Annotated in this window: 356 protein-coding genes, 2 tRNA genes and 8 pseudogenes (1 of these 366 only partly in view); 203 read left to right on the forward strand and 163 right to left on the reverse strand. The window is 60.0% G+C overall.

Annotation, left to right across the window (positions count from 1 at the left end; genetic code table 11):
- The 3 genes and pseudogenes from ACMYUN_RS00005 to ACMYUN_RS00015 form a co-directional block, all read right to left on the reverse strand.
- Positions 1-281 (reverse strand): acyltransferase family protein (locus ACMYUN_RS00005; RefSeq protein WP_415762327.1); only part of this gene is annotated, 281 nt, incomplete at its 3' end.
- A 228-nt stretch (positions 282-509) separates the two neighbouring features.
- Positions 510-662, reverse strand: coding sequence for a hypothetical protein (locus ACMYUN_RS00010; RefSeq protein WP_415762329.1), 153 nt, complete (start codon positions 660-662; stop codon positions 510-512).
- Positions 589-1443: pseudogene (locus ACMYUN_RS00015) on the reverse strand (aldo/keto reductase). Before ACMYUN_RS00015 ends, ACMYUN_RS00010 begins: the two are co-directional and overlap by 74 nt.
- Before the next feature lie 232 nt (positions 1444-1675).
- Between ACMYUN_RS00015 and ACMYUN_RS00020 the strand changes: the two are divergent.
- A complete protein-coding gene (locus ACMYUN_RS00020) occupies positions 1676-3619 on the forward strand; it encodes a hypothetical protein (protein ID WP_415762330.1) in 1944 nt (647 codons plus the stop codon).
- A 155-nt stretch (positions 3620-3774) separates the two neighbouring features.
- Here ACMYUN_RS00020 and ACMYUN_RS00025 read toward each other — a convergent pair whose 3' ends face one another.
- A complete protein-coding gene (locus tag ACMYUN_RS00025) occupies positions 3775-5085 on the reverse strand; it encodes an MFS transporter (protein WP_415762332.1) in 1311 nt (436 codons plus the stop codon).
- 171 nt (positions 5086-5256) lie between these two features.
- Between ACMYUN_RS00025 and ACMYUN_RS00030 the strand changes: the two genes are divergently transcribed.
- The 4 genes from ACMYUN_RS00030 to ACMYUN_RS00045 all read left to right on the forward strand — a co-directional run bounded on the left by ACMYUN_RS00030 (position 5257) and on the right by ACMYUN_RS00045 (position 10766).
- On the forward strand, positions 5257-6378 hold the full coding sequence (locus ACMYUN_RS00030; protein WP_129999432.1) for a sugar diacid recognition domain-containing protein: 1122 nt from the start codon (positions 5257-5259) through the stop codon (positions 6376-6378).
- Between the two features lie 238 nt (positions 6379-6616).
- Complete coding sequence (locus ACMYUN_RS00035; protein WP_415762334.1) at positions 6617-7753, forward strand: glycerate kinase; 1137 nt, start codon at positions 6617-6619, stop codon at positions 7751-7753.
- Between the two features lie 158 nt (positions 7754-7911).
- A complete protein-coding gene (locus tag ACMYUN_RS00040; RefSeq protein ID WP_415762335.1) occupies positions 7912-9537 on the forward strand; it encodes a methyl-accepting chemotaxis protein in 1626 nt (541 codons plus the stop codon).
- 41 nt (positions 9538-9578) lie between these two features.
- Positions 9579-10766, forward strand: coding sequence for a pyridoxal phosphate-dependent aminotransferase (locus ACMYUN_RS00045; RefSeq protein WP_415762336.1), 1188 nt, complete (start codon positions 9579-9581; stop codon positions 10764-10766).
- A gap of 77 nt (positions 10767-10843) precedes the next feature.
- Here the strand turns inward: ACMYUN_RS00045 and ACMYUN_RS00050 are convergent, their stop codons facing one another.
- Genes ACMYUN_RS00050 through ACMYUN_RS00070 form a run of 5 tightly spaced genes read right to left on the reverse strand, consistent with a single transcriptional unit; the run spans position 10844 to position 16090 of the window.
- On the reverse strand, positions 10844-11812 hold the full coding sequence (locus ACMYUN_RS00050) for a 2-hydroxyacid dehydrogenase (protein ID WP_415762337.1): 969 nt from the start codon (positions 11810-11812) through the stop codon (positions 10844-10846).
- A gap of 14 nt (positions 11813-11826) precedes the next feature.
- Positions 11827-13125, reverse strand: a complete 1299-nt coding sequence (locus ACMYUN_RS00055; RefSeq protein ID WP_415762338.1) for an MFS transporter — start codon at positions 13123-13125, stop codon at positions 11827-11829.
- Between the two features lie 57 nt (positions 13126-13182).
- Complete coding sequence (locus ACMYUN_RS00060; protein ID WP_415762339.1) at positions 13183-14202, reverse strand: sugar kinase; 1020 nt, start codon at positions 14200-14202, stop codon at positions 13183-13185.
- On the reverse strand, positions 14195-14977 hold the full coding sequence (locus ACMYUN_RS00065) for a sugar phosphate isomerase/epimerase family protein (protein WP_415762341.1): 783 nt from the start codon (positions 14975-14977) through the stop codon (positions 14195-14197). Before ACMYUN_RS00065 ends, ACMYUN_RS00060 begins: the two co-directional genes overlap by 8 nt.
- Before the next feature lie 45 nt (positions 14978-15022).
- Positions 15023-16090: a LacI family DNA-binding transcriptional regulator gene (locus ACMYUN_RS00070; RefSeq protein ID WP_415762343.1), complete on the reverse strand. Its 1068-nt coding sequence runs from the start codon at positions 16088-16090 to the stop codon at positions 15023-15025.
- A 238-nt stretch (positions 16091-16328) separates the two neighbouring features.
- Here ACMYUN_RS00070 and ACMYUN_RS00075 point away from each other — a divergent pair, with 238 nt between their 5' ends.
- From ACMYUN_RS00075 to ACMYUN_RS00085, 3 genes are all read left to right on the forward strand, one after another.
- Positions 16329-17174 (forward strand): hypothetical protein, encoded by an 846-nt coding sequence (locus ACMYUN_RS00075; RefSeq protein WP_415762344.1) that lies wholly within the window; start codon positions 16329-16331, stop codon positions 17172-17174.
- 105 nt (positions 17175-17279) lie between these two features.
- Positions 17280-19364 (forward strand): hypothetical protein, encoded by a 2085-nt coding sequence (locus tag ACMYUN_RS00080; RefSeq protein WP_415762345.1) that lies wholly within the window; start codon positions 17280-17282, stop codon positions 19362-19364.
- Between the two features lie 248 nt (positions 19365-19612).
- Entirely contained in the window at positions 19613-22051 is a 2439-nt protein-coding gene (locus tag ACMYUN_RS00085) for an autotransporter outer membrane beta-barrel domain-containing protein (RefSeq protein ID WP_415762347.1), read from the forward strand.
- A 49-nt stretch (positions 22052-22100) separates the two neighbouring features.
- On the opposite strand, the gene ACMYUN_RS00090 is transcribed toward ACMYUN_RS00085, so the two are convergent.
- The 4 genes from ACMYUN_RS00090 to ACMYUN_RS00105 form a co-directional block, all read right to left on the reverse strand.
- Positions 22101-22610 (reverse strand): hypothetical protein, encoded by a 510-nt coding sequence (locus ACMYUN_RS00090; RefSeq protein ID WP_415762348.1) that lies wholly within the window; start codon positions 22608-22610, stop codon positions 22101-22103.
- Positions 22611-22780: 170 nt separating this feature from the next.
- Positions 22781-23422 carry a DUF1345 domain-containing protein gene (locus tag ACMYUN_RS00095; protein ID WP_415762349.1) on the reverse strand — a complete coding sequence of 214 codons (642 nt, stop codon included), beginning with the start codon at positions 23420-23422 and terminating at the stop codon, positions 22781-22783.
- A 180-nt stretch (positions 23423-23602) separates the two neighbouring features.
- Entirely contained in the window at positions 23603-26701 is a 3099-nt protein-coding gene (locus ACMYUN_RS00100; protein WP_415762351.1) for a multidrug efflux RND transporter permease subunit, read from the reverse strand.
- A 15-nt stretch (positions 26702-26716) separates the two neighbouring features.
- A complete protein-coding gene (locus ACMYUN_RS00105; protein ID WP_415762352.1) occupies positions 26717-27874 on the reverse strand; it encodes an efflux RND transporter periplasmic adaptor subunit in 1158 nt (385 codons plus the stop codon).
- A 276-nt stretch (positions 27875-28150) separates the two neighbouring features.
- Here ACMYUN_RS00105 and ACMYUN_RS00110 point away from each other — a divergent pair, with 276 nt between their 5' ends.
- Together ACMYUN_RS00110 and ACMYUN_RS00115 are read left to right on the forward strand one after the other, a co-directional pair.
- Positions 28151-28852, forward strand: a complete 702-nt coding sequence (locus ACMYUN_RS00110) for a response regulator transcription factor (protein WP_039762772.1) — start codon at positions 28151-28153, stop codon at positions 28850-28852.
- Between the two features lie 4 nt (positions 28853-28856).
- Positions 28857-30158 carry an ATP-binding protein gene (locus ACMYUN_RS00115; RefSeq protein WP_039762773.1) on the forward strand — a complete coding sequence of 434 codons (1302 nt, stop codon included), beginning with the start codon at positions 28857-28859 and terminating at the stop codon, positions 30156-30158.
- Between the two features lie 5 nt (positions 30159-30163).
- Here ACMYUN_RS00115 and pncA read toward each other — a convergent pair whose 3' ends face one another.
- From pncA to ACMYUN_RS00130, 3 genes are all read right to left on the reverse strand, one after another.
- On the reverse strand, positions 30164-30790 hold the full coding sequence (gene pncA, locus ACMYUN_RS00120; protein WP_415762355.1) for a bifunctional nicotinamidase/pyrazinamidase: 627 nt from the start codon (positions 30788-30790) through the stop codon (positions 30164-30166).
- A gap of 50 nt (positions 30791-30840) precedes the next feature.
- Entirely contained in the window at positions 30841-31008 is a 168-nt protein-coding gene (locus ACMYUN_RS00125; RefSeq protein WP_160292042.1) for a hypothetical protein, read from the reverse strand.
- Positions 31009-31076: 68 nt separating this feature from the next.
- Positions 31077-31433 (reverse strand): DUF2834 domain-containing protein, encoded by a 357-nt coding sequence (locus tag ACMYUN_RS00130; RefSeq protein ID WP_415764007.1) that lies wholly within the window; start codon positions 31431-31433, stop codon positions 31077-31079.
- 250 nt (positions 31434-31683) lie between these two features.
- Here ACMYUN_RS00130 and ilvA point away from each other — a divergent pair.
- Positions 31684-32673, forward strand: a pseudogene (ilvA, locus tag ACMYUN_RS00135) (threonine ammonia-lyase, biosynthetic); the annotation flags it as partial.
- 36 nt (positions 32674-32709) lie between these two features.
- Here the strand turns inward: ilvA and eco are convergent.
- A complete protein-coding gene (eco, locus tag ACMYUN_RS00140) occupies positions 32710-33195 on the reverse strand; it encodes a serine protease inhibitor ecotin (RefSeq protein WP_415762356.1) in 486 nt (161 codons plus the stop codon).
- 368 nt (positions 33196-33563) lie between these two features.
- On the opposite strand from eco, the gene ACMYUN_RS00145 reads away from it, so the two are divergent.
- Positions 33564-33833: a DUF1652 domain-containing protein gene (locus tag ACMYUN_RS00145; RefSeq protein WP_243241059.1), complete on the forward strand. Its 270-nt coding sequence runs from the start codon at positions 33564-33566 to the stop codon at positions 33831-33833.
- On the opposite strand, the gene ACMYUN_RS00150 is transcribed toward ACMYUN_RS00145, so the two are convergent.
- The 19 genes from ACMYUN_RS00150 to ACMYUN_RS00240 form a co-directional block, all read right to left on the reverse strand.
- Positions 33830-34228: a hypothetical protein gene (locus tag ACMYUN_RS00150; RefSeq protein WP_415762357.1), complete on the reverse strand. Its 399-nt coding sequence runs from the start codon at positions 34226-34228 to the stop codon at positions 33830-33832. The two genes, ACMYUN_RS00145 and ACMYUN_RS00150, sit on opposite strands and share 4 nt — an antisense overlap.
- Positions 34229-34318: 90 nt before the next feature.
- Positions 34319-34588 carry a DUF2790 domain-containing protein gene (locus ACMYUN_RS00155; RefSeq protein WP_415762358.1) on the reverse strand — a complete coding sequence of 90 codons (270 nt, stop codon included), beginning with the start codon at positions 34586-34588 and terminating at the stop codon, positions 34319-34321.
- A 288-nt stretch (positions 34589-34876) separates the two neighbouring features.
- On the reverse strand, positions 34877-35851 hold the full coding sequence (locus tag ACMYUN_RS00160; protein ID WP_039762780.1) for a tetratricopeptide repeat protein: 975 nt from the start codon (positions 35849-35851) through the stop codon (positions 34877-34879).
- A 20-nt stretch (positions 35852-35871) separates the two neighbouring features.
- Positions 35872-39123: a hypothetical protein gene (locus ACMYUN_RS00165; protein WP_415762359.1), complete on the reverse strand. Its 3252-nt coding sequence runs from the start codon at positions 39121-39123 to the stop codon at positions 35872-35874.
- Between the two features lie 33 nt (positions 39124-39156).
- Positions 39157-40023 carry a DUF4123 domain-containing protein gene (locus ACMYUN_RS00170; protein WP_415762360.1) on the reverse strand — a complete coding sequence of 289 codons (867 nt, stop codon included), beginning with the start codon at positions 40021-40023 and terminating at the stop codon, positions 39157-39159.
- Positions 40014-42068, reverse strand: coding sequence for a type VI secretion system tip protein VgrG (locus ACMYUN_RS00175; protein ID WP_415762361.1), 2055 nt, complete (start codon positions 42066-42068; stop codon positions 40014-40016). Before ACMYUN_RS00175 ends, ACMYUN_RS00170 begins: the two co-directional genes overlap by 10 nt.
- A 275-nt stretch (positions 42069-42343) precedes the next feature.
- Entirely contained in the window at positions 42344-42964 is a 621-nt protein-coding gene (locus tag ACMYUN_RS00180) for a hypothetical protein (protein ID WP_415762362.1), read from the reverse strand.
- Positions 42965-43009: 45 nt separating this feature from the next.
- Positions 43010-43948, reverse strand: a complete 939-nt coding sequence (locus tag ACMYUN_RS00185; RefSeq protein WP_415762363.1) for a carbohydrate kinase family protein — start codon at positions 43946-43948, stop codon at positions 43010-43012.
- Between the two features lie 13 nt (positions 43949-43961).
- Positions 43962-45458, reverse strand: coding sequence for a xylulokinase (xylB, locus tag ACMYUN_RS00190; protein WP_415762364.1), 1497 nt, complete (start codon positions 45456-45458; stop codon positions 43962-43964).
- Between the two features lie 123 nt (positions 45459-45581).
- Positions 45582-47057 carry a mannitol dehydrogenase family protein gene (locus ACMYUN_RS00195; RefSeq protein WP_415762365.1) on the reverse strand — a complete coding sequence of 492 codons (1476 nt, stop codon included), beginning with the start codon at positions 47055-47057 and terminating at the stop codon, positions 45582-45584.
- A 15-nt stretch (positions 47058-47072) separates the two neighbouring features.
- On the reverse strand, positions 47073-48176 hold the full coding sequence (locus ACMYUN_RS00200; RefSeq protein ID WP_039761573.1) for an ABC transporter ATP-binding protein: 1104 nt from the start codon (positions 48174-48176) through the stop codon (positions 47073-47075).
- 162 nt (positions 48177-48338) lie between these two features.
- Positions 48339-49169 carry a carbohydrate ABC transporter permease gene (locus ACMYUN_RS00205; protein WP_016774872.1) on the reverse strand — a complete coding sequence of 277 codons (831 nt, stop codon included), beginning with the start codon at positions 49167-49169 and terminating at the stop codon, positions 48339-48341.
- Between the two features lie 8 nt (positions 49170-49177).
- Entirely contained in the window at positions 49178-50104 is a 927-nt protein-coding gene (locus ACMYUN_RS00210; RefSeq protein ID WP_415762367.1) for a carbohydrate ABC transporter permease, read from the reverse strand.
- Positions 50105-50278: 174 nt separating this feature from the next.
- Positions 50279-51589 carry an ABC transporter substrate-binding protein gene (locus ACMYUN_RS00215; RefSeq protein WP_415762368.1) on the reverse strand — a complete coding sequence of 437 codons (1311 nt, stop codon included), beginning with the start codon at positions 51587-51589 and terminating at the stop codon, positions 50279-50281.
- Positions 51590-51930: 341 nt separating this feature from the next.
- On the reverse strand, positions 51931-52836 hold the full coding sequence (locus tag ACMYUN_RS00220) for an AraC family transcriptional regulator (protein ID WP_129999404.1): 906 nt from the start codon (positions 52834-52836) through the stop codon (positions 51931-51933).
- Positions 52837-52916: 80 nt separating this feature from the next.
- Positions 52917-53774: a phospholipase gene (locus ACMYUN_RS00225; RefSeq protein WP_415762370.1), complete on the reverse strand. Its 858-nt coding sequence runs from the start codon at positions 53772-53774 to the stop codon at positions 52917-52919.
- A gap of 121 nt (positions 53775-53895) precedes the next feature.
- Positions 53896-55188 carry a glycosyltransferase gene (locus tag ACMYUN_RS00230; protein WP_415762372.1) on the reverse strand — a complete coding sequence of 431 codons (1293 nt, stop codon included), beginning with the start codon at positions 55186-55188 and terminating at the stop codon, positions 53896-53898.
- Positions 55189-55294: 106 nt separating this feature from the next.
- Positions 55295-59128 carry a hypothetical protein gene (locus ACMYUN_RS00235; protein ID WP_415762373.1) on the reverse strand — a complete coding sequence of 1278 codons (3834 nt, stop codon included), beginning with the start codon at positions 59126-59128 and terminating at the stop codon, positions 55295-55297.
- A 158-nt stretch (positions 59129-59286) separates the two neighbouring features.
- Positions 59287-59655, reverse strand: a complete 369-nt coding sequence (locus tag ACMYUN_RS00240) for a response regulator (RefSeq protein WP_415764008.1) — start codon at positions 59653-59655, stop codon at positions 59287-59289.
- 263 nt (positions 59656-59918) lie between these two features.
- Here ACMYUN_RS00240 and ACMYUN_RS00245 point away from each other — a divergent pair, with 263 nt between their 5' ends.
- From ACMYUN_RS00245 to ACMYUN_RS00265, 5 genes are read left to right on the forward strand one after another with little or no spacing between them, the layout of a single operon-like run.
- A complete protein-coding gene (locus ACMYUN_RS00245) occupies positions 59919-63392 on the forward strand; it encodes a response regulator (RefSeq protein WP_415762374.1) in 3474 nt (1157 codons plus the stop codon).
- Positions 63392-64225 carry a CheR family methyltransferase gene (locus tag ACMYUN_RS00250; RefSeq protein WP_016774863.1) on the forward strand — a complete coding sequence of 278 codons (834 nt, stop codon included), beginning with the start codon at positions 63392-63394 and terminating at the stop codon, positions 64223-64225. The genes ACMYUN_RS00245 and ACMYUN_RS00250 overlap by 1 nt, the downstream gene beginning before the upstream one ends.
- Positions 64222-64815 carry a chemotaxis protein CheB gene (locus ACMYUN_RS00255; protein ID WP_129999400.1) on the forward strand — a complete coding sequence of 198 codons (594 nt, stop codon included), beginning with the start codon at positions 64222-64224 and terminating at the stop codon, positions 64813-64815. The genes ACMYUN_RS00250 and ACMYUN_RS00255 overlap by 4 nt, the downstream gene beginning before the upstream one ends.
- Positions 64809-66023: a hybrid sensor histidine kinase/response regulator gene (locus tag ACMYUN_RS00260; RefSeq protein ID WP_129999399.1), complete on the forward strand. Its 1215-nt coding sequence runs from the start codon at positions 64809-64811 to the stop codon at positions 66021-66023. The genes ACMYUN_RS00255 and ACMYUN_RS00260 overlap by 7 nt, the downstream gene beginning before the upstream one ends.
- Positions 66024-66067: 44 nt before the next feature.
- A complete protein-coding gene (locus tag ACMYUN_RS00265; RefSeq protein WP_039761562.1) occupies positions 66068-66445 on the forward strand; it encodes a response regulator in 378 nt (125 codons plus the stop codon).
- A 38-nt stretch (positions 66446-66483) separates the two neighbouring features.
- Here ACMYUN_RS00265 and ACMYUN_RS00270 read toward each other — a convergent pair whose 3' ends face one another.
- The 3 genes from ACMYUN_RS00270 to ACMYUN_RS00280 form a co-directional block, all read right to left on the reverse strand.
- Complete coding sequence (locus ACMYUN_RS00270) at positions 66484-68154, reverse strand: ATP-binding protein (RefSeq protein WP_415762376.1); 1671 nt, start codon at positions 68152-68154, stop codon at positions 66484-66486.
- Positions 68151-69653, reverse strand: a complete 1503-nt coding sequence (locus ACMYUN_RS00275) for an ATPase domain-containing protein (protein ID WP_129999397.1) — start codon at positions 69651-69653, stop codon at positions 68151-68153. The genes ACMYUN_RS00270 and ACMYUN_RS00275 overlap by 4 nt, the downstream gene beginning before the upstream one ends.
- A gap of 133 nt (positions 69654-69786) precedes the next feature.
- Positions 69787-70842, reverse strand: a complete 1056-nt coding sequence (locus tag ACMYUN_RS00280) for a tetratricopeptide repeat protein (RefSeq protein ID WP_415762378.1) — start codon at positions 70840-70842, stop codon at positions 69787-69789.
- A 170-nt stretch (positions 70843-71012) separates the two neighbouring features.
- Between ACMYUN_RS00280 and ACMYUN_RS00285 the strand changes: the two genes are divergently transcribed.
- Genes ACMYUN_RS00285 through ACMYUN_RS00295 form a run of 3 tightly spaced genes read left to right on the forward strand, consistent with a single transcriptional unit; the run spans position 71013 to position 74293 of the window.
- Entirely contained in the window at positions 71013-73148 is a 2136-nt protein-coding gene (locus tag ACMYUN_RS00285; RefSeq protein WP_039761557.1) for an FUSC family protein, read from the forward strand.
- A complete protein-coding gene (locus tag ACMYUN_RS00290) occupies positions 73138-73338 on the forward strand; it encodes a DUF1656 domain-containing protein (RefSeq protein ID WP_039761556.1) in 201 nt (66 codons plus the stop codon). Before ACMYUN_RS00285 ends, ACMYUN_RS00290 begins: the two co-directional genes overlap by 11 nt.
- A 25-nt stretch (positions 73339-73363) precedes the next feature.
- Positions 73364-74293, forward strand: a complete 930-nt coding sequence (locus ACMYUN_RS00295) for a biotin/lipoyl-binding protein (protein WP_415764009.1) — start codon at positions 73364-73366, stop codon at positions 74291-74293.
- 202 nt (positions 74294-74495) lie between these two features.
- Here the strand turns inward: ACMYUN_RS00295 and ACMYUN_RS00300 are convergent, their stop codons facing one another.
- From ACMYUN_RS00300 to ACMYUN_RS00320, 5 genes are all read right to left on the reverse strand, one after another.
- Entirely contained in the window at positions 74496-75917 is a 1422-nt protein-coding gene (locus ACMYUN_RS00300; protein ID WP_039761555.1) for an efflux transporter outer membrane subunit, read from the reverse strand.
- Positions 75914-79105: an efflux RND transporter permease subunit gene (locus ACMYUN_RS00305; RefSeq protein ID WP_415762380.1), complete on the reverse strand. Its 3192-nt coding sequence runs from the start codon at positions 79103-79105 to the stop codon at positions 75914-75916. The genes ACMYUN_RS00300 and ACMYUN_RS00305 overlap by 4 nt, the downstream gene beginning before the upstream one ends.
- 15 nt (positions 79106-79120) lie before the next feature.
- On the reverse strand, positions 79121-80374 hold the full coding sequence (mexE, locus tag ACMYUN_RS00310; RefSeq protein WP_415762381.1) for a multidrug efflux RND transporter periplasmic adaptor subunit MexE: 1254 nt from the start codon (positions 80372-80374) through the stop codon (positions 79121-79123).
- 274 nt (positions 80375-80648) lie between these two features.
- On the reverse strand, positions 80649-81101 hold the full coding sequence (locus ACMYUN_RS00315; RefSeq protein ID WP_039761551.1) for a DUF805 domain-containing protein: 453 nt from the start codon (positions 81099-81101) through the stop codon (positions 80649-80651).
- A 15-nt stretch (positions 81102-81116) separates the two neighbouring features.
- Positions 81117-81464 carry a DUF4190 domain-containing protein gene (locus tag ACMYUN_RS00320; protein WP_415762382.1) on the reverse strand — a complete coding sequence of 116 codons (348 nt, stop codon included), beginning with the start codon at positions 81462-81464 and terminating at the stop codon, positions 81117-81119.
- A 208-nt stretch (positions 81465-81672) separates the two neighbouring features.
- On the opposite strand from ACMYUN_RS00320, the gene gcvA reads away from it, so the two are divergent.
- The 3 genes from gcvA (at position 81673) to ACMYUN_RS00335 (ending at position 84272) form a co-directional block, all read left to right on the forward strand.
- Positions 81673-82578: a transcriptional regulator GcvA gene (gene gcvA, locus ACMYUN_RS00325; RefSeq protein ID WP_415762384.1), complete on the forward strand. Its 906-nt coding sequence runs from the start codon at positions 81673-81675 to the stop codon at positions 82576-82578.
- Positions 82579-82653: 75 nt separating this feature from the next.
- Entirely contained in the window at positions 82654-83481 is an 828-nt protein-coding gene (locus ACMYUN_RS00330; protein WP_039761547.1) for a DMT family transporter, read from the forward strand.
- 29 nt (positions 83482-83510) lie between these two features.
- Positions 83511-84272 (forward strand): SDR family oxidoreductase, encoded by a 762-nt coding sequence (locus tag ACMYUN_RS00335; protein ID WP_415762385.1) that lies wholly within the window; start codon positions 83511-83513, stop codon positions 84270-84272.
- Between the two features lie 7 nt (positions 84273-84279).
- On the opposite strand, the gene ACMYUN_RS00340 is transcribed toward ACMYUN_RS00335, so the two are convergent.
- Positions 84280-85194, reverse strand: coding sequence for a LysR family transcriptional regulator (locus ACMYUN_RS00340; RefSeq protein ID WP_016774850.1), 915 nt, complete (start codon positions 85192-85194; stop codon positions 84280-84282).
- Between the two features lie 270 nt (positions 85195-85464).
- Between ACMYUN_RS00340 and ACMYUN_RS00345 the strand changes: the two genes are divergently transcribed.
- The 4 genes from ACMYUN_RS00345 (at position 85465) to pgm (ending at position 91708) form a co-directional block, all read left to right on the forward strand.
- Positions 85465-86487, forward strand: a complete 1023-nt coding sequence (locus ACMYUN_RS00345) for a zinc-dependent alcohol dehydrogenase family protein (protein ID WP_039761544.1) — start codon at positions 85465-85467, stop codon at positions 86485-86487.
- 549 nt (positions 86488-87036) lie between these two features.
- On the forward strand, positions 87037-88503 hold the full coding sequence (locus tag ACMYUN_RS00350) for a hypothetical protein (RefSeq protein WP_129999389.1): 1467 nt from the start codon (positions 87037-87039) through the stop codon (positions 88501-88503).
- A 49-nt stretch (positions 88504-88552) separates the two neighbouring features.
- Positions 88553-89953: a PLP-dependent aminotransferase family protein gene (locus tag ACMYUN_RS00355; RefSeq protein ID WP_415762386.1), complete on the forward strand. Its 1401-nt coding sequence runs from the start codon at positions 88553-88555 to the stop codon at positions 89951-89953.
- Between the two features lie 108 nt (positions 89954-90061).
- Positions 90062-91708, forward strand: coding sequence for a phosphoglucomutase (alpha-D-glucose-1,6-bisphosphate-dependent) (gene pgm / locus ACMYUN_RS00360; protein WP_415762387.1), 1647 nt, complete (start codon positions 90062-90064; stop codon positions 91706-91708).
- Positions 91709-91762: 54 nt separating this feature from the next.
- Here pgm and ACMYUN_RS00365 read toward each other — a convergent pair whose 3' ends face one another.
- Positions 91763-92458 carry a pirin family protein gene (locus ACMYUN_RS00365; protein ID WP_039761539.1) on the reverse strand — a complete coding sequence of 232 codons (696 nt, stop codon included), beginning with the start codon at positions 92456-92458 and terminating at the stop codon, positions 91763-91765.
- A 257-nt stretch (positions 92459-92715) separates the two neighbouring features.
- On the opposite strand from ACMYUN_RS00365, the gene ACMYUN_RS00370 reads away from it, so the two are divergent.
- Positions 92716-95190 (forward strand): UvrD-helicase domain-containing protein, encoded by a 2475-nt coding sequence (locus ACMYUN_RS00370; protein ID WP_415762389.1) that lies wholly within the window; start codon positions 92716-92718, stop codon positions 95188-95190.
- Between the two features lie 49 nt (positions 95191-95239).
- Here the strand turns inward: ACMYUN_RS00370 and ACMYUN_RS00375 are convergent, their stop codons facing one another.
- The gene (locus ACMYUN_RS00375) at positions 95240-95512 is read right to left on the reverse strand and encodes a DUF1652 domain-containing protein (protein ID WP_415764010.1); all 273 of its coding nucleotides are present in this window, start codon (positions 95510-95512) and stop codon (positions 95240-95242) included.
- 265 nt (positions 95513-95777) lie between these two features.
- Between ACMYUN_RS00375 and ACMYUN_RS00380 the strand changes: the two genes are divergently transcribed.
- From ACMYUN_RS00380 to ACMYUN_RS00440, 13 genes are all read left to right on the forward strand, one after another.
- The gene (locus ACMYUN_RS00380) at positions 95778-96593 is read left to right on the forward strand and encodes a helix-turn-helix domain-containing protein (protein WP_039761537.1); all 816 of its coding nucleotides are present in this window, start codon (positions 95778-95780) and stop codon (positions 96591-96593) included.
- A 52-nt stretch (positions 96594-96645) separates the two neighbouring features.
- Complete coding sequence (locus ACMYUN_RS00385; protein ID WP_415762391.1) at positions 96646-98052, forward strand: NAD(P)/FAD-dependent oxidoreductase; 1407 nt, start codon at positions 96646-96648, stop codon at positions 98050-98052.
- A 31-nt stretch (positions 98053-98083) separates the two neighbouring features.
- The gene (locus ACMYUN_RS00390; RefSeq protein ID WP_039761535.1) at positions 98084-98428 is read left to right on the forward strand and encodes a cupin domain-containing protein; all 345 of its coding nucleotides are present in this window, start codon (positions 98084-98086) and stop codon (positions 98426-98428) included.
- A gap of 55 nt (positions 98429-98483) precedes the next feature.
- Positions 98484-99569, forward strand: coding sequence for a polyamine ABC transporter substrate-binding protein (locus tag ACMYUN_RS00395; RefSeq protein WP_415762392.1), 1086 nt, complete (start codon positions 98484-98486; stop codon positions 99567-99569).
- A gap of 459 nt (positions 99570-100028) precedes the next feature.
- The gene (locus ACMYUN_RS00400; RefSeq protein WP_415762393.1) at positions 100029-101474 is read left to right on the forward strand and encodes a serralysin family metalloprotease; all 1446 of its coding nucleotides are present in this window, start codon (positions 100029-100031) and stop codon (positions 101472-101474) included.
- A 91-nt stretch (positions 101475-101565) separates the two neighbouring features.
- Positions 101566-101994, forward strand: coding sequence for an AprI/Inh family metalloprotease inhibitor (locus ACMYUN_RS00405; RefSeq protein WP_152641573.1), 429 nt, complete (start codon positions 101566-101568; stop codon positions 101992-101994).
- 200 nt (positions 101995-102194) lie between these two features.
- Positions 102195-103970, forward strand: coding sequence for a type I secretion system permease/ATPase (locus tag ACMYUN_RS00410; protein ID WP_039761529.1), 1776 nt, complete (start codon positions 102195-102197; stop codon positions 103968-103970).
- The gene (locus tag ACMYUN_RS00415) at positions 103967-105316 is read left to right on the forward strand and encodes an HlyD family type I secretion periplasmic adaptor subunit (RefSeq protein ID WP_039761528.1); all 1350 of its coding nucleotides are present in this window, start codon (positions 103967-103969) and stop codon (positions 105314-105316) included. The genes ACMYUN_RS00410 and ACMYUN_RS00415 overlap by 4 nt, the downstream gene beginning before the upstream one ends.
- 2 nt (positions 105317-105318) lie before the next feature.
- Positions 105319-106689 (forward strand): TolC family outer membrane protein, encoded by a 1371-nt coding sequence (locus tag ACMYUN_RS00420; RefSeq protein ID WP_039761526.1) that lies wholly within the window; start codon positions 105319-105321, stop codon positions 106687-106689.
- 193 nt (positions 106690-106882) lie between these two features.
- Positions 106883-109834 (forward strand): autotransporter domain-containing protein, encoded by a 2952-nt coding sequence (locus ACMYUN_RS00425; protein WP_415762395.1) that lies wholly within the window; start codon positions 106883-106885, stop codon positions 109832-109834.
- Between the two features lie 232 nt (positions 109835-110066).
- A complete protein-coding gene (locus ACMYUN_RS00430; RefSeq protein ID WP_415762396.1) occupies positions 110067-113144 on the forward strand; it encodes an autotransporter domain-containing protein in 3078 nt (1025 codons plus the stop codon).
- A gap of 345 nt (positions 113145-113489) precedes the next feature.
- Positions 113490-115343 carry a polyurethanase gene (locus ACMYUN_RS00435; protein ID WP_415764011.1) on the forward strand — a complete coding sequence of 618 codons (1854 nt, stop codon included), beginning with the start codon at positions 113490-113492 and terminating at the stop codon, positions 115341-115343.
- Between the two features lie 239 nt (positions 115344-115582).
- Positions 115583-115957 (forward strand): hypothetical protein, encoded by a 375-nt coding sequence (locus ACMYUN_RS00440; protein ID WP_415762397.1) that lies wholly within the window; start codon positions 115583-115585, stop codon positions 115955-115957.
- Between the two features lie 113 nt (positions 115958-116070).
- Here ACMYUN_RS00440 and ACMYUN_RS00445 read toward each other — a convergent pair whose 3' ends face one another.
- Positions 116071-116295: a YgdI/YgdR family lipoprotein gene (locus ACMYUN_RS00445; RefSeq protein ID WP_042610041.1), complete on the reverse strand. Its 225-nt coding sequence runs from the start codon at positions 116293-116295 to the stop codon at positions 116071-116073.
- 195 nt (positions 116296-116490) lie between these two features.
- Between ACMYUN_RS00445 and ACMYUN_RS00450 the strand changes: the two genes are divergently transcribed.
- The 4 genes from ACMYUN_RS00450 (at position 116491) to ACMYUN_RS00465 (ending at position 122995) form a co-directional block, all read left to right on the forward strand.
- Entirely contained in the window at positions 116491-118143 is a 1653-nt protein-coding gene (locus ACMYUN_RS00450; RefSeq protein WP_415762398.1) for a VRR-NUC domain-containing protein, read from the forward strand.
- Positions 118140-120470: a helicase C-terminal domain-containing protein gene (locus ACMYUN_RS00455; RefSeq protein WP_415762399.1), complete on the forward strand. Its 2331-nt coding sequence runs from the start codon at positions 118140-118142 to the stop codon at positions 120468-120470. The genes ACMYUN_RS00450 and ACMYUN_RS00455 overlap by 4 nt, the downstream gene beginning before the upstream one ends.
- Positions 120463-122382, forward strand: coding sequence for a PAS domain S-box protein (locus ACMYUN_RS00460; protein WP_415762400.1), 1920 nt, complete (start codon positions 120463-120465; stop codon positions 122380-122382). The genes ACMYUN_RS00455 and ACMYUN_RS00460 overlap by 8 nt, the downstream gene beginning before the upstream one ends.
- A 79-nt stretch (positions 122383-122461) precedes the next feature.
- On the forward strand, positions 122462-122995 hold the full coding sequence (locus ACMYUN_RS00465; RefSeq protein WP_310408759.1) for a hypothetical protein: 534 nt from the start codon (positions 122462-122464) through the stop codon (positions 122993-122995).
- 233 nt (positions 122996-123228) lie between these two features.
- Here the strand turns inward: ACMYUN_RS00465 and ACMYUN_RS00470 are convergent, their stop codons facing one another.
- The 5 genes from ACMYUN_RS00470 to ACMYUN_RS00490 form a co-directional block, all read right to left on the reverse strand.
- Entirely contained in the window at positions 123229-123522 is a 294-nt protein-coding gene (locus ACMYUN_RS00470) for a hypothetical protein (RefSeq protein ID WP_039761510.1), read from the reverse strand.
- 184 nt (positions 123523-123706) lie between these two features.
- On the reverse strand, positions 123707-125050 hold the full coding sequence (locus tag ACMYUN_RS00475) for a cation:proton antiporter (protein WP_415762401.1): 1344 nt from the start codon (positions 125048-125050) through the stop codon (positions 123707-123709).
- 42 nt (positions 125051-125092) lie between these two features.
- Positions 125093-125704, reverse strand: a complete 612-nt coding sequence (locus ACMYUN_RS00480) for a Yip1 family protein (RefSeq protein ID WP_415762403.1) — start codon at positions 125702-125704, stop codon at positions 125093-125095.
- A gap of 87 nt (positions 125705-125791) precedes the next feature.
- On the reverse strand, positions 125792-126649 hold the full coding sequence (locus tag ACMYUN_RS00485; protein ID WP_133336178.1) for a glucose 1-dehydrogenase: 858 nt from the start codon (positions 126647-126649) through the stop codon (positions 125792-125794).
- Between the two features lie 362 nt (positions 126650-127011).
- Entirely contained in the window at positions 127012-128166 is a 1155-nt protein-coding gene (locus ACMYUN_RS00490; protein WP_415762405.1) for a MalY/PatB family protein, read from the reverse strand.
- A 352-nt stretch (positions 128167-128518) separates the two neighbouring features.
- Here ACMYUN_RS00490 and fdnG point away from each other — a divergent pair, with 352 nt between their 5' ends.
- The 7 genes from fdnG to ACMYUN_RS00525 all read left to right on the forward strand — a co-directional run bounded on the left by fdnG (position 128519) and on the right by ACMYUN_RS00525 (position 137853).
- Entirely contained in the window at positions 128519-131584 is a 3066-nt protein-coding gene (gene fdnG / locus ACMYUN_RS00495) for a formate dehydrogenase-N subunit alpha (protein ID WP_415762407.1), read from the forward strand.
- The gene (gene fdxH / locus ACMYUN_RS00500; protein ID WP_129999369.1) at positions 131585-132520 is read left to right on the forward strand and encodes a formate dehydrogenase subunit beta; all 936 of its coding nucleotides are present in this window, start codon (positions 131585-131587) and stop codon (positions 132518-132520) included. It begins immediately after the preceding gene.
- A complete protein-coding gene (locus ACMYUN_RS00505; RefSeq protein ID WP_129999368.1) occupies positions 132517-133182 on the forward strand; it encodes a formate dehydrogenase subunit gamma in 666 nt (221 codons plus the stop codon). The genes fdxH and ACMYUN_RS00505 overlap by 4 nt, the downstream gene beginning before the upstream one ends.
- Before the next feature lie 3 nt (positions 133183-133185).
- Positions 133186-134112 carry a formate dehydrogenase accessory protein FdhE gene (gene fdhE, locus ACMYUN_RS00510; protein ID WP_415762408.1) on the forward strand — a complete coding sequence of 309 codons (927 nt, stop codon included), beginning with the start codon at positions 133186-133188 and terminating at the stop codon, positions 134110-134112.
- Between the two features lie 314 nt (positions 134113-134426).
- A complete protein-coding gene (gene selA / locus ACMYUN_RS00515) occupies positions 134427-135839 on the forward strand; it encodes an L-seryl-tRNA(Sec) selenium transferase (RefSeq protein WP_415762409.1) in 1413 nt (470 codons plus the stop codon).
- The gene (gene selB, locus ACMYUN_RS00520; RefSeq protein WP_415764012.1) at positions 135836-137752 is read left to right on the forward strand and encodes a selenocysteine-specific translation elongation factor; all 1917 of its coding nucleotides are present in this window, start codon (positions 135836-135838) and stop codon (positions 137750-137752) included. The genes selA and selB overlap by 4 nt, the downstream gene beginning before the upstream one ends.
- A gap of 5 nt (positions 137753-137757) precedes the next feature.
- A tRNA-Sec gene (locus tag ACMYUN_RS00525) sits at positions 137758-137853 on the forward strand.
- Between the two features lie 356 nt (positions 137854-138209).
- Here the strand turns inward: ACMYUN_RS00525 and ACMYUN_RS00530 are convergent.
- From ACMYUN_RS00530 to ACMYUN_RS00545, 4 genes are all read right to left on the reverse strand, one after another.
- Positions 138210-138569 (reverse strand): DUF6124 family protein, encoded by a 360-nt coding sequence (locus ACMYUN_RS00530; protein WP_415762410.1) that lies wholly within the window; start codon positions 138567-138569, stop codon positions 138210-138212.
- Positions 138570-139021: 452 nt separating this feature from the next.
- On the reverse strand, positions 139022-140317 hold the full coding sequence (locus ACMYUN_RS00535; protein ID WP_415762411.1) for an OprD family porin: 1296 nt from the start codon (positions 140315-140317) through the stop codon (positions 139022-139024).
- 93 nt (positions 140318-140410) lie between these two features.
- Positions 140411-141598, reverse strand: a complete 1188-nt coding sequence (locus tag ACMYUN_RS00540; protein ID WP_129999361.1) for an MFS transporter — start codon at positions 141596-141598, stop codon at positions 140411-140413.
- Between the two features lie 312 nt (positions 141599-141910).
- Entirely contained in the window at positions 141911-143497 is a 1587-nt protein-coding gene (locus ACMYUN_RS00545) for an ABC-F family ATPase (RefSeq protein ID WP_016774693.1), read from the reverse strand.
- A gap of 374 nt (positions 143498-143871) precedes the next feature.
- On the opposite strand from ACMYUN_RS00545, the gene ACMYUN_RS00550 reads away from it, so the two are divergent.
- The 4 genes from ACMYUN_RS00550 (at position 143872) to ACMYUN_RS00565 (ending at position 148478) form a co-directional block, all read left to right on the forward strand.
- A complete protein-coding gene (locus ACMYUN_RS00550; RefSeq protein WP_415762412.1) occupies positions 143872-145098 on the forward strand; it encodes a zinc-dependent alcohol dehydrogenase in 1227 nt (408 codons plus the stop codon).
- Between the two features lie 15 nt (positions 145099-145113).
- Positions 145114-146043, forward strand: coding sequence for a ZIP family metal transporter (locus ACMYUN_RS00555; RefSeq protein ID WP_415762414.1), 930 nt, complete (start codon positions 145114-145116; stop codon positions 146041-146043).
- A gap of 156 nt (positions 146044-146199) precedes the next feature.
- Complete coding sequence (locus ACMYUN_RS00560) at positions 146200-147519, forward strand: iron-containing redox enzyme family protein (RefSeq protein ID WP_415764013.1); 1320 nt, start codon at positions 146200-146202, stop codon at positions 147517-147519.
- Between the two features lie 14 nt (positions 147520-147533).
- Positions 147534-148478, forward strand: coding sequence for a methyltransferase (locus ACMYUN_RS00565; RefSeq protein ID WP_415762415.1), 945 nt, complete (start codon positions 147534-147536; stop codon positions 148476-148478).
- A gap of 33 nt (positions 148479-148511) precedes the next feature.
- Here the strand turns inward: ACMYUN_RS00565 and ACMYUN_RS00570 are convergent, their stop codons facing one another.
- The gene (locus ACMYUN_RS00570) at positions 148512-148946 is read right to left on the reverse strand and encodes a short chain dehydrogenase (protein WP_415762416.1); all 435 of its coding nucleotides are present in this window, start codon (positions 148944-148946) and stop codon (positions 148512-148514) included.
- 311 nt (positions 148947-149257) lie between these two features.
- Here ACMYUN_RS00570 and lpxO point away from each other — a divergent pair, with 311 nt between their 5' ends.
- A complete protein-coding gene (lpxO, locus tag ACMYUN_RS00575; protein WP_039764006.1) occupies positions 149258-150157 on the forward strand; it encodes a lipid A hydroxylase LpxO in 900 nt (299 codons plus the stop codon).
- A 1764-nt stretch (positions 150158-151921) separates the two neighbouring features.
- Here lpxO and ACMYUN_RS00580 read toward each other — a convergent pair.
- Positions 151922-152788, reverse strand: coding sequence for a Ku protein (locus tag ACMYUN_RS00580; RefSeq protein WP_039762960.1), 867 nt, complete (start codon positions 152786-152788; stop codon positions 151922-151924).
- Between the two features lie 189 nt (positions 152789-152977).
- Here ACMYUN_RS00580 and ACMYUN_RS00585 point away from each other — a divergent pair, with 189 nt between their 5' ends.
- From ACMYUN_RS00585 to nudC, 4 genes are all read left to right on the forward strand, one after another.
- Positions 152978-153298, forward strand: coding sequence for a hypothetical protein (locus ACMYUN_RS00585; protein WP_129999357.1), 321 nt, complete (start codon positions 152978-152980; stop codon positions 153296-153298).
- 52 nt (positions 153299-153350) lie between these two features.
- The gene (locus ACMYUN_RS00590) at positions 153351-154496 is read left to right on the forward strand and encodes a PQQ-dependent sugar dehydrogenase (protein WP_415762418.1); all 1146 of its coding nucleotides are present in this window, start codon (positions 153351-153353) and stop codon (positions 154494-154496) included.
- A 205-nt stretch (positions 154497-154701) separates the two neighbouring features.
- Entirely contained in the window at positions 154702-155514 is an 813-nt protein-coding gene (locus ACMYUN_RS00595; RefSeq protein WP_415762419.1) for a crotonase/enoyl-CoA hydratase family protein, read from the forward strand.
- A 7-nt stretch (positions 155515-155521) separates the two neighbouring features.
- Positions 155522-156352, forward strand: a complete 831-nt coding sequence (gene nudC / locus ACMYUN_RS00600) for an NAD(+) diphosphatase (RefSeq protein WP_310408717.1) — start codon at positions 155522-155524, stop codon at positions 156350-156352.
- Here nudC and ACMYUN_RS00605 read toward each other — a convergent pair.
- From ACMYUN_RS00605 to ACMYUN_RS00620, 4 genes are all read right to left on the reverse strand, one after another.
- A complete protein-coding gene (locus ACMYUN_RS00605; protein WP_016774706.1) occupies positions 156320-157099 on the reverse strand; it encodes a TSUP family transporter in 780 nt (259 codons plus the stop codon). The genes nudC and ACMYUN_RS00605 overlap by 33 nt on opposite strands.
- 144 nt (positions 157100-157243) lie before the next feature.
- Positions 157244-158215, reverse strand: a complete 972-nt coding sequence (locus ACMYUN_RS00610; RefSeq protein WP_056786210.1) for an IS110 family transposase — start codon at positions 158213-158215, stop codon at positions 157244-157246.
- 367 nt (positions 158216-158582) lie between these two features.
- The gene (locus ACMYUN_RS00615; RefSeq protein WP_415762420.1) at positions 158583-159062 is read right to left on the reverse strand and encodes a DUF1348 family protein; all 480 of its coding nucleotides are present in this window, start codon (positions 159060-159062) and stop codon (positions 158583-158585) included.
- A gap of 54 nt (positions 159063-159116) precedes the next feature.
- Entirely contained in the window at positions 159117-159680 is a 564-nt protein-coding gene (locus tag ACMYUN_RS00620; protein ID WP_415764014.1) for a TetR/AcrR family transcriptional regulator, read from the reverse strand.
- Positions 159681-159912: 232 nt separating this feature from the next.
- Between ACMYUN_RS00620 and pssA the strand changes: the two genes are divergently transcribed.
- Positions 159913-161256, forward strand: a complete 1344-nt coding sequence (pssA, locus tag ACMYUN_RS00625) for a CDP-diacylglycerol--serine O-phosphatidyltransferase (protein WP_415762422.1) — start codon at positions 159913-159915, stop codon at positions 161254-161256.
- A 120-nt stretch (positions 161257-161376) separates the two neighbouring features.
- On the opposite strand, the gene efeO (ACMYUN_RS00630) is transcribed toward pssA, so the two are convergent.
- The 4 genes from efeO (ACMYUN_RS00630) to efeU are packed head-to-tail and all read right to left on the reverse strand — an operon-like array spanning position 161377 to position 165574.
- Positions 161377-162201, reverse strand: a complete 825-nt coding sequence (gene efeO, locus ACMYUN_RS00630; protein WP_252887938.1) for an iron uptake system protein EfeO — start codon at positions 162199-162201, stop codon at positions 161377-161379.
- Positions 162202-162227: 26 nt separating this feature from the next.
- Positions 162228-163526, reverse strand: a complete 1299-nt coding sequence (gene efeB / locus ACMYUN_RS00635) for an iron uptake transporter deferrochelatase/peroxidase subunit (protein ID WP_415762423.1) — start codon at positions 163524-163526, stop codon at positions 162228-162230.
- Positions 163527-163541: 15 nt separating this feature from the next.
- Positions 163542-164726 (reverse strand): iron uptake system protein EfeO, encoded by a 1185-nt coding sequence (gene efeO, locus ACMYUN_RS00640; RefSeq protein ID WP_415762425.1) that lies wholly within the window; start codon positions 164724-164726, stop codon positions 163542-163544.
- Positions 164727-164734: 8 nt separating this feature from the next.
- Positions 164735-165574, reverse strand: a complete 840-nt coding sequence (gene efeU / locus ACMYUN_RS00645; protein WP_129999347.1) for an iron uptake transporter permease EfeU — start codon at positions 165572-165574, stop codon at positions 164735-164737.
- A 272-nt stretch (positions 165575-165846) separates the two neighbouring features.
- Between efeU and ACMYUN_RS00650 the strand changes: the two genes are divergently transcribed.
- The 6 genes from ACMYUN_RS00650 (at position 165847) to ACMYUN_RS00675 (ending at position 172744) form a co-directional block, all read left to right on the forward strand.
- The gene (locus ACMYUN_RS00650) at positions 165847-166863 is read left to right on the forward strand and encodes an AraC family transcriptional regulator (protein WP_415762426.1); all 1017 of its coding nucleotides are present in this window, start codon (positions 165847-165849) and stop codon (positions 166861-166863) included.
- A 171-nt stretch (positions 166864-167034) separates the two neighbouring features.
- The gene (locus ACMYUN_RS00655) at positions 167035-168699 is read left to right on the forward strand and encodes an AMP-binding protein (protein ID WP_415762427.1); all 1665 of its coding nucleotides are present in this window, start codon (positions 167035-167037) and stop codon (positions 168697-168699) included.
- 18 nt (positions 168700-168717) lie between these two features.
- Positions 168718-169479: an SDR family NAD(P)-dependent oxidoreductase gene (locus ACMYUN_RS00660; protein ID WP_415762428.1), complete on the forward strand. Its 762-nt coding sequence runs from the start codon at positions 168718-168720 to the stop codon at positions 169477-169479.
- A 12-nt stretch (positions 169480-169491) separates the two neighbouring features.
- The gene (locus ACMYUN_RS00665; protein WP_415762429.1) at positions 169492-170685 is read left to right on the forward strand and encodes an acetyl-CoA C-acyltransferase; all 1194 of its coding nucleotides are present in this window, start codon (positions 169492-169494) and stop codon (positions 170683-170685) included.
- A gap of 142 nt (positions 170686-170827) precedes the next feature.
- Complete coding sequence (locus ACMYUN_RS00670; protein WP_073474453.1) at positions 170828-171955, forward strand: acyl-CoA dehydrogenase; 1128 nt, start codon at positions 170828-170830, stop codon at positions 171953-171955.
- A gap of 15 nt (positions 171956-171970) precedes the next feature.
- Positions 171971-172744 (forward strand): enoyl-CoA hydratase, encoded by a 774-nt coding sequence (locus ACMYUN_RS00675; RefSeq protein ID WP_039762933.1) that lies wholly within the window; start codon positions 171971-171973, stop codon positions 172742-172744.
- A 92-nt stretch (positions 172745-172836) separates the two neighbouring features.
- Here the strand turns inward: ACMYUN_RS00675 and ACMYUN_RS00680 are convergent, their stop codons facing one another.
- The 5 genes from ACMYUN_RS00680 to ACMYUN_RS00700 form a co-directional block, all read right to left on the reverse strand.
- Positions 172837-173988: an acyl-CoA dehydrogenase family protein gene (locus ACMYUN_RS00680; RefSeq protein WP_041480377.1), complete on the reverse strand. Its 1152-nt coding sequence runs from the start codon at positions 173986-173988 to the stop codon at positions 172837-172839.
- 3 nt (positions 173989-173991) lie between these two features.
- Positions 173992-175098 (reverse strand): enoyl-CoA hydratase/isomerase family protein, encoded by a 1107-nt coding sequence (locus tag ACMYUN_RS00685; RefSeq protein ID WP_129999342.1) that lies wholly within the window; start codon positions 175096-175098, stop codon positions 173992-173994.
- A gap of 223 nt (positions 175099-175321) precedes the next feature.
- Positions 175322-176008 carry an HPP family protein gene (locus tag ACMYUN_RS00690; RefSeq protein ID WP_415762430.1) on the reverse strand — a complete coding sequence of 229 codons (687 nt, stop codon included), beginning with the start codon at positions 176006-176008 and terminating at the stop codon, positions 175322-175324.
- 156 nt (positions 176009-176164) lie between these two features.
- Positions 176165-177343 carry an MFS transporter gene (locus tag ACMYUN_RS00695; protein ID WP_415762432.1) on the reverse strand — a complete coding sequence of 393 codons (1179 nt, stop codon included), beginning with the start codon at positions 177341-177343 and terminating at the stop codon, positions 176165-176167.
- Positions 177344-177578: 235 nt separating this feature from the next.
- Positions 177579-178958, reverse strand: coding sequence for a UDP-glucose dehydrogenase family protein (locus ACMYUN_RS00700; protein WP_415762434.1), 1380 nt, complete (start codon positions 178956-178958; stop codon positions 177579-177581).
- Positions 178959-179201: 243 nt separating this feature from the next.
- On the opposite strand from ACMYUN_RS00700, the gene xerC reads away from it, so the two are divergent.
- A complete protein-coding gene (gene xerC / locus ACMYUN_RS00705; protein ID WP_306386498.1) occupies positions 179202-180140 on the forward strand; it encodes a tyrosine recombinase XerC in 939 nt (312 codons plus the stop codon).
- A 6-nt stretch (positions 180141-180146) separates the two neighbouring features.
- Here the strand turns inward: xerC and ACMYUN_RS00710 are convergent, their stop codons facing one another.
- From ACMYUN_RS00710 to ACMYUN_RS00730, 5 genes are all read right to left on the reverse strand, one after another.
- Positions 180147-180695 (reverse strand): membrane integrity-associated transporter subunit PqiC, encoded by a 549-nt coding sequence (locus tag ACMYUN_RS00710; RefSeq protein WP_415762435.1) that lies wholly within the window; start codon positions 180693-180695, stop codon positions 180147-180149.
- A 17-nt stretch (positions 180696-180712) separates the two neighbouring features.
- Positions 180713-182368, reverse strand: coding sequence for an intermembrane transport protein PqiB (locus ACMYUN_RS00715; protein ID WP_415762436.1), 1656 nt, complete (start codon positions 182366-182368; stop codon positions 180713-180715).
- A gap of 223 nt (positions 182369-182591) precedes the next feature.
- Positions 182592-183893: an NAD(P)/FAD-dependent oxidoreductase gene (locus tag ACMYUN_RS00720; RefSeq protein WP_415762437.1), complete on the reverse strand. Its 1302-nt coding sequence runs from the start codon at positions 183891-183893 to the stop codon at positions 182592-182594.
- A complete protein-coding gene (locus ACMYUN_RS00725; protein WP_415762438.1) occupies positions 183890-184978 on the reverse strand; it encodes a polyamine ABC transporter substrate-binding protein in 1089 nt (362 codons plus the stop codon). Before ACMYUN_RS00725 ends, ACMYUN_RS00720 begins: the two co-directional genes overlap by 4 nt.
- Before the next feature lie 187 nt (positions 184979-185165).
- A complete protein-coding gene (locus ACMYUN_RS00730; RefSeq protein ID WP_310408680.1) occupies positions 185166-186524 on the reverse strand; it encodes a glutamine synthetase family protein in 1359 nt (452 codons plus the stop codon).
- A 162-nt stretch (positions 186525-186686) separates the two neighbouring features.
- Here ACMYUN_RS00730 and ACMYUN_RS00735 point away from each other — a divergent pair, with 162 nt between their 5' ends.
- The 4 genes from ACMYUN_RS00735 (at position 186687) to ACMYUN_RS00750 (ending at position 191594) form a co-directional block, all read left to right on the forward strand.
- The gene (locus tag ACMYUN_RS00735; RefSeq protein ID WP_415762439.1) at positions 186687-187583 is read left to right on the forward strand and encodes a helix-turn-helix domain-containing protein; all 897 of its coding nucleotides are present in this window, start codon (positions 186687-186689) and stop codon (positions 187581-187583) included.
- A gap of 81 nt (positions 187584-187664) precedes the next feature.
- The gene (locus tag ACMYUN_RS00740) at positions 187665-188174 is read left to right on the forward strand and encodes a sigma-70 family RNA polymerase sigma factor (RefSeq protein WP_039762918.1); all 510 of its coding nucleotides are present in this window, start codon (positions 187665-187667) and stop codon (positions 188172-188174) included.
- Complete coding sequence (locus tag ACMYUN_RS00745; RefSeq protein ID WP_415762440.1) at positions 188174-189124, forward strand: FecR domain-containing protein; 951 nt, start codon at positions 188174-188176, stop codon at positions 189122-189124. The genes ACMYUN_RS00740 and ACMYUN_RS00745 overlap by 1 nt, the downstream gene beginning before the upstream one ends.
- Before the next feature lie 67 nt (positions 189125-189191).
- A complete protein-coding gene (locus ACMYUN_RS00750) occupies positions 189192-191594 on the forward strand; it encodes a TonB-dependent siderophore receptor (protein ID WP_415762442.1) in 2403 nt (800 codons plus the stop codon).
- 691 nt (positions 191595-192285) lie between these two features.
- On the opposite strand, the gene ACMYUN_RS00755 is transcribed toward ACMYUN_RS00750, so the two are convergent.
- The 6 genes from ACMYUN_RS00755 to ACMYUN_RS00780 all read right to left on the reverse strand — a co-directional run bounded on the left by ACMYUN_RS00755 (position 192286) and on the right by ACMYUN_RS00780 (position 196803).
- A complete protein-coding gene (locus ACMYUN_RS00755) occupies positions 192286-192444 on the reverse strand; it encodes a hypothetical protein (protein ID WP_415764022.1) in 159 nt (52 codons plus the stop codon).
- Between the two features lie 57 nt (positions 192445-192501).
- On the reverse strand, positions 192502-192882 hold the full coding sequence (locus tag ACMYUN_RS00760; RefSeq protein ID WP_415762444.1) for a nuclear transport factor 2 family protein: 381 nt from the start codon (positions 192880-192882) through the stop codon (positions 192502-192504).
- 69 nt (positions 192883-192951) lie between these two features.
- Complete coding sequence (locus ACMYUN_RS00765) at positions 192952-193695, reverse strand: SDR family oxidoreductase (RefSeq protein ID WP_415764015.1); 744 nt, start codon at positions 193693-193695, stop codon at positions 192952-192954.
- Between the two features lie 79 nt (positions 193696-193774).
- Entirely contained in the window at positions 193775-194881 is a 1107-nt protein-coding gene (locus tag ACMYUN_RS00770) for an alkene reductase (protein WP_415762445.1), read from the reverse strand.
- Positions 194882-195007: 126 nt separating this feature from the next.
- Positions 195008-196264, reverse strand: coding sequence for a cation:dicarboxylate symporter family transporter (locus ACMYUN_RS00775; RefSeq protein ID WP_039762907.1), 1257 nt, complete (start codon positions 196262-196264; stop codon positions 195008-195010).
- A 113-nt stretch (positions 196265-196377) separates the two neighbouring features.
- Positions 196378-196803, reverse strand: coding sequence for a VOC family protein (locus ACMYUN_RS00780; RefSeq protein WP_039762906.1), 426 nt, complete (start codon positions 196801-196803; stop codon positions 196378-196380).
- Between the two features lie 154 nt (positions 196804-196957).
- Here ACMYUN_RS00780 and ACMYUN_RS00785 point away from each other — a divergent pair, with 154 nt between their 5' ends.
- The 7 genes and pseudogenes from ACMYUN_RS00785 to ACMYUN_RS00815 all read left to right on the forward strand — a co-directional run bounded on the left by ACMYUN_RS00785 (position 196958) and on the right by ACMYUN_RS00815 (position 202916).
- Positions 196958-197836 (forward strand): LysR substrate-binding domain-containing protein, encoded by an 879-nt coding sequence (locus tag ACMYUN_RS00785; RefSeq protein WP_039762905.1) that lies wholly within the window; start codon positions 196958-196960, stop codon positions 197834-197836.
- A gap of 287 nt (positions 197837-198123) precedes the next feature.
- Positions 198124-198555 carry a LexA family protein gene (locus ACMYUN_RS00790; protein WP_129999327.1) on the forward strand — a complete coding sequence of 144 codons (432 nt, stop codon included), beginning with the start codon at positions 198124-198126 and terminating at the stop codon, positions 198553-198555.
- On the forward strand, positions 198542-199822 hold the full coding sequence (gene umuC, locus ACMYUN_RS00795; protein ID WP_415762446.1) for a translesion error-prone DNA polymerase V subunit UmuC: 1281 nt from the start codon (positions 198542-198544) through the stop codon (positions 199820-199822). Before ACMYUN_RS00790 ends, umuC begins: the two co-directional genes overlap by 14 nt.
- A gap of 362 nt (positions 199823-200184) precedes the next feature.
- Positions 200185-200496 (forward strand): annotated as a pseudogene (locus ACMYUN_RS00800) (alkyl sulfatase dimerization domain-containing protein); the annotation flags it as partial.
- A 169-nt stretch (positions 200497-200665) separates the two neighbouring features.
- On the forward strand, positions 200666-201181 hold the full coding sequence (locus tag ACMYUN_RS00805) for a GNAT family N-acetyltransferase (protein WP_065617339.1): 516 nt from the start codon (positions 200666-200668) through the stop codon (positions 201179-201181).
- A gap of 36 nt (positions 201182-201217) precedes the next feature.
- On the forward strand, positions 201218-202258 hold the full coding sequence (locus ACMYUN_RS00810; RefSeq protein WP_415762447.1) for a GSCFA domain-containing protein: 1041 nt from the start codon (positions 201218-201220) through the stop codon (positions 202256-202258).
- Positions 202227-202916, forward strand: a complete 690-nt coding sequence (locus ACMYUN_RS00815; protein ID WP_039762899.1) for a hypothetical protein — start codon at positions 202227-202229, stop codon at positions 202914-202916. Before ACMYUN_RS00810 ends, ACMYUN_RS00815 begins: the two co-directional genes overlap by 32 nt.
- Before the next feature lie 43 nt (positions 202917-202959).
- On the opposite strand, the gene ACMYUN_RS00820 is transcribed toward ACMYUN_RS00815, so the two are convergent.
- The 6 genes from ACMYUN_RS00820 to ACMYUN_RS00845 are packed head-to-tail and all read right to left on the reverse strand — an operon-like array spanning position 202960 to position 226936.
- Positions 202960-203829: a TauD/TfdA dioxygenase family protein gene (locus tag ACMYUN_RS00820; protein WP_415762448.1), complete on the reverse strand. Its 870-nt coding sequence runs from the start codon at positions 203827-203829 to the stop codon at positions 202960-202962.
- Positions 203830-203844: 15 nt separating this feature from the next.
- Complete coding sequence (locus ACMYUN_RS00825; RefSeq protein ID WP_039762895.1) at positions 203845-204051, reverse strand: MbtH family protein; 207 nt, start codon at positions 204049-204051, stop codon at positions 203845-203847.
- Positions 204044-204727, reverse strand: a complete 684-nt coding sequence (locus tag ACMYUN_RS00830) for a hypothetical protein (protein WP_415762449.1) — start codon at positions 204725-204727, stop codon at positions 204044-204046. The genes ACMYUN_RS00825 and ACMYUN_RS00830 overlap by 8 nt, the downstream gene beginning before the upstream one ends.
- Complete coding sequence (locus ACMYUN_RS00835) at positions 204724-213819, reverse strand: amino acid adenylation domain-containing protein (protein ID WP_415762450.1); 9096 nt, start codon at positions 213817-213819, stop codon at positions 204724-204726. The genes ACMYUN_RS00830 and ACMYUN_RS00835 overlap by 4 nt, the downstream gene beginning before the upstream one ends.
- Complete coding sequence (locus ACMYUN_RS00840; protein ID WP_415762451.1) at positions 213819-217931, reverse strand: amino acid adenylation domain-containing protein; 4113 nt, start codon at positions 217929-217931, stop codon at positions 213819-213821. The genes ACMYUN_RS00835 and ACMYUN_RS00840 overlap by 1 nt, the downstream gene beginning before the upstream one ends.
- Positions 217928-226936, reverse strand: a complete 9009-nt coding sequence (locus tag ACMYUN_RS00845; RefSeq protein WP_415762452.1) for an amino acid adenylation domain-containing protein — start codon at positions 226934-226936, stop codon at positions 217928-217930. The genes ACMYUN_RS00840 and ACMYUN_RS00845 overlap by 4 nt, the downstream gene beginning before the upstream one ends.
- Positions 226937-227806: 870 nt before the next feature.
- Between ACMYUN_RS00845 and ACMYUN_RS00850 the strand changes: the two genes are divergently transcribed.
- A complete protein-coding gene (locus ACMYUN_RS00850; protein WP_415762453.1) occupies positions 227807-228274 on the forward strand; it encodes a metallophosphoesterase family protein in 468 nt (155 codons plus the stop codon).
- 271 nt (positions 228275-228545) lie between these two features.
- On the opposite strand, the gene ACMYUN_RS00855 is transcribed toward ACMYUN_RS00850, so the two are convergent.
- Positions 228546-228935, reverse strand: a complete 390-nt coding sequence (locus ACMYUN_RS00855; RefSeq protein WP_039762888.1) for a low affinity iron permease family protein — start codon at positions 228933-228935, stop codon at positions 228546-228548.
- A gap of 107 nt (positions 228936-229042) precedes the next feature.
- The gene (locus ACMYUN_RS00860) at positions 229043-229675 is read right to left on the reverse strand and encodes a dTMP kinase (RefSeq protein ID WP_129999316.1); all 633 of its coding nucleotides are present in this window, start codon (positions 229673-229675) and stop codon (positions 229043-229045) included.
- A gap of 104 nt (positions 229676-229779) precedes the next feature.
- On the opposite strand from ACMYUN_RS00860, the gene ACMYUN_RS00865 reads away from it, so the two are divergent.
- The 11 genes from ACMYUN_RS00865 to ACMYUN_RS00915 all read left to right on the forward strand — a co-directional run bounded on the left by ACMYUN_RS00865 (position 229780) and on the right by ACMYUN_RS00915 (position 239200).
- Positions 229780-230841 carry an SDR family oxidoreductase gene (locus ACMYUN_RS00865; RefSeq protein WP_415762455.1) on the forward strand — a complete coding sequence of 354 codons (1062 nt, stop codon included), beginning with the start codon at positions 229780-229782 and terminating at the stop codon, positions 230839-230841.
- Positions 230842-231216: 375 nt separating this feature from the next.
- A complete protein-coding gene (locus ACMYUN_RS00870) occupies positions 231217-231732 on the forward strand; it encodes a DoxX family protein (protein ID WP_415762457.1) in 516 nt (171 codons plus the stop codon).
- A gap of 59 nt (positions 231733-231791) precedes the next feature.
- On the forward strand, positions 231792-232211 hold the full coding sequence (locus ACMYUN_RS00875) for an organic hydroperoxide resistance protein (RefSeq protein WP_415762459.1): 420 nt from the start codon (positions 231792-231794) through the stop codon (positions 232209-232211).
- Between the two features lie 113 nt (positions 232212-232324).
- Complete coding sequence (locus ACMYUN_RS00880) at positions 232325-233209, forward strand: DUF692 domain-containing protein (protein WP_415762460.1); 885 nt, start codon at positions 232325-232327, stop codon at positions 233207-233209.
- The gene (locus tag ACMYUN_RS00885) at positions 233202-233993 is read left to right on the forward strand and encodes a DUF2063 domain-containing protein (RefSeq protein WP_415762461.1); all 792 of its coding nucleotides are present in this window, start codon (positions 233202-233204) and stop codon (positions 233991-233993) included. The genes ACMYUN_RS00880 and ACMYUN_RS00885 overlap by 8 nt, the downstream gene beginning before the upstream one ends.
- A gap of 254 nt (positions 233994-234247) precedes the next feature.
- Complete coding sequence (locus tag ACMYUN_RS00890; protein ID WP_310408634.1) at positions 234248-234715, forward strand: hypothetical protein; 468 nt, start codon at positions 234248-234250, stop codon at positions 234713-234715.
- A 204-nt stretch (positions 234716-234919) separates the two neighbouring features.
- A complete protein-coding gene (locus ACMYUN_RS00895; RefSeq protein WP_016774741.1) occupies positions 234920-235135 on the forward strand; it encodes a tautomerase family protein in 216 nt (71 codons plus the stop codon).
- Positions 235132-235788: a DsbA family oxidoreductase gene (locus ACMYUN_RS00900; RefSeq protein ID WP_415762463.1), complete on the forward strand. Its 657-nt coding sequence runs from the start codon at positions 235132-235134 to the stop codon at positions 235786-235788. Before ACMYUN_RS00895 ends, ACMYUN_RS00900 begins: the two co-directional genes overlap by 4 nt.
- A 98-nt stretch (positions 235789-235886) precedes the next feature.
- Positions 235887-236915 (forward strand): D-cysteine desulfhydrase family protein, encoded by a 1029-nt coding sequence (locus ACMYUN_RS00905; RefSeq protein ID WP_415762464.1) that lies wholly within the window; start codon positions 235887-235889, stop codon positions 236913-236915.
- A gap of 84 nt (positions 236916-236999) precedes the next feature.
- Complete coding sequence (locus ACMYUN_RS00910; RefSeq protein WP_415762465.1) at positions 237000-237629, forward strand: isochorismatase family cysteine hydrolase; 630 nt, start codon at positions 237000-237002, stop codon at positions 237627-237629.
- 5 nt (positions 237630-237634) lie between these two features.
- A complete protein-coding gene (locus ACMYUN_RS00915; RefSeq protein ID WP_415762467.1) occupies positions 237635-239200 on the forward strand; it encodes an aldehyde dehydrogenase (NADP(+)) in 1566 nt (521 codons plus the stop codon).
- 104 nt (positions 239201-239304) lie between these two features.
- Here the strand turns inward: ACMYUN_RS00915 and ACMYUN_RS00920 are convergent, their stop codons facing one another.
- Entirely contained in the window at positions 239305-240186 is an 882-nt protein-coding gene (locus ACMYUN_RS00920) for a LysR family transcriptional regulator (RefSeq protein ID WP_415762468.1), read from the reverse strand.
- Positions 240187-240294: 108 nt separating this feature from the next.
- On the opposite strand from ACMYUN_RS00920, the gene ACMYUN_RS00925 reads away from it, so the two are divergent.
- Positions 240295-241296 (forward strand): zinc-dependent alcohol dehydrogenase family protein, encoded by a 1002-nt coding sequence (locus ACMYUN_RS00925; protein ID WP_415762469.1) that lies wholly within the window; start codon positions 240295-240297, stop codon positions 241294-241296.
- 45 nt (positions 241297-241341) lie between these two features.
- Complete coding sequence (locus ACMYUN_RS00930) at positions 241342-241482, forward strand: hypothetical protein (RefSeq protein WP_415762470.1); 141 nt, start codon at positions 241342-241344, stop codon at positions 241480-241482.
- A gap of 46 nt (positions 241483-241528) precedes the next feature.
- On the opposite strand, the gene ACMYUN_RS00935 is transcribed toward ACMYUN_RS00930, so the two are convergent.
- The 5 genes from ACMYUN_RS00935 to ACMYUN_RS00955 all read right to left on the reverse strand — a co-directional run bounded on the left by ACMYUN_RS00935 (position 241529) and on the right by ACMYUN_RS00955 (position 248271).
- A complete protein-coding gene (locus ACMYUN_RS00935; RefSeq protein ID WP_083386976.1) occupies positions 241529-243529 on the reverse strand; it encodes an amidohydrolase in 2001 nt (666 codons plus the stop codon).
- 194 nt (positions 243530-243723) lie between these two features.
- Positions 243724-244416 carry a hydrolase gene (locus ACMYUN_RS00940; protein WP_122507374.1) on the reverse strand — a complete coding sequence of 231 codons (693 nt, stop codon included), beginning with the start codon at positions 244414-244416 and terminating at the stop codon, positions 243724-243726.
- Between the two features lie 233 nt (positions 244417-244649).
- Positions 244650-245228 (reverse strand): nuclear transport factor 2 family protein, encoded by a 579-nt coding sequence (locus ACMYUN_RS00945; RefSeq protein ID WP_016774755.1) that lies wholly within the window; start codon positions 245226-245228, stop codon positions 244650-244652.
- A 298-nt stretch (positions 245229-245526) separates the two neighbouring features.
- Positions 245527-247239 carry a sigma 54-interacting transcriptional regulator gene (locus ACMYUN_RS00950; RefSeq protein WP_415762471.1) on the reverse strand — a complete coding sequence of 571 codons (1713 nt, stop codon included), beginning with the start codon at positions 247237-247239 and terminating at the stop codon, positions 245527-245529.
- 381 nt (positions 247240-247620) lie between these two features.
- The gene (locus tag ACMYUN_RS00955; RefSeq protein ID WP_071172471.1) at positions 247621-248271 is read right to left on the reverse strand and encodes a hydrolase; all 651 of its coding nucleotides are present in this window, start codon (positions 248269-248271) and stop codon (positions 247621-247623) included.
- Between the two features lie 503 nt (positions 248272-248774).
- On the opposite strand from ACMYUN_RS00955, the gene ACMYUN_RS00960 reads away from it, so the two are divergent.
- The 6 genes from ACMYUN_RS00960 to ACMYUN_RS00985 all read left to right on the forward strand — a co-directional run bounded on the left by ACMYUN_RS00960 (position 248775) and on the right by ACMYUN_RS00985 (position 255907).
- Positions 248775-249671 carry a LysR family transcriptional regulator gene (locus tag ACMYUN_RS00960; protein ID WP_415762473.1) on the forward strand — a complete coding sequence of 299 codons (897 nt, stop codon included), beginning with the start codon at positions 248775-248777 and terminating at the stop codon, positions 249669-249671.
- Between the two features lie 323 nt (positions 249672-249994).
- On the forward strand, positions 249995-250735 hold the full coding sequence (locus tag ACMYUN_RS00965) for an SDR family NAD(P)-dependent oxidoreductase (protein ID WP_415762474.1): 741 nt from the start codon (positions 249995-249997) through the stop codon (positions 250733-250735).
- A 95-nt stretch (positions 250736-250830) separates the two neighbouring features.
- A complete protein-coding gene (locus ACMYUN_RS00970) occupies positions 250831-251724 on the forward strand; it encodes a LysR family transcriptional regulator (RefSeq protein ID WP_122706226.1) in 894 nt (297 codons plus the stop codon).
- 185 nt (positions 251725-251909) lie between these two features.
- Positions 251910-252428 (forward strand): sigma-70 family RNA polymerase sigma factor, encoded by a 519-nt coding sequence (locus ACMYUN_RS00975; RefSeq protein WP_038862146.1) that lies wholly within the window; start codon positions 251910-251912, stop codon positions 252426-252428.
- The gene (locus tag ACMYUN_RS00980; RefSeq protein WP_415762475.1) at positions 252415-253395 is read left to right on the forward strand and encodes a FecR domain-containing protein; all 981 of its coding nucleotides are present in this window, start codon (positions 252415-252417) and stop codon (positions 253393-253395) included. The genes ACMYUN_RS00975 and ACMYUN_RS00980 overlap by 14 nt, the downstream gene beginning before the upstream one ends.
- Positions 253396-253516: 121 nt before the next feature.
- On the forward strand, positions 253517-255907 hold the full coding sequence (locus tag ACMYUN_RS00985) for a TonB-dependent siderophore receptor (RefSeq protein ID WP_415762476.1): 2391 nt from the start codon (positions 253517-253519) through the stop codon (positions 255905-255907).
- Positions 255908-255978: 71 nt separating this feature from the next.
- On the opposite strand, the gene ACMYUN_RS00990 is transcribed toward ACMYUN_RS00985, so the two are convergent.
- Complete coding sequence (locus ACMYUN_RS00990; protein ID WP_415762477.1) at positions 255979-256359, reverse strand: hypothetical protein; 381 nt, start codon at positions 256357-256359, stop codon at positions 255979-255981.
- A gap of 409 nt (positions 256360-256768) precedes the next feature.
- Here ACMYUN_RS00990 and ACMYUN_RS00995 point away from each other — a divergent pair, with 409 nt between their 5' ends.
- Positions 256769-257254, forward strand: coding sequence for a DUF6130 family protein (locus ACMYUN_RS00995; protein WP_415762478.1), 486 nt, complete (start codon positions 256769-256771; stop codon positions 257252-257254).
- 59 nt (positions 257255-257313) lie between these two features.
- Here ACMYUN_RS00995 and ACMYUN_RS01000 read toward each other — a convergent pair.
- The 3 genes and pseudogenes from ACMYUN_RS01000 to ACMYUN_RS01010 all read right to left on the reverse strand — a co-directional run.
- Positions 257314-257583 (reverse strand): annotated as a pseudogene (locus ACMYUN_RS01000) (potassium transporter TrkG); the annotation flags it as partial.
- Between the two features lie 211 nt (positions 257584-257794).
- Complete coding sequence (locus ACMYUN_RS01005; RefSeq protein WP_415762479.1) at positions 257795-258271, reverse strand: hypothetical protein; 477 nt, start codon at positions 258269-258271, stop codon at positions 257795-257797.
- A 175-nt stretch (positions 258272-258446) separates the two neighbouring features.
- A complete protein-coding gene (locus ACMYUN_RS01010; protein WP_122880606.1) occupies positions 258447-258758 on the reverse strand; it encodes a hypothetical protein in 312 nt (103 codons plus the stop codon).
- A gap of 355 nt (positions 258759-259113) precedes the next feature.
- On the opposite strand from ACMYUN_RS01010, the gene folE reads away from it, so the two are divergent.
- The 5 genes from folE (at position 259114) to ACMYUN_RS01035 (ending at position 262216) form a co-directional block, all read left to right on the forward strand.
- Positions 259114-259671: a GTP cyclohydrolase I FolE gene (folE, locus tag ACMYUN_RS01015; RefSeq protein WP_039762860.1), complete on the forward strand. Its 558-nt coding sequence runs from the start codon at positions 259114-259116 to the stop codon at positions 259669-259671.
- Positions 259672-259716: 45 nt separating this feature from the next.
- A complete protein-coding gene (locus tag ACMYUN_RS01020; RefSeq protein WP_415762480.1) occupies positions 259717-260259 on the forward strand; it encodes a DUF3833 domain-containing protein in 543 nt (180 codons plus the stop codon).
- The gene (locus ACMYUN_RS01025; protein ID WP_310408600.1) at positions 260256-260966 is read left to right on the forward strand and encodes an SDR family oxidoreductase; all 711 of its coding nucleotides are present in this window, start codon (positions 260256-260258) and stop codon (positions 260964-260966) included. Before ACMYUN_RS01020 ends, ACMYUN_RS01025 begins: the two co-directional genes overlap by 4 nt.
- Before the next feature lie 14 nt (positions 260967-260980).
- The gene (locus ACMYUN_RS01030) at positions 260981-261286 is read left to right on the forward strand and encodes a DUF6482 family protein (RefSeq protein WP_016774774.1); all 306 of its coding nucleotides are present in this window, start codon (positions 260981-260983) and stop codon (positions 261284-261286) included.
- Positions 261287-261412: 126 nt separating this feature from the next.
- Positions 261413-262216 (forward strand): DUF1206 domain-containing protein, encoded by an 804-nt coding sequence (locus ACMYUN_RS01035; RefSeq protein WP_415762481.1) that lies wholly within the window; start codon positions 261413-261415, stop codon positions 262214-262216.
- A gap of 42 nt (positions 262217-262258) precedes the next feature.
- Here ACMYUN_RS01035 and ACMYUN_RS01040 read toward each other — a convergent pair whose 3' ends face one another.
- The gene (locus tag ACMYUN_RS01040) at positions 262259-263551 is read right to left on the reverse strand and encodes an Nramp family divalent metal transporter (protein ID WP_372339889.1); all 1293 of its coding nucleotides are present in this window, start codon (positions 263549-263551) and stop codon (positions 262259-262261) included.
- 274 nt (positions 263552-263825) lie between these two features.
- Between ACMYUN_RS01040 and ACMYUN_RS01045 the strand changes: the two genes are divergently transcribed.
- From ACMYUN_RS01045 to ACMYUN_RS01055, 3 genes are all read left to right on the forward strand, one after another.
- Positions 263826-264959 (forward strand): lactonase family protein, encoded by a 1134-nt coding sequence (locus tag ACMYUN_RS01045; RefSeq protein WP_415762482.1) that lies wholly within the window; start codon positions 263826-263828, stop codon positions 264957-264959.
- 118 nt (positions 264960-265077) lie between these two features.
- The gene (locus ACMYUN_RS01050; RefSeq protein ID WP_415762483.1) at positions 265078-266319 is read left to right on the forward strand and encodes an MFS transporter; all 1242 of its coding nucleotides are present in this window, start codon (positions 265078-265080) and stop codon (positions 266317-266319) included.
- A 155-nt stretch (positions 266320-266474) separates the two neighbouring features.
- Complete coding sequence (locus ACMYUN_RS01055) at positions 266475-267251, forward strand: alpha/beta fold hydrolase (RefSeq protein WP_415762484.1); 777 nt, start codon at positions 266475-266477, stop codon at positions 267249-267251.
- A gap of 27 nt (positions 267252-267278) precedes the next feature.
- Here the strand turns inward: ACMYUN_RS01055 and ACMYUN_RS01060 are convergent, their stop codons facing one another.
- Together ACMYUN_RS01060 and ACMYUN_RS01065 are read right to left on the reverse strand one after the other, a co-directional pair.
- Entirely contained in the window at positions 267279-268199 is a 921-nt protein-coding gene (locus ACMYUN_RS01060; RefSeq protein ID WP_415762485.1) for a LysR family transcriptional regulator, read from the reverse strand.
- 151 nt (positions 268200-268350) lie between these two features.
- Positions 268351-268980 (reverse strand): glutathione S-transferase family protein, encoded by a 630-nt coding sequence (locus ACMYUN_RS01065; protein ID WP_415762486.1) that lies wholly within the window; start codon positions 268978-268980, stop codon positions 268351-268353.
- Positions 268981-269265: 285 nt separating this feature from the next.
- Between ACMYUN_RS01065 and ACMYUN_RS01070 the strand changes: the two genes are divergently transcribed.
- Both ACMYUN_RS01070 and ACMYUN_RS01075 read left to right on the forward strand, forming a co-directional pair.
- Positions 269266-271317 (forward strand): pyridoxamine 5'-phosphate oxidase family protein, encoded by a 2052-nt coding sequence (locus tag ACMYUN_RS01070; protein WP_415762487.1) that lies wholly within the window; start codon positions 269266-269268, stop codon positions 271315-271317.
- An 18-nt stretch (positions 271318-271335) separates the two neighbouring features.
- On the forward strand, positions 271336-271548 hold the full coding sequence (locus ACMYUN_RS01075; protein WP_122507419.1) for a hypothetical protein: 213 nt from the start codon (positions 271336-271338) through the stop codon (positions 271546-271548).
- Here the strand turns inward: ACMYUN_RS01075 and gabP are convergent.
- Together gabP and ACMYUN_RS01085 are read right to left on the reverse strand one after the other, a co-directional pair.
- Complete coding sequence (gene gabP / locus ACMYUN_RS01080; protein WP_129999289.1) at positions 271545-272951, reverse strand: GABA permease; 1407 nt, start codon at positions 272949-272951, stop codon at positions 271545-271547. The two genes, ACMYUN_RS01075 and gabP, sit on opposite strands and share 4 nt — an antisense overlap.
- 235 nt (positions 272952-273186) lie before the next feature.
- Positions 273187-275313, reverse strand: a complete 2127-nt coding sequence (locus ACMYUN_RS01085; RefSeq protein ID WP_415762488.1) for a TonB-dependent siderophore receptor — start codon at positions 275311-275313, stop codon at positions 273187-273189.
- Positions 275314-275579: 266 nt separating this feature from the next.
- Here ACMYUN_RS01085 and paoC point away from each other — a divergent pair, with 266 nt between their 5' ends.
- The gene (paoC, locus tag ACMYUN_RS01090) at positions 275580-277790 is read left to right on the forward strand and encodes an aldehyde oxidoreductase molybdenum-binding subunit PaoC (protein ID WP_415762489.1); all 2211 of its coding nucleotides are present in this window, start codon (positions 275580-275582) and stop codon (positions 277788-277790) included.
- Positions 277791-277815: 25 nt separating this feature from the next.
- A complete protein-coding gene (locus ACMYUN_RS01095; protein ID WP_415762490.1) occupies positions 277816-278133 on the forward strand; it encodes a hypothetical protein in 318 nt (105 codons plus the stop codon).
- A 955-nt stretch (positions 278134-279088) separates the two neighbouring features.
- On the opposite strand, the gene ACMYUN_RS01100 is transcribed toward ACMYUN_RS01095, so the two are convergent.
- Positions 279089-279673 carry a TetR/AcrR family transcriptional regulator gene (locus tag ACMYUN_RS01100; RefSeq protein ID WP_016770670.1) on the reverse strand — a complete coding sequence of 195 codons (585 nt, stop codon included), beginning with the start codon at positions 279671-279673 and terminating at the stop codon, positions 279089-279091.
- 211 nt (positions 279674-279884) lie between these two features.
- On the opposite strand from ACMYUN_RS01100, the gene ACMYUN_RS01105 reads away from it, so the two are divergent.
- From ACMYUN_RS01105 to ACMYUN_RS01115, 3 genes and pseudogenes are all read left to right on the forward strand, one after another.
- Positions 279885-280562 carry a type 1 glutamine amidotransferase domain-containing protein gene (locus ACMYUN_RS01105; protein WP_415762491.1) on the forward strand — a complete coding sequence of 226 codons (678 nt, stop codon included), beginning with the start codon at positions 279885-279887 and terminating at the stop codon, positions 280560-280562.
- Between the two features lie 102 nt (positions 280563-280664).
- Complete coding sequence (locus ACMYUN_RS01110; protein WP_415762492.1) at positions 280665-281786, forward strand: alkene reductase; 1122 nt, start codon at positions 280665-280667, stop codon at positions 281784-281786.
- A gap of 404 nt (positions 281787-282190) precedes the next feature.
- Positions 282191-283728: pseudogene (locus tag ACMYUN_RS01115) on the forward strand (cryptochrome/photolyase family protein).
- Here the strand turns inward: ACMYUN_RS01115 and ACMYUN_RS01120 are convergent.
- From ACMYUN_RS01120 to ACMYUN_RS01130, 3 genes are all read right to left on the reverse strand, one after another.
- Positions 283725-285236, reverse strand: coding sequence for a diguanylate cyclase (locus ACMYUN_RS01120; protein WP_415762493.1), 1512 nt, complete (start codon positions 285234-285236; stop codon positions 283725-283727). The pseudogene ACMYUN_RS01115 and the gene ACMYUN_RS01120 sit on opposite strands and share 4 nt — an antisense overlap.
- 130 nt (positions 285237-285366) lie before the next feature.
- Positions 285367-286281 carry a LysR family transcriptional regulator gene (locus tag ACMYUN_RS01125; RefSeq protein WP_129998727.1) on the reverse strand — a complete coding sequence of 305 codons (915 nt, stop codon included), beginning with the start codon at positions 286279-286281 and terminating at the stop codon, positions 285367-285369.
- Positions 286282-287736: 1455 nt separating this feature from the next.
- Positions 287737-288939 carry an MFS transporter gene (locus tag ACMYUN_RS01130; RefSeq protein ID WP_129998726.1) on the reverse strand — a complete coding sequence of 401 codons (1203 nt, stop codon included), beginning with the start codon at positions 288937-288939 and terminating at the stop codon, positions 287737-287739.
- Between the two features lie 24 nt (positions 288940-288963).
- On the opposite strand from ACMYUN_RS01130, the gene ACMYUN_RS01135 reads away from it, so the two are divergent.
- The 5 genes from ACMYUN_RS01135 (at position 288964) to ACMYUN_RS01155 (ending at position 295055) form a co-directional block, all read left to right on the forward strand.
- Positions 288964-290505, forward strand: a complete 1542-nt coding sequence (locus ACMYUN_RS01135; RefSeq protein ID WP_415762494.1) for a c-type cytochrome — start codon at positions 288964-288966, stop codon at positions 290503-290505.
- Complete coding sequence (locus ACMYUN_RS01140) at positions 290502-290975, forward strand: (2Fe-2S)-binding protein (protein WP_415762495.1); 474 nt, start codon at positions 290502-290504, stop codon at positions 290973-290975. Before ACMYUN_RS01135 ends, ACMYUN_RS01140 begins: the two co-directional genes overlap by 4 nt.
- A complete protein-coding gene (locus tag ACMYUN_RS01145) occupies positions 290972-293206 on the forward strand; it encodes a molybdopterin cofactor-binding domain-containing protein (protein ID WP_415762496.1) in 2235 nt (744 codons plus the stop codon). Before ACMYUN_RS01140 ends, ACMYUN_RS01145 begins: the two co-directional genes overlap by 4 nt.
- Before the next feature lie 171 nt (positions 293207-293377).
- Positions 293378-294490: an alkene reductase gene (locus tag ACMYUN_RS01150; RefSeq protein ID WP_039760595.1), complete on the forward strand. Its 1113-nt coding sequence runs from the start codon at positions 293378-293380 to the stop codon at positions 294488-294490.
- A gap of 88 nt (positions 294491-294578) precedes the next feature.
- Positions 294579-295055 carry a helix-turn-helix domain-containing protein gene (locus ACMYUN_RS01155; RefSeq protein ID WP_415762497.1) on the forward strand — a complete coding sequence of 159 codons (477 nt, stop codon included), beginning with the start codon at positions 294579-294581 and terminating at the stop codon, positions 295053-295055.
- A gap of 96 nt (positions 295056-295151) precedes the next feature.
- Here ACMYUN_RS01155 and ACMYUN_RS01160 read toward each other — a convergent pair whose 3' ends face one another.
- Positions 295152-300341 (reverse strand): AAA family ATPase, encoded by a 5190-nt coding sequence (locus ACMYUN_RS01160; protein ID WP_415762498.1) that lies wholly within the window; start codon positions 300339-300341, stop codon positions 295152-295154.
- A 312-nt stretch (positions 300342-300653) separates the two neighbouring features.
- Between ACMYUN_RS01160 and ACMYUN_RS01165 the strand changes: the two genes are divergently transcribed.
- Together ACMYUN_RS01165 and ACMYUN_RS01170 are read left to right on the forward strand one after the other, a co-directional pair.
- Positions 300654-301643 (forward strand): response regulator, encoded by a 990-nt coding sequence (locus tag ACMYUN_RS01165; protein WP_415762499.1) that lies wholly within the window; start codon positions 300654-300656, stop codon positions 301641-301643.
- Positions 301640-302041 (forward strand): response regulator transcription factor, encoded by a 402-nt coding sequence (locus tag ACMYUN_RS01170; RefSeq protein WP_235374479.1) that lies wholly within the window; start codon positions 301640-301642, stop codon positions 302039-302041. Before ACMYUN_RS01165 ends, ACMYUN_RS01170 begins: the two co-directional genes overlap by 4 nt.
- 5 nt (positions 302042-302046) lie before the next feature.
- Here the strand turns inward: ACMYUN_RS01170 and ACMYUN_RS01175 are convergent, their stop codons facing one another.
- Complete coding sequence (locus tag ACMYUN_RS01175; RefSeq protein WP_039760636.1) at positions 302047-302649, reverse strand: TetR/AcrR family transcriptional regulator; 603 nt, start codon at positions 302647-302649, stop codon at positions 302047-302049.
- A gap of 138 nt (positions 302650-302787) precedes the next feature.
- Between ACMYUN_RS01175 and ACMYUN_RS01180 the strand changes: the two genes are divergently transcribed.
- The 6 genes from ACMYUN_RS01180 to ACMYUN_RS01205 all read left to right on the forward strand — a co-directional run bounded on the left by ACMYUN_RS01180 (position 302788) and on the right by ACMYUN_RS01205 (position 313203).
- Positions 302788-303576 carry an SDR family NAD(P)-dependent oxidoreductase gene (locus tag ACMYUN_RS01180; RefSeq protein ID WP_415762500.1) on the forward strand — a complete coding sequence of 263 codons (789 nt, stop codon included), beginning with the start codon at positions 302788-302790 and terminating at the stop codon, positions 303574-303576.
- Between the two features lie 55 nt (positions 303577-303631).
- Positions 303632-304642, forward strand: coding sequence for an NADP-dependent oxidoreductase (locus ACMYUN_RS01185; RefSeq protein ID WP_415762501.1), 1011 nt, complete (start codon positions 303632-303634; stop codon positions 304640-304642).
- A gap of 254 nt (positions 304643-304896) precedes the next feature.
- Positions 304897-307302, forward strand: a complete 2406-nt coding sequence (locus ACMYUN_RS01190) for a glucose/quinate/shikimate family membrane-bound PQQ-dependent dehydrogenase (RefSeq protein WP_415762502.1) — start codon at positions 304897-304899, stop codon at positions 307300-307302.
- A gap of 96 nt (positions 307303-307398) precedes the next feature.
- A complete protein-coding gene (locus tag ACMYUN_RS01195; protein WP_415762503.1) occupies positions 307399-308697 on the forward strand; it encodes a carbohydrate porin in 1299 nt (432 codons plus the stop codon).
- Between the two features lie 1132 nt (positions 308698-309829).
- The gene (proP, locus tag ACMYUN_RS01200; protein ID WP_039760584.1) at positions 309830-311335 is read left to right on the forward strand and encodes a glycine betaine/L-proline transporter ProP; all 1506 of its coding nucleotides are present in this window, start codon (positions 309830-309832) and stop codon (positions 311333-311335) included.
- 164 nt (positions 311336-311499) lie between these two features.
- Complete coding sequence (locus ACMYUN_RS01205) at positions 311500-313203, forward strand: amidase (protein WP_415762504.1); 1704 nt, start codon at positions 311500-311502, stop codon at positions 313201-313203.
- 52 nt (positions 313204-313255) lie between these two features.
- Here the strand turns inward: ACMYUN_RS01205 and ACMYUN_RS01210 are convergent, their stop codons facing one another.
- On the reverse strand, positions 313256-314293 hold the full coding sequence (locus tag ACMYUN_RS01210) for an alpha/beta hydrolase family protein (protein WP_415762505.1): 1038 nt from the start codon (positions 314291-314293) through the stop codon (positions 313256-313258).
- Positions 314294-314462: 169 nt separating this feature from the next.
- The gene (locus tag ACMYUN_RS01215; protein ID WP_415762506.1) at positions 314463-315074 is read right to left on the reverse strand and encodes an FMN-dependent NADH-azoreductase; all 612 of its coding nucleotides are present in this window, start codon (positions 315072-315074) and stop codon (positions 314463-314465) included.
- 126 nt (positions 315075-315200) lie between these two features.
- On the opposite strand from ACMYUN_RS01215, the gene ACMYUN_RS01220 reads away from it, so the two are divergent.
- Positions 315201-316109 carry a LysR substrate-binding domain-containing protein gene (locus tag ACMYUN_RS01220; RefSeq protein ID WP_415762507.1) on the forward strand — a complete coding sequence of 303 codons (909 nt, stop codon included), beginning with the start codon at positions 315201-315203 and terminating at the stop codon, positions 316107-316109.
- Positions 316106-316465: an MmcQ/YjbR family DNA-binding protein gene (locus ACMYUN_RS01225; RefSeq protein WP_039760575.1), complete on the forward strand. Its 360-nt coding sequence runs from the start codon at positions 316106-316108 to the stop codon at positions 316463-316465. The genes ACMYUN_RS01220 and ACMYUN_RS01225 overlap by 4 nt, the downstream gene beginning before the upstream one ends.
- 119 nt (positions 316466-316584) lie before the next feature.
- Here the strand turns inward: ACMYUN_RS01225 and ACMYUN_RS01230 are convergent, their stop codons facing one another.
- Together ACMYUN_RS01230 and ACMYUN_RS01235 are read right to left on the reverse strand one after the other, a co-directional pair.
- Positions 316585-317013: a DUF1294 domain-containing protein gene (locus tag ACMYUN_RS01230; RefSeq protein ID WP_415762508.1), complete on the reverse strand. Its 429-nt coding sequence runs from the start codon at positions 317011-317013 to the stop codon at positions 316585-316587.
- Positions 317010-317840 (reverse strand): undecaprenyl-diphosphate phosphatase, encoded by an 831-nt coding sequence (locus ACMYUN_RS01235; RefSeq protein ID WP_039760572.1) that lies wholly within the window; start codon positions 317838-317840, stop codon positions 317010-317012. The genes ACMYUN_RS01230 and ACMYUN_RS01235 overlap by 4 nt, the downstream gene beginning before the upstream one ends.
- A gap of 314 nt (positions 317841-318154) precedes the next feature.
- On the opposite strand from ACMYUN_RS01235, the gene ACMYUN_RS01240 reads away from it, so the two are divergent.
- From ACMYUN_RS01240 to ACMYUN_RS01280, 9 genes are all read left to right on the forward strand, one after another.
- Entirely contained in the window at positions 318155-319789 is a 1635-nt protein-coding gene (locus ACMYUN_RS01240) for a methyl-accepting chemotaxis protein (RefSeq protein ID WP_310404687.1), read from the forward strand.
- Positions 319790-319959: 170 nt separating this feature from the next.
- Positions 319960-320523, forward strand: a complete 564-nt coding sequence (pnuC, locus tag ACMYUN_RS01245; protein ID WP_415762509.1) for a nicotinamide riboside transporter PnuC — start codon at positions 319960-319962, stop codon at positions 320521-320523.
- Positions 320520-321044 (forward strand): AAA family ATPase, encoded by a 525-nt coding sequence (locus tag ACMYUN_RS01250; protein ID WP_415762510.1) that lies wholly within the window; start codon positions 320520-320522, stop codon positions 321042-321044. Before pnuC ends, ACMYUN_RS01250 begins: the two co-directional genes overlap by 4 nt.
- Before the next feature lie 332 nt (positions 321045-321376).
- On the forward strand, positions 321377-321826 hold the full coding sequence (locus ACMYUN_RS01255) for a hypothetical protein (protein WP_310404692.1): 450 nt from the start codon (positions 321377-321379) through the stop codon (positions 321824-321826).
- A gap of 1 nt (position 321827) precedes the next feature.
- Positions 321828-322400 carry an adhesin gene (locus ACMYUN_RS01260; protein WP_129998706.1) on the forward strand — a complete coding sequence of 191 codons (573 nt, stop codon included), beginning with the start codon at positions 321828-321830 and terminating at the stop codon, positions 322398-322400.
- A 73-nt stretch (positions 322401-322473) separates the two neighbouring features.
- Positions 322474-323466, forward strand: coding sequence for a hypothetical protein (locus tag ACMYUN_RS01265; protein ID WP_039760560.1), 993 nt, complete (start codon positions 322474-322476; stop codon positions 323464-323466).
- 66 nt (positions 323467-323532) lie between these two features.
- Positions 323533-324213: a C39 family peptidase gene (locus tag ACMYUN_RS01270; protein WP_415762511.1), complete on the forward strand. Its 681-nt coding sequence runs from the start codon at positions 323533-323535 to the stop codon at positions 324211-324213.
- Between the two features lie 43 nt (positions 324214-324256).
- Complete coding sequence (locus ACMYUN_RS01275) at positions 324257-325003, forward strand: hypothetical protein (RefSeq protein ID WP_415762512.1); 747 nt, start codon at positions 324257-324259, stop codon at positions 325001-325003.
- 45 nt (positions 325004-325048) lie between these two features.
- Positions 325049-326365: a transporter gene (locus ACMYUN_RS01280; RefSeq protein ID WP_129998705.1), complete on the forward strand. Its 1317-nt coding sequence runs from the start codon at positions 325049-325051 to the stop codon at positions 326363-326365.
- A gap of 99 nt (positions 326366-326464) precedes the next feature.
- Here the strand turns inward: ACMYUN_RS01280 and ACMYUN_RS01285 are convergent, their stop codons facing one another.
- Positions 326465-327790 (reverse strand): sigma-54 dependent transcriptional regulator, encoded by a 1326-nt coding sequence (locus ACMYUN_RS01285; protein WP_039760550.1) that lies wholly within the window; start codon positions 327788-327790, stop codon positions 326465-326467.
- A 504-nt stretch (positions 327791-328294) separates the two neighbouring features.
- Between ACMYUN_RS01285 and ACMYUN_RS01290 the strand changes: the two genes are divergently transcribed.
- The 3 genes from ACMYUN_RS01290 to nhaB all read left to right on the forward strand — a co-directional run bounded on the left by ACMYUN_RS01290 (position 328295) and on the right by nhaB (position 331696).
- On the forward strand, positions 328295-328561 hold the full coding sequence (locus ACMYUN_RS01290) for a hypothetical protein (RefSeq protein WP_039760548.1): 267 nt from the start codon (positions 328295-328297) through the stop codon (positions 328559-328561).
- Positions 328562-328817: 256 nt separating this feature from the next.
- The gene (locus ACMYUN_RS01295) at positions 328818-330107 is read left to right on the forward strand and encodes a hypothetical protein (RefSeq protein WP_415762513.1); all 1290 of its coding nucleotides are present in this window, start codon (positions 328818-328820) and stop codon (positions 330105-330107) included.
- Between the two features lie 86 nt (positions 330108-330193).
- Positions 330194-331696 carry a sodium/proton antiporter NhaB gene (gene nhaB / locus ACMYUN_RS01300; RefSeq protein ID WP_415762514.1) on the forward strand — a complete coding sequence of 501 codons (1503 nt, stop codon included), beginning with the start codon at positions 330194-330196 and terminating at the stop codon, positions 331694-331696.
- 568 nt (positions 331697-332264) lie between these two features.
- Here nhaB and ACMYUN_RS01305 read toward each other — a convergent pair.
- The 3 genes from ACMYUN_RS01305 to gnd are packed head-to-tail and all read right to left on the reverse strand — an operon-like array spanning position 332265 to position 335583.
- A complete protein-coding gene (locus tag ACMYUN_RS01305) occupies positions 332265-333086 on the reverse strand; it encodes an HAD family hydrolase (RefSeq protein WP_415762515.1) in 822 nt (273 codons plus the stop codon).
- The gene (gene zwf, locus ACMYUN_RS01310; RefSeq protein ID WP_039760538.1) at positions 333083-334606 is read right to left on the reverse strand and encodes a glucose-6-phosphate dehydrogenase; all 1524 of its coding nucleotides are present in this window, start codon (positions 334604-334606) and stop codon (positions 333083-333085) included. Before zwf ends, ACMYUN_RS01305 begins: the two co-directional genes overlap by 4 nt.
- Positions 334603-335583 carry a phosphogluconate dehydrogenase (NAD(+)-dependent, decarboxylating) gene (gene gnd, locus ACMYUN_RS01315; RefSeq protein WP_415762516.1) on the reverse strand — a complete coding sequence of 327 codons (981 nt, stop codon included), beginning with the start codon at positions 335581-335583 and terminating at the stop codon, positions 334603-334605. Before gnd ends, zwf begins: the two co-directional genes overlap by 4 nt.
- A 275-nt stretch (positions 335584-335858) precedes the next feature.
- Between gnd and ACMYUN_RS01320 the strand changes: the two genes are divergently transcribed.
- The 3 genes from ACMYUN_RS01320 (at position 335859) to ACMYUN_RS01330 (ending at position 338399) form a co-directional block, all read left to right on the forward strand.
- Entirely contained in the window at positions 335859-336041 is a 183-nt protein-coding gene (locus ACMYUN_RS01320) for a DUF6026 family protein (protein WP_039760535.1), read from the forward strand.
- Positions 336042-336253: 212 nt separating this feature from the next.
- A complete protein-coding gene (locus tag ACMYUN_RS01325) occupies positions 336254-337996 on the forward strand; it encodes a phosphoethanolamine transferase CptA (protein ID WP_415762517.1) in 1743 nt (580 codons plus the stop codon).
- Positions 337997-338189: 193 nt separating this feature from the next.
- Positions 338190-338399 (forward strand): hypothetical protein, encoded by a 210-nt coding sequence (locus ACMYUN_RS01330; protein WP_129998700.1) that lies wholly within the window; start codon positions 338190-338192, stop codon positions 338397-338399.
- A gap of 182 nt (positions 338400-338581) precedes the next feature.
- On the opposite strand, the gene ACMYUN_RS01335 is transcribed toward ACMYUN_RS01330, so the two are convergent.
- The 3 genes from ACMYUN_RS01335 to zapE form a co-directional block, all read right to left on the reverse strand.
- Positions 338582-339079: a GNAT family N-acetyltransferase gene (locus ACMYUN_RS01335; RefSeq protein ID WP_415762518.1), complete on the reverse strand. Its 498-nt coding sequence runs from the start codon at positions 339077-339079 to the stop codon at positions 338582-338584.
- Between the two features lie 198 nt (positions 339080-339277).
- Positions 339278-339859 carry a DinB family protein gene (locus ACMYUN_RS01340; RefSeq protein WP_415762519.1) on the reverse strand — a complete coding sequence of 194 codons (582 nt, stop codon included), beginning with the start codon at positions 339857-339859 and terminating at the stop codon, positions 339278-339280.
- A 17-nt stretch (positions 339860-339876) separates the two neighbouring features.
- Positions 339877-340995: a cell division protein ZapE gene (gene zapE, locus ACMYUN_RS01345; protein ID WP_415762520.1), complete on the reverse strand. Its 1119-nt coding sequence runs from the start codon at positions 340993-340995 to the stop codon at positions 339877-339879.
- Positions 340996-341258: 263 nt separating this feature from the next.
- Here zapE and ACMYUN_RS01350 point away from each other — a divergent pair, with 263 nt between their 5' ends.
- On the forward strand, positions 341259-342725 hold the full coding sequence (locus ACMYUN_RS01350; protein WP_415762522.1) for a nucleobase:cation symporter-2 family protein: 1467 nt from the start codon (positions 341259-341261) through the stop codon (positions 342723-342725).
- 65 nt (positions 342726-342790) lie between these two features.
- Positions 342791-343264 (forward strand): LEA type 2 family protein, encoded by a 474-nt coding sequence (locus tag ACMYUN_RS01355; RefSeq protein ID WP_415762523.1) that lies wholly within the window; start codon positions 342791-342793, stop codon positions 343262-343264.
- Positions 343265-343411: 147 nt separating this feature from the next.
- Here the strand turns inward: ACMYUN_RS01355 and ACMYUN_RS01360 are convergent, their stop codons facing one another.
- Positions 343412-344335 carry a carbon-nitrogen hydrolase family protein gene (locus tag ACMYUN_RS01360; protein ID WP_415762524.1) on the reverse strand — a complete coding sequence of 308 codons (924 nt, stop codon included), beginning with the start codon at positions 344333-344335 and terminating at the stop codon, positions 343412-343414.
- 84 nt (positions 344336-344419) lie between these two features.
- Between ACMYUN_RS01360 and ACMYUN_RS01365 the strand changes: the two genes are divergently transcribed.
- Positions 344420-345334, forward strand: a complete 915-nt coding sequence (locus tag ACMYUN_RS01365; RefSeq protein ID WP_039760520.1) for a LysR family transcriptional regulator — start codon at positions 344420-344422, stop codon at positions 345332-345334.
- A gap of 6 nt (positions 345335-345340) precedes the next feature.
- Here the strand turns inward: ACMYUN_RS01365 and ACMYUN_RS01370 are convergent, their stop codons facing one another.
- Positions 345341-345595: a hypothetical protein gene (locus ACMYUN_RS01370; protein WP_003224595.1), complete on the reverse strand. Its 255-nt coding sequence runs from the start codon at positions 345593-345595 to the stop codon at positions 345341-345343.
- A gap of 153 nt (positions 345596-345748) precedes the next feature.
- Here ACMYUN_RS01370 and ACMYUN_RS01375 point away from each other — a divergent pair, with 153 nt between their 5' ends.
- Complete coding sequence (locus tag ACMYUN_RS01375) at positions 345749-346066, forward strand: DUF883 family protein (protein ID WP_016774661.1); 318 nt, start codon at positions 345749-345751, stop codon at positions 346064-346066.
- A 43-nt stretch (positions 346067-346109) separates the two neighbouring features.
- Here ACMYUN_RS01375 and ACMYUN_RS01380 read toward each other — a convergent pair whose 3' ends face one another.
- Complete coding sequence (locus tag ACMYUN_RS01380) at positions 346110-347153, reverse strand: Ldh family oxidoreductase (protein WP_415762525.1); 1044 nt, start codon at positions 347151-347153, stop codon at positions 346110-346112.
- Positions 347154-347321: 168 nt separating this feature from the next.
- Here ACMYUN_RS01380 and ACMYUN_RS01385 point away from each other — a divergent pair, with 168 nt between their 5' ends.
- Positions 347322-352259: a dermonecrotic toxin domain-containing protein gene (locus tag ACMYUN_RS01385; protein WP_415762526.1), complete on the forward strand. Its 4938-nt coding sequence runs from the start codon at positions 347322-347324 to the stop codon at positions 352257-352259.
- A 72-nt stretch (positions 352260-352331) separates the two neighbouring features.
- Here ACMYUN_RS01385 and ACMYUN_RS01390 read toward each other — a convergent pair whose 3' ends face one another.
- Entirely contained in the window at positions 352332-352601 is a 270-nt protein-coding gene (locus ACMYUN_RS01390; RefSeq protein ID WP_129998693.1) for a PepSY domain-containing protein, read from the reverse strand.
- A gap of 153 nt (positions 352602-352754) precedes the next feature.
- On the opposite strand from ACMYUN_RS01390, the gene ACMYUN_RS01395 reads away from it, so the two are divergent.
- On the forward strand, positions 352755-353756 hold the full coding sequence (locus tag ACMYUN_RS01395; protein ID WP_415762527.1) for a FecR family protein: 1002 nt from the start codon (positions 352755-352757) through the stop codon (positions 353754-353756).
- A gap of 53 nt (positions 353757-353809) precedes the next feature.
- Here the strand turns inward: ACMYUN_RS01395 and ACMYUN_RS01400 are convergent, their stop codons facing one another.
- On the reverse strand, positions 353810-356149 hold the full coding sequence (locus ACMYUN_RS01400) for an acylase (RefSeq protein WP_415762528.1): 2340 nt from the start codon (positions 356147-356149) through the stop codon (positions 353810-353812).
- Positions 356150-356392: 243 nt separating this feature from the next.
- Here ACMYUN_RS01400 and ACMYUN_RS01405 point away from each other — a divergent pair, with 243 nt between their 5' ends.
- Entirely contained in the window at positions 356393-356770 is a 378-nt protein-coding gene (locus ACMYUN_RS01405) for a fe2+ zn2+ uptake regulation protein (protein ID WP_415762529.1), read from the forward strand.
- Positions 356771-356788: 18 nt separating this feature from the next.
- Here ACMYUN_RS01405 and ACMYUN_RS01410 read toward each other — a convergent pair whose 3' ends face one another.
- Positions 356789-356977 carry a hypothetical protein gene (locus ACMYUN_RS01410; protein WP_039760509.1) on the reverse strand — a complete coding sequence of 63 codons (189 nt, stop codon included), beginning with the start codon at positions 356975-356977 and terminating at the stop codon, positions 356789-356791.
- A gap of 324 nt (positions 356978-357301) precedes the next feature.
- On the opposite strand from ACMYUN_RS01410, the gene ACMYUN_RS01415 reads away from it, so the two are divergent.
- Genes ACMYUN_RS01415 through ACMYUN_RS01435 form a run of 5 tightly spaced genes read left to right on the forward strand, consistent with a single transcriptional unit; the run spans position 357302 to position 364347 of the window.
- Positions 357302-358549 (forward strand): MFS transporter, encoded by a 1248-nt coding sequence (locus ACMYUN_RS01415; protein WP_415762530.1) that lies wholly within the window; start codon positions 357302-357304, stop codon positions 358547-358549.
- A gap of 9 nt (positions 358550-358558) precedes the next feature.
- Positions 358559-359689 carry an acyl-protein synthase gene (locus tag ACMYUN_RS01420; RefSeq protein WP_415762531.1) on the forward strand — a complete coding sequence of 377 codons (1131 nt, stop codon included), beginning with the start codon at positions 358559-358561 and terminating at the stop codon, positions 359687-359689.
- A gap of 1 nt (position 359690) precedes the next feature.
- A complete protein-coding gene (locus tag ACMYUN_RS01425) occupies positions 359691-362093 on the forward strand; it encodes an aldehyde dehydrogenase family protein (RefSeq protein WP_415762532.1) in 2403 nt (800 codons plus the stop codon).
- Between the two features lie 39 nt (positions 362094-362132).
- Positions 362133-363443, forward strand: coding sequence for a phenylacetate--CoA ligase family protein (locus ACMYUN_RS01430; RefSeq protein WP_415762533.1), 1311 nt, complete (start codon positions 362133-362135; stop codon positions 363441-363443).
- Positions 363412-364347, forward strand: a complete 936-nt coding sequence (locus ACMYUN_RS01435) for a GNAT family N-acetyltransferase (RefSeq protein ID WP_415762534.1) — start codon at positions 363412-363414, stop codon at positions 364345-364347. Before ACMYUN_RS01430 ends, ACMYUN_RS01435 begins: the two co-directional genes overlap by 32 nt.
- Before the next feature lie 42 nt (positions 364348-364389).
- On the opposite strand, the gene ACMYUN_RS01440 is transcribed toward ACMYUN_RS01435, so the two are convergent.
- A complete protein-coding gene (locus ACMYUN_RS01440; protein WP_039760503.1) occupies positions 364390-364917 on the reverse strand; it encodes a hypothetical protein in 528 nt (175 codons plus the stop codon).
- 353 nt (positions 364918-365270) lie between these two features.
- Between ACMYUN_RS01440 and ACMYUN_RS01445 the strand changes: the two are divergent.
- The 19 genes and pseudogenes from ACMYUN_RS01445 to ACMYUN_RS01535 form a co-directional block, all read left to right on the forward strand.
- Positions 365271-366353: pseudogene (locus tag ACMYUN_RS01445) on the forward strand (cache domain-containing protein); the annotation flags it as partial.
- A gap of 381 nt (positions 366354-366734) precedes the next feature.
- Positions 366735-367262: pseudogene (locus ACMYUN_RS01450) on the forward strand (methyl-accepting chemotaxis protein); the annotation flags it as partial.
- A 240-nt stretch (positions 367263-367502) separates the two neighbouring features.
- A complete protein-coding gene (locus ACMYUN_RS01455; protein WP_415762535.1) occupies positions 367503-367949 on the forward strand; it encodes a DUF411 domain-containing protein in 447 nt (148 codons plus the stop codon).
- Positions 367949-368383, forward strand: coding sequence for a YqaA family protein (locus ACMYUN_RS01460; protein WP_415762536.1), 435 nt, complete (start codon positions 367949-367951; stop codon positions 368381-368383). Before ACMYUN_RS01455 ends, ACMYUN_RS01460 begins: the two co-directional genes overlap by 1 nt.
- Positions 368384-368469: 86 nt before the next feature.
- The gene (locus ACMYUN_RS01465) at positions 368470-369516 is read left to right on the forward strand and encodes an alpha/beta fold hydrolase (RefSeq protein WP_415762537.1); all 1047 of its coding nucleotides are present in this window, start codon (positions 368470-368472) and stop codon (positions 369514-369516) included.
- A 12-nt stretch (positions 369517-369528) separates the two neighbouring features.
- Positions 369529-370482, forward strand: a complete 954-nt coding sequence (locus ACMYUN_RS01470) for a D-2-hydroxyacid dehydrogenase family protein (RefSeq protein WP_415762538.1) — start codon at positions 369529-369531, stop codon at positions 370480-370482.
- 590 nt (positions 370483-371072) lie between these two features.
- Positions 371073-372659: a glycogen synthase GlgA gene (gene glgA, locus ACMYUN_RS01475; RefSeq protein WP_039760491.1), complete on the forward strand. Its 1587-nt coding sequence runs from the start codon at positions 371073-371075 to the stop codon at positions 372657-372659.
- 17 nt (positions 372660-372676) lie between these two features.
- Positions 372677-374479, forward strand: coding sequence for a malto-oligosyltrehalose trehalohydrolase (treZ, locus tag ACMYUN_RS01480; RefSeq protein WP_415762539.1), 1803 nt, complete (start codon positions 372677-372679; stop codon positions 374477-374479).
- Positions 374476-376554: a 4-alpha-glucanotransferase gene (gene malQ / locus ACMYUN_RS01485; RefSeq protein WP_415762540.1), complete on the forward strand. Its 2079-nt coding sequence runs from the start codon at positions 374476-374478 to the stop codon at positions 376552-376554. The genes treZ and malQ overlap by 4 nt, the downstream gene beginning before the upstream one ends.
- Positions 376551-379325, forward strand: a complete 2775-nt coding sequence (locus tag ACMYUN_RS01490) for a malto-oligosyltrehalose synthase (RefSeq protein WP_415762541.1) — start codon at positions 376551-376553, stop codon at positions 379323-379325. The genes malQ and ACMYUN_RS01490 overlap by 4 nt, the downstream gene beginning before the upstream one ends.
- 21 nt (positions 379326-379346) lie before the next feature.
- Positions 379347-379694, forward strand: coding sequence for a DUF2934 domain-containing protein (locus ACMYUN_RS01495; protein ID WP_039760484.1), 348 nt, complete (start codon positions 379347-379349; stop codon positions 379692-379694).
- Positions 379695-379940: 246 nt separating this feature from the next.
- Positions 379941-382100, forward strand: coding sequence for a glycogen debranching protein GlgX (glgX, locus tag ACMYUN_RS01500; protein WP_415762542.1), 2160 nt, complete (start codon positions 379941-379943; stop codon positions 382098-382100).
- Between the two features lies 1 nt (position 382101).
- On the forward strand, positions 382102-383100 hold the full coding sequence (locus ACMYUN_RS01505) for an acyl-CoA dehydrogenase family protein (protein ID WP_415762543.1): 999 nt from the start codon (positions 382102-382104) through the stop codon (positions 383098-383100).
- Positions 383097-383855 carry a PIG-L deacetylase family protein gene (locus ACMYUN_RS01510; protein WP_415762544.1) on the forward strand — a complete coding sequence of 253 codons (759 nt, stop codon included), beginning with the start codon at positions 383097-383099 and terminating at the stop codon, positions 383853-383855. Before ACMYUN_RS01505 ends, ACMYUN_RS01510 begins: the two co-directional genes overlap by 4 nt.
- The gene (locus ACMYUN_RS01515) at positions 383852-384451 is read left to right on the forward strand and encodes a class I SAM-dependent DNA methyltransferase (RefSeq protein WP_415762545.1); all 600 of its coding nucleotides are present in this window, start codon (positions 383852-383854) and stop codon (positions 384449-384451) included. Before ACMYUN_RS01510 ends, ACMYUN_RS01515 begins: the two co-directional genes overlap by 4 nt.
- Complete coding sequence (locus ACMYUN_RS01520; protein ID WP_039760474.1) at positions 384448-385107, forward strand: glycosyltransferase; 660 nt, start codon at positions 384448-384450, stop codon at positions 385105-385107. Before ACMYUN_RS01515 ends, ACMYUN_RS01520 begins: the two co-directional genes overlap by 4 nt.
- A 177-nt stretch (positions 385108-385284) precedes the next feature.
- Complete coding sequence (locus ACMYUN_RS01525; RefSeq protein ID WP_039760473.1) at positions 385285-386043, forward strand: PIG-L deacetylase family protein; 759 nt, start codon at positions 385285-385287, stop codon at positions 386041-386043.
- A 212-nt stretch (positions 386044-386255) separates the two neighbouring features.
- On the forward strand, positions 386256-387038 hold the full coding sequence (locus tag ACMYUN_RS01530; protein ID WP_415762546.1) for an endonuclease/exonuclease/phosphatase family protein: 783 nt from the start codon (positions 386256-386258) through the stop codon (positions 387036-387038).
- A 380-nt stretch (positions 387039-387418) separates the two neighbouring features.
- Positions 387419-388471: an autotransporter domain-containing protein gene (locus ACMYUN_RS01535; protein ID WP_415762547.1), complete on the forward strand. Its 1053-nt coding sequence runs from the start codon at positions 387419-387421 to the stop codon at positions 388469-388471.
- Positions 388472-388599: 128 nt separating this feature from the next.
- Here ACMYUN_RS01535 and glgB read toward each other — a convergent pair whose 3' ends face one another.
- From glgB to ACMYUN_RS01550, 3 genes are all read right to left on the reverse strand, one after another.
- Positions 388600-390831 (reverse strand): 1,4-alpha-glucan branching protein GlgB, encoded by a 2232-nt coding sequence (glgB, locus tag ACMYUN_RS01540; RefSeq protein ID WP_039760470.1) that lies wholly within the window; start codon positions 390829-390831, stop codon positions 388600-388602.
- A 2-nt stretch (positions 390832-390833) separates the two neighbouring features.
- The gene (gene treS / locus ACMYUN_RS01545) at positions 390834-394175 is read right to left on the reverse strand and encodes a maltose alpha-D-glucosyltransferase (protein ID WP_039760468.1); all 3342 of its coding nucleotides are present in this window, start codon (positions 394173-394175) and stop codon (positions 390834-390836) included.
- Between the two features lie 186 nt (positions 394176-394361).
- Positions 394362-396359, reverse strand: coding sequence for an alpha-1,4-glucan--maltose-1-phosphate maltosyltransferase (locus ACMYUN_RS01550; RefSeq protein WP_122704404.1), 1998 nt, complete (start codon positions 396357-396359; stop codon positions 394362-394364).
- Positions 396360-396576: 217 nt separating this feature from the next.
- Between ACMYUN_RS01550 and ACMYUN_RS01555 the strand changes: the two genes are divergently transcribed.
- Positions 396577-396735 carry a hypothetical protein gene (locus ACMYUN_RS01555; RefSeq protein WP_165368403.1) on the forward strand — a complete coding sequence of 53 codons (159 nt, stop codon included), beginning with the start codon at positions 396577-396579 and terminating at the stop codon, positions 396733-396735.
- Positions 396736-396867: 132 nt separating this feature from the next.
- Here ACMYUN_RS01555 and ACMYUN_RS01560 read toward each other — a convergent pair whose 3' ends face one another.
- Positions 396868-397380, reverse strand: coding sequence for an MgtC/SapB family protein (locus ACMYUN_RS01560; protein ID WP_039760464.1), 513 nt, complete (start codon positions 397378-397380; stop codon positions 396868-396870).
- Positions 397381-397504: 124 nt separating this feature from the next.
- Here ACMYUN_RS01560 and ACMYUN_RS01565 point away from each other — a divergent pair, with 124 nt between their 5' ends.
- From ACMYUN_RS01565 to mapR, 3 genes are all read left to right on the forward strand, one after another.
- The gene (locus ACMYUN_RS01565) at positions 397505-397753 is read left to right on the forward strand and encodes a DUF3203 family protein (protein WP_415762548.1); all 249 of its coding nucleotides are present in this window, start codon (positions 397505-397507) and stop codon (positions 397751-397753) included.
- Between the two features lie 195 nt (positions 397754-397948).
- A complete protein-coding gene (gene ccoG / locus ACMYUN_RS01570; RefSeq protein WP_415762549.1) occupies positions 397949-399379 on the forward strand; it encodes a cytochrome c oxidase accessory protein CcoG in 1431 nt (476 codons plus the stop codon).
- Between the two features lie 130 nt (positions 399380-399509).
- Complete coding sequence (mapR, locus tag ACMYUN_RS01575; protein ID WP_415762550.1) at positions 399510-400919, forward strand: GntR family transcriptional regulator MpaR; 1410 nt, start codon at positions 399510-399512, stop codon at positions 400917-400919.
- 132 nt (positions 400920-401051) lie between these two features.
- Here the strand turns inward: mapR and ACMYUN_RS01580 are convergent, their stop codons facing one another.
- The 7 genes from ACMYUN_RS01580 to tpx all read right to left on the reverse strand — a co-directional run bounded on the left by ACMYUN_RS01580 (position 401052) and on the right by tpx (position 414676).
- On the reverse strand, positions 401052-401798 hold the full coding sequence (locus ACMYUN_RS01580; RefSeq protein ID WP_415762551.1) for an SDR family oxidoreductase: 747 nt from the start codon (positions 401796-401798) through the stop codon (positions 401052-401054).
- A gap of 119 nt (positions 401799-401917) precedes the next feature.
- Positions 401918-403999, reverse strand: coding sequence for a putative bifunctional diguanylate cyclase/phosphodiesterase (locus ACMYUN_RS01585; RefSeq protein ID WP_415762552.1), 2082 nt, complete (start codon positions 403997-403999; stop codon positions 401918-401920).
- A gap of 886 nt (positions 404000-404885) precedes the next feature.
- Complete coding sequence (locus tag ACMYUN_RS01590; RefSeq protein ID WP_415762553.1) at positions 404886-406355, reverse strand: efflux transporter outer membrane subunit; 1470 nt, start codon at positions 406353-406355, stop codon at positions 404886-404888.
- On the reverse strand, positions 406352-409459 hold the full coding sequence (locus tag ACMYUN_RS01595) for an efflux RND transporter permease subunit (RefSeq protein ID WP_415762554.1): 3108 nt from the start codon (positions 409457-409459) through the stop codon (positions 406352-406354). The genes ACMYUN_RS01590 and ACMYUN_RS01595 overlap by 4 nt, the downstream gene beginning before the upstream one ends.
- 139 nt (positions 409460-409598) lie before the next feature.
- Positions 409599-412700: an MdtB/MuxB family multidrug efflux RND transporter permease subunit gene (locus ACMYUN_RS01600; protein WP_129998668.1), complete on the reverse strand. Its 3102-nt coding sequence runs from the start codon at positions 412698-412700 to the stop codon at positions 409599-409601.
- On the reverse strand, positions 412697-414001 hold the full coding sequence (locus tag ACMYUN_RS01605; protein WP_415762555.1) for an MdtA/MuxA family multidrug efflux RND transporter periplasmic adaptor subunit: 1305 nt from the start codon (positions 413999-414001) through the stop codon (positions 412697-412699). Before ACMYUN_RS01605 ends, ACMYUN_RS01600 begins: the two co-directional genes overlap by 4 nt.
- A 174-nt stretch (positions 414002-414175) precedes the next feature.
- Positions 414176-414676, reverse strand: coding sequence for a thiol peroxidase (tpx, locus tag ACMYUN_RS01610; RefSeq protein ID WP_415762556.1), 501 nt, complete (start codon positions 414674-414676; stop codon positions 414176-414178).
- A 515-nt stretch (positions 414677-415191) separates the two neighbouring features.
- On the opposite strand from tpx, the gene ACMYUN_RS01615 reads away from it, so the two are divergent.
- The 10 genes from ACMYUN_RS01615 to ACMYUN_RS01660 all read left to right on the forward strand — a co-directional run bounded on the left by ACMYUN_RS01615 (position 415192) and on the right by ACMYUN_RS01660 (position 428090).
- Positions 415192-416142, forward strand: a complete 951-nt coding sequence (locus ACMYUN_RS01615; RefSeq protein ID WP_415764016.1) for a transporter — start codon at positions 415192-415194, stop codon at positions 416140-416142.
- Positions 416143-416164: 22 nt separating this feature from the next.
- On the forward strand, positions 416165-417145 hold the full coding sequence (locus ACMYUN_RS01620; protein WP_016774619.1) for an AAA family ATPase: 981 nt from the start codon (positions 416165-416167) through the stop codon (positions 417143-417145).
- On the forward strand, positions 417142-418077 hold the full coding sequence (locus ACMYUN_RS01625; protein WP_415762557.1) for a DUF58 domain-containing protein: 936 nt from the start codon (positions 417142-417144) through the stop codon (positions 418075-418077). The genes ACMYUN_RS01620 and ACMYUN_RS01625 overlap by 4 nt, the downstream gene beginning before the upstream one ends.
- Positions 418074-418673: a DUF4381 domain-containing protein gene (locus tag ACMYUN_RS01630; RefSeq protein ID WP_415762558.1), complete on the forward strand. Its 600-nt coding sequence runs from the start codon at positions 418074-418076 to the stop codon at positions 418671-418673. Before ACMYUN_RS01625 ends, ACMYUN_RS01630 begins: the two co-directional genes overlap by 4 nt.
- On the forward strand, positions 418660-419652 hold the full coding sequence (locus tag ACMYUN_RS01635; protein WP_415762559.1) for a vWA domain-containing protein: 993 nt from the start codon (positions 418660-418662) through the stop codon (positions 419650-419652). The genes ACMYUN_RS01630 and ACMYUN_RS01635 overlap by 14 nt, the downstream gene beginning before the upstream one ends.
- A 1-nt stretch (position 419653) precedes the next feature.
- Complete coding sequence (locus ACMYUN_RS01640; protein WP_415762560.1) at positions 419654-421234, forward strand: VWA domain-containing protein; 1581 nt, start codon at positions 419654-419656, stop codon at positions 421232-421234.
- Positions 421231-422673, forward strand: a complete 1443-nt coding sequence (locus ACMYUN_RS01645) for a hypothetical protein (RefSeq protein WP_415762561.1) — start codon at positions 421231-421233, stop codon at positions 422671-422673. Before ACMYUN_RS01640 ends, ACMYUN_RS01645 begins: the two co-directional genes overlap by 4 nt.
- Positions 422670-423692, forward strand: a complete 1023-nt coding sequence (locus tag ACMYUN_RS01650) for an HAD family hydrolase (protein ID WP_415762562.1) — start codon at positions 422670-422672, stop codon at positions 423690-423692. The genes ACMYUN_RS01645 and ACMYUN_RS01650 overlap by 4 nt, the downstream gene beginning before the upstream one ends.
- 70 nt (positions 423693-423762) lie before the next feature.
- Positions 423763-425337, forward strand: a complete 1575-nt coding sequence (locus ACMYUN_RS01655; protein ID WP_415762563.1) for an arylsulfatase — start codon at positions 423763-423765, stop codon at positions 425335-425337.
- Between the two features lie 248 nt (positions 425338-425585).
- The gene (locus tag ACMYUN_RS01660; protein ID WP_415762564.1) at positions 425586-428090 is read left to right on the forward strand and encodes a fused MFS/spermidine synthase; all 2505 of its coding nucleotides are present in this window, start codon (positions 425586-425588) and stop codon (positions 428088-428090) included.
- A gap of 561 nt (positions 428091-428651) precedes the next feature.
- Here the strand turns inward: ACMYUN_RS01660 and ACMYUN_RS01665 are convergent.
- Positions 428652-429329 carry a DUF3313 domain-containing protein gene (locus ACMYUN_RS01665; RefSeq protein WP_415762565.1) on the reverse strand — a complete coding sequence of 226 codons (678 nt, stop codon included), beginning with the start codon at positions 429327-429329 and terminating at the stop codon, positions 428652-428654.
- A 212-nt stretch (positions 429330-429541) separates the two neighbouring features.
- Between ACMYUN_RS01665 and ACMYUN_RS01670 the strand changes: the two genes are divergently transcribed.
- Positions 429542-431908: a tetratricopeptide repeat protein gene (locus ACMYUN_RS01670; RefSeq protein ID WP_415762566.1), complete on the forward strand. Its 2367-nt coding sequence runs from the start codon at positions 429542-429544 to the stop codon at positions 431906-431908.
- Between the two features lie 142 nt (positions 431909-432050).
- Here the strand turns inward: ACMYUN_RS01670 and ACMYUN_RS01675 are convergent, their stop codons facing one another.
- A complete protein-coding gene (locus tag ACMYUN_RS01675; protein ID WP_415762567.1) occupies positions 432051-433025 on the reverse strand; it encodes a hypothetical protein in 975 nt (324 codons plus the stop codon).
- Between the two features lie 232 nt (positions 433026-433257).
- On the reverse strand, positions 433258-433749 hold the full coding sequence (locus tag ACMYUN_RS01680) for a hypothetical protein (protein ID WP_415762568.1): 492 nt from the start codon (positions 433747-433749) through the stop codon (positions 433258-433260).
- Positions 433750-433946: 197 nt separating this feature from the next.
- On the opposite strand from ACMYUN_RS01680, the gene ACMYUN_RS01685 reads away from it, so the two are divergent.
- A complete protein-coding gene (locus ACMYUN_RS01685) occupies positions 433947-434642 on the forward strand; it encodes an aspartate/glutamate racemase family protein (protein ID WP_415762569.1) in 696 nt (231 codons plus the stop codon).
- A 1-nt stretch (position 434643) separates the two neighbouring features.
- Here the strand turns inward: ACMYUN_RS01685 and ACMYUN_RS01690 are convergent, their stop codons facing one another.
- On the reverse strand, positions 434644-435162 hold the full coding sequence (locus tag ACMYUN_RS01690) for a GNAT family N-acetyltransferase (RefSeq protein ID WP_415762570.1): 519 nt from the start codon (positions 435160-435162) through the stop codon (positions 434644-434646).
- Between the two features lie 454 nt (positions 435163-435616).
- On the opposite strand from ACMYUN_RS01690, the gene ACMYUN_RS01695 reads away from it, so the two are divergent.
- Complete coding sequence (locus ACMYUN_RS01695) at positions 435617-435976, forward strand: DUF6124 family protein (protein ID WP_329514300.1); 360 nt, start codon at positions 435617-435619, stop codon at positions 435974-435976.
- A gap of 225 nt (positions 435977-436201) precedes the next feature.
- On the opposite strand, the gene ACMYUN_RS01700 is transcribed toward ACMYUN_RS01695, so the two are convergent.
- The 10 genes and pseudogenes from ACMYUN_RS01700 to ACMYUN_RS01745 all read right to left on the reverse strand — a co-directional run bounded on the left by ACMYUN_RS01700 (position 436202) and on the right by ACMYUN_RS01745 (position 446380).
- Positions 436202-437182, reverse strand: a complete 981-nt coding sequence (locus ACMYUN_RS01700; RefSeq protein WP_415762571.1) for a LysR substrate-binding domain-containing protein — start codon at positions 437180-437182, stop codon at positions 436202-436204.
- Between the two features lie 162 nt (positions 437183-437344).
- Positions 437345-438292, reverse strand: coding sequence for a peptidylprolyl isomerase (locus ACMYUN_RS01705; RefSeq protein WP_415762572.1), 948 nt, complete (start codon positions 438290-438292; stop codon positions 437345-437347).
- Positions 438289-438759, reverse strand: a complete 471-nt coding sequence (locus tag ACMYUN_RS01710) for a YbjN domain-containing protein (RefSeq protein WP_415762573.1) — start codon at positions 438757-438759, stop codon at positions 438289-438291. The genes ACMYUN_RS01705 and ACMYUN_RS01710 overlap by 4 nt, the downstream gene beginning before the upstream one ends.
- A 17-nt stretch (positions 438760-438776) precedes the next feature.
- Positions 438777-439406: a DNA repair protein gene (locus ACMYUN_RS01715; protein WP_415762574.1), complete on the reverse strand. Its 630-nt coding sequence runs from the start codon at positions 439404-439406 to the stop codon at positions 438777-438779.
- A gap of 17 nt (positions 439407-439423) precedes the next feature.
- On the reverse strand, positions 439424-441121 hold the full coding sequence (locus tag ACMYUN_RS01720) for a putative porin (RefSeq protein ID WP_415762576.1): 1698 nt from the start codon (positions 441119-441121) through the stop codon (positions 439424-439426).
- 39 nt (positions 441122-441160) lie between these two features.
- Positions 441161-441865, reverse strand: a complete 705-nt coding sequence (locus ACMYUN_RS01725; RefSeq protein WP_095179904.1) for an energy transducer TonB — start codon at positions 441863-441865, stop codon at positions 441161-441163.
- A 3-nt stretch (positions 441866-441868) separates the two neighbouring features.
- Positions 441869-442294 carry an ExbD/TolR family protein gene (locus tag ACMYUN_RS01730; protein ID WP_003201710.1) on the reverse strand — a complete coding sequence of 142 codons (426 nt, stop codon included), beginning with the start codon at positions 442292-442294 and terminating at the stop codon, positions 441869-441871.
- A gap of 11 nt (positions 442295-442305) precedes the next feature.
- Positions 442306-444105 (reverse strand): DUF2341 domain-containing protein, encoded by a 1800-nt coding sequence (locus ACMYUN_RS01735; protein WP_415762577.1) that lies wholly within the window; start codon positions 444103-444105, stop codon positions 442306-442308.
- Positions 444106-444117: 12 nt separating this feature from the next.
- Positions 444118-445714 (reverse strand): annotated as a pseudogene (locus ACMYUN_RS01740) (ShlB/FhaC/HecB family hemolysin secretion/activation protein).
- A gap of 54 nt (positions 445715-445768) precedes the next feature.
- Entirely contained in the window at positions 445769-446380 is a 612-nt protein-coding gene (locus ACMYUN_RS01745; RefSeq protein ID WP_080769391.1) for a transposase, read from the reverse strand.
- Positions 446381-446793: 413 nt separating this feature from the next.
- Here ACMYUN_RS01745 and ACMYUN_RS01750 point away from each other — a divergent pair, with 413 nt between their 5' ends.
- Positions 446794-448419 carry an NADP-dependent glyceraldehyde-3-phosphate dehydrogenase gene (locus ACMYUN_RS01750; protein WP_415762578.1) on the forward strand — a complete coding sequence of 542 codons (1626 nt, stop codon included), beginning with the start codon at positions 446794-446796 and terminating at the stop codon, positions 448417-448419.
- 46 nt (positions 448420-448465) lie between these two features.
- Complete coding sequence (locus tag ACMYUN_RS01755; RefSeq protein ID WP_415764017.1) at positions 448466-449506, forward strand: FUSC family protein; 1041 nt, start codon at positions 448466-448468, stop codon at positions 449504-449506.
- Between the two features lie 3 nt (positions 449507-449509).
- Here the strand turns inward: ACMYUN_RS01755 and ACMYUN_RS01760 are convergent, their stop codons facing one another.
- Positions 449510-450403 carry a DMT family transporter gene (locus tag ACMYUN_RS01760; protein ID WP_415762579.1) on the reverse strand — a complete coding sequence of 298 codons (894 nt, stop codon included), beginning with the start codon at positions 450401-450403 and terminating at the stop codon, positions 449510-449512.
- Between the two features lie 148 nt (positions 450404-450551).
- On the opposite strand from ACMYUN_RS01760, the gene ACMYUN_RS01765 reads away from it, so the two are divergent.
- Both ACMYUN_RS01765 and ACMYUN_RS01770 read left to right on the forward strand, forming a co-directional pair.
- On the forward strand, positions 450552-450989 hold the full coding sequence (locus tag ACMYUN_RS01765) for an Lrp/AsnC family transcriptional regulator (protein WP_007955121.1): 438 nt from the start codon (positions 450552-450554) through the stop codon (positions 450987-450989).
- A 57-nt stretch (positions 450990-451046) separates the two neighbouring features.
- Complete coding sequence (locus ACMYUN_RS01770; RefSeq protein WP_415762581.1) at positions 451047-451376, forward strand: YceK/YidQ family lipoprotein; 330 nt, start codon at positions 451047-451049, stop codon at positions 451374-451376.
- Between the two features lie 67 nt (positions 451377-451443).
- Here ACMYUN_RS01770 and ACMYUN_RS01775 read toward each other — a convergent pair whose 3' ends face one another.
- A complete protein-coding gene (locus ACMYUN_RS01775) occupies positions 451444-452115 on the reverse strand; it encodes a Bax inhibitor-1/YccA family protein (protein WP_008006561.1) in 672 nt (223 codons plus the stop codon).
- A 123-nt stretch (positions 452116-452238) separates the two neighbouring features.
- Between ACMYUN_RS01775 and ACMYUN_RS01780 the strand changes: the two genes are divergently transcribed.
- A tRNA-Ser gene (locus tag ACMYUN_RS01780) sits at positions 452239-452326 on the forward strand.
- 151 nt (positions 452327-452477) lie between these two features.
- On the opposite strand, the gene ACMYUN_RS01785 is transcribed toward ACMYUN_RS01780, so the two are convergent.
- From ACMYUN_RS01785 to pstS, 6 genes are all read right to left on the reverse strand, one after another.
- The gene (locus tag ACMYUN_RS01785; protein WP_415762582.1) at positions 452478-453119 is read right to left on the reverse strand and encodes a hypothetical protein; all 642 of its coding nucleotides are present in this window, start codon (positions 453117-453119) and stop codon (positions 452478-452480) included.
- Positions 453116-453817 (reverse strand): hypothetical protein, encoded by a 702-nt coding sequence (locus tag ACMYUN_RS01790; RefSeq protein ID WP_415762583.1) that lies wholly within the window; start codon positions 453815-453817, stop codon positions 453116-453118. Before ACMYUN_RS01790 ends, ACMYUN_RS01785 begins: the two co-directional genes overlap by 4 nt.
- 93 nt (positions 453818-453910) lie before the next feature.
- A complete protein-coding gene (gene pstB, locus ACMYUN_RS01795) occupies positions 453911-454672 on the reverse strand; it encodes a phosphate ABC transporter ATP-binding protein PstB (RefSeq protein WP_016774591.1) in 762 nt (253 codons plus the stop codon).
- A 75-nt stretch (positions 454673-454747) separates the two neighbouring features.
- Positions 454748-455659: a phosphate ABC transporter permease PstA gene (pstA, locus tag ACMYUN_RS01800; protein WP_016774590.1), complete on the reverse strand. Its 912-nt coding sequence runs from the start codon at positions 455657-455659 to the stop codon at positions 454748-454750.
- Positions 455659-456624 (reverse strand): phosphate ABC transporter permease subunit PstC, encoded by a 966-nt coding sequence (pstC, locus tag ACMYUN_RS01805; RefSeq protein WP_024012838.1) that lies wholly within the window; start codon positions 456622-456624, stop codon positions 455659-455661. The genes pstA and pstC overlap by 1 nt, the downstream gene beginning before the upstream one ends.
- Positions 456625-456698: 74 nt before the next feature.
- The gene (pstS, locus tag ACMYUN_RS01810; protein ID WP_051600442.1) at positions 456699-457730 is read right to left on the reverse strand and encodes a phosphate ABC transporter substrate-binding protein PstS; all 1032 of its coding nucleotides are present in this window, start codon (positions 457728-457730) and stop codon (positions 456699-456701) included.
- Between the two features lie 310 nt (positions 457731-458040).
- On the opposite strand from pstS, the gene ACMYUN_RS01815 reads away from it, so the two are divergent.
- The 4 genes from ACMYUN_RS01815 to ACMYUN_RS01830 form a co-directional block, all read left to right on the forward strand.
- Positions 458041-459480: an ATPase domain-containing protein gene (locus ACMYUN_RS01815; RefSeq protein WP_415764018.1), complete on the forward strand. Its 1440-nt coding sequence runs from the start codon at positions 458041-458043 to the stop codon at positions 459478-459480.
- 23 nt (positions 459481-459503) lie between these two features.
- Positions 459504-459866 carry a response regulator gene (locus ACMYUN_RS01820; RefSeq protein WP_415762585.1) on the forward strand — a complete coding sequence of 121 codons (363 nt, stop codon included), beginning with the start codon at positions 459504-459506 and terminating at the stop codon, positions 459864-459866.
- A gap of 477 nt (positions 459867-460343) precedes the next feature.
- Positions 460344-461024 (forward strand): class I SAM-dependent methyltransferase, encoded by a 681-nt coding sequence (locus tag ACMYUN_RS01825; protein ID WP_415762586.1) that lies wholly within the window; start codon positions 460344-460346, stop codon positions 461022-461024.
- Between the two features lie 33 nt (positions 461025-461057).
- Positions 461058-461373: the beginning of a class I adenylate-forming enzyme family protein gene (locus ACMYUN_RS01830; protein WP_415762587.1), read on the forward strand. 1223 nt of this gene lie beyond the right edge of the window; the window shows 316 of its 1539 coding nt (coding positions 1-316); its start codon is at positions 461058-461060; the stop codon falls past the right edge of the window.

Here is a 461373-nt window from a genome sequence, read left to right on the forward strand (position 1 = left end):
ATGATGATAGAGGTGGTGAGATAACCGGAGATCACGAAGAAGATATCCACGCCGATAAAACCGGACGGGAATAAAGTCAGCCCTGCGTGAAATATCAGCACGAGCAGCACAGCGACAGCCCGCAGGCCATCGATGTCGGCCCGGTATCGAAGACCTGCGCTGTGCGATTCACAGCTGGCGGCCCCCAAGGACCGCGAGGCGTCGAATGCCTCCTTGTTATCGAACGCGTTAAACATCGCGCGCAATGGCTTGCGCACAAAATCGATGGGCCGATTGAACATTGACTATCCTTGGCAGACTTATTCGAGCGAGCGACCATTAGGTGCGGCTGCGTAAGCACGGTTCCATAGAACGGCAAAGTATAGAGATTTTCTTACAACGGCTCTGATCGGCTTCGACCTGCCCGCTCTTTCGCAGAGGGTGCGTGAAAAATCAGGACTGAATCGGTTTGCGTCCTGACACAAATTGGCTCACATCGTAGATCCCCGGTGTCGAGGCATGCCCCGGTGTCACCAGCGATCAATAAATGCTTTGTCTTCGGCTGTGATCTTCACCGCCTGCGCGAGCGAATAGGCGTCCCACTGCTGTTCAGTGCGCGGGCCGATGATCGTCGAGGTCACCGCACTGTTGTTCAGCACCCAGGCAATCGCAAACTCGACCATGCCGACGCCGTGCTGCTCGGTGTACTGCTGAATCTACTGAGCAATGCGCAGCGACTCCACACGCCATTCCGTTTCGAGAATGCGCTTGTCCTGACGCCCCGCGCGGCTGTTGGCGTCCCGTGACACATCGGGTGTGTACTTGCCGCTGAGTACGCCGCGAGCCAAGGGGCTGTAAGGCCACGCCAAGGCCGTAGGTTTGCGCGGCGGTGATCTGCTCGGTCTCGGCCTGGCGGTTGACGATGTTGATCAGCGGCTGGCTGATTCCAAGGCGATCAACGCCGAGCTTGTCGGCGATGCGAGTCACCTCGGCGATCCGCCAGCCGCGATAGTTCGACAGGCCCCAGTAGCGAATCTTGCCCTGGCGAGTGAGATCGCCAATCGCCGAGACACTGACTTCCAGCGGCGTGTTGTGGTCTTCGTGGTGGAGGTAATAGATATCGACGTAGTCAGTGCCTAGCCGCGTGAGGCTGGCTTCGAGCCCGTTGAGAATATGTTTGCGGCTCAGACCGCTGCGGTTCGGCACACCGTCTACTGGGCCGAAACCGACCTTGGTCGCTAGCACTCATTCGTGGCGATGGCGGGCGATCGCTCCGCCGACGATTTCTTCGGAACGGCCATTGGTGTAGACGTCGGCGGTGTCGATGAAATTGATGCCTTGATTCCAGGCCTTGTCGATGATGCGCAGCGAGTCTTCGGCGCTGGTCTGCTCGCCGAACATCATCGTGCCGAGGGCGAGCGTGGAAACCTGCAAGCCCGAGTGGCCCAGTGTGCGGAGGCTCATACCGAAATCCTTTTGTCGGTGGGAAGGGGTTAATCAAAAACCAGAAGCGTGCGAAGCGGCAAAATGATTTGTCGCACGGGCACACAAAAAACCCGGCAGCAAGTGCAGCCTGTAACCATTCATCGGCACTGTCAGATCTGACAGTAGGCAGCAGCAGGGCCGCTATGGCCTGATCGAGATCGTCGGAGTGGGTCAAAAATGGCCAATATCACGCGCCCGATAAGGAGCGATTATGACCTTTCAACATGTCGATCAAGATGAATCATCTTTGGCTCTCTATCCACCACAACTTCCTGACAGCAACAAATCAGTGGCTGGCGCGGATTGTGGTGTTGCAATAGCGTTCTATGATCTTAAGCCAAATGGCGCCAAGGTCATTGTGGACTCTTATATCGGTCAAGCGCCGCTGGACACTGTCCAGCTCAATTTGAACGACGAGGAGAACATCGCCAGTAACCAGACGCAATCCACGGATGATTCGGTGGTGCTTTATATACCCAAAAACAAGCTGCGGTCGGATCCCGGCTATCTCAACAAGCTGACGTACACAGTCATTCGAAGTAGCAGTAACAAGGGCACTTCGGAACCACCGTTAACGATTTTATACAACGCCATTCGGCCCGGCATGGTCGACGAGATCGAGAATGACGAAGGGCACTCCGAACTTGAACTTGAGTTGCCTCAAGACGTGATTGACGACGGCATCGATGCTGAACGGGCAGCGCAGGGGGTGCAGGTTTACTTCTCCTACCCTTACTGCCGGGCCTACGACAGCATTCTGCTCAACTGTAACGGGCATGATGTATTGCGCGATGTACAACCGGACGAGGCTCCCTTATCACCTACCAGCGTTCCAACCCGGCTCGGTCTGTTGCTCGATAAAGCCGATTTCGAGGCTGCAGGCGATCATCCTCGATTTTCTTTCGCCTATACGGTTCGCGACCAAATTGGCAATGGTGCCGATTTGAGTTCGCCATGGTCGGCAACGATTCACGCCGTTGTCGACCTTGAGGGCACACGTATGGCCGCTCCCGATATTGCCGAAGATCCGGATGATCCGGATGACGCGCCGGACACCATTGACCTGAACAAACTGGGTTCCAAGGATCTGACCATTCAGGTGCATGTACTGGAACCTCTCTGGGCCATCAACGACATTGTCCGAGTGAAATACACAGCCACACCAAAAAGCGGGCCCGTTGTCGCCCATACAGTTGACCAGCCTGTCAGCAGGCTTCCTTTTGTGCACAGGTTGATGATTCCCAATGTCAAGGTCATCGGTGACAGTGCAGTCGCTGTACTGTACGAGCAAGTGCGTGGAGGAACCGTTAATGCAAGTTCGAAAAATAGGCGAGCACTAGTGATTGTGAAGCCCGTCATTCTGGCGGTGAAAAATTCATCCGGAGCGGACGTGCAGAACGGCGGCACGGTTTCGGACAATAAAGTGGTGTTGTCGGGGTCTGCGCTGTCGGGGATGGTGTTGCAGCTTTTTGATGGCGAGCGGTTCATTGAGGAGATTCAAACCGGAGCGAACTATAAGTGGCAGAGCAAGCTGCTACCGATTGCAGTGGGGCAGCACAGCTTTACTGTGAAGGAAAAAACCGGGAACCAATTTGAGTCGGACACCTGGCGGTTTGAACGATTAGTGCTGAGCATTAACCGGACGCAGATGAAGCTGGCTGGATTTTCGGTGAAGGTACCGCAGTGGCCGAAAACCGGGGAGGACTCGATCGGCAATACGGATATTCGCATACCGTCGGGTGGGGTTCCGCCGTATGACTATGCATCTTCGGATCCGTTGACTGCACCGGTGACTGAGGCAGGTAAGGTGACGGGGCTCAAGCAGGGTGTCGCGACGATATATGTTACAGATCGGGAGGGCGAGACAGTCAGTTACCTGGTGGCTGTTACGAATGTTTTTAGGTTGCAGATCAGCGACCAGACGCTAGGTCATGTTGAGGCGGAGGCTTGGAGGAATTCATTAGGTGGACGGCACACTTATGACACAGGCTTTCGAAACGATATTCTTCTAGTTTACTCGCCTCCGATTCGGACATCACACGTTTGGACATGTGCCACCTTTGGCCGATTTGGGGGGTTTATGTCCTCTGTTTATGAATTCCGAGCCACGAACGGATCTCCTCTATTTTTAGCATGGTGTCTTGTACCTATTTGAATGAGCTGCTGTTTGATGATCGGCCCCCCTTTCCCCCTCGCCCCGTGGGGGAGAGGCAGATGAGGGTGAAAAAATCTACAGGACACCACGAAACCAAGCCGAACCCCCAAATAGAAAACGGCCCTGAAAAGGCCGTTCTTGATCACGCCAAAAGCTTAAACCCGCAACGCCCGCGTCATCCGCAACGCCAGCAGACTCCCGCCAACGATCACCGCCGCCAGCACATACAACGCCGCATCCGTCGAGCCAGTACTGTCCTTGACCCAACCAACCAGGTACGGACTGAGGAACCCCGCCATCTGCCCCATCGAGTTGATCAACGCCAGCCCACCAGCCGCGGCGCCTGCGCTCAGCATCGCCGTGGGCACCGGCCAGAACATTGGCAGGCCAGTCAGTGCGCCCATGGTCGCGATGGTCAGACCGAGAATCGCAATCGCCGGATTCGCTGCGAAATTCACCGCGATCACCAGCCCGACAGCGCCCATCAGCATCGGCACCACCAAGTGCCAGCGGCGTTCCTTGCGCAAGTCCGCCGAGCGCCCGACCGCCAACATGAACACCGCCGCCAGCAGATACGGAATCGCACTCAGCCAGCCGATCACCAGGTTATCGCTGAAGCCGAGGTTCTTGATGATTGACGGCAGCCAGAAGTTGATCGCGTAAACGCCGCTTTGAATGCAGAAGTAGATCAGGCCGAACGCCCAGATCGCCGGATTCTTGAACACCGCGAGCAGCGAGTCGGTGGCGGTTTTCGGTTTGTTGGCGAGGTCTTCGGCGTGGTCGGCTTCGAGCACCGAACGTTCGTGGGCGGTCAGCCATTTGGCATTGGCGAAGCTGTCGCTCAACAGGAAATACGCCAGCGCACCGAGGATCACGGTGGGAATGCCTTGCAGCAGAAACATCCATTGCCAGCCGGCCAGGCCACCTTGGCCAGCGGCGAAGTGGTTGAGGATCCAGCCGGAAAACGGGCTGCCGAGCAGACCGGAGACCGGGATTGCCGACATGAACAGCGCCATGATCCGGCCACGGCGGAAGGTCGGGAACCACTGCGAGAGATACAGCACAACGCCCGGGAAGAAACCGGCCTCAGCGGCACCGGTGAAAAAGCGCAGGGTGTAGAACTCGGTCGGGGTGGTGACGAACAACAGGCAGGTCGACAGCGTGCCCCAGGTGATCATCATCAAGGCAATCCAGCGGCGTGGACCGAAACGGGTCAGTGCCAGGTTGCTCGGCACACCGCACAGCACGTAGCCGATGAAGAAAATCCCGGCGCCGAGGCCGTACACGGTCTCGCTGAATTTCAGGGCATCGAGCATCTGCAGTTTGGCGAAGCCGACGTTGACCCGGTCGAGGTAGTTGAACAGGTAGCAGATGAAAATGAAGGGAATCAAACGCAGGGTGATGCGTTTGTAGACGGCGTTTTTACCGTCGTCGATGGTCTGGGTAGCTGCGGCGCTCTGCGACATAGCGGCTCTCTCTTTATTATGATTTTTTGCGATGCAAAGGGTAACGTTGATCGCCCTGAGAGTCTCGGCCACCTTTGGCCGGATTGTCTTTGTGCCTGAGCACAGGGTTTGCCGCCAGACCCTGTGCGGCTGAACAACCGCTAGTGCCTGAAATGAAGGATTGCCGCCGCTATGTTCGAACTCGATCACGACCTCGCTCAGGATATCGTCGACCGGGCCATGGCCATTTTGCCGTACAACGTCAACGTCATGGACAGTCAGGGCCTGATCCTCGGCAGCGGTGAACCGGAGCGCATCAACACCCGTCATGAGGGCGCGCAACTGGTGCTGGCCAACGGGCGCGTAGTGGAAATCGATGCGCAGACGGCGGTGCACCTCAAAGGCGTGCAGCCGGGTATCAATCTGCCGCTGCTGCTCGATCAGCGCTTGATCGGCGTACTCGGCATCACCGGGGAGCCGGAGCAACTGCGCACTTACGCCGAACTGGTGCGCATGACCGCGGAAATGCTCGTCGGCCAGCGCAATCAGCAGGCCGAGCAACAGTGGCGACGGCAGCGTTGCGATGATCTGCTGGCGTTGCTGTTGAGCGAGGCGGGGGATTCGCCGCGCCTGGTCGATGAGGCGCAACAGTTGGGGCTCAAGCCGCAACTGACGCGGGTGCCTTATCTGTTTGAACTGGGGCTTGAGCACGGCCCGGGGCAAACCGTCGAGGCACTGAGTGCGTGGCTGACCTCGCGTTACCCCGACAGTTGGTGCGTGAGTTCGGCGAAGTCTTCGCTGTTGTGGTGTCGCCCGGCGAGCCAGCAAGTGGAGCATGACCGCCTGCTGGAAAAACTCGATGGCCTCGGCTGGAAGATTCTGCGCATCGCCGTCGGCGGGCAGGCGGAGGGGCTCGCCGGGTTGCGTCGCTGTTATCGGCGGGTCGGCGACTTGCTGGCGTATGGTCGTGACGTGTTGCCGAATTCGAGACTGCTGACGCTCAATCGTTATCGCTTGCCGGTCATGCTGTGGCGTCACCGCAACGATGATGCGCTGGACGAGTTGCTCAAACCGCTGCGCAAGGTCATCGCCAAGGACAGCAACGGCCAGTTGCTGGCGACCCTGCGCACTTGGTGCGAGCACGACGGGCAGAGCCAGGCCTGCGCCGACGCGCTGGGCATTCATCGCAACAGCCTGCGTTATCGCATGGAACGGATTGCCGAACTGAGTGGCGTTGATCCGTTGAAGCTGGACGGGATGCTGGCGTTGTACCTGGGGGTGCAGCTGTTGCCGCAGACTGATCCATTGACATGAGTTGTCCTTGCGGCCGCCATCGCTGGCAAGCCAGCTCCCACAGGTTAGGAGGCGTTCATAACTTCCATATCCACCGCAGAACCCTGTGGGAGCTGGCTTGCCAGCGATGAGGCCGGTACAACCAACACATATCTTTTGTGGAAATGAACAATAAACGCCGACGCCACTTGTGCAGCCGACCGGCGTCAAGGCGCAGGCCGACTGGCAGCATGAACGCCACTGCAACCGGAGAATTCCCATGAAGATCGTCATCGCCCCCGACTCGTTCAAGGACAGCCTGAGTGCCCAAGGCGTTGCCGAAGCCATTGCCCTCGGACTGGCCCAGGTCTGGCCGCAGGCGACGCTGATCAAATGCCCGATGGCCGATGGCGGCGAAGGCACGGTCGAGTCGATTCTCGCAGCCTGCGAAGGTGAATTGCGCCGCACCCGTGTGCGCGGTCCACTGGGCGCGCCGGTCGATGCTGCCTGGGGCTGGCTGCCGCACAACCACACCGCGATCATCGAAATGGCCGAGGCCAGTGGACTGCAATTGGTCCCACCGGGGCAGCGCGATGCGTGCATCAGCAGCACTTTTGGTACCGGTGAGTTGATTCGTGCAGCGCTGGACGCCGGCGCGCAGCGGGTTATTCTGGCAATTGGCGGCAGTGCGACCAATGACGGCGGTGCCGGGGCGATGCAGGCGTTGGGCGTGAAGTTACTGGATGGGCAAAATCAGCCGTTGGTGCCCGGTGGCCTGGCCTTGGCGCAACTGGCGCGGCTGGATCTGAATGGACTTGATCCGCGTCTGGCCAATGTGCGTTTCGACATCGCCGCTGATGTTAACAATCCGCTCTGCGGCCCCCACGGCGCGTCGGCCATTTTCGGCCCGCAGAAGGGCGCATCGCCCGCGCAGGTTGAGCAGCTCGACCACGCGCTGGGGCACTTCGCCGAGCTTTGCGCGCAAGCATTGGGCAAAGACGTGCGCGATGAACCGGGCAGCGGTGCGGCGGGTGGTCTGGGATTTGCCGCCAAGGCTTTTCTCGGCGCGCAGTTTCAGGCTGGCGTCGAGGTGGTGGCGGAACTGGTCGGGCTCGCTGACGCGGTCAAAGGTGCGGATCTGGTGATTACCGGCGAAGGCCGCTTCGATGCGCAGACCCTGCGCGGCAAAACGCCGTTCGGTGTCGCGCGAGTTGCCAAACAATACGCCGTGCCGGTGATTGTGATTGCCGGGACCTTGGGCGAGGGCTATCAGGCGCTCTATCAGCACGGCATCGACGCCGCGTTCGCCGTGACCAGCGGACCGATGACTCTGGAACAGGCCTGCGCCGAAGCACCTCGACTGCTGGGTGAACGCGCTACCGATATTGCTCGGGTCTGGCAACTCGCCTCAGTCTGAAAAATATTTACCGCAGACCCGAAACCTTCCTCAAGCCTGGCCGATACAACGGTCAGGCGCACACAAAACCACAACTCAGTGCCGCCGGACTGTCGCCCGCTATGGGCCAGTGCTCACGGCATGGACGCTCGCAGTTTCTTTCTTTCGAGAGTCCGACCATGTCCCTGCGTAATCTGAACATCGCGCCCCGTGCTTTCCTCGGTTTTGCCTTTATCGCCTTGCTGGTGATTGTCCTCGGCGTGTTCGCCGTCAGCCGCATGACGGTCATTCGTCAGGCGTCGGTCGACATGGACACCAACCAGTTGCCAAGCGTGACCCACCTCAGTGTGGTCACGGAAAACGTCCTGCGCATGCGCATTCTCTCGTTCCGCGTACTGGTCAATCGCGAACCGGCCAGCCTGCAAGAGGCAGAAACCCGCATCGCGGTGTTGGTCGACAAGGTGCGCAAAGCTCAGGCCAGCTACGCTGCGTTGCCGGCAGACCCTGAAGAGCGCGCGGTCTTCCAGACGTTTTCGACGACGCTCGATAATTACCTGCAAGCGCAGAATCAGATGATCGAGCTATCGCGCAAGGGCGATCTGGAAGCGATGCGCGCGTTGATCAACACGCGCATCAAGGAGGGCACCGATCAGATGGGCGAGCAGCTCAACAAGCTGATCGGCATGAATACCGCCGGGGCCAAAGCGGCAGCCACTAAAGCCGGTGAAAACTACGACAGCGCCATCACCGGGATCATCATCGTTGCCGTGATCGCCGCTTTGGCCACCGTGCTACTCGCCTGGTTGCTGACCCGCAGCATCGTCACGCCGCTCAACCGCGCCGTGCACGCTGCGCAAACCATTGCCGGCGGCGACCTGAGCAAAGCCATTGAAGTCGACGGCAAGGACGAACCGGCGCGCCTGCTCGAAGCCTTGGCCGCGATGCAGACCAACCTGCGCAAAACCATCGAGCAGATCGCCGGTTCCGCCACGCAACTGGGCGCCGCTGCCGAGGAACTTAGCGCTGTCACCGAAGAAGCCTCCCGTGGCTTGCAGCAGCAAAACAACGAAATCGAACAGGCCGCCACTGCCGTCAACGAAATGACCGCTGCGGTGGAAGAAGTGGCGCGCAACGCCGTGTCGACTTCCGAGGCCTCCAATCAGTCGACCCACGCCGCCCGCGAAGGTCGCGATCAAGTGGTGAAGACCGTCGACGCGATCCAGACCATGACTCATGACGTGCAGAACACCGCGCAGATGATCGAAGGCCTCGCGGCACAAGGGCGTGACATCGGCAAGGTGCTGGACGTGATTCGGGCGATCGCCGAGCAGACCAACCTGCTGGCACTCAACGCTGCCATTGAAGCTGCGCGTGCCGGCGAGGCTGGCCGTGGTTTTGCCGTGGTGGCTGACGAAGTGCGCGCCTTGGCCCATCGCACCGCGCAGTCGACTCAGGAAATCGAAAAAATGGTCGCCGGCATCCAGAACGGCACCGGTGAAGCGGTTTCGTCGATGCAACAAAGCAATCAGCGCACCCAGTCCACGTTGGAAATGGCCCGCGCGGCCGGCGTGGCGCTGGAGCAGATCACTCAATCGATTCACCAGATCAACGAACGCAACCTGGTCATCGCCAGCGCGTCGGAAGAGCAGGCGCAGGTCTCGCGCGAAGTCGATCGCAATCTGGTCAACATCCGCGACCTCGCCACGCAATCGGCCGCCGGCGCCAACCAGACCAGCGCCGCGACCCACGAATTGTCGCGACTGGCAGTGGATTTGAACGCCATGGTGGCGCGTTTCGTGATTTGAGATACGGTGAAGGCTGGAAACCGCGCTAACAGGAGACGTACATGCGCTATTCAGCCTTGACCCAACGAATCGCCGGGGAGGGTGCCGCTGCCTGGCAGATTCACGACCGAGCGCTGGAACTGCGCGCCGAGGGCGTCGACGTTTTGTTGTTGAGCGTCGGCGATCCGGATTTCGATACGCCGTTGCCGATCGTCCATGGCGCGATCGACAGTCTGCTGGCCGGTGATACTCATTATGCCGACGTACGTGGTCGGTTCGAGCTGCGCAGGCTGATTGCCGAGCGTCATCGCCAGCGCAGTGGTCACCGCGTTGATCCTGATCAGGTGATTGTCTTGCCAGGCGCGCAATGCGCGGTGTATTCGGTGGCGCAATGTCTGCTGGATCCGGGTGACGAAGTGATCGTCGCCGAGCCGATGTACGTCACCTACGAAGGTGTGTTTGGCGCCTGCGGTGCCAAGGTAATTGCGGTGCCGGTGCGCCCGGAAAACGGTTTCCGCGTCGACCCGGCCGATGTCGCCGCGCGCATTACCCCGCGAACTCGCGCCATGTTGCTCAACAGCCCGAACAATCCCAGCGGCGCGAGTCTGCCCTTGCCGATCTGGCAGGAACTGGCGGCGCTGTGCATTCGCCATGACTTGTGGCTGATCAGCGATGAGGTGTACAGCGAGCTTTTATACGAAGGCGAGCACATCAGCCCGGCGAGCCTGCCGGGCATGGCCGAGCGCACTGCGACGATCAACAGTCTGTCGAAATCCCATGCGATGACCGGTTGGCGCATCGGCTGGATGATCGGCCCGAAACCCTTGGCCGAGCATCTGGTGAATCTGTCGCTGAGCATGCTCTTCGGTCTGCCGGATTTCGTACAGAAGGCCGCACAAGTGGCGCTGCAAAGCGATCTGCCGGAAGTCACGCAGATGCGCGAGGAGTATCGCTTGCGCCGCGATCTGGTTTGCGAACGTTTGTACGGTTGCCCTGGGTTGCAGCCGATTTGCCCGGATGGCGGCATGTTTGTGATGGTCGATGTGCGCCAGACTGGGCTTGGCGCTCAGGCATTTGCCGAGCGATTGCTGGAGGGTTATGGCGTGTCGGTACTGGCCGGCGAAGCGTTCGGGCCGAGTGCGGCGGGGCACATTCGTATCGGGCTGGTGGTGGATCGGGTCAAACTGGCGGATGCCTGCGCGCGGATTGCGTTGTGTGCGGTGCAGCTATTACAGGCGCGCAGTGCCTGAGGGGCTTGCATTGCCTGCCCCGGGCTGCATTCCCACGCTGAGCGTGGGAACGATCAGTACGCAGAGCGTGGGAACGATCAGTTTAGAGGATTCACCAGATTCACCGGCCGCTGCCCATTCAACGCCGCCAACAGATTCTCCACCGCACAGCGCGCCATCGCTTCACGCGTCTCGTGGGTCGCCGAGCCCATGTGCGGCGTCGCCACCACATTGCTCAACTGCAACAACGGCGAGTCATGATTCAACGGCTCGCGCTCGAACACATCCAGCCCCGCCGCGCGAATGCGCTTGTTGCGCAACGCCTCGATCATCGCCGCCTCATCAACCACCTTACCCCGCGAGATATTGATGAAGATGCTCTCCGGCCGCATCAGCGCAAACTGCTCGGCGCCGATCAAGCGTTCGGTCTGCGCCGTCAGTGGCAAGGTCAGGCAAATGAAGTCGGCCTGCTGGAGCAACTCTTCAAGGCTGCGATATTGCGCGTCGAAACGCTCCTCGACCGCCGGTTTGCGCGACTGGCTGTGGTAGATCACCGGCATGCCGAAACCGAAATGTCCGCGCTGGGCCAAGGCTTCGCCAATGCGGCCCATGCCGATGATGCCCAGCGTTTTGCCATGCACATCGGTGCCGAAATGCGCCGGGCCGATGTTGCGGCTCCATTGCCCGCCACGCACCATGTTGGCCAGTTCGACCACGCGCCGGGCAGCGGCGAGGATCAGGGCGAAACCAGTGTCGGCGGTGGTTTCGGTGAGCACATCCGGAGTGTTGGTCAAGAGGATCTGGCGCCGGCTCAGATACTCGATGTCGTAGTTGTCGACACCCACCGAGACGCTGGCAATCGCCTCCAGTTGCGGCGCCAGATCCAGCAGCGCCGCATCGAGTTTCAGGCTGGCGCCGAGCAAACCGTGGGCGCGGGGCAGGGCGTCGCGCAGCTGCATGAGGCCGTCGGCGTCGAGGCTTTCGATCAGCGTCACGTCAAACTGCTCTTGCAGGCGCGCCATCAGCGCGGGCGACAGTTTCTTGTACAACACGACCTGTTTTTTCATGGCAGAAAGTCCTTTCAGGAATGCGCCGGCACACGCGGTGTGGCGGCTGCTTTGGCGACGACGCGATCACTGGCGCCGGGCTTGAGGAAAATGGTCAACACCACCGACAACAGCAACGCGCCGCTCATCAACAGGTACGAGGCACCGGGCGAACCGGTGGAGCTGTTCAGATAGCCCACCAGATACGAACCGCCGAACGAGCCGAGCGCGCCCATGCTGTTGATCAGCGCCATGGCGCCACCGGCAACGTTGGCCGGCAGGATCTCCGGAACGATGGCGAAAAACGGCCCGTACGGCGCGTACATACAGGCGCCGGCAATCACCAGCAGCGTGTACGACCACCAGAAATGTTCGGCGCCCAAGGCGTAAGAGCCATAAAACGCAATCGAAGCGATCAGCAGCGGCGGCCAGACGAAGCGTTTGCGCTTCTGCAACTTGTCCGAACCCCACGACACCGCGAGCATGCCGATGACCGCCGCCAGATACGGCAGCGCCGACAGCCAGCCAGCCTCGATCATGTCCATCTGCGCGCCGGCCTTGAGGATCGACGGCAGCCACAACACGAAACCGTAAACGCCGATGCTCCAGCAGAAAAACTGCAGCGCGAGAATGATCACCTTTGGCGAACGGAAAGCCTCGGCGTAGTTCTTCACAGCCTTGATGCCGACCTGCTCTGCGGCGAGGGCGCTTTCCAGATCGTGTTTTTCCTGGTCGTTGAGCCACTTGGCCTGAGCCGGGCGATCATCGGCCAGACGCCACCAGATAAACGCCCACAACACCGCCGGCAGACCTTCGATGATGAACATCCAGCGCCAGCTGAAATGCTGCACCAGATAACCGGAGACCACCGACATCCACAGCATCGTCACCGGGTTGCCGAGGATCAGAAAAGTATTGGCCCGCGAGCGTTCGGCGCGGGTGAACCAGTGGCAGAGATAGACCAGCATTGCGGGCATCACCGCCGCTTCGACCACGCCGAGCATGAAGCGAATGACGATCAGCCAATAGGCGTTGGATACCACGCCAGTCAGCGTGGCGAGCCCGCCCCAGAGAATCAGGCTGACGAAAATCAGCTTCTTCACGCTGTGCTTTTGCGCGTAGATCGCGCCGGGTACCTGGAAGAAAAAGTAGCCGAGAAAGAAAAGCGCGCCGAGCAGCGAGGACAGGCCCGGTGTGATCATCAGGTCTTCAGCCATCCCCGATGCGGCAGCGAAACCGTAGTTGGCGCGGTCAAGATAGGCCAGGCTGTAAGTGATGAACACAATCGGCATGATGTACCACCAGCGGCGGGCGGCGAGGGTTGCAGTTTTCATCGGAGTGACTCCTGAGCTTGTTGTTTTTGTCGCAGCAGGTTCAAAAATTTGCGTTGCCTAGGCAGGCCTCTTCGCGAGCAGGCTCGCTGCCACAGGGGATTGCATTCCAAATGTGGGAGCGAGCCTGCTCGCGAAGGCGGATTCAAATTCAACCGATAATTCCTGGCGGGTTGGGAGGCCCTCCATATCCCCACGACTCTGCACCGCACGACTGCCAATCCAGTTCGCCCGCTGCACTGCCTCGGCAAAACTCTGGTGCTCGAGCAGGGCACTGATCATCCCCACCGCGAAGCCATCGCCCGCGCCCACGGTATCGACCACGTTGGTCACCGGCACGCCAGCGACAAAACCCTGATCCAGCTGCGTGCGGTAATAAGCGCCTTCTGGCCCGAGCTTGATCGCCACCGCTTCGGCGCCCTGATTCAGGTAAAACGCAGCGATGTCAGCCGGGTCATCGAAGCCGGTGAGCAAGCGGCCCTCGCTTAACCCCGGCAACACCCAATGGGCGAGGGCGGCGAGGCGGTTGATCTCGCGGATCATCTCGCTTTCGCTGGCCCACAGGCTTGGGCGCAGATTCGGGTCGAATGACACGCTGCGCCCGGCAGCGCGCATCCGGGTCATCAGTTCGAAGGACATTTCCCGAGTGGAAGCTGACAGCGCCGGCGGAATACCAGTGGCGTGGAGATGGCGGGCGCTCAGCAGGTTGTCGCTGATGGAATGCGGCGACAGATGACTGGCCGCCGAGCCACGGCGGAAATATTCGACCTGCGGGTCGCTGCCGTCGTCGTTGCGTGATTTGAACTGGAAGCCGGTCGGGTGCTGTTCGTCGACTTCGACGTGGCTGCAATCCAGACCTTCCTTGATCAGCGTCTCAACCACAAAGCGCCCGAGCGAATCGTTACCGACCCGGCTCAGCCACGCGACGTTGAACCCCAAGCGCGACAAGCCGATCGCGACGTTGCTGTCGGCCCCGGCAATACGTTTGTGAAACCGCTCGACCTTGGCCAGATCGCCAGTCTGCTCAGCGACCAGCATTGCCATGGTTTCACCGAAGGAAAGAATATCGATCTCAGACATGAGCTGGCTCCAGGCGCGATTGACCAAGGCGGGCGAGGGCGGCGACGTGTTCGCGGGTCAGCTGCACCAGGTCATCGCCTTGCAGCGGGTATTCAGCGGCGCGCATAACGCCTTGGTCCATGTGCCGCAGCAGTTGTTCCCACAGATGCAGGTCGCTGATGGCCGGCGGTACCGCGACCAGTTTGCCGTCGGCGCGGCGCGCAACGGCTTTGCAATGCACGTAACCGACATGACGACCAAGCGCGCGGGCGGCGCTGGCAGCGGACTGGTCCTGCCAGTGCCAGTTGCCAATATCGAAAGTCATCTTGATCGGCAAGTTGTGCTGCTCGACGGCGGCGAAGAAACGCTGGAACGGCTCGATTCGCCCGCCGTGCAAGGTCTGGTCGTTCTCCACCAGCAGTTGCACCGGGCTCTGCTTGAGTCGCTCGGCCAGGGCCTGCAAATCAGAGTTGTCAGTGAAATAGCCGAGCGACACCTTCAGCCATTTCGAACCGAATGCCTGCGCCTGTTGCAGCGCGGTAATCAATTCGGGATTGGGTTGCGCTTGCCCTGCCAGCCACAGTTCGGTGGGCGACGAATAGATGCTTTGCAGGCCCTGGGCCTGAGTCGCTTGAGCCAGTTGCGCAGGGTTTTCGCGGGTCAGCAACTCTTCGCGCCACTCGATGCGATTGGCGCCGGCTGCCGCGAGTACCTCGATAAAAGAATCCTGGCCTCGCTGGCGCACAAGCTCTGCACCGTAGCTGGACAGACTGATGGAAACGGCTGGTTTATTCATTGTTATTGACCTCTGAAACCGGTTTCATTTTTGTTCAAAAAAATATTAGGTGGTTCTGTGGTGTCCTTCCGGACATCTTAGCGAGCAGACGCCGCCAATCCCTCGGGTCGACCCCCGCTCAACCAGCACCGGTGCAAAATCCACCACCCGCGCCACCTCGTCATCCCCACGCAAGCGCTTGAGCAAACACTCGAATGCTCGCGCGCCAATCTCTTGTGTCGGCTGCGCCAGCGCGGTAATCCCGCTGCCCACCAACGGATACCAATCCAGATCATCCAGAGCGATCAGCCCGACGTCTTCAAACAAACGCACACCCAGTGCGCGCACTGCATGAGTCGCCGCCAGCGCTGCAACGCCATTGGCGCAAAACAGCGCTTTCGGGCCATTACCGGGTGTGTTTAAAAAGGTTTGAAGTTGCGCGTTCAGATCATCACCAGTCTCAACCACCGCACCGGTCAATCCTGAGCGCTGCGCGATCCGTGCCTGAAAACTGCTGACCCGCTCGATTCGCGAACTGGTGCCGTCAAACGGTTCAGTGACCAGCAAAAGATCGCGATATCCGCGCTGCTCCAGATGCGTCAGCGCCATCTCCACAGCTTGCGGGTTGTTCAGCCCGACCATATCGCTGTCGAGCCCCTCAACCTTGCGATCCACCAACACCATCGGCATCTCGCGTCGCAACTCGAGTAGTTCGTCCCGGTGATGGCCCAGCGTATTCACGATCAGCCCTTCGATGTTGTACGAGCGCAACAGCGCCAGATGCTGGCGCTCCTGCTCGTCATCGCGGTCGGTGTTGCACACCACCAGGCTGTAGCCGTGCGCACGGCAGGCGGTTTCCACCCCGTGCATTACAGCAATCGAATAAGGGTTACGGATATCGGCCACGAGCATGCCGATCAGGCGGGTTCGCCCGCGTTTGAGACCGCGGGCCATTTGGTTGGGGCGATAACCGAGTTCGTCGATGGCGTGCTCGATGCGTAGGGCGATGGCATCGGAGAGCAGAGCGCGGTCGTCGCCGATGAAACGCGAGACGCTGGCCTTGGACACGCCAGCGTGTTCGGCAACGTCGAGCATGGTCACGCGGCTGCGTTGGGCGGCGGAAAAATCATTCAATTGGTTAGACCTTGTTTTTGGAATATCGCGTTTTCACGGCACCAATGCTGTTGAAACCGGTTTCAGCAGACACTATCCGACCTGATGCCGTCAACCTTACAAATGCAGCTGAAGCAGTTACGAGAAAATGGTTTTCCGACAGACGGTCGACTTACCTGTCAGATCTGACAGTAGGCATCTTTCCAATACGGGAGCTTAATTTCTTTCAGGCCAAGATGACCAGCCAGTGAGAAATTCCATGCCGATCGAAACGCCAATTACCTCAAGCAATTCATCGAATCCCGGTGTGCTTCTGAGCCTGCCAAGGGTCGAAGGCGTCGATCCGCTTGACCCGGCCGGAACATTGCCGCCGGACGCAAAACAGGTGGGCATCGTTTGTATTATTGACCGCTGGCCGAATTTTCCTGTTTCAGGCGTGCGTAAAGACCGTGTTGAAATTTTCATCGTCGGCAACCCTGATTACATCGCATTTGCCGAATATGGGGCTGCGGACGATGCGCCAGAGTTTCGTATTCCAGTGATTCCCGAGAAACTTCCGGATGTGGCTACGTTTGAGCTTTTGTACACGGTACGTGCGATCAACCCTACTACGTCGCCTTCACGACGTCTGACTTTTGCGATAGTTGCGCCGCCGCAACGTTTGAAGGAAGTTGCTTTTCCCGATGCGGATGGTTGGGGGTATATCGGATGTTACAAGAACCATCCCGATGATCCGGAAGCCTTGTTTATCTGGGAAGGGGTACGTATCGAGATTCCTTTCGATGACTTGTTTCAGCGTACGGATGTCCTCAGCCTGGATTGGCAGGCATGGGATTCTTTAAACGGGTCGGGAAACCCTTTGACACAGGTGTTTAACTTTACCGAGGTTGTGACAGATGTTGTGTCTAAGGAGCCGGTCAAGATCGTAATCAAGCCATTTGCTTCACATATAGAACCCATGGAGGAAAACGATTCGGCCACAGTGAGTTACCAGCTATTGCGCAACGGGGTACCCATCTTTCGCTCGTTTACCGGGCTGGTGAAGGTAGACAGGAAAATTCCGGGAAAAAGCAAGTATTGCTCGGATTCAAGTTGGATGAAGTGATCAGGGCGTAACAGTAGCGGCGATATTACGACTGCAGTTGGCGACGTCCGCCATTGTCGAAGATGCATGGATCAAAAAACATTTTCTACGCAATGGAGAAGGCACATGACAAGTATTCAAGCAGCGGACTCAAGCACACAAGCGGGAAATCTGGTCGCACCTACCCCGGAACTGCCAGACGGGCGCGGTGCAAACAAGGACATTATTCCGATAGCTGCGATTCCAGTGGGCGCCCCGCTGACACTTATGGTCAAGACCAATGTGTGGTTGAACCCCCACAATGGGGATCAGATTGCCCTTGATGTCACGCGAACCCAACCTCCGGCCAATCCGTTGCCGACAGATTTCACGCGGCTGCCCCGGGTAAGGCTGGGTGACGTGGCCAGCCGTCCTGTAGATTTTCCGATTACTGTGCCTACCGGATATCTGGGTGAGAATGCAACCCCGGACGGACCGACGCCGATCTGGGTTCGTAGCGTTCTGTATGAGCGGGGGCTCAACCCGCTGACCGGTCCTGTGATGCAGTTTTTTATTGACCGTACTGGTGCCTGGCAAGCGAAACCTGCACAAACAGGTACAAATCCGGGGCAGACCCCTGGCGCCAGGACAATTCCGCCAGCTACGTTTCCAAATGCCCCCGGCGATCTGGATGACACATGGGCGAGTCAGCCAGGTAACGAAGCGGGATTGCAGGTAGAAATTGATACAAGCTACGCCAACGTTCAGCCGGATGACACGTTGACCCTGTACGTGGCAGGTACACGTACCAACCCTCCGCAGGTGCCCCCTTTTTTCAGCGGACCGATGCCCACCGGTGGCAAGCTGTCCATCCCGACTGCAGAGCTACGCAAGGTAACGAGCGGACGGGCGTTCATCTGGTTCATCATTACTGACGCTGCTGGCAACCAGAGCGCATGGGGCGTGTATTTCAAAAACGTACGCTTTCTGCCCCTTCCTAAACTGGGGGTCATTACCGTCCCGGCAAACGAAGATGGTCTGATCGATTTGAAAGATGCACGTGCAGGTGTGAAGGTAAAAGTCAGCCGGTTGGTAGATACAATCGGCACCGACGGAGTGAGCCTGACATACGGCACTCAACCAGCCCAGGATCTGCAATTCAACGCACTCACGGAGCTGGAGTTCACCATTCCTTGGTCAAGTCTGAGCAAACAATACTTTGATAACCAGACGGGTACGAATTTCGAGTTGGACGTGGACGTCAAAGCTGACTTGATGCGCGGAGGTTTATCCATCGACGATGGAACAACGACTGTAAAAACAGATTTCTCGACGCATCCACCTTATACAGTCGACCCGACGAACCCGCCCCCTGAGGTTAATCCCGAATTCCGCAAGCTGATCGTCCGCGGACAGGCCCCTGTCACGGATAACGTGCTCGGCCCTCATGATGTCGATCAGACAGCCAAGGCTCACATCGATGTATCGCCTGTCACAGCCGGAACGACATTCCCCGATCCCGAACCGGGCGATCTGGTCACTCTGAAGTATCTCGGGAATCAAGGCGAAATTATTGTTAATTCAATTGCAATGGATGCATCGAATATCAACACGGTCGTTCAGATAGATTTGCCGTATAGCGTTGTCGGTCCGGGTGGCATTGGACCCAAACAAGCTTGGTGGACATATGAAAACCCGGCTCGAAATAATTCTCAAGATTCGGAAAAAGAGACGGTGACTGTCAATACAGTAGTTATTGTCCTCGATAAACCGGAATTTCAACGTCCACCGACCGATGGCACCGAGTACCCAAACATTATCTGCGAGAGCTTGGCGGGGAAGGATCACGTTGCAAAGTTCATGATCAAGCCCAATGATCATTTCACCGATGGGATGGACATTACATTCAATTGGCAAGGTTGGCATGACGATGCTTATACAGTAGATGCGCCGGCCGATACCGTGTTTAGTGATACACGTGCTATTACTTTGGCAGAACTAACGGCAGGGATGATCTGGGAAGTGCCGTATACACCTTTTATTCGCAAACTTCCTCGTCCTCCTGCTGACACTCCTGATCCAAGCGATTTTTATGCGGGCTATGTGAAAATCTGGTACTCCACACCGACTGTGTCTTCATCGGAAGTTGAAGAAATGGTTGTTTACTTGCTCAACGGCGACTTCCTGTACTGCGAGTCGGAACCGGGCTGGGATCCCGCGCCTGCTCCTTAATCGGCAATCGGTGTTACTGCATTGCCGGGAGAGCCAGCCTCTTCCGGCAACGAATTTCATTGGCGGTGTAAGAAATATCTCGAAATGTCGCGGGTGGGCGATTAAGCCCACCTACTAAGAGGAGTAGTCCTACAGAGAAAGTCCGGAGTAGCAGGTATTCTCCAGCGCCGTCTACAACGGTCGTCTGATGGAGCATGTATGCCTGAACCGTCTTTCTTCCGTCCCGATAAAATCAACGAGAAGTGAACATGACGTTAGAAAAATGCTTGGGACCGACAGTTTTAAAACTCACTGGCACGCTCTCTTGCGCAGCATTGCTGATTGCAATATCCGAGACGGCCTTTTCCCGAAATCTCAATCCTGGCGAAGTCGAAACCGTATCCGTCGGTGCTACGCCAGAAGCCTGGTTCATCCCTGCCACGGCCACGCTCAACCTCAATGGTGGTGACGCGCTTGACATTGTTGTCGGCGGTGGGACGTTAAACGCGATTTTCGCCAACACTTCACAGATTGAAGCCTCAAATGCCTTCGTGACTCTGGACGGAGCGACGGTGACCGGTAGCAATTTCGACACTGCGCTGAGTTTGACCGACAGCTCGGCAGTTGTATCCGGCAGTACGCTGTCCAGCGATGGCAGAGCAATGTTGCTTGCGCGCGACTTGAACATACCCGTTGGCTCAACGGCGACCGTCACTGGCAGTACGCTGACAGGCGGTTTTTCGGGTGCAGCGGTGACTTCCCTCAGTACCTTGAATCTGGTGGACAGCCGGGTTGAAGGGACTGACGCAGATGGTGTTGGCCTCGAACTTTACGGCGGCAACGCCAATATCAGTGCAGCCAGCGAGGTGATCGGAGAACTGGACGGGATCATATTTGGCGAGGATACCGTCCTGAACCCGAGCGATGTCACCGCACAGAGTGTACTGAAGGTTGATGGGTCAACCGTGCAAGGCCGCACCGGCGCAGCGATCAAAGTCGATTTTGCGACGCCAGACGATCAACCGGTATTGATCGAGATAGCTAACCGTTCGAACCTGATTGGCGGCAACGGTAATATCCTCGAAGTCATTGATGGCGCAGCAGCGCGCTTTCAGATCGACGACAGCCAGTTGACCGGCAATGTAGAGGTTGCTGACGGCGGGACCGCCGCGGTTTTCTTGCAAAACAGTGCCAGCCTTGACGGCAATTTGATCAACGTCGATTCTGTTTCGCTCGATACCCGAAGCATACTCACCGGTAACATTCAGGGCTCCGGGACTGGCGTCGTGATGCTGGACAACGACTCGATCCTGCACGGTTCGGTTACTGGCTTCAGCGATATGTCCATCGGGCGTGGCGCTGAATGGAACCTGGTTGGCAGCAATTCGTTATCGAATCTCGAAATGCAGGGCGGGAACGTGAGATTCGGCACGCCCGCCGAGTTCGTCCGCCTGGACGTTGCCAACTTGTCAGGCAACGGCCGGTTTTTTTTGGATGCTGACGTGTCCACCGGTGAAACGGACTTTCTCAATGTCACGGAATCAGCCAGTGGCCGGCACGAGCTGGTAGTCGGTGCAAGCGCCAGCGAACCTGTCACCGGTGCACCGGTTCAAGTGGCTAACATCGCTGGCGGGGATGCTCAGTTCGATCTGAGAAACGGTCAGGTTGATCGTGGTGCTTTGGCGTACAAACTGGTGCGAGAGGGCGAAGGTATATTCCTGCGAACTGATGGGACAACGCCGAGCACCGGTACACAAACGGCATTGGCCATCGCCGGTACAGCTCCTACGGTTATCTATTCGGAAATGACCACTCTCAATACCCGCCTCGGCGACCGTCGCATGGCCGGCACTCAGCCCCGATCGCAATCGGTTGCTGCACTGGACTCAGATAATCAGAACGCGACCACCGGCCTGTGGATACGGACTCATGCCAATCAGTACAACGTCAAGAATGCCTACGGCGATGGTTACAAACAAAATCAGACTGGCGTCTCATTGGGAGTGGATACGCCACTACCGATGGGTGATGGCCAATGGTTGATTGGGGTTTTTGGTGGATACAGCACCACTCGCCTTGACCTGGCCCGTGGCAGCGCGGGCACGATCAATAGCACCTATGGCGGGATGTATTTGTCGTGGTACGACGAAATGACCGGGTACTACGTGGATACCGTTGGCAAAATCAACCGTTTCAGTAATGACGTCAAAGTCACCTTGAGCGATGACACTCGAACAAAGGGTGACTTCGATAATCTCGGGATCAGTGGGACCGTCGAAGTGGGTAAGCATATTGTCTTGAACAGAGGTTACTTCATCGAGCCCTCTGCCCAGTTTGGTGTAGCGACTGTGAAAGGCAAAGACTACAAGTTGGACAATGGACTGCAGGTCGACAGCAACGAGACCCGCTCATTACTCGGCAAGGTCGGAATGACAGTTGGCCGCGAGGTGGTGCTGAACAATGGCGGAAAATTGCAACCCAGGCTACACGCGGCGGTAAGTCATGAATTCGTCAACAACAATCGTGTCAGCGTGAATGACACTGGATTCAACAACGATTTGTCCAGCACCAACCTCGAGCTGACCGGTGGCCTCAACTGGGTGCCGGCCAACAACAAATGGCAGGCATATGGCGAGCTAGGAACCAGCAGGGGCAGCAAAGCTGACCAGGAGCTAGGAGGGAGTCTTGGGCTGAGCTTCAGTTTCTGACTGCATCAACATAAAAAAAGGAAGCCTCGCAGCTTCCTTTTTTCCGTAGTCAGTAAGTGCTTTTTCTTTTGCTCAGGTCGGCGTCAACGACAAACTCCCCAGTGATCGGGAACTCTTCGTTGCCATTCTCTCCACCATGGTCGTAGGTACCGGACCAAGTGCCACTCAGTGTTTTTTCAATGTCGTCATATTTCAATGTCAGGCTCCCGCTCACAGAGACATGCAGGTCGCCCGTCGCGGGATTGGAATAGTAAGTGCTTCTGACATCATCGCTATCTTTGGACAGGTCATAGCTCAAAGATTGGGGTTTGAAAGGGAACACGAACTCAAGCGTACGCGTCACACCATCCTTGGTGTGTCCAGCTGTCAAAACGTAACGCAAGCCTTCCGGGTAGGGCTTCGGCCCGAAGGAAGGCACAGAGGTAGATCGAAACTCCATAAATTGAGGGACTTTGACAAACCTGTAGCGTGGATTGGCATCGCCGTTGATCGTGGCTGACAAAAAGGTCTGCGCTGTATCCGGCAAGATCGTACTGTAGGCTCGGGCTGCATAGCTCATGAGTTATATCTCCATACGATATGGTTGGGGACATCCAAAGACTGACCCGTCCTACTTCTGGATGTTGTATGGAAGCCTGAATACAGTGCGCCTGTAAACTGTCAGTGTTGACAGTTTACAGGCGCACTTTTTTGTGTGCTTTGAACTGCAAGAACATGCCGTGTTTTTTTTCAGCCGAACAACCCTGCTGCAATGTTGATCGAGAACCCGAGGATCGCCGTATTGAACACAAATCCGATCAACGACTGCGCCAGCACAATCTTTCGAATATCCCGCGTTGCAACGCCCACGTCCGAAGTTTGCACAGCCACGCCGATGGTGAACGAGAAGTACAGAAAGTCCCAGTAATTAGGCGTGGTCAGTCCCTCAGCAAAACGCAGTGCCGGCTCCTTGCCGTTCCAGGTGTAAAACAACCGCGCGTAGTGCACGCAGAAAATTACCCCGATCAGCAGCCATGAGCCGATTACCGTCAGCGCTGTGAAGCCGTAGTGCATTAGTTTGTGTGAGGTTTCCAGATCCCTGCTACCGGCCAGTTCGAAGGTGATGGTGGCGAGACTGGCCAGCGCGGCGATACACACCACGAAAAGCACCAGCCCGGCGTTTTCATCCTCGATCTCGGCGATGCGGCGCACATCCGGGGCCTTGGCGCGTATGGTCAGCCAGAACATCAGGATCAGGTAAGTCCACACGCCGGTGTTCCAGCCGATAAGAATCTTGCTCGCGATGGAGTCGGCGGGGACCAGCAGGCCGGTGGCGAGGCCGAGCGCGGCGGCAGCGGAAAGGCGAGGGTGGGTACGGGCGAGGAAGGGCATGGGGACTCGGTGGGCAAGTGGGTAATGACACCTTAGCCCAGCGATGAGAGGTGTGACTACAATGCTGTCTGTATGCAGATCTCTGTGGGAGCGAGCCTGCTCGCGAAGGCGTCCGATCAGTCAATATCAGCTTTGAATGTACCGACGCATTCGCGCCTAGGCTCGCTCCCACAGTTTGGATCAGTGTTGCTTGGTGAATCGTTGTACGAGCTTCATGACCACGACGAAGAACACCGGCACGAAGATCACCGCCAGCGTCGCGGTGATCATCCCGCCGATTACACCAGTACCGATTGCTTGCTGGCTCGCTGAGCTGGCGCCGGTGGCGATGGCCAAGGGCACCACGCCAAGAATGAACGCCAGCGATGTCATCACGATCGGCCGCAGGCGCAAACGCGCTGCCTGCAACGTTGCATCGATGAGATCGTGACCCTCGTCATACAGGCTCTTGGCGAACTCGATGATCAGGATCGCGTTCTTTGCTGACAGGCCGATGATGGTAATCAGGCCAACCTTGAAGAACACGTCGTTAGGCATCCCGCGCATTGTCACCGCCAGCACCGCGCCGAGCACACCCAGCGGTACCACGAGCAATACCGAAGTCGGAATCGACCAGCTCTCGTACAGCGCCGCCAGACACAGGAACACCACCAGCAGCGACAAGCCGAGCAGAATCGGCGCCTGATTGCCGGACAGGCGTTCCTGCAATGACAGACCAGTCCATTCCTGGCCCAGCCCTTTGGGCCCCAGCGCTACCAGTCGCTCGATTTCCTCCATGGCCTCACCGGTGCTGCGCCCCGCCGACGGTTCTCCAGAGATGGCAATCGCCGGATAGCCGTTGTACCGGGTCAATTGCGCCGGCCCCTGAATCCAGTCGGCCTGGACGAATGCCGACAGCGGCACCATGTTTCCGGCGTTGTTGCGCACGTGCATTTTCAGCAAGTCGTCCACCTGACTGCGCTGATCACCTTCGGCTTGCACAACCACGCGCTGCATGCGGCCCTGATTGGGGAAGTCATTGATGTAGCTCGAACCCACGGCAGTGGACAACACGTTGCCGATGTCGGCGAACGAAACGCCCAAGGCATTCGCCTGCTTGCGGTCGACGATCAGTTGCACTTGCGGCGCTTCGGCCAGCGCGCTTTCACGCACGTTCATCAGTACCGGGCTTTTCTCGGCGGCGGCGAGCAGTTCCGTACGCGCCTGCATCAACGTCGCATGGCCCAGTCCACCGCGATCCTGCAAACGGAACTCGAAACCGCTGGACGTGCCGAGACCATCGACCGGCGGCGGCAGCACCGAGAACGCCATGGCGTCCTTGATCTGGCTCAGGGCTGCGTTGGCGCGGTCAGCGATCGAGCTGGCGGCATCATCACTGCCACGTTCCGACCAATCCTTGAGCGTTGAAAACGCCAGCGCCGCATTCTGCCCGCTACCGGAGAAGCTGAAACCGAGAATCACCACACTGTCACTGATCCCCGGCTCACCGGCGTTATGCGCTTCAAGCTGCTCGGCCACTTGAACCGTGCGGTTCTTGGTCGCGCCGGGCGGCAGCTGGATGTCGGTGATGGTGTAGCCCTGATCCTCTGTCGGCAGAAACGAGGAGGGCAGACGCGCGAAGCAAATGCCCAGACCTACAAGCAGGACGACGTAGACCAACAAGTAGCGACCGGTGCGCTTCAGCGCATAGCCAACCCAACCTTGATAGCGGTCGGTCAATTGCTCAAAGCGACGATTGAACCAGCCGAAAAATCCGGACTTCTCGTGATGCTCACCCTTGGCGACTGGCTTGAGCAATGTTGCGCACAGTGCCGGGGTCAACGTCAGGGCGAGGAACGCGGAGAACAGAATCGAGGTGGCCATCGACAGCGAGAATTGCTGATAGATCACCCCAACCGACCCCTGCATGAAGGCCATGGGAATAAACACCGCGACCAGTACCAGAGTGATGCCGATAATCGCCCCGGTGATCTGCGTCATCGCCTTGCGCGTGGCTTCCTTGGGCGACAAGCCCTCGCTGGCCATGATCCGTTCGACGTTCTCCACCACGACGATGGCATCGTCCACCAGGATGCCGATGGCCAGCACCATGCCGAACATGGTCAGCACGTTGATCGAGAAGCCCAGCGCCAGCATGGTCGCAAACGTGCCCATCAGCGCCACCGGCACCACCAGCGTTGGGATCAGCGTATAGCGCACGTTCTGCAGGAACAGGAACATCACCGCAAACACCAGCAGCATCGCTTCGCCAAGGGTGTAGATCACTTTGGTGATCGAGACTTTGACGAAGGGCGACGTGTCGTACGGGATTTTGTATTCAACGCCGGCCGGGAAATAGCGCGCCAACTCATCCATCTTCGCCCGCACCAGCGTCGCGGTGTTCAGCGCGTTGGCGCCCGGAGAGAGCTGCACGCCGACGGCAGTGGACGGCTTGCCGTTCAGGCGCGTGCCGAACTGATATTCCTGGCTGCCGATTTCGACGCGCGCGACATCGCCGATGCGCACCGTGGAGCCGTCGCGGTTGGCCTTGAGCACGATGTCGGCGAATTCCTGCGGCGTCGACAACTGGCCCTTGACCAGAATCGTCGCAGTGATCTCCTGCGTCGAAGGTGACGGCAGATCACCGATGCTGCCGGCGGAAACCTGGGCGTTCTGCGCGACGATGGCTTCGTTGACATCGGCCGGCGTCAGGTTGAAGGCGATCAGCTTCTGCGGATCGATCCAGATTCGCATCGCCCGTTCGGCGCCGTACAACTGCGCCTTGCCGACACCGTCCAGCCGCTTGATCTCGTTCATCACGTTGCGCGCCAGATAATCGCTGAGCGCCACGTCATCGAGCTTGCCGTCGCTGGAGGTCAGGGTGATCAGCAAGAGGAAGCCGGACGAGACCTTCTCCACCTGCAAACCCTGCTGATTGACCGCTTGCGGCAGGCGCGACTCGACCACCTTGAGACGGTTCTGCACGTCAACCTGCGCCAGTTCCGGGTTGGTACCCGGCTGGAACGTGGCCTTGATCGTCGCGCTACCGAGGCTGCTCTGCGATTCGAAATAGAGCAGGTGATCGGCGCCGTTGAGTTCCTCCTCGATCAGGCTGACCACGCTTTCATCGACGGTCTGCGCCGAGGCGCCGGGGTAGACGGCGTAGATTTCGATCTGCGGCGGTGCGACGTCGGGGTATTGCGCGACCGGTAACTGCGGGATGGCCAGCGCACCAGCCAACAGGATGAACAGGGCGACCACCCAAGCGAACACCGGGCGGTCGATAAAGAACTGCGGCATATGAAAGCGTCCTGCTTACTGACCAGTGGTCTGGGCAAGTGGAAGAGGGGTTTCGTCGATCTGCACCGTTTCCCCGGGACGGGCGTGTTGCAGGCCTTCGATGACAATACGGTCGCCGGGCTTCAGGCCGCCGGTGACGATCCAGCGATTGTTCTGCACCGCACCCAGTTGCACTGGTTGCGCCGAAACGCGCATCTGCTCATCGACGGTCAGTACCTGGGCAATACCGGCGCTGTCGCGCTGAACGGCGCGTTGCGGCACGGTGATACCGTTCTGGATGGTGGCCTGCTCAAGGCGTACGCGGATGAAACTGCCCGGCAGCAGGTCGAGATCCGGGTTGGGAAATTCGCTGCGCAGGATGATCTGGCCAGTGCCCGGATCGACGGTGATGTCGCTGAACAACAACTTGCCCTGCAACGGATAGAGGCTGCCGTCATCCTGGATCAGCGTGGCCTTGACCTGATCCTGACCGACTTCCTGCAACTGCCCGGAACGGAACGCGCGGCGCAGCTCATTGAGCTCGCGGGTCGACTGGGTCAGGTCGGCATGGATCGGATTTAATTGCTGGATCAGCGCCAGCGGCGTGGTTTCGTTCTGCCCGACCAGCGCACCTTCGGTGACCAGCGCGCGGCCGATGCGGCCGGAAATCGGTGCGGTGACGGTGGCATAACCGAGATTCAGTTTCGCTCTTTCAAGCGCTGCCTTGCTGGCGGCGACATCGGCGGCAGTCTGCCGAGCGGCAGCGCGGGCGTTGTCGTAGTCCTGACCGCTGATGGCCTGGTCCTCGATCAACTGCGCATAGCGTTGTTCTTGCAGTTTCGCCTGGAAAGCGTTGGCCTCGGCTTTGCGCAGCGCAGCTTCAGCACTGTCCAGATCAGCCTTGAACGGCGCCGGGTCGATGCGGAACAGCACATCACCCTTTTTCACGTCGCTGCCTTCGCGGTAGGTGCGTTGCAACACGACCCCCGCCACTCGCGCACGTACTTCGGCAATCCGTGGCGCGGCGATGCGGCCACTCAGTTCGCTGCTGATCGACAGGGGTTGGGCTTTGATGGTCTCGATGCGCACCGTCGCCGGTGGCGCCTGCTCTTCGGCGTTCGATGACGAATCACAAGCGCTGAGCGTCAGCGCCAATGCGATCAGGCCGAGCCCGGCCAGCAGTTTTCCAGACATGTACACCCCCCAATATTGAAGGCCGCATCCTACGGCCAGACGGGGAGGTTAGCGGTGAAGCTTTGTAGTTGCTGTGTGAAATTGTGTAAGGGTTTTGCTCGGTGGTGCGTGAGGGCGTATATCCTGCAGGCCTTGAATTCTTTTGTGACGGTTAAACCGCTTTCGCGAGCAAGCTCGCTCCCACATGAGTTTTGTAAACAATGCAAAACCACTGTGGGAGCGAGCTTGCTCGCGAAAGCGGTCTGACATCTACTTCAGCAATATCTGGAACACCCCATGCCCAACATCCTCCTGGTCGAAGACGACACCGCCCTCGCCGAACTGATTTCGAGCTACCTGGAGCGCAACGGTTATTCCGTCAGCGTCATTGGTCGTGGCGACCATGTGCGCGAGCGCGCGCGTATCAGTCCGCCGGATCTGGTGATCCTCGATCTGATGCTGCCGGGCCTCGACGGCTTGCAGGTGTGCCGCTTGCTGCGCGCCGATTCAGCGACCCTGCCAATCCTTATGCTGACGGCCCGCGATGACAGTCATGATCAGGTACTGGGCCTGGAAATGGGCGCTGACGACTACGTCACCAAACCCTGCGAGCCGCGGGTGTTACTGGCGCGGGTGCGCACGCTGTTGCGGCGCAGCAGTCTCGGCGAACCACTGGCGGCAAATGACCGGATCGTCATGGGTAATCTGTGTATCGATCTGTCCGAACGCACCGTGACCTGGCGTGATCAAGCGGTCGAGCTGTCCAGCGGTGAATACAATTTGTTGGTGGTGCTGGCGCGGCACGCCGGTGAAGTGCTGAGTCGCGATCAGATTTTGCAGCGCCTGCGCGGTATCGAATTCAACGGCACCGATCGCTCGGTGGACGTGGCGATTTCCAAGCTCCGGCGCAAATTCGATGATCACGCCGGCGAGGCGCGCAAGATCAAGACCGTATGGGGCAAGGGCTATCTGTTCAGCCGGTCCGAGTGGGAATGCTGAGCTGATGTTTCGTATTCTGTTTCGTCTGTATCTGGTGACGATCGTCTCCTATAGCGCGGCGATCTATCTCGTGCCGGATCTGGTCGTGATGGTTTTTCGGGATCGCTTCGTCACCTACAATCTGGAGTTCTCCAGAGGTCTGCAGTCACTGATCACCAAGCAATTTCATGCCGCGCCGCAAGAGCAGTGGCCAGCGATTGCTACTTCGATGGACAAGGAATTCCAGCCGCTGCACATCGTCCTGACGCCGATCGACGACCCGGTGTTCACGCCCATCGAGCAGGAACGTCTGCATCGTGGTGAAAACGTCGTGCGCATCGGCGATTGGGGTTGGCGCACCCTGGCGGTCACACCACTGAATGGCGAAATGGCCGTGCGCATGGTCGTACCGCCGGATCCGGTCGACGTCGATCTGTTGTACTGGAGCATCAACGTGCTGATCGGCGCCATGTTGCTAGGCTGCTTGCTGCTTTGGCTGCGTCCGCACTGGCGCGACCTGGAACGCCTGAAAGGCACCGCCGAACGCTTCGGCAAAGGCCATTTGAGCGAGCGAACAAAAATTGCCCCGAGTTCGAACATTGGCAGCCTCGCCAACGTGTTCGACACCATGGCCGGCGATATCGAAAACCTGCTCAACCAGCAACGCGACCTGCTTAACGCTGTGTCCCACGAACTGCGCACGCCGCTGACACGTCTGGATTTCGGCCTGGCGCTGGCGTTGTCCGAAGACTTGCCGGCCGCCAGCCGCGAGCGTTTGCAGAGCCTGGTTGCGCACATCCGTGAACTGGATGAACTGGTACTGGAATTGCTCTCCTACAGCCGCTTACAGAATCCGGCGCAATCGCCTGAGCGCATCGAGGTGTCGCTCGACGAGTTCATCGACAGCATTCTCGGCAGTGTCGATGAGGAACTGGAATCGCCGGACATCGTGATTGACGTGCTCTTGCACGGTCAGCTCGAACGCTTCGCGCTGGACCCGCGCCTGACCGCTCGGGCCATCCAGAACCTGTTGCGCAATGCCATGCGCTATTGCGAAAAACGCATTCAGATTGGCGTACAGGTGATTGCCGGCGGATGTGAGATCTGGGTTGACGACGATGGCATTGGCATTCCCGACGACGAGCGCGAGCGGATCTTTGAACCGTTCTATCGGCTCGACCGCAGCCGTGATCGCGCCACCGGCGGATTCGGCCTCGGTCTGGCGATCAGCCGCCGAGCGCTCGAAGCACAGGGCGGCACGCTGACCGTCGAGAGTTCGCCGCTGGGTGGGGCGCGATTCAGGCTGTGGTTGCCGGCCGCGGCCTGAATTCCCTAACGAATATCAGATGATTGGATCAGGCCGACGCTGGCCTCCTGCATCCGCGTAATTGCAGACTCCAGCGAATCGTCCAGATCAATAGCCCGACAGGCATCCAGCACCACAAAGACATTGAAACCCGCCGCGCGCGCGTCCAGCGCCGAAAACATCACACAGAAATCCAAGGCCAGGCCAACCATATAAACGGTGTCGACGCCGCGCTCTTTCAAATAGCTGGCAAGCCCCGTGGTGGTGCTTCGGTCCGCTTCCAAAAAAGCGGAATAGCTATCGATGTCGGGGTTGCAGCCTTTGCGTATGATCAATTGCGCGTGCGGCAAATCCAGTTCCGCGTGGAATTCGGCGCCGGCGCTGGCTTGCACACAATGCTCGGGCCACAGCGTTTGTGCGCCGTACGGCAGTTGAATGACGTCGTAAGGCTGCCGGCCCGGATGGCTGGACGCAAACGAGATATGCCCGCTCGGGTGCCAGTCCTGAGCAATCACGACTTGCCTGAACTGGCGCGCGAGCCGGTTGATCAGCGGCACAATCCGGTCACCTTCAGGCACCGGCAATTGTCCGCCGGGAATAAAATCGTTCTGAACATCGATGACCAGCAATGCGGTGCGAGATGAAATTGGCACAGGGCGATCTTCCTTGGAATTAAACCTCGGCCAGTTTAGCAGGGCTTCCTTTAGCCGCTGGTCTGCAGTACGCATTGCTGGGTTTTACTGTCCCAGACCTGGCCTTTCGGACATTCGGGCTTTTTCACGGCGTCGCTTTCATCGACAGCAAAAACAGCGGGGCTGGACAGGGCGGTGACCAGCAGCGGGACGGCGAACAGCACTTGGCGAATGTTCATGGTCAATCTCCACTTTCATCGGCTTGGAGCGGAAGTTGTTGTTCTCATTTGCAGTGACTGTTCAGTTCTCAGGAAGATTCAAAATTGTGAGGCTGGGCCGACGGCGCAGCGGCAGAATTGCGCCGCTCCTGAATTCCGCGAATCACCAGATACAACAGCGGCCCCACTGAAACGAACACTGTGGTCAGCAGCAAATAAGGCACTACCGACCAGACGGAGCGTCCCCGAGACCGGGCGTCCTTGACCATCCATACACCGGCCAGTGTCGCCATCAGGTACAGATCGATGACTACCTGCGCGGTGTCCGGTCGTGACATCAGGCTGATGCCGAAGTTGATCAGTGACTGTTCAGCCTGGAGCATTACCGAAACTGTGTACCCACTGAACGCGAGCAAAGCGGTGAGAGGCAGCGCGATGGACATCATGCTTTCCTTCCTTGGTGTGATGAGCAGAATCGCCAGCCTACCGGCGCGACGCACAATTGACCATTGACTTGTCATCCGCCGGCAGGCTAATTTCCAGCCCATGACTTTTACCGTAATGCGCTGCCAGCCAAGCATTATTACCGCCATTCCTCATTTGGCGGGCTAGCTCACGACTGCAGCACCCAACCCGCCCTAGAGGCGGGTTTTTACTTTCTGTCTCCGGGGTTCTGAAAAATGTCAGGAGACGACCATGCCGTACAGCCCCGACCAGCAAGCACTGCTTGAGCACTACGTGAAAAAGATTCTGGCCGCGCCGGTGTACGACATTGCGGTGCGTACGCCATTGCAGTTTGCGCCAGCGTTGTCTGAAACAATGGGCAACCGGATCTTGCTCAAGCGCGAAGATCTGCAACCGACGTTCTCTTTCAAGATCCGTGGTGCTTACAACAAACTCGTGCAACTGAGGGATGAGCAGAGAGCGCGGGGAGTGATCACTGCATCGGCAGGTAATCACGCGCAAGGCGTAGCGCTGGCGGCACGGGAATTGGGCATCTCCGCGACGATTGTCATGCCCTCTACCACCCCTGAGCTCAAAGTACTCGGCGTGCGCAGTCGCGGTGCCGAAGCCCTGCTGCACGGAGAGAGTTTCCCGTTTGCTCTGGCCCACGCGTTGCATTTGGCCGAGCAGAGCGGATGCACGTTCGTTTCACCCTTCGATGATCCTGACGTGATCGCCGGCCAAGGTACCGTGGGCATGGAAATACTGCGCCAGCATCAAGGCGCGCTGGATGCGATCTTTATCCCGGTCGGCGGCGGAGGTTTGATCGCCGGTATCGCGGCCTACGTCAAATACCTGCGTCCGGACGTGCGGATCATTGGCGTCGAATCCGAACATTCGGCCTGTCTGCAAGCCGCTTTGCGCGCGGACGAGCGGGTGGTTCTGCCGAGCGTCGGCACCTTCGCCGACGGCGTAGCGGTGGCGCAGATTGGCGCGTATGGCTTTGAGGTTTGCCGTTTCTGCGTAGATGAAGTAATCACGGTCAGCAATGACGAGCTCTGCGCCGCGATCAAGAATATCTACGACGATACACGTTCGATCACTGAACCTTCAGGTGCGCTGGCCGTGGCGGGGATCAAGCAGTACGTGGCGCGCAGTGGGGTTCGCGATCAGACATTCGTCGCCATCGACTCCGGGGCCAACATCAACTTCGACAGCCTGCGCCATGTCGCCGAGCGCGCCGCTGCTTGCGGCGTGCCGGCGTAACAAGCGCTCGGGTTATTCCTGCAGGGCGGTGCCGACTTTGTCCGACGCCGACCAGATGCGATAACGCACTTCGACGTCCGACGGCGCGTACACCACAACCGGCAATTTGCTGTTGTAACGCAACATGAAGCCGTCGCCGACGACCGGAACGAAAGCACGTTTTTTCTGACTGCCGGGCGGGCAGGCCATCATCGTGCTCATCGGGCCGATGACGTTTTCCAAGCGATAGAACGGATAGTCCCAGCCTTGCAGGTTCTTTTCATCGAGCACACCGCCCAGACGTTGACGGTTGCAATCCACCTCCAGAGTCTTGCCAGCGAGAATTTCAACCTGGAAATTCTCTTCCTGCTCTTGTTTCGGCAGATGGATGACCTGACGGGTAAACCCGGCTTCGGCTTTGGGATACGGCGCCACGTCTTCGAGCTTGGCGGCGTGGGCGAGGGTGGAAAGGTTGGCGATCAACAGGCCGGTGATCGCGCAAATACTCAAGGAATTCATGGAAGCCTCCGTGCGGGTTGATTGCAATGGGAGACATTCTTGCCGTCATGGTCTTCGAAAGCAAATTCGGCCGGAGATTGCAGATTGCAGTGGACGGATGGTCGGTTCATGCATTTTGCAAATAGCACAATACTGGCCACTTTCCCAAGTGCTTGATTTTGAAGGGAGCGAAACGAGCCGATCAAAGGCACGTTTTATGCGTTCTTTCGGTGAGGCGCACCGGATTTGGGCGCCTACACTCCAATGGGCATTTCGCAGTACCACCACTTGCCGCACCACGGAAACAGCGGGGGCACACCCGTGAAGGCGCAGCGAAGGGTCAGCGTGAATACTTGATTGGCAATCGCACAGAAAGGAGAGGGTTCGCCATGTTTTTATCTGCCTTGGAATTACGCAATATCATTGAAAGCAGTTTCTTGCCGAAACGCTGCCAGTGCACGCTGTCGCCCGACTTGTCGATGTCCGTCAAAGTGTTTGGCGACCATCGAACCGACCAAGCCGATCTCTACGTCAGCGGCATCGACGCCAGCCGCTTGAACAGCTGCCGTGAAATCAACAACCTGGTCGCAGGCCTGCGATCCGATCTCGCGCAACAAACCAATACGCATCAAACCAGCGCTCGTTCTCGAGCGGTTTAACCCAGCGTTTCACCCAATTCTACCGTCACGCGCCGGGCCTGTACAAAACCAAGGCCCAGCGCGAACTCGACTAGCACCGCGAGCAAAATCCCGGGGCCGGCATGGCCATTGAGCCATTCGCCAAAACCCAACGCCGCCAAACCGAAACAGCCGACGATGAAACCATTGCTCAGTGCAGCGCGTGCAGCTGACGGCGGAGCATTGCGCAGCAAATAAAACATCACCCCCAACGCCGCAAACAGCACCGCGCTGCGCCTTGCGACTACGCCAGTGCCTTCCGAATAGCCAATACTCCAGATCGCCAGCAACACCTCCGGAAAAAATCCCCAGACCAGTGCCAGCAGAACACACAGGATTGAAGTGAAGCTCGACAACGTGCGGAACGACAACTGCATGGCCAATCCTTGCGGCAGTAGGGAAGGCCCCGAGCATAACCGCCGGAGCCACCCCACGCCTATGGCGAACCGGAAAATCAGAAGCGTCTGTCAGTTCTGCCGACTGCATGCGTCAGATAATTTCCTGTAACTGATTTGTGCGGGCTTGCCGGTGTTGTCGATGTATTTCATGTCGGCGGTGATGACTTTGCATTCCGAGGTCGGCGGCTCGGTTAGCGAAAGCACCTTCGCCACGTGTAGTGGCATGCCGTATTGGTAGGATGTTTGATTCGATGTGGCGGAGGTGTCGTTTGCTTGGGCCAGTGCGGCGTATGAGCAGCAGGCGAGGGTGGCGGTGAGCAGGAAGGGACGAATGTTCATGAGAGGACTCCAGCGTAACGGATAGGCGCCCGGCACGAAGCCGAACGAGCCTGCCGCAGCCGGTTTCAGCGCGATGCCTGAGCGGAACAGTACCGTAGAGTCTTTGATTCGAGGATTAAGGGGGTAATTGGACTAATTAGGCTGAATAGATCGGGGATCACGCGGTAAGCACATTTAACCAAAGATATTTGCATTGAAGCGATTGCCGATCAGCCATAACCAGGAGCGATGATCCTGATTATGGCTCTCAAGTAGTTCGCGTCCTAACTCATTATTGATTAAAGTGAATTACCGACTTAGTTTTTCGGGAAAAAAAGACAGCGGAGGATGTGTAGCAGCCCATTTCTTTGTTTGCTCGTGCGCTTCGGAAATTTGTGCGGGTGTCAACTTGGCTGCAATGAGAGGGAGTTTGTATTCAACGTTTTCTTGCATTCCACCCCCGCCGTTCAGAATACTTAAGGATGAAACTAGTGAATAGCCTTTAACGGGGTCATATGGAAATCCATATGTGTCGGGCTCATGAGCAAGATATGAGCCATATCCATACACTGATTCCGCATAACCTGCTATCGCTGCTTGCTCATTCCAGTGTCTAAAACCTTCAAGATCTCCGCTCTCGAAAAGAAGAGCCGCATACTCCATCATGGAACGCGGATTTCCTGCTTCAGCGGACAGTTTGAACCATTTTTTTACTTCTTCTGTTCGTTTCCAAGGTAAGAAAAAGCCATCACCTTGCTTATAAGATACCGCCAGCCAGTACTGGGCCTGATCGTCACCCGCAATAGCTGCTTTTTCAAGCCACTGATCGTCTAGGGTAATTTCATACATAATGTACATTGCTTCAGCGTTACCGTTTTTTGCTTTCTCTATAGCTTGTTTCTTGGCTTCGTTCAGCCACTCGATCGGATCTTTCTGAGGTGGTTTGCAGTCGCGAGTGATATCGCATAGATCTTTTTCACTCCGTCCTAGCTGAATCATGGCGTATATGTTGCCTTGATTAGCCGACGCCTCATACCAAGCCCTAGCTTCGGAGCTCATGTAGTGATTTTTTTTTCTAAGCACTTCCGCTAACAAATATTGAGCTTCACTATCTCCTGCCTCCGATGCGATCAATAAAAAAGGCTTGGCAGACTCGGTCTTCAATTGATTATAAAGGACAATGCCATGGTTTTTGGCCTGCTCTTGGCGTGGGGCGAGCTCTGCCAGAGAGGAGCTAGCAGAAGTGAGGAATATAACTACTGAGAATAGTGAGCGCAGCCACATATGCTTGTCTCTTTAATTCATTAATGGATGGTCGGAATAAATTTAGCCACACCTGCTGGTACGTATGTTCGTCCTTGATATTGGCTGCGCTGGCAAGATCCGTCACGTTTTGCACCTAACAATTTGACATGATCTTTATAGCGCGTTCGCATTTCCTCCCCTGAGGGAACAGTAAGGCGAAGGACTGCCTCAGTCATGAAATTATCAAGCGCCAAACGGTTTTCGCAATATTTCTCCTCAGCATTAGCTGGCTTCATTCCAAACTTATTCATGCACATGCAAATTTGCTCAAATTGATACTGAGCTTGTTCGATTGAATTTTGCTTGGTTGCACTTTTTACAATCCAGCCGAGAATGCGCTCAATGGCCTGCTGCTGAACTAGGTGCGCTTGATCACTGTCATATTTGCGCTCTTTTTTATCAGGTTTATCTGAGTTATTCGAATAATTTACAGAGAAATCATCAGGTGGGCTAATGAGTGTCATCAATAATGGTCCGAGCGCGCCTGGAATCGCATTGATGCACCATTCCTCAAGCTCTTCCACTGGATCGTAAAACATAATCGTATCAGCAATAGATCCGCCTTTACCTGTCGCAGTCAAGCTCTCATAAAGCGTCATCACCGCATCAGCGCCCATAAGATAAATCATCCGAATATCAAAACCGCCAATGGCCAGCGTATTTAATTTTGAAAGGTACGCATAGGTTTCGTCTTCAATGACAAAGTAAGGGTTCTGTTTGTTTTTATATAGTTCTCTACGGAACATGTTAAGCAGCTCGGTGACGGCATCGTAGCCGACTTCGAACTTGAAGGAGCCACCGACGCCTGGGCCGGCGATCAAGGCTGCCTTGAGCACCAGAATCAGACGGCCCTCGTGCAGGGAAATACTCGCCTCAGCCCTCGCTCCGAGACCGGCAGCGGCGTTGAGTTCCATAGTCAAACGCGCAAGGCTGAACCATTCGCTGGCTTTCATTCCGGCAGCTTTTCCGGAAACGGGCGCTTTGGTTAGCAAGGCTACTTCGCCGGGTGGTGCCCAATTTAGCGCTCCGGTGACCATTATCCCGGTTTGCAGACCGGCGAATAGATTAAATGCGGCTTTCGCGCCATCCTGTATCTGTAGCGTTTCAGGAGCTTTTTTAATCTGTCCACTTTTTTCAGTTCTCGCGTAGCTGCGCTTATCGGGGTTGCGCACAACCGGTTCCGGAGGCGCTAAATGGAACCCAGCGTTGCTGACATCCAATGCAATTTCCGAAGAAAGCAACAATGATGCTCCTGCATAGCCCCAAGCCTTCGCGCCTAAATAGAGCGAAAAACGTCCAAGATTCATCTTTTGCTGTATGTCTTCTGCATTTCGGTAGGTGATGACAATATCTTTCGCGCTGGCACGATCTGGCAAGTCGACTTTAAAAAGCTCGACCTCGCCTCTGGCAAGATCAACGGCAAAAGTAGCCTTGGCGGAGGCTTGGAATCCTTCGGCCAGAGTCCAGTCCGGCCCCTCTACTTTTGTCGAAGAATGGATAGTTTCCGTGGTGGAGGGCATTAGGCATCGAACCAACTGGGCTTGCGGTGTGATGTCGAAAATGCGGAATGTCTTGCGTACGTTGTCCTTGAACAACACTTGCTGCAATCGGTGCCCCCATTCTTTACGGGTACCAGCGTTTTCCAGCGCAGTGACCTTGTACTTTTTGTTTTCAAGGTAGGCGTTGAATTTTTCGATTTCGAACCACCCTTCGGCTGAGAACCAATCGCTTTCCTGATCCTTGATTCTTAACGCACCTTCGCTTTTCAGCCACTGTCCAAACAAACTCAGTTCAGTGTCCGTCGTTGCTTTTCCATCGCTATTGCCCGGACGCTTCATCAGATCTTTGACCTTGGCGCCAACTTTCTTCCAGTCATCCTTAACAGTTTGTTTGAGTCGTGGCAGCGAATACATGCTGAGATAGGTCAGCGGTTTTTTCAGGCTGTCCGCCATGCTCATCTCGGCCAGCGGGAAGCCGTTTTTAATCAAGCGCTCTTCAGGTCTTGCCTGAAATTGCTCTGGCTCCCACAATAGATGACGGCGAACAATTGCCGTTTCCACATTGCTCTCAGCCTGAAGTCGTAGTTTTTCTTTCGAAGCCTGCAAGCGGTCCCAGTCGGCACGTTCATTAGTGACCAGGTTGGTGGGCGCTTTGGCTTGTCGGCCACTTGCCTCGATCCAGCCTTTGTACTTGGCGCTGAGACGTTCATTGGTCTCTTTTTGCTCTTTCTCGAGCGCCATATATTGCTTGAACAGGTCGACTCCACTTTCGACTGCTCCGCCCTCAGAAATCAGCGCGAACTCCGGCAATGCGATTCCGTATTGTGCAACGTCGGTGATGGCCTCCAGATAAGCGCTGTAGGTCGCTTTCCTTTCCTTACGTTTGATTTCCTGGTCGCGTACATAGGTGCAGAGCATCAACTGATTGTTAGTGCCGCACATCGCGATCTCGTCGATTCGTTTTTTATCTTGAGCGAGCATCGGCGCGAGCTCTGCCGAGGTTAACTTGGTGAGATCCTTGTCCTCTAACAGCGCTTCTCGCGCTTTCAGATACTTTTGAACGGCTTCCCGGGCCGCGCTGGCTTTGGGCGCATAAAGGTTGCCGCTTTCGTACGCGTAGCCTTTTTCCTTAGCGGCGGCGATGGCCATGCGCTTGAGCTTTTGCCATTCGCTATGCATGCCACGTACGCGGGTTGCAGCATCCCGGGCGGACAGGAAATGGTTTCTTTTAAGCTGATCTTGCTCAAGGGCGGTAAGCTGAGTGGAAGAATCTTCTGGCGCCGTGGTTTTTAAGTTCTGCTGAGCCTCTAGAAGTGCTGCATCTAGATTGCTGATATTCGGATGTTGAGCTTCGATTTCTAGCATCCGTGCTTTCTCGTCACCCTCAAGAAAGTTTGCCAGTTTAGGCTCTAGGAAATACTCAAGGAGTCCCGACTCGTAGAGCCCTTTTTTCCGTTCTTCTGGAGATTTGCTTGAGCTGACCTTCTGTTCCAAGTCACTGGAAGCTTCTTTCAGGGCGGAGTTTGTCCGCTCTGGTAGTAACCAGAAGGATTCATTTTCCGTATCGTAAATTGCACTGCCATAAATGGTGGAGCAGGGCGTTTTCACTTTGTCGTGATCGCCTGGTGTGTCTTCCGGCGCTTCGGGCTGTTCACCAATATCCCGAGGCGGTTTTGTACAAGTTTCATCAGCAACTACCGGTTTTGCAGGTGCCGACTCGGTGTTAGGTGCTGCGCTGGTATTTTGTTCCATTTCGCTTCCATTCATTCTTAACGGACGGGTTCATCAAGCAACGCTGGTGGTGAGTTGCTGCAGCTGCTGTACTTTGATGAACGACTCTTCCCTGGATTGCAGGATGGCCATTGCCTGTGGCTGTGTTTCAAGCAGTGGGCCATTTGTGATTGACCCCAGCTTCAGCAAGTGACGGCCTTCGTAAATATTGTGGGCAACCAGCACATTGAGGTTTGCCACAAGGTTGGGCAGATGCTCATCGCTCGGCTCGCCGTAATCTGCGTGATGTTCATCTGCCCAATAAACCCAACCCAAATGCTCTTGAACGTTCGCCGCGGATGGCGGCAGGCTGAACACTGAAGTATCGCCCAGCCATTCGACTTCCGAGACGGCGCGCCAACTGAGCCATGGACCTTTATTGCGCCCAAAATGAACCGGCGCTGGGCTGTATACGTGCTGCCAAGGGCCGAACAGCTGATGGGAGTTGTCGCCAACGGTATAGGCCAGCGCGGCCCACAGGCTTGGCTTGTGGTAGCTCAGCAGGCTCTGTCCGCCAGAACCATCATTAGCGCGCAAGAGCCAGCGCGCATGGGCGAGCGCTTTGTCAGAATCAGCTGTAGTAATGGCAATGCCAGAAAAGTTTTCCTCGCACAGCTTTGCTGCCTCAGCCGCAAGGCGACTGCTCCACGGCGCGGTGATCCAGAGCGGACCGTCAGCGGCGATCTCAGCGAAGGCGGTTTTGAGGAACAGGCCCTGTGCATCTACCACCGGTTCGCCAACACGATAAAGGCGGCTCATCGCGTCAGGCTGTCGAACCGGGTCAATAATGAAACACACTGTTGATTCAGAGCTTTCTCTCGGTAAATCAACGAACCCATGGCGTGGAGCTTCGAGGAGTGCGCTGAGCGCTTTCACATGCATGTGCAATCCTTACGGCTGCAGGCGCCGTTGCTTTGCTTGCCGCACAACGGCGTTATTCCAGATTCATTCAGACGTTTGGGCAGCGGGACAGGGACTTTCCCCGCCTTATCCGCATCCACAACCTTCATCGGCCCCGGCAACAACGGCGCCGCCGGCGTGCCCACCCCGGGCGAGCCGCCAGTATTGACCTTCACCTCAGCGCCGCTGATGGTCACGCCACCCGCATCGACCTTGACGAAGCTGCCGCCAGCCTTCGCGGTCAGCTCCATGGCGCCTTCGACCACGACTCGCTGGCCGGCGTAGTAATGGATTTCGTTGCCAGCCTCAACAAACTGCCCCGTCCCCACCTTCACATGCTGCGTCACACCCACCGTCAGGTGATCATCCGCGCGCATTTCGCTGATGCGGTCCAGATGGGTGATCCGGTGTTCTTCGACCTTGAACTCGCTCAACACATTGGCTTCAACGGTGTCATGCCGTTCATTGCCGACGCGGATTTTCTGGTCGTGTTCGATGTTTTCGTCCCAGTCGCGCTGGGCGTGGATGTAGATCTGTTCGGCGCCTTTCTTGTCTTCGATGCGGAATTCGTTGTAGCCCTTGCCGCCCGGGGAACTGAGGGTTTTGAAGGTGCTGCGGGTTTTGTTGGCCGGCAGGTCGTAGGGGACGACGTTTTCCTTGTGGTATAGGCAGCCAGTGACGAGGGGCTGGTCGGGGTCGCCTTCGAGGAAGGTGACGAGGACTTCCATGCCGATGCGCGGGACGGCAATGCCGCCGTAAGCTGCGCCGGCCCAGCCGCTGGCGACGCGCATCCAGCAGGTGGTTTTATCGTCGGACTGGCCGTCGCGGTCCCAGTGGAATTGCAATTTGATGCGGCCGTATTGGTCGCAGTGGATTTCTTCGCCGGGCGGGCCGGTGACGACGGCGGTCTGGCTGCCGAGGACTTTCGGTTTCGGGTGTTCGAGGGCAGGGCGGTAGTGCGCGTCCCATGGGGTAGCGAGGAAGCTGTTGCGGTAGCCCTGGTGGAAATCGCTCTTGTTGTCGGTGACGTCGCTGGTGACGTTTTCCCCGAGCACTTGCGGTTGTTTGCCTTCGTGGAAGACTTCCAGCAGCAGCCACAGGTCGTTCCACTCGTCGCGCGGGTGTTCGACGAGCGTGAGGAAATGGCCGCTGGTGAGGGTGGGTTCATCACCTTTGCCTTCGGCGAGTTTGTAGTCGCTGCGATGGCGTTCCAGTGCGCGGGTCGAGAGGAACTTGCCGCGCTCGCGGGTGGTGAAGCGGCCGGGGTAATCGTAGTCCTCCAGGTCCGGGGCGAATTCGGATTTGACCGCGCCTTCGGGCAGCAGCTTGGGTTTTTCGAAATCGTAGTCGCGGCGGCTGACGCGAGTGGTGCGGGTTTCCAGGCGCAGGTTGAAGCGCTTGATCACCGGTTTCTCGGCAGCCATGCCGGAGTCCTGCTGGTAGCTCACCGGCTTCAGTTTGCGGAATACGGTCTGGTCGTCGCCGAACACCAGTTTGTGGCCGCTGGTGCTGTGCTGGAAGTGGAAGTGAATGCCTTCCTCTTCGCACAGACGCTGGATGAAATGCAGGTCGGACTCGTCGTATTGCACGCAATACTCGCGTTCCGGGTACTCGGCGCCGAGCTGGAAGCTGTAGGCGTCAGAGAGAATGCCGCGATCTTCCAGCACCTGGGCGATGATTTTCGGCACCGTCAGTTGCTGGAAGATCTGCTGATCATGGTTGTGCTGCAGGTAGGCCAGTTGCGGCACCAGGCTGATGCTGTAGCGGGTCAGGGTCTTGCCGGAGTCGCCCTGCTCGATGCGATAGACCTGGCCGTGAATCTTGCCTTCGCCGGTGGCGCCGAACGTCAGGCAGGCGCGCTTGTGCAGCAGCTCTTCGAGCTTCAGGTCGGGGCGGGCGCTGACCAGTTCGAGGTCGAAACGGAACGGTTCGTTGAGGGCTTCGCGACCGGTGAAGCTGAGGACTTGCAGGTCGGCGTTGGCGTCTTCGATCGAGAGGGTGATGTGGGTTGCATTGGCGTCCAGCATGCCTTGAATTCCGTCCGTTGAATAAGCAGGTGATGGATGTTGCAGGATTAGACGGCCTCATTCAAGGCGCAAATGGCGTAGATGTGGGGCCTTGATGTCATAGGGAAAACCCTTAGGAGGGCGATTTGGGTCAGTGAAATCGGGCCTTTCATAGACTTTGATGGTGTTTGAGAGATTGCCATCGCGGGCAAGCCCACTCCCACAGGTTTCTCGGGTGTAGACAAAATCGGCGTTCACTAAGGTCCTGTGGGAGCGAGCCTGGTCGCGAAGGGCTTCTACAACCAATGCCAGAACCGGCTCCAGAACCCGCGATTGAGGTCTTCCTTGCAGCCGGCGTATTGCTGGGCATACAGATCCGAACGGTTCTGCACCTTGCGCGCAGTCGGCAGTAACCAGGCCTTGCTCGCGTAGGTCTTGTTGCGAAAGCCGCCCCAGCCTTCGTGGTAGTTCAGGTATTGGTTATAGGCGTCGTATTTGTACACGCCGTTGATCGAGGTGGTCTTGTCCATGTACCAGCCGACGAAGTCGATGGCGTCGTCGAAGTCTTCGCGATCGGCCCAGTTGCGGCCGGTGCTTTTCTGATAGTCGGCCCAGACTTCATCCTTGGCTTGCGCATAGCCGGAAGCGGTGGAGACGCGGCCCCACGGAATTACCCAGAGCAGGTATTTGCGTGGTGTCTTGGCGTCGTAGCGGTAGCCGGATTCCTGATACATGATCGCGAAAGGCACCTGGATTGGCACGCCCCAGCGTTTCTGCGTGACTTGCGCAGCGTCGTACCAGTCGCTTTTCTCGCGGAAGATTGCGCAGATGTCTTCCGGCGAGCGGGGCGGCGAGGTGCCGCAACCGCTCAGCAGGGTGGCCAGGGTCAGGAGGGCGAGGATGTGCCTGAGATTCAAAAGCTTGTTTCCGTCGTGCGCAAAAAAGGCCGACAGTCTACGCGCTCAGCTCAACTGATGACGATAGGGTAGATCCGGACCGGTTTTGCTGCAGGTCAGCGCCGCGGCTTGTACGGCGAACCTGAGCATGCCGTCAATCTGCTCGCGACTCAGCTGCTGCACGCCAGCGACCGAGTCCAGCGAGTGCTCGGTCAGCCAGGTGATCAGCGCCGCCTGAAAGGTGTCGCCAGCGCCAACCGTATCGGCGATCTGAACCTGATTGGCCGGTACCGACCACGAGCCATAGGCGCGACTGAACACGGTCGCGCCGTCGCCACCGCGCGTCAGGAAGACGATCTGGCAGCGATGTTCGAGCCAGCCGTCAATCACGTTTTGCGGATCCTGCTCGGGATAGAGCAGGCTCAGATCCTCGTCGCTTACTTTGATCAGATCGGCCAGGCGCACCAGCGTGGCGATGCGCTCGCGCCATAGATTGATGTTCGGCTCGGGATTGAGGCGCACGTTGGGATCGAGGCTGATCAGGCGTTTGCCGCTTTCACGCTGAACGAGCTTAAGCAAGGTGTCGCCAATCGGCTGCACCACCAGCGAAAACGAGCCGATGTGCAGGCCGCGCACCTCGTCGCCAAGTGTCGGCAAATGCGCCTCGCTCAATTGGCGGTCGGCGCAGCCTTCGCCACGGAAGCTGTAATGCGGCGAGCCATTGGCGCCTACCGCGACCATCGCCAGGGTGGTCGGCGCGGCAAAATCCACCAGATAGTCCGGATGCACGCCTTCCTCTTGCAGGACTTGCTGCAAACGCCGGCCGAGGTAGTCGGTGGACAGCCCGCCGAACAGCGCCGAGTCCACGCCCAAGCGGCGCAGACCGACGGCGACGTTGAACGGCGAGCCGCCGGCAATCGCCTTGAAATTGACTTTCGAGGCCAGACCGCTGGCATCGTTTTCGCTGAAGAAATCAAACAGGGCTTCGCCACACACCAGGTACATAGTTGTTTGCTCGTTATAGGGTTGCGACATGCTGTTGATAGCGTTCGTAGGCCTGCTGGAACGCCGCGACATTGGCGGCGATCGGCAGAGTTTCGCTGCGTGCGTCGAGTTTCACGCAGCGCTCGCACAGATCGGCCAGGGAGACATCATCGCCGTTAGAGCGCGACGCGCACCACGCTGCCTGAATCGCCGCGCCCAGTGCGGCGGCTTCGCTTTGCTCGGTGCAGATCACCGGGGCGTTCATGATGTCGGCGACGACCTGCCGCCACACCGCGCTCTTCGAGCCACCGCCGATCAGGCAAATGCGCAGGCTTTGTAAACCATTCTGGCGGAGCAAATCCAGCCCGTAGCGCAAACCGAAGGTGGTGCCTTCGACAGCGGCGCGGCACAGATTGGCCTGGGTCAGGTTATCCATGGTCAGGCCATGCAGGCTGCCGGTGGCGTGGGGCAGGGCGGGGACGCGCTCACCGTTGAGAAACGGCAGCATGCTCACGCCCTCGGCGCCGATCGGCGACTGCGCGACCAGTTGGTTGAAGGTCGGCAGATCGAGCTTGAACAGGTCGCGAATCGCGCCGGTGGCGTTGGTCAGATTCATCGTGCAGATCAGCGGCAGCCAGCCACCGCTGGAGGAGCAGAAAGTGGCGACCGAGGCATCGGCGCTGACGTTCGGCTCCTCCGAATAGGCGTAGACCGTGCCGGAAGAACCGAGGCTCATGGTGATCGCGCCGGGCTGGATATTGCCGGTACCAATGGCGCCCATCATGTTGTCGCCACCGCCGCTTGAAACTACAGCGTTGGGGTTGATGCCGAGTTGCTCGGCGACTGCCGGCAGGATAGTGCCAACGGCCGCGTGCGCGTCGATCAGCTCCGGCAGCGCGGTTTGCAAACGCCCGCTGGCGTCGATGTCGCGCAGTATCTGCAAATCCCACTGCCGCGTGCGCACGTTGAAATATCCGGTGCCGGAGGCGTCGCCGTATTCGCTGCAGGCGCGGCCGGTGAGCCAGTAGTTTAGGTAGTCATGGGGCAGCAGAATCCGAGCGATGCGCGAGAACACGTCAGGATGCTGCTCTTTGGTCCAGAGCAGTTTCGACACCGTGTAGCCCGGCGCAATGACCACGCCGAGGCGTTCCAGCGAGCCTTCCTCGCCGCCCAATTGCGCGAGCAATCGCTCGTTTTCCGGCGTGGTTTCGGTGTCGCACCAGAGCTTGGCCGGGCGCAGCACTGCGCCTTGCTCATCGAGCAGCACCAGGCCGTGTTGCTGGCCGGAGACGCCAACACCGAGGATCGCCTGACCGTCGACGTTGGCCGCTTGCAAGGCTTGGCGCGTGGCGCTGACGAAAGCGTCGAGCCACTGTTGAACGTCTTGTTCGCGACGGCCATTGGCGCCGCTGATCATCGTGTGCGGCGCCGCGCCCAGACCGAGCACCTGACCGCTGTCGGCATCGAGGATGATCGCTTTGGTGCCTTGGGTGCCGCAGTCGATACCCAGGAAGAGCTTTGTTGTTGTCATGAAAACTCCACGGCTGCTCGTTCCCATGCTCTGCGTGGGAACGCCTCAATGGACGCTCTGCGTCCGCTTTTGATGGGACGCGGAGCGTCCCGGGCTGCATTCCCACGCAGAGCGTGGGAACGATCAGGTTGCGAGGAGTTTTTCCAATGTCCGCGAAACCCCAACCTCGCGCAAACTCTGGCAGCACCACTCGAATGCCGCAACAAACTCCGCCGACTTCGGTATCGCTGTGCCAAAAATCTCCTCAACGCCCAGCAGCCGCTCGGTGATCAACTCATCGTCCGCCACCAATCCCTGACAGAAAGCCGCCCGCGGGTCCGGAATCGAATACGTGTCACCGTTCTCATCCACGCCTTTCAAATACAGCGCCCACGCCGCGACTACCAGGGCCGCGCGTTTGGTCTCGCGACCATCGGCAATCAGCCGATTGATCGTCGGCACGGTGAACTTGGGAAACTTCGACGAGCCATCCGAACACACTCGCTCCAGCTGATCGGCAATCGCCTGATTGGAAAACCGCGCGACTAGCGTGTCCTTGTATTCGCTCAGATCAATGCCCGGTACCGGCGCCAGTTGCGGCGTGACATCCAGGTCCATATAAGCGCGCATGTAACGCACGAACAGCGGGTCGTTCATGGTCTCGTGGACGAAGCGATAACCCTTGAGAAAGCCTAGATATGTCAGCGCCAGGTGACTGCCGTTGAGCAGTTTGATTTTCATCTCTTCGTACGGCGAGACATCGTCGGTGAACTGCACGCCGACCTTTTCCCAGGCCGGGCGGCCGTTGACGAATTTGTCTTCCAGCACCCACTGCACAAACGGTTCGCAGACCACCGGCCAAGCATCATCGACGCCGTGTTTGTCGGCCAGTTGCAGGCGATGCGCGGTGCTGGTCATTGGTGTTATGCGATCGACCATGGCGTTGGGGAAACTGACGTTCTGGTCGATCCAGTCACGCAATTGCGGATCACGCAGCGCGGCGAACGCCAGCAGTGCCTTGCGCGCGACGGCGCCGTTGTGCGGCAGGTTATCGCAGGACATCACGGTAAATGCCGGAACACCCGCCGCACGGCGTTTGGCCAACGCGGCGCAGAGGAAACCGAACACGGTGCCCGGCGTTTCGGGATGGGCGAGGTCGTGTTGAATCTGCGGCAGATGCGCCATGAATTCGCCGTTGCTGTCGTCGATGCAGTAGCCGCCCTCGGTGATGGTCAGCGAGACGATACGAATCTGCGGTTCGGCGAGTTTGTCGATCAGCGCCTGGGCGCCATCTTCAGCGAGCAGCATGTCGCGGATCGCGCCGATGACGCGCACTTCAGTGTCGTCGCTGTCGCCCAGTTCGAACAGGGTGAACAGGTAATTCTGCTCGCGCAGATCATCGCGGGCACGGCGATCTTCCGGGCGCAGGCCGACGCCGCAAATCGCCCAGTCCAGCGCTTCGCCAGTGTTCATCAAGGCATCGGTGTAATACGCCTGATGTGCGCGGTGGAAACCGCCGACGCCAATGTGGGCGATGCCCTGGCGTGTGTCGCTCAGGTTGTAGCCCGGCAGTTGCACTTCGGCGGCGAGGCGATTGAGGTTCGGTTGGTTGAGTTTCATCGGATAGTCTCGAAATCAGGCGGCAGCGCGCAGTGGGCGGGTCAGCGCCACACCTTCAGCGTCGAACAGGTGGCAGTGAGTCGGGTCCAGACGCAGGCTCAATTGCTCGCCATAACGGCTGGCCAGATCGCCGCGCACGCGCATGGTCAGGGCCTCGCCGGCGCTGGTGGTGACGTGGCAGAAGGTGTCGCTGCCAAGGCGTTCGCTGACGTCGGCGGTCACCTGCAACGTGCAGTCGCCGGGTTGCGCCAGCTCCAGATGTTCCGGGCGAATGCCCAGCGTCACCGCGCTGCCGACGCTGAGGCTGGCCGCGTTGAACGGCAGGCTGATGCGCGTGCCAGCGTCCAGCGCAACTTCGCAGCTGGCGCCGTCGATGCGGGCAATCTTGCCTTTGAGGAAACCCATTTTCGGCGTGCCGAGAAAGCCTGCGACAAACAGATTGGCCGGATTGTGATAGAGGTCGAGTGGCGAGCCGACCTGTTCGATTCTGCCGCCGTTAAGCACCACGACTTTGTCGGCCATGGTCATCGCTTCGACCTGATCGTGGGTTACGTAGATCATCGTCGCTTGCAGGTCTTTGTGCAGGCGCAGCAGCTCCAGGCGCATTTGCACGCGCAACGCCGCGTCGAGGTTGGACAGCGGCTCATCGAAAAGGAAAATCTTCGGGTTGCGCACGATGGCGCGGCCGATCGCCACGCGCTGGCGCTGGCCGCCGGACAGCTGCTTCGGTTTGCGCTCGAGCATTGGCCCGAGCTCGAGAATCCGCGCTGCTTCGCCAACCTTGCGCTCGACCTCGGCCTTCGGTACGCCGGCCAGATCGAGGGCGAACGACATGTTCTTTTTCACGGTCATGTGTGGGTACAGCGCGTAGGTCTGGAACACCATTGCCAGATCACGCTTGGCCGGGCTGACTTCGGTGATGTCGCGGCCATCGAGTTCGATGGTGCCGCCGCTGACCTCTTCAAGGCCGGCGATCAGGCGCAGCAGGGTGGATTTGCCGCAGCCCGACGGGCCGACGAAGACCACGAATTCCTTGTCGTTCACTTCCAGGTCAATGCCCTTGATGATGGAAAAGCCTTCGAAGCCTTTTTGCAGATTCTTGATTTTCAGGTTGGCCATGAGATGGGCCTCCGCAATATTGTTATTCGTTTGAAGCCTTGCAGGCTTTTTGTGGGAGCGGGCTTGCTCGCGAAGGGGCCCTGTCAGTCACCATCAGTGTTGAATGACACACCGCATTCGCGAGCAAGCCCGCTCCCACATGGGGAAGGTTTCGCTTTGAGATCATTTCACGGCACCAAACGAAAGCCCGCGCACCAGTTGTTTCTGGCTGATCCAGCCAAAGATCAGAATCGGCGCACAAGCGAGGGTCGAGACCGCCGACAACTTGGCCCAGAACAGCCCTTCGGGACTTGAATACGAGGCGATCAACGCTGTGAGTGGTGCGGCATTCGAAGAGGTCAGGTTCAGCGACCAGAACGCCTCGTTCCAGCACAGGATCAGCGACAGCAGCACGGTCGAGGCGAGGCCGCCCTTGGCTATCGGCAGCAGCACGCGGACCATTTCCTGCCACAGCGTCGCACCGTCGAGGCGCGCGGCTTCGAGGATGTCTTTGGGAATGTCCTTGAAGTAGGTGTAAACCATCCAGACCACGATCGGCAGGTTGATCAGCGTGTAGATCACGATCAGCGCGATACGCGTGTCGAGCAGGCCGAAACTCTTGGCCAGCAGGTAGATCGGCATCAGCACGCCCACCGGCGGCAGCATCTTGGTCGAGAGCATCCACAGCAGCGTGCCTTTGGTGCGCTGGGTTTCGTAGAACGCCATCGAGTAGGCCGCGGGCACCGCGATCAACAGACACAGGGCCGTGGCGCTGAACGAGATCACCACCGAGTTCCAGGCGAAGCTGAAGTAATCGCTGCGCTCGTTGATGTGCAGGTAGTTCTCCAGCGTTGGCGTGAAGATGAACTGCGGCGGCGTGGCGAAGGCGTCTATTTCGCTCTTGAAACTGGTCATCACCATCCAGAAGATCGGGAAGAAGATCACGATCGCGATGGCCCAGGCCAGCGTGCCGAGCAGCAGGCTTTGCAGGCGGCGGGATTGTTGGAGGGTCATGGCAGGCCTCACGCTTTGTCAGTCAGGTTTTTGCCGATCATCCGCACCAGAATGATCGCGGCGATGTTGGCGATGACCACGGCAATCAAACCGCCCGCCGAGGCCATGCCGACGTCGAACTGCACCAGCGCCTGGTTGTAGATCAGGTAGGCGAGGTTGGTCGAGGCGTAGCCGGGGCCGCCGTTGGTGGTGGTGAAGATTTCTGCGAACACCGAGAGCAGGAAGATCGTTTCGATCATCACCACCACGGCAATCGGCCGCGCCAGGTGCGGCAGGGTCAGGTGCCAGAAGATCGCGATCGGGCCGGCACCATCGAGGCGCGCGGCTTCTTTCTGTTCCTGATCCAGCGACTGCATGGCGGTCATCAGAATCAGGATCGCGAAGGGCAGCCATTGCCACGAAACAATGATGATGATCGACAGCAGCGGATAGTGCGCCAGCCAGTCCACCGGTTGCGCGCCGAACAGCTTCCAGAGGTAGGCGAGGATTCCCGAGACCGGGTGAAAAATCAGGTTCTTCCAGATCAGCGCGCCGACGGTGGGCATGATGAAAAACGGCGAAATCAGCATCACCCGCACCAGGCCGCGACCGAGGAACTCGCTGGCCTCCAGCAACGCGCTGATCAACACGCCGAAGACCACGCTGATCAGCAGCACACTGCCAACGAGCAACAACGTATTGGTCGCGCCGGGCATGAAGCCCGAATCGGTGAGGAAATAGGTGAAGTTCTCCAGCCCCACGAATTCGTTTTCGCCGGGGTAGAGCAGGTTGTAGCGGATCATCGAGAAGTACACGGTCATGCCCAGCGGCACGATCATCCACAGCAGCAACAGCGCCACTGAAGGGCTGACCAGAAACCAGCCGGGATTGCGCACCCGCAGCTTGCGCTGGGGTGGCGACAGGTCGATGTGGGCTTTGGCAGTTGAAGTATTCATGGCATTCACAACCCAATGGGTGCAGATAAATGTTCAGGAAAAAACCAGCATTCCTGACATCGACGCGGACCCTGTGGGAGCGGGCTTGCCCGCGATGGCGATGGAAAGGACGACATCAATGTTGAATGTGCCGGCCTCATCGCTGGCAAGCCAGCTCCCACAGGTTTGGAGGCGTTACTTGGGATAACCCGCACGCTTCATCTCGCGTTCCGTGGTCTGCTGCGCCGCCGCGAGCGCTTGATCCACCGTGGTCTGGCCAATGAGGGCTGCCGAGAACAGCTTGCCGACCTGGGTGCCGACTGCCTGGAATTCAGGAATGGTCACCAACTGAATGCCAATGTACGGCACCGGCTTGAGCGTCGGCTTGCTCGGGTCGGCGGCCTTCAGCGATTCCAGCGTCACCTTGGCAAACGGCGCGGCGCTCATGTACGCGTCGCTGTAGGTCGAAGCGCGGGTGCCCGGCGGCACGTTGGCGATGCCGTCGGTCTTGGCAACCAGTTCGCCGTACTCTTTGGAAGTGGCCCAGGCACTGAAGGTTTTCGCCGCGTCCTTGGCCTTGGAGCTGGTCGGAATCGCCAGCGCCCACGAATACAGCCACGCCGAGCCTTTATCCGTGACCTGATGCGGAGCGAAGGTGAAACCGACGTGGTCGGCGACCTTGCTCTGGGTCTTGTCGGTGACGAACGAGCCGGCGACGCTGGCATCGACCCAGATTGCACATTTGCCGCTGTTGAACAGGGCGAGGTTTTCGTTGAAGCCGTTGCTGGATGCGCCTGGCGGGCCGGATTTCTTCATGGTGTTGACGTAGAAGTTCAGCGCGTTTTTCCATTCCGGGCCACTGAATTCCGGCTTCCACTGCTCATCGAACCAGCGCGCGCCGTAAGCGTTGGCAACCGTGGTCACCAGGGCCATGTTCTCGCCCCAACCGGCCTTGCCGCGCAGACAAATGCCGTACTGTTCTTTGTCTTTCTGGGTGAGCTTTTCGGCAAAGCCGGCGATCTCTTCCCAGGTCGGACGCTCCGGCATGGTCAGCCCGGCTGCCTTGAACAGGTCGGTGCGGTAATAGGTGATCGAACTCTCTGCGTAGAACGGCAGCGCATACAGCGAACCCTTCACCGACAGGCCTTCACGCACCGATGGGAACACATCGTCGAGGGCGTAACTGGCCGGCAGGTCCTTCATCGGCTCCAGCCAACCCTTGCCGCCCCAGAGTGCCGCTTCGTACATGCCAATGGTCAACACGTCGAACTGGCCGCCCTGAGTGGCGATGTCGGTGGTCAGGCGCTGACGCAGGACGTTTTCTTCCAGCACCACCCAATTGAGCTTGATGTCCGGATGCTCGCTCTCGAAAGTTTTCGAGAGTTTCTGCATGCGGATCATGTCGCTGTTGTTGACGGTGGCGATGGTCAGGGTCTGGGCGCCAACGCTGACGCTGCTGAGGGTCATGCAGGTGAGGGCGAGCAGAGCTTTTGCAGTGGGTTGCATCGTGCACTCCTTTTCTGGCACCCGACGGCGCAGAAGGACGGTTATTGTTTTTGTGTCTTCCGAATGCAGGAAGAATCTGCGCTGATTACAGCCTTCAACGGCAGGGCTGACAAATCATCCCTAGCACTTTTGTTGATACTTTTTTGCACTGGGGTTTGGTTGGGTGAGCGCAGGGAAGGGGGGTTGCGCGAGGTGCGGTTAACGAATGCGTACAGATTTCGCCAGCCGGGCACAACCTCTTGTGGGAGCGAGCCTGCTCGCGAAGACGATATCCCTGTCACAGGGTTCTTGACTGACAGAACGCTTTCGCGAGCAGGCTCGCTCCCACAGGTGGCGTGTCGTCAGAGATGATTCTGTTCAGTCAGCCGCTGCACCGCCAGCCGCCGATAATGCGACGGCGTCATGCCCTTGAGTTGCAGAAAGCGCCGATTGAAGTTGGAAATGTTGTTGAACCCCGATTCGAAGCACACCTCGGTCACCGGTTTGTCACCGTCGGCCAGCAATTCACAGGATTTGCTGATGCGCAGGCGATTGACGAACTCGATGAAGTTTCGCCCGGTGGCCTGTTTGAACACACGGCTGAAATAGGTCGGCGTCATGCCCAGATGCTCGGCCACTTCTTCCAGTGAGATGTCCCGCGCGTAGTGGCTGAAGATGTAATCGACCGCGCGGTTGGTGCGGTCGATGTTGTGTTCGTCGGCCAGTTGCGGCGTAGTCGCACCGGACAGTAACTGGAAATCGTCTGTGGAAGAAAGCAATTCCATCAGGATGAAAAAGTGCCCGAGGCGGGTGATACCGGTGCTGTCGGCGATCTTCTGCATCAGCGTCATCGCCTGGCGAATTGTGCGTTTGCAGCGAAACTCGATGCCGTATTGCGCGCGCTCAAGCAGTGGCGCGAGACTTTTCAGTTCAGCGAACACCTGATGCCCGCTTTCAAACAATTCGTCGGTGAAGTTGACCAGCATGTCGCGCTTCTCGACCACTTCATCCTCGGCGACCTGGCTGATCCAGTTGTGCGGCAGGTTGGGACCGGTCAGAAACAGGGTTTCCGGATAGAAGTTGCCAATGTAATCGCCGATGAACACCTTGCCGGAACTGGCAACGATCAGGTGCAGTTCGTATTCCTTGTGGAAATGCCAGCGCACCAGCGGGCAGGGGAAGCCGTGCTGGCGGTAGATGATGGACAAGCCGTTATGGTCGTCCATCAACTCGTAGGAAGGATCGGTCACGCGAGCGGTTCGGGTCATGACAGGGGCGCTGTTCTTGTTCTCTGCGCAGGATCATGCCCGGTTTGTCATGCTCGGCGCCAGTCTGATGGCTGAGCAGATCAAACGGAGCGCCCGTGCACCTTGTTCAGGTTGGCCGTGCGGCAAAAATCGACGATTCGTGACTCTTCAATAAAATCGACATTGATGATGTTGCACAGCTGGGCCCAGTTGCTTTTGCCTGGATCGAACCATTCATTCAGCTGGTCATGAATATCCACCGGCCCGCCAAGGGCGCTGTAACTTGTTGCGGACAAGGACCAGAACTCCCAACTGGAAGTTGGTTTTTTCAATAGCTGGGTGATGAATTGGTGCAGTTCTTGAACGTTAGTGATGTTTTCGCCAGTCCATTCGTGGTCGATTTTGCCGATAAACACGCTTTCGTTCAGCTCCCGGTGAGACTGTGCCGCCACCACAATACGTTGTCGCGGACTGATTTGCTTCAATTGTTCGATCGGCAAGTAATGATTGCTTCGGGGAATAATGCGCATGCCCAGAAAGTGAATAATCATTTGATTGAAATAGGCGAAGTCAAAGTTCTCACCGTCCAGCGCGTGAAAATCCAGCACAATAAATTCGTCAGGATGCTTTTCCAGAAAGTCATTTACGTCTGTAACAAGATGGCCCAGCGTTCGCGAATTGCGATGGCCGTTGTGATGTAGGCGGAATTTAGCCAACCCCTTGGCACTCTGCTCATAATCGAGGCGGATATCCAGGGCTCTTGCGCCGTGATGGAGCTGATGGAAAAACGTATTGTGCTGACATGCCAGCCAGTGGCGCGGCGGACCGAGGAGCGGATAAGAAGCTTGCCAGTCGCTACCCGCGTTGTGCGTGCCCGGCAGCGCCATTTGCAGAAGCGTCAAACTGTCGAGGGACGGTGTCGCCGTCATCCATTCATAAGTGTTGTATGGAGCGTTCATAATAAGCCTGCATGGTTTTAGTTTGCGCCAACGGTCATGTTGGCGTTGCAGGTTGTTTATAGATAGATGTGGCGAAGTTGCCAATACGATGAGTGATGCAATATGTTGTTCATTGTTTCTATTATTTGTCGCGTTTCTTTTCTTCGATCCATTGCGCCATGTATTGCGTGCTCTTAAGCGTGTGATGACGCAGCATTGAACCTGTGAAGTTGTTTTTTCTCAGTTGCGGCAAAAGTTGTCGGCAGGCATGGATTCGTTCTATGAGCGCAGCGGCGTGAGTTGTTCGCTGATAACGCTGCTCAAGTAGTTCCAGGCTCCATTGTTGTGCCTGCTGCCACCGAAGCTGATCGTTATACAGCTGCACCGCTTGCTCGGCGAACTGATGCGCAGTGCTCACCACGGCGCCCGGCCATGGATGATTGTCATGCATGCCCTCGGTGCCGACGGGCGTGGTCACGCTCGGCGTGCCACACAACATCGCATCAATCAGTTTGCCTTTGATACCGGCACCAAACCGCAACGGTGCCAGACAGACTCGCGCCGCTGACATCACCTGCAAGGCATCCTCGGCACGGTTCATGATGTGAAAGCCTTGCGCCGCGTTATGCAGCGCCGAGGCTTTCGGCGGGGTGTACGCGCCGTAGACGTGTAACTGCGCCGCCGGAAGTTGCGCCCTGATCAACGGCCAGATTGTGGTCTTCAACCACAGCACGGCATCCCAGTTTGGCGCATGACGAAAATTGCCTATGCTGAGGAAATGCTCGCGCTCCGTGTATCCAGACGGCTCGAGGCCTGGTCGATCAACCATCAGCGGGCACCAGTGCAGCAACTCCGGCGACAGACCGAACTGCTCGACCAACAGCTTGATTTCCGTGGGAGAAATGATCAGGTTCAGGTCGCACCGGTACAGCGCTGCAATCTCTCGTTTGGCCAGATCGGTGTCAGCCATCAGCTCAAATTCCTCGCGCAACCCTGGCGCGAAAAGATCAGTGAAGTCGTCCTGATCCTGGTTGACCTTCAAGCGGTCCTTCAGCCTTTGATGGCGCGCATGGCGCAAGCTCTGCAGATCAGATGTTTCGAGTACACGCAGAGCGGCAGGACAGTGTTTTTCCACACGCCAGCCAAACTGCTCTTCCATCATGAACTGATCGAACAGCACGATATCCGGCGCCAGCGCGCTGATGAACGTATCGAAACTGCTGTTGTTGAGTTCTATCGGCACTTCGCGAATGCCCAGCGCGCTGAGGTCCGCCTTATGCTCTCCGGGGCCGGCCGGGCTGCTGAAGGTGATGTCCCAGCCTTGCTCGAGGAACGTTTCGAGAATCTGCATGACGTGGCCGCTGGCTGCAGACGAGCGTGGTTCGGGCCAGACGTAGCCAATGACCAGGACTTTGGTGGTGGAGGGCAGTGTCATGACGGCAATCCTGAATATCAGCCGAGTCGGCAGAAAAAGGGCGCAATTAAACCACAGTGATCGTTATCTGCGCCCCTTTCGTCAGCACTGCATTTTCAAGCCCTGTTTAAAAAGCCGGCTTGGCCAGATTGAGCAGGAGCGGGCCCTGAAGAAACTCTCCGGGAGCGGTGCTATCGATCGCATGGGTGATCGCGGCAAGGTTGAAGTGAAACGTGGCCTGGCAGGTTTGGTACTGATCGATCAAAGAGACCGCCAGGGAATAGGACTCGGCATTCAATAACGCCGGATGTTCTTGCACGATTTTTGGCCAGTTCGCAATGCTCGACTCAAAGTCCTCGAAGTCTTTTAACGTGGCAAAGCCGTAATGAGGGTTGGCCAGATTCTTGGGATGGGCCTTGCGAGGGTTTCTTGCGAAATCCAGCAGCCCGACCGCGTTGTACTCTGCCGGAGTGGCGCCCTTGAACACTTCACCGTAGTAGAAATCAAGCGTGTCGGGTGCACCGTGAGATATTTCATGCACAAGAACATCGCCGATCCTGGCATCGTCGTACTTGGCCGCTGCATAGTATTCATCAAGATTATCCGGGTACATGGCCAGGAAAGTCCTGGTGTTGACGTCCAGTCTGGTATTGGAGCTTACTGCCGCTTGCCAGCGTTTATAAGCTTGAGGCTGTAACGCAGCAAGGGTATCGCTACCCGGCGGTCGAAAGATCATGTTATCCAGACTGAGGAAGTCAAGATCCCTGCGCATCTTTCGCAAGTTGCTGGTGATGTGCTCAACTGCCGCATTCGAGTTGTCACCGAATACATGCCGGATGATTGCTCTGACTTCCTCGTTGCCGGCATCGGAGATTAACTGAATAGTGTTGTCGATTTTGCTCTTGGCGTGAGGAATCGCTTTTTTCAGATAGCCACGCGTGTAACTGAACGGCTTCGCTCGCTTGAGAGGGTTACGAAAGAAGTTGACCAGCTTAAGGTTTTTCAACTTTGGTCCCCACGGCTCACCCAAGCGGTTCACGGCGTACCATTCATCAGTGTGGCGGATGCCCCATACCTGGAATATGTCGCTCGAGTTTTGCGCATATTGCCGGGTGCCCAAGCGGATAGTGTCTGTATCGACCACCGAGGAAAGTGCATGGTAAGGCGGCTTTACAGTCCATTTCCGGGCGTCGTGAATGGCGCCTTCGAGTGCGGCCACCCCGCTTTGCCAGCCTTTACGTAATAATTTCGCTCCTTTGAACACCACATCCGTAGCCCCATCCAGCGGGTTGAAGATACTGTTCACCAGTCCAGCACCCGTAGACGCAATTTTGCCGGCCTTCGTGGCGATGCTCATGCTTTTGGCAACCACACTGGCAATTTTTGCAACAGCAGCGATTACCAGAAGGATTGTCATTGCGGCTTCCAGTGTGCACGCTGCGGCTCCCTGAATCTGTCGTTCTACATCGTCGGAGGTCAGATCCTCGATACAGGATTTGAACGGCACGATAACGTTGAGGAATGTATCCAGATCCTTGTCCCGTTTGATCCGCAATGCCTCAAGCCGGGTCTGTCCCCAACACTCTTTGACGAGTTCATCGTAAGTGGCCACAGGTCTGTGCTTGAGCACGAAATTCACCAGGCGATCGAATTCCGTAGAGTAGAAGCTCTGATAGTAGCCATTGATCTGCGCCGGTGGCGCGACGGACAGCTCACCGACTCTGTCGATCACTCCCGAACTGACAGCGACGAGGCCGGGCGTAACACCATGGGTATAACATTCGATGTCTGTTGGTAATTGATGCACTGTGGCCGGCGCTGAGTAATTTATCCCGGTGCGGCGAACTTTTGGCTCCAACAGGTTCTCACGCTGGATAAGTGCTGCCAGTTCAGTGTTTTCACGGCAGACGCCTTGCAACGTCAGTAATTCGTAACACGAAACCTGGCCTTCGAACTCGCAGTAAATCACAACCCCGTAACGGCCCTTTGCTTCATCTATTTCCTGATGGCTTTCAGTGGGTTTATGCCCATCTGTCTTCACGATCAAGTCAATGACCGACGCAATGGGATTAACGGACAGATTCGTGATGGTCTGGAGTTTTGCGACCGAGGGTCTGACCGTGAACATTGTTACTTTGCCTTTGAGCAAACGGATCCGGTCGGGCAGTGGCAAGAATGAGAATGCCTGTTTCAAATGCGTATGCATGGCTTGCGTGTGTGTGACATACGCTCGGTTGAACTGACGGTGAAACTCACCATCGGGAGAAACCAGATTGCGCAACAGGCCGGGAAACGCTTCATAAATACTTTCGCCTTTTTTCAGGTCCCAGTCGCCAGTCGCAAGATCATTGGACATGTGCAGTTCAACCGGTGACAGGCGCATCGTGCTGTACGCGTCCTCCAGCGGTGTGTTGCGTACTTGCTTGAGGACGTCTTTTTCAAGATAAGTGCAACCCTTGGCAACATGCTTGAGGATGTCCAGTGCAACGCCTCTGCGCGTTGGCAGAGGACGCGTCAATGTTTCAGCGTTTTCGGCCAGGGTTTTGGCATGCTGCACATAGGCGTTCGTGGCGACTTTCAGAGCCTCGGGGACAGACTTCTCGACATCTTCAGGCGAGAGGATCTTATTCAGTACGGCCCAGTCGATGACAGGATCCACCGCTGCCAGAGTGTCGAGTTGCTTGCGTGATTCGGTTGCCGGTTCCAGTGTTGAACGGTGTTGCAGCTGTGCGTAAGTCATTGAGCGGGTCGAGCCTGGCGCGATGATCTCATGCACTGCCACGGCTCGGCAGTATTCGACGCATTGCGGTGTGCCCAGTACCAGTTCTTCAGGCAGATCCTTGACCAGAAACTCCGGTGCGGGTTCGGCCAGTAACAGATGAGCTGCAAGCGCGGCGTTTTTACGGCTGACTCGATGATGCGTGATGAGGTGATTTTCGAACCTGGTCTGGACCTCTGCGAAGGAGAGTTCCAGATGCTCGGCGGCATATAAATCGAAGTCGGCCACATGGTTGCGCGGCTCTTGTTCACCGACTTGCGGGTGGAGATCGACCAATAGCGACGTCAGTATTAATTGTCTGCGGGACGCGGCCGATTGGGGTTGATCTGGTCGCGCGCCGTACCAGTCCAGATCGCGCACGTAGGCGTCCGCCCAATGAGCAGCGATCGGACTGGAGATTAATAGGTCTATCACGTTTTCTGCTTCGGAGCGTGTAAAGGGCGTTGACCGCCCGCCCAGAATACGTTCCGACAAATGTTCCAGTAAGGACTGGCCTTTCAAGTAGCTGGCAATCAGTTTTCGAAGCTCACCGAGTTGAGTCGCTGAAAGCGTGGCCGCATTGCCTTCGCTTGCCTTGATCATCTCCCGATAGTTACCGAACTTCGCGCCCGGATCGGGCGGGGCAGCCATGAATGCCATCAGGCGGAAAGTTTCGGCGGCATCGCGCGGAATTACATAACCATGGAATTTCAGCCATTGCGCTACATCAATCTGATCGATGCTGGAAATCTTGCCGCCGGTCAGCTCTGCCATTTCAATAAGTGTTTGCAGGTCTTCTTTCAGATCCGCAGCAAGTACGAAAGCGTTTGCGAATCCAGTAACGTTGTTATAAGTTATTGCATTTATTTCGCCTTCAGCTGTTACTTCAAAAATGACACGCTCGGATAGTTGCAATGTTGTCAGCAGTTTTTTAAAGGACGTATGTTCGGACATCTTTTTCAGCAGCTGCCTACCCGGAAGCAGGGCGTCTTCCAGAGACGATCCAGGCTCGAGAGTAAGGGTTGCGCCGACGAGGGATAGTGTTTGCGATGGGGTGAGACCCGCCGAGCGCTTTTTCAGTTTGTAAATAACTTCTTCGCGCTCGCGGTTGTCGCTGGGCGTGTGATCGCTCTGAAAGTCGGCGTAATCAGGAGTCCTGGATAAGTTGCGTTGGCTCAGGAAATTTGCAGGTTTGATGTTCATGAAGTTCGCTTGTTGTTGGTCTGTAAGTGCGGCTTATCCTCTTTTTTAAATGGATACTAATCAACGTGCTTTATGTGAGTGAGTTTTTCAGTTGTACGAACGTTATTGTTCTTGAATTGGTGTCCCGAGGGGAAGTGTCATCATCAGATGAAGGTTGGTTAAGATTTTTGATCAATGATGGATTTTACTTTGTCGCGCAATTTGTCTATGGAGAACGGTTTGCCAATTACATACATGTCGCTGGGCACTTCGATAGTTTCGGCATAACCGCTGGCAAACAGGATGGGCAGAGCAGGGCGTAGCTCTCGCGCCTTTTCAGCAAGTTCGCGGCCATCCATGCCAGGCAGGCCGTGGTCGGTCATCATCAAATCGATCGGCTGCCCAGCATCCGCAATAATTTCAAGTGCCGCTTTACCGTCATCAGCCTCTAACACCGTGAATTCCAGCTCCTGCAATACATCGACGATGAGCATGCGCACGATGTCGTCATCTTCTACGACAAGGATGGTGGAGGCATTGGTAGACATGGCAGGGCTCTCAAAAATGAAATCGGGGGATACCGGGCGATCGAAAATGCCGGACTCTTGCATGAGTAAGTGGCGCATAGCCACAAGTTCCCGAGCTGATACAAAAAAGAACAGCTCGGTGTGATGCGGCAAGGATAACCGTTGGCGTCGCCCAATGCGCAGACGTGCGTAGGAAAATGCCATCATTTGTGTGAGAAAAATGGATCCAGAGCAGGGTTTTGGGGCAAACTCTCGGGTTTTCAACAGTTCGCCAAGGCCGCCCCATGTCCTCTTCGTCTTCGGTTGATGAACAACGGTTTCGCAAATTACTGAGTCGCAACGTCAGCCTGCCGCTGGGCGTCGGCGTGCTCAGCGCCGTGTTCTTCGTCTCGCTGATCACTTATTTGCTGTCGGTCATTCAATGGGTCGAGCACACCGACCGGGTGATCAACAACGCCAATGAGGCGGTGAAGCTCACCGTCGATCTCGAAACAGGCATGCGCGGTTATCTGCTCAGCGGTGACGAGCACTTCCTCGACCCCTATGAAATCGCCAAGCCGCGTATCAAGGTCGCTCTCAATACGTTGCTGGAGCTGACCGCCGATAATCCGGTACAGACCGATCGTCTGCGCCGCCTGCAAGCGTTGCAGGTGGAATGGGCCAACTACGCGCAATCGATGATCGATCTGCAGCGCAGCAGCGGCGATTATCGCGGGGCGGTCAAGGCCGGACGGGGCAAGCGCCTGACCGACGAAATTCGCAAGCAATTCGAAGACGTCATCGAGACCGAGCAAGTGCTGCGCGCCACGCGCAACGAGGATGTGCGACGCACCACCATCTGGAGCATCACCCTTTACCTGATCTTCATCGTCGGTATCAGCGGGTTGCTGGCCTACATCGGCCGCCGCGACTTGCTCAACCTGTCGACCAACTACAGCGCCAACCTCGCCGCACAGCTGGCCAGCGCCGAACGCCTGGAGAAGCAGGCGTGGCTGCGCAACGGCCAGACACAACTGGCCGAGCAGGTGCTGGGGCAACTGACGCTCAATCTGCTGGGACGCAACATTCTGCAATTCTGCGCGCAATACCTCGGCACCGCCGTCGCCGCCCTCTATGTGCGCGAAGAGCACGGTGGCCTCAAGCGCGTCGCAACCTATGGCTTCTCCCGCGAACAGGAAGAGCAAAACCAGACGATCTACAGTGGCGAGGGCATCGTCGGCCAGGTCGCCGAACAAGCACGCTTGATCCGCCTCGATTCGGTCCCGGGCGACTATTTCAAAGTCAGCTCCGGTCTCGGTGCAGGCCTGCCGCACAGCGTGCTGGTGGTGCCGACCAGCGATGACGACCGGGTCAACGGTGTGATCGAGCTGGGTTTCCTGCGTCCGCTGTCCGAGCGCGACATCGAACTGCTGGAGCTGATTGCCGGCAATATCGGCACCTCGATCGAGGCGGCGCGTTACCGTCAGCGTCTGCAGGAAGTGCTCGCCGAAACCCAGCAGCTCAACGAAGAACTGCAAGTGCAGCAGGAAGAGCTGAAGACTGCCAACGAAGAGCTGGAAGAACAGTCGCGAATTCTCAAGGAATCCCAGGCGCATCTGGAAACCCAGCAAGTGGAGCTGGAGCAGACCAACGAGCAGCTCGCCGAACAGCGCGATGCCATGGACAAGAAAAACACCGAGCTGAATCAGGCGCAGATCCAACTCGAAGAGCGCGCCGAAGAACTGCAACGTTCGAGCAAGTACAAGTCCGAATTCCTCGCCAACATGTCCCACGAACTGCGCACGCCGCTGAACAGTTCGCTGATTCTGGCCAAACTGCTGGCGGAAAACCCGCAGCAGAATCTGTCGGCGGAACAGGTCAAGTTCGCCGAATCGATCTATTCGGCCGGCAACGATCTGCTCAACCTGATCAACGACATCCTCGACATTTCCAAAGTCGAGGCCGGCAAGCTTGAAGTGATCGCTGAAAACACCCGTGTCGATCGTCTGGTCGACGGCTTGCGCTCGATGTTCGAACCGTTGGCGGCGGACAAGAAACTGGCCTTCAGCGTCGAGGTTCAGCCGGACGCACCGGGCTTGCTGTTCACTGACCGTCAACGTCTGGAGCAGGTGATCAAGAACCTGCTGTCCAATGCGATCAAGTTCACCGAGCACGGCGCCGTCAGCCTGACCATCACCGCGCAGCCGAACGATCACATCGCTTTCAGCGTCAGGGATTCCGGGATCGGTATCGCTGCGGATCAGCAGGAAAGTATCTTCGAGGCGTTCCGTCAGGCGGATGGCACCACCAATCGCAAGTACGGCGGCACCGGTCTGGGCCTGTCGATCTCGCGGGATCTGGCGACGTTGCTGGGCGGTTCGATCAGTGTAGAAAGCGTACCGGGGCAGGGCAGTACGTTCACGCTGGTGTTGCCGCGTCAGTATCACGAGTTCGGTGACTCGCCGGCCGCGCCGCTGACCTTTCACCCGGCACCTTCAGCGCCTGCTCCGGTTGCCGTTGCAACGCCGCTGGCATCGGCGATTCCGGCGGTCATTCCGCGCTTCGCCGATGATCGCGACAAGGCACCGTTTGCCACCCGCTGCATTCTGGTGGTGGAAGACGAACCGAATTTCGCACGAATCCTCTATGACCTGGCCCATGAGTTGGGTTACATGTGCCTGGTTGCCCACGGCGCCGACGAAGGTTACGACCTGGCCCGCGAATTCGTCCCGGATGCGATCCTGCTCGACATGCGCCTGCCGGATCACTCCGGTCTGACCGTGCTGCAACGCCTGAAAGAACGCGCCGAAACCCGGCACATTCCGGTGCACGTGATTTCCGTAGAAGACCGCGTCGAAGCGGCCATGCACATGGGCGCCATCGGCTACGCAGTGAAGCCGACCACCCGCGAAGAGCTCAAGGACGTCTTCGCTCGTCTCGAAGCCAAACTGACGCAGAAGGTCAAGCGCGTGCTGTTGGTCGAAGACGACGATCTGCAACGCGAAAGCATCGCGCGGCTGATCGGCGACGAAGACATCGAAATCACCGCCGTCGGCCTGGCTCAGGACGCCCTGGAGCTACTGCGCACGACCATCTACGACTGCATGGTCATCGATCTCAAGCTGCCGGACATGCTCGGCAACGATCTGCTCAAGCGCATGTCCACCGAGGACATCTGCTCATTCCCGCCGGTCATTGTCTACACCGGACGCAACCTGACCCGCGACGAAGAAGCCGAGCTGCGCAAGTATTCGCGCTCGATCATCATCAAGGGCGCACGCTCCCCGGAGCGGTTGCTCGACGAGGTCACACTCTTTCTGCACAAAGTGGAATCGCAGCTGTCCCATGAACGGCAGAAGATGCTCAAGACCGCGCGCAGCCGCGACAAAGTCTTTGAAGGTCGCAAAGTGCTGCTGGTGGACGACGATGTGCGCAACATCTTTGCCCTGACCAGCGCGCTGGAACACAAAGGCGCAGTCGTGGTGATCGGCCGTAACGGCCGCGAAGCGATTGAGAAACTTCATGAAGTCGAGGACATCGACCTGGTGCTGATGGACGTGATGATGCCGGAAATGGATGGCTTCGAAGCCACCATGGAAATCCGCAAGGATCCGCGCTGGCGCAAGCTGCCGATCATCGCGGTAACGGCCAAGGCCATGAAGGACGATCAGGAGCGCTGCCTGCAAGCGGGCGCCAACGATTACCTGGCCAAGCCCATCGACCTTGATCGTCTGTTCTCGCTGATACGTGTGTGGTTACCGAAAATGGAACGCATCTAGTGGAACGCAGCAGTTCAGCCGAGCGCAACAGCGAAATCGAATTACGCTTGTTGATCGAGGCGATTTACCTGAAATACAGCTATGACTTTCGCGACTACTCCGGCGCTTCGATCAAGCGCCGGGTGCAGCATGCGCTGAGTCAGTTCGAGTGCGCGACCATCTCGGCCCTGCAAGAAAAAGTCCTGCACGACCCGACCGCGTTCATGCAGCTGCTGCAACTGCTGACGATCCCGGTCAGCGAGATGTTCCGCGATCCGTCGCACTTCCTGGCGATCCGCAACGAAGTGGTGCCGCTGCTGCGCACCTATCCGTCGCTGAAAATCTGGATTGCCGGCTGCAGCACGGGCGAGGAGGTCTACTCGATGGCTATTCTGCTGCGCGAAGAAGGCCTGCTTGACCGCACGATCATCTACGCCACCGATATCAACCCGCGCTCGCTGGAAAAGGCCAAGCAGGGGATTTTTTCCATGGAAAACGTCCGCGCCTACACCGCCAACTATCAACAGGCAGGGGGCCAGCGTTCGTTTGCCGACTACTACACGGCCGCTTACGGCTACGCGATTTTCGACAAGAGCCTGTGCGAGAACGTGACGTTCGCCGATCACAGTCTGGCCACCGACAGCGTGTTCTCCGAAACCCAGTTGATCTCCTGCCGCAACGTACTGATCTACTTCAACAAGAAGCTGCAGGACCGGGCGTTCGGGCTGTTCCATGAATCGCTGTCGCATCGTGGCTTTCTGGTGCTGGGCAGCAAGGAAACCCTGGATTTTTCCAACTACTCGAACCAGTTCGAGGCGTTGGTCAAACAAGAACGGATCTACCGCAAATCATGACCGACACCCCGAGCCTGCCTCGCATCGAGGCTGTCGTGATCGGCGCCTCCGCAGGCGGTGTCGAGGCTTTGCTGACCCTGCTCGGGCCGTTGCGCAAAGGCTATGTGCTGCCGATCATCATCGTTCTGCATCTGCCGGAAGAACGCCGCAGTCATCTGGCGGAAGTTTTCTCCCGCCGTGTGGCGATGCCGGTCAAGGAAGCTGAAGACAAGCAGGACATTGAAGCCGGCACGGTGTATTTCGCCACGCCCGGTTATCACTTGTCGGTCGAAGCGGATCGTAGCCTGTCGCTGAGCCTTGAAGATCGCGTACATCATTCGCGGCCGTCTATTGATTATCTGTTTGAATCCGCCGCTGACGTTTACGGGGAGACACTCGCCGCCGTACTGCTGACCGGCGCCAATCAGGATGGCGCGCGCGGGTTGGCTTACGTCAAGCGCTGCGGCGGCCTGACCATTGTTCAAGACCCCGAGGATGCACAAGTCGCTACCATGCCCCAGGCCGCACTGAACGTTGTGCAGCCGGATCATGTCCTACCCATTCACGGCATCGGCCGTCTGCTAGTCGAGCTGGAACGAATCGCATGCTGAGTAATATCCAAGCCAAACTGTTGATCGTCGACGATCTGCCAGAAAACCTGCTGGCGCTGGAAGCGCTGATCAAGCGCGAGGATCGCACGGTCTACAAGGCTCTGTCGGCGGACGAAGCACTGTCGCTGTTGCTGCAACACGAATTCGCCATGGCCATTCTCGACGTGCAGATGCCCGGCATGAACGGCTTCGAGCTCGCTGAGCTGATGCGCGGCACCGAGAAAACCAAGAACATCCCGATCATCTTCGTCAGCGCCGCCGGCCGTGAACTGAACTATGCGTTCAAAGGCTATGAAAGCGGTGCGGTGGACTTTCTGCACAAACCGCTGGATATCCATGCGGTGAAAAGCAAGGTCAACGTTTTCGTCGATCTGTATCGCCAGAGCAAGGCCATGAAGCAGCAGGTCGAGGCGCTGGAGCAGGCCCGACGCGAGCAGGAAGCGTTGCTGCAACAGCTGCAAAACACGCAGCTTGAGCTGCAGCAGGCGGTGCGCATGCGCGATGACTTCATGTCCATCGTCGCTCACGAAGTGCGCACGCCACTCAATGGCCTGATTCTCGAAACCCAACTGCGCAAGATGCATTTGGCCCGGGACAATGCCTCGGCGTTCACTCTCGACAAGATGCAGGCGATGGTCGATCGCGATGAGCGCCAGATCAAAAGCCTGATTCGCCTGATCGAGGACATGCTCGATGTCTCGCGAATCCGCACCGGCAAACTGTCGATCCGCCCCAGTCGTTTCGATCTGGTGCAACTGGTCAGCAATCTGCTGCAGAACTTTGCCCCGCAAATGGAAGCGGCAGAGACCAGTGTTTCCTTCGAAGCGTCCGAGCCGGTCGAAGGTTGCTGGGACGAATTCCGCATCGAGCAAGTGGTGTCCAATCTGCTGACCAACGCCTTGCGTTATGGTGGTCGCAGCCCGATTCAAGTGCGCGTTTATCGCGAAGGGGACGAGGCGCGGGTCGAAGTCCAGGACCACGGCATTGGTATCAGTGCCGAGAACCAAAAGCGTATTTTTCAGCAGTTCGAACGGGTGTCCGCCAAGACGGTGGTGGCCGGGCTCGGGCTGGGTCTGTTCATTTCCGAGCAGATCGTCGCCGCCCATGGCGGCTCCATCGTCGTCGAGAGTGAAATCAACGAAGGCGCCCTGTTTCGCGTTTGTCTGCCGATCCAGGAAAACGGCATATCCGACGCAACCTCTGAGTGACCAGACGGTCGTATCAGCAGCTATTGACCGAACAAAGGCTTCCCATGAGCGTAGATGCGCAAGATGTAGTACTCGTCGTCGAAGACGAACCGGTTATCTTGATGGTCCTGACGGATTACCTGTCAGGACAGGGCTATCGCGTGTTGCAAGCGGAAAATGGCGAGCAGGCTTTCGAGATCCTCGCCAGCAAACCTCACCTGGACATGCTGATCACCGATTTCCGCCTGCCGGGCGGTATCTCCGGCGTGCAGATCGCCGAGCCGGCAGTGAAGTTGCGACCGGACCTCAAAGTGATTTTCATCAGCGGCTACCCGCAGGAAATCCGTGAGACCGGCAGCCCGATCACCAACAAGGCACCGATTCTGGAAAAGCCTTTCGATCTGGATGTGCTGCAGGAAAAGATTCAGGAATTGCTGGCCTGATTAAAACAACGGGCGCCGTCTTGACGGCGTCCGTTGTTTCAGCTGTTGATCATCTCGCGCACCTTGGCGGTGAGCAGATCAAAAGTGAAGGGCTTGGTGATCATTTGCATCCCCGAGTCGAGGAAGCCTCCGCGCACCGCCGCGTGCTCGGCATAGCCGGTGATGAACAACACTTTCAGACCTGGTCGGTATTGCCGGCCGACCTCCGCCAATTGCCGACCGTTCATGCCGGGCAGACCGACGTCGCTAATCAGCAGATCGATGCGCTGCGTTGAGTTGAGGATTGGCATGGCGCCGTCCGCATCACTGGCTTCCACGAAGGCATAACCCAACTCACTGAGCACGGCGCTGACCAGCACGCGCACTGCCGGGTCGTCTTCGACGATGAGCACGGTTTCGCCATCCATCGCGTACGGAGCCTGCTGCGAATCCGAGACGGGAATTTCCATTTCTTCACCACGGAAACGCGGCAGGTAAAGTTTTACCGTGGTTCCTTGGTCGACTTCACTGTCGATCGAGACATGCCCGCGAGATTGCTTGCTGAAGCCATAGATCATCGACAGGCCCAGCCCGGTGCCTTGGCCGATCGGCTTGGTGGTGAAAAACGGATCGAAGGCACGGCTGACCACACTCTGCGGCATGCCGCTGCCGTTGTCGGTGACGCTGAGCATCACGTAATCGCCCGGCTCCAGATTGCTGTAGGCCGCAGTGAAATCGCTATGCAGCACCTGATTGCTGGTTTCCACCACCAGTTTGCCGCCCTCGGGCATGGCATCGCGGGCGTTGATAACCAGGTTGAGCAGGGCACTTTCCAGTTGATTGGGATCCGCTTCGGCAACCCAGAGGTCGTCATCCAGGCGCATCTCCAGATGAATGCTTTCATTGAGGCTGCGTTGCAGCAGTTCGCCCATCGACAGCACCAGCGTATTCATTTGCACGGCTTTCGGGTCGAGGGACTGGCGGCGAGAGAACGCCAGCAAGCGATGAGTCAGGCCGGCGGCGCGGTTGGCGGAAGTCACGCCGAGGTCGATCAGGCTGTCGAGATCCTCGGTCCGTCCTCTGGCCAGACGCCGGCGCAGCAGTTCCAGGCTACCGATGATGCCGGTAAGCATGTTGTTGAAGTCGTGAGCGATGCCACCGGTGAGTTGGCCGACCGCTTCCATTTTCTGCGATTGGCGCAGCGCTTCTTCGTTGTGACGAAGTTGGGCGGTGCGCTCTTCGACTTGTTGCTCAAGGGTTTCCAGGGTCGATTGCAGGCGTCGCTCGCTTTCACTCAGGTCGATCAGCCGATCGCGCGCTTCATATTGTCGTCGCCGCCCGCGCAGGGCGGCAGAAACCAGGCTGACCAGCGTCGCCGGATGGAAAGGACGCTCTAGAAAAGTCACGTTGCCCAGCAGTGCACTGAGGCGTGACGGCGGCCCCTGTTCTTCGCCGCCGTGGTGGGTCAGCAGCACAATGGGCATGTCCGACCACGCCGGCTGTTGGTCGAGGTAGGCAATAAGCGCTTCCAGTTCCGGACCGCGCAATGCTTCAACAGCAATCAGCAGCAGCCCCGCACCGACCTCCAGTTCGGTGCGCAGCGCGCCGAGATTCGGCGCCACCATGCCGCCGTAACCGGCTTCGTTGAGAATCATCAACGCGATCTGACTGTCGCGCCCCATGGGCGCCAGAATCAAGACCCGTTCGGCCAGCGTAGGGTTGACCGTCACAAGCTTTCATCCTCGAGCAGCGGATTACCCGTGCCCATGTAGGTCGGCACGCCCCGCAGCACGCCCTGGAAGGATTCGAGCGGTTGGCCGATGGTCATGCCGCGCGAAGAAATCCGGTATTCACGGATGGTCGATTCATGGTTGCCGGTGCGTTTCTTGATGATCGAAATGGCCCGCCGGACTTTGCCGAGAGCCTCGAAGTAACGCAACAGAATCACCGTGTCGGCCAAGTAAGTGATATCGACCGGCGCCTGCATATCGCCGACCAGACCGTGCTGAGCCACTGTCATGAAGGTCGCCGCGCCTTTGCGGTTGAGGTACAGCAGCAGCTCATGCATGTGCAGGACCAACGCGTTCTCTTCCGGCATCGCTGCCTGGTAGCCGTTGATGCTGTCGATAACCACGGTCTTGATGTCGCGCTCGTCGACGCAACGGCGCACGCGATGGGACAACTCCCCGGGTGACAGTTCGGCGGCGTCGACCTGTTCGATCAGCAGATTGCCGGTCGCCTGCAAGGCTTTGAGGTCGATACCGATGTGGCGCATGCGCTCGAACAGCAAGCCCAGCTCTTCATCGAAGATGAACAGTGCGGCTTTTTCGCCTCGAGCCACCGCAGCGGCCGCGAAGATCATCGAAATCAGCGATTTGCCGGTACCGGCCGGGCCAAGAATCAGCGTGCTGGAACCGGTCTCGATACCGCCGCCTAGCAGCGCGTCCATTTGCGGGATGCCGCTGGACAACTGCAGTCGTGCGTAGTCGCCGCGATGCTCCGCCGCCACCAGGCGTGGGAAGACGTGGACGCCGTCACCCATGATGGTGAAATCGTGGAAACCGCCACGGTATTTTTGCCCGCGATACTTGACCACGCGCACCCGACGACGCTCGGCACCGTAGCTCGGCGTCAGTTCCTCAAGGCGAATCACGCCGTGGGCGACACTGTGGACGGTTTTGTCAAGGGATTCGGTGGTCAGGTCGTCGAGCAGCAGGACCGTGGCGTCATAACGCACAAAGTAGTGCTTGATCGCCAGAATCTGTCGCCGATAGCGCAGGGAACTCTGCGCCAGCAGGCGGATTTCCGAGAGGCTGTCGAGCACGACGCGGGTCGGCTTGAAGCGTTCGACCACTTCAAAAATCTGCTTGGTCGCCTCACCCAGCTCAAGGTCCGAAGAGTACAGCAGGCTTTGCTGATGCTCGGCGTTCAGCAGGCTTTCTGGAGGCGTCAGTTCGAAGATCTTGATGTTCTCGTTCAGCTCCCAGCCATGGGAGAGTGCACCTTGACGCAGTTCTTTCTCGGTCTCCGAGAGAGTGATGTACAGGCAGCGTTCCCCGGCCAGCGCACCGGCGCGCAGGAAGTGCAGAGCCACGGTGGTTTTGCCGGTCCCGGGTTCCCCCTCGAGCAAAAACACATGGCCGCGAGACAGGCCACCGGCGAGGATGTCATCCAGACCCGCGATGCCGACGGCAGCTTTCGCACTGATCAACTCGTTTGATGTAGTCAAAAAACGCCCTCTTATGACTAGGGTAATCCGGCGGCTGGTTTAGGTGAGCCGCCTGAATAACTTGACCTCAGGGCATGATCACGGTTCCGCTTTTTCTTTCGACAGGCGGTTGATTGCACCCGCTTTACCTTGATTAAAGACCTTGTTGCAGGGCTGGGTCGTCCGGATTCAGCTGTTCCAGTTGCGCCAGCAGAATCTGTACATTCTGCAACTGGCCGCTTTCCTTCCAATAGTTGATCAGCAACACCCGCGCCTTGCGATCCGCTGGGTGGCGCTGGACGATTTCCTGCAATTGTTTCTGCGCCGCTTCCAGTTCTTCAGCGCTGTGCAGGGTAGTGGCGAGGTCGTAGCGATAATCCTTGTTGTCCGGTTCCAGCTCGACCGCTTTGGACAGGCCGAGCAGGGCATATTCACGCTGGCCGTGGTGCAGCAGCCACAGGCCGAGGGCATGTTGCAGATAGGCTGAATCAGGTTGCGCCTTGAGCTGTTGCGCGAGCAACTGGCGGGCAGCATCGCTCTGGCCCTGGCGGTCGAGAACATCAATCTGCATGACCAGCGCCGGCAGGTTGCCGGGTTCCAGGCGCAACGTATTGTCCAGCGCCTCTCGGGCCTGTTTGTATTCGGCGTTGTGAATATACAAGCGTGCCAATTGCGCATGGTTGGCAGCGCTTTCTGGCTGGCTCTCGAGGGTCTGCTGCCAGCCGTCAATGGCCTGCTGCAGCGGTGCAAAATACAAACCCAACTCATCCGGGCTCAGGCCGAGCAGGGCGTTGATCGCGGCAAAACGGACAGTTTGTTCTTCATCGTCGAGCAACGGTCCGAGCAGCAGACTGCGCTGCCCGTTGGGCACCAGACCGACGATGCTTTTGATCGCTGCGACGCGAACTTGCGGCGCTTCGTGGTGCAAGTCGATGTCAGCCAGTTTCAGCGCCTGCGGGCTGGGATAATTAGCCAGCTCGGCATGCAGCCAGACCCGGCGCTTGATCGAGATGTCAGGGCGGCCCAATTGCTGGTACAACTGGCGCGCTGCTCCGGGTTCACCGGTGCGTGCAGCGTTCAGCGCTTCGCTGTAGCCATGTTTGATAGCGTCGGGGATGGTCGGTGTGCTGCTGCGCCAGGACAGCCAGACGACGCCGAGGATCAGTACGAGGCCTAGGCCGATCAGCAGGTTGCGGCGGGACTGAGTCATGCGGGTTTCCGAAAGCTTCGAACTTGAGCAGAGCGGCAAGCTTCGGTCAGCTTGGCGCATGAGTCAAACCCTTGCCAGCGAATCGTCCTACGACACGTGTCGACTGTGAAATCCGTCAGGCTTTTGTGGCAATGTCTACGCTTGCTGAAGTCGTTTTAAAGAGTGTGCCCATGTCAGCGCTGTTCACCTATTTCAAGGCTTTGATCCATCCCGGTCAGGCTGTTTTGCTGTTTGCCCTGCGGACCATTGCCGCCGGGCTGTTGACCCTGTATCTGGCGTTCATCTTCGATCTTGAACAGCCGAAGTGGTCGATCATGGCGGTGGTCATTGTCAGCCAGCCATTGGCAGGGATGGCGCTGGCACGCAGTTTCGGCCAGGTGATCGGCACCACCGTGGGCGCGGCCGTGGCAGTGGTCATCATGGCGATTTTTCCTCAGGCGCCACTGCCGTTCATCACCACGCTGGCGTTGTGGCTGGCGCTGTGCACAGCGGGCGGCACGTTGTTGCGCTACACCAGTTCCCAGGCGTTCGTGCTCAGCGGTTACACCGCTGTGGTCGTGGCCTTGCTGGCGATTCCCGATCAGGACGGCACGTTTCTGCTCGCGGTTACGCGTGTCACCGAAACGTTGCTCGCGGTGGCCTGCGTCTGCGTGGTCAGTTTGCTCACGGCGCGCCCGGAAGCCGTGGCCAAAGGTTATTTCGCCAAGGTCGATCAGGTGATCAGACTGGCCGCCAGCCACGCCGCCGAGGTGCTTCGCACGGAAGAAAGCGAAGCCGATTTCCAGCGGCGACAGATGCAACTGCTCGGTGAGATCAGCGCCCTGGAAGGATTGCGGCGCCATTTGTATTTCGATGCCCCACGTCTGCGCAGTGCCGACAACCTGGTATTGCTGCTCGGCAATCAACTGATGCTGCTCACTTCGCGACTGACCGCGCTGCGTCATCAACGTGAGTTGCTCATCGAGCGCTGGGAGGGCGATCTGCCGCTGGAGGTCCAGCAACTGCGTGCCGAAGAACTGGCATTGCTTGAGCAGTTGGCGCAACAGGGCCGCGCGCTGTCTGGTGCCGATCGGCAACGTTTCGTCACTTTGCAGCAACAGTTCGAAGCGTTGGCGTACAAGGCTGAGCAGCAGACCGAGAACATGAGCGCGACCCTGCGTTCACTGGCCTGGGCGCTACGTTGGGAGCAGGCGCGGCTGCTGCAGCAACTGGAGCAGATTCTCGAACTGAGTGACGCCATTCAGGAAGGCCGCCCGGCCAGTTGTCTTTATCGCGGGCAGAGCAGTCCTTTGCATCTGGATTTCACCTTGGCCTCGATGAATGCCATTCGCGCCTTTACCGCGCTGTTGGTCAGCGGCTTGATCTGGATCGAAACGGCGTGGGATGGCGCGCGTGGCGGGATGATTCTGGTGGGGATTCTCTGCTCGCTGATGGCGACCTTCCCGCGCCCGCTGATGGCCGCGCAAAGCTATGCCCGTGGCTTGGGCCTGGCGCTGGTGGTGTCGGCGTTCTATCAATTCATGCTGGTGCCGGCGATCAGTGATTTCGAGCTGCTCGCCTTGCTGTTGGCGCCGCTGCTGTATGCCATTGCCGTGGGTATTTCCAGTCCGGCCACCGCGGGGATCGGCATGGGCCTTGGCCTGTCCAGCTTTCTCATGCTTGGACCGCAAAATACCGGCACCGGGCAGAACACGGCGATCCAATGGTTCGAATTCGCCGGCGCTTATGTCAGTGCAGCGATGCTGGCCCTGATCGTCTATGCACTGATCTTTCCGTTCCGCCCGGACTTGCGCATTCGCCGCTTGTACGGCGAAGCGCGGGAGCAGGTGTATCAACTGAGCAAAATGCCGGCGACCGATGAACAACAATTCGCCTTCGAGAGTCGGATGACCGATCGCCTGACCAGCCTGCTCGGCCTACTGCCCGCGGCGAACGATCGCACCATGCAGCGCTTGTACGAAATCAGTCTGGCATGCGTGGCCTTGGGCGTGGCGATGCATCAGTTGCGGCAACAGGCTTTGCACAATGGGTTGCTCACCGAAGCGTTCAGCCAGCGCCTGGCATCGGCGTTACGCAAAACCGGTCGCCTGGTTGCCGGACGCGGCGATGTGCAGCTCGCTGCGCTGCTGGACACGCTGCACGAACTCGGTGAAGAGCTGGACGAGTTGCACGCCGCCAGTCATGAACATTTATGGTCAGTGTTCCGTATGCGCGTGGCGCTGCTGATCGTCGTGTCGTTCCTAGAACGCCACGGCGAGTATCTGCAACCTCAAGCTCTGCAAGGAGAACCGCAACTTGCTCATTGATTTCGAGATTGGCGGGGTCTATCTGCCGCCCATTGCGCAGGCGCTGTTACTGGCCATCCCGATTTTCATGCTGCTGGACTGGTGTCTGCGGCGCCTGGGCGTACTGCGCCTGGTCTGGCATGAAGCTCTGTTCGAAGGCGCGCTGTATGCCTGTGTCTGCGCCACGCTGATTCTGTTGATGGGAGCCTGATGTCTTGAAAGCACTAGTTGCACGAATGATGACCGTGGCAGTGGTGATCCTGGCGATCGTCCTCGGCTGGTTCGCCTGGGAGTATTACACCCGGGCGCCATGGACTCGGGATGCCCGGGTGAGAGCGGATGTGGTGACGCTGTCGGCGGATGTCTCGGGGCGTATCGTCAAACTGGCGGTGCAGGACAACCAGCATGTCGACAAGGGTCAGTTATTGCTGGAAATCGATCCGGCGCGCTATCAACTGGCGGTCGAACATGCCCGGCGTTCGGTGGAAGTGTCCAAGGCTTCGCTGGGGCAATCGCAGGCCGCGATTGTTGCCAGTGAAGCGTTGCTCAAACAGCGTCAGAGCGAGGAGCGCCGCCGACGTACCTTGAAGCAGGGCTTTGCGATTTCCGGTGAGGAATGGGAGAAATCCAGCACCGACGTGGCGGTGGCGCAGGCGGATCTGTTGCGCAATCAGGCCAACCTTGGGCTGGCCGAAGCCAATGTGCAGTTGGCGATTGCCGCGCTGACTCAAGCCGAACTGGACTTGCAGCGTACCCGCGTCGAATCGCCGGTCAGCGGTTATGTCACCAACCTGCTGACCCGCCAGGGTGATTACGCGCAGGCGGGCGGTGCCCTTCTGGCGCTGGTCGACAGCGATTCGTTCTACGTCAGCGGTTATTTCGAAGAAACCAAGCTGCCGCGAATCGAAGAGGGTGACCGGGTGCGCATTCAGTTGATGAGCGGTGAGCGTTTCGGCGGCACGGTCGAAAGCATCGCCTTCGCCATTGCCGACCGCGAGAACGCGCCGGGGAGTCGACTTCTGGCGAACATCAACCCGAGTTACACCTGGGTGAAACTGGCGCAACGGGTGCCGGTGCGCATTGGCATTGATGGTGACTTCGCCGGCAAGAATCGCTTGCGCGCCGGGACAACCGCCACCGTCACCGTCCTGGAGGATCACCGCTGATCCCCTGTGGGAGCGAGCCTGCTCGCGAAGGCGGATTATCAGCCACCGCAAATATGTCTGACCTGACGCTTTCGCGAGCAGGCTCGCTCCCACAAAAAATCCCAGTGCTGCAAACAGGCATAAAAAAACCCCGCGACCGAATGATACGCGGGGCAAAAAAATTGGTTGGTTGCGGCCAACCAAAGGAGCTCTTTAACAACCTTTACTTGCTGGCGACTGTCTCCGGTTGCCAGCCACCGCCGAGGGCCTTGTAGATCGCGACGATGCCGCGATACAGCTCGACTTCGGCCTGGGCCTGACTGTCTTCGGCGTTCAGGCGCTCACGTTGGGCGTCGAGCAGGACGAGGAAGTCGGTGGTGCCTTCGCGGTAGCGAATTTCCGCCAGATCAGCGGCCTTTCGGCTGGATTCGCTCTGACGGATCAGCGAGATCAGGCGTTGCTGACGCTTGCCGTAATCGCTGAAGGCGTTTTCCGATTCTTCCAGGGCCAACAGCACTTGTTGCTCGTAGTTGGCCAGGGCGCCTTCGGCATCGGCGTCGGCGCCGCGCAAACGAGCGCGGACGCTGCCAAGGTCAAACGCAGCCCAGGTGATGCTTGGGCCGAGCGCCCAGGCGTTGGCCGCCGAAGAACCGATCTGCGAACCACGCCCGGCGGTCCAGCCGAGGAAGCCGCTGAGGCTGACCCGGGGGAACAGATCGGCTTTGGCCACGCCGATGCGCGCAGTGGCCGAAGCCAGTTGCCGCTCGGCGCTGAGGATGTCCGGACGACGTTGCAGCAGTTCACCCGGATCACCGATCGGCAGTGCCTTGGCGATGGCCGGCAGATCTTTCGGGCTCAGGTCGACGGTCAGTTTGTCCGGGCGTTCGCCGAGCAGGGTGGCGATACGGTTTTTCTGCCGAACCTGTTCCGCCTGCAACTGCGGCACGGTGGCTTCGACGTTGGCCAGACGCGCATCGGCGCGCTCGACATCAAGCTGATCACCGACGCCGGCGTCACGCAGGCTGATGGTGATCTTGCGCGACTCCTGCTGGTTGTTCAGGTTGGCCACGGCGATTTTTTCTCGCAGCTGAGCGCCGCGCAGTTGACCGTAGGCGTCGACCAGTTCGGCAATCATGGTGACTTGCAGCTGATACAGATCGGCTTCGGCGGCTTGCTGGTCGGCGTCGCTGGCTTCCAGATTGCGCTGGATACGGCCGAACAGGTCGAGCTCCCAGGCCATGTCCAGGCCGAGGTCATAGCGTTCGCTATTGACCCGGTCGGTGGTCTGGCCGGGAATCTGGCCCTTGCCCAGGTCACTGCTGGCGCGGCTGGTGATGGTCGGCATCGCGTCGTTGCTGGCGTCGTCGCGGATCGCGCGAGCGGCTTTCCAGCGGGCGAACGCCACGCGCAGCTCACGGTTGCCTTGCAGCGACTGGCTCACCAACTGGTTCAGGGTCGGATCGTCGAATTGCTGCCACCAGATGCCTTCGAATTTCGAACGGTCGAAGTTCTTTTGTCCGGCGGCGCCGTCGGTGGCGGTCGTAATATTGGCCGCCTCCGTGGCTGGGGTCTTGTAGTCGGGGCCGACGGCGCAGGCGCTGAGGGCCAGCACCAGCAGACTCGGCAGGAAGACTTTCAGACTCATTGTTGCGCCTCCAGTGACTGTTGAAGAGAGTGCGCCTTGGCTGCTTTGCGCTGCTCGCCGCGTTCGACAAAGTTACGGATCAGTACGTAGAACACTGGCGTCAGCAGCAGACCGAAGAAGGTCACCCCGAGCATCCCGGAGAACACGGCCACACCCATGGCGTGACGCATCTCGGCACCGGCACCACTGGAGAACACCAGTGGCACCACGCCCATGATGAACGCGAACGAGGTCATCAGGATCGGTCGCAGACGCAGGCGGCAGGCTTCCAGTACCGCAGCGAGCGGGTCGAGGCCTTCTTCCTGTTTATCCTTGGCGAACTCGACGATGAGAATCGCGTTTTTACAGGCAAGTCCCACCAGTACGATCAAGCCGATCTGGGTGAAGATGTTGTTGTCACCGCCGGAGATGATCACACCGGTGATGGCCGACAGCAGGGTCATCGGTACGATCAGGATCACCGCCAGTGGCAGGCTCCAGCTTTCGTATTGTGCGGCGAGCACCAGGAACGCCAGCAGTACGCAGAGCGGGAACACGAACAGCGCGGTATTGCCGGACAGAATCTGCTGGTAGGTCAGGTCGGTCCATTCGTAGGTCATGCCGTTCGGAAGTTCTTCCTTGAGCAGTTTCTCGATGGCTTTTTCCGCCTGGCCAGAGCTGTAGCCCGGAGCTGCTGCACCGTTGATTTCCGCGGTGATAAAGCCGTTGTAGTGCATCACGCGATCCGGACCCGAGGTGTCGCTGACCTTGATGAAGGTCGCCAGCGGAATCATTTCGCCTTTATTGTTACGTACTTTCAGCTGACCGATCTGGTCGGACTCAAGGCGGAACTGCTGCTCGGCCTGAACGTTGACCTGATAGGTGCGCCCGAAGCGGTTGAAGTCGTTGGCATACAGCGAACCCAGGTAGATCTGCAGGGTGTCGAAGATGTCGCTGACGGCCACGCCGTGGGTCTTGGCTTTTTCACGGTCGATAGCGGCATCGACCTGCGGCACGTTCACGGTGTAGCTGGTGAACAGGCCGGCCAGTTCCGGCACGTTGTGGCTCTTGTTGATGATGTTCATGGTTTCTTTGTACAGCTCGTCGTAGCCGAGGTTGCCCCGGTCTTCGATTTGCAGGCGGAAACCACCAATGGTGCCCAGACCTTGTACCGGCGGCGGCGGGAAGATCGCCATGTACGCTTCCTGAATGTTCGCGTACTGGCCGTTCAAGGCACCGGCAATTGCGCCGGCGGACATGCTCGGGTCTTTACGCTCGTCGAACGGTTTCAGGGTGACGAAGACGATGCCGGCGTTCGGGCTGTTGGTGAAACCGTTGATCGACAGGCCCGGGAACGCTACGGCGCTTTCCACACCCGGCTGTTTCAGCGCGAGGTCGGACATGCGCTTGATCACGTCTTCGGTGCGATCCAGGCTCGCGGCGTCAGGCAGTTGCGCGAAGGCCACCAGGTATTGCTTGTCCTGGCCGGGTACGAAGCCAGTCGGCGTGCTGGAGAAACCGAAGAAGGTCAGCACCATCAGGCCTGCATACAGGAGCAGGGCGATGCCGCTGCTACGGATGACCCGGCGCACGGTACCGACGTAGCCATGGCTGGCGCGGTCGAAGAAACGGTTGAACGGACGGAACAGCCAGCCACCGAAAATCTTGTCGAGCACTTTCGAGAAGCGGTCTTTCGGCGCGTCGTGGCTTTTCAGCAAGACAGCGGCCAGTGCTGGCGACAGGGTCAGCGAGTTGAACGCCGAGATCACTGTCGAGATCGCGATGGTCAGTGCGAACTGTTTGTAGAACTGCCCGGTGAGGCCGGAAATGAACGCCGCCGGGATAAACACCGCGCACAGCACCAGTGCCGTGGCCACGATCGGCCCGGTCACTTCACGCATAGCGCGTTTGGTTGCTTCGACCGGCGTCAATCCAAGCTCGATGTTTCGTTCGACGTTCTCCACCACCACGATGGCGTCGTCGACGACGATACCGATGGCCAGTACCAGACCAAACAGCGACAGGGCGTTGAGCGAGAAGCCGAACAGGTGCATGACCGCAAATGTACCGATCAACGATACCGGCACCGCCACCAACGGAATGATCGAAGCACGCCAGGTCTGCAGGAACAGAATCACCACCAGCACCACGAGGATCAGCGCTTCGAACAAGGTGTGAACCACTGCCTCGATCGAGCCACGGACGAAGATCGTCGGGTCATACACGATGCTGTAGTCCATGCCCTGCGGGAAGCCTTTCTTCAGCTCCTCCATCTTGCCGCGCACTTCGTTGGAAATGTCGATGGCGTTGGAGCCCGGACGCTGGAAGATCGGAATCGCCACCGCTGGCTGATTGTTCAGCAACGAACGCAAGGCGTATTGGCTGGAACCCAGTTCGATGCGCGCGATGTCTTTCAGGCGAGTGATCTCACCGTCGTCCCCTGCGCGAATAACGATGTTCTCGAACTCTTCCTCGGAAACCAGACGGCCCTGAGTGTTGACCGACAGCTGGAAGCTTTGTGCGGTCGGCGCAGGAGGCGCGCCCAATTGGCCGGCGGCGACCTGACGGTTCTGCTCGCGAATCGCGGTGACCACATCGGTCGCGGTCAGATTGCGCGAAGCGGTCTTGTTCGGGTCGAGCCAGACCCGCAGCGAATAGTCGCCCATGCCGAACAACTGCACGTCACCGACACCACCGAGGCGAGCGAGCTCATCCTTGATGTTGAGGATCGCGTAGTTGGACAGGTAGAGCATGTCGTAGCGCTTGTCCGGTGAGGTCAAGTGCACAACCATGGTCAGGTCTGGCGAAGCCTTGTCGACGGTGATACCGATGCGCGTCACTTCTTCGGGAAGCTTCGGCTCGGTCCGGGTCACCCGGTTCTGCACCTGCACCTGCGCGTTATCCAGGTCGGTGCCCAGAGCGAAGGTGATGGTCAGGGTGATTTTGCCGTCAGCGGTCGATTGCGAGGACATGTACAGCATGTTCTCGACGCCGGTGATCGCCTGCTCCAGAGGAGCGGCCACGGTTTCACCGATGACTTTGGGGTTGGCGCCCGGGAAGTTGGCACGCACGACCACGGTCGGCGGCACGACTTCCGGGTATTCGCTGATCGGCAACTGGAACAGCGAGATCGCACCGGCGATCAGGATCAACAGCGACAGCACCGCTGCGAAGATCGGCCGGGAAATGAAGAATTGGGAAAAATTCATCGGAGTTGTCGTCCCTTAACCGCGTGGGGTCGTAGCAGCCAGCTTCGCAGCCGAACCCGATGCGCCCTTGGCAGGGGCAACTTTGGGCAGGTTGCTGGCTTCCAGCGCTTGACGTTGTTGAGCGAGGGCGGCGAGGGTCTGCTCGCTGGCCATCGGAACCACTTCAGGGGTGACCGGTGAGCCAGGACGAACTCGCTGCAAGCCCTTGACGATGATCGTGTCATCTTTGTTCAAACCGTTGCGGACGATGCGCAGGCCTTCGATTTTCGGACCCAGTTCGACGGCGCGGTAGGCGGTCTTGTTGTCGCCATCCATCACCAGCACGAATTTTTTGCCCAGGTCGGTACCGACGGCTTCATCGTTGATCAGCATGGCGTTGTAGGTGCCGCTGCCGACCAGCTTCAAGCGAGCGTAAAGACCCGGGGTGTAGGTGCCGTCAGCGTTGTCGAAGACAGCGCGACCGCGGATGGTGCCGGTTTTCGGGTTGACCTGGTTGTCGACGAAGTTCATCTGGCCCAGGTGCGGGTTGCCGTCCTCGTTGGACAGGCCCATGTACACCGGTGTGGTGGCGCCGCGCTGGCCGTTGCGGGCCAGTTGGGTGTATTTGAGGAACACGCGTTCATCGGCATCGAAGTAGGCGTAGACCTTGTCGGTGGAGACGACGCTGGTCAGCGCGGTGGTGTCGGCGGTCACCAGGTTGCCGGCAGTGATTTCGGCGCGGCTGACGCGGCCACTGATCGGTGCGGTCACGCGGGTGAAGCTCAGATTCAGTTTGGCCAGGTCCAGTTGTGCCTGCAGAGCACCAACGGCGGCGCGGGCCTCTTGGGCAGCGCTGGTGCGCGAGTCGGCCAGTTCAGCGGAAATGGCGTTGCTGGTGCGCAGACGTTCACCGCGAGCGGCTTCGTTTTCACTGCGAGTGGCGGTGGCGCGGGCCTGGGCGACCAGCGCTTCGAGGCGGCGTACCTCGGCCTGGAACGGGCGCGGGTCGATCTGGAACAGCAGGTCGCCTTTCTTGACCAGCGCGCCTTCGGTGAACGCGACCTGATCGATCTGGCCCGAGACCCGAGGGCGGATTTCAACGGTTTCCGGCGCTTCGAGGCGCCCGGTAAATTCGTCCCACTCGTTGACCGGTTGTTCCAGCACCTTGGCCACGCTGACTTTGGCAGCGGGCGGGGCGCCGGCAGTCTCCGGAGTTTTGCCGCAGGCGCTCATCACCAGTACGGCCAGCATGGCCAACGGGAAGCGCAAATGTTTGAGTGATTGTTCCATGGATGCAATCCGCCGAAGTATTGAAGATGGGCGGATGATGCTCGGCGCGGGTGTGATGGCACGAATCGAATGAAGCAAAGGTAACTATCATTCGGAATGATATAAGAGCCGAGGCAGCCCTCTAGCATGCACGTTTCGTTAGGTAGCTATCAATCGGCTTCAAAGCAATTCTGTGTTGCGCGATTCGCAATGATTCACTGCAACCGAAAATCGTTGGGCCAGAAATGCAGAAACGGCCTATGAAGGCCGTTCCGATCAGCGTGTTGCCGTGGTGTCAGTTGATGCCTTTGCGGTTGGCACCGAAGCGGTTCGGCCCAGGCTGGCTGTCCTGCGCGAGGAAAACGATGTTGACGATAGGCAGCAGCAACCACCAGCCACTGCGATCCGTGTCGTGCATACGGCGCACGCCGACGGCAATGCTCGGGATCAGCAGCGCCAGATTATAAAGGCCTTGCAGAACGCCACCGGTGTTGGCAAAGCCGTCAATGAAGCCCACCACGAACGCGACGCCCATGTTGATCAGGAAGAACAACCAGTATTCACGCCGGGTGGCGCGACCGTTGAACACGGCGTAATTCTTCAACGCCTCAAGGTAAGGGTTGCCTGTCGTGATGGCAGGGCCGCTTGGGTAGGCCTGCGGAGCTGCCTGAGGCGCGCCGCATTGAGGGCACGCCAGCGCCAGCGTACTGATTTCCTTGGCGCAACCGCGGCAGTAAACCATGCTCATATTTTTTCCCTAAAATTATTGGATCGATAGACAGAAAAGAAGCAGCGCGGTTAGACCTGACAATAGGATGCCGGCGATCGCGAGGTTTCTTCCAGGGTGGTTTTCGTTGATGCAGATGATGCCGCAAGCCAGACCAGCCACGCTGAACAGTCCGACGCCGAGGATCGTTTCGAAGTCCCAATCGGAATCATCAAACAGAGTAAGAGCGCAGATAGTTCCGAAGATCAGCGAAACGATGGCCAGCCAGGGAATCCCGGCTTGCGAAGATGGCACAAAGGCCTGTTGGCTCGCCCCGCATTGGGGGCAGGTGAGCGCCGTCTCATGGAGCTCCTTGGCGCAAGCACGACAATAGACCATTGCCATCGTTTTCCTTAACTGAATGCGAATGCCCGACCCTCCATCGGCGGGGCGGCGGTAATCTAATCTCTATTACGCGATTTGTCACGGCTCTTTGCCATCACGCGTTATGGCAGCGTGACCTGGTACGTCTGCCTGAAAACATTGGCACTTCGCTCTAACATGAGTGGAAACTCATGCTCTGATCCTTCGCCAATCTCCGGAACCCCTCTGTATGCGAAACCTGCCCCCAACCGCGACGCTGCGTGCTTTTGAAGTGGCCACCCGACATCCGACATTCACCGCTGCTGCTCAGGAACTGCACGTGACCCAGAGCGCCGTCAGTCATCAGCTCCGGCACCTGGAGGATCTGTGGGGGCTGCAGTTGTTCGAGCGCGGCAAGGCGTTACGCCTCACTGCAGCGGGGGCGACGCTGGCGCCGATCGTGCGCGAATTTTTCACCAGCCTCGAAGCAACGTTGGAGGACCTGCGCGAGCAAAAGGACAGGGTTCGCCTGACCGTCAGCACCACTTATTCGTTTGCCTTGAAGTGGCTGCTGCCACGCTTGCCGAATCTGTCGCGCCTGCACCCAGAGCTGTTGGTGTCGCTGGATACCACGGACAAGATCATCCACTTCGCCAGTGGCGAAGCGGACGTTGCAATCCGCTTGGGCAAGGGCAATTACCCCGGTCTGTATTCGGAGTTCCTGTTCGGCGAACAGGTGTTTCCCGTGGCCAGCCCCGAACTGCTGCAGCGCGTCGGCAGGCCAGGCAGTCCCGCGGAGTTGCTGCAGATGCCGTTACTTATCCGCGACGGCGCCGAGTTGGCGCCGAAATGGGAGGTGTGGTTTCAGTCCGTCGGGCTGGAGTTTTTACCGCTGCGCGAAGGCGTCAGGTTTGGTGATACCAATATGACGGTAGAAGCTGCATTGCTCGGCCAGGGTGTGGCGCTGGTGCGCAGCGGGCATGTCGAAAATGAAATCGGCGACGGCCGCTTGGTAAGGCTGTTCGATGTGCCGTTCGCTTCGCCGCTGGCCTACTATTTCGTCTGTCCCAAAGGCATCGAAGCACAGCCACATATCGTCAATTTTCGTGAATGGTTACTTGGTGAGGCGTTGAAGGTGCGGAGCGCCCAGCGTTGAGGTATGAGTTTTTACTCATGTCTCAATGAGGAAACTTCGCTGTAATGCCAATCCCAGTGATGCCTAGAATGCCGCATGCCAATCCATCTCGTACTTCTGGTTCTGTTCGCCGCGCTCCTGCACGCCAGCTGGAACGCGCTGCTGCGCGGCGGCGCCGATCGGCTCTGGTCCATGACCATGATGTGCGTGGCCATCGCCATCGTCTGCGCCGTCGCCGCACTTTTCTTGAGCCCGCCGGCACCTGAGAGCTGGGGTTATGCGCTGCTCTCGGCACTGCTGCATGTCGGCTACAACCTGTTCCTGGTGCGCAGTTATCGGGTCGGTGACCTTGGGCAGATCTATCCGATCTCCCGTGGCTCGTCGCCGGCGCTGATCACCCTCGGCGCCGCGCTGTTTGCCGGCGAAACCATTACCCCCGGCGAATTGCTCGGCATTGGCCTTGTGTCGGGCGGGATCATGTCCCTGGCCTTTCGCGGACGCAGCCTGTCGGTGCCGAGCCTGCCGTATGCGCTGGGCACCGGTTGTTTCATTGCCGCCTACAGCGTGGTCGATGGCATTGGCGCCAGACTGTCGGGGGCGCCGCTGGCTTACACGGTTTGGATGAGCGCCCTGTGGGGTGTGCTCATGCCGCTGGTGTATATCGGCCTGCGCGATGCTCGCAGTCTGTTTTCCGTACGGCCCGGAATGCTGACCGCTGTGGTCGGCGGCCTGGTCTCGTTGCTGGCCTACGCAATCGTTATCTACGCAATGAGCGAAGCGCCACTGGGCGCGGTGTCGGCCTTGCGCGAAACCAGCGTTTTGTTTGCCGCATTGCTCGGCTATTTGTTCCTCGGTGAAAAGCTCACCGTCCGCAGGATGCTGGCGTGCGTGGTCATCGCCAGCGGCGCCATCATCATCGGCTGACACAGCCCAACTGCTCAGGAGAACGTCGCATGGATAACGTTTCGCAGGTCCCGCTGATTCTGATCACCGGCGGCAGTCGCGGAGTCGGCGCCGCCACCGCCCGACTCGCCGCAGCACAAGGCTACGACGTTGTCATCAGCTACGTCGCCAGCGAGTCCGCCGCGCTGGCGGTGGTGGCGGATATCGAAGCGTTGGGACGCAAAGGCCTCGCGGTGCGTGCCGACAGTGCTGACCCCGAGCAGGTTGCTGAACTGTTTTCGGCCATTGATCGGTCATTCGGGCGTATCGACGTGCTGGTCAATAACGCTGGCGTTCTGGCGAAACAGTCCCGCATGGAAGACCTGGGCTTCGAACGCATGCAGCGCATCTTCGCGGTCAATGCGCTGGGGCCGATCCTGTGCGCGCAGCAGGCGGTGAAGCGCATGTCTCTGCGCCACGGCGGAACGGGTGGCGTGGTGATCAATATTTCGTCCGCCTCCGCGCGCCTGGGCAGTCCCAATGAATACGTCGACTACGCAGCGTCGAAAGGCGCACTGGAAACCTTCACCATCGGCTTCGCCAAGGAAGTGGCCCGGGAGGGAATCCGGGTCAACTGCATTCGCCCGGGACACATCTATACCGACATGCACGCCAGCGGCGGCGAGCCGGGGCGGGTGGATCGCGTGAAGGAGTCGATCCCGATGGGGCGGGGCGGTCAGCCGGAAGAGGTGGCGCGGGCCATCTTGTGGCTGGCCAGCGCAGAGGCCTCCTTTGTCACGGGTACTTTTCTGGATGTGACTGGCGGCAAGTAAGTCCGGGCTACAGGCTATCCGGATCGCCAAAAAACATCTGAATCCGCGACCTCAACCACCGCTCCCCCGGATCATTATCCTGCGACCCACGCCAGGCCATGTGCAGTTCAAACGTACGCGTCGGCAGTGGCGGATCCTCAGCACGCAGACCGCCAGCTGCCGTCAGTGCCTCAGCCGTGTAATCCGGCACGGTCGCGACGATGTCGGTGCCTGCCAGCAGCGTGCCCAGTCCGTTGAACTGCGGTACCGCCAGCACGACGTGGCGTTTGCGTCCGAGTTTTTCCAGTTCTTCATCCACGAAACCACTGAGGTCGCCAGCGAACGACACCAGTGCGTGCGGTCGGGCGCAGTAGTCGTCCAGGCTCAACGGCCCCGGCACGGTGTCGGCGCGCAGCAGCTTCGGTGCGCTGCGGCGCAGGACCTTGCGCTTGGCGTTGGCCGGCAGGTCGGTGGTGTAGCTGACGCCGATCGAAATCTCGCCGGAGGCCAGCAGGCCTGGCATCAGGATGTAGTTGACCCGGCGCACGACGAGGACGATGCCCGGCGCTTCGGCGCGCAGGCGTTTGAGCAGCATCGGCAACAGGGCGAATTCGACGTCGTCGGACAAACCGATGCGGAATACCGAGGTGCTGGTCGCCGGATCGAAATCGGCGGCACGACTCACCGCTGTAGAAATCGAATCGAGGGCAGGCGAGAGCAGGGCGAAGATTTCCACCGCGCGCGCGGAGGGTTCCATGCTGCGGCCGGTGCGCACAAACAAAGGATCGTCAAACAGGCTGCGCAGGCGCGATAACGCCGCGCTGATGGCCGGTTGGCCGAGGAACAATTTTTCCGCGGCCCGAGTCACACTGCGTTCGTGCATCAATGTTTCGAACACGATCAGCAGGTTCAGGTCGACACGACGCAGGTCATTACGATTCATCTGGAGTCCTGGCAGAGTCATCAAACTTGACGAGGGCGACCATATGAGAACAATGGCCGGCATGAATCTTACGGGGAAAGGCTGGTACTCTGCACCGGAAAATTCAGCTTTACTGCGACGGTGGCAGGCCTTTTTTCATGGAATTTGCCAATGCCGCCCTTGGTGCGGAATCAATGACAGGCATGTCGACTATTAATAGCCACTGATGGTCTTGGGTCGAAAGCCCAGATAGAGTTCATGGCATTAGAGGTTACTTTGACGAGGTTTGCGATGTCCCGCACGATCCGTTTTCACAAGTTTGGTCCAGCCGAGGTGCTCAAATGCGAAGAGCATGCGGCTGCTCAGCCAGGTCCTGGCGAAGTGCAGGTGCGTGTCGAGGCGATCGGCATCAGTTGGTACGACACCCTGTGGCGTCAGAATCTGGCCTCGTCCCAGGCACGTCTGCCTTCGGGCCTCGGTCATGAAATGGCTGGCGTCGTCACTGCGGTGGGCGCTGACGTAGACGACCTGTCCGTCGGCGACAAAGTGGCCAGTTTTCCGGCCGAAAGCCCGAACGACTATCCGGTTTACGGCGAGTCGATCGTCCTGCCCCGCACGGCGCTGACCCGTTATCCGGATGTGCTTAGCCCGATCGAAGCGAGCGTGCATTACACGCCGCTGCTGATCGCCTACTTCGCGTATGCCGATCTGGCACGAGTCAAACCCGGCCAATTTGCGCTGGTCACTGACGCCAGCCACTGCGCTGGCCCGTCGTTTGTGCAACTGGGCAAAGCGCTGGGTGTGCGAGTGATCGCAGCGACCAAATCGGCGGAGGAGCGCGAGTACCTGCTGTCTCTCGGTGCGGAGAAAGTCATCGTCACCGAAGAGGAAGATCTGTTGATGCGCATCAACAAGATCACCGACAACCGCGGCGTCGATGTGGTGTTCGATGGTCTTGGCGGCCCGCAGATGTCCTTGCTCGGCGATGTGCTGGCACCACGCGGCAGTCTGGTGCTGTACGGCCTGCAGGGTGGTAATCAGACCCCGTTCCCGGCGTGTGCAGCGTTCCAAAAGAACATCCAGTTCTTTGTGCACTGCATCGGTAATTTTACCGGCAAGCCTGAACTGGGCATCGTTCAGGACCACGTCGCTCTGCAACGTGCATTGCGAGACATCAACCAGTTGACGGCAGACCGTGTGCTGCTTCCGCTCAAGACCCGTGTATTTGCGTTCAACGAGTTCGTCGAAGCACATCGCTACATGGACGAATGCCCATGCCGCGAGCGGGTTGCCCTGCAAGTCGAGCCAGCGTAAATCAAGTCATCAGAGTCCGTGGCCTCACGGACTCTTTTTGTTTATTTCTGTCCAGTCAGTAAACCTTTCCCGCTATCGCGCTCTTCACCACTTCAGCAACTGAACTGGTTTTTGCTCGACATCTGTATCTTCTAATCGTATTCCAAGTGCTGATAATTGAATGATTACTTTCATCTCAAGGAATGAGCTATGGCTGTGCATTCAATTTGTCCTCGGCATTATCAAACGGCTAACCCGCTTGGCTTCGTCAATTTCTGTTTAATTGCTGTAGGGCGATTCCGAAGTTGCGTCTCTTTTTCTTGTAATGAATCTTCGTGAGACGTTGTGGGAAGTTTCCTCAGATTAATGGTTGCTGAAAAAATGCTAGCAAAAACAAATAGTTATAAATTTTGCTCTGCCGCTAACGGTTTTTTCGCAGGTCAAGTGTTTCAAATAAATACAACTTTGTAAGTGTTAGCATTTCAGCGTCTATTACTTATTGATCCAATTTGTCGGGCGCACACTGTCCAGTGCATGCGGCATGAAATTTTCTATACCGGGTAAATACCGATGAGCACGATCCACGATCAGGCAATGAACTATGTCTATCAGCAAGTTTTGCAGCGTTTGCTGAGTTTCTTTTCCCGCGCCGAGCGCACAGCTTTGCAGTTATTGATCCAGCGCCTGGTCGTGGCGGCCGGCGGAATGGACAACGTCGGGCAGTTCAAGGTGCTTGTGCATCAGTCTGGCTCGCGTGACAGCTGCTACACCCTGGCTTTGCTTCGCGCAGCGCAGTTGACCATTGCCAGTCGCGCCCCTGCTACATTCCAGCTGCGCGTTGCTACCCTGCGCTGGAACGGTGACAGCCCTGGCAACCTGCAAAACCTGCATCGCAGCTTCAGCGCACTGTTTCTCTATGACGACCCCCGGGTCGAGCTGCTGATGGTGGATAACCGCGAGGTGCTGCCCTTCGATCACCGCACAGCCGTCAGCAACGACGGTCATGAAGCCAGTCGGATCAATCTGCTGCTCGTAGGGCACTGTCGTACCTGGATTGAGACTCCCGAATTGTGGGATGACGCTTACCTGGCCACTGCCGAGTACTACAGCCAGATCGCCCGCTGGAATAATGGCGTCGACGCCATGATCAGCACTGAAACCAGAAGCAGTCAGCGGCATTTCCTTGAGGGCCTGAACCGTGCGATGCAGAGAGTGGCGATCGCCGGCCCCGGGCTGGTCCAGAGCGGATTCGAAGCGCTTTTTCCATTGCTCGACGGGCTTGGTGACGATTTCTATCGCGAGCTACGTTCAGATGATGAGCGCACCGTCTGGCGACCAGAGGGTGAATTCGAAGCCTGCCGTCGCACCAGTTTTATCGACATCAACGACATGATGGTTGGCAAGCTGGAGGATCGCTGGCCGCTATTGGGCGAATTTCTGGGGTTTGAACCGGATGATCTGGCGCTGTATCAGGGCGAAGCGTTATTTGCCGATCCGCTGATTTCAGCCCACGTGCGAGGCTTGTACGCGCAATTCATCGAGGGGAGGGCGTATCAAGCGGGAGTCGACGACTACGCCCGCAATACCCTGGCCGACCTGCGCCGAAAACAAGCGGCGGAGCCCGTCTGCGAACACTTGATGTGCAGTTTTGAAAATGTCGGCGGGCCAGAGCAACTGCGAATACTGGCAGATGATTATCTGCTCAATGGTTTCGGCTTGAACGAAACGCAGTTGGTCTGCCTGTTATTCGCACCGTTTATCGACGGCGGCAAAGGTCTTGAAAGGTTTTTGCGTAATTGTCATCCAGGCATGCTGGTCGCGATGCCAGATCTGCACCGGGCCATGCAGGGCTTGCATGCCCCGGAGCAGGTGTTGAAATGGATGACCGAAGTCAGTGGTCTGCCCGTCAGGCTGATCACCCGTCTCTATGCGATGGGGCCTGTTCAGTTGTGCTCGCCGACCGAATTCGCCTCCGATGACCTGGATGCCTGCGAGGTGGGCGCCGTGTCACACGTCGAGCGGTCAACGGAACGCTGACGGTGAGACAAAGGTCGGGCCGAAAACCCCTGTCCATGGAATTGAGGTTGTGAAGGGCGCACGGGAACATGATTTTGTCTACCAGTCGGTTTATCGGTATCTGACAACGCTGATTGACGATGCCGGTGGGCATGCAGCAGTACGCATGCCCTCGTTACGCCAACTGGCCGACCGGCTGAATGTGTCGATTTCGACTGTGCAATACGCTTACGCGTTGCTGGAAAAAGAAGGCCGGGTCTATTCCATAGCCAAATCAGGTTATTACGCTCAAGCGCTTTACAGCCTGGACGCGCCCGGTGATGGCAGTGATCTGCTGGAGACCGTTTACGTTAACGCGAGACGTCCCGGGATGTGTGTTTTGAGCGCTGACGAACCGGCATCGCTACAACCGCTGGACAGTCCTTTGATGACGTTGGAGCGTGAACTCTTGCGCCAATACCCTCGCCAGCCTCAGACCCTCGTGCAGCCTTGCGGGGAACTGGAATTGCGGGTTGCCCTGGCAGCGCGGTACACCTGTTCGACGGCGAATTATTGGCATGCCGATGATGTTTATATTGGTGCTGATCTGCGCGGCGTTCTGGAAATCCTGATTTCGGTGCTTGAGTTGCGTGAAGCCGTCGTCGTGGTTGAATCTCCCTGTGACTGGGTGATTTTGCGTCTGCTCGAGTCGTGCGACGTGCGTGTGATCGAATGGCCTTCGCTGGCCGAGGGCGAGGTGGATCTGTCGGCACTGGAAATGATGCTCAGGAACGAGCCGGTCCGTCTGGTGGTTTTGTCTTCAGTGTTGAGCCTGCCCCAGGGCTGCGGTTTTACCCAGGAACATCAGCAGGCAATCGCGAAGATGCTCGAGCGCTATGGCATCTGGGTGCTGGAAAACGATTGCTACAGCGAGCTTGATGAGCGCGCTGATTCGCAACGGTTACGTAACTGGCTGGATCCGGATCGCTTGCTGGTGTTTTCCAGCTTCGAGAAATTCATTGGTGCGGAAGCGCCATTCGGCTTCGTTCTGTCGCGGCATTGGCGCAATGAGTTGCAGCGGCATTTCCTGTTCCGTGCGTTTCGCCTGTCGCCCATTCGACAGAAAGCGATTGCCAGGCTGTTAAGCGGGGGGCGTCTCGATCAGCATCTGTTCGTGTTGCGACGCATGCTCGGTGAGCGCCGCTCCTCGTTGATCCAGGTATTGCGTGAACGGTTGGGCGACGCGCTGCAGATTGTCGAGCCACAGGGCGGGGCGACGGTGTGGGTGCGTTCGGTGCGACCGGTCGACATGGCAAATGTCTTCCGGCGATTGCTCAAGCAACAAATCATCGTGGCGCCGGGTGAGCTGTTCAGTCTGCGAGGCTTGCATGCCGATCATCTGCGTTTGAGTGCGCTGAATCACGGCGAGCGGGATTTATCAGGTGTCATCGGTTTGCTCGGCGATGCCTTGCGCCTGTCTGGGGCTCGATAATGTTAAAAAACATCGGAAGTGTTTCGGATACATCCCGTCGCACGGTGGTCAAACTGCCAGTAAACTGCGCAGCATTTCCTGAACCACTTCGATTTCAGAGGTTTTTGCATGACACTCAGTCCTTTTGCGGGCAAACCGGCACCGGCAGAACTGTTGGTCGATATCCCGCGACTGGTTACGGCCTATTACACCGGCCAGCCTGATGCATCGATTTCGACCCAGCGAGTGGCGTTCGGCACCTCCGGCCACCGCGGCAGCTCCTTCGATTTGAGTTTCAACGAATGGCATGTCCTGGCCATCAGCCAGGCGATTTGCCTGTATCGCGAAGCGCAAGGCATCACCGGCCCGCTGTTTGTCGGCATCGACACCCATGCATTGTCGACCCCGGCCGGCGCCAGCGCACTGGAAGTCCTCGCTGCCAACGGCGTCACCGTGATGATTGCCGAAGGCGACGAGTACACGCCGACTCCGGCGATTTCCCACGCCATTCTCTGCTACAACCGCGGCCGTACGTCCGGCCTGGCTGACGGCATCGTCATCACGCCATCGCACAACCCGCCACAAAGCGGTGGCTACAAATACAACCCTACCAACGGTGGCCCGGCCGATACCCACATCACCAAGTGGATCGAAGCCAAGGCCAACGAATTGCTGGCGAACAAACTGGCCGGGGTCAAACGCATCAGCTATGAGCAAGCGCTCAAGGCCAGCACGACCCATCGCCACGATTATGTGAACACCTACGTTGCCGACCTGATCAACGTTATCGACTTCGATGCCATCCGTGACGCCAAACTGCGCCTGGGTGTCGATCCGCTGGGCGGAGCAGGGGTGCGCTACTGGTCGGCCATTGCCCAACACTACCGTCTCGACCTGGAAGTGGTGAATAAACAGGTCGATTCCACGTTCCGTTTCATGACCGTCGATTGGGATGGCCAGATCCGCATGGACCCATCGTCCAGCCACGCGATGCAGGGCCTGATTGGCCTGAAAGAACGTTTTGACGTGGCGTTCGCCTGTGACCCGGATCACGACCGCCACGGTATCGTTACGCCGTCCGGTGGGCTGCTCGCACCAAACAATTATCTGGCGGTGGCGATCGATTACCTGTTCCAGAACCGCCCGCAATGGCGCGCTGATGCCGCTGTCGGCAAAACCGTGGTCAGCAGCGGCCTGATCGACCGCGTTGCCAAGCGTCTGGGCCGTCGCCTGTACGAAGTGCCGGTCGGTTTCAAATGGTTCGCCGACGGTCTGTTCGATGGCTCGCTGGGTTTCGGTGGTGAAGAGAGCGCTGGCGCTTCGTTCCTGCGCAAGGATGGCGGCGTATGGAGCACCGACAAGGATGGTCTGATCCCAGCGTTGCTCGCCGCCGAAATGACAGCGCGAACCGGCCGCGATCCAAGCCAGGCCTACCGCGCGCTGACCGACGAACTGGGCGAGCCGTTCTCGGTGCGTGTCGATGCCAAGGCCAACCCGGAGCAGAAGGCACTGTTGAGCAAGCTGGCGCCAGAGCAGGTCACCTCGACCGAACTGGCAGGCGAGAAGATCCAGAACATTCTCAGCCATGCACCGGGCAACGATCAGGCGATTGGCGGTCTGAAGGTCATGACCGAAAACGGCTGGTTCGCCGCGCGTCCTTCGGGCACCGAAGACATTTATAAAATCTACGCCGAGAGCTTCATCGGCGATGACCATCTCAAGCAACTGGTGGCCGAAGCGCAAACGTTGGTGGATGGCGCTATTTCCACTAAATGATGCGCACATGAAAAAGGGCAACCGTAATGGTTGCCCTTTTTTGTTGCCTGTAGATCAAGCCAGGTCGACCAGTACGATCTCGCTGTCCTCGATCGCCGTGACCGTCAGCACTTGCTCGTGGGCCACCGCCACACCGTCACGCGCTTGGGCACGCAAGCCATTGACCTCGATCACGCCAGTGGCCGGAACCAGATAGGCGCGACGTCCCTCGTCCAAACGGTATTCGGCTGTTTCACCGGCCTTGATGTTGGCAGCAACCAGCCGTGCATCGGCGCGAATGTGCAGACTCTCATCGTCGCCAGCCTTACCGCTGGCCAAAGTGACAAAGCCTTCGCGCTCGCCTTTGGGAAACGGCTTGGCTCCCCAGGAGGGCGGTGCACCGGTTTCGGTCGGCAGAATCCAGATCTGGAAGATCCTGGTTTCCTGGTCTTCCAGGTTGTACTCGCTGTGAGCGATGCCGGTGCCGGCGCTCATCACTTGGACATCGCCGGCTTCGGTACGGCCCTTGTTGCCGAGGTTGTCCTGGTGCGTGATCGCACCTTCACGCACGTAGGTGATGATTTCCATGTCGCGGTGCGGGTGCTGTGGGAAACCGGTGCCTGCGGCGATGATGTCGTCGTTCCACACGCGCAGGTTGCCCCAGCTCATCCGCTGCGGATCGTAATATTCGGCAAACGAAAAGTGGTGATGCGCGTCCAGCCAGCCATGATGGGCGCCGCCCAGCGAGCTGAAGGGTCTGAGTTCAAGCATGATCGTCTCCTAATAAGGGTCGTCAGGGGGCGGACCCCGTGGTTGATGACGACGATCATCTATCAAGCAATCATCGATAAAAAGCGCAAAAACTGCTGCATCATGATCGAGTAATTAGATGTGACAGCGGCTCGAAATCATTTCATCGGACTTTCAATTCGTCGCCTAAACCGATGACCTGTAAGCATTTCGCTAGAACTGAACGGTAAATCCAGACACCATAGCCGCCACAGCCTCACACCCTGGAGTCCGTCAGCGTGGCGCAACACACCCCCGATCTTCCTCCTGAACTTCGTCCACTGGCCGAGATGCCCTGGTTCAAGCGTCTGGCCGCGCGATTCTTTGGTCACGGCCTGACAAAATTGCGCGCCCAGCACCGGGCATCGTGGCTGCACGGGCAAGCCGACGGATTCCGCAGTGGCCACACCGCTGGTGTCGAATACGGTTTCAAGGAGGGCAAGCTTGAGGGGCTGGAGGAAGGCCGCCAGGTGCTGCTGATTCGCGACAGCCGCAACACCGAGCATCGCCCGCCCAGCGTCGATACCAACCTGTTTGATGACTGGCGCCTGCCACTGACGGCGGAGCTGAAGAAGCGCATCAAGGCTGACGTCGCCCGTTTGCTCCCGGCCCACGCCCAGCCCAGCGCTGCGCAATGGAAGATGATCTTCAGCGATACGCCGTCCACCTCGGTGGTGGCCGGCGCCGGTGCCGGCAAGTCGACCACGCTGGTGCTGCGCATTCTGTTGCTCAGCCATTATCTGGGTTTTGAGCTGGATTCGATGACCGTGGTGACCTTCACCCGCGAATCACGCAAGGACTTCATCAACAAGCTTATCGAGATATTCACCCTATGGGGCCAGCCGCTTAACCCCAAACAGGCGCGCGAACTGGTGCGAACCTTTCACTCGCGCATCCTGCCGATGGTCCGCAGTCTCCCGGGTTTCGAGCGCTTGCAGGCGTTCGAAAATCTCAGCGATCGCCCGCAAAGCGGCGCAGAGGAGGTCGACAGCAATCCGTTTGACCTGCGCATCAATGATGCGCAGCGACAGCAACTCAATGCCTGCTATCACCGCCTGTTCAACGAGGACGAGCGTTTCCGCCAGTTGATCCAGCCGCTGTCCCGTGCCGGGTTGCAGTTAAAGGAACTGGAGCGCGACCATCCCGATGTGCAGAAACGCATGGCGGTCACCGAGCTTGCGGCCAAGCGCGACGAAGAACTTTGCGATGTCATCGAGGACCTGTGGTTTCGCGCAGGGGCGTGGCCCATCAAAGGCATCGAGCCGAATCGGCAAACATTTGAAATCAACGGCTCGCGTTTCCACGCTCACGGTTACATACCGAGCGTCGATACCTGGGTGGTGCTCGGCTTTGATCCCAAGGAAAACGCCCAGCTAACCCGACCCAACGCCAAGCTGAGTGTCCCCGCAGAGTGGGCGGTCAAGCGCACCCTGTTTCAAGCTTTCTGTCGTAAGCCATTGATATGGCTGGATAGTTACGAGTCATCCAGGCGCGTTCTTGCGATGTTGGCCGGAGATGCCAGCGCCGGTCCCGGCTTTGATTACAAGGTCAAAGGCGAGCTGGCTTCGGCACCATTGCTGGATTGTTTTGTCGGCGCAGCGGGCTTTATCGAAAACCTCGGCCTGGATGTGCCGGACGCGGTTAGTCGGATGAGCTTCGCCAAGGACGATCCCGATCGCTTTTTCTTCGAGGCTTTGAGCCTGTTCTGGCGCGCATTTGAAGATCACCTGCTGGATCAGAAACCGCCAGTGATGACCTACAACCGCATGTTTGCGCTGTTCAGTGAGCATTCGCCGGAAAACTTCAAGCTGCTCAGCGATGAGCTGTTGCGGCCGATGGCGCATCTGATGATCGATGAATTTCAGGATGTTTCGCCGCAGATCGTTTCGTGGATTCGCGCCAGCCTCAACGAGATTCGCAGCCGTGGCCCGGCCATGCACGTCGGGCGCGGGGCGCAGCGGTCGTCGCTGTTGTGCGTTGGCGATGACTGGCAATCCATTTACGGCTGGCGGGGCAGTTCGCCGAGCTACTTCATGGAGTTCAGCAAGGAATTCCCTTCACCCAGCACAACGCGGGTCATGCTCAGCGACAACTACCGCAGCCACCAGCACATCATCGACGCCGCCGAGCACATTGTCCGCGCAGCGCCGGCGATTGCGGGGAAAAAGGCCAGGGCCAGTGGTGAGCCCAAGCCGCTGCAGCCGGTCAATGTGCTTGAGCGCGATGATGAAGCGCTGGGTCAGCGCCTCGCCGAACACTACCGACGCGGTGACTCGATCTTGATGCTTTATCGAAGAAGCAGCGATAAATTGTTGATACAGAAGCATATTCAGTCGGTACTTAATGTGGATTCGAGCTTGCCTTATGAGGCGCGGCGACTGAAACAGCTGACCTATCACAGCGCCAAGGGTTTGCAGGCTGATGCGGTATTCCTGCTTGGTGATTGCCAGCATCTGACCAGTTCGCCGTACAAGAATCAGGTCTACCGTATGGCCGGGCTGGGCAAAACGGCTGACAGCGAGCCGTACGACAGTGCGCAAAAAGATGAAATCCTGCGCCTCGCCTACGTTGGCATCACCCGGGCCGTCAGCCATTGCTACTGGTACGTCGAACCGCAGGAAACCCAAGCGGTAAATATGCCGAGGGCGTCGGATCGGGTCGCCAAGAACAAACCTTTCTTCGTCGATCATCGAAGCGAAAAAGCCAGCGCCTGACCAAGAAAAAGCCCGCATCGCTGCGGGCTTTTTATTTTAAATCAGGTGGTTATGCGTAGTTCTTGAGAGATTCCGGAGGAGTGAAAGCTTCCAGTTCATCTTCGATGGCTTCGATGATGCGCTCGACGTCCGCCGCGTTCATCACCGTTGCGCACGGAATGCCGGCGATGGCGATCATGGTTTCGCCGCTGGCACGATCAAACAGCCGGGCGATCATGCTGCCCGGCGCATCCATCGTCGCCTCGAATCCCATGGGATGAAAATGCCAGCGCATCAGCTGGCAGGCGTTGGGAAAGGTGACTTTGCTGGACCCTTTGTTCATGGTGTTGCCCGCCTGCTTCATCGAGCGCTTCCTTTTGCTCATGTTAGGTGGGAAGAGCCTTCATTGGCTCAACCAGTGCTTGAGCTTTAAAAGTAGCATCCGTGTGTGAAAAAACTGTGAGTTTTTTCAGTCCGTTTAGCGATTGATTCGCATTTTTTGATGTAAGTCACTGGCTGATCGATTATCGCCAAAACGCCACCATGGATTTTTCATTGATGTGGCAAAGGAAGTTGGGCAAGCTCGGTTCTTTTTCGCCGAGCCGCTTATGCACGCCGATGACGACGGCCCAGAACAGACCCAGGCCACGGCCGCCACGGTCATGCGCTATCACCTGAGCTGGAAGCATCGGGATCTGGACAGCGTCATGGCGCTCTATCACGCCGACATCCAGTACAACGACTTTTTTCAGAACCGCGTACTGGCTCTGGATGAGCTGCGTGAATATGTGCGCGTGAGCATGCCGCGAGAATCCGACGAACTGCTCGAGCACTGCGATCGCATTCGGGTGGATGGCAACACCGCGTTCATTCAGTACGAAGTGACCTTGCGCGGCGGCGATGGCCTGGTGTCGTTTCGGTCCAGCGAAGCGATCACGGTCAAGGACGGCTTGATCTGGCGCGTCAATGAATACGCCTCGCTGGTGCGAACCCACGCCGATGGCAGTTCGGCACCGAGTCAGCGTCCGGCGGTCAGTCGCCTCGGTCTGTCACCGCGCCAACTGAGCTTCATGGCCGAAGACCTTCAGCAGTATTTCGAAAAGCAGCAACCTTATCTGGATCCTGAGCTTGACCTGCAACGGGTGGCGAAGGAGTGCGGGTACAGCCGCAATCAGATTTCCTATCTGCTCAATCAGGTGCTCGGGCAAAGCTTTTATCGCTACGTCAATCAGGCGCGCCTGCAGCATTGGCTGCGTGCGCTCAATAGCGCCACGCCGCCGTTGCGTGTCGACGAGCTGGCGTTTGCTGCCGGCTTCAATTCGCTGTCAGCGTTTTACAAATGCTTTCGCGAGCACACCGGTCAGTCGCCCAAGGCCTACGCCAAACAAATTTCTCTGCGGGCACGCGCGCAAGACAGCCACTGAAGGCAGCCACTAGGATCGACGCCATCGAAGGTTTTCAGTGGCGGAGTCTGGCATGTCGGCGTGGCGCACGATCAGTTTGTGGATGAATCAGCTCGAAGAGCCGCTGCTCGCGCGGCCTGCGCTGGAGCAGGACCTGGACGTCGACGTTGCAATCATCGGCGCCGGTTATACCGGATTGTGGGCAGCGTACTACCTGAAAAAACACGCGCCAGGCCTGGATATCGCCATCATTGAGGCGCAAACCGCCGGGTTCGGTGCATCCGGGCGCAACGGCGGCTGGCTCATGGGTAACTTGCTGGGCGAGGATCGCTTGCTCGCAGGCTTATCGCCGCAGCAGCGCAGGGCGTCGTTCGATCTGCTGCACAGCATTCCCGATGAAGTGGAAATCGTCCTCGAGCGCGAGGGCATCGACTGCGATTACCGCAAGGGCGGGGTGCTGTATTGCGCCGCGCGTTACCCAGAGCAGGAAGCCGTTCTGCGCGATTACCTGAGCAAGCTGCACGCCCAAGGCCTGACGGACGACGATTACCGCTGGCTCAGCCCCGAGCAACTGGCCCAGCAGATCCGCGTGGCCAAGCCCTACGGCGGCATCTTCGCCCCTCATGTCGCGACCATTCACCCAGCGAAACTGGTGCGTGGCCTGGCGCGGACCGTGCAGAACATGGGCGTGAAAATCTACGAAAACAGCCCCGTTACTCACTGGCAACCCGGCAGTTTGCGGACCGCCAAAGCCAGCGTGCGCAGCCGTTGGATCGTCCCGGCGGTGGAAGGTTATTCGGTGACCTTGCCGCCACTTGGCCGTTATCAATTGCCGGTGCAAAGCCTGATTGTCGCCACCGAGCCGCTGTCCGCTGCGACCTGGGACGAAATCGGCCTCAATCGCGGCCAGGCCTTCAGTGAATTCAGCCGCCAGGTCACCTACGGCCAGCGCAGTGCCGACAACCGCCTGATTTTCGGCGCCCGTGGCGGGTATCAGTTCGCGGGCAAGCTGCGTCACGACTTCAACCTGACCCGCGACGAAGTCGAACTGCGCCGCTATCTGTTCGGCGAACTGTTCCCGCAACTGAAAAACGTGCAGATCACCCACGCCTGGGGCGGCAACCTCGGCATGTCGCGGCATTTCAAGCCACACATGCTCTGCGATCGGGCCAACGGCATCGCGTTATCCGGTGGCTATGGCGGCGAGGGAGTGGGTGCCAGCAACCTTGGCGGCCGGACGCTGGCCGATCTGATTCTTGAGCGCGACAGCGAGCTGACCCAACAACCGTGGGTGCTGCCCGACGGCGGCATTCATGCGCTGCGTGCCTGGGAGCCAGAGCCATGCCGCTGGCTCGGTTACAACGCGATCATCAAAAGCTTCGTGCACGAAGACCAGACCCTGGCCAATCCCGCGACCGCACCCTGGCGGCGCAAGCTTGCCAGCCGGGTTGCCGGGTTCATGGAAGGTTTCATGCACTGAACGTCGTTTACCTCAATAAACAGGACACGCCATGAGCATCACCCAGTTCAAGAACACCGCCACGCTCAAGCTCGAGGAATCCAATCCGGTCGCCGTGCCCCTGGGCGAGCCGGTCGCAATTGCCTCGACCACCAGCGTCGAGCGCGACGACGGCGTTGAAACCGGCGTCTGGGAATGTACTCCCGGCCGCTGGCGGCGGCAGATCACCGCGCAGGAGTTCTGCCATTTCATTTCCGGGCGTTGCACGTTCACCCCCGACGGTGGCGGCGAAACCCTGCACATACAAGGCGGCGACGCACTGATGTTGCCAGCCAACACGCTCGGGATCTGGGATATCCAGGAAACCGTGCGCAAGAGCTACGTGCTGATTTTCTGATTGTTCGATCCTTTGATTGCCTGCCAACAAAAAAAGCCCATACAGGAATCGCCCCATGATCCAGAAAACCCTCGCATTGGCGCCGCTGCTGCTGGCCGCTTCCGTCAGCCACGCGGCCGAGACGGTCAAGGTCTACAACTGGTCCGACTACATCGCTCCGGATACCACAAAGAATTTCCAGAAAGGCACCGGCATCGGCGTTACCTACGACGTCTACGACAGCAACGAAACCCTCGACGGCAAGTTGATGACGGGCAAATCCGGCTACGACGTGGTTTTCCCGTCGAACCATTTCATGGCGCGGCAGATTCAGGGCGGGGCGCTGAAGAAGCTGGACAAGAGCCAGTTGCCGAACTGGAAGAACCTCAACCCGGCGCTGCTCAAGGCTTTGCAGACCAACGACCCGAACAACGAGCACGGCTTCCCGTATCTGTGGGGCAGCACCGGTATTGGCTACAACATTGCCAAGGTCAAAGCGGTGCTCGGCGACAATGCACCGGTGGATTCCTGGGACCTGATCTTCAAGCCCGAATACATGGAAAAGCTGCAGAAATGCGGCGTGGCGATCCTCGACAACGGCCCGGAACTGCTGCCGGCGGCGCTCAACTACCTCGGCTTGCCGCACCACAGCAAGAATCCCGAAGACTACAAAAAAGCCGAAGCGCTGCTGATGAAAGTGCGCCCCTACGTCAGCTACTTCCATTCCTCCAAGTACACCAGTGATTTGGCCAATGGCGATATCTGCGTCGCGGTCGGGTTTTCCGGCGACATCCTGCAAGCGGAGAACCGCGCCAAGGAAGCGAAGAACGGCGTCGAAATCGGTTATGCGATTCCCAAGGAAGGCGCGGCGATCTGGTTCGACATGGTCGCCATGCCCGCCGATGCACCGGACGAAAAGGCTGGCTACGCCTTCATGAACTACCTGTTGCGCCCGGACGTGATGGCGGGAATCACCAACTACGTGCATTACGCCAATGGCAACGAACAGGCGGACGCGCTTATCGATCCAGCGATCAAGAACGACACCAAGGTTTACCCGAGCGCGGAAATGATGGGCAAGCTGTTTGCGCTGGAAGCGATGCCGCTGAATATCGACCGGATTCGTACGCGGGTGTGGAACAAGATTCGCACCGGTAGCTGAGTTTCAGGCCAATATACAAGACTCCTGTGGGAGCGAGCCTGCTCGCGAAGCGGTTTGTCATTCGACACTTATGTTGAGTGGCTTGGCGTCTTCGCGAGCAGGCTCGCTCCCACATTCGTTATTCGATGGATCAGAATAGTTGATATCAAAGTACTGGCACCGCTGACTGAAAGTGTGACTTGCGCAACAAATCCGAACTTACCGATATTTAATATTTAAATAGAAAATCGTCAGACGATTCCCGTTATCTCAGCAACTAAAAACTATCTTTCCTTCCCGCGCGCTTTGTTTACGGCAGTTTCCACAGTCCACCAAATTGGATCGCAAAAAAACTCTTTACGACAGATTTCAAATTGTGTCAGGTTCGTTACGCCTTCATTGGGCGAGTGATAGGACGATCTCGCCAAGATCGTCCTGTCGGACAAAAACTGTTCCATTGCTAAACAAGGAAGTGTGTTTATGTCGAAAGTTAAAACCAATGCTGTTGATTCCGCCGAACAGGCTTTCCAGCTGGCTGCCTTCAGCTCGGCGTACAACCAGATCAATAGCTTCAGCCATCAATACGATCGGGGCGGCAACCTCACGGTCAATGGCAAACCCTCGTACTCCGTCGACCAGGCGGCTACGCAATTGTTGCGTGACGGCGCTGCCTACCAGGACAAGGACGGCAGCGGCAAGATCGAACTGACCTATACGTTCCTGACCTCGGCTTCGAACAGCACGATGAACAAGCACGGAATCAGCGGGTTCAGTCAGTTCAGCGCGCAGCAGCAAGCCCAGGCCAAGCTCGCCATGCAGTCCTGGGCCGACGTGGCCAATGTCACCTTTACCGAGAGAGCCTCGGGCGGCGACGGCCATATGACCTTCGGTAACTACAGCGGTGGCCAGGACGGCGCTGCGGCGTTCGCCTATCTGCCAGGCACTGGCGCTGGCTATGACGGTACTTCGTGGTACCTGATCAATAGCGGTTACACGCAAAACAAGAACCCGGACCTGAACAACTACGGGCGTCAGACCCTGACCCACGAAATCGGCCACACCCTGGGCCTTGCTCACCCTGGCGACTACAACGCCGGCAATGGCAACCCGACCTACAATGACGCGACTTACGGCCAGGACACCCGTGGCTACAGCGTCATGAGTTACTGGAGCGAGAGCAACACCAACCAGAACTTCAGCAAGGGCGGCGTCGAAGCCTACTCGTCCGGCCCGCTGATGGACGATATCGCAGCGATCCAGAAGCTCTACGGCGCCAACACCACGACCCGCACAGGTGATACCACCTACGGGTTCAATTCCAATGCCGGTCGCGATTTCCTCAGCGCTTCGTCGTCGAGCGACAAAGTGGTGTTTTCGGTGTGGGATGCCGGCGGCAAGGACACCCTGGACTTCTCCGGTTTCACCCAGAATCAGAAGATCAACCTCAACGATGCTTCGTTCTCCGACGTGGGCGGCCTGGTCGGCAACGTGTCGATTGCCAAGGGCGCGATCATCGAGAACGCGATTGGCGGTTCGGGCAGCGATCTGTTGATCGGCAACAGCGTGGCCAACGAGCTGAAGGGCGGTGCCGGCAACGACATCCTCTACGGCGCTGGCGGTGCCGACAAGCTGTGGGGCGGCACCGGTTCGGACACCTTTGTGTTTGCCGCCAGCTCGGACTCCAAACCAGGTGCGATCGATCAGATCCTCGATTTTGTCAGCGGTCTGGACAAAATCGACCTGACCGGCATCACCAATGGCGCGGGCCTGCACTTCGTCAACAGCTTCACCGGTTCCGCCGGCGATGCGGTATTGACCTCGTCGGGCGGCAACAGCCTGTTGTCGGTGGATTTCTCCGGGCATGGCGTGGCTGACTTCATCGTCAGCACCGTGGGCCAGGCAGCGACCAGCGACATCGTGGCGTGATGTGAAAGGAAAGCGGCGCCCAAAGCGTCGCTTTCTTTACTTGCAACGGTAGGCGCTGTACGCAACGCTACGGGTTGGAGCGAATTTTCCCATGTTCAATAGAGCTTTTACCTACGCGGCATCGACGTGGCTTTCAGTGGCGCTGGTTACGATTTCAGGAGCAACAGCAATGGCAAGCAGCCTCAGACTCGAAGAGCCTTCCGTGTTTGCTGGACAGTGGCAGGCAACGCTGTCCGCAACGGTCGATGAACGACAAGCGCAAAAGCTCCAGGACAAGCCGTCCAACAGTTGCAGCGTCGAACTGCTCGCCAACAAGACCCTTGGTCAGGGAGCAGAGTGTCTGGGCGCTTGGTTCGAACACGTTCCGATCGGCTGGTTTCCTGATCCGGACGGCTTATCGATCACCGGTCACGAAGGCTCAAGAATCGGGTTTTTCAGCCGACAACGTGATGGGTTGTATCTGGCGACTTTGAAGTCGGGGCTGATCGTCACGCTGGAACGTACGGCGCCCGACAACTGATCTGCCCTTGTACATACCCATACGGTTATAGCGATCAGTCGTACGGTTATAAAGGCAAATAAAGTCAACTGCACTGCGTTAATCAGCGCTAGTTGTTATGAAAGTGTAAATGGGCGCCGCGGAAGTGTAATTCGGATTGGTCGCTTAATTAATTGAAGTCTCGCCTCTCAGGGGCGATGAATACTGTTCAGGAAAAATCAATGAAGATGGCGAAGGCCCCAGCCACCGCTCCGTTAATAAAGGCACTGGGTGACTATAAGAGCATCTTGATCAGCGTAGGTTGTTTCACCGCGCTGATCAATGTGCTGATGCTGGTGCCGTCCATCTACATGCTGCAAGTCTATGACCGGGTGCTGTCGTCACAGAACGAAACCACCCTGGCAATGCTGTCGTTGATGGTGGTCGGGTTCTTCGCTTTCATCGGCCTGCTGGAAGTGATCCGCAGCTTTATCGTTATTCGCATCGGCAGCCAGTTGGAGCGTCGTTTCAATCTGCGCGTCTACCAGGCGGCGTTCGAGCGCAACCTGTTCAAGGGCGAAGGCAATGCCGGGCAGTCGCTGGGCGATCTGACTCATATCCGCCAGTTCGTCACCGGCCCGGCGTTGTTCGCCTTCTTCGACGCACCGTGGTTCCCGGTCTATCTGTTTGTCATCTACCTGTTCAACGTCTGGCTCGGCGTGCTGGCGACGGCGGGCGCGTTGCTGCTGATCGCGCTGGCGTGCCTGAACGAATACATGACCAAGAAGCCGCTTGGCGAGGCTGCCGGGTTTTCCCAACAGTCCAGCCAGTTGGCCACCAGCCACTTGCACAACGCCGAAACCATTCAGGCGATGGGCATGCTCGGCGCGCTGCGCAAGCGCTGGTTCGGCGTGCATTCGCGCTTTCTCGGCTTGCAGAACCAGGCCAGCGACACCGGCGCGGTGATCAGTTCGTTGAGCAAGACCCTGCGTCTGTGCCTGCAATCCCTTGTGCTGGGCCTGGGCGCGTTGCTGGTGATCAAGGGCGACATGACGGCGGGGATGATGATCGCCGGTTCGATCCTGATGGGCCGGGTGCTGAGCCCGATCGACCAGTTGATCGCCGTTTGGAAGCAGTGGAGCGGGGCGAAGCTGGCTTACCGTCGTCTCGATGCGCTGTTGCAGGCGTTTCCACCCAGCGATGAGGCGATGGCGCTGCCGGCACCGAAAGGCCAGATCACCTTCGAACAAGTCAGCGCCGGGCCGCCCGGGCAGCGTGCGGCGACGTTGCACCTGGTCAATTTCACTCTGGGCGCAGGTGAAGTGCTCGGTGTGCTTGGCGCCTCCGGTTCCGGCAAATCGACCCTGGCCCGGGTGCTGGTCGGCGTGTGGCCAGTTCTGGGCGGCACGGTGCGACTGGACGGCGCCGATATTCATCGGTGGAACCGTGATCAACTCGGCCCTTACATCGGTTATTTGCCGCAAGACATCGAGCTGTTCAGCGGCAGCATTGCCGAGAACATTGCGCGATTCAGTGAAGCCGACGCGCAGAAAGTCGTCACCGCCGCGCAACAGGCCGGCGTCCACGAAATGATCCTGCGCTTGCCACAAGGCTACGACACCAAACTGGGCGAGGACGGCAGCGGCTTGTCTGGTGGCCAGAAACAACGCGTAGCCCTGGCCCGCGCGCTGTACGGCACGCCAAGTCTGGTGGTGCTCGATGAACCCAATTCCAACCTCGACACCGTCGGCGAAGCGGCACTGGCCAGCGCTATAGCCCAGCTCAAGGCCCAGGGCACCACGGTGATTCTGGTCACGCATCGTTCTTCGGTACTGGCTCAGGCCGACAAATTGCTGGTGCTCAACGATGGTCGTTTGCAGGCGTTCGGCCCGAGTCAGGATGTGCTCAAGGCACTGTCCGGCCAGCAGGAACAGCAACGCGAGAAAGCTGCACAAGCACCGGGCGGGCTCAGCATGAGCCGGCAGTATCAGCCCTCGACAAGGAATTCGGGTGTATGAGCAGCGTCAGCATGAACACGCAAAACGAAGCGAACATGGAACACGCCTACCTCACCGAACGTCCGGAGCGCGATGCGAAATTCTTCGCGCGCATGGGCTGGATTCTGGCCATTGTCGGCGCTGGCAGTTTCTTCACCTGGGCGGCACTGGCGCCGCTGGATCAGGGCATTCCGGTGCAAGGCACGGTGGTGGTGTCGGGCAAACGCAAGGCTGTGCAGTCGATGAGCAGCGGCGTGGTCAGCCGGATTCTGGTGCGCGAAGGCGAGATCGTGAAGCAGGGCCAGCCGCTGTTCCGCCTCGATCAGACTCAGGTCGCCGCCGATGTGCAATCGCTGCAGGCGCAATACCGCATGGCCTGGGCCAGCCTCGCGCGCTGGCAGGCCGAGCGCGACAACCTCAAACAAGTAACCTTTCCGGCCGAGCTGAGCAACGACCCGGACCCGCGCCTGGCGCTGGTGCTGGAGGGCCAGCGGCAATTGTTCAGCAGCCGCCGCGAAGCGTTCTCCCGGGAACAAGCGGCACTGCGCGCCAACATCGAAGGCGCCACTGCACAACTGGCCGGCATGCGCCGCGCCCGCAGCGACCTCAATGCCCAGGCCAGTTCCTTGCAGCAACAGTTGAGCAATCTGCAACCGCTGGCCGACAACGGTTACATCCCGCGCAACCGCTTGATGGATTACCAGCGGCAACTGTCGCAAGTGCAGCAGCAACTGGCGGAAAACACCGGTGAAAGCGGGCGTGTGGAGCAGGGCATCCTTGAATCGCGCCTGAAGTTGCAGCAGCACGGCGAGGAGTACCAGAAGGAAGTGCGCACGCAACTGGCCGACGCGCAACTGAAAAGCGTGACGCTGTCCGAACAGCTGACCTCCGCCGGTTTCGACCTGCAACACAGCGAGATCCTCGCCACCGCCGATGGCGTGGCGGTCAACCTCGGTGTGCACACCGAAGGCGCGGTGGTGCGTCAGGGCGAAACCCTGCTGGAGATCGTTCCGCAAGGCACCACCCTGGAAGTGGAAGGTCACTTGCCGATCAACCTGATCGACAAGGTCGGCACGCATTTGCCGGTGGACATTCTGTTTACCGCGTTCAACCAGAGCAAAACCCCGCGCGTGCCCGGCGAAGTCAGCCTGATCTCCGCCGACCAGATGGTCGATGAGAAAACCGGCGTGCCGTATTACGTGTTGCGCAGCAGCGTCAGCGATCAGGCCATGGAAAAGCTCAACGGCCTGGTGATCAAGCCCGGCATGCCGGCGGAAATGTTCGTGCGCACCGGTGAGCGTTCACTCCTCAACTACCTGTTCAAGCCGCTGCTCGATCGCGCCGGTTCTGCGTTGACCGAGGAATAAGGATGTTCGGCTGTATGAAAAAGCTTTCAATGCTGGGTGCCGCGATGATGCTGCTCGCGAGTCACTCGGCAGTCGCGGCCATGGGGCCATTCGAGATTTACGAACAGGCGTTGCGCAACGATCCGGTGTTCCTTGGCGCGATCAAGGAGCGTGATGCCGGCCTTGAAAACCGTGTGATTGGTCGCGCCGGGCTGCTGCCTCGGATCGGCTACACCTACAACAAGGGCCGCAACTCGTCCAAGGCTACGTCTCTGGATGATCGCGCGCGCAACCGCACCGATGAGCGCAACTACAACAGTTACGGCTCGGCGCTGACGGTGCAACAACCGTTGCTTGATTACGAGGCTTACGCGGCGTATCGCAAAGGTGTCGCGCAGTCGTTGTTTGCCGACGAAGCCTTTCGCGGCAAGAGTCAGGAACTGTTGGTGCGCGTGCTGGACAATTACACCAAAGCCTTGTTCGCCCAGGACCAGATCGATATCGCCCAGGCGAAGAAGAAGGCTTACGAGCAACAGTTCCAGCAGAACGAACACATGTTCAAGCAGGGCGAGGGCACGCGCACCGATATTCTCGAAGCCGAGTCGCGCTATGAGCTGGCGACTGCCGAGGAAATCGAAGCGCGTAACGAGCAGGATGCGGCCTTGCGCGAACTTGGCGCGCTGGTGGGCGTGCCGGCGGTGGATATCGGCGATCTGGCGCCGCTTGGTCAGCAATTCCAGACCTTCACGCTGCAACCGGCGAACTTCGACACCTGGCATGAACTGGCGATCAGCAACAACCCGAACCTCGCTTCGCAACGTCAGGCCGTAGAAGTGGCGCGCTACGAAGTCGAGCGCAACCGCGCCGGGCATCTGCCGAAAGTCAGTGCCTACGCCTCGATGCGCGACAACGAGTCCGAAAGCGGCAACACCTATAACCAGCGCTACGAAACCAACACCATTGGCCTTGAAGTCAGCGTGCCGCTATACGCCGGCGGTGGCGTGTCGGCCTCGACGCGCCAGGCCAGCCGCACCATGGAACAGGCTGAGTACGAACTGGATGGCAAAACCCGCGAAACCTTGATCGAACTGCGCCGACAGTTCAGTGCCTGCCTGTCCGGGGTGAGCAAATTGCGCGCTTATCAGAAGGCCTTGAAGTCGGCCGAGGCGCTGGTGGTCTCGACCCGACAAAGCATTCTGGGCGGCGAGCGGACCAACCTCGACGCGTTGAATGCCGAGCAGCAACTGTTCACCACCCGCCGCGACCTGGCCCAGGCGCGTTACGACTACCTGATGGCCTGGACCAAATTGCATTACTACGCCGGGACGCTGAATGAGCAGGATCTGGCGCGGGTGGACGAAGCATTTGTGGTCGCGCAACAGCCCTCACCCTGACTCTCTCCCAGAGGCAGAGGGGACTGACCGAGTGGCCTGCGATAGCCGCATCGACCTGAACGACCGAGCCGGACGCAGGTTTTGACATCAACACAAATCGGCTCCCTCTCCTCGGGGAGAGGGCTGGGGTGAGGGGAAGGGGCGACACCGCAATTCAGCCCTGAACAAAACAACAAAAACGTGAGTGATGAACATGGACGTACGCATCAAGCCGATTTCGGTCGGTACCCTGTTGCTTGTAATTTCTGCAAACCAGGTTCAGGCGCAATACCTGGAACCCGGCCAGCCCGGCGATCCCTCCAGTTGGCGCAGCGCCGAGTTCCTGCGTGACTGGGGCCTGGAACGCATGCAGGCCGATCAGGCCTACGCCGCCGGCATCACCGGCAAGGGCGTGAAAATCGGCGCGCTCGATTCCGGTTTCGATGTCGCCCACCCGGAATTCTCCGCCGATCGCTATCACCCGGTCTCCGCCAGCGGCAGCTACGTCGATGGCTCAGTGTTCAACGTCGACGGCACGCTCAACCCGAACAACGATTCCCACGGCACCCACGTCGTCGGGACCATGGGCGCTGCCCGTGATGGCAGCGGCATGCACGGCGTGGCGTACAACGCGCAGATCTACGTCGGCAACACCAACAAGAACGACAGTTTCCTTTTCGGCCCCGGCCCTGATCCGCGTTATTTCAAAGCGGTCTACGACAGCCTCGCCGACGCCGGCGTGCGGGCGATCAATAACAGCTGGGGCAGTCAGCCGCCGGATGTCAGCTATCGCACTTTGGCCGACCTGCACGCCGCCTACGCGCAACACTGGAACAAAGGCACGTGGCTCGACGCCGCTGCCGACGTTTCCCGGCGCGGTGTGATCAACGTCTTCAGCGCTGGCAACAGCGGCTACCCGAATGCCAGCGTACGTTCGGCGCTGCCGTACTTTCAGCCGGATCTGGAAGGGCACTGGCTGGCGGTGTCCGGGCTCGATCAGGGCAATCAGCAGAAGTACAACCAGTGCGGCATCGCCAAATACTGGTGCATCACTACGCCGGGGGCGAAGATCGACAGCACCATTCCCGGCGGCGGCTACGGCATCAAGTCCGGCACCTCGATGGCGGCGCCGCACGCAACCGGCGCCCTGGCGCTGGTGATGGAACGCTATCCGTACATGAACAACCAGCAAGCGCTCGAGGTGCTGCTGACCACCGCCACCCAGCTCGACGGCTCGGTCACTGACGCACCGAACGAGCGCGTCGGCTGGGGTGTCGCCAATCTCAACCGGGCGATGCGCGGGCCGGGGCAATTGCTCGGTGCGTTCGATGCCAATCTGGGGGCAGGGCAGCGCGATGTCTGGAGCAATGACATCTCCGACAAGGCACTGCTCCAGCGTCAAAACGAAGACCTCGCCGAGCACAGCGCCTGGCAGCAAACCCTGCAGGACAAAGGCTGGCAGAACGGCGTTGCGGCCGGCGCCAGTCAGCAGGACCAGACCGATTACGCGGTCGGCATGCTCCGTGATGCGGCAGCGGCGAACCGGGTGTATCAGGGCAGCCTGATCAAGTCCGGCGCCGGTCAGTTGCTGCTCAGCGGCGACAACACCTATCGCGGCCCGACCACCGTCAACGGCGGTCTGCTGACCGTCAACGGTTCGCTGACTTCAGCGGTCACCGTCAACGACAGCGGCACCCTCGGCGGCTCCGGACGCATCGGCGCATTGACCGCCAACAGCGGCGGCCGGGTCGCACCGGGCAATTCCATCGGCACCTTGAACGTCGCCGGCGATGTGACACTCGCCCCAGGCTCGACTTACGCCGTCGAGCTATCGCCCACCAGCAGTGACCGCATCGTTGCCGGCGGCACGGCAACCATCAGCGGCGCCAGCGTCAGTCTGGCGCTGGAAAACAGCCCGACCTTGCTCAGCAGCGCCGAAGCGCAAAGCCTGCTCGGTCGCCAGTACAACATCCTGCAAGCGGCCGGCGGCGTGCAAGGGCAGTTCGCTGCGGTGGTGCCGAACTACCTGTTCATCGGCGGCGCCCTCGATTACGCCGCAAGCGGCATTCAGCTGAATATCCAGCGCAATGCCACAAGCTTCGCCAGCGTCGGGCAAACGCCGAACCAGCGTTCGGTGGCGGCGGCAGTCGAAGGTCTGGGCGCTGGCAATTCGGTTTACGAAAGCGTGCTTCGTGCACCGACTCAAGCCTCGGCCCAGCAAGCCTTCCAGCAACTGAGCGGCGAGATTTATCCGGCGCTGGGGACGATGCTGATCAACGACAGCCGCCAGTTGCGTGATGCGGTCGGCGAGCGGCTGCACGATGAGTCCGCGACCCGCAGCAACGGCTGGATCAAAGCCCTCGGCGCTTGGGGCAGCACCGATTCGGGCCACGACACGGCCGGCTACAACGCCTCGATCGGCGGTTTGCTGGCGGGTGTCGACGGCGCGCTGAACGAGCACACTCGCATCGGTCTGGTCACCGGCTACAGCGATAGCTCCTTGAGCATGGGTTCGGGCACGCATTCTTCGGCGAAAGTCGACAGCTATCACCTCGGCGCTTACGTCGGGCACGACATCGGCGCCTGGCGCTTGAGCAGCGGTGCGGCGTACAGCTGGCATCGCGGCGATGTGAAGCGCGATCTGCAATACGACGAGGTCAGCGCCAAGCAAAAAGCCAAGCTCGATGCGAGCACCACGCAGGTGTTCGCCGAGGCGGCGTATCGCTTGCAGCTGCAACCTTTGGCGCTCGAACCGTTCGCCAACCTGACTTACCTGCATCTCGACACCGAAGGCTTTACCGAGAAGGGCGATGCCGCTGCGCTGAAAAGTTCTGGCGATCAGCGTGATGCGGTGTTGAGCACCTTGGGCGTGCGGGCGAGCAAAACCTTCAACCTTTCCAGCCAGCAAGCGCTGGACGTCAGCGCCCGTCTCGGCTGGCAGCACAGCCTCAGCGATATCGAATCGGAACAGCACTTGCGCTTTGCCAGCGGTGGTACGCCGTATTCCGTGGAGAGCTCGGCGCTGGTGCGCGATGCCGCACTGGTCGGCGTGCAGGCCAGTCTGGCCTTGAGCAAGGACGTGCGGGTCAACCTCGATTACAACGGCCAACTGGCCAGCCGCGAGAAGCTGCATGGCGTTGGCCTGAGCCTGAACTGGCAGTTCTGATTGCATTCGTTTGAGCCACTGTGGCGAGGGGATTTATCCCCGCTCGACTGCGCAGCAGTCGCAAAACCTGTGTTGATCGTTCCCACGCGCAGCAAAGGAATGCAGCCAGGGACGCTCTGCGTCCCATTGGAACGCGGAGCGTCCCTAGAGGCATTCCCACGCAGAGCGCGGGAACGATCAACGGCAGCACAGGCAACCGGATTTTTCGCAACATCACTAAGGAAGGTCGTGGATGGATAACAACAATACCCCCGCGCAATCGGGTGGCCGCTTTGCCCTGAAAACCCTGACAGTCGCGATGCTCTGTGCCAGTGCGCTGGCGCAGGCAGCGCCGTACGTGGAAAACGGCCGCAACGGCGATCCGTCGAGTTGGCGCAGCAGCGAATTCAAGGCTGATTGGGGCTTGGGCGCGATCGGTGCGGATTATGCCTATGCCGCCGGCTACACCGGCAAAGGCGTGAAACTGGGCATCTTCGATCAACCGGTCTACGCCGCGCATCCGGAGTTCTCCGGCAGCAACAAAGTCGTGACTCTGGTCACCAGCGGTATCCGCGAATACACCGACCCGTACATTCCGGTGAAGGCCGGTGATGCATTTCTCTATGACGGTTCGCCCTCGGTCGGCTCCAATGGCAAGCTCGGCGCCCACGGCACTCACGTTGGCGGCATCGCGGCGGGCAGTCGCGATGGTGGGGTGATGCATGGCGTCGCATTCGGTGCGCAGATCATCAGCGCTGACAACGGTGACCCGGGGCCGGAAGACGGCATCGTGCGCGGCAACGACGGCGCGGTGTACAAGGCCGGTTGGGATGCGCTGATCGCCAGCGGTGCGCGGATCATCAACAACAGTTGGGGCATCGGCATTACCGACCGCTTCGACCTGGGTGGTCGCGATCCGGCGTATCCGCATTTCACTGTCAACGACGCGCAGTTGCAGTTCAACGAAATCCGCACCTTGCTCGGCACCAAACCCGGCGGCGCCTACGATGGTGCGATTGCCGCCGCACGCAGCGGCATCGTCACCATTTTTGCCGCCGGCAACGACTACAACCTGAACAATCCGGATGCCATCGCCGGCCTCGGCTACTTCGTTCCGGACATCGCGCCGAACTGGATCACCGTCGCCGCGTTGCAGCAGAACCCGGACACCGCCAGTGCCAATCCGTACGTGATCAGCACGTTCTCCTCGCGCTGCGGCTATACGGCGAGTTACTGCGTCTCGGCACCGGGCACCAAGATCTACAGCTCGATCATCGAAGGCACCAACGCCGGCAACCTGACCACCAGCTATGCCAACTACAACGGCACGTCAATGGCGGCACCGCACGTCGCCGGTTCCATCGCCGTGCTGATGGAGCGTTTTCCGTACATGAGCGGCGACCAGGTCGCCAGCGTATTGCGTACCACCGCCACCGACCTCGGCGCGCCGGGCATCGACGCCTTGTACGGCTGGGGCATGATCAACCTGCGCAAAGCCATCGACGGCCCGGCGATGTTCGTTACCGAGCAGGACATTCCCGAGGAATTCCGCGTACAGGGTGCTTACGGCTCCGGCCAGTTCGTTGCTGACTTGCCGGGCATCGGCGCGATCATCGATCAGGGCAAACCCACCGAGCGCGTGTGCACCGACATCACGTGCGGCCTCGACACTTGGCGCAACGACATCGGCGGCCATGGGGGTCTGACCAAGCAAGGCATCGGCACTTTGGTGCTGACCGGCAACAACACTTACAGCGGCCCGACCCTGGTCAATCAGGGCCGCTTGGCCGTCAACGGTTCGCTGCAATCGGCGGTCACCGTCAACAATGGCGGTATCCTCGGCGGCAACGGCCGCATCGGCGCGCTGGCGGTGAACAGCGGCGGTACGGTGGCACCGGGCAATTCGATCGGCACCCTGAATGTGGCGGGTGACGTGACCTTCGCGCCGGGCTCAACCTACGCCGTAGAGCTGTCGCCAACCCGCAGCGATCAGATCGTCGCGGGCGGCAAAGCGGTCATCGACGGCGCCGCGGTGAGCCTGTCGCTGGAAAACAGCCCGACCTTGCTCAGCACCGGCGAAGTGCAAAGCCTGCTCGGCACTCGCTACAACATTCTGCAAGCGGCGGGAGGCATCGAAGGGCGCTTCGGCCAGGTGTTGCCGAATTACGCTTTCCTCGGCGGCACTCTGGATTATTCGGCGGGCGGCATTCAGTTGGCAGTCGGGCGCAATGAGGCATCGTTCGCCAGCGTCGGGCTGACGCCGAACCAGCGCGCCGTTGGTGCGGCCGCCGAGCGTTTGGGCGCGGGCAATGCGCTGTTCGAAACCCTGTTGCTGTCGCCCAATGCCGCGTCGGCGCAGCAGGCCTTTCAACAGTTGTCCGGCGAGATTCACCCGGCCATCGGCACGCTGCTGATCAACGACAGCCGCTACCTGCGCGAAGCCGTCGGCGAACGCCTGCGTGAGCGTGATCTGTTCAATGCCGATGCGCCGACTGATGAGCGCAGCAACGTCTGGGTCAAGGTCCTCGGCTCATGGGGCGAGAGTGATGGCGGGCACGACAATGCCGATTCCAATAGCTCCATCGGCGGGCTGCTGGCCGGTGTCGACGGGCTGATCGCTGAAGACACCCGTCTCGGTTTCGTCACCGGTTACAGCGACAGCTCGTTGAGCATGGGCAGCGGCACGCATTCCCAGGCGTCGGTCGACAGCTACCACTTGGGTGCATATCTGGGCCATGAGATCGACGCGTTGCGCCTGACCGTCGGCGGCGCCTACAGCTGGCATCGCATCGATGTGAAGCGTGATCTGCAGTTCGGCGACGTCAGCGGCAAACAGAAAACCAAACGTGACGCGACCACCGCGCAACTGTTCACCGAGGCCGCTTACGATCTGGGCCTGCAACCGATGAACCTGGAGCCGTTCGCCAATCTGTCCTACGTGCACCTCAACACCGACAGCTTCACCGAGAAGGGTGACGCTGCCGCGCTCAAGGGCGGCGAGGACAATCGCGACGTGGTGCTGTCGACCCTCGGCGTGCGCGCCAAGCGCAGCTTCGCCGTGTCGGATAAGCATCAGCTGGAACTGGGCGCGAGCCTCGGCTGGCAGCACAACCTGAGCAGCGTCGATGCCGACAGCCATCTGGCGTTCGCCAACGGCAACAGCGCGTTCACCGTGCAGAGCGTGTCGATGGATCGTGACGCTGCCGTAGTCGGCGTGCGCGCCGGGCTGGCGCTCAATCGCGACGTGCGGGTCAACCTCGACTACAACGGCCTGATCGGCTCGAACGAGAACGATCATGGCGTCGGTCTGACCCTCGACTGGCAGTTCTGAGGCGTAACCGGCAGCGCTTCACCGGCTGCCGGTTTTTCACAAAAATGGAGCGCTGCACATGGGATTGTTCGATTACAAAAATCCAACTGTGCAGGAGATCCAAATGGGCAGGAGATTTTAATTGTGCAGGAGATCCAAATGTGGGAGCGGGCTTGCTCGCGAAAGCGGAGTGTCAGTCAAGATGGTGCCGTCTGACACTCCGCTTTCGCGAGCAAGCCCGCTCCCACAGGTACTGCGTACACATGATATTTGAGGGTCATCGCAAGACGTAATGAATGCTCCGGAGCCCTGCGCTCTGGCTGTGAGCTATCTCTGACAATTCCAACAACAAGAGAGGCAATGGCAATGGGTGTATACGACTACAAGCACTTCGGTACGGCCGATTCCAAGGCGCTGTTCAGCGATGCCATGGCGATCACGCTGTACTCCTATCACAACCTCGATAACGGTTTCGCCGCCGGTTACCAGCACAACGGCTTTGGCCTCGGTCTGCCGGCGACGCTGGTCACCGCGTTGATTGGCGGCACCGATTCGCAAGGGGTGATCCCCGGTATCCCGTGGAATCCCGATTCGGAAAAACTCGCCCTCGAGGCGGTGCAAAAGGCCGGCTGGACGCCGATCAGCGCCGCGCAATTGGGCTACGAAGGCAAGACCGATGCACGCGGGACGTTTTTCGGCGAGAAGGCCGGCTACACCAGCGCGCAGGTGGAAATCCTCGGCAAATACGACGCCAAGGGTCACCTCACTGAACTGGGTATCGCCTTTCGCGGCACCAGTGGCCCGCGTGAGATTCTCATCGGTGACTCGATTGGCGACGTGATCAACGATCTGCTCGCGGCCTTCGGCCCGGCCGATTACGCAAAAAACTACGTCGGCGAAGCCTTCGGCAATCTGCTCAACGATGTCGTCGCATTCGCCCGGGCCAACGGCCTCAGCGGTAAGGACGTGCTGGCCAGCGGCCATAGCCTGGGCGGCCTGGCGGTGAACAGCATGGCTGACTTGAGCGCTGGCAAGTGGGACGGCTTCTTCGCCGATTCCAACTACATCGCCTACGCATCGCCGACTCAGAGCAGCACCGACAAGGTGCTGAATATCGGCTACGAAAACGACCCGGTGTTTCGTGCCCTCGACGGCTCTACTTTCACTGGCGCTTCGGTTGGCGTGCACGATGCGCCGCATGCCTCGACCACCGACAATATCGTCAGCTTCAACGATCACTACGCCTCGAACGCGTGGAATGTGCTGCCGTATTCGATCCTGAATATCCCGACGTGGATTTCGCACCTGCCCACTGGCTACGGCGACGGCATGACCCGCGTGCTGGAGTCGAAGTTCTACGACCTGACCAGCCGCGACTCGACCATCATCGTCGCCAACCTTTCCGACCCGGCGCGGGCCAACACTTGGGTCCAGGACCTTAACCGCAACGCCGAGATCCACAAGGGCAGCACCTTCATCATCGGCAGTGACGGCAACGACCTGATCCAGGGCGGCAGCGGCAATGACTATCTGGAAGGCCGCGCCGGCAATGACAGCTTCCGTGACAGCGGCGGCTACAACATCATTCTGGGCGGGCAGGGCAGCAACACCCTTGACTTGCAGCAGACGGTGAAAAGCTTTGATTTCGCCAATGACGGCGCCGGCAACCTGTACATCCGCGATGCCAACGGCGGGATCAGCATCACCCGCGACATCGGCAGCATCGTCAGCAAAGAGCCGGGGTTTCTCTGGGGCGTGTTCAAGGACGACGTGCTGCACAGCGTCACTGCCAGCGGTTTGAAAGTCGGCAGTAATCTCACCGCTTACGAATCAAGCGTTAGAGGAACGGCCGGCGCCGACACACTGAAAGCGCATGCCGGCGGTGACTGGCTGTTCGGGCTGGACGGCGATGATCATTTGCTCGGCGGTACGGGCAATGATGTGTTGGTCGGTGGCGCTGGCAATGACCTGCTGGAATCCGGCGGCGGCGCGGATACGTTTCTGTTCAATGGCGCGTTTGGCCAGGACCGTGTGATTGGCTATACGGCCGATGACACGCTGGTGTTTCTTGGCGTGCAGGGCGTGTTGCCGGGGCAAGATTTGCGTGCCCATTCGTCGGCGGTCGGGCAGGACACCGTGCTGACGTTCGGTGCGGATTCGGTGACGTTGGTCGGCGTGGCACTGGGCAGTTTGAGCGCCGACGGGGTTGTTATCGCCTGAGGTTGATGCTTGGCCTTTGATGGACCCTTCGCGAGCAGGATCGCTCCCACACCGGAGCTGTGTCGTTCACAACTCCCTGTGGGAGCGAGGCTGCTCGCGAAGTACGATGACGCAGTACCAAAAGTGACTTGAAAGCCATTCTCCGACTCAAACCCCTGCAAAACAGGAAATGCGGCCTAAAGCCAGCACGTGCACACACGTTCTTCAGCTAACCGCCATCGAGTACAGGAGATTCATGCGTGAAAGGTTTCAAGGGGTATATCGGCGTTATCACACTGGCGCTGGGTTCAGCGAGTGTCTGGGCCGATCTGCCTCAGAGTTCGATTCTCAGCCGTTACGGCATCACCTCCGATCAACTGCCGGACCCGGCGAAGGATGAAACGCTTGAGCCGGTCGAACCGAAAAGTCGTTTTCAGATCCAGCCGGAGCAGCCGTTCGTGACGATCCGCCTGGGTGAGAACAAGCCGCCACAGACGACTGGCAATCTCAGTATTGATCGAATGGATCAACAGGAGCGCCAGCGTTGCCAGCGGTTGCAGGAGGAATTGGTGAAACGCGGCGGGAGTTACCTGAGCTGCGACGGCAGCATTCCCGGCATGCCGGCATTCGAATAATGAAACAATCCCTGTAGGAGCTGCCGAAGGCTGCGATCTTTTGATCTTCAATGCTTGAAGCAACATCAAAAGGTCGCAGCCTTCGGCAGCTTCCACAGGGGAAAGGCGGCGGATCAGTCTTCCTTGCGCACGGTCGCGACTTCATCAGCGCGAACCTTGACCTTGGCCCCGGAGATGTCTTCGAACTCATAGAAGCCGTCTTCGGTCTTGGTTTTCGGCATGTCCTCGGTCAGGTACTGGGTGCCGTTCTGCAACGTCACCACGGTCTGGGTCGAACAGCCGCCCAGCGCCAACAGGGCTGCGACCGCTACAGGAATACCCAGCATCTTGATTTTCATACCCACCTCTGACTCCTTGCTTGAATGTGATTGCGGGCATTGTCGGCCCTGTAACGCGGTTGGTGCCAGCATCGGCGGAAAAGTTCGATGGCGGCGCAAAAAAATGCCATTGATCTTTTTCCGTTTGCGCCGGGCAGGGCTGAGCTGGTATCTGTACGCATAACCAGTGTTCGCTTGCCGTGGCTTTGAATTCCCGTGACCTCCAACCCTCTCGACGATCCGTTCTATTACCTCAACAACTTCCGGCAAGTGCTTGATTGGCTTGGGCTTCGCTATGCCGATGTGATGAACGAAAGCGAGCACGGCTTCATCCGCGACTTCAACACGCTGCCGCAAACCTCGCAGGGATTGCTGGTACGCATGGTCATGCGCAAGGGCATTCACTTTCGCGCGAGCAAACTCAATTATCTGGAAATCGGCGACATTGCCGAGGCGGCGCAGCCGTTGCTCGATCGCGGCTGGCTCGATGAACAGGCGGATTTGACACTGGCAGAACTGTTCGATGTCTTGCTCAAGGCCGAGCTTTTGCAGGCATTCGGCGCCTCTATCGAACAGCCGAAAGGGCGCAAGGACGAGTGGCTGCCGGTGCTGGCCGAACAGTTCAGCGAGGCACAGACCCTGCGCGCTTGGGCGCCGCAACTGGCTGAGCGGCTATTCAGCCTGACCCTGATGGACCTGTGCGATCGCCTGCGCCTGATGTTCTTCGGCAATCTGTATCAGGACTGGTCGGAGTTCGTGCTGGCCGACCTGGGCATCTTTACCTATGAAAAAGTCGAGTTCTGCGCCGATTCCCGAGGCCTGCGCAGTCGCGAAGACGTCGACGCCTGCCTGTTCCTGCATCAATGCCAGTTGCGCTTCGAAGCCGGTGAAGCGCTGGACGAGATCGTCGAACAGATCAACGCCGTGCAATTCGACAACCCGTGGCTGCGCCGCCGGCAAGCCAAGGCGTTGTTCCAGATCGGCCAATACGCCGAGCGCATCGGCGACTTTGCCCTGGCCCTGAGTGTTTACCGCGACTGCGCTTATCCGGGCGCACGGCTGCGGATGATCCGTGTGCTCGAACGCTGCGGCGAATACGCGCTGGCGCTGGAGCTCGGCACGCTGGCCGAACAGGCACCGCAAAGCGCGGCCGAGCAACAAGGTTTGCAACGGATCGTCCCGCGTCTGCGGCGTAAACTCGGTGGCCCGCCGCTCAAGCGCGCCAAGGCCAGAGAGGTCGAGCGCCTCGATTTGCACTTGCCGCGCATCGATCCGGCGCGGTCGGTGGAGTTTCATGTGCAAGCGCACTTGCACGCCGATGACGGCCCGGTGCATTACGTCGAGAACAGCCTGATCAATTCGCTGTTCGGCCTGTTGTGCTGGCCGGCGATCTTCGCGCCGTTGCCGGGTGCGTTCTTTCACCCGTTCCAGCGCGGCCCGGTGGATCTGCTCAGCGAAGATTTCCTCGAGCGCCGTGCCGAGCTGTTTCAGGTCTGCCTGGGCGAACTCGATGACGGCCGCTACGCCGAGACGATTCGCCAGCGCTTCGTCGACAAGTGGGGCATCCAGTCGCCGTTCGTGTTCTGGGGCGCGCTCAACGAAGACTTGCTGGAACAGGCGCTGGCCTGTCTGCCCGCCGAACACCTGAAACACTGGTTCAATCGCCTGCTGCTCGACATCAAGGCCAACCGCGCCGGCATGCCGGACCTGATTCAGTTCTGGCCGCAGCACAAGACCTACCGCATGATCGAAGTCAAAGGCCCCGGCGACCGCTTGCAGGACAATCAGCTGCGCTGGCTGGAGTTCTGCCACGAGCATCAAATGCCGGTGGCCGTGTGTTACGTGCAATGGGCGGAGCAGAGCGCTTGAGCTACAGCGTTGCCGTGCGTGCACTGTGCGAGTTCACCGCCAAGACCGGCGACCTCGACCTGCGCTTCACCCCGTCACCGACCGCGCTGGAAGGCATCGTCGGCCATCGCACCGTGGCCTCGCGGCGCAGCGAGCAGTACCAGAGCGAAGTGGCGCTGCAAGGCGAATTCGGCGCGCTGAAGGTCAAGGGCAGGGCGGATGGCTACGATCCGGCGCAGAACTGCCTGGAAGAAGTCAAAACCTATCGCGGCGACCTGAGCAAGCAACCGACCAATCACCGCCAGTTGCATTGGGCCCAGGCGAAGATCTACGGCTGGTTGATGTGCCAGAAACTGCAACTGCAGCAGATCAATCTGGCGCTGGTGTATTTCGACATCGTCAGCGAAAAGGAAACCTGCCTGGTCGAATCCCACAGCGCCGAGGCGCTCCAGGGGTTTTTCGCGCAACAGTGCGGCTTGTTCCTGCAATGGGCCGAGCAGGAAATGGCTCATCGCGAGGCGCGCAATCTGGCCGCGCAGCAACTGGCGTTCCCGCATGCGGATTTTCGTCCCGGCCAACGGCATCTGGCCGAGTCGGTGTTCAAAGCCGTCAGCACCGGCCGCTGCCTGATGGCCCAGGCGCCGACCGGCATCGGCAAAACCCTTGGCACGCTGTTCCCGATGCTCAAGGCGTTGGCGCCGCAGCAACTGGACAAAGTGTTCTTTCTCACCGCCAAGACCCCGGGGCGCAAACTGGCGCTGGATGCAAGCCAGGTGTTGTTCAGGCAAACGCCCGATTTGCCGTTGCGAGTCATGGAAATGGTCGCTCGCGACAAGGCCTGCGAGCATCCGGACAAGGCCTGTCATGGCGAATCCTGCCCGCTGGCCCAAGGCTTTTATGATCGTTTGCCGGCCGCCCGCGAAGCCGCCAGCCGCATCAACCTGCTGGATCAGGCAGCGATGCGTGAAGTCGCCGCGCAGCACAGCGTGTGCCCGTATTACCTGAGTCAGGAAATGGCCCGCTGGGCGGACGTGGTGGTAGCCGACTACAACTATTACTTCGATTTCAGCGCGCTGCTGTTCGGTCTCGCCCAGCTCAATCAGTGGAAAGTCGCGGTGCTGGCCGACGAAGCGCACAACCTGGTCGAGCGCGGCCGGCAGATGTACAGCGCCAGTCTCGACCAGTTCACCCTCGGCACTGTGCGCAAGACCGCGCCGGCAGCGCTGAAGAATGCCCTGCAGCGGGTCAACCGCGAATGGAACGCGCTGCATGCGCCGCAACTGGCGGCGTATCAGGCCTACGACAAAGCCCCAGACAAACTCCTGCAAGCCATCTCGCTATGTTGCGCGGCCATTGGCGATTACCTCAACGAGCATCCGCAAGGCCTCGACAGCGGCTTGCAGAACTTCTATTTCGATCTGCTGCAATTCGCCCGGGTCGCCGAGCTGTATGACGAGCATTACCTGTTCGATATCAGCAAACGCGATCTCGAGCGCAAGCGTCCGCTGTCGCAACTGTGCCTGCGCAACGTGGTGCCGGCGGCGTTCATTGGCCCGCGCCTGAGCGCGGCGCGCAGCAGCGTGCTGTTCTCGGCCACGCTGAGCCCGCGCAACTACTACGCCGATCTGCTCGGCACGCCCGCCGACACCGTGTGCATCGACGTCGAGTCGCCATTCAGCGCCGAGCAGTTGCAGGTGCACATCGTCAGCCAGATCTCCACGCGTTTTAACCATCGCCAAGCTTCGCTGGAGCCGATTGTCGAGCTGATCGCGCACCAGTTCAGCGAGCGCCCGGGCAACTATCTGGCGTTCTTCAGCAGTTTCGATTACCTGCAACAGGTCGCGACGTTGTTGGCCGAGCGCCATCCGCACATCACCCAGTGGTTGCAATCGCGGGGCATGGCCGAGGGCGCGCGCCAAGCGTTTCTCGACCAGTTCAGCGCCGACAGCCAGGGCGTTGGCTTTGCGGTGTTGGGTGGTGCGTTTGGCGAGGGCATCGATTTGCCCGGTGCGCGGCTGATCGGTGCGTTCATCGCCACGCTGGGGCTGGCGCAGCTCAACCCGGTCAACGAGCAGATGAAGCGGCGCATGGCGGCGATTTTCGGCGCCGGTTACGACTACACCTATCTGTACCCGGGCATGCAAAAAGTCGTGCAAGCCGCCGGGCGGGTGATCCGCACCCGCGAGGATCGCGGCACGGTCATGCTCATCGACGACCGCTTTGCTGAAAGCCGCATCAAACAGTTGTTGCCGCGCTGGTGGGCGATCAGAAGCGAACCGGTACTTTTCAAATCGGCGGATTCACGCATACTTCTGCCCATGACAGTGGCGGGTGAGTGTGATGAGTGAGAACAACAGAACTGCAGCGATCGAAGACAGCCGTTTCCGGCTGCTGATCGATGCGGTTGTCGACTATGCGATCTACATGATCGACCCCGACGGTACTATCACCAGTTGGAACTCCGGCGCCAAACGTTTCAAAGGTTATGAAGAAGCCGAGATCATCGGCGAGCACTTCTCACGCTTCTATACCCCTGAAGACCGCGCCAACGGCATGCCGCAGAGGGCGCTGGACACGGCGATCCGCGAAGGTCGTTTCGAAGGTGAAGGCTGGCGGGTGCGCAAGGACGGTACGCACTTCTGGTCGCACGTGGTGATTGACCCGATCATCGACCCCAACGGCACGCTGCTCGGGTTCGCCAAGATCACCCGCGACCTCACCGACCGCAAAATGGCCGAAGAAACCCTCAAGCAAAGCGAACAGCAGTTCCGCCTGCTGGTGCAGGGCGTCACCGACTACGCGATCTACATGCTCAGCCCCGAAGGTTGCGTCAGCAACTGGAACCAGGGCGCGCAGCGTATCAAGGGCTATCTGCCGGAAGAGATCATCGGCCAGCATTTTTCGATTTTTTATACCCCCGAAGACCGCGAAATCGGTGAGCCGCAGCGTTCGCTGGAGATTGCCACCCGCGAAGGCCGGTTCGAGAACCGCAGCTGGCGGATGCGCAAGGACGGCACGCGCTTTCTCGCTCACGTCGTGGTCGATGCGATTCGCGGCGACACCGGCACGCTGCTCGGTTTTGCCAAGATCACCCGCGATGTGACCGAGGCGCACGAGGCGCAGCAGGCCCTGGAAAAGACCCGCGAAGCATTGTTCCAGGCGCAGAAGATGCAGGCGATCGGCCAACTCAGCGGCGGTATCGCCCATGACTTCAACAACCTGCTGACGGTGATTCTCGGCAATCTCGAAATCGTGCAGAAGCGCATCGGTGACGCGCCGAAAATCGCCCGCCTGCTGGAAAACGCCACCCAGGGCGCCTTGCGCGGTGTGTCGCTGACCCAGCGCATGCTGGCCTTCGCCCGGCGCCAGGAACTCAAGACCGAATCGGTCGATATCCCGCAACTGGTGCAAGGCATCACCGGGCTGCTGCGCAGTTCGCTGGGGCCGGGAATTCGCATCGAAACGCGCTTCCCGAAAGATCTGCAACCAGTGCTGGCCGACAGCAACCAGCTGGAACTGGCGATTCTCAATCTGGCCACCAATGCCCGCGATGCCATGCCCGAGGGCGGCACGGTGATCATTCAGGCGCAAGCCGAAGTGGTGCTGGAACAAACTCATTCGACCCTGGCGGCCGGGCGTTACGTCTGCCTGAGCCTGATCGACAGCGGCGAAGGCATGGATGAAAGCACGCTGGCGTGCGCCCGCGATCCGTTCTTCACCACCAAAGGCCTGGGCAAAGGCACCGGGCTGGGCTTGTCGATGGTGCATGGCTTCATCGAGCAGTTGGGCGGACGCTTTATTCTCAAAAGCGAGAAGGGCCGCGGCACAGCGGCCGAGCTGTGGATTCCGGTGGCGCTCGAGCGGACAGTCAATCGCCCGACTTACAGCAACGCGGCGCCGATTGCCGTGCCGAGGCTCAGTGTGCTGGTGGTCGATGACGATTCGCTGGTATTGACCAGCACCAGTCTGTTGCTCGAAGACCTCGGCCATCGTGTCGTCGGCGCGACCTCCGGCGCTAAAGCGCTGGAATTGTTCGATCGGGGTGAGGTGATCGATCTGGTGATCACCGATATGGCCATGCCGCACATGAGCGGCGCGCAACTGGCTCACGCGTTGCGCATGCTCAAGCCGGATCTGCCGATCATTCTGGCCACCGGTTACGCCGAACGCCTGGAAGGTTTCGCCGCCGAACTGCCGCGTCTGCCGAAACCGTTCACCCAGTTGAATCTGGTGCAGATCATCGCCCAATCGATGAAGTGACGCGCTGGTCGATCCGGCTGAACTAGTGCGGATACGCGCCTTTCCAAAAGGTCTTGTTCACTTTCGGAGGGCACGTCTCTTGCCTCGCATATTGACCCAGCCAAGCGCTGCTGAAGAAGCCTTGGCCGAACACGACGCCAAGATGTTTGGCTCACCCAAGGAACGGCTGGATTTCTACCGCCGGGAAATCCAGTACGAAACCAGCATCCTCGCCAACCGCACCGACGCCTATCTGGCCGCGCAGTCGTTTCTGGTGATCGCTTTCGCTTCGTGCATGGCCAACCTCAATCCCGAGTGGGGCAAGATGTTTACGCTTGTCGTACCGCCGTTTCTGGCGCTGCTCGGTGTGCTCAGCTCACTCAATGCCTGGCCGGGGATTCGCGCGGCTTACGACATCATCGATCACTGGCACTTCAAGCAGAGCCAGTTGTTGCACGCAGAGCCGGTGATGGGCGCAGCGTACGATGAATCGCCGCTGTTCAGCGAAATGGAATCGAGCCACAAGGGCTATCGCAAGTCGCTGCTGTTCTCGGTGCGCACGCCTTGGATCTTTGCGACGTTCTGGGTGATGCTGGGGGTATATGCGGTGTTTATTCAGGTGACCAATCCTTGAGGTGGGTTGGTCGGGGGCAGGGTACAGGAGCTGGATTTTGGGGTGTCTGTGAGATCTAACCCCTCACCCCAGCCCTCTCCCCCAAGGGGGCGAGGGGGAAAGGGAGCCGATTTTCATGCTTTTCATGATCTATATTCGGCGCGGTATTTCAGGCCGGTGTAATACGCAAGAACACCCCGGTCAGTCCCCTCTCCCTCGGGGAGAGGGTTAGGGTGAGGGGCTTTTGACTTTTATCACGCCGTTTCCAGCTCACGCCGCGGAGTAACCGCATTCTGCACCGCCGCCGGAATCGGCGGAAAATCCTCATTCAGCACACACAGATGATCAATCGCATCTTCAAATTTCGCATCGGCTTTCTTGCGCAGTGCCCGGTATTGCTCAAAGCGTTCGAAGTCAGTCGGCGTCTGTTCCAGCAGCGCGTTGGCCGCTCGGTTCAGTTCGTGGGCTTCTTCGAACAGTTGACGATTGCGTTCCAGAGCCAGTGCTCTGCAAGCCTTGATTTGCGCAGGAGTCGAGCATTCGTTCATGACCGTGACCTTGTTTGTGTCGGGGTTCCGTTTAATAGGCTGTTCACCGCAGGGGAACCGAACCTGCCGGGCCGCGCTGGATGGTTGGCGCGGTTAAAGTTGTGACCCTTGGGTCATGCGCAGCGATCCATTTTTTTTCAGAAAAAACTTCGATAATTCCCAGCGAATCGAAGCGATTGAAGCATCAGCTTTTTCGTTGCTTGAGACTTTCATAGCGCGCCAGCATTGGCTGCGTGCTGATGCCATGCAGCAGAATGCTCAGTGCCACCACCGACAAAGTGATGTCGGTACAGACCTTCGCCACATCGGCATCCAGGCCATGGTTCAGGGCGAAGAACAGATAGAACAGACTGCCGATGCCGCGAATGCCAAACCAGCCGATCAGCAGGCGCTGCGGGCCGCTGAGCAGATTGCCCCACGGCATAAGTGCCACGCTCAGCGGCCGGATCAAACAGAACAGCACCGCGCCGATCCACAGCGCGTGCCAATTCCAGTGGGCAATCAGCACGACGCCGAGCAGGGTGACCAGAAACACCTCCATTGCCCGTTCGACCAGGCTGCCGAACGCGAGCATGTCGCCCATCATGATTCCGGCGGCGACCTGGCTGTCTTCCAGTTGTTCGGTATCGCCATGCACAGCGTTTTCAGGTTCGATGTTCTGATGGCCGACCACCGGCTGCACCAGGTGCTCGGCAGGCACTTGGGTAATTCCGGTGGATTTCACCTCCTCCTGACGCAGGCCGAGACCGGCGGCAAACACCGCGAGAAAGCCGTAGCCGCCAATCGCATCGGCCACCACATAGGAAAGCGCAATCAGCGCGAGGGTCAGGTAGTCGTTGGGGCCGAGGGTGCTGTCCTCATTGTGAATGCGCAGCGACAGGGCGATGCGGCCGATGCCACGGCCCATCCAGTAACCGGTCAGCAAACCCGCCGGCACCGCCCACAACAGACTGCGGATCACCCAGTGCTGCCACTCGCCGGCACTGCCGTCACCGTGCAGCAACAGCAAGCCGAGAATAACGAAAGGGAACGCCACGCCATCGTTGAGCCCGGCTTCACCGGAGAGGCCGAAGCGCACGCTATCGATGTCCTGCGCATCATTGACCTGCACCAGCGCCGCCAGCACCGGGTCGGTCGGAGCCAGCATCGCGCCGATCAGCAGCGAAGGCCCCCACGCCAGTTGCAGGCCCCAGTGCAGCAGCAGACACACGCCGATGATGGTCAGGATCATCACCGGCCCGGCCAAGCCAAAGGCGATACGCCAGGTCGTGTTGCCCAGCGGCAGACGCAGCTTCAAACCGCAGACAAATAAAGAAAAGAGCACCGCGACCTCAGTCAGGTGCTCCATCCACAACGATGATTCTTCCAGCGACAGTTTCAGCAGGTCGAGGCCGCTGGGGCCGATGGCAATGCCGAGCAGCAGGCACACTGCCGAGGTGGTGACCGGCATCCAGCGCAGCCATGAGGAAGTCAGGGCCAGCGTCAGCAGCACGGCGCCGAGCACCGCGACCCACACACCGAAACTCATGACCGCTCACAGCAGCGAATTTTCAAAGACAGGCGCACCGGGTCAGCCCACGGTCGTGCGCAGGTACTCGGGGATGAGTACGTTGAACCAGAGCAGGATCATCGATACCAGCATGGTCACCAGCACCAGCAAGCCAACGCCCCACACACAGGCCGAATACAACAAGCCTTGCTCCTTGCGCTCGTGCATGAAGGTCGGCAGGCCGACGAACAGCAAAAACGTCGAGTAGATCGACGCCGCGCCGAGCACCAGAATCGCCAGCCAGCGGCTCGGGTACAGTCCGGCAATGCCGGCGAGGAAAAACGGCGTCACCGTGTAAGCGGCAAAACCGATGCATTGATTCAGCGTCGGCCGCGCATCGAACGAGCGCGACATCCAGCGAATGAAACCGCCCATGACCGCGACACCCGCGACAATCGTCACGTACAGCAACACGCTCAATTGCAGTGCGCTGGCCGTGCTCAGGCGCACGTTTTCACCCACGGCGAGGCTCCAGCCGACTTGGGTGGTGCCGACGAACAGGCACACCGCCGGAATCAGCGCGAGCAGTAGCAGATGAGCGAGGTAGTGGCGGGGATGGGTTTCTTCTTCGCGGCGGATATCGGTCCAGGCGAAGTTGGGTTGGGTGAAGAGTCTGACGAGGGGGGCGGACATGACAACCTCCTGTTCCTGATGGCCCGTAGGCGCTTACAGGTATGGAGGGATGCCATGCCGCTCGGGTTCAGTTTTTCTGCTGCACGGTTACAGCATCGGTTTACCGCCGGTCACACCGTAGCGCTGCCCGGTAATGTAGCTGGCTTCGTCGGAGGCCAGCAGCACGTAAATCGGCGCCACTTCCACTGGTTGGCCGGGACGGCCGAGCGGGGTGCTGCCGCCGAAGTTCTGCACTTCTTCGTCGGGCATGGTCGAGACGATCAGCGGCGTCCAGATCGGGCCGGGCGCGACGCTGTTGACGCGAATTTCCTTCGGCCCGAGCATCTGCGCCAGACCACCGGTGAAGTTGGCGATCGCGCCTTTGGTGGTGGCGTAGGCCAGCAGGGTCGGCTTGGGCATGTCCGAGTTGACCGAGCTGGTGTTGATGATCGATGAACCGGGCCCCATGTGCTTGATCGCCGCCTGGCAGATCCTGAACATGGCGGTGATGTTCACATCGAAGGTCATCACCCATTCGTCATCGGGAATGTCTTCGAAGTTTTCGTGGGTCATCTGGAATGCGGCGTTGTTGACCAGCACGTCGATGCGGCCAAAGCGCTCAACGGTCTTGTCGACCAGCGCCTGGCAATGCGCTTTTTCGGCGATATCACCCGGCAGCAGCAGGCACTGACGCCCGGCCTGTTCGACCCAGCGTGCGGTTTCCTTGGCGTCTTCGTGTTCATTGAGGTAAGCCACGGCAACGTCGGCGCCTTCACGGGCGAAAGCAATTGCGACGGCGCGGCCGATGCCGCTGTCGGCGCCGGTGATCAGCGCAATCTTGCCGGCGAGGCGGCCGGAACCGACGTAGCTTTGCTCGCCGCAGTCTGGGTACGGCTCCATTTTGCGCTGCGAGCCAGGCACCGGTTGGGCTTGTTTCGGGAAGGGTGGTTTTGGATAGTCAGTCATCGCAGGGTCTCCTGATTTCAAGGCCAGTGTTCCGGGTTGACCCGGTGGCTTTGCCTGGAGTTCGATCGGATTTGCGCTGGATTTTGGTTGGCTGTGCAAAACCAATGTGGGAGCGAGCCTGCTCGCGAAAGCGGTGTGTCAGAAACAGATATTTACCTGTCCGGCCGCATTCGTGAGCAAGCTCACTCCCACAGGGTTTTCCGTTGTACTGAGGTTCCCGACAACTCCACAAATCTCATGTGGGAGCGAGCCTGCTCGCGAAAGCGGTCCGTCAGACGATAAATATGTCGACTGACACTGCGCTTTCGCGAGCAGGCTCGCTTCCACAGGGGATCACTTACACAGGGAATCTCGGGGCAGGATCAGAGATTGCGGTTAGCCAAAGCCCGCTCCATCCGCGCAATCCCTTCTTCGAGCAACGCCCGCGGGCAGCCGAAATTCAAGCGTACGAACTGCTGATGAGCGTCGCCAAAATCCAGTCCCGCACTCAATCCGACCTTGCCCTGTTCGAGAAAGAACCGCTGCGGATCCGGCAGATCCAGCGCTGTGCAATCGAGCCATGCCAGATAGGTGCCCTGCGGCACATTGATGCTCACGCCCGGCAGGCGCGTGCGCACCGCGTTCACCAGCCAGTCGCGGTTGGCCTGCAGGTAGGTTTTCAGTTCGGCAAGCCACGGTGCGGCTTCGCTGTAGGCCACGCGCGTGGCTTCCATGCCCAGCGGATTGACGCTGTCGACCATGCCGCAGCGGGCGTGGTTGACGCGTTCGCGTAGGGCGGCGTCCTGAATGATCATGAACGAGGTCTTGAGGCCGGCGATGTTGTAGGCCTTGCTCGCCGACATCAGGGTGATGGTGCGTTTGGATATTTCCGGACTCAGCGACGCGGTAGGAATGTGCACGCGGCCGTCGAAGCACAGCTCGGCGTGGATTTCGTCGGAGATGATCCACGCGTCCTGCGCTGCGCAAATGTCCGCCACTGCCTGCAACTCATCGCGGTCGAAGACCTTGCCGAGCGGGTTGTGCGGGTTACTCAAGAGCAGGGCGCCGCCGCCGATCAGCGACTCGCGCAGTGCATCCAATGGCGTGGCGTAAGTGCCATCGGCCTGGGCGTTGAATTCCAGCTCGACCTTGTTCAGGCCCCAATGCCCCGCCGCATGGCGCAGCGGCGGGTAGTTCGGCACCTGCACGACGACATTCTGTTGCGCCTGCACCAAAGCCTTGAGGGCCATGTTGAAGCCCGACTCAACGCCCGGCAGGAAGATCAGCTCCTGCGGTTTGACCTGCCATGAATACTTGTTCCACAAGTCGGTGACGATGGCTTCACGCAAATTGTCCTGGGCCACGCTGTAACCGAGCAGCGGGTGCAGCAGGCGCTGTTGCAAGGCTTCGATGATGACCGGAGGCGCGGCGAAATCCATGTCAGCGACCCACATCGGCAACACATCGGCCGGGTAGCGGCTCCACTTGGTGCTGCCAGTGTGGTGGCGGTCGAACAGCTGATCAAAATCGAAAGTCATGCATGGTCTCGTGACGGCGGGTGGTTCGTGGGCGCCATGATAAACCCGTGCCCCAGGCGAGGCACATAAATCCTGACGGCAACCTCATAACCCTGTGGGAGCTGGCTTGCCAGCGATGGCGTCGGCACAGTCGGCATAAGTGTTGTTGACCCACCGCAATCGCTGGCAAGCCAGCTCCCACAGGGATTGGGGTGCAGGGCAAATTTTGCGCTCACACACCCGACGGTCGGTTTTCACACAGTCCGCAAGGTCTTTGTCTACAGTGAAAAAGTCAGCGCCGTCGCGCTGCAACCGTGATTGTCCAGATAAAGCCCGGCGCAAGTACCGGGTTCCACCTGATCAGGAGTGCACGATGGATCTCAGCCGTCGTCAGTTCTTCAAGGTCGCCGGTATCGGCCTTGCAGGCTCAAGCCTGGGCGCGTTGGGCATGGCCCCGACGGCGGCCTTCGCCGAGCAGGTGCGCCACTTCAAGCTCGCCCACACCCGTGAAACCCGCAATACCTGCCCGTATTGCTCGGTCGGTTGCGGCTTGATCATGTACAGCCAGGGCGATGCCGGCAAAAACGTGGCGCAAAACATCATTCACATCGAAGGCGACGCCGACCACCCGGTCAATCGCGGCACCCTGTGCCCGAAAGGCGCGGGCCTGCTCGACTTCATTCACAGCCCCGGCCGCTTGCAGTACCCGCAAGTGCGCAAGCCCGGCAGCAATGAATGGACACGCATCGGCTGGGACGAAGCCCTCGATCGCATCGCCGACCTGATGAAAGCCGACCGCGACGCCAACTTCATCGAGAAAAATGCCAACGGGCAAACGGTGAATCGCTGGCTGACCACGGGTTTCCTCGCGGCGTCGGCGGCATCCAACGAAGCCGGCTACATCACCCAGAAGGTGATTCGCAGCCTCGGCCTGCTGGGGTTCGATAACCAGGCGCGTGTCTGACACGGCCCGACGGTGGCAAGTCTTGCCCCGACGTACGGCCGTGGTGCCATGACCAATACCTGGACCGATATCGCCAACGCGAATCTGATCCTGGTAATGGGCGGCAACGCAGCAGAAGCGCATCCGTGCGGCTTCAAATGGGTGACCGAGGCCAAGGCGCACAATGCTGCGCGGCTGATCGTGGTCGATCCGCGTTTTACCCGGACCGCTTCGGTGGCCGACTATTACGCGCCGATCCGTACCGGCACCGACATCGCCTTCATGGGCGGGCTGATCAATTACCTGCTGACCGAGGACAAGATCCAGCACGAATACGTGCGCAATTACACCGACGTGTCGTTCATCGTCAAAGCCGGCTATGGCTTCGAAGACGGCCTGTTCAGCGGCTATGACGCGGAGAAACGTAGCTACACGGACAAGTCCGGCTGGGGTTACGAATTCGCCGAGGACGGTTTCGTCCGCGTCGATCCGACCCTGCAAGATCCGCGCTGCGTCTATCAACTGATGAAGCAGCATTACAGCCGCTACAACATCGAACTGGCCAGCCAGATCTGCGGCATGCCGGTCGACGCCATGCAGAAGATCTGGGAAGAGATCGCCACTTGCTCGACACCGGGCAAGACCATGACGATTCTCTACGCGCTCGGCTGGACGCAGCACTCGATCGGCGCGCAAATCATCCGCAGCGCGGCGATGGTGCAGTTGCTGCTGGGCAACGTCGGCATGCCCGGCGGCGGGGTCAATGCCTTGCGCGGGCACTCGAACATTCAGGGCCTGACCGACCTTGGCCTGCTGTCCAATGCCTTGCCCGGCTACCTCACACTGGCCAGCGACAGCGAGCAGGATTACGGTCAGTTCATCTTCAAACGCACGCAGGTGCCGCTCAGACCGGGGCAGCTCTCGTACTGGCAGAACTACAGCAAATTCCACGTCAGCCTGATGAAGTCCTGGTACGGCGCCAACGCCACCGCCGAGAACAACTGGCTGTTCGACCATTTGCCCAAGCTCGACATCCCCAACTACGACGTGCTGAAAATGTTCGACCTGATGAGCCAGGGCAAGGTCAACGGCTACTTCTGCCAGGGCTTCAATCCGATCGCGGCGTTGCCGGACAAGAACCGCGTGATGGGCGCCTTGGCCAAGCTCAAGTGGCTGGTGGTGATGGACCCGCTGGCCACGGAAACCTCGGAGTTCTGGCAGAACGTGGGGCCATACAACGACGTGAAAACCGAGGAAATCCAGACCGAAGTCATTCGCCTGCCGACTACCTGTTTTGCCGAAGAGGACGGCTCGCTGGTCAACAGCAGCCGCTGGCTGCAATGGCACTGGAAAGGCGCCGACGGCCCGGGCGAAGCGCAGACCGACATTCGCATCATGAGCGAACTGTTCCTGCGCCTGCGCCAGCGTTATCAGCGCGAGGGCGGCAAGTTTCCTGATCCGCTGCTGAAACTGTCGTGGCCGTACAAGATCCCCGACGAGCCTTCGCCGGAAGAACTGGCGCGGGAGATCAACGGCACCGCTGTCAGCGATTTCACCGATGCCAGCGGCGTCACGGTCAAGGCCGGTACGCAACTGGCCGGCTTCGGCTTGCTCAAGGATGACGGCAGCACTGCGTCCGGTTGCTGGATTTTCGCCGGTAGCTGGACCGAGGCCGGCAACCAGATGGCCCGCCGCGACAACGCCGACCCATTTGGCATGCACCAGCATCAAGGCTGGGCGTGGGCATGGCCGGCCAATCGGCGGATTCTTTACAACCGCGCCTCGTCGGACCCGGCGGGCAAACCGTGGGACCCGAAAAAGCGTCTGGTGTGGTGGAACGGCAAGGCCTGGACCGGCACCGATGTGCCGGACTACAAAGCCGACGTGCCGCCGGAAGCCGGGATGAATCCGTTCATCATGAACCCCGAGGGCGTGGCGCGGTTCTTCGCCGTCGACAAGATGAACGAAGGGCCATTCCCCGAGCACTACGAGCCGTTCGAAACGCCGATCGGCATCAATCCGCTGCACCCGCAGAACAAGAAGGCCACCAGCAACCCGGCGGCGCGGATCTTTGATTCGGTTTGGGAAACCCTCGGCGAAGCCAAGGACTTCCCGTACGCCGGCACCAGTTACCGGCTCACCGAGCATTTCCACTTCTGGAGCAAGCACTGCAAGTTGAACGCGATTGCCCAGCCCGAGCAGTTCGTCGAAATCGGCGAGGTGCTGGCGAACGAGAAGGGCATCGCTGCCGGTGATCGCGTGCGGGTTAGCTGCAAGCGTGGCTTTATCGAAGCGGTGGCGGTGGTGACCAAACGGATCCGGCCGCTGCAGGTCAACGGCCAGGTCGTGCATCAGATCGGCATTCCGCTGCACTGGGGTTTTACCGGCCTGACGCGTCACGGTTACCTGACCAACACCCTGGTGCCGTTCCTCGGCGATGGCAACACACAGACCCCGGAATCCAAGTCATTCCTAGTCAACGTGGAGAAACTGTAAATGGCCAGCCAAGACATCATTGCCCGCTCGGCCACCACCACCGTGCCGCCGTCGGTGAGAACCCAGCAGGGCGTTGCCAAGCTGATCGACACGACCAAATGCATCGGCTGCAAGGCCTGCCAGGTCGCCTGCTCGGAATGGAACGAGCTGCGCGACGAGGTCGGCCACAACCACGGCACCTACGACAATCCGCAGGATCTGACGGCGGATTCGTGGACGCTGATGCGCTTCACCGAGCACGAAACCGACGCCGGCAACCTCGAATGGCTGATCCGCAAGGACGGCTGCATGCATTGCGCCGAGCCCGGTTGTCTGGCCGCGTGCCCAAGCCCCGGCGCGATCATTCAGCACGCCAACGGGATCGTCGATTTCGATCAGGACCACTGCATCGGTTGCGGCTATTGCATCACCGGTTGCCCGTTCAACATTCCGCGTATTTCGCAAAAGGACCACAAGGCCTACAAGTGCACGCTGTGTTCCGATCGCGTAGCGGTAGGGCTGGAGCCGGCCTGCGTGAAAACCTGCCCGACCGGGGCCATCGTCTTCGGCACCAAGGAAGACATGAAAGAACACGCCGCCGAACGCATCGTCGACCTGAAAAGCCGTGGCTTTGAAAACGCTGGTTTGTACGACCCGGCCGGGGTCGGCGGCACCCACGTGATGTACGTGCTGCACCACGCCGACACGCCAAAAATCTACGCCGGACTGCCGGATCACCCGGCGATCAGTCCGCTGGTGGACTTGTGGAAAGGCATCAGCAAACCTCTCGGCCTGCTGGCCATGGGCGCGGCGGTGCTGGCCGGGTTCTTCCACTACGTGCGCATCGGCCCGAATCGTGTCGAGGAGGATGACCATCCGACGCCACCCGACACCTCGGTACACGTCGTCGACCCGGCGGTGCACACCTTTGATCCACGCGGGGAGGAGCGGCCATGAGCAACAAGACGATCCTGCGTTACAGCGCCAACCAGCGGACCAATCACTGGCTGGTGGCGATCCTGTTCTTCATGGCCGGATTGTCCGGGCTGGCGTTGTTTCATCCGTCGCTGTTCTGGCTGAGTAATCTGTTCGGCGGCGGCACCTGGACGCGCATCCTGCACCCGTACATGGGCATCGCGATGTTCGTGCTGTTCCTCGGCCTGGTGTTCAGCTTCTGGCGCACCAATTTCTTCATCGCCAATGATCGCCAGTGGCTGCGGCGGATCAATCGGGTGATGGTCAACGACGAAGAAAGCGTGCCGCCGGTGGGCAAATACAACGCCGGGCAAAAGCTGCTGTTCTGGACTTTACTGCTGTGCATGCTCGGGTTGCTGTTCACCGGGCTGGTGATCTGGCGCGCGTGGTTCAGCGTGTATTTCGGCATCAGTGTGATCCGCTGGGCCATGCTGTTGCATGCGCTGGCCGGGTTCGTGCTGGTGCTGAGCATCATCGTGCACATCTACGCCGGTTTGTGGATCAAGGGTTCGGTCGACGCCATGCTACATGGCTGGGTCAGCCGCCCGTGGGCGAGAAAACACCATGAACTGTGGTACCGCGAGGTGACCCGCGACGAACAGCCTCGGGACGTGCCCGAGCGACCGCTGACGAAAAAGGGCTGACTTTTGCCAAGCATTCTTGAACCTGGGGAAATCGAGGCGGCGGCCAGTTCGCCGCCGTTTCTGTATCTGCCGCCACGTAACCTGTTTGTCCTGCGTGCCGAGCGCCTTGAGCGTCTCGCCGAGGGCAATGGGCTGGCGGATTATCTGCGGCTGATGGCCGGATTGTGTCGGGCGCAGCAGCAGGTTTTCGATGATCCGCCGCTGACCGCGCCGTTTGATGCGCAGCGTTTCGAGGCCTGTCAGCAGCATGGTCTGCCGCCGTTCGCGGCAGACACGTTGGTGCGCGAGGATGCTTGGCAGCCGTGGCTCGACACTTTGCTGCAGCGCTATGCGCCAGCGAATCAGCCTGCGGTGATCGACGCGCTGGATACTTTGCGCGGCGCCAGTGCCGGCCAGTTGCGCGCGTGGGCGGTGGCGCTGGTCAGTGGGCAATATTCGCTGGTGCCGGCGGCGCTGGTGCCGTTTCTCGGCGCGGCGCTGCAAGCCGCTTGGAGCCACTGGCTGCTCAGCGTGCCAAATCTGCAACTCAAGCCTGGCGATAGCCTCAGCCAATGCCCGGCCTGTGGTTCGCCGGCCATGGCCGGGGTGATTCGCCATCGCGGCAAGCACAACGGTTTGCGCTATCTGGTGTGTTCGCTGTGCGCCTGCGAATGGCATGTGGTGCGGGTCAAGTGCGTGTATTGCGAGCAGAGCAAGGGCCTTGAATATCTGAGCCAGGAAGACGACCGGCACAGCGCCGAACAGGCGCCGCTGCGCGCCGAAGTCTGCCCGAGCTGCAACAGCTACCTGAAATTGCTCTACCTGGAGAACGACGCCGAAGCCGAGGCGTTGTCGGCAGATCTCGGCAGTTTGCTGCTGGACATGCGTCTGGCTCAGGATGGTTATCAGCGTCAGGCCCCGAATCTGCTGCTGGCGCCGGGCGACGAATGACGAGTGGAGAAACTGGGGGAGGGAGCTTGCTCCCGAAGGGGCCGTTCCAGCCCCCTAATTTTGACTGACTTACCGCCTTCGCGAGCAAGCTCGCTCCCACAGGTTTATGTGCCGAATCACAAAGCCCGGTCAGCCCCGAATTTCCCTGTAGGAGCGAGCTTGCTCGCGAATGGGGCGTTTCAGGCACATCATTTTCGACTGACTGACCGCATTCGCCAGCAAGCCCGCTCCCGCAGTTTGTCTACACTGCTGAAACCCGTGTGGGAGGGGGCTTGCTCCCGAAGGCTCCTTTCCAGTCAAAACAGGAGTGGCTGATGTCTTCCAGCGTTGCCCTGCGGTTGCCGTCCATTGATGGCTTGTTGCGTCACCCCGCGTGCGCGCCGTTGGCCGAGCGTTACGGCCGGGATTGTTTGCTGACGGGCCTGCGTCAGTTGCTCGATGAGTTGCGTCCCGGTGTGTTGAGCGGGCAACTGTCCGCCGTTGAAATCGGCGCCGAAGTGCTTGCCGGGCGCGTCGGCGAACGCTTGGCGCAACAGCAGCGCAGTCAGGTGCGGCGGGTATTCAACCTGACCGGCACGGTGCTGCACACCAATCTTGGTCGCGCCTTGCTGCCCGAGGAAGCCATCGAAGCAGTGCAAATGGCCGCACGCTATCCGCTCAATCTCGAATTCGATCTGGCCGCTGGCAAGCGCGGTGATCGCGATGATTTGATCGAAGGCCTGATCCGCGAATTGACCGGCGCCGAAGCGGTGACCGTGGTCAACAACAATGCCGCTGCCGTGTTGCTCACCCTCAACAGCCTCGGCGCCCGCAAGGAAGGCATCATTTCGCGCGGTGAACTGATCGAAATCGGCGGCGCCTTCCGCATCCCCGACATCATGGCCCGCGCCGGCGTGCGCCTGCACGAAGTCGGCACCACCAACCGCACCCATGCCCGTGATTACCAAGCGGCGATTGGCCCGCGCAGCGGCTTGATCATGCGCGTACACGCCAGCAACTACAGCATCGAAGGTTTTACCGCGCGAGTGCCGACCGCTGAGCTTGCCGAGTTGGCGCACACCCATGGTTTACCGTTGCTGGAGGATCTGGGCAGCGGCAGTCTGCTTGACCTGACGCGCTGGGGTTTGCCGGCGGAACCGACGGTGCGTCAGGCCTTGCTCGATGGCGCCGACATCGTCACCTTCAGCGGCGACAAATTGCTCGGTGGGCCGCAGGCCGGGTTGATCGTTGGGCGCAAAGAGCTGATCGCGAAGATCAAGAAGAATCCACTGAAGCGCGCACTGCGGGTCGACAAGTTGACCCTGGCCGCGCTGGAAGCGGTGCTCGGTTTGTACCGCGATCCGGATCGCCTCGCCGAGCGTCTGCCGAGCCTGCGCCTGCTGACCCGTCCGCACGCCGAGATTCATGCTCAGGCCGTGCGTTTGCAACCGTTGCTCGCCGATGTGTTGGGCGAGGCCTGGCTGGTCAGCGCGGTCAAGGCGTTGGGCATGATCGGCAGCGGCAGCCAACCGGTGGCGCGTCTGCCGAGCGCGGCGCTGTGTTGTCGCCCGCAAGTGTCCAAACGCTGGCGCGGGCGTTATCTGCTCAATCTCGAAGCGGCGCTGCGCGGTTTGCCGATCCCGGTACTCGGGCGGATCGACGACGATGCGCTGTGGCTGGATCTGCGCCAGCTCGACGATGAACCGGCGTGGCTGGCGCAGCTGGCGCAATTGCAGGTCGACCTGTGATCGTCGGCACGGCAGGACATATCGATCACGGCAAGACCACGCTGTTGCAGGCGCTGACCGGACAAACCGGCGACCGCCGCCCGCAGGAGCGCGAACGCGGCATGACCATCGACCTCGGTTACCTTTATGCCGAACTCGAAGCGGGCGCCGGGCTGACTGGCTTCATCGATGTGCCTGGCCACGAAAAATTCACCCACAACATGCTCGCCGGCGCGCAGGGTATCGATCTGGTGTTGCTGGTGGTCGCGGCCGACGACGGCGTGATGCCGCAGACCCGCGAGCATCTGGCAATCGTCGAACTGCTCGGCATTCCCCGCGCCCTGGTGGCGATCACCAAGTGCGATCGCACCGGAACGGGCAGGGTGGAAGAGGTGCAGCGCCAAGTGCTCGATCTGCTGGCGCCGGGGCCGTTTGCCGAGGCGCCGATCTTCACCGTGTCGAGCGTGAGCGGGCAGGGCGTCGATGCGTTGCGCGCGGCGTTATTGCAGGCACAGCGCGAAGTGCAGGCACGCAGTTGCGAAGGCGGATTTCGTCTGGCGATTGACCGTGCATTCAGCGTCGCGGGTGCGGGGATTGTGGTCACCGGCACGGCGTTGTCGGGCACGGTTGCAGTGGGCGAGAAACTGGTTCTGACGCCTGCGGGCAAATCGGTGCGCATTCGTGGCCTGCACGCGCAGAATCAGGCCGCCGAGCAGGCCTTTGCTGGCCAGCGCGTGGCGCTGAACCTCAGCGGCGAGCGCCTGGAACTGGCGCAGATCCACCGTGGCCAATGGTTGCTGGCGGACTGGCTGCATGCGCCGACCCAGCGCATCGACATCGAGTTTCAGCTGTTGCCCGGCGAGCGTACTTTTGAACATTTTCACCCGGTACATCTGCATCTCGGCACCCAGGACGTCATCGCCCGCGTCGCCTTGTTGCAAGGCCCGCGCCTGAGCTCAGGCGAACGCATGTTCGCGCAGCTGCTGATCAACGCACCGGTGCACGCGGTAAAAGGCGATCGGCTGATCCTGCGCGATTCCAGCGCCCAGCGCACCCTTGGCGGCGGCATCGTCCTCGACCCGTTCGCCCCGGCCCGCCAACGCCGCAGCCCCGAACGTCTGGCGCAACTGCAAACCCTCGCCCTTAGTGTCAACCTCGAACAAGCCCTGCCAGCGTTGCTCAACAACAGCCCCGGCGGCTTCGACCCACAACGCCTGGAACGCCAGTTCAACCGCCCGCGCGCGCAGTGGACGCTGGCGGAAAACATCCGCCTGATCGACACCCGTCAAGGCCCGCTGCTGTTCAACGTCCAGCGCTGGGGCCAGCTGAAATTCACCTTGCTCGAACAACTGGCGCGATTCCACGAACAGGAACCCGACCAGATGGGCCCGGACCGCGATCGCCTGCGCCGCTTCAGCGCGCTGGCCCTGGAACGTTCGACGTTCATCAGCCTGCTCGACGAATTGCTCAACGCCGGCTCAATCCTCACCAGCGGGCCCTGGTTGCACCTGCCTGATCACCAAGTGCGCCTGAACGCCGACGACGAAAACCTCTGGCAGCAATTACAGCCGTTGTTCGAACAGGCCGGTTTCGACCCGCCATGGGTGCGCGACGCCGCGAAAGTGCTCGGCGAAGAAGACGCCAGCGTCCGCTTGCTGCTACGCAAACTCTCACGCCTTGGCCTGATGCACCAGGTGGTGCGCGACCTGTTCATCAGCGACATCGTCCTGCGGCAAATGGCGGCGCTGCTGCTGAAACTCGCCGAAGAAAATCCAGCGATCGAAGTGACAACTTTCCGCGATGCGCTAGGCTTGGGACGCAAACGGTGTATTCAGTATCTGGAATATTTCGACCGACTCGGCCTGACCCGACGCCTCGGCGAATCCCGCCAGATTCGCCCCGACAACGCACTGGCTAACGCCTGCGCACCCTGAGTTCAGGAAGACAATCGCGCCCGGTGGCGCGGCCGGGCTTCAAACCCGGTTGGGGACGGCATCCGTTCCCGGGCAGGTTCGACTCCGGCTGTCTTCCGCCAGTTTTTCATAGCCATCCGCAATCCACTGCAGGAGCGAGCTTGCTCGCGAAAGCATTGTGTCAGTGACGGGGAAGTCGACTGACAGTCAGCCTTCGCGAGCAAGCCCGCTCCCACAGGGACCTTCAGGTGTTGCAGGATTTGTGTCCGACATGGATCAAATGTGGGAGCGGGCTTGCCCGCGAAAAAATTGGGTCAGTGACGGGGAGGTCGACTGACACTCAGCCTTCGCGAGCAAGCTCGCTCCCACAGGGATCTTGCAGAGGTCGCAGAACTTGTATCCGACCAAGATCAAATGTGGGAGCGAGCTTGCTCGCGAAGAGGCCGGCACGGACACCGGATAATTCAGCCGGCTCGCATTATCCCGGCAGCTCCAGATTATCCAGCACCCGATTCACCGCCAGTTCCCCGAGCATGATCAGTTGCGCAATCCCCATCAACGTTCGGCGCTGCGATGGCTTGACCAGTCCGGCGAATTCCTGGGCGATGGTTTTGTCCGAGGCGAGGGTTTCGCAGGCGTTGGCCAGCAGGTCTTCGTTTTTGGTGTCGGCAGTGACGGCGTACATGGCGCGGGGGCTGTAGGGTGGCGGGGTGGAGCCGGGCGTGCAGAGGTAATGGTCGAGGGCGCGGTCGGCGGCTTGGTGAAGTTTTTTCGAATCGAGGGATTCGTAGGGGGAGGTGGGGTCGGATTCGGGTGGGTTGGGTGTTGGTTTGATCATGGTGAGACTCCGTGGTTGATTTAGCCGCCACGGCTCATCGCTAAACAAGTAAAGGTGGCGGCTGTACGCAGGTTAGCGATCCGGGTCACAGAAACCCCGGGTAGACCCGAAGGTCTCCCACGCACAGCCACCATGACATCAAGTGCAGATCGAAAAATGCAATTGAGACTGGGCATTGGTGCGTCTGTAATGAGTCGGATCGCTAAACCCGATCGCTGATTCGTCAGCGACCGCACCACAATAGAACCCGTCCCCAAGGCGCACAAGCCGGCGGATTCTGGCTTGGCTGTAGGCAACGGCGCAAGGATTTGTAGCCTTGAGACCGTATCCGCAGGTGTCTTTTAAACAGCTTCGTTTAAATCGAAGAATTGCGTCGAACCCGATGGCCTCTTCGCGAGCAGGCTCGCTCCCACAGTTGGAATCCTGTTGTCAGCAAGAGCTGAGTGGGTGGTTCAGAAACCCAGCGGGTACTGAACGACCACGTAAATCCGGTCAATGTCATCTCCCGCCTGGGCTTCATTGGCGCGGTGGCTGACGTGCGACAGCTGCACCGACAAGTCCTTCGCGGCGCCGGACTGGACGATGTATTTCAAGTCGATGTCGCGTTCCCAGTGTTTGCCGTCATCACCCTGTTGCGGCTGATAGTCGCCACTGTCGGCATCGAACGGGTTGTAGACGCCGCCTCGGGGCGCGTGGCTGCCATCGATGTGGCTGCCGCTGACGTAGCGGGTCATGAAGTTCAGGCCGGGGACGCCCAGGGCGCCGAAGTCGAAATCGTAGCGGGCTTGCCAGGAGCGTTCGTTGGCGCCGTTGAAGTCGGCGTATTTGATCGAGTTGGCGAGGTAGATCGAGTCGCCACCAACGAAATCGAACGGCGTGTCGCCATTGATCCGTTGCCAGCCGAGCATCACCGCGTGGGGGCCGAAGCTGTACTTGCCGGAGAGGCTGAACGCGGTGTTGTCGATCTCGCCAGCCAACGCGCGGCCGGTATCGCGGGTGTGGTAGAGGTTGGCGTCGAGCAACACACCTGATTGTTTGAAATGCAGGTTGCCGTAGTACTGATGCCAGGTGTCGCTCAGTTCCGAGGCATACAACGCGCCGCCGACCGGGCTGCTGCTGAACAGGTCGGCGCCGACGAAGCTGATGCCGCCCGCTTCGGTGTTGGCGCCGTAACCGTAGAAGTCGCCTTGGCCGGAAGAGCTGTCCTGATTCTTGAACGCAGTGAAATGGCCGGCGACCAGATTGACGTTATTGAACTCGGCGCTGTTGAGCAGAAAGCCTGTGGCGTATTCCGGTTGCAGGCGTTTGTCGGACGTGTCGAAGACCGGGGTTTCCACGGTCATTTCGCCGAAGGCCAGGGTAGTGCGCGAGACTTTCAGCTTGACTGCACCGCCAGCGCTGGAGTAGTCATGTTCGCTGCGACCATCGCTGTCGACCGGCAGCAGACCGGTGCCGGAGTGACCCTTGCCGCCGTCGAGTTTCAGGCCGGCGAAGGCGTGGGCGTCGATGCCGAAACCGACGGCTCCATCGGTGAAACCTGATGAGAAGTTACCTATAACTCCTTGAGCCCACTCCTGTTTGTAGTTTTTACCGGAGGGTGTTAGCGAGCGGTAATCGTTGCTCAGGTAAAAGTTGCGCAGCAGTACATCGCTTTTCGCATCGGCGAAAAAACCATCGGCGCAGGCGCTAGCGCTGAGGCTGCAGAACAGTGCAAGCAGGGTGAAGCGCGAGGGGGCGCAGTTGATCATGGTCAGGGCCGGCGGCAATTGGGATGGCGCTGATGATCGACTGTGCCGAGCCAAGAGGATTGGGTCGATGTGCTCAGTTGGCGCTGGCCAGAGTCAGGCCATTGCCCGGCGCTTGAGCAGCAAAGTCAGGCCCAGTCCGGTCACCGACAGCAGTGCTGCGCTGAAGAAAATCCACGAATAACCCAGGTTCAACGCCACCGCGCCCATCAGCGGCCCGGCAATTGCCAAGGCCAGGTCGAAGAACACGGCATAAGCTCCCAGCCCTGAGCCGCGACTCGAACTCGGCACTTGCTTGATTGCTTCAACCCCCAGCGCCGGGTACACCAGCGACAGCCCGAACCCCGCCAGCCCCGCGCCAATCAGGGCATACGCGGTGGAAGGCGCCAGCCACAGCATCACCAGCCCAATGGTTTCCACTGTCATGCAGGCGATGGCCGAGGCAAAGCCGCCAAACCGGGCGATGGCCGAGATAAACAACAGCCGCGACAGAATGAAACAAACGCCAAACACGGTCAGGCAGTAAGCCGCGCCGGTCCAGCCTCGGTTGAGGTAATACAGGGTGATGAAGGTGGTCAGCGTGCCGTAGCCGATCGAGGCCAGGGTCAGGCTGGTGCCGTACGGCGCAATCTTGCCGAACACCGCCCAGAACGACAGGCGCTCACCGCGAATCACTGGCACCGATGGCTTGTTGCGGATCAACCACAACGCACCGGCCGCCAACGCCGACAGCGCAATGCCAAGGCTGACGAAACCGTACTCAGCAACCATCACCACACCCAGCGGCGCGCCGATGGCAATCGCGCCGTAGGAGGCGATGCCGTTCCAGCCGATGGATTTCGCCGTGTGCTCGACACCGACCTGGCCCATGCACCAACTGATGGTGCCGACGCCGATCAGGCCTTGAGCAATACCGAGCAACAGACGCCCGGCAATCAGGATCAGCAGGCTGGTCAGCGGAAAGCTCTGCAGCAAGGTCGACAGCAGGGTCAGCGCGCCGCTGAGGACAATTCCCCACAAGCCATAAATGATCGCCCGCTTGGTCCCGAGCGTGTCCGACATGCGCCCGGCCATGGGCCGGCTGAGCAGGGTGGCCAGATACTGCGAGCCGATCACCAGGCCGGCAATGATCGCGCTGAAACCCAGTTGCTCATGGACGTAACCGGGCAATACCGCAATCGGCAACCCGATGCAGAGAAAGGCAATGAAGGTGTAGAAAACGATGGAGACGATCTGCAGGGTGATCGCCAGGGAGCTTTGCGGTGGCAGTGGCTGCGCAGACATGAGCACTCGTTCGCGGGTGGCGGTGGGAGAGTTGCGAACATCATGGCGCGGGGCTGGGATAAATGAAAGCAGGCTAACTATTAATCCGTCGGATCTGGGTGGTGAAGCTGAGGGCCCCTTCGCGAGCAAGCTCGCTCCCACAGGGTTTGGGTGCACCGGTTGATTGCTGACCCACCACGCAACCAATGTAGGAGCGAGCCTGCTCGCGAATTTCTGCGCATCCACAATTCCCAAACGCCGAATGCAAAAAGCCCCGTCACAAAGGACAGGGCTTTTAACTTGCAGCTTGCCGCTTGAAACTAAAAGCTGCTCTTAGAAAACAACGCCCTGGCTACGCAGGTAGTCGTCATAAGTGCCGCTGAAGTCGGTCACGCCGTTCGGGCTCAGCTCGATGATGCGCGTGGCCAGGGACGATACGAACTCACGGTCGTGGCTGACGAAAATCAGCGTGCCCGGGTAGTTTTCCAGCGCCAGGTTCAGCGCCTCGATCGATTCCATGTCCAAGTGGTTGGTCGGTTCGTCCATGATCAGCACGTTCGGCTTTTGCAGGATCAGCTTGCCGAACAGCATGCGGCCTTGCTCACCACCGGAGATGACCTTGACCGACTTGAGGATCTCGTCGTTGGAGAACAGCATGCGGCCCAAAGTACCGCGAATCATCTGCTCGCCCTGGGTCCACTGACCCATCCAGTCGAACAGGGTGACGTCGTCTTCGAAGTCGTGAGCGTGGTCCTGAGCGTAGTAGCCCAGTTCAGCGGCGTCGGTCCATTTCACACTACCGGCGTCCGGGGTCAGTTCGTTGACCAGGGTGCGCAGCAGGGTGGTCTTGCCGATACCGTTCGGGCCGATGATCGCAACGCGCTCGCCGGCTTCAACCTGGAAGCTGAAGTCCTTGAACAGGGGCTTGCCATCGAAACCCTTGGCCATTTTCTCGACCATGACCGCCTGACGGTGCAGCTTCTTGTTCTGTTCGAAACGAATGAACGGGCTGACACGGCTGGAAGGCTTGACCTCGGCCAGCTGGATCTTGTCGATCGCCTTGGCGCGGGAGGTGGCCTGCTTGGCTTTCGAGGCGTTGGCCGAGAAGCGGCTGACGAACGATTGCAGTTCGGAAATCTGCGCTTTCTTCTTGGCGTTGTCCGACAGCAGCTGCTCGCGGGACTGGGTCGCCACGGTCATGTATTCGTCGTAGTTGCCCGGGAACAGACGCAGCTCGCCGTAATCCAGGTCAGCCATGTGCGTGCACACGCTGTTCAGGAAGTGACGGTCGTGGGAGATGATGATCATCAGGCTGTTGCGCTGGGTCAGAATGTTTTCCAGCCAGCGAATGGTGTTGATGTCCAGGTGGTTGGTCGGTTCGTCGAGCAACAGCACTTCCGGATCGGAGAACAGTGCCTGCGCCAGCAATACGCGCAGTTTCCAGCCTGGCGAGACTTCGCTCATCGGTCCGAAATGCTGTTCCAGCGGAATGCCCAGACCCAGCAACAGTTCGCCGGCGCGGGATTCGGCGGTGTAGCCGTCCATCTCGGCGAATTCGGTTTCCAGCTCGGCGACGGCCATGCCGTCCTCTTCGGACATTTCAGCCAGCGAGTAGATGCGATCGCGCTCGGCCTTGACCTTCCACAGCTCTTCGTGGCCCATGATCACGGTGTCGATCACGGTGAATTCTTCGTAGGCGAACTGATCCTGGCGCAGCTTACCCAGACGCACGTTCGGCTCGAGCATGACCTGACCGCCGGACGGGTCGAGATCGCCGCCGAGGATTTTCATGAAGGTCGACTTGCCGCAACCGTTGGCACCGATCAGGCCGTAGCGGTTGCCTGCGCCGAATTTGACCGAAACGTTTTCGAACAGCGGCTTGGCGCCAAACTGCATCGTGATGTTAGCTGTGGAGATCAATTACCTTACCTATCAATGGGTTAGAGCTGGTCTGTGATGCCTGGTACAAACTTGAGTACCAATCTGGAGCTTTTCCAGCTCCCCCCAGTCTGTGCTTGAGTTGAGCCAACGCGCATAAGCCGTCCGCAACTGGGGCCGTTGAAGGCAAGCTGCTGAGCGAAGAGTGCGGGGTTCTTGTTGGACATTGGCGCGCATTGTCGCATAACTCAGACGGCAGTTATATGGCAGGCAAACGGGCGTACGCATCGGCGCGTCCGAGAAGCGATCGATATCCGCTGATCAAAATCTCGAAAACCCGAATGAACTCACTCGGCCATTTTCACTTCGGAAAGTGGAGCAGTAGCCATTTCGTTCAATCGAGTGAGGACCAAGCCATGCGAGCAATGACCTATCACGGCGCTCATGATGTGCGCGTCGAAACCGTACCGGACCCGAAACTTGAAGCCGCCGACGACATCATCCTGCGCGTCACCGCCACCGCCATCTGCGGGTCGGACCTGCACCTGTACCGAGGCAAGATACCCACCGTCGAACACGGCGATATCTTTGGCCACGAGTTCATGGGCATCGTCGAAGAAACCGGTCCAGGCGTCACCGCTGTGCAGCGCGGCGATCGGGTGGTGATCCCTTTCGTGATCGCCTGCGGCGATTGCTTCTTCTGCCAGCAAGAGCTTTATGCCGCTTGCGAGACCACCAACGAAGGTCCCGGCGCGGCGCTGAACAAGAAAATGATTCCGCCACCGGCGGCGCTGTTCGGCTACAGCCGCTTGTATGGCGGAATTCCCGGCGGCCAGGCGGAATTGGTGCGGGTGCCAAAAGCCAATACCGGCCCGTTCAAGGTGCCGGGCACGCTGTCGGACGAGAAAGTACTGTTTCTCTCTGACATCCTGCCGACTGCCTGGCAAGCCGTGATCAACGCCGGCGTGGTGCAAGGTTCGAGTCTGGCCATCTACGGCGCCGGCCCGGTCGGTTTGTTGACCGCAGCCTGCGCCAGAATGCTCGGCGCCGAGCAGATCTTCATGGTCGATCACCATCAGTACCGCCTTGATTACGCACAGCGCACCTACGGGGTGATTCCGATCAACTTCGATGAGGACGATGACCCGGCCGACACGATCACCAGCCAGACCCCAGGCCACCGCGGCGTTGATGCGGTGGTCGACGCCGTCGGCCTTGAAGCCAAGGGCAGCACCACCGAAACGGTCATGGCTACACTCAAGCTCGAAGGCAGCAGCGGCAAGGCCTTGCGCCAGTGCATCGCGGCCGTCCGGCGCGGTGGTGTGGTCAGCGTCCCGGGCGTATATGCCGGTTTCATCCATGGCTTTATGTTCGGCGACGCTTTCGACAAGGGCCTGACCTTCAAAATGGGCCAGACTCATGTGCAGCGTTTTCTGCCCGAACTGCTTGGCTACATCGAAACCGGCAAGTTGCAGCCCGAGGCGATCATCACCCACAGGCTGTCGCTGGAACAGGCCGCCGAGGGCTACAAGATCTTCAATAAAAAACAGGAAGAATGCCGCAAGGTGATTCTGACCCCGGGTGGCAGCGATGTTCCGCTGGCGCAGATGGATGAAACCACGCCGTTCGCACCGGCCACCTGAAACCGAGGAGTTTTCATGGCGCTACCGTCATCTTCGTTCGCAGCCCCCATGCGCGCATGGTTTGTCAGCCTGGCGCGTACTGGCTGGGGAGGGCGCATTTTCTGGCTGACCCTGGTCGGTGTGACCGTGTTGCTGCTGATCAGTGGCTACACTGGTTTGGTCAGTACGGGCCGCGACACCTTGCGCCTCGCCAGCCTTGGCGGGCTGTCGGGTTTTGCCGCTACGGCAGTCGGTGCGTTATTGGCCTTGGCGTTGCGGGCGATTACTTCGCGAACCCAGGACACCATGCTCGGGTTTGCGGCGGGGATGATGCTGGCGGCCAGTTCCTTTTCATTGATCCTGCCGGGCATCGCGGCGGCGAAGGAGGCGGTGAGCAGTCCCATGCTCGCCGCGGCCGTCGTCGTGGCCGGCATGGCTCTGGGCGTGGCGTTGATGGTCGGCCTCGACCGCTTCGTCCCGCATGAACATGAAAAAAGCGGGCGGCGCGGGCCTGAGGCGAAGCGCTTCAATCGGGTCTGGCTGTTTGTCTTGGCGATCACGCTGCACAACCTCCCGGAAGGCATGGCGATCGGCGTCAGCTTCGCCACCGGCGACATGAAAATCGGCCTGCCGCTGACCACCGCCATTGCCATTCAGGACATCCCTGAAGGCTTGGCCGTGGCGTTGGCGCTGCGGGTCACTGGCATTACCGCCGGTCGCGCGGCGTTGATTGCCGCCGCTTCAGGACTGATGGAACCGTTGGGCGCGATTATCGGTTTGAGCGTCACCAACAGCTTCGCGTTGGGCTTTCCGGTGGCGATGGGTCTGGCTGCGGGCGCGATGATTTTCGTGGTTTCCCATGAAGTGATTCCGGAAACTCACCGCAACGGTCACGAAACCCCGGCCACGCTCGGGCTGATGCTCGGCTTTGGCGTGATGATGTTTCTCGATACCGCTTTGGGCTAAAACCCTCACACGCCACTGAGCGTATCGCCACGCACAAAAAAGGAATTTTTTTCAGCGCCAATCACTCTTTCGTTTATAGGCAATGCCAATAACGCAGGGGAATGAGTCATGTCGCTGATCGAAATCCCGACCAGGAAGTCTTCGGGTAAAACATCCATGCCGGCGGATACCGAGCGCCGGCTCTATGACCGATTGCTGGCGGAAGACTCCACGGTTGATCGCGCGGCACTGGACTTTTTGCGCCGGCAATTGAGCAAGGCGGCTGCGCTGCCTGACGATTTGCCGGCTACCGCCGAAGAGTTGTTGCAATGGTCCGAAAGCCGTTGCGCCAGCGTGGCTGCCGAATACGCTGAATACCTTGAACAACGCCAGCAGGGCGGGCCACGCCGCTATTTCCGCAACAAATCCCACGCGTTGTACTTCATTCTGCATGTGGCACCGACCAAAGAGGTCGATGGCGCTTGGCTGGCCGGGCTGTTGCCGCAGTGGCAGGATCCTCGTTTCGATGACTTGCTCGACACCTACCTTGAAGAGTTGGGCGAGGGCGTGCCTCGGCAGAACCATGTGGTGATCTATCGCAAACTGCTCGCCGAGCACGATTGCTCCGATCTGAGCGGTCTTGCTGACGAGTATTTTCTGCAAGGCGCGGTGCAGTTGGCACTGGGACGCTTCGGCGGGCAGTTTCTGCCGGAAGTCATCGGCTTCAATCTGGGCTACGAGCAATTGCCGCTGCACTTGTTGATCACTGCGTATGAGCTGGCAGAGCTGGGCATCGATCCGCATTATTTCCGCTTACATGTGACCATCGACAACGCCAGCACGGGTCATGCACGCAAAGCCGTGCAATCGATGCTCGAGCTGATGCCGCTGGGCGAAGAGCGCGACGAATTCTACCGGCGCATGGCCGTCGGTTATCGCCTGAATGATGTCGGCAAGGGCACCACCGCAGTGATCAAAGAGTTCGATCTGGACCGCGAAGTGATCGCCATGCTTGAGCGCAAAGCGGTGTTCGGTCGGCACATGCATTCCGATTACTGCCGCATCGAAAACCGCACCATCAACCAATGGCTGGCCACGCCGGGGCAAATGGGCGAATTCCTCTCGGCGCTGGAGCGCAAGAGCTGGATCAAGCGCGGTGAGGCGGTGGAAGAAAGCCGTTTCTGGCGTTTGATCGACGGCAGCGATGCGGCGATGTTTGGTGTGTTCAACGGCTATGAAAAACAGCTGTTGCGTGACTGGATCACTCAGGATTGCCCGGCATCCCGGCCTCGGCCTTACGTGCGCCGTGAAGCCGCTGTCGAGGAAACCTTTGACGATGATGCCGATCTGCTCAATCTGGAAGCGGCACTGGCTGACAAGCCTGCCGCCGAGCAAATGGCATTGTTGATGCCTTGGCTGCAACCGCAGCGGCACTGGCGCCCGGCCGGACTTTTCGCGACGCGTCGCTTCATCCAACTGCGCGCCCGCTTGCGTTGAAACAAGGAGGCTTCATGTCGGCACAAGAAACATCGGACAGAGCGCTGTTCGAGCTGGGCAAGCGCCTGCTCGACAGCGGTTATCACTTCATTACCCCAACGCCGTTGACTCATGAACGATTTCTGCAGCGCTTTGCTACGCCGTTGGCCAAGGATCTGCGGGACGTCTTCGGCTGGTCGATGCCGTTTCCTGCCGAGCTGTTCAGCGCGGACGAACTGGCCAGCCTGGAGCAGGCCGGCATCGTCGAACGCGATGGCGCGGTGTGGCGCAGCCATGTGCGCTGGTCGACGCTGAATGACCGCTTGTTCGCTCACTCGGCGTTTCCGACGACGGCGAGCGACGCGGTGTTCTTCGGCCCCGACACTTACCGCTTTGCTCAAGCGATCGAAGCGCAATTGCAGCAGCGCTTTTCGCCGGTCAGGCGCGCTGTTGATATCGGTTGCGGCAGCGGCGCCGGTGCAGTGCTGATCGCCAAGGCCCGGCCGGATGCCGAGGTGTGGGCGGTGGATATCAACCCGCAGGCGTTGCGCATGAGTGCGGTCAATGCCGAGCTGGCCGGGGCCAGCAATGTGTCGGTCTATCACAGCGATCTGCTCGCCAGCGTCGAAGGCCAGTTCGACTTGATCATCGCCAATCCACCGTACATGAATGACTCGCAACAGCGCGCTTATCGCCATGGCGGCGGGGCGCTGGGTGAGGGTTTGTCGGTGCGGATCGTGCGTGAGGCGCTGCCGCGCCTGGAGGTGGGCGGCACGTTGCTGGTGTATACCGGCGTGGCGATTGTTGCCGGTCAGGATCCATTTCGCGAGGCGGTGGCGCCGCTGCTCAAGGGCGAACGTTTCGGCTGGACCTATCGCGAGCTCGATCCGGATGTGTTCAGTGAGGAACTGCTCAAGCCTGAATATGAGCGCGCCGAGCGCATCGCCGTGGTCGCGCTGACGGTGACCCGGGAGCAGTGACCGATGATTGGGCCACTGCTCGCGCCGTGGCCTTTAACGATTTCTGATGCGCGAGATCGTCAGCAGGCAAACCCCCATCAACATCGCTGCCCCGGCTACCAGCAGTGGAGAAGGGCGTATCGGCTGGCGCGAGATGCGCTCGATGCGCCCTGCGATCGAAGCGCGTACCGGCGCCGCAGGGTCCGCCTGATAGGGCGCTTCTTCGATCTCCAGGCGCAAGCCATCCGCCATCACCAGCGTCAGCCCCTCGATAGTGCCGGCAATCCTGTCCGGATAAACCGGCTCACCGGTCGGGTCGAGCTGGTCGTAGAAGAAAGTCTGCCCTTCAAGCCAGCCGACAGCGGTCTGCAATTCAGGTCCCAGGTAATACTTGCCATCAAGAAAAAAGCCAGAGAATTGCGGCGCGCGTTCGAGGCTCTCAATGCGATAGCGCTGACCTGGTTTCATACCGGTTTCTGGGGCGATCATGGGGGTTCCTCCGTTATTGGTAAGCGATAGAGGAGCGCGTGCCAAGCGTGGTTCCATCGAAATGAGCAACGGGCGTTTCGCCTGCTTGCGGAGCGGCGCGGGCATTACCTGAGAGAGCTGCAAGACAGTTTTTCACAGTTGAGGATTCACTATCGGTTACAAAGTGTGGCTAAAATGCCAGCCATTCACCGAGCGCCCGGAAACGGCGCGGGCCAAGGACGCGCCCTGTGCATCAAGACCGCTGCATAAGACGCTGGGCCCCAGGCCGCCACGCGCGCAGTTTGTTCACTTTTGACGTGTGACCCTTTTTCGTGAAACTCATCATTGCCGCTGTTTATGTCATCTCCATTGCTTACGTTCACCTGCGTGGACGCGTACGCCACAAGCTGGGGCGACAATTGAGTGACCATTCGACGTTCCTCGCGCCGATCAACTGCTTCCTCTATCTGTTTTCCAGGATGCCGAACAAGCCGTATCTGAACCCGGCGGATTTCCCTGACCTGAGCCCGTTGCAGGCCCATTGGGAAGAGATTCGCGAGGAAGGCCAGAATCTGCTGCGTGCCGGCGAGATCAAGCGTTCGAATCAGTATGACGATGTTGGCTTCAACTCCTTCTTCAAGACCGGCTGGAAGCGTTTCTATCTGAAGTGGTACGGCGACAGTCACCCGTCGGCAATGAAGTTGTGCCCACGCACCACCGAACTGGTGCAGAGCATCGGCTCGATCAAAGCGGCGATGTTTGCCGAGCTGCCACCGGGCTCGAAACTGGTGCGCCATCGCGATCCTTACGCCGGCTCATATCGTTATCACTTGGGTCTGGACACGCCGAATGATCCCGGCTGCTACATCAACGTCGACGGCGAGAACTATCACTGGCGCGATGGCGAAGCGGTGATGTTCGACGAGACGTTTATCCATTACGCAGAAAACACCACGGATCAGAACCGCATCATTCTGTTCTGCGACATCGAGCGACCGCTGAAATACCGCTGGGCCGCCGCCTTCAACCGCTGGTTCAGCCGCACGGTGATGTCCGCGGCGGGCGCGCCGAATGATGCCGGGGACAAGACTGGCGGCATCAACCGTTTGTTTACCAAAATCTACAAGATCCGCTTGCGCGGCAAAGAGCTGAAGAAGCGCAACCGCACCCGGTATTACCTGGAAAAATGGGCGATTTTTGCCGCGTTGTTGGCAATCTTCATTCTGATCTGAAGATTTGCGGTGTCATCGCTGGCCTCTTCGCGAGCAAGCCTGCTCCCACATTTGATTGGGGTTGATGCAAATATTGCATCCGACTCCGAACCCTGTGGGAGCGGGCTTGCTCGCGAATGCCGGTTCACATTCAACACGTTTGGTCCTGCTGCACCTGGCAATCTTTATTCTGATCTGAAGATTTCAGGTGCCATCGCTGGCCTCTTCGCGAGCAAGCTCGCTCCCACATTTGATTGGGTGAATGCAAATATTGCATTCGACTCCGAACCCTGTGGAGCGGGCTTGCTCGCGAATGCCGGCTCACATTCAACACGTTTGGTCCTGACTGCACTTGGCAATCTGTATTCTGATCTGAAGATTTGCGGTGTCATCGCTGGCCTCTTCGCGAGCAAGCCCGCTCCCACATTTGCTTGGGGTGGATGCAAATATTGCATTCGACTTCGAACCCTGTGGGAGCGAGCTTGCTCGCGAATGCTGGCTCACATTCAACACGTTTGGTCCTGACTGCACCTGGCAATCTTCATTCTGATCTGAAGATTTGCGGTGTCATCGCTGGCCTCTTCGCGAGCAAGCCCGCTCCCACATTCGAGTGGGGTAAATGCAAATATTGCATTCCGACTCCGAACCCTGTGGGAGCGGGCTTGCTCGCGAATGCGGGCTCACATTCAACACGTATGTTCCTGATTCCACCTAGCAATCTTCATTCTGATCTGAAGATTTGCGGCGTCATCGCTGGCCTCTTCGCGAGCAAGCCCGCTCCCACATTTGATTGTGGTGAATGCAAATATTGCATCCGACTCCGAACCCTGTGGGAGCGAGCTTGCTCGCGAATGCCGGTTCACATTCAACACGTTTGGTCCTGACTGCACCTGGCAATCTTTATTCTGATCTAGATTTAAGGTGCTATCGCTGGCCTCTTCGCGAGCAAGCCCGCTCCCACATTTGATTGGGGTTGATGCAAATATTGCATTCGACTCCGAACCCTGTGGGAGCGGGCTTGCTCGCGAATGCCGGCTCCCATTCAACAGGTTTGGTCCTGACTGCACCTGGCAATCTTTATTCTGATGTGAAGATTTAAGGTGCCATTGCTGGCCTCTTCGCGAGCAAGCCCGCTCCCACATTTGATTGGGGTAAATGCAAATATTGCATTCGACTCCGAACCCTGTGGGAGCGGGCTTGCTCGCGAATGCTGGCTCACATTCGACACGTTTGGTCCTGACTGCACCTGGCAATCTTCATTCTGATGTGAAGATTTAAGGTGCCATTGCTGGCCTCTTCGCGAGCAAGCCCGCTCCCACATTTGATTGGGGTGGATGCAAATATTGCATTCGACTCCGAACCCTGTGGGAGCGAGCTTGCTCGCGAATGCTGGCTCACATTCGACACGTTTGGTCCTGACTCCACCTGGCGATCTTCATTCTGATCTGAAGATTTGCGGTGTCATCGCTGGCCTCTTCGCGAGCAAGCCCGCTCCCACATTTGATTGGGGTGGATGCAAATATTGCATTCGACTCCGAACCCTGTGGGAGCGGGCTTGCTCGCGAATGCGGGCTCACATTCAACACGTTTGGTCGTGACTCCACTTGGCAATCTTTATTCTGATCTGGAGATTTGCGGTGTCATCGCTGGCCTCTTCGCGAGCAAGCCCGCTCCCACATTTGAGTGGTTTAAATGCAAATATTGCATTCGACTCCGAACCCTGTGGGAGCGGGCTTGCTCGCGAAGGGGCCTTCAGCTTCAAAGCAATTTCGTCTGATTCAACGCTCACTCCCCAGACGCCTTCCTGGTCTTCTTAGCCGGCGCCGCCTTGCTGGTTGATTTCGCCTTGGGCTTGGCCGGTGCCTTGCCGCCAAGGCTGCGTTTGAGCAGTTCGGTCAAATCGATAACATCGGCAGTCTTGCGCTCTTCCTCGCCAGTGGCGGTCTCGACGTCCTCGATCTTGCCTTCGTGGGCTTTCTTCTCGACCAGCGCCATGATCTTGTCTTCGAACTCGTCCTTATAGTCCTCAGGCGACCACTCCGAGGTCATGTCTTCAACCAGGCGTTTGGCCATGTCCAGCTCGCCCTTGGCCAATTGCGGCTTGGTCACTTCGCTGCCCAGCGCCAGTTCATCGAGGCTGCGCACTTCCTGTGGCCAGCGCAGTTTGACCAAAACCAGCGCCGACTCCAGCGGCATCAACGCAGCCAGGTATTGACGTGTATGCAGGACAACGCGGGCGAGGGCGACCTTGTTGGTTTTGCTCAGGGTTTCGCGCAGCAACGCGTAGACCTTGCCGCCGCGCTTGTCTGGCGCCAGGTAGTAGGGCGTATCGATGTTCTGCAGCGGAATCTGCTCGGCGTCGACAAACGAGAAAATATCGATGGTCTGCGTGGAAACGGGGTGCGCCGAGCGGATTTCTTCCTCGCTGAGCACCACATATCGGCCCTTTTCGTAAGCCACGCCTTTGACGATGTTCTCTTTGGTGACTTCCTTGCCGGTGACCTTGTTTATGCGTTTATAGCCCACCGGGTCCATGCTGCGGCTGTCGAGCCAGTCGAAGTCCACGCCTTGGGACGACGTCGCTGAAACCAGCGCCACGGGGATGTGTACCAGTCCAAAACTGATTGCGCCTTTCCAGATTGCCCGAGCCATGACCTGTCCTCCGAGTGATGATCAGGTGACCTGTGGCGCGGCGAGAAAGTTTCCAGTGATTGCGCGGCTTCCAGCGCTACGGTCAAGCCGTGTTACATGTTGTTTAAGGCACGAGGGTTAACAAATCCGAACCCACGGCGTAGCGTGGGCTCCAAGGCTCTAGTCCACGCACATCGAGAGGTATTTTCCATGAACCGGTTAATGATTGGCATCGCCGTCCTCGCCCTTAGTGGCGGCCTGGTTCATGCCGATGTCGTGCTGGCGCAAAGCCCTACCGGCAACAGCAACAATCCCTACAACAGCCCGATCCGCCGGGCCAATCCCAACAGCATGCAGGGCACCCAGCCCAGCGCTCCGCCCCTTCGCGGGCCGAACACCGTTCCCGTGCCACGTCAGCCGACCGTTGAAAATCGCGGGATCGGCAACGGCCAGCCAGTTCGCTCGGTGCCGAGCAATCCGCCAACCTTCATTCCCAACCCGCCCCCACGGGGCACCGGCAGCAACCGTTGAACGGCAGGACTGATGTTCTGTCAGCCTTTCACACGAACAAAAGGAATCGTGCATGTTGCGTAAAACCCTACTAGCCACCTGCTGCGCCGCCGCGCTGATCAGTGCCCCGGCCTTCGCCGCCGCGCCCAAGGAGCTGAAAAGCGAACAGGGCATTCTTGAAGTCACCACCGTTGCCCAAGGCCTGGAACATCCGTGGGCGCTGGCATTTCTGCCTGATCAGAAGGGCATGCTGGTGACCGAGCGCCCGGGCCACCTGCGCGTCGTGAGCAAGGACGGCAAACTGTCGGAGCCGATCAGTGGCGTGCCGCAAGTCTGGGCCAAAGGCCAGGGCGGTTTGCTCGATGTGGCGCTGTCGCCAGACTTCAAGCAGGACCGCATGGTCTATCTGTCGTATGCCGAAGGTGGTGGTCAGGGGGGCAAGGCTGGTACGGCGGTAGGGCGCGGACGGCTTTCCGATGACCTGAAGACGCTGAAGGACTTCAATGTGATTTTCCGTCAGGAACCGAAGCTGTCGGTGAGCAACCATTTCGGTTCGCGGCTCGTGTTTGATCGCGACGGATATCTGTTCATCACGCTCGGCGAAAACAACGATCGGCCGACTGCGCAGGATCTCGACAAGTTGCAAGGCAAAGTCGTACGCATCTTCCCGGATGGCAAGGTGCCGGACGATAACCCTTTCGTCGGCCAATCCGGCGTCCGGCCTGAAATCTGGTCCTATGGCCTGCGCAATCCGCAGGGCGCGGCGCTCAATCCGTGGACCGGCACGCTGTGGGAGAACGAACACGGGCCACGTGGCGGCGATGAAGTGAACATCATCGAGCGCGGCAAAAACTACGGCTGGCCGTTGGCGACCCATGGCATCAATTACTCGATGCAGCCGATTCCAGAGGCGCAGGGCAAAACTGCCGAAGGCACCGTGGCGCCGCACCATGTCTGGGAAAAATCGCCCGGCGTTACCGGCATGGCGTTCTACGACGCCGATCGCTTCAAACCGTGGCAGCACAACGCATTTATCGGCGCGCTGGTGTCCCAGGAACTGATTCGCCTGCAATTCGATGGCGACAAAGTCGTGCATGAAGAGCGTTTGCTGGGTGAGTTGAACAAGCGCATCCGCGACGTGCGGCAAGGGCCGGATGGCTATCTGTATGTGCTGACGGATGAAGAAAATGGCTCGCTGTACAGGCTGGGGCTGAAATGATTGCGTGCGGTGAGTGATCCGACGCCTTCGCGAGCAGGCTCGCTCCCACATTGAAATGCAGTCTCCCTGTGGGAGCGAGCCTGCTCGCGAAGAGGCCCGCGCATCTTGCGCAGACTCAGAGCAGTCCCGCATTTGGCTGAACCGCCGTCCTGTTGCCTTGTTATAGTTCGGGCCTTAATTCCCAGCCCGGTAAAGGATCACTGCCATGACTCAATACTCCGCCTTCAGCGTCGAACTGGCCGATAACATCGCGCATGTGCAGATCAATCGCCCGGAAAAGATCAACGCAATGAACGCGGCGTTCTGGAGCGAGATTGTCGAAATATTCCGATGGATCGACGATACCGATGAAGTCCGCGTGGTAGTCCTCAGCGGTAACGGCAAACATTTCTCTTCCGGCATCGATCTGATGATGCTCGCCGGCGTCGCCAATGAACTGGGCAAGGACGTGGGCCGCAATGCGCGCCTGTTGCGACGCAAGATCCTCAATCTGCAAGCCTCGTTCAACGCCGTCGACAACTGTCGCAAACCGGTACTCGCCGCGATTCAAGGCTATTGCCTGGGCGGGGCAATCGATCTGATCGCCGCCTGTGATATGCGTTATGCCGCCGAGGACGCGCAATTCTCGATCAAGGAAATCGATATCGGCATGGCCGCCGACGTCGGCACGTTGCAACGGTTGCCGCGAATCATCGGAGACGGCATGCTGCGTGAACTGGCTTACACCGGTCGCACTTTTGGCGCCGAAGAAGCGCGCAGCATGGGCCTGGTCAATCGGGTCTACAGCGACAAGGACACACTGCTTGAGGGCGTATTCGACATTGCCCGTGACATCGCTGCGAAGTCGCCGATTGCCGTGACCGGTACCAAGGAAATGATCAGCTACATGCGTGAGCATCGCATCGACGATGGTCTCGAATACGTTGCCACCTGGAACGCCGCCATGCTGCAATCCAACGATCTGCGGGTGGCCATGGCCGCCCACATGAGCAAACAGAAACCCGAATTTCTGGATTGAGTTAACCATGACCTCTCGCTGGACCACTGCAGTACTCGACACCGATCAACCCGGCGGCTGGGCCGTAGCGCGCAGCCCGGAAGGCTTTCTGTTCGACGACAACGGCGCGCTGTTCCCGCGTGAATGGCTAAAGCGCCAGGACCTTTCGGTCCTCGCCGAGCATGGCATTGGTCATCTCGATGGCGAACCGGTGTATCTGCTCGAGTTGCGCAGTCCCAGCGAAGTGCCCGGTTGCGGTTGGAAAGGCCTTCGGGCGTTCATGCTCGAGGGGGATCACACCCTGTACAAAGTGCTCGGTTATGCCGCACAGATCGGCACTTGGGCGCGTGAGCATCGCTTCTGCGGCAACTGTGGACAGCCGATGACACAAGTGCCGCGCGAGCGGGCGATGTATTGCCAGCCGTGCGATCTGCGCAGCTATCCGCGCATCTCACCGAGCATGATCGTGCTGATCACCCGTGGCGACGAGATCCTTCTGGCGCGCTCACCGCGTTTCGTCACCGGGGTTTACAGCACGCTGGCCGGTTTCGCCGAGCCGGGGGAGTCGGCTGAGGATTGCCTGATTCGCGAAGTGCGCGAAGAAGTGCAGATCGAGGTGAAGAACATCCAGTACATCGGTAGCCAGTGCTGGCCGTTCCCGCATTCGATGATGCTCGGCTTCCATGCCGAATACGCCGGTGGCGAGATTGTCTGTCAGGAAGACGAGATCGAGGACGCCCAGTGGTTCAACGTGCATGAGCTGCCGCCGTTGCCGGCGTCGCGCTCGATTGCTCGATACCTGATCGATGTCTACGTGGCGCGGCGCTTAGGCCACGCTGAACCAGTGCTGCCAGGCTAGGCGCACAGTCAAGCCAAGCACCACGGTGATGAACACTGGACGAATGAATTTGGCGCCGCCGCTAATGGCCGTGCGTGCGCCAAAGAAGGCCCCGACCATCACCGACAGGCCCATGCACAGGCCAATGATCCAGTCGACCTGACCGGAGAAGATGAACACCGACAACGCCGCAATGTTGCTGACGAAGTTCATGCTGCGCGCCACGCCGCTGGCCTTGACCAGATCGATCGGGTACAGCAGCAGACTGCTCACCGTCCAGAACGCTCCCGTGCCGGGGCCAGCCACGCCATCGTAGAAACCGAGGCTGAAGCCTTGGGTCGATTGCCATTTCTTTTTGATCGGAGCATCGCTGTCCAGCGGCGCTTTCGGCGTGCCGCCAAACAGCAAGTACAGGCCGCAGGCGAAGACGATCACCGGCAGCATCTTGTTCAGCCATTCGGCCGGCAGGTAATGCGCAACCACCGCACCGGTCAGCGCGCCGACCAGCGTGCCGACAATCGCGTGGGTCCACTGGCGTGGATGAAACAGTTTGCGCTTGTAGAAGGTGAAGCTGGCAGTCGCCGAACCGAAGGTCGAGCTCAATTTGTTGGTGCCCAGCACCAGATGCGGCGGCAGGCCCGCCGTCAGCAGCGCCGGTGTGGTCAACAGACCGCCACCGCCAGCAATGGCATCGATGAAACCGGCAAGGAAGGCAACGGCAGCCAGAATGGCCAGGGTGGTGAGGTCAACGCTGAGTTCGAAAGGCATGGAGTCGACTTATTCGGCAGGGCGCAGAACGTGGGCTGCGGGGAGGGCAGTCATGTTACCTGTATCCAACTGTTGCGGCGAGCCAGTGCATGCCATGCCGATTGCATTTTGGAATGCGTTCCCGTGTAGATACCGTCTTGAGCCTCACCGGGCAAGCGCAAGTTTCGGGTCATATGGCAGTCCAGACTTGAGCACTCCGTAAACGAAGTGCAGCAGCTTGCGCATTGCTGCGCAGATGATCTGCTTGGGGGCCTTGCCGTTGGCCTCCAGGCGTTCTTTCATCGCCTTGATCGCCTTATTGTGTTTCAGCGCCACCATGCCAGGCATGTAGAGGCCTGCACGCAGCCGTGCCGACCCTACTCTTGAGATCAGGGTATGACCTTTGAGCTTTCCTGATTCCTGCAGCTTTGGATTGAGCCCTGCAGCAGCGACCAGTTGGCGAGGATCACTGTATTTGCGCAAGTCACCCAGTTCGGCCAGCAATCGTTCAAGCGTTTTTTGTCCGATGCCGTCGATGGTGACGATGAGATCCCGCATCTGACGCATATCCGGGTCGTCATCGATGTGTTTTTTGATCGCCTTGTGCGTTTCTACGATCTCTTTTTCAATATGGCGCAGAACGGAGTTGATCGAGTCTTTGACCTTTTCGTCGGAAACGTCCAGACGATTAAGCTCCATTTGTTCCATTTCCTGAAGGTCATCCAAGCGGCGCACCATTGCTTTCAACTGGCGGTATTTCAGCGGCTCAGGCGCCCATGGGTGAAGTTTTTGATCTTTTTCCCGGGCAAAGTCGGCGATCAGTTTGGCATCACTTTTATCAGTCTTGATGCGGCGCAGTTCGCTGTCAGCGTACGCTTTGGTCGTAGCCGGGTTCACGACGCAGACCCGGAAGCCTTTGTTGTAAACGAACTCCGCGAGTTCCAAGTGGTAAACGCTCGTGGCTTCCATCACGATCAGGGCCGAACGCTCGGCGTTTTTTTCTAGCCACGCCTCAAACTCTTTAAAGCCCTTTGGATCGTTGGCCAGCTTGGCCTTGGTTTTGTGCTTGCCGTTGGGCTGGTGTGTAGCGATATCAAAGGTGTTCTTTGCGATGTCGACGCCAACGAAACCGGACATGATCGTTTCTCCACTTGTTCCCTGTTGCGATCATCACGTCACTCTGTCCAACCTTGCGAATGCGGGCTCTCGCCGCAGGCGGGCCCAAGATACCGTGCGAACTGTACGAGTGAGTGTGGAGGGCTGGAGCACGATCTACGTCACAGGCAAAAAGCCTAAGGAGCTGCGCGGCTTCCAAGTCCCTCCCTCGATGATCAGTCGAGAACTATCGCTCCTGACGGAGCGTTAGTCGAGATACAAGGAGCTGCCGAAGGCTGCGATCTTTTGATTGATCGTTCCCACGCTCTGCGTGGGAATGCAGCCGGGGACGCTCTGCGTCCCGAAAGATCGCAGCCTTCGGCAGCTCCTACACAGGGGTGAGTAGCCTTTAGAGGCCGAGTTCACTCAGCCCCGGATGATCATCCGGCCGGCGGCCCAGCGGCCAGTGGAATTTGCGCTCGCTTTCCTTGATCGGCATGTCGTTGATGCAGGCATAGCGCTGGAACATCAGGCCGTTGTCATCGAACTCCCAGTTCTCGTTGCCGTACGAACGGAACCAGTTGCCCGAGTCGTCGTGCCATTCATAGGCATAACGCACCGCGATACGCGTATCAGAGTAGGCCCAGAGTTCTTTGATCAAGCGATAATCCAGTTCCTTCGCCCACTTGCGTGTCAGGAACGCCTTGGCTTCTTCGCGATTGTTGGCGAACTCGGCGCGATTGCGCCATTGGGTGTCGAGGGTGTAAGCGAGCGAAACCTTTTCCGGATCACGGGTGTTCCAGCCATCTTCGGCCAGGCGAACTTTCTCGATGGCTGAAGCGTGGTTGAATGGCGGCAATGGCGGCCGTACCTGGGCTGCAGTCGACATGTTCAATCTCCTGATTCATTTGATGTATGAACAACAAGTCCGGCTTATTAAGAGTTACAGGCCCAATAACTTTCGCGCCATGCATTGCGCATTATCGGCGGCACTGTGATCACCCATCACAAGCGCTACGGTAATGGCGCCTTCAATCAGGATCAGCAACTGTCTGGCCAATAGCTGCGGATCCTCGGCACCATATTCGGTACACAGCTCGCACACGTAGTCGAGCAGCTTCTGTTTGTGTTCCTTGGCCACCAGCCGCACCGGATCCAGTGGATCACCGGTTTCGCCGCTGGTGTTGATAAAGGCGCAGCCGCGAAAGCCTTCCGAGTCGAACCAGCCCTTGAGCACGGTAAACAGGTTGAGCAGGCGATCGGCCGGCGTTTCGGCCTGTTCGACAGCGTTTGTGTACCAGTGCATCCAGCGGATATCGCGTCGTTGCAGGGCGGCGACCACCAGCGCGTCCTTATCGGCAAAGTAACGGTAGATGCTTTTTCTGGAGACGCCGGCGGTCTTCACCAAGAGATCCATGCTGGTGGCAGCGATGCCACTTTTGTAGATCAACTTTTCGGTGACATCCAGAATGATGTCGCGTGTGTCATTGCTGATTGATTCGTTCATGTGACGAACAGTAGAACGACTGTTCTCCTTGGTCAAGCGAATTTCTTCGGCGTCTATAAAGGCGCTTTGAATGATCGTTCCCACGCTCTGCGTGGGAATGCAGCCCCATTGAGGCATTCCCACGCAGAGCGTGGGAACGATCAGGTTCCAGGCGTTCATAGACACTGACAAGACCCGGCGCAGGCGATGGTGTAAGCTCTCAAACTCTTCGGAATCGAACCTTGCGAGCCTTATGCCGTTGCTTTTCAAACGTTCTCTGCTGCCTAAACTGCGCAGCTTCGCGCTGACCGCCGAGGCGGTGAGCATTCTGTCCAGTGCAGCTGAATTCCGACGCTGCCTGCTCGAGCAAATCGCTGCAGCGACCCAACGCATCTACATCGTTGCGCTGTATCTGCAGCAAGACGAAGCCGGCCAGGAAATCCTCGACGCCCTGCACGCCGCCAAGCTCAAGCGTCCCGAGCTGGAAATCGCCGTGGTGGTCGACTGGTTGCGCGCCCAGCGCGGTCTGATCGGTGCCGGCAAGCAACCGGGCAATGCCGCCTGGTATCAGGACATGACCCGCACGCATCAAAGCGAAGTGCCGATCTACGGCGTACCGGTGCAGACCCGCGAGCTGTTCGGCGTGCTGCACCTCAAAGGCTTCGTGATTGACGACAACGTGGTCTACAGCGGCGCCAGCCTCAACAACGTCTACCTGCACAAACTCGACAAGTACCGCTTCGACCGCTACCACGTGCTGCACAGTCGTGAGCTGGCGGATTCGATGCATCATCTGGTCAAGCATGGCCTGATCGAATCCAAAGCCGTGCATCGCCTCGACCTGCCGAACCTGCCGAGCACGCGCAGCCTGCGCAACGACATCGGCGACCTGCGCAGCCGCCTGAAATACGCGACTTACGACACCGGGGCCGGCAGCACGAGTAAAGAAGGGCTGTCAGTCACGCCATTGCTCGGCGTCGGCAAGAACAACCCGCTGAACCGGGCGATTCTTGAACTGATCGCCAGCGCGCAAAAGCAGCTGACCATCTGCACGCCGTACTTCAACCTGCCCCTGGGCGTGATTCGTGAGATCAACCGTGCGCTGGCCCGTGGCGTGAAGATCGACATCGTGGTTGGCGACAAGACCGCCAACGATTTCTACATTCCGCCGAGCGAGCCGTTCAAGGTAATCGCCGCGCTGCCCTATCTGTATGAGATCAGCCTGCGCCGTTTTGCCAAACGTCATCAGCACAGCATCGACAGCGGCCAGTTGAACCTGCACCTGTGGCGCGACGGCGACAATACCTATCACCTTAAAGGCATGTGGATCGATCAGCGCTACACCTTGCTGACTGGCAACAACCTCAATCCCCGCGCGTTTCGCCTCGACCTGGAAAACGCGCTGCTGATCGAAGACCCGAAAGGGGAGTGGCTGGAGCCGCGGGCGACAGAGCTGGAAAACATCTTCCGCCATACCACGCGGATCGACAGTTTTCAGACCCTGGAGACACTGCCGGACTACCCGGCAGGGGTGGCGAAGTTTCTCAAGCGAGTGAGTCGGGTGAGGATTGAGCGGTTGCTCTACAGGATTCTCTAGCGCTGCTGAAATCGCTATCGCGGGCAAGCCCGCTCCCACAGTGTTCGATGTCGTTCACAAAGCCTGTGCACACCTAGAAACCTGTGGGAGCGGGCTTGCCCGCGATGAGGCGCTGAAGATTTAATTCAGACCCAACTTCCCGCGCATCATCGACAAATCTTCCGCCAGGGTATTCACCGGTCCGACCAGCGCTTTGCGGTCGTTGTCTTTCACTTTGTCGTAGGTTTCAAAGCCGCCATCCGCGGTCTTGTACTTGGCCAGAATCCTGTCGACCGTAGCGAAGTTCTTGTCGACTTTCGCTACGAACGCTTTGTCCTGCTGTTCGATCTGCGGGCGGAACAGATCGACGATTTTCTTCGCGCCATCGATATTGCCCTGGAAGTCGTACAGGTCAGTGTGGCTGTAGCGATCCTCCTCGCCGGAAATTTTCGTCGCCGCGACTTCTTCCAACAGCGCCGCAGCGCCGCCGACGACTTTCTCCGGCGGGAAAGTCAGCCCGGCCACACGGGTTTGCAGATCCTGCACGTCCTTGTTCAAGCCGTCGGCCAATGCATCCAGGCCCTGGGTGGATTTCTCCGCGAACAGCGAATATTCGATGCGGTGGAAGCCGGTGAAATCTTCAGCCTTCACGCCTTTTTCGTGGTCGTCGACACGCGAGTCGATGGACGCATCGAGATCGCTGAACAGCTCGGCAATCGGCTCGATCGACTCGTAATACACCCGCGTCGGCGCGTAGAGCTTCTGCGCGGTGGCCAGATCGCCTTTCTTCACGGCGTCGGTGAACTGCTGGGTGTGGCTGGCCAGTTCATCGAGTTTTTCGGTGACGTAAATCTTGTAGTCCGACACCGGCCCCACCAGATCCAGCGGCGCCGTCGCGGCGAACGCCGACAGCGGGGTGTTGAGCAAACCAAGGGTCAGCAATAACGCGAGTGGCGTCTTTTTCATGGGGCGGCTCCAGTGTCGGTTGGGTGTCATGCGGTTTTGTTGTGGGAGGTGGCAGCCAGTAACGAACGACCGATGAAATCGTCATCGCCGGTCACGCCGGGCAGGGTGAAGAAGTAACCGCCGCCGACCGGTTTGAGGTATTCCTCAAGCGGCTCGCCATTGAGGCGGGTTTGCACGGTGATAAAGCCTTTTTCCAGGTCGGCCTGGTAGCAGATGAACAGCAGGCCCATGTCGAGCTGGCCGTTCTTGTTGACGCCGTTGGAGTAGTTGAACGGCCGGCGCAGGATCAGATTGGCCTGGGTCGCGGCGGTGCGCGGGTTGGCCAATCGGATGTGCGCGTCGAGTTTGGTCAGCTTGCCGGCCGGGTCTTTGCTGTAATCCGGCACTTGGCTTTCGCTGTGGCCACCGATGGGCGCGCCGCTGCTCTTGACCCGGCCGAGAATGCTTTCCTGCTCCTGCAACGGCGTGCGATCCCAGCGCTCGACGAAGTTGCGGATGATACGCACCGCTTGATAACTGCCGTGGGCAGCCCAGGCCGGTTCGTCACTGTCCGGTTGTACCCAGACAATCCGCTCCATGGCCTTGGCGTCGTTGGAATCAGGGTTGGCCGAGCCATCGCGAAAACCGAGAAAGTTGCGCGCCGACTGCGCCGGCACACCGGGTTTGGCCGGCGCTTGCGGCGGTACGCTGCCTTCCTGTTTCCAGCGCACCAGCAGCAGGTCGGGGAGGTTTTTGACGATATCGCGCAGGGCGTGAATGTTGGTGTCGGCGGTGTTGGCGCAGAACTGCAGGCTCAGGTCGCCATGGCAGCAATCGGCGTCCAGCGCATCGTTGGGAAAGCCGACCATGCGTTGCAGGCGCTTGGGCTTTGCCGCCGCCAGACCGAAGCGCTCGTCGAACAGCGAATCGCCGACGGAAACGGTGATGGTCAGGTTGTCCGGGGTGACTACCGGGCCGAGGATGCCGGAGTCCGGCGGCGGCAGTTTCGGATCGATCTGTGCGACCGGGCCGCCCTTCATCAAAAACGCAATGCGTTCGTTGAGGGTGCGGAACAGCCGCTCGAGGTCTTCGCGATCACTGGCCAGCACATCGAACGCCACCAGCATTCCCGAGGCCGGGCGCGGGGTAACGATGCCGGCCTGGTGTACGCCGTGGAAATCGTGGCGATCTTCGGTCTTGTCGCTGCTCGGTGCTTCGGTGACTTGTGCCGGTGCGGCGGCCATGGCCGGGCAGCTCAGCGCCGATCCGGCAAGGGCGACACCGGCGGCGCCCATGCCCATCAGCACGCGACGTCGTTGCAGGTTGAGTGGTTCTGAATCGTTCATCGGGTCGTCTTCTGCTTACAGGCCGGAAAGGCCGAGGGCGGGGTCGATGCCATCCAGCGCCGTGGCCAGAGTCTTGGCTTTGGCGGCGATCTGCTGGCGTTGCGCGGCGGTCACGGCGTCGTAACTGACGTAGCCATCGGCGGATTTGAACGCGTTGAGCTGGCTGTCGAAATCACTCAGCGCCTGATCGACGTTCGCCAACACGTCAGCGGAGGATTTGCTCAGCATTGGGCGCAACAGGTCGACGACCTTGCGCGCGGTTTGCGCGTTGGCGGCGAAACCGTTGAGATCGCTGTGGCTGTAGCGCTCTTCTTTGCCGCTGGCAGCGCGCACCTCGGCGAGGCTGTCGAGGTTGCGCACGATGATGCTGACCAGTTGCTCCGGTGGCAGTGACTGCGCGAGCAATTGCTGTTTGAGCTCGGTGACGTCAGCGAGCAGGCGCTGGGCAATCGGCGCGACATCGTCGAGTTTGCGCTGCTGAAACAGCGCGTATTCGAGGCGATGGAAACCGACAAACGCCGGATCCTGCTCGCGCTTCTCGAAATAATCGGCGCGGGCATTGATGTGATTGTCCAGCTCGGCCAGACGCTGCGCCGCCGGCGCCAGACGCTGATACGCGGCACGCGCCGGCAGGTACAACGCTTGCGCCTGCGCAAGATCGCCACTGGCGACCGCCTGATTCAGCGCCGTCGCCGCTTTGATCAACGCGCTGCCCTGAACGGCCAGATACACGCGAAATTCCGACAATGGCCCAACGAAAGCGACCATCGACGGCTTGGCCTTGGCGGCGGCATCCGAGGCTGCCGTCGGTGTCACGTGCAGGGTGCCGCGCGGGTTGCTGAGCAAGCCGCAGGTGATCGCGTAGTCGCCCGGTTGCAGGTTGGCGTTGATCACCTGGCTCAGGCCCGGGGCGATGTTTTCCCGCTCTTCGACCACCAGCACGCCGTCGAGAATTTCCCACTCGACCGCACGCTCGGAGCGGTTGACGATGCGGAAGCTGGCGCGGCCGGCCGGCACCGTCAGCGCATTCGGCTCACAACTGTGCGGATGGATATTGACGACGATTTCGTCGTGGTTGTGCTGACGCTTGGCGGCAGCCATGTTAGAGGCGTACCAGAACAATCCACCGGCGGCGATCATCAGCACTACCGAGCCGGCCAGCGCCCAACGCAGGGCCCGAGGGGTTTGAATGTCAGACATGGGTGCCCTTATTGGCTGGAAACGGAAGTCGTTGGCGTTGCCTGGCGAGGCGCGGGCATGAAGAACATCACCAGCGCCAGCAGCAGATAAATCAGGTACGCACCGAGGGTGCTGACGGTCGGCGCGTCCTGATAGCCGAACATGCCGGCCAGCACCGAGCCGAGCGGGCCGTCCATCGGCAGCGTCGCGCTGAAGTCGAACAGCACGGTTTGCAGGTGATTCCACAGACCGGCTTCATGCAGCGCCTGCACCGAGTTGGCGAGGATGCCGGCGGCGACTACCAGGATGAACAATCCGGTCCATTTGAAGAACGCCGAGAGGTTGAGGCGCATGCTGCCGCTGTAGATCAGGAAACCGACGATCACCGCCAGGATCAGGCCGAGCAGGGCGCCGATCGGCGCGCCCGGGCCGTCGCTCTGCTGGAACACAGCAAGCAGGAAGAACACCGTTTCCAGGCCTTCGCGAGCGACGGCGAAGAAGACCATGGCGACCAATGCAATCACCTGATGCCTGGATTGCGTCAGCGCCTGATCCAGCGAGGCTTGCAGCGAGTGCTTGATCGACCGCGCGACCTTGCGCATCCAGAACACCATGGAACTGAGGATGCCCACCGCGACCAGGCCGACCACACCTTCGAACAGCTCCTGCTGCTTTTGCGGAAATTCAGCACTGACCAGTTCCAGGCCACCACCGACCAGCAAGGCGAGGGCAGCGGCGAGGAAGACACCGATCCATACGGCCGGCATCCACTGGCCGCGGCCGGTCTGCTGCAGGTAACTGGCGATGATGCCAACGATGAGCGCGGCCTCGATGCCTTCGCGCAACATGATTAAAAAGGGAACGAGCATTGGCTAGCCACAGCGATTTAGATAGGAGGCTAAGTTGTAACATAATGACACTCATTCCCAAATGGCATTCATTGGCATTTAGCTGAACCTTAGCTGAACAACTGTGATTCCTGTGGGAGCGAGCCTGCTCGCGAATGCGGTATGCCTGTGACATGTCTTTATCTGACACACCGCTTTCGCGAGCAGGCTCGCTCCCACATTGGTCCTGCGGTGAAATCAGGAGCTGGGTTAAGATGCCCACCACCCGAAAATAACAAGGCTCATCTCGCTCCATGGCGGAAAAAGACACCATTGCCATTCAACTGGTGCGCGAAGCGCTGCTGCAGAGTTGTGCCCCGGGCGCGGCGACGGATGAGGCGTTGACCAAGGTCGGCATCGATCCGGCTCTTTTAACGGCCGATGAGGGCAGGGTGCCGGCCTCGCAATACGCCAGACTCTGGCGCCTGCTGGCACGACGCGGTGATGACGAGTTCTTCGGCATGGACCCGCGCCCGCTCAAGTCCGGCAGCCTGGCATTTTTGTGTCGCAGCGCCATGGCGCAACCGACGCTGGCGGCGGCGCTGGATACCGGTCTGACGTTCCTGTCGCTGATGCTGGAAAAACTGCCGGCTCAACTGGTGCATCAGCAGAGCCTTGCGGAAATCGTCCTGCTCGAAGACGACGCCGAGCCGCGCCGCGCCTTTACCTATTTCACTTACTGGATGATCGTGCATGGCGTCGCGTGCTGGCTGGCCGGGCGGCGAATTCCGATTCTGGCGATTGAACTGCGCTGCGCCGAACCGGATTTCACTGACGACTATCGGGTGATGTTTTCGGAAAACCTGCGCTTCGAACGTCCGCGCACACGAATGATCTTTTCCGCCGATTGCCTCGATCTGCCGGTCAAGCGCAGTGCCGAAGAACTCAAGCGCTTTCTGGCCCAGGCGCCGGCCAACATTCTGGTCAAGTACCGAGACCCCGACAGCCTGGCCAGCCGGATCAAACAGGATCTGCGACAGCTGCCCGCCGAGCAATGGCCGGAAACCGAAGCGCTGGCCCAGCAACTGTGTATTTCGGCGTCCACGCTGCGCCGCCGTCTCGCCGAAGAAGGGCAGACCTATCAGGGCCTGAAAGACAGCGTGCGAAAAGAGCTGGCGATTACCTGGCTGGCAGAGCCCTCGATCAGTTTCGTCGAGATTGCTGCACGGCTGGGTTTTGCTGATGCCAGTTCGTTCTACAAGGCGTTTCGCAAATGGTCCGGGTCGAATCCGGGGCATTACCGCACCCTGATCCTCAATGAGGTGGTCTGAGCCTACGCCTTCGCGAGCAGGCTCGCTCCCACCCAGTTCCCCTTACAAGGCTTGGCCAAACCAGTCAGCCACTTTGATAACTTTGACCATTGCCCCGAGCCCCGCGCGGCGCGACTATCCCTGTGTTGTTTACGGTTCCCAGCCTAATAAAAACACCGAGGGATTCTGGCAATGCGCGATTACTTGTCTGCCACCGAACAGTTCAACTATCAGCACACCGTCGATGCATCGCTCAGCGGCACGCTCGCTGCGCTCAACGCCTGCGTCGAATGTTGCGACCGCCATGCCTTGCCCGGGCGCATTGCGTTGTTCTGGGAAGGTCGCGACGGCTCAAGTGCGACTTACACCTTCACTGATCTGCAAGACAAAGCCGCGCGTTTCGCCAATTTCCTCCTCGCCCAGGGCGTGCAGAAGGGCGACAAGGTCGCCGGCCTGCTGCCGCGCAACGTCGAATTACTCATCACCGTGCTCGCCACCTGGCGCATCGGCGCGGTGTATCAGCCGCTATTCACTGCATTCGGGCCGAAAGCCCTCGAACATCGCCTGAACAGTTCCGGGGCGAAAGTTGTCGTCACCGACGCGGTCAACCGCCCCAAGCTCAATGAAGTCAGCGCATGCCCGACTATCGTCACCGTTGCTGGTGTGAAAGGTCAGGGCATTGTCCGCGGTGATTTCAGCTTCTGGGCTGAGCTGGCCAACTATTCCAACGTCTGCGAACCGGTTCTGCTGACCGGCGAAGACCCGTTTCTGTTGATGTTCACTTCGGGCACCACGGGGCCGGCGAAAGCGCTGTCAGTGCCGCTCAAAGCCATCGTCGCCTTCCAGAGCTACACCCGCGATGCGGTGGACCTGCGCCCTGAAGATGCGTTCTGGAACGTCGCCGATCCGGGTTGGGCCTACGGCATTTATTTCGGCGTGACCGGGCCGTTGGCGCTGGGTCACCCGATCACCTTCTACGACGGCCCGTTCACCCTCGAAAGCACCTGCCGGGTGATCAACAAATACGGCATCACCAATCTCACCGGCTCGCCCACTGCCTATCGACTGCTGATTGCCGGAGGAGAGGCGTTCGCCAGATCGATCAAGGGCAAACTGCGCGTCGTCAGCAGCGCCGGTGAGCCGCTGAACCCGGAAGTGATCCGCTGGTTCGCCGACAACCTCGACGTGGTCATCCACGACCATTACGGCCAGACCGAACTGGGTATGGTGCTGTGCAACCACCACGGCCTTGAGCACCCGGTGCATGTCGGCGCGGCCGGTTTCGCTTCACCGGGCCATCGCATCGTCGTGCTCGATGAGCAATACAACGAACTCGGCGTCGGCCAACCCGGCATCCTCGCCATCGACCGTCCGCAGTCGCCGATGTGCTGGTTCGGCGGCTACGAAGGCGCGCCGACCAAGGCCTTCGTCGGCCACTACTACCTGAGCGGCGACACCGTGGAGTGGAACCCGGACGGCAGCATCAGCTTCGTCGGCCGCAGTGATGATGTGATTACCACTTCGGGCTACCGCGTCGGCCCGTTCGACGTGGAAAGCGCCCTGATCGAACACCCGGCCGTGGTCGAAGCGGCGGTCGTCGGCAAGCCCGACCCGGAGCGAACCGAACTGGTCAAAGCCTTTGTCGTGTTGAGTGCGCAGTACCGCGCCGCGCCGGAGTTGGCCGAAGAATTGCGCCAACATGTGCGCAAGCGTCTGGCCGCACATTCGTACCCGCGTGAAATCGAATTTGTCAGCGAATTGCCCAAGACCCCGAGTGGCAAATTGCAGCGCTTTATCTTGCGCAACCAGGAAATCGCCAAGGCTCAAGAGGCCGCGGCGCACAACGTTTCAGCTTGAATCCAAGGAAACACCGTCATGCAGATCGAGAACAAGGTTTTTATCGTCACCGGTGGCGCATCAGGCCTCGGTGCCGCCAGCGCTGAATTGCTGGTCAGTGCCGGCGCCAAAGTCATGCTGGTCGACATGAACGCCGAAGCCGTCGCCGCTCAGGCCCAGCGCCTCGGTGCGCAAAGCGTGGTTGCCGACATCAGCAATGAAGCCGCCGCCGAAGCCGCTGTGCAGGCGACCGTTGCCGCATTTGGCAGCCTCAACGGCCTGATCAACTGCGCCGGCATCGTTCGCGGCGAGAAGATTCTCGGCAAGAACGGCCCGCACGCTCTCAGCAGTTTCGCGCAAGTGATCAACGTCAACCTGATCGGCAGTTTCAACATGCTGCGCCTCGCCGCTGCGGCGATTGCCGAAAGCGAAGCCAATGCGGACGGCGAGCGTGGCGTGATCATCAACACCGCCTCGGTCGCAGCGTTCGACGGCCAGATCGGCCAGGCCGCGTACTCGGCGTCGAAAGGCGCAATCGCCAGCCTGACCCTGCCAGCGGCCCGCGAACTGGCGCGCTTCGGCATCCGCGTGATGACCATCGCGCCGGGCATTTTCGAAACGCCGATGATGGCCGGCATGACCCCGGAAGTGCGCGACTCGCTCGCCGCCGGCGTGCCATTCCCGCCGCGCTTGGGCAAGCCTGCCGAATACGCCGCGCTGGTGCGTCAAATCATCGAAAACAGCATGCTCAACGGCGAGGTGATCCGTCTCGACGGCGCCTTGCGCATGGCCGCCAAGTAAGGAGGATTTGTCATGACTATTGCCAACGATCCGATTGTTATCGTCAGCGCCGTCCGCACACCGATGGGCGGCTTTCAAGGCGAACTGAAAAGTCTCACCGCACCACAACTCGGCGCGGCGGCGATCAAGGCAGCGGTCGAACGCGCCGGTGTCGCCAGTGACGCGGTTGATGAAGTGCTGTTCGGCTGCGTACTGCCCGCCGGCCTCGGCCAGGCGCCGGCACGCCAGGCTGCGCTGGGTGCCGGGCTGGATAAATCGACGCGCTGCACCACGGTCAACAAGATGTGCGGCTCGGGCATGCAGACCACCATCATGGCCCACGACATGCTGCTCGCCGGCAGTGCCGACGTGGTGATCGCCGGCGGCATGGAAAGCATGTCCAACTCACCGTACCTGCTCGATCGCGCCCGCGCCGGCTATCGCATGGGCCATGGCCGCGTGCTCGATTCGATGTTCCTTGACGGTCTCGAAGATGCTTACGACAAGGGCCGCCTGATGGGCACCTTCGCCGAGGATTGCGCCGAGGCCAACGGTTTCAGCCGCGAAGCGCAGGATGCTTTTGCCATCGCCTCGACCACCCGCGCGCAGCAGGCGATCAAGGACGGCAGCTTCCACGACGAAATCGTCCCGCTGACCGTGACCGTCGGCAAAGAGCAGGTGGTGATCAGCAACGATGAACAGCCGCCAAAAGCCAAACTCGACAAGGTTGCCTCGCTGAAACCGGCGTTCCGCGAGGGCGGCACGGTGACGGCGGCCAACTCCAGCTCGATCTCCGACGGCGCGGCGGCGCTGGTGCTGATGCGTCAGTCCCACGCGCAGCAACTGGGCCTCAAACCGCTGGCGGTGATTCACGGCCATTCGGCGTTCGCCGACACCCCGGGGCTGTTCCCCACCGCACCGATCGGCGCGATCAGGAAACTGGTGAAGAAGACCGGTTGGGCGCTGGATCAAGTGGATCTGTTTGAAGTGAACGAAGCGTTTGCCGTGGTCGGCATGGCGGCGATGACGCACCTGGAGATTCCCCACGACAAGCTCAACGTGCACGGCGGCGCCTGCGCGCTGGGCCACCCGATCGGCGCCTCGGGCGCGCGAATTCTGGTGACGTTGCTCGCGTCGCTGCGGCAGAAACAGCTCAAGCGCGGCATTGCAGCAATCTGCATTGGCGGCGGCGAAGCTACGGCCATGGCTGTGGAATGCGTCTATTGAGGTTGACAGTTGACCTTGTGGGAGCGGGCTTGCCCGCGATGGCAATGGATCAGTCACCATCAATGTTGGATGTGACGGCCTCATCGCTGGCAAGCCAGCTCCCACAGGTTTTGTGGTTGTTTGGAAGAATTAAGGACTCACCATGATCCCCAACGAAGATCAAACCCAGATCCGCGACATGGCCCGGCAGTTTGCCGAGGAGCGGCTCAAGCCGTTCGCCGCCGAGTGGGATCGCGAGCACCGTTTCCCCAAGGAGGCCATCGCCGAGATGGCCGAGCTGGGCTTTTTCGGCATGCTCGTGCCAGAACAGTGGGGCGGCTGTGACACCGGCTACCTCGCGTACGCCATGGCCCTGGAAGAAATCGCCGCCGGCGACGGTGCGTGCTCGACGATCATGAGCGTGCACAACTCGGTCGGCTGCGTGCCGATTCTCAAGTTCGGCAATGACGACCAGCGCGAACGCTTCCTAAAACCGTTGGCCAGCGGCGCCATGCTCGGCGCCTTCGCGTTGACCGAACCGCAGGCCGGTTCCGATGCCAGCAGCCTGAAAACCCGTGCGCGGCTGGAAGGCGATCACTACGTGCTCAACGGCTGCAAACAGTTCATCACCTCCGGGCAGAACGCCGGCATCGTGATCGTGTTTGCCGTGACCGACCCGAGCGCCGGCAAGCGCGGGATCAGCGCGTTTATCGTGCCGACCGACTCGCCGGGCTACAAGGTTGCGCGGGTCGAAGACAAACTCGGCCAGCACGCGTCCGACACCTGCCAGATTCTCTTCGAAGATGTGAAAGTGCCGGTGGCCAATCGGCTGGGCGAGGAGGGCGAGGGCTACAAGATCGCCTTGGCCAACCTCGAAGGCGGCCGCGTCGGTATCGCCTCACAAGCCGTCGGCATGGCCCGCGCCGCATTCGAAGCCGCGCGTGATTACGCCCGCGAGCGTGACACCTTCGGCAAGCCGATCATCGAGCACCAGGCTGTGGCGTTTCGCCTGGCGGACATGGCCACGCAAATTGCCGTCGCCCGGCAGATGGTGCATTACGCCGCAGCCTTGCGCGACAGCGGCCAACCGGCGCTGGTCGAGGCGTCGATGGCCAAGTTGTTTGCCTCGGAAATGGCCGAGAAGGTCTGTTCCATGGCCTTGCAAACCCTCGGCGGTTACGGTTACCTCAACGACTTCCCGCTGGAACGCATCTACCGCGACGTGCGCGTCTGCCAGATCTACGAAGGCACCAGCGACATTCAGCGCATGGTCATTTCGCGCAATCTCTGACAAGGAATTTTATTCATGACTTACGAAACGATTCTGCTGGAAACCCGCGACCGTGTCGGCCTGATCACCCTCAACCGGCCGCAGGCGTTGAACGCGCTGAACGCGCAACTGGTCAGCGAAGTGAACCACGCCCTCGATACGCTGGAAGCTGACGCGCACATTGGTTGCATCGTCCTCACCGGTTCGAAAAAAGCCTTCGCCGCCGGCGCGGACATCAAGGAAATGGCCGAGCTGACCTATCCGCAGATCTACATGGACGATCTGTTCAGCGACAGCGATCGAGTGGCCAACCGACGCAAGCCAATCATCGCAGCGGTCAATGGTTTCGCCCTCGGCGGCGGCTGTGAACTGGCGCTGATGTGCGACTTCATCCTGGCTGGCGACAACGCCAAATTCGGCCAGCCGGAAATCAACCTCGGCGTGCTGCCGGGCATGGGCGGCACCCAACGCCTGACCCGCGCCGTGGGCAAAGCCAAAGCCATGGAAATGTGCCTGAGCGGGCGCATGATCGACGCGGTGGAAGCCGAGCGCTGCGGCATCGTCGCGCGGATCGTGCCGAGCGATGAGCTGCTTGATGAGGCGCTGAAAGTTGCAGCGGTGATCGCCGGCAAGTCGCTGCCGATTGCGATGATGATCAAGGAGAGCGTCAACCGCGCGTTCGAGGTCAACCTGACTGAGGGCGTGCGGTTTGAGCGGCGGGTGTTCCATGCCGCGTTTGCGACGCAGGATCAGAAGGAAGGGATGGCGGCGTTCATTGCCAAGCGTGAGGCTGCATTCCAAGGCAAATAAATGCGGTGCCCAAGCTGACGCCTTCGCGAGCAGGCTCGCTCCCACAGGAATCTCCACCGCCCAATGTGGGAGCGAGCCTGCTCGCGAAGCTTTTAGAGCTGATAGTTCTTCAAATCCCGCGCAATCACCATCCGCTGTATCTCGCTCGACCCTTCATAGATCTGGGTAATCCGCGCATCGCGGTAGTACTTCTCGACCGGATAATCCTCCAGATAGCCATAGCCGCCATGGATCTGGATCGCCGACGAACACACTTTCTCGGCCATTTCCGACGCGAACAGCTTGGCCTGTGAAGCCTCGGACAAGCATGGTTTGCCCGCCGTCCTCAGACGCGCTGCATGGAGGATCAGCAACCGCGCGGCGTTGATCTGCATGTGCATGTCAGCCAGCAGATTGGCGATGCTCTGGTGCTCGATGATCGGCTTGTCGAATTGCACCCGGTCTTTCGAGTAGGCCAATGCCGCTTCAAACGCCGCCCGAGCAATGCCCAACGCCTGCGCGGCGATGCCGATGCGTCCGCCTTCAAGGTTGGACAGGGCTATCGCCAGGCCTTTGCCACGCTCGCCGAGCAGGTTTGCTTCGGGAATGCTGCAGTTGTTCAGCGTTACCGCGCAGGTGTCGGAAGCGCGGATGCCCATTTTGTGTTCGGTGCGATCGACGATGAAACCCGGTGTATCGGTCGGTACCAGAAATGCCGAAAGGCCTTTCTTGCCCAGATCCGGATCGGTCACGGCGAAGACTATCGCCAGTTTCGCCCGCTTGCCATTGCTGACAAATTGCTTGGCGCCGTTGATCACCCACTGGCCGTCGCGCAGTTCGGCGCGGGTGCGCAGGTTGTGTGCTTCGGAGCCGGCCTGGGGTTCGGTCAGGCAGAAGCAACCGATGGTTTGCCCACTGGCCAGATCGGCCAGCCAGGTTTGTTTCTGCTCATCGCTGCCGTAGTTGAGCACCGGTCCGCAGCCGACCGAGTTGTGAATGCTCATGAACGCGCCGGTGGCGCCGTCGCCAGCGGAGATTTCCTCAACGGCCAGCGCATAGGCGACGTAATCGACGTAAGTGCCGCCCCATTCCTCGGGCACGACCATGCCGAGCAGGCCCAGCTCACCCATCTTCGCCACCAGGGCATCGTCGATCCAGCCGGCCTTTTCCCAGGCTTGCGCGTGCGGGGCGATTTCACCACGGGCAAAATCCCGGGCCATGTCGCGGATCATCACTTGTTCTTCAGTCAGTTCGAGATCGTGCATGACTCAGCTCCCGCTCTCATCAAAACCATGGAAGAAACTGCCGACCTGCCCAGCGTCCAGCTCAGCGACGGTCGGTGGGTTCCAGCGCGGTGACTTGTCCTTGTCGATCAGCAGGGCGCGCACGCCTTCGATCAGGTCGCCCCGGGCAAACCACTGGCGGTCCAGATGCAGCTCCAGCGCAAAGCACTGCTCCAGACTCAGGTGCCTGCCGCGACGGAGCATTTCCAGGGTCACGGCCATGGCCAGCGGCGAGCGGGTTTCCAGGAGGTCCGCCGTGGTGACGGCCCATTCGTGGCTGTCGGCAACGGTAACGGCGCGCAGTTGCTCGATCATGCTCGGCACGTCGGGCAGGGCGAAGAAGTGGTCGATCGCCGGGCGCAGCGCCTCGAGTGGCGCATCGGGCAGGGTTTGCACGGCGTGCTTGGCCAGCAGGTTCTGCAGCGACTTGAGCGGCGTGTCCTGCCACTCCATCTGATCGAGTTTCTCATCGAGCAGCGCAAGTTTGCTGCTGTCCAGATACCAGTCGGCGAGGCCACAGTACAGCGCATCGGCGGCGCGAATCTGCACGCCGCTGACGCCCAGATAAATCCCCAGCTCACCGGGAATGCGTGGCAGGAAATAACTGCCGCCGACGTCGGGGAAATAACCGATGGCCACTTCCGGCATCGCCAGTCGGCTCTTCTCGGTCACCACGCGCAGATCGGCGCCTTGCACCAGGCCCATGCCGCCGCCGAGGACGAAACCGTCCATCAAGGCCAGCACCGGTTTGCGGTAGTGATGAATGGTCAGGTCGAGGGCGTATTCCTCGACAAAGAAATCTTCGTGCAGCGTGTCGCCGCTCTTGTAGCTGTCGTACAGCGAACGAATATCGCCGCCGGCGCAGAAAGCCTTTTCACCGGCGCCGCGCAATACCACGGCGTGCACCTCGGCATCAGACGCCCAGGCATCGAGCTGCTGTTGCAGCAGACGCACCATGTCGAGGGTGATTGCATTGAGGCCCGCAGGGCGGTTGAGGGTCAGGTGGCCGATATGATTGCGCACCTCGGCCAGCACGTCGTTTTGCATGGCATCCATGGACGGGGTCCGCCGGGATGAAGCCTGAGCTGTCATCTGTAACTCCCTGCTTTTTATTGTCTTTATTCGAAAAGCCCGCGCGCGGGCGTTAGCGGATCGTAACAGTGCAAATTTGCCGTGTACAACGGGGATATGTGCAGGGGGAATCTGCGTTTTTGTGTGTAGTAGCTGACGAGTGCAACGAGGCTGCGATCTTTTGATCTTGGTTCTTGAAATCAAGAGATCGCAGCCTCGTTGCACTCGTCAGCTCCTACAGGGCCTATCTGAAAGTTTCGGTAATGCTGCGGCGTTTGGCGTGCAGTTCGCTGGCGTGGATCAGGCGTTCGAGGTCTTCGGGGGTGACGTCGATGAAGGCTTCCATGTCCGCCAGCGCAAGCTTGAGGTCTTCGGCGGTGATCGCCTGGCGGTCGACCGGGGCCACGGGCGGCGCAGGATCGGCGGCGCGTTTCGGGTAGCGGATGCGGGTCAGATTGTTGTAGGCCAGCGCGCTGGCGAGCATGCACAGGGCGCCGAGCATCACCGGTTCCATGGCTGCCCAGTCCATGGCGATGGTTGCAGGGTCGGCCAGTACCAGCGTCAATGCCAAGGCACCGGCCGGTGGATGCAGGCAACGCAGCCAGCACATCAGAATCACCGCCATGCCGGCGGCGAGGCAGGCGCTGCCCAGCGTGCGGCCAACCACGTGGGCGACTAGCAAGGCGACCACACCGGCACACAGGTAGCCGCCGAGAATCGACCACGGCTGGGCGAGGGCGCCGGAGGATACGGCGAAGAGCAGCACCGCCGAAGCGCCCAGCGGGCCGATCAGGTGAAAGGCAACGTCATGCCCGAACACCTGCGCACACATCCACACGCTGAACAGCGTGCCCAGACCCATGCCGATCGCGGCACGGCTCCATTCAGTGGGGCGGGTGTTGATGGCAGCGGGCAACCAGCGAGCGAGCATGTAGAACTGATCCTTTACAAAATCCGAGACAAAAAAAAGGACTTGTCCGGCAAATCCGGAAAGCCCTCGAAGCGTTCCAACATTGGGGGAGGAACGCGCGTAGTTTGCCGATCAAACTCGATGCTGACAAATTCATATAAATGCAGTTTTAGTGCACTATTTTTGCACTGAAGCGGTGCGACGTGCGCTGACGAAACATAGATAACCGCCCAGTGCCGCCAATCCGCTCAGGGCATAGAACATGCTCGGCGCGGGCGTGTGCATCAAGAGAAACCCGCAAATCACCGGGCTCGCGCCGCCGCCGAGTGCCGCCAGGTTCTGCGCGCCGTAGTAGCTGCCGCGCAGTGCCTCCGGGGCGAGGGTGTCGACGAAGAGGAAATCGGCCGGATAGATGATCATCTCGCCCAAGGTGAAGATGAACATCGCCACGCACCAGCCAATCAGGCTGTCGGCCAGACTGAAACCGATCAGCCCGACGATGAACAGCGCGGTGCCGCCGGCAATCCAGTGACGCAGGTGTTCGCGGCTGAGCCAGCGACCGATCTGATATTGCAGCAGGATCACCGTGATTGCGTTACAGGCGAGCAGGGCGGCCATGGTGTCGAGCATTTGTTGCTGATCATGGGTGACCAGCAGGTATTGCGACAGGTACAGGGTGAAACGCCCGTGCACCAATGTGCTGAGCAGGCAGCCAAGGGTGAACAGCACCATGGTGCGGTCGTTTTTCAGGATCATCAGCGTGTTGAGGAAACTTTGCGGTGCACTGCCGGAAGTTATCGGACTGGCATCCCTGGCCGCGCCGAGCAGCAGGAAAATACTGCCAATGGCGATCGCACCGGCAACGATGAAAGGGGCCGCGGGCTGCACGCCGGTAATCACCACGCCAATCATCGGGCCAATCGCGTAACCGATATTGGTCAGGGTGTAGTTGAGGGAAAACGCCTTGACCCGCTGGCCCACCGGCAGGTGTTCACTGAGGATCGCCTTGCTGCCGATGAGAAACAGCGCCGAGGCCGTTTCGCTGATGATCAGCACGACGGTCATCAGATACAGGTTCTGCGCGAAAGTCAGCAGGATCAGGCCGATACCGCTGGAGAGCATGCTCAGGATCAGTAACTGGCGCTTGTCCAGCTTGTCGATGATGTAGCCGCCGTAGAGCGACAGCAGCGTGGCGCTGAACACGGCGATGCCCAGCAGCAAGCCGACATCCTGCGGATCGAGGCCGAGCTTGTTGCTGAGGAACAGCGTCAGCAGCGGACTGACCAGGGCACGGCTGATGACCACGGTCAGCGAGCTGAGCATCAGCCGGCGAATGAAAGGTGAATAGGTGGCCACGGAAGGGGAATGTCCTTATTCGGAATGCCTGGGGCGAACGCCATCCTCTCTGGGCAAACGTCACCGGTCAACCTCCATCGCCCCATGCACATTGTCCCTGTGGGAGCTGGCTTGCCAGCGATTGCGGTGTGTCAGGCAACATTTGAATCGGCTGATATTCCGTCATCGCTGTCTAGCCAGCTCCCACAGGGTCTGTGTGCAGTCCACTGCCATCACTGGCCACCGGCGGGCCGGTTCAGGCTACATCAGACGCCGCCGGCCGCTGCCGCAATGTGATCGGCAACCTGCACGATTCACCACGGCCCATCGGGAAATACTGAAAGCCATTGCGTGCCAGACGCTCGGCGTCGTAAAGGTTACGGCCGTCGAAGATGACCGGGCTGTTGAGCCGTTGTTTGATCAGCTCGAAATCCGGGGCCTTGAATTGTTGCCATTCGGTACAGATGATCAGCGCATCGGCGCCGGCCAGTACCGATTCCGGCGTGCCCATCAGCATCAGTTTTGCTTCGTCTGGATAGAGATTCTGGGTTTGCAGCATGGCTTCCGGATCGAACGCGCGCACGCTGGCCCCGGCAGCCCACAATGCTTCGAGCAGCACCCGACTCGGCGCGTCGCGCATGTCGTCGGTGTTGGGTTTGAACGCCAGGCCCCACAGGGCGAAGGTCCTGCCGCGCAAGTCACCCCGGTAGAACGCGTTGATGCGCTCAAAGAGCTTGTGCTTCTGGCGCTGGTTGATCGCCTCGACCGCTTGCAGCAGATCACTGGAGCAATGCGCCTGCTCGGCACTGTGGATCAGCGCGCGCATGTCCTTGGGAAAACACGAGCCACCGTAGCCGCAACCCGGATAGATGAAGTGATAGCCGATCCGCGTATCGGCACCGATGCCCTGGCGCACTGCTTCAATGTCCGCACCCAAGTGCTCGGCGAGTTCGGCAATCTGGTTGATGAAACTGATCTTGGTCGCCAGCATGCAGTTGGCGGCGTATTTGGTCAGCTCGGCGCTGCGCAGGTCCATGAACAGGATGCGCTCATGGTTGCGGTTGAACGGCGCGTACAGATCGCGCATCACATCGCGCACGTCAGCGCCTTCGCAACCGATGACGATACGATCCGGCCGTCGGCAATCAGCAACCGCTGAACCTTCCTTGAGAAATTCCGGGTTGGAGACAATATCGAACTGCAGCAGGCGGCCGACCTTGATCAGCGCCTTTTCGATGTGGCTGCGCAAGGCATCACCTGTGCCCACCGGCACCGTGGACTTTTCCACCACGATCAATGGCTGCTCACGATGCTGGGCGATCGCGTCGCCAACCGCCAACACGTAGCGCAGATCGGCCGAACCGTCCTCCCGTGACGGCGTACCCACCGCGATGAAGGCCACACGCCCGTGCCACACCGCGAGTCGTTCATCGGTGGTGAATTGCAGGCGTTTCGAATCCAGGCCCTCACGCACCAGACTGGCCAGCCCCGGCTCGAAAATACTGACGTGGCCCTGGCGTAACTGCTCGATCTTCTGCGCGTCGACATCCATGCACACGACCTCGTGACCGACCTCGGCCAGCACCGCCGCTTGCACCAGACCGACATAACCACTGCCAAACACCGTGATCTTCATGCCGCACTCCTGTTCGCAGTCCCTGCATTGAACATAAGAGCGCGATGTTTCAGTTCGCCTACCGTGCTGATAAAGCAGCAAACAGACCGTTCGGGGAATGCCCGATTGACTTTTATGGCCTCGAACGGCAGGTTGTCGGCCTTTCGCGGCAACCCCTGTCATTGAGCTACGCCGTTTTTTTGCGTTTCATTTCATGCATTTATTGTTTTTGTTGAATCGTTTTTTATTTCAAGGCCGTTTCGTTTGAGTGATTTGTCGAGTACCCAACCCGCACCGTCCAACAGCAATCCGCTGACCGTTTACCTCGCGCGACTGGCGCCTTCCAGCCAGTTGACCATGCGCTATGTGCTGCAAGATGCCGCCGACCGTCTTGGTTTCGAGGACGTCGATATCGAAGACATCCCTTGGCACGGCCTGCAACCGGAAGACGTGGTGGCGCTGGTCGCCGCTTTGCGGGCCGACGGTTATGCACCGAACACCTCGTCGCTTTACGTGAACGCTGTACGCGGGGTGATGAACGAAGCGTGGCGCATGAGTCTGATCAGCCAGGATCACCTGCTGAAAATGCGCTCGGTCAAGGGCATCGCCGGCACACGGCTGTCCCAGGGGCGCAACCTCAAGCGCACGCTGATTCACGAACTGATGGAGGTCTGCGCTGCCGACCCACGACCACAGGGCTTGCGTGATGCGGCGGTGATTGCGCTGTTGTACGGCACCGGCATGCGCAAGTCGGAATCGGTGGATCTGGATCTGAGTCAGGTCGACTTCAAAGAACGCAGCCTGACCGTCACCGGCAAGGGCAATAAACAACTGATCAAGTACGCGCCGGCCTGGGCCTTCGCCAAACTCGACGCCTGGCTGGAGTTGCGTCGGTCACAGCTCAAGGAAGGCGAGAGCGACGATGCGTTTCTGTTCAACCGCATTCGCCGGGGCAGCCACATCACCCGCGAGCGCATTACCAAACACGCGATTTACTACATCGCCCGCCAGCGCGGTACGCAGGTTGGGGTGAAAATCATGCCCCACGATTTTCGGCGCTCGTTCATCACTCGGGTGATCGAGGAGCACGACCTGTCGATCGCACAGAAACTGGCGCATCACAGCAATATCCAGACGACCGCCAACTACGACGTGCGCGACGACAACGAGCGGCGGCGGGCGGTGGATCGCTTCGATTTGTAAACGGCGTCAGGCCTGCGGCGGGCAGCGCGAGCCGCTGGCACCTTGCGCGATCTGCGCAGCGAGACGTTTGACGTTGTTCTGTTGCGCGGTCACCAGTTCGTCGATGCCCGGCCCTGAAGGCGTCTGCAACACCGAGCGACAGCTCAGCAGCGCCGCGTCCGCCGCACCCAGCGGGCGCACTCGCCATTTCACGTCGATCAAGGCGTACTGGCCGGGAATTGAATCGAAGCGCTGCACGTCGATACGCACGGAGGCGCGCTGCTGGCCGACGCCGCTGCTCAGTTGATCGGTCAAGGCACCGCGCAACTCATCGGCAAGAGTGGCGCTCCACCAATCGGTTTCCAGAATCGCCACGCCGCTGTTGCCTTGGCGGATAACAATTTGCGCGCGATCGACCTGCGGCGGCACGCTGATGCTTTCGATGGCGATGTCGGTGCCGTTGCGACCGGCACCCGGCTGCGCCGGTGTCAGGGTGTGAAAGCTGATCGGGTCGCTGCGACACGCGGCGAGCAGTACGACAGCAGCGAGCACGGTGATCTTCAACGGTAAAGCCATGGATGCAGCTCCTGTGCTCAATTGCGTGGCGGCCCTTTGAGATCCAGCGGCGCGGCGTTGTCCGGGCGCCCGCGAATCAACGACTCAGGGTGGCGACCGAGGTAATCCGACAGCTCACGCAACGAGCGTGACATGCGCCCGAGCTCGTCGAGGGTCTCGGTCAGCTGCTCACGTTGCGGTGAATCCTCGGCCAAAGTCGAATTGGCGGACTGCAAGGTCTTGCTGACGTCGGCGAGGGTGCTCTGTACGCCCGGCAGGGTCTTGGCATTGAACTGCTTCAGGCCTTTGCGCAGCTCGACCAGATTGCCGTCGAGGTTGCTGGCGATGCGTTCCACCGGCAGCGCGTTGATCTTGTTGACCATGGCCTCGAGTTTTTCCTGCAATTGCTCGAGGCTGCCAGGAACGGTCGGAATGGTGATTGGCCGCGCCGTAGGGTCGAAAGCGACTTTTGGTGCTTTGGGGTAGAAATCCAGCGAAATATACAACTGCCCGGTGAGCAGGTTGCCATTGCGTGCCTGGGCGCGCAGGCCATTTTCAACGAAAGTGCCGAGCAGACGCGCGCCGGTGGCTTCGTCGTTTTCGTCGCCATGGTAGGTTTTGAGAATTTTCGCGTGGGCGCGGCCGAGTCGCTGCGGATAAATGACGATGCCGACATTCACCGGAAAGGTGCGCTTGACCTCGTCGAAGTCGAGATTGACCGCCACCACCCGGCCGATTTCGATACCGAGAAACTCCACAGGCGCATCAACCTTGAGCCCGCGCAAGGCCTGATCGAACCGCAGCGCCAGATACTGCGCTTTGCCGTCAGGCGGGGCGAGGGCGGCGGCCTGATTGGCGAACAGTTCGAAATTCTTGTCGTCGCCGGCCGGCGTGTCGTTGGGGCTGTAGTCCGGCGCGCGGAAAGCGATGCCGCCGACCAGCAAGGTCGACAGCGATTCGGTTTTCACCGCAAAGCCGTTGGCGCCGACATTGATGTCGATGCCGCTGGCGTTCCAGAAGCGGGTGTTTTCGGTGACGTAGGCGTCATTGGGCGAATGCACGAAGACTTCGATATTGACGCCTTTGCCATCCGGGTCCAGCGCGTAGGACACCACCTGGCCGACGGGAATCTTGCGGTAATAAACGGGCGAGCCGATGTCCAGCGAGCCGAGGTCGGTGGTGTGCAGAGTGAAGCGCTTGCCCGGCTCGCCGTAGGTGATCGGCGGCGGATTCTCGAGGCCTTTGAAGTTCTTTGCCCGAGTGTTCGCTTGGCCGATGTCAGCGCCGATATAGTCGCCCGACAGCAGCGTATCGATGCCCGAGACACCGCCGGCACCGATGCGCGGGCGCACCACCCAGAACTGCGAATCCTCGCGGGTGAAGGCTTCGGCCTGTTTGGCCAGTTTGATCGTGGCGTTGACGTTTCTGTGATCGTCGGCCAGTTCGACTTCCGAGACATGGCCGATGACCACGTTGCGGTACCTGACTTCAGTCTTGTTGGCGGTCAGGCCATCGCCGGTCTTGAAGGTGACGGTGATGGTCGGGCCTTCCTGCAGGATGTTGTGGATCACCAGCGAAATGCCCACCAGCACCGCGACGATGGGCACGATCCACACCAGCGAAATGCCGAAACGGCGGGTTTTGATCGGCGCCTGACCGGGTGCTCGCGGCTCGTCGCTGGCTGACGACTTCATCCATGTCCTCCTCAATTATTCGGGCACTGAGCGTCAGAAACGCAAAAGCACTTCATCAATATAGAAGTGCTTGGCGATAGAGCAAATGTGTATAGCTGGCGTGGGACGCGATTGCAGTGCAAGGAGCTACCGAACGCTGCGACCTTTTGATCGAGTTTGGAGCGCTGAGCGTCCCGGGCTGCATTCCCACGCAGAGCGTGGGAACGATCAGTGTAAGCGCCTGTTAACCGAGCATTTCACGCAAGCGATACCAGAACATGCCCAGGGCCAGCAGTGGCGAGCGCAAGGCAGGGCCGCCAGGGAACGTCATGTGCGGCACGCCGCCGAACACGTCCATGCCTTGGCTGTGTCCGGCGTGGATGGCTTCGCCCAACAACTTCGCACACCAATGGGTGACATTGAGGCCATGGCCTGAGTAGCCCTGCGCGTAAAACACGTTCGGATGCTGCTTGAGCCGGCCGACCTGGGGGAAGCGATTGGCGGTGATGCCAATCTTGCCGCCCCACTGATAATCGATGCGCACATCGGCCAGTTGCGGGAACACCTTGAGCATTTTCGGCCGCATATAGGCGGCGATATCCGCCGGATCGCGGCCGGAATAATGACAGGCGCCGCCGAACAGCAAACGTCGATCCGCCGAGAGTCGGTAATAATCCAGCCCGACTTTTTGATCGCACAGCGCCAGGTTCTGTGGAATCAACTGCGCGGCGCGGCTCTCGTCCAACGGCTCGGTGGCGATGATGTAACTGCCGGCGGGCAGCACTTTGCCGCTGAGTTTCGGTTCCAGTTCATCCAGATGCGCGTTGCAGCCGAGCACCAGGCTGCCGGCGCGCACTGAACCCGTGGCGCAACGGACCTCGACAGTCGGGCCATGGAGGATTTCCAGCACCGGGCTGTGCTCGAAGACACGCACGCCCAGCGATGCCGCGAGACGCGCCTCACCTTGCACCAGATCCAGCGGATGCAAATGCCCCGAACCCATGTCGATCAATCCGCCGGCGTACACACCGGCGTCGACCACTTGCTGACGGATCTGCTCCGGGCCGACCAGCCTGGTTTCATGGGCATAGTCGAGTTCGGCGAGGCTGTCCTGTTCCTGCTTGAACGCGGCGAATTGCGCGGCGGTGTTGGCCAATTCGCAAAAGCCCCAACGTAGATCACAGTCGATGGCGTTTCCAGTGATGCGCTGGCGCACCAGCTCCACCGAATCGATGCCGGCGCGCTGCAGATAACGCACGCCGTCCTGGCCGATATAGCGGGCGAACCCCTCAACTTCGTGGCCGATGCCGCGAATCAGCTGACCGCCATTGCGCCCGCTGGCGCCCCAGCCGATGCGCCGCGCCTCGAGCAAAACCACCGACAAGCCGCGCTGCGCCAGTTCAATCGCCGTATTGACGCCGGTGAAGCCGCCGCCTATCACGCAGACGTCGGCAATCAGATCGCCGTCCAGCGCGGGGTAGGGTGTGGTCGCCCGTGCAGAAGCAGCGTAATAGGAACGGGTGTGCTGTGCGCTGTGCTGAGTCATTTGTTCGACTTCACTTTGCTCCACGACCGGGTCATCAGACGCATGATCGCCTGGGGCGGGGTCGAGGAAATGTAGAGTTTGTCGAGCACCGATTGCGGCGGATACACCTCAGGATTGTTGACCAGTTCCTGATCCATGAACGGCTTGGCCGCCGGGTTCGGGTTGGCGTAGCCGACGGTCGCGCTGACCTTGGCGATCACCTGCGGATCGAGCAGGTAATTGATGAAGGCGTGGGCCTCTTTGGCGTTGCTCGCGTCGGCCGGAATCGCCAGCAGATCGAACCACAGGTTGGCGCCTTCCTTGGGAATGGCATAGGCGATATTCACACCGTTCTTGGCTTCCTTGGCCCGGTTGGCGGCCTGGAACACATCGCCGGAATAACCGAACGCGACGCAGATGTCGCCATTGGCCAGGTCCGAGACGTACTTGGAGGAATGGAAATAGGTGATGTACGGGCGAATGCTCAGCAGCTTGGCTTCGGCCTTTTTATAGTCCTCAGGGTTTTCGCTGCGCGGATCCATGCCCATGTAGTTGAGGATGGCCGGGAACACTTCGTCGGCGGAGTCCATCATCGACACGCCGCACTGGCTGAGCTTTTTCAGATTCTCCGGTTCGAACAGCACGGCCCAGGAATCGATGTGGTCGATGCCGAGCACTTGTTTGACCTTGTCGACGTTGTAACCGATGCCGTTGGTGCCCCACAGGTAAGGCACCGAGTGTGCATTGCCGGGATCATTTTTCTCAAGCAATTCAAGCAGTTTCGGGTCCAAGTTCTTCCAGTTTGGTAACTGTGAACGATCGAGCTTCATGAACGCGCCGGCCTTTACCTGACGGGCGAGGAAGTGGTTGGACGGCACTACCACGTCGTAACCGGTCCGGCCGGCGAGGAGTTTGCCTTCAAGGGTTTCATTGGAATCGAAGACGTCGTAGATCACCTTGATCCCGGTCTTGCTCTGGAAGTCAGCGAGGGTGGTTTCGCCAATGTAGTCGGTCCAGTTGTAGACGCTGACCTGGGGCTCGGCTTGGGCTGCTGCGCTGAACAGCACGCTCAGCGCGACGGGAAGTATGGATTTTAATGGACGCATATCGACACCTCTTCTTGTAATGATCGTTCCCACGCTCTGCGTGGGAATGCCGCAACGGACGCTCCGCGTTCGGCTTTGGATGGGACGCAGAGCATCCCGGGATGCGTTCCCACGCGGGAACGTGGGAACGATCAACTGTGCGGCCGTCTTCGCGAGCGGGCTCGCTCCCACAGGGACGGGCGCGCGGTCAGACGCTGAGCAGCAGGAACTCGCGCTCCCACGAGCTGATCACGCGTTTGAAGTTTTCGTGCTCGGCGCGCTTCACTGCCACATACCCGCGGACGAATTTGCTGCCCAGGTACTCAGCGACCTTCGGGCACTCTTCCATCTGCGTCAGGGCTTCTTCGATGGTGATGGGCAGGCGCAGATTGCGCCGTTCGTAGGCCCGGCCTTCGACCGCTGCGCTTGGCTCAATCTTCTCGACCATGCCGATGTAACCGCACAGCAGGCTCGCGGCAATCGCCAGATAAGGGTTGGCGTCGGCGCCGGGCAAACGGTTCTCCACGCGCATCGATTCAGGCCCCGAAGTCGGCACTCGCAGGCCAACCGTGCGGTTCTCCTCGCCCCATTCGACGTTGACCGGTGCCGAGGTGTCCGGCAGGAAGCGGCGGAACGAATTGACGTTGGGCGCGAACATCGGCAGGACTTTCGGGATGTACTTCTGCAGCCCACCGATGTGATGACGGAACAGTTCACTCATGTTGCCCTCGGCATCGGCAAAGATCGGCTTGCCGGTGGCGATCTCGACCACGCTCTGGTGCAGGTGCATGGCGCTGCCCGGCTCGTCGCCGATCGGCTTGGCCATGAATGTCGCAGTGACGTTGTGCTTGAGCGCCGCTTCGCGCAGGGTGCGTTTGAACACGGTGATCTGGTCGGCCAGATCCAGCGCATCGCCGTGGCGGAAGTTGATTTCCATCTGCGCCGGGCCGTCTTCATGGATCAGCGTGTCGAGATCCAGGCCTTGCAGTTCGCACCAGTCGTAGACGTCTTCGAAGAGCGGATCGAATTCGTTGGCGGCATCGATCGAGAATGACTGACGCCCGCTCTCCGCACGGCCCGAACGGCCCAGCGGCGCCTTGAGCGGCAGGTCCGGATCTTCACAACGCTGGGTCAGGTAGAACTCCATTTCCGGCGCGACAATCGGCTTCCAGCCCTTGTCGGTGTAGAGCTGCAGGACTTTCTTCAGCACATTGCGCGGCGACAGTTCGATCGGATTGCCGAACTTGTCGAAGGTGTCGTGGATGACGATGGCAGTCGGCTCGATTGCCCACGGAATGACGTAGACGGCATCGGAAACCGGTTTGCACACCATGTCGATGTCGGCCGGGTCGAGCAGGTCGTAATAGATGTCGTCGTCGACAAAATCCCCGGTTACCGTTTGCAGCAGCACGCTTTCCGGCAGGCGCATGCCGCGCTCATGCAGGAACTTGTTGGTCGGTGCAATCTTGCCGCGGGCGATGCCGGTCAGGTCGCTGACCACACATTCGACTTCGGTAATCTTGTGATCTTTCAGCCAGGTGAACAGCTGATCGAAAGGGGCGTTCATAAAGACCTCGTTATTGGTTTTGTAGACGCCGGGGAGGGCGGGTTTCATCTTCCGCCCCTTCCCCTGTGGCGCGTTGGCGACTATCTTGGGCGCGGCTGGCGATTCCATCTATCCACTTTCCGCAGCACCAAAGCGCACCAAAAGAGTGCGCAAGGTCACCCCATGACAACGTGCAATCCGCTTCAGGTACAAGCGTTCAATACCGCCGACGTGGCCGAGCAAATCCGCGCCACACCGGGCTGGGTCCAGCATTACCAACAGATGTCGCCGGGGCATTTCGCCGGGCAGATTCGTTATCTCGATCTGCAGGGCGTCGAGGTTTACGAGGAGCAGATGAACACCCGGGTCGAGCAGAATTTCAGCGCGCCATCCGGGGCGCTGGCGTTCTGCTTTGATCGCAGCGACAACGCGCTGTACCTGCTCAACGAAGAGAGCCGCAACATCTGGATCACCCCGGAGAACTACCGGGAAATCGCCGTGGTATTTGGTCCGGACTTCGTCCGCGAGCACGGTTTGCAAGTAGCGAAACTCGAAGGGTTGTTCATGGCGCCGCTCAACTGCGGACAGAACGCTCTGTTCAGCGGCTGGTTAAGCTCGATTCTCACGAAGTTATCGCAAGCTGCTGATCCACTTGATAAAGATCGACTGACGCAGCAGTTGCTTGAGGACTGCCTGTTCATCCTTGATAGCGCTCACACCGGTCTGGATCGTGGCGGACTACAGCGGCGCAATGACGAACGCCAAATCATGAAGCGAGTAGGGGAGTGGGCGGCTGATTCGCCGGAAGACACGGTCAATCTGCTCGAACTTTCTCACGTTGCCGGCGTACCGCTGCGCCAGCTGCAACAGGCTTTCAAGGCTTACACCGGGATGACCCCGAGCCACTGGTTGCGCCTCAGGCGGCTGAACAGTGCGCACCGTGAATTGCTCAAGCGCAGGCCTAGCGAAACCACCGTTGCGGAAGTGGCGATGCGCTGGTCGTTCTGGCATCTGGGGCGGTTTTCCAGCAGTTACCACGCGCTGTTCAAGGAGCTGCCGAGCGAAACGCTCAAGCGCTGAACAGAAAAAGGCTTTGTGTCCTTGGCGAAGTTAAATAGAATCAGTCTCATTTGAATCTACCTTCGCGCAGGGTCTCTTGAGATGATTGAAGCCACGTCACCGTCGGAGCAGAGCCTGCAGCAGTTGTATCGCGAGCACCGCGGCTGGCTGGAAACCTGGCTGCGCCGGCGCATGGGCAACGCGTGGGATGCGGCTGACCTGAGTCAGGACACCTTTCTGCGCGTCCTGTGCAACGCACCGCCACTGGCCGAGTTACGCGAGCCGCGCGCGTATTTGCTCACTGTCGGCAAACGCCTGCTGAGCAATTTCTACACGCGACGCCATCTGGAAAAAGCCTACCTCGACGCCTTGGCCCAAATGCCGGAAGCGTGCGCACCGTCGCCGGAACAGCGCTGGTTGCTGCTGGAGACCTTGCAGGCGCTGGATGAATTGCTCGATGGCTTGCCGCGAGCGGTGCGCCGGGCATTTCTTTGGAGTCAACTCGAAGGCCTTGGCTACCGCGAGATCGCCGAGCGCTTGCAAGTTTCTGAACGGACCGTCAAACGTTACATGGCCCAGGCGTACGAGCATTGCCTGCTGGTGGAGCTGTAATGCGCGTTGCCCCCAGCGAGGAAACGCGGGAAGTCGCACGAGCGGCGGCGCAATGGCTGGCCTTGCTTGAATCCGGCGGTGCCAGCGATGAAGATCACGCGCGATTGCAGCATTGGCGTAGCAGCGACAGTCGCCACGAGAACGCTTGGCAGAAAATCCAGCAGCTTCGCCAGCGTTTCGCAGGTTTGCCGCCGACACTGGCCATGGCCACGCTGGACCGGCCGGATCCGGCGCGGCGCGCGGCGCTCAAGCGTGCTTTGGGCGTGGCCGCGCTGGTGCCGGCGGTGTGGTTGATCGGACGCGAACTGCCGCTGGAAGTGTGGCGCGCCGATATGCACACCAGTACCGGTGAGCGGCGCAAAGTGCAATTGGCACAGGGTTCTTCATTGCAACTCAACACCGACAGCGCGGTGAATGTCGATCTGCCTGCACGTCAGTTGACGCTGATTCGTGGGGAAATGGGACTCAGCGTGGCGGGCGATGCGGCCTTTATCGTCAACGCGCCTTATGGGCGGATGATCGTCAATCACAGCGACATCTCGGTGCGCCTCAATGCACGCAATTGCCAGGTCTGCGTGCTGCGCGGTTCGGTGCAATTGCAGCCGCTGCACGGCCCGGCGCTGGTATTGAAGCAGGGCCAGCAAGTCAGCCTGCAAGCTTCGGGCGCGGGAGCGATGACGGCGTTCGATGCATTGATGCCGGGTTGGCGCGACGGCGTGCTGATGGCGCAAAACCAGCCGCTGGGTGATTTCCTTCGCGAGCTGAGTCGCTACCGCTCGGGTGTGTTGCGCTGGGATCCGGCGCTGGAATCGCTGCGCATCACCGGCAGTTTCCGCCTCGACGATACCGATCAAGTGCTCGCACTGCTGGCAGCCAGTTTGCCCGTCGACGTGCAAACGCGAACGCGATTTTGGGTGTCACTGGTACCGCGTGCAGAAAAAACTGGCTGAAGCCTGTCCCTTTTTTTCGCCTCGCTGGTCATTCCAGGCAAGTGAACAAAATCGAGAGCTTCTTCCAATGCCCGCAGTATTTCCAGGTCGTTTGCGTCCGTTGTTGCAGTTGAGCCTTTTGCTGAGCCTGAGTGCCAGCCCCGTGTTGATCCAATCGAGCTGGGCCGACGACGGCAGCCGCCGCAGTTATCAGGTGCCGGCCGGTAGCCTGAGTGCGGCGCTGACGCGTTTCGCCGGTCTCGCCGGGGTCAATCTGTCGGTGGATCCGGCACTGGTCAGCGGCCGCAACAGCAATGGTTTGTCCGGTGAATATGGCGTGGAGGAGGGGTTCAGCCGGTTGTTGCTGGGCTCTGGTTTGCAGCTGCAGCCGGTCGGCGATCAGGCTTATACGCTGGTGCCTGCGGCAGAAGGCAGCACCTTGCAGCTTGCGCCTACCTCGATTCTTGGCGCGAGCGACTCGGCGGATGCCGACGTGTTTGCCGGCGGTCAGGTCGCACGGCGTGGCTCGCAAGGGCTGCTGGGCTCCAGGGATTTTATGGAAACCCCGTTCAGCATGACCACTTACACCAGCGAAACGGTGAAAAACCAACAGGCGCGCACGCTGGGCGACCTGATCGGCAGCGACCCTTCGGTGCGCGCAACCAACCCGGCCGGTGGTCGCTACGAGCAATTCACCATCCGTGGTTTCAGCCTGTTCAACAGCGACGTTTCCTACAACGGCCTTTACGGTGTCTTGCCGACGTACACCATCGACATGGAGATGGCTGATCGCGTCGACATCCTCAAGGGCCCAAGCCAATTGATCAACGGGATTTCGCCACGGGGCAGTGTAGGAGGGGGGATCAACGTCGTGCCGAAACGCGCGACCGACAAGCCGATTACCTCGCTGACGGCCAATTACGCCTCGAACAACCAGGTCGGCGGCGCGGTGGATGTCGGTCGGCGCTTTGGCGAAGACAATCAGTTCGGGGTGCGCTTCAACGGGGTTAAACAGTCCGGGGATACCGAATGGGATCATCAGAGTGTCGATCGCGACATGGCAGTAGTCGGTCTGGATTTCCGTGGTGAACGCTTGCGACTTTCCACCGATATCGGCCACACCGAGCGCGACACCGACGCACCGCAAGAACGCGTGCAAGTCGCCGCCAATGCCAAGGTGCCGAACGCCAATGATGTGCGCGACAACTATGCGCAACCCTGGAGCCAGGCGCGCACCAAAGACACGTTCGGCACGGTCAACGGCGAGTTCGATGTCAGCGATTCGGTGATGCTGTATGGCGGCGTCGGCGCACGCAAAAGCAATCACGACTTCTTGCGCCATGCTGTTTCGGTGACCAACGATGCCGGTGACTTTAGCGTCCAGCCGCGAGATTTCACCCGCGACGAAAACGTTCGTACGGCTACCGCTGGGGTGCGTAACTGGTTCCAGACCGGGCCGGTCAGCCATGAGGTGAACCTGGCGGCCAACTACTTTTATATGGACTTCGAAAACGGCGGCGCCCGTTACGCGGCCGGGCGCAGTAATCTCTACGACCCGGTGGAAATCGCCAGACCCGGCACGCCGACCCGCAATGACGCCAAGGTCTACACAGAGAACCGCTTCAGCGGCGTGGCCTTGTCCGACACGCTCGGTTTCTTCGACGATCGCCTGTTGCTGACTTTGGGCGCGCGCTGGCAGCGGGTCAAAGTCGATGACTGGAGCGACGGCATCAAGGGCGACACGGCTTACGATGAGGAAAAAGTCTCGCCGTCGGGCGGAATTCTGTTCAAGGCAACCGACAAACTTTCGCTGTACGCCAACTACATGGAGGGTCTGAGCCAAGGCAAGATCGCGCCATCAACGTCAATCAACGAAGACGAAATCTTCCCGCCATTCATCAGCCGCCAGGTCGAAGTCGGCGCCAAGTACGACGCGGGCGCATACGCGCTGACGGCAGCGGTGTTCCGCATTAAACAACCGGCGTACGAAACCAACGCCACCACGCGAGTCTTCGGCCCAAACGGCAAGCGCGAGAACAACGGCGTGGAACTGAGCGTGTTCGGCGAACCGCTCAAAGGCTTCAGGTTGCTCGGCGGTGTGATGTACATCGATAGCGAACTGAGCCAGACCACCAACGGCACGTTCGACGGCAATCGCGCACCGGCGACACCCAAATACAACGTCAACCTTGGCGCGGAGTGGGATGTGCCAAACGTGCAGGGGCTGACCCTGACCAGTCGCGGGATTTACTCGAGTTCGCAGTATCTGGATCAGTCGAATGACAAAGAAATCGACTCCTGGGAACGGTTCGACGTAGGCACACGCTATGCTTTCAAGCTGGATGAGAAGACCATTACCTTGCGCGCCAACGTCGAAAACGTGCTGGATAAACGCTATTGGAGTTCGGCGGGTGCATCGGATGACAGTGAGCCGGGGTTGACGCTTTCGACGCCGCGAACCTATCTGCTGTCGGCAACGGTGGATTTTTAGTGGAGTAGGGGAAAATCGTCGAATGTCGCCAAAAATACGTTAACTCCACTAAATGACCGTTTAGTTGAGCTAACGAAGAATATTGCGATAACGGTGGGAAAGGCGATGATTCAGCGCGAGCCGGAGGCCACCAACATGCTTTTTCGTTATGGCCGATAACGCAATAGGGTCTAAAAAACTGTTATCTCTTACAGTTTTAAAATTGCTCTGAGTCACGAAGGATGGAGGCTGTGTAATAAGCACATTCCTCCAAAGAGAAACGCCATGACAACGTTCAGCGATGCCCAACTCTTGAATCTGACTCCAGAGCAATTGACGCAATTAACACCGGACCAACTGGCACGGCGACAGGATTTAATCGACAGACAACGGGCGGAGCAGCGTGCTGCGTCCGAACAGCGGATTATGCCCGCACCGACGCCTATTAAGCCGAGAAGTGGCTTGTAATTCTCCACAAGAGGGATCAACGCATCTCAACCAAATCAGAAATCCCGATACGGTAGTAGCGGGATTTTTCCATTCGAAGAATCGGATAGGGAAATCTTTGACACCGGACGTAGAGGTTCAAAAGAAGAAGCACCTTTTAACGTTTCAGTGGATTCGATTGTGTGGGCAATCACGCCAATCTCGAAACATCTTGTTACGTGTAATGTATATTATGTTAAATCATGGATGGGAACGGCCTCAGGCTTTATGTCAGCCTTTCGTAATTACTGGACGGAATGTCTTTATGGAAAGCTTGAGCAACGCCTTCTGCACTGCCCACACGCAGACCTTCAACGTATCGATTGGCGGTAGCGATGACAGCGTGGTACTCGGAGGTTGGTACCGCCTTGATGTTCTTTGACATGGTTCTCTCCTTTCATTGGGCGACGTAAAACACACGTCGCCAAACGCGCTCAAATGCTCAAGTGGTCGGATGGGTGTGGTAAATCTTGCTGACGATCGTCCACTTGCCTTCTGCCTTCAGCAGATTGAAGAAGTCGGTGAATCGATATCCCGATACATTGTCAGTATCAACGCGCGCACTGGCGGCAGTGCCTACGATGTCGATGCGAACGATCGCGGCTTTGGCCTCGGGAGATGGGCGGAAAGAGTTGTCGATGACGTCGTACAGATTCTGGATCGCGCCGCCGACGAGCTTGTCGCCGTCGACGCCAAACATAGTTGCTTGCTCGTTGAACGCGGGCTTCATCACAGTGCTGTCAGCCTTGGCACCACCTTCGTTGTACTGACTCAGAACAGCAACGATCGCGTTGTATTCCTGGACGTAAGTTGGATTGCTCATGATGTACTCCTGGTTGCATGTTGCCGGTGACCCTTTTGGTCACTCGGGCACGGAAAACTCAAACGACAATTACCAATCCTGGCGCGTCGGCGAGATGATCAAATCGTTGACGGTGACATTTTCCGGTTGGTTGAGCGCGTATATCACTGCGCGGGCAATATCGTCCGGCGCAATGGCAATCCGGTTCAGCTCTTGGGCAGCCTTACGCCCTTCAGGATCACTGACCTTGTCCGCCCAGCCGGTATTGATCACGCCCGGGCTGACGGTGTTGACGCGGATGCCATGCTGCACGCCCAACTCCTTTCGCATGGATTCGGTCATGGCCTGGACGAAAAACTTGGTAGCGCTGTAAACACCCGCCGCCGGGCCGACCTGGTGACCTGCAACGGAGTCCATGTTGAGAATCTGCCCGGTTTTCTGTTCGAGCATGAATGGCAACACAGCAGCAGTAGTGTTGAGGTAGCCCTTGATGTTCACATCGATCATCTTTTCCCAATCCTGCACGGCCAGATCGACCCAGTTGGAAAAAAGCATCAGGCCGGCGTTGTTGACCAGGATGTCCACTGCGCCATAGGTGTCTTGTGCAAACTTCGCGAGCGCTTTGGTTTGATCCAGATGGGTAACGTCTGTGGTGAAAGCGACCACGTCGCTCCCGGCCTCACGCAGCTCGGCAACAAACGATTCCAACCCGCTCTGATCGAGTGCCGCTGCCACGACGCGAGCGCCATGCGCGGCCAACGCGCGGGTGGTGGCAGCACCAATGCCGGAAGACGCGCCAGTGACGATGGCAACCTTGTTTTGCAGATAATTCATATTTGAGTACCTCTTGTGCGGCGAAATTTTTTCGCGACGAAGCCTCCCCGCGCCGAACTGACGCAAAGGGAATCTCCAATTAATTGGAGTTGGCCGTTGGCCAATCGATGTAGCCCTTGGCGCCTCCGCCGTAATAACTCTCGCGCGGCGCTATGCTCAGCTCGAGACCCCGACGCAGGCGCTCTACCAAATCGGGGTTGGCAATGAACAACCGACCAAACGCCACGGCATCAATCCGCCCTTGCGCCCTGCGCTCCAGCGCCATTTCCAGGTCATAGTTGTTGTTGCCAATGTACGAACCTTCGAACTGCGCACTCAGCGCGTCCAGATCCACCCCTTCAGGAACGGTACGAGAGGTGGCTGTCGCGCCTTCGACGAAATGCAGATAGGCCAAATTGAATCTGTTCAACTGTTGAATGAGGTGACCGTAGGTCGCCATGACGTTGCTGTCTGGAGGCGTGTTACCTGCATCAGGAGTTACGGGTGAAAGGCGGATGCCGACCCGATCACTGCCCCAAATTGCTACCACGGCTTCGGTGACTTCAAGTGTCAGTCGTGTCCGATTTTCGATGGAGCCACCGTACCGGTCAGTCCGGTGGTTGGTGGAATCACGCAGGAACTGATCGAGCAGATAGCTGTTGGCAGAATGGACTTCAACGCCATCAAAACCGGCGCGTTTTGCATTTTCTGCCGCATGCCTGTACTGCTCGATGATCCCCGGGATCTCTGAAGTCTCAAGCGCCCGAGGCATGGACACTTCGACCATGCCATTGTTGGTATAGGTCGTACCTTCGGCCTTGATTGCTGAGGGCGCGACCGGCGCTTCGCCGTTTGGCTGCAACTCAACGCTGGAGAAGCGACCTACGTGCCATAACTGGCTGACGATTTTCCCGCCGGCCGCATGCACTGCGTCAGTGACTTTTTTCCAGCCTGCCACCTGCTCCTCGGACCAGATACCGGGCGTCATGGCATAGCCACGCCCCTGAGCAGAAATGTTCGTGGCCTCGGCGATGATCAGGCCCGCGCTGGCCCGCTGGGCATAATAAGTGGCATGCATTTCGTTCGGCACGCCGTCGTCAGCCATTCGACTGCGAGTCACTGGCGCCATGACAATTCGGTTAGCCAGTTGCATCGCCCCCATCGTCATGGGGGAAAACAGGTCGGTGTCTGCGGCAATATCAATCATAAAAACTCCAAATGAATAGACCGGTCGTCTAGTTGAAAACTTAAAAAAAACCGCCCCTATGCCAGCAGGCGCTTGCTTGTGATCAGTCCGGTCGGCTAGTGACCTTGCTCAGTATCGGATGAACGACTAGACGCTAGACGCTGGTTGAGCCCGCGCAGGTTCCAGTTGCACCCTTTCCCACTTCGCAATCACCAGCGGTGCGATGGCATTACCCAGCACATTCAGCGTAGTGGTGCCGCTGTCGATGATCCTGAAAATGCCGGCAATCAACGCCACGCCTTCCAGTGGCAATCCGGCAGACGCCAATGTCGCGGACAAAATGATGATGGCAAAACCCGGCACCCCTGCCGCGCCCTTCGAAGTCAGCACCATCGTTACCACTAACAGAATCTGCTGCGATAACGTCAGATCGATGCCATAGAGCTGCGCCACGAAAATCGTCGCCACACCGAGAAAAATCGATGCGCCATCCAGGTTGAACGCATAACCCACCGGCACCACAAAACTGACGATCCGACGCGGTACACCGTAGTTCTCCAATCGCGTCATCAACTGCGGCATGACGGCGGCTGACGCGGCACTCGAAAACGCCAGAATCAGCTCATTGCGAAAGTACCGGATCAACTTGAAAATGTTTTCTCCAATCAAATAGCAAATGCCGCCGAGTATCACCAACGCGAAAACTATCAGCGCCAAATACACCACCCCTATTAGCTTGAGCAACGGCAACAATGAGGCGAAACCAAACGTCGCCACGGTCGCGCCGATCATTCCAAACACACCGATCGGTGCGTAGGCCATGACGATTGAAACAACCTTGAACATCGCATCGGAAAGGCTCTGAATCATCGCAATGAAAGGTGCGCTTTTGTCTTCGGGTAAAGCATTCAATGCCAGGCCCAGCAACACTGCAAAAAACAGTACTGACAGCAACTTCGCTTCTGACATGGCAACCAGCACATTGTCAGGGACGATGTTCTGCAAGATGACTAATGCGCCTTTGGACGGTTCCAGAGCGATCGATGCGGTACCGTGCGAAATACCGGAAATGTCGGTGCCCGTACCCGGCTCGAAGACGTTGGCGAAACATAAGCCGATGACAATGGCCAAGGCCGTAATTGCAAAAAAGTAGCCCAGCGATTTTATCCCCATGCGGCCAAACGATTTGTTATCGCCACCGCCTGCGATGCCCAGAATCATGCAACAGAACACAATCGGTACAACCACCATCTTCATCATCTTGATGAAGATATCTCCGAGCGGTTTGAGGATCTCCGAACTCACCCATGTCTGATAATGCGGATGCGTATTGAAGTACCAACCGACAAGCACGCCAAGCAACAGCCCGGCAACGATTTGCCACACCAAGGGAATACGTTTCATGTCTAGCCTTTTTGTTGGAGTGAAAGGTCTGCGTCTATTCGCAGTTGCTAGAGTCATGAGCTTCCAGCTCATTTGAGATCAAATGGCACAACGCCGTTGTGCCATGGCTGTTGTTACTTGGCGAAGAGCTGGCTCATATCCTTGAAAGCCTTGAACTCAAGAGCGTTGCCGCACGGATCAAACAAAAACATGGTGGCTTGCTCGCCCACTTGGCCTTTGAAACGAATGTACGGCTCAATCACGAATTCAGTACCAAACGACTTCAGACGTTCGGCCAGTGCTTCCCACTGTTCCCAACCTAAAATGATGCCGAAGTGCGGAACTGGAACATCGTGTCCGTCAACTGGATTGCTATGCACGCTTTCCTGCGAAGCGGTTTTTGGATGTTCGTGAATCACCAGTTGGTGACCATAAAAATCGAAATCTACCCACTGCGTGCTGGAGCGCCCTTCTTCAAGACCAAAAACCTCACCGTAAAAGGTGCGAGCTGCAGCCAGGTCGTAAACAGGGATTGCGAGGTGGAATGGCGAGAGGCTCATCAGTACTCCAAATATTTTTGTTGGTTGGCGAACATTTCCACCGTCATTGACTCTCTGGATTAAGCCGTTTGCCGGGGATGGGAAACATCGTAGGACGGGAAGCCAAACATAAAAAACAATATATATTTCTTAGAAACACAATTAATATTTGTGAATGATCAAAGAACTGAAGACACTCATTGCTGTGGCGCGGGAAGGCACATTCGCCGCTGCTGGCAACAAGATCGGCCTGACTCAGGCTGCTGTGAGCGCGCAAATCCAGCGCCTGGAAGCCGAGCTCGGATTCGAAATTTTCGACAGGAAAGGACGCTCTGCCCATCTCAACAAAATGGGCCACCAGATACTTCTGCAGGCGCAGGAGCTGCTGAGACTTTATGACAATCTGGGCTCTACAGCGCCGGGCGAGCCTCCCAGCGTGCTGGTCAACATCGGTGCGATCGCGTCCGTGCAGCGCTCCTATTTGCCCGATGCGCTTGCGAAGTTTCACAAACAGTGTCCGCAGTGCCGCACACGTGTCATCCCAGGCCTTTCAATGGAGATGGTGAACCTCGTCGACGCCGGCGAGATCGACATGGCCGTCATCATTCGCCCGCCCTTCTCCCTCCAAAGTGACCTGCGCTGGACGACATTGGCGCTAGAGCCCTACCGACTGATCGTGCCACGTGACCTAGAGGGAGAAGACTGGTCGGAACTGCTGTCCAGCCAGCCATTCATTCGCTATGACCGATCATCCTTCGGCGGCAGGCAGGTCGATCGTTTCCTGCGGCAGATGCATTTCACCTTGCAGGAAGTTTGCGAACTGGATGAACTGGAGGCCATCATCAAGCTGGTTGAAAAAGGTGTAGGCATAGCGCTGGTGCCACAGACGGAATTCCAGCAGGAATGGCCCGCAGGCGTACGAGCGATCGATTTGGGACAACACACCTTTCACCGGGATATCGGGCTGGTGCATAGGTCTCGACAGAGTTTTACGGAGCCTGTGCGAATTTTGGCTCAGCTTATTAGTGATCAGGTAACAGCAATCTCCAAATAAGAGCCTCAAAAAAAGGCCCTAATAGGGCCCTTTTTCACTCAATCACCAAATCACTTGCTCAGCCAAGATTCAACTGTCAAAGCGCCGTGCTTTTGGCCATAGGTCATAGCCATTGATCACCAACTGCTTTGGCGCAAGCTCCTTAAGATAGTGATCCATGGACTCGTAGATCGAGTAGCGTCCGCACATGCTGTCACCCGTCGAATTGTCGTGCCTCTGAGATTGACCGCAAGCGAACCAAATCGTTAACTGTATGTACGTACAGTTAATCTCCTAAGGCTTGCATCATGAGCATCACCCTCCTCGGCCCACTCGCTACTGGCGGTAAGAAGCTGCCACTTTATTCATCCAAGGTACCGGCGGGCTTCCCCTCTCCTGCGGCTGATCATATCGAAAAGCACATTTCCCTGGATGAGCTGTTCGATATCCGGGCGCCGCACGTGTACCTGGTAAAGATTGATGGAGACAGCATGCAAGGCGCGGGTATCTATTCCGGGGATATGGTGATCGTCGATCGGAGCATAGAGGCGGTCAGTGGCGATATCGTTATCGCCGCGTTGAATTCGGAACCGTTCTGCAAGCGCCTGCTTCTGCGCGAGAACGCCGTGATGCTTGTGTCAGAGAACCCAAGATATCCGGCGAGACATGTCATGGAAGGCGATGAGCTTGTGATCTGGGGCGTGGTGAAATACAGCGTGCGCGATCATGACAACACGTGAGCCTGTCTTCGCCCTGATCGACTGCAACTCGTTTTACGCGAACTGCGAGCGAGTCTTTAGACCGGACCTCGCCAAGACACCTATTGTAGTGCTGTCCAACAACGACGGCTGTGTGATCGCGCGTAGCTACGACGCCAAGCCTTTCGTGAAGATGGGCCAGCCGTACTTCCAGATCAAAGACCATCTACGCCAGCATGGAGTGGTGGCATTCAGCAGCAATTACGCTCTGTACGGCGACATGAGCGAGCGCGTCATGACGATCATCGAATCGATGGTGCCGGCACTTGAGGTCTACAGCATTGATGAAGCATTTGCTGATTTGACTGGCATGCCTGGAGATCTGTCCGCGTTCGGCAGGCACATGCGCTCCACCCTTCTCAAGCGCACAGGCATTCCAGTCGGGGTGGGTATTGCCGGCACCAAGACGCTGGCGAAGCTCGCAAACCATACCGCCAAAAGGCTGCTGGATATCACCGGCGGTGTGGTCGATCTCTGCGATCCGTTCAAACGGGACTGGACGCTGCGCAACACCGATGTCGGCGAAGTCTGGGGCATTGGCAAGCGGATGAAGGCTCACCTGGAAACGATGGGCATTAAGACCGCGATGGACTTGGCAAAAGCCGATCCGTGGATGCTTCGCCAGAAATTCAGCGTGGTGATCGAGAAGACTGCTCGCGAGCTGGCCGGTACACCATGTCTAGAACTAGGGGAAGCTGACCCACCGAAGCAGGAGATTTGCTGCAGCAGAATGTTCGGTATGCGGCTGACACAAATCGAGCCAATCAAGGAGGCCGTCGCCACCTATACCCAGCGTGCGGCGGAAAAACTCCGAGTGCAAAACTCGCTGTGCAAGAAGATCCGCGTGAGCATACGCACCGGCATGTTCAATCCCGAAGAAGCGAAATATGCGAATGGCGCCTTGGTGGAGTTGCCGTACCCGACCAACGACGTGCGGCTGATGACGAAGGCTGCGACCGAAGCGGTCAATCGTCTCTTCCGTCCCGGCTACAAATACAGCAAGGCGGAAGTGCTGCTGATGGATTTGCGACAACCCGGCGAATTCACCGATGACCTGTTCGCCCATTCGCAACCCGTGATAGCGGACAAGGTGATGAGCGTTCTGGATGAGATAAATGGCCGCTGGGGAAAGGGAGTGCTGCGTTTAGCCAGCGTGCCTGCCGCCCCTGATTGGGCAATGCGTCGGGAGCTGATGAGTCAGAGTTACACGACGAAGCTAGATCAGCTGTGGACGGTCAGAGCCAAGTAGCGACTACAAGATGGGCATACAGCGCCGCAGAAACGAGCAGCCTTGAACGGCTGCTTACGGCCAAAGCGGACACTAGGCGATTGCCGTCGCTGGCCATTCCTTAGCGGATCTACATTGGCGTTATTGTGAGCAGATGGCTAACGAAGCGTCACAGCTGATCAAGGTCTTTAGTAGCCTTACTGAACGCTTCGGTCATACCGTCGATCAACTCCCATTGCTCTTGCTCAGCACCCTGAGACGCTGGTATTGCTTGATCCAAAGAAAGATTCCCCCACCCAGGACGCTAGTCGCCCCTGTGAGAACAAACCACCGTGGGTACGAGATAGGGTCTGTAGCCCATCTTCCGGTTGATGCCCATACCTCAGTACCTGGGCGCCTACGATGGCAACCCCGCCCACTTGAATCCTCTAGTGCCCAAGGAATCGGCAAAGCGCTACGTCGAATAGATGGGAGGTAACGCCAAAGTGCTTGAAGCCGCCCGCGTGGCCTACGACAAGGGCGAATACCGCTGGGTCGCCGAGCTGCTGGATCAGGCCGTGCTCGCCAAACCCGACGACACGGCCGCCAAGGAGTTGCTGGCCTGCGCATTCGAGCAAATGGGCTATCAGGCGGAGTCGGCGACCTGGCGCAACAGCTACCTGACCGCGGCCATGGAGCTGCGCAACGGCCCGCCGATTAAGGGCGTGAAACAACCACACTGATCTGTAAAAAATCCATGGAATAGACTAGCGCTGTCGGCTGACGGCCGACAGCGCACCAGCGCAAATTCGATGCATCATTGATCTTTCGCCCCGCACCCAGTAAAAAACTGTCTTCCCTTTCCGCCCTTGCAAGGAGCTGCGGATGCTTGAGCTCACCACGCAACGCCTGGACCTGCGCACGATGGTCGAATCCGACTGGCCGCTGTTCCTCAGGCTGCATTCGGAGCCGCAAACCATGCAGTATGTGTTCGGTGAAATCGCCGAGGACCAGGTGCGCAAAGGCTTCGAGCATCGGCTTCCGGCCTGGGGGCCGCAGTCGGATCACTGGTTGTGTCTGGTGGTGATCGACAGGGCCAGCGGGCAGGAACTGGGTGTGACCGGATTCCGCATCCTCTCGCCGGGGCATGCCGAGGTGGGTTGCCTGCTGTTGCCCGAGCATCAGGGCAAAGGCTTTGGCACCGAGTCGCGGCAGGCGATCATCGACTATGCCGCGGACATCGGCCTGGACTCGTTGGAGTCGACCGTGACCGACGGTAATATCGCGTCATGCAAGGTATTGGAGAAATGCGGTTTTGTATTCGAGCGCCGCGTGCCGCAGGCCTATCAGATTGGAGATCGGTGGTTTGACGACCTGATCTACCGCTATCAAATCAGCTGACCGGTTTTATCAGCGACCGCCAAGGAGGCCCTCCTCGTGAACCCTTATCAGTGCTTGCCACCCCGCGCTTTCTGGCGCACCGCCGTGGCTGACAAGCCCGCGCTGAACATCGATCAACTGTGGACGCCACAATTCGAGATCGGCAACAAGGACGCCATCGTCACCGCCGGCTCGTGTTTCGCCCAGCACATCGGCCGGGCGCTGGGCGAACGCGGCATGAACTGGCTGGATGCCGAACCGGCCCCGCCCGGACTGCCCGAAACCGACTGCAAGGCCCGTAATTATGGGGTTTTCTCGTTTCGCACCGGCAATCTGTACACTCCGGCGATGCTGTGCCAATGGCTGGAATGGGCGCTCGGCGTGAGCCTGCCACCCGACGAAACCTGGGCCCATGACGGGCGTTTCTTCGACCCGTTCCGCCCCGCCGTGGAACCCGACGGCTTTGCCAGCGAGGACGCACTGTTCACCTCGCGCGAAGCCACCCTCGATGCCATCCGCACCGCCCTGCGCCGCGCCAAAGTGTTCGTGTTCACCCTGGGCCTGACCGAAGCCTGGCAGAACCGCCAGACCGGTCTGGTGTATCCCGTGTGCCCCGGCACCGTGCGCGGCACCTTCGATCCGCAGTTGCACTGCTTCTGCAACTTCGGCTTCATGGACACCTATGGCGACATGGTCAGGGCGCTTGAATTGATGCGTTCGATCAACCCGCAACTGCGTCTGCTGCTCACCGTGTCGCCGGTGCCCCTGACGGCAACCGCCACGGGCGAGCATGTGTTGAGCGCCACCACCTATTCCAAATCAGTCTTGCGCGCCGTTGCCGGGCAGCTGTGTGAAGACCTGCACGACGTCGACTATTTCCCCTCCTACGAAATCATCACCGGCACACCTTTCAAGGGCGCGTTCTACCAACCCAACCAGCGGGAGGTCACGCCTGAAGGCGTGGCATTTGTCATGCGACAGTTTTTCGCCGGGCTCGATGCGGTTCAACCGCTGCAGGCGCCGACCAGCGTTGCCTCCACTTGCGTGTCCAGTGAGGAGCTTGTCTGTGAAGACGCCGTGCTCGATTACTACGCCTAGGTTTCTGCTGCTGGGCGATTCCCATGCCGGGGTCATCGGCAAGGCGGCGCAGGCCCGCGAGTTGCCTTTGAGTGGCGGCCCACTGGGCACCGGCCGGGATTTCGCGGTGGATTTTTTCAGCCTGACCCGTCATGACGTGGTGTTTCGGGACGTCGAGATGGAGCGCCTGTATCGTCAGGCCCTTGAGCCATTCGAAGTACCGCAACTGGCGAAGGTCGGGGTGCCGCTGGTGAGTACCATCGGGCTGAGCCTGCACTATCTCGCCACCGCGCCGAACTGGACCTGCTACCAGACGCCGGACGGCGAATTCGACGAAGGTTTTCTCACCGGGCCGCTGTTCGAGTCCATCATCGACACCTTGTCCCGGCCTGCGCTGGCGTTCTATGAACAGGCCCGGGCGCTGAACCTCAAGGTCTTCGCCGTGCTGCCGCCGCAGCGGGTGCCGGAGCTGTCCGACCCACGCGTGTTCATGGCCGCGCAGGCGCTGCTGATCGAGCGCCTGCAAGGACTCGGCATCGAGCTGATCGACGTGCGCGCAATGGCGAATGATGAGCTGGGTTTTCAGCTTCCGGCGTACTGCGAGGTGGATGACCCGTTGCACGGGAATCTGGCGTTCGGCGAGTTGATCGTCGAGCAACTGCTCAAACAAGGTCTGTGAATGAGCGATGGGAACGGCGCCCGCTCCCACCCATTTTTTAGACTCAAGCCTTGGGCTGCGTCCCCAGAATCGTCACCCGCTCGCCATACCGCGAGTGCGGAAAATAATCCCAGACCGCATGGTGCTGTGTGCAGCGGTTGTCCCAGAACACCAGGCTGTTCGGCGCCCAGCGCACGCGACAGCTGACGACCGGTTCGCGGGCGACCAGGTCAAACAGCATGTTCAACAGTACCTGGCTTTCACCGTCAGACAGCTGGACGATGTGCGAGGTGAACCCGGAATTGACGAACAGCGACTTGCGCCCGGTTTCCGGGTGGCGAACCACCACCGGGTGTTCGGTTTTCGGCAGATTGGCCGGCGCCTCATAGCCCTTCCACGGAATCGCACCGTCATGGATCGCGGTCAATCCGCCGAGAAACTGCTGCATCGTCGGCGACAGCATTTCCAGCGCCAGGTGCATGTTGGCGAACAGCGTGTCTCCACCGGTGCCGATGGCCGGGGTTTCCTTGACGTACAGCATCGAGCCCATGGACGGCGCCAGATCGGCGGTGCCGTCGGTGTGCCAGGTTTCGCCGGCAACGTAGCGCGATTGCGCATTGGCGCGGATCACCACCAGCTCCGGGTCATCGCCGTCGATGTCTTCCACCGGCAGGGCCCGCAGCTCACCGAACAACCGGCCAAACGCCTTGTGTTCGTCGACCGTCAGGTGCTGATCGCGGAACACCACCACGTGGTTCTCCAGAAAGGCCCGGCGGATTTCCGTGAGCTGCTCGTCGCTCAGCGGCTGCGAAAGATCGACGCCGCCGATCTCGGCGCCGATGATCGGCGTGATCCGCTCGATCGTGATGTGCTGATACGGCGCGCGCCGTTCGGCGGCGATGCGCTCGATTGCCTTGAGTGCCAACTGATCCATGTTCCCTCACCTTTTTTATTGGAACGACACCGATGATTGCTCGTGCAGCGAACGCGGGCGCATGTCAATCCAGTGTTCGTTGATGTAATCCAGGCAGACCTGGCGTTCGCCACGCATCCCCGCCTCGTTCCAGCCGCTGGCCATCGGCTTGCCCGCCGGCCACAGGGAATACTGACCCTGGGCGTTGATCACCACATCGAATTGCAGGTGTGCGTCATTCATGTCGTTCTCCTGTTGAACGGGATTGCAGCGTGGCCAGACTCCGGTCGAGCCCGGCGGCGAGATGGTTGAATACGGCATGTCGCTGTTCGTCGCTCGAAGCGCAGGCCCCGACGTAAACCCGCACGGACGCCCCGCAGACCTGAGCGCAGGTGTCTGCATCGTCGTCCGCAAAGGCCCGGGCCGACACTTCGGCGTTGGCGCTGGCATGAGCTTGGGCAAACGCGGTGGCAGCGGCCTCGGTATTGAGTTGTGCGTAATACCCGGCGAACGCCTCGGCACCGCCGAAGTGCTCGGAAATCGTGGCGCTGTTGGCCGGTGCGCGGCCGTAGGTCATCGCACTGGCGTGGGCCTTGGCGTACGCCGCGTCGTAGGCGTAGGCCTTGCGGTACAGCGCCAGCAACACCGGTTTGAGCGTGGCCCGCCACTCGCCCTGACGCCCGATCACGCCGAGCGCCGCGCGCTGATGCAGGCTTTTCAACACGAGCAGCGCCTGCTGATGTTCCGGCAAGGCTTCGCAGAGCATCGGCATGACCACGTCGGCCTGCCAGAGATGAAACAGCTGGAACGGCACCTGACCCCGCAATTGCCTCAAGCGCAAGGCCGCGTTCGAATCGGCTTCGCACAACACCTTGGTCAAGGCCAGCCACCATCGCGGCATCGCGATCGGATCATTCATGGCGCAGGCTCATCCGTACCGATCGCCTCGGCCAGCAGCCGCGCCCAGCGGCCCACCACGATGCCGTAGTGATCGGTGTCGAGGGTTTGCCAGCTGCGCAACTGCGGCAGCAAGGCCTGCCAATTGCGTTGCAGGTCGTCCGGGTTCCAGGCGTTGCCCAGCCCGTAAGGATTGGCCTGCCCGGCGATGAACAGCCGCACCGCCGTGTTCGCAAGCGCCGGCGGCTGGAAGTCGAGCATGCTGGTCATGTTGTTGCGACAGCACACCGTCAGCCGTTGCAGATACGCCTGACGTTCCTCGGCCATGTCCTGCCCTTGAACCTCCGGCCAGCGCTGGGCGAACTCGCGTTGGAACACCTGCTCGATCGTCTGTTCGTCGATGCCGGCCAGTTCCGCACCGGCATCCGGCGCGGGCGGGTCGATCAGGTATAACAACGGTTGCCTGAATCCGTCAGCCTGGGCCTGATAACACAGCGCCTGCGCCACCCATGCACCAAATGACCAGCCTGCCAGGCGCCAAGTGCTGCCGTGCGGAAGGTGGGCCTTGATCGCCGCCTGATACCGGCGTGCACGTTCGTCCACGCTGATGTTCGGCAACTGCGGCACACGCAGCGCCGGGTCGGCGATCACGCACACGCCCAACTCCGCCGGCAATGCCGACACCAGTTCCCGATAGGCCTGAACATCGCCGCCCACCGGGTGGATCAGGTACAGCCAATCGCGGCCGGCACCGGCATGCCATTGATCAATCCGCACCGCGTCGTGCCAGTCGTGCGGTGCAGCGAGGGGCGCCTCTTCAACCGTGGCGGTCGACACCATCCCGAGCACTTCGCTCAGGCTGACCTTGTGGCTGAATTGCGACAGCTGGAATACCTCACCAGTGGCCGCTTGCAGTTCGTCGATCAGGTCGAGCAGCGTCAGCGAATCCGCGCCCAGGTCGTACAGTGAATCGTCGTCCTCCAGTTCGGCCACACCGAGCCACTTGCACAAACACTCACGCAGGCGCGTCGACAAATCCACGCCCTTCGGTGCCTCGACCACTGCGGCCACGGCACCATGGCGAACCGGATAGAACCGCCGCGCCGTGTCGATGCCAGTGGTCGAGATCAGTAGCTGCGGCAACTGCGTCGCCATCGCCAGATCGAACACCCGACAGCCCTCTTCGGCGGACAGACCAACCGTCAGATGCTCCAGGTGCGCGGTGTCTGCGCTGTTGCTGGTGGTGGCCATGCCGATGTCGCGCCAGATGTCCCAGTTGATCTCCAGGCGCAGGCACGCGTCGGTCGCGTTCGGGCGATAGTGAGTGAAGCCGTCGAGCACCCCGCTGGCCGCTGCGTAGTCCAGATGCCCCGCGCCGCCAAACAGCGCTGACATCGACGAGCAGTACAGGACAAAATCCGGCGTCAGGTGCTCGATCAAGGCCTCGACCGCCAGCATACCGCGGGTCTTGGCGGCCATGGCCTCGGCCATTTGCCGAGCATCGCGGTGACGAATCAGACTGCCTGCACCGACGCCCGCTGCATGAATCACCCCGCTCACACGACCGTAACGAACGGCCAGTTGATCGAGTACCTGCGGCCAGCGCGGCAGGTCGGCGATGTCTGCTTTGATGCAGTCGATCCGCAAAGCGTAAGCCGCCAGAGACGCCGGCAATTGCCCCTGACGCGAGAGCAGCACCACCCGGCGTGCAGGTGCCTGCAGCAGGTGTTCGCACAAGGTTCGGCCGATCCCGCCGCTGCCGCCCAGTACCAGGAACGTACCGTCTTCCGGCAGAAGCCCTGATGTCGTTGCTGGGCCGGTCAATGGCTGAGGCATTAGACGTGGCTGCCAGAGATAACCATCGCGCACCGCCATTCGCCGAGGCAATGAGACCGGATCGACACACAACGCTGCCAACTCGCCCGCGTGCGCTCCGAGGCGTGAAGACGGCCAGTCCAGCCAGTGGCAACGCACCGGGTATTCCTGCGGCACCACTTCAGTGATGCCGGCCAGCGCTGCCAGTTCGGGCCGTTGAACCTCGCCGTCCACCGGGCATGCCTGCCACGACATCAACCACAACCGCAGACGGGTCGTGCGCGGGGTTTGCCCCCAGGCCTGCATCAGCGCACTGACCGTGTCCAGACAGGCCCACTGCGCCAGATCCAGCGATTGCTCGTTGACTGCACCAGACACCGCCAGTGGCAAGGCATGCAGCCAGTCGAGCTCGCCGAGTGCAGGTTCTGCGACCTCAGTGAGCAAACGGCTCAGGGCCTCAGTGTCCAGCGGATCAAGCTCGAAACTGTCTGCGCTCAGGCGTTTGAAACCGTTGCCGGTGCGCACTTGAATCACGCGTCGATACACGGCGTTGAGGCTCGCCAGCAATGTCGATTCGGGCGCGTCATGGCTGCACAGAATCAGCACCTCACGGGTTCCGGCCGTCGCTGTCGCGCTCAGGCGCCGGGTGCGCACCCACTGTCGCTGGTGGAACCAGTCCGCCAGCGGTTGTCGCTCCGGGGTTGGCGCATCAGGTTGAAGCGCTACAGGTGGCTGGAAACGATACGGCTGAAGATCGAATGTCGACGGCGGCAAATCCCAGGGCGGCGGTGCCGAGCGTTGTGGCCACTGGATGTTCGCGCCTTCGTACCAAGCTTCCAGCAGCTCCTGCGGCGATTGATTACCGGCGATCAACGACGCGCCCGAGGCCGCGATTTCCTTGATCGCTGTCGGCTGCAAGGGAATGTCGTCACCCGGCCGGCACACTATCGCGAAGCGCCAGCGCAACTGCCGGCGACCTGACTGCAAGTGCCGTAGCAACGCAGTCTGCTGTTCCGGGTACGCGTGCAGGTATTCGCGAATCGCCGCGATATCGCGCAGCAACTCCGCCCGGCTGTGCGCTGAAATCATCAGCAGCGGCAACGTTTCCTCAACAGTTTCCTGCGCCGTAGGTGCAGCACCAACGATGACGTGCGCGTTGGTCCCGCCGATCCCGAAACTGCTGACACCGGCCAGTCGTCGCCGCCCTTGCGGCCATGGCCGGGACGTGGTCGGCACATAGAACGGCGAATGCTCAAGATCGATCTGCGGGTTGATCCGGCCAAAACCCAGGTTCGGTGGCAGTACGCCATGGAACACCGCGAGGCTGGCGCGAATCAGCCCGACCACGCCCGCCGCCGCACCCAGATGACCGATCTGGCTTTTCACCGAGGCCAGCGCGCATTGGCCGGCCGGCGCATCGCCGAACGCCTTGGTTAACGCCGCGACCTCGATCGGATCGCCGAGCAAGGTGCCGGTGCCGTGGGCCTCTACGTAGCCGATGTCGGCGCCGGTTAACCCGGCACGGCGCAAGGCATCGCGGATGACCGCGCTCTGCCCGGCCACCGACGGCGCGGTGTAACTCATTTTGGCCCGGCCATCATTGTTCAACGCCGATCCTTCGACCAGCGCGTAAATCCGGTCGCCATCGGCCCGCGCCTTGGCCAGCGGTTTGAGCACCACTACGCCGTAGCCGCTGGCGCCAAGGGTGCCGCTGGCGTCGTCGCTGAACGGACGACACAAACCGTCGGCGGAGAAAATGTGCTGCGAGCGGTGCCGGTAGCCCTCGGTCAGCGTCGGGTCGATCAGCACCCCGGCCGCGAGCATCACGTCGCTGTCGCCCTGACGCAGCATCGAACTGGCCAGGTGCACGGCGATCAGCGAGCTGCCGCAAGCAGCCTGCACGCTCAGGGCCGGGCCGTTGAGGTCCAAGTGATACGCGGCTTTGGTCGCCAGAAAATCCTTGTCGTGATGCAGCGCCAGCTGGAAGCCGTCGGGCAAATCGTCGTCTGCGGTTTCACGCAGCATTTGCTGGAAGTAAGTGGTTTCGCCGCAACTGGCGATCAGGCCGATGCGCGGGCCATTCGCCGACGGGACGATGGCCGCGTGTTGCAGGGCCTGAACGCACGCCATCAGCAGATGCCGCTGTTGCGGGTCCATCAGGCGCGCTTCCTGGCGGCTGATGCCGAAGTACTCAGCATCGAAATCGAGCATGCCCGCCAGTTGACTGCGGGCGCCGACCAGCCCCTCGTCAGCGGCAAAGTGCTCAATGCCCAGCCGATTGCCTTGCACCATCGCCCAGAACTCGGACAGGTTCTGCGCCCCGGCCACATTGACCGACATACCGATGATCGCCATCGGCTGATGGTCTGCATCGGTCTGCCGTACACGCTCGGCCACGGCCACCGGCGCGGTCGACAGATGCGCCGCCAGACGTCGCACCGTGACGTATTCGAACAGGTCGGCCATCGTCACCTTGTGCGGCAGCTCTTGGACGTAACGGCCATGCAAACGCATCAATCCGAGGCTGGTGGCGCCGGCCTCGAAGAAGGTCTGCTCCGGTTCGATGTCCCGTCCGATCACGGCCTGGAACAACTCGCTGAGTTGCCGTTCCAGCGCGGTCAATTGAACAACCGGTGTTGGCGTGCTGCGCCGCTCCAGGGCCTCGCCAACATTCGGCAAGGCCTTGCGGTCGATCTTGCCGCTCGGCGTGCGTGGCCAGAGGTCGATCCGCCGGTATTCATCGATTCGCACATGGGCCGGCAGCAGTTGCCCGACCTGACGATCCAGCTCTCCGGATGTCGCAGGTTCGCCCTCGAGCTGCAGCCAGGCGATCAGCCGTGGCGGATCGGCCTGCACCGCCACCACCGCGTTGACCACTTCCGGCACCTGCATCAGCGCCGACTCGATCTGGCCCAGTTCCAAACGATGGCCGCTGAGTTTGATCTGCTGATCGTCACGTCCCAGATAATGCAGGCAGCCGTGGGCATCGGCCCACGCCAGATCGCCGGTGCGGTAGTACAAACGGCCGTCTGCCAGCTCGACAAACCGCGCAGCGTTCAACACGGGATCAGCCAGGTAGCACCGGGCAACCATTGGCCCGGCCACCAGCAGGTAGCCACGGCAGCCGGTGGGCACCGGGCGGTCATGCTCATCGACCAGCAGCAGCCGCGCATTGCCAACGGCATGGCCGATCGGCGCGCGCAACGACCAGTTCCGCGCCACGGACGGCAGGCGCAAGGCGCTGACCACGTGAGTTTCGGTCGGGCCGTAATGGTTGAACAGCGAGGCGTGCGGCATGCCGCCGAACCAGTTGCGCAGCGCATCGGTGCACAGCAGTTGCTCCCCGGCCGTGATCACCTCGCGCAACGCCGTAGGGTAAATGCCCCGGGCCACGGCGGTTTGCGCCAGATGCTGCAAGGCCACGTACGGTAGAAACAGGCGCTCGATCCGCGCCTCGACCATGTACTCCAGCAATGCCTCGGCGTCCTGACGCCAGCGCGGCGTGATCAGGTGATAGCACCCGCCGCCGCACAGGGTGCTGAAAATCTCCTGAAACGACACATCGAACGACAGCATCGAGTACTGCAGGGTTACCGCTTTCGCCGGCAACTGGCCTTCGGTGCGCTGCCATTGCAGCAGGTTGCACAGGGTGCGCTCAGACACTTGCACACCTTTGGGCGTGCCGGTCGTTCCGGAGGTGAACAGCGTGTACAGCGGCCGTTCGCCGGCGTGGCGTCGACGTTCGAACGTTGCGGCATTGGCGCTCAGATCGACCCGATGGGTGGCGAATCGTCCGGCGTTCAGGTCATCTAGCGCTGACTTCGTCATATCGCTGAACAGCACGCAATGCGGTTGCGCCTGTTCCAGCACCTGGCGCTGGATCGCCACCGGATAGGCAGGATCCAGCGGCACCGCCGTCAGATTGAGTTTGGCCAGGGCCAGCAAGGCGACGATGTGTTCCACCGAGGCATCGAGGAACAGCACGACATGCAACGGCGCGTTCCCGACGGGCAACGGATGGCACTCGATCAGGTTTGCCGTCAGCGCATCGGCCAGCGCATTCAGTTCGCTGTAGGTAAGGCGCCGCTGGCCTTGAACCAGCGCAACCGCCTCCGGCGTGCAATGCACTTGATGCTCGAACCCGTCCGCCAGTGTGTTGAACGGCAGCGCAGTCCGAGGGCCCTCACTGGCCGGGGGCAAACCACGTCGATACGGACCGAGCAAATCGTTGAGGTTGGCCGCCGGGGTTTCCAACAACAGGTCCAGGCCTCGGCGAAACAGCGCATTCACTGCGCGCATCTGTTCGCCATCAAAGTAGCTGCACTGATATTCCCACCAGCATTCCAATTGCGACCCGCTGCCCACCATCAACAGCGTCAGCGGGCACTTGGCGTGCAAGTGCTCGTTAAATTGCAGCGTCGCGTGCAGGTTAGAATCGGCCAGCGCTGCGTAATCGGTGTTCTCCAGCACGAACATGAAATCGAACAGTAACGGGCTCGAGGACAGCCGCAGGTCTTCCACCAGATCCGCCAGCGCCACGTCCTGCAACGCCAGCACCTCGCGCACCGTGGCGGTCTGCTTGCGCAACTGTTCATCCAGGGTCGATGCCTGCTCGACGGCGGTCGGGATCAGCACGGTGTTGGCAAACATGCCGACCGTGTCTTCGAACTCCGCCAATGGCCGGTTGGACACCGGACTGGCGATCCGTGGCCGTTCGCACCCGGTCAGGGCGTACAGGCTCCAGGCGAAGACGCTGAACAGCACTTCGAAACGAGTCAGCCGTTGTTGGGTGCAAAAGCGTTCCAGGGCCGCGCTGCGCAGGGTGCCCAAAGGCTCCCGGTGCAACCGGGCGTCCGGGCTGATTTCGCGCATTGGCATCAATGCAGGCGGCGGTTCTTCCTGACGGCGATGCAACTCGGCGAGGGCGCGGCGCTGGTCACGATAATGCGGATCGACGTTCCACTGGCGCTGCCACTGGCCAAACTCCAGCGTCGTCAAGCGGGCCGCGGGTTGCAGGCTGTCGCGGCCTTGCAGGACATCGCTGTAAAGCTGCGCCAGGTCATCGAACAGCAGGTTCACAGACCAACCATCGACGATGATGTGATGCAGGTTCAGCAACAGCCGGCAGCTGCCATCGGCGAACGGTAACAGCCAAGCCTGAAACAGCTTCGGGGTGGTCAGGTCGAACGGCGCGGCGAACACCAGGTCGGCGAAGGCCTGCCAGTTGTCCTCGGTGAACTGCCCGAGCGCAAAGATGCGACAGGTCGAGCCCTGCTCGGCGATAACCTGGTCCAGTCCATCGACACCCGCCACGAATGCCGTGCGCAACCCCGGATGACGCTGCACCAGACGCCCCAAAGCCTCGGCCAATGCCGCGACTTCGACACCTGGCGCCAGATTCAGAATCAGCGGCACGCTGTAGGCGGTCGAGGTCGGCGAGCGTTGTTGCAACAGCCACAGGCGGCGCTGTTCGGCGGTGGCCGGTAAGCGTTTTGCGCGACTGATCGCAGGCGCGGGTGGGTAGATCGACGCGCCGTTCGTTTCACCGCTCAGCTGTACGGCCAATGACGAGAAAGGCTCGTTGAGCAACGTATCGATCGCGATTTCGCGCTGCCAGCGGACACGGATCGCCGAACGCAGGCGCATCGCCTTGAGCGAGTCGCCGCCACAGCCCAGCCAATCGTCCTGCGCACTCAGAGCGGGTTGGCTGAGCAGCGAACGGGCCTGACTCAGCAGCCAATCCAGCGCCGGTGATGCGTTTTCGTTATCCGTAGCCGTCAGGACTGGGTGCCACGGACTCGAACCTTGGGCCAGCAAGCTATCACGATCGATCTTGCCGTTGGCCGTCAACGGCAGGCGCTCCAGCAGGAACAGCTGGTTAGGCCGCATGTAAGGCGGCAGTTGTGCCCGCAGATGGTTTTCGAAAGCGTGATAGTCCAGAGCCCGGCGAGGCACGATGAACGCCAGCAACTGATGATCTTCCGCCGCCTGCCGCCGGGTGCAGACATACACCTGCGCCACACCCGGATGCTCCAGGATCCGTTGCTCCACCTCCCCTGGCTCGATCCGGAAACCCCGGATCTTCACCTGCCGGTCGACCCGCCCCAGGTACTCGATCAAGCCTTCGGCATTGCGCCGCACCAGATCGCCGGTGCGGTAATGCACCTGCGCGCCACCGTCGAGGTCGGGTAAACGGACGAACTGGCGGGCGGTTTCCTCGGGCCGGTTGCGGTAGCCACGGGCGACACCGCTGCCACTCAAATACAGCTCGCCGACCTCGCCTGCCGACACCGGGCGTTGCTGCTCATCCAACACCTGCACGCCGGTATCCGGCAACGGCCGGCCAATGGGCGCCGAGTCACCGGCAAAATCGCGGCTGATCGGCCAGCACAGGGCAAACGTGGTGCATTCGGTGGGGCCGTAGACGTTGAAGATCCGGCAGCGGCTCTCAGGATTGGCCCGGTACCACCCGCGCACGGCGGCGGCGCTGATCTGCTCACCGCCGATCAGCACCTGACGCATGCTGGAAAAGCACGACGGCCACTGGGCAATCATCGTGTTGAACAGCGACACGGTCATGAACAGGTTGTCGACCTGCGTGCGCTCCAGCACCTCGGCCAGTCGACGCGCATCCAGCACGTCCTCGTCAGCGATCAGGACGCAGCAACCGCCGTTGAGCAGCGGCGCCCACAGTTCAAAACTGCACGCATCGAATGCCGGGTTGGACAGGCAGGCAAACCGGTCCGTCGGGCGAATCTCGATGTAGCCGTCGGTGGACGCCAGCCGCAGCAAGCCGCGCTCGCCAACCTCAACCGCTTTCGGCGTGCCGGTGGTGCCCGAGGTGTAGAACAGGAACATCACCTCGGCGAAATCGTCGGCCAGTGTTTGCGGCGCAGCGTCCGGCTGATCGAGCAAGGCCTCGACGCTGGTTTGCCACAGTGAAGGCGACCACACCGATTCTTCATTCAGGGTAATCAGGCCGACACACGCCGCATCCGCCAGCATCAGTTCCCGGCGTTGGCGCGGGCTGGCCCGGTCCAGCGGCACCACTACCGCGCCAACTTTCAACGCGCCGATAATCGCCGCCAACCATTGCCAGCATCGCGGCGTACACAGCGCCAGCGACTGGCCGGGCTCGACGCCGCGCGCCAGCAACCCTCGGGCGATGCGTTCGCTGGCGCTGGCCAGTTGGGCGTAAGTCAGCCTGACCGATTGATCGATAACCGCCGGGGCTTGCGGATTGCGCGCCACTTGCTCGGCAAAACGCGCGAGCAACGGCCTGTCATTGGACGCACTCATTATTTCGCCTCCTGCGCGTCGAAGCGTTGCAGCTCCCGACGGATGATTTGCGAGACCCGGTGGATTTCCGCGCTTTCGAGCATGTCCCAGTGCCCGCCGCTGACCAGTTTCGCCAGATAGCCGCTGCCCGCGCGGCGACGCCAGAAGCCGCGCAGTTCATGCAACTGATGGCGGCTGAAATCTTCCCGCGCCTGGATCAGCACCACACGACCGGCGCGCGGCGCGCACTCATAAGCAGCCATGGCCAGCCGGTTGTGGTTGTAGATGTTGAAATAGCGCTCGACCTGGGCGTCTTCGATGCCGGGGTACATGCCGTTGAAGCGCACCAGTTTGTCGCGAAACTCGGCCATGTCCACGGTGCCGATCTGCTCGCGGAAACAGGGGTCGTCGCTACCCTGGGTGTCAAGCAGCACCACCGTCACCTGACGACGCCCCGCCGCCGTCAACCGTCGCGCCATTTCATAGGCTACGAGGCCGCCGAACGATAACCCGGTGAGGATCAGCGGTTGCTGTGTCAGCGGCTCAATCTGGCGCAAGTAGGCCTCGGCCATCGCTTCGACCGTCGGCTCGGTGCTCTCCCCCGGATTCAGCCCCGGCGATTGCACGCCGTAGACGCCGGTTGTATCCGGCAGCACCTTGGCCAGCGATAGGTAGCAGAACGCCGTGCCGCCCGCCGGGTGAATGCACACCACGTTGTGCTGGCCGCTGCCGCGTCGGAATTCGATCAGGTTGCTCAGGGCCAGCGCCGGGTTGGCCCCGACCCGCAGCCAGCCGCCCAGCGCTTCGATGGTCGGGTAGCTGAGCACCACGCGCACCGGCACTTCGACCGCGAACTGCTGGCTGATTTCATGGGCCATTTTGATTGCGGCGATGGAGGTGCCGCCGACATTGAAAAAGTTGTCGCGGATGCCGATCTGCGGCGCCAGCAACAGGCTTTTCCAGATCTGGTACAACGCCAGTTCGATGTGATCGCGCGGGCTGCTCAGGTTGACCTGGCGGTTGGTCATCTCTTCATCCGCCAATGCTGTCAGCGCGGTTCGGTCGACCTTGCCGTTGGCGGTCAGTGGCAGCGCGTCGAGCCACAGGTAGCTGCCGGGGATCACCGCTCTGGGCAGTGTCGTCGCCAGATGGGCGTGCACCGCTGCTTCGTCCACGGTCTCGGTCACCACGCAACAGGCCACCAGCCGCTGATCCTGCGCTGCTTCGCCGACCATCAGCACCACGGCGCTGCGAATGCCGGGAAACGCTTCGAGCCGGGCCTCGATCTCGCCCAGTTCCAGACGCACGCCGCGCAACTTGACCTGAAAGTCGTTGCGACCGAGAAATTCCAGTTGACCGTCCGGGCGATAACGCGCCAGATCGCCGCTGCGATAGAGCCGATCGCCTGTCACAAACGGATTGTCGATAAAGCGCTCGGCACTGAGCTGCTTCAGTCCCAGATAGCCGCGAGCCACGCCCACGCCGCCAATGTGCAGATGCCCGGTCACGCCCACCGGCACCGGCTGGTCGCGGTCATCAAGCACGTAAAAACGGTTATTGGAAATCGGCCGGCCGATCGGCAGCTGCCGGGCCGGCACCTCGGCGCCAGGTTCCAGGGTCCAGATGCTGTTGATCACCGTGGTTTCGGTCGGGCCATAGACGTTGTGCAACCGCGCGTGGGGCAGGCGCTCCTGAAAGCGCCGGGCCAGAGCCGGTGGCAGTTCACCGCCGCCGCTGAACACGTCAGTCAGCGACGCACACTGGCTGACCTCGTCGACCTCCAGAAACAGCTGTAGCATCGCCGGCACGAACACCAGCGCCGTGACCTTCCGTTCGCGCACCTCGCGCGCCAGATACGCTGGTTCGTAATGCCCGCCGGGCCGCGCGATCACCAGCCGCCCGCCAGTTGCCAGCGGCCAGAACGTCTCCCACGCCGAGGCATCGAAACCGAACGGAATCTTGTGCAGCATCGCCCCCGCTTCGCCGCAGACCTGCAAACACCACAGCAGCAGGTTGCTCAGGCCACGGTGGGCGACCATCGCCCCCTTGGGCAAACCGGTGGTGCCCGAGGTGTAGATCACGTAGGCGAGGTGGTCAGGGGTGACGCCGACATGGCGCGGATCAAGATCGTCCGCCGGCAATGACGCCCAACTCGCGGCATCTTTTTCGAGGTCGAGAATCGGCGCTTCCCAGGTCGAGCCTTGCACGGCTTGCCCCAGGATACCGTGCGCCGAGCCGAGGGTCAGCAGCACCGCCGGTGTGCTGTCACCGAGCATATGGCTCAGGCGCCCCAGGGGATAATCCGGATCCAGCGGCACGTAGGCGCCGCCGGCCTTGAGCACTGCCAGCAACGCGACCGGCAACTCCAGCGAGCGCTCGATGCACACCGCCACGCGCACATCCGGGCCGACGCCCAAGTTGCGCAAGTGCCGCGCCAGGCGGTTGGCCCGGGCATTGAGTTCGGCGTAGTCAAGCGACTCATCCTCGAACACAACTGCGCAGGCCTGAGGGTTGCTCGCCGCCTGCGATTCGACCAGTTGATGCACGCAGGGCGCCGCTTGCGTCAGTGGCGCGGCGCGGTTGAAGTCCACCAGCATCTGCTGACGCTCCGCCTCGTTCATCAACGGCAACGCATTGATCGGTTGCTTGGCGTCGGCGGCGATCTGCTCGAGCAGGTGGCGGTAGTGCCCGCTCAGGCGTTCGATGGTCGCAACGTCGTAGAGGTCGGTGTTGTATTCCACCAGCAAGTCCAGTCGCCCTGCCCGCTCGACCCATTCGAATGCCAGATCGAACTTGGCCGTGGCACTGCTGGTGCCGTAAGGCGCCAGTTCCAGAGCGGGCATCTGCACCGCGTTGCCCGGGGTGTTCTGCAGCACCAGCATCACCTGGAACAATGGTGAGTGACCGGCATCGCGCGGCGGGTTGACGGCCTCGACCACGCGGTCGAACGGCACGTCCTGATGGGCGTGGACGTCGAACATCTGCCCCCGCACCTCACGCAGCAGTTCAGCGAAGGTCTGCTGCGGATTCAGGCGCTGACGCAGCACCAGCGTATTGACGAAGTGACCGATCAGCGGCTCGATTTCCGGGCGATTGCGATTGGCGAACGGCGTGCCGATGCACAGATCCTGCTGACCGCTGTGGCGCCACAGCAGCACCGCCAATGCGCCCAGCAACACGTTGAACAGCGTGCCCTGGGTCTGCCGGGCCAGCGCGGTGAGTTCACGCAAGGTGCCGCCATCGACGGACGTACTGAACGTGGACCCGACAAAGCGCTGCACCAGCGGCCGCGGCCGGTCGGCGGGCAAGGTCGATAGCAGCGGCGCGTCGTCCAGGGTGCGGCGCCAGTAATCGAGCTGCGCGTCCAGCGCCGCACCACCCACCCGCTGTTGCTGCCAGCACGCGTAGTCGGCGTATTGCACCGGCAACGGCGCAAGCGTCGAGGTTTCGCCACGCAGATAATCGCCGTACAGCGTGGCGACTTCATGCAGGATCACACCCATCGACCAGCCGTCGGCGATGATGTGATGCACGCTGTACAGCCACAGGTATTCATCGTCGGCCACGTGCAGTAACGACGCCCGCAGCAAAGGGCCTGCGGCCAGATCGAACGGCGCCCGGGCATCCTGTTCGACGGCGATTCGCACTTGCTGCTCGCGCTCGTCGGCAGGCAATTGGCGCAGATCGGTCACCGACAACGACAGCGGCATCGACGAATGCACCATCTGACGCGGTTCACCGTCCACGCTGCAAAACGTCGTGCGCAGGACTTCGTGGCGGGCCACCAGTTGGTTGAGCGCCCGCTCCAGCTGCGCGACGTCCAACTGTCCTTTCAGCGTTACCGCCGTCGGCACGTTGTAGAACGGGTTGCCGGGTTCCAGTTGATCAAGAAACCACAGTTGCCGTTGCGAAAACGACAATGGCCAGGCCCCGTGCGCACTTGCTCGGCGGGGAATTACCGCGTCGTCTTGCCCGCCGAGCAAGGCGATCAGTTCCTGTTTGTGACGCTTGAGCGCCTGGGTCAGTTCTTCGGTGAGAAACCCGCGCGGCGCCTTGCAGCGCAGCCTGTCACGGTCAACCTCGAGCACCACGCCATGGCGAGCGAACAACGCCAGCAATTGATCGGCATTCATACTTCGAATTCCTCCATGTCTTCATTGTCCAGGCTGGCGGTCACAGGCTCGATGGCAAACGCCTCGACTGGCGCGTGGTGTCGTTCATCGGCCGTGCGCAGGCCGCCGATCATCGAGTAGATCAATTCATGGCTCGGCCCGAGGTCGAACAGCGTGGTCAGTTGCTGTTCTTCGACCGAGCCGATGCCGCACAGGCCCAGGCCCTGCTCGACGGCGGTCATGCTCAGCAACTGGGCCATGGCGCCGCTTTCGATGTGGCAGAAGTCGCGGCTGCGCTCGCCGTACAACGGACGAATCGCCGCCATGTCGGCGATGAAGAACAGCGCGAACGCGGCGTTCTCGTAGACCGGACGGTTGACGAAATAGTCGTAGGTGTCCGGGTCGAGCGCTCCGCTCTGGAGCGCCAGCAGACGATGCTGGCGGGGATCGTAGTAATACGCGCCGCCGGGCACGCCGAGCACGCGATCCGGCTTGACGTAGAGGTACGCCTGAATCGGGTACAGCCCGCCCGCCGACGGGAACTGGTATTTCACCTCGCCATCGAGTTGCCCTTGGGCCAACGCCGCCAGTACGTGCGCGAAGGCCCGGGTGGCGATCGGTTGCCGATCGTATTGACGCACCGAGCGGTAATTGCTCAACCGTCGGGCGAAGGCCGGGTCTTGCGGCAGGTCCAGCGCCAGCGCCGGCAGGGTCTGAGCGAAGTCGCGGCGTCCACGCTGTTCGGCCTTGAACTGCGCCCGCTGCTGGGGATCTTCGATGATGTCCTGTACGAGATCCGAGGCCTGCTGCACCTTGCCGAGCACATCCTGTCGCGCCCGGTTCTGGCGGTACATGCCAAGCAGATGCAGCAACGTCGGTTGGGCCAGCAGTTGCGCCACGTGCGGGCGGAACTGCAAGGCGCCGGACAAGGCGTTGCTGATCCTGACGATATCGATCGACGTTGCGCCGAGGTTCAGCAGATTGGCGTTGGCGGCAATGGAATCGCGCTTGAGCACGTCCTGCACGATTGCCACCAGCCGTTGCTCCTGCGGGCCATCGACTTCGATCGCCGGTCCTTGCTCCTCGATCTGCTCCGGTTCCGGCAGGCGTTTCTTGTCGACTTTGCCGTTGGACGACAACGGCCACGCCTCAACAAAGGTGAACGACGGCGGAATCATGTAGGCCGGCAGTTTGTCGCTCAAGTACGCGCTCAAATCGTTGGCCTGCAACGCCGGATCGGCCTTGAGCACGTAACCCGCCAGACGCTTCTCGCCCAGCGCGCTGCCCAGAATCCGCACCACCGCGCTCTGCACGCCGGGATGGCGATTGAGCGCGGCTTCGATTTCGCCCAGCTCGATGCGATAACCCTGAACCTTGACCTGATTGTCTTCGCGGCCGAGGAATTCGATGTTGCCGTCCGGCAGCAAGCGCCCCAGGTCGCCGGTGCGATACAGGCGCTCGCCGGTCAGTGGATGATCAAAGAAACTGCCGGCGCTGAGCTTGTCATCGCGCCAGTAACCTTTCGCCAGACCGATACCGCCGATGTACAGCTGCCCCGCGACCCAGGTCGGGCGCACCTGCAGCGTTTCATCCAGCACGTAGAAGCGCTGATGATCGAGAGCCTTGCCGTAGGGAATGCTGCGCCACGCCGGGTCGACATGCTGCACCGGGTAACAGATCGACCAGATCGACGCTTCGGTGGCACCGCCCAGGCTGATCAACTGCAAATCCGCCTGCAAGGCCCAGGCCCGCTCGGGCAGAGTCAATGGAATCCAGTCACCGGACAGCATCGCCACCCGCAGGCTGGCGGGCAACGCGCCGCCCTCGCCCTCGACGTACTCGACCAGCATGCCGAGCAGCGCCGGGACCGAGTTCCACACGCTGACCTGGTGACGTTCGATCAACGCCAGCCAGTGCGCCGGATCCAGTGACAGTTGCGGTTCGAGGATGACCACCGCCGCGCCCACGGCGAGGGTGCCGAAGAAGTCATAGACCGACAGGTCGAAGCTCAGCGACGAGATCGCCAATACGCGGTCGTTCGGGCCGACGGCGAAGCGTCGGTTGATGTCGAGCAAGGTATTGACCGCACCGCGATGATCGATCACCACGCCTTTGGGCTGGCCGGTGGAGCCCGAGGTATAGATCACGTAAGCCAGGTCGCTTTCGTTCACCTGTACCGGTTGCAGTGGCTGTACATCGTATGAGACTTCATCGGTCACCGCGATGGCCGTGACTTGCACCGGCCATTCGATTTTGTCGAGCAGCGCGGGTTGGGTCAGGGCCAGACTTGCCTCGGCCCGCTCCAGAATATGCCGCAGCCGTTCCGCCGGCTGAGTCGGCTCGATGGGCAGATAAGCGCCGCCGGCATACAGAGTCGCCAGGGTCGCGACCACTTGCTCCCAACCACGCTCCATCACCACCGCGACCAAGCGGTTCGGCAGCACGCCTTGCGCTTGCAGACGGGCGCCGAGTTGCCGCGCCTCGTTGCGTAGCTGGGCGTACGTCAGCTGTCGCTCACCGATTACCGCCAGTGCATCCGGTGTGGCGAGGGCCTGACGTTCGAACAAGTCGTGCATCAACGGCAGCGTGTGCTGGTTGTCGACCGGTGCCGGCAAGCGTGCCTGCGGCAACAATTGCGGCGTGTTTGCGCCCCAGGCTGCCGGCTCGCACAGGCTGTCGAGCAGCGTGTTATAGGCGACGAACATCTGCTCGATCATCCCTTGCGGGAACAGTTCGTCGATGCTGTCCCAGTTAAACAGCAGCCGTCCTTCCAGCTCCAGCAACGTGTGGTCGAGCCACACCTGCGGGGTCTGGGTGATGCTGTGCATGTGCCTGGCATTCAACGCGTCGGCGAGATTGAACTCGGCCAGTTCCGGCGCTGCTTCCGACAGTGTGCTGTTGAACACGATCGGCATCGCCGTCTGCTGCACGCCCCGGGCCTGGGACAATTCGCGCAGTACTCGGACACCGCTGACCACCGAATGGTCGATATCGCGCCACAGTTGCGCCTGCACCGCGCGGGCCTTATCGGTGAAACTCTGCGAACCGTCGATGCCGACTTCCAGCAGCACCAGCGAGGTGAAGTCGCCGATGATTTCGTCTACATCGGGATGAAGCGGCATGCGGTTGAACAGCGGCAGGCTCAGGGTGAAACGCGGCGTGCGGCTCCAGAGTGCCAGCACTTCGCTGAACGCGGTCAGCAGCATCACCGACGGCGTCACGGCAAACTGTTTAGCTACGGCTTTGAGCTGCGACCACTGCGTCGCCGACATGTCGCGGTCGCGGCGGGTGAAGTGCGGGTTGGCGATGCTTTCCGGCTGGCGCACCAACGGCAGGTCCGGAGCCGGGGCCAGAGTGGTCACCCGCTCACGCCAGTAGCTCAGCGCCTGCTCGTAGCGGCGGCCATCGCGCAACTGTTGTTCGGCCAGCACATAGTCGCGGAAAGTCAGGCCCGGTTCCGCCAGTTCCAGCGTCGGATCGACATAGAACGCCATGAGTTCGCGGGCGAGAATCTGCGTGCTCGCCGCGTCGACGATCAGCGCGTCGAGGCTGATGTGCAAATGGGTGATGCCGTCGTCGAGCAACGACAGGCTGAACTCGAACAGCGGCCAGCGACTGGCGTCCAGCACCTGGTGGGACTGGCGTTCGCGGGTCGCCTCAAGGGTGCGTTGCGCTACATCAGCGGGCAACCCGCGCAGGTCGCTGCGCGGCATATGGTAGGTCGGCACCTGCCCCAGTACCTGTTGCGTACCGTTGCTGAGGAACACCACGCGCAGCATGTCGTGGCGCTGGATCATGCGGTTCAGCGCACGCTCGAAACGCTCGGCGTCGAATTCGGGAATGCGCAATTCTTCGTAGCCGTGGGCACTGACGCCGCCCAGACTGACCGTGGCCTCGCGACCGAACCAGTAGGCTTGCTGGATATCGGTAAGAGGGAACGGTTCATGTCGATTGCCGCGATCCGGCTCGAGCTGGATGAATGCCGGTTCAACGCTTTGCTCTTCACGCGACACCTGCGCCGCCAGATCCAGCAACACCGGGGTCTGGAACAGGCTGCTCAGGGACAGTTGCGCGCCCATGCGCTGGTTGATCGCGTAGATCATCCGCGTTGCCAGCAGCGAGTGGCCGCCGAGGTCGAAGAAGTTGTCGTGGATGCCGACCCTTTCGCACTTGAGCACTTCGGCCCAAATCTCGGCCATCTGACGCTCAATGTCATTGCGCGGCGCCTCGTAAGTCGCCCCGGCACTGCGTTCCGGCGCTGGCAGCGCCTGGCGGTCGAGCTTGCCGTTGCGGGTCAGCGGCAATTGCGACAGGCGAACCCAGGCACTCGGGATCATGTGTTCGGGCAACTGGCGTTGCAGTTCGGCGCGCAGGCATTCAGGGCGCGCGGTGCCGACCACATAGGCCACCAGACGCTTGTCCCCGGCCACGTCCTCACGCAGCAACACGGCGGCTTCCTGTACGCCGGGTTGTTGATGCAACAGGCTGTCGATCTCGCCGAGCTCGATGCGGAAACCGCGCAATTTCACCTGCTGGTCGATGCGTCCCAGGTATTGCACGTTGCCGTCGGCCTGGAACTTCGCGAGGTCGCCGCTGCGGTACATCCGCCCGCCCGGCTCGGCACTGAACGGGTCCGGCAGGAAGCGTTCGGCGGTCAGGTCCGGGCGGTTCAGATAGCCACGGGCCAGGCAAGCGCCAGCGATGTACAACTCGCCTGCCACGCCGGTCGGCACGGGATTCAGATATTCGTCCAGCACGTACAGCCGCGCATTGGCGATGGGGCGGCCAATGGGCGGCGCGTCCGGCCAGGATTCGGCCGCGTCGCAATCGAGGCTGAATTGGCTGACCACATGGGTTTCGGTCGGCCCGTACTGGTTGTGCAACTGCGCGCCGCCGAGCCCGCGGACAAAGCCACGCAGCTCGTCATTGATTTGCAGGGCTTCACCGGCGGTGATGATCTCGCAGCCGCCGGCCGGCATCGGTGCATCGGCCTCGGTCAGGCCGGCGAGTTGCTGCAACACGGCGAACGGCAGGAACGCCCGCTGTACACCTTCGGCCACCAGGGTCGGGCGTAGCACGGCGAGGTCCTTGCGACTGTCTTCGGTCATCAGCAACAAGCTGCCGCCCTGGCACAGCGTGCTGCAGATTTCCTGGAACGAGACGTCGAAATTCAGCGAGGCGAATTGCAGCACCCGCTGCGGCGCCCTGGCCTGATCGAGTTGCCAGGTGATCAGGTTGTCCAGCGCACGACGGCTGTGGGCCACGCCTTTGGGGCGTCCGGTGGAGCCGGAGGTGTAAAGCACGTAGCCGAGGTGTTCCGGGCACACCGTGACCTGCGGGTCGTCCGTCGGGTGTTGCGCCCAATGCGATGCGTCAGTGTCCAGGCAGCAGATTTTCGCCTCGTTAGCTGGTAGCCCGGCCATGAGGCTCGATTGCGTCAGCAGCAAGGTAGGCGCCGCATCACTGAACATGAACGCCAGACGTTCGCTCGGGTAAGCCGGATCGAATGGCACATACGCCGCACCGGCCTTGAGGATCGCCAGCAGGCCGATAACCATTTGCGGCGAACGCTCCAGGCACAGGCCGACGCGATGCTCGGGGCCGACGCCTTGTTCGATCAGGTACCGCGCGAGGCGGTTGGCGGCGCGATTCAGTTCGCCGTAGCTCAGTTGCTCACGGTCGGCGAGCAGCGCCACGGCGTCGGGTGTTTGCCGGGCGAGGCTTTCGAAACGCGCCACGCAACCGGGTAGCGACGCGGTTTCCCGGGCGGTGCGGTTCCAGTCATGAACGATCTGCTGGTGTTGCTCGGCGCTCAGCAGCTTGATCCCCGCCAGCGACTGCTCGCTATTCTCGAACATCTGCGTCAGTACCCGACGCAGGTACTCGCCGAACTGCTCGACGGTGCCGCGCTCGAACAGGCCCGAAGCATATTCCAGACCGCCGACGATCCGCCCGTCACGCTCACTGAGGGCCAGTTGCAGGTCGAACTTGGCCACGTGATGGCTGCTCTCGACCGGGGTCACCTCAAGCCCGGTCAGCAGCAGATCGGAATCCTGATCCTGTTCCCAGGCAAACAGCACCTGAAACAGCGGACTGTGGGCCAGACTGCGCGGCGGGTTGAGCAATTCCACCACTTGCTCGAACGGCAGGTCCTGATGCTCCTGAGCCTCCAGTGCCACTCGCCGCGCCTGTTGCAGCCATTGCGCCACCGAGGGCGTACCCGACTGAGTCATCCGCAGAGCCAACGTATTGACGAAGAAACCGATCAGCCCTTCCAGTTCCTGTTGCGGGCGGTTGGCCGACGGCACGCCGATCACCACGTCACTTTGCCCCGACAGGCGCGACAACAACAGCGAAAAACCGGCCAGCAGAGTCATGAACAGCGTCGTGCCTTGCTGCATGCCCAGGGCTTTCAATCGCGCGGTCAAAGCTTCGTCGAAGACCAATGGAACAAAGCCGCCGAGGTAATCCTGCACGGGCGGACGCTTGTGATCGGTCGGCAGCGCCAGCAGCACCGGTGCGCCGCTGAGGGTTTCACGCCAGTAGCGGCTTTGCTGCTCCAGAACGTCACCGGACAGCCATTGTTTTTGCCACACGGCGTAATCCACGTACTGCACCGGCAATGGCGGCAGCGGATCGCCGCGATCCTGCAACGCCGCTGCGTACAGTTGGCCGAGCTCGCGGGTGAGCACGCCCATCGACCAGCCGTCCGAGATGATGTGGTGCTGGGTCAGCAACAGCACATGGTCATCCGCCGCCAGCCGCACCAGGCTGACCCTCATCAGCGGGCCGCGGCTCAGATCGAACGGTACGGCCCCCTCCTCGTCGATCAAGCGGCTCAGGCGTTTTTGCGCATCGTTCCCCTGCACGTCAATCACCGTCAGCCGGGTACTGTGCGCAGGCGGCGAAACCCATTGCCGCCCTTCCCCTTCAACGGCAATGAACGTCGTGCGTAGCGCCGCATGGCGCGCCACCAGTTGATTGAAGCTGCGTTCGAGTGCTGCCACGTCCAGCGAACCGCGCAAACGCAGGTTCAACGGCATGTGATAGGCGGCGTTGCCACCCTCCATTTGCGCCAAAAACCACAGGCGCTGCTGAGCAGACGACAACGTTTGCGCGCCCGAGCGTTCAAGGGTTGTGATGGCTGGACGAGCCGCCGCCTGACTGGCGTGCAGCCGTTCGGCGAACTCAGCCAGAACCGGCGCGGCAAACAGCGTCGAGGGTGCCACTTCCAGCCCCAGCGCATGACGAACCTGCGCCAGCACGCGCATCACCAGCAGCGAGTGACCGCCGAGGGCGAAGAACTGATCCTGACGCCCGACCTGCTCGACGCCGAGCACGTCGGCCCAGATTGCGGCGAGCGCTGTTTCCAGCGGGCCTTGTGGTGCCTGATACTCCTGCTGCTCGAACGCATCGATGTCCGGCAACGGCAGGTTTGGTCGATCGACCTTGCCGTTGGCGGTCAGCGGCAACGCATCGAGACGCACGAAGGCGGTTGGCACCATGTAGTCCGGCAGACTGGTTTGCAGCTGTTCACGCAGCGCGCGCGGGCTCAGCGCTGAGTCTGGTTTTTCGCAGTAGTAGGCCACCAGACGCGGTTCACCGGGACTGTCCTGACGCAGCAACACCACGCTTTCCCGCACGCCCGGAATGTCCGCGAGCCGGGTTTCGATTTCCCCCAGCTCCAGACGCAGCCCGCGCAATTTGGCCTGGGAATCGTTGCGGCCGAGGAATTCCAATTGGCCGTCGGCCCGGTAACGCGCCAGATCTCCGGTGCGATACAGACGCTCGCCCGCCACGAACGGGCTGTCGATGAAACGCTCAGCGGTCAGTTGCGGCAGGTTCAGATAACCGCGCGCCACGCCGACGCCACCGATGTACAGTTCACCGGCTGCCCCCTCGGCAACCGCTGTACCGTCAGCGTCGAGCAGGTAAATCCGGGTATTGGGCAGTGGCCGGCCGACGGGCAACACCGCGTCGATCTGGCTGCCTTCGGTGAATTCAAAACAGGTGCTGTCGATGCTCGCCTCGGTGACGCCATAGGCCTGGACGATCTGCACCTGCTCACCGCACAGCCTGCGTAATTGCCGGGCGCTGTGGGCGGTCCAGATGTCGGAGCCGCAAACCACGGTGCGCAGGAACGACAGGTCGTGGCCGGTCTCTTCGACCCACGCCAACAGTGGATTGAGCAGCGCCGGCACGAAGTCGGCAAAGCCGATGCGCGCATCACGTATCAAGCGATACAGGGCCGGCGGGTCCATCAGGGTGTCCCGTGGACACAGCACCAGCGTGCCGCCAAAACCCAGCGCACGGATCAGGTCGGCGCTGAACACGTCGAAGGAAAAACCGGCCATTTGCAGGTGGTTGATCGGCTCGCCCAACTCATAGAGTTGCGCCCAGTCACCACTCACCGCAACCAGCCCGCGATGCTCGACCATCACGCCTTTCGGGGTGCCGGTGGAGCCGGAGGTGTAGATCACGTAAGCCAAGTGACGGGGTGTCAGGCCGATCGCGTGAGGATCAGGGTTGTCAGCCGCAAGCGCAGCCCAATCGCGGGCGTCGGCCAGATCCAGCAGAGTGGGGATGGTCGCCGACTGTTCGAGCGCCGCCCGCAAAACAACGCGCGCCTGTCCATGGGTCAGCACCACCGGCGGTGCGCTGTCGACCAGCATGTGTGCCAGCCGCGCCTGCGGATAAGACGGGTCCAGCGGCACATAGGCGCCGCCGGCCTTGAGCACCGCGAGTACGCCGACCAGCATTTCCAACGAGCGCTCCAGGCACAGTCCGACTCGCACGTCCGGCCCGACCCCGAGCTTGCGAAGGTGATGGGCCAACCGGTTGGCGCGGGTGTTCAGTTCACGATAACTGAGCGTCTCCTGCTGCCAGCGTGCGGCGATGGCATCAGGGTTGCGCAGCACCTGCGCCTCAAACAGACCGTGCACGCACAGGTCTGCATCGAACGGTTTCAAGGAGCAAACGTCGGGCTGCGTTGGATTCGTCCCACGCAAGGAAGTGTGATCGAGCATCGGAGAGTACCGTCCATGACTACTTTATTGTTGTGATCAGGCCGGGACAGAACATGCCCCGCCGGTCAGGCCCCGGCATCAGATGCCGGCACGGTCATTCGAATTCAGGAGGATGGCACGGCGCGCGCGTGCAGACTCACGTTGAACGCGGGCACACGCAGAGATTCGGGGGGAGACAGGCTGGAGAAGAACGCCGCCGCGCGGTCGGCGCAGGCAACTGGAAAGTGGGTCGAATCATTGGCGACAGACGTCGCCCCATTCAATACATCGACGATTGCAAACCGCGTGACCAATTGAAACCTCGCCTTCCATTTTGAGGGTCAACGACGAGGAACAACCTGCGCGGGGATGACAGCGCCAGGGTGGTCCCGATCGGCTGCGACTGCCGGGTCTGTGGACACACGACAATCTTCTGGCGCCGGGTTTGTGACCCGAAGCGCCGGCAGATAATAACCACGTTTTTTGCTGGTGAGGCAAACAAAATGTAGAAATTCTGCGAAATAAAAATCAGCCTTTTCCCACATGATTGTGACGATGGCAAAGAGACAGGGATGTCAAAAATGTTCGTACATCGTACTGCCGTTTCCTGCAGGCCACGGGCATCGAAAATCGACGCAGAGTCTTGAGTGGCCAGCGAAAAAGTCACCACGCGACATACTTCGGTAGCCGGGCGCTAACAAGCGCTAACTACGCATAACTGACAGTCACTCGGCTGTGAAGGCAGGCTTGGAACTCACCGCTGAACGCCAGGACGTTATTCTGGATCTAGCCATAATGACGAACTAAAACCCCTGAATCACTGCTTGGCAAAAGGCAGCTTTGGGTCGAAAACAGCCACTCCCACTCGAAACATCTACGGAGCATTTGCCCTTGAAAACCGCTCTGATATCCGACACTCACAATCTCCTCCGCGCTGAAGCCATTGGCGCGCTCCAAGGCTGTGACCTGATCATCCACGCCGGCGACATCGGCAACCCGGACATCCTCGCCCAATTGTCCGAAATTGCTCCCGTCCACGCCGTGCGCGGCAACAATGATCTCAGCAGCCCATGGGCCAGAGACCTCCCCGACCGTCTGACCTGCACTATCAACGGCTGGCGCACCCTTCTTGTCCACGACATCGCCGACGTCCCTGCCGACCTGGATCCAGACATAAAGCTCATCATCACCGGCCACTCTCACAAACCGTGCATCGAATGGCGCGGCGATCGTCTATACGTGAACCCTGGTAGCGCCGGCCCTCGGCGTTTCAGATTGCCGGTCACGCTGGCAATTCTCGACATACAACCCGACAGCATCGAGCCGCGCCTGATTGACCTGCTGGATCCTCCCGCCTGAAATCGCTACGGTTACCGCGATCCAGAACAGGGAATACACGCATGATCTGCAGCGCCAACAGTTGCTGCAGCGTTTTGTGGAGGCGGTGTTCAAGCGCTTGGCGCCAGCCGGTTTCGAAGCGGTCGGGGGCAAGCTGACCGGTAGTCAAGTCTCGTCCAATTAACACTGGGCCGCGCGACAAAGGTGCCCATGCTGAGGATGCGGTGGCGAGTCAAATCGATGTAATCACGCACCTGGGGATAGCGGCAGAAAAAAGACCTGCAATCGAGTCCTAACGAGCCCCATCATCATGGATCGGCTCTACATCAATCTCACTCGATTCACCCAACGCACGATACCGATCCCGCAATTTTCTCAGCTCGCGCGCCTCCATTTTCTCCAGACCCAGCGTGGCATTCTGGGCTTCATGGGTGGCGCGTATGAGCTCATCGATCTTCAGATGCAGAATGTCGTTGTCGCGGTTCTGGGTGTTTTGAATGAGGAACACCATCAGGAACGTAATGATCGTGGTGGACGTGTTGATGATGAGTTGCCAGGTGTCGTTATAGTGGAAGTACGGCCCTGTTCCGGCCCAGGCAATGATCAAAATGATCGCTGTCAAAAAGGTCTTCGGGCTACCTGCCCAGTTGGAAAGCGCCTGGCAAAAACGTGCAAATCTCATCTTGGAACCTCTGAATAAACCTAATCTCTTGACCTCGCTTAGTGGTGAAATACTTGTCATATTTGCGCCGCTCGTCGGTGGTGCAGATTGGCAAGTGTGCTCAGGCGTCAGATCGAGAGGCTAGATCGGCGGCTCATCACCCGATCAATCTCCCCCACCACCCGCCTCGTCGCCTCCTCGATCGTTCCCTCATTCCGACACAAAAACCAACCCTGATCGGCAGCGGCCACCTCAAACGCCTCAGTACAAGCGACATGCTCCTCAAGACCGCGAAGCACCGTACTGCTCAAGCCGCGCCGGCGTGCCCCTGCCCTCGCCCATGAAATCTGCGCCGCTGTGATCACCCCGACATGCAGGTCGGGCACCTGGACGTTGCGGTCAATGTTCAACTGCAGGATTTCAGCGAACGGGACTATCCGGCGAAACGCCGCATCGGACGGGTACCAGCGATCGATCAGGATGATGCTGTCGGCGGGTTGTTTGGTGAGCACGTGTTGAGAAATCCAGCGGCGGCTATCAGCCAGGCGTTGGCAAACTTCCAGTTCCAGATCCCGGTCAGGGTGGCGGACGAGTTGGTTCACCAAGTGCATTGTCTCGCCCCTGAACGGGTCGCTTTTTTTCTCGCAGAGTCGGATGACTTTTTGCTTGTCCGCCCTCAGGACTTCAGTGATGGCCTCCAACAGCGAGGTTTTGCCGACGCCTTTGGGGCCATCCAGAGCGACAAACAGCGGACGAGTCATTTTTCTCACAGGCTTTAACGGGGAGTAGCGAGCACTCTAACGGATTTTCAGGTTGAACCTCTGTTGCTCGGACGGACTCCCAAACTCAAATCCAGGAGAAACCTATGACCCAGACAGCTCTAGTCGTGGGCGCCAGCGGCATTGTCGGCAGCGCCATCACCCAGTTACTCATCGACAACCAGTGGCAAGTCGCCGCGCTGTCGAGGCATCCGTCGCAAGCGCAAGGCGTGATCCCCGTCGCGGCAGACCTTCAGGACCCTGCTTCACTGGAACATGCGCTGAGGGATGTGAAACCCACGCATGTGTTCATTACCACATGGTCGCGGCAAGCCACGGAGGCCGAGAACATTCGCGTCAATGCGGCCATGGTGCGCAACGTCCTCGCCGCCATTCGCCCAGCCAAAAGCGTCAAACACGTAGCACTGGTTACCGGCCTGAAACACTACCTCGGCCCTTTCGAAGCCTATGGAAAAGGCAGCCTGCCGCAGACACCGTTTCGCGAAGAACAGGGTCGTCTGGATGTCGAGAACTTCTATTACGCTCAGGAAGACGAACTCTTCGCCGCGGCTGAAAAGGATGGCTTCACGTGGAGCGTTCATCGTCCGCATACCGTCACTGGGGTGGCCGTGGGCAACGCGATGAACATGGCAACCACCCTCGCCGTCTATGCCTCGATTTGCAAACACACCAATCGCCCTTTCGTGTTTCCAGGATCAAAAGTGCAATGGGACAGCCTGACCGACATGACCGATGCGCGGCAGTTGGCGAAACAGCAACTGTGGGCAGCCACCACGCCGGCTGCGGCGAATCAGGCATTCAATATCACCAATGGCGATGTATTCCGGTGGAAATGGATGTGGAGCCGAATTGCCGAATACTTCGACCTGCCTGCTGCTGACTATCCTGCGTCACCCTCGCCTCTAGAGAAGCAGATGGCGGACGATCAGGCCGTATGGACGCAAATAGTCGCCGAGCACGGTTTGAAAGAGTCCGATATTGGACGTCTGATTTCCCCATGGCATACCGATGCCGACCTTGGCCGCCCCATCGAAGTGGTCACGGATATGTCGAAAAGCCGCCTGATGGGCTTCACTGCCTACCAAGCGAGTGATCAGGCATTTTTTGACGTGTTCGACAAACTGCGAGAGATGCGTTTGATACCTTAGACGGTTGCAGACAGATCGGGTGGGCACCTAGCGTGCCCCCTCGTTCAACAGGACTTTCCACGCACTCGCCCTCCCCTCATCTGCGACGTTCATTCGCTCTGCGAAATCCTCCCGCCAGTCACCGGCAGAACGCAGCCGATCGTATATCCCGACTCCAAAATAGCGCCTTCGACAGGTATTGCTCTGTATCCAAGTGTGTACGGACGCAAACACGTTACACAACATTGATCTTCCCGCCCCCTCAGACACAAGCGAGATACACCAGCACGATGAACTGCGCTCACGGCCAGCGCAGTGCTCCTGTGCCTGACACCTGTCAGTGGGAGCACCTGAACGGCTTCCACTTTCTTGACGACAAGTCGGAGGATTAAACCAATGCAAACAAACGCCTCATCGGTCTTGAATCGGCTGCAACTTAATCTCGATCGCGCCGGGGACTGGGTCGCCCCTTTAAGCCTGCGCGCGTTTCTGGCCTGGGAATTTTTTGAAGCTGGATGGGAAAAGTGGAACGGTGAGAACTGGTTCCCCAGCATTCAAGGTGCCTTTCCTTTTCCCTTCAATCAGCTGCCGGCTACGTTCAATTGGCAGTTATCCATGTGGGCAGAACTGCTCTGTTCCATTGCTTTGCTTGTAGGCCTGGGAACACGCCTCTCGGCACTGATCCTCATCGTGGTCACCGTCGTGGCAACTGCCGCAGTTCACTGGCCAGCAGAGTGGTCGACGTTGAGCGATCTGGCTATGGGTTACTCCATCAGCAACAAAGGCTACGGCAATTTCAAGCTGCCGTTGATCTATCTCGTCGCACTACTACCGCTGTTGTTCACTGGCGCCGGCAAGCTGAGCCTGGATGCATTCATCGGTCGGTATCTCAAGCGTTTGAATGCGCGCTGAGTGTTATCGCGTCACCAAGGCTATCGCTCTCAACCCCACTAGTAATCAGGAGTTTCACCATGACCCATATTGATAAAGTGCTGTACACCGGCAAAGTCCATACCTCCTCGGGTGGACGAAATGGCACCGCCCTCAGTGACGATGGCCGACTGGATATAAAGCTGTCATCGCCTGGCACCTCTGGCGCCGGTACCAACCCAGAGCAGTTGTTTGCCGCAGGTTGGTCGGCCTGTTTCATCGGCGCGATGGGGCTTGCGGCGAGCAAGCTGAAAGTCACCCTCCCGGTTGACCTTGCCGTCGACGCCGAAGTGGATTTAGGCACAACCGATGGTGCGTATTTCCTCCAGGCTCGCCTTAACGTCTACCTTCCCGGGCTGGATCGCAACGTTGCTCAAGACCTGATCAACACCGCACACCAGACATGCCCGTACTCCAAAGCGACGCGGAACAACATCAACGTGGTGATCAACCTCGTATGAGCAGAACCGTGGCGGGTTTCAATCGCCCGATTCACGCCCGCCCGGCTGCCAAAGGTGACCGTGGAGGTGGCGTGGATCGGGCGTTTCAGACGTCGAATCGGAGTATTTAGCTCATGCAAACGAACACTTCATCACCAACGCATTTAGATCCACAGCTCCCCCTTGAGGCGACCGTCGGGCTCGGATTGCGCCGTGCGCTGCTCAACACGCTTCGTGACGCTCCCGACGGTGATTTCGATTTTCTTGAGGTTGCTCCAGAGAACTGGATCGGCATCGGCGGCGCGCATGGAGAGGCCATGCAGTCGCTGGCTGAACGCTACCCGCTGTCATGCCATGGCCTGTCACTTTCGCTGGGTGGCAGTGCGCCGCTGGACGAGTCTTTTCTTGAGCAAGTCCGCAGTTTTCTCGATCGCTTCAACGTGCCGTTCTATAGCGAACACCTGAGTTACTGCAGTGACGATGGCCATCTCTACGACCTGCTGCCGTTGCCATTCACTGAGGAGGCCGTTCATCACGTTGCGGCGCGCATCCGTCGTGCACAGGACATTCTCGGTCGTCGTCTTGCTGTGGAGAACGTCTCTTACTACGCCGCTGCTCATCAGGACATGGACGAACTTACGTTCACCAATGCAGTGCTCCGCGAGGCCGATTGCGACCTGTTGCTCGACGTTAATAATGTGTACGTCAACTCGGTGAACCACCGGTTTGATCCGGCGGTTTTCCTGGCCGGTTTGGAACCAGAACGCGTAGTCGCCATGCATGTGGCTGGCCATTACGACGAAGCCGAGGACCTGATCATCGACACCCATGGTGCGTCGGTCAAACCGGTAGTCTGGTCATTGCTGGGCCAGGCTTATGGTCTATTCGGTGTGAAACCAACGCTGCTGGAGCGCGATTTCAACTTTCCGTCCTACGACGAACTGGTGGCTGAGTTGAATACCATTCGGCGCTTGCAACGCGACGCCAATGCTCTGGTGCGGGTGACTGTCGATGGCTGACTCCCCTTCAAGTTTGCACAGTCAGCAGCTCGCGCTGACCCGGTACCTGCGTGATCCGGACGCTTATGCGCCGCCAGCGCAGATGAATCCCGAGAGAGCGCAGGTTTATCTCAACCTGGTGTTGAACAATCTGTTGGGCTTGCTGGGTGGAACGTTTCCGGTGCTGGTGGCCGTGCTGGGTGACGCCGGTTGGCGTGCACTGGTACGACGTTTTTTGCGTGACTACCGCGCGCAAACGCCACGCTTCGGAGAAATTGCTCGTGAGTTTGTAGACTTCGTAGCGAGCCTGGAAGACTCGCCCGGTCACGAACACCCTTGGTACCCGTTCTTGCCTGAATTGGCCCATTACGAGTGGGTGGAGATGGCACTGCAACAGTTGGACGCTGCGCCGTTAAAGGCCAGTGATGCGGCGCATTTACTCGACCGTCCCCTCAGGCTCTCCCCACTTGTCTGGCCGCTGGCTTACACCTGGGCCGTACATCGTCTCGGGCCAGGCCACCTGCCTTCTGAACCGCCAGAACAACCGACGACGCTGCTGATCAGCCGTGTGCCGAGTGGCCAAGTGCAGTTCTCCCAGGTCAGCCCTCTCGCGTTCCGTTTGTTGCAGCGGATCGAGCAGTTCCCTGACATGGCTGGTCGAGCGCAGTTGCACGCGTTGGCTGCGGAGGCTGGTGCTTCAGACGTGACCGGCTTCGTCGCTGACGCACTGGTGCTGCTGCGCCAGCTGCATGCGCAAGCTGCCGTCGGCGTAGCAGCGACACCCGTTTTAACGCTGTTGTCCTGATTGACGAGCAAAGGCTGAGGTCGGTTTTTGTATCTCTATGTACCCAAACGCGAAGTCTTGGGATTGGCTTACAAATGCTCCTCTTGCCTGATACATCGCCGATACATGACTCCCGCTAAATAGGCCTACCCGAATAAGGACGCTCTGTCGAAGTGAAAGACGCTTGCGCCCTTCGCCCGGAGCTTCTTTGAGGGCCGATCCGCCCCTGTGGCATGAACCGCGGCCTGGCCGCGCAAAGCATCTGGAGAAGCACTATGTACCGTACACCTTTCTCGAACAAAACCAGTCTCGGCCTGGCCGCTATCGCTTTGGCCGGTGGCATGAGCCTGGCATCGTCTGCGGCATTCGCTGTTGAGCCATTGCCCCAAGGCTATCAATTGGCATCGGCGGATAAAGCCGGCGAAGGCAAATGTGGCGAGGGTAAATGCGGCGCTAGCGAAGCCAGCGACAAGTCCGCTACTGCCGAGGGCAAGTGCGGCGAAGGCAAGTGTGGCGACGACTCTTTCGCTCGCACAGACACCGACCATGATGGCCTCGTCTCTCTTAAAGAACTGCTGGCTGTAGCGCCTCAGGGCGGTGAAGAATTCAAAGCGATGGACACCAACCACGATGGTTTTCTTTCGGAAGGTGAGGTCTACAAGTTCAGAACCAACCAGTACATTTCCAACGGCAAGAAAGTACCCACCGAGCTATTTACCCGCATGAGCAAAGCGCAGAACTGATTCCTCCCGCCGTAGCACTCGCCCTCCCCGCGCCTGCAGCCAGGGAGGGCGATTTACCTTCTGCAAAGCCCTCAGTTGTATTGATTACATCGCGTTATAAGTGATGTTCTCCGCCCCTGATTTATCCCCTGAACGCAACACTCTAAAGTCCATCCCACTGCTCCCCTCATCATGTCGATGGGGCGCCTACTGGAGACTTATCCCATGCCTTTCATCAGCGTTCGTATCACTCGCGACGGCGTTACCAAAGAACAGAAATCTCAAGTCATCGCCGAGATCACCAAGACCATGCAAACCGTCCTCAACAAGGACCCGCATCTCACCCACATCGTTATTGAAGAGGTCGACACCGACAACTGGGGCTATGCCGGAATTACCACCACCGAGTACCGCCAACAACTGACGGAGTCGAAGAAATGACCTTCCCGGTCAGTATCGACTTTGTGTCGGATGTCGTGTGCCCCTGGTGCGCACTCGGCGCCACAGCGCTGGAACAAGCCATCGCCAATGTTGCCGGCGAGGTTGCCGTGGAGCTGACCTTCAAGCCCTTCGAACTGAACCCGGACATGCCGGCCGAGGGCGAGCACGCCATCAAGCACATGATGCGCAAATACGGGCGCAGCGCCGAAGAAGTCGCCTCGCGCAATGAAATGATCGTCGCGCGCGGCAAAGCCATCGGTTTTCAGTTCGACCTGGACAAGCGCAGCCATTTCTACAATACCTTCGATGCCCATCGCCTTCTGCTTTGGGCCGTGCAGGAGGGTCGCCAGGTCGCGCTGAAGAAAATCCTGATCGAGGCTTATTTCACCAAGGGCGAGAACCCCAGCGACCACGAAACACTGGTGCGCCTGGCCGGTGAAGCGGGACTTTCAACCACCCGCGCCCGCGAAATTTTGACTAGCGAGGCGTTCGCTCTCGAGGTCCGTGAACTTGAAGGTTTCTACCTTGAACGCGGGATCAACTCGGTCCCGGCCTTGGTACTGAACGGTCGTCAGTTGGTGTCAGGATCGCTATCCGTCAAGGAGTACGAACAAATTCTCAGGCAAGTGGCACGAGAGTCCGCCCCGGCCTGACAAAGCGACTTAACTGCAATACCAGTTATTAACCATTTGGCCGGGGCCTTGGTGAAGTGACCGCCCCACTTCCTTTCATCAACGTCAAGTGAACCGTCATGCCTCACGACTTGAATCAACTGGAAACTGCGCTCGCTCGCTACCCCCGAGTGGCGCTGCTGGACGGCCCGACACCGATTCAAAAGCTGTCCCGCCTGAGCCGGGCAGCCGAGCTGCATGGCTGCAACCTGTACGTCAAACGCGATGACCTGATGGGCCTCGGCGGCGGTGGTAACAAACTGCGCAAACTTGAATTCCTGCTTGGCGAAGCATTGGCCGAAGGCGCCGACACACTGGTTACCTGGGGCGGTTTTCAATCCAATCACGCCCGGTTGACCGCCGCCGTCGCGGCCCGCAACGGCTTGGCCTGCGAGCTAATCCTGACCCCGTCTGCGGTGCGCAGCGATGATGATTTTTGCCATAACGGCAACGTATTGCTCGATGATTTGTTTGGCGCAAAGGTTCATCGACTGCCGCGGGGTCTGACGCCGGACAGCTACGCTGGCGAATTGCTCAGCGCGCTCAAAAGCCAAGGCAAAAAACCTTTCCTCATACCATTGGGCGGCTCCAGCCCCAGGGGCAGTCTGGGCTACGCCGCCTGTGCGGGAGAGATTCTCCGCCAGGCGGACGCGCTCGGCGTTCACTTCGAGCGGATCATCATCCCCAATGGCAGCGCCGGAACCCATTCAGGACTGCAAGCAGGTCTGGCACTCGCTCGATCATCAACCGAAGTTATCGGCTACTCGGTGTTGGCCACAGAGGAGCAGGCCACGGCGACGACCTTGGGCAAAACTCGGGAAACCTTGCAGCTCCTGGATCCGTCCGCATCCCTTGTGGAAAGCGCAATCACCGTGAATGGCAGTCAACGTGGCGACGCCTATGGCGCACCCACTGAGTCGATGCTCGAAGCGGTTCGGCTGCTGGCCTCCGTTGAGGGCTTGCTGACGGATCCGGTCTACGGTGGCAAGGCCTTCGCCGGGTTGCTCGCTGCCGTGCGCCAAGGCGACTACCCGGCAGGAAGCAATCTACTGTTTGTGATGACCGGCGGCTTGCCTGGCCTCTTTGCCTACCGCAGCGCCTTCAACTGACTTGAGCTTTTTCGTCGTCATAAAAAACTGATGCCCGGGCGAGCCCACGGCATCGGTCACTCAACTTGCGTGGAGTACATCGTCATGTCGAACGCCTCTTATCCGCTGAACCGCACCGCTTACCTGCTGGTCGATCCGTACAACGATTTTCTCTCGGAAAACGGCAAGGTCTTCCCCTTGATCAAGCCGATTGCCGAACAGGTCGGGCTGCTCGACAACCTGCGAGCCCTCGATCGCGCCGTACGAGCGCAGAACATTCCAGTGTTCATCGTGCCGCACCACCGCTGGGAACACGGCGACTACGAAGACTGGGACCATCCAACACCGACCCAATGCAAAATCATGCACATGCACCACTTCGCACGCGGTGAATGGGGCGGCGAATGGCATCCCGATTTCGCGCCGAAGGACGGCGACATTGTCGTGCAGGAACATTGGGGCTCCAGCGGCTTTGCCAATACCGACCTTGATTTTCGCCTGAAGCAGAAAGGCATCACCCGCGTCATCATCGTCGGCCTGCTCGCCAACACCTGCATCGAAGCGACCGCCCGCTACGCCTCGGAATTGGGCTACCACGTCACGCTGGTGCGCGATGCGACCGCCGCTTTCCGCGCGGAAATGATGCACGCCGCCCACGAGTTGAACGGGCCGACTTTCGCTCATTCAATCGTCACCACCCAGGAACTGATTGAAGCGCTGGCAGTGCAGGAGTAATGGCGATGAACCTCACAGGACAGTTGATCATCGGCGCAAACGACGTCGCGGCCACTGCCGGCACGATGAAGGCGCTCAACCCCGCCACTCGTGAATGGATCGAGCCGGACTTTGCGCTGGGCGATGCGACGCACGTGCATCAGGCTGCAATGCTCGCGGACGAAGCGTTCGACAGTTACAGCCACACCTCGCTGAGCCAACGGGCGGCGTTTCTGCATAGCATCGCCGATAACCTGGAAAGTGTGCGTTCAGAACTGGCATCACGCGCCGCACTCGAAACGGGCTTGCCCCAGGTGCAGCTCGAAGGTGAAGTGAACCGCGCAGCCACGCAGTTTCGCCAGTTTGGCGAGGTGGTGCGTCAAGGCCGCTTTCTGCAACTGGCGATCGACCCAGCGCAGCCTGAACGTCAGCCGCGCCCACGCATGGACCATCGGCTGCAAAAAATCGCCATCGGCCCGGTGGCAATTTTCGGCGCCAGTAACTTTCCGATTGCCTACTCGGTGGCCGGTGGCGACACCGCGTCGGCACTGGCCGCCGGCGCAACCGTGATCCTCAAGGCGCACAACGCGCATCCCGGCGCCTCGGAAATCCAGGCCCGTGCGATCCGTCAGGCGGTGCAGGAGCACGGCTTGCACGAGGGGGTGTTCTCAATGGTGCGGGGCGCCGGTAATACGATCGGCGAAGCGCTGGTCGATCACCCGCTGATCAAGGCGGTGACTTTCACCGGTTCGGAACACGGCGGCATGGCTTTGTATCGCCGCGCGCAACTGCGCCCGGACCCGATTCCGGTCTTCACCGAAATGACCAGCGTCAACCCAACCTTCATTCTGCGCGCCGCGCTCGCTGAGCGGGGTGGACAAATTGGCGACGGCTTCATCGAGCGCATGCTGGTCAATGTCGGCCAGGCCTGCCTGCGCCCCGCCCTTTTGATCGCGATCAAAGGCCCCGGTCTCGAAACGCTGCGCAGCGCCATGGTGAAACGCGTAAGCGAAGCCGCCGCACGGACGATGTTGACGCCCGGCATTCACGCCTCCTATCTCGACGGGTTGAAGCTCATTGAAAGTGCCGGCGCGCGTCGCATCGCGCAAGGTGGTGCAAGCCATGCGGACTTCGACGGTCAGTCGGCGCTGCTTGAGGTCGACGGCCTAAGGTTTCTGAGCGAACCGTTGCTGGCCCAAGAAGTGTTCGGGCCATCAGCGCTACTCGTGAGCGTCGACGACGAAGCACAATTGCTGGCCGTAGCGCGCTCACTCCAGGGGCAACTCAGCGCGGCCCTGCACTTGGAAAACAGCGACCTTGCACTGGCCCGGCGACTGCTGCCGGTGCTGGAGCGGCGCACCGGGCGCATTGTCGTCAACGCCTTCGCTCACCCGCAGGAAGTCACCTACGCCACCGTCCACGGCGGCCCGTTTCCCGCGACCTCCGACAGCCGCTTCACCTCGGTGGGCATGAGTTCAATCGAGCGCTTCCTGCGTCCTGTCGCTTATCAGGGCTTCCCGGATGCGCTGCTGCCAGAAGCACTGCGCGAGGCTAATCCGTGGCAAGTGCCGCGCCTGCTCGACGGTCAATAAGAGCTTGTCAGATATCCGCTCGGGTCACCTGTCCGTGATGGCTTCAATGGCAGGAAAAATCCGCTGATGGATCCATGTAGATCCGTCTTCCGAGCGAAATGCTGCTACAACAATTGCTCGCGTAGAAAATCGATGAACGCCATCGTCCGCGCTGAACGTCGTCGCTCGCGGCTGAGTACGGCGCTGACAGGCAGCGCGCTGGTCTGATAGTTGTCGAGGACGGTACTCACCCTGCCCTGCTCGACGTCAGCTGTGAACAGCCATTGCGGTGAGAGGGAAATACCCAGGCCAGAGAGCACCATTTCGCGGATGGCCTCGCTGCTGTTGCTGGTGACGTTGCCTTGGATACCTACATCGAACGCTTGGCCGAGGTGCGTAAAGGTCCAACGGTCGTAATGCTCCAGCAACGTGAAGCCGATGCAGTTGTGTCCTGACAGTTCGCTGGGCTCACGTGGCACGCCGTGTAGATCCAGATAACCGGGCGCCGCATAGACACGCCGTGGGCTATTGCCCAGTGGTAGTGCCACCAATCCCTCGCTCTTCACCGCGCCAATGCGGATCGCCAGATCGATGTTTTCCTTGAGCAGGTCTTCATTGTGGTCACTCAGCCGCAGGTCAATCCGCACATCAGGATGGCGTTGCAGGAAAATCCCTATGAGCGGTGCGATGCATAACCTTCCATAACTGACCGGGGCGGCGACTCGTAAAGGGCCGGCAATCTGCTCCTGGCCACTGGTGAAGCTTCGCGTGGCAGTTTCGACGTGGCCGAGAATTTCCTGGCAGTGGTCGTAGAAGCGTTGACCTTGGTCGGTCAGGGCCAAATGCCGGGTGCTGCGTGCGAACAATGGCCCACCCAGGTACTGCTCCAGCGCGCGCACTTGTTTACTCACCGCCGGCTGCCCCATGTTCAGTTCACGGGCGACCGCCGAGAAAGACCCGCGCTCCACGACGCGGACAAAGACATGCATGCTGTCGAACAGATCCATCGACGATTGGTTCTCTTTGGGGAATAAGTCATATGCAAATTGGGTTTCTTATCGGAATGATTAAAGCGCGGCAATCTGTAAGCGTCCATCCCAACACAGGTTCCCGCCATGAAACATTCCATGCTTGCCGCCATCGCCGAGTCCGCTCAATCCCCTCTGGCCATCCGTGACATCGATCGCCCTGTTCCCGGTAAGGGGCAAGTCCTGGTCAAGGTTCACGCCGCAGGGGTCAATCCGCTCGATACCAAAATTGCCGCCGGCGCAGGGGCCCACGCCCGCCAAACGCTGCCGGCCGTGCTCGGCCTTGATCTTGCCGGTACGGTGGTCGAAGTGGGCGAAGCGGTAGACGGGTTCACCCTGGGCCAGGAAGTCTTCGGCATGCCCGGCGGGATCGGCGGTGCCCAAGGCACCATGGCCGAGTACATTGCCGTGGATGCCCGCCTGATCGCGGTCAAGCCACACACCCTCAGCATGCGTGAGGCGGCTGCATTGCCTTTGGTATTCATCACCGCGTGGGAAGGTCTGGTCGATCACGCCAACGTCCGCTCCGGTCAGCGTGTCCTGATTCATGGCGGCGCGGGCGGGGTCGGCCAAGTGGCTGTGCAACTGGCCAAGGCACGCGGTGCCGATGTCTACGCCACCGGTTCGGCGGGCAGTCTCGACTTCATACGCTCGCTGGGGGCGACGGCGATCGACTATCAGGCACAGAGCGTTGAGGATTATGTCGAGCACTACACCGCCGGCGAAGGGTTCGACATTGTCTACGACACCGTCGGTGGCAGCACACTGGATGCATCATTCAAAGCCGTGAAAGCCTATACCGGGCACGTGCTGAGCTGCCTGGGCTGGGGCCAGCACAGCCTGGCACCGTTGTCGTTCAAAAGTGCCACCTACTCGGGCGTTTTCACTCTGGCTCCGCTGCTCACCGGCAAAGGACGCGAACACCACGGCGCTATCCTGCGCGAGGCCGCTGCGCTGGCCAATGCGGGTCAACTGACAATCCGCGTGGATCAACAGCACTTTGCGCCGCAAGACGTCAACGAGGCATTTCGCCAAGTCGCCGAAGGCCGCGGCAAGGGCAAGACGGTGATCGAGTTTGTGGCTGCATAGTTCCTTGTAATCTCTTTAGAGCGCACTTGGCCAAAAGCGTGCGCAATGGTCCGCAACGTCCTCGCCGCCATTCTCCCAGCCAAAGGCGTCAAACACGTAGCACCCCACGAGTTGAACGGGCCGACCTTCGCTCATTCAATCGTGACCATTCAAGAACTGATTGAGGCGCTGGCAGCGCAGGAGTAATGGCCGATGACCCTCATAGGATAGCTGATCGATCACCGGCCCATTTCTACACGGCCCAACAGGAGCAGCCCAAGGCACCAAAAAAACTTCGGGGGTCCGATACTGGAGCATTGGATCCCCATGCACCGGCATGATCGTGACCGTGCAGGCCGCAAAAGCTTGCGCAGCCGCACGAGGCCGCGACTTGGGCGCGCAGCGGAGCCAGCGAGTTTCTGCCTGCTCCGTCTGGGTCTCCCCAAGCGCCATAACCTTTAAAGGTACGCGTCGGCGACCAGTCAGGCATGGCGGGCGGTAGCGGGTTGTCGTCAAACCTGGCGAATTGGCCGGCCCCGTAAACCACGCGCCCGCCAACCACGGTCATATCGGCGGTAAGAAATGAAATCTCGTCCTCAGGCACAGAGAAGTAGTCCTTACTTGGCACAATCAGGTCAGCAAAGTGACCGGTCTGGATGCGACCACGTTTGCCCTCTTCGTTAGAAAACCAGGCGACATTCTCTGTCCACATCCGCAACGCCGCTTCGCGATCAAGCAGGTTTCGTTGAGGGTACAGATTCAGACCGCCCACCGTTTTACCGGTTACCATCCAGGATAGCGAAACCCAGGGGTTGTAGGAGGCAACCCGGGTGGCATCGGTGCCTGCAGACACTTTCACCCCTTTTTCCAGTATGCGCGCTACGGGCGGGGTCGCTTGCGCCGCACGGGCGCCGTAGCGCTCGACGAAGTACTCGCCCTGATAAGCCATACGATGTTGTACAGCGATGCCACCGCCGAGCGCGGCGATACGGTCGATCGATTTGTCCGAGATGGTTTCGGCATGATCAAAGAACCAATTGATGCCAGCGAGGGGGATGTCCTCGTTGACCTTCTCAAATACATCCAGCGCTCGGGTAATGGTTTCGTCGTAGGTGGCATGCAACCGCCACGGCCATCGGTTCTCTGCAAGGATGCGCACAACTTCCTCCAGTTCTCCCTCCATCTCGGGCTGCAGGTCCGGTCGCGGCTGGCGAAAATCTTCGAAGTCGGCAGCGGAAAACACCAACATTTCGCCCGCGCCGTTGTGACGGAAGTAGTCGTTTCCTTGCTTGTACTTAACGCTGGAGGTCCACTTGAGGAAGTCCTCCTTCTCTTCCTTGGGTTTCTGAGTGAACAGGTTGTAAGCCAACCTGACCGTCATTTGCCCATCGTTGTCCAACTTCTGGATCACTGCGTAATCGTCGGGATAGTTTTGGAAACCGCCGCCCGCATCAATAACCCCTGTCACACCCAAGCGATTGAGCTCGCGCATGAAATGGCGAGTGGAGTTGACCTGATAGTCGAAGGGCAACTTCGGTCCCTTGGCCAACGTGGCGTAAAGGATCGTCGCGTTGGGCGTGGCCAACAGCAGGCCCGTAGGCGCACCATTGGCATCGCGGTAAATTTTCCCGCCTGGTGGCTCGGGGGTATCTCGGGTGTAGCCGACCGCGCGCAAGGCCGCACCATTGAGCAAGGCCCGGTCATAGAGATGCAGAAGAAATACAGGTGTATCGGGCGCGATCGCATTGATCTCGGCTATGGTTGGCAAACGCTTTTCAACGAACTGGTGTTCAGTGAAGCCACCTACCACGCGAACCCACTGCGGTGCTGGTGTGTTAGCCACTTGGCGCTTGAGCATGTCCATGGCGTCAGCCAGTGAACGCACACCGTCCCAGCGCAATTCCAGATTGTAGTTAAGGCCGCCGCGGACCATGTGGGTATGGTTATCGACTAAGCCAGGGAGCACACAACGGCGCTTGAGGTCGACAACTTTTGTGGCTGAGCCAGCCAGCGCCATGACTTCCTGGTCTGACCCTACAGCCAGAAACTTGCCGTCTTTGATTGCAACGGCGTGGGCGACTGGGTTGGCGCGATCCAGTGTAGTGATCTCGCCATTGTGGAAAATGATGTCCGGAATGGAATCGGTCATATTGGGCCCTTCCCTACTTAGCGTTTCGGAAAAAGCGCTGCGTCCAAAGACACCCCCTAACGCTAAGGTGGAGGCGGCCTGGAGAAGTTTTCGACGCGATGTCATAGGTAGAGGCCTCACAGATACAAAGCCCGTTTCCAGGGCCTTCAGGGAATAGCGAACCTTGCGAACCGGTTACTCACGTCTGACTGGACTTTTAAACTGCATACATCCTCATGCTCCACCTCGTGTTTTGGACAATAACGCCGATGGGTGGAGCTATCGCGTCAGCCCTGCGCGACAGCTCTTGCATAACGGATTTATTTAGCAGGGTTTGGACCGATGTGCTCGCCATGTTGCACCCGCTCAGGCGCCTTATGCACCATGGTGTAGGCATAATCCACACCCATCCCGTAGGCGCCGGAATGTTCCTGCACGATCCCCATCACGGCTTCATAGGTCTCCTTGCGCGCCCAATCCCGCTGCCATTCGAGCAGCACCTGTTGCCAGGTAACCGGTACGATACCGGCCTGAATCATGCGGTCCATGGCGTAGTTGTGCGCGTCGACCGAGGTGCCACCCGAGGCGTCGGCAACCATATAGATTTCATAGTCTGTATCGCGCAGGCAGGACAGTGCGAAGGTCGTGTTGCAGACCTCGGTCCACAGGCCGGATACGACGATCTTCTTACGGCCGGCAATGGCGGACTCTGCCAAGGCATCACGAACGTTTTGGTCATCCCAGGAGTTCATTGAAGTACGTTCGAGGATTTTGTTCTGCGGATATACCGCTAGCAACTCAGGGTATGTATTGCCAGAGAAACCCTCGGTTTCCACAGTCGTGATGGTGGTAGGTATGCCGAACGCTTTGGCAGCCTTGGCCAACCCCACGACATTATTTTTCAGCACCTGCCGATCTATCGACTGCACACCAAAGGCCATTTGGGGCTGGTGGTCGATGAAAATCACTTGGCTGTTTTGCGGGGTCAGTATTTCTAAGTACTTGTTGGACATGGCGCATTTCCTTTAGTAAGTAGAGCAATACGAAAGCGGCGTTATGCGTGGCTGCGCAAGCAGAACGCTACCCGTCCTGGTAGGGCTAAAAGCCACTTTCCGGACGAGTTCAGGGGTGCCGAAAAGCCCCTTGAATTTACGAATGCAGCATTGTTCAGCCGCGTTCGCGGGGTTCAGTTAAATGCCCGAAAAACGCTTGCCAAGCTGCTTTTGCAAGTGCACATCATCTGCGGCTAATTCGCTCCCACCTTGAAGGGAAGTGCATCTTTGGATGTCTTCACGGTCCATGAACCGGACTGCCGGAACGAACTGGCAGACGCGTAGGTATCTTCCATGAACTGGAAATAGGTCATCTTTCCATCCTGAACTTTCGCATGGATGGAAAACGGTGATGTGAACAGATGTCCGACCGCCACGGAGCGGTAGGTGAACTTACCGAAAATCGCGACATCTTCGCCGGAAGCGATTTTGGTAGTAATCGTAAAGTCTTCGATTTTCCAGTAGTTTGAGACCTGCAAAAACAAAGAGCTAAAGGCTTTGGGACCTTTGTTTGTGCCGGTCCACGGCATGATTTTTCTGAGTTCTGGATTGTCAAAGTTTAGAGAAACATAGGTGGCGTCTGGAGCTGCCAACCTCATTGCCGCGGCTTCGACTTTATCGGGTGCGGTATTGGCCAGGAATTCCACGACAACCGCTAGTGAAGCAGCAGATTGCGCTTCAGTAGCTGACTGCGCCGACGCTGGAGTGATTGTTACTAACCATGAGGCGAGCGCCATTGCTGCAGTGATCAATTTGATGCTTCGAGTATTCATGAGCTCTCCATTTATGAGTACGATTTTGCGATTCGCGGTCATCCAACCCATGTTGCAAATAGCGACGCGTCGAAAAGCGACAAGTGGTACTGGAGCAAGGGCTATGCCAATTTTATAAACCTTATATAAATCGATATTTATCAATGACATATAGCTTAATGTGAGATCGCGAGTATCGGGCTCGGAGTTTATCGAGGGGCTTGTTTGATCATTTGATGAAGTCTCGGCGAGGTTTTGTTGATTTGATCAATCCAGCTCAAGCGTGGTCCACGGTGAACCGCCAGGCCGCCACGCAAAGTCACTCAAGACTCTCGTCATGCAACAAGCCGCTTTTCTTCAGGCGATAGGCCAGTGCCGGCCGGGTCAAGCCGAGCATGCGAGCGGCTTGCGAGACGTTTTGGTGTGAAAGCTCCATGGCGCGGCGCATCAGCCGTTCTTCCACAGCATCCAGGCTGATGTTTTTATCAAAGATCTGCGTAACCCAATCGGGACAAGGTTCTTCACCGCCAGCCTGAACCAACGCGCCATCAGAGTTGAGACGATCACCGTGCGAATCGTCTGTTTTTGGGAAGACTGCAAAGAGTGCATCCTGGCCTATGGTCTCGTTGCTGTCGGTCAGGATGACGCCACGCTCAATCGTATTTTCCAATTCGCGAATATTCCCCGGCCAGGCGTAGCGGCGACACAATTCAAGAGCTTTGTCTGATAAACCCAGCGTTCGCTTGTGATATTGCAAGTGAAACTTGCTTATAAAGTGCTCGGCCAGCAGTGGCAGATCTTCAAGTCGCTCGCGCAGTGGGGGAATCTGCACCGGAAACACATTCAAGCGGTAATAAAGATCGGCGCGAAACCGGCCCGCTTCGACGGCGTCGGCGAGGCTTTCATTGGTAGCAGCGATGACTCGCACATTGATCTTGCGGGTTCGGGAATCGCCTACCCGTTCCAGTTCACCCTCTTGCAGTACCCGAAGTAATGTCGCCTGCGCTCTGGGCGTCAGCTCCACCACCTCGTCTAGAAAAATCGTCCCTCCGTTGGCCCGTTCAAAGCGTCCTGGGCGGGTTTGATTGGCGCCGGTAAAAGCGCCTTTCTCAACACCAAACAATTCGGCTTCAATCAGGTCCTGAGGAATGGCAGCGCAGTTCACTGCGACAAACGCTTGCTCGGCGCGATCACTGCGCAGATGCACGCTCCGTGCGATGACCTCCTTGCCGACGCCAGTTTCTCCGAGCAGCAGGACGGAAATTTTTCCTTTGGCAGCCTTGTCGATCATCTTGCATACCTTCAAATAGGCAGGCGAGCGCCCTACTCCATAGAATTGAGCTTCCTGCTTCTCCAGGCTTCTACGCAGAGAGCTGATCTGTGATTGCAGTTCATACAGCTCCTCGATGATTGGGTCGGCTTGAAAGTACTGTCTGAATTCTGCGGCGTTCTCCCATTCCTCGGCAGGTTTACCAATAATGATGCAGCGCTCATCCCCGCATCCGCGACAGGTCGTTTCTTGGATGATGATTTCGCGTTTCATGAATGAAGAACTGTACGCACAGGCGTAGCCCAACAAACACCAACAAACTGGTTCCTCCATCAGGCCGACTTCAGTCAGGCAAGTCTCGACCTCAAAGGAGTCAATCCATTCGAGCTCGCAATAAAAATGGCCGCTCTCCTGATCCAGCTCTAACTGAATGGGTTTCGCATTGACCATACCTTTGAGGGAATGCAGTTGCGGGCCGACCAGAAACATCTGCAACTGCGGACTGTCTGGTCTGAGCTTGCGGGCCATTTCCGCATCCTTGAGTCCAGACTGGTAGCCAAGGCGCAAGAAGAACCCCTTGGCGCGCTCGACGCCGAGGCTATTGATGAGTTCACGGCGAAAATTAGCCATCGCCGATACCTGCATCAACAACATGCGCTGCTCGCCAAACCAGATCTTGCCTTCCGTGCTTTGAAAACGAACCTGGTCGCTCAGGTCGTGAAAGCCGGAATAGTGGAGCTCAGGGTTGTAACTGACAGCCATTGAGAGAGACCTCGATTATTGTTTTGAGCGGTCTTGATCAAGCTGTGGCGCCGAGTGAAAGCACCCAAACAATCGATCGCGATATGAAGGGATTTTAGTCCATTGCTACGCAGTGCCAGCGGGCCTCCCGATGCAAAGACATGACGGTGCACGGACTTCGCGGGCAGATGAAGGCAGTTACCAAGCGCCAAAGTCACAGCCAGGCTTAATGTTGGTGATCTGGCCCGAGCCGGCCATGTGCTGTGTTGGACTAGGCATTGGTCATTCGCAATATCCCAGCAGATTGCGAATGCACGCCTTCAGTATCGGCCGTCGATGAACGCGGGAATGGGGCCCTCCCCGGCAACGCGGTACTTCATTGGCCCCCCACTCCCGTGCTGATCAACCTTCAGCGGGTACAGGCGTGTCGAGCAATTGCTGCTCCCACAGATAAGCAATGCCGCTACCTGCAGCATGCTGGAGAAGCACATCGGTTACAGCGCCTGCCGTATCGAGGCGTGCCCAGTCGCGTTGCCATTCAGCCATGACTGCCAACCAGGTCATGACATTTGCCCCGGCGCCGACCATGCGTTGGATGGCGACTTGATGGGCTTCGACCGAAACGCCACCGCACGCGTCGGTGACCACGGTAACGTCCCAGCCCTCGCCTAGTGCTTGAATCGCTGGCATGGCGACGCAGACCTCAGTCCACAGGCCAGCCAGGACCAATTGCTTGCGGCCTGTTGCCTTGACCGCGTCCACTACTTTCTTGTCTTCCCAAGTATTGATGAGCGTTCGGTCAATCACCTCCTGACCGGGGAAAACGTCGGTGATTTGCGGAAAGATCCAACCGCCACGCTCGGCAATCACACTGGTCAGAATGGTCGGGACGTTAAACGCCTTCGCAGCCTTCGCCAATGCTGTCGCACAGTTGACCGCTGCGTGCGGATCGTGGCTATTGAGATTGGTGAGTTGAAAAGGCTGGTGGTCGATCAACACAAGTACGGAGTCTTCTGGACGAAGAAGCGAAGCAAGACCGTTACGAAAAGCCATTAATCCATCCTCTTGTTGCCGTGGGTTGGCACGTTTATTTGCGGGATCAGTTTCCGTGCAGCGCGCCTTATGAGCGGCGATGCCTCATGCACTGTGCAGCGCCCTCAAACCTTCGGGTAGTAGCAGCGAATGACTAACTGTGTCGCGCAATGAGGAACGCCACGGTTTTTGCTCCCATTCTCTGGCGATGGCTTCACGGCTTCATGACGACGCGCCCCAGCGGTTTGCTTCGCTCCGCGAAGTCATGCGCAGCAGCCTGCGATAGGGTAAAGGCCCGTTCAATGACAACCCGTATACGCTCCCGCAATACATCCTGTAGCAGCTTGTCGACACTCGCACGCACTGCCGGCCGCTCGAAAAGCGGCCCCATGTACGCACAGATCAGGGCGTCCCCGGGAACCGCTATTGGCGCCAAGGCGCGAACTCCGTAATGTGCAGTTCAGATGTACGTTCTGGTAGTCGCATTCCGTGCGTAGCTGCGTGGCAAAAAAAGGAACGTGGAAATGGATATAGAAGAGCTTGAAACCTTTGTAGAAGTGGCCGATGCCGGCGGCATTTCCCGTGCGGCAACGCGCCTGGGCATGTCGAAATCTATCGTCAGTCGCCGGCTTGCCCGCCTGGAAGCAGAGCTGGGCGTGCAACTGATGGCGCGTACCACCCGCGGTGCGGCCCTTACCGAAGCTGGGGCGACCTTCCGCGACTACGCCGCCAGAATATGCGCTGAGGCCGAGTCGGCACGCGATGCGATCTTGCCTTCCGGCGAGCTTCGTGGCCGCCTGCGGATCGCCGCGCCCCTGACTTTGGGGCCAATACATTTCGCGCCGATCCTCGCGGAAATGGCCAGGCGTCACCCACAGCTTCATGTGCAAACGAACTACACCGATCGTTTCGTTGACCTCATCGCCGAGGGGTATGACTGCGCGATACGGGTGGGCTACCTGCCCAATTCCAACATGATCGCCCGGTGTATCGGACCGATCTTTGGCCAATTGGTAGCAAGCCCCGTCTATATCAAGGCGCATGGAGCGCCCGAAACACCCGACGAAGTCGTCAGCCACCAAGCACTGATGCAAGGCAATGAATCGTGGTCATTCATGGATGGTGACACGATGGTTACGGTGCGCCCGCAGGGAACGTTTAAAGCCGACAATGGCACCGCATTGCTGGCCGCAGCTTTGGCCGGCATCGGCATTGCCTGGTTACCTGACTGGGTCACGCATGAGCATTTGGCGAGCGGCGCACTTGTAGCGATCATGACGGATTATCCGCCGCCTCCAGCAGGCGCTTATGTAGTTCGACCGCCAGGCCAGCACCCTGCGCGAAAGATAAGGGTGCTCACCGAATTGCTGCTTGAATACTGCGACCAGGCGGCACATATTCCTGAGTCGCCACAGAGCTGAAAGACCCGATTGCAAGCTCCCTTCGAGTGAGTCCTGAAAGCAAAGTATGGATACCAGGCTTACTTATTGATCCATCAGAGCTATCGCGGCTAATACGTCCAGTCCTGATCAGCGCACCCGAATATTTCTCCAAAGTTTCATTCCTCACTCGCGAATAACGCCAACACCCGGTTGGATGTTCCGATTTGTGCGACACAGTAATACAACCCACGAGACTACAAACCAAGGAAGTGGATCCCTAATATCCGCCTCCGTATCGGCACGCTTGCACCATCCCTGGTGAATGCGCGCGGCCAAATAACTGCATGCCAGACAGGTGAGTAATGATCGATTTGGAAGGAAAACGTGCGTTGGTGACGGGAGGAGCTCGCGGGATCGGCGCCGCTATCGCAGTGGCACTGGCAGAGAATGGCGCCGATGTTGCGTTCACCTGCCAGCAGTCGACGGAAAAAGCTGAGGCAGTGGCCAAATTCATCGCTGATAAAGGGCGTCGTGCTATCGCGATTCAAGCCGACAGTGCCAACCCGCAAGCCATTGAATGCGCAGTCGCGCAGGCCATCTCGACGCTGGGCGGCCTCGATATTCTCGTCAATAGCGCGGCTATCGGCTTGAAGGGAATGATCGCCGACATTGATGTAGACGACTATCAAGCACTGATGGATATCAACGTGCGAGGCCCCGTCCTGTTCGCAAAGGCGGTCATCCCGCATCTGCCCGCTGGCGGAAGAATCATCACAATTGGCTCGGGACTGGCAGAGCGGGTGCCCTTTGCGGGTGTAACAGCCTATGCAATGTCCAAGTCGGCGTTGCTCGCATTCACCCGGGGTTTGTCACGTGAACTCGGCCCCACCGGCATAACCGTTAATCTTGTTCAGCCGGGATCGGTCGACACCGACGCAAATCCAGCCGACGGCCCCGCCGGCGACTTTCAGCGGAACCTGTCGTCCCTGGGACGTTTTGGCGAGCCTCGCGAGGTTGCGAGTGCGGTGGTCTATCTGGCCAGTCCTGCCGCGAGCCTGATCACTGGCGCCATCCTGACCGTGGACGGCGGTGCGATCGCTTGACTAACGCTCATGCAGCTGTCCGCAGTGGACGTCTGCCATGGACTGTTGGTCAGGGGTTGAAACGCACTAATGGCCATTTGCAAAGGCAGGAAGCATTGGATATTGATGATCTTCGAACCTTCGTCGAGGTAGCCGACGCGGGCGGTGTTTCGTCGGCGGCCCGGCGACTGGGTGTTGCGAAATCGATAATAAGCCGCAGGCTTCTGAAGTTGGAAACCCAACTGGGTGTGCAGCTATTGGCCAGGACAACCCGTGGTGCTGCTGTCACCGAAGCGGGAGCCGCCTTGCGAGAGTATGCGGCGCGGATCGTCGCTGAGTTTGACGCGGCCAGGGACGCCATTGTTCCAGATGGAGACCTTCGAGGCCGCTTCCGGATCGCAGCACCGATCTCGTACGGCCCGACACATATTGCCCCCGTGCTTGCTGAAATGGGGCGACGCCACCCTCTCCTGCACATTCATGCAAGTTACAGCGATCGTATCGTCGATCTGATTGGCGAGGGCTTCGATTGTGCTATTCGGGTCGGCCATTTACAGAGCTCCAATTTCATCGCAAAGCGTGTGGGTAGCATTCACGGCAAACTCGTGGCAAGCCCAGGCTATGTGAGTACACATGGAGCGCCAGAGGCTCCCCACGAGATTCTTGCGCATGAATCTCTTATGCAAGGTGCGGAAACCTGGCGGTTTATGGATGGCCAAAAGTCCATCATGGTTAATCCCCAAGGGCGCTTCAAGGCTGACAATCCTGTCGCGCTCGCCGCGGCAGCCGTTGCAGGTCTGGGTCTTGGGTACCTTTCTGACAGCGTCATCGACGAGCACATCAAATCTGGCGCATTGGTGTCCGTCATGCACAGATATCCCCCTGTTCCGGCGGGTATTTACATTGTTCGCCCCCAAAGCCAGCACCCTGCGCGAAAGATACGGGTGCTGACGGACATGCTGGTCGATTGGTTCGCAGATGTGAGCCCGGGCAACGTCCTCTCCCTTTAGAAGGCAAGCCACTCGGGACGGCGAGCGTTCAATCTATCCAATTGCCGGACGCATCTTCCACTCGTAGTTCCTGCACAACCATGCCATTCGCCTGCATGCAGGCGCTGAGCTGCGCATGTTTGCCTAAGATCAATCGCCTGAGTAGAATGCGATTCATTATCAATCATGTATGTCCCGGGATGCCGATGCGTAGCGACGAAACACTAGGTACTGCAGATCCAGGGCTGCTCTATCGCACCCACTTCTCGTGGTTACAGGGCTGGCTGGTCCGACGCATTGGCTGTCGCGATAATGCCGCAGATCTGGCGCAGGACACCTTTGTGCGTGTGCTCAAACACCGTCATCAGTCCGGCGCCCTGCGCGAGCCACGCGCCTATTTGAGCAGCATTGCCCGCGGTCTGATGATTGATCAGTATCGTCGTCGCGAACTCGAACGTGCCTACCTGGAAAGCATCACCTTGCTGCCTCAACACGAGGTTCCATCGGAAGAAAGCCGGCTGATGATTCTCGATGCGCTCGAGCGCATAGACCGTCTGCTTGACTCGCTTAAACCAAGAGTACGCCAGGCGTTTTTATTTGCCCGACTCGACGGTCTGACCTGCGCGCAAATCGCCGAAAAGCTCGGAGTTTCCCGCGCGACGGTGGAACGCGACCTGGCCACAGCCCTGCAACATTGCTATCGCTTGCGTTATGTCGAGGCCTGAGCCCGAGGCGCTGGATCCGGCCATTGTCGAGCAGGCGATCCAATGGCTGGTGCGCCTTCGCTTCAATCAAACCGATGAACAGACACAGCGCACTTTCGAGCACTGGCTGCAGCAGCGCCCGGAGCATGCGTTGGCGTGGCAGCGTGTGGAAACGCTGGGAGATGAATTCGAAGGCGTGCCAGCTCATCTGGCTCGACAAACCCTTAAGGGCGCCCGGCATGGAATGCGCCGGCGGGAGAGCCTGAAGCTACTGGGCATATTGGCGACTGTTGGCACGGCAGCCTGGCTCGGCCGCGACTACACCCCCCTGCCCTCCATGCTTGCACAGCAGCGCAGCAGCACCGGTGAGCAGCGACATTTCCAACTCGACGATGGCAGCCTTATCCAGCTCAATAGCGATAGCGCCGTCGACAGCGAGTTCGACCCCCAGCGACGCCTGATCATCCTGCGCCGTGGTGAAATCATCGTGAATGTCGGCGCGGATCAACACTCGCCGCAAGCGCGACCGTTGTGGGTGCAATCACGCGACGGGATCATGCGAGCCCACAGCTCGCGCTTTCTGGTGCGCGAGCGTGACGACGGCACTCTGGTCGCAGCTCAGGAAGGATCGGTCACGGTTTTTCCCGGTTCCGGTCAAGCGTCTGCGAGCCGCAACGTTCTGGCAGGAAACCAACTGCTGTTCACATCAAACGGCGCCCGAGCGTTCAGGGACATCGGCCTTGATCTATGGGCTTGGAGTGACGGAGTGATCAGTGCGAACCACATGCGCCTTGGTGACTTTATCGCGGAGTTGTCGCGTTATCGCCCAGGAGTCTTGCGCTGCGCCGAAGAGGTCGCTGATCGACGCGTTTCCGGTACTTTCCAGCTCGCCGACAACGATCGGGTCCTGGCATTGATCGCGCAGTCACTGCGCCTGCACATTGATTACCGAACCCGTTATTGGGTCACCGTGAGCGCTGCCACCTGAGTCCGCCTGAATATTTTTCTGCTACCTGAAAAATAATGAGGTGGTTTCTCATTCTCGTTCGACCTGTAAGGAAGGCCGGAATACAGGCCAGTCTGCCGATGTCCTTTCTTGGAGCGAGAAAATGAGTTCGTCCCCTGTTTCGCAGCGCCATCCGTTAAGTCGTGCCATGCACGGTGCGATTTTGGGTTTGATCGTGAGCAGCTATGCATTGCCATCGCTGGCGCAAACCTCGGGCGCTGACCACAGCAATCAAGTTAAACAGTGGAACATCGCCCCCGGCCCACTGGCGCCGGCGCTTGACCGCTTTGCGCGCGAGGCTGGCATCAGTCTTTCCTTCGACGCCTCGAGTGTGGCGAACCGCACCACGGCTGGCGTGAATGGCGCGCTCGATACGTCCGCAGCGCTGTCATCCTTGCTCCAGGGCAGCGAATTGCAGATCGAACAGCAAGGCCCAAATGCTTACCTGCTGACCCCTCAAGTAAAAACCGCCGGCCCGCTGGAGCTCGACGCAACGGCTGTTGAGGATTACCGTCTCGCCCCGCTCATCATCAATGCCAAGGTCCGGGTCAGTGCCGACGACGACGCCAACTCGGTGGTGGCCAAGGAACTCTGGGTGGGCGGCAAGGTGGCAACCAGCATTCTCAATACACCGGCATCGGTGTCGGTGGTGACCAACAAGGAAATGCAGCAACGCAGCGTCAGCACCACGGAAGAAGCGCTGCAATACACGCCGGGCGTGGTCAGTGATTTCTATGGTACGGATGATCGCAACGACTATTTCCAGATCCGCGGCTTCCAGGCCACCACCTACCGTGACGGCTTGACCCTGAGTTCGATGCGTGGCGTGCGCGAAGATCCGTTCGCCTATGAGCGCATCGAGATCCTGCGTGGCGCCAACTCCACGCTGTTCGGCCCTGCCGACCCGGGCGGTTCGGTGAATTTCGTGACCAAACAGCCGCGCTTCGAGAAGTTTGGCCAAGGCTATGTCACCTACGGTTCGTTTGATCATGTCGAGACCGGCATCGATGTCGGCGATGCGCTGAACGACGAGAAAACCTTGGCCGGCCGCTTTACTGCCAAAGGCCAGAACAGCGACCGCGAATACGACCACTCGCAGGACGACAACCAATTGTTTATGGGTGGCCTGACCTGGGCACCGACGGATTACACGTCGGCCACGATGATTCTGGACTACCTGAAAACTGAAAGTTCGCCCAACAGCGGCGGCTATCCGCTGGATCGGGAATACGACCGCAGCAAGTTTTATGGCGAGCCCAGCTACAACTTCCACGATGTCGAGCGCACCAGCCTCAGCGGTAACATCACCCATGATTTCGACAACGGTTTTGTGCTGCGCAGCAATCTGCGTTACAGCCAGTTGACCGATGATTTTGGCTACGTGTACCTCAGCGACAGCGCTGCACGTGTCGGTACCAGCGTCGATCGATACCTGTTTGGAACGGACACTGACGCCGACCAGTTCAACGGCAATCTGATGCTGCAATACGATGCCCGCTTCGAGAACATCGACAGCAGCAGCCTGGTGGGCGTGGAGTATCTCGATTCGACCACCAAGGAAAGCTCGGTCTACGCGCTTACAACCCCGATCGACATTGCCAACCCCGTGTTTACTGGCGTTCCACGCTCAATCGCGCCGTATGCCGTCAACAAACGAGACGCAACCACCAAGGCCGTCTTCCTTCAGCAGAACCTGTCGTTCTACGAGCGTTTCATCGTCACCGGGGGCGTGCGCAACGACTCGATGGACCTGACCAGCAAAGGCTTGCAATCCACTGAGAAAGACAACTTCTCCGAAACCTCCTACCGAGGTGCGTTGACCTATATCGTCAACGATGAAGTATCAACCTACGTGAGCATGGTCGAATCCGTCTCGCCGCCGCAGGTTGGCGTAACACCGCAGACAGGCAGGCAGTACGAAGTGGGCGTGAAGTACGCGCCGATGGGGATGGACGCACTGTTCTCCGCCGCGGTGTATGACCTGACCCAGGAAAACGTCACCATCGCCGTGGTGCTGCCGAGCGGCATCATCGAACAGCAGACGGTGGGTGAATCACGTGCACGCGGCCTCGACCTGGAGGCCAAGGCGCAGGTGACGCAGAACCTCAGCCTGATCGGTGGCTATTCCTACATGGAGTCCGAGGTACTGCGCGGTTCGTTGTACGACGGCAGTTCCCTGAAGGGTAACGAGTTCGCCACGGCACCCAAGCATTCCGCTTCGCTCTGGAGTTACTACGACGTACCCGCCACTGATGTCAGCGTGGGCCTGGGTGCGCGCTACGTCGGCGCTTATTACTTCGATGCAGCCAACTCCGGCAAAAGCGATGGCACCACGCTGTTCGACGCCGCCTTCAACTACAAGATCGCCAAAGGCACCGACCTGGCGGTGAATGTCAGCAACCTGCTGGATGAACAGCACGTGGTCGGCTCCGGCACCGCGAACTTCTACAACCCGGGCCGCGAGATTACCGCCAAGCTGAGCTACAACTGGTAATTAGGCGGGTAGCCTATTTTCTCGTAAAGGAAACGGTGCCCGCTTTATCGCGGGCACCTTCGACTTGGTTATCAACCGCTGACCTCACGCAAAATTCTCTCGAGCTCAGGACGGGTCCACCTCTCCCAAGGGAATACCTCCCGGTCATCGCCGCTGTGCCAATACTCGCCCGCATCAAATGCCTGATAGATCGAAAATGCCGGCTCGGGCATCTCTGCGTACAAGGACAGATCGACGATATCGCTGATGACAATATTCATCACCTCATCACAGTAATGAAAATCGCGGCCGCCGGTGATAAACAGTCTTCCCACTGAGATCGCCAACTGATTGAGAAGATCGCGGCTGTCGATCTGCAGGTGGTCACACATGACATTTAATTCGGTGTTTGGGGCTTTCTCAATCATCCCCAGTACGTAATCAAGCTCGGCATCACTAAGACGTGTGGCCATGGGATCAAAGTACTCGTGACTTCGGTTTTGCGATGGATTCAGGACAAGCCTGTTAGAAAGCATTTTGGCAGATTTGCTGTTTAGCGACAGCTATGGTTCGAAAGGAGCTTCTGATTGGGTGGTCCCGTTTCCCCCCGGGGCTTATTCGGCAGAGGTCGACTTGGACTGTCATCAGATAAAGGTGACAAAGCGGGTATCGAGACCCGCGCTCACTGGCGCTAGCGAATTCAGATAGTACACAAACACAAGGTGGCCGCTTTTGGGTATTTGGCGATCCGTGACACGGAGATCGCCCAGAAGCGGCTAGTCAGTGTCGATGAAATACGTTAGATGATTCCAGTTTCAAATGAGCAGCGGGCAATACCCAGCTTGATCTACGCTTCAATCAAATAACGCGGAGAACCAGATCATGTCCCTCGCTCCCGGAAGTCTATTGGCCCTGGCTGTGGGTGTCTGCTTTTGCACATCCGTGCTCGGACAAGGGGCAGCAGACAGCGATCCTCCACCGGCGATACTGCCCTTGGCATCCGAAAGTGCGCCGAGACTCATTGCCTACCCGCCGCTTGCCGAGCCGCTCGCCCGTGGAGTGGTCATCATCCAGTTTCGAACAGAGCACGCCAGGATCATGCCGGTATTTGGCAAAGTGGCTGCTGAGGTATCGCCACGCTTAGGTCACCTTCACGTGAGCGTCGATGACTGGAAAGGTACGTGGGCGCACACCAGTGAAGACCCGATTATCCTGGTCGGGCTAACGCCCGGTCATCACAAGGTTCTCTTGGAAGTGGCCGACCCGACGCACCAGATCATCACCAGTACGACAGTGAGTTTTACAGTACCGGAGAAGAAACCGATGGACGCTCCCCGTACTGACGATGATCACGCGGTAAAACCATGACCGCCGTGCTATTCACCGAAACAGGCAACGATCGGCGTCTCTGCCAACGACTGCCTGGCTCAATATCTCCAGAAAACCGGGTTCACGAGCACCAACACCGTCAGGATCTCTAACCTGCCTAGCAGCATGCCAACGGTGAGTAGCCATTTGGCCGCATCGGGCAGTGACGAGAAATTACCTGCCGGGCCGATGATTGTGCCCAGGCCGGGGCCGACGTTACACACCGCCGTAGCGGCGCCGCTCAGGGCGGTAATCCAATCAAGCCCGATCAGCGCCAGGCCCAAAGCGATGGCGGCAATCGTGATGGTGAAAAAAAACGAGAAGGTCAGCAGCGAACGGACGATCTCCTCGTCGATGGGATGGCCGTTGTATTTTTTCTCGTGGCCGATTCTCGTGCATCCGATTATGGCAACCCATGAACTCTGCCAACCTTAAAACCCGTCCAGACAAGCTAGCGTGTCGAGTACTCGATAGGTCAAAGGCTCGCTGGTTGGCTCGCTCTTGCAAGCTCGCTGAGGCAATAAATCTCCATCCATCTACTTATGGCCGATTATGGGTTTTTATCGGCATACCTGAATGACTGTTTTTGGCCGAAAGCAGGCGGGTATTACCTTGTTTCAGCTTCGTCAGGGGGCCAGCTCTCATAGAAGAGCCGCCTACAGGGATCGGGTTGCCATCCATATGGTATGCGGCCCATGCCAGTACGTGTGCCATGCGTGCGGCAGCAACTGGCGACAGTCCGCAAGATTCTCTGACTTCGTCTAGCCGTATTCGGCAAACATCGAGGTGGCGTCGAACGCCGGAAAATCCACCAAGATAGAGAAAGAACTCGTCGAGAAGGATACCCACGCCTGGAACACCATAGGTGCCGGCCACACCTGGTGCCTCCTCATATATGGCCTTCACATTATGGCCTTCCAAGGCCGCGACAGCGGTGAGTACCTCGCAAAAAGTATCTTTCATGCTGTTGCTGACCCAGAGGTCATAGCTGTTGCCGATAATGATGGGCGCGCCCATGAGTCTTACTCTGATGTCGATAATGGAATGCTGAAGAAGAGGCGTATTCAGCCATGTAGCCAATTTTCAATAGGCCGTCTCCGCTCCGATTATTATCTTTTGGGGCTGGAAAAGGCCATGCGTGGACGGCTGCTTTTGGCCAGAAGCTGCCTCCCAGGCAGCGAACCGTGAATGGTCACTCGTCAAACAAGGTCCAGCCATGACAAATGCCGGCAAAGTCTTTTGCCGTAAAAAATAACGTCAGTTCCTTTGGGTCAAATTCTTTGTAGAGCCAATGCCCAGGAATGGGGCCTCTCGTTATCGCGTATTCCAAGCGGTATTTTTGAACAGGTCCAAAACCGAAGGAGCGTGAATTCAACTCAAACCTGTCACCTCTGTTGAGCGCCCATAGCTTTTCAACAAGGCAGTCATCAAGCACCACCTCTCCCGCTACCTCAACGAGATACTTTGAATGAAGTTTCTGTTGAAGCCTAACGCTTCTGGCCATGCATCAACCTACCTATGAACAGTCCGAGCATCGGCGCAATAATACTTGAACATGATGATGACCGCTTTGGGTTGGAAAAAAATGCGTTGGGCGTCCGCATTTGGCCGATAGCTACCATCCGCCACCGGCAGCTATCAGCTGAGACGCTCTTACATCGGCCCCAAGCAAGCCACTCACCAACCCTGGCCCCAGGTTTTTCCTGCCTGAAATCCCAAACCCGCACAAAAAAACCACCGATGCGTTGTCAGCTGATCCTTTTCAGCCTATCTTCATAAAACCTATACAGGCAACCTGTATGCGTACAACCTTTTCGTCAGACATTGGTCCCGACTCAGCACCGCCACGAGTAACCCGAATGAGCCCACTACTAGCCAGCCATTACCGTGAAATCCTCGTTGGCGTCGGTGAAAATCCTGAGCGCGAGGGTCTGCTGGATACGCCCCAGCGCGCCGCCAAGGCGATGCAATACCTGTGCAACGGATACGCGATGAGCCTGGAAGACGTTACCAACGGTGCGCTGTTCGAGTCGCAGAGCGATGAGATGGTGATCGTCAGCGACATCGAGCTTTATTCATTGTGTGAGCACCATATGCTGCCGTTTATCGGCAAGGCGCATGTGGCGTACATCCCCACTGGCCGGGTGCTGGGGCTGTCGAAGGTCGCGCGGGTCGTCGATATGTTCGCGCGGCGCCTGCAGATCCAGGAAAACCTCACCCAGCAGATTGCTCAAGCCATCCAGCAGATCACCGATGCCGCCGGGGTCGCGGTGGTCATTGAGGCGCGGCACATGTGCATGATGATGCGCGGTGTCGCCAAGCAGAATTCGATCATGACCTCCTCTGTGATGCTCGGCGCCTTTCGCGACAGCTCGACGACGCGGCAGGAATTTCTCCAGCTCATCGGCCGGCGTTAGGCCTATACACAGCCTGTTAACTGTACAAGCTCAAGGAGTAGGAAGATGGCTCGATTTCTGCTGCTGTTAGGACTGGCGCTCAGCATTGCAAGCTGCGGCAGTGTCGATGTTGCTCGTTACGCCGATCAGCAACCGGCATTGAGTCTAGAGCAGTTTTTCAGCCAGCCCGTCAAAGCTTGGGGGATGTTTCAGAAGCGCAACGGCGAAGTGGTCAAGCGCTTTGAGGTCGATATTGCCAGCCGTCGTGAGGGTGAAAACCTGATCCTCGACGAGCGCTTCCGTTACAGCGACGGCACCCATGAACGCCGAGTCTGGACCCTCACTCCTGGCGGCAATGGTCAGTGGAGCGGTCGCGCGCACGATGTGGTCGGTGTCGCACAGGGCCAGATCGCAGGCAACACTTTCCACTGGCGTTATCGCCTGAATCTGCCGGTCGACGACTCGACTTACGAGATGAGCATGGACGACTGGATGTACCTGGTCGACGAAGATACGTTGATCAACCGCACCCGTATGTCCAAGTGGGGCTTCGAAGTCGGTCAGGTGACGGTGTTCTTCCGGCGCCAGAACGCTGGAGCGAACCCATGAGCAGTGGGTTGACCCTGGCCTCGTTCGGCGACGGTTATCGCGCCTTGGTGATCGGTGCCAGTGGCGCCCTCGGCACGGCGTTCTGCCAACATTTGAACCAGGATCCACGCTGCGCCAGCGTCCGTGCGCTGGGACGCAAAACCGTGCCGAAGCTCGACCTCGAGCAGCCCGAAACGATCGCCAGCGCCGCCGCCGAACTGGCAGGCGAAGCGCCCTATCACCTGATCATTCACGCGGCCGGCCTCCTCCATCGTGACCGGATCAAGCCGGAAAAAAGCTACAGCGCATTCGAAGCCGAGTCGCTGCAGGCCGTGTTTCAAGTCAACACGCTGGGGCCGGCATTGCTGCTGCGCGACTTTCTGCCATTGCTTGCACCTCAAGGAGCGATGGCGATGCTTTCGGCAAAAGTCGGCAGCATCGGCGACAACCGTTTGGGCGGCTGGTACGCCTACCGCGCCTCCAAGGCTGCGCTGAACATGCTGATCAAGACCGCCGCCATCGAGCTTTCGCGCACTCGGCCGCAGAGTCGCTTGCTCAGTCTGCACCCGGGCACGGTGGTCTCGCCGTTGTCGCAACCTTTTCGCGGAGCCTCAAGCGCCCGCCCGGCAGACATTGCCGCTGCGCAATTACTGAGTCTGATTGACACACTGACGCCGGCCGATAGCGGCCATTTCTTCGCCTACGATGGAGAACGCCTGCCCTGGTAGGCAAGGAGTGAAGCATGAATCTGCAAACCCTCACCGAACGTGCGGCCAACAGTGAAGTTCGCGAACTGGAGCTGCTGTCACTCGAAGGTGGTTTTTATCTGGCGAGGATTCGCGTGGATCAAGGCCAGTTCACCTTGCTCGATGACGCGGCCAAGCCAATGCACCTGCGTTCGATCACCCACCTGCGCGACTTGCTGCAAACCGTGCCGGCGTTTCCCTGCGTGCTGGTGCAGCAATGCGTGCACGACGAAATGTGCGGCCGGGATTCAGGGCCGGTCGAAGAGCTGCGCATTCCATTTTCGCTGACCACGCCGTTATGACGCCGAAGCGAGGCAAGCGCTGCATGGCAGGCTGACCAGGCGCGCGTCGCCCACGGGCGACGCATTTATCGAACCCCTGCCCCGTCCACGGGTCTGCTTCACATCGATTCCCTGGAAGTAAAACCCATGTCCACTCAACACACGCTTGTCCTGCTTGCCCGAGGCGGATACGCCGCGCGCGGCGTTCTGTACCTGATCATCGGAATTTTCGCGCTGTTGGCAGCGCACGATTCCACCAAACCGAAAGACAGCCACAAGAGCCTTGAAGCATTGCTCAGCCAGCCCTTCGGCTACGTGCTGATTGGTGTTGTGGTCGCCGGCCTGCTGGCCTTCGCCGCCTGGCGTGCGTTGCAAGCGATCCGCGATGTCGACCACCACGGCACCGATTTCAAAGGCCTGGTCATTCGCGCAGGTTTGTTCGCAGGCGGTCTGGTCAACGCGGCGCTGGCCTTCTTTGCCCTGGGCCTGTTGGTGAGTGGTCTCCGGAGCTCGGGCGGTTCCGGCGATGGCAAGACTAAGGATCTGCTCGCGCAGCTGCTGTCATTCGAGCATTCCAACCTGTTGATCTACCTGATCGCGCTGATCCCGCTGGGTGTCGGTATCGCCCACATCATCAAAGGCTGGAAGGCTACGTTCGAGAAATATTTCGAAGCGGATGACGAAGTGATGCGCTACGTGCGCCCGGTGTCGCGGTTTGGCTTGATCGCCCGCGGCGTGGTGTTTATCGAGATTGCAGTGTTGATGGCGGTCAGCGGCTCGGTTTATCAAGCGACCAATCCACCCGGCATGAAGGAAGCGCTGGATGCTGTGCAGAATCTGCCGGCCGGCGGCGTGCTGTTGATGCTGATGGCGTTGGGGTTGATCGCCTTCTCGGTGTACAGCTTTTCCGAAGCCGCGTGGCGCCGGATCGAAATGGATGTGCCGCTGTAAGCGGCCATTCGAGGGGGCGTGCGCCCCCTCGACTGCTTCCCATCAAGTAAACAGATCAACGCCCAACTGGAACGCTACCCATAGCGCCAGACCTGTAGCAAACATCAGCGCGATGTTTTCAAACAGGTTGTTGCGATATTGCTTGTCCAGCAGCGATTTCTGGTTGGACATGATCAGCAAACCCAGGGAAATCACCGGCAGACCAATGATGTTCAACGCGCTGACACCAATGGTCAGGGTGACGAAATCCGGCATCCCCGGCATCGACCAGATCAGCGGCGTGACCAGGATGAACAGCATGAACCACTTGTGCATCGGGTCATGATGGAACTCTTTGCCGTACTTCTCGCGACGCTCAGGACGAACATGCTGGAAGGCATCGGTGATCAGCATCGGAAACGCCGTGGTCTTGCCTGAAATGCTGGCAAACAAAGTCGCGAACACACCGATGAAGAACACGTACCAGCCGATCGGGCCGAAGTAGATTTCCAGCGCCTTGCCCAAGTCAGCCAGGGTTTTCACCTCGATGCCATTGGGGCGCAGGATTTCCGCACCGACGATCCAGATCGCCAGGTTGATGATGATCCCGACAAACACCGCGAACAGCAGATCGTTACGCTGAATGCGCTTGTGCTGCGGCCCGGTCCAGCCTTTCTGGCGCATGACATAGGGGTGCACGAAGTTGGCAATCGAACCGGCAACCGCGCCGATCACTGAAACCGCTACCAACAACGCGCCATGCACGCCTTCGTCCGGCGGAATGCTGAAGCCGATGGTGCCTTTGATGATGCCGCTCACATCCGGGCCGGACATCACCGCCAAGGCGATGAATGCCAGGGTCATGATCGCCAGCAGCAGCTTCATCACGCCTTCAATCATTGTGTAGATGTTGCGCCCGACCAGCATCCAGACCGCCAGCACCACCGCCACCGAGCACAGTAATGGCTGATCGATCTTGAACAGCATCGCCAGCGACTCCCCTGCCCCCTTGATCATGTAGGCGTTCATCAGGTGCCCCATCAACAGGGCATAAACCAGCATGAACCAGGCGAACACCGGGTTGAGCTGGGCATAGCCCTGCAGAATGGTCATGCCTTGGTTATTGCACAGCTGGAAACGGGCAATGATGTTGACGATCAGGTATCTGAGCAACAACGAGACTGCCAGCACCCACATCATGGCGTAGCCGTAGTTCGCACCGGCCACTGAAGACGTGATGAGATCGCCCGCTCCGAGCCACGACAGCACGGCGATAATGCCGGGGCCGAGCAGTTTCAGCGTGCGCAGGAACAGGTTTTGCGGTTTCGCAGCGGCCTGATGATCGAGTGGAGCCATGCTCGTCATAGGGGTATCTCCGTTATTGTTTTTGTGAGAGTTGTTGCAGTGCGCACATTAGGTAGGATGTCGTACAACAACGCTAACGGGAGAGTATGTAAAAATGTGTCAAACCTCCCTGATTAGCCTCCATCCCGATCATTTCTGCTGATAAAAATCATCTAGCACGCGCATGCTAATGAGCTTTGGCGACGTTGCGGGGCTACTAAAAAGCCGTTGATGCCCTAGCCAATCACTCATAGGATGACTGATCACAACAACAATAAGGCTGGAAATGATGAAAACAACCCTCTTGATCGCTGCGCTCGCCTCCACGTTGAGCGTGACGGCTAATGCCGCTACTTACGCTTACATTTCAAGCCCCGGCGACGGTCTGATCTCGCAATACCGCCTCGATCAAAACAACGGCGCACTCACCCTCATCGAACAGGTCCAGGCGGGTGATCAAGTCAATCCCATGGCCCTCACCCCGGACGGCAAGGTGCTTTTTGCAGCCTTGCGGGTCAAGCCCTTCCAGGTCGTGGGTTATCGGATCGATCCCACAAGCGGTCACCTGACAAAATTTACCCAGGCCCCCCTGGCAGAAAGCATGGCCTACCTGTCGACCGACCGAAAAGGACGCTACCTGCTCGCGGCCTCGTACGGCGCAGATACCCTCAGCGTGCAAAACATCGGCGAAGATCATCAACCTTCCGCCAATATCCTGCGCTACCCGACCGGCCTGCATGCGCATTCGATTCGCACCGAGCCGAGCAACCGCTTTGCCTATGCGGGCAATCTGGGCACTGACAAGGTGCTGCAATATCGCCTGGACGCCAAGACCGGCGAGCTCAGCCCGATCGGCAGCGGCTCGGTCAGCGTCCCGGAGAAAACCGGCCCTCGGCACTTGGCATTCTCGCCGGACGGCAAATTCCTTTACGTGGTGGGCGAAATGAGCGGCACCGTGACTGCGTTTTCAATCGACAACGCCAGCGGCGCGTTGACCGAAATCGCTGTGGCCAATGGCATTCCCCAGCGTTTGAAGCTGGCCCACGGCGAAGTTCGGGATGCGCGCAACAACGACTTGAAAGACGACCCGACCCCACGTATCTGGGCCGCTGACCTGCGCATGTCGCCGGACGGGAAACTGCTGCTGATGAGCGAGCGGACCAGCAGCAGCGTCTCGGCTTTTGCCGTGGACCCGGCCTCGGGAGGGCTCAAGTTTCTCGACAACTACCCAGTACAGGAACAGCAGCCGCGCAATATCGCCTTCTCCCCCGATGGCCACTGGCTGCTGGTGACCGGCGAGAAAAGTGCCAAGGTCGGTACGTACGCGGTGAGCAAGGATGGCGCGTTGAAGCGTGTCGGTGAAGCGGCATCCGGCAAAGGCGCATTGTGGATCGAGATACTGCAAACGCCTGACGCATGAATATCTGCGGAGCAGCAACTGCTCCGCCGTTCTGCAACTAATCCCCTGCCGCTTCGGTCATTAGGATTGCCGAGGTTGATACATTTTCGCAGGCCTCACTTTCAAGAGACTGCCCACCGTGATCAGCCATCTCGATCGCCGCAACAACCGCTCGCTGGACAGTCTGAATTTCTTTCTCGCCGATGTCCGCGACGGCCTCGGGCCGTACCTCGCCATCTACTTGCTCGCCGTACACCACTGGGACCCGTCCAGCATCGGCGTGGTCATGACTCTCGCCGGTATCGCTGCACTGATCACGCAGACACCGGCCGGTGCGCTGGTTGACAACAGTCGGGCGAAACGGGCGCTGGTCATCATCGCCGCGCTGTTGGTCGCGGCGAGTTGTCTGCTGCTGCCGTTCATTTCTTCATTCAGTCTGGTGGCATTGACCCAAGCCTTGAGCGCGGCGGCAGCGTCTATTTTCGCTCCGGCGATTTCCGCGATAACGCTGGGCATCACCGGCCCGCGTGCATTCACCCGGCGCACCGGCCGCAACGAGACGTTCAACCATGCCGGCAACGCCTGCGCGGCGTTATTGGCCGGTTTGTTTGCCTATCTGTTCGGTCCGGTGGCGGTGTTTTATCTGATGGCCGTCATGGCCTTGGCGAGCGTAGTTGCCGTGCTGTTCGTTTCGGCAGAAGCGATAGATCACGACGTCGCGCGCGGTTTGCAGCCTGGCGATCAAAGCCATCAGCCGTCCGGATTCAAGATATTGCTGAGCAATCGCCCGCTGCTGATGTTTGCCCTGTGCTGCGCGCTGTTCCACTTGGCCAACGCGGCGATGCTGCCGCTGGTGAGCCAGAAACTCGCCGAAGCCAACTTGCACATGGCCACGCCGCTGACCTCGGCGTGCATCGTCGCCGCGCAACTGGTCATGGTGCCGATGGCGCTGCTGGCCGGTGCGAAAGCCGATGTCTGGGGGCGCAAACCGTTATTGCTGGCGGGTTTTCTGATCCTGCCGCTGCGCGGGTTGCTCTACACGTTCTCGGATGATCCGTACTGGCTGGTCGCCGTGCAGTTGCTCGACGGCGTCGGCGCCGGGTTGTTCGGCGCGCTGTTCCCGGTGATGGTCAAGGATCTGACCCTCGGCTCCGGGCATTTCAATGTCAGCCTCGGCGCGCTGACCACAGCGTTTGGCCTGGGCGCGGCGCTGAGCAATGGGTTGGCCGGTTTCGTCGTCGAGGCTGCGGGTTACAGCGCAGCATTCCTCACCCTCGCTGGTGTTGCAGCGGCGGCGTTTCTGCTGCTGTTGATTGGTGTTCCGGAAACACTGCAGCCGACTGAGAAATTCCAGTCCGCTGCAGTTATGGGTCAAAGCTGAGCAATCGGCGACGTTTGTATCAGCGTGTAGCTTTCGCCAACCAAGATACACACGCATGCGAAGTTCGGCCGTGCGCACACATAACTGACACATTTAGCGCGCTAAATACCACTGTCGCTTCCATTCCTACCCTAATCAAACGACAGGACATCACCATGAACAAAGTCTTCGCTACCCTCGCCCTTACCGCCGCCATGTTCGGTGCTACCGCCGCGTTCGCTGCGCCGGTTAAACCTACCGTAGTGCTGGTGCACGGTGCCTTTGCCGATTCGAGCAGTTGGAACGGCGTGGTCAAGATTCTCGAGAAGGATGGCTACCCGGTGATCGCCGCTGCCAACCCGCTGCGCTCGGTCAAGGGTGATGCGCAATCGGTGGCGGATGTGCTGGCCAGCGTGAAAACCCCGGTGGTGCTGGTCGGCCACTCTAACGGTGGCCCGGTGATCAGTGAAGCCGCTTACGGCAATGCCAATATCAAAGCGCTGGTATACGTCGCCGCGTTCGCCCCGGAAAAGGGTGAAACCGCCGCTGAATTGTCCGGGCGTTTCCCCGGCAGCACCCTTGGCCCGACCCTGTCGGCCCCGGTTGAGCTGGCCGATGGTGGCAAGGATTTGTACATCCAGCAGGATAAATTCCATGATCAGTTCGCCGCCGATGTTTCCCAGGCCGATGCGAAGCTGATGGCCGCGACCCAACGTCCGGTGACCGTCGCCGCGCTCAACGAAGCCGCGACTGAGCCTGCGTGGAAAACCGTGCCGTCGTACTTCGTCTACGGCGATCAGGACAAGAACATCCCGGCGCAAGCCCTGGCGTTCATGGCCGAGCGCGCGCACTCCAAACAGACCGTAGTGGTCAAAGGCGCGTCGCACGTGGTGATGGTGTCCAACCCGAAAGCCGTCGCCAGCCTGATCGAAACCGCTGCTGCGGCGAAGTGATTCATCGCTGAGTTGAACCTTGAAGCGTTAGCCGTGAACCCTGTTCACGGCTTTCAGCGCTGGATGGTGCTGTAGCCGCTCGTTGAGAAAGTCCACGAACGTGCGCACCTTCGCCGGTACGCGCGGATGTTTCAGATAGACCAGTTGCACCGGTAACGCCGGCGGCTCAAAGGCCTGCAACACCAATTCCAGTTCACCAGCCGCAACCTGGCTGGCGACTTGATAAGACAGCACGCGGGTAATGCCCCAACCGGAACTGGCAATGTTGATCGCCGCCTGATTCGCGGTGACCACCAGACGCGGTTCGAAGCGAAAACTCAACGGCCCGTCGGCGTGGGCGAATTGCCAATCGCTGAGCAAATGGCTGGCGGACGACATGACAATATTGGCGCGGCTCAACTCGTTCGGATGTTGCGGTCGGCCATACCGGGCGAAGTAATCCGGCGTGCCGCAGATCACTTGGCGCACCTCGCCGACCTTGATCGCATGCTGATTGTTTTCGTGCAGATGACCGATGCGCACGGCGACATCAATGCCCTCCTCGGCCATGTTCACTATGCGATCAACCAGCAAGGCCTTCAGACGCACCGAAGGAAACGCATCGACGTATTGCGCCAGCAACGGCGCGATGAACAGCTCGCCAAACAACACCGACGCGGTCACGCTCAAGTGCCCGCACGGCACCCGATAACTGCCGGCAGCGGCTTCTTCGGCTTCGTCGACATCGCAAAGGATTCGCCGGCAATCGTCCAGATAACGATGGCCGGCCTCGGTCAGATGCAGGCTGCGCGTAGTGCGCGACAACAGACGCGTGCCGATGCGTTGCTCCAGCGCAGCGATGGCGCGGGTGACGCTGGGGGGCGAGGTGTTCAAACGCCGCGCCGCCGCCGCAAAGCCGCCCTCCTCGGCCACGGCCAGGAACATGCGCATTTCCTGAAAACGATCCATAGCTGGGGACCTGTCGAAGATTTTGAAAACCCACCGGCCCTGTGGGAGCGGGCTTGCCCGCGAAGGCGTCCTGTCAGTCAACTACGATGCTGAATGACCCACCGCTATCGCGGGCAAGCCCGCTCCCACAAGGTTTCGGCGTGTGCTGATATCAAACGCTTTGCAGGCCCACCGCTGTGCGCTGCATGCCGACGAATTTCGGCAGCGCCTCGACCCGCGCAAGCCATGCCCGCACATTTGGATATTCTTCCAGCGAGACATTGCCTTCCGGTGCGTGGGCGACGTAAGTGTAGGCGGCCACATCGGCGACGGTTGCCTTGTCGCCGGCAAGGAATGCGCTGTTGGCCAACTCATCTTCCATCACTTGCAACAATGCATGGGAACGCTTGATCGCATCAGCCGCGTCGTAACCGGCGCCGAACACCGTGATCAAGCGCGCCGTCGCCGGGCCGGAGCTGATCTGCCCGGCAGCCACCGATAACCAACGCTGCACCTTGGCTTGCTCGACCGGATCACTCGGCAGCCACTGACCATTGCCGTATTTGCCGGCGAGATACACAAGAATGCCGTTGGAATCAGCGAGCACCGTGCCGTTGTCGTCAATCACCGGCACCTGGCCGAAACGGTTGAGCGCAAGGAACTCAGGCGTTTTGTGCGCGCCCTTCATCAGGTCGACGAACACCAGTTCGGTCGGCACATCCAGCAGGGACAACATCAACTCGACTCGGTGCGAGTGGCCGGACAACGGATGGCGGTACAGTTTGACGGCTGAGTGGGACATGACGTGCTCCTGGATTATTTGAGGTCGACCCGCTGATCGTGTCGATGGGGCTCATCCTGCTCCCCCGCCGCAAATCGCGGAATCCTCAGCCAATACAATCGAGCATTTCAGCCAGTGAAATAATCACCCGCCTCCTTAGGCGCGCGCAGGGATCATTTCATCGAGTGAAACAGTGGATTGCAGTTTCTGGCCATTCCCTCGCAACCGGCCGAGGGCGAACATGAGCCCACTTGAGCTTCAGCCCCTGGCGGCTCACCGGCCCGTTTGCACCCGAGGAGAATCGAAATGGACACAGCGTCGAAACCGCAGCCCTCGCCCTGGCATGAAGGTGAGCTGACCCTGCAACGTGCCGTCGGCGCGGTGGAGATGATGGTCGGTGTCGGCCAACGGCAACTGGCCCGCGACTGGATGCCGGACCAGCACCGCGAGTTCTATGCGCAACTGCCCTTCGTCGTACTGGGCGCTGTCGACAGCCAGGGCGATCCGTGGGCGACGCTGCGCACCGGCCAACCGGGGTTCATGGATTCGCCGTCGCCACAGGTTCTGAAAATCAAGCTCGACGCCCAGCCCAACGACCCGGCCAATCAAGGCCTGCAACCCGGCGATGCGATCGGCATGCTCGGCATCGAGCTGCACACCCGTCGGCGCAATCGCATGAACGGCAACATCAGCCGCCGCGATGCCGACAGCCTCGAGATCAGCGTGACCCAGGCCTACGGCAACTGCCCGCGCTACATCAATCTGCGCCATTACGCCTTCGTCGATGAGACCACCGACAACGCGCTCGACTTGCCGGTCAGCGAACCCTTGGTGCGCGAGATGATCACCGCCGCCGACTCGTTCTACGTGGCCACTTACGTGGTGCGCGACGGCGAGCGCCAAGTCGATGTGTCCCATCGCGGTGGCAAATCCGGCTTCGTGCACATGGACGAGGACGGCACCCTGACCATTCCGGATTTCTCCGGCAATCTGTTCTTCAACACCTTGGGCAATATCCTGCTCAACCCGCGCGCCGGGCTGACCTTTATCGATTTCGAAAGCGGCGATCTGTTGCAAATGACCGGCAGCGCAGAAGTGCTGCTCGACGATCCGCAAATCGCCGCGTTCCAGGGCGCCGAGCGCCTGTGGCGCTTCAAGCCGCAGCGCATCGTTTACCGTCAGGCCGCGCTGCCACTGCGCTGGGCCGAGCAGCCGGAAGGCGATTCGCCCAACTCGCAAATGACCGGCAACTGGGAACAGACCCGCGAGCGTTTGCAGGCCGAGGCGCTGCGCAATCAATGGCGCGCGCTGCACGTCACGCGGGTGGTCGATGAGAGTCCGCAGATCCGCTCCTTTTACCTGCAAGCCAACGACGGCTTCGGCCTGCCGCGCTTCGAACCGGGCCAGCACTTGCCGATCAAGGTTTTGCTCGACGGCCAGGACGCCGCGTCGATCCGCACCTACAGCGTGTCCAGCGCGCCGTCGGACGAGTTCCTGCGCATCAGCGTCAAACGCGATGGCTCGGTGTCTTCGCATCTGCATGATCGGGTGCAGGCATTGGACTTGATCGAAGCCCGCGCGCCGCAAGGCGATTTCACCGTCAACGCCACCGAACGCCGGCCACTGGTGCTGTTGGCCGCAGGGGTTGGGGTGACGCCGTTGCTGTCGATGCTGCGCGAGGTGGTCTATCAGGGCAAACGCATCAGCCGCATGCGCACGACCTGGGTGGTGCAAAGCAGTCGCACCGTCGAGGATCTGGCCTTTCGCGATGAAATCGACGCCTTGGCCGCGCGTGCAGGCGACAAGGTCAAAGTGCTGCGCGTGGTCAGCCAGCCGCCGCTGGAAGCAACAGCGCAGGGCTACGACCATCCCGGGCGCATCGACATCGCCTTGCTGAAAGGCCTGCTGCCGCTGGATGACTACGATTTCTATCTGTGCGGCCCGGGCAGCTTCACCCAGGCGCTGTACGACGGCCTGCGCAAAATGCGCATTCCCGATGATCGCATCCACGCCGAAACCTTCGGCCCGTCGACGCTGATCCGCGATGTCGAAATCAGCACCCCGGCGCCGCCGCAAGTACCGGTCGCCGAAGAACCGGTCAAGGTGTTGTTTGCCACGTCCGGCAAGGAAGCACGCTGGGAACCGGGCAGCGGCACCTTGCTGGAACTGGCCGAGGCACGTGGCTTGAATCCGGAATTCAGCTGTCGCGGCGGTTCGTGCGGCACCTGCAAAACCCGCCTTACCAGCGGCCAGGTGCATTACCTGACCCCGCCGGCCATGCGTCTGGCGGACGACGAAGTGCTGATCTGCTGCGCCGCCCCGGCGCAGGGCAGCGACACCCTGGTGCTGGATGTTTGAATGTTGAGGAGGTGCGCCATGAAGCCGTATGCAGAAACCAACGTCGTTTGGCCGCAAGAGAACACCGGACTGTCCGCCAGTGAATGCGAACGCAGCTTTTTGCTGCCGCAATTGATGGGTTCACTCGCCGGTGAAACCTGCGCGTTGACGGGCTCATTCAATCAACGTGAGCGTCTGCCTTCGAGCCCGAACGGCTGGTTTTCCCGTGGGCTCAAGGCATTGTTTGCTTAGGCTTTGCTCACCGCAACCACTCTGCCCGCCGGCCGGTGCTGGCGGCTGGTGACCAGGCCAATGAACGAGATCAGCAGCGCCAGGCCAATCGTCGAAGTCACTTCCAGGCGATGTTCAGGGGTGATCATCATCACTGCCAGAGCGGCGCAGATGAAGGCAATGACCAGCCAGGTGAGCCAGGGGAACAGCCACATGCGCAAGGTCATTTCGACCTTTTCCCGTTCCAGGCGGCGGCGCATGCGCAACTGCGAAATGGCGATCACCAGATACACCAGCAAGGCGATTGCGCCGGAGCTGGCGAGCAGGAACTGGAACAGCCCGGCCGGCATGAAATAGCTGAGTAACGTCACGCCTGCGCCGATCACCGTGCTGGCAATGACCGCAGCGCGTGGCACGCCGGCCGCCGAAGTCACCTTCAATGCCGGCGGCGCATCGCCGCGTCGGCCCAGCGAATAGAGCATGCGCGAGGAAATGTAGATCGACGAGTTCATGCAACTGGCTACCGCGATCAATACGACCACGTCGACGAGGAATTTAGCGTTGGGGATATTCATCAGCTCCAGTGCGCGCTGGTAGGAACCGACCGAGGCAAGTTGCGGGTCGTTCCAAGGCACCACCGAAATCACCACGAAGATCGACAGCAGGTAGAAGATGCCGATGCGCCAGATCACCGAACGCGTGGCCTTGGCGATGTTCTGCGCCGGATTATTCGACTCCGCAGCGGCAATGGTCACCGCTTCGGTGCCGATGAAACTGAACATGATGGTGATGAAAGCGCCGACCACCGCCGACATGCCGTTGGGCGCAAAGCCGCCGTGCTCGGCCATCAGCGTGCTCAAGCCACTGGCTTCACGCTCGGGAATCCAGCCCATCAGCACCGCGAAACCCAGGCCGATGAAACCGATGATCGCGATGACCTTGGCCATGGCGAACCAGAATTCGAACTCGCCGTATTTCGACACGCTGAACAGGTTGGTAATCACCAGCAGCACGATCGACAGCAAGGCGAACAACCACGCATCGACCTGGGGAAACCATTGGTTGAGCACGTGCCCGGCGGCCAGCGCTTCGATCGGAATCACCAGCACCCAGAACCACCAGTAGAGCCAGCCAATGGTGAAGCCGGCCCAGCGGCCAATGGCTTGATCGGCGTAGGTGGAAAACGAGCCGGTGTCGGGATGCGCCACGGCCATTTCGCCGAGCATGCGCATCACCAGCACGACCAGCAGACCGGAGAACAGATAGGCGAGCAGCACCGCAGGTCCTGCGGCGGCGATGGCGTGGCCTGAGCCAACGAAAAGTCCTGCGCCGATGATGCCGGCAATGGAAAGCATGGTGACGTGACGCGGTTTGAAACCTTGCGCCAACTGACCGTTGGAGTCCTTGGGGTTCAGGCTAGTCATGGGTTCTTATTGTTCTCATGATCGACGTTTGGGCCACTGACTGTGCGTCAGGCGATCATCATTTCCTGTGCCGACATCAGGCGAAAGCTGCGACGCAGACGCTTTGCCGACGAAATGATGCTTCACCTTACGTGGCCCGAGCGCCGTCCAACTAGCCTGAGTGCGGCATGCCGATGTCTGATTTCGACATGCCACTCTCAGGCCACCATTGGGCGGCGGCAACCGCTGCGGCGATTTACAGCGTGTAGGAAATCCCCACCTGCACGGTTCGCGGCGCGCCCGGGTAGGCGTAAACATTGCCGAAGGCGCCTTCCTCGTAGTCGCGATCGAAGATGTTTTTCACATCCAGATTGAGCCGCACCTTGTCGTTGACCTTGTAGAAGCTCAGCAGGTCGACCACGGTGTAGCTGCCCATGGAAAACGCGGTGTTGGCGGTCTGCCCGGCGCGCTCGTCGACGTATTTCAGGCCAGTGCCGAGGCCGAGGCCTTTGAGCGTGCCGTCCTGGAACTCGTACATATTGAGCAGGCTGAAGCTGTTCTTCGGGATGTTCAGCAGGCGCGTGCCGGAGCGCAGCGTGTTGTCCTTGGTCACCTCGGCGTCGACATAAGCGTAACCGCCGACCACTCGCCACTCCGGGGTGAGGTTGCCGGTGACGTTGACGTCGAAACCACGGCTGCGCACTTCACCGGCAGCGACGCTGAAGGTCGAATCCACAGGATCTGTGGTCAGCACGTTGCGTTTTTCGATCTGGTAGATCGCCGCGTCGACGCTCAACTGCTGATCCAGCGCTTCCCACTTCACGCCCATCTCGTAGGACTTGCCTTTCTCTGGAGCGAAGCCGCCGCCTTCGCGACTGGCGCCGGTGTTGGGCTTGAACGAGCGCGCGGTGTTGGCGTAGACCGCCAGGGTATCGGTCAGGTCGTAGGTGACGCCGATACGCGGGGTGACGGCGTTGTCGCTGGCCTGCCAGCTCTTGCCGCCCGGCACGTAGGTTTCGTAATCGTGCTCGAAGCGCTCGAAACGTGCGCCGGCCAGCACTTTCAGTTTGTCGGTCAGGGCGACCTGATCCTGCACGAACGCGGCGTAGGTCTTGAGGTTCTCTTTATCGTGGGTCGGTGTGCGGGTCAGCGCCGGGCGTGGCTGGCCGTAGACTGGATTGAAGATGTCGATCGGGTAGGCACTGACCGCGCCGCTGGAGCGCTGGATGATCGACTTGTAATCGTAATCTTCATACTCGATGCCGGTGAGCAAGGTGTGCTGCAGACCGCCAGTGTCGAAATGCCCGGTGAGGTTGAGCTGGGTGTCCTTGTCGGTCCATTCCAGCTTGCGGTAGTTGAAGTTGCGCCCCAGCGTGCGGCCGTCAGCGGCAATGCCGTTGGCCTCGATCGCGTTGCCCTTGAGCGAGCCGTCGAGCCACTGGAAACCGCCGCCCAGGGTCCAGTCGTCGTTGAGCATGTGTTCGAAACGCAGCTGCGCCATGTTGTTGTCGTTGTGCAGTTTGCCGACGTCCTTCTCGCCAAAGAAGGTATCGCGCGAGGCAGTGCCAATCTGCGCCGGGTAGCGCGTCACGCCACGATCAAGCGGCGCGTTGTTGCGCATGAAGTCGCCTTCGAAAATCAGCTTGGTCGCGTCGGTGGCGTGCCAGGTCAGCACCGGCGTGATGCCGTAGCGCTCGGTCTCGACATGATCGCGGAAGGTGTCGCCGCCCTCGCCCACCACATTCAAGCGATAGGCCAGACGCCCTTCTTCATCGAGTGGCCCGGAAGCGTCGAGGGTGCCGCGCTTCATGCCTTGGTCGTTCAATTGGCTGCCTAACGTAACGGTGCGCTCGGGCAACGGTTGTTTCGACACCACGTTGAAGGTACCGCCGGGATCGCCACGGCCATAGAGCATGGTCGCCGGACCGCGCAGCACCTCCAGACGTTCGATGGTGTTGGCGTCAGGCATGTTCGGGTAGCCACGGTTGATCGGGTAACCGTTGCGGTAGAACTCACCCGTGGTAAAGCCGCGCACGGTAAACGTGGTCAGGCCCTGCCCACCGAAATTGTTCGCCCGCCCGACGCCGCCGGCGTAATCCAGCGCATCCTGCAAACGCGTGGCGCCGAGGTCTTCGACGGCATCCTTGGTCACTACGCTGATCGACTGCGGAGTTTCATGAATCGACGTGTCGGTGCGCGTGGCGCTGGCCGAACGCGTGGCGCGATAGCCCTGCACCGGGCCGTCTGCCCGTTCGTAATCCGCTGTGCCGACCACGTCGGTGGCTTCCAGCTCAAGCGTTGAAGAGGTCGGTTCGGCTGATTCAGCCCACGAGGAAGAAGACAGCGCCTGCAGCACACAAATGGAAAGCAGAGTTCGACGCATGAGGTGAAAACCTTTACGAATAGGCCAGAACGAAGGGCAAAACCGCCAATGAAAACGCGGCGCATGGTATACCAGCGCATTCGTAATTGAAACTTATTCTTATTTGTCATGTTGGTCAGGATTACTGAGCAGAATTCATCACTCCATCCTGAAACCGCGCATTATCAGCAGCGCGTCGATGGCCTAGGCTCGTAGAGATCCGACGTCAATCGATGGCTGCGCCGCGCTACGTGTGTGCCGCCAGCCTGTCTGAAAGGAATTCGCAAATGAAATTCGACACCCCGGCCGGCTCCAATCCGATCGATCAACTGAAGATGATCGGCCAACCTGCCGACCGCATCGACGGCAAGCTGAAAACCACCGGCACCGCCACGTACGCCTACGAACAATACGCAGCGGTGCCGGACGCCGCCTATGGCTACATCGTCGGTGCCGGAATCGGCAAGGGGCGCATTGCTTCGATCGATTCGGCAAGCGCGCGGGAAGCGTCCGGGGTGATCGCCATCGTCACTTACGAAAACGCCGGGCCATTGGCTAAAGGCGAGTTTTACGTAGCCAGGGCCTTGGCCGGGCCGCAGGTCGATCACTATCACCAGGCCGTGGCGATTGTCGTTGCGGAGACCTTTGAACAGGCCCGCGCGGCTGCCGGTCTGCTTGAAATTCGCTACGTGGCCGCACCGGGTTCGTTCGATCTCGCAACTGCGAAAGACTCCGCAACCCCACCGCCACCGGCCGGTTTCGGCCCGCCGCCGCAGACCAGCGCCGGTGACTTCGAAGGCGCCTTCAACGCTGCGCCCGTGCAAATCGATCAGCACTACAGCACGCCCGATCAGGCTCACGCGATGATGGAACCGCACGCAACCATCGCCCGCTGGAACGGCAAGCAGTTGACCTTGTGGACATCAATCCAGCAGATCAACTGGGGCGTGCGCGATCTGGCGAAAACCCTCGGCGTTGCCAAGGAAGACGTGCGCCTGATCTCGCCGTATATCGGCGGCGGTTTCGGCGGTAAGGGCACGATCCTTTGCGACGCAGTCTTGGCATCCCTGGCCGCTCGACATGCCGGACGACCAGTGAAAGTCGCGCTGCCGCGGCCGCTGATGTTCAACAACCTGACCCATCGTCCGGCGACGATTCAGCGCCTGCGCATCGGTGCCAACCGTGACGGCGTGATCACGGCGATCGGCCACGAGAGCTGGTCGGGCAACCTGCGCGGCGGTCGCGCCGAAGCGGCGACCGCATCAACCCGATTGCTGTACGCCGGGGCCAATCGCATGACCCGCTTGAACCTTGCCGTGCTCGATCTCGCCGAGGGTTCGGCGATGCGCGCACCGGGTGAGGCGCCGGGAATGATGGCGCTGGAAATCGCCATGGATGAACTGGCGGAAAAGCTGCAGATGGATCCGCTGCAACTGCGCATCCTCAACGACACGCAGGTCGATCCGGAGCAACCCACGCGGCCATTCTCCAAACGACAATTGGTGGAGTGCCTGAACACTGGCGCTGAGCGCTTTGGCTGGCAGCAGCGCAACCCTCAACCCGGTCAGCGCCGTGAGGGCGGTTGGCTGATCGGCATCGGTCTGGCCTCGGCGATTCGCGGCGCACCGACCACCGCTTCGGCGGCGCGGGTGCGGCTTGATCGTCAGGGCGTCATCACCGTAGAAACGGACATGACCGACATCGGCACCGGCAGTTACACCATCATTGCCCAGACCGCCGCCGAAATGATGGGCATGCCGCTGGACCGTGTCGTGGTGCACTTGGGCGATTCGCGGTTTCCGGAATCGTCGGGCTCCGGCGGCCAGTGGGGCGCCGCCTCCTCCACTGCTGGGGTGTATGCCGCGTGCCTGAAATTGCGCGAGGCCGCTGCCCGCGCCGTGGGGATAGACCCGCGACAAGCCGAGTTTGTCGACGGACAAATTCGCGCAGGCTCGCAGCAGGTTGGCTTGGCTCAGGCCGCAGCCAATGGCGAGCTGACGGGTGAGGACCGCATGGAATACGGCGACCTTGCCCAGCGCTTCGTCCAGCAGACCTTCGGCGCGCATTTCGCCGAGGTCGCGGTCAATGCCGCTACCGGGGAGATCCGTCTGCACCGGCAACTGGCGGTGTGCGCCGCCGGGCGCATCCTCAACCCGAAAACCGCGCGCAGCCAGATTATCGGCGGGATGACCATGGGTGCGGGTGCGGCATTGATGGAAGAGCTGGCGGTGGATCATCGAATCGGCTTTTTCGTCAACCACGATCTGGCCGGATACGAGGTGCCGGTGCACGCCGACATTCCCCATCAGGAAGTGATCTTTCTCGATGAAGTCGACCCCTATGCCACCCCGTTGAAAGCCAAAGGCGTTGGCGAGTTGGGCATCAGCGGCGCGGCGGCGGCCATCGCCAATGCGATCTACAACGCGTGCGGCGTACGGGTGCGCGATTATCCGATTACGCTGGATAAACTCATCGGCGAGTTGTCCTATCCGGTCTGAGACTGGATCACGCAGGATATCGCCCATGTACCCCATCACCCCCGATGGCCGCTATTTTGTGGTCAAGCAGCAGCTCTGGCGTTGCAGCAATCCAGCGCTGCCAGCGGCCGAGCGTGAGGCGTTGGTTACCGAACTCATGTCGGCGCGGCGAGCGGTCAAAGAGGCCAAACACGCGGAGGATGCTGATGCATTGAAGTCAGCGAGAGCACGTGTGAACCAGGCCAAAATCGCATTGGGTGAACGCGGGCCGGTGTGGTGGGAGGATGGCAGCCCGGATTACAACCGGCACAAGGTGAGCAATACGCCGTATGCGCAGTGGTTTGCTCAACTGCCTGAGTGTTGACTGGCCTGCTGATGCCCTAACCCATAATCCACGCAGGTCCCCTGTGGGAGCGAGCCTGCTCGCGAATGCATTCGGTCTGGCGATGAGATGTTGAATGTGCCGCCGTCTTCGCGAGCAAGCCCGCTCCCACACTGGATATTGTGGGTTGCCGGGATTTGGCACGCGCCGCAAAAATCTGTGGGAGCGGGCTTGCTCGCGAAGCCATTCGGTCTGGCGATGACAATGTTTAATGTGCCGCCGTCTTCGCGAGCAAGCCCGCTCCCACACTGGATATTGTGGGTTGCCGGGATTTGGCACACGCCGCGAAAACCTGTGGGAGCGGGCTTGCTCGCGAAGCCATTCGGTCTGGCGATGACAATGTTGAATGTGCCGCCGCCTTCTTGAGCAAGCCCGCTCCCACACTGGATATTGTGGGTTGCCGGGATTTGGCACACGCCGCAAAAACCTGTGGGAGCGGGCTTGCTCGCGAATGCGCTGGGTCAGGCGATGAAGATGTTGAATGTGCCGCCGTCTTCGCGAGCAGGCTCGCTCCCACCTTGAGTTTTGTGTGCTGCCGGGATTTGGCACGCGCCGCGAAAACCTGTGGGAGCGGGCTTGCTCGCGAATGCATTCGGTCAGGCGATGAAGATGTTGAATGTGCCGCCGTCTTCGCGAGCAAGCTCACTCCCACACTGGATATTGTGGGTTGCCGGGATTTGGCACGCGCCGCGAAAACCTGTGGGAGCGGGCTTGCTCGCGAATGCATTCGGTCTGGCGGTGAGATGTTTAATGTGCCGCCGTCTTCGCGAGCAAGCCCGCTCCCACACTGGATATTATGGGTTGCCGGGATTTGGCACGCGCCGCGAAAACTGTGGGAGCGGGCTTGCTCGCGAATGCATTCGGTCTGGCGGTGAGATGTTTAATGTGCCGCCGTCTTCGCGAGCAGGCTCGCTCCTACAGAGACCCGCGGCGAGGCTCAGACTTGCAACAACTGCCGGGTCATCGCCATCGAGGTTTCCAGCGACTGTCCGGTGCGCTGCAATTTGTTCAACAAACTCGCGCCGAGCCAGAGCTGATACAGCGTCTCCGCCAACTTCCGCGCGTCGCCCTCGGGCAGGCTTTTGTCGGTCTGGCCTTGTTCGATGCATTCGGTGATGCGCGCGACGATGCGTTCGGCGCCGTCGCGCAGGGTCAGGCGCATTGACTCAGACAGGTCGGCGACTTCGGCGCTGAGTTTCACCACCAGGCATTCGTCGCCATGGCCCTCCAGGGTGCAACGGTTCTGCCAGCCCTGCCAGTAATCCATCAAACGCTCGAACGCAGTCAGCCCCGGCAGGGTCAGGCGGCGCTCCATGTCGGCGAGGTAGTCGACAAAGTAATCCTCGAGCAACGCCTGGCCGTACAACTCCTTGGATTTGAAGTAGTGATAGAACGAGCCCTTGGGCACGCCGGCGGTCTGCAGGATCTCGTTGAGGCCGACGCTGGTGAAGCCCTTCTCGGCCATCATCCGGTGGCCGGTGTCGAGCAAGTGTTGGCGGGTGTCGTCAAAGGTCGGCTTCATGGTGCGCAAAATTCCAGACAATAGACCAGTCGTATAGTTTTCAGGACCGGGAGTTTGCCATAACCGACGGGCAAAAACATTTTCTGAAAAATTACTAGACGACTGGTCTAATTGGAAACTATGCTGCGCCCCGACACACAAATTCATGCGGCACCGACAACAAGCGAATCCCTCGCCTCCTGCCGATGCCAGACCAACCCAAGGGTGCTCTATGAAAATCTTGATGGTTCTGACTTCTCACGATCAACTCGGCAACACCGGCAAGAAAACCGGCTTCTGGCTGGAAGAGTTCGCCGCGCCCTACTACGCCTTCAAGGATGCCGGCGCCGAAGTCACGCTGGTATCGCCTGCCGGCGGCCAGCCACCGCTCGATCCAAAAAGCGATGAGCCAAGCGCACAGACTGCCGAAACCGATCGCTTCCGCGCCGATCCGGCCGCGCAACAAGCATTGGCCACCACTGGCCGGTTGGCTGACGTGAAGGCTGAGGATTTCGATGCCGTGTTCTACCCAGGCGGCCACGGCCCGCTGTGGGATCTGGCTGAAGACAAGGCCTCGATCGCGCTGATCGAAGCCTTCGACCGCGCCAACAAACCTCACGGTTTTGTCTGCCACGCACCGGGCGTGTTGTTGCACGTGGTGCGCGCTGACGACCAGCCAATCGTCAAGGGCCGTGACGTCACCGGCTTCACTAACGCCGAAGAAGCGGCGGTCGGCCTGACTGACGTGGTGCCGTTCCTTATCGAAGACGAGTTCCAGCGTCTGGGCGGTCGCTATTCGAAAGTCGCCGACTGGCAGGTGCACGTGGTCGCTGACGGGCAACTGGTCACCGGCCAGAACCCGGCCAGCTCCGCCGCCGTTGCCGAAAAGCTGTTGAAGATGCTCGGCTGAATCCATCGCTCTACCCCGATCAACGCCGCGTGCGTACAGCCCGGCGTTGTTTTTTTGCCCAGTCACTAGTCGACTGGTCTAATCAGATTCAAGGCTTATTCCATGAACAATGCTTTCTTCACGCCCGCTAAATTGGGCAACCACACCCTGAAAAACCGCATCGTCCTGCCGCCCCTCACCCGCCAGCGCAGCACGCAACCGGGCAATGTCGCCAACGAGTTGATGGCCGAGTATTACCAGCAGCGCGCCGGTGCCGGTTTGCTGGTCACCGAAGGCACGCAGATCGAACCGCGCGGCCAAGGTTATGCGTGGACGCCGGGCATTCACACTGCGGAGCAGATTGCCGGTTGGCGCAAAGTCACCGAGGCGGTGCACGCCGTGGATGGCGTGATCTTCGCCCAGCTCTGGCATGTCGGTCGGGTCTCGCACACGGCGTTGCAGCCCAATGGCGATGCGCCGGTATCGGCCTCTGCGGTGGCCACGGATCGCGTCAGTGTGTTTATCGAAACCGCGCCCGGTGCCGGTGAACTGGTGCCGCCGTCCGCTCCGCGCGCGTTGAGCACCGATGAAGTCCAGGAACTGATTCAGCTGTATATCCAAGCTGCACGCAACGCGATGGAAGCGGGTTTCGATGGCATCGAACTGCATTGCGCCAACGGGTATCTGGTCAACCAGTTCATCTCCGCCCACAGCAACCTGCGCACCGATCAGTACGGCGGCTCGCTGGACAATCGCTTGCGCTTCTTGCGCGAAGTGGTGGCCGGCGTTGCCGAATGCATCGGCAAGGACAAAGTCGGCGTGCGGTTTGCGCCGCTGTTCAGCACCACCGATGAAGCGCGGACATATCTGGGCCTGGTCGAGGAAGATCCGCACAGCACTTACATTGCAGCGATCAAGATTCTTGAAGACGTCGGCATCGCCTACCTGTCGATCGCCGAAGCCGACTGGGAAAACGCGCCAGCGATGCCGCAGACCTTTCGCCAGGCGGTGCGCGACACTTTCAGTGGCGCGATCATTTATGCCGGACGCTACAACGCCAACACCGGGGCGCAGTTGCTCGAGTCGGGGCTGGCGGATCTGGTCGCGTTTGGCCGGCCCTTCATGGCCAACCCGGACCTACCGGCGCGGATTGCCAATGACTGGCCGTTGAATCAGTTGAACCCGGCGACGGTGTATGGCGGCGGTGCCGAGGGTTATATCGACTATCCGACCTACCCTGGCTGACAACCCAACACAAATCCCTTGTGGGAGCGAGCCTGCTCGCGATAGCGGTGTGTCAGCCGATGAATATGCAAGCTGGCCCACCGCCTTCGGAAGCAAGCCCCCTTCCACATTGGTTCTATGGTGGAACAAGGATCAGTGGTACACCTCGCCATCCCTGTGGGAGCGGGCTTGCTCGCGAAGGCGTCCTGTCAGCCGATGAATATGCAAGCTGACCCACCGCTTTCGGGAGCAAGCCCCCTCCCACATTGGTTCTGTGGTGGATCAAGAATCAGGTGGTACACCCGCCATCCCTGTGGGAGCAAGCCCCTTGCCACACTGAGACTTCAGTCTAGTGGTGAAAACCTATACATAGCAAACAATCTGTATAACTATTGGCGTTCGAATCGCCAACCGGACTTCGCTCCATGCCCTCTGCCCACCGCTTGCTCCTGATCCTCGGTGACCAGCTGTCATTCGACCTGGCCTCCCTGCAGCCACTCGATCCCCAACAAGACCTGCTGCTGATGGTCGAGGTCATGGAGGAAGCAACCCACGTCGCTCATCATCCACAAAAATTGCTTTGATCTTCAGCGCCATGCGCCACTTTGCAGAGTCGTTGCGCGATAAAGGCTACCGCGTCCAATACGTCACCCTCGACGAACCGGACAACAGCGGTTCAATCCCCGGCGAATTGCAGCGCTGGCAAACCCTCACTGGTGCCGACGAGATCCACATCACCGAATGCGGCGACTGGCGCCTTGAGCAGTCAATCAAAGATTCGGGCTTGCCCGTGCACTGGCATTCAGACAGCCGTTTCCTCTGCTCCCGCGAAGAATTCTCCAATTGGGCCAGCGGCAAGAAACAGCTGCGCATGGAATTCTTCTACCGCGAGATGCGGCGCAAGAGTCGGCTGCTGCTCAATGGCGACGGCACGCCAGTCGGCGGTGCGTGGAATTTCGATGCGGAGAATCGCAAGGCGCTGCCCAAACACGCCAAACCGCCCTACCCGGCACGTTTCGCCAATGACGCAATCACCCAAGAGGTGCTGGCGTTGGTCAGCAAACGCTTCGCCACGCATTACGGCACGCTGGATGACTTCAACTACCCGTTGACCCACGCCGATGCCCAGGCCCTGTGGCAGTACTTTCTCGACTACGCGCTGGCCGGATTCGGCGATTACCAGGACGCCATGGCCAGCGACGAACCGTTTCTGTTTCACGCACGGATCAGCGCGGCGCTGAACATCGGCCTGCTCGATTTGCGTCAGCTGTGCAGCGATGTCGAGGCGGCGTACTGGTCGGGGAGCATCGGCCTCAATGCTGCCGAAGGCTTCATTCGGCAGTTGATCGGCTGGCGTGAATACGTGCGCGGTGTGTACTGGCTGAAGATGCCGGACTACGCTGAGGGCAATGTGTTTGGTAACACGCGTTCGCTGCCGGAGTTCTACTGGACGGGTGACACGCAGATGAACTGCATGCGCCAGGCCATCGGCCAAAGCCTGCGACATGCTTATGCTCACCACATTCAGCGGCTGATGGTCACCGGCAACTTTGCCTTGCTCGCCGGGATTGCGCCGAAGGAAATCTGTGAGTGGTATCTGGCGATCTACATGGACGCCTTCGACTGGGTCGAACTGCCCAACACCCTTGGCATGGTCATGCACGCCGACGGCGGTTATCTCGGCTCCAAGCCTTACTGCGCCAGCGGCCAGTACATCAATCGGATGTCGGATTACTGCGGCGACTGCGCCTACAAGGTCAAGGAAAGCAGCGCGGACGATGCCTGCCCGTTCAACGCGCTGTACTGGCATTTCCTCATGCGCCACGGCGATATCCTGCGCGGCAATCAGCGCATGGGCATGATGTACAAGAACCTCGACCGCATGCCGTTGGCCAAGCAGGATGCCCTGTGGCAACGCGGGCAGATGCTGTTGGCGAAACTGGAAAGCGGCGAAGCTTTCTAGTTCGCCTCAGCGTGTCCGGCCAAACCGTTGCGCCCCGCCTCTTTCGCACGATAGAGCGCCTGATCGGTGGTCTCGATCATCGCGGATATGGTCTCCAGACTTGAGCCCGCGCCCACCGCGATACCAATACTCACCGTCACCCGCCCGAACGGACTGCCCGGATGGGCAATATGGGCCTGCTGCAAACGCTCGAGCATCAGTTGCGCCACCACCGTCGCCCCGACGCTATCAGTGGCCGGCATGATCACCGCCATTTCCTCGCCACCGTAGCGCGCAACCAGATCCGACGGCCGTCGCACGCAGCTTTCAAGGACCTTGCTGACCGCTTGCAGACAAGCATCACCGGCGACATGGCCCAAGGCATCGTTGAACAATTTGAAGTGATCGATATCGATCATCAGCAGGGCCAGCGAGGTCCCGTCACGCTGCGCCCGCCGCGCTTCCACCGCCAGCGTCTCATCGAAACAGCGGCGGTTGGCCAAACCGGTGAGCGCGTCTTTCATCGCCAGCAATTCCAGCTGTCGATTGGACGCGAGCAACTGCTGCTGGGCATCGCGCAACGCCTCCTCGGCTGCCGTACGTCGGCGAATATCGAGGATCAGGAACCAGCCGATCAACCCGGTCAGCCCCAGCAGCCCGACGACCACCACCGCCGACAATCCCGCTTCGATGCGCCACGCCGCCAGTGCTTCATCCTTGCCCAGGGCCACGGTGGTGATCAGCGGCAGGGTTTCACTTTTACGGAACGCGTACAGCCGCTCGACGCCGTCGAGGCTGGAGGTGTACGAGGCGGTACCGACCGAGCGGTCGACCAGGTATTTCGCGTAGATCGGCGATTTGGAGAAGTTGCGCCCCATGTCCTGCTCGCGGAACGGGTAGCGCACCAGCAGCGTGCCATCGGTGTACGACAGACCGATCGCGCCGTCCTGGCCAACGTCGAGTTTGCCGAACACCCGCAGGAAGTTTTCCACTCCCAACGTCACCGCGACCACCCCGGCGAACTGGCCAGCGTCGTCATTGAAACGACGGCTGATGGTCACCACCCATTCGTGATTGGCACGGCTCTGGATCGGCGGGCCAATGAACGATTCGCGGCTCGGATCGTCACGGTGGTGCTTGAAATAGGCGCGGTCGCTGCTGTTCGCGCCTGCCGGAATCGGCCGGTTGGAGGACATCAACCAGTGCCCGTGCCGGTCGTAAATGGTGATGCCGCTGAGCTGCGGCATCAATGACTGCTGGCTGTCGATCAGGGTCTTGATGCGCTGAATCTGCGCCGGTCCATCGCCTTCGGCTTCGAGACGCTCGACCAGCCCCAGCAAGAGCAACGAGCTTTGCCGGACGATGCCTTCGGTGTAGGTGTTGAGCGCCTGGGTCAGGTTCAGGCCATGCACGTCGACCTCGGCCAGCGCACGCTCGCGCGAAGACCAGACTTTCCAGATGGTCAGCGAAGTCAGGGAACAGCCAATCACCAGCAGCAGGAGCATTACAAGGCGAGTATCACGCTTCACGTCAGTACCTTAAGGAAGTCCGGGTTCCCTTCCAGCCATCATTCGAACGTCGGCACTCACGGCGGCCACGTGTTCCGGGGCGCAAGCATACAAGCAGTCTCAAGCGGCTGCAGCAACAGAGTGTGCAGGGCTAAGCGGCGGGTGCAGCCGGTTGGAGAATCTCCACGAGGAAATCGATGAACACGTTGATCCGGCTCGAACCCCGGTGATTGGGCAAGTACAACGCGTTGATGCAACTGCTGGCGCTGCCGGGGTTGACTTCATAGTGTTCAAGCAAGCGCGTCAGGCGTCCGGCGGCGACGTCGTCGCGCACCAGCCAGTCGGCCAGCAGCGTCACCCCGCCACCGCCGATTGCGGCTTCGCGCAGGATGTCGGCGTTGTTGCTCTGCAGGCGACCCTGGACGTTGAGCTGGATCGGCTCTTCGTCGCCCTGAAAGGTCCAGTGGTGATGGCTGCCGCCGTAATCGAAACGCAGGCATTGGTGCTCAAGCAGATCCCGCGGGTGCTCCAGTACGCCACTGCGCGCGAGGTAATCGGGGCTGGCGACGACCCAGCGCTGGAATTGGCCGACGCGTTTGCTGACGATGTCCTCGCTGACCACTGTCGAGCCGAGGCGCACCGAAACGTCGATCTGTTCGCTGAGCAAATCGCTGACCTGATCACTCAGCGACAGGCTGATCTCCAGCCCCGGATGGCGCTCGAGCAAGCGACTCAGGTGCGGCGCAATCAGCCTGCGGCCGAATTCCACCGGCACGCTGATGCGCAAGCGGCCCTGGGCATCACTGCCACGATCGGCAACTACCGCATCGGCTTCGTCGATGGCATCGAGAATGGCCACGGCCTTCTCGAAATAGGTCTGGCCGGCGACGGTCACGCTGGTGTTGCGCGTGGTGCGATTGAGCAGGCTGGCACCCAACTCGTTTTCCAGCCCCGCCACTTGCCGTGTCACCGAAGACGTCGAAATCCCAAGCTTGCGCGCCGCCGAGGAATAGCCCCCGCAGCGCACGGTTTCCACAAACATCTTCAAGGCCAGCAACTTGTCCATAAGCGGGATCCGGTGGTGAGGGAACGCCGCTGATTGTGCATCAGCGCTCGCCACACGTCTTGTATCGTCGTGCTTGGGGGCGCCGGGCGCGGTAAACAATTCCATCTCGAAGGACCTCACTTTGTCGGAACGGGCTTGCCCGCGAAGGCGTCCCGTCAGTCGAAAAATCTGTGCGCTGCCCCACCGCTTTCGGGAGCAAGCCCCCTCCCACAATGGGTTTGTGGTGGGTCAGCGATCAACCGGTGTACCCACAATCCCTGTGGGAGCGGGCTTGCCCGCGAAGGCGCCCCGTCAGTCGAAAAATCTGTGCGCTGCCTCACCACCTTCGGGAGCAAGCCCCCTCCCACAATGGTTTTGTGGTGGGGCAGCAATCACCCGGTGTACCCACAATCCCTGTGGGAGCGGGCTTGCCCGCGAAGGCGCCCCGTCAGTCGAAAAATCTGCGGCTGCCCCACCGCTTTCGGGAGCAAGCCCCCTCCCACAATGGGTTTGTGGTGGGTCAGCGATCACCCGGTGTACCCACAATCCCTGTGGGAGCGGGCTTGCCCGCGAAGGCGCCCCGTCAGTCGAAAAATCTGTGCGCTGCCCCACCACTTTCGGGAGCAAGCCCCCTCCCACAATGGTTTTGTGGTGGGTCAGCGATCACCCGGTGTACCCACAATCCCTGTGGGAGCGGGCTTGCCCGCGAAGGCGTCCCGTCAGTCGAAAAATCTGCGGCTGCCCCACCGCTTTCGGGAGCAAGCCCCCTCCCACAATGGGTTTGTGGTGGGTCAGCAATCACCCGATGTACCCACAATCCCTGTGGGAGCGGGCTTGCCCGCGAAGGCGTCCCGTCAGTCGAAAAATCTGTGCGCTGCCCCACCACTTTCGGGAGCGAGCCCCCTCCCACAATGGGTTTGTGGTGGGTCAGCGATCACCCGGTGTACCCACAATCCCTGTGGGAGCGGGCTTGCCCGCGAAGGCGTCCCGTCAGTCGAAAAATCTGTGCGCTGCCCCACCACTTTCGGGAGCAAGCCCCCTCCCACAATGGGTTTGTGGTGGGTCAGCAATCACCCGATGTACCCACAATCCCTGTGGGAGCGGGCTTGCTCGCGAAGGCGTGCCGTCAGCGAAATATGTGCGGGCTGCCCCACCGCTTTCGGGAGCAAGCCCCCTCCTACATTGGTTTTGTGGTGGGTCACCGATCACGCGGTTGCCCGCAATCCCCTGTGGGAGTGAGCCTGCTCGCGAAGGCGTCCCGTCAGTCGAAAATGTGCTGCCTGCCCCACCGCTTTCGGGAGCAAGCCCCCTCCCACATTGGTTTTGTGGTGGGTCACCGATCACGCGGTTGCCCGCAATCCCCTGTGGGAGTGAGCTTGCTCGCGAAAGCGGTCTCTCAGTGTCATATGTATTGGCTGACACTCCGCCATCGCGAGCAGGCTCACTCCTACAGTGGCTTTGTGTCGTTCTTGAGATTCAGCTGTGCTCAGCCTTGCGACCCAGGAACAACGCCAACGCCAGTGCCGGCAACACCGCCACGGCAACGGCCGAGAGGTTCCAGCCGAAGTGTTCGTACAGCGGGCTGGCGATCAGGGAGCCGAGGGCGCCGCCGACGAAGATGCTGGTCATGTACACCGCATTCAGGCGTGCGCGGCTGTGCGGGTCGAGGGCGTAGACCTCACGCTGGCCGAGGACCATGTTCAATTGCACGGCAAAATCCAGCAGCACCGCACACACCACCAGCCACACATAACCACTGCCCGGCAACGCGGCGATCAACAGCGACAGCGGCGCCAGCAGCAACGCCACTAAAGTACCGCGACGACCGTGCCCGGCATCGGCCAGACGTCCGGCAATCGGCGCGGCAATCGCACCCACCGCACCGACCAGCGCGAAGATTGCCACTTGCGCCTGGCTGAAACCGTGGTGACGCATCAGCTCAATCGGCGCGAGGGTCCAGAACAGGCTGAAACTGGCGAACAGCAAACCCTGATACAGCGAGCGCTGGCGCAACACAGGAAAGCGCCCGGCCAGGGCAAACACCGAACCAATCAACGCGACATAGGTGGCTTTGTGCGTCGGCACCCGGCGCGGCAGTGCCACAGCGGTAATCAGCGCGATCACCGCCATCAGTGCCGCCGCGCTGTAAAACACCCCGCGCCAGCCGAACACCTCGACCAACAGACTCGACAGCGGCCGCGACAGCAGAATCCCCAAGAGCAGGCCGCTCATGATATTGCCGACCACACGGCCACGGCTGGCTTCCGGTGCCAGGTGCGCGGCCAGCGGCACGAGGATCTGCACCGCCACCGAGGTCAGGCCGATCAGTAAAGAGAGCAGCAAAAACAGCGACGGCGAATGGGTCAGCCCGGCGCACAGCAGCGTCACGCTCGCGGCGAGGGTGAAACCGACCACCAGACGGCGGTTCTCCATCAGGTCAGCCAGCGGCACCAGCAGCAACAAGCCCAGCGCGTAACCGAACTGCGTCAGCGACACGATCAGACTGGCATTGGCGCTGGACAGGCCGATCTGCGGGGCGATCAGTTCGACAATGGGCTGCGCGTAATACAGGTTGGCGACGACCGCGCCGCAGCAAAATGCCAGAAACGCGACCATCAGGCCGGAGAGTGAAGCAGGCTGTTCGGCCGGGGCCGCAACGGCAGGGTTGCCCGTAAGCATGGTGACACCTCGTTGAGTTCGGGAATGTGCTGCCAAGGCTACGGTCGCCCGGCGGCCGCGAGAATCCGTGCCGCTGGCAACGCACTGATGCGTGGCGCGCAACGTTGCTTGTGGCGCAACGCGCTGTTGCGCGGGCCGGTGATTCTCCGCCGCAAACGTCTTCTCTACGCTTTGGCCCTGGCGCAGAAGTCCGCATCGGCGCCCTTCCCCGGCTGCTACAAGGAGCGTTTCCATGACCCGCACTGCACTCGTCCTGCCACTGCCCGCCGCGTTTTTCTGCCGACCATGAACAACCATCTGCTCAAGTCCAGAACCCTGTGGATCTGCGGCGCCGTGCTCGCGGTGATCGGCCTGATCGTCGCCGTCGCGCTGATGTGGCGCCCGGCGATCGCACCCATCAAACGCCTCACGTCATTCGATACTGCGCAATTGCAGCGCGGCGCGCGGGTGGTCGAGGCCGGCGACTGCGCGGTCTGCCACACTCGCCCCGGCGGCGAATACCTGGCCGGCGGGCTGCCGCTGGTGACGCCGTTCGGCACGCTGTACAGCACCAACATCACTCCGGATGAACAGACCGGCATCGGCGAATGGTCATTGCCGGCGTTTGAGCGGGCGATGCGCGAAGGCATTGCTCGCGACGGCCACTTTCTCTACCCGGCGTTCCCGTACGTGCATTACCGGCGCATGAGCTCCGAAGACATCGCCGACGCCTATGCCTACTTGATGAGCGGCCCCGCCGTACACGCCCCGGCGCGGCAGAACCAGATGAACTTCCCGATGAACATCCGCCCGCTGGTGTCGTTCTGGAATCTGCTGTTTCTGCATGGCGAGCCACTGACGCCGCTGGCCGAACACAGCGCGGCATGGAATCGCGGACGCTATCTGGTCGACGGCCCGGGCCACTGCGCCGGCTGCCATTCGCCGCTGAACCTGATCGGCGCGGAGAAATCCTCGCAATATCTGCAGGGCGGCAGCGTCGATGGCTGGGAAGCGCCGGCACTGGTCGGCCTCGGCCAACGCGCCGCTCCGTGGAATCGCGAGCAGTTGGCCGGCTACCTGCGCGCCGACGTGGTCGATGGCCACGGCACACCCGCCGGCCCGATGCGCCCGGTCAGCCTGAGTCTGGCGCGCTTGCCGGCCAGCGAAGCCGAGGCGATTGCCGACTACCTGCTGAGCCTGCAGAACCCGCACGCGGTGACTGAAACCACCGCGAAAAAGCCGTCGAGCAGTCCAGCGGATCACAGCACTGGCGCCCTGCTCTTCAGCAGTGGCTGCGCTGGCTGCCACGCAGCCGCCGCGCCGATGCGTGAAATCGACGGTCGCCCTGGCTTGCAGAGCACCTCGGCGCTGCAAGCGGCCAGCTCGCGCAACTTTCTCAAGACCGTACTCGAAGGCGTGCCCGCCATTCCCGGCGCACCCGGCCCGGTGATGCCGCCGTTCGCCGCCAGCCTCGACAACGCCCAGCTCGGTGCCCTCGCCGCGTATCTGCGCGAGCAAGCCAGACCCGATCAGCCATGGGCCGACCTCTCTTCCACTATCGAAGCGTTACGTCAGGAGACGAAATGAGCCAGATCACTCTCACCGTCAATGGAGCTGCCCAAGCGCTGGAGCTCGAACCGGACATGCCGCTGCTGTACGCGCTGCGTAATCACTTGAACCTCAACGGCGCCAAGTACGGCTGCGGCCTGGGCCAGTGCGGCGCGTGCACGGTGATCGTCGACGACCAGCCAGTGTTCGCCTGCCTGACACCGTGCGCCGGCCTTGAAGGGAAAAAGATCCGCACCGTGGAAAGCCTCGGCAGCGCTGAGAAGCCCGGCCCGTTGCAAGCGGCATTCATCGACAAGCAGGCCGCGCAATGCGGTTACTGCATCGCCGGCATGCTGATGCGCGCGCAGTCGTTGCTTGAGCGTGATCCGCACCCGGACGAACAAACCATCCGCGAGCACATGGCCGGCAATCTGTGCCGTTGCGGCACGCACTTGCGCATCATCGAGGCAATCAAACAGGTGGCCGGGCATGACGGGAGCCGGACATGAGCGAAGCAAACGGCTTGAACCCCAGCCGTCGGGCCTTCCTGCGTGGCGGCGCGTTGCTCATGGCTTTCACGCTGATGCCGGTAGCGCGGCGTGCCTTGGCCGACACCGAAGTCGACACCCTCGGCACGGTAGTGTTGGCCCCCGACCTTCCCGGCAGCCTGCGCACCAACCCTTACCTGGACGCGTGGATTCGCATCGGCGCCGACGGCATCACCGTGTACACCGGCAAGGTCGAACTGGGCACCGGGGTGAAAACCGCGTTGCTGCAAATTGCTGCCGAGCGTTTGCAGGTGCCGGCCAGCGCAATCAACTTGCTCACCGCCGACACCGCATTGACGCCCAACGAAGGCTACACCGCCGGCAGCCACAGTATTTTCGACAGTGGCACCGCGCTGTACAACGCTGCCGCCCAGGTGCGGGAAATGCTCGTCGAGGCTGCCGCGCGCAGCTGGCAAATCGAGGCTGCGCAACTGAGCACTCGCGACGGCATCATCCAAGGCCCCAGCAGGCAACGCATGGCGTATGCCGATGCGGTCAAGCATGTCGATGTGCACCAATACGCGAAAGCACAATCACCGACGATGGCGGCGGCCGACTTCAAACTCATCGGGCATAACCTGCCGCGTCTGGACATTCCGGCCAAGGTCAGCGGCGGCGCGGCGTTCGTGCAGGACATGCGCTTGCCGGGCATGCTGCATGCGCGGGTGATTCGCCCGCCGCGTCCCGGCTGCAAGCTTCAGGCGTTCGATGCCGCATCTATCGAGGCGCTCAACGGCGTGGTCAAGGTGATCCGCGACGGCAACTATCTGGCGGTGGTCGCCCGTGATGAATGGCACGCGATCAAGGCCATGCGCAGCGGCATCGAGAGTGCCAAGTGGAGTGGCGGCGAAGCGATTCCCGAAGCCGCCGATATTCACGATTTGCTCAAGCGCCTGCCGTCCAAGCGCTATCCGATCAGCAACAACGGCAATCCCGGCGGCGCGACCGAGACCCGCTTCAAAGCGCGGGTGACCAAGCAGTATCTGATGCACGGCTCGATCGGCCCGTCCTGTGCGGTGGCCTGGTTCAACGATGGCGTGCTCACGGTCTGGACCCACACCCAGGGCGTCTATCCGCTGCGCGCCGGCATCGCCGAAATGCTGCGGCTGCCGCCGGACCGCGTGCGCTGCATTCATACCGAAGGCTCGGGTTGCTACGGCCACAACGGCGCCGATGATGCCGCCGCCGATGCCGCGCTGATTGCCATGCGTCTGCCGGGCACGCCGGTCAGGGTGCAATGGATGCGCGAGCAGGAGAATCTCTGGGAACCGTACAGTTCGGCGATGGTTACCGAAGTCGACGCGAGCCTCAGTCAGGGCCGTTTGCAGGACTGGAACTACGAGCTGTGGACCACGCCGCACAATGAACGCATCGTCAATGCCGGGCGCTTGCTGCCGGCACGCCTGTTGGCGAAACCTTTCGCCTCGGCTCCGTCGGTGCCGATTGCCCAGCCCGAAGGTGACGGCGATCGAAATGCGCTGCCGCTGTACCAGCTGGGCGCGACGCGGATCAACATGAACTTCGTCACTACCATGCCCTTTCGCACTTCGGCCATGCGTTCACTGGGAGCGCACATCAACATCTTCGCCATAGAGGCGAGTATCGATGAGCTGGCGATCAAGGCCGGACTCGATCCAGTGGCGTTGCGTCTGGCCCATCTCAGCGATCCGCGTGCCCGTGCCGTGATCGAGCGCGTGCGCGACGAAATCGGCTGGCCACACAAGAGCAACGAGCCCGGCGCGGGGATCGGTTTCGCCTTCGCCCGCTACAAGAACATCATGGGTTACTGCGCCCTCGCGGTGAAACTGCGGGTGCATCCGCAGACCGGCGAGATTCGCGTGGATCATGTAGTCACGGCGGTCGACGTCGGCCAGATCGTCAGCCCCGATGGCCTGCGCAATCAGGTCGAGGGCGGTATCGTCCAGTCGGCCAGCTGGACGCTCTACGAAAAGGTCGCCTACGACTCCGGCGGCATTCGCAGCTACGACTGGAGCGGCTACCCGATTCTGCGCTTCACGCAATTGCCGAAAAAAGTCGATGTGCATCTGCTCGATCAACCGGGCGAACCGTTCCTCGGTGCTGCCGAAATTGTCCAAGGGCCAATGGCGGCCGCCCTCGGCAACGCGGTCAGCAATGCCACTGGCCGGCGCTGGCTGAATCTGCCGCTGACTCGCTCGACCCAACCCGCCTGAACCACGCCCGCGCTCGTCATGGACGGGCGCGGGCGCCGTTGCGTAGCGCGCAAAACTGCGTAGCGCCGGCCACGGATTATCAGCCCCGCCACGGCCGGTTAAGTTACCTGCACATCTTGCGGCACCTGGCTGCCGCACTTGAACCCTACTCATCGAAATCCGGAGCTACCCATGACCCGTCGCCTGTTCCAACCCATCGCCCTCGGCCCTTACACCCTTGCCCACCGCGTGGCGATGGCGCCCCTGACCCGCTCGCGTGCCGGCCAACCGGGCGACGTGCCGACCACGATGAACGCCGAGTACTACCGCCAACGCGCCAGTGCCGCGCTGATCATCACCGAGGCCACGCAGATTTCTCAGCAAGGTCAGGGCTATGCGTGGACCCCGGGGATCTACACCGATGCGCAAGTGCAGGCGTGGCGCGAAGTCAGCACGGCGGTGCACGCGGCCAACGGTTTGATTTTCATGCAGCTGTGGCACGTCGGCCGGGTCTCGCACCCAAGCTTTCAGCCTGACGCCGGTTTGCCGGTGGCGCCGAGCGCTTTGCCAGTGCCGGGCAAGACCTTTATTGTCGATGAACAAGGCAACGGCGTGTGGGGCGATGTGCCGGTGCCGCGCGCCCTCGAAACAGCGGAAATCGCCGACATCGTCGAAGATTATCGCCGCGCCGCGCGCAACGCGTTGAACGCCGGCATGGACGGCGTGGAAATTCATGCCGGCAACGGTTATCTGCTCGACCAGTTTCTCAACAGCAACAGCAACCAGCGTGATGACGCCTATGGCGGTAGCGTCGAGAACCGTGCGCGCTTTTTGCTCGAAGTGGTCGCCGCCGTGGCTGACGAAGTCGGCGCCGAGCGCGTCGGCGTGCGCCTGACGCCGATGGGCCGCTTCATGGGCATGGGTGATGACACGCCTGAAGCGACCTTCGGTTATCTGGTCGAAGCGCTCAACCAATGGAATCTGGCCTACCTGCATCTGGTCGAGCCGGCCATGGTCGGCACGGTCAAGGACGAAAACTTCGACCCGCGCTGGGACGCGATCATCGCCCAGCTGCGCCAGACCTGGAACGGCGTGCTGATTCTCGCCGGCGGTTACGACGCTCAATCCGCCGAACAGGCGCTGAATTCCGATCGCGCCGACATCATCGCCTTTGGCCGGCCATTCCTGGCCAACCCGGATCTGCCGCGTCGGCTGCACGATGGGCTTGAACTGAACACGCCGGATCCGAGCAGTTTCTTTGGCGGCGACCAGCGCGGTTACGTCGATTATCCGTTTCACGCCTGAGGCCCGCGCTTCATAACTTTTAAGGTTTGTTTAAGGACTTTAAATAAAGCCAGCGGCCAGACTTTGCCCATCGATCAGGAGAGCCGCCATGAACCCGCAATCGGTGAAGTCAGACCACCCCAACCAGCTCGCGCGCCCATTGGGCGCGCTGTCCGGCTGGCAGGAACGCCGCGCCAAGGCCTACATGCTGCACGATCTGAGCCGCAGCCTGCGCGTCAGCGAAATTGCCGAGCACTGCAATCTGTCGCGCAGTCACTTTTCCCGGGCGTTCAAGATCGTCACTGGCTGCTCGCCGCAGGAATGGATGCTGAAGATGAAGATCGACAAGGCCAAGGGACTTTTGCTGACCTCGATGGCGATTACCGAGATTGTTTATGAATGCGGATTTTCCGATCACTCGCACTTCACCCGCACGTTCGGGCGCTTGGTGGGGATGCCGCCGAAGGTCTGGCGCCAACTGATGTGCGGAGCGCGGGTGGCGCTGGTGGATGCGGATGTCTGGCAGCTCAGCGATGGGTTGCTGAATCCGACGATGGGCCAGCGCTTGACGGAACTGCGGCCCTGAGTCGGATTTCAAAGGGTTTTGTTCACTCCTCCCTTTTGGCCGCGATTTTTCGCGGCTTTTTTTTACCCGGTCTGCCAGACATCACTCAGCTACAAGTCAGGGGCTTTTGATCCTGGCGTCCGGCGCAAGCGGCAGTCTGAAGCAGATCCGCGCGCCCTCTTCGCTGTCTTCCACGCGCAACGTCCCGCCATGGGCGCCGATTACCGTTCGGCAAATCGCCAGGCCCATGCCCATGCCGCTGCCCTTGGTGGTGAAGAACGCATCGAAAATTTCTTCACGCTGATGCTCGGCGATCCCCGGCCCGTTGTCCTGAAAAGCCACGCAGACCTGGCCATCGCTGATCGTCGACTCAATCACCAAGCGCCCGTCAGTCATGCCCTGCCCAGCCATCGCCTCGAGTGCGTTGACGATCAGGTTGTAAATCACCTGCTGAATCTGTACCCGATCACCCAGCACCGGGTCAGGAGCGTTGAGTTGTGTGTGCACTTTCACTCGACGATTGTGCAAATCGCTGGCCGTCAGTTGCATGACCTCTGCAATCAACGCGTCAATCGACACCGGCAATCGTTGCAGCGGCGCCTGCCTGGCCAATGCACGCAAGGCCTGGACGATCTCGGTGGCCCGCGCGCTGTCGGAGCGGATGTCTTCCAGTCCCTGAATAGCCTCGTCGAGATCAGGCGTGTCGCGCTTGAGCCAGCGCAAACTGGCCGAAGCATTCGATGAAATGCCCAGCAGCGGCTGGCTGATTTCGTGGGCGATCGAGGCCGACAGTTCGCCCATCATTTTCAAGTGCGAGTTGCGCGCCAGTTCCGCCCGCGAGCTGCGCAAGTCGGCTTCCATCTGTGCACGCAAGCGGTTGTCTTCGACCAGTTGCGCGTAGAGCCGCGCGGTCTGCAGCGACACCGCTGCCTGCGAGGCGAGAATTTCCAGCATGGTCAGGCGTTCGGCGCTGAACAGCTTTGGTACCAGGCTGTTTTCCAGATACACCAGACCGATCAGCGCGCCCTGCTTGAGCAACGGCAGGCACATCAGCGAGCGCGTCTGCCGCTCGCGCAGGTCGGCGCTGTAGGCTTGCGGGCAGTCGGCGCGGGCATCGTCGAGCACGAGCGGCGTGCGCGTGCGCATGGTCGAATTGAGTACTGAAACCGGCGCGATCTGCTCCAGCGCGCGCTCGTTGTCCTGACTGACTCGCACGTTGCCCGCCTCGACATGCGCGGCGGCAGCCAGTTGCAACTCACCGTCGGCGACCAACAGCAACGCCCCCCGATCGGCGCCGGCCTGGATCATCAAGTGAGTCATCAAGGTTTCCACCAACCGATCGAGCAACACCTCTTGCGAGACCGCGCGCGCCGCTTCGATGCCGACTTCCAGATCAAGGCGTACCCGCGTCACCGGTGTGACCGTTTCCAAGGAATGCTCGCGGGCCAGAAAAGGATGCGCGGCTTCCAGTCGACGTGCCTTGGCCTCAGCGCCCCACAGCACATAACCGTCGCGGGCGACGCGCAGGTGATGATGCGTGCCGGAGACCAGACCGTTGCCCAGACACACCTCGGCCAGTTGTTCATGCGCCAGCGCCTGTTGATGGATAAATCCGGCAGCGGCCGCCGCGATTTGCGCTTGGTCGAAGCAGCGAATGGCGGCCAGCCCTTCGCCGCGCACGCGGGCCATCGCGCCTTCGATCAGCAGCAGTTTGTTGCTGAAGGTCGAAGGATTGAGCTCGACCCATGGCAGAAAACGCTGCCGTTGCTGCTCCAGTTTCTGCAGTTTTTCGGCAACAGAGCCCGGCGCCTCGGGACTGGCCAGTGCCAAGCTGTAGAACAGGTAGTAATGCGCCAAATCGATGTGCGCCGGCAGCGACCACGTCAATGCCTCGGCCGCTTCGAAACGGCGTAGTGCGTAACGCACATCGCCGAAATAGAACGCCGACATACCTGAGTACAACCACATCCAGAACAGTGTTGGCTGTGAGACGCGATCGCCCAGCGGGCCGAAGCAGTCATGTTCCAGAGCATCCAGCGCTGCGATCGAACGTGGCTCCCGCCCACTGCGCAAATCACTGGCAAACGCCTGTTGCGCCAGCAGAATGCGCTCGATGTCGATGTAGTGAAACTGCCGCACCCAACTCAGGCCGACGTCCAGCTCGTTCAACACGTTTGGCAGCGGCTCGCCCATGAACAGCAGATCGGAGCCGATATGGTTGCAGGCGTAACACGACATGCCCAGATCGCCGCCGGCCTGACCGCACTCAAACGCGGCGAAAGCCTTCTGCCGCGCGTAAGCCATCGGCCGGGTCCACGCGCTGACCTGATCCAGCGCCACCAGCGTGCCGGTGCGCCCCGCCTCATAGCCGTGCAGATCAGTCAGATCGAGCGCCAGTTCGGCGAAAGCAACACCGTCCAGATATTCGCCATAACGGTCGGCGATCATCACGCCGTACCAGGCAAAACCGTAGCCGCTGCTCGGCGTGGTGCCATGGAGCAAAGTCAGTTCGACCATCTTCGCCAGGTGCAGAAAAGCAATGTCGTCCTGCACGAAGAACGAGGCGATCAGCGTGCTCAGCAGTTCCATGGCCACTTCGATTCGCGGCTCGTTGGCTTTGGGCAACGCCGTCAACTCAGCGATCCGTCGCGCACCGACCAATTGCCGAACCCGTTCGAACGCTTCGCCCGGTTGCGCCTTCGATGGGTGTCGCTGCAGGTCGATGTCGAGCAACGCAAGACCGGCCAGCGCTTCGCCGATCGCGCCGTGGTAATCGGAATGCAAGGTGCGCAGGCTGGCGCGCAGGCGGTAGGTTTTCGCGCGGTCCAGCACGGTGGCAGCGTGTTCCAGGCAATCGTCGAGACGCTGCTGCGCGCCGGGCAGATCCGCCAGCAACATCGCGCAGTCGGCTGCCAGCCAGCGCGCCGCGAAGGCTTGCGGGTAGAGCTGCGTCCAGCCGTCGTCGCCAAGTAACACCTCGGCGCTGCGCAGATAATCCACGGCCTGCTCGACAGCGGCGCTATCGCGGGCGCGCTCGGCAGCTTCGAGCAATAACTGGATGAATTCAGCGCGTCGAGGCGCTTGCAGCGCATTGCCGGCGCTGCGCTGAATCTGACTGGCGATGTCGAAGACCCGCGCCTGCCGCTGCTCGCCGCATTGATCGAGCATGGCGGCGGCGATGCGCGCATGCTCAGCCGAACGCCCGGCCGGCGCGGTCAGCGCAGCGGCGGCTTCCAACACTCGATCGTGGGGAAACACCAGTTGGCCAGGCTCGCGCAGGAGAAACCCGGCGCTGACCAGATAATCCACGTCACGCAGCAATTGCGCCGGATCGTCGCCCAGCAAATCGCCCAACAGCGTTTCGTCACAGCGGCCACCGACGTAACCCGCGGTGCGCAACACTTCACGGGCACTGGCCGGCAGACGCAGCAAGCGTTGCACCATCAATTCGGCCACGTTGTCGGCGTAGCGATAGCCATCCACCTCCGCCTGATTCCACACCCAGCGGCGCATCTCAGCGTCGAAACGCAGCAGACGCTCATCCACCAGCGCGCGCGCCACCTGGCTGACGAACAACGGATTGCCGGCGGTTTTGAAGTGCACGACGCGGGCCAGCGCCTCGAGGTTGTCGACGTCAGCATCGAGTTCGACCGCCATCAGTTGCGCAACGGCCTGCACCGACAGCGGCCCTAATCCAAGGTCACTGACCGGCAGCGCGGGTGCTCTGCGCATCTCATCGAGCCAGCCGCCCGGATGCTCCGTCAACTCGCCCTCGCGATACGCCAGAACCAGCAGCAGATGCCGCGTCGGTCGGGCGATAAAGGCTTTGAGAAACGCCTGAGTCGAGTCGTCAGCCCACTGCAAATCGTCGATAAACAGCAGCAGCGGATGCCCCGGTTGCGCAAAGACTTCGAGCACATCGAGCAGCGCCCGATTGACCCGGTCGAGGGCGTGGCGCGCCGGCAGGTTCGGTAGTTCGGCGGTGGTGCCGATCAGCAGTTCGGCCTCCGGCATTAGGTCTACCAGCAAGCGGCCGCGGCCCTTGAGGGTTTCGCGTAATTGCTCGGTCAAGGCCTGCAAGGCCAGCGCGGGCCTGGCCAATACCTGGCTGATCAGTGACTGGAAAATCTGCGCCAGTGGCGCGAAAGGCCGTTCATTGTTCAGCAGTTCGATCTTGCCGCTGGCCCAATAACCGGGTGCCTGGCTACGCAGGACTTGCTGGATCAGCGTCGACTTCCCCGCTCCCGGTGCGCCGGCAACCAGCAGCACGCGAGCGATGCCGTCGCTGCGCACGCGCTGGATCTGTTCAAGCAGTTGCTGACGTTCGTCATCACGACCAAACAGCACATCGCCGCGCGTGGCCGTTGCGCGAGCATCGAAGGCACCCAGGCGGAACGCTTCGATCTGGCCTTTTTTCTGCCATTGGCGCAGGCACCAGGTCAGATCGGCGGCCAGCGATTCGATGCTTTGATAGCGCGCGTCCGGCTCCTTGGCCAGGCCCTTGAGCAGCACATGGCAAATGCCTTGCGGCAGGTCGTGTTGGTATTGCGCTGGCGACAATGGCTGGACGGCGGCGTGCACATGCAACCATTGCGAGGCGTCGCGAGCGATCAGCGGCGGGCGCCCGGTCAGCGCCTCGTAGAGGATTGCCGACAGCGCATAGACGTCGCTGCGCTCATCGCAATCGACGTTGTCGCGCTGCAGCTGTTCCGGCGCCAGATAAGGCCAGTGTTCCAGGCTCGGCAGTTCAGTCGCCGGCGTTTCCTGCGCGTGGGTGTGAAAGCCCATCAGCCTGACGCTGTCGTCGGCGCCGACTATCAGATGCCACGGCAACAGGGATCCATGTGGGAGCGAGCCCGCTCGCGAAAGCGGTGGGTCAGTCAAGGGTGATGTCGGCTGGAATGACGCTTTCGCGAGCAGGCTCGCTCCCACAGGGTTTTGCGGTGTTTCGGGATGCCGAGAGTGGGCCAGCGCATTGGCAGCCGCAACGGCGATATTCAGCACTCGCCCGAGTGGTAAGCCGGCTGCGTCGAACAGGCCAGCCAGCGGCGCGCCCCATTGCGGATAGATCAGCACCGGCCCGTCCGCCGAACGAAGCAGCGCGAGCGGGTTCATCACCCACTGCGAAGGCAGTTGCAAATGAAAGTCGCGCTCCAGCCGCTGGCACAGCGCCGGGCGCTGAATCGGTGCGCGCACGGCGAACCAGGTCTGGCCCGAGCGGCTGTCTTCAAGGCTGAACCAGGTCAGCTCATGGTCGCGGCGCAGCAGGCTGAAACGGCAAGTTTCCAGCCATGTTTCATCGAGCATCGACGCCTCGGCCGCGCGCGACATTGCAGATGAGGATGGCTGGCCGGGCATACACATTCACCGCTGGAAATGGGATTCGGGCTAGTGGCGAAGTATACGCAGCGTTTTTTTGCCAGAGGGCCAGCCGCTGCGCTGATGTCCGTCTGCGGCCTCAAGATGGCAGTCCAGAGCCTCGCGCCGCTGTTTTCGCGTTATGAAAGCGCGCGTCTTATCCCTCGGGATAATTGCTTTATGTCAGGCCGTCCCCTAGCGTACGAGCCTGATAACCCGGCGCCCGCGCCCTGTCCTTCTCACCGCGACGCAGAGGCCTGCATGATCCGACTTGGCCAAGCCACGATTTCCATGGAACGGCGCGAAGCCTTTCTCGATGGCCGGCCCTTGCGCATGGGCGGGCGGGCGTTCGAAATACTTTCGGTACTGATGCAGGCCGATGGGCGCATCGTCAGCAAGGACGAGCTGATCAATCAGGTGTGGCCGGACATCGTCGTCGAAGAGAACAATCTGCAGGTGCAGATTTCCTCGCTGCGCAAACTGCTCGGGGAAAAAGAAATCATCCAGACGGTTGCCCGTCGAGGTTACCGATTATTGAAAGACCGCGAACCCAAACTGCCCGTGTTCAACGCCTTGGCCTCGGCGCCGATTGCGGCGCAGCCACCGCCGGTCGATGCGCAATCGGTGCCGGTGTTCATCGTTGACGATGAGGCCTGCGTGCGTAGCGCGCTGAGCCGCTTGTTGCGCGCCGAAGGCATCGAGCACCGGATTTTCCAGTCCGCCGAAGAACTGCTCGAGGCCGACATCGCCAATGGCCCGGCGTGCCTGTTGCTCGACGTCAGCCTGCCCGAAACCACAGGCCTGCAATTGCAGGCGGCGCTGAATGAGCGCGGCCAGCCGTGGCCGGTGATTTTCATGACCGGCCACGGCACGATTCCGATGTCGGTGCAGGCGATGAAGGCTGGCGCGGTGGAATTTCTGACCAAGCCGTTCAACGACGATGAACTGCTCGACATTCTGCGCAGCACCCGTCAACACGCCGCAACTGCGTTCAATCAGTGGCAACGGGTTCAGCATGTGCGGCAATTGGCGGCGCAACTGACGCCGCGTGAGCGCGAGGTGCTGCCACTGATTGTCGGCGGTCTGTCGAACAAGCAGATCGCCAACCAATTGGGCACCAGTGAAGTGACCGCCAAGGTTCATCGCAAACACATCATGGCGAAGATGCAGACCCGCTCGCTGGTCAACCTCGTCGAACTCTATGGACTGATCAGCGCTGCGCCTTCGCCTGGCCCATCGAGCCTGTCGTGAGCGGCCCGGTGGGTCGCCCGACGGCGATCGAGAACACCCGACCGACGATTGTCTGCATCGTCGATGACGACGCGTCGGTGCGCAAAAGCCTGTCGAATCTGCTGCGTTCGGTCGGTTATCGCGCGCAGGTTTATGCCAGTGGCGAAGCGTTTCTCGCCGAAGCCGACTTCGCCGAAATCGCCTGCCTGCTGCTGGATCTGCGCATGCCCGGCCTGTCCGGCATCGATGTCATGCGCGAGCTGCCGCGACAGATTCCGGTGATCTGCATGTCCGCCCATTGGGACGAGGCGGCGCTGGCCGAAACCGGGCATTACCAGGCGTTCGAGTGCCTGTGCAAACCCTTCGAAGAAGAGGTTTTGCTAGCGGCACTCGACAAGGCCCTGCACCGCCAGCACTGATCGCTTCAGCTATCCTGCGTGGTTTCTTGCGAAGTCTCGATGATGGGTAACGACTCAGTCATCGAAGCGTGACAGACCGCCAGAATCTCATCGGCCAGCGCCGATTCGTCCGGGCACGCTCGCGACAGCATGATCGCCCCGACCGCCCGGGCCAGCAGGTCGATCATCCGGGTTCTGCCCTCACCTTGCGGCGCATCCACTGCGGTCGGGTATTTTTCGCCCAGGGTCTGCAATAAGCGCTCGATCCCCTCGGCAAACGCTGCCTTCACATCCCCCGACTGCCGCGCCGCATCGCCGCACAGCGCCGCCATGGTGCAACCGGTGGAACGGCCGTCGCGATGGTCGCGCGACACGTACACATCGATGAAGTCCTGCACGCTCATGGTTTCGGCGCTGGCGGTGGATTGCGCCAAGCTGTTGGCCGAGGCTTCGGCCATCAGGTCGGCCTTGGAACCGAAGTGTTTGTAGAAACCGCCGTGAGTAAAACCGGCGGCCGCCATCAGGTCAGCCACGCCGACCCCGTCATAACCGCGTTCGCGGAACATCACCGAAGCGGTTTCGACGATGTGCTCGCGATTGGCCTGAGCCTGAGCCTTGGATACGCGCATGTTGAATACCTCCAGCGCTGAAAAATCATGCGCCGATGATACATAGATGTTGGCCATAATCAAAACCGTTGACAGTTTAGATTTCGATCATCATCCTAAAGGCCCGCAATCAGTCTTCTACTGAAAAGAGCCCACACCATGACTACTCGCCCTACTGTTCTGATCACTGGCGCCTCCTCCGGCATCGGCGCGGTCTACGCCGCACGTTTCGCCCAACGCGGGCACGATCTGGTGCTGGTCGCCCGTGACCAGGCGCGCCTGGACACCCTTGCTGCCGGTTTGCGCGCTGAACACAACGTCGATGTCGAAGTGCTACAGGCCGACCTCACGCAACTGAGCGACCTGCAAACCGTCGAGGCTCGTCTGCGTGACGACGCGCGCATCGGCATCCTCGTCAACAATGCCGGCGCCGCGCAGTCCGGGACATTCATCGAACAGAGCACCGACAGCGTGGCGCAACTGGTCGCGCTCAACACCACCGCGCTGGTGCGTCTGGCCAGTGCCATCGCCCCGCGCCTGGCCAAGGCTGGCGACGGCGCGATCATCAACATCGGCTCGGTGGTGGGCCTGGCGCCGGAGTTCGGCATGTCGGTGTATGGCGCAACCAAGGCGTTCGTGCTGTTCCTCTCCCAGGGCCTGAGCCTGGAGCTGTCGCCACAGGGCGTGTACGTGCAAGCCGTATTGCCTGCGGCCACTCGCACGGAAATCTGGGACCGCGCTGGTATCGACATCAACACCCTCAGCGACATCATGGAAGTCGGCGACATGGTCGACGCCGCGCTGGTCGGTTTCGACCGTCGCGAAGTCGTGACCATCCCGCCGCTGCACGAAGGCGAGCGCTGGGATGCCTTGCAAGCGGCGCGGCAAGGCCTGTTGGGGCAGATCCGCCAGTCGGCGGTGGCGCAACGTTATCTGACTCAGGCCTGACCTCATCCAGACCCGCCGCAATGCCGGCGGGTTTCTACCGACAAGAGCATCCGTAATGAAGGCATTTTTCATCGAACGCTACGGCAAGCAGAGCGGCCGGATTGGCGACGTCGCCGAGCCGGTTGTCGGCGCAAACGACGTGTTGATCAAGGTGCACGCCAGCAGCGTCAACCCGCTGGACCTGAAGATTCGCAGCGGCGAATTCAAGATGATCCTGCCTTATCAAATGCCTTTGATATTGGGCAACGATGTCGCCGGCGTGGTGATTGGCAGCGGTGCAGCGGTCAAGCATTTCAAGCCGGGCGATGAGGTTTATGCGCGCGCACCTGAAAACGCGATCGGCACGTTTGCCGAACGCATTGCCGTCAACGAACAAGCGGTCGCGTTAAAACCCACCAATCTCGATATGACCGAGGCGGCTTGCATGCCGCTGGTGGCGTTGACGGCGTGGCAGGCCCTGGTCGATGTCGCCAACGTGCAAAAGGGCCAGAAGGTGTTGATTCACGCCGGCTCCGGTGGCGTCGGTACGGTCGCCATTCAACTGGCCAAACACCTCGGCGCTTTTGTTGCGACTACGACCAGCACGGCGAATGTCGCGTGGGTCAAGGCGCTGGGCGCTGATCTGGTGATCGATTACAAGCAGCAGGATTTCGCCATTGAGCTGCGCGACTACGACGTGGTGCTCAACAGCCTTGGCGGCGATGTGCTGGAGAAATCGTTGAAGGTGTTGAAACCGGGCGGGCAACTGATTTCCCTGTCAGGACCGCCGACTGCGCGGTTCGCTCGGGAGCAGGGGTTGTCGTGGCTGCTCGGACTGGTGATGCGCCTGCTCAGCAGTGGTGTTCGCCGTAAAGCACGCAAACACGGGGTGGGTTATTCGTTTCTGTTCATGCGTGCCGATGGCGTTCAGTTGCAGAAAATCACTGCGTTGATTGAGGCCGGGGTGATCAAACCGGTGGTTGATCGTACTTTTCCGTTCGATCAGATAGCTGACGCGTTGCACTACGTTGGACAAGGTCGGGCCAGGGGCAAGGTTGCCATCACTGTTGATCAGGCTGCGCAATAAATGCCAGAGGACGATCAGCAACTGCCCCCGGAACCTGAATCCGATCCACCACTTGTGGAAGAACCGCTGAAACCACCCCTGATCGAATGGCGACCGCTGCTGCTCGAGCCTTGAGAAGCCGTCTCGCCTTGCATTTTGCCCATCCTGCACCACGCTTGATTCACAGAAGTGCACGTTTTCCTGGCAAAACTGCGGTTAACTGAATGGTTAGTTACCGTTATAATCCCGCGCTTCATTCAAACGGGACTTTCAATGTGAACCACAGTCAACGCGTCTCAGGCGTTTCAACGTTCATTCTGGTCGGCCTTGGCGTGATCATCGCCCTGCTCGGTCTGGCGCTCGCGGCCGGCGGTGTGAAGCTGGTCAGTCTGGGCGGTTCCTGGTACTTCCTGGTCGGCGGTCTGGCGATGACCGTTTCCGGGGTGCTGATCGCACTGAAGAAAACTGCAGGCGCCTGGCTGTTCGCCGCGTTTCTAATGGCCACCGCGATCTGGGCCGTGGCTGACGCCGGGCTGGTGTTCTGGCCGGTGTTCTCGCGGCTGTTCATGTTCAGCGCCATCGGTATGGTCGTCGCTCTGGTCTACCCGCTGCTGGCGCGCGCCAATGGCCGCGTGGCCGGTCGTGGCGCGTATGCCGTGGCCGCTGTGCTCGCGGTCGGTGTGGCCGTTGCGGCGGGCAACATGTTCGTCGCCCACCCAACCGTTGCCGCCACTGGCACTGGCCCGGGCCTGACTCCGGTCGAGCCGGCCAAGGCGCAGAAAGACTGGGCCCACTATGGCAACACCGAAGGTGGCAGCCGCTTCGCCGCGCTCGATCAGATCAACCGCAACAACGTCGACAAATTGAAAGTCGCGTGGACCTACCACACAGGTGACGTCGCCGAGAGCGATGGCAACGGCGCCGAAGACCAGCTCACCCCACTGCAGGTCGGCAACAAAGTCTTCATCTGCACCCCGCACAACAACCTGATCGCGCTGGACGCCGACACCGGCAAGGAAATCTGGAAAAACCAGATCAACGCCCAGTCGAAAGTCTGGCAGCGCTGCCGTGGCATGGCCTATTTCGATGCAACCGTCACCATCGCTCAGCCGAGCAACTCTTCGATCATCGAAGCCAAACCGGCGCCGGCTGCCAACTGCCAGCGTCGTCTGCTGACCAACACCATCGATGCCCGCTTGATCGCGGTCGATGCTGACACTGGCGAGTTTTGCCAGGGTTTCGGCAACAACGGCCAGGTCGATCTGAAGGCCGGCCTGGGTGATGTGCCGGACAGCTACTATCAATTGTCGTCCGCGCCGTTGATGGCCGGCACCACCGTTGTGGTTGGTGGTCGCGTCGCCGACAACGTGCAGAGCGACATGCCGGGCGGTGTGATTCGTGGTTTTGACGTGATCACCGGCGTCATGCGCTGGGCGTTCGACCCGGGCAACCCGCAGGATCGCAACGCGCCGGCCGATGGCAAAACCTACGTGCGCAGCACGCCGAACAGCTGGGCGCCGATGTCCTACGACGCGGCGACCAACACGGTGTTCCTGCCGATGGGCAGCTCGTCCACCGACATCTATGGTGTCGAGCGCAGCGAACTGGACCACAAGTACGGCGCTTCGATCCTCGCGCTCGACGCCAGCACCGGTGAAGAACGCTGGGTGTTCCAGACCGTGCACAACGATCTCTGGGACTTCGACTTGCCGATGCAGCCGAGCCTGATCGACTTCGACAAGGACGGTCAAAGCGTTCCGGCGCTGGTCATCGGCACCAAGGCCGGGCAGATCTATGTGCTCGACCGCGCCACCGGCAAGCCGCTGACCGAGGTCAAAGAAGTACCGGTGAAAGCCGCGAACATCCCTAACGAGCCGTACTCGCCGACCCAGCCGAAATCCGTGGGCATGCCGCAGATCGGCGCGCAGCACCTGACCGAATCGGACATGTGGGGCGCCACGCCGTACGACCAGTTGCTCTGCCGCATCGACTTCAAGAGCATGCGCTACGACGGTCTGTACACCGCACCGGGGACCGACAAATCGCTGAGCTTCCCAGGTTCGCTGGGTGGCATGAACTGGGGCAGCATTTCCACTGACCCGGTACACGGTTTCATCTTCGTCAACGACATGCGCCTGGGTCTGTGGATTCAGATGATTCCGTCGCAAAACAAAGGCCAGGCCGCTGGCGGTGGCGAAGCACTGAACACCGGCATGGGCGCTGTGCCGCTCAAAGGCACGCCGTACGCGGTGAACAAGAACCGCTTCCTCTCGGTGGCTGGCATTCCGTGCCAGGCGCCGCCGTTCGGCACTCTGACCGCGATCGACATGAAGACCCAGAAAGTCGCGTGGCAGGTTCCGGTCGGCACCGTTGAAGACACCGGTCCCCTGGGCATCCGCATGCACCTACCGATCAAGATCGGTCTGCCAACCCTCGGTGGCACCCTGTCGACCCAGGGCGGCCTGATCTTCATTGCCGGTACTCAGGACTTCTACCTGCGCGCCTTCAACAGCGGCAACGGTGAAGAAGTCTGGAAAGCCCGTCTGCCGGTCGGCAGCCAGGGCGGCCCGATGACGTACGTTTCGCCGAAGACCGGCAAGCAGTACATCGTCGTCACCGCTGGCGGCGCACGCCAGTCGACCGATCGTGGCGATTACGTGATGGCTTACGCCCTGCCGTAACTCGCTGCCGCACCACCAACCTCCCCCAGCGCGCGGTGCCCAAAAGCACCGCGTCGCCGTTTTATTGCGTTAAAGATTTCAGCAGGAAGGATTCACATGTCATCGGCTGTTCGCTTTTCTCGTACCAAGCTTTCCATTGGCCTGTTGCTGGGCCTGAGCTGCAGCACTGCCCTCCCCGCGCTGGCGGCCAGCGAGTCCGATCTGCTGAGCCGCAGCACCCTGAGCGGTGACTGGGGCGGCCTGCGTCATCAACTCGATGAAGATGGCATCAGGTTCACTGGCGATTACAGCGGCGAAACCGCCTATAACGCCGACGGCGGCCTGCACCGCTCGGCGCGCTACTCGCAGAACATCAAGCTCGGCGTGCAGTTTGATCTGAGCAAGATCTATGGCGTCGACAATGCCGGCAAGGTGCAACTGACCATCAACGACCGTCGCGGCAACAGCGCTTCGGAAGATCTGGTCGGCAACCGCCTGCCGATTCAGGAAAACTACGGCGGTCTGTACACGCGCCTGACTGAACTCAGTTACGAGCGCAGCCTGTTTACCCCGGCGCTGAACGTAAAGCTCGGCTACATGGCCATGGGCAACGACCTCGGCGGTCTGGATAGCGGCATTCTGTGCAACTTCATGAATGCCGGTTTCTGCGGTCACCCGCTGAACATGTCCGGCGGCAGCGGCTGGACCAACTACCCCAACGCGCGTCTGGGCGTGCGGGTCAAATACGACCTGTCGCCGTCCTGGCAGTTGCGTGTGGCGGCGTTCAACGTCGACCCGGAGAGCAACGGCAATTCCAGCCGCGCCTGGCATCTGGGGCCGAAGCACACCACTGGCACCGTCGTGCCGATCGAGCTGGTGTACAAGCACGCCGGCGAGCTGCCGGGCGAGTACAAGGTCGGCTATTACTACGACAGCTCCGACGTCAAGCGCATTGGCAGCGACGATGAAGTGTCCGGGCGTGGCGGGCATTATTTGCTGATCGATCAGGCCGTATGGCGTTCGCCGACCTCCGAGGGCCGCAGCCTGCATGCGTTCGGTCAATATTCGGCGGCCAGTGCAGCGGCTTCGCCGTTCAGCAAGTGGTACGGCACTGGCGTGGTTTTGTACAAACCGTTCGAAGGCCGCCCGCGTGACACCCTGGCGCTGGGCTATGGCCGCGCCGTGCCGAACCCGCGCAGCCGCGATGTGCAACAGGATGCCGCGCTGGACAACGGTGCTGCGTTCCCGAACCTCGACAGCGCCGAGCAGTTGATCGAATTGGGCTACGGCTACCAGGCCACCCCATGGCTGACCCTGCGCCCGAACCTGCAATACATCATCGAACCGGGCGCGTTTTCCGGCCAGGACATCGACAATGCGCTGGTGGTCGGTTTGCAGGTGAAGGCTGCGCTTTAAGCCTCGCGGTGAATGTAATGCCGCCTTCGTGAGCAAGCCCACTCCCACAAGATTCGGCGGCGTGCTAAGAATCCCGGCACAACACAGATCCACTGTGGGAGCGAGCTTGCTCGCGAAAGCGCCGGGTCAGGCGAAGGCGATGTTGGATGTGCCGCCCTCTTCGTGAGCAAGCCCACTCCCACAGGATTCGGCGGCGTGCAAAAAATCCCGGCACAACACAGATCCACTGTGGGAGCGAGCCTGCTCGCGAAAGCGCCGGGTCAGGCGAAGGCGATGTTGGATGTGCCGCCCTCTTCGTGAGCAAGCCCACTCCCACAGGATTCGGCGGCGTGCAAAGAATCCCGGCACAACACAGATCCACTGTGGGAGCGAGCCTGCTCGCGAAGGCGCCGGGTCAGGCGAAGGCGATGTTGGATGTGCCGCCCTCTTCGTGAGCAAGCTCACTCCCACAAGATTCGGCGGCGTGCAAAGAATACCGGCACAACACAGATTCGCTGTGGGAGCGAGCCTGCTCGCGAAAGCGCCGGGTCAGCCGAAGGCGATGTTGGATGTGCTGCCCTCTTCGTGAGCAAGCTCACTCCCACAAGATTCAGCGCCGTGCAAAAAATCCCGGCACAACACAGATCCGCTGTGGGAGCGAGCTTGCTCGCGAAAGCGCCGGGTCAGCCGAAGGCGATGTCGGATGGGCTGCCCTCTTCGCGAGCAAGCCCACTCCCACAGGATTCGGCGGCGTGCAAAAATCCCGGCACAACACAGATCCACTGTGGGAGCGAGCCTGCTCGCGAAAGCGCCAGGTCAGGCGAAGGCGATGTCGGATGGGCTGCCCTCTTCGTGAGCAAGCCCACTCCCACAAGGTTCGGCGGCGTGCATTGAATCCCGGCACAACACAGATCCACTGTGGGAGCGGGCTTGCTCGCGAAAGCGCCGGGTCAGGCGACTGCGATGTTGAATGTAGCGCCGCCTTCGCGAGCAGGCTCGCTCCCGTGGGATACGGAGGATTTGCGGCGGGCGGAAATTAATTCTGCCGTCGGTGAATTATTTCGTGTCCGCATGTATCTGAGGCAGAAGAACCGGCGCCATCATGGAGATGGCATCGCAGCGGTAATCTGGATCAGCGAGCGGGAACAGCGCAATGAAATCACGCAAGAACACTGTCAAACCGATCGGTTTGAAAGACATCACCATCGTCGACGACGCCAAGATGCGCAAGGCGATCACCGCCGCCGCACTGGGCAACGCCATGGAATGGTTCGACTTTGGCGTCTACGGCTTTGTCGCCTATGTGCTCGGCAAGGTCTTCTTCCCCGGCGCCGATCCCGGCGTGCAAATGATCGCCGCCCTGGCGACCTTCTCCGTGCCGTTCCTGATTCGTCCACTGGGCGGGCTGTTCTTCGGCGCACTCGGCGACAAATACGGGCGGCAGAAAGTCCTTGCCGCGACCATCGTCATCATGTCCCTGAGCACCTTCGCCATAGGCCTGATTCCGTCCTATGCCTCGATCGGCATCTGGGCGCCGATTCTGCTGTTGCTGGCGAAAATGGCTCAGGGTTTCTCGGTCGGTGGCGAATACACCGGCGCTTCGATTTTCGTCGCTGAATACGCCCCGGATCGCAAGCGCGGTTTCCTCGGCAGCTGGCTGGACTTCGGCTCGATCGCCGGTTTCGTCTTCGGCGCCGGCGTGGTGGTGATGATTTCGACGATCCTTGGTGAGCAGCGCTTCGAGGAATGGGGCTGGCGGATTCCGTTCTTCCTCGCCTTGCCACTGGGCATGATCGGCCTGTACCTGCGCCACGCCCTGGAAGAAACTCCGGCGTTCCAGCAGCACGTGGAAAAACTCGAACAAGGCGACCGTGAAGGTCTCGCCGGTGGCCCGAAAGTCTCGTTCAAGGAAGTTGCGACCAAACACTGGCGCAGCCTGATGACCTGCATCGGCGTGGTGGCGGCGACCAACGTCACCTATTACATGTTGCTCACCTACATGCCGAGCTACTTGACGCACAACCTGCATTACAGTGAAAACCACGGCGTACTGATCATCATCGCGATCATGGTCGGCATGCTGTTCGTGCAGCCAATGATCGGTTTCATCAGTGACAAGATCGGCCGCAAACCCTTCATCGTCGTCGGCAGCATCGGTCTGTTCATCTTCGCCATTCCGGCGTTCATGCTGATCAACAGCGGCAGTATCGGCCTGATCTTCTGCGGCTTGCTGATTCTCGCGGTGCTGCTCAATTTCTTTATCGGCGTGATGGCCTCGACCCTGCCGGCGATGTTCCCCACCCACATCCGCTACAGCGCCTTGGCCAGTGCCTTCAACGTTTCGGTGCTGATCGCCGGTCTGACCCCGACCGCCGTGGCCTGGCTGGTGGAAAGCACCAACGACCTGTACATGCCCGCCTACTACCTGATGGTCATCGCCGTGGTCGGCCTGGTCACCGGTGTAACCATGAAGGAAACCGCCAACAAACCCCTGCGCGGCGCCGCCCCGGCAGCCTCCGACCTCGAAGAGGCCAAGGAACTGCTGCAGGAGCACCACGACAACATCGAGCAGAAAATCGAAGACATCGATGCCGAAATCGCCGAGCTGGAGGCCAAGCGCAAAGTGCTGGTTCAGCAGCATCCGCGCATCAACGAATAATCCGCTGGACGCAAAAAAATCGGCGGGGCCGTCACCCCGTCGATTACTCGAAGCGCGGCTTGGTGTTAAATAGGCGCCAGTCTCAACCTTGTCGCTTAAAGCCGTGCAACGAGAACCGCTATGAATACCCCTGCCCAGAACATCCACGCCCAACAGGTGACCCCATGATCGAAGTCACCGAAGTCTCCATCGCGCAATTGCGCGCCGCCCTCGAATCCGGCCAGACCACTGCTGTGGAATTGGTGCAAGCCTATCTGGCGCGCGTCGATGTCTATGACGGTGCCGATACGCCGACAGCCCTCAACGCCGTAATCGTGCGCAATCCTGAAGCGTTGAACGAAGCACGCGCCTCCGACGCCCGCCGCGCCAAAGGTGAATCCCTTGGCCCGCTCGATGGCATTCCCTACACCGCCAAGGACAGCTATCTGGTCAAGGGCCTGACCGCCGCCTCCGGCAGTCCGGCGTTTGCCGATCTGGTTGCCCATCGCGACGCTTTCACCATCGAGCGCCTGCGCGCGGCCGGGGCGATCTGTCTGGGCAAGACCAATATGCCGCCGATGGCCAATGGCGGTATGCAGCGTGGCGTTTATGGCCGGGCGGAAAGCCCGTACAACGCTGCTTACCTCACCGCGCCGTTCGCCTCCGGCTCTTCCAATGGTGCCGGTACCGCGACTGCTGCGAGTTTCGCGGCGTTCGGTCTGGCTGAGGAAACCTGGTCGAGCGGCCGTGGCCCTGCGTCGAACAACGGCCTGTGCGCCTACACACCGTCGCGCGGAGTGATTTCGGTGCGCGGTAACTGGCCGTTGACCCCAACCATGGACGTCGTCGTGCCGTTCGCGCGGACCATGGCCGACCTGCTCGAGGTACTCGACGTAGTTGTCGCCGAAGACCCGGACACCCGTGGCGACCTGTGGCGTCTGCAACCGTGGGTGCCGATCCCGCGTGTCAGCGAAGTGCGCCCGGCGGCGTACAGCGAACTGGCCGTCGACGCCAAAGCCCTGACCGGCAAACGCTTCGCCATCCCGCGCATGTACATCAATGCCGACCCGGACGCCGGCACCAGTGACGCCCCCGGTATCGGCGGCCCGACTGGCCAGCGCATCAATACCCGCCCGTCAGTGATCGATTTGTGGAAGCAGGCGCGCCAGGCCCTCGAAGCCGCCGGCGCCGAAGTCATCGAATCCGATTTCCCGCTGGTCTCCAACTGCGAAGGCGACCGCCCCGGCGCGCCAACCGTGTTCACTCGTGGCTTGGTGTCGAAAGAATTCCTGCATCATGAACTGTGGGATCTGACGGCCTGGGCGTTTGACGATTTCCTGCAAGCCAACGGTGACCCGAAACTCAATCGTCTGGTCGACGTCGACGGGCCGAAAATCTTCCCCCATGACCCTGGCACCCTGCCCAACCGCGAAGGCGATCTGGCCGCCGGCATGGACGAATACGTGCGCATGGCCGAACGCGGCATCACGCCGTGGAATGAAATCCCTACCGTGCCTGATGGCTTGCGCGGTCTGGAGCAGACCCGACGCATCGACCTCGAAGACTGGATGGATAAACTTGGTCTCGACGCCGTGCTGTTCCCGACCGTCGCCGACGTTGGCCCGGCGGACGCCGATGTCAATCCAGCCTCGGCCGACATCGCCTGGAGCAATGGCGTCTGGGTGGCCAACGGTAACCTTGCGATCCGCCACCTCGGCGTACCCACGGTCACCGTGCCGATGGGCGTCATGGCCGACATCGGCATGCCGGTCGGCCTGACTTTCGCCGGCCGCGCCTACGACGATTCGAACCTGTTGCGCTTCGCCGCCGCCTTCGAATCCACCGGCAGCAAACGCCAGATCCCACCGCGTACGCCGCCACTGTCCTGATCAGCGCAACCGCAAGCCCGCTCTCAGCATTGATGAAGTGCTGAGGGCGGGCTTACTGATCCGCCGTCTGCATCCCTGCTCGCGTCGATTTGCCCAGTGCATGGGCAAAAAATCGTCCGGCTTCGGAAATCAGGTTGCGGTGAATATCCTCGCGATCCACTCCATCAGCATCGGTGCACAACGCTGGCATGGCGCGGATCTGCTCTTCATTGCATGGCGCCAGAAACACGAAGTGCCCTGCCCCGGCCAGCAGCTTGAAGTCCGGCGCGGTGGGCAGCTTGCGCGCCAGGGCAGCCGCGTTTTTATCAAAGGCCACCAGTTTGTCGCCGTCGCCGCTGTAGAGCAGCACCGGTACGTGCACATCGGCGAGGGTATGGCGGCCGAACTTCAGGCTCAGCGGCGCCATCAGCAATAACGCGTGAACCCGTGGATCGGCCACCGGCTGCAAGTCATCGCGATCGACAATCAGCTCACCCTGGGTGTTGCAGGCGTCGTGATCGTCCGGGCGTTCCTGGCAATAGCGGCGTAGACGATCAAGATCCGGCTGGGCGCCGGAAAGAATCAACGCCGTCTCGCCCCCCGCCGAATAACCGATCACACCGACCTGATCAGCATTGACGAACGGCGCCAGCATGTTATCGGCGAGCGTCGCGGTGATCGCTTGGGAAATCTGGATCGGTCGCCCGTAAAGATTGCTCAACGTGCCGAGTCGGCTGTGGTCGCGGGAGTTGTCGCCGGGATGAATCACCGCCACCACTACGAAGCCCTTGCGCGCCAGCGACGTGGCCAGATCATGCAAGGCCAGCGGCGTACCGGTGTTGCCATGGGAAAGCATCAACATCGGAAAGCGGCCGATGGCGACTTTGGTGTCTTCTCCGGCCTCGACCGAGTAACCCTCAAGCAAACTCATGTGCTCGCGGTCACTGGACGGGTAAAAAGCGATGGCGCGCATCGGTTGCAGATCGAGCGGGTCGAGAAAGGTCATCTCGTGATAACCGACGCTCCAGACCGGGTGTCGCCCCGGCGCGGCCTGCACTGAATTCAGGCTGCCCAGCAGGCAAATCAGCAACATTGCACAAAGATGCCTCATGAATGCCCCACCCTGGTTGGACCACATCGTTGGATGTGCTGAAACTGCATAACCCGGGCCAGATTATGTAACAGCCAGAAACAAAAAACTCCGTAATCGGCCCTTGCAGAAACCAGAATACAGAGTTTTTTGGCGATTACCTGAACATCAGCTGTTCTTTACGCAAGCCTTACGCGGCGGCGAACAGTTGCTCGCTGATCTTCGCTTGCGCAGCGTTCATGGCGTTATTGCGCACTTCTTCGCCATAGGCCAGACCTTCAGCGCGGACGATTTCGATGTCGGTGATGCCTAGGAAACCGAGCACCAGCTTCAGATATTCCTCGTGAGCGATGCCGCTGGCCTGCCCGGCGTGGATGCCGCCGGAGGTCGACACGATGACCACTTTCTTGCCACCGCACAGGCCTTCCGGGCCGGCTTCGGTGTAGCGGAACGTCTGGCCGGCAACGGCAACGCGGTCGATCCACGCTTTCAATTGGGTTGGCACAGTGAAGTTGTACATCGGCGCGGCAATCACCACGGCGTCCGCAGCGATGAATTCGGCCAGGGTCGAGGCGCTCAGCTCGGCTTCGTGCTGTTGCGCAGCGTCGCGCAATTCGGCGGTGGTGCCAGCGGCGACCAGTGTGTTGGCCGAAAAATGGCTGATGGCATCGGCGGCCAGGTCGCGGTAGGTGACCACGGCGCTCGGCTCGGCGGCTTGCCAGGCGTCGACGACTTGACGGCTCAACTGACGGGAAGCCGAGTTGTCGCCCAGAATGCTCGAATCGATGTGCAACAGTTTCATGTGGGTGCTCCTGAAAGAATCGCCGGTGGCGACGGAATGGAGACAATCCTACGCAACAAACCAATAGCTGATTAGTCGCCGACAATGCGATAGTTCGTCCCATTAATAGAACGAGTGGAAAGGCACATGCAGGATCTCAACGATCTCTATTACTTCGCCAAAGTGGTCGAAGCCGGCGGATTTGCCGCCGCCGGGCGCCTGCTCGGTATTCCCAAGTCGCGGCTCTCCAGAAGGATTGCCGAACTGGAGGAACGCCTCGGCGCACGCTTGTTGCAACGCACCACCCGCCAACTCAATCTCACCGCTGTCGGCGAGCGCTATTTGCGCCACTGTCAGGCGATGCTGCTGGAAGCGGAAATGGCTGACGAAGCCGTGGCGAGCATGTCCAGCGAACCTCGCGGGCGCTTGCGGGTGTCGTGCCCGACCGGTCTGGCCCATGAAATGCTGCCGACGGTGATCAGCGACTTTCTTGGCAAATTTCCCCAGGTGCAACTGGAGGTCGTGCTGCTCAACCGCCGAGTCGATCTGGTCACCGAAGGCATCGATGTCGCTTTGCGCGTGCGCGATCACGGTGATGAAGACCCGTTGCTGGTCACCCGGCGCTTGCGTCAGGCCCAGGCGGTAGTGATCGCCAGTCCGGCCTTTATGCAGGGCAAGACCATCAATCATCCGCAGGACTTGAAAGCCCTGCCAGTGCTCGGCGCCCTGGAAGCCGATCGCATGGTCCACGTGCGTCTGCTCGATCAGCAGGGCAAAAGCGTCGATCTGAGCATGGAAGCGCGGCTGGGCATCGATGATTTTGTCGTGCGCAAGGCCTGCGTGCTGGCTGGTCAGGGTTTCACCGTGCTGCCGATGATGTTCTGCGAGACCGAACTGCGTAACGGCACGCTGGTGCAGATGCTGCCGGAATGGTCATTGCCTGGCGGCTGGCTGCAAGCGGTGTACCCGCACCGGCGCGGGGTAATGCCGGCGGTGCGCGCATGGATCGATCACTTGGTCGAATCGTTCAATGCCTGCGGGGAGCGGTTGTTATGAAACAGGGAAAAATGAGCGAAACCGAGGTAGCCGCATTTTGTCTGGCTCTGCCGGGCGCGCGGGAAGATTACAAATGGGGCGGCGTGCGGGTGTTCTCGATCGCCGGCAACAAGATGTTTGCCTTGCAGGGATTACGCGGCGATTCGCTGGCGTTCAAGGTCGACAAGGATCTGTTTCTCGGCCATTGCGACCGCCCGGGGGTTCATCCGGCGCCGTATCTGGCGCGGGCGCAGTGGATCATCATGCACCCGCCCTACCCGCTGAGTGCCGAGGAATTGCAGGCGCTGTTGCAGCGGTCGCATCAACTGGTGGTGAGCAAGTTGCCTAAAAAAACGCAAATCGGCCTGCTTTTGTAAGCACGCAAATCCTGTGGGAGCGAGCCTGCTCGCGAAGGCGGTTTGTCAGGCGACTCATCAGCGAGGATGAGATTGCTTTCGCGAGCAGGCTCGCTCCCACAGGGGATTTTCGGTGGACGTTAAATCAGCGACAGCAAGTTCGATCCGAGAAAAATCTGGTCAATCCAGAACACCTGATGCAGCAGCACGATCACCCAGAACAGAATCTGAAACGACACCTTGCGCGTCTTGTGCCGAAACACTTGCTGGGCGATCAACGCCCCCGGCCAGCCGCCCGCCAGTTCTACCGCGTGCAGGATGTTTTCCGGGGTGCGCCACGCATCGGCGCGGGCCTTGCGCTTGTCGGCCCAATACAGAAAAAACGCCAGCACACTGACAATCCCGTACGCCGCCAGCGGCACCCGCGAGAGGCCACTGAGCCACATGGACAGTGAGCCGAACAGCGGCAGCGCGCAGACGATCAACAGCACCACAAGCTTCAACTTCACATGCTGAAGGCGCCCGCCAGAAGCTCGTCCTTGCGGGCGCTGCGCGCGCGAATCGTTCATGGCTTGGCCGCCGACCAGTCCACCCAGCCGAACTGCCAGGTCGCCAGAATGAACAGGCCGAACGCTATTCGGTACCAGGCAAACGCTGCATAGCTGTGGTTGCCGATGAACTTGAGCAAACCGCGCACAGCGATCATGGCGAAAACAAACGCGGTGACGAAACCAATCGCGAACACCGGGAAATCCGCTGGCACAAACAGATCGCGGTATTTGTAGCCCGAATATACCGCCGCACCCACCATGGTCGGCATGGCGAGGAAGAACGAAAACTCGGTTGCAGTCTTGCGCGACAGGCCGAACAGCAAGCCGCCAATGATCGTCGAACCGGAGCGCGAAGTGCCGGGAATCATTGCCAGGCATTGCGCGAAACCGATTTTCAGCGCATCGGTCCAGCGGATCTCGTCAACGGTTTCGGCGTGGACTTCATGCTGACGTTGTTCGGCCCACAACATGATGATCCCACCAATGACCAGCGCCGCCGCTACGGTGATAGGGTTGAACAAGTATTCGTGGATCAGATCGGCAAAGATCACTCCGAGCACCACGGCGGGCAAAAACGCGATCAGCAGATTAGCCGTAAAACGCCGTGCACTCGGCTGGGTCGGCAAGCCGATCACCACGTCGAGGATCTTGCGGCGAAACTCCCAGACCACCGCGAGAATCGCGCCGAGCTGAATGATGATGTTGAACGCCATGGCCCGCTCGCCGCCGAAGTTCAGCAAGTCGGCGACGATGATCTGGTGTCCGGTACTCGAAATGGGCAAAAACTCCGTCAGCCCTTCTACAACTCCTAGTATCAGTGCCTGCAAGGCAGTCCAAAGATCCATCAATCCCCCAGAGAGCGATGCGCGACGGCATGCCCCGATAGTATTTTTAGCGTTCACTGCGTTCACTGCGTTCAGCGTAGCTGGTTAAAGCTGTACCGATTCCGCGCGCACAGGATCCACACGAAACGGTAAAAATTCCGTGAAATGTCAAAACCGTGTTCAGGTTTTTGCGCGCGGGGCCGAAATCCTAACAGACAAGCCTTAATAGCGCTCCCCGCGCTGCATGGCTTGGCTGGCGCAGTCCCGAGCACTCAGCGGTGGCTGGATGCTGGCGATCATTTATTACAAGAACAAGAATCCGGAGTGACAGCGTTATGAACAGCTTGCGCAGTGTGTCGATCAGCCGACGCTTGTGGCTCATCTTGATCGTGGCGATGGTCATGTTGCTGACCTTGGGCGTGCTGATGCTCAAGCAGATCCACGACGACCTCTACCACGCCAAGGCGCAGAAAACCCAGCATGTGGTGCAGACCGCCAGCGGCCTGCTGAACTATTACCATGGCCTGGAAACCGCCGGCACCCTGACCAGGGACGCGGCGCAAAAGCAGGCACTGACCGCGATCCGTGGCCTGCGCTATGACCAGAGCGACTATTTCTGGATCAACGACCTCACGCCCGTGATGGTCATGCACCCGACCAACCCCAAACTCGAAGGCCAGAACCTCTCGGCGATCCGCGACCCGGACGGTTTTGCGGTGTTCAACGAGATGGTCGCCATCGCCAAGGCCAAGGGCGCGGGCATGGTCAATTATCGCTGGCCGAAACCGGGAGCGACTGATCCCGTAGCCAAGACCTCATATGTGAAGCTCTTTGAGCCGTGGGGCTGGGTGATCGGTTCCGGTGTGTACGTCGACGATGTGCAGGCCGAATTCCAGGGACAGATGATCAAGGCCTCGGCAATCGGCCTGGCGATTGCGCTGATCATGGCGCTGCTGGTGATTCTGATCGCGCGCAGCATCGTTCGTCCGTTGCAGGAAACCGTGAACGCCATGGCCAACATCGCCAGCGGCGAAAGCGACCTGACCCGCAGCCTCGATACCCACGGCAAGGATGAAGTCACCGAGCTTGCCCATCACTTCAATGCCTTCACTGCCAAATTGCGCCGAGTGATTGGAGACTTGCAGGTCTCGGCCAGCGCTTTGGGTCAGTCTTCCAGCGAACTGGGCAATGACGCCTCGCAAGCGCAGCAGCGCAGTCAGCAGCAATCGCAGCAGATGGAACTGGTGGCCACAGCGATCAACGAAGTCACCTACGGCGTGCAGGACGTGGCGAAAAATGCCGAACACGCCGCCGCCGAAATGCGCGATGCCGAAGCGCAGGCGCGACAGGGCCAGATCAACATTGACGGCAGCCTGCAACAGATCGACAAGCTTTCCGGGACCATCGATCAAGCGGTTGAGGTGATTCGCACCTTGGCTGCAGAAAGTACGCAGATCGGCAGCGTTCTGGAGGTGATCCGTTCGATTGCCGAACAGACCAACCTGTTGGCGCTTAATGCGGCGATTGAAGCGGCGCGTGCGGGTGAACAGGGTCGCGGGTTTGCCGTGGTCGCCGATGAGGTCCGGTTGTTGGCGCAGCGTACACAGAAATCGACAGCGGAGATTCAGTCGATGATCGAGCGTTTGCAGAACCACTCCGAGGCTGCGGTGAAGGTGATTGGCGACAGCAGCAAGGCCTCGCAATTGACCATCGAACAGGCGGGACTGGCCGGCGCGAGTCTCAGTGCGATTGGCCAGGCGTTGCGCAATCTCAACGGTCTGAATGCTTCGATCGCCAGCGCCACGTTGCAACAGGCCCATGTAGTTGAGGACATCAACCAGAACGTCACCCAGGCGGCCGGCCTTTCGCATAGCACCGCGTTGGCGGCGGAACAATCCAGTGCAGCCAGTCTGCGGCTTGGGCAGCTGAGCGAACAGCTCAACGGGTTACTGCGCCAGTTCAGGGTCTGACCCATAACCTGTGGGAGCGAGCCTGCTCGCGAAAGGGCCTGTCCAGTCGACATCTTCTTCCACTGACTGGCCCGACGCCTTCGCGAGCAGGCTCGCTCCCACAGGGTACTTCTGTGTCTGGGCGAATGCAGTACAATCCGCCCCCTTCTCGACTTCCCCAGGGATCCGCCATGTCCGGGCTTGAACTGTTCGCCGCTGCCCTCGGTGTCATCGCCGTGTGGCTGACGGTCAAACAGAATCCGTGGTGCTGGCCGATCGGGCTGGTCATGGTGTTGCTCTACAGCTGGATCTTCTTTGAGGTGAAGCTGTATTCGGACATGTTGCTGCAAGTGATCTACGCCGCGCTGCAAGTCTACGGCTGGTGGCAGTGGACCCGCGCCGGGACGATGCATGACGGGCGCCAAGTCACCCGCCTCGACGCGCGCTCAATTCTGCTCGGACTCAGCGTCGGGGCCATCGGCAGCCTGCTGCTGGGCGCCGCGATGGCGCACTGGACCGACGCCGCCCAGCCGTGGCTCGATGCCGCGCTTACTGGTTTCAGCCTGGTTGCACAACTGTGGATGGCGCAGAAACGCTTGCAATGCTGGGCGCTGTGGTTTGTCCTCGATGTCATTTTTGTAGGCCTGTTCATCTATAAAGGCCTGTACCTGACCGCAGGCCTCTATGGGTTGTTCACTCTGCTCGCCGTTGAAGGCTGGCGTGAGTGGCGCGCCGATCCGGCGTTGCGCACATGAAAGTCGTAGTCCTTACCGGCCCGGAATCCACCGGCAAGAGCTGGCTGGCGGCGGGATTGGAGCAGCGTTTCGGCGGCGTTCGCGTTGATGAATATGTGCGTCGGTTCATCGAAGACAATCCCCGCGACACCTGTTTGGCGGATATTCCTGCTATCGCCCGAGGCCAGTTGCGCTGGGAAGATCAGGCGCGAGCGCAGCAACCCTCCCTGCTGATCCTCGACACTCACCTGCTGAGCAACATCCTCTGGAGCCAGACCCTGTTCGCCGCTTGCCCGGGCTGGCTTGAAGCCGAGTTGCTCGCGCGCCACTACGACCTGCACCTGCTGCTATCGCCGCAACAAGTCGACTGGGCCGAAGACGGCCAACGCTGCCAGCCGGATCTTGACGATCGCATGGCGTTCTTCGAAGCCACTCGCGACTGGTTGATCCAGCATCAACAGCCACTGCAAGTTATCGAAGGCAACTGGGTCGACCGCCAGGCCCAAGCCTTTGCGGCGGTCGAGCGTCTGTTGTCCGCCTGAGCCACCACACCGGTATTTTTGGGCGCATCTGTCCGTTTTTGAAACACTCCTGCCCTCGCAAAGCCGCGTCCAAACGCTGTTCATCAATCCGTGACGCCATCTGTTACGTCAATGAAACACATCGGCGCAAACCCTTGTGCCAGAGCTTTCCAAAGTCGATGTCCACTCAAGCGGCTCTCGCTGTGTTTCAACAGTGAAACAGTAGCCACACACCTGCCTCGCTCAAAATAACTAAGCCATTGATTTAAATAAACAATCCAAACCCGGCACAGCTTTCGCTCTCTCCTTCACAACGCTGAACAACCCAGCCCACTGAAGAAGGAATCGCCGCCGTGGGGAATCTCAATAAAAGCCTGACCTGCCTCCTGCTGATCGGATCAGCCGCCAGCGCATTGATCAGTGTCAGCGCCCAGGCCGAAGGCAATGGAGTGATCGTCCTCAACCGCGACGTTCAGCCAATCCCGATCGGGCGTAATGGCGGCAAAGACCCCTACCCGACCACCGTCAATGCCAACCCTTCGGCGCGGATCAATCAGACCCTCAGCAGCACCGAACTCAGCGACGGCGATTTCGCCAGTGTCGCCAGTGGCTCGTCGATTCGCGGCAACATGACTACGCCCAGTTCCAACCTGCCAGGCATGAACACCCTGACCAACCAGAACGGCCTGCCCGGCATGCGCAGCGGCAGTGGCGGCGGCTCCGGTGCCTCGATTTCCAATACTGTCAACCGGGCGATGAGCACCGGTCTGGCGCCTCTGACCCGCATGGCCGGAGGCCAATGACATGAATCGCACCCTGCTGCTTCTCGCCCTGCTCGGCTGCACCAGCGCCATGGCCGATTCGACCTCGGTCAACAAAGCGAATATTCAGGATTCCGGCGCTCAGTATCGCGGCAACTTCAACGTCAACCAGGCAGCCGGTGACCAGATGCAACAAGCCAACACCAAGGCGATTGCCATCGGCACCGAATCCCATGCCACCACCAGCGTCAGGCAAACCATCGACACGCCTGCCAGCCGCGCCATCGACGCGAGCGCGAACATCGGCGGCAACTCTTTCAGCAATGGCAACGGCATCCTCGGTGTGAACCAGGGCGCCGGTGCCAACAATCAAATGGCCAACGTGACGCGCGTCAGCATCAGTGCCGGCCCGCAGAGCGTTGACGACAGCGCCCTTTCGCAACAGAACGTGGCGTTTTTACCGAGCTCAGGAGCAACTGGTACCTCGATCGGCAGTCGCCAGGTCACGACAAGTGATCAGGCCTTCACCGGCAGTCGCGGGGTAATCCAGGTGAACCAGAGTGCCGGGGTGGGGAACCGCATGGCTAACACCCTGAGCATCCGGGTCGCTGACTGACCCATACAAAAAAGCAGTGCAATTAGAAAAGTCCCAACACTTAACCAACTAATAAGCACGACGGAGAAACACCATGAAACCTACAATGGCTCTCAAACCACTGGTTTTCGCACTCGCAGCAGTGATGGCAATGGCAGCACAGGCCGGCGGCCGTGGTGACGATAACGGTCATGGTAACGGGCACGGCAATGGTCACGGCCAGCCTCAAGGACCTAACCTTGAACAACTGCTGCAGATCACCGCAGGCGCCGGCGCCGCTGTCCTCGATGCGCAAAACAGCGACGGCAACGTGGTAAAAAACCAGGGCACCCTCAACAACGCCAATGCCAGCGACTCGCTCAATGGCTCCAACGGCAACATGGGCGCCAACGTGGCTGGCGGCGACGGCAACCAGCAGGACAACGCTGCTGCACTGGCCACCGCTGACGAAAGCTTTATCTTCGGTAATGCTGTTGCCGCCTCGAGCGCGACTCAGGTGAACAACAACAACTACGTGAAAAACTCCTCCACCTTCAACAACGCCACGCTCAACAACGCTGGCAACAACGGTTCCGGCAACATTGGCATCAACGTGACCGCCGGCAACTTCAACCAACAGAAAAACAACCTCGCCATCGCCGTTTCTGGTGGACGTGTAGCGCAGGCTGCTGCCTCTGCCAACCAGTCCTCGACTGGCCTGGTCGTGGAAAACAAAGGCGTGCAGGCTTACAAAACCGACACTCTTACCGGTACTTATGCAGCCGCTGGCGTATTCAAAGCCAAAGGCACCGCGACCATCGAAGACGACAACAACCATGGCGGTTGGGGTAACCGTGGCGGCGGCCACGGCGGCAACGATGATCAGAAAGCCAAGTTCGAAGCCGTGGGCAGCTTTGGCCTCGCTGGCGTCACCACCCAACAAGTGCTGACCAAAGATGGCTGGAAAACTCCAGTCGTCAACAATGCCAACATGACCAACTCGATGAACAACTTCTCCGGCAACGGCGGAGCCAACGTCTCGGCGGGTGTGGGCAACCAACAAAGCAACTCGCTGTCCATCGCCGCAGGTTGCAAAGCCTGCATGTAATCGCGATCGAAACGAAAGCCCCGGCAACGGGGCTTTTTTCCCAGGTTCCACAAGGCGTTTTCGATCATGCGGACTCCTGCCCTCCTCGCTCTGCTTTGTCTGTGTGGCCTGACTCAGGCAGCCCAGATGCCCGTCGCTGCCCTGCCGGGTGGCGTGCTGGTCTATAAGGACGTGCAAAGCATTCGTGAGCGCAAGTTTGCCGACATCGTCGAACAGAAAACCGATTTCAGCTGCGGCGCTGCTGCACTGGCAACGGTCCTGCGCCAGGCCTATTGGCTCGACGTCGATGAGGAGCACATCATCAAGGGCATGCTGGTCAACGCTGACCAGGACCTGGTGCGAACCCAGGGTTTCTCCATGCTCGACATGAAGCGCTACGTAGAAAGCATCGGCATGCGTGCCCGTGGCTACCGGATCCCGCCCGAGAAACTCGAAGCGGTGACCATTCCGGTGGTGGTCCTGATGGACATTCGCGGCTACAAGCATTTCGTCGTCCTGCAGCGTTCGGACAAGGATTGGGTCTATATCGGTGACCCGGTTCTCGGCCACAAGCGCTACAAACACGATGACTTTGTCAAAGGTTGGAACGGCATTGTCTTTGCCATCGTCGGCCCCGGTTATGACAAGGCCAACGCCTTGCGCAGCCCTCCCGTGCCGCTGACGGCGAAGAACTCGCTGAACGGTTTCAACCCGGTCAAAGATGCGGAATTGATGGATTTCGGGTTCATTCAGAGCGACTTCTTTTAATCGCCGAGTTAGAGAATGGGACTGGATGTCCCGGGAGCAGCAGATGAAAAGCTCATACTGGCTGGCCGCCGCCTGCCTGGCAGCGAGTGCGTCAGGTTTAGCCCATGCCGGATTCAAACCCATCGAAATCAAGGACCAGGAGCTCGCCGAGCTGCGCGGTCGTTACGTCATGCCGGGGCGGATCATCAGCTTCGGCATTGTCATGAGCAGCACCTGGCGCAACGCCAGCGGCGACTTGATCGGGGCCGCGACCTCAATGCAGGTCCAGGCTGCAACCGTCAAACCGGAATTTTATGTCTCGACCATCAAGGAGTCGGGCAACGGCAGTACGCCCACCTTGGGCACCGGCACCGTGATTGGCGGAGCCGGCCTCAACAGCACTCAGGGCGTGACGCAAAGCGTGCGCGCCGCCGGCGATGGCAACACCGCCAACAACAACGTTGCGATCAACGTCAGTGAAGCCAGTCAGGCGCCGGCTCTGGTGCCATCGCAAGGTCAGGCCCTTGTCGCCGGGCAGACCATCACCGGCAGCAACGGCGCCGGCAGCGTCGCGGTTTCGGCCAATGGCGGTGGCGTGCAAATGGCCATTCAGGCCAGCGGCAATCAAGGTAACGCACTGCAACAGGTCGCCCAGGGCGGGCTGCTGCAGAACACCCGTTTGCTGGGCAGTGCCAACGTGGTCAACAACCTTACGCAACTCAACGTCGTACTTAACAATAACGGCAGAAGCGCCGGTGCACTGGACTGCAACCTGACCCAACTCGGGGCCCTACGCAATATCGGATATTGAACTACGCTGAGTCTCGATCATTGGGCTAAAAGGGACGGCTTATTCATGTATCGATCAGTATCACTGCGTGCTGCAGTGTGTTTGAGTACCCTTCTCCCGGCGGCAATGCTGCAAGCAGCACCCGACGCCGATGTAGAAGCCCTGAAACGGGAACTTCTGGAACTGAAGCAACGATACGAACAACAACAACAAGCGCTGGCGGTACTTGAACAACGGGTCCGCCAGGTAGAAGAAACACCCGCCGCCCCACCGCCAAAACGGCTGGCCAAATCGCCGTCCGACATGAAAGGCAATCGCGTCGCTACCGGAGCCGCCACAGGCACCGGTGCGGCCGCTGCATCGGGAGGCGCCGCCGGGGGCAGTGGCGCTTCCTACGGTCAATCGCTGGCTGACGATTCGCAACCTGCGCAAAGTGTTTCCAACCTGTACGACGAGGCCAGCGGCTTTTTCGGTGGCGGCAAGTTCAGTTTCGAAACCGGTGTCACCTATTCACGCTATGACACCCGCCAGTTGATCCTGAACGGTTTCCTTGCGCTCGATTCGATCTTCCTGGGCAACATCAACCTCGACCGGATCAAGGCCGACACCTGGACCTTGGACCTCACCGGCCGCTACAACTTCGACAATCGCTGGCAGTTCGACCTGAACGTGCCGGTGGTCTATCGCGAGTCGACGTATCAGTCCGGCGGCGGCAATCAGGGCGCTGCAGGGGTGACCACCGAAGAAACCGTGACCAAGGATCCAACCATTGGCGACGTCAACTTCGGTATCGCCTACAAGTTCCTCGACGAGTCGGTCAACACCCCGGACGCCGTCGTCACCTTGCGCGTCAAGGCGCCGACCGGCAAGGACCCGTTCGGCATCAAACTGCGCCAGACCGACGCCAACTCCAACCTGTTCGTGCCCGACACCCTGCCCACCGGCAACGGCGTCTGGTCGATCACCCCGGGCATCTCGCTGGTCAAGACGTTCGACCCGGCCGTGCTGTTCGGCAGCTTGTCCTACACCCACAACCTCGAGGAGTCGTTCGACGACATCAGCTCCACCGTCAACCAGAAAACCCCGGGCAAGGTACGCATCGGCGACAGCTTCCAGATCGGCGCCGGCATCGCCTTCGCCCTCAACGAGAAGATGAGCATGTCGTTCTCGGTCTCCGACCTGGTGCAGCGCAAGAGCAAGCTGAAACAGGACGGCGGCGATTGGGAATCGGTGGTGTCGAGTGACGCCAACGCCGGTTACTTCAACGTCGGCATGACCATCGCGGCCACCGACAACCTGACGATCGTGCCGAACTTGTCGATCGGCATGACCGATGATGCGCCGGACTTTTCGTTCAGCCTGAAATTCCCGTATTACTTCTAGGTAAAAGCAAAAGATCGCAGCCTTCGGCGGCTCCTACATTCGGATTGCGTAATCCCTGTAGGAGCCGCCGAAGGCTGCGATCTTTTGATCTCCAGCTGACTAACGAATCTGATGCTTATGCAACAACCGATAAAAAGTAGGCCGCGAAACCCCTAACACTTTCGCGGCCACACTCAAATTATCACTATGCCGGTTAAGCACATCACACAACGCCTGCCGCTCCGCCCGGGTCTTGTAATCCTCCAGCGTGCCCATCGGTGTTGCGATGGAATGCTGGCTGATCAATCCCAGATCCCGCGCCTCGATCTGCCGCCCCTCTGCCAACACCAGCCCGCGCCGTACCCGGTTCGCCAGCTCGCGGACATTCCCCGGCCAGTCGTGCTTACCCATGGCAATCAGCGCATCTTCGCTGAAGCTCCTTGGCCGGCGGCCGGTCTCATGGCTGTAGAAGTGCGAAAAGTGGTTGGCCAGCATCGACAGATCGCCGTGGCGTTCACGTAATGGTGCGGTCACCACTTGCAGCACGTTGAGCCGGTAATACAGGTCTTCACGAAAACGCTTTTTCTCGATCGCTGCTTCCAGGTCGACGTGGGTGGCGGCCAGCACTCGCACGTCGACCGGGATCGGCTGACTGCCGCCGACCCGCTCGATGTGCTTTTCCTGGAGAAAACGCAGCAGATTGGCTTGCAATTCCAGCGGCAGATCACCGATTTCATCGAGGAACAACGTCCCGCCATTGGCCGCTTCGATGCGCCCGACCTTGCGCTGATGGGCGCCAGTAAACGCGCCTTTCTCGTGGCCGAAGAGTTCGGACTGGATCAAGTGCTCGGGAATCGCGCCGCAGTTGATTGCTACGAACGGTTTGTTGTGGCGCTGGGATTGTCGGTGCAGGGTGCGGGCGACCAGTTCTTTGCCGGTGCCGCTTTCGCCGCGAATCAGCACGGGCGATTCGGTCGGTGCAAGTTTGCTCAGCAGTTTGCGCAGTTCGCGAATCGGTTTGCTGTCGCCCAGCAGTTCGTGTTCCGGCTGGTCGACATGTATCGTGCCCTGCCCGCGCAGGCGCGCCATGCCGAAAGCACGACCCAGGGTGACCTGTACGCGCGAGACGTCGAAGGGCAAGGTATGGAAGTCGAAGAACCATTCACAGACGAAGTCGCCGACGTTCTGCAAACGCAGGACTTCCTGATTGAGTACGGCGATCCATTCGGTGCCGCTGCGGCTGATCAGCTCCTTGACCGCGTCAGGGCGTTCAAGGTGAAACGGCTGCAAGCGCAGCAGGCCGACGTCGCAGGCGCGCGCGCTGGCATTCTCAAGATTACAACTGTCGACATCCCAGCCTACGGCGCGCAATCCGGGCAACAGGCGATGACAGTCGTCGCAGGGATCGACCACCAGTAAACGTCTCGACGCAGGCGCTTCGCTCATGACTGTTCCTTGGCGCCAAACATTGGAAATGATTGTAAAAACAGTCATTTGGCAGACCCGGTTGTAACACTAGCAAGATTTTGACGGGGGCTTGTATCGATTGCTTATAGGGGGGTTGTTAAAAGAGTTATAAGAAAGTTGGTTGTTAGTTAGCTATCGACTATTTGCTTTGTGTCAGAGAGCGGCCCCCTCACCCTAACCCTCTCCCGAGCGAGAGGGAACTGACCGAGGTGTTTGCACGGGGTACGCCGATCTGAAAGACCAAGCCGGACTCGATCGGCTCCCTCTCCTCGGGGAGAGGGTTGGGTGAGGGGTGAATTCAGCGCGGTGTTCAGACATGGCAGGATCAACGAAACGAACTTACGTTATGTAAAGAACTTGAAATTTCTTTGTTTCACTTGTGACCCGCCCCCCGGTTGCGTGCATCAGTACAAGTAACCCGCCGCACGGTAAGCCCAACCGCCGGCACATCACTTGATTGGGCGCTAATAGAGAGAAGACCCCATGACTGCCCCGCTCCGTATCAACGAAGCTCTTTTGATTGCCAACCACGCCTTCAAGCCTTTTCAGTGCGTGGCCTGGGCGCCACAAGACGGCAATGGCGAACTGAGCCTGACCGTCGTCGACCGCACCAACTCCCATATCGGTCGCAAACAGATCCCGAGCAGCGCCTATTCTGACCCGGCGCAACTTGAACAACTGCTGCAGCAGGCCCGCGCCGAGTTGAGCGAAGAAGGCCACACGCTGCAATCGTGGTCGATGCCTCACTGATGACAGAACAAGGGCGGATGACGTTAAAGTCATCCGCCCTTTTCATGTGAGATAGCCGTTAGTTCTCGGGTCAGATATTGCTTAAATGCTTGGCTCGCTTGCGACTGGTTCAACAAGACACTGTTCTGGCACAGTGCGACCGTCGTTCTGTTAGTTCTTCCAGTTGTACTTCTCGTGGTTCAGGGATTGAATGTTTCGCTCATGCAGTCAGCCGCCCAATCACTGGGTATCGGCTCACTCGCAAGGAGCCTCGCGCATGTCCACCCTGAACACTTATGCCCTACCTACCGCTTGGAATAATCCGGGATCGCTCGATTCGGCATTCGCTATCGGTGGCGTTGCGCAAGTGTACTTTGCCGGCAGTCTCTCCAGTCTGACCCAGCACGTTACCCTCGATGCACAGGGCCGAATTCTCGTCGCCGCGAAAGTAGGTACAGCCAACGGCAGCCGTTTTGGCTTGGCACGGTTGCTCGCCGATGGCTCCGCCGATTTGTCCTTCGGCCATCAGGGCAGCGTGATCGGCAGCTTCGTCAAAGGTTTCGAAGCCAGGGCCGGCAAGGTCCAGGTGCTGCCTGATGGCAGAATCATGCTGGCCGGTCTGCACTATGAAAATACCCATCGCACCCTGCCGGCCCTCGCCTTGTTTGATGCCAACGGCCAGCCAGATCAACGCTTCGGTGCTGACGGCTTCCAGGTCGTGCGGCTGCCCGGCGATTTGTCCATGGGCACCCGTGACAGTTGGTTGCCACCGGGGGTGCCGGGCGTCGAGGCTTGTGATTTTGCGGTGCAGGAAGACGGCCACATTCTGCTGATCGCCAACCATCATTTCAGCCTCGCCGATCATGCCGGAATGCTGATTCGCCTCGAACCCGACGGTGGCCTGGACCAATCCTTCAACGGGCGCGGATTTGTCATGGTCCGCCACCTGCTGCTCAATACCTGGTTGAGCACGCTGCTGTTGAAGCAGGATGGGCGCATCGTCGTGGCCGGCTCGATCGACTTTCCGCAACAGGGACTGCTGGCAGTATATCGGCCCGATGGAAGCCTGGACGAGCGCTTTGCGGTTGACGGCTTCATGGCTTTCAAGGCGCAGGGCAACAGCGCTCAGGTCAATCAGATCATTGAATCTGAGGACAGGCTTTATTGTTTTGGCAGCAGTCGCGATCCGACCCGCTGCCTGACATTTGTCCTGCACACCAATGGCAGACCGGATTTGCACTGCCACCACGGCCTGCCGCAAGTGTTGGACATTGGCCCCAGCGGTTGCCAATGGAATGCGGCTCAGTTGATGAGCGACGGTCGGATCATCGCTGTCGGGGCAACCATCGGCGGGGTTGAGGCGGATTTCATGGTCGCCCGCTATCAACGCAATGGCAGCCTCGACCCAGAGTTTGGCCAAGGCCACGGCTGGCTGCGCACGCGGTTGGGTAGAAGTCTCGATACGGCGAATTCGTTAGCGGTCCAGGCTGACGGGGCCATTGTCGTCGGCGGGTATTCGCTGGATGGCAATTACCGGGCCTTGGTTGCGCGCTATCTGAATCAATAGTGCGTTCGACAGCCAATGCGAGGGGCCGCTTGATCTTCCCTGAAACATCCGGCAACTTTCGCGCTTCTATATAAAAGGAGCAGCCGATGTCCGGTTCAATCGCCCAAGCGTTCGCGCACAACTTCCTCGGGCAATCGCCACGCTGGTACAAGGCGACCATCGTCGGTTTTCTCATTCTCAATGCTGTGGTGCTGTTCACCATCGGTCCGGTTGCGGCGGGTTGGCTGCTGGTGATCGAATTCATTTTCACCCTGGCCATGGCGCTCAAGTGCTATCCGTTGATGCCGGGCGGCTTGCTGTTAATTGAAGCATTGCTGTTGAAGATGACCACGCCACAGGCGCTTTACGATGAGTTGGTGCACAACTTTCCGGTGATCCTGCTCCTGATGTTCATGGTCGCCGGCATTTACTTCATGAAGGATCTGCTGCTGTTCCTCTTCTCGCGGCTGCTGTTGGGCGTGCGTTCGAAAGCCATTCTGGCGCTGATGTTCTGCTTCTTGTCGGCATTTCTTTCGGCGTTTCTTGATGCGTTAACCGTGACGGCGGTAATCATCAGTGCGGCTGTCGGGTTCTACTCGGTGTATCACCGGGTCGCGTCGGGCAATGATCCGCGTCAGGACAGCGAGTTCAGTGACGATCAGCATTTACCTTCGCTGCATCATGACGACTTGAATCAATTTCGCGCGTTCCTGCGCAGCCTGCTGATGCATGGCGCGGTCGGCACGGCGCTGGGTGGCGTCTGCACACTGGTGGGTGAGCCGCAGAACTTGTTGATCGGCCACGAGATGGGCTGGCATTTCGGCGAGTTCTTCACCAAGGTGGCGCCGGTTTCGCTGCCAGTGCTGGTGGCAGGTCTGGTCACCTGCGTACTGCTGGAGAAGCTGCGCTGGTTCGGTTACGGCACGTTGCTGCCGGACAATGTGCGGGCTGTGCTGGCCAACTATGCGGCGGAAGACAACGCGAAGCGCACCTCGCGCCAGACGGCGGCTTTGCTGGTGCAAGGTGCAGCGGCGCTGATTCTGATCGGTTGTCTGGCGTTTCACTTGGCGGAAGTCGGCCTGATTGGTTTGATGGTGATTGTGTTGATCACTGCGTTTACCGGAATCACTGACGAACATCGCCTGGGTAGCGCGTTCAAGGATGCGATGCCGTTTACCGCGTTGCTGGTAGTGTTTTTCGCCGTAGTGGCAGTGATTCATGATCAGCAATTGTTCGCCCCGCTGATCCAGTGGGTGCTGGCGCTGCCTATGGATCAACAGCCGGGCATGTTGTTTATCGCCAACGGCCTGCTCTCGGCGATCAGTGACAATGTGTTTGTCGCGACCATTTACATCACCGAAGTGAAACAAGCGTTCCTCGCCGGGCACATGAGTCGCGAGCATTTCGAGGCGCTGGCGATTGCGATCAACACCGGGACCAATCTGCCGAGTGTGGCGACACCGAATGGTCAGGCCGCGTTTTTGTTTCTGCTGACCTCGGCGATCGCGCCGCTGGTACGCTTGTCTTACGGGCGCATGGTGTGGATGGCGCTGCCGTATACCGTGGTGATGGGCCTGCTGGGCTGGTACGCGGTGAGCTACTGGCTCTGACAGAACACTGATTGAAACTGTGCAAGCGGGCTTGCTCGCGAAAGCGGTGTGTCAGTGAACTGATTTGTTGCCTGACCCGGCGCCTTCGCGAGCAAGCCCGCTCCCACACTGGTTTTGTGTTTTTGCCGGGATTTTGCGCACGCCGCTGAAACCTTGTAGGAGTGAGCCTGCTCGCGATGACGGCGGCACATCCACCCTCTCAGTCGCCTGACCCGGCGCCTTCGCGAGCAAGCCCGCTCCCACACTGGTTTTGTGGTTTTGCCGGGATTTTGTGGGCGCCGCTGAAACCTTGTAGGAGTGAGCCTGCTCGCGATGACGGCGGCACATCCAACATCGCAGTCGCCTGATCCGGCGCCTTCGCGAGCAAGCCCGCTCCCACACTGGTTTTGTGGTTTTGCCGGGATGTTGTGGGCGCCGCTGAAACCTTGTGGGAGTGAGCTTGCTCACGAAGGCGGCGGCACATCCAACATCGCAGTCGCCTGACCCGGCGCCTTCGCGAGCAAGCTCGTCCCACAATGGTTTCCGGTGAGCCAAATTCCAGGCAGCCCATATCAGGCTTTGATTTGACTCAGTGCGGGAGGATGTACTTTTTGATCGCCTGGGCCACGCCGTCTTCGGTGTTCGGCGCGGTGACGACGTCGGCCTGGCGCTTAACCGCCTCTTCCGCCTGGCCCATGGCAATCGACAAACCTGCACATTTGAACATCGCCGGGTCGTTGCCGCCGTCGCCGATGACGGCGGTCTGTTCCAGCGGTACGCCTAGGTACTCGGCAATCGTCGTCAACGCAGTGCCCTTGTTGGCCTCCAGCGCGGTGACGTCGAGATACACCGGCTGTGAACGCGACACCTGAGCCATACCGTTGACCTTGGGCAACAGCTGCGCCTCCAGTTCGATCAACAGCTCTGTGTTGTTGCTGGTCGCGACAATCTTGTCGATCCGCTGCAGATACGGCTCAAAACTCTCCACGACCACCGGCGGGTAACCGAGGCCACTTTGCTCACGCGGAACCATCGGCCCGTGCGGGTCCTTGAGCAGCCAGTCACCGCCGCTGAATACCCAAACCTCGACGTCCGGCTGATCGGCAAACTGCGCCAGCGCAATCAGTGCGGTCGTCGCCGGCAAATAATGCGCGGCCAACAGTGTGCCGTCCGGTTTGACGATGGTGCCGCCATTGAACGCCGCCGTCGGCAGATCAACGCCCAGGGCCTCGATCTGTTGCAGCATTGCTTTCGGCGGGCGTCCGCTGGCGAGGCTGAACAGTACGCCGGCGTCGCGCAATGAGCTCACGGCGTCAATGGTGCGTTGGTTCAGCGTGTGATCGGGCAGCAACAAGGTGCCGTCCATGTCGCTGAGCAGAAAACGGATGGGTTGTTTCGCCAGGTCACTCATCCCAGACCGTGCCAGACGCGGCCATCGCGAGTCAGGAGATCTTCCGCTGCCTGCGGGCCATCGTCACCAGCCGCGTACAACTCGACGCTGGCGTCCTGCTGCCAGGCATCGAGGAATGGCTGCACGGCTCGCCAACCGTTCTCGATATTGTCAGCGCGCTGGAACAGCGTCTGATCACCGGTCAGGCAGTCGTAGATCAAGGTTTCGTAGCCAGTGGAAGGCTGCATCTCGAAAAAGTCCTTATACGCAAAACCCAGTTCGATATTGGCCATGTTCAACGCCGGCCCCGGCCGCTTGGCCAGCAGGTCGAACCACATGCCTTCGTTTGGCTGGATCTGGATACGCAGGTAGGTCGGTTGCAACTCGTCGACCTCGGTATCGCGGAATTGCGCGTACGGCGCCGGTTTGAAGCAGATGACGATTTCCGTGTCGCGCACGCTCATGCGTTTGCCGGTGCGCAGATAGAACGGCACGCCGACCCAGCGCCAGTTATCGATCATCACCTTGAGCGCCACATAGGTTTCGGTGGTGCTGTCGGGCGAGACGTTGGCTTCTTCGCGATAACCGTTCAACGGTGTGCCGTCGCGCTCGCCCGCTGTGTACTGGCCGCGCACTGAGTTGGCCCGAGCCTCTTCGGTGGACCAGGGGCGAATTGCCCCCACTACCTTGGCCTTCTCGCCACGCACCGCATCGGCGCCGAATGCGGCCGGCGGTTCCATGGCGACCATGGCCAGCAACTGGAACAAGTGATTGGGCACCATGTCACGCAGTGCGCCGGTGTGTTCGTAAAAACTGCCACGGGTTTCGACGCCAACGGTTTCCGCCGCCGTAATCTGCACGTGGTCGATGTAATGATTGTTCCAGAACGCTTCGAACAGGCTGTTGGAGAACCGGCTGACCAGAATGTTCTGCACGGTCTCCTTGCCCAAATAATGGTCGATCCGGTAGATCTGCTTCTCGGACATTACCTTGAGCAGGCAAGCATTCAAGGCTTCGGCGGTGTGCAGGTCGGAGCCGAATGGCTTCTCGATCACCACCCTTCTGAACGCTTCGGGCGTTTCTTCAAGCAAACCGGCGCTGCCGAGGCGGCGCACCACCTCACTGAAGAAACGCGGCGCGGTGGCCAGATAGAACACAGCATTGCCAGTGCCGCTGTCGGCGATTTTCGCCGCCAGGGCTGAATAAGTGCTGTCGTCGAGGAAGTCGCCCTGGACGTAGCTGATGCCTTTGGCGAGCTTGGCCCACAAGACCGGATCAAGCATCTGATCGCCCTTGCCGACCTTCGCCGCCACTTCGGTGCGGATGAAGTCCTCGAGCTTCTGCGCGAAGGCTTCATCGGTAATGGCGTTGTGATCAACGCCGACGATCCGCAGATTCTCGTCGAGCAGGCCGTCGCGACTGAGGTTGTACAGCGCCGGCATGAGCAAACGCTTGACCAGGTCGCCGTGGGCACCGAACAGGAACAGCGTGGTCGGTGGTGCGGGTTCTGCCTTGGATTTTCTGCGGATCGTACGGGTCATTTTTTCGCGGTCTCCACGTGGCCGCCGAAGCCGAAGCGTTGTGCCGACAGGATCTTGTCACCGAAGGTGCCCTGCCCGCGCGAGCGGTAACGGGAGAAGAGCGAGTTGGACAGCACCGGAACCGGCACCGCCTGCTCCATGGCCGCCTCGATGGTCCATTGGCCTTCGCCGCTGTCGGCTACCGAGCCGGAGAAACCGTCGAGCTTCGGATCGCTGGCCAGCGCATCGGCAGTCAAGTCGAGCAACCAGGACGAAACCACGCTGCCACGACGCCAGACTTCGGCGATGTCAGCCACGTTCAGGTCGAAACGCTGATCTTCAGGCAAACGTTCGCTGGATTTGGTCTTGAGGATGTCGAAGCCCTCGGCGAACGCGGCCATCATGCCGTACTCGATGCCGTTATGAATCATCTTCACGAAGTGCCCGGCACCGGCAGGACCGGCGTGGATGTAGCCATGCTCGGCGCGATGGTCGTCGGACTTGCGGTCCTTGGTGCGCGGGATGTCGCCCGTGCCCGGCGCCAGCGCGGCAAACAGCGGGTCGAGGCGCTGCACGGTTTCAGCGTCGCCGCCGATCATCATGCAATAGCCGCGCTCAAGGCCCCAGACGCCGCCGGAGGTGCCGACGTCGATGTAGTGCAGGCCCTTCTCGTTCAAGGTCCTGGCCCGACGGATGTCATCCTTGTAGTTGGTGTTGCCGCCGTCGATGATGGTATCGCCGGGTTCGAGCAATTCGCTCAGGGTGTTGATGGTGTCTTCGGTCGGCGCGCCGGCCGGCAGCATGACCCAGACCGCGCGCGGCTTGTCGAGGCCGGCGACCAGCGCTGGCAAGTCGGCGACGCCAGTGGAGCCCTCGGCGACCAGGTTATCGATGAAAGCGGTATTGCGGTCGTAAACAACGGTGGTGTGCCCGTTGAGCATCAGACGTCGCGCAATATTGCCGCCCATGCGGCCCAGTCCAATAATCCCGAGTTGCATGTGCTGATGCTCCTTACTACAAATAAATGTGTGTCATTGGTTATAGCCCAACGCGACTGATGGAGGTTAGTCCAGAGCGTTGCGATGAAGTTTCCGGGCATTGTGCCCGATCCAGAGTGATAACGCCCCGAATCCTGCCGAAGACACACCGACCATGAAAAATAAAAAAGTTCCCTTTAAGGGTAAAAGAAATCAAAATTGGCGCCGATAGTAAGTCAAGCGCCTCGGCACGAGGAGTGACTTACAGTTGATGCACGCCATTTGCGAGGTGAGCAATGGGCACAGTACACACAGCAATGCCGCCACAAACCCTCTACGTTACGATCCGTCGCGATGAATTGCGCCAGTTGAAAGACGAGCGCGACCAGTTGCAGCACGAATTGGCGCAATTGCGCGCACTGACTCAAGGCTCGCAGCCGCAACCGCGTCCGGTTGTGCAGCGCGCACCGCACGCCTGATCCTCGCTTGCTTCGGGAACGGCCATCGTCGTTCCCGACACGTTGCACCTCTGAACGCCGCCTGATACCCATCAGAAGCGGGCTTAACAAATCTTTCACATGCCCTTGGGGATACTCCGCCCCATTCTGGACGTACCTGCGCGTACGGCCTCTGTTCGTCGGTGTCATGGAAGCGTTCCGGCGTGGGTTTGATGATTGAGCTGGAGCGCGTAATGGCATTGTTCAAACGCAGCAAAACGACTGCGAGCGGTTTCGACTGGGCCGGATTTATCTGGCTGTTCGTCTTCTTCTGGTATTTCTCGGGTATCACCCAACTGCTGATCCAGCTGACCGGCACATCCGGCTTCACCGGATTTCGTCAGGCGTTCGTGATGAGCGCGCTGTGGCTGGCGCCGATGTTGCTGTTCCCCAAACACACTCGCCTGCTCGCCGCCATCATCGGCGTAGTGCTGTGGGCCTGCTCGATGGCCAGCCTCGGCTACTTCTTCATTTATCAGCAGGAATTCTCCCAGAGCGTCATCTTCATCATGTTCGAGTCGAACGTGTCGGAAGCCGGCGAGTACATGACTCAGTACTTCGCCTGGTGGATGATCCCGGCGTTCCTCGCCCATACCGCGTTCGCTTACTTTTTATGGACGCGTCTGCGCCCTGTTTACATGCCGCGCGGTCGCGCGCTTGTAGCGGCGACGGCGATTGTAATCGCCGTGGTCGGCTACCCGCTGGTCAAGCAGACCCTGCGCATGGGCACCTTCGCCCAAGGCTTCGAGAAATTCGAAACCCGCATCGAGCCCGCCGTGCCGTGGCAGATGGCCGTGGCGTATCACCGCTATCAGGAAACCCTCGGTGACATGCAGGGCATGCTCGACAGTGCGAGCAAGATCCCGCCGCTGAAAAACCTCAAGGACGCCTCTGCCGGTCAGCCGGCGACTTTGGTGCTGGTGATCGGCGAATCGACCAACCGTCAGCGCATGAGCCTCTACGGTTACCCGCGCAACACCACGCCGGAACTGGACAAGCTCAAGGATCAACTGGCGATCTTCGACAAAGTCATCACCCCGCGCCCCTACACCATCGAAGCGTTGCAGCAAGTGCTGACCTTCGCCGATGAGCAGAACCCGGATCTGTACCTGTCGACGCCATCGCTGGTCAGCGTGATGAAACAGGCCGGTTACAAGACCTTCTGGATCACCAACCAGCAGACCATGACCAAGCGCAACACCATGCTCACGACCTTCTCCGAACAGGCCGACGAGCAGGTGTACCTGAACAACAATCGCAACCAGAACGCCGCGCAATACGATGGCGACGTGATCGAGCCGTTCAACAAGGCACTGACTGATCCGGCTCAGCGCAAACTGATTGTCGTGCACCTGCTCGGCACACACATGAGCTACCAGTACCGTTATCCGCCGACTTTTGACAAGTTTCAGGATCGCCAGGGCGTCCCTGCCGGCGTACGCGACGATCAACTGCCGACCTACAACAGCTACGACAATGCGGTGCTGTACAACGACTTCGTGGTCTCGAGCCTGATCAAGGACTACGCCAAATCTGATCCGAACGGCTTTTTGCTGTACCTGTCCGATCACGGCGAAGACGTCTTCGACTCGGCCGGCCACAGCACGCTGGGCCGCAATGAGAACAAGCCGACCGCGCCGATGTACACCATCCCGTTCATGGCCTGGGCCTCGCCGAAGTGGAAGCAAAACCACGACTGGAACTTCGCTGGCGACCTCAGCCGGCCGTACAGCAGCTCGCAGTTCATCCACACCTGGGCGGATCTGGCCGGGTTGAGTTCGGATGAACTGGATCGCAGCAAGAGTCTGGTCAGCGACCGCTTCGTGCCGCGCAAACTGTTGATTGGTGATCCGTATCAGACGGCGAAACGCTCACTGATCGATTTCAGCTTGATGAAGCCCAAGCAGCCTGCTCCGGGAGAGGTGGCGCAGAAGTAACACGACAAAGGGCCTGCGAGGGCCCTTTTTTGTGTGTGCTGATGGGCGTGCTGCGTCGGCACTCCACATTGAAATACCCGGCAATATTTGCCCTTGACCCGCGTTAACCCATTGTTAATGGCCGCAACGCAGACTCTCTTCCGCGGTCTGCTTCACGGACGAACCGACTCCCACTTGTTCAGTAGGAGGCAACATGAAAATCACCCCTTTCATCCTCACCACCCTGCTCGCCCTCGGTTCCACCAGCGCCTTCGCTGAAGGCGGTGCCGAGCGTATGCGTTATTACTACGACAATTTCCCGGTCCAGCGCGCGCAAAGCGAGCAGAAGGCCGACGCCAGCGCGAAGGAAATTCGCGTCCCTGCTGACCAGACGGCGCAGGTGACCGAGTCTTATCGCGACTGAGTTTTATCGAGCAACCGATGGACCTCCCGTGGCTCCGCTCTGGCCCGGGAGATGACAGTTGAGGCGCCCTGATTGGGGCGCCTTTTTTTTGGTCAGGCAGATTGGGCCAGTTCGATGTATTGCGCCCGGCCAACTCGGTCAGTCACCTCTCCCTCTGGGAGAGGGTTAGGGTGAGGGGATTTTCAGGCCTGTAAATCCTTTATCCAGAACAGCATCCGTCCGTGATCCGGATTGAACATCCCCGGTGCAAAGCCGAATTTGCGATACGACCCTTGCGCCACCGCATTGCCTTCCAGCACCTCCAGGGTGATTTTGCAGCAACCGCGCTGGCGGGCGATTTCCTCGACTTTCTGCAGCATTTTCTGGCTTAGCCCCAAGCCGCGGAATTTGCCGACCACCGCGACGTCGTGAACATTGACCAGCGGTTTACAGGCAAAAGTCGAGAAGCCCTCGAAACAGTTGATCAGCCCGGCCGGATCGCCGCCAACGAAGGCCAGCACGCTGAAGGCATGCGGGCGGCGGGCGAGTTCTTCGGGCAGGCGTTGCAGCAGTTCAGGGGCGATTGGATGACCGCCGCCCATGGGATCTTCGGCGTAGTGGTTGAGCACGATGCCGATGGCTTCGGCGTGCACCGGGTTGCTGTAGCTGGCCTGAAGTACGAGTATTTCTGCGGAATCCATTTCCATCCCCGTTAAACAAAGGCCCCGGCATGCAAGGTGCTTGCTGAAAGGCTGAGGGGACATTAGCTTGGGTGCGCCGGAGAGGGCAACTTGAAAAGCTGAAGATCAAAAAGATCGCAGCCTCGTTGCACTCGTCAGCTCCTACGGTCCGATATGTGTAGGGGTTGACGAGTGCAACGAGGCTGCGATCTTTCGCGGTCAGTGGCCCCAGACAAGTTCTTCCGTCCAGCCCAGCTCGGCGAAGTCCTCGGCGCGCAACGCGCTTTCCCCTGCACAGAAGAACTCATCCAGTTGCGGTGGCTTCACCGTCGTGCCGCTGAGCATGGCGTGCACCTGGCCACGATGATGAATCTGGTGTTCGAACAGATGCGAAAGCATGCGCAGGCGGCTGTCATGTTGTGGCGTGTCACGGGCGATGGTGACGATCCTTGGCAGATCGGCATCCCGCAGTTGCTCGCAATACGCGATCAGACGGCGATCGACGCGAACCTGTTCTGCACGCAGCGCGGCGGCGGTAGTAAACGGCTCGTCCTGATTGAAGAACACATAGCAATCGGGATGCGGCTCGTCACCGCGCAATTCGCGCTCCAATGCGTCGACGTAGAACCAGTCGCAGGTGAGGATGTGATTGAGCGTCAAGCGAATGCTCGGGAAGAAACTCACCCGCGGCGCGAGCAGTTCAGCGGCATCGAGCCGGGTCCAGGCCTTGGCCAGGCGATGATTGGCCCAGGCATTCTGGTAAGCCATGGTCAGCAGATGATGGGACAGCGGTTGACTCATGTCGGCGCCCTCTTCTTTCAAGCTTCGGCGAAACGCTGCAACTGCATCTCCTGCAAACGGCTGAGGGTGCGGCGGAACGGGAATTCCAGATAGCCCTCGGTGTAGAGCGCGTTCATCGGCACGCTTGCCTCGACGTACAGCGGCACCTTGCGGTCGTAGCATTCGTCGACCAGCGCGATGAAGCGGCGCACGCCATCGTCGTGTACTGACAACTGCGGCAGCTCCCGATCGCCGGCGACGACACGCTCGGCGCCGTCTTCGGTACCGCGCGCAATGCGTCCTTCGCGCTTCTTGGCGCTGAGGTTCGGCACTTCGCTTAACAGGATAGCCCGGTAGCGATCACACAGGGCAATGAAGTCCATGGCGGCGAAAGGTTGTTCGCACAGATCGCTGTAACGGCACCACAGTACCGATTCACTGGCCTGAACCACATTGAGCATTCGATGGCCCACGGCGACGGGCTCTTCGCTGACAGTCTCATCTGAAGTCAGCGACTGGAACACGGCATCGAGTGCACTCGGCGAATCGGTCGTGCTGACAAAATAGCGCTGCGCGATCGCCCCCGGATGCAAGCGATGGTCCTCGGCGCCATTCACCGCGACCACCTGCATATGCGCCTTGATCGCCGCAATTGCCGGTGTAAAGCGATCACGGTTGAAGCCATCGGCGTATAGATCATCGGGCGGCAGATTGGAGGTGCAAACGATCACCACGCCTTCCTCGAACATCACCTGAAACAGCCGGCCGAGAATGATCGCGTCGCCAATGTCACTGACGAACAGTTCGTCAAAACACAGCACACGCACTTCGCCAGCCAGTTCCTTGGCCAGGGCGCGCAACGGATCGGCGATGCCACTGAGTTGAAACGAACGCTGATGCACCCAGCCCATGAAGTGATGAAAGTGTTGACGCCGCGCCGGCACGCGCAGGCTCTGGTAGAACTGATCCATCAACCAGGTCTTGCCACGACCGACCGGCCCCCACAAATACACGCCGCTGACCGAGCGGGCACCGGCGTGCAAGGCTTCATGGCATTTCTGCAAGGCCCAGACCGCGTGTTTCTGGGCTTCATCCTGAATGAAGCCCTTGTGTTCAACGGCGTACTGCCAAGCGCTGAGGGGGGAGTCGAAAGTCATGCGCGGGAGTATGCCACGGGCGATTGGCCATTGCTGATTAACGCACATGGACGATCATTGTGGGAGCGAGCCTGCTCGCGAAGTCGGCCCGTCAGTGGCCGGGATGAAGGCTGCGCCACCGCTTTCGCGAGCAGGCTCGCTCCCACAAAGGCAGTAAAACCTGACCTTTCAGGCAGTTATTGCTCGTTGCCCTCGCCGCCCGCTTGCGGCATTCTGCGCACCCATTTTCTGACCCGGCCCCGCCTCGCGGCGCGCACCTGACCATGACCGCCTCTGACAAAGCCCCGCGCAACAACGACCTGATCTACGGCCTCAACGACCGTCCGCACCTGACCGCCACGGTGTTCGCCGCGCTGCAACATGTGCTGGCGAGTTTCGTTGGCATCATCACCCCGACCCTGATCATGGGCGGCGCGCTGGGCCTGCAGAGTGAAATCCCTTACTTGATCAGCATGGCGCTGTTCGTCTCCGGTCTCGGCACTTTCGTACAGGCCAAGCGCTTCGGCCCGGTGGGTTCCGGTCTGCTGTGTCTGCAAGGGACCAGCTTCTCCTTTATCAGCGTGATTCTCAGCGCCGGGTTCATGGTCAAGGCGCGTGGCGGCGGTACTGACGAAATCCTTTCGACGATCTTCGGTGTGTGTTTCTTCGCAGCATTCATCGAAGTGGTGCTCAGCCAGTTCATCGGCAAGCTGCGCATGCTGATCACTCCCGTAGTGACCGGCACGATCATCACGCTGATGGGCCTGTCACTGATCAAAGTAGCCATGACCGACATCGCCGGCGGCTTCGGTGCGCCCGACCTGGGCGCGGCCAGTCATGTCTTTCTCGCGGCGCTGGTGATCGGCACTATCGTTGTGCTGAACCGCGTCGACGTGCCGTTTCTGCGCCTGGGCGCGATCGTCATCGGCCTGACCCTGGGTTACGTGGTGGCGTGGCTGATGGGCACGGTGGATTTCGCCTCGATGCCCGAGGTGCCGCTGGTCAGCGTGCCGGTGCCGTTCAAGTACGGTTTCAACTTCGATTGGGTGGCGTTTGTGCCGGTGGCGGTGATTTTTCTGGTGTCGCCACTGGAAGCGGCCGGTGACCTGACCGCCAACTCGATGATCTCGCGGCAACCGGTCAAAGGCCCGTTGTACATCCGCCGAATCAAATCCGGCCTGCTCGCCGACGGCCTCAACTCGGCCATGGCGGCGGTGTTCAACAGCATGCCGATGGTGACTTTCGCGCAGAACAACGGCGTGATCCAGCTGACCGGTGTGGCCAGCCGTTATGTGGCGTTTTTCATCGCCGGGCTGCTGGTGCTGCTCGGTTTGTTCCCGATGATCGGCGCGGTGCTGCAATTGATGCCAAAACCGGTGCTGGGCGGCGCCGAACTGGTGATGTTCGGCACCGTCGCCGTGGCCGGGATCAAGATCCTCGCCGAGGCCGGCCTGCATCGACGCAACATGCTGATCGTGGCGATCTCGCTGGGCATGGGCCTGGGCATCGCGGCGGTGCCGGAAGTCTTGCGCGAACTGCCGCAAGGGCTGCGCAACATCTTCGAATCGCCAATTACTGTCGGTGCGTTGTGCGCTATCGTGCTGAACATCTTCCTGCCCGAGGAATTCATCGAGCTGGAAGAAGATGATTTCGACCCGGAGGCGTCGATTCTGCAGGTCATGGAAAACCCCGACGTCACCGCCAAAGCTGAACCCGGCCAAGCGGCGGCTGTCGCACAGTTGAACCGCTGACGTCGCGCCTCGGAGAAAAGGGCTGCACCGGCAACGGTTCAGCCCTTTTTTGTCGAGAGATTCTTATGCGCCGCGTCCACGCCGTCATCCTGTCGCTCTTGCTGTCGTCCCTCAGTGCCTGCGCGCTGTTTCCCAACCGCGACCCGGTCAACATCAACGTGGTCGGCCTCGAGCCGTTACCGAGTCAGGAACTGGAAGTGCGCTTTGCGATCAAGCTACGCGTGCAGAATCCCAATGAGACGCCGATCGACTACAACGGCATCGCCCTGGATCTGGAGGTCAATGGTCATTCGCTGGCTTCCGGCGTGAGCGATCAGAGCGGTTCGATCCCACGCTTCTCTGAAGCCATTGTCACAGTGCCGGTCAGCGTCTCGGCGTTCTCGTTCCTGCGCCAGACCCTGGGCCTGAGCCAGACGCAAAGCCTCGACAACCTCCCCTACGTACTGCGCGGCAAACTGGCGGGCGGGTTGTTTGGCACGATGCGCTTTACCGACAGCGGCAAGTTGAGCCTGCCCAAGGCGAGCGCGGCGACCTGGTAGTCAGCGGTCTAAATCGGCAGAACAACACACAACCCCTGTGGGAGCGAGCCTGCTCGCGAAGGCGGTGGTTCAGGCAACTGCGATATTTATGGTGCCTACGTCTTCGCGAGCAGGCTCGCTCTCACAGGTTCTCTACAAGTTTCAAGGTCAGGAGTTGAACCGCACCCCCGGCTTCGCGCGCTCATCGACGGTCAACTCGAATACATCCGGCCGCGCATAGTGGCCGACCACATCGTAGTCATACCGCGCGCGGACCAGTTCATCCGTGTCGATCTGCGCCGTCAGCAATCCCGCCTCGCCACGCAGCGGTCCCGCCAGTACATCGCCCATCGGCCCGACAATCACACTGCCGCCAGCAATCAACGGTCGATCAACCGGCCAGCTGGCAATCTCAACCCCCAATTCATTCGGCGAGGCCTGCACCTGGCAGGCGCTGACCACGAAACAACGGCCTTCATGGGCGATGTGGCGCATGCTGACCTGCCACATCTCGCGCTCATCAACGGTGGGTGCGCACCAGACTTCGACACCTTTGGCATACATCGCCGTGCGCAGCAGCGGCATCATGTTTTCCCAGCACACCACCGCGCCTAGCTTGCCGACCTGGGTGTCGAACACCGGCAGCGTCGAACCGTCACCCTTGCCCCAGATCAGTCGCTCGGTTCCCGTAGGCATGAGCTTGCGGTGTTTACCGATCAGTCCTGCCTGAGGGTCGAAATACAGCACCGTGCAATACAACGTGCTGCCGGCGCGCTCGATGACGCCGATCACCAGATTGGCCCCGGTGCGCGCTGACAATCCGGCCAGCGCCTCGGTTTCCGCGCCAGGCACATCAATGGCGTTGGCAAAATACCGCGCGAAGGCCTCGCGCCCCTCGGGCAGTCGATAACCCAACTGGGTGCCAAAGCCCTCGCCCTTCGGATAGCCACCGAGCAAGGCCTCCGGCATCACCACCAGCGCCGCGCCGGATTCGCGGATCGCGTCTTCCCAGCTGAGAATCTGGTCGAGGGTTTCGCCTTTGCCGCCGGGCAAGGCGCCAATCTGCAGCGCAGCAACTATGGATTTGGCCATCGTGTTTACTCCATCAGGTTCAGGTGTTGCCGATTCTCCAGCGGCACGCGATCATGAATAAAGCCCTACCCGCTGCTGAATGATATGAGCCAAATGAATATCGCCGACATCGACCTCAACCTGCTGAAAGTCTTCGAAGCGCTGCACGAGGAATCCAGCGCCAGCCGCGCCGCCCTGCGTCTTGGCGTAACGCAGTCGGCGGTCAGCGCGGCGTTGCGTCGCTTGCGTGAGGTGTATGGCGATCAGTTGTTCGTGCGCACCGGGCGCGGTCTGGCACCGACGCTGCAAGCCAATCAGCTGAAACCGGTGATCAGCGATGCCCTGAACAAATGCCGGCAAAGTCTGGCCATGCTTGATCCCGCGGCCAATCAATACGACGGGCGCTCGGTAGCGATTGGTCTGTCAGATGATTTTGAAATTGCCTATGGCCGCCGCTTGATCGAGGAAATCGCCCGTCGCGCGCCAAAGCTGCGGCTGATTTTCCGCCAGACCCACAGCCAGATCGTCGCCCGCGCGTTGATGGAACGCAGCATCGACCTGGCGATCACCGCCGGCGGGTTTGCCGAGCGCCTGCTCAGTCGTCAGGTGCTGGGTGAAGGTGGCTACGCGTGTCTGGTCGATCGCGACAGTCTCGCGCCCGGCCAGCAGCAGATCGAGTTGCAGGAGTTTGTTGCGCGCGAGCACATTCTGGTGTCCTCCGGCGGCTTTATCGGCATTACCGACGAGGGATTGGCGGCAGTGGGATTGAGCCGCCGAGTCTGCGCGTCGACCACGCATTTTGCCGCGCTGCCGTTTCTGCTCAAGGGCAGTCAGGCGGTGGCGACGATCCCGGCCCATGCCGCCGCAAGTATCGCGGCCCTGAGCGGACTGGCGCTGCTGCCCTGCCCTTTGGCTTTACCGCGTTATCCGGTGGAGCTCGGCTGGCGCACCAGCACGCAGATCGATCCGGTGCTGGTCAAGGTTCGCGAGGCGATTGCCGCCACGTTCAGCCAGACGTGAAGTGGTTCACTTGTTCGCCGCCATCAGGCGATTGACTTCGCTGCGCACCATGTTGGCGAACTCCGGCGGCGACATGCCGTCCAGCTCGGCGCGAACCCACTCGGCCCATTTGCCCTTGCGCTTGGAGCGCTCGCCAAACAGACGTGCGGCTTCGCCTTTGGCTTTGCCCAGATTGTTCTGCCAGAGTTCGAACAGACGGGATTTCTCATCTTCCAGCGCGGCGCGCTCTGCGAGGGATTTGTCGGCCAGATTGAAACTCATGGGGATTTGTCCTGCTGCGTAAAATGGCGACATCTTACACGCTTGGCACAAATCTCCGGTGCAGGTTTTCCCTCGTCCGCGAATGACATGCAACTTTTCGCCTGCCGCTACACTCCATTGGTCACTGTCCATTCACCTGCAAGGAGTCACCCAATGGCCCGTAAAACCGCCTCGCAAGCTGCCGAAGAGCAAATCAAGGATCAAGCTTTCAGCGAGCTTCAGGCTCTGATCGAAGAATCGGACAAACTGCTCAAGAGCAGCGCTTCACTGGTAGGCGAAGAAGCAGAAACGCTGCGTGCACAAATCGCCCAGAAACTGCAGCTGGCGCTGGACTCGGTGTCCAGCGTGCGCGACCGCACCAAACCTGCCGTCGAAGCCACAGAGAACTACATTGGTGGTCATCCATGGCAGACCGTAGCGATCTCCGCCGGTTTCGGCCTGGTGGTGGGCCTGCTGCTCGGCCGCCGCTGAGTTCAGCGTCACAAAAAAAGGCGAACCTTGCGGTTCGCTTTTTTTATGCCTGCGCAATCGACTCCCCCGCCATTTCTCGCAACTGCCGTAACGTTTGCTCATCCAGGGCGATCCCCTGTGCCATCGAGCGACTGCGCTGCAGATGCCGTCGATCCCCCGGCAGGCGCTTGAGCCCGACGCCGTGCATCTGCCGCACCAGTTCCTCGCTACGCTGGGCAAAACTCTGTCCTGCCGCCTTGTCCGGGTCGATCACAATCAATAGCTGACCGGTCCACGGTGTTTTCGCGCCGGGATGATTGGACCAATCGAACTCGAAGGAAAAATTGCCGCCGGTCAACGCCGCCGCCAGCAGCTCGACCATCATCGACAGCGCCGACCCCTTGTGCCCGCCAAACGGCAGCAACGCCCCGCCCTCGAGAATCGCCTTGGGGTCCTGGGTCGGTTGACCGAGGCTGTCGACGCCCATCCCGGCCGGAAGTTTTTCACCTTTGCGCGCCGCGATCTGCACATCGCCATGGGCGATGGCGCTGGTGGCGAGGTCGAAAACAATCGGCGCGGCATTGGCCCTTGGCGCGGCGAAGGCGATCGGGTTAGTGCCGAACAACGGCCGGTCGGCCCCATGAGGTACGACGCAAGTCATGCTGTTGACCACGCTCAACGCCACCAGGCCTTCATCGGCAAACGGTTCGACATCTGGCCACAGTGCGGCGAAATGGTGCGAGTTACGAATCGCCAACACCGCGATCCCGGCATGACTGGCCTTTTCCATCAGCAGCGGTCGGGCCGCGGCCAATGCCGGCTGAGCAAAACCATTACCGGCATCGACGCGGACAAACCCCGGCGCAACGTCTTCCACCTGGGGTACCGCATGGCCGTTGACCCAGCCGCTTTGCAGCGTCGAGACATAACCGGGCATACGGAACACGCCATGGCTATGAGCGCCATCACGCTCGGCGCCGGCGCAGTTGGCCGCGAGCACGCGCGCCACTTCGCTGGAAGTGCCGTGCCGCAGAAATATCGTTTCAAGCAATTGCGTGAGTGCTTCGAGGGATAACGAGGACGAGCCCTGATCGTGTGGCGCAGACATCTGAAGCTCCAGAATGATTATTGGAGGGAACAACAGCGTACGGTCGTTTTGCCCACCGATTAACTGCGCCCGGGCTGTCGGCTGTCAACCCTTGGGTTGATCGACCCTGCGGTCGCCGTCCGGATGCACATTCAGCGTTGGCGGGTGCGGTAACTGAATACCGCAAGCGTGGCCGCCCGCGGATTTATGGTTGAGTCCCTGCCCGACGGCGCCCCGTTCAGAGTCCTTATGATGTCCAGTTCGCCCACCCCACTGTTGTTTCCCGACATTTTGAGATCCCCCGGCCTGCATCCCGGTCTGGCCAAAGCGCATGGTCTGAACAGCAAAGACTTCAGCTGGCTGGCGCATGTGCGGCTGGCGACCCACGCCCTGCGCAGTGAACAAACCCCGCCAATGCTCGCCGAGCGCATTTTGCTCAACGCCGAGAAGCAATCACCTGTGCCGCTGGCTGGCAGTTTCGTCCTTGGCACCGGACCGGATGACGGCGGGGTATTTCTCTATACCCCCTACGATGGCTTGAAAAAATTCAGTGACGATCAGGCGCTGACGCAGGCGTTGCAAACGCGCCTGGACAACGCCGATGAAGAGGACGATCTGCTGGCCTTTCTCACGGTATCGATGCGCAAGGAGCTGGTGGAAAAACGCGGCATAACCATGACCCGCGAAACGATCACAGGGGATGTGTTCGACGACCAGTCAACCGCCATCAAAGCGCAATTGGGCGCTTGCGCGAACGATATGCTGGACGAGCTCAAACGCCTGCCTTCGCTCTCCAGCCTGTTGCAAACCATTCTCGATGCACAACTCGAGACGCACTTTGGCGACCTGCAACAATCGGCAACTCGGGTCAGTTTTTACCCGACTACTGCGCAGACCGCCGGTGAAGTCAGGCAGCCAACCCAGTCGCTGTCGCTGAGTGAAGCGCTGCTGCTGCACTTTCGCCGGCAGGGCTGGCCCCGTGGCCAGACCGTCGAGTTTTCTCACCCCGCCAGGTCAGCCGCCGCAGATGACCAGTCAGCCTGGTCAACTGCGATCAAGTCAGCATCGGGCAAGCTGACCATTCTGCTTTTTCGGCAACTGGAAACGTATTGGAATGCCGCCTCATTCGAGGGCTCCTCACGACGCGCGTTCTTCAGTCGGACTCTGCAGGATCAGGCCCGTGCGGACCTGATGATCAAACGTGAAACGGAAATTCTCTCCGCTGGCGAGTTCGATGCCCTGCATACCTTGATCCGCGAGCCCGCCGTAGCGGTGCAGCGTCCGACCTTTGAAACAGTGTGTTTAAGCGAAGAGACGGCTTCCGTCGAGTTGGCCGGCTCGCTGATGATCAATCACGACAAGGCCTACCTCTACACGCCGAGCCAAGGCATGCAGGTGCTCACAAACTACGTCGATCTCCAGCGAACGCTGACTGCCAAGCTCGCGGCGGTTGGCCATGAGGACGAACTGTACGGGCTGATGAGCCTGGAGGAACGCAATCGCTATCTGGGTTTCACCCACGCTCGGGTATCCGGTGAAAACATCGCCGGCGAGATCATGACCACGCTGTTCGAGGCGATCATTACCAAACAACGGCAGAACGTCGAATTTGCCTTGCAGTGTTTTCGCCAGAGCGAGCGTGCCACCGACATTCATGCGCTGTTCGACAAGGCGCTGGATATCCGCTCGATGATTCACCAACGTCTGCTCAACATTGACGTCCACGCGCGCTGGAGCACCCGACCGCTGTTTTCCAGTACTCCACCGGCCTCGCGTGTCCAGGCAGACAAGGCCAGGCAACTGACACGAAGCCTGAACGCCACTTTGGACAGTCTCGCCAGCAGCTTTGTAGATCAGCCAACCCTGACCGGCGACGATCAGCGAGCCTTTGTGCAAAGCATTCGCTGGAAGCTGGCGCGAGCATTCGAGGATGGCCTGCGCAGTGAAGCGCAGATGCGTGGCCTCAAGGATTCTTCGCCAGGTATTGACCGCAAGATTGTCGAAACCGTCTTCGATGCGAGGCGCACGACACGTAACGATCGTCAGTCAATCAACGGTTTCCGTCCGGACGCCTGGTCACTCTCGCTGACCTGCTCTGGCCAAAGCGGTGCGCTACCGCTTGCGTATTGTCTGCTGATGACCGAACGCGGAGGAATGGATAACGCGCATTCCGGGCACTGCGTGCTCTGGACACCGACCGCAGGCCTGGAGTCGTTCAAAGACATCGACACTGCGCGCACGCAATTGCAACGCCGACTGGACGACAACAACCAGAGTCACACACTGTTGGAAAATCTGCCGCCAGCGCAACGTCGACTGGATCAGCAATACACGCTCGGCACTTTTCAATTGATCGAAGGCAGCGTCGCAAGCGAGCGCATGCAATCGGCCATTGAACATTACCTGGCGGAGTGTGAGCTGTTGCGCACGTGTATCAAGGACAGACAAACGCTTGCAAACTTCCTGGACTGCATGAAAACCAAGGGTATCAATACCAATCTGCGTCGGGCCATTGACCTTGCGCAAACAGTTTCCACTCACCTGGACTACCCCGACTGGTTGCGCATGGCGCCCATAACAGAGCAACGCACACACCTTGCGCTGCTGGATGAAGTGCGTCGCGCGTTTCTTGACGGCAAGGATTTTCTCGACGACGTTCCGGCCTTGGCCACCTATGTCGAGCAGACCCTCAAAACATTGCTCGACGCCAGATTTCCCGACAATGGGCTAACGCCTCAGGACATCTTGATCACGCCCAACCTGACCCTCGCCGGACCTGCATGCGATCTGTTGGAGTTTGCCCTGCATCATTACAACGTTGTGCAAGGCACCGGTTTCAAAGTGGCCTCGAAAACCGCCACGGTATTACCGGAAAAACTTGACCCGGCCGCCGTGCGCCAACTGTTGCAGTCGCTGGAGGTGGCCACGACCTACACGAGCAAAGTGACCGAAGCACTGACAGCGGACAATGACGCTGCGCGCGCGCGCAAACAACGGTTCTTCCGTCAGTTGCCCTGGCAGTTGATCCAGCACGCACACGCGTTGAAGTTACAACAACAACTGTCAGATACCGGCTACGACTATGTGTGCCAGGTGCTCGATATGCCGGACGGGATGGCGCGTACGATGGTCGAGGGTGCCGATGCGATTGTCAGCCCCCTGGCGTTTATCAAAACCGCGCACGCCGATCCCGTCGAGGCGCTGGGCATGTATGTCTTCGGGCCTGGCGCAGGAACAAGCGGCCCACGGGTGCTCTATGCGCCCTACTCCAGGTTCGTATTTCGCGAGTTCGAGAATCAGAGCCAGTTGATCGATGCGCTGAACACTCCCGGGCATTTTCAGGATCTGGTGATCCGGCGCCTGCCGGCCCCCCAGCAAAGTGTCTTCAAGAATTTATTGAACACCACAATCGGCCAAACCAGCGAAATCACCCTTCAGGACACCGCCATCAAAGGCAATGCACTGGAGCGATTCCACAAAGATACCCTCAGCCTCTTGCCGCGACTGCTGAGTAGCCAGCCGCAGATCAACGCCCAGTCCGATTGGGAAGCAGCCAAGTTTCTGTTCAGCCACGGGGTCCGCCTGGTTCCGCATTTGCTGCCAGGAAAACTGGCGTCGCTGTTTTTCCTCTGGAAAAGCTACCAGGACTTCAAGGAGTCGGCCGATGACCTTCAGGATCATCACTGGGCCAACGCTCTCAAGAGTTTTATTGCCGGTGCCATCTCCCTGTTGAGTCTGGGGCGCGTGGCTTGGGATCCGGAGCGCGAAGGCGCAACGTCCGAATTCGCCGCTGAGCCAGTGTCAACCTCGTCGACGCCGACTAAGACCCGAACAGAGACGCCGGTGAAGGCTGTCTCGCGCTGGTCCAGAGTTCCGCCAGCGACGTCCTCTCGCGCCAATCTGCAACGCTTCGAAACTGCCACCGCGCTGGAAGACCTCAAGCTGGAGAGCAATAAACTGGTGTACGCCGACGCGTCGAAATTGCATAGATACGCTGCGATTGCCGGCAAGGTCTATCCGGTAGCGCAATCGGATAACGCCTGGTTTGTGCGCAAACCGGATGGCGGCGAAGGGCCGGCGCTTGAACAGAAAAATTCCAGGCTGGTTGTTGCACGCCCAGGCCATTCCATCCAGCGCTGCCGATCAAAACGCGGCAAGATGCAGCAAGAAGAAGTCGAGCGCAGCCGCTCAATCCTGATGTACGTTCAGGCCCAGGGCATGACACAGATCCATCGGCGATATCCGGCCAGGGCCTTCGTCATACAGCAGGCAGTCGGCCGGGCGCGAACCTATGCCCTGAACTGCCTGCATAACTTCGTCGTGCATCGCGACAACCTGGGTGGCACCCGGGTAGAAACAGTGCTCAGGCAGTTCTTCGAAGTGCCGCAAGTGACTTCCTTCCTGCTGCGCAAGATCGAAAAGGTGATTCTGCCGATTTGTCGCGAGCTGACCGATCCGAAAGACGATCTGCTCTATACCGAACGGTTTTTCGCCGGGCTCAATGCCTACTATGACGACGACACCGTGGCCTTTGTGTTCAAAGAGGACAAGCGACGGATTGTCCACCTGACCGAACATTTCTTTAATCCGGACATGGATGCCTATACGCCTGTGTTGCCTGCCAGGTTCAACGTTGATTCCCACGCTCGTGCGGTCACGTTGATCCACGAGCTGTCGCATCTGATTTGCGACAGTGAAGACTTGGCTTCCGTCGAAGCGAGGGCGCCTTACACGAATCTCATTGACACGACTTCCTCGGACGGGCAGCTGATCAAAGCCGACCTTGAACGTCTGCGCAAGTCCCTGTCGAGATCTACGCCGCCGTCGCGTTTGTTCACCGGAATTGGCCCGAACGGGAAACGGATGGATCTGGACCAATTGCCACTGCAGATCAACGAGTACAAGAAGCTTCTCAAACTGACGAAAACCACAACGCTTGCCGATGCCCGCAAAGTTTTTCGCAATCCGCTTGGGATTGAGCCGCGCATCGAGGTGATTCTGGCCAATGCCGACTCGATCGCGCTGCTGATCAGCGAACTGGGGCAAGTCCTTGATCCGCTCCCGGCGCCTATTCCCTTACCGGCACCTGAAACAAGCGGGACATCATCCCCGCCGTCATCTTCATAAACGCTGTTACAAAAAATGCGCTGGCTCGACGCCAGCGCATTTCGTACATACAGCAAAGGTTGTAACGGTGCGTTAATCCTTCTGATCACGCAGCACGTTGCCCGACGCCCCATCGATGCGGAATTCGTAAACGCTGCCATCGGCCTTGCGCCCTTCGCCTTCCCAGTAACCGTCATTGTCGGCACCGATCTCATAGAGCTCGACATAACCGGCCTTGGTCTTGGCGACTTCGATGGCTTTTTCGATGGTGATCCAGCCTGCGCCTGGCTTGTCCGCGAGAGCGGCACCGGCGCTGAGCAAACCGGCGGTGGCAATCAGGGCTGCGAATGTCTGTTTGATCATTTTTTCACTCCATTTATGGATAGTAGGCAGTTGCTTCCTGTTTTTTTGGGCGCCACAGGGAAAAATAAGTTCCACGTTGATGGGTAAATGCCATGACGGATGTTCTCGGCAGCCTGCCGGCGAGGTTAGAATGAGCGAAATCAGGACGAGTCAATGACCCAAGACACTCTCTCGGAAGCCGAATACGATGCGATCACCGATGCCGCCGCGCACTGGTGCATGCGTCTGCACGCCGCTGACTGCACGGACGAGGAGCGTCGCGCATTCCAGGAATGGCACGATGCCCATCCCCTGCACGCCTTCGAATACGAAGCGATGCAGGAAATCTGGGAAGTCGCCGGGGACCTGCCTCGAACCGAACCGGGGGAGCTGGTCGCGCAACGCAAACCGTCGCGTCCGTGGCGCAAGTTCGCGGTCATCGCTGGCACCTGTGCGCTAGCCTTGCCACTGGCGGGCTACAGTGGCTGGAGTCTGGGCTGGTTGCCCGACAGTTATCAGCATTACGCCGCGACCGACAGTGTGCGTCATGTCACCCTGAGTGACGGCAGCCAGCTGGAACTCAACCTGAACACCGACCTGACCTTCAGCAATTACAAACATGAACGTCGCGTGACCCTGAACAAGGGCGAGGCGTTTTTCCATGTCAGTCACGACACCGTGCATCCGTTCGTGGTGCGCGCCGGCGAAGGCAAGATTCGCGTCACCGGCACCCGGTTCAATGTGTGGATGTATGAAGATCAGGTTCGCGTGAATCTGGTCGAAGGTTCGGTGCTGGTCAGCAGCAATCGTGATCTGCCGGGTGACGGTTTGCGCCTGACGCCTTCGATGCAGGCACGCTACCGGCATGGCGATTACGCCCCGCAAATCAGCCAGACCTACCCTGGCGACACCTCGCTGACCTGGCGCAGCGGCCGACTGGTACTCGACAACCTTGCCCTGCACGACGCCCTGCCGCTGATCAACCGATACCTCGACAAACCGTTGATGCTGGCCGACACCGGTACCGGCGCGATTCGCGTGGGCGGCGTGTACAACATCAAAGAGATGAGCAACCTCGCCAACAGCCTGCCGAAAGTGCTGCCGGTCTACCTGACCCGCAACAAGGAAGGCAACCCCGTGATCAATTCGATGCCGCAACGCCCCTCCAAAAGCTGAAGGCCGCGTCCCTTGCGGGAGGCGGCCTTCGTTTGTTTCAGGCGATGACTGTTCTACTGCGCTGCCACTTTCCCTGCCTGATCCTGCTTGATCGTCTGAACCTGATATTGCGGATCCGCCTGGATCTGTTGTTCGGTGAACGGCAGCAGACTCCACTGTTTCTTCGAAAACGCCTCGGTCTGATCACGCGAATATTTCGACGCCGGGTCACTGGATAACGAGAACGCCAGCAGCCCTTGGGCATGTGGGCCTTTTTCGTCGAAGCTCACCACTTGCAGATAGCTGGTGCCGCTGACCACCTCAAGTTTGCCGTCCTCACGTGGCACGCTTTGCATCGCGTTGTAGATGCCCAGCGTACCCGGCCCGCCATGAATCGGCGTTTGCTGGCCGCCGCTGCTGACCACCTGGATATCACCCCAGCGCATGTCTGGCTTCAGGCCCATTTTTTCGACCTGCTCGACCGACCCCAGCATCGCCTCGCGCAGCGCTTTGGCAACTGCCGGTTGCTCGACCGCCAGACCACGCGGCGTGTTCTGCGCATCGGCGGGATTGAATGCCACCCGCCAGATATCCGGTGATTCAAGCAGCGTTTGCATGATGTTTTGAAAATGCACCAGACCAAGCCCGGCATCCAGATTGGCGCGGCTGTCCCAGGCTTTGAGGCTGGCGCAGGCCGGCTTCAGCGTGGCCGCATCGCTGCCCAGATCGGATCCGCAGAACCTCAGCAGATCCGGCATGACCTGCGCGGCCAGATAAACCTGATCGTCCATCACCATGTGCTGTAGATCCTTGACCGCCAGTGGGCCTTTTTTTCTCAGGTCAGCCAAACGATCAAGGGCGAATCGCGAGCGCAGGCCGAGCGGTTGGCCGTCCTGGCTGATCAGCGGCGAATAACCAGCGAGCGGCTGCGCCGGGTTGGCCAGCCATGCCGAATCGTTGGAGTGCTGGACGAAATCCTTGCGCAGCAATTGCGGTAGCTGGCTGGAAGCGAATATGCCCTTCTGCGCCGCTTGCGGATCGATATCCCAGGCACAGCCGCTGTTGGAGCCGTCCAGCACGATCATGCGCAGACCGAGGCGCGGGTCGCTGCACTTGGCCAGTTTTTCCACGCTGACGTTCGGCACCACCGACAGGTTCATGTACAGCGTCTGCCCCTTGTCATCCACTGCAAGGGTATTGACCCACGGAATGCCCTGTATCTGCTGCACCGCGTCTTGCAGATCCTTGAGATTGCCGGCCAGGTTCATCGCATACCACTGTTTGAGCACGCGATCATTTTCCAGGTTGGCATCGCGCAAGCTGTAGGCGTATTGCTTGTCCCAATCGAGCTTGCCCGGCCATTGCACAATCGGCCCGAATTGCGAACTGTAAACATCGCGGGCCACCGGCACGACCTGGCCGTCAGCCTGCTTGACCTGCACGGTGACCGTCTGTTTGCTCAATGGCAGCGACTTGCCGTCCAGCAAATACCGGGTCGAATCCTTCGGATCGAGTTGCAGGCGATACAACGTGAAGTGCTTCGACGAATCGACGGTGTGGGTCCAGGCCAGATGCTGGTTGAAACCGATGTTGATCATCGGCAATCCCGGCAAAGCGGCACCCATGACATCGAGCTTGCCGGGAATGGTCAGGTGCATCTGATAGAAGCGCATGCCGCCGACCCACGGGAAATGCGGGTTGGCCAGCAACATGCCGCGGCCGTTGAACGAGCGCTCGCTGCCGACCGCCACGGCATTACTGCCACGATCCAGGGCGAAACGCTGCTGACGTGCGTCGGCCAACTGGAACGCCTCGGTGCCATGCTGGACCTGAGCAGTAGCTTGCGGCGGCGTCGCGCCAGCCAGGGCTTCAGCGAATTGGCCCACACCGCCTTCAACCAGTAGGCGCCGCGTCAGCTTGACCAGATCCTCGGCGTGGATATCACGCACCCATTCACCCTGGCATTGCTGCGGCAACCCTTGCGGACGGCGTTCAGCCAGATAACGGTTGTAACCGGCGGCGTAACCCTCGACAAGATCCCGCACCTGAACCGGTTGCGCCTGCCAGAATGCGTTGACCGACTCGGGTGTGTTGAGCCAAGTGAAGAACACATCACTGACACGGTTTTCCCGTTGCTCGACCGTGAACTGCTCGGGACCGAAATACCGCGAGCGCTGACCATTGACGGTGACTATCTCGTTAGCCAGCAGGCACAGATTGTCCTGGGCGTAGGCGTAGCCGATGCCGAAACCCAGACCGCGTTCGTTCTCGGCGCGAATGTGCGGCACGCCAAACGTGGTGCGGCGAATGTCCGCGCGGATGTCCGCAGACGGACTCAGCGCGTGGGCCGACAGGCTCAGCCCGAATAAGGTGCCGGCAATGGCCAGCCCGGTGAGTTGCCTGGAAATAATCACGCTCGCTCCTGATCGATAGGTCGATTGCCCCTGCGTCCACGCGCAATGAGCCTGTCGAAGAAACGAAGCTGAGGAAAAAAATTTAGCGGGCAATCCAATCAGGCAAGGCCGGCATCACAAGGCCGAGACGAATTTGCGACGAAATTTCTACATCTTTTCTTTCATGATTTGTCGAACTGAAACGTCTTGTTTAGAGAGCGCAACAAAACCTTTCCCGATCTGGCTCTGAAAAGGAGTAATCGCATGTACAACTCGCAACTACCATCGGACGGTAGCCAGACGCCACAGAGCGTTTCCATGAGTTCGCACACCGGCAATTTCACCCAGCGCGGCGAACGCCCGGGCAATGAGCGTATCCGGGTTCTGCTGAAGAGTTTCGGCCTGCGCACCAGCCTGATTCGCTTGAAGGTGATCGACGCCCTGTTGGTGGCGGCACAGAGCGATCGTCGTCTGGGCGTGCGAGGCGTGCATAGCCAGTTGCTCGATCTGGACGTGCCGTTGTCGTTTCTCAGCGTGCGCGAAGTGCTCAAACGCTTGTGCGCCGAAGGCGTGATCACCTTCAACGCCGACAAGAGTTACAGCCTGCACCCGCAGGCTGCGGCGGTCCTCAACCACGATTGAGGCCCCGGGGGCTCGCCGTCAGGGCTTGACCTTGCGGCGCATCACGCCGTTGATTACCACCACCACGACCGCCACGCCGATCGCCACGTACTGGAAAGTCTTCTCGGTGATCATGCCGGTGTTCTGCAGCCAGGACAGGCCCAGCATGATCGCCAGGACGGACAGAGCGATCAGAATCGAGTAAATCAAGCGTTGCTTCTGGGTCATTGCGGTTTCCTGAAACGTTGGAATGTATGCGCTTGCCGGGGTAAGCGGGGCCTCATGTTACCGCCACTGAAGGTTTTTCGCTGCATGACCGGCCGACCCTGAGGCTCGGACCGCTCAGGCGATTGGCTGCAAACAATGCCCGCACCGTCGCGGGCATTGTTGTTTCTGCGTGAGTGGCAGCCAGGTAACCATGTTTGCCGCCGCGCCAAACGTTTAAACATTCCGTAAGTTTTTGAAATCTGCTGACGCAGCAAACGCCTAGGTCCGCCGTGCGTCTGCGCCTAGGCTCTGCGAACTTCCTACAACTGATAAACAGGGATGTTCATGCAGAGAACACTGATAAACATCGGCCCCAGACAGGTAGCAGGTTTCTGCCTGGCGTTGACCGCTTTCGAACTCCTCACCTACATGGCCAGCGACGTGATCATGCCGGCGATGCTTGACGTCACGACCGAGCTCGAGGCGGACGCGCGGCATGTTCCCAATGCCTTCAATCTCTATCTGTTAGGTGGCGTCTGCCTGCAATGGCTACTGGGCCCCTTGTCCGATCAATTCGGGCGCAGGCCACTGTTATTGATCGGCAGTGCGCTCTTCGGCGTGTCGTGTGCTGCAGCCTTTTTCATTGGCAATATCGAAGCTTTCAACCTGTTGCGTCTGTTGCAAGGCATGGGGCTGGGGTTCGTTGTCGCGGTCAGCTATCCGGCATTGCAGGAGGTCTTCTGCGAAGCCGACGCCGTCAGGCTGATGGCGTTGCTCGGCAACGTTGCGTTGTTGTCGCCGCTGCTCGGCCCGCTACTGGGAATCCTCTTGCTGGAATGGCTGAGCTGGCGGGGAATTTTTCTACTGCTTGGTCTCGCAGCGGCGCTGGTCTGGTTCGGCCTGTTGTTGTGGATGCCGGAAACCGTTGGCGTTGAGCGCCGCGATGGCCGACGCACTCCCGCTGTGCCCTTCTCGTGGCGCCTGACTTCTCGCCGCTACGCAACGCTGTTCAGCAATCCACGCTTCCTCTGCGCCAGTCTGGCGCTAGGCCTGATGAGTCTGCCGCTGATCGCCTGGATCGGTCTGGCACCGTTGCTGCTGGTGTGGGTGCTGGAACTGTCGCCGCTGGAATATGGCCTGTGGCAGATTCCGGTGTTCTCGGCAGTGATCGCCGGCAATCTGCTGCTCGACCGCTTACTCAAGACCCGCTCGTTGCAGCAGTTGATCCTGCTAGCTCTGTGGCCGTTCTGTCTGGGCCTGCTGCTGCTGACCGTATGCGCATTGTTCGGGGCCGGACTTGGACCCGTGGTGGCTAGCCTCGCGTTGTACGCCGTAGGGTTGGGCATGAGCAATGCAGCGGTGTATCGCCTCGCGCTGTTTGCCAGTGATGACAGCAAAGGTCTGGTCTCGGCGCTGACCGGCATGCTCTCGATTGCCGTCATGGGGCTCGGCGGTTCGCTGATTGCTGCCATCGGAGGCGGCAGCCGTGTCGAACATTTTGCGCTCTGGGCGGCGTTTGGCGGGCTGATGTGCCTGCCTTTTCTGCACCGGCTCCTGCAAACCCCCACGCCTGATGTGGCCTCGCCTCAATAAGGAACATTGATGACTCATTTACCCTATGCCGACGCGTTGTGCGCGTTGCCGCAACCCTATTGCCTGAATTCCGCCCCGCCCGGTCTGTTCGATCGGGCGATGGCTGAAATCAGCCGCTTTCACTGCGAACACACGCCCGGTTACGGCCACTGGCTCAACGCCCATGGACTGTCGCCGCAAGACCTCGACAGTCTTGATGACTGGTCACGGCTGCCGCCGATTTTTGCCAGCTTCTTCAAGCAGCACCTGCTGCTCAGCAGCACTGCCACGGACGCCCTGGAACTGACTTCGTCGGGCACCAGCGGGCAGAAAAGCCGGATGCGTTACGACGAGCGCAGCCTGGCGCGGGCGCAATTCATGGTCGCGCGAATCTTCCGCCATTACGGCTGGGACGCCCCGGACACACCGTGCAATTACCTGCTGCTCAGCTACGAACCCGAAGGCCGCATTACCCTCGGCACCTCATTCACCGACCAGTTTCTGTGTCGGTTCGCCCCGGCCAACCGGGTGGTCTATGCCTTGCGCAACACCGGTAGCGGCCACCAGTTCGACGTGTTCGGGGTGATCGCCGCGTTGCAGTCATTCGCTGAAGAAGGTTTGCCGGTGCGGATCTTCGGTTTCCCGGCGTTTTTGTGGCAGACCCTGCAACGCATGCAGGCTACCGGCATCGACGATCTGCACTTGCCGGGCGGTTCCCTGGTTTTCTTTGGCGGAGGCTGGAAAACCCAGACTGCGCAAGAAATCCCCAGACAGCAGCTCTACGCCCATATCCATCGGCAACTGGGCATCGAACCCGCTCGCTGCCGCGATGGTTACGGTGCCGTCGAGCACGCAGTGCCTTACATCGAATGTGCCCATCACCGCTTTCACGTGCCGGTGTATGCGCAGGTGTTGATCCGCAACCCGGCGGATTTTTCCCTGCTGCCCTACGGCCAACAAGGCCTGCTCGGCTTCGTTTCGCCCTATATCTCCTCCAGCCCCGCCCATGCCGTGGTCATGAGCGACCTGGCGACGCTGCACCCGGGCGCAAGCTGCGGCTGCGGATTGACCACCGACTGGTTTGAACTGCACGGCCGCGCCGGTACGACAGCGGGCAGAAGCTGCGCAATGGCCGCCGCCGAATTACTGGGAAATCACTGACATGTATCTGATCAATGGACAACTGCACGACAGTTACAGCCTCGACCAAGCGCTGCAAGACCTGCAACAGGCGCTGCCGCACCGGTTGGCGACGGCACTCGAAAGCGGCACGGTCATCCAGGCCGTGACGTGTTTTGCCCGGCAGCTGCGTAGCGCGGCCACCGATTTGCCGCTCGACAACCAACAACGGCAAGCCTTGATCGATTTCTGCCAACCGCAAGCGCTGAGGCACAAGCGCCAGCGCGAACTCGGCGCCGATGCCGATTCGCTGCGCCGTATCGATTATCGCCAGCCACGCTTCGAAGCCTGGCGTCCGCTCGGTCTGGTGGTGCACATCACCCCCGCCAATGCGCCGCTGGTGGCGTTCTGCGCAGTGGTCGAAAGTCTGCTGGCCGGCAACGTTAACTGGTTGCGGCCCAGCCGCAGCGATGGAGGCCTGACGGCGCGACTGCTGAGCACATTGGTAGCGTGCGATGCCAGCGGGCAACTGGCTGGTTATGTAGCGGTGATTCCAGCCAACACCGGCGAGATTGGCCTACTGTGCAAGCACGCCAACGGTGTCGCAGCGTGGGGTGGCGAAGCGGCTTTGCAAGCCATTCGACAGCAACTGGCGCCGGGTTGTCGCTGGATCGACTGGGGACATCGCATCAGCTTCGTGTATCTCTGTGCGCAAACTGCCACGGCCGAGGCGCTCGACGCTGTGGCCGACGAGGTCTGCCGACTGGATCAGCAGGCCTGCTCCAGCCCGCAATGGTTGCTGGTGGACAGCGATGATCCACAGGTTTTGCGCGATATCGGTGAACGCTTGGCGCAAGCGTTGAAGCGCCGCGCCGCACAATGGCCCGCACTGGTGCCGACACTGCAGGAAGCTTCACAAATCACCACGCATACGCAGATGGCCCGCCTCGGCCAGAGTTTTGCCGGACACACCGGCCAAGTCTGGAACGGCCCAGGCTGGCGGGTGATCTGGAGCCATGATCGGCAACTTGCACCTTCACCGCTGTTCCGCAGCGTGTTGCTGCACCCGGTGCCACAGGCCTTGCTGACCGCCACCCTGCTGCCATGGCGCAACGTGCTGCAAAGCTGTGCTTTGGTGTGCGCGCAATCGCGCATTGTCGAATTGACCCATGCACTCATCGGCGCCGGGGTCACGCGTATTGCTCCGATCGGCAGCATTCACGACGGTTACGCAGGCGAACCCCATGACGGCGTCTACGCGCTGCAACGTCTGAATCGCCGCGTATCGGTGAGTCTGGCGGCGACGCAACTGCCGAATCAAGCCTCTCTCGATACAGCGTCATCACCCGCGAAGCCGGGCGCTGCGATCATGGACAAAGCGGCTTTCGTCGCCCAGCCCGTCAACGATCAGGCGCAGTTGTATTTTCGCTCCGGAGGCAGCAGCGGCACCCCGGCGCTGGCCGGCTACAGCTATCGCGACTTCGATCGGCAGATGCGCGCAACCGCAGATGGCCTGTTCGCCGCCGGTCTCGATCCGGCGCGGGATCGGGTCATGAACCTGTTTTTCTGTGGCGGGCTGTACGGCGGTTTTCTCAGCTTCGGCAAAGCACTGGAATGGCTCGAAGTGACGCACCTGCCCATGGCCGCGCCTACTGATAACGACTATCGGGAAATTGCCCGACTGATCATCGACCAGCGGGTCAATGTGCTGGTCGGCATGCCGGGCACGCTGCATCGCCTGTTCCTCAACGAGCAGGAGCATTTGCGTGCTTATGGCGGGGTCGAAAAAGTCTTTCTCGGTGGCGAGCACCTGAGCGAACAGCACCGTGAATTGCTGCGCAGTTGTGGCGTGTCGACGATCCGCTCGGCGATTTACGGCAGCGTCGATGCCGGCCCGATTGGCCATGCCTGCCAGGTTTCAGCGGACGGAGTTTTCCATTTGATGAGCGATATCCAGCAACTGGAAATCGTTGCGCTGGATGAAGATGTCGCGGTGGTCGACGATCAAGTGGGTCGGCTGCTAGTGACTTCGCTTGCCCGTGAAGGTGGCCAGCGCGTGCAGCGTTACGAAATCGGCGACACCGGGCGCTGGCTGCCGGGTGTCTGCGCCTGCGGGTTGCAGTCGCCACGTTTCGAACTGCTGCAACGCCACGGCACGCTGCTGCGTATTGGCACCGACTTCATCTCGGCAGGCGAGCTTTCTGCACGGCTGCAGGCACCAATTCAGTTGCACCTGGACCACACCTGCGACGGGATTGAGCGTCTGCAGTTGCACTGCGAACTTGCAACTGACGTGGTTAAAGCCCGGCTCGCGGATTATTCAACTCTGAATACGGTCATCGACAGCGGCTTGCTGGTCATGCAGACCCGACAATGCTCGCCCGCCGATTTCATTCAAAACAAACACAGCGGCAAGACGCCACTGGTCATCGACTCGCGCCGCTGACGTTTGAGCGCAAGTCAGATCATTCAGGAAGAACACTTTGTGAAAATAACCCAACCGATTCGCGGACTGATGAGTTTTGCCCGCCAGCATTCACGCTACTACCAGAACTGTCTCGATGATGTTCCCGAGGCAATAAACTCACTGACCGAACTGCCTTTGCTTGATCCTGCGAGTTTCTGGATTGGCAGCGAGAACCTCGACCAATGGCCGGTACTGACCGCGCCGATCGGCTCGGCGGTGGTTTTCAAGACCGGCGGATCCACAGGCAGCGGCAGGCTCTCGGTCTACACCCGTGCCGAATGGCAAGCCACCGTAGAGAATTTCGGTCGCAGTCTGAATGGACAATTCAGCCCGGGCGACCGGGTCGCCAATCTGTTCTTCGCCGGCGACCTCTATGCCAGTTTTCTGTTTATCCACGATTCACTGGCCCATGTCGATACGCCGATCACAGAGTTCCCGTTCAGCGGTGAAGTCGACCCGCCGAAGCTGGCCGATGCCATCGCGCAACACGGGATCAACGTGCTGGCTGGCGTGCCCGCGCAATTATTGACCTTCGCCAGTTGGTTGGGTCAACGCAACCTTGTATTGCCTCGGGTTGATACAGTGCTTTACGGCGGGGAGAGCCTGTTCGCCTCACAGCGTCAACGCCTTGCGCAAGTGCTGCCCAATGCACGCATCGCCTCCATCGGCTACGCCAGCGTCGACGCTGGATTTATCGGCGCCAGTCATCGCGACTGCGAGGAAGGCGAACATCGCACGCCTGACGGCCACGTCCTGCTGGAGATCATCGATCAGCACACGGGCAAGCCGATCGAGGCCTGCGATCAACACGGCCTGCTCGTATTGACCAACCTTCATCGGCGCTTGATGCCGCTGATCCGCTATCCCGTGGGAGACCTGGCGTGCTGGCGCGAACCGATCGGTGCGCCGCAACGCAAGTTCGCCCTCAGGGGCCGCAGCGGCAACAGCCAGCGCGTGCGCGTCGGCATCCTGTCGCTGATGACGGATGAAATCAGCGAAACCGTAAGGCGCACTGCTAGCAGCGACGACTGGCAATTGTTGATTGAACAGGCCGACGGCACCGACGTGTTGACGTTGAAATACGTAGTCGAAGAGCGATCAACACAGATCGATAACAAACTTGAGGCCCGCTTGATCGAACGTTACCCGCAGATCACCCACCTGCGAAGCGCTGGATTACTGGAGCTACGTATCCAGAGCTGCCGCTTCGAGGATCTCGCGCGCCACCCTCGCGCCGGCAAGAGCCTGCCGATCGTCGATTTACGCTGCTATGAGCAACATGACGGGGAGGTGCCTGATGGAATCGCTGATCCTGCGCAATTACCGTGAAAGCGACGCCGCCGCCGTCAGCGAACTGTTTCGCCAGGTATACGGCGACCATTACGTACAAAGCGACGTGTATCTGCCGTGCCTGATCAGTCAGAACCATGCGAAAAAACGCTGGCACTCGCTGGTTGCGGTCGAGGGAGAACGGATACGTGGTCATGCCACTTTGTACAGGCAAAGCGAGGCATCGTACGACGCTGAGCTGGCTTTGAGTGCCGTCCATCCTGACACCCGTGGGCAGAACATCGCCACGCGCCTGGGTGAGCAATTGCTGACTCACGCACAGGCGTTGGGTTGTCGCAGCGTTTCGATCAAGCAAGTCACCCACCACCCTTACACCCAACGCATGGCGATCAGCCTCGGGTTCCATAACACCGGACTGCTACCAGACTATGTCCGCTCGCCTTTTGGTTGCAAAAAACCGGAGTCGATCGTTTTGGGCGTTCGGGCGATCGATGGCTACCAGCGGCCGTTGCCTGACCAGGTCTGGCCTGCCAGTTGTAGGCCCTTGATGGAGCGTCTGACGGCCGTGTTCGGCATCGGAGCCAATGCTGGACGCTGGCGCGGGGCCTCGGTTCAGGTTGAACAACACGGCGATCGCCACGAAATGCTCCTGGAAAAACTCGATCCGGAACTGCTGAACCAATTGCGCTCACTGCCCGGGCACTGGCTGATTTCGATTCGCCTGCAGCTGTCGCGACAATTTGCCGTGGATCTGCACAGTCTCAACGCCATTGGTTTTGTCTTCACCGGTCTGGCGCCGGTGCAAGGCAATCAGGGCGGCTGGCTGGCGTTGTTCCATCGCGGTTTTCGCCCGCGCAGACTGGCCTTGCACTGCGCGTACATGCAAGACCTGCATGCTCAGACGCAACGGCAATTTAGCGTTCGTGATTTATCGCCGGTCTGAACGTGCGCAATACAAGGCTGAGCCCGCTTCATGCGTGCGGGCTTATGCCTTGGCTTTGATGCCACTGTCCGACGGCACGGCGGCATTGCCTTCACCGTAAGTCTTGAGGTTTTGCAAGACGTAAATGGCTTTCTTGAATTCGGGAATCAGGCTCTTGCCGTAGTAATTGCCATTGAGACTGTTGGTCTGAATGGCATCGAGCTGCGTGGCGAAATATTCCAGCGCGTTGAACTTCGCCTCCGGGTCTTTCTGCACGCCGAAACGGTCGAATTTGTCGCCGGCATTGAGCAAGGTGATCGAGGTGATCTCGGAAATCAGGCCGCGCCCGCGCAGGAACTCGCTGAGGTTGCCCAACTGCTTGACGGAAACGTTGGCCGGGTCGAAACCCTTGATCTGCTTGCGCAAACCCTGTTTGTCCATCTCCGCGACATTCAGTGCATTCGGATCGTTACCGACCAGGGTCAACATCTGCTGCACTTTGACGCTCTGCGAAACCTGCTTCTTCGCGCCGGTATCACGGACCATTACGCCCGCCTTGCTTTCCCAGGCGCCGGTATAGCCGATCGTCATGCGAGGATTCCTTGTGCAATGAGCATGAAATGTCCTTGTTCCAACCAATTGAATGGGCGCGAGTATCGGCCGCTTCGCTGATCGCACCAACCCTTTTGTGCGCTTTTTTACAAATCTCGTACATTCATGACACCGAGCTTAAGGCCCGCAAACATTGCTTCAGAGCCGTCATCAGGATGTAACAACTGTGGCGATTGCTGGTGATGTACCAATCCCGATACCAACCGGTCATCGCCCTGAGCTCTTTCGGCACGCAAGTACCTAAAGCTTCCGCCCGCAACGACGATACGCTGTGATACCCGCCCTGTTTTTATTTCTGCCCTCCAACAAAAAGCCGCTCAAGGATCAGTTCCATGCCCGCACTGCGCACTATTCAGGCTCGCTACACGCTGTTTCTGATTCTGTTCATCCTGTTGTTGTCCGTGCTGACCGTGGTCGGCATCAGCCAACTGGTCGCACCGACCCTGCGCGATACCGAAGAGAAGGTCGTGCTCAACCGCATCGCCGAAGTCGCCGTGCAGATTCAGGGCGAACTGAACAAGGTGCAGGCGCAGCAACGCAGCATCACCCAGACCATCCCCCTGCTCGACAGCGCCGCCATCGACGTGGTGCTGCCAGGGCTGGTGGATCAGTACGGCGAACTGAAAGTCTTTGGCGGCGGCATTTGGCCGTTGCCCGGCCAGCGCGAAGCCGGGCGCAACAAGTTCAGCACCTTCTGGCACCGCGACGCCTCGGGTCAGCTCAAGGTCAATACCTTCTGGAACAGCGACGCCGCACCGAACTACTACGACCAGAGCTGGCATAAGGGCGGCATGGCCACCCCGCGCGGCCAGTGCGCGTGGGCCGCTGCCTATAAGGACGACGCCAGTGCCGAGCCGCGCACCAACTGCGCCATGGCGATCTACAAGAATGGCAGCGCCTGGGGCGTTTCGACCATCGACGTGACCCTGGGCTTTTTCAACGATCTGGTGGCGCGCAAGGAAAAAGATCTCAACGCCGAAATGCTCATCGTCGAGGCTGACGGCAAGATCATCAGCAACAGCTCGCGCATCAGCGGCCCGATCGTGTTGAAGAACATCAGCGAACTGGCGGCCAGCTCAACCTTCATCAGTCAGATCAAGACCGGCCTGCAAAATCGCGATAAAGCGCAACGCGTCGAATTCGATAACAACGGAGAAGACGCCACATTCTTCATGCGCCCTATCGAGGGCACACCGTGGTTCCTCGCCACTGCCCTGCCGACCAAAATGCTCACCGCCCAGCGTGACGATGTGCTCAACAGTCTCAGCCTGATCCAGATTCCGCTGGTGATCCTGCTGGTGCTGTTGCAGGTTTACGCGATTCGCAAACTCGTACAGCGCATGAAGGCTCTGAAAGCCAACATTGATTCACTGTCCAGCGGTGACGCCGACCTGACTCGCCGCATCACCATTCGCGCCGAAGACGAACTGGGCGCCATCGGCCATTCGGTCAACACCTTCATCGTATATTTGCAGAACATGATCGGCGAAGTCACCCAGGCCACCGGCGCCATGGCTTCCAGCCTCGATAATCTGCAACGCACCTCGGCGCACACCAGCCAGATTCTGCTGCGCCACGCCTCGGAAACCGACCAGACTGTCACCGCGATTACTGAAATGAGCTCCACCGCCGAAAGCGTTGCGCAAAACGCTGCAGAAACCGCAGCTTTCACCCAGCGCGCCAATGAAAACGCCGATCGCTCGCGCGTCGTGGTAGGGGAAGCGACCAACAGCGTAGTCGCGCTGATCGACGAAGTGGCCAGCGCTACACACAAAGTTGAAAACATGCAGCAGGACGCCCAGCGCATCACCGAAATCCTCGGCGTCATCGGCGCGATTGCCGGGCAGACCAACCTGCTCGCCCTCAACGCCGCGATTGAAGCGGCCCGGGCCGGTGAACAGGGGCGCGGCTTTGCGGTAGTGGCGGATGAAGTCCGCGCCCTCGCCGCCCGCACTCAGGCCAGCACCTCGGAAATCAACGAGATGTTGACCCGCCTGACCCAAGGCGTGAGTTCGTCGGTCAGCGCCATGGAAAACACTCAGGCCAGCTGCCAGTCCGCTGCTGACGCCACCGCCCGAGTCAACTCGGGGCTGGACGAAATGGCCGGTTCGGTCAGCCACATCAACAGCCTCAGCACGCAGATCGCCACCGCCGCCGAACAGCAAAGCGCCGTTACCGAAGAGATTAACCGCAGCATGGTGCAGATCCGTCACATGGTCGATGAACTGGTTCAGAGCGGCCAGGCCAGCGAACTGAATACCCGCCAGTTGCTCGAAGCCAATAGCCGCGTGAGCGCGATCATGGGACGGTTCAAGGTCAGTTAAGCCAACCGCGACCACGGGGATTTTGCCCTTTACGCCAATGTCCTGTGGGAGCGAGCCTGCTCGCGAAAGCGATTTTTCAGTCACTGTATCTGCGACTGGTCAACTGCATTCGCGAGCAGGCTCGCTCTCACATTGGCTCGGCTGTCTTGTAGCAACTGGAAACACTCAGTTGATGCCGGGATGGAAAAACCGGTCAAAATGCGTGCTTTCTGACCTTCACCGAGTCGAGAGCCCATTACCATGCGAAGCCAACTGCGTCTGCTCACCCTGAGCACCCTGTTCATCTCCTCCCTGGCGCAAGCCGCCGAACTGATCCCGATCGAAGTGCACCGCGATGCCAATTGCGGTTGCTGCAAAAAGTGGATCAGCCATCTCGAAGCCAATGGCTTCAAAGTCGAAGATCACGTCGAAAGCGACATGAGCAGCTTTAAACAGCAGCACGGCGTACCACCGCGTCTGGCGTCCTGCCACACGGCGATCATCAATGGCAAATTCGTTGAAGGCCATGTACCGGCCGATCAGGTGCTTGCGTTGAGCAAGCGCGACGATCTGCTGGGTGTGGCTGCGCCTGGCATGCCGATGGGCTCGCCGGGCATGGAAATGGACGGCATGAGCGACGCGTATCAAATCATCGGTCTGAAGAAGGACGGCGCTGACATAGTGGTGGCGGACTACCCGGCCCGTTGATGGGCGCGGCTTATTTCGGTCTGTTCTTTGCTGCGTTTGGCGCGGCGACATTGTTGCCATTGCAATCCGAGGCGCTGCTGGTCGGTCTGATTGTCAGCGAGCGTTACTGGCTGTGGGGTTTGCTCGCGGTGGCGACGCTGGGCAACGTGCTCGGGTCGCTGGTCAACTGGTGGCTGGGCCGTGGCATCGAGCGGTTTCAGGATCGACGCTGGTTCCCGGTCAGCCCGCGGTACATGGCCATGGCGCGCAAGCATTACGAGCGCTACGGGCACTGGTCGCTGCTGCTCAGCTGGCTGCCGGTGATCGGCGATCCGCTGACCTTGATTGCCGGGGTCATGCGCGAACCGCTCGGGCGTTTTCTGCTGATCGTGACACTGGCCAAAGGCGCGCGCTATGGCGTACTGGCCTTGCTGACCCTCGGCTGGCTCGGTTGAACCAACCGCCCATGTGATTGCCTTTGTTTAACGTCGGCGTAATCCCGGCCTTCCAGAGTCGGCCAATTTTCAAGGAGTTTGTGCTTATGTCCGTCACGCTTTCCCGCTGGCTGCCCGGCCTCGTCCTCAGCGCTGCACTGCCATTAGTGGCGCACGCGGCCACTGAAAACGCTCCCGCCGAAGGGCCGGCCTATGGTCCGGAGCTGCAAGGTTTTCAATATCCCTACACGCTTAAACACTTCGCCTTTGAATCCCAGGGCCAAAAACTGCAAATGGGTTACATGGACGTCGCTGCCAATGGCAAGGCCAACGGTCGCACCGTAGTGCTGATGCACGGCAAGAATTTCTGCGCGGCGACGTGGGACAGTTCGATCAAGGCCTTGAGCGACGCCGGCTACCGCGTGATTGCGCCGGATCAGATCGGTTTCTGCACCTCCAGCAAACCTGCGCACTATCAATACAGCTTCCAGCAACTGGCAACCAACACCCAGCAATTGCTCAAGGCGTTGGGCATTCAGAAAGCCACAGTGCTCGGCCACTCCACCGGCGGCATGCTCGCCACCCGTTATGCGCTGCTGTTCCCTGAGCAGGTTGATCAATTGGCAATGGTCAACCCGATCGGTCTGGAAGACTGGAAAGCCCTCGGCGTTCCGTATCGCACCGTCGATCAGTGGTATCAGCGTGAATTGAAGGTCACGGCCAAGGGCATTCGCGACTATGAGCGCACCACCTATTACGACGGCCGCTGGAAGCCGGAATTTGATCGTTGGGTCGACATGCTCGCCGGTCTGAGCAAAGGTCCGGGCAAGACCCAGGTCGCGTGGAACTCGGCGCTGATCTACGACATGATCTTCACCCAGCCGGTGTACTACGAGTTCAAGGATTTGAAAATGCCGACCCTGCTGCTGATCGGCACCTCCGACACCACCGCCATCGGCAAAGACCTCGCACCGCCGGAAGTGAAAGCGAAAATCGGCCACTACGAGGTGCTCGGCAAGCAAGTCGCCAAGCTGATCCCGCAGTCGACGCTGATTGAATTCCCGGGTATGGGCCATGCGCCGCAAATGGAGGAACCGGGGAAATTCCATCAGGCGTTGCTCGGCTGGCTGGGCAAAACCCCTTCCGCTCCTTGATGAGGTAAGGCGATGACAGTGCAGATTGCAGTGATCGATGACTGGCAGGACGTGGCACGCGACGTGGTCGACTGGTCGGTGCTGGAAGGCATTGGTGAAGTGACCTTTGTGCACGATTACCCCGCCGACAACGCGACATTGGCCGAGCGCCTCGGCAAATATGAGGTGATCTGCGTGATGCGCGAACGCACGCGGTTCGACGCCGATTTGCTCGGGCGCTTGCCCAATCTGAAGTTGCTGGTCACCGGTGGTATGCGCAATGCAGCGCTGGACATGCCGGCCGCAGCGGCGTTGGGCATCCAGGTCTGCGGCACCGACAGCTATAAACACGCCGCGCCAGAGCTGACCTGGGCGCTGATCATGGCGGCAACCCGTGATCTGGTGAAGGAAGCCAATGCCCTGCGCGCCGGTCAGTGGCAACAGGGCCTCGGCGGCGATCTGCATGGCAAGACCCTGGCTATTCTCGGTTTGGGCAGCATCGGCCAGCGGGTCGCACAGTTCGGCCAGGTGTTCGGCATGCGCGTGATTGCCTGGAGTGAAAACCTCACGACCGAACGCGCTGAACAGGCCGGCGTGACGTACGTCAGCAAGCAACAACTGTTCGAACAGGCCGACGTGCTGTCGGTGCATCTGGTGCTCAGCGAACGCAGTCGCGGACTGGTCGATGCGCAAGCACTGGAGTGGATGAAACCGACCGCGCTACTGGTCAACACCGCGCGCGGGCCGATCGTCGATGAAGCGGCACTAATCAAGGCGCTACAGAAACGGCGCATTGCCGGGGCGGCGCTGGATGTATTCGAGCAAGAGCCTTTGCCTGCCATGCACCCGTTTCGCACGCTGGACAATGTCCTCGCCACGCCCCATGTGGGCTATGTCAGTCGGCAGAATTACCAGCAGTTCTTCCGGCAGATGATCGAGGATATTCAGGCTTGGGCAGCTGGGGAGCCGGTGCGTCTGTTGAATTGATTCCATCACTTTAAAGTTGAGTTGCTGCAACAGGCCTCTTCGCGAGCAGGCTCGCTCCCACAGGTTGTACGCGTTCCAATGTGGGAGCGAGCCTGCTCGCGAAGGTCTCATCTCAGATACCGCTCTGAAATACCCTCGCACCACAACGGTGCAACCGGCCCATCCCCTAGCACAAAACCGTGACTACCCAGTCACCGTTTTGGCCCACTCCGACCGAAAAACATGCCCTTCGTCGGAGCGTTTCCCCTCCTGAACCCTCGCTTACATCCCGACACAACCGATTGTCGAACAATTTACCCATTTGCCCCTGCCCGCTCTAGGATCTGGCCTAGACTCATTTTTCAGTGGCCAAACCACTCGGTCATACCGACGAAAAAAAGTCGAAACTTTTGCTTCACGCCACAGGTCATCAGAACAACTGGGCGAAAGCGACTGGTGTAATCCTTGCAACGGCCTCACCACCCATTCTGCTTGCGCGTGTTGGGTCAGCATTTGCTCACCGATGCGTGGCGCCTTTGCGCCCGGCCACAGGACTTGGCCATGAAACAGCTTGTTCGAGACAAGAATCAGATCACACACGGGAGATACATATGATCAGTGCGGCATTGGATATTCAGGGAGAGCGTGCTCACCAGTCGCTTGGAGAATCGAGCACCATCAGTGTTCCCGGCAGCCGACAGATCAACGTACCCGGCACCAAGACGCTTGCTCCGGTAGCAAGCCAGAATCCCAACAAGAAAAAAGTGTTGTTCGTGACGTCGGAAATCGCCGATCTGGTCAAGACCGGCGGTCTGGGTGACGTTTCCGCCGCCCTGCCCCGGGCCATGGCCCATCTGCATGACGTACGGGTGTTGATTCCCGGTTACCCGCAGGTGGTGCACAGCGAAAACCCGATTCACATCATCGGCGAGCTGGGTGGCCACGCTGCGCTGCCACCTTGCAAGATCGGGCGCATGGACATGCCCGATGGCCTGGTGATCTACGTGTTGATCTGCCCTGAATTGTACGAGCGTGAGGGTGGCCCCTACGGCGCCAACAACGGTCGCGACTGGCCAGACAACCATATCCGCTTTGCCCGTCTCGGCCTGGCCGCTGCCGATATCGCCGCCAACCTTGCGCAAATCCATTGGCGCCCGGATCTGGTGCACGCCCATGACTGGCCGGCCGGTCTCGCTCCTGCCTATATGCACTGGCGCGGGCAGCGCACGCCGACCCTGTTCACTATTCACAATCTTGCCTACCAGGGCGTGACCAGCCTCGGTTCCTGCCCCGAGCTTGGGATTCCCGCCCACGCGCTGCAGCAGGAAGGCATGGAGTTCTACGGCAAGATGTCGTTCCTCAAGGCCGGCATGGCCTATTCGAGCCACATCACCACCGTCAGCGCCACTTACGCGCAGGAAATCACCACCCCGGACTTCGGCTGCGGCCTCGACGGTTTCCTCGCTGCGAAAACCCAGCAGGGCCTGCTCAGCGGCATCCCCAACGGCATCGATGAAAGCTGGGATTCGGCGACTGACCCGCACTTGTTTGCTCCATTCGCCATCGGCGACTGGGAAGGCAAAGCGGTTAACGCCGCCCATGTCCGTGAGCTGTTTGGCTTGCACGATTCCACCGGTCCACTGTTTGCCGTGGTTTCGCGCCTGGTCTATCAGAAAGGTCTCGACCTGACCGAAGCGGTGTCCGAGTTCATCGTGCAGAACGGTGGCCAGATCGCGATCATCGGTCGCGGCGAGCCGGAAGAAGAGCAAGCCATGCGTGAGCTGGCGCTGCGCTTTCCTGGCCAGATCGGCGTGCGCATCGGCTTCAACGAAACCGATGCTCGGCGCATGTTTGCCGGCAGCGACTTCCTGCTTATGCCTTCGCGTTACGAGCCTTGCGGCCTCAGCCAGATGTACGCCCAGCGTTTCGGCTCGTTGCCGGTCGCGCGCAACACTGGCGGCCTGGCCGACACCATTGAAAACGGCGTCACCGGCTTCCTCTTCGATGAGTCCACTGTTGAGAGCTACAAAGAAGCCCTGAGCCGCGCATTCAAGGTTTTCGCCTTTCCGGAACTGCTCAACGCCATGCGTTGCCGGGCCATGGCCGCACCGTTCAACTGGAGCAAAGCGGTTGAACCCTACGCCGAACTTTACGAACAACTGGTCGCCAAGGCTTTGGGTAAAGCCAGCCACAAATAACCAGGGAGTTGCAGAAAATGCCGTCAAGGACCCAAGAAACCTGGCCCCACGGCGCGATCATGCTGGATGCCGAGCACACGCAATTTGCGTTGTGGGCGCCTGACGCGTTCTACGTCAGTGTGGAACTGGAAGATGGCCAATCGTTGCCCATGCTGCCTCAGGGCGACGGTTGGTTTGTAATCAAGGCCAATTGCCCGGCGGGCAGTCGCTACCGTTACTGCATCGATGGCGAACTGGAGGTGCCGGACCCGGCCTCCAGGGCCCAGGATGGTGACCTCGACCGTCATAGCGTGGTCGTCGACCCGCACGCCTATCAATGGCGGCACACCGCATGGAATGGCCGGCCATGGAGCGAAGCGGTGATTTACGAGTTGCACGTCGGTGCGCTCGGTGGGTTTGCCGAAGTCGAACAGCATCTGGCGCGGCTGGTTGCGCTGGGCGTTACCGCCATCGAACTGATGCCGCTGGCGCAATTCCCCGGTGATCGCAACTGGGGTTACGACGGGGTGCTGCCTTACGCCCCCCAAGCGTCCTACGGTACGCCGGAACAACTCAAACACCTGATCGACACCGCGCACGGCCATGGCCTGGCGGTGATTCTCGACGTCGTCTACAACCACTTCGGTCCCGACGGCAACTATTTGCATCGTTACGCCAAAGGTTTTTTTCGCGAAGACAAGCACACGCCCTGGGGCGCGGCGATCGACTTCCGCCGCCCTGAAGTGCGCGAGTTCTTCATTGAAAACGCGCTGATGTGGCTGCTCGAATACCGTTTCGACGGCCTGCGTCTGGATGCGGTGCATGCGATTGAAGACCCGGATTTCCTCAGCGACCTGGCCCGACGCATTCGCCAGCAGATCGACCCGACCCGCCACGTCTGGCTGACCGTCGAGAATGAGCTCAACCAGTCGAGCCTGTTGGAAACCGATTACGACGCGCAATGGAACGACGACGGTCATAACGCCTTGCACGTGCTACTGACCGGCGAAACCGACGCCTATTACGCTGACTATGCCGCGCAACCCACCGAGCAATTGGTGCGTTGCCTGAGTCAGGGCTTCGTGTTCCAGGGCCACATCACTCGGCATGGTGAACCACGCGGCGAGCCGAGCGAGCATCTGCCCTCCACCGCTTTCGTGTTGTTTCTGCAGAACCATGACCAGATCGGTAACCGCGCGTTTGGCGAGCGCCTGCATCAACTTGCCGACCCGCGCGCAGTTCAGGCGGCGACGGTGCTGTTGCTGCTGTCGCCAATGATTCCGCTGATCTTCATGGGCGATGAATTTGCCGCCGAGCAACCGTTCCTGTTTTTCACCAGCCACCACGGTGAACTGGCAGAACTGGTGCGTGAAGGCCGGCGTAATGAATTCGCCGCGTTCAGTGCCTTTACCGATCCGCACAAGCGCGAGCAGATTCCCGATCCGAATGCCGAAGAAACCTTCCGCGCCTCGCAGCCGCATTTGTCCGGCAGCGGCACGCCATTGCAACAGCAGACCCAGGAGCTCTACCGTCAACTGCTGAAGTTGCGTCACCAGTACATCATTCCCAATCTCTCCGGAACCCAGGCTCTGGGTGCGCAGATGCTCGGCTATGGCGCGGTCAGCGCACGCTGGCGGCTGGGCAATGGCAGTGAGCTGCGAATTGACCTGAACCTCAGTGATACGGCAGTGGTCAACCCTGCACAGACCCATACCGAGTGGTTGTTCCAACAGCCGCCGGCCCTTGATCTGTCGGACCCGAATCAACTGCCGGCGTACACCGCGCTCGTCAGCCTCACGGCCGCACCCGTTATGCACCCCCTGGATGGAGAGCGCCTATGAGCGATGCGCAACTGGAAATACTCGCCAGCCGAGCCGGCCTTGCCGTCGACTGGATCGACGCCAACGGGCGTCAGCAAAAAGTCGCTCCTGCTGTGCTGCGCAATGTCCTGATCGGACTCGGCCACCCCGCCAGCACCGCGCAAGAAATCGATGCCAGCCTGCTGGAACTGCAAGAGGTCCAGCAAGACCGCCACTTGCCGCCCCTGCTGACCTGCGACGTGGGTGTTGCCCTCGATCTGAGTCGCTACTTTTCACCGGAAACGCCTTGCGAAATTCATCTTGAAGACGGCTCGCAGATGAGTCTCAAGCTGGACAACGAAGCGATGCTGCCGGGTCTGATTCCGGTCGGTTATCAGCAAGTGCACATTGGCGATCAGTACTTCACTTTGGCGGTCGCGCCCGAGCGCTGCTTCAGCGTCGGCGATGCGGTCGACAGCCCGATCCCGCGCGCCTGGGGTCTGAGCGCACAGCTGTATGCGTTGCGCCGTCCCGGCGACGGGGGTTTTGGCGACACTCAGGCGCTGGAAGAACTGGTCCGCGTGGCCGGCGAACGTGGCGCCGATGCGCTGGCGATCAGCCCGATGCACGCCATGTTCAGCGCCGACACCGGCCGTTACAGCCCCTATTCACCTTCCAGTCGTTTGTTTCTCAATTCCCTGTATGCGGCGCCGGGGAGCGTTCTTGGCGAACGCGCTTTGCGTGATGCGATCGATGCCAGTGGCCTGGCCGCGCAGTTCGAGCAACTGGAAAATCTCAAACTGATCGACTGGCCGGCTGCCGCTGAGGCCAAGCAGAAGCTGCTGCAAGCTTTGTACGACGGTTTTGTCGCTGGCGAGCACCCGCTGCACGCCGACTTCGCCAGTTTCCGTCACGCCGGTGGCGAAGCGCTGGAAAACCATTGCCGCTTTGAAGCGATTCAGGAAATGCGCGCCGCCCGTGGCGAAAGCCTCGATTGGCGCGAATGGCCTGAGCACTGGCACGACCCGCGCGGCGCAGCGCTGAGCGCGTTTGCCGAGGAATACGCCGAGCGCATTGGCTATTTCGCTTTCTGCCAATGGCTGATCCATCGCTGTCTCGAACGCGCACAAACTGCTGCACGCAGCGCCGGCATGGGCATCGGTCTGATCGCTGACCTCGCCGTCGGTGCTGATGGCGCCGGCAGCCAGGCCTGGAGCTTTCAGGATGAGTTGCTCGCTTCGCTGACCGTGGGCGCGCCGCCCGACATCCTCAATCGCAGCGGCCAGGGCTGGGGCATTTCCGCCTTCTCGCCGGAAGGACTGATCCGCAACGGTTTCCGCGCTTTCATCGACATGTTGCGCGCCAACTTCGCCCATGCTGGCGGCCTGCGCATCGACCATGTCATGGGCCTGCAACGCTTGTGGGTGATCCCCAACGGCGCTGACCCGGCCGACGGTGCCTATCTGTATTACCCGTTCGACGACATGCTGCGTCTGCTGACCCTTGAGTCGCATCGGCACCAGGCCATCGTGCTCGGCGAAGACCTCGGCACCGTACCGGAAGGTCTGCGCGAGAAACTCGCGGCGCGTTCGATTCTGGGTATGCGCGTGCTGTTGTTCGAGCAGGACAACACTCGTTTCAAACCGATTCTCGACTGGCCGGATGACGCGCTGGCCACCACCAGCACCCATGACCTGCCGACGCTCAACGGTTGGTGGCATGGCCGCGATATCGACTGGAATGCGCGCCTGGGTCTGGTCGATGCCAATGGCGAAATTGATTGGCGTCGACATCGCGAACGCGAACGCGAAGGCCTGCGCGATGCGCTTCGCCAGGATCCGCAGAATTTCCGTGAAGAGTCCCACGAGGCCGATCAAGTGGTCGATGCCAGCGTGCGTTTCCTCGGCCACACCCGCGCTCCGCTGGTGCTGCTGCCGCTGGAAGATGCGTTGGGTATCGATGAACAGGCGAATCTGCCCGGCACCACCGACTCACATCCGAACTGGTCGCGACGTTTGCCCGGTCCCAGCGAAGCATTGCTGGACGGCCCCGATGCCGCCCGCCGCCTGGAACTGCTGGCTTGCGCGCGCCTTCAAGCCACTGAGCGTGACCAATGAATCAACAGCAAATCCAGCCATTGCGCGCCACCTTGCGCCTGCAATTTCATAAAGGTTTTACCCTCGAACAAGCGGTGCCACTGGTGCCGTACTTTGCCCGCCTCGGTATCAGCCATATCTACGCCTCGCCATTGCTGGCGGCGCGCGCCGGTTCCATGCACGGCTACGACGTGGTCGACCCGACCCAGGTCAACCCGGAACTCGGCGGTGAGCCGGCACTGCGCCGACTGGTCAGCACCCTGCGCGAACACAACATGGGCCTGATCCTCGATATCGTGTCCAACCACATGGCCGTGGGTGGCAACGACAATCCATGGTGGCTCGACTTGCTGGAATGGGGCCGCTTGAGTCCGTACGGCGAGTTCTTCGATATTCAGTGGCACTCCCCTGATCCGTTGATGGAAGGCCAGCTGCTCTTGCCGTTCCTTGGCAGTGATTACGGCGTGGCGTTGCAGGAAGGCACGCTGAAGCTGAAATTCAACGCGCAGACCGGCACGTTCTACGTCGAGCATTACGACCACCACTTTCCGATCTGCCCGAACAACTATGGCGAGCTACTCAAGTCCGACGACACGCTGAAGTCTCTGGCCGATCGCTTCAGCACACTCAGCTACCAGACCGATGCCCATTCGTTGGCGATGCCGCTCAAGCAAGAGTTGCGCGAACTGGCGAGCGATCCGCATGTTCTGGCGACTATCGAAGGCAACCTCGCACAGTACGATTCCACCACCGAGGAAGGCTTTCACAAGCTTCACGAACTGCTGGAACGGCAAAGTTATCGCCTGGCCAGTTGGCGCACGGCGGCGGACGACATCAACTGGCGGCGCTTCTTCGACATCAACGAGCTTGGCGGCCTGCGCGTCGAGCGCCCGGCGGTGTTCGAAGCGACCCACGGCAAGATCTTCCAGTTAGTCGAAGAAGGTCTGGTCGACGGTCTGCGTATTGACCACATCGACGGCCTCGCTGACCCGCGTGGCTACTGCCGCAAGCTGCGCCGGCGTCTTGATCACCTTGCACCGGGACGGCACCTGCCGATCTATGTCGAGAAGATCCTCGGCGAGGGCGAAACCCTGCGCCGCGACTGGAGCGTGGACGGCACCACCGGTTATGAGTTCATGAATCAGCTGTCGCTGCTGCAACACGACCCGGACGGCGAACATGTGCTGGGCGAGCTGTGGCAGCGCCGCACCGAGCGCCCGGCAGCGTTTATTGAAGAAGCGCAATTGGCTCGTCAGCAGATCCTCAACGGCTCGCTGGCCAGCGATTTCGAAAGTGTCGCGCAGGCGCTGCATCAAGTCGCGCGGGATGACCTGATGACCCGCGACCTGACCCTGGGCGCGATTCGCCGCGTGCTGCACGCGTTGATCGTGCACTTCCCGGTTTATCGCACCTACATCAGCGCCATGGGGCGTTCCGAGCAGGACGAAGCAATTTTCCAGCACGCCATGGACGGAGCGCGGAAGACCCTCAGCGAGGCTGACTGGCCAGTGCTCGACTCGGTCGCCAGTTGGCTCGGCGGCACGCCTTGGCGCCGCAAGCCACGGGGTCGCTCGCGCAAGATCCTCAAGCATGCTTGCGTGCGTTTCCAGCAACTGACCTCGCCGGCGGCTGCCAAAGCCGTGGAAGACACCGCGCTTTATCGTTCGGCGGTGTTGCTGTCGCGCAATGATGTCGGTTACAACACCGAGCAATTCAGCGCGCCGGTCAGCGAATTCCACGAGGTCAATCAGCAGCGCATGGCGGAGTTTCCCGACAACCTGCTGGCCACCGCCACTCACGACCACAAGCGTGGCGAAGACACCCGCGCCCGCTTGGCCGTGCTCAGCGAGCGCAGTCATTGGTATGCCGACCAGGTCGAACTGTGGCGCGCCCTTGCCCGCCCGGTTCGCATCGAAGATGACGCACCGTCCGCTGGCGACGAACTGATCCTCTATCAGGCACTGCTCGGCAGTTGGCCGCTGGATCTGCGGGACGACGACAAGGCCGGTTTCACCGAGTACGCCAAGCGCATCTGGCAATGGCAGCAGAAAGCCTTGCGCGAGGCCAAGCTGCAAAGCAGTTGGAGCGCACCGAACGAAGCCTATGAAAGCGCGGCGCAGGCCTTCACGGAAAAACTCCTGACCGGCGAAGAAGGCGAATTGCTGCGCGCGGCGCTGAGCAAAACCGTCAACAGCATCGCCGCTGCCGGCGCGCTCAACGGGCTGGCGCAAACCTTGCTGCGCATGACCGTGCCGGGAGTGCCGGATCTGTATCAGGGCAATGAGTACTGGGATTTCAGTCTGGTCGATCCGGACAACCGCAGGCCGGTGGATTACGCCGCCCGCGAGCAAGCGTTGCAGGCATCCGTGCCAAATGCCGAACTACTCAGGGACTGGCGCGACGGGCGCATCAAACAGGCGCTGATCAGCGCGGTATTGAACCTGCGCAAGGAGCACAGCGAGCTGTTCCGCCGTGGCGATTACCAGCCACTGGAAGTGCTGGGCAGTCAGGCCCACAACGTACTGGCATTCGCCCGCGAACACGAGGGTGTGCGGGCCATTGTCGTGGTGCCGGTGCGCTGCGCAACGTTGCTGGAAAACAGTGCCGTCCCCCAGGTCGATGCGCTGCGCTGGGGCGATACGCGGGTGGTTTTACCGTCCGCCGCTTCGGATACAAACCTGAGGGGACTTTTTGCCAGCAGCGTAGTCACACAAAACAGGGAGCTGAATGTCAGCGAAGCGCTGGGGGATGTCCCGGTCAATCTCTTTATCCAACACTCGACACAAGCATGAGTTCAGTTCAGGAGCATTGCGATGAGCACCGACGATAAACGCATTCGCGAATTCGCCTATCAGATCTGGGAGTCGGAAGGGAAGCCTGAAGGCCACGAAGAACGTCATTGGGAGATGGCGCGCAAGCTGGCCGAGGCCGAAGCGCTGGCGCCGAAGAAGCCACCGAAGGCGGCTGGCAGCAAGGTGGCTGGCAAGACCACAGCGGCGAAGAGCACCGAAACCAAAGCGCTCGACGCCAAGACACCGGCTGCTGCCAAAGCCAAACCCGCGACGAAAGCAAAACCTGCGGCCACGCCAAAAGTAGTTCCGCCGGGCGAAAAGGCAGCCGAGAAAAAGCCGCGAGCAGCGAAGAAGCCCCCGGCGAACTGACCCGATCCATATTTGAACTGAATGATTGTGTGGCGAGCGTGCTCGCCACATGGGGTTTTTGCGCCCCGAAGAAAGCCCCTCCCCAATGCGGGAGAAAAATCCAATCCCCTGTGGGAGCGAGCTTGCTCGCGAATGCGGTGGGTCAGTTCGCCAAGATGTCGGATGTGCCGACGCTTTCGCGAGCAAGCTCGCTCCCACAAGGAAATCTCATTGCCCGAACTGTCCCGTTTTTTTGCAGGAGCAATCATGACCCGTCCAAAGAAAGCCGAACCCGCTGCGCACGCCGAGCCGTCGAGAATCCGTGAAGGTCTGCCCTTCCCGCTCGGTGCTACCTGGGATGGTCTGGGGGTTAACTTTGCTCTGTTTTCCGCCAACGCCACCAAAGTCGAGCTGTGCATCTTCGACGACAGCGGCGAAGTCGAACTCGAGCGCATCGAACTGCCCGAATACACCGATGAGATCTACCACGGCTACTTGCCCGATGCGCATCCGGGCCTGATCTACGGCTACCGCGTGTACGGTCCTTACGACCCGGCCAACGGCCATCGCTTCAACCACAACAAGCTGCTGATCGACCCGTACGCCAAGCAACTGGTCGGCGAGCTGAAATGGTCGGAAGCGCTGTTCGGCTACACCATCGGCCATCCTGACGCCGACCTCAGTTTCGACGAACGCGACAGCGCGCCATTCGTGCCCAAGTGCAAGGTCATCGACCCGGCGCACACCTGGGGCAATGACCATCGCGTCAGCGTGCCGTGGGACAAGACCATCATTTATGAAACTCACGTGCGTGGCATCAGCATGCGTCATCCGTCGGTGCCGGAAAACCTGCGCGGCACGTTCGGCGGTCTGATGGTCGACGATGTGCTCGAACACATCCGCAAGCTCGGCGTGTCTTCTGTTGAACTGCTGCCGATCCATGCCTTCGTCAACGATCAGCATCTGCTGCAAAAAGGCATGACCAACTACTGGGGCTACAACAGCATTGCGTTCTTCGCCCCGGACCCGCGTTATCTGGCCAGTGGCAAGATTGCCGAATTCAAGGAAATGGTCGCGCATCTGCACGATGCCAACCTCGAAGTCATTCTCGACGTGGTCTACAACCACACCGCCGAAGGCAACGAGCAAGGCCCGACCCTGTCCATGCGCGGTATCGACAACGCCTCCTACTACCGCTTGATGCCGGACGACAAGCGCTACTACATCAACGATTCCGGCACCGGTAACACGCTGGACCTGAGCCACCCGTGCGTGCTGCAAATGGTCACTGACTCCCTGCGCTACTGGGCCAGCGAGATGCACGTCGACGGTTTCCGCTTCGACCTAGCGACCATTCTTGGCCGCTACCACGATGGTTTTGACGAGCGCCACAGCTTCCTGGTCGCCTGCCGTCAGGACCCGGTGCTGCGTCAGGTGAAAATGATCGCCGAACCCTGGGACTGCGGCCCCGGCGGTTATCAGGTCGGCAACTTTCCGCCGGGCTGGGTTGAGTGGAACGACAAATTCCGCGACACCGTGCGCGCGTTCTGGAAAGGCGACGACGCTCAGCTTGCCGATTTCGCCAGCCGCATGACTGCTTCCGGTGAGATGTTCAACCAGCGTGGGCGACGGCCGTATTCGTCGGTGAACTTCATCACCGCCCACGACGGTTTCACCCTCAACGATCTGGTCTCGTATAACGACAAGCACAACGAAGCCAACGACGAGAACAACCAGGACGGCAGCAACAACAACCTGTCGTGGAACCACGGCGTCGAAGGTCCGACCGACGATCCGGAAATCAACGCCCTGCGCCACCGGCAGATGCGCAATTTCTTTGCCACTCTGCTGCTGGCCCAAGGTACGCCGATGATCGTTGCCGGTGATGAATTCGCCCGCACCCAGGACGGCAACAACAACGCCTATTGCCAGGACAGCGAAATCGGTTGGGTCAATTGGGATCTGAGCGAGGACGGCAAGGCGCTGCTGAAATTCGTCAAGCGCCTGATCAAGCTGCGTCTGACTTATCCGATCCTGCGTCGTGGGCGCTTCCTGGTCGGCGAGTACAACGAAGACATCGGCGTCAAAGACGTAACCTGGCTGGCCCCGGACGCCACCGAAATGACCACCGAGCACTGGCACGACGCGCACAACCGCTGCCTGGGCATGCTGCTCGATGGTCGCGCGCAGGAAACCGGCATCCGTCGCAAAGGTGCCGATGCGACCCTGCTGCTGGTGGTCAATGCGTACCACGACATCGTCAACTTCACCCTGCCGGAAGTACCGGATGGTGGCTTCTGGACCTGCATGATCGACACCAATCAGCCGGCGATTCGCGGCCAGGAACGCTTCGACTTCGGCCATGAGTATTCGGTGACCGGACGTTCGCTGCTGTTGTTCGAACTGCAACGCGACGAAGAAGAATGATATGGACTTTCAACATTATCTGGCCCGCCGTCCGCCAGATTACGCCGACACCCATGCCCTAGGCCGTTGCCTGCGGGCAATGGTCGAGGCCGGCCTCGACCGCTTGCCGTTGCCCGGCAGCGGTCACACCCTGGAGCGTTTTCAGCGTCTTGCGGAAGTCGGCGGGCACGATTTAGGCCTGTGCAAACTCTACGAAGGCCATACGGACGCGCTGGCGATCATTGAGCAATTGGGCGGCACGCCAACGCCGGGCAGCACGTGGGGCATGTGGGCGGCCGAACCGCCACAGGCGCGGGTGAAAGTCACGCCGTCGGGGCACATGGTGACGCTGAACGGGCGCAAGGCCTGGTGCTCTGGTGCGGCGGTGCTCAGCCACGCCTTGCTCACGGCGTGGGATGCGGACGGTCAGCAGCAACTGGTGGCAGTCGCGCTTGATCAGCCTGGCGTGACCATCACCGATCAAGGCTGGCAGGCCGTGGGCATGGCGGCGACTGGCAGCGTTGAGGTGCTGTTCGATAACGCTGAAGCTCAGGCCATCGGCAACCCCGGCGATTACCTGCAACGGCCGGGTTTCTGGCAAGGCGGGATCGGTATCGCGGCTTGCTGGTATGGCGCTTCGCGGCAGATCGCCGAAGGGCTGCGTCAGCATTGCGCGCACCGCGATGAACCGCATGCCCTCGCCCACCTCGGTGCGACTGACACCGCACTGCAAGCGGCGGCCGATGTGCTGCGCTTCAGCGCATTGCAAATCGACGCGCAGCCCGAGGCCGACGCTGAACTGCTCGCCCGACGCGCCCGCGCCGTGGTCGAACAGTCTGCCGAACAGGTCATGCGTGAAGTCGGTCGCGCACTGGGTGCCGGGCCGTTTTGTCAGGATCGGCATTTCGCGCGATTGAGTGCCGACTTGCCGGTGTTCCTGCGCCAGAGTCACGCCGAACGCGACCTTGCTGCACTGGGCCAGCAGATTGCTGGTCAGTCCTGCGAGGTCTGGGCGCTATGAAGGACAACCCGATCGTCGGCCACGGCACTTCGCTGCAGCAATGGCAGGCTTCGCGGCGTCTGGCCGAGCTGCCCGCCATCGATATTCTTGAACTGGTACCGCTGGGCTCGCGAGCGGTGATCATCGCGCCGCACCCGGATGACGAAGTGCTCGGTTGCGGCGGCATCATGCAATTGCTGGCAGCGGCCGGACGGCCGTTGCAGTTGATCTCGGTCACCGATGGCAGCGCCAGTCACCCCGGTTCGCAACGCTGGACAGTCGAGCGTTTGAGCGTGGTGCGACCGCAAGAATCCGCCGAAGCCCTGCGTCGTCTAGGTCTGCCGATGCACAGCCTGAAATGGCTGCGCGGCGGTTTTACCGACACGCAAGTGGCGGCTCAGGAAACCGAGTTGAGCGAATTCATCGCCGGCTATCTGCATGCCAGCGACGTAGTCTTCACGACCTGGCGTCAGGACGGCCACAGCGATCATGAGGCTGTCGGCCGTGCCAGTGTCGAAGCGGCGCGACGCGTCGGTGCGACCTGCCATGAACTTCCGGTCTGGACCTGGCACTGGGCAACCCCGGAAGACGCTTCGGTGCCATGGGAGCGGGCGCGCAAGATTCTCCTTTCACCGACGCACATCGCACGTAAACGCCACGCCGCGCACGCGTTCGCCAGCCAGTTGGAAGGCGACCGCGACGTCGGCCTCGGGCCAGTGCTCGCGCCCTATGTGCTCGATCGTTTGTTGCAACCTTTTGAAGTGGTGTTTCTGTGAGTGTCGATGACCGCTATTTCGACGGCCTGTTCGCCGGCAGTGACGACCCATGGGCGTTCCGCCAGCGCTGGTACGAGCAGCGCAAACGCGCGATCACCCTCGCTGCCCTGCCCCGTCCCCGCTACCGGTCCGTCTTTGAGCCAGGTTGCGCCAACGGCGAACTGAGTGCAGAACTGGCTCCGCGTTGCGGCCGCCTGCTGTGTTGCGATACCGCAAGCGCGGCGGTGCAGCTCGCACGTACTCGCTTGAGCGTGTTCGAGCATGCCGAAGTCCGCCAGGGACGCCTGCCGGCTGACTGGCCGGAGGAAAAATTCGACCTGATCGTCTTCAGCGAAATCGGCTACTACCTCGACGAGCAGGATCTGACAGAAGTGATCCGCCGGATCAGCGAATCGCTGACGGCTGACGGCCAATTGCTGGCCTGTCACTGGCGCCCGCCGATCGAGGGTTGCCCGTTGAATGCACGTCAGGTCCACGATCAGATCCACGATCAACTGGCGTTGCCGCGTCTGGTGCTGCATCAGGAAGCGGATTTCATTCTCGAATTGTGGAGCCGTGAGCCACGCTCGGTGGCTGCCCTGGAGGGCTTGCGTTGATCGGTATCGTGATTCCGGCGCATAACGAAGAGGCGCTGCTTGATGAATGTCTGCGGGCCGCCTTGCGTGCCAGCCAGCATGGACAATTGGCCGGCGAGCCAGTGGAAATTCTCGTGGTGCTCGACAGCTGCAGCGATGGCTCGGCACAGATCGTCAGCGCTTATCCGGTGCTGAGCCTGCAGATCGATGCGCGCAACGTTGGCGAAGCCCGCGCCGCCGGTGCGCGCCTGCTGCTCGAGCGCGGTGCACGCTGGATCGCTTGCACCGATGCCGACAGCCGCGTTGCCGATGACTGGCTGGCGGCGCAACTGGGCCTGGAAGCAGATGCCGTGTGCGGTACGGTCACCGTCGAGCACTGGCATGAATCCATCGATGAAGCGGCGCAAATTCGCTATCACCGTCATTACCAGGCCCGCGATGGCCATCGCCATATTCACGGTGCCAACCTCGGCGTCAGTGCCGAGGCCTATCGCCTGGCCGGCGGCTTCAAACCGCTGACCTGTGATGAGGACGTGCAACTGGTTCGTGCGCTGGAACGCAGCGGCGCCAATATTGCCTGGAGTCACCGTCCGCAGGTGCACACCAGCGCCCGTCTCGACAGTCGGGCCAAGGGCGGATTCGGTGACTTCCTGCGCAATCTGGCACAGCTGGAATAAAAAAATACGTATCAGATTGATCTGTGACGCGACGAATGCCGAGTCTTGAGCAATACTCTGCCTGGCAGTAATCCAAGGGTTGGAGCACTGCACCGTTGCTATTCATTTGCCTTCACGGGCCGCGACAGCCTCGGCTGCTCACGACTGAGGGCGAGACACCACAAGGACGTCGCACTCATGAAACCGTCATTGCTCAACGAACACGGCCTGCCAGCCCAGATCTGGAACAGCGCGCCGCAGCTCGACAATATTCCCGTCATCAACACCCACAGTCTGGTTCCCGCCGGCGCCCGCGCCGTGGTGATCGCCCCGCATCCGGGCGATGAAGTCGTCACCTGCGGCGGCTTGCTGCAGCTGCTGTCCAGCCTCGGTCATCCTCTGCAATTGCTCTCGATTACTGACGGCAGCGCCAGCCACCCCGGCTCGCGGCAATGGTCGGAGCAACGCCTGAGCGTATTCCGCCCGCAGGAAAGCGTCGAAGCCCTGCGCCGTCTCGGCCTGCCCATGCACAGCCTGAAATGGGTGCGCGGCGGTTTTACCGACAACGCGCTGAGCGATCAGCAAAGCCAACTGACCGAATTCATCGGGCGTTACCTGCGCCCGGGCGACGTAGTGTTCAGCACTTGGCGCAAGGATGGTCCAGCGGACCATGAAGTGGTCGGCCGGGCCAGTTTCGATGCGGCGCAGAAGGCCGGCGCGACCTATCACGATGTGCCAGTGTGGGCCTGGCACTGGCCGGAGCGCGAGCAGCAAATGATTCCCTGGGAGCGTGCGCGCAAGCTGCGTCTCGACACCTGGACAGTCGCGCGCAAGAGCCATGCCACCCACGCTTACGCCAGCCAGCTCAAAGGCGAACCGGCCATCGGCATCGCCCCGCTGCTGCCACCGGTGCTGCTGGAACGGATGCGCCTGCCGTATGAAATCGTCTTCTTCTGAACGCCAAAGACCTCTGACACCGTGAAACCCTGTGGGAGCTGGCTTGCCAGCGATAGCGGTGTATCAGGCAACAGAGATACTGCTGATTTGGCCCCATCGCTGGCAAGCCAGCTCCCACAGAGTCCTGTGTACGATCAAACATTTCTGTAAGGAACTGCCACCCCCTCAAACCAGTCGCATGAACAGGCATGGCCCAATTCAGAGGAGTGAACGTGTCCAGCGATCCCAAGCGTCAAGCGGTCGACGCGCCAGTCATTCATCGCCTGCGGGTACTCACGGTCAACACCCACAAGGGCTTCACCGCACTGAATCGGCGCTTCGTCCTCCCGGAGCTGCGCGAAGCGATGCGCAGTACCTCGGCCGATCTGGTATTTCTGCAGGAAGTGGTGGGTGAACACGAACGCCATTCGAGTCGCTACAACGACTGGCCGCAGACCTCGCAATACGAATTTCTTGCCGACAGTATGTGGAGCGATTTTGCCTACGGGCGCAATGCCGTTTATCCCGACGGTCATCATGGCAACGCGCTGCTGTCGAAATACCCGATTCGCGAATACCGCAACCTCGACGTCTCGATCACCGGCCCAGAACGGCGCGGGCTGTTGCACTGCATACTCGATGTGCCTGGACATGACGAGGTGCATGCGATCTGTGTGCATTTGAGTCTGCTGGAAAGCCATCGGCAATTGCAGTTGCAACTGCTCTGCCAGTTGCTCGAATCCCTGCCGGACGATGCGCCGGTGATCATCGCTGGCGATTTCAATGACTGGCAGTTGCAGGGCAACGCCGCCCTCGCCCGTCGCGATTATTTGCACGAGGCTTTCGAGCGCCATCATGGGCGCCCAGCGAAAACTTATCCGGCGCGGTTTCCCTTGTTGAGACTTGACCGGATCTATCTGCGCAATGCCAGCAGCCATAATCCAAAAATTCTCGGCAACAAACCGTGGACGCATCTTTCGGATCACTTGCCGTTAGCAGTTGAGGTGCACCTGTAGCTGCGTTTTTGACAGCAACTACATGGCATGTCCTTCCGGTAACTACCGGTAGGAATGACCTTTCGTCGGCGGCAAAAAACCGTCATATGAATACTTCGCAAGCGTTTTTCCATGCAAACAACCACTTAGTTATGTTCAGAAAAACAAACGCTTGCGAAGACTGATTTAAGCCCGCCATTCATCGCGCATTTTCTTGACGCGCAGGCGTCGCTCTTCTTATCTCTACCTTACTACCCCCGGAAACACTTACTGGGGCTGACCTTCCGGCACGCGCGAAATCGAGCAGCCGCGGTTCGCCCCGCTCTATTCGGTCGCCCCTCGTTCGGGGTAGGAGAGACGCCAGACCCGAGATGACGCATGCGCTTGCAAGGTAGACCCCCATGAAAACTTCACTGACCCCACACGAACTGAAAATCACCCTTTGCACAGTGTCAGGTTCGCTGTTGCTGTGCTCGTCCATGGAGGCGCATGCGGAGTCTGCGGCGGATGAATCCACGTGGTATCGCGCCGACGTGCCGGTGATGACCTTGCCGGTGACCGTGATAACGCCCGGGCCGCTGCCGCTGAGTCACCAGAGTTCGCGCCTGATCACTGAAGATCTTGCGCCCTCCGCATGGGATGAGCTGTACGGCAAAAGCGCCCGGCGCGCGCAGACTGATGCGCTGTCCTCCGGTTATGCGATGCCCGGCGGCGAGTACAAAGGCCCGGCGGTGGTTACGCTGAAAAGCGGTAATGGCGCTACCCAGACCGTTGGCCTGATCGGCGGCGACAATCAGATTCAGGTGAGTGCCGATGGCGTACTGACCCGACGCACCCTCTCCGCCCCAAACACTGGCCGCTTGAATTTGCAAGGCCAGAACCTGGGCGCCTATTACAGCCTGATCGGCGCGCAGGGCTGGCACGTAGACGTCTCAGCCAGCGGCGGTCGGGTCAGCGGTTTCAGTCTCACTGCTCAAGGTAACCGTCAGGCCACCGAAGGCAGTGCAATGACATTTTCGGTCGAGGGCGGTTATCCGATCGGCCTGAGCGAGAACTGGGTGGTTGAACCGCAGGCGCAATTGATCAACCAGCGGATCAGCCTTGATGCGCCTTATGCCGGCTCGGGCAACGCCGCTTCGTCCGACCTGAGCGCGTGGAGCGGCCGCGTCGGTGCACGGTTGAAAGGCAGTTATGACTTGAATGGCTTACCGGTGGAACCCTACGTGCGCACCAACCTTTGGCACACGGTCTACACCGGCAGCACGGTGACGCTGGATCAGGTCGACAAGATCAGCAGCAGCCGCAAGTCTTCAACCGTGGAATTGGGTCTGGGACTGGTGGCGCGGGTCACGCCGGCAGTGAGCCTGTACATGAGCGCCGATTACAGCAGCGATGTGGATGACAATGATCTGAACGGGATCATCGGCAGCCTCGGGGTGCGGATGCGCTGGTGATCTCCAGACTACCGAAAATCCTGTGGGAGCTGGCTTGCCAGCGATGGCGGCGTGTCAGTCAACAAAAATGCTGAATGTGACAGCCTCATCGCGGGCAAGCCCGCTCCCACAGTTTTACTGTTCCTGGATCAGCCCTGCGGCTTGAGAATCAACACCGCCAACGGCGGCAGATTCAGCTCCAGCGACAACGATTGACCATGACTCGGTACCTCATCGGTCAATGCCCCGCCGCCATTACCGTAGTTTGAGCCGGCATAAATGTCCGCGTCGCTGTTGAACAGTTCGGTCCAGCGCCCGGCGAACGGCACACCGACGCGATACGACTGGCGCGGTACCGGCGTGAAGTTGGCAACGACCAAAACCGGCGAGCCATCCTTGCTCCAGCGCAACCACGCGTAAACGCTGTTGATCGCATCATCGCCAATCAACCATTGGAAGCCCTGCGGCGCATCATCCTGATCGTGCAACGCCGGCTCTTCGCGATACAGGCGGTTGAGATCGCCAACCAGTTTCTGCACGCCTTTGTGCTCGGAATACTGCAACAGGTACCAGTCCAGTTGCTGATCGTGGTTCCACTCGCGCCACTGGCCAAATTCGCAGCCCATGAACAACAGCTTCTTGCCCGGATGAGTCCACATGAAGCTCAGATAGGCGCGCAGGTTGGCGAACTTCTGCCAGCGATCGCCGGGCATCTTGTCGATCAGCGAGTGCTTGCCGTGCACCACTTCGTCGTGGGAGATCGGCAGGATGAAACGCTCCGACCAAGCATAGACCAGACCAAAACTCAGCTCATTGTGGTGATGGGCGCGGTACACCGGATCCTGCTGGATGTAGTGCAGCGAGTCGTGCATCCAGCCCATGTTCCATTTGTAGGAGAACCCGAGGCCGCCCTGCTGGGTGCTTTGGCTAACGCCCGGCCACGCAGTGGATTCTTCGGCGATCACCAGCGCACCCGGCGCTTCCAGTTCAACCACGTCGTTCAAATGACGCAGAAAGTCGATAGCCTCGAGGTTCTCCCGACCGCCGTGGCGGTTCGGCACCCATTCGCCAGCCTTGCGCGAATAGTCGCGATACAGCATCGACGCCACGGCATCGACACGCAGGCCATCGATATGGAAGTGTTTCAGCCAGTGCAGCGCCGAGGCCAGCATGTAACCGTGCACTTCGGTGCGACCAAGGTTGTAGATCAGCGTGTCCCAATCCTGATGGAAGCCTTCCAGCGGATTGCCGTACTCGTACAGCGCGGTGCCGTCGAACTGGGCCAGGCCGTGGGTATCGGTGGGGAAATGCGCCGGCACCCAGTCGAGGATCACGCCGATGTCGGCCTGGTGACAGGCGTTGACGAACGCGGCGAACTGATCCGGCGTGCCGTAACGCGCGCTCGGCGCGAACTGCGAGAGCAATTGATAGCCCCAGGAACCACCGAACGGGTGCTCCATGATCGGCATCAGTTCGATGTGGGTGAAGCCCAGCTCTTTGACATAAGGAATCAGCCGCTCGGCCAGTTCCGGCCAGGTGTACTGGCGCGCAACCTCGCCGAGATCATCCAGCTCGCACTGCCACGAGCCGGCGTGCAACTCGTAGATCGACAGAGGCTTGGAGCGCTGCTGGCGATTCTGACGGGAATTCATCCACTCGTGATCCTGCCAGTCGATTTGCAACGGCGAGGCGACTTTCGAGGCGGTGTCCGGTGGCAGGCTGGTGGCCAGCGCCATCGGGTCGGCCTTGAGCGGCAGAATCCCGTGAGCGCCGAGGATTTCGTACTTGTACAACTCCCCCGCTTGCAGGCGAGGAATGAACAACTCCCACACGCCCGAAGGATGGCGCAGCCGCATTGGGTGACGACGACCGTCCCAGACGTTGAAATCGCCGACCACCGACACACGGCGGGCATTCGGCGCCCACACGGCAAAGCGCACGCCGTCAACGCCATCAACGGTTTTCAGCTGTGCACCGAGGCAAGCGCTGAGGTCACGGTGATTGCCTTCGGCGAACAGATACAAATCCATTTCGCCCAGCAGCTGGCCAAAGCTGTACGGATCTTCGGCAACCTGCTCGCCACCGGCCCAGCGCGTGCGCAACAGGTACGGTCGGGCCTGATCGAAATGGCCGACAAACAGCCCCGGCGTCTCGGTCATCTCCAGCGGGCCAAGCTCTTCGCCGCTGTCCTTGTCCAGCACCGCGACACTCAGCGCACCGGGCAGATAAGCGCGGATGAACTGCCCACCAGCGCCATCGCCGTGCGGGCCGAGAATGGAAAACGGGTCCTGATGTTCAGCGCGCACCAAAGCATCGATGTCGCGCGCCGAGGGTAACAATGCTTCCTTTACCACACCCTGTTCCTTGTTCGAGAAACTCATGACTACTCTCCACCAAGATCGGAAAAGGGTTTAAGCCCTGTCAATAATCCATACAAGCCGTGCAATGGCACGGGCAGCCACGTTGGGCGGTTTTCCGCCTCGTAGGCCACTTCATAAGCGGCTTTTTCCAGGCCGAACAACGCCAGCGCGGCGTCGGCACCCTGAGGATCCTGCCAGGCATGCTCAAGACTAGCTGCTGCCTCGCGGTATGCCTGGACAAATGCCTCGCGTGCTTCGCGCAGATAACGCTCGGCGACACGTTTACGCGCCGCTTCGGCTTCGACGCTGTTGTCGACGTTGTGCACATTGATGGTCATCGCCGCTGCGTAATCGAACGAACGCAGTACACCGCTGACATCCTTGTACGGGCTGTGCTTGCCGCGACGCTCACTCAACGGCCGCGCCGGTTCGCCCTCGAAGTCAATCAAGTAGGCATCGCCCTTGATCACCAGCACCTGACCCAAATGCAAGTCGCCATGCACCCGGATGCGCAAGCCGCCAGTGGCTTTCTTCGCCAGGTCCTGCACATGGGCAAGAATGGTTTTCTTCTCGTCGAGCAGACGCTTGACCAGTTTCTGGTCCGCCGCGTTCAACTCGCCTTGATGCTGCTTGAGCAGTTTCAAGGCATGTTCGACCTGGGCGGTGACATCCTTGGCCGTCGCGGCCATGTCCTTGCTCGAGGACACTTGCGGCGCGAAGTCGGCGTTGTCGGTTGGCGCAGCGAGCACCTGATGCATCTCGCCCAGACGCTGGCCGAGCATGCCGGCGAAGTCCTTCAGCTCGCCGAGCGCGTTGTAATGCTGCTCCTGTTCGGACATGGCGTCGGCCAGTTCATCGCGCAGCGCCCGTTCCAGGTTGTTCTGCGTCCATTCCCATGCGTCGCCCTGATTGCTCAGGTAACCCTGGGCGATCATCAGGAGGTTGTCTTCACCCTGCGCGTCGCGGCGAATCACCGAACCGAGCAGTGGAGAGATATTGGCAAACCCGGCCTCGGTCAGGTAAGCGCTCATCTCCAGTTCCGGGTGTACGCCAGAAGCGACTTTGCGTATCAGCTTAAGCACCAGGCTGTTGCCGACAACCACGGAGCTGTTCGATTGCTCGGCCGACAGGTAGCGCACATCCGACTCGGCGCCGAGGCCGAGTTTTTCCAGATGATCTGTCTGTTCGAAGCGGATTTCGCCTTCGATCGATTCCAGTACGGTGTTGTTCTGCATGCCTTGCAGAACGGCGCGGACGAAAGTCTCCAGGCTGAACGCATCGGTAATCAGACCGACCTGACGCACACGGCGTACACGCGATAGCGCCAATTGCTGCGGCAACGGCGGGCCGACATGGTCTTCGGCAATGAAGCCGAACGGCAGTTGATAACGGTTGGTCTGGCCACCGCTGGTGACTTCGATTTCGCTGAGCAGCACTGGATGCTGGACGTCGCCGAAGCGCACGCCGTAAGCCAGATTGACCTTTTCGATCGCCGCGTCCTTGCCGGCGAACCAGCGACGGTTCTGCAGCCAGCTCGGCAGAATGCTTTGCTCCAGCGTCGTACGCGACGGCGCTTCGAGCAGCTCTTCCATGCGTTTTTTCAGTACCAGCGTGGTGAAGTCCGGCAGGCTCTGCGCCGGCTCGACGTGCCAGCTCGGCATCTGGTTTTCCGCCGCCAGTGCGAACCAATAGAAGCCATAGGGCGCCAGGGTCAGAAGGAAATTCAACTGACCGATCGGCGGGAACGCGTTACCGCCGAGCATTTCCACCGGCACCATGCCGACGTACGCCGACAGATCCAGCTCCACTGCTTGCGCACTTCGCGAGACGTTGGCCACGCACAGGATGATTTCGTGCTTGCCATCGACATCGGTGTATTCGCGGGTATAAGCCAGCACGCGACGGTTGGCCGGCGAGAGCATTTTCAACGTGCCACGGCCGAACGCTTTCGACTGCTTGCGCACGGCCAGCAGGCGCCGCGTCCAGTTCAACAGCGAATGCGGATCGCCGGACTGGGTTTCGACGTTGACCGACTGATAGCCATACTGCGGGTCCATGATCGGCGGCAGTACCAGACTGGCCGGATCGGCGCGGGAGAAACCGCCGTTGCGGTCGATCGACCACTGCATCGGCGTACGCACGCCATCACGGTCGCCGAGGTAAATGTTGTCGCCCATACCGATTTCGTCGCCGTAATACAGGGTCGGCGTGCCAGGCATCGACAGCAGCAGGCTGTTGAGCAGTTCGATGCGGCGACGATCGCGTTCCATCAACGGTGCGAGACGACGGCGAATACCGAGGTTGATCCGTGCGCGACGGTCAGCGGCGTAGTAGTTCCACAGGTAATCGCGTTCACGATCGGTGACCATTTCCAGGGTCAGCTCATCGTGGTTGCGCAGAAAAATCGCCCACTGGCAGTTCGCTGGGATTTCCGGGGTCTGACGGAGAATGTCGGTAATCGGGAAGCGATCTTCCTGAGCCAACGCCATGTACATGCGCGGCATCAGCGGGAAGTGGAACGCCATGTGGCATTCGTCGCCATTCACCCCGGCAGCATCGGTGTCGCCGAAGTACAGCTGGGTGTCTTCCGGCCACTGATTGGCCTCGGCCAGCAGCATGCGGTCGGGATAGTTGGCGTCGATCTCGGCACGGATCTGCTTGAGGACGTCGTGAGTCTCCGGCAGGTTTTCGTTGTTGGTGCCGTCGCGCTCGATCAGGTACGGAATCGCGTCGAGGCGCAGGCCGTCGATGCCCATGTCCAGCCAGTAACGCATCACCGACAACACGGCTTTCATCACTTGCGGGTTGTCGAAGTTCAGATCCGGCTGGTGCGAGTAGAAGCGGTGCCAGAAGTACTGACCGGCGACCGGATCCCAAGTCCAGTTGGATTTTTCGGTGTCGAGGAAGATGATCCGCGTGCCGTCGTATTTCTGGTCGTCATCGGACCAGACGTAGAAATCTCGCGCCGCCGAACCGGGCTTGGCCTTGCGCGCACGCTGGAACCATGGGTGCTGGTCAGACGTGTGGTTGATGACCAGCTCGGTGATCACCCGCAGCCCGCGCTTGTGCGCCTCGGCAATGAAGCGCTTGGCGTCGGCCATGGTTCCGTAGTCGCTGTGCACGCCACGGTATTCGGCGATGTCGTAACCGTCGTCGCGACGTGGCGAGGGATAGAACGGCAGTAGCCAGATGGTGTTGACGCCGAGGTCGGCAATGTAATCGAGTTTGGCGATAAGCCCGGGAAAGTCGCCGATCCCGTCATTGTTGGAGTCGAAAAACGATTTGACGTGAACCTGATAGATCACCGCGTCCTTGTACCAGAGCGGGTCTTTGATGAAGGCGGCTGCCTTGGGTTTCTTCGCCATGTGGAACTCCTGAAAAATTCTCTGATACACCGAGGGACTCGCAATGGTGAGCCCCTGTGGCGAGGGGATTTATCCCCGTTCGGCTGCGCAGCAGTCGCAAATTGTTAACGCGGTGCAGCTTGAAAAAAGGGGCCGCTGCGCGCCCCAACGGGGATAAATCCCCTCGCCACGGAGGCGGTGCAAATGTTACGAAGCTGAAATCCGCCAAATCCCGAACGGCTGATACGCCGGGTCGATGCGCATGAACTGATATTTGCCGTGCCAGTCCCAGCGGTGGCCGTTCATCAAATCTTCGCCATGGGTAGTCGCGTCGTCCGGCAGGCCCATTTCCCACAGCGGCAGTTCGAAATTCGCTTCCTGCACGTTATGCGGATCGAGGCTGACCGCGACCAGAATGAAATTGCTGCCATCGGCGCTGCGCTTGCCGAAGTACAGAATGTTGTCGTTCCAGGCGTTGTAGATTTTTAGCCCCAGATGCGTGTGCAGCGCCGGATTCTGCCGGCGGATGCGGTTGAGCTGGGCGATCTCGGCGATGATGTTGCCGGGCGCGGTGAAATCGCGGACGCGGATTTCGTACTTCTCCGAATCCAGGTATTCCTCTTTGCCCGGCACCGGCGCCGATTCGCACAATTCGAAGCCGGAATACATGCCCCACAGACCCGAGCCCATCGTTGCCAATGCAGCACGGATGAGGAAACCGGGACGCCCCGACTCATGCAAAAACGCCGGGTTGATGTCCGGGGTATTGACGAAGAAATTCGGCCGGTAGCATTCGCGCCACGGCGACTGATTCAGCTCGGTGAAATATTCCGCCAGCTCGGCCTTGGTGTTGCGCCAGGTGAAATAGGTGTAGCTCTGCGAATACCCGACCTTGCCCAGACGCGCCATCATCGCCGGCGTGGTGAAGGCCTCAGCGAGGAAAATCACTTCCGGATACAGCGTGCGCACGTCGGCGATCAGCCATTGCCAGAACGGCAGCGGCTTGGTGTGCGGGTTGTCGACGCGAAAGATTTTCACGCCTTCCTTGACCCAGCCGACGACGATGTCACGCAACTCGACCCACAGGCTCGGAATCGCATCCGGCGCGTAAAAATCGACATTGACGATGTCCTGGTATTTCTTCGGCGGGTTCTCGGCGTATTTGATCGTGCCGTCCGGGCGCCAGTTGAACCAGCCCGGATGCTCCTTGAGCCACGGATGGTCCTGGGAGCACTGAATGGCGAAATCGAGAGCGATTTCCAGGCCATGATCGGCTGCCGCAGCCACCAGGCGGCGGAAATCTTCACGGGTGCCGAGCTGCGAGTGAATCGCCTCGTGACCACCCTCCTCGCTGCCGATCGCGTACGGACTGCCGGGATCATCCGGGCCGGCCGTCAGGGAATTGTTGCGGCCCTTGCGGTGGGCGCGGCCGATGGGGTGAATCGGCGTGAAATACAGCACGTCGAAACCCATGTCCTGAATCATCGGCAGACGCGAGTGCACGTCGTTAAAGGTGCCGTGACGCTGGGGATCGTCGGTGATCGAGCGCGGAAACAGCTCATACCAACTGGCGAACTCGGCGAGTTCGCGCTCGACGTCCATGGGGAATTCGGCGCTGATGCTGAGGTAGGCGCGATGATCGGCCTGGGCCATCAGCTCGGCACTGCGCGAGTGCAGAAACAACGCGACCTGTTCGGTTTCGAGCAGGCCGGACAGTTCGTGGTGCAGCGCGGCGAGCTGCTCGCTGAGCTGACCTTCGCTGCGTTCGGCGGCCTGTTGCACCATCGTCCGGCCTTCCTGCAGTTCCAGAGAAACCGGCACCGCCGCGCTGTGCTTCTTTTCCAGTTCGTACTGGAAGCTGGCGAAATGATCGATCCACGCTTCGATGCAATACAGGTAGCGGCCCTGTTCCTCGGGGCGGAACTGGCCTTGCCAGGTGTTGTTGCCCTGATCGGACATGACCTCGGTTTGCCAGGTTTCCTGGCCTTCCTCGCGCCAGCGAATGCGCACGGCGAGCTTGTCATGGCCGTCGGCAAACACCTTGCTAGTCACCACCACTTCGCGCCCGGCAATCGATTTGGCGGCGAACTGGCCGCCGTCGAGAGTCGGCATGGTGTTTTCGATGACGATGCGTGGCAGTAGCAACGCCTGCGACAGCGGCATGTGCGGGTTGTAACTCAGCTCTGAAGGTCTTTCAGCAGTCATTGAGCATCTCTCCTTAACGCCCCAAGGACGCTCTTGTGCCGGAACAGTATTCGCGACAAAGCGCCGGCCCTGTCATGAACTCACCTAGGTTCCGAGCAACCGGCGCGGGGAAAAGTTCAGATGAAATTAACAAGACAAACCTGCGGATCGAATTTGTCGTCGCCGGGTCAACTCACTTAAGCACGTCCCACGCCATGTGCCATACGGAGGTCACCTGATGAGCATCCCGATCCCGGCGGAAACGCCCGATCCGAACATCGACAAACCCACGCTGCCGGAGACTGAGCCGCCGGCGGTTCCGGAACAAGAGCCGCCCGGCACCACGCCACCACCGAAAGAAGAGCCACCGAGCACGATGCCGCCGGTCATCGTCTGAGCCCTGATCGTTCCCATGCTCCGCGTGGGAATGCAGCCCGGGACGCTCTGCGTCCCATCCAGAGCCGAACGCGGAGCGTACGTTGAGGCATTCCCACGCGGAGCGTGGGAACGATCATCAGTTGGCGCTGAGTCAGAGGTGGTCGTTCTTGTCGACGTCCTTTTCGAACATTCTCACCACGTACGGCATCACACTGAAAATCGCCAACGCCAGAATGGTACTGAGCAACGCCGTCGCTTCCTTGCCCAGCCCCGCTGCCACGCCGATCGCCGCCGTCATCCATAACCCTGCCGCCGTGGTCAGGCCTTTGACGTGAGCTTCGTCGCCCTGCTGATTTTTCAGAATGGTCCCGGCGCCGAGAAAGCCGATCCCGGCAATCACACCCTGCAGCACGCGACTCATCGCATCGGATTCCGCCCCCGAGGTCTGTGGCACCAATACAAACAACGCCGCGCCCAGCGCCACCAGCATGTGCGTGCGCACGCCCGCTGCCTTGCCTTTATGTTCGCGCTCGAAACCAAGAATCCCACCGAGAATCGCCGCCATCACCAGACGTACGGTGATCCGGGTCATTTGCGAAGCGTCGCCGATGTCGGCAAATTCGGCTTGCATCGTGGCCCACACTTCATCCCACCAGTCTTCCATCGTGCCTCCCTTGTTATTGGCTTGATAAGCGATGGACAACAGCGACCATTAATCGGTTGCGCAGAACGAACGGCGCGCTGCGCTTCCTAATATGCAGACCCAACCGGAAAAAAGGACTGCCGCCATGCCCGTTCGAATCGATGAATCCAACCCCGAGCAGAAAGTGTGTTTTTTCACCGTCGAACATGGCGAGGAAATCCGCATCTGCGACACCCTGGAAGTCATGACCGATCGCGACAAAGCCATGTCGTACGTGGACATCGAAGGCAAACGCACCTACATCACCGAAGCAGAAGCGGATGCCTTGACCGTGGCCGGGGCCAAGGACGGGCGCAAACATCTGAAGGCCGATGACAGTGATTCGGTGGTTTGATTGATCTCGATCAACACCCGACGCAGACGCCTGCAATAGGCGTCTGCGCCTTGCCTGGCAGGTTGCTTCAAGTTGTCCCAGGCATTGCGCCAAACTTCATCTGATCCGCTTTTTATTGCCAAACCTGAGTCTGTTCTGCAAACAGATCGGCGCTCATAGTGCATCGGCCTGATGGAGGCTGATGAGCGAACGAACATGAGCGAGCAAATCCCCGTCCGAACCGTAGAAGCATCGCCAACGATAAAAAGCGTACCCGCGCGCCCACTGAAGGCGACTGCCGGATCCACCGACAAGCAGATCCACACTCGCAGTTTCACCGGACTGTTCCGCAACCTGCGTATGAGCGGTGCCGGACTTCTGTTTGTGCTGTTCTTCGGCACCGTGTGGCTTAACTGGGGCGGTCGGCAGGCGGTACTGTGGGATCTGGCGGAAAGCAAATTCCACATCTTTGGCGCGACGTTCTGGCCGCAGGATTTCATTCTACTTTCGGCGCTGTTGATCATTGCCGCGTTCGGACTCTTCGCCATCACCGTGTTTGCCGGTCGCGTCTGGTGCGGTTACACCTGCCCGCAGAGTTCGTGGACGTGGATCTTCATGTGGTGCGAGAAGGTCACCGAAGGCGAGCGCAACCAGCGCATCAAACTGCAAGCCGCCCCCTGGAGCCTGAACAAACTGGCACGCCGCGCCGCCAAGCACACCTTGTGGCTGGCAATCAGCGTGATCACCGGCCTGACCTTCGTCGGCTACTTCACCCCGATCCGGCCGCTGGCCGAAGAACTGCTGACCCTGCAGATCGGTGGCATCAGTTTGTTCTGGGTGCTGTTTTTCGCCGCCGCCACCTACATCAACGCCGGTTGGCTGCGTGAGGCCGTGTGCATGCACATGTGCCCGTATGCGCGGTTCCAGAGTGTGATGTTCGACAAGGACACGCTGACCATTGCGTATGATGCCGCCCGGGGCGAAAACCGGGGTCCGCGCAAGCGTGACGTGCGCCCGGTCGAAGCCGGCCTGGGCGATTGCATCGACTGCCAATTGTGCGTGCAGGTCTGCCCGACTGGCATCGATATCCGCGATGGTTTGCAAATGGAATGCATCGGCTGCGCAGCCTGCATCGATGCTTGTGATTCGATCATGGACAAAATGCATTACCCGCGCGGCCTGATCCGCTACAGTTCCGAGCGCGAATTACAGGGTGGCAAAACGCATCTGCTGCGCCCGCGTCTGATTGGCTATACGGCGGTGCTGCTGGTGATGATCGGCGCGTTGGCGTTGGCATTGATCGAGCGGCCGATGGTGTCGCTGGATGTGACCAAGGATCGCGGCTTGTTTCGCGAGAATGCGCAGGGGCAGATCGAGAATATCTACTCGCTGAAAGTGATCAACAAGACACAGCAACGGCAGGAATACCGGTTGAGTCTGGTGGATGGCGACGGGTTTGAATTGCAGGGCAAAACGGCATTGAGCCTGGCGCCCGGGGAGATTGTCGATGTGCCGGTGTCGGTGGCGATGACCACCGAGCGCCCTACGAGCAGTTCGCAGACGTTGAGTTTCAGGGTTGAAGACAGTGACGAGCCGCAGGTATACAGCGTGGCGAAGAGCCGATTTGTGGCGCCGATGAATCGCTGATTGCCCTTAAACTGCGGTGCTTTCATTCGCGAGCAGGCTCGCTCCCACAGGAAATCGCGGTCGTTGTGGGAGCGAGCCTGCTCGCGAATGGAGGCGACGCGATTCCTTATAGACCCCATTCGGATCCACCATGAAACGCTACGAAAAATTCGCCGACGACATCGCTGAACTGATCCGCTCCGGCGTTCTCGGCCCCGGCCAGCGGGTGCCGTCGGTGCGCTATGCCAGCCAGACTTACGGGGTCAGTCCGTCGACAGTATTCCAGGCCTATTACCTGCTCGAACGTCGCGGTCTGATCCGCGCCCGGCCGCGTTCCGGTTACTTCGTCAACGCCCACACGCCGAGCGCCTTCTCCGAGCCGGTGATCAGCAGCCAGGTCAACGAATCCACCGAGGTTGACGTCAGCGAACTGGTGTTCTCGGTCCTCGATTCGATCAAAGACCCGAACACCGTACCCTTCGGCTCGGCCTTCCCCAGCCCGACGCTGTTCCCCCTGCAACGTCTGTCGCGTTCCTTGGCCAGCGCCGCGCGGGAGATGGATCCGCGCATGGTCGTCACCGACATGTCGCCGGGCAACCCCCAACTGCGTCGGCAGATTGCCTTGCGCTACATGGTCGGCGGGCTGATGCTGCCGATGGAAGAGCTACTGATCACCAACGGTGCCCTCGAAGCGCTGAACCTGTGCCTTCAAGCGGTGACCGAGCCCGGTGATCTGGTGGCCATCGAGGCTCCGGCGTTTTATGCCTGCCTGCAAGTGCTCGAGCGGCTGAAGCTCAAAGCCGTAGAAATCCCCGTGCATCCGCGTGACGGCATCGACCTCGGCGTGCTCGCGCAAACTCTGGAACGTCATCCGATCAAGGCCTGCTGGTGCATGACCAGTTTCCACAACCCGATGGGCGCGACCGTGCCCGAGGCGAAGAAACAGGAACTGGTCGAACTGCTGCGTCAGCATCAGGTGCCGTTGATCGAGGACGACGTCTACGCCGAACTCTACTACGGCCAGCACGCGCCAAAACCGGCCAAGGCCTTCGACACCGAAGGCCTGGTCATGCATTGCGGCTCGTTCGCCAAAAGTCTCGCGCCCGGTTATCGCATCGGCTGGGTGGCGGCCGGGCGTTTCGCGCAGAAGATCGAGCGACTGAAGCTGATGACCTCGCTGTGCGCTTCGATGCCGGCGCAAGCGGCGATTGCCGATTATCTGCAACACGGCGGCTACGATCGGCATCTGCGCAAACTGCGTTATGCCCTGGAAGAACAACAGAGCGCGATGCTCGCGGCGATTGCTCGGTATTTTCCGGCGCAGACCCGCGTCAGCCAGCCGGCGGGCGGCTATTTTCTATGGCTGGAATTGCCGGAGCAGATGGACTCGCTGAAATTGTTTCAAATGGCATTGGCACAAGGCATCAGCATCGCGCCGGGGCCGATCTTCTCGCCGACCCAGCGTTTCAGAAATTGCATTCGCTTGAATTACGGTAGCCCGTGGACCGAGGAATCGGAAAAGGCCATGGAGACTTTGGGGCGGATTGTGCGGTCGTTCTGAGGGATAGATGTTGTCTGGACTGACCCCTTCGCGAGCAGGCTCGCTCCCACATGGGGTCTGTATTCACAAATCAACTGTGGGAGCGAGCTTGCTCGCGAAGAGGCCGGTATTAACGACAAAAAGCTCAAAGCCCTACCGCCCACCCCCCAAATCCACAAACGTCCCGGTCGCATACGACGCCTTGTCCGACAGCAACCAGACAATCGCCTCCGCTACTTCATCCGGCCGCCCGCCGCGGGCCATGGGAATCGCCGATTCGAGCTTGCTGACCCGATCCGGGTCGCCGCTCAGGGCATGGAAGTCGGTATAGATGTAGCCCGGACGCACGGCATTCACGCGAATGCCCTCGCCCGCGACTTCTTTCGACAGACCGATGGTGAACGTATCGAGCGCCCCTTTGGACGCGGCGTAATCAACGTACTCGTTCGGCGAACCGAGGCGAGCCGCGACCGAGGAGACGTTGACGATGCTGCCGCCCTGCCCGCCGTGTTTGGGCGACATGCGCAGGATCGCGTGCTTGGCACAGAGGATCGGCGCCAGCACGTTGGTTTTCATGATTTTGAGGATGCGGAACTCGGACATTTCATCGACCCGCGACTTCTGCCCGACGGTGCCGGCATTGTTGACCAGCGCGGTAACCCGGCCCAGTTCATTGTCGACGCGCTGAAACATCGCGATCACTTCGTCTTCGATACTGACATCGGCGCGAACCGCGATGGCCTGGGCGCCCAAGGCTCGAACCTGCTCAAGCACGCTGTGGGCAGCCTGTTCATCCGACTGATAGTTGATGCAGATCCGGTAGCCTTGTCCGGCTGCCAACAATGCCGTGGCAGCGCCGATTCCGCGCCCGCCACCGGTGATGACAATGACTTTATCCATGCTGGCCTTCCCCCACGTGCACACGTAACAGTCGGGGGAAGAATAACTGCGATTGGCGGGTTTTGCATGTGGCGCCTATCCGGGCGCCTTCGCGAGCAAGCTCGCTCCCACAGGGTCTCTCAGACCACCGCCAGCCGTTGCCCACGCACGATGTCCTGCATGAAGCGCTCTGCCGGCATTGGGTGGCCGAGCAAATAGCCCTGCAGCGAATCACAGCCCAGTTTGGTCAGGAAATCCTGTTGCGCGCCGGTCTCGACACCTTCGGCGACAATTCGCAAATCCAGCGCCTGACCCAGCGCGACAATCGCCGAGACGATCGCCGCATCATCACTGTCGTGCTCCAGATCACGGACGAAACCGCGATCGATCTTCAGCTCGTTGGCCGGCAGGCGCTTGAGGTACATCAGGCTGGAGTAACCGGTGCCGAAGTCGTCGATCGACAGATCGACACCCATGTCCGACAACTCTTGCAGCACAGTCATGCTCGCATCGGCGTCGCTCATCGCCGTGGTTTCGGTGATTTCGAGCGTCAGGCTGTTGGCCGGCAGATGATGAGTCGCCAAGGCCTTGGCCACGCTTTGCACCAGCCCGGCATGGCAGAACTGCAAGGCGGAGAGGTTCACGGCGATGCGCCAGTCGGTGTAACCGAGCACGTACCATTCGCGCATCTGCCGGCAGGCTTCGTTGAGCACCCATTCGCCCATGGGAATGATCAGCCCGGTTTTCTCCGCCAGATCAATGAACTTGTCCGGCATCAACATGCCGTGCAGCGGATGCTTCCAGCGCAACAGTGCTTCGGCACCGACCGGACGGCCATTGGCGGCGTCGAATTTGGGCTGGTAATGCAGGCAGAACTGATTGTGCTCGATGGCCGCGCGCAGGTCCTGCAACAGTTGCAGTTGTTTGCGCGCGTTGGTGTTCATCGACGCATCGAAGAAGCTGTAGCCGTTCTTGCCGCCTCCCTTGGCGTGGTACATCGCGGCGTCGGCGTTCATCAGCAGCTCTTGGGCGTTGTCGCCGTTGCCCGGATACAGCGCGATGCCGACGCTGGCGGAAATCTGCAGGTCATGTTCGGCGACGCGGAAGGTGCGGCCGATCAGACCAACCTGACGCGCGGCCAGGCTCAAGGCGTCATTGGGCTCGCTTAAACGCACCAGCAGAACGAATTCATCGCCGCCGATTCGTGCGAGTGTGTCCTGGCTGCGCAAGTCTTCACGCAGACGAATACCGACCTCGCGCAGCAATTGGTCGCCCATGTGATGGCCGAACGCATCGTTGACCGGTTTGAAGCCGTCGAGGTCGATGAACATCAAGGCGAAGCAGCCGCCCTGCTCCTCAACCTTTTTGATCGCCTGATTGATACGGTCGTCGAGCAACATGCGGTTGGGCAGACTGGTCAGCGGATCGTGCAAGGCCAGTTGGGTGAGTTCGCGATTGGCCACGGTCAGTGAGTGCGCCAGATCGGCGGTGCGCGCTTCGAGGCGAGCGTCGAGAATCGAGGTCAACAAGGCGATCGACAGCACCGCCAGCGTGGTCACTACTACCAGACTATCGAGGCCGTTGCCCTTCAAGCCATTGAGCGTCGCGCCGCAGAAACTGCCGTCAGGAAACTGCGCAGCGGCCATGCCGGTGTAGTGCATGCCGACAATCGCCATGCCCATGATCACCGCCGCGCCAGCGCGAATCAGCCGCACATAGGGCGATTGCTGGCGCAGGCGAAAGGCAATCCACAACGCCGCTGCCGAAGCTCCGACTGCGATCAGCAGGGAGGCGCTGAACAGCGTAGGGTCGTAATCGATGCCGGGAGTCATGCGCAGCGCGGCCATGCCGGTGTAATGCATGGCGCTGATGCCTGACCCCATGATCAGTGCACCGAAGGCCAGTTGCGCCAGGGGCAGTTTCGGCTGGCTGACCAGCCATAAAGCAAAGCCGCAGGACAGCACCGCGATCAGCAGCGACAACGCGGTCAGGGCGAAGTCGTAACCCAGGTCGATCGGCAATTTGAAGGCGAGCATGCCGATGAAGTGCATTGACCAGACGCCAACGCCCATCGCAAACGCCCCGCCCGCCGTCCAGAAATGCACGGCCCGGCCTTTCGCCGTGGCGATGCGCCCGGTCAGGTCGAGCGCCGTGTAGGAAGCGAGGATCGCCACGCACAACGATATGAAAACCAGGGTGAAGGAGTAGCTGCCGATGAGCATGGAGGTTCTCGTGACAAGCCGAAACCGTACTGCTTCCATTCTCGGTCGGGCAAATGCGGCGATTGTACTGATTGCGCGGAAGAACGCACTGACAAAGTAACCAAATTGCCATCAAGCCGATGAAACGCTTGTTCGATCGTCCTACAAGGCTCTGCGGTGGGCTTTAAGCCACCTTCGGCAAGCGATCTCAAGCCGCCCACAAATCCCCTGTGGGAGCGTCCAGCCACCCATCATCATCCGAACGCGAATCCCTTGTGGGAGCGGGCTTGCTCGCGAAGGCGTCGGCACATTCAACATCTCCCTCGACTGACCCACCGCGTTCGCGAGCAAGCTCGCTCCCACAATTTTCAGCGTCCAGCCACCCTTCATCATTCGAACGCGAATCCCTTGTGGGAGCGGGCTTGCTCGCGAAGGCGTCGGCACATTCAACATCTCGCTCGACTGATCCACCGCTTTCGCGAGCAAGCTCGCTCCCACAATTTTCAGCGTCCAGCCACCCATCATCATTCGAACGCGAATCCCTTGTGGGAGCGGGCTTGCTCGCGAAGGCGTCGGCACATTCAACATCTCGCTCAACTGACCCACCGCTTTCGCGGGCAGGCTCGCTCCCTCAATTTTCAGCGTCCAGCCACCCATCATCATTCGAACGCGAATCCCTTGTGGGAGCGGGCTTGCTCGCGAAGGCGTCGGCACATTCAACATCTCGCTCGACTGATCCACCGCTTTCGCGAGCAAGCTCGCTCCCACAATGGATCGGGGGCAAATCAACGATCTCCAGTGCAACGCGAATCCCTGTGGGAGCGGGCTTGCTCGCGAAAGCGTCGGCACAAGCACCATCGAAGTTGCCTGGTCAACCGCTTTCGCAAGCAGGCGCGCTCCCTCAGGTTCAGCGGTTGTCGCTGACGTCGAGTTGGCCGTCCCAACCGCCGCCCAGTGCGGCGATCAGCTGCACACTGGCAATCAACCGGTTCTGCAGAATATTCAGCACGCTGCGCTCATTGCTCAGCGCCGTGGCCTGCACCACTACCACATCGATATAAGCGATCAGCCCGGCCTTGTACTGGTTTTCCGTCAGACGCAGGGAATCGCGGGCGGCGTCCAGCGCTTCCTGGCGCACCGCAGCTTCGTCTTCATACACCTTGAGCTGGACCAGGTAGTTTTCCACTTCGCGGAATCCATCGAGCACGGTCTGGCGGTAGCGGGCGACGGTTTCGTCATAGGCCGCTTCGCTGCGATCGACCTCGGCCGAACGAATGCCGCCGTCGAACAGCGGCAACGACAGCTGAGGGCCGACCGACCAGAAACGGTTCGGCAGACTGATCAAATTCTTTGACGTGCTACTGCTGTAGCCGCCGCTCAGACTGAGGGTCAGGTCCGGGTAATACGCGGCTTTCGCCACGCCGACATTGGCATTGGCGGCGATCACCGAGCGCTCGGCCGAAGCGATGTCGGGACGGCGCTCCAGCAATTGCGAAGGCAAGCTCAGCGGCACTTGCGGCAGCTTCGGGATGCTCTCGCTTTCGGCGATGCTGAAGTTCGCCGGTGCTTCGCCAGTGAGCACGGCGATGGCGTTTTCAAACTGGGCGCGCTGCCAGATCAGGTCGACCAGATCGGCCTGGGTGCTTTTCAACTGGGTTTGCGCCTGCGCCACCGCATCGCGCCCGGAAACCCCGGCGCGGTACTGGTTCTGGGTCATTTTCAGCGAACGCTCATAAGCAGCGACGGTGGCCTCAAGCAAACGCTTCTGCTGATCAATAACCCGCAGTTGCAGATAGTTCTGCACCAGCTCCGATTGCTGACTCAGACGCATCGCCGCCAGATCGGCAAAACTCGCCTGCGCGTTGGCCTCATCAGCCTCCAGCCCACGGCGCAGTTTGCCCCACACGTCCGCTTCCCAACTGACGCCCAGTTGCGCGGTGTAGGTATCACGAATACCGCTTGAGGAACTGCTCAGGCTCGAGCTGCTGCTGCCGGTGCCCTGACTGGAGCGGTTCTTGCCCAGACTCAGGTCGACACTGGGGTAAAACGCCCCGCGCGCACTGCGCACCAGCGCCTGCGCCTGGCGGAACTGCGCTTCGGACTGGGCAACGGTCTGGTTGGCGCTGTTGAGTTTCTCGATCAAGGCGTTTAGCTGTTGGTCGCCGTACAACTCCCACCAGGCGCCACGGGCCAGCGAGTCGCTGGGATTGGCCTGACGCCAGCCCTCGGCTTCCTTGAACTGAACGATTTCGGCAGTTTGCGGGCGCTGATAGTCCGGACCGACAGCGCAAGCGCTGAGCAGCGCTACGCACAGTGACAGGCTCAACAGGCGCGAGCCGCGCGCGGTGGCCAATTGGATAAGCGAACGGTCAGTCATAGCGGAGTTTCCAGAGCGGCATCAGTGCGCACGCCGCGCCATTTATTGAAACGATGGCGCAGCTTGTCGAGATAAAGGTAAACCACCGGGGTGGTGTAAAGGGTAAGGACCTGGCTGAACACCAGGCCGCCAATGATGGTCAGGCCCAGCGGCTGGCGCATTTCCGCACCCTCGGCGCGGCCGAGCAGCAGCGGCAAGGCGCCGAGGATCGCCGCCAGCGTGGTCATCAGAATCGGTCGCAGGCGTTGCAGGCAGGCGCTGCGGATAGACTCCAGCGGCGACAGGCCCTCATGCCGCTCCAGTTGCAGCGCCAGATCGATCATCAGGATGGCGTTTTTCTTCACCACGCCGATCAGCAGGAATATCCCCAGCAGGGAAATCAGGCTGAACTCGCCGCCCAGTGCATAAATCGACAGCAACGCGCCAACCCCGGCCGAGGGCAAGGTCGAAAGAATGGTCAGCGGGTGAATGTAGCTTTCATACAGCACACCGAGCACCAGATACACGGCGAGCAACGCACCGAGGATCATGAACGGCTGGCTTTTCTGCGTCGCGGCGAAGGCGTCAGCGGTGCCGGCCATTTTCGCAATCACGTCCTCCGGCAGGCCGACCTTGGCGATCGCCCGTTCGATGGCGGCACTGCCCTGCTCCACGGTCACGCCTTCGGCCATATCAAAGGAAATGCTTTCGGACGCAAACTGGCCTTCATGACTGACCCGGTCGTTTTCCAGGCTGTTTTCGTAATGGGCAAACGTCGACAGCGGCACCCGCGCGCCGTCAGCGGTAATCACCTCGACCTGCTTGAGCGTCACCGGATCCTGGGCGTATTTCGGATTGACCTCCATCACCACCTGATACTGGTTGAGGCTGTCGTAGATCGTCGAAATCTGCCGCTGGCTGTAAGCGTTGTTGAGCACGGCGGTGACCATGTTCATGTCGACCCCCAGGCGTTTGGCCTGATCGCGGTCGACAATCAGTGTCACCTGCTGCGCCCCGGCACCTTCGCGGGCATCGATGGCGGTCAGCTCGGGCAATGCACGCAGAGCGCTGACCACTTTCGGGAACCACTTGCGCAGCTCGGCGAGGTCGCCGCTTTGCAGGATGTAGGTGTACTGCGAACTGGTCTGTTCGCGGCCGCCGCCAAACTGCAGATCCTGGTCGGCCATCAGCATCAACTGCGCTCCGGGCACCTTGGGCATTTCCTTGCGCAAGCGCTCGATGACTTTCTGTGCCGACAGTTGGCGTTCCTTGATCGGCTTCAGGCGCACGATCATGAAGGCGTTGTTGGTGCCGTTGTTGCCACCAATGAACCCGGCCACGCTTTCCACCGCTTCGTCCTTGAGCACGGCGCGGCGGAAGGTTTCCATTTTCGGCTGCATGACGTTGAACGACAGACCGTCATCGCCACGCACGAAACCGATCAACTGGCCGGTGTCCTGCTGCGGCAGGAAGGTTTTCGGCACCACCACGTAGAGCGCAACGTTGACGCCAACGGTGAGCAGCAGGCTGAACAAGGTCAGCCGCCGATGACGCAACACCCAGTCGAGGCTGGTGGCGTATTTGCCGACCATCCAGTCGTTGGTTTTGTGGCTCCAGCGTTGCAGGCGGTTTTCCTGGCCCGGCGTGTGTGGTTTGAGCCAGCGCGCGCAGAGCATTGGCGTCAGTGTCAGGGAAACCACCAGCGACACCACGATCGCCGCCGCCAGGGTGATGGAAAACTCGCGGAATAGACTCTCGACCAGCCCGCCCATGAACAGAATCGAGAGGAACACCGCCACCAGCGAGACGTTCATCGACAGCAGGGTAAAGCCGACTTCCTTGGCCCCGAGGTACGCCGCCTGCATCGGTTTGACGCCTTCGTCGATATGCCGGGAAATGTTTTCCAGCACCACGATGGCGTCATCCACCACCAGACCGGTGGCCAGGATCAGCGCCATCAGCGACAGGTTGTTCAGCGAAAACCCGTACAGGTACATCACCGCAAAGGTACCGACCAGCGACACTGGCACCGCCAGGGTCGGGATCAGCGAGGCGCGGAAGTTACCGAGAAACAGGTAGACCACCAGTACCACCAGGGCGACGGCGATCAGCAAGGTCATCTCGGCTTCATGCAGCGTGGCCTTGATTACCGGCGATCGGTCCATGGCCAGATTGAGTTTGACGCTGGCCGGCAGCACCGCTTGCAGCGCCGGCAACTGCGCCTTGATCTCGTTGACCGTCTCGATGATGTTGGCGCCCGCCTGACGGTTGATCACCAGCAATACCGCCGCGTCGTCGTTGAAGAAACCGCTGTTGTAACGGTCTTCAACGCCATCGCTGACTTTCGCCACATCCTTGAGACGCAATGCGGCGCCGTCGGCGTAGTGAATGATCAGCGACTCGTAATCCTTGGCTTTCTCCAGCTGGTCGTTGGCCTGGATCTGCCACAGACGCTGGCCATCCTCGACCGAGCCCTTGGGTCGGCGCACGTTGGCGTCGGCAATGGTCTTGCGCACATCGTCGAGAGCCACGCCGTACTGGTTCAGGGCCTGCGGTTCGAGCTCGATGCGCACCGCCGGCAGCGAACTGCCACCGATCTGCACTTCACCGACGCCCTGCACCTGCGACAGGCTTTGCGAGAGGATGGTCGAGGCCAGATCGTAGAGTTGACCTTTTTCCAGCACGTCCGAGGTCAGCGACAGCACCATGATCGGCGCCTGCGACGGGTTGACCTTTTTATAGGTCGGCATGCTGCGCATCCCGCTTGGCAGCAGATTGCGCGAAGCATTGATCGCCGCCTGCACTTCCCGCGCCGCGCCGTTGATGTCGCGGTCGAGATCAAACTGCAGAATGACCCGCGTCGAACCCTGACTGGAGCGGCTGCTCATGGTGTTGACGCCGGCAATCGCACCGAACGAACGCTCCAGCGGCGTCGCCACCGTTGAGGCCATCACCTCCGGACTGGCACCTGGCAGACTGGCCTGGACGACAATCACCGGGAAATCCATCTGCGGCAACGGCGATACCGGCAACAGACCGAAGCTGACACCGCCGAGCAACATGATGGCCAGGGACAGCAGCATGGTTGCCACGGGGCGTTTGATGAAGGGACCTGAAAGATTCATGCGCTCCAGTCCCTACCGCCGAACTCTGTGGGAGCGAGCTTGCTCGCGAATGCGGTATTACATTCAACATTGAAAGTGACTGACCCACCGCTTTCGCGAGCAAGCTCGCTCCCACAAGGGATATGTGCTGATTGCGGGGTCATACCGCGACCTCTTCACCGTCGGCTTTGGATTTGCCAAAGCGCCTTCCGAGGCGGTCGAAGTACAGGTAGATCACCGGCGTGGTGAACAGCGTCAACACCTGACTGACGAGCAACCCCCCAACCATCACCAGACCCAGCGGCTGACGCAATTCAGCCCCTGAACCTGTCGCCAGCATCAGCGGCACCGCGCCGAACAACGCTGCCAGTGTGGTCATCAGAATTGGCCGGAAGCGCAGCAGCGCCGCTTGATAGATTGCCTCTGCCGGGGCCATGCCCTGGGTGCGTTCGGCGTCGAGAGCGAAGTCGATCATCATGATCGCGTTCTTCTTGACGATACCGATCAGCAGGATGATGCCGATGATCGCGATCATCCCCAGGTCGTTGCCGCTGAGCAGCAACGCCAGCAAGGCACCGACGGCGGCGGACGGCAAGGTCGAAAGAATGGTGATCGGGTGGATGTAGCTCTCGTAGAGCACGCCGAGCACGATGTACATGGTCACCACCGCCGCCAGAATCAGCAGCAAGGTGCTCGACAGCGAAGCCTGAAACGCCTGCGCCGCGCCCTGGAATTGAGTCTGCACGCCGACCGGCATGCCGATGTCCTGCTGCACCTGCTCGATGATGTCTACGGCATGCCCCAACGCCACGCCCGGCGCGAGGTTGAACGACATCATCACCGCCGGGAACTGGCCGATGTGAGTGATCGCCAACTGCGCCTGGCGCTCTTCGACATGCGCCAGACTGGACAGGCGCACCTGCGCGCCGTCGGTGGTCTTGACGTGGATCTGGTCCAGCGCCTGCGGGCCGATCTTCTCCCCGGCCTGGGCTTGCAGCACCACGCGGTACTGGCTGGCCTGAGTGTAAATGGTCGAAATCTGCCGCTGGCCGAACGCGTCATACAGTGCATCAGTGATGTTTGCCACCGACACGCCGAGGCGTGAGGCTGCATCACGGTCGATCACCAGATAGACCTGCAAGCCTTTGTCCTGAAGGTCACTGGCCACGTCGGTCAATTCCGGACGCTGCGCCAGAGCCTCGACCAGACGCCCGCTCCACTGACTGAGCAATTCGGAATCCGGCGACGACATGCTGAACTGGTACTGCGTGCGGCTGACCCGATCCTCGATGGTCAGGTCCTGCACCGGCTGCATGAACAGGCGAATGCCAACCAGTTTGTCCAGTTTCGGTTGCAGGCGTGCGATCACTTCGCTCGCCGTCAGATCACGCTCGCCGTGGGGCTTGAGGTTGATCAGCAAGCGCCCGCTATTGAGCGTGGCGTTGTCGCCGTCGACGCCAATGTACGACGACAGGCTCTGCACCGCCGGATCTTCGAGGATGATCTTCGCCAGTTCCTGCTGCCGCTCGCCCATCGCCGCGAAGGAAATCGATTGCGGCGCTTCGGAAATGCCCTGAATCACGCCGGTGTCCTGCACCGGAAAGAAGCCCTTCGGCACGATTACATACAGAAACACGGTCAATGCCAGTGTGCCGATCGCTACCAGCAAGGTCAGCGGCTGATGCTTGAGCACCCAACGCAGCATCCGCCCGTATTCCTTGATCATCCAGTCGATGAACCCACCGCTGGCGCGATAGAAGCGACCTTGCTCATGTTCTTGCGGTTCACGCTTGAGCAGGCGCGCGCACATCATCGGCGTCAAAGTCAGCGATACGACCAGGGAAATCAAAATCGCCACCGCCAGGGTGATGGCGAATTCACGGAACAGGCGCCCCACCACATCGGCCATGAACAACAGCGGAATCAATACGGCGATCAGCGAAAGCGTCAGGGAAATCAAAGTGAAGCCGATCTGTTTCGCGCCCTTGAGCGCGGCCTGCATCGGGCTGTCACCCTCTTCGATGAAGCGTGAAATGTTCTCGAGCATGACGATGGCATCGTCGACCACGAAGCCGGTGGCAATGGTCAGCGCCATCAACGTCAGGTTGTTCACCGAGAAACCGGCGAGGTACATCACGCCAAAGGTGCCGATCAACGACAGCGGCACGGCTACCGAGGGAATGATCGTCGCACTGGCGCGGCGCAGAAACAGGAACGTGACCATGACCACCAGCGCGATGGCGATCAGCAGCTCGTGTTGCACGTCGGTGACCGAGGCGCGGATGGTCTGCGTGCGATCCGTCAGCACAGTGACGTCGAGGCCGGCCGGCAGGTTATCGGTGATGCTCGGCAGCAAGGCCTTGATGCGGTCGACCACTTCGATAACGTTGGCGCCAGGCTGACGCTGGATGTTCAGCAGCACCGCTTGGTTCTGATTGGCCCACGCGGCCAGACGCTCGTTCTCGGCGCCATCTACGATTTCGGCGACGTCCTTGAGCCGCAGCGGTGCGCCGTTCTTGTAGGTCAGGATCAGGTTGGCGTAGTCCTCGGGCGAGGTCAGTTGGTCGTTGGCATCGAGCATCGACACCCGGGTCGGGCCATCGAAGTTGCCTTTCGGCTGGTTGACGTTGGAAGCGCCGATCAGCGTGCGCACATCCGACAGGTTGAGGCTGTTGGCCGCGAGCGCTTCGGGGTTGACCTTGATCCGCACGGCCTGACGCTGACCGCCGGCAATGCTGACCATGCCGACGCCGCTGATCTGGGCGATTTTCTGCGCCATGCGCGTATCGACCAGATCATTGAGCTTGGGCAGCAGCATGGTTTTCGAGGTGATGGCCAGAGTCAGCACCGGGGTGTCCGCCGGGTTGACCTTGTTGTACACCGGCGGCGCCGGCAAGTCGGTCGGCAGCAGGTTGGTCGCGGCGTTGATCGCGGCCTGCACCTGCTGTTCGGCGACGTCCATGTTGATGTCGAGGCTGAAACGCAAGGTCAGCACCGAAGCGCCGCCGGAGCTGGTCGAGGCCATTTGCGTGAGGCCCGGCATTTGCCCGAACTGGCGCTCGAGTGGCGCGGTGACGGCGCTGGTCATCACGTCCGGACTGGCGCCCGGATACAGTGTCATGACGCGAATGGTCGGGTAATCGACCTGCGGCAACGCCGACACCGGCAGCAAGCGATAAGCGATCAGGCCGGCCAGGACAATGGCCAGCATGCTCAGGGTGGTAGCTACCGGACGGAGGATGAACAGCCGCGAAATGTTCATGCGCCCTTCTTGGCCTTGTCAGCAGTGGTCGCATCGGGATTGGCGGCGGATTTGCCTTGCAGGTGTTCGGTCGGAGAGGTCGGCACTTCGCTGCTGTCATTGACCACTTCGACTTCGCTGCCCTCTTTCAGGCGATCGGTGCCTTCAAGCACAACGCGATCACCCGCGGCGAGGCCTTCGGTAACCACGGTGTTGTCACCGTCGCTGGCACCGATTTTCAGTTGGCGAATGGTGACTTTCCTGTCGCCGTCCAGCGCATAGACGAAGGTGCCGTTGGTACCGAACTGGATCGCTGCCGACGGTGCCAGCACTACACCTTTCAGCGTGTCGGCCAGTAAGTGAACGTTGACGAACTGGTTGGGGAACAGCGACTGGTCGCGGTTATCGTAACGGGCCTTGAATTTCAGGGTGCCGGTAGCGACGTCGATCTGGTTGTCGAGGCTTTGCAGCACGCCGGTGGCTTGCAGCTTGGTGTCGCCACGGTCCCAGGCTTCGGCAGAAAGTTTGGCGCCGCTGCGGTAACGCGCCAGCACGGTGTCGAGGCTGTTTTCCGGCAAGGTGAAGGCCACGCTGATTGGTTGCGTCTGGGTGATCACTGCGAGGAAGGTGGTGTCGTTGGCGGCGACGAGGTTGCCGACGTCGACCTGACGCAGACCGACGCGGCCGGCAATCGGCGCGCGGATCTTGGTGAATTCGAGATTGAGCTTGGCGTCGTTGACCGCTGCCTGGTTGGTCTTGACCGTGCCCAGGTATTGGCCGACCAGCGCTTCGGCGGTGTCGAGGGTCTGTTTGGCGATGCTGTCCTCTTTGTACAGACCGCGATAACGCTCGACGTCGACCTGGGCGTTTTTCAACTGCGCCTGATTCTGCAGCAAGGTCCCTTCGGCCTGGAGCAAAGCATTCTGGTAAGGACGCGGATCAATCTCGGCCAGCAGGTCGCCCGCCTTGACCATCTGCCCTTCTTCGAAATGAATCTTCACCAGTTCGCCGCCCACCCGGCTGCGCACGTTGATGGTATTGAGCGCGGTGACCGTGCCCAGCGCCTTGTAATACAGCGGGAAGTCGCCCTTCACCGCCGGCGCCACACGCACCGGAATCGGCCCGGTACCGCCGCCAAAGCCCGGCCGCATCATGCCCGAGCGCCCGGTATGCCCGGCGGCCGCTTTGTCGCCGCCCGCCTTGTCCGCAGAGCCGGCGGGCCAGAATTTCCAGCACAGGACGGCGATGACCAACAGGACAAGCAGGCTGATCAGCCAGCGACGGGATTTGCGGGGGGACGATTGCATGGAGTTATTGACCATTGGGCGCGTGGGCTTCTATTACGGGAGGCTGAACGATAAGCACTGAGTGGATTTAAGCAAAGCAGCTTTACCGGCAATTTACCTTCCACTTACGTTTCAAGGTGTGAGGCAAAACCCTGATACACAAATGAAAACGGCCTGGACAGGGCCAGGCCGTTAACAATTGTAAAAGCCTTACTTGAGAACGGACAGTGCCGCTTCGTAGTTAGGCTCCTCAGCGATTTCCTTGACCAGTTCGCTGTGCAGGACGTTGTCGTTTTCGTCCAGCACCACAACGGCGCGAGCGGTCAGGCCTTTGAGCGGACCGTCGGCAATGGCCACGCCGTAGTTTTCGATGAACTCGCTGCCGCGCAGGGTCGACAGGTTCTGTACGTTTTCCAGACCTTCAGCACCGCAGAAGCGCGCCTGGGCAAACGGCAGGTCAGCGGAGATGCACAGCACCACGGTGTTGGCGAGTTCGTTGGCCTGGGCGTTGAACTTGCGCACGGAGGTGGCGCAGGTCGGGGTGTCGACGCTTGGGAAGATGTTGAGGACTTTGCGCTTGCCGGCGAAGTCTTGCAGGGTGACATCGGACAGATTGCCGGCTACCAGGGAAAAGGCTGGCGCCTTGGAACCGGCTTGTGGCAACTGGCCGTTGACTTGAACCGGATTGCCTTTGAGGGTGACTTGAGCCATGACTTGAGTCCTTCTGTTTTTTGATTGGAAAGCATGCAAGAGGCGGAAGTTAACCACGAAATCGGCTGACGACCTATGCCCTGTTGGAAATTGTTGGGTGCTCGGCGGTGAGATTGTATACAAGTCCCGTGGAAGCGAGCCTGCTCGCGAAATCAGGTATCGATATCAGAAACGTGTGTCAACTGGACTACCGCTTTCGCGAGCAGGCTCGCTCCCACAGAAGTTTGCAGCGCCGTCCAAACCACCTTCGATTCAGCCCCGCTCCAACCATTAGAAGCGTGATGTGCGCACCCCGCCGCCCGCACCAACGAATTAGTTCCTTCGACTGGCTAACCCCCGATTAGCTGCTAGTTTCAGAAGGACGAGTCCTACAGGCTTGATAAGCAAACGGATAACGCAGTAGCGGCGCAACAGTGCTCTGTTGTCCGGAAAAAACACCATGGAATCGGGAAATGACCTGCAGTCGAGCCGCGAATAGAGGATTTCTGCCGGGACCGGGTGGCCCGGCGTTCGCCATGCTCAAGCCACGGAGCGGGCGCCTCCTTCTCTCTCTGTGCCTGGGCGTCAGCCCACCGCTGTTCGCTGCGGAAGGTGGCGTCGGGCGGCCGATCACCGGCCAGCAAGTTTTCTCCAACGCCGGCATCGTGCCGCCGGAGCCGGGCTGGGTAATGTCGTTGACCAGCATCTGGTACGACGGCTCGCTCAAGGGCAGCGACGGCGCACCGATTTCCGGCGCGATCAGTGGCGGGATCGACATGAAAGTCTCCTACACCATGGCCAACTTCACCCATGTCTGGAATACCGGCAAGGGCCGCTGGAATTTCGCTTCGGCAATGGGCCTGCCGGTGCAATACACCGACATCAAGGCGAGCATCACCGGCCCGCGCGGGCGCACTTTGGGTGACAGTGATTCCGGCACGCAGTTTGCCGATGCGCTGATCACCCCGATCGCCGCCGGTTATCACTTCGACGAACGCAATCATCTCTCGCTGTCACTGCCGATCTACGTGCCGACCGGTGCCTATAACAAGGATCGCCTGGCCAACCCCGGACAGAACAACTACACATTCATGCCGACCGTGGCTTTTACCCACCTCGACGGCAAGGGCGGCGAGTTCACTGTGTCCAGCGGGCTGGAGTTCTACACCGAGAACGACGCTACCGATTATCGCAACGGCAACATCTTCACCCTCGACGCCCTCTGGACTCACGGCTTGGGCAATGGCTGGAACGCCGGACTTGCCGCCGGCTACGTGCAGCAACTGACTGACGACAAAGGCCAGACCGCCGATGTCTTCAATGGCTATCGCGGCCGTTCGGTAGGCGCCGGCCCGGTGATTGGCTGGGCCGGAAAATTCGCCGACGCCCAGGCCAACATCAGCGCGCGCTGGGTGCCAGAGTTCGACACCAAGAACCGCCCCGAAGGCAACGGCTTCAGCGTCAATCTGACCTTGGCGTTTTTCTAGACCCGGACACAAAGGACTGCCCATGACTGCGCTCACCGACCTCAACGCCCTGCAAGCCAGCATCGCCGAAGCGGTGCTCGGCCAGGATCAAGTCATCCGGCAGATTCTGCTGGGGCTGTTGGCCAACGGTCATTTGCTCCTGGAAAGTCTGCCCGGGCTGGCCAAGACACGCACGGTCAAGGCACTGGCCAAACACCTTGACGCGAAGATGAGCCGCATCCAGTTCACCCCCGACCTGTTGCCCTCGGACATCACGGGCGCCGAGGTGCTGCACCAGGTCGAGGGCAAAAACGAGATCCGATTCCAGCCCGGCCCGCTGTTTGGCAATCTTATCCTCGCCGACGAAATCAACCGCGCCCCTGCCAAGGTTCAGGCGGCGCTGCTCGAAGCCATGGAGGAACGCCAGATCACCGTGGCCGGCAACAGCCATGCGCTACCGGAGTTGTTCATCGTCGTGGCGACACAGAACCCGATCGAGCAGGAAGGCACCTACCCACTGCCGGAAGCGCAGATGGACCGTTTTCTGATGAAGGTGCTGCTCGATTACCCCAGCGCCGAAAACGAAAGCCAGGTGCTGCGCCTGCTGCGTAACGAAGAGTTTGCCCAGGGTGCCAGCACCACGCCGGTGAAGAATTTCACTTTGCCGCAGGAGGTGATTTTTGCTGCGCGCAAGGAAGTCAGCGCGGTGCACGTTTCACCGGCCATCGACACTTATCTGATCGACCTGATCAACGCCACCCGCCACCCCGCCGACTACGACGAAGACCTCGCACGCTGGATCGCCATTGGTGCCAGTCCCCGTGGCGGCATTGGCCTGGACCGCTGCGCCCGCGCCGATGCGTGGTTGCAGGGGCAGGATTTCGTCTCTCCGGACAACGTCCGCGCCGTGGTTCATCCGGTATTGCGCCATCGCTTGCAGCTGAGTTACGACGCCGTTGCCGATGGCGTTAGCGCCGATCAGGTGCTCGACCGGATTCTCGACAAAGTGGCGATTCCCGCATGAACGACGAAGGTCTGGTCTACGTCTCACTCGCGCAATTGATGGCGCTGGAGTTCAAGGCCCGAGACCTGAGCTTTCTTGCCCGGCAGCCGCAGGGCAGCATCCTCGCCGGCAACCACGCCTCGCGGCTGCGCGGTCGCGGGCTGAATTTCGACGAGTTACGCCGCTATCAACCGGGCGATGACCTGCGCCACCTCGACTGGCGCGCTTCGTTGCGTACCGGCAAACCGGTGGTGCGCACTTTCACCGAAGAACGCGACCGCCCGGCCCTGATCGTGGTCGACCAGCGCATGTCGATGTTCTTCGGCTCGCAGCGCAGCTTCAAATCGGCGGTCGCCGCCGAACTCGCCGCGCTGGCGGCGTGGATGGTTTTTCACGCCGGGGATCGGGTCGGCGGTCTGGTCTTCAACGACCAGCGTATCGACAGCATCGCGCCGTTGCGCAGTCGCAAACGTGTCGAAGCGCTGCTGAGCCGTGTGGTGCAGCACAATCGCGCACTGAACGCCGGCAATCCCGACGCCGAAGATGAAGACCAATTGGACAAAGCCTTGCAGCGCTGCCTCGGTGTGGCCGGGCACGACCATTTGATCTGCATCGTCAGCGACTTTGCCGGCGCCGGAGAGCGCACCTTGCAACTGATGCGGCAGCTGTCGGCGCACAACGATGTGATTGCCCTGCAAGTCTACGATCCGCTGGCGCTGAAACTGCCCAGCAACGGTCGGCTACTCGTGACCCAGGGCGAATTGCAGGTCGAGTTGGCGATCGAGAAACGTAACGTGCAGCAGCCGCTGGGGGATTTTCTCAGCGGGCGGCTCAAGGACGTCGCCACCCTGCTGCGCCGCAGTCAGGTACCGCTGATGATGATCAGCACCGCCGAGGACGCCCATGGGCAACTGCGCGCCGAACTGGGCAAAAGTGCCGGACGCACGCGATGAACCCGAACATCCCTGGTATCGATCAGCTCAAGGAGCTGGCCCTGCCCGCGCCCGTCAGCTATGCGCCACAAACTTGGGGCTGGTGGTTATTGCTGGCGATGCTGATATTCGCCGCGCTGTTGATCGGCCTGCGCAGATACTGGCAATGGCGCCGCGACCGCTATCGCCGTGAAGCACTTGCCCGACTGGCACAGTTGCGCGACCGCAGCGACGATCTCAATGCCCTGCGCGAATTGCCTGAGTTGCTCAAACGCACGGCCCTCTCCATGCCCACTCGATCGTGGTGCTGGAATGGATCCCCTGTGGGAGCGAGCCCGCTCGCGAAGACGTCAGCGCATGCAATACCTCGATCCACTGACACAGCGCCATCGCGAGCAGGCCCGCTCCCACAAGGCCCGGCGGCGCTTGGCAGAGATGACTGGCAGGAATTCCTGCAACGGCACTGCAAAAACAGAATGCCCGCCGATTTCAGCACGCAACTGGCCCAACTCGCCTACGCACCGGACCCCATATTGCGCGCCCTCCCCGCAGCGCAACGGCAAATGCTCTTCGACAGCTGCCAATACTGGGTGGAGCATCACCATGTGGCAGCTTGATTACCCCTGGCTGTTGCTCCTGCTGCCGCTGCCATGGCTGGCTTACCGCTTTCTGCCCGCCTACAACGAAGCCCGCAGTGCCGTGCGCGTACCGTTTTTCGGCGCGATGAGCCGCGCGGTCGGCGAAGCGCCGAGCACCGCTAGCAGTCGGCGCAATCGCTGGCAACTGCTGCTCAACGTACTGGTATGGGTGCTGATCGTGCTGGCCGTGTCGCGTCCGGTGTATGTCGAAAAGCCGATCGAACGCCAGCAACCGGTGCGCGACCTGATGCTCGCCATCGACCTTTCGCAGTCGATGGAAACCGAGGATTTCGCCAATGCTCAGGGCGAAAAAATCAATCGTCTGGCGGCGGTCAAAGACGTGGTGCAAGGCTTCATCAACAAACGCAAGGACGACCGCATCGGCCTGATCGTATTTGGCAGCGGTGCCTATCCACAGGCTCCGCTGACCCTCGATCACGCCAGCCTGTCGTTGTTGCTGGCCGATACCGGGATCGGCATGGCTGGCCCCAACACGGCGATCGGCGATGCGATCGGGCTCAGCCTGAAATTGCTCGACAAGGCCCATGAGCAGGAAAAAGTCCTGATTCTGTTGACCGATGGCAACGACACCAGCAGCGCCATTACGCCGGATCACGCCGCTGAAATGGCGGCCAACAAAGGCGTGGTCATTCATACCATCGGCATTGGCGACCCCGACGCTTCCGGCGAAGCGAAGGTCAATCTGCAAGGCCTCGAACAGATCGCCAATACCACCGGCGGCCGCTTCTTCCGCGCCGAAGATCGCGCGGCGCTGGATCAGGTCTACACCACCCTCGACCAGCTCACCCCGCATCAGGTGAAAACCCTCAGCCATCGACCGCAGCGGGAATTGTTCTACTGGCCGCTGGGCGCAGCATTGCTGTTGTTGGCGCTGTATCAGCTCGGCGCCCTGTTACGGCCGAACCTGGCGGGTGTGCGGCAGCGGCAGGAGGCCTGAAATGGAGATCAACCTGAGCGATTTCCACTTTCTGCGCCCGCTGTGGCTGTTGCTTGCGCTGTTCGGCGCAATGCTGCCCCTGATCTGGCGCCGCAGCCGCGACCTGCAGAAACGCCTGCGCGGTAATATTGCGGAACACTTGCTGCCGCACCTGTTGATCACGCCGCAGGATCACCAACGTCTGCGCCCGGTGCACCTGCTCTGCGCGCTACTGATTCTCGGCGCCCTCGCCGCAGCCGGGCCGACGTGGGAACAGGATCGCCCGGACTTTCTCGAGAACCGTGCGCCGTTGATCGTTGCCGTCGACCTTTCGCCGTCGATGGACGCCAACGATGTGCAGCCGACGCGGCTGGAGGCGGTCAAGCACAAGCTGCATGATCTGCTTCAACGTCGCGCCGCTGCACGAACCGCACTGATTGCCTATGCCGGCAGCGCGCATCTGGTGTTGCCACCGACCGACGATCCGGCGTTGCTCGACAGTTTCATCCAGGCCTTGGGCACGGGCTTGATCGACAAACCCGGCAAGAACGTCGCCGCCGTGATCGATCAAGCGAAACGTTTGCTCAGCGCCGAGAACACCCCGGGCAGTTTGCTTTTGATGACTGACGGTGCCGACACCACGCAACTCGATGATCTGCAAAAACACCTCGACGGCAGCGCCTTGCAAGTTCTGGTTCTGGCGGTGGGCAGCGAAGACGCGGGCGTCGTCACTACCGCCAGCGGCCAGCCGAAAATCGACAGCAGCGGGCGTCCGGTGCTCGGCAGTTTCGATCAAGCGGGCCTCAAGCAATTGGCCTCGGCCGTCGACGCGCCGCTCGGCAGCCTGACCCTCGACAACGATGACCTGGAGTGGATCGAGTTGCACGCCCGGCAACACTTCCAGAGCTCCAGCGCCGATCAGCGCGAGTTGCACTGGAAGGACGCCGGTTACTGGCTTTGCTGGCCGTTGCTGTTGCTGGCGCTGTTCAGCGTGCGCAAAGGCTGGAGCGTCAACTGGATGCCGGCGCTGTTTTTGGCCGTAGGGTTGGGCTGGCCTGCGGCGCCGGCGCAGGCCAACGCCCTCACCGATGCCTTTTTCACCCGCGACCAACAAGGCCGCTGGGCGTTTGAACATGATCGTTTGCCCGAGGCGGCGGCGCTGTTCGTCGACCCGTACTGGAAAGGCGTCGCGGCCTATCACGCCGCCGATTACGACTTGGCAATGGCGACCTTTGCCCGCCTGGACACGCCGCAAGCGTATTTCTACCTGGGCAACATTTATGTGCGTCGCTTCAAGTTCGATCAGGCGATTGCCGCCTACAGCCAGGCCTTGAAACTGCAGCCGCAATTTCCCGAAGCGACCGCCAATCTGACCTTGGCCCAAGCACTGCTCAAGGACACCGAAAGCGCCGCGAAGAACGCTCCGCAAACCAAACCCGACGAAGTCAAATTCGACAAGACGCCCGGTAAAGGTCAGAGCAAAAAGGTCGAGACCCAACAGGCGGCGTCCGACGCGCTGTGGCTGGAGAACCTGACCACCTCGCCGGCGAAATTTCTAAGGCAGAAATTCAGTCTGCAGGATCAGCAGGGAGACCGGCCATGAACCTCCGACACCTGAGCGCCGCCATCGCTGGCAAGCCAGCTCCCACAGGGAATTTCTGTGTAGTTGCAAACTTTGTGAAGATTGCTGTGATTTGTGGGAGCTGGCTTGCCAGCGATGGCGGCAGAACAATCAGCGCAAAACTCAGCGCACTGCTGCTGACCGGCCTGCTCTCTCTGAATGTTTTTGCCGCCCCAGCGCAACTGAAGGTCCAGGCTCACCTCAACCCCAGCGAAGGCGCGATGGTCGGCGGTCTGGTCGAACTGCAACTCGATGTACTCACCGACACCTGGTTCACCAGCGCCGCCGCCCTGCCCGATCTGAAACTCGACGGCGCGCTGGTGATGCCGCCGAACGGCCAGGCACAGCATTTGAACCAGACCATCGATGGCCAATCGTTCAATGGCTTGCGCTATAGCTATCTGATCACGCCCAACGTCGCGCGCAGTTTCGATATCCCGGCATTGACCGTCCGCGCCACACCCGGCCAGGCCACTGAACAAATCAGTGCACAGAGCCAGCCGCTGAGTTTCAGCGCCGCCCAACCGCCCGGCTTCGCGCCCGGGGAGATGCCTCTGGTTGCCAGTGGGTTGCGCTTGAAACAGGTCGTAACACATTCGGCGACGCCGCCGAAAGTCGGCGACAGCATCACCCGTGAGCTCACGTTACAGGCCGATGGCGCGCTGGCGATGGCGCTGCCGATTCAGACCTTCAGTGATGTTGCCGGATTGAGTCGCTACGCGAAGACGCCACAAGTCAAAGCACTGGATGACGGTCGCGGCAATATCCTCGGCGGTCAACGCGTCGACAGCGCCAGTTATCGCATCGACAGCGCCGGTACTTACACCTTGCCGGCGATCCGCGTGAAATGGTGGGATTCCGCTGCGCGGCAGATCCGTAGCGCGGAGGTGCCGTCCGTGAGCTTTGAGGCCACAGCCAACGGCGCCTATAAACCGGTGTTTTCGCTGGCCGAAGACCTCAGGCAACTGCAACAGAACCACTTGCAGTTCTCCAGCCGCTGGCTGCTCTGGCTGGCGCTGGCGGTCGGCCTCGCCGTCAGTGTGTACTTGCTGCGGCCCGTCGCCGTTCGCGCCCATCGACGCTGGCTCGCCCATAAACGGGCGAAGCAATTGGCCTGGCAGCATTCGGCTGCTTTCGCCTGGCAACAGATCGCCCCGCAACTGCAAGCCAGACCCGCGCAACTGACCGCGCTGTACCTGTGGCTGCGGCGCAGTCGTCTGGGCTTGAAACTCACGGGCGCCGGTCCGCGTTTGCAGGGTCTGTTACGCGGGCTTTACGGCCGTCGGTCTGCCGTCGATCAAACACTTGTTCAGCTGCACCAATCGTTGTCTACGCTTCAAAGTCAGGTCGCGCGGCAACAGGCGAAAGACGCACCGGCCCTGCGCCCGCTCAACCCTGTGCATGAGAAGGATTTCCCATGATCAACCCGTTGCTGCTGCGCCAACGTTTCGGTCTTGCCCTGCTGTTGACACTGGCCTTGCCCCTTTTGGTACAGGCGAATGAACCGCTGCCGTCATGGAACGACGGCCCCGCGAAAAAGAGCATCATCGAGTTCGTACAGGCCGTGACTGACCAGAGCAGCAAGGATTTCGTCAAACCGGCCGAGCGCATCGCTGTGTTCGACAACGACGGCACGTTGTGGAGCGAACAACCGGCGTATTTCGAATTGCTGTTTGCCTTCGACGAGGTCAAGCGCACCGCGGCACAACACCCGGAATGGAAAACCACCCAGCCGTTCAAAGCGGTGCTGGAAGATGATCACCAAGCCCTCGCCGCATCGGGCATGGAGGGTTTGCTGAAGATCGTCGGCGCCACTCACGGCGGCATGACCACCGAAGCCTTCGATGACTACGCGAAAACCTGGTTCAGCCAGGCCCGCCACTCGAAAACCGGCAAGCCCTATACCGAAATGATCTTCCAGCCGATGCTGGAAATGCTCGACTACCTGCGCAGCCAGAACTTCAAGACCTACATCGTGTCCGGTGGCGACACCGGCTTCATGCGCGCCTTCGCCGATCAGGTCTACGGCATCCCGCCGGAACAGGTGATCGGTACCACGTTCGTCACCTCTTACCAGTTCAAGGATGGCAAAGCCTCGATCGTGCGTACGCCGAAAGTCGCGCACAACGACGACGGCCCGGGCAAGCCCGTGAGCATCGACGCCGTGATCGGTCGGCGGCCAATTCTGGCCTTCGGTAATTCCGACGGTGATTTGCAGATGCTGCAGTGGACCGCCGCCGGGCCCGGCAAGCGCTTTATGGGACTGGTGCACCACACCGATGCGAAGCGCGAGTGGGCTTATGACCGGCAATCGAATATCGGCCGACTCGACAAGGCCCTCGACGAAGCGAAATCCCGTGGCTGGACGGTGGTGGACATGGCGTCGGAATGGCGCCGGATCTATCCGTTCGATCCACCGGCAACCGAGCAGGTGCAATAAGAAAGCGTGATGCAGGAGAGCAGTAAAGGTTTGTCGCAAAAAACGACCCCCGCGCAAAGGAGCAAGTCACATGACTCGCATACGCAAGTGGCTACCGAAGCTCGCCCTGGTGGCGACCTCGGTGATGGCGCTGTCGGCAACCGCCACAGCGGCTGAAAAACCCAACATTCTCGTGATCTTCGGCGATGACATCGGCCAGACCAACATCAGTGCCTATTCCATGGGCGTGGTCGGATACAAGACGCCGAATATCGACCGTATCGCCAAAGAAGGCATGATCTTCACCGATTACTATGCGGAAAACAGTTGCACAGCCGGACGCTCGTCGTTCATTACCGGGCAGACGCCGCTGCGGACCGGCTTGTCCAAGGTCGGCATGCCGGGGGTTCCGGTGGGCTTGCAGGCGCGCGATGTGACCATTGCCCAAGCGCTGAAAGCCCAGGGCTATGCCACCGGGCAATTCGGCAAGAACCACTTGGGCGACAAGGATGAATACCTGCCGACCAACCATGGTTTCGACGAGTTTTTCGGCAACCTCTATCACCTCAACGCCGAAGAGGAACCTGAACGTCCGTACTGGCCCAAGGATGATGCCGAGTTCGTCAAAGCCGCGTCGCCCCGTGGCGTGATCCACAGTTTTGCCGACGGCAAGATTGAAGATACCGGCGCGCTGACCAAGAAACGCATGGAAACCATCGACGACGAAACCACAGCGGCCGCGCAAGCGTTCATCGAGAAACAAGCCAAAGCGGACAAGCCGTTCTTTGTCTGGATGAACACCACACGCATGCATGCCTTCACTCACGTGCGTGAATCCATGCAAGGGCAAAGCGGCATGGTCGGTAACGAATATGCCGATGGCATGCTCGAGCATGACGGCGACGTCGGCAAGCTGCTCAAGACACTGGACGACTTGAAGCTGACCGAGAACACCATCGTCGTCTACACCACCGACAACGGCCCGAACCAATGGTCGTGGCCCGACGCTGCAACGACGCCGTTCCGCAACGAGAAAAACTCGAACTGGGAAGGCGCGTACCGGGTACCGGCGATGATTCGCTGGCCGGGCAAAGTCAAGGCAGGCGAAGTCTCCACGCAAATGTTCTCCGGTCTGGACTGGTTCCCGACGCTGTTGGCCGCCGTGGGCGACACCGACATCAAGGATCGCTTGCTCAAGGGCGCCGACGTCGGTGGCAAGAACTTCAAAGTGCACCTGGACGGCTATAACCAGCTGGACTACCTGACGGGTAAAACCGACAAGAGCGCGCGCAACGAGTTCTACTACTTCAACGATGACGGTGCGTTGGTCAGCATGCGTTTCAATGATTGGAAACTGGTGTTCTGTGAGCAGCGTGCGCCCGGTGGACTGCAGGTGTGGAGCGAACCGTTCACCTGTCTGCGTGTGCCGAAAATGTTCAACCTGCGCATGGACCCGTACGAACGCGCCGATGTTGTGTCTGACCAGTACTATGACTGGCTGACGAAAAACGACTATCTGATTTTCGACGGTACCCGCCGCGCGGCGAAGTTCCTGCAGACCTTCGTCGACTATCCACCCAGCCAGCGTCCGGCGAGCTTCAGCATCGACCAGATCCGCGAGGATGTGGACCGCCGTATCGAAGAAAAAATGAAGAAAGCCCAGTAATACCGCTGTACCGCCGCCCGCCTGCATCGGCGGGCGGCCCTGTTTTCAACAAGAGACCGGGTCGGATTCGTTCGCGAGCAGGCTCGCTCCCACAAGGTTTTCTGCGATCGTTCCCACGCTCTGCGTGGTAACGCAGCCCGGGACGCTCTGCGTCCAATGCCGAAACGGACGCGGAGCGTCCAGTGAGGCATTCCCACGCAGAGCGTGGGAACGATCAACATCAGCCAATCCATAACAAGGCCCACCGCATGTCCTCACGTATCGCCAGCAAGCCGTCGGCCATACCCGTTCCGCAAGCCGCGTCCGCCACCTCACTGATCCCTGCTCTGTTGCTATGCATCTCCGGCGCCGCGGCGTTGGTCTATCAGGTGTTGTGGATCAAACAGCTCTCGCTGATGGTCGGCGTCGAGGTCTATGCGATCACCACCGGCATCAGCGCGTTTTTCGCCGGGCTTGCTCTCGGCGGCTGGTTGTTCGGGCGCTGGGCCGATCGCTTGCAACAGCCGGTTCTGCTGTATGCCGGGCTGGAAGTACTGGTGGCCATGCTCGGCGTTGGCGCGACAGTGGCCATGGGTCTGGCGGCCAGTGCGTTTGCCTGGTTGCAGGGTCATGTCGGCGTGCTCGCGTGGTTGCTGCCGTTTGCGCTGGTGGGCATTCCGGCGGTGTTGATGGGCGGGACGCTGCCGGTGCTGGTGCGCTCACTGGCGGCTGAGCCGGGCAAGGCCGGCGGTCAGTTGTATGCGGCGAATACGCTGGGCGCGATCGTTGGCACTTTGCTCGCCGCGTTCGTACTGATCGCCAGCCTCGGCGTGCGCGGCAGTGCGCTGTTCGCCGCGATGATCAACCTGCTCGCCGCTGCCGGTGCGCTGTGGTTGCAGCGCCAGCAGTCAGTGGCGCTGGCCACGCCGGTCAAACATGCCAACGCACGAGCACCGGACCGCACTGCGCTGTGGCTCTACGCGATCGCCGGAGGTGTGGCGTTGGGCTACGAGGTGGTCTGGTCGCAGTCGATCGTGCAGTTCATGAGTACGCGCACCTATGCGTTTGCCGTGGTACTGGCGACCTACCTGACCGGGCTGTTTATCGGCAGCGCCGTGCTCGCCCGTCGCGTCGAACGCATTCGCGACCCATGGGGCGTATTCGGCTTGTTGATTGCCGGTGCAGGCCTGCTTGCGCTGCTGGAGATCGCCGTGCTGGGACGTTGGCTGGTGCTCGTGCAGAGCCATGCGGAAACCTGGCTGCTGAGTCTGGGCTCCAGCGAGCTGGCCGGCATGAGCGCACGCTTTGCCGTGGCGGCGCTGAGCATCGTGTTTGTGCCGACCCTGCTGCTCGGCGCGGCGTTTCCTCTGGCGTTGCGCCTGAGTGTCGGCAGCGAACGTGTGGGCCGCGATGTCGGCGCCGTGGTGGCGTTCAACACCCTGGGCGGGATCATCGGTGTGATGCTTTGCGGCTTCGTATTGATTCCTTTGCTGGGACTTGTGCGCACCCTCGGTCTACTGGCGCTCGTCGCAGCGACGATTGGTTATCTGGCGGTGCGCAAGGGCCATGGCGTGGCGAAAGGTCGGCGCCAGGCCGTGGTCGCGCTAGGTCTGGTGTGCGTAGCGGTGGCGGTGCTGACCCCAGCTGACAAACTCGCCAGCCTGTTGCCCGGCGCACGCAACGGCACGCTGGCCTTTTACGAGGAAGGACGCGGCGGCACTGTCGCGGTGGTCACTCAGGGACGTGGCGAAAACACCTTCCACCGTTTGTACATACAAGGTGTGTCGAACACCGGCGATGCCATGCCGTCGCTGCGCTACATGCGCATTCAGGCACTGCTGCCACTGCTGATCCACAACGGTGAACCGCGCTCGACCTTGGTGATCGGCTTCGGCACCGGCATCACCGCAGGCGCAATGCTGCGCTATCAGGGTCTGGAACATCGCGTGGTCGCCGAGTTGCTGCCATCGGTGGTGAAAGCAGCGCCGTTGTTCAAGGGCAACTTCAATGCGGCCAACGATCCCGGCGTCGACATACGCCTGCGCGACGGTCGCCAGGAACTGCTGCGCAGTGCACAGATCTACGACGTCATCACCCTGGAACCGCCACCGCCCTCCGCCGCCGGCGTGGTCAATCTGTATTCGCGGGATTTCTACGAGCTGGCCGCCAGTCGCTTGCAGGATCGGGGCATCGTCGCCCAGTGGCTGCCGCTGCCGACGCAGAATATCGACGACTCGCGATCACTGGTGCGCAGCTTCCTCGACGTGTTCCCGCATGCCTCGCTGTGGACCAGCGAGTTTCACGAAATGCTGCTGGTTGGCTCAATGAAACCGATGCAACTGGACGCCGAGAAAATCACCGCGCGCTTCCAGCAGGAAAGCGTACGCAACGCCCTGCAGGACGTCGGCATCGGCTCGGCGGCGGCGCTGCTGGCCACCTGGGTCACCGATCGCGCCGGTCTGGAGCGCTTCGCCGCCGATGCACCGGCAGTGACCGATGATCAGCCGCGCATCGAATACGCGCCGTGGGTGCGGAGCAAGGAAATAACCCGCGTGCTACCGGCGCTGCTGGACTTGTATCAGCCACCGACACTGGTCAATGCCGAAGCCGGATTCAGTGAACGCATGGAAACGCATCGGCAGCGCTTGATGCAGTTTTATCGGGCAAGCCTGCACGCCTACGACGGCGATCGGGACGCATGGGGGCGGGATATTCGGGAAGTTATGCAAGGGGATCGGGCGAACCCGTATTTTCGATGGTTTGTCGGGCAGTAAGGCGGGGGCTGACAGGATGCCTTCGCGAGCGTGCTCGCTCCCACAGTCGGATTGCGTATCATCTCAAAAACAGGTCGCCCGTCAGGCCGCCTTCGCGAGCAAGCTCGCTCCCACAAAAGCAAAAGCAAAGCAGCGCAGCTGCCCGCGGCGAAGCCGCCCCACTCAACAATGAGCGTTAGCTCGAGTGCTCTTGATCTTGATCCACCGGCGACGTCGGAAGGCTGAGTGGAGGGATTGATCCGGGGGGGGGGAGCGCAGCGACCGTCTGGCGCAGCCAGACACAGCGCAAGGAGGTGCAGCGAAGCAAACCGTAGCCGCTGCGCCCGGATCGATCCCGCAGCGAAGGAACCCGAGCCTGCGAGGGCCGAACGTAGGAGCAAGCCTTTTCGGTTACCTTTTTGGCGTTTGAAAAAGGTGACCCGCCGTAAGGGCGGAACCCTAAGCCGCCATTACCGCTGCAACGGATATGTACCCCAAAACCCCGAGCAGACAAGCCCCCCAAACCATACTGCAATCCATGGGAGCGAGTCTGCTCGCAAAGAGGCCCTAAACCTCAAGACATCACTTGGCCTCGGACTTCAGCTTCAGATACGTCTGATGCATGTCACTCGCCCAACCATCGATCACCGCTTTGAAATCATTGGATTTCAACACCTGCGATGAATTTTCCAGCGGCTGCCCGGTGCCCTTGCGCACCACTTGAGCCACCACCTTGTTACTGCTGCCATCGAGGAATACCGCCTCGGTGGCCAACGTGGTTTCCTGATCGCGAATACCGCTGGCAGTGCTCACCGCAGCAGCGACCAGCGCAATCGGGATCACCTCATACACATGCAGGCCTTCAGTCTTGCTGCTCACCGCCGTGATCGCCGGCCGTACCACGATGACGCCTGGCCCGGGACCTGTGGCCAAAGGCAACGATTTGCTCAGCTCGCGCTTGAGCGCCTGATCGTAGTAGCTGGTGATGCCATTAAGCGTCTGCTGGGGGATTTTTTCGGTGGCTTGCGGCTTCGGATACAGCTGGCTCGGCTCGACATAGAAGCTGGTGAATTTATTGATGTCGAGTTTCGGGTCCATCCAGCGCATCACCTCGGCGCCCGAGGGTGATTTGGTCTCCTTCAGTTGACTGTAATCCTTTAGAAAACCGGAATACTGGTCTGGCTCGACGGTTTTACTGGAACAACCCACCACACCGAGGGTGGCGATGCACAGCGTGCCCATCATCACGGCTAGCTTCATGCTGTAACTCCTGTCAGAAGGCCAAATCGTTTGCATAGGGGGAGTTACAGGTATAGCTAAAACCGCAGCAATTGCGATTGCAAAGCACAAAATTCACACGGCCCTGCGCGGCGAGTCCCAGCGCTTATTTGACAGACGCGCTGCATGCGACAAAGCTGCATCCAGATGTATGCACGCCAGAAGGCCAACGCACCCGGACTACGGAAGTCGCAATGCCCAAGCATAAAAACAAAGCGGTGCAACCTGAGCCTGACGCGTCACCCTCCTCTTTTACACGTTTCGTCTTCCCGGTCATTATCGGCGCGCTGCTCGCGGCCGTGGCCGGTATTGGCTGGTTCCTGTTCAGCCCGGCGCCCACTCCCGTCAAACCCGCAGCCATCAGCACGCCTATTCCACCACCCGCCAAGCCGCAACCCGTGGTGGCGAGCAAGCCGGCAAGCATGGTCGATGAGCAGCAATGCCAGGGCTGCCATAGCGAGCAGGTCAAGGACTGGCAAGGCTCGCATCACCAATTGGCCATGCAGCCGGCGACCGCCGAAACCACTCTGGGCGACTTCAACAACGTGACCTTCAAGGCCGCAAACGAGACCACACGGTTCACCCGCAAGGGCGATGAATTCTGGGTCAATGCGCCCGGCATCGACGGCAAGAACGCCGACTTCAAAGTGGCCTACACCTTCGGCATCGCGCCGCTCCAGCAATATCTGATCGAGGTGGGTCAGGGACGTTTGCAAGCCCTTGGCGTGGCGTGGGATACCGAGAAAGATCGCTGGTTTCATCTGTACGCCGGCCAGGGGGTGAACTTCAAGAATCCGCTGCACTGGAGCAAACCGAGCCAGAACGCCAACTTCATGTGCGTCGAATGCCATACCACCGGTTTCAAGCGTAATTTCGATGCAGCGAGCAACAGCTTCAACAGTCAGTGGAACAGCCTCGGTGTCGGCTGTCAGGCCTGTCATGGCCCGGCGTCGAATCACCTGGAGTGGGCGCAGAAAAAAGACGATTTGATCCATAAGGGCTTCGACGTCGATCTCAAGGACAAGAACGCCACGGTAGAAATCGAAACCTGCGCGCGCTGCCATTCCCGCCGCGCGCCGCTGGGCGATGGCTTTACCGTCGGCAAGCGGCTGATGGACGATTACCTGCCCAGCGCCCTGACCCGCGAACTCTATGCGCTGGACGGCAAAATCAAGGACGAAGTGTTCGAACATGGCTCGTTCCTCCAAAGCAAGATGTTCGACAAGGGCGTGCGTTGCAGCAATTGCCATAACCCGCACAGCAACGAACTGAAGGCACCGGGCAACGCCGTGTGTCTGCAATGCCACAATACGGCGGGCAAGACCTCGGTCGCCGGCGTCGACGGCAAGGGTCTGCAAGCGAAGAATTACGACTCCATCGAACACACCCGCCACGCCATGGGCCAGCCCGGCTCGCAGTGCGTCGATTGCCACATGCCTGGCAAGTTCTACATGGGCAATGATTTTCGGCACGACCACAGTTTCAGCATTCCCAACCCCGAGCGCGCGCAGAAACTCGGCACGCCAGACGCCTGCCTGAGCTGTCACCAGGGCAAGGCCGGCGACAAGGTCACCGCGCAGTTCAAATCGTGGAACGCAACCGCCTCCCCGGCTCAGCAGGCACCACGCTATGACGAAAGCCTGTGGCTGATCCGCAATGGCCAGCCCGGCGCCGCCGACGCGCTGTACCAGCAATTGCAGCGCAGCAACCTTCCGGCGATCCAGCGCGCGACGTTGCTGGCGGAATTACCGCTGTACCCGAGCGAACATGCGCTGAAACTGGCCACTCAGGACCTCAAACATTCAGAACCACAGGTGCGCGACAGCGCGGTGCGGGCGATCAGCGCATTCCTGCCACCGCCGGAGCGCGCGCCGTTACTGGCGCCGTTACTCAATGATCCAGTGAAAGCCGTGCGCATCGTCGCCGCGCGGGATCTGCTCGGTGCCTCGCGCAACAATGGTCTGGGGGCGGCGCAAGCCAGCTGGAACGCGGCGATCGCCGAATATGAAGCCGTGCAGAAAAGCCTGCTCGAACGTGCAGAAGCCAATCTCAATCTGGCGATGCTGTACCAGGCCAGCGGGCGCAGTGCCGAGGTCGAACCGTTGCTGCGCAGCGCCCTGCAACGTGATCCGGACTTCTACCCGGCGCTGGTCACGCTGGCACAGTGGCTGGAAGCGAATGGTCGCGCCACCGAAGCGCAGAAGCTGTTGGATGACAGCCTCAAGCAGCATCCGGAGGCGGCGCTGTTGCAGCATACGCGCGGGTTGTCGCTGATCCGTGCCGGCCAGTCCGCCGACGCCATGTCCTACCTGCGCAAAGCCGCGCAACTGGAACCGGAGAATGCGCAATACGGCTATGTACTGGCGGTGGCGCTGCATGAGAGCGGCAAGGTTGATGAGGCTTGTGCAATTCTGGAGGGTTTGCTCAAGGTACAACCGGCCAACCGCAATGCGCGGCTGTCGCTGATCCAGTACTACCTCGATAGCGGCCAGGAGCCGAAGGCGCAGGTGCTGTTGCAGGGCTGGAAGAAAATGAATATGGGGGATCCGGCGCTCAAGTGATCGATGGGATGCCCCCCCGATCACCTGTGGGAGCGAGCCTGCTCGCGAATGCAATCTGTCAGCGACATCGTAGTCGGCTGACGTAGCGTTTTCGCGAGCAGGCTCGCTCCCACAGGGCTACCACCGAGCTTCAGCGTTTGCTTCACCAGGACGATGTTTCGCCACTGCGCAACGCCATCTCCCGCCGGCTATTGGCACGCATCGCCTTGATCAGCGACACCGTTCCCACCAGCAAAATCGCCGCACCAAACAAAAAGTCGATGTTGTACAGCTGGAAATCTTCCACCGGCCCGATCAGCAATGTCCGCACCACCGCAATCCCTACCAGCGTGGCGAGAAAGTCGATCCCCGGTTCATCGCGGTAGAACACCAGCATCAGCGGCAGGCACAGCACCAGCAGAAGCAGCAACACCACCACCTTGAACGAGCCTTTGCGCTCGACGCTGAACGCGCACTCATGCGCCCCGTAAGGCTTGTAGTCCTCGTCGCGGATCATCGAGTTCTTCTCGTTGATGTAGTCGGCGCGGTTGTACTTCTGGATCGGCGTGAAGGTGTTGGACATCTCCATCAGCGTGGTGATGTTCTTGAAACGCAGGTCGACGCGCTCGCTGCCCTTGAGGTAATACAGCACCGGTTTGTAGCCATAGCGATAGCTGTCGAACGGGAACGCAGCGGTCTGGGCGTGCACGCCAATCGGCCGTGGCTCGAGTTCGGCGAAGGCGCTTTTGTTGGTCGACGACAGATTGCGGCTCAGCGGCTGCACCTTAACCTGCTCGAGGAAGATCGGCGTCACGCCGAACGACCACTGCAACGGTTCCAAACGCAGGCGCAGTTCGTTGCGGCCCAGGTCGTAGCGGTTGAAAGTGCGTTCGGAAACCACCAGCGAACCGCCGACCATGAACTCGCCGCGCAGGTTATTGGTAACGCGCAAGGTCAGTTGATCCTTGCCCAGCAACGCCGCTTCCGTGGTCGGTGGCGTGCCGCACCACGCAGTGCTTTCGCCGACACCGCCAAGCTGGCCGTCGCGGTTTTCCTTGAATACATAAAAGTAACTGGCCCACAGCGTCAGCAGCAAAAGCGACGCCGTGAGACCGAGGATTTTTTTGCCCGGACTCACTGATCAGACTCCCTTCTTCGGTTCCATCGTCCAGCCGAAAACCCGCTGGCGACGGCGACTCTACCAAAAGGCCATCAGTGACCCAAGGGAAAATGCCGGATCGGCACCAAACCTAGGGGTTTCCCCGGTATGCGCCTCACCCCCTGTAGGAGTGAACCTGCTCGCGATAGCGGTGTTTGATCGTTCCCACGCTCTGCGTGGGAATGCAGCCCGGGACGCTCTGCGTCCCAATCTAGGTGCGATCGCGAGGAATCAGGCTTTGCAGTTGCTGCGCCAGAAAATTCGCATCAAACGCAAACGTATCCGGATCCTTCAAACCATTGGTCTTGCGCCACTGCCACGCACCATCCGCCAGACCGACCAGCGAAATACTCCCATACCGCGCCGCCGTCAGCCCCATCACCGCCAGAGAAATCTGCCCGCCGCTGCCCATCACGTCCGGCACAAACTCTACCGGCTTGCCGGCAATCACAATGCTCAACTTCTCCGTCTTGAACGTCGAGGTCTCCACCGGCACGCTCGGCCCGGACGCGACGTACGCCTCGCGACTGACCTCCAGCAGATTCGGCGCCTTGACCGGTTCAAGCCATTGCTCGATCTGGTCGAACAGCGCGCCAATCCGTGTTGCCCAGTCAGCTGATTGCGTAGTGAACAGTTGCTTCTTGTGCGCTTCGCTCTCGGCATAGTGGCGAAGCATTTCGCCCAGTTGCTGTACGTCGTTCATTGCTATGTTCCTTGGAAAGGACCTGCGAACGGTGATAGTGGCAGATCCCAAGCCCGGCGTACGTTTAGTTCTTGCAGGTGCACAGTTGCGGGAAAGATCGGCGGTACAGTCAGCAGGTGCTGGCGTCGAGCCTCGAACAGCAGGAAACTCCGGGCAGACCTGAACGCTCGACACTGTCATTTGCTGGAGGAAATTCAATGCGCACCATCGGCCTTATCGGCGGCATGAGCTGGGAGTCCAGCGCCGAATACTATCGCCTGATCAACCAACAGGTCCGCGACCGCCTCGGCCCGTTGCGTTCGGCGCAGTTGCTGATGTACAGCGTCGACTTCGGCCCGGTCGAACAGGCTCAGCACGCCGGGCGCTGGGACGATGCGGCGGCAATTCTGGTCGATGCCGCGCGCAGGCTCGAAGCCGGCGGCGCCGAGTGTGTGATGCTGTGTACCAACACCATGCACAAAGTTGCGGACCAGATTCAGGCGGCGATCAGCATTCCGTTTATGCACATTGCCGAACCGGCGGCGCGAGCGGCGCTGGAAATCGACGCGCTGACGGTCGGGCTGCTCGGCACGGCATTCACTATGGAGCAGGACTTCCTCAAGCAGCGTCTTATCGCACAAGGACTGACGGTGCTGGTGCCCGACGAAGCCGAGCGCAAGGACGTGCACCGGATCATCTACGACGAACTCTGCGTCGGGGTGATCAGCGAACAATCGCGTCAGATCTACCAAGGCGTCATCGAATCCCTGACCGCCCGTGGCGCTCAGGCAATTATCCTCGGCTGTACGGAAATTGGCATGTTGATCAAACCCGAACACAGCGCCCTGCCCCTGCTCGACACCACCGAGCTGCATGCGCAATCGGCGGTGGCGTTCGCGCTGGAGACTGACTGATTCAAGATTTTGACGAACCGCGCAGACGGGCCATGCTCAGGGTGTCGACCCACTGCCCGTCGCGCACCGCGTAATCACGCGACAGCCCTTCGGCCTCGAAACCGAACTTGCGATAAAGGCCGATGGCCGCCTCGTTGTCGGCGTACACCGTGAGTTCGACGCGGTGCAGGTTCATCCAGTTATCGGCGACATCCAGTGCCGCAGCCAACAACATTGAACCAACGCCTTTGCCTTGCCATGCAGCCGCTACACCCATACCGAAACTACCGGCGTGGGCGCGGCGCATGCGCGAAAAGGCTTCCAGTCCAAGATTGCCAATCACCACGCCCTGATGCAGCGCCACCAGTTTCAGCGCGCGTTCGTTGTCGGCCTGCAATCGTTGCCGCCAGACCTCGGTGGACTGGAATGGCATCTGCAGCACCTGCCGTGCAACGGCGGGGTCGTTGTAGAGCGCAGTGATGCCTTCGAGGTGGGATTCGTTGGAGCGTTCGAGGTGGATGGTGGGGGTTGGGTCTGGCATGGGGGATCTGTCCGTGATCTGAGCGTGGCTGCTCACTCTAAACCTCGGATATTGAAACTGGCGAGGTTAAATTGTGGGAGCGAGCCTGCTCGCGAAAGGGCCATCAAGTCCGATGCAATTATTAGATTTAAACGAAGGTGTTTAAAAGACACCTCCAGACACGCCTTCCAGGCTACAAATTCTTGCGCCATTGCCTACAGCTACGCCAGAATCCGCCGGCTTGTGCGCTTTGAGGGCGGGTTCTATTGTGGTCCGGTCGCTGACGAATCAGCGATCGGGTCTCGCAGCCCGTCGATCTCTGGACGCACAACACCCGCTATTTATGGCGGCTGTACGTGGGAGACCTTCGGGTCTGCCGGTTCTAGAGTCCCGGTCTGCGACCCGCGTATAGCTGCCACCTCCTTTTCGTATCGCAGCGAAATGTGGCGGCTCCGTCGACTCTAGGAGCTTCACCATGATCAAACCAACACCCAACCCGCCCGAAACCGATCCAACCTCGCCCTACGAATCCCTCGATTCAAAAAAACTCCACGAAGCCGCCGACCGCGCCCTTGATCACTACCTCTGCCCGCCCGGCTCGACCCCACCGCCCTACAGCCCTCGCGCCATGTACGCCGTCACCGCCGACACGAAAAACGAAGACCTGCTGGCCAATGCATGCGAAACCCTTGCCTCCGCCAAAACCATCGCCCAGGAATTTGCCGGGCTGGTCAAGCCGTCGCAACGGCGGACGCTGATGGGGATTGCGCAGTTGATCATGCTCGGAGAACTGGCGGTGAATCGGGTGCTGGATAATCTGGAGATGCCGCGGTAGCGGGCCTCGCGACTGGCTCTTAATAGGGCGCCGGCAGTGCCGACGCCTTCGCGGGCAAGCCCGCTCCCACAGGGGACTTGTGTCGCTCATACGGCTGCGGTCACGCCGCCGAATTCGTGGGAGCGAGCCTGCTCGCGAAAGCGGTGGGTCAGTCACTGAAGCGTCGACTGGTAGATTGCATTCGCGAGCAGGCTCGCTCCCACGCTCACTCCTACAGGGGGCGGGTCAAGGCTGGAACCATTCGTGGCGTTCGTTGAAGGTTTGCTGGATGAGGTCGGTGAGGGCTTGGATTTCGGGGGAGTTTTGCGAGTCGGTGTTGACGGCGAGCCAAGCATGGAGCTGCATCGCATCGGCGAATAATCCGGGCAGTGCGGTGAGGCCACGGTCGAAGCGGCTCATGTATGCCGGCAACAACCCAATGCAGGCGCTGCAGCGGATCATCTCTAACATCAATTCATAAGATTGCATCTGCACTACACCAGCCAAGCGCTGCTCGACCAACTCATTCCACGGTCGAAAACTCTCAACCCGCCGATCATGCTGCCATTGCACCAACATGAAGTCCGCCAGGTCATCCGGTGTTTCTGGTCGTGCAGTCACGCGGCTGTAGCGCTTGGCGATATGCGGCAGATACTCAATCGGCGCAAGGCATTGCGGTTCGCTGGTGGCAAACGCTGGGCCGGGATTAGGGCTTTCGCCGGGCGTGAGCCAGAGGACGATGTCAGCGCTGACTGCACGCAATGCCAGTTCGCTATCCAGCGCGATGATTTCAAGGCGCAGGCTGGCATTGCGGCGCAGCAGTGCGATGAGGTCGCGGCCGAGGATGTCGTGGAGGATGGATTCGGCGATGGCCAGACGGATCAGTGGTTGTTCGATGACCGGGAGTTTGCGTTCGTGGGCCAGGGTGATGAGTCGGGCCTGCAACTGTTGGCCTTCGCGGGTGAGCGTGAGGGCGCTGCCCTGGAAGCTGAACAGGCTGTGTTGCAGTTGCTGTTCAAGTTGCGCGAGTTGTTTGCGCAATAGAGTCGAGCGGACGTTGAGGCTGCGCGCGGCTTGCATGAAGCAGCCGCAGCGGGCGCTGGCGAGGAAGTATTGGGCGACTTCGTTGTCGATGGTCGCGGCCTGGTTGAGCCAGGGGTCGGGTTTGGTTTGGGGCGAGTGGTAATCAGCGGTGGCCGGGCGTCCTGCGGGTTCGGTGAATGACATTGATGACTCCCTGTCGATCTTTGTAGTTGCCTTGAGTGCGCCATAGACCCCTGTGGGAGCGAGCTTGCTCGCGAAAGCGTCAGCACATTCAACATATTTGCTGACTGATACTCCGCTTTCGCGAGCAAGCTCGCTCCCACAGGGGTTGTGGTGTAGGTGAAATCAGTGTTTTTCCTCGAGGATTTTGTTCAGTTCAGCGCCGTCGATGCTGAGGGTGGCGGTGTTGAGCATGCCGTCCAGGTAAGCCTGGGCGATCTGTTCCTGGCGTTGCGCGCGCAGGGCCTGGGTCAGTTGGTCGCGCAGTTCGTCCAGGGTTGCGGTGCGGGCCGGTTGTTGTTCGGTGAGTTTGATCACGTGGAAACCGGCAGCGCTTTGCACCGGATCTGACACGGCACCAACCTTGAGCCGCGCCACGGCGCTACGTACTTCCGGCACCAGTTGTTGCAATGGTTGCAGGCCGGTATCACCGCCCCGCTCTGCCGTGACGCGATCCTGGGAATATTGCGTAGCGAGCGCCGGAAAGTCGGCCGGTGCTGTCTGCGCCTTCTTGCTCAATTCAGTGGCTTGTTTGCGCACGGGTTCCAAAGAAGAAGAATCACTGACGCCAAGGAAAATCTGACTGACCCGATACAGCGCCGGTGTCTGCCAATTGGCCTTCCCCGCGTCATACGCCTGCTGCAACTCAGCCGCGCTCGGATACTCCGCCGGCACCTGACTCACCGAGCGCAGATAATCACGAAAGACGATCTGCTCAGTCGCCGCTCGGGTCTGCCGGGCGACTTCGGGACGCTGCGCCCAACCCTGCGCATCGGCCTGTTCCAGCACGGCTTTCTCGGCCAGTCGCGATCGAATCCAGCGCTCCAGCGCCTCACGATTGCCGCGCAGTTGTTCACGGGTTTGCGCCGGAACAGTCGCGAGCAGCGCCTGCAATTCCTCAGGCGACACCTGCTGATTGCCCAACCGCGCCACCGCCGGCCCAGCTGAAACAATCACTGGCGACGAAGGCTGCTGAGCGGCGACCGGATCACTCCCCGGCCGCAGCACCAGCGCCACGGCCACCACCAACAGCGCCACCGCTCCGGCGCCGATCACCATGGCAGGCTTTTTCACAGTGCTACTTCCTCTGCCTCGGCGACGGCGGCTTTTGCGGTTTGCGCACCCGCGGTCTGGCTGAAATCACGCAGGTAAACGATGAACTCCTGCAACAGGCGATCCCACAATTCCAGATTGCCGCGCAGGTGCTCGTCGCTTACGCCAGCAGCCACGACCACGTCCATTTCCATGACCAGAAACTCGCCCTGTAACGACAACCGCGCAAACCGCCGCGTCGCATTCCACTTTTCTGCGACGCCCTCAGGCAATTCACCCTGCACACGCAGCGCACAGCTGAAAGTGAAATCAACAAAGCCGCCCTGCTCCACCGCCGGATTGCCGAAACGCACAGCGTAGCCGATGCCCTGGCTGGCGCTGAGCAACTGGACGATGCCGTTCTGTTCGCTCTGATTGACGCGGTAACCGGCGGCTTGCAGGACGTCGGTCAGTGATTGCGGGGAAACGTGGATGATCAATTGAGTCATGGCTTTCTTCCTTGTTATCAGTGAGCGATCGCGGCTTGCGGCGCGTCGAATTGGGTTTTGTAGAGCTCGTCGCCAAAGCCCTGCGCCAGTTCATCGAACTTGACCCGTGCGCTGCCGGCGAAGGGCTGGCGGATTTTCATCACCTCGGCGACGTCGATGTTTTCGTAGGCCGTGAGGATCTGTTTGGCGACGCCGTACATTTGCTGATTCTTGGCTGAACATTGCTGCACTTGTGTGTCACGTTCCGCCAGTTGCGCTTGCAGTTTCGCGCGTTCGGCTTCTTTGCCACGGGCGAGAACTAGTAACTCGTCATAGGCTTTTTTGAACTTGCCGGTCTGTTCGGCACTGGCCGCCACTTGCGCCTGCGCCTGGCTGTGCAGGCTCTGTTGCTGCCCGGACAGTTGCTCGGCGAGGCCTTTGGCTTTGGCCAGTTCGGCAGTCAGTTGCTTGATCTGCGCTTGCGCTGCCTTGGCTTCGTTCTGCGCCGCCAGTTGCGCGGCGCTGGCCTGGGCCTGTTGGGTTTGCAGGGCCTGCAATTGCTGGGTGGTGCTGCGCAATTGCGTGCGCAGGCGTTCTTCCATGCCTTCGGCGCTCGCCCCGGTGGCTATCGCTAAACCCAGGCCCAGCGCGAGAAAACGCGTGTTCATAAAGCTCTCCCGGCGCCTTAGAAGCGCGTGTTGATCTCAAGCTGCAAGACGTCAATGTCGAACGGCGCGCCGTACACCGCTTCGGTGCTCATCCAGCGGCCGGTGGCAGAAACGTTCTTCGCCAGGCCGTAGTTGCCGCCCATGAAATAGCCCTTGGCGTTGGTGCCGCCGAGGTGGAACGACGAGTCGTTGAAGCCGTCGGGCAAGGCGTCCGGCTGGATGTACTTGTAGCCGGCGAACAGGTTCCAGTCGCCCTTGCGCTTGAGGTCCAGCGCGTTGCCGAGGGTGAACTGCACCATCCACGCGTTGGCGCCGCTTTCGATCTCGCCGTTGCTGTCGAGGTTGTTGACGATCTGCCCGGCGGAACGCTTGCGCATCTCGCCTTCGTCGTAGCTGAGGTTGTGGATGTAATCGCCCTGGCTGCGCAGTTTGAAGTCCTGCGGCAGGTCGGCGTCCCAGACCACGTTGAGATCGAGCAGGTTGAACTCGGACGCGAGGCCGACGAATTGCGGCTGCGGCGTGGCGCTCGGGTTGAGCGGGTTCGGCGTGATGTCACGCAGCAGGAACACGCTGTTGCCCTTCTGCATGAACGCCGCGCGGCTGCCGTCGCTGTCGCAACCCGGCGCGCCGGCCCACGGTTCGCAAGGGCTGGAGCGCTGGCCCTGAATGTCGTCGAAGCGGTAATAGGCCAGCGCACCTTTGAGGCGGTTGTTGCTGCTGATCGCCCATTTCGCGCCGAGCTGCGCGCCGTACAGCCACTTGTTGTCGCTCTCTTCCTTGTCGAAACCGTTGCTGCTGGAAGTGTCGTTGGTGTAATCCACCGGGAACGCGCCGACCGTACCGAACACGCCCCAATCGCGGTTGAGCTTGTGATCGAATATCGCCGCCACACCGTCGAAATTCAGGTCGTTGGAATAGAGCATGTCGGTGGACATGAACGGGTTGGCGAAGCGCCCGCCGGTCAGGGTCAATTCGTCCATTGGCTTCCAGGTCAGGTAGCCCTGATCGAGCCAGATGTCCTTCTTGGCAAAGCCGCCGCCGAGGTTCTGCGTGGTCGATACCGGGTTGTTGTCCGAACCGGTGCCGATGCGAATGCCGGCGGTCCACTCCTCTGAAATCACCGCTTTCATGCCCAGACGAGCGCGCAGGCGAAAGAGGTTTTCGCGGTCCTCGCGAGTGTTGAGCAACGGCGGCAGGCTGGTGCTGCTGTTGGGATTTACGTCGTACGGGCCGTTGTTGTTGAGCTTGGCGAAGTCGACGATTTCGTTGCTGTTGTTGCCTGAGTAGTAACGCGATTCGTCGCGCAGACGAATATCGCCGTCGAAACTGATGCGCGAGGCCCAGTCGGGGAAGGTATTCGGCGCTGCCCAGTTTTCCTGTTTGGCGGCGGCCATGACCTCGGCTTTGACCTGATCGCGGATCTGGTCACGCACCGCTGCCGGCACGTACTGCACGCGCACATCCCCCGGCGCGGCGACCGGCCCGGCCGCGACGGCGGTGGACGCGGCAGCCTGTTTCGCTTGGGCCGCTTCGTTCTGCGCCTGAGCGATCAGCGCGTCGGCCTTGTCCTGTTTGAGAATGCCCTGCTCGACCAGCAAGCGGATCAGATTGATCGTGGCGTTCTCCGAAGGCGCAGGCGCTGCCACGGCCTGACCGACCAGGGTCGCAATGACCATGCCGACCGCCAGGGACAATCGATTCACGTTGGAAATCATCTGCACACAACTCCTTTTGCCGAAGCTTGAATAAGTGAATTAGCCCGGACGCCGCCCTTGCAGGGACAGGCGCACAGGCAAAGTGATGGAGGCCGGAGGCCGTTCGCTGAGGGCTGGCGCACCGCGTAAAGCGGCCAGCACTTGGGTATCGATTTGCGGGTTGCCGCTGGACTTGATCAGCTCGACACGGGTGATCTCGCCGACGCTGCTCAGCCAGACATCGGCCTGCAGTGAAAACGCGAGGTTGCGCAGCTCGGGGTTCTCGCGCAGCAAACGCTGGAAGGTGAACGCGAGAAACTGGCTGTACGTGCCCGTGCCCAAACGCCCGCCGCCGGCTCCGGCCATGCCGCCGCCCTTGCCGGCGCCAATGTTGAAAGCATCGCTGCCGGACTGCGCGTCGCCGTCCATTTGCATTGGGTTGGCCAGATCGTCCGCCGGCGATGGCGGCGCCTCTTCTTCAGGCTTGACCTCCTCCGGCTCCGGCGTTGGCTCGGGCTCGACGACCTTTTCTTCCACCGGCGTTTCCGGCTCTGGCGGTTTCTCCGGCGGCGGTGGTGGCGGTGGCGGCAACGGGATGATCGTCGGCACCTTCGGCGCTTCGCGACGCACGCCGGCCATGTCGTTGGCCCACTGCCAGAGGAACCACGCGGCGAGCGCGCCGACCAGCAGCCCGGCGCCCCACTTCACATAGCGCAACGGCGACTTTTTCACGGGCGGCGGTTCGATCGGGAGTTGTGCGGTCATGACTCAGCCCTGACTCGGTTTGCCGGTGACGAGACCGACCTGGGACAGTTCGAGCCGGCGCAGCAGGTCGAGCACTTCGATGACTTTCTGGTACTGCACCGTCGCATCGCCACGCACGATCACCGGGAAGTCCGGGCTCTGCGCTTTCTCGATGCGCAGGCGTTCTTCCAGCTCGGCCAAGGTCACCGGATAGGCATCGAGAAACACCTGACCGCCGTCGTTCACCGAGATCGCCTTGGTCTTGGCCTCTGACAGCGACACCGACGCGCTGGCCTTGGGCAGGTTGATCTGGATCCCGGAGACCTGCGCGGTGGCGGTGAGGATGAACATCACCAGCACCACCATCAGCACGTCGACCAGCGGAGTGATATTGATGCTGTCCACCGCGGCATCGTCGTCATCGTCGTGGGAGGCATTTACGGACGCCATGACAGTGCTCCTCAGGCCGGTACGGAGTGGTGGGCGTGATGGCCGCGCTGATGCGACGCCTCACTGAACTGGCTCTCGCCATGCATTTCCGCCAGACGGGTGATGAACTCGTCGACGAACACGCGCATGTCGGCGCTGACTTCCTTGTTGCGGGTAATCAGGCGGTTGTAGCCAAAGAGTGCGGGGATCGCGACGAACAGGCCCATCGCTGTGGCCAACAACGCGGCAGCCATGCCCGGTGCGATGGCATTGATGTTGACGTCGCCGGCCATCGCCGTGCCGAGGAACACCACCATGATCCCCAGCACGGTGCCGAGCAGGCCGATGTACGGGCCGCCGGCGATGGCGTTGGACAGGGTCGAGAGTTTCGAACTCAGTTGCTGGTTTTCCCGGGTGCGCACGCCGTCCATGGAGCAGCGGATGGCTTCGATGGTGGCGGCGGAAACCGACGAGGTATCGGCGCCCTGCTCACGGCGGGTGCGAATCTCTTTGACCGCCACCAGATAAAGGCGCCACAGCGACGAATGCTGCAGGCGCTGCGCCAGTTGGGCGTCGTCGGCGAACATTTCCAGACGCGTCCCGACCTTGGCGAACTGCACGCGGAAGTCTTCGTTGGCAGCGGTGACGCGGCTGAGGCTGCGGTTCTTGCGCAGCATGATGATCCACGACTGGAACATCATCAGCACTAGCACAGCGATGATCACCCAAGCGTCAATTGGCACCGCGTTGAGCAGGAAGCCGAGGCTGCCGAAACCGAATCCGGACTGTTCTTCATCGACGCCATAGGCGACCAGTTTCGACTCGGCGCCTTGCGAGGTGGCATCGGCCAGCAACAGCGCAGCAGGACGGGCGACTTTCGACAGGCGCAGTTCGTCGATGGCGCCAGCGAATGGCTGGAACGCGCCTTGCTGCAGATCGGCACCGATGGCCATGACCGAGTTGAACGCCGGCATCGCCTGAGCCAGTGCAGCGCTCTCGCGACCGTTAATGTAGAGGGTGACTTTCGAGCCCTCAGCGGTCAGCGCAACGTGTTGCCATTGCGCCGGAGGCAGTGCCTGGGTAGCAGCGGCGCGCTGGCCGTCGATTTCCACGAATGGCAGACCCTGGCTTACGCCGACCAACAGACTTTGCGTGCCTTCGCGTCGAGCGAGAATCAGTTGCTCGCCACTGGCCTGATCCAGGCGCAGCCAGGCGCTGAAAGTGAACGCGCTACCAGCGTTGTGTTGCAGCGACGGACTGGCCGGCAGCAACAACGGCTGACCGCTGAACTGCAAGGCACGGCCGACGACGCCATCGATCGCTGTGCCGGTCGCGCTTTGCGCGGTGTTGCCGTACGCCGTGGTGTCTTTCGCCGGGGTGCCGGTGGCGCCGTCGAAGTGATACAGCGCGGTGTAATTCGGATCGAAGGTGAGTTGGCCGTTGCCGGTGGCCGGGGCTTTCTGGTTGCCGTAGTACATCCAGATGTCCTGACGCTGACCGCCCTCTACATTCGGCACATCAACCCAGATCAGCGCCATGCCCATCAGCGCATCGAAGCTTTCGATCTGGTGATTGAGCACAGTCTTGTCATCGGCGGCGACAAAGCGCAGATCGGAGCCGTCCTCTTTCACACCGTCGAAGGTGAAGTTGCCGGTGTGTAAGCGCACCAACAGCGCGGTGCGGCCAAGGGCCTGATTGATCGCCGCGCCTTGCGGGGTGGTGTCGACGGCAATCTGTTTGCGGTAATGCCAGTCGTCCTGCCACCAGGCCTGAGCCGTGGCCGGGAGCACGAAGCCCAGGCAGATCAACAACGAAAGGAAGAGGCGTTGCATGGACGTGCTCCGTTAGAAAGTGGCTTGAAGGTTGAAGTGCAGGCGCGATTCCTGCTTGGAGGTGTTCGGCCCTTCGAGTAGCGGGTAGCCCCAGTCGAGGCTGCCGGACAGCCATTTACTGAGGCTGGCGCGGGTGCCGAGGCCGACGCTGGCGAGGGCGTAATTGGCGTCCTGATCCGGCAGTTCGTCGCGCAGGTACAACTGCGCGCCTTCGGCGAAGGCATAGAAGCGCCAGTCCTGCATCCACGTGCCGGCGAATTTCGCCAGCGACGGTGTGCGCAATTCCTGGCTGAGCAGGTAGCCGTCATCGGCGGTACGTTCAGCCGCGAGATAGCCGCGCACGGAGGTGGCGCCACCGGCGGAGAATTGTTCGTTGGAAACCAGCGGCCCCGAGGCGAGTTGGAATGCGGCTTTGCTTGCGCTCTGCCAGTCGCTGTCGAAGGTCCAGGTGTAGTTGGTGTCGCCCTTGAGCACGGCGAAACTCGGTTTGGCGCGATAGCGTTTGTAGTCGAAGTCTTCGTCGTCGCTGCCGTAGCCGAACACGCTGCGGGTGGCGGCAACCAGGCTCAGGCCGAGGCCGAGTTGGCTCTTTTCGCTATAGCGATAACCGTTGTAGGCGAAGGTGAACGGCGCATATTTGAGCGGCACCTTGTCGCTTTCGCCGGACAGGCTCAGGCGCTCGTCGAAGTCCTTGAAGTCGATGCCGGCCGACAGCGAGTTCGACCAGTTGCCGCTCGAGGGCAGCGTGTAAATCGCCGCGACGCCGTAAGAATGACCCTTGCCCAGCACGTTGCTGCCGCCGATGGTGGCGACATTGCTGTCGGACTGGTAACCGGAGAACTGCACGCTCCAGCGCTCGCTCAGCGGCGCGGTGTAGGAGCCCGACCAGACTTTGGCGTTGTCGGTTTCCTGCGGCGCGGTGAAGAACGTCAGGTTGACGCTGTGACCGAGCTGCCAGAGGTTGTTGTAACCGAGACTGGTGACGCTGCGCAGCTTTTCGGTGTCGGCGCTGTAGTCGTTATTGAGGCCCACGCTGGCCGTCCACGGGTTCTGGTCTTCGACCTGCAAGTCGACATCCATGGTCCCGGGACGCTGGCCTTCACGCACCAGCGGCATCACTTGCCGGCCGGGCGTTTTGTTGAGCTGCGCCAGTTCGCCTTGGACCTTGGCGAAGTCCGGCACCTCGCCTTCTTTCAGTGCCGGAACGTTGTCGCGGATGTCCAGCGGCGAATAGTGTTTGGCGCCAACCACGCGCACCCGGCCGACCTTGGTTTCACTGACTTGCAGATAGACGATGCCATCGGCCACGGCCTGCTCGGGCAGCTCGACGAACACAGACTGGTAGCCGCGTTCCTGATAGGCCTTCTGCAACGCATCGCGCGCGCCTTCGATGTCGCTCAAGGCTTTCTGCGGCGAGAAACGGGTACACCGCTTCTTCGATCGCCCGCGCATCGAGCACGGTGTTGCCGCGCACGAAGTATTCGTTGACGTCCACCAGTCGCTGCGCGGCGGGCGCTTCTGTGCCCTCCTCGGCCAGCGCCGGCTGCGCGCCCGCCGTCACCAGCAGCCAGCCGCACAGCGCCAGCCGTGACGTGAAAATCCGTTCCACATTACCCCCTGAAATTCGCGATGACCTGTGGGCATTGGCGCCCGGTGTGATGCGTCAATTGCTGATCGTTGTGGCGCAGGCGTGCTTGCCCAGCCAGGTGTGCAACAGCGCGAAGTTCAGCGAGAACTCGGGCATTTGCAGCAAGGCGCCGCAGAACACTTCGCCGATGATTTTCTGAATCAGCAGCACCGCGCGCGGCTCGTTGAGCAGCGTGGCAATGTCGCGACTGAGGGCGGTGAAACTCCAGACTTTCTGGTTCAGGCCGAGGCCAACGAACCAGCGGAACAGCAGGTTGTAATTCAGCTGTTCATAGAGTTGCTGTTCGCTGGGCACCGAATAGAGCAATTGCAGGAGCAGGATGTGCATGACCGTTTGCGCGGGAATGAGCATGCCGGGCGCGGTATTGAGGTCGTGCAGAAGGTCCTGGTGGGCGTCGAGCAGATCGTCGATCTGCGGGCGCAGCAACACCAGCGAATGGCCCGGCGGAATGTAGCTGGACACTTCTTTCAGGGCGCCCTGCCAGTCTTCCTGCGAGACGATCCAGACCCACGGCGCGCCGTAGCGATATACCGAAACCGGCTTCTTGCGCGCGGCTTCGACGATCTTCGACAAGCGTTGATCGAGCTCCTGCATGCCCACTTTCGAATAGCGTTCCATAGTCCCCATTGCCTCACTCCCGGCGTCCCGCCTCGGCTTGCAAAGTGCGCCCCGAAAGGCTCCTCAAGCGCGTTACACAGGCATGACCGGACTGGCAAAGGGCTACCGAACTTTTGTCATAAAAGCTTCATTACGAAACTGCACATGGCCCGCGAAATCACTCAGACCCTGTGGGAGCTGGCTTGCCAGCGATGGCGGTGGGTCAGTCAATCAAGCGGGTGGATGTGCCGACCCCATCGCTGGCAAGCCAGCTCCCACAGGGATTCGGGGTGGCATGAGATTCGGCGACGCGCCTGCCCTTTTGCTCTGCACCGTTGCGTGACATTCGCGTGACATTCACAGGGTTAAATCCCGACCCATTCAGGCGTATAACCTTCACAAGACTTTCAATCGGCACGCCGACTTCAACACAGGGTAGTGACATGACCACAGCAAACATCCTTGGCAACCTGTTCCCTTCTGGCAGCGACATCCCGGAAAAATACCGCCTGGACGCTCAGGTCGAGCAGCGTGAATATCTGGTCGATGGCCAATTGCGCCGCTGGGACGGCCCACTCGCCACCGTGCGCAGCCCGGTTTATCTGAAAGGCGAAAACGGCGAAGAACAGGTGATCCTCGGCAGCACGCCGCTGCTGGATGCCGAAACCGCGCTCACCGCCCTCGACGCTGCCGTCCGCGCTTATGACCGGGGCCAGGGACTGTGGCCGACCATGCGCGTGGCCGAGCGCATCCAGCATGTCGAAGCGTTTCTCGGCCGTATGCGCGAGCAGCGCGAAGCTGTGGTCAAGCTGCTGATGTGGGAGATCGGCAAGAACCTCAAGGACTCGGAAAAAGAGTTCGATCGCACCTGCGATTACATCGTCGACACCATCAACGCCCTGAAAGAACTCGACCGCCGCTCCAGCCGTTTCGAGCTGGAACAGGACACCCTCGGCCAGATCCGCCGCGTACCGCTTGGCGTCGCACTGTGCATGGGCCCTTACAACTATCCGCTGAACGAAACCTTCACCACGCTGATTCCGGCGCTGATCATGGGCAACACCGTGGTATTCAAACCGGCCAAGCTCGGCGTACTACTGATCCGGCCGTTGCTCGAGGCCTTCCGCGACAGCTTCCCGACCGGCGTGATCAACGTCATCTACGGCAGCGGCCGCGAGACCGTCAGCGCACTGATGGCGAGCGGCAAGATCGACATCTTCGCCTTCATCGGCACCAACAAGGCCGCCAGCGACCTGAAGAAACTGCACCCGAAACCACACCGCTTGCGCGCGGCTCTCGGCCTGGACGCCAAGAACCCCGGCATCGTTCTGCCCGAAGTCGATCTCGACAATGCCGTCAGCGAAGCGGTCACCGGCTCGCTGTCGTTCAACGGGCAGCGCTGCACCGCTCTGAAAATCCTTTTCGTCCATGAGGACGTGGTCGACAGCTTCATCGAGAAATTCAACGCCAGACTCGCCACACTGAAACCGGGCATGCCGTGGGACAGCGGCGTGGCGCTGACACCGCTGCCGGAGTCGGGCAAGGTTGATTACCTGCACGGTCTGGTCGCTGACGCGCAAAGCAAAGGCGCCCAAGTGGTCAACCCCAATGGCGGTGAGTCTCACGCCTCGTTCTTCTACCCCGCAGTGCTGTACCCGGTTAACCCGCAGATGCGCGTCTATCAGGAGGAACAATTCGGCCCGGTGGTGCCGATCGTGCCTTACCGCCACCTCGATACCGTCATCGATTACGTGCTGGAATCCGACTTCGGCCAGCAGCTGAGCATTTTCGGCACCAACCCCGTCGCGGTCGGGCGGCTGGTTGACACCTTCGCCAATCAGGTCGGGCGGATCAACCTCAACGCCCAGTGCCAGCGCGGCCCGGATACCTACCCGTTCAACGGTCGCAAGAACTCCGCCGAAGGCACGCTGTCGGTACACGATGCATTGCGGGTGTTTTCGATCCGCACGCTGGTCGCGACCAGGTTCCAGGAAAGCAACAAGGATCTGATCAGCGAAATCATTCGCGGACGTGATTCGAGTTTCCTGACCACTGATTACATTTTCTGACGAGGACCTTGCACTGAGTACGTTCAGCACCCACCGATGGCCACCGCTGTTGCGCCGTATCCTGCGTCCGTTACTGGACCCGTACCGGCGCTATCGTCACGCCCGCCTGATCCATTCCGTGCGGGTGGCATTGGGGTTGCTGGCGACGATTCTGCTGACCACTGGCATCAACCTGCCCCACGGTGAGTGGGCGTCGGTGACGATGCTGGTGGTGATCGGTGGGTTGCAGCACCACGGCAATATCGGCAAAAAAGCCGCTGAGCGCGCGATCGGCACGTTGATCGGTGCGGGGGTCGGGTTGGCGCTGGTGGCGCAACATGCGTGGCTTGGCCTGCCGTGGTTGACCTATTTTTCCATGGCCGTGGTGTGCGGCTTTTTCTCGTATCACGCGATTGGCAAGGGCGGCTACACCGCCCTGCTCTCGGCGATCACTGTGTTCATCGTCGCTGGGCATGGCGACAATCCGATCACCGATGGTCTATGGCGCGGCGTCGACATCTTGATCGGCATCGCCCTCGCCCTGGCTTTCTCCTTTGCTTTGCCGCTGTACGCGGTGTACTCGTGGCGCTACAACCTCGCCGACGCCTTGCGCGACTGCGCCACGGTGTACGGGCGCATCGTCAACGGTGAAGCGGTCAGCGCCGACGAGCATGTGCGGCTGATGAGCAAGGTGGGTGCGGTGATGGTGCAGTTGCGCTCGCTGATGCCCTCGGTGTCCAAGGAAGTGAAAATCTCCATGACCGAACTCGACGCGATTCAGCGCAACCTGCGCATGTGCATCAGCACGCTGGAAATTCTCGGCAATATCCGCCCCAACCTCAGCGATCCACAGGCCTCGCCACATCTGCAAACGGCGCTGAAGGCTGAGCACCGGCAGATTCGCGTGCAGCTGATCGGCATGGCCCGCGCGTTGAAAACCGGCGCTTCGCAGCGGCTGGATCGGCCGATGGAGCTGCCAGCAGCGGACCTTGATGCGCCGGTCGCCAATACGCTTGACGGCTACCGGATGCTGACCCGACAACTGGCGGCCAATATCAGCGAGATGCGCCAGCGTCTGGCAACCACTGCGCCGCGCTGGAACATCTGAGCGTTACTGCGCCGCCAGCCGCCGGGTTTTCCAGCCCCAACCTTGTTGCATCCCGGCGGCGGCCAGCAGGATCGCCGCCACGCCGATCCACTGCAGCAATTCGAGGCGATGACCGAAGGCGAACCAGTCAACGAATATCGCCGCAATCGGATAGATGAACGACAGCGCGCCGGTCAGCGCGGTCGGCAGTTTTTGAATCGCGCCGTACAGCAAAACGTACATCAGCCCCGTGTGAACAATGCCCAGCGTCACCAGACTGGCCCAGGCATCGGCGCCTTGCGGCAACGCGTCGAAATGCGCAAACGGCGCGAGCAACAGAATTCCGGTGCACACTTGAATCAACGCGATCAGATGTGGCGGGGTGCCGGTCAGGCGCTTGATGATCAATGCGGCAATCGCATAAAGAAACGCCGCGCCCAACGCCAGGGCAATCCCCATCAAGTAATCGTTACCCTCCTCACCTTGGGTGCCATGGGCGCTGACAATCGCCAGCATGCCCATGAACGAAATCGCCAGCCAGAACAGCTTTTGCACGGTGATCTTTTCGCCAAGGAACAACGCCGCCAGGCCGACCAGCATGAACGGCTGCACGTTATAGACCGCCGTACCAATGGCTATCGAGGCGCGGGAATAGGACGCAAACAGCAGCACCCAATTACCGACAATCGCCGCACCACTGACCACGGCAAGAAGCAACGTAGTGCGAGTCAGAATCCCCGGGCGCAGGAAGCCAAACCCGGCGCAGATCAACAACAAGGTGCCGGCGCCGATTACGCAACGCCAGAACACCACGTCCAGCACCGGCTGCCCGGACACCAGCACGAACCAGCCGATCGTTCCAGATATCAGCATGGCGGCGGTCATTTCCAGCGAGCCGCGGCGGATTGCGTTGTCCATTATTTTTCTCCTGAGGCTGTGGCTAAAGCATGGCAAAAGTATGCCCAGCGGACGCAGTGCAGCTCCAGCGCATAAAGCAGGCTAAACTCGGTTTTTGCCTTTTTTATCGTGGGTGTTTTCCACTCATGGCCTAATCGGGACTTCGTACATGACTGACGATATCGACCAGATCCTCATCGGCGCGCTGATGGAAGATTCGCGGCGCTCACTGAAAGCGCTGGCCCAGATCAGCGGTTTATCGTCGCCCAGCGTGGCCGAGCGACTGCGGCGCCTGGAAGAACGCGGCGTACTCAAGGGCTACACGGTAGAAATCGATCCGAAATGCTTCGGCTATCAGTTGCAGGCGATCGTCCGGGTGCGGCCGCTGCCAGGGCAGTTGCAGGAGGTGGAACGGCAGATCATGTCGATCCCTGAGTTCACCGAGTGCGACAAGGTCACTGGGGAGGACTGCTTTATCGCTCGTCTGCATGTGCGCTCGATGGAACAACTCGACACCCTCCTTGACCGTCTTAATACGCTGGCTGAAACCAACACGGCGATCGTCAAGAAGACCCCGGTGAAACGACGACTGCCACCGATGGCGTAGGTGCCTTTTGTCATTGATCGGCGTAGATTGTGGTTTTTGCGGCTAAGGAATGGCGGTATGAAAATTCAGGCAATGCTGCTGGCGGCCCTGCTGCTCGGGGGTTGTGGCACCATTCAAACGGTGGCGCGTAATGATCAGGCTGCCGTGGACGGCCTCAAGGAACAAAAGAGTTATTGCGGCGCAGTGCCGAGAATCTACAGCGGCCTCGCCTATGACTTCTGCACGCTGAACGCACCGCTGGCCTCAGGTATCGATCCCGACGATCACCGCAACGCGGCGATCCCTGGGGTGCTGGTGGACGCCGTAGTGTCCGGCGCGCTCGACACCTTGCTCCTGCCCTACACAATCTACCGTCAGCAAGTGGATGGCAGCATCGTCATCAACTGAGCAGCCACTTTTCTGCAGACGATAAAAAACCCGCCGAAGCGGGTTTTTTTTATTGCAGCTGCTTTGATCAGTCGTCGCGGCTCATGATGCCGAACAGTTGCAGCAGGCTGACGAACAGGTTGTAGATCGATACATACAGGCTGATGGTCGCCATGATGTAGTTGCGCTCGCCGCCGTGGATGATCGCGCTGGTCTGGAACAGAATGCACACCGACGAGAACAGCACGAAGCCGGCGCTGATCGCCAGTTGCAGGCCGCTGATCTGGAAGAAGAAGCTCGCCAGCGTAGCGCCCAGCAGGACAAAGAAACCGGCAGTGATGAAGCCACCGAGGAAGCTCATGTCCTTGCGGGTGATCAGCACGTAGGCCGACAGACCACCGAACACAAGCGCGGTCATGGCGAATGCCGAGCTGACCACTTCAGCGCCGCCCTGCATGCCCAGGTAACGGTTGAGGATCGGGCCGAGCAGGAAACCCATGAAACCGGTCAACGCGAAGGCGGAAACCAGGCCCCACGCGGAATCACGGAGTTTGTTGGTGAGGAAGAACAGCCCGTAGAAGCCGATCAGCACCACGAAAATGTTCGGGTAGCCGACACGCATCTGCTGGGCTACGAAGGCCATCACACCGCTGAATGCGAGGGTCAGGGCCAAGAGACCATAAGTGTTGCGCAGGACGCGGCTAACCTCTAGCTGCTCAGCCTGCACGCTGTTATTAACTGCGTAATCCTGTTCGCGCATGGCGACACTCCTGTTGGTTTGAAACGTTCAGTCGCAAAGATCATAACAGACGCTCTGTAACAAGCCATGCAGAGAGTTTGACAGTGTGTTTCATTCAGGTATTATGGCGCCCGCAACGCAAACGGAGGTGTGGCCGAGTGGTTTAAGGCAACGGTCTTGAAAACCGTCGACTGTAACAGGTCCATGAGTTCGAATCCCATCGCCTCCGCCATCTTATGTACGACAAAGCCCTGATTATTCAGGGCTTTGTCGTTTCTGCGAGACATGTTTACACAGCAGCGTTTGCGCATCTATTGAGTCATTTCTCAGCAGTGCCTCGTACACCTGAGGCGCTGCTGTCCAGATAGCCAATACGTACTCGCTCAACCAAGCGACTCAAAGACAGCCTCCGCACGCTGTTGCACCGGCGCCTGAGGTCTGAACATTTGCTGCCAGGCGAGCTGCGCCTGGACCCTGGCCACCGAATCCAGCACTTTCTGCGCCCAGCGATCATCCTCGGGATGCACCACGACCACCCGGAAGCCATGATCCTTGCCTTCAATCTGCACGCCCTCCGAATCATCGACATGCAAGTCGATATCGAACGCTGGCGGATACTTGGAAGGCGCATTCGACATCCCGTGCGCCGTCAGCGCACGGTTGTGCAGCACGCTGTTGACCACGCCGTCGACGCGGATCCCGTACAGCGCCAACCAGCGCCTGATATAGGACGGCGTGCGCCCGGATGAGGTGTAGACCCAGATACTGCAATCCTGGCGACGCAGCTCTCGGATCAGCGATCGCGTGCCCATCCGCAACGGCTCACCCAACCAGCGATGAATACAGGCCGGTAGTCGACTGTTCTCGACTGCGCAGTGGTGGAGCTGGCAAGCGAGCGTGTCATCGATATCGAACGAAATTCGTATGCGTTGACGTTCGAACAACTGCGGCAAAGCGCAGCGGATAGCCTGCCCTGCCCGGCTGCCGAAGGTTTTCAATCTGGCAAATGCTGGAGCCCAGCTCATCGCTGGCCACCCTGAGAGACAGGCAAAGGCTTGCCTTTGAGAAAGAACTTCATTGGATCGGGCGCCTGTTCTTCTAAGAATGCTGCATATTTTTTCTTGATCTTGGGCAATTCGTACAACGCCTTTACGCCATGCTTGGCGGAGTTGCGGATGACCGAGGACGGGTTGAAATAGCCCTCGGCGTTTTCAAGCGTCAACACGAATGGAGGCAGCCCTGCCCGCATGAGCAAGTAGCTGACAATCAGCGAGCCACTGCGGTTATTGCCTTCGATAAACAGCTGCGGCTTGCTCAGAATGCGCACATAGACACCCGCTGCACGCTTCCAGACTGACTCACTGCGATACGCGCAATACCAGTTGTATAAGTCCTTGATGCCGCCCTCGACGTTGTTGAAGAAATGCGCCTCGGTGGCGGACAGATGCTGAGCGTATTCCAGCCGGCGCGCCGGATCCCGGCCACAAAGCACTGTGGCATTGATCTCCAGCATCAGGTTCAGTTGCTGCAGATCGAACAGGTCGACGCCGCGGGCAACATACTCGTCAACCAACGCATAGCCTTCAAGCACATTGTGCAGCACTTCATCAGTCAACGGGTCTCGGGGCTCGGTGAAGTGCCGGCTGAGCTCGGCGAAACGGCTCTGCACTTCCCGCAGTGCACGTTCAATCGCAGGCAAATCAAGACGATGCGTGGCAGGCATTGGAGCTCCTTGGAAACGCTTGGTAAATGTCCACCGGTGCCCGCCAAATCCATTTGGCTTGTGCAGATAGGCGGCCGTGACCGGTGCTGTGACTTAGCTGAACTTGCCGCTGATGTAATCGCCGGTCATCTGTTCACGCGGGTTGTCGAAGATCTGCGCCGTCGGGCCCATCTCGACCAGATAACCGGTGCGCGTGCCCTGGGAAATATCCACCGAGAAAAACGCCGTGGTGTCAGCAACACGGATGGCTTGCTGCATGTTGTGGGTCACCAGTGCGATGGTGTAGTCCTTCTTCAACTCGACCATCAATTCTTCGACGCGCCTAGTGGCGATCGGGTCCAGTGCCGAACAAGGCTCATCCAGCAGCAGGACTTCCGGCTCAGTGGCGATCGCCCGGGCGATACACAGGCGTTGTTGCTGGCCACCGGAGAGCGACAGGCCGCTGACCTTGAGCTTGTCCTTGACTTCGTCCCACAGCGCGGCGCCTTGCAGCGCATGCTTGACGCGGTCGCCGATATCGCCCTTGTAGCGATTGAGCCGAAGGCCAAACGCCACGTTGTCGAAGATGCTCATCGAGAACGGGTTGGGTTGTTGAAACACCATGCCGATGTAGCGACGTACGACCACCGGATCGACGCCCTTGCCGTAGACGTCCTGCCCGAGGAAATGCACATGGCCCTCGAAACGGAATCCCTTCACCAGATCGTTCATTCGGTTGAGACTGCGCAGCACGGTGCTTTTGCCGCAGCCTGAGGGACCGATGAATCCGGTGATCTTGTTTTTTTCGATGGGCACGTGGCTGTCACGTACTGCCATGAAGTTGCCGTAGAAAATCTTGTCCAGTTTGCAGTCCATGACTACTGGCGCCTGGGTGACAAACGGAGCGGCTATTTGCGCAGTGGATACGTTCAAAATCAGATGCTCCCGTTCTTAATACTTGGGCTTGCCGAAAATCCGGCTGATGATGTTCACGAACAGCACGATCATCACCAGCACCAACGAGGCCGCCCATGCGAGCTCGAGCTGGTTATCGAAAGGCATGCCGGAGAAGTTGTAGATCAGCACCGCCAGCGAGGCAGTCGGATTCATGACATCGAGATTGCCCTGGTGGTAGATCCAGTAGTTGCTGAAAAGCGCGGTGAACAACAGCGGTGCCGTCTCGCCTGCGGCACGCGCCACGGCGAGCATCACGCCAGTCAGGATCGCGGGCATGCCGGTCGGCAAGATGATTTTCCAGATGACCTGCGAGCGGGTGCAGCCCATGCCATAAGCGGCATCTTTCATGATCTTGGGCACCATCCGCATCGATTCTTCCGCGGTCAGCACCACGATCGGCAGCATCAGGACGGCCAGCGCCACGCCACCTGCCGGTGCCGAATACGTGCCGGTGGTCATTACTACCAAAGCGTAGGCAAACACCCCCGCCAGGATCGACGGCAGGCCCGTAAGCATCTTGGCGGCAAAACGCGCGGCGTTCCCTAGCTTGCTGTCCGGCCCCAGTTCAGCCAGGAAGATGGCCGCCATGATCCCGACCGGCACCGCGATCGCTGCCGCGATACCGACCATTACGAAAGTACCTGCCATTGCATTGCCGAAACCGCCGCCCATCTCGAAGCCGGTCGGCGGCAGTTCGGTAAAGACTTCAAGGTTCAGACGCGCGCCACCACGAGTGATCAGCATGTAGAGCACGGAAATCAGCGGCACGCTGGCCAGCAAAGCACCTGCCCAGACCAGGGTGGTCAGGATCAGGCTGCGCAGCGCGCGGCCCTCGAACCTGCGTTGCAAGCTGGGCATCGCACCGGTTGGCGCAGTCAGGTCTGTTGCTGCGGTCAGATCAGTCATCACTTGTTACCCCGTTGGGCGTACATCATGATCATCGAGCCGAAAATGTTCACAATCAGCGTAATCAACATCAGCACCAGTGCGGCATACATCAATACCTCGATCTCGTTCGGCCCGGCTTCGGGGAAGTTCAGCGCCAGCAGAGCGGCGAGCGTGTTGGCCGGTGCAAACAACGAAAGGGAAATGTTGTTGGCATTGCCGACCAGCATGGCCAGCGCCATCGTTTCACCCAGCGCGCGCCCCAGGCCCAGCACCAGCGAGCCGAAGATGCCGGTGGCGGCCGAAGGCACCATTACTTTGAGAATCGCTTCCCAATGCGTAGTGCCCATGCCGTATGCGGCCTGTTTGGTTTTCATCGGCACAGCCGTAAGCGCGTCCTGCGAAACCGCGGCAATGGTCGGCAGAATCATGATCGCCAGTACCAGCGCTGCGGGCAGCAGGCCTGGGCCGCTCAGGGACGTGCCGAAAAAGGGAATCCAGCCCAGTTCGCTGTTCAACCAGGTCGTCAGCGGCCGAATCGCCGGGATCACCACATAGATCCCCCACAGGCCATAGACCACGCTGGGAATGGCTGCGAGCAGTTCGACGATGGTACGAAAGAGCGCAGCGAGCTTGGTCGGCAGGAAATCCTGGGTCAGGAAAATCGCCATGCTCACGCCAAAGACACCGGCGATCAGCAACGCGATGAAGGCGCTGTAGAGCGTGCCCCAGATGGCTGGCAGAATGCCGTATTTGCCTTGGTTGACGTCCCATACACTGCCCAGAAGCACATCGAAGCCGTGCTTCTCCATACCGGGAAGTGCCTTGCGTCCGACTTCGAACACCAGTGCAAATACCAGCGCCAGAATCAGTACCACACCGATGCGTGCGAGCGCGCGGAAGGTGCGATCAACCAGGAAATCCTTCGTCGAGGGTGGCTGGCAGGCAGAGTCGGGATTAACCGGTACGACAAAAGGTTTGTTCATGGGCTAAGTCCGGAACAGGGGGAAAACTCTCCCGGCGTGGCGCAGACGCACACGCCGAGAGAGACCTCACGGCGTTACTGAATGTTGGCGGACGCTTTGCGAACCTGTTCGACGACCGATTGCGGCAACGGGATGTAACCCATCGAATCGGCAATCTTCTGCCCCTCGGTCAGGCTGTATTCGACCATTTCACGCATGGCTTTGGCCTTGGCCGGGTTGCCATTGTCCTTGCGGAAAATCATCCAGGTATAAGAGGTGATCGGATAGGACTTGGCACCGTCCGGATCAGGCAGCCAGGCCACCAGGTTTTCCGGCATCTTCACCGCCGCCAGGGCCTCGGCACCGCTTTCGGCGTTTGGCACGACGTAATTGCCAGCCTTGTTCTGCAACTGGGCAAAGTCGACTTTGGCCAGCTTGGCGAAGCCATATTCGATGTAACCAATCGCACCTGGGGTCTGGCGCACGGTAGCGGTTACGCCATCGTTTTTCGGCGATTTGATGAACTTGTCACTGGCCGGCCAGTTGACGGTGTTGCCCTCACCCAACGCCTGCTTGAACTCGGCGTTGACTGTTGCCAAGTGCTTGGTGAATACCGCGGTCGTACCGCTGGAATCTGCACGCACGACAACGGTGATTGGCGTATCGGAGAGTTTCAGGTCCGGGTTGGCTGCGACGATCTGCGGATCGTTCCAGCGCGTGATCTTGCCCAGGAAAATGTTGGAGTAGACGTCGCGTGGCAGCTTCAGCCCCTTGGGATTGCCCGGCAGGTTATAGGCCAGCACGATTTCCCCGGCGGTCATTGGCAGCAACTGCACGCCTTCGGCGACCTTGGCGATATCTTCGTCTTTCATTGCCGAGTCACTGGCAGCGAAATCTACGGTTTTGTTCAAGAAGTCCTGTACGCCCGCGCCACTGCCCTTGGATTGGTAATCGACAGTGACGCCATCGGATTTCTTGCTGAAATCCTTGAACCAGGTCAGGTAGATCGGCGCCGGGAAACTTGCTCCGGACCCCGTCAGGCGAACATTTTCTGCTGCAAAGGAGGCCGAGGTGGCACAAAGAGATACCGCAATGGCGAGCGCAGCAGACTTCATCAAACTTTTCATTAAATGACACCTAGTGATTACGGGCTCCCGAACTCTGCAGCAGTTTTGTGACGATTTCATGAAAGCAAAGTGGCAAGCGTTACCCTCATGGTCCGCAGCAGCGCATATGTATGTCGGCTTCCGGGTTTCGAAAAATCGAATCTTCCTGTGCGGCGCTTGTCCCTACTCCCTGATCCCGAGCAGTCACGTGCCAGGTTCACATTGCGAAAACGCTACTTTTCCCCAGCCTTTATGGCCCTTAACCGGAAATGGCGTTAGCATTTCACCCATTGGGCTGAACAAGCCTGTTTTTTCAGATCAGGGTCGCATTGTGGAAAAGCTAAAACGCCTTCAAAGCGGGATCGAAGGGCTCGACGCGCTGCTTCAGGGGGGCTTTGTCGCCGGCGCTTCGTACATCATTCAAGGCCGCCCGGGTTCCGGCAAAACCATCCTTGCCAACCAGCTCGGTTTTCACCATGCCCGTAACGGCGGTCGTGTACTGGTCGCCACGTTGCTGGCCGAGTCGCACGACCGGCTGTTCCAGTTCCTGTCGACGATGAGTTTTTTCGATTCATCGCGAGTGGGAGCCGAAATTCAATTTGTCAGCGCATTCGATACGCTGGAAAACGAAGGCCTCGATGAAGTCGTGAAGCTGCTGCGACGCGAAATCACTCGGCAGAAGGCGACCGTCATGGTCGTCGACGGCCTGCTCAATGCACGCTCCAAAGCCGACTCGCCGATCGACACGAAAAAATTCATCTCCGAGCTGCAAGGCCACGCAGCCTTCGCCGGTTGCACCGTGCTGTTTCTCACCAGCTCACGCCTGGATGACGGCAGCCCGGAACACACGATGGTCGACGGCGTCATCGAAATGGGCGAAGAGCTTTTCGGTACCCGTTCGGTACGCCGCATTCATTTGCGCAAGACTCGCGGCAGCGGCGCGTTGACTGGCCTTCACGAATGCGAAATCACCGATAACGGCCTGGTCGTCTATCCGCGCCTCGAAAGTCTCTACAAGCGCCCCTCCGCACCCGACAGCGCGGACATGACACGTATTCCAAGCGGCATTGCTTCCCTTGACGAGATCTTTGGTGGCGGCTTGCACAGCTCCAGCGTCACGCTGGTCATGGGGCCTTCCGGCATCGGCAAAACCACGCTGGGCCTGAAGTTTCTGGCGCAATCTACGGCCGAAGCGCCTGGCCTGCATTTCGGTTTCTATGAAAGCCCGCAGCGCCTGCGCCTGAAAGGCCGTTCGCTGGGCATCGATATTGAACACATGGAACACAGCGGCGCATTGAGCATTGCCTGGCAGCCAACAACGGAGGGTTTGCTCGACGGCCTCGGCGCACGCCTGCTGAGCCTGGTCGATGAGAAAGGCATCAAGCGCCTGTTCATCGATAGCCTGAGCGGCATGACACGGGTGTCAACCACCCCGGAACGCATCACCGACTTTTTCAGTGCATTGATGAACGAACTGCGTTCCAGAGGCGTGACGGTGTTCGCCTCCTGGGAAATGCGCGATTTGTTCGGCTCCGAGGTCAGCGCACCGAACTCTGACCTGTCCAGTATTGTCGACAACCTGATACTCATGCGTTTCTTTGAGAATCACGCTGAACTTCGCAGGACGCTTTCCATTCTTAAGGTACGTGATAGCTCCTACAACCCGTCGCGGTTCGAGGTGGTTGTCCGTGATCAAGATGTGTTCCTGGAAAAGGCTTTGAAAAATGAACCTTCAGTCGCAGCTGAGTCATTGCCTGGTTCAATTTCGTAAGTCTTCAAGCGGGTTGAAATAACATGACCACCATCCTGGTAGTCGACGACGAGTATCTGATTGCTGACATTCTTGGCTTTGCGCTTGAGGATGAGGGCTTCATGACAGTGACCGCCAGCAACGGCAAGAAAGCGCTCGAGGTGCTGGAAAGAGAACGTCCGGCGCTGGTCATCACCGACTTCATGATGCCGATCATGGACGGCCTCGAATTCGCCGAAGCCGTGCGTGCCCAGCCGTCCGTCAAACACTTGCCGATCATTCTCATGAGTGGCGCGCAAGCGCACATCGGCATGCAGCGTTCGGATCTGTTTGATGTGGTGGTGCCCAAGCCGTTTGATATTGCGGTGATTGTGGCTGAGGTGAAGAAGCTGTTGGCGACGGAGTAGTCCGTCGCGCAAGGCACTCGTTCACGGCCACAGGCTCAGACCTTTAAACGAATGCTTACGCCACTTGCGCTGAAAAAACTCGATAAACATGCTTTTCCGTGTACAAAAGACCGGTCAGTTATCAGCGGCCGGCTCTCTGCGCACCTCCAACAACTGAGCCGAGTACGTCCAGATTTTCTTTATTTATTAACAGTGTAACTATGCAGTGACAAAAAACTATTCTGCCTTAATAGGTTTCGCCTTGACACGACAAACCGCGCGATGAAAGTATCGCAATGATTATCGGCATTCAATGAATGCAAAAAATATCGAACAAAATGAAAAGGAGTTTCATTATGTCTGACCTTCACGTGCCCGCCCTCATTCACTACTTTTTCTTTACAATCTTTCAGTACTGTTCACGGTAAGACCCGCCAACAAATTCAATGCTGTGCAGACGTCCATGCGCAGTGGGTCAACTCATGCCGGAGAAAAGCCATGAAAGTTGTATGTAGTTCCGTTCTGAAAGAATGGTACGAACAGGAATACAGCGCCTGCGATAACATAACTTTGTTTGGCGAGATACGCCCTGAAGTCAAGAGTTTCGTTGAAATATTGCCGGGTGGACCCGGCGAATCACTCGAACTGGGTTGCGGCGATGGTCGTAATCTCACCGCACTTGCGCGCAAAGGTTACAGCGTGACCGGCGTGGATATGGTTGACAGCACTGCGCAAAGCCGGAGACTCAATCCTTGGCTGCGAGACTTGAATTTTCAACAGGCCGATATTCTGAAATATCGTCCTGCCCATTCTTTTTATGATGTGCTGATATGTTCAGAAGTTTTACACTTCTTCACGCCGCAGCAGCTAGAACGGATTGCACCTTCAATTATCGAAGCGGTCAAACCTGGAGGATATATATTTCTTGACATACTATCCAATTTAACCCGCCAGTTTCACGAATCGGGCGAGCCGTTTATCTGGGACAAGGAAGCGGGACTATCCATTAGTGATAGCGAAGGATTATTTGATAAATGGCTATCAAACTTCGATATTTTGGCTTTCAACCATTTCTTTGACAAACAAAGCTGGCCTTTGAGCAACAGCGCGAACTTGCCAATCGAGCCTTACACTTGGCAGGGTACTTATGTTTCGGTGTGCGCAAGAAGGCGCACTTGATTTTTCGCCGCTGCGCTCGAAGGATATAAAGCCGTGAACCTCTTCCATCAGATTATCGCCGATAAAGCAAAACAGTTCCCCAATAAACCAGCGGTTGTATTGGATGGAGCCGTTACCACGTATGAACAACTTCAGCAGCAAGCGGACGACATTGCCGCTCTGCTCCAGGGATTGGGAATCGTTTCGGGAGACCGGATCGGATTCTACTCGCCCATCGGCATTGAGCAGATCGCCGCTTTTCTAGGCGCACTGCAAGCCGGAGCGATCACAGCTGCCACCCACCACACACTAAGCCGCGCCAAGCTTGTCCACCAACTCAGACATTCGGGCGCGCGAGTGCTGATTACCA

The sequence above is a fragment of the Pseudomonas sp. CP4 genome, from assembly GCF_047758505.1.
Classification (GTDB): Bacteria; Pseudomonadota; Gammaproteobacteria; order Pseudomonadales; family Pseudomonadaceae; genus Aquipseudomonas; species Aquipseudomonas fluorescens_AO.

What these genes read in the sequence shown, in the direction of transcription:
- efeB (WP_415762423.1), bottom strand. Translation starts at nt 163,526, where the DNA reads ATGAACGATTCAGAACCACTCAACCTGCAACGACGTCGCGTGCTGATG.
- ACMYUN_RS00830 (WP_415762449.1), bottom strand. Translation starts at nt 204,727, where the DNA reads ATGAATGATCCGATCGCGATGCCGCGATGGTGGCTGGCCTTGACCAAG.
- ACMYUN_RS01405 (WP_415762529.1), top strand. Translation starts at nt 356,393, where the DNA reads ATGTACAACTCGCAACTACCATCGGACGGTAGCCAGACGCCACAGAGC.
- ACMYUN_RS01280 (WP_129998705.1), top strand. Translation starts at nt 325,049, where the DNA reads ATGTATCGATCAGTATCACTGCGTGCTGCAGTGTGTTTGAGTACCCTT.
- ACMYUN_RS00160 (WP_039762780.1), bottom strand. Translation starts at nt 35,851, where the DNA reads ATGTGGCTGCGCTCACTATTCTCAGTAGTTATATTCCTCACTTCTGCT.
- ACMYUN_RS01745 (WP_080769391.1), bottom strand. Translation starts at nt 446,380, where the DNA reads ATGGGGACTATGGAACGCTATTCGAAAGTGGGCATGCAGGAGCTCGAT.
- ACMYUN_RS00860 (WP_129999316.1), bottom strand. Translation starts at nt 229,675, where the DNA reads ATGACTCGTCCGCTGTTTGTCGCTCTGGATGGCCCCAAAGGCGTCGGC.
- ACMYUN_RS01360 (WP_415762524.1), bottom strand. Translation starts at nt 344,335, where the DNA reads ATGGCCAAATCCATAGTTGCTGCGCTGCAGATTGGCGCCTTGCCCGGC.
- ACMYUN_RS00020 (WP_415762330.1), top strand. Translation starts at nt 1,676, where the DNA reads ATGACCTTTCAACATGTCGATCAAGATGAATCATCTTTGGCTCTCTAT.
- ACMYUN_RS00170 (WP_415762360.1), bottom strand. Translation starts at nt 40,023, where the DNA reads ATGCATGTGAAAGCGCTCAGCGCACTCCTCGAAGCTCCACGCCATGGG.
- eco (WP_415762356.1), bottom strand. Translation starts at nt 33,195, where the DNA reads ATGAATTCCTTGAGTATTTGCGCGATCACCGGCCTGTTGATCGCCAAC.
- ACMYUN_RS01285 (WP_039760550.1), bottom strand. Translation starts at nt 327,790, where the DNA reads ATGAGCGAAGCGCCTGCGTCGAGACGTTTACTGGTGGTCGATCCCTGC.
- ACMYUN_RS00620 (WP_415764014.1), bottom strand. Translation starts at nt 159,680, where the DNA reads ATGAACGAATCAATCAGCAATGACACACGCGACATCATTCTGGATGTC.
- ACMYUN_RS01670 (WP_415762566.1), top strand. Translation starts at nt 429,542, where the DNA reads ATGCCCAAGCATAAAAACAAAGCGGTGCAACCTGAGCCTGACGCGTCA.
- ACMYUN_RS00920 (WP_415762468.1), bottom strand. Translation starts at nt 240,186, where the DNA reads ATGGATCTGTTCGACAGCATGCATGTCTTTGTCCGCGTCGTGGAGCGC.
- ACMYUN_RS01765 (WP_007955121.1), top strand. Translation starts at nt 450,552, where the DNA reads ATGACTGACGATATCGACCAGATCCTCATCGGCGCGCTGATGGAAGAT.
- ACMYUN_RS01270 (WP_415762511.1), top strand. Translation starts at nt 323,533, where the DNA reads ATGCGGACTCCTGCCCTCCTCGCTCTGCTTTGTCTGTGTGGCCTGACT.
- ACMYUN_RS01055 (WP_415762484.1), top strand. Translation starts at nt 266,475, where the DNA reads ATGAACAAAGTCTTCGCTACCCTCGCCCTTACCGCCGCCATGTTCGGT.
- ACMYUN_RS00890 (WP_310408634.1), top strand. Translation starts at nt 234,248, where the DNA reads ATGTACCGTACACCTTTCTCGAACAAAACCAGTCTCGGCCTGGCCGCT.
- pgm (WP_415762387.1), top strand. Translation starts at nt 90,062, where the DNA reads ATGACACTCAGTCCTTTTGCGGGCAAACCGGCACCGGCAGAACTGTTG.
- ACMYUN_RS00340 (WP_016774850.1), bottom strand. Translation starts at nt 85,194, where the DNA reads ATGAATCGTAATGACCTGCGTCGTGTCGACCTGAACCTGCTGATCGTG.
- ACMYUN_RS01160 (WP_415762498.1), bottom strand. Translation starts at nt 300,341, where the DNA reads ATGCTCGATGAAACATGGCTGGAAACTTGCCGTTTCAGCCTGCTGCGC.
- ACMYUN_RS01020 (WP_415762480.1), top strand. Translation starts at nt 259,717, where the DNA reads ATGGCTCGATTTCTGCTGCTGTTAGGACTGGCGCTCAGCATTGCAAGC.
- ACMYUN_RS00660 (WP_415762428.1), top strand. Translation starts at nt 168,718, where the DNA reads ATGCAGATCGAGAACAAGGTTTTTATCGTCACCGGTGGCGCATCAGGC.
- ACMYUN_RS01655 (WP_415762563.1), top strand. Translation starts at nt 423,763, where the DNA reads ATGACTCGCATACGCAAGTGGCTACCGAAGCTCGCCCTGGTGGCGACC.
- gnd (WP_415762516.1), bottom strand. Translation starts at nt 335,583, where the DNA reads ATGCAACTCGGGATTATTGGACTGGGCCGCATGGGCGGCAATATTGCG.
- ACMYUN_RS00880 (WP_415762460.1), top strand. Translation starts at nt 232,325, where the DNA reads ATGCAAACGAACACTTCATCACCAACGCATTTAGATCCACAGCTCCCC.
- ACMYUN_RS00385 (WP_415762391.1), top strand. Translation starts at nt 96,646, where the DNA reads ATGTCGGCGTGGCGCACGATCAGTTTGTGGATGAATCAGCTCGAAGAG.
- ACMYUN_RS01180 (WP_415762500.1), top strand. Translation starts at nt 302,788, where the DNA reads ATGACTACTCGCCCTACTGTTCTGATCACTGGCGCCTCCTCCGGCATC.
- ACMYUN_RS01645 (WP_415762561.1), top strand. Translation starts at nt 421,231, where the DNA reads ATGAACCTCCGACACCTGAGCGCCGCCATCGCTGGCAAGCCAGCTCCC.
- ACMYUN_RS01790 (WP_415762583.1), bottom strand. Translation starts at nt 453,817, where the DNA reads ATGCCTGCCACGCATCGTCTTGATTTGCCTGCGATTGAACGTGCACTG.
- ACMYUN_RS00375 (WP_415764010.1), bottom strand. Translation starts at nt 95,512, where the DNA reads ATGAACAAAGGGTCCAGCAAAGTCACCTTTCCCAACGCCTGCCAGCTG.
- ACMYUN_RS01660 (WP_415762564.1), top strand. Translation starts at nt 425,586, where the DNA reads ATGTCCTCACGTATCGCCAGCAAGCCGTCGGCCATACCCGTTCCGCAA.
- ACMYUN_RS00430 (WP_415762396.1), top strand. Translation starts at nt 110,067, where the DNA reads ATGGATAACAACAATACCCCCGCGCAATCGGGTGGCCGCTTTGCCCTG.
- ACMYUN_RS01155 (WP_415762497.1), top strand. Translation starts at nt 294,579, where the DNA reads ATGAACCCGCAATCGGTGAAGTCAGACCACCCCAACCAGCTCGCGCGC.
- efeU (WP_129999347.1), bottom strand. Translation starts at nt 165,574, where the DNA reads ATGCTCGTTCCCTTTTTAATCATGTTGCGCGAAGGCATCGAGGCCGCG.
- ACMYUN_RS00615 (WP_415762420.1), bottom strand. Translation starts at nt 159,062, where the DNA reads ATGTCGACTGCAGCCCAGGTACGGCCGCCATTGCCGCCATTCAACCAC.
- ACMYUN_RS00115 (WP_039762773.1), top strand. Translation starts at nt 28,857, where the DNA reads ATGTTTCGTATTCTGTTTCGTCTGTATCTGGTGACGATCGTCTCCTAT.
- ACMYUN_RS00425 (WP_415762395.1), top strand. Translation starts at nt 106,883, where the DNA reads ATGGACGTACGCATCAAGCCGATTTCGGTCGGTACCCTGTTGCTTGTA.
- ACMYUN_RS00405 (WP_152641573.1), top strand. Translation starts at nt 101,566, where the DNA reads ATGTTCAATAGAGCTTTTACCTACGCGGCATCGACGTGGCTTTCAGTG.
- ACMYUN_RS00230 (WP_415762372.1), bottom strand. Translation starts at nt 55,188, where the DNA reads ATGACACTGCCCTCCACCACCAAAGTCCTGGTCATTGGCTACGTCTGG.
- ACMYUN_RS00050 (WP_415762337.1), bottom strand. Translation starts at nt 11,812, where the DNA reads ATGAAAAAACAGGTCGTGTTGTACAAGAAACTGTCGCCCGCGCTGATG.
- ACMYUN_RS01235 (WP_039760572.1), bottom strand. Translation starts at nt 317,840, where the DNA reads ATGGATCTTTGGACTGCCTTGCAGGCACTGATACTAGGAGTTGTAGAA.
- ACMYUN_RS00965 (WP_415762474.1), top strand. Translation starts at nt 249,995, where the DNA reads ATGATCGATTTGGAAGGAAAACGTGCGTTGGTGACGGGAGGAGCTCGC.
- ACMYUN_RS00145 (WP_243241059.1), top strand. Translation starts at nt 33,564, where the DNA reads ATGTTTTTATCTGCCTTGGAATTACGCAATATCATTGAAAGCAGTTTC.
- ACMYUN_RS00300 (WP_039761555.1), bottom strand. Translation starts at nt 75,917, where the DNA reads ATGAGTCTGAAAGTCTTCCTGCCGAGTCTGCTGGTGCTGGCCCTCAGC.
- ACMYUN_RS01045 (WP_415762482.1), top strand. Translation starts at nt 263,826, where the DNA reads ATGATGAAAACAACCCTCTTGATCGCTGCGCTCGCCTCCACGTTGAGC.
- ACMYUN_RS00110 (WP_039762772.1), top strand. Translation starts at nt 28,151, where the DNA reads ATGCCCAACATCCTCCTGGTCGAAGACGACACCGCCCTCGCCGAACTG.
- ACMYUN_RS00975 (WP_038862146.1), top strand. Translation starts at nt 251,910, where the DNA reads ATGCGTAGCGACGAAACACTAGGTACTGCAGATCCAGGGCTGCTCTAT.
- ACMYUN_RS01380 (WP_415762525.1), bottom strand. Translation starts at nt 347,153, where the DNA reads ATGTCTGCGCCACACGATCAGGGCTCGTCCTCGTTATCCCTCGAAGCA.
- ACMYUN_RS01605 (WP_415762555.1), bottom strand. Translation starts at nt 414,001, where the DNA reads ATGGTCAATAACTCCATGCAATCGTCCCCCCGCAAATCCCGTCGCTGG.
- ACMYUN_RS00175 (WP_415762361.1), bottom strand. Translation starts at nt 42,068, where the DNA reads ATGCTGGACGCCAATGCAACCCACATCACCCTCTCGATCGAAGACGCC.
- ACMYUN_RS01460 (WP_415762536.1), top strand. Translation starts at nt 367,949, where the DNA reads ATGGGCGCGGCTTATTTCGGTCTGTTCTTTGCTGCGTTTGGCGCGGCG.
- glgB (WP_039760470.1), bottom strand. Translation starts at nt 390,831, where the DNA reads ATGAGTTTCTCGAACAAGGAACAGGGTGTGGTAAAGGAAGCATTGTTA.
- ACMYUN_RS01075 (WP_122507419.1), top strand. Translation starts at nt 271,336, where the DNA reads ATGAAGCCGTATGCAGAAACCAACGTCGTTTGGCCGCAAGAGAACACC.
- ACMYUN_RS01365 (WP_039760520.1), top strand. Translation starts at nt 344,420, where the DNA reads ATGAGCCAAATGAATATCGCCGACATCGACCTCAACCTGCTGAAAGTC.
- ACMYUN_RS00570 (WP_415762416.1), bottom strand. Translation starts at nt 148,946, where the DNA reads ATGATCGCCCCAGAAACCGGTATGAAACCAGGTCAGCGCTATCGCATT.
- ACMYUN_RS00045 (WP_415762336.1), top strand. Translation starts at nt 9,579, where the DNA reads ATGCGCTATTCAGCCTTGACCCAACGAATCGCCGGGGAGGGTGCCGCT.
- ACMYUN_RS00565 (WP_415762415.1), top strand. Translation starts at nt 147,534, where the DNA reads ATGTCGGCACAAGAAACATCGGACAGAGCGCTGTTCGAGCTGGGCAAG.
- ACMYUN_RS00735 (WP_415762439.1), top strand. Translation starts at nt 186,687, where the DNA reads ATGACAACGTGCAATCCGCTTCAGGTACAAGCGTTCAATACCGCCGAC.
- ACMYUN_RS00885 (WP_415762461.1), top strand. Translation starts at nt 233,202, where the DNA reads ATGGCTGACTCCCCTTCAAGTTTGCACAGTCAGCAGCTCGCGCTGACC.
- ACMYUN_RS01220 (WP_415762507.1), top strand. Translation starts at nt 315,201, where the DNA reads ATGCAGGATCTCAACGATCTCTATTACTTCGCCAAAGTGGTCGAAGCC.
- ACMYUN_RS01165 (WP_415762499.1), top strand. Translation starts at nt 300,654, where the DNA reads ATGATCCGACTTGGCCAAGCCACGATTTCCATGGAACGGCGCGAAGCC.
- ACMYUN_RS01100 (WP_016770670.1), bottom strand. Translation starts at nt 279,673, where the DNA reads ATGAAGCCGACCTTTGACGACACCCGCCAACACTTGCTCGACACCGGC.
- ACMYUN_RS00925 (WP_415762469.1), top strand. Translation starts at nt 240,295, where the DNA reads ATGAAACATTCCATGCTTGCCGCCATCGCCGAGTCCGCTCAATCCCCT.
- ACMYUN_RS00410 (WP_039761529.1), top strand. Translation starts at nt 102,195, where the DNA reads ATGAAGATGGCGAAGGCCCCAGCCACCGCTCCGTTAATAAAGGCACTG.
- ACMYUN_RS01320 (WP_039760535.1), top strand. Translation starts at nt 335,859, where the DNA reads ATGGGCACAGTACACACAGCAATGCCGCCACAAACCCTCTACGTTACG.
- ACMYUN_RS01470 (WP_415762538.1), top strand. Translation starts at nt 369,529, where the DNA reads ATGACAGTGCAGATTGCAGTGATCGATGACTGGCAGGACGTGGCACGC.
- ACMYUN_RS01095 (WP_415762490.1), top strand. Translation starts at nt 277,816, where the DNA reads ATGTACCCCATCACCCCCGATGGCCGCTATTTTGTGGTCAAGCAGCAG.
- ACMYUN_RS00665 (WP_415762429.1), top strand. Translation starts at nt 169,492, where the DNA reads ATGACTATTGCCAACGATCCGATTGTTATCGTCAGCGCCGTCCGCACA.
- ACMYUN_RS01240 (WP_310404687.1), top strand. Translation starts at nt 318,155, where the DNA reads ATGAACAGCTTGCGCAGTGTGTCGATCAGCCGACGCTTGTGGCTCATC.
- ACMYUN_RS00770 (WP_415762445.1), bottom strand. Translation starts at nt 194,881, where the DNA reads ATGATTGATATTGCCGCAGACACCGACCTGTTTTCCCCCATGACGATG.
- ACMYUN_RS01720 (WP_415762576.1), bottom strand. Translation starts at nt 441,121, where the DNA reads ATGATTTCCAACGTGAATCGATTGTCCCTGGCGGTCGGCATGGTCATT.
- ACMYUN_RS01750 (WP_415762578.1), top strand. Translation starts at nt 446,794, where the DNA reads ATGACCACAGCAAACATCCTTGGCAACCTGTTCCCTTCTGGCAGCGAC.
- ACMYUN_RS00985 (WP_415762476.1), top strand. Translation starts at nt 253,517, where the DNA reads ATGAGTTCGTCCCCTGTTTCGCAGCGCCATCCGTTAAGTCGTGCCATG.
- ACMYUN_RS00740 (WP_039762918.1), top strand. Translation starts at nt 187,665, where the DNA reads ATGATTGAAGCCACGTCACCGTCGGAGCAGAGCCTGCAGCAGTTGTAT.
- glgX (WP_415762542.1), top strand. Translation starts at nt 379,941, where the DNA reads ATGACCCGTCCAAAGAAAGCCGAACCCGCTGCGCACGCCGAGCCGTCG.
- ACMYUN_RS00100 (WP_415762351.1), bottom strand. Translation starts at nt 26,701, where the DNA reads ATGCCGCAGTTCTTTATCGACCGCCCGGTGTTCGCTTGGGTGGTCGCC.
- ACMYUN_RS00320 (WP_415762382.1), bottom strand. Translation starts at nt 81,464, where the DNA reads ATGGCAATGGTCTATTGTCGTGCTTGCGCCAAGGAGCTCCATGAGACG.
- ACMYUN_RS01110 (WP_415762492.1), top strand. Translation starts at nt 280,665, where the DNA reads ATGAACAATGCTTTCTTCACGCCCGCTAAATTGGGCAACCACACCCTG.
- ACMYUN_RS00745 (WP_415762440.1), top strand. Translation starts at nt 188,174, where the DNA reads ATGCGCGTTGCCCCCAGCGAGGAAACGCGGGAAGTCGCACGAGCGGCG.
- ACMYUN_RS00940 (WP_122507374.1), bottom strand. Translation starts at nt 244,416, where the DNA reads ATGTCCAACAAGTACTTAGAAATACTGACCCCGCAAAACAGCCAAGTG.
- ACMYUN_RS01150 (WP_039760595.1), top strand. Translation starts at nt 293,378, where the DNA reads ATGACCCGTCGCCTGTTCCAACCCATCGCCCTCGGCCCTTACACCCTT.
- ACMYUN_RS01350 (WP_415762522.1), top strand. Translation starts at nt 341,259, where the DNA reads ATGACCGCCTCTGACAAAGCCCCGCGCAACAACGACCTGATCTACGGC.
- ACMYUN_RS00870 (WP_415762457.1), top strand. Translation starts at nt 231,217, where the DNA reads ATGCAAACAAACGCCTCATCGGTCTTGAATCGGCTGCAACTTAATCTC.
- ACMYUN_RS00535 (WP_415762411.1), bottom strand. Translation starts at nt 140,317, where the DNA reads ATGATCAACTGCGCCCCCTCGCGCTTCACCCTGCTTGCACTGTTCTGC.
- ACMYUN_RS00085 (WP_415762347.1), top strand. Translation starts at nt 19,613, where the DNA reads ATGACGTTAGAAAAATGCTTGGGACCGACAGTTTTAAAACTCACTGGC.
- ACMYUN_RS00415 (WP_039761528.1), top strand. Translation starts at nt 103,967, where the DNA reads ATGAGCAGCGTCAGCATGAACACGCAAAACGAAGCGAACATGGAACAC.
- ACMYUN_RS00875 (WP_415762459.1), top strand. Translation starts at nt 231,792, where the DNA reads ATGACCCATATTGATAAAGTGCTGTACACCGGCAAAGTCCATACCTCC.
- ACMYUN_RS01775 (WP_008006561.1), bottom strand. Translation starts at nt 452,115, where the DNA reads ATGCGCGAACAGGATTACGCAGTTAATAACAGCGTGCAGGCTGAGCAG.
- ACMYUN_RS01730 (WP_003201710.1), bottom strand. Translation starts at nt 442,294, where the DNA reads ATGGCGTCCGTAAATGCCTCCCACGACGATGACGACGATGCCGCGGTG.
- ACMYUN_RS00715 (WP_415762436.1), bottom strand. Translation starts at nt 182,368, where the DNA reads ATGAAGTCGTCAGCCAGCGACGAGCCGCGAGCACCCGGTCAGGCGCCG.
- ACMYUN_RS01700 (WP_415762571.1), bottom strand. Translation starts at nt 437,182, where the DNA reads ATGTCATTCACCGAACCCGCAGGACGCCCGGCCACCGCTGATTACCAC.
- ACMYUN_RS01615 (WP_415764016.1), top strand. Translation starts at nt 415,192, where the DNA reads ATGCTCAAGCCACGGAGCGGGCGCCTCCTTCTCTCTCTGTGCCTGGGC.
- ACMYUN_RS00220 (WP_129999404.1), bottom strand. Translation starts at nt 52,836, where the DNA reads ATGACCCGAACCGCTCGCGTGACCGATCCTTCCTACGAGTTGATGGAC.
- ACMYUN_RS01210 (WP_415762505.1), bottom strand. Translation starts at nt 314,293, where the DNA reads ATGAGGCATCTTTGTGCAATGTTGCTGATTTGCCTGCTGGGCAGCCTG.
- efeO (WP_252887938.1), bottom strand. Translation starts at nt 162,201, where the DNA reads ATGAAAAAGACGCCACTCGCGTTATTGCTGACCCTTGGTTTGCTCAAC.
- ACMYUN_RS01125 (WP_129998727.1), bottom strand. Translation starts at nt 286,281, where the DNA reads ATGGACAAGTTGCTGGCCTTGAAGATGTTTGTGGAAACCGTGCGCTGC.
- ACMYUN_RS00285 (WP_039761557.1), top strand. Translation starts at nt 71,013, where the DNA reads ATGTCAGCGCTGTTCACCTATTTCAAGGCTTTGATCCATCCCGGTCAG.
- ACMYUN_RS00345 (WP_039761544.1), top strand. Translation starts at nt 85,465, where the DNA reads ATGTCCCGCACGATCCGTTTTCACAAGTTTGGTCCAGCCGAGGTGCTC.
- ACMYUN_RS00010 (WP_415762329.1), bottom strand. Translation starts at nt 662, where the DNA reads ATGGTCGAGTTTGCGATTGCCTGGGTGCTGAACAACAGTGCGGTGACC.
- ACMYUN_RS00200 (WP_039761573.1), bottom strand. Translation starts at nt 48,176, where the DNA reads ATGGCCAACCTGAAAATCAAGAATCTGCAAAAAGGCTTCGAAGGCTTT.
- ACMYUN_RS01455 (WP_415762535.1), top strand. Translation starts at nt 367,503, where the DNA reads ATGCGAAGCCAACTGCGTCTGCTCACCCTGAGCACCCTGTTCATCTCC.
- ACMYUN_RS01175 (WP_039760636.1), bottom strand. Translation starts at nt 302,649, where the DNA reads ATGCGCGTATCCAAGGCTCAGGCTCAGGCCAATCGCGAGCACATCGTC.
- ACMYUN_RS00650 (WP_415762426.1), top strand. Translation starts at nt 165,847, where the DNA reads ATGGCGGAAAAAGACACCATTGCCATTCAACTGGTGCGCGAAGCGCTG.
- ACMYUN_RS01510 (WP_415762544.1), top strand. Translation starts at nt 383,097, where the DNA reads ATGAAGGACAACCCGATCGTCGGCCACGGCACTTCGCTGCAGCAATGG.
- selA (WP_415762409.1), top strand. Translation starts at nt 134,427, where the DNA reads ATGTCTTCCAGCGTTGCCCTGCGGTTGCCGTCCATTGATGGCTTGTTG.
- ACMYUN_RS01250 (WP_415762510.1), top strand. Translation starts at nt 320,520, where the DNA reads ATGAAAGTCGTAGTCCTTACCGGCCCGGAATCCACCGGCAAGAGCTGG.
- paoC (WP_415762489.1), top strand. Translation starts at nt 275,580, where the DNA reads ATGAAATTCGACACCCCGGCCGGCTCCAATCCGATCGATCAACTGAAG.
- ACMYUN_RS01260 (WP_129998706.1), top strand. Translation starts at nt 321,828, where the DNA reads ATGAATCGCACCCTGCTGCTTCTCGCCCTGCTCGGCTGCACCAGCGCC.
- gabP (WP_129999289.1), bottom strand. Translation starts at nt 272,951, where the DNA reads ATGACTAGCCTGAACCCCAAGGACTCCAACGGTCAGTTGGCGCAAGGT.
- mapR (WP_415762550.1), top strand. Translation starts at nt 399,510, where the DNA reads ATGAAACGCTACGAAAAATTCGCCGACGACATCGCTGAACTGATCCGC.
- pstC (WP_024012838.1), bottom strand. Translation starts at nt 456,624, where the DNA reads ATGAACAAACCTTTTGTCGTACCGGTTAATCCCGACTCTGCCTGCCAG.
- ACMYUN_RS00950 (WP_415762471.1), bottom strand. Translation starts at nt 247,239, where the DNA reads ATGGCTGTCAGTTACAACCCTGAGCTCCACTATTCCGGCTTTCACGAC.
- ACMYUN_RS00505 (WP_129999368.1), top strand. Translation starts at nt 132,517, where the DNA reads ATGAGCAACAAGACGATCCTGCGTTACAGCGCCAACCAGCGGACCAAT.
- ACMYUN_RS01005 (WP_415762479.1), bottom strand. Translation starts at nt 258,271, where the DNA reads ATGGGCGCGCCCATCATTATCGGCAACAGCTATGACCTCTGGGTCAGC.
- ACMYUN_RS01685 (WP_415762569.1), top strand. Translation starts at nt 433,947, where the DNA reads ATGCGCACCATCGGCCTTATCGGCGGCATGAGCTGGGAGTCCAGCGCC.
- ACMYUN_RS01375 (WP_016774661.1), top strand. Translation starts at nt 345,749, where the DNA reads ATGGCCCGTAAAACCGCCTCGCAAGCTGCCGAAGAGCAAATCAAGGAT.
- ACMYUN_RS00755 (WP_415764022.1), bottom strand. Translation starts at nt 192,444, where the DNA reads ATGTCAAAGAACATCAAGGCGGTACCAACCTCCGAGTACCACGCTGTC.
- ACMYUN_RS01585 (WP_415762552.1), bottom strand. Translation starts at nt 403,999, where the DNA reads ATGCTCATCGGCAGCTACTCCTTCACCCTGGTTTTCATATCGTTGTGC.
- ACMYUN_RS00980 (WP_415762475.1), top strand. Translation starts at nt 252,415, where the DNA reads ATGTCGAGGCCTGAGCCCGAGGCGCTGGATCCGGCCATTGTCGAGCAG.
- ACMYUN_RS00435 (WP_415764011.1), top strand. Translation starts at nt 113,490, where the DNA reads ATGGGTGTATACGACTACAAGCACTTCGGTACGGCCGATTCCAAGGCG.
- ACMYUN_RS00040 (WP_415762335.1), top strand. Translation starts at nt 7,912, where the DNA reads ATGTCCCTGCGTAATCTGAACATCGCGCCCCGTGCTTTCCTCGGTTTT.
- glgA (WP_039760491.1), top strand. Translation starts at nt 371,073, where the DNA reads ATGATCAGTGCGGCATTGGATATTCAGGGAGAGCGTGCTCACCAGTCG.
- ACMYUN_RS00550 (WP_415762412.1), top strand. Translation starts at nt 143,872, where the DNA reads ATGCGAGCAATGACCTATCACGGCGCTCATGATGTGCGCGTCGAAACC.
- fdxH (WP_129999369.1), top strand. Translation starts at nt 131,585, where the DNA reads ATGGCCAGCCAAGACATCATTGCCCGCTCGGCCACCACCACCGTGCCG.
- ACMYUN_RS01010 (WP_122880606.1), bottom strand. Translation starts at nt 258,758, where the DNA reads ATGGCCAGAAGCGTTAGGCTTCAACAGAAACTTCATTCAAAGTATCTC.
- ACMYUN_RS00155 (WP_415762358.1), bottom strand. Translation starts at nt 34,588, where the DNA reads ATGAACATTCGTCCCTTCCTGCTCACCGCCACCCTCGCCTGCTGCTCA.
- ACMYUN_RS01070 (WP_415762487.1), top strand. Translation starts at nt 269,266, where the DNA reads ATGGACACAGCGTCGAAACCGCAGCCCTCGCCCTGGCATGAAGGTGAG.
- ACMYUN_RS00540 (WP_129999361.1), bottom strand. Translation starts at nt 141,598, where the DNA reads ATGTCTGCGCAGCCACTGCCACCGCAAAGCTCCCTGGCGATCACCCTG.
- ACMYUN_RS01725 (WP_095179904.1), bottom strand. Translation starts at nt 441,865, where the DNA reads ATGACCGCACAACTCCCGATCGAACCGCCGCCCGTGAAAAAGTCGCCG.
- ACMYUN_RS00080 (WP_415762345.1), top strand. Translation starts at nt 17,280, where the DNA reads ATGACAAGTATTCAAGCAGCGGACTCAAGCACACAAGCGGGAAATCTG.
- ACMYUN_RS00475 (WP_415762401.1), bottom strand. Translation starts at nt 125,050, where the DNA reads ATGAGTTTCGGTGTGTGGGTCGCGGTGCTCGGCGCCGTGCTGCTGACG.
- ACMYUN_RS00105 (WP_415762352.1), bottom strand. Translation starts at nt 27,874, where the DNA reads ATGTCTGGAAAACTGCTGGCCGGGCTCGGCCTGATCGCATTGGCGCTG.
- zapE (WP_415762520.1), bottom strand. Translation starts at nt 340,995, where the DNA reads ATGACTTTCGACTCCCCCCTCAGCGCTTGGCAGTACGCCGTTGAACAC.
- ACMYUN_RS00530 (WP_415762410.1), bottom strand. Translation starts at nt 138,569, where the DNA reads ATGATCAAACCAACACCCAACCCACCCGAATCCGACCCCACCTCCCCC.
- ACMYUN_RS00365 (WP_039761539.1), bottom strand. Translation starts at nt 92,458, where the DNA reads ATGCTTGAACTCAGACCCTTCAGCTCGCTGGGCGGCGCCCATCATGGC.
- ACMYUN_RS00780 (WP_039762906.1), bottom strand. Translation starts at nt 196,803, where the DNA reads ATGAGCCTCTCGCCATTCCACCTCGCAATCCCTGTTTACGACCTGGCT.
- ACMYUN_RS00025 (WP_415762332.1), bottom strand. Translation starts at nt 5,085, where the DNA reads ATGTCGCAGAGCGCCGCAGCTACCCAGACCATCGACGACGGTAAAAAC.
- ACMYUN_RS01330 (WP_129998700.1), top strand. Translation starts at nt 338,190, where the DNA reads ATGAAAATCACCCCTTTCATCCTCACCACCCTGCTCGCCCTCGGTTCC.
- ACMYUN_RS01295 (WP_415762513.1), top strand. Translation starts at nt 328,818, where the DNA reads ATGTCCACCCTGAACACTTATGCCCTACCTACCGCTTGGAATAATCCG.
- ACMYUN_RS00895 (WP_016774741.1), top strand. Translation starts at nt 234,920, where the DNA reads ATGCCTTTCATCAGCGTTCGTATCACTCGCGACGGCGTTACCAAAGAA.
- ACMYUN_RS00555 (WP_415762414.1), top strand. Translation starts at nt 145,114, where the DNA reads ATGGCGCTACCGTCATCTTCGTTCGCAGCCCCCATGCGCGCATGGTTT.
- ACMYUN_RS00380 (WP_039761537.1), top strand. Translation starts at nt 95,778, where the DNA reads ATGCACGCCGATGACGACGGCCCAGAACAGACCCAGGCCACGGCCGCC.
- ACMYUN_RS00930 (WP_415762470.1), top strand. Translation starts at nt 241,342, where the DNA reads ATGGTCCGCAACGTCCTCGCCGCCATTCTCCCAGCCAAAGGCGTCAAA.
- ACMYUN_RS00700 (WP_415762434.1), bottom strand. Translation starts at nt 178,958, where the DNA reads ATGAAGATCACGGTGTTTGGCAGTGGTTATGTCGGTCTGGTGCAAGCG.
- ACMYUN_RS01135 (WP_415762494.1), top strand. Translation starts at nt 288,964, where the DNA reads ATGTGCTGCCAAGGCTACGGTCGCCCGGCGGCCGCGAGAATCCGTGCC.
- ACMYUN_RS01490 (WP_415762541.1), top strand. Translation starts at nt 376,551, where the DNA reads ATGAATCAACAGCAAATCCAGCCATTGCGCGCCACCTTGCGCCTGCAA.
- ACMYUN_RS01275 (WP_415762512.1), top strand. Translation starts at nt 324,257, where the DNA reads ATGAAAAGCTCATACTGGCTGGCCGCCGCCTGCCTGGCAGCGAGTGCG.
- ACMYUN_RS01635 (WP_415762559.1), top strand. Translation starts at nt 418,660, where the DNA reads ATGTGGCAGCTTGATTACCCCTGGCTGTTGCTCCTGCTGCCGCTGCCA.
- ACMYUN_RS01555 (WP_165368403.1), top strand. Translation starts at nt 396,577, where the DNA reads ATGAGCATCCCGATCCCGGCGGAAACGCCCGATCCGAACATCGACAAA.
- ACMYUN_RS00760 (WP_415762444.1), bottom strand. Translation starts at nt 192,882, where the DNA reads ATGAGCAATCCAACTTACGTCCAGGAATACAACGCGATCGTTGCTGTT.
- ACMYUN_RS01085 (WP_415762488.1), bottom strand. Translation starts at nt 275,313, where the DNA reads ATGCGTCGAACTCTGCTTTCCATTTGTGTGCTGCAGGCGCTGTCTTCT.
- ACMYUN_RS00775 (WP_039762907.1), bottom strand. Translation starts at nt 196,264, where the DNA reads ATGAAACGTATTCCCTTGGTGTGGCAAATCGTTGCCGGGCTGTTGCTT.
- ACMYUN_RS01205 (WP_415762504.1), top strand. Translation starts at nt 311,500, where the DNA reads ATGATCGAAGTCACCGAAGTCTCCATCGCGCAATTGCGCGCCGCCCTC.
- ACMYUN_RS00690 (WP_415762430.1), bottom strand. Translation starts at nt 176,008, where the DNA reads ATGCTCGCTCGCTGGTTGCCCGCTGCCATCAACACCCGCCCCACTGAA.
- ACMYUN_RS01185 (WP_415762501.1), top strand. Translation starts at nt 303,632, where the DNA reads ATGAAGGCATTTTTCATCGAACGCTACGGCAAGCAGAGCGGCCGGATT.
- ACMYUN_RS00315 (WP_039761551.1), bottom strand. Translation starts at nt 81,101, where the DNA reads ATGAGCATGGTTTACTGCCGCGGTTGCGCCAAGGAAATCAGTACGCTG.
- ACMYUN_RS00265 (WP_039761562.1), top strand. Translation starts at nt 66,068, where the DNA reads ATGAGCGTAGATGCGCAAGATGTAGTACTCGTCGTCGAAGACGAACCG.
- ACMYUN_RS01065 (WP_415762486.1), bottom strand. Translation starts at nt 268,980, where the DNA reads ATGTCCCACTCAGCCGTCAAACTGTACCGCCATCCGTTGTCCGGCCAC.
- ACMYUN_RS01305 (WP_415762515.1), bottom strand. Translation starts at nt 333,086, where the DNA reads ATGAGTGACCTGGCGAAACAACCCATCCGTTTTCTGCTCAGCGACATG.
- ACMYUN_RS00460 (WP_415762400.1), top strand. Translation starts at nt 120,463, where the DNA reads ATGAGTGAGAACAACAGAACTGCAGCGATCGAAGACAGCCGTTTCCGG.
- ACMYUN_RS01620 (WP_016774619.1), top strand. Translation starts at nt 416,165, where the DNA reads ATGACTGCGCTCACCGACCTCAACGCCCTGCAAGCCAGCATCGCCGAA.
- ACMYUN_RS01665 (WP_415762565.1), bottom strand. Translation starts at nt 429,329, where the DNA reads ATGAAGCTAGCCGTGATGATGGGCACGCTGTGCATCGCCACCCTCGGT.
- ACMYUN_RS00825 (WP_039762895.1), bottom strand. Translation starts at nt 204,051, where the DNA reads ATGAATGACGCACACCTGCAATTCGATGTGGTGATCAACGCCCAGGGT.
- ACMYUN_RS01195 (WP_415762503.1), top strand. Translation starts at nt 307,399, where the DNA reads ATGTCATCGGCTGTTCGCTTTTCTCGTACCAAGCTTTCCATTGGCCTG.
- ACMYUN_RS00030 (WP_129999432.1), top strand. Translation starts at nt 5,257, where the DNA reads ATGTTCGAACTCGATCACGACCTCGCTCAGGATATCGTCGACCGGGCC.
- ACMYUN_RS00840 (WP_415762451.1), bottom strand. Translation starts at nt 217,931, where the DNA reads ATGAATGCCGATCAATTGCTGGCGTTGTTCGCTCGCCATGGCGTGGTG.
- ACMYUN_RS01825 (WP_415762586.1), top strand. Translation starts at nt 460,344, where the DNA reads ATGAAAGTTGTATGTAGTTCCGTTCTGAAAGAATGGTACGAACAGGAA.
- ACMYUN_RS00820 (WP_415762448.1), bottom strand. Translation starts at nt 203,829, where the DNA reads ATGGATCAGTTGGCACTCAAGGCAATCGAGCGCATCGCCGCCGAACGG.
- treZ (WP_415762539.1), top strand. Translation starts at nt 372,677, where the DNA reads ATGCCGTCAAGGACCCAAGAAACCTGGCCCCACGGCGCGATCATGCTG.
- ACMYUN_RS00680 (WP_041480377.1), bottom strand. Translation starts at nt 173,988, where the DNA reads ATGCACGATCTCGAACTGACTGAAGAACAAGTGATGATCCGCGACATG.
- ACMYUN_RS01415 (WP_415762530.1), top strand. Translation starts at nt 357,302, where the DNA reads ATGCAGAGAACACTGATAAACATCGGCCCCAGACAGGTAGCAGGTTTC.
- ACMYUN_RS00590 (WP_415762418.1), top strand. Translation starts at nt 153,351, where the DNA reads ATGTTGCGTAAAACCCTACTAGCCACCTGCTGCGCCGCCGCGCTGATC.
- ACMYUN_RS00335 (WP_415762385.1), top strand. Translation starts at nt 83,511, where the DNA reads ATGGATAACGTTTCGCAGGTCCCGCTGATTCTGATCACCGGCGGCAGT.
- ACMYUN_RS01760 (WP_415762579.1), bottom strand. Translation starts at nt 450,403, where the DNA reads ATGGACAACGCAATCCGCCGCGGCTCGCTGGAAATGACCGCCGCCATG.
- ACMYUN_RS01625 (WP_415762557.1), top strand. Translation starts at nt 417,142, where the DNA reads ATGAACGACGAAGGTCTGGTCTACGTCTCACTCGCGCAATTGATGGCG.
- ACMYUN_RS00150 (WP_415762357.1), bottom strand. Translation starts at nt 34,228, where the DNA reads ATGCAGTTGTCGTTCCGCACGTTGTCGAGCTTCACTTCAATCCTGTGT.
- ACMYUN_RS01715 (WP_415762574.1), bottom strand. Translation starts at nt 439,406, where the DNA reads ATGAACACGCGTTTTCTCGCGCTGGGCCTGGGTTTAGCGATAGCCACC.
- ACMYUN_RS01340 (WP_415762519.1), bottom strand. Translation starts at nt 339,859, where the DNA reads ATGAGTCAACCGCTGTCCCATCATCTGCTGACCATGGCTTACCAGAAT.
- ACMYUN_RS01130 (WP_129998726.1), bottom strand. Translation starts at nt 288,939, where the DNA reads ATGCTTACGGGCAACCCTGCCGTTGCGGCCCCGGCCGAACAGCCTGCT.
- ACMYUN_RS00075 (WP_415762344.1), top strand. Translation starts at nt 16,329, where the DNA reads ATGCCGATCGAAACGCCAATTACCTCAAGCAATTCATCGAATCCCGGT.
- ACMYUN_RS00255 (WP_129999400.1), top strand. Translation starts at nt 64,222, where the DNA reads ATGACCGACACCCCGAGCCTGCCTCGCATCGAGGCTGTCGTGATCGGC.
- ACMYUN_RS01535 (WP_415762547.1), top strand. Translation starts at nt 387,419, where the DNA reads ATGAAAACTTCACTGACCCCACACGAACTGAAAATCACCCTTTGCACA.
- pnuC (WP_415762509.1), top strand. Translation starts at nt 319,960, where the DNA reads ATGTCCGGGCTTGAACTGTTCGCCGCTGCCCTCGGTGTCATCGCCGTG.
- efeO (WP_415762425.1), bottom strand. Translation starts at nt 164,726, where the DNA reads ATGTCTGACATTCAAACCCCTCGGGCCCTGCGTTGGGCGCTGGCCGGC.
- ACMYUN_RS01630 (WP_415762558.1), top strand. Translation starts at nt 418,074, where the DNA reads ATGAACCCGAACATCCCTGGTATCGATCAGCTCAAGGAGCTGGCCCTG.
- ACMYUN_RS01525 (WP_039760473.1), top strand. Translation starts at nt 385,285, where the DNA reads ATGAAACCGTCATTGCTCAACGAACACGGCCTGCCAGCCCAGATCTGG.
- ACMYUN_RS00055 (WP_415762338.1), bottom strand. Translation starts at nt 13,125, where the DNA reads ATGAAAACTGCAACCCTCGCCGCCCGCCGCTGGTGGTACATCATGCCG.
- ACMYUN_RS01595 (WP_415762554.1), bottom strand. Translation starts at nt 409,459, where the DNA reads ATGAATCTTTCAGGTCCCTTCATCAAACGCCCCGTGGCAACCATGCTG.
- ACMYUN_RS01550 (WP_122704404.1), bottom strand. Translation starts at nt 396,359, where the DNA reads ATGACTGCTGAAAGACCTTCAGAGCTGAGTTACAACCCGCACATGCCG.
- ACMYUN_RS01770 (WP_415762581.1), top strand. Translation starts at nt 451,047, where the DNA reads ATGAAAATTCAGGCAATGCTGCTGGCGGCCCTGCTGCTCGGGGGTTGT.
- ACMYUN_RS00865 (WP_415762455.1), top strand. Translation starts at nt 229,780, where the DNA reads ATGACCCAGACAGCTCTAGTCGTGGGCGCCAGCGGCATTGTCGGCAGC.
- ACMYUN_RS01680 (WP_415762568.1), bottom strand. Translation starts at nt 433,749, where the DNA reads ATGAACGACGTACAGCAACTGGGCGAAATGCTTCGCCACTATGCCGAG.
- ACMYUN_RS00955 (WP_071172471.1), bottom strand. Translation starts at nt 248,271, where the DNA reads ATGGCTTTTCGTAACGGTCTTGCTTCGCTTCTTCGTCCAGAAGACTCC.
- ACMYUN_RS01435 (WP_415762534.1), top strand. Translation starts at nt 363,412, where the DNA reads ATGGAATCGCTGATCCTGCGCAATTACCGTGAAAGCGACGCCGCCGCC.
- ACMYUN_RS00185 (WP_415762363.1), bottom strand. Translation starts at nt 43,948, where the DNA reads ATGTACCTGGTGTGTGGCGAAGCCCTGTTTGATTTCTTCAGCGAAAAC.
- ACMYUN_RS01425 (WP_415762532.1), top strand. Translation starts at nt 359,691, where the DNA reads ATGTATCTGATCAATGGACAACTGCACGACAGTTACAGCCTCGACCAA.
- ACMYUN_RS01640 (WP_415762560.1), top strand. Translation starts at nt 419,654, where the DNA reads ATGGAGATCAACCTGAGCGATTTCCACTTTCTGCGCCCGCTGTGGCTG.
- ACMYUN_RS01265 (WP_039760560.1), top strand. Translation starts at nt 322,474, where the DNA reads ATGAAACCTACAATGGCTCTCAAACCACTGGTTTTCGCACTCGCAGCA.
- ACMYUN_RS01145 (WP_415762496.1), top strand. Translation starts at nt 290,972, where the DNA reads ATGAGCGAAGCAAACGGCTTGAACCCCAGCCGTCGGGCCTTCCTGCGT.
- ACMYUN_RS01495 (WP_039760484.1), top strand. Translation starts at nt 379,347, where the DNA reads ATGAGCACCGACGATAAACGCATTCGCGAATTCGCCTATCAGATCTGG.
- ACMYUN_RS00060 (WP_415762339.1), bottom strand. Translation starts at nt 14,202, where the DNA reads ATGTCTGAGATCGATATTCTTTCCTTCGGTGAAACCATGGCAATGCTG.
- ACMYUN_RS01335 (WP_415762518.1), bottom strand. Translation starts at nt 339,079, where the DNA reads ATGGATTCCGCAGAAATACTCGTACTTCAGGCCAGCTACAGCAACCCG.
- ACMYUN_RS00395 (WP_415762392.1), top strand. Translation starts at nt 98,484, where the DNA reads ATGATCCAGAAAACCCTCGCATTGGCGCCGCTGCTGCTGGCCGCTTCC.
- ACMYUN_RS00205 (WP_016774872.1), bottom strand. Translation starts at nt 49,169, where the DNA reads ATGACCCTCCAACAATCCCGCCGCCTGCAAAGCCTGCTGCTCGGCACG.
- ACMYUN_RS00710 (WP_415762435.1), bottom strand. Translation starts at nt 180,695, where the DNA reads ATGGCTTTACCGTTGAAGATCACCGTGCTCGCTGCTGTCGTACTGCTC.
- ACMYUN_RS00490 (WP_415762405.1), bottom strand. Translation starts at nt 128,166, where the DNA reads ATGACTTTCGATTTTGATCAGCTGTTCGACCGCCACCACACTGGCAGC.
- ACMYUN_RS00065 (WP_415762341.1), bottom strand. Translation starts at nt 14,977, where the DNA reads ATGAATAAACCAGCCGTTTCCATCAGTCTGTCCAGCTACGGTGCAGAG.
- nudC (WP_310408717.1), top strand. Translation starts at nt 155,522, where the DNA reads ATGACCTCTCGCTGGACCACTGCAGTACTCGACACCGATCAACCCGGC.
- tpx (WP_415762556.1), bottom strand. Translation starts at nt 414,676, where the DNA reads ATGGCTCAAGTCACCCTCAAAGGCAATCCGGTTCAAGTCAACGGCCAG.
- ACMYUN_RS00945 (WP_016774755.1), bottom strand. Translation starts at nt 245,228, where the DNA reads ATGAATACTCGAAGCATCAAATTGATCACTGCAGCAATGGCGCTCGCC.
- ACMYUN_RS01695 (WP_329514300.1), top strand. Translation starts at nt 435,617, where the DNA reads ATGATCAAACCAACACCCAACCCGCCCGAAACCGATCCAACCTCGCCC.
- folE (WP_039762860.1), top strand. Translation starts at nt 259,114, where the DNA reads ATGAGCCCACTACTAGCCAGCCATTACCGTGAAATCCTCGTTGGCGTC.
- ACMYUN_RS00610 (WP_056786210.1), bottom strand. Translation starts at nt 158,215, where the DNA reads ATGTCCGGTTTCGTTGGCGTCGACATCGCAAAGAACACCTTTGATATC.
- ACMYUN_RS00915 (WP_415762467.1), top strand. Translation starts at nt 237,635, where the DNA reads ATGAACCTCACAGGACAGTTGATCATCGGCGCAAACGACGTCGCGGCC.
- ACMYUN_RS00580 (WP_039762960.1), bottom strand. Translation starts at nt 152,788, where the DNA reads ATGGCTCGGGCAATCTGGAAAGGCGCAATCAGTTTTGGACTGGTACAC.
- ACMYUN_RS00420 (WP_039761526.1), top strand. Translation starts at nt 105,319, where the DNA reads ATGTTCGGCTGTATGAAAAAGCTTTCAATGCTGGGTGCCGCGATGATG.
- ACMYUN_RS01215 (WP_415762506.1), bottom strand. Translation starts at nt 315,074, where the DNA reads ATGAAACTGTTGCACATCGATTCGAGCATTCTGGGCGACAACTCGGCT.
- ACMYUN_RS00855 (WP_039762888.1), bottom strand. Translation starts at nt 228,935, where the DNA reads ATGAGATTTGCACGTTTTTGCCAGGCGCTTTCCAACTGGGCAGGTAGC.
- ACMYUN_RS00670 (WP_073474453.1), top strand. Translation starts at nt 170,828, where the DNA reads ATGATCCCCAACGAAGATCAAACCCAGATCCGCGACATGGCCCGGCAG.
- ACMYUN_RS00935 (WP_083386976.1), bottom strand. Translation starts at nt 243,529, where the DNA reads ATGACATCGCGTCGAAAACTTCTCCAGGCCGCCTCCACCTTAGCGTTA.
- ACMYUN_RS01035 (WP_415762481.1), top strand. Translation starts at nt 261,413, where the DNA reads ATGTCCACTCAACACACGCTTGTCCTGCTTGCCCGAGGCGGATACGCC.
- ACMYUN_RS00960 (WP_415762473.1), top strand. Translation starts at nt 248,775, where the DNA reads ATGGATATAGAAGAGCTTGAAACCTTTGTAGAAGTGGCCGATGCCGGC.
- zwf (WP_039760538.1), bottom strand. Translation starts at nt 334,606, where the DNA reads ATGACCCGTACGATCCGCAGAAAATCCAAGGCAGAACCCGCACCACCG.
- proP (WP_039760584.1), top strand. Translation starts at nt 309,830, where the DNA reads ATGAAATCACGCAAGAACACTGTCAAACCGATCGGTTTGAAAGACATC.
- ACMYUN_RS01650 (WP_415762562.1), top strand. Translation starts at nt 422,670, where the DNA reads ATGATCAACCCGTTGCTGCTGCGCCAACGTTTCGGTCTTGCCCTGCTG.
- ACMYUN_RS01440 (WP_039760503.1), bottom strand. Translation starts at nt 364,917, where the DNA reads ATGACGATCGGCTATACCGGCGCCTGGGAAAGCAAGGCGGGCGTAATG.
- ACMYUN_RS00215 (WP_415762368.1), bottom strand. Translation starts at nt 51,589, where the DNA reads ATGCAACCCACTGCAAAAGCTCTGCTCGCCCTCACCTGCATGACCCTC.
- ACMYUN_RS00485 (WP_133336178.1), bottom strand. Translation starts at nt 126,649, where the DNA reads ATGACTGACTATCCAAAACCACCCTTCCCGAAACAAGCCCAACCGGTG.
- ACMYUN_RS00785 (WP_039762905.1), top strand. Translation starts at nt 196,958, where the DNA reads ATGATCAAAGAACTGAAGACACTCATTGCTGTGGCGCGGGAAGGCACA.
- ACMYUN_RS01370 (WP_003224595.1), bottom strand. Translation starts at nt 345,595, where the DNA reads ATGAGTTTCAATCTGGCCGACAAATCCCTCGCAGAGCGCGCCGCGCTG.
- ACMYUN_RS00910 (WP_415762465.1), top strand. Translation starts at nt 237,000, where the DNA reads ATGTCGAACGCCTCTTATCCGCTGAACCGCACCGCTTACCTGCTGGTC.
- ACMYUN_RS00165 (WP_415762359.1), bottom strand. Translation starts at nt 39,123, where the DNA reads ATGGAACAAAATACCAGCGCAGCACCTAACACCGAGTCGGCACCTGCA.
- ACMYUN_RS01390 (WP_129998693.1), bottom strand. Translation starts at nt 352,601, where the DNA reads ATGATCAAACAGACATTCGCAGCCCTGATTGCCACCGCCGGTTTGCTC.
- ACMYUN_RS00655 (WP_415762427.1), top strand. Translation starts at nt 167,035, where the DNA reads ATGCGCGATTACTTGTCTGCCACCGAACAGTTCAACTATCAGCACACC.
- ACMYUN_RS00765 (WP_415764015.1), bottom strand. Translation starts at nt 193,695, where the DNA reads ATGAATTATCTGCAAAACAAGGTTGCCATCGTCACTGGCGCGTCTTCC.
- ACMYUN_RS00280 (WP_415762378.1), bottom strand. Translation starts at nt 70,842, where the DNA reads ATGACTCAGTCCCGCCGCAACCTGCTGATCGGCCTAGGCCTCGTACTG.
- ACMYUN_RS01395 (WP_415762527.1), top strand. Translation starts at nt 352,755, where the DNA reads ATGACCCAAGACACTCTCTCGGAAGCCGAATACGATGCGATCACCGAT.
- ACMYUN_RS01580 (WP_415762551.1), bottom strand. Translation starts at nt 401,798, where the DNA reads ATGGATAAAGTCATTGTCATCACCGGTGGCGGGCGCGGAATCGGCGCT.
- ACMYUN_RS01040 (WP_372339889.1), bottom strand. Translation starts at nt 263,551, where the DNA reads ATGGCTCCACTCGATCATCAGGCCGCTGCGAAACCGCAAAACCTGTTC.
- ACMYUN_RS00605 (WP_016774706.1), bottom strand. Translation starts at nt 157,099, where the DNA reads ATGCCTTTCGAACTCAGCGTTGACCTCACCACCCTGGCCATTCTGGCT.
- ACMYUN_RS00225 (WP_415762370.1), bottom strand. Translation starts at nt 53,774, where the DNA reads ATGAACGCTCCATACAACACTTATGAATGGATGACGGCGACACCGTCC.
- ACMYUN_RS00130 (WP_415764007.1), bottom strand. Translation starts at nt 31,433, where the DNA reads ATGATGTCCATCGCGCTGCCTCTCACCGCTTTGCTCGCGTTCAGTGGG.
- pstA (WP_016774590.1), bottom strand. Translation starts at nt 455,659, where the DNA reads ATGACTGATCTGACCGCAGCAACAGACCTGACTGCGCCAACCGGTGCG.
- ACMYUN_RS00730 (WP_310408680.1), bottom strand. Translation starts at nt 186,524, where the DNA reads ATGAACGCCCCTTTCGATCAGCTGTTCACCTGGCTGAAAGATCACAAG.
- ACMYUN_RS00235 (WP_415762373.1), bottom strand. Translation starts at nt 59,128, where the DNA reads ATGAACATCAAACCTGCAAATTTCCTGAGCCAACGCAACTTATCCAGG.
- ACMYUN_RS01590 (WP_415762553.1), bottom strand. Translation starts at nt 406,355, where the DNA reads ATGACTGACCGTTCGCTTATCCAATTGGCCACCGCGCGCGGCTCGCGC.
- ACMYUN_RS00260 (WP_129999399.1), top strand. Translation starts at nt 64,809, where the DNA reads ATGCTGAGTAATATCCAAGCCAAACTGTTGATCGTCGACGATCTGCCA.
- ACMYUN_RS00750 (WP_415762442.1), top strand. Translation starts at nt 189,192, where the DNA reads ATGCCCGCAGTATTTCCAGGTCGTTTGCGTCCGTTGTTGCAGTTGAGC.
- ACMYUN_RS00480 (WP_415762403.1), bottom strand. Translation starts at nt 125,704, where the DNA reads ATGTCCGCCCCCCTCGTCAGACTCTTCACCCAACCCAACTTCGCCTGG.
- nhaB (WP_415762514.1), top strand. Translation starts at nt 330,194, where the DNA reads ATGTCCGGTTCAATCGCCCAAGCGTTCGCGCACAACTTCCTCGGGCAA.
- pstS (WP_051600442.1), bottom strand. Translation starts at nt 457,730, where the DNA reads ATGAAAAGTTTGATGAAGTCTGCTGCGCTCGCCATTGCGGTATCTCTT.
- ACMYUN_RS00835 (WP_415762450.1), bottom strand. Translation starts at nt 213,819, where the DNA reads ATGAGTGCGTCCAATGACAGGCCGTTGCTCGCGCGTTTTGCCGAGCAA.
- ACMYUN_RS01420 (WP_415762531.1), top strand. Translation starts at nt 358,559, where the DNA reads ATGACTCATTTACCCTATGCCGACGCGTTGTGCGCGTTGCCGCAACCC.
- ACMYUN_RS00905 (WP_415762464.1), top strand. Translation starts at nt 235,887, where the DNA reads ATGCCTCACGACTTGAATCAACTGGAAACTGCGCTCGCTCGCTACCCC.
- ACMYUN_RS01355 (WP_415762523.1), top strand. Translation starts at nt 342,791, where the DNA reads ATGCGCCGCGTCCACGCCGTCATCCTGTCGCTCTTGCTGTCGTCCCTC.
- ACMYUN_RS00295 (WP_415764009.1), top strand. Translation starts at nt 73,364, where the DNA reads ATGATGACCGTGGCAGTGGTGATCCTGGCGATCGTCCTCGGCTGGTTC.
- ACMYUN_RS00390 (WP_039761535.1), top strand. Translation starts at nt 98,084, where the DNA reads ATGAGCATCACCCAGTTCAAGAACACCGCCACGCTCAAGCTCGAGGAA.
- gcvA (WP_415762384.1), top strand. Translation starts at nt 81,673, where the DNA reads ATGCGAAACCTGCCCCCAACCGCGACGCTGCGTGCTTTTGAAGTGGCC.
- ACMYUN_RS00995 (WP_415762478.1), top strand. Translation starts at nt 256,769, where the DNA reads ATGTCCCTCGCTCCCGGAAGTCTATTGGCCCTGGCTGTGGGTGTCTGC.
- ACMYUN_RS00675 (WP_039762933.1), top strand. Translation starts at nt 171,971, where the DNA reads ATGACTTACGAAACGATTCTGCTGGAAACCCGCGACCGTGTCGGCCTG.
- ACMYUN_RS00560 (WP_415764013.1), top strand. Translation starts at nt 146,200, where the DNA reads ATGCCGGCGGATACCGAGCGCCGGCTCTATGACCGATTGCTGGCGGAA.
- treS (WP_039760468.1), bottom strand. Translation starts at nt 394,175, where the DNA reads ATGGCGAAGAAACCCAAGGCAGCCGCCTTCATCAAAGACCCGCTCTGG.
- ACMYUN_RS01325 (WP_415762517.1), top strand. Translation starts at nt 336,254, where the DNA reads ATGGCATTGTTCAAACGCAGCAAAACGACTGCGAGCGGTTTCGACTGG.
- ACMYUN_RS00095 (WP_415762349.1), bottom strand. Translation starts at nt 23,422, where the DNA reads ATGCCCTTCCTCGCCCGTACCCACCCTCGCCTTTCCGCTGCCGCCGCG.
- ACMYUN_RS00245 (WP_415762374.1), top strand. Translation starts at nt 59,919, where the DNA reads ATGTCCTCTTCGTCTTCGGTTGATGAACAACGGTTTCGCAAATTACTG.
- ACMYUN_RS01030 (WP_016774774.1), top strand. Translation starts at nt 260,981, where the DNA reads ATGAATCTGCAAACCCTCACCGAACGTGCGGCCAACAGTGAAGTTCGC.
- ACMYUN_RS00900 (WP_415762463.1), top strand. Translation starts at nt 235,132, where the DNA reads ATGACCTTCCCGGTCAGTATCGACTTTGTGTCGGATGTCGTGTGCCCC.
- ACMYUN_RS01140 (WP_415762495.1), top strand. Translation starts at nt 290,502, where the DNA reads ATGAGCCAGATCACTCTCACCGTCAATGGAGCTGCCCAAGCGCTGGAG.
- ACMYUN_RS01025 (WP_310408600.1), top strand. Translation starts at nt 260,256, where the DNA reads ATGAGCAGTGGGTTGACCCTGGCCTCGTTCGGCGACGGTTATCGCGCC.
- ACMYUN_RS00240 (WP_415764008.1), bottom strand. Translation starts at nt 59,655, where the DNA reads ATGTCTACCAATGCCTCCACCATCCTTGTCGTAGAAGATGACGACATC.
- ACMYUN_RS00125 (WP_160292042.1), bottom strand. Translation starts at nt 31,008, where the DNA reads ATGAACATTCGCCAAGTGCTGTTCGCCGTCCCGCTGCTGGTCACCGCC.
- ACMYUN_RS00305 (WP_415762380.1), bottom strand. Translation starts at nt 79,105, where the DNA reads ATGAATTTTTCCCAATTCTTCATTTCCCGGCCGATCTTCGCAGCGGTG.
- pssA (WP_415762422.1), top strand. Translation starts at nt 159,913, where the DNA reads ATGCCGTTGCTTTTCAAACGTTCTCTGCTGCCTAAACTGCGCAGCTTC.
- ACMYUN_RS00195 (WP_415762365.1), bottom strand. Translation starts at nt 47,057, where the DNA reads ATGAAACTCAACCAACCGAACCTCAATCGCCTCGCCGCCGAAGTGCAA.
- ACMYUN_RS00350 (WP_129999389.1), top strand. Translation starts at nt 87,037, where the DNA reads ATGAGCACGATCCACGATCAGGCAATGAACTATGTCTATCAGCAAGTT.
- ACMYUN_RS01060 (WP_415762485.1), bottom strand. Translation starts at nt 268,199, where the DNA reads ATGGATCGTTTTCAGGAAATGCGCATGTTCCTGGCCGTGGCCGAGGAG.
- mexE (WP_415762381.1), bottom strand. Translation starts at nt 80,374, where the DNA reads ATGGAACAATCACTCAAACATTTGCGCTTCCCGTTGGCCATGCTGGCC.
- xylB (WP_415762364.1), bottom strand. Translation starts at nt 45,458, where the DNA reads ATGACAACAACAAAGCTCTTCCTGGGTATCGACTGCGGCACCCAAGGC.
- ACMYUN_RS01410 (WP_039760509.1), bottom strand. Translation starts at nt 356,977, where the DNA reads ATGACCCAGAAGCAACGCTTGATTTACTCGATTCTGATCGCTCTGTCC.
- ACMYUN_RS01735 (WP_415762577.1), bottom strand. Translation starts at nt 444,105, where the DNA reads ATGCAACGCCTCTTCCTTTCGTTGTTGATCTGCCTGGGCTTCGTGCTC.
- ACMYUN_RS00725 (WP_415762438.1), bottom strand. Translation starts at nt 184,978, where the DNA reads ATGCGTCCATTAAAATCCATACTTCCCGTCGCGCTGAGCGTGCTGTTC.
- ACMYUN_RS00090 (WP_415762348.1), bottom strand. Translation starts at nt 22,610, where the DNA reads ATGAGCTATGCAGCCCGAGCCTACAGTACGATCTTGCCGGATACAGCG.
- ACMYUN_RS01600 (WP_129998668.1), bottom strand. Translation starts at nt 412,700, where the DNA reads ATGAACATTTCGCGGCTGTTCATCCTCCGTCCGGTAGCTACCACCCTG.
- ACMYUN_RS00210 (WP_415762367.1), bottom strand. Translation starts at nt 50,104, where the DNA reads ATGAATACTTCAACTGCCAAAGCCCACATCGACCTGTCGCCACCCCAG.
- ACMYUN_RS01565 (WP_415762548.1), top strand. Translation starts at nt 397,505, where the DNA reads ATGCCCGTTCGAATCGATGAATCCAACCCCGAGCAGAAAGTGTGTTTT.
- ACMYUN_RS01820 (WP_415762585.1), top strand. Translation starts at nt 459,504, where the DNA reads ATGACCACCATCCTGGTAGTCGACGACGAGTATCTGATTGCTGACATT.
- ccoG (WP_415762549.1), top strand. Translation starts at nt 397,949, where the DNA reads ATGAGCGAGCAAATCCCCGTCCGAACCGTAGAAGCATCGCCAACGATA.
- ACMYUN_RS00585 (WP_129999357.1), top strand. Translation starts at nt 152,978, where the DNA reads ATGAACCGGTTAATGATTGGCATCGCCGTCCTCGCCCTTAGTGGCGGC.
- ACMYUN_RS01710 (WP_415762573.1), bottom strand. Translation starts at nt 438,759, where the DNA reads ATGACTCAATTGATCATCCACGTTTCCCCGCAATCACTGACCGACGTC.
- ACMYUN_RS01560 (WP_039760464.1), bottom strand. Translation starts at nt 397,380, where the DNA reads ATGGAAGACTGGTGGGATGAAGTGTGGGCCACGATGCAAGCCGAATTT.
- ACMYUN_RS00445 (WP_042610041.1), bottom strand. Translation starts at nt 116,295, where the DNA reads ATGAAAATCAAGATGCTGGGTATTCCTGTAGCGGTCGCAGCCCTGTTG.
- ACMYUN_RS00470 (WP_039761510.1), bottom strand. Translation starts at nt 123,522, where the DNA reads ATGAACGAATGCTCGACTCCTGCGCAAATCAAGGCTTGCAGAGCACTG.
- ACMYUN_RS01105 (WP_415762491.1), top strand. Translation starts at nt 279,885, where the DNA reads ATGAAAATCTTGATGGTTCTGACTTCTCACGATCAACTCGGCAACACC.
- ACMYUN_RS01785 (WP_415762582.1), bottom strand. Translation starts at nt 453,119, where the DNA reads ATGAGCTGGGCTCCAGCATTTGCCAGATTGAAAACCTTCGGCAGCCGG.
- ACMYUN_RS01230 (WP_415762508.1), bottom strand. Translation starts at nt 317,013, where the DNA reads ATGAACGATTCGCGCGCGCAGCGCCCGCAAGGACGAGCTTCTGGCGGG.
- ACMYUN_RS00035 (WP_415762334.1), top strand. Translation starts at nt 6,617, where the DNA reads ATGAAGATCGTCATCGCCCCCGACTCGTTCAAGGACAGCCTGAGTGCC.
- ACMYUN_RS01690 (WP_415762570.1), bottom strand. Translation starts at nt 435,162, where the DNA reads ATGCCAGACCCAACCCCCACCATCCACCTCGAACGCTCCAACGAATCC.
- ACMYUN_RS00595 (WP_415762419.1), top strand. Translation starts at nt 154,702, where the DNA reads ATGACTCAATACTCCGCCTTCAGCGTCGAACTGGCCGATAACATCGCG.
- ACMYUN_RS00990 (WP_415762477.1), bottom strand. Translation starts at nt 256,359, where the DNA reads ATGGCCACACGTCTTAGTGATGCCGAGCTTGATTACGTACTGGGGATG.
- ACMYUN_RS00845 (WP_415762452.1), bottom strand. Translation starts at nt 226,936, where the DNA reads ATGCTCGATCACACTTCCTTGCGTGGGACGAATCCAACGCAGCCCGAC.
- umuC (WP_415762446.1), top strand. Translation starts at nt 198,542, where the DNA reads ATGACAACACGTGAGCCTGTCTTCGCCCTGATCGACTGCAACTCGTTT.
- ACMYUN_RS00805 (WP_065617339.1), top strand. Translation starts at nt 200,666, where the DNA reads ATGCTTGAGCTCACCACGCAACGCCTGGACCTGCGCACGATGGTCGAA.
- ACMYUN_RS00720 (WP_415762437.1), bottom strand. Translation starts at nt 183,893, where the DNA reads ATGACTCAGCACAGCGCACAGCACACCCGTTCCTATTACGCTGCTTCT.
- malQ (WP_415762540.1), top strand. Translation starts at nt 374,476, where the DNA reads ATGAGCGATGCGCAACTGGAAATACTCGCCAGCCGAGCCGGCCTTGCC.
- ACMYUN_RS00685 (WP_129999342.1), bottom strand. Translation starts at nt 175,098, where the DNA reads ATGACAGCTCAGGCTTCATCCCGGCGGACCCCGTCCATGGATGCCATG.
- pstB (WP_016774591.1), bottom strand. Translation starts at nt 454,672, where the DNA reads ATGGACTGCAAACTGGACAAGATTTTCTACGGCAACTTCATGGCAGTA.
- ACMYUN_RS00790 (WP_129999327.1), top strand. Translation starts at nt 198,124, where the DNA reads ATGAGCATCACCCTCCTCGGCCCACTCGCTACTGGCGGTAAGAAGCTG.
- ACMYUN_RS00400 (WP_415762393.1), top strand. Translation starts at nt 100,029, where the DNA reads ATGTCGAAAGTTAAAACCAATGCTGTTGATTCCGCCGAACAGGCTTTC.
- ACMYUN_RS01505 (WP_415762543.1), top strand. Translation starts at nt 382,102, where the DNA reads ATGGACTTTCAACATTATCTGGCCCGCCGTCCGCCAGATTACGCCGAC.
- ACMYUN_RS01225 (WP_039760575.1), top strand. Translation starts at nt 316,106, where the DNA reads ATGAAACAGGGAAAAATGAGCGAAACCGAGGTAGCCGCATTTTGTCTG.
- ACMYUN_RS00330 (WP_039761547.1), top strand. Translation starts at nt 82,654, where the DNA reads ATGCCAATCCATCTCGTACTTCTGGTTCTGTTCGCCGCGCTCCTGCAC.
- ACMYUN_RS01290 (WP_039760548.1), top strand. Translation starts at nt 328,295, where the DNA reads ATGACTGCCCCGCTCCGTATCAACGAAGCTCTTTTGATTGCCAACCAC.
- ACMYUN_RS01465 (WP_415762537.1), top strand. Translation starts at nt 368,470, where the DNA reads ATGTCCGTCACGCTTTCCCGCTGGCTGCCCGGCCTCGTCCTCAGCGCT.